The 339,558-nt window shown below is 70.3% G+C and carries 296 protein-coding genes, 4 tRNA genes, 1 rRNA gene, 11 pseudogenes and 1 riboswitch (1 of these 313 only partly in view); of the genes and pseudogenes, 127 read left to right on the top strand and 185 right to left on the bottom strand.

The features are described 5' to 3' along the window. Window positions 1–90 (bottom strand): 16S ribosomal RNA (locus AB0M62_RS02680); the annotation flags it as partial. Window positions 91–685: 595 nt separating this feature from the next. After that, window positions 686–1,693 carry a stage II sporulation protein M gene (locus AB0M62_RS02675; protein WP_366072263.1) on the bottom strand — a complete coding sequence of 336 codons (1,008 nt, stop codon included), beginning with the start codon at window positions 1,691–1,693 and terminating at the stop codon, window positions 686–688. A 115-nt stretch (window positions 1,694–1,808) separates the two neighbouring features. Between AB0M62_RS02675 and AB0M62_RS02670 the strand changes: the two genes are divergently transcribed. Then, the gene (locus AB0M62_RS02670) at window positions 1,809–2,762 is read left to right on the top strand and encodes an RDD family protein (protein WP_366072220.1); all 954 of its coding nucleotides are present in this window, start codon (window positions 1,809–1,811) and stop codon (window positions 2,760–2,762) included. A 12-nt stretch (window positions 2,763–2,774) separates the two neighbouring features. On the opposite strand, the gene AB0M62_RS02665 is transcribed toward AB0M62_RS02670, so the two are convergent. The 8 genes from AB0M62_RS02665 to AB0M62_RS02630 all read right to left on the bottom strand — a co-directional run bounded on the left by AB0M62_RS02665 (window position 2,775) and on the right by AB0M62_RS02630 (window position 11,131). Further along, a complete protein-coding gene (locus AB0M62_RS02665) occupies window positions 2,775–3,395 on the bottom strand; it encodes a hypothetical protein (protein ID WP_366072219.1) in 621 nt (206 codons plus the stop codon). Between the two features lie 125 nt (window positions 3,396–3,520). Next, window positions 3,521–4,978 (bottom strand): adenosylhomocysteinase, encoded by a 1,458-nt coding sequence (gene ahcY / locus AB0M62_RS02660; protein WP_366072218.1) that lies wholly within the window; start codon window positions 4,976–4,978, stop codon window positions 3,521–3,523. Between the two features lie 376 nt (window positions 4,979–5,354). Continuing rightward, a complete protein-coding gene (locus tag AB0M62_RS02655; RefSeq protein ID WP_366072217.1) occupies window positions 5,355–6,332 on the bottom strand; it encodes a cation diffusion facilitator family transporter in 978 nt (325 codons plus the stop codon). A gap of 86 nt (window positions 6,333–6,418) precedes the next feature. Beyond that, window positions 6,419–7,582, bottom strand: coding sequence for a mannose-6-phosphate isomerase, class I (manA, locus tag AB0M62_RS02650; protein WP_366072216.1), 1,164 nt, complete (start codon window positions 7,580–7,582; stop codon window positions 6,419–6,421). Window positions 7,583–7,640: 58 nt separating this feature from the next. Continuing rightward, window positions 7,641–8,777 (bottom strand): SIS domain-containing protein, encoded by a 1,137-nt coding sequence (locus tag AB0M62_RS02645; protein WP_366072215.1) that lies wholly within the window; start codon window positions 8,775–8,777, stop codon window positions 7,641–7,643. Window positions 8,778–8,866: 89 nt separating this feature from the next. Continuing rightward, a complete protein-coding gene (locus AB0M62_RS02640; protein WP_254373269.1) occupies window positions 8,867–9,049 on the bottom strand; it encodes a Trm112 family protein in 183 nt (60 codons plus the stop codon). Between the two features lie 203 nt (window positions 9,050–9,252). Then, window positions 9,253–10,614: a phosphomannomutase/phosphoglucomutase gene (locus tag AB0M62_RS02635; RefSeq protein ID WP_366072214.1), complete on the bottom strand. Its 1,362-nt coding sequence runs from the start codon at window positions 10,612–10,614 to the stop codon at window positions 9,253–9,255. Window positions 10,615–10,693: 79 nt separating this feature from the next. Then, window positions 10,694–11,131: a DUF3499 domain-containing protein gene (locus tag AB0M62_RS02630; RefSeq protein WP_366072262.1), complete on the bottom strand. Its 438-nt coding sequence runs from the start codon at window positions 11,129–11,131 to the stop codon at window positions 10,694–10,696. Between the two features lie 268 nt (window positions 11,132–11,399). Here AB0M62_RS02630 and AB0M62_RS02625 point away from each other — a divergent pair, with 268 nt between their 5' ends. Beyond that, window positions 11,400–11,852 carry a metallopeptidase family protein gene (locus AB0M62_RS02625; protein ID WP_366072213.1) on the top strand — a complete coding sequence of 151 codons (453 nt, stop codon included), beginning with the start codon at window positions 11,400–11,402 and terminating at the stop codon, window positions 11,850–11,852. A 43-nt stretch (window positions 11,853–11,895) separates the two neighbouring features. Here the strand turns inward: AB0M62_RS02625 and AB0M62_RS02620 are convergent, their stop codons facing one another. From AB0M62_RS02620 to AB0M62_RS02610, 3 genes are all read right to left on the bottom strand, one after another. After that, window positions 11,896–13,500, bottom strand: a complete 1,605-nt coding sequence (locus AB0M62_RS02620; RefSeq protein WP_366072212.1) for a DUF5719 family protein — start codon at window positions 13,498–13,500, stop codon at window positions 11,896–11,898. Continuing rightward, window positions 13,497–17,237, bottom strand: a complete 3,741-nt coding sequence (locus AB0M62_RS02615; protein WP_366072211.1) for a glycosyltransferase — start codon at window positions 17,235–17,237, stop codon at window positions 13,497–13,499. Before AB0M62_RS02615 ends, AB0M62_RS02620 begins: the two co-directional genes overlap by 4 nt. Before the next feature lie 228 nt (window positions 17,238–17,465). Continuing rightward, window positions 17,466–17,729, bottom strand: a complete 264-nt coding sequence (locus AB0M62_RS02610; RefSeq protein WP_366072210.1) for a WhiB family transcriptional regulator — start codon at window positions 17,727–17,729, stop codon at window positions 17,466–17,468. A 605-nt stretch (window positions 17,730–18,334) separates the two neighbouring features. Here AB0M62_RS02610 and AB0M62_RS02605 point away from each other — a divergent pair. Genes AB0M62_RS02605 through AB0M62_RS02595 form a run of 3 tightly spaced genes read left to right on the top strand, consistent with a single transcriptional unit; the run spans window position 18,335 to window position 21,100 of the window. Continuing rightward, window positions 18,335–18,835, top strand: coding sequence for a cysteine dioxygenase family protein (locus tag AB0M62_RS02605; protein ID WP_366072209.1), 501 nt, complete (start codon window positions 18,335–18,337; stop codon window positions 18,833–18,835). 13 nt (window positions 18,836–18,848) lie between these two features. Next, window positions 18,849–19,805, top strand: coding sequence for a 2-phospho-L-lactate transferase (cofD, locus tag AB0M62_RS02600; protein ID WP_366072208.1), 957 nt, complete (start codon window positions 18,849–18,851; stop codon window positions 19,803–19,805). Continuing rightward, complete coding sequence (locus AB0M62_RS02595) at window positions 19,802–21,100, top strand: coenzyme F420-0:L-glutamate ligase (protein WP_366072207.1); 1,299 nt, start codon at window positions 19,802–19,804, stop codon at window positions 21,098–21,100. The genes cofD and AB0M62_RS02595 overlap by 4 nt, the downstream gene beginning before the upstream one ends. Window positions 21,101–21,128: 28 nt before the next feature. On the opposite strand, the gene AB0M62_RS02590 is transcribed toward AB0M62_RS02595, so the two are convergent. The 3 genes from AB0M62_RS02590 to AB0M62_RS02580 all read right to left on the bottom strand — a co-directional run bounded on the left by AB0M62_RS02590 (window position 21,129) and on the right by AB0M62_RS02580 (window position 24,651). Continuing rightward, entirely contained in the window at window positions 21,129–22,139 is a 1,011-nt protein-coding gene (locus tag AB0M62_RS02590) for a DNA-3-methyladenine glycosylase 2 family protein (RefSeq protein ID WP_366072206.1), read from the bottom strand. Window positions 22,140–22,148: 9 nt separating this feature from the next. Beyond that, on the bottom strand, window positions 22,149–23,267 hold the full coding sequence (locus AB0M62_RS02585; protein ID WP_366072205.1) for an NDP-sugar synthase: 1,119 nt from the start codon (window positions 23,265–23,267) through the stop codon (window positions 22,149–22,151). 67 nt (window positions 23,268–23,334) lie between these two features. Then, on the bottom strand, window positions 23,335–24,651 hold the full coding sequence (locus AB0M62_RS02580; protein WP_366072204.1) for a peptidoglycan recognition protein: 1,317 nt from the start codon (window positions 24,649–24,651) through the stop codon (window positions 23,335–23,337). A 127-nt stretch (window positions 24,652–24,778) separates the two neighbouring features. On the opposite strand from AB0M62_RS02580, the gene AB0M62_RS02575 reads away from it, so the two are divergent. From AB0M62_RS02575 to AB0M62_RS02560, 4 genes are all read left to right on the top strand, one after another. Continuing rightward, a complete protein-coding gene (locus AB0M62_RS02575) occupies window positions 24,779–25,531 on the top strand; it encodes a TIGR03089 family protein (RefSeq protein ID WP_366072203.1) in 753 nt (250 codons plus the stop codon). A gap of 212 nt (window positions 25,532–25,743) precedes the next feature. Further along, window positions 25,744–27,069 carry an LCP family protein gene (locus AB0M62_RS02570; RefSeq protein ID WP_366072202.1) on the top strand — a complete coding sequence of 442 codons (1,326 nt, stop codon included), beginning with the start codon at window positions 25,744–25,746 and terminating at the stop codon, window positions 27,067–27,069. Window positions 27,070–27,254: 185 nt separating this feature from the next. After that, window positions 27,255–28,991 (top strand): LCP family protein, encoded by a 1,737-nt coding sequence (locus tag AB0M62_RS02565; protein ID WP_366072201.1) that lies wholly within the window; start codon window positions 27,255–27,257, stop codon window positions 28,989–28,991. 48 nt (window positions 28,992–29,039) lie between these two features. Further along, window positions 29,040–30,692, top strand: a complete 1,653-nt coding sequence (locus AB0M62_RS02560; RefSeq protein ID WP_366072200.1) for an LCP family protein — start codon at window positions 29,040–29,042, stop codon at window positions 30,690–30,692. Between the two features lie 91 nt (window positions 30,693–30,783). On the opposite strand, the gene AB0M62_RS02555 is transcribed toward AB0M62_RS02560, so the two are convergent. After that, window positions 30,784–31,845, bottom strand: coding sequence for a glycosyltransferase family 2 protein (locus AB0M62_RS02555; RefSeq protein ID WP_366072199.1), 1,062 nt, complete (start codon window positions 31,843–31,845; stop codon window positions 30,784–30,786). Between the two features lie 225 nt (window positions 31,846–32,070). On the opposite strand from AB0M62_RS02555, the gene AB0M62_RS02550 reads away from it, so the two are divergent. Continuing rightward, the gene (locus tag AB0M62_RS02550; RefSeq protein WP_366072198.1) at window positions 32,071–33,435 is read left to right on the top strand and encodes an LCP family protein; all 1,365 of its coding nucleotides are present in this window, start codon (window positions 32,071–32,073) and stop codon (window positions 33,433–33,435) included. 53 nt (window positions 33,436–33,488) lie between these two features. Here the strand turns inward: AB0M62_RS02550 and AB0M62_RS02545 are convergent, their stop codons facing one another. Further along, the gene (locus tag AB0M62_RS02545) at window positions 33,489–34,013 is read right to left on the bottom strand and encodes an acyl-CoA thioesterase (protein ID WP_366072197.1); all 525 of its coding nucleotides are present in this window, start codon (window positions 34,011–34,013) and stop codon (window positions 33,489–33,491) included. Between the two features lie 107 nt (window positions 34,014–34,120). Here AB0M62_RS02545 and AB0M62_RS02540 point away from each other — a divergent pair, with 107 nt between their 5' ends. Then, entirely contained in the window at window positions 34,121–35,365 is a 1,245-nt protein-coding gene (locus tag AB0M62_RS02540) for an LCP family protein (protein WP_366072196.1), read from the top strand. A 61-nt stretch (window positions 35,366–35,426) separates the two neighbouring features. On the opposite strand, the gene AB0M62_RS02535 is transcribed toward AB0M62_RS02540, so the two are convergent. The 3 genes from AB0M62_RS02535 to AB0M62_RS02525 all read right to left on the bottom strand — a co-directional run bounded on the left by AB0M62_RS02535 (window position 35,427) and on the right by AB0M62_RS02525 (window position 38,134). Then, window positions 35,427–35,825 carry a VOC family protein gene (locus AB0M62_RS02535; protein ID WP_366072195.1) on the bottom strand — a complete coding sequence of 133 codons (399 nt, stop codon included), beginning with the start codon at window positions 35,823–35,825 and terminating at the stop codon, window positions 35,427–35,429. Window positions 35,826–36,157: 332 nt separating this feature from the next. Continuing rightward, entirely contained in the window at window positions 36,158–36,808 is a 651-nt protein-coding gene (locus tag AB0M62_RS02530; RefSeq protein WP_366072194.1) for a hypothetical protein, read from the bottom strand. Between the two features lie 168 nt (window positions 36,809–36,976). Then, the gene (locus tag AB0M62_RS02525) at window positions 36,977–38,134 is read right to left on the bottom strand and encodes an acyl-CoA dehydrogenase (RefSeq protein ID WP_366072193.1); all 1,158 of its coding nucleotides are present in this window, start codon (window positions 38,132–38,134) and stop codon (window positions 36,977–36,979) included. A gap of 187 nt (window positions 38,135–38,321) precedes the next feature. Between AB0M62_RS02525 and AB0M62_RS02520 the strand changes: the two genes are divergently transcribed. Beyond that, window positions 38,322–39,662: a UDP-glucose/GDP-mannose dehydrogenase family protein gene (locus AB0M62_RS02520; protein ID WP_366072260.1), complete on the top strand. Its 1,341-nt coding sequence runs from the start codon at window positions 38,322–38,324 to the stop codon at window positions 39,660–39,662. Window positions 39,663–39,731: 69 nt separating this feature from the next. Here the strand turns inward: AB0M62_RS02520 and AB0M62_RS02515 are convergent, their stop codons facing one another. Then, window positions 39,732–40,232, bottom strand: a complete 501-nt coding sequence (locus AB0M62_RS02515) for a CGNR zinc finger domain-containing protein (RefSeq protein ID WP_366072192.1) — start codon at window positions 40,230–40,232, stop codon at window positions 39,732–39,734. 86 nt (window positions 40,233–40,318) lie between these two features. Here AB0M62_RS02515 and AB0M62_RS02510 point away from each other — a divergent pair, with 86 nt between their 5' ends. Further along, window positions 40,319–40,681, top strand: a complete 363-nt coding sequence (locus tag AB0M62_RS02510; protein WP_366072191.1) for a VOC family protein — start codon at window positions 40,319–40,321, stop codon at window positions 40,679–40,681. A 79-nt stretch (window positions 40,682–40,760) separates the two neighbouring features. On the opposite strand, the gene AB0M62_RS02505 is transcribed toward AB0M62_RS02510, so the two are convergent. The 3 genes from AB0M62_RS02505 to AB0M62_RS02495 all read right to left on the bottom strand — a co-directional run bounded on the left by AB0M62_RS02505 (window position 40,761) and on the right by AB0M62_RS02495 (window position 43,707). Continuing rightward, the gene (locus AB0M62_RS02505; RefSeq protein WP_366072258.1) at window positions 40,761–41,930 is read right to left on the bottom strand and encodes a dipeptidase; all 1,170 of its coding nucleotides are present in this window, start codon (window positions 41,928–41,930) and stop codon (window positions 40,761–40,763) included. Window positions 41,931–42,037: 107 nt separating this feature from the next. Then, complete coding sequence (purE, locus tag AB0M62_RS02500) at window positions 42,038–42,571, bottom strand: 5-(carboxyamino)imidazole ribonucleotide mutase (protein WP_366072190.1); 534 nt, start codon at window positions 42,569–42,571, stop codon at window positions 42,038–42,040. Further along, a complete protein-coding gene (locus tag AB0M62_RS02495; RefSeq protein WP_366072189.1) occupies window positions 42,568–43,707 on the bottom strand; it encodes a 5-(carboxyamino)imidazole ribonucleotide synthase in 1,140 nt (379 codons plus the stop codon). Before AB0M62_RS02495 ends, purE begins: the two co-directional genes overlap by 4 nt. A gap of 208 nt (window positions 43,708–43,915) precedes the next feature. Here AB0M62_RS02495 and AB0M62_RS02490 point away from each other — a divergent pair, with 208 nt between their 5' ends. Next, on the top strand, window positions 43,916–44,446 hold the full coding sequence (locus AB0M62_RS02490; RefSeq protein WP_366072188.1) for a GtrA family protein: 531 nt from the start codon (window positions 43,916–43,918) through the stop codon (window positions 44,444–44,446). A 38-nt stretch (window positions 44,447–44,484) separates the two neighbouring features. Here AB0M62_RS02490 and AB0M62_RS02485 read toward each other — a convergent pair whose 3' ends face one another. Beyond that, window positions 44,485–45,750: an ATP-binding protein gene (locus tag AB0M62_RS02485; protein ID WP_366072187.1), complete on the bottom strand. Its 1,266-nt coding sequence runs from the start codon at window positions 45,748–45,750 to the stop codon at window positions 44,485–44,487. A gap of 12 nt (window positions 45,751–45,762) precedes the next feature. Beyond that, window positions 45,763–46,440, bottom strand: a complete 678-nt coding sequence (locus AB0M62_RS02480; RefSeq protein ID WP_366072186.1) for a response regulator transcription factor — start codon at window positions 46,438–46,440, stop codon at window positions 45,763–45,765. A gap of 316 nt (window positions 46,441–46,756) precedes the next feature. Between AB0M62_RS02480 and AB0M62_RS02475 the strand changes: the two genes are divergently transcribed. Continuing rightward, a complete protein-coding gene (locus AB0M62_RS02475; RefSeq protein ID WP_366072185.1) occupies window positions 46,757–48,262 on the top strand; it encodes a peptide MFS transporter in 1,506 nt (501 codons plus the stop codon). A 109-nt stretch (window positions 48,263–48,371) separates the two neighbouring features. Here AB0M62_RS02475 and AB0M62_RS02470 read toward each other — a convergent pair whose 3' ends face one another. From AB0M62_RS02470 to AB0M62_RS02440, 7 genes are all read right to left on the bottom strand, one after another. Further along, window positions 48,372–48,731 (bottom strand): hypothetical protein, encoded by a 360-nt coding sequence (locus AB0M62_RS02470; protein ID WP_366072184.1) that lies wholly within the window; start codon window positions 48,729–48,731, stop codon window positions 48,372–48,374. A gap of 220 nt (window positions 48,732–48,951) precedes the next feature. Then, a complete protein-coding gene (locus tag AB0M62_RS02465) occupies window positions 48,952–50,256 on the bottom strand; it encodes a hypothetical protein (protein ID WP_366072257.1) in 1,305 nt (434 codons plus the stop codon). A gap of 14 nt (window positions 50,257–50,270) precedes the next feature. Beyond that, window positions 50,271–51,275, bottom strand: coding sequence for a hypothetical protein (locus tag AB0M62_RS02460; RefSeq protein WP_366072256.1), 1,005 nt, complete (start codon window positions 51,273–51,275; stop codon window positions 50,271–50,273). Window positions 51,276–51,343: 68 nt separating this feature from the next. Next, window positions 51,344–52,273, bottom strand: a complete 930-nt coding sequence (locus tag AB0M62_RS02455; RefSeq protein WP_366072183.1) for a hypothetical protein — start codon at window positions 52,271–52,273, stop codon at window positions 51,344–51,346. Window positions 52,274–52,325: 52 nt separating this feature from the next. Beyond that, window positions 52,326–52,997, bottom strand: a complete 672-nt coding sequence (locus AB0M62_RS02450) for an LPXTG cell wall anchor domain-containing protein (protein WP_366072182.1) — start codon at window positions 52,995–52,997, stop codon at window positions 52,326–52,328. Window positions 52,998–53,164: 167 nt separating this feature from the next. Further along, a complete protein-coding gene (locus tag AB0M62_RS02445; protein WP_366072181.1) occupies window positions 53,165–53,647 on the bottom strand; it encodes an ATP-binding protein in 483 nt (160 codons plus the stop codon). Window positions 53,648–53,738: 91 nt separating this feature from the next. After that, entirely contained in the window at window positions 53,739–54,107 is a 369-nt protein-coding gene (locus AB0M62_RS02440) for an STAS domain-containing protein (RefSeq protein WP_366072180.1), read from the bottom strand. Between the two features lie 239 nt (window positions 54,108–54,346). On the opposite strand from AB0M62_RS02440, the gene AB0M62_RS02435 reads away from it, so the two are divergent. The 3 genes from AB0M62_RS02435 to AB0M62_RS02425 all read left to right on the top strand — a co-directional run bounded on the left by AB0M62_RS02435 (window position 54,347) and on the right by AB0M62_RS02425 (window position 58,886). Next, complete coding sequence (locus AB0M62_RS02435; protein ID WP_366072179.1) at window positions 54,347–55,261, top strand: RNA polymerase sigma factor SigF; 915 nt, start codon at window positions 54,347–54,349, stop codon at window positions 55,259–55,261. Between the two features lie 111 nt (window positions 55,262–55,372). Then, window positions 55,373–56,563 (top strand): DegT/DnrJ/EryC1/StrS family aminotransferase, encoded by a 1,191-nt coding sequence (locus AB0M62_RS02430; RefSeq protein ID WP_366072178.1) that lies wholly within the window; start codon window positions 55,373–55,375, stop codon window positions 56,561–56,563. A 139-nt stretch (window positions 56,564–56,702) separates the two neighbouring features. Beyond that, window positions 56,703–58,886, top strand: coding sequence for a lipopolysaccharide biosynthesis protein (locus AB0M62_RS02425; protein ID WP_366072255.1), 2,184 nt, complete (start codon window positions 56,703–56,705; stop codon window positions 58,884–58,886). On the opposite strand, the gene AB0M62_RS02420 is transcribed toward AB0M62_RS02425, so the two are convergent. From AB0M62_RS02420 to hutU, 10 genes are all read right to left on the bottom strand, one after another. Beyond that, window positions 58,861–60,009 (bottom strand): glycosyl hydrolase, encoded by a 1,149-nt coding sequence (locus AB0M62_RS02420; RefSeq protein WP_366072177.1) that lies wholly within the window; start codon window positions 60,007–60,009, stop codon window positions 58,861–58,863. The genes AB0M62_RS02425 and AB0M62_RS02420 overlap by 26 nt on opposite strands. Beyond that, window positions 60,006–60,398, bottom strand: a complete 393-nt coding sequence (locus AB0M62_RS02415; RefSeq protein ID WP_366072176.1) for a hypothetical protein — start codon at window positions 60,396–60,398, stop codon at window positions 60,006–60,008. Before AB0M62_RS02415 ends, AB0M62_RS02420 begins: the two co-directional genes overlap by 4 nt. A 175-nt stretch (window positions 60,399–60,573) precedes the next feature. Next, window positions 60,574–62,475, bottom strand: a complete 1,902-nt coding sequence (locus AB0M62_RS02410; protein ID WP_366072175.1) for a hypothetical protein — start codon at window positions 62,473–62,475, stop codon at window positions 60,574–60,576. A 128-nt stretch (window positions 62,476–62,603) separates the two neighbouring features. Beyond that, window positions 62,604–63,413, bottom strand: a complete 810-nt coding sequence (locus AB0M62_RS02405) for a polysaccharide deacetylase family protein (protein ID WP_366072174.1) — start codon at window positions 63,411–63,413, stop codon at window positions 62,604–62,606. Window position 63,414: 1 nt separating this feature from the next. After that, on the bottom strand, window positions 63,415–64,839 hold the full coding sequence (locus tag AB0M62_RS02400; RefSeq protein ID WP_366072173.1) for a glycosyltransferase: 1,425 nt from the start codon (window positions 64,837–64,839) through the stop codon (window positions 63,415–63,417). Between the two features lie 40 nt (window positions 64,840–64,879). After that, entirely contained in the window at window positions 64,880–65,965 is a 1,086-nt protein-coding gene (locus AB0M62_RS02395) for a GNAT family N-acetyltransferase (protein WP_366072172.1), read from the bottom strand. Between the two features lie 215 nt (window positions 65,966–66,180). Further along, window positions 66,181–67,350 (bottom strand): imidazolonepropionase, encoded by a 1,170-nt coding sequence (gene hutI, locus AB0M62_RS02390; protein ID WP_366072171.1) that lies wholly within the window; start codon window positions 67,348–67,350, stop codon window positions 66,181–66,183. A 96-nt stretch (window positions 67,351–67,446) separates the two neighbouring features. Beyond that, complete coding sequence (locus AB0M62_RS02385; RefSeq protein ID WP_366072254.1) at window positions 67,447–68,808, bottom strand: formimidoylglutamate deiminase; 1,362 nt, start codon at window positions 68,806–68,808, stop codon at window positions 67,447–67,449. Beyond that, window positions 68,805–69,995, bottom strand: coding sequence for an allantoate amidohydrolase (locus AB0M62_RS02380; RefSeq protein ID WP_366072253.1), 1,191 nt, complete (start codon window positions 69,993–69,995; stop codon window positions 68,805–68,807). The genes AB0M62_RS02385 and AB0M62_RS02380 overlap by 4 nt, the downstream gene beginning before the upstream one ends. Window positions 69,996–70,042: 47 nt before the next feature. Then, window positions 70,043–71,716 carry a urocanate hydratase gene (hutU, locus tag AB0M62_RS02375; protein WP_366072170.1) on the bottom strand — a complete coding sequence of 558 codons (1,674 nt, stop codon included), beginning with the start codon at window positions 71,714–71,716 and terminating at the stop codon, window positions 70,043–70,045. A 104-nt stretch (window positions 71,717–71,820) separates the two neighbouring features. On the opposite strand from hutU, the gene AB0M62_RS02370 reads away from it, so the two are divergent. Both AB0M62_RS02370 and AB0M62_RS02365 read left to right on the top strand, forming a co-directional pair. After that, a complete protein-coding gene (locus AB0M62_RS02370; protein ID WP_366072169.1) occupies window positions 71,821–73,188 on the top strand; it encodes a diaminopimelate decarboxylase in 1,368 nt (455 codons plus the stop codon). A gap of 92 nt (window positions 73,189–73,280) precedes the next feature. Beyond that, entirely contained in the window at window positions 73,281–74,633 is a 1,353-nt protein-coding gene (locus AB0M62_RS02365; protein WP_366072168.1) for an APC family permease, read from the top strand. Window positions 74,634–74,693: 60 nt separating this feature from the next. Here AB0M62_RS02365 and AB0M62_RS02360 read toward each other — a convergent pair whose 3' ends face one another. Next, entirely contained in the window at window positions 74,694–75,530 is an 837-nt protein-coding gene (locus AB0M62_RS02360; RefSeq protein WP_366072167.1) for a MurR/RpiR family transcriptional regulator, read from the bottom strand. A gap of 315 nt (window positions 75,531–75,845) precedes the next feature. Here AB0M62_RS02360 and AB0M62_RS02355 point away from each other — a divergent pair, with 315 nt between their 5' ends. Genes AB0M62_RS02355 through AB0M62_RS02325 form a run of 7 tightly spaced genes read left to right on the top strand, consistent with a single transcriptional unit; the run spans window position 75,846 to window position 80,652 of the window. Then, window positions 75,846–76,946 carry a PQQ-dependent sugar dehydrogenase gene (locus AB0M62_RS02355; protein ID WP_366072166.1) on the top strand — a complete coding sequence of 367 codons (1,101 nt, stop codon included), beginning with the start codon at window positions 75,846–75,848 and terminating at the stop codon, window positions 76,944–76,946. A gap of 50 nt (window positions 76,947–76,996) precedes the next feature. Next, entirely contained in the window at window positions 76,997–77,134 is a 138-nt protein-coding gene (locus AB0M62_RS02350; RefSeq protein WP_366072165.1) for a pyrroloquinoline quinone precursor peptide PqqA, read from the top strand. Window positions 77,135–77,142: 8 nt separating this feature from the next. After that, the gene (pqqB, locus tag AB0M62_RS02345) at window positions 77,143–78,042 is read left to right on the top strand and encodes a pyrroloquinoline quinone biosynthesis protein PqqB (protein ID WP_366072164.1); all 900 of its coding nucleotides are present in this window, start codon (window positions 77,143–77,145) and stop codon (window positions 78,040–78,042) included. Then, entirely contained in the window at window positions 78,039–78,761 is a 723-nt protein-coding gene (gene pqqC, locus AB0M62_RS02340) for a pyrroloquinoline-quinone synthase PqqC (RefSeq protein WP_366072162.1), read from the top strand. Before pqqB ends, pqqC begins: the two co-directional genes overlap by 4 nt. Next, window positions 78,758–79,030: a pyrroloquinoline quinone biosynthesis peptide chaperone PqqD gene (gene pqqD / locus AB0M62_RS02335; RefSeq protein WP_366072161.1), complete on the top strand. Its 273-nt coding sequence runs from the start codon at window positions 78,758–78,760 to the stop codon at window positions 79,028–79,030. Before pqqC ends, pqqD begins: the two co-directional genes overlap by 4 nt. Next, a complete protein-coding gene (pqqE, locus tag AB0M62_RS02330; protein ID WP_366072160.1) occupies window positions 79,027–80,217 on the top strand; it encodes a pyrroloquinoline quinone biosynthesis protein PqqE in 1,191 nt (396 codons plus the stop codon). The genes pqqD and pqqE overlap by 4 nt, the downstream gene beginning before the upstream one ends. 9 nt (window positions 80,218–80,226) lie before the next feature. Continuing rightward, complete coding sequence (locus AB0M62_RS02325; RefSeq protein ID WP_366072159.1) at window positions 80,227–80,652, top strand: hypothetical protein; 426 nt, start codon at window positions 80,227–80,229, stop codon at window positions 80,650–80,652. Window positions 80,653–81,011: 359 nt separating this feature from the next. Here the strand turns inward: AB0M62_RS02325 and AB0M62_RS02320 are convergent, their stop codons facing one another. Continuing rightward, window positions 81,012–82,397 carry a cystathionine beta-synthase gene (locus tag AB0M62_RS02320; protein ID WP_366072158.1) on the bottom strand — a complete coding sequence of 462 codons (1,386 nt, stop codon included), beginning with the start codon at window positions 82,395–82,397 and terminating at the stop codon, window positions 81,012–81,014. 151 nt (window positions 82,398–82,548) lie between these two features. Here AB0M62_RS02320 and AB0M62_RS02315 point away from each other — a divergent pair, with 151 nt between their 5' ends. From AB0M62_RS02315 to AB0M62_RS02305, 3 genes are all read left to right on the top strand, one after another. After that, window positions 82,549–83,547: an SGNH/GDSL hydrolase family protein gene (locus AB0M62_RS02315; RefSeq protein ID WP_366072252.1), complete on the top strand. Its 999-nt coding sequence runs from the start codon at window positions 82,549–82,551 to the stop codon at window positions 83,545–83,547. A gap of 155 nt (window positions 83,548–83,702) precedes the next feature. Next, on the top strand, window positions 83,703–84,923 hold the full coding sequence (locus AB0M62_RS02310) for an acetyl-CoA C-acetyltransferase (RefSeq protein ID WP_366072157.1): 1,221 nt from the start codon (window positions 83,703–83,705) through the stop codon (window positions 84,921–84,923). Between the two features lie 323 nt (window positions 84,924–85,246). Beyond that, on the top strand, window positions 85,247–86,038 hold the full coding sequence (locus AB0M62_RS02305) for a hypothetical protein (RefSeq protein ID WP_366072250.1): 792 nt from the start codon (window positions 85,247–85,249) through the stop codon (window positions 86,036–86,038). Here AB0M62_RS02305 and AB0M62_RS02300 read toward each other — a convergent pair. Next, entirely contained in the window at window positions 86,035–86,385 is a 351-nt protein-coding gene (locus AB0M62_RS02300; protein ID WP_366072156.1) for a hypothetical protein, read from the bottom strand. The genes AB0M62_RS02305 and AB0M62_RS02300 overlap by 4 nt on opposite strands. 100 nt (window positions 86,386–86,485) lie before the next feature. On the opposite strand from AB0M62_RS02300, the gene AB0M62_RS02295 reads away from it, so the two are divergent. Next, complete coding sequence (locus tag AB0M62_RS02295) at window positions 86,486–86,716, top strand: DUF4287 domain-containing protein (protein WP_366072155.1); 231 nt, start codon at window positions 86,486–86,488, stop codon at window positions 86,714–86,716. A gap of 88 nt (window positions 86,717–86,804) precedes the next feature. On the opposite strand, the gene AB0M62_RS02290 is transcribed toward AB0M62_RS02295, so the two are convergent. The 14 genes and pseudogenes from AB0M62_RS02290 to AB0M62_RS02225 form a co-directional block, all read right to left on the bottom strand. Continuing rightward, complete coding sequence (locus AB0M62_RS02290) at window positions 86,805–87,701, bottom strand: Bax inhibitor-1/YccA family protein (protein WP_366072154.1); 897 nt, start codon at window positions 87,699–87,701, stop codon at window positions 86,805–86,807. Window positions 87,702–87,970: 269 nt separating this feature from the next. Continuing rightward, entirely contained in the window at window positions 87,971–88,270 is a 300-nt protein-coding gene (locus tag AB0M62_RS02285) for a gas vesicle protein K (protein ID WP_366072153.1), read from the bottom strand. Then, window positions 88,246–88,476, bottom strand: a complete 231-nt coding sequence (locus AB0M62_RS02280) for a gas vesicle protein (RefSeq protein ID WP_366072152.1) — start codon at window positions 88,474–88,476, stop codon at window positions 88,246–88,248. Before AB0M62_RS02280 ends, AB0M62_RS02285 begins: the two co-directional genes overlap by 25 nt. Further along, window positions 88,463–89,299 carry a GvpL/GvpF family gas vesicle protein gene (locus AB0M62_RS02275; protein ID WP_366072151.1) on the bottom strand — a complete coding sequence of 279 codons (837 nt, stop codon included), beginning with the start codon at window positions 89,297–89,299 and terminating at the stop codon, window positions 88,463–88,465. The genes AB0M62_RS02280 and AB0M62_RS02275 overlap by 14 nt, the downstream gene beginning before the upstream one ends. Further along, a complete protein-coding gene (locus AB0M62_RS02270; RefSeq protein ID WP_366072150.1) occupies window positions 89,296–89,646 on the bottom strand; it encodes a gas vesicle protein in 351 nt (116 codons plus the stop codon). The genes AB0M62_RS02275 and AB0M62_RS02270 overlap by 4 nt, the downstream gene beginning before the upstream one ends. Then, entirely contained in the window at window positions 89,643–90,704 is a 1,062-nt protein-coding gene (locus AB0M62_RS02265; protein WP_366072149.1) for an SRPBCC family protein, read from the bottom strand. Before AB0M62_RS02265 ends, AB0M62_RS02270 begins: the two co-directional genes overlap by 4 nt. Window positions 90,705–90,709: 5 nt before the next feature. Next, window positions 90,710–91,783 carry a histone protein gene (locus AB0M62_RS02260; RefSeq protein WP_366072148.1) on the bottom strand — a complete coding sequence of 358 codons (1,074 nt, stop codon included), beginning with the start codon at window positions 91,781–91,783 and terminating at the stop codon, window positions 90,710–90,712. Further along, on the bottom strand, window positions 91,780–92,046 hold the full coding sequence (locus AB0M62_RS02255) for a gas vesicle protein GvpG (protein WP_366072147.1): 267 nt from the start codon (window positions 92,044–92,046) through the stop codon (window positions 91,780–91,782). Before AB0M62_RS02255 ends, AB0M62_RS02260 begins: the two co-directional genes overlap by 4 nt. Window position 92,047: 1 nt before the next feature. Continuing rightward, complete coding sequence (locus AB0M62_RS02250; protein WP_366072146.1) at window positions 92,048–92,794, bottom strand: GvpL/GvpF family gas vesicle protein; 747 nt, start codon at window positions 92,792–92,794, stop codon at window positions 92,048–92,050. Window positions 92,795–92,799: 5 nt separating this feature from the next. Beyond that, window positions 92,800–93,255: a gas vesicle structural protein GvpA gene (locus AB0M62_RS02245; RefSeq protein WP_366072145.1), complete on the bottom strand. Its 456-nt coding sequence runs from the start codon at window positions 93,253–93,255 to the stop codon at window positions 92,800–92,802. Between the two features lie 42 nt (window positions 93,256–93,297). Further along, the gene (gene gvpO, locus AB0M62_RS02240) at window positions 93,298–93,615 is read right to left on the bottom strand and encodes a gas vesicle protein GvpO (RefSeq protein WP_366072144.1); all 318 of its coding nucleotides are present in this window, start codon (window positions 93,613–93,615) and stop codon (window positions 93,298–93,300) included. A 281-nt stretch (window positions 93,616–93,896) separates the two neighbouring features. Continuing rightward, complete coding sequence (locus AB0M62_RS02235; RefSeq protein WP_366072143.1) at window positions 93,897–94,052, bottom strand: DUF6131 family protein; 156 nt, start codon at window positions 94,050–94,052, stop codon at window positions 93,897–93,899. Between the two features lie 237 nt (window positions 94,053–94,289). Then, complete coding sequence (locus tag AB0M62_RS02230) at window positions 94,290–94,496, bottom strand: YbdD/YjiX family protein (protein WP_366072142.1); 207 nt, start codon at window positions 94,494–94,496, stop codon at window positions 94,290–94,292. A gap of 14 nt (window positions 94,497–94,510) precedes the next feature. Continuing rightward, a pseudogene (locus AB0M62_RS02225) lies at window positions 94,511–96,055 on the bottom strand (carbon starvation CstA family protein); the annotation flags it as partial. On the opposite strand from AB0M62_RS02225, the gene AB0M62_RS02220 reads away from it, so the two are divergent. Both AB0M62_RS02220 and AB0M62_RS02215 read left to right on the top strand, forming a co-directional pair. Beyond that, window positions 96,054–96,557 (top strand): hypothetical protein, encoded by a 504-nt coding sequence (locus tag AB0M62_RS02220; protein ID WP_366072141.1) that lies wholly within the window; start codon window positions 96,054–96,056, stop codon window positions 96,555–96,557. The pseudogene AB0M62_RS02225 and the gene AB0M62_RS02220 overlap by 2 nt on opposite strands. 510 nt (window positions 96,558–97,067) lie before the next feature. Next, the gene (locus AB0M62_RS02215) at window positions 97,068–97,424 is read left to right on the top strand and encodes a hypothetical protein (protein ID WP_366072140.1); all 357 of its coding nucleotides are present in this window, start codon (window positions 97,068–97,070) and stop codon (window positions 97,422–97,424) included. Window positions 97,425–97,992: 568 nt separating this feature from the next. On the opposite strand, the gene AB0M62_RS02210 is transcribed toward AB0M62_RS02215, so the two are convergent. The 3 genes and pseudogenes from AB0M62_RS02210 to AB0M62_RS02200 all read right to left on the bottom strand — a co-directional run. Next, window positions 97,993–98,370, bottom strand: a complete 378-nt coding sequence (locus AB0M62_RS02210; RefSeq protein WP_366072139.1) for a hypothetical protein — start codon at window positions 98,368–98,370, stop codon at window positions 97,993–97,995. A 34-nt stretch (window positions 98,371–98,404) separates the two neighbouring features. After that, the gene (locus AB0M62_RS02205; protein WP_366072138.1) at window positions 98,405–99,115 is read right to left on the bottom strand and encodes a transposase; all 711 of its coding nucleotides are present in this window, start codon (window positions 99,113–99,115) and stop codon (window positions 98,405–98,407) included. A gap of 268 nt (window positions 99,116–99,383) precedes the next feature. Next, window positions 99,384–99,719 (bottom strand): annotated as a pseudogene (locus tag AB0M62_RS02200) (transposase); the annotation flags it as partial. Between AB0M62_RS02200 and AB0M62_RS02195 the strand changes: the two are divergent. After that, window positions 99,606–100,304 (top strand): transposase domain-containing protein, encoded by a 699-nt coding sequence (locus AB0M62_RS02195; RefSeq protein WP_366072137.1) that lies wholly within the window; start codon window positions 99,606–99,608, stop codon window positions 100,302–100,304. The pseudogene AB0M62_RS02200 and the gene AB0M62_RS02195 sit on opposite strands and share 114 nt — an antisense overlap. A 287-nt stretch (window positions 100,305–100,591) precedes the next feature. Here AB0M62_RS02195 and AB0M62_RS02190 read toward each other — a convergent pair. After that, window positions 100,592–100,674, bottom strand: a tRNA-Leu gene (locus AB0M62_RS02190). A gap of 369 nt (window positions 100,675–101,043) precedes the next feature. Here AB0M62_RS02190 and AB0M62_RS02185 point away from each other — a divergent pair. Beyond that, a complete protein-coding gene (locus AB0M62_RS02185) occupies window positions 101,044–101,814 on the top strand; it encodes an ABC transporter ATP-binding protein (RefSeq protein WP_366072136.1) in 771 nt (256 codons plus the stop codon). Between the two features lie 52 nt (window positions 101,815–101,866). Beyond that, on the top strand, window positions 101,867–104,407 hold the full coding sequence (locus AB0M62_RS02180; RefSeq protein WP_366072135.1) for an FtsX-like permease family protein: 2,541 nt from the start codon (window positions 101,867–101,869) through the stop codon (window positions 104,405–104,407). A gap of 112 nt (window positions 104,408–104,519) precedes the next feature. Here AB0M62_RS02180 and AB0M62_RS02175 read toward each other — a convergent pair whose 3' ends face one another. The 10 genes from AB0M62_RS02175 to AB0M62_RS02130 all read right to left on the bottom strand — a co-directional run bounded on the left by AB0M62_RS02175 (window position 104,520) and on the right by AB0M62_RS02130 (window position 116,667). Then, window positions 104,520–105,728: a phospholipase D-like domain-containing protein gene (locus AB0M62_RS02175; protein ID WP_366072134.1), complete on the bottom strand. Its 1,209-nt coding sequence runs from the start codon at window positions 105,726–105,728 to the stop codon at window positions 104,520–104,522. Between the two features lie 204 nt (window positions 105,729–105,932). Next, window positions 105,933–107,300 (bottom strand): cyclopropane-fatty-acyl-phospholipid synthase family protein, encoded by a 1,368-nt coding sequence (locus AB0M62_RS02170; protein ID WP_366072133.1) that lies wholly within the window; start codon window positions 107,298–107,300, stop codon window positions 105,933–105,935. Between the two features lie 263 nt (window positions 107,301–107,563). Further along, a complete protein-coding gene (locus AB0M62_RS02165; RefSeq protein WP_366072132.1) occupies window positions 107,564–108,952 on the bottom strand; it encodes an NAD(P)/FAD-dependent oxidoreductase in 1,389 nt (462 codons plus the stop codon). A 472-nt stretch (window positions 108,953–109,424) separates the two neighbouring features. Continuing rightward, on the bottom strand, window positions 109,425–110,366 hold the full coding sequence (locus tag AB0M62_RS02160) for a Ppx/GppA phosphatase family protein (protein ID WP_366072131.1): 942 nt from the start codon (window positions 110,364–110,366) through the stop codon (window positions 109,425–109,427). After that, window positions 110,363–111,010 (bottom strand): DUF501 domain-containing protein, encoded by a 648-nt coding sequence (locus AB0M62_RS02155; RefSeq protein WP_366072130.1) that lies wholly within the window; start codon window positions 111,008–111,010, stop codon window positions 110,363–110,365. Before AB0M62_RS02155 ends, AB0M62_RS02160 begins: the two co-directional genes overlap by 4 nt. A 76-nt stretch (window positions 111,011–111,086) precedes the next feature. Further along, window positions 111,087–111,563 (bottom strand): septum formation initiator family protein, encoded by a 477-nt coding sequence (locus tag AB0M62_RS02150; protein ID WP_366072129.1) that lies wholly within the window; start codon window positions 111,561–111,563, stop codon window positions 111,087–111,089. A 113-nt stretch (window positions 111,564–111,676) separates the two neighbouring features. After that, on the bottom strand, window positions 111,677–112,960 hold the full coding sequence (gene eno / locus AB0M62_RS02145; RefSeq protein WP_366072128.1) for a phosphopyruvate hydratase: 1,284 nt from the start codon (window positions 112,958–112,960) through the stop codon (window positions 111,677–111,679). Window positions 112,961–113,257: 297 nt separating this feature from the next. Then, window positions 113,258–113,941, bottom strand: coding sequence for a transglycosylase family protein (locus tag AB0M62_RS02140; protein WP_366072127.1), 684 nt, complete (start codon window positions 113,939–113,941; stop codon window positions 113,258–113,260). A gap of 4 nt (window positions 113,942–113,945) precedes the next feature. After that, window positions 113,946–114,113: riboswitch (cyclic di-AMP (ydaO/yuaA leader) on the bottom strand. 265 nt (window positions 114,114–114,378) lie between these two features. Continuing rightward, window positions 114,379–115,302: a transglycosylase family protein gene (locus AB0M62_RS02135; protein WP_366072126.1), complete on the bottom strand. Its 924-nt coding sequence runs from the start codon at window positions 115,300–115,302 to the stop codon at window positions 114,379–114,381. 93 nt (window positions 115,303–115,395) lie between these two features. Beyond that, window positions 115,396–116,667 (bottom strand): cytochrome P450, encoded by a 1,272-nt coding sequence (locus AB0M62_RS02130; RefSeq protein WP_366072125.1) that lies wholly within the window; start codon window positions 116,665–116,667, stop codon window positions 115,396–115,398. A 113-nt stretch (window positions 116,668–116,780) separates the two neighbouring features. On the opposite strand from AB0M62_RS02130, the gene AB0M62_RS02125 reads away from it, so the two are divergent. Next, window positions 116,781–118,007, top strand: coding sequence for a globin domain-containing protein (locus AB0M62_RS02125; protein WP_366072124.1), 1,227 nt, complete (start codon window positions 116,781–116,783; stop codon window positions 118,005–118,007). Window positions 118,008–118,120: 113 nt separating this feature from the next. Here AB0M62_RS02125 and AB0M62_RS02120 read toward each other — a convergent pair whose 3' ends face one another. The 5 genes from AB0M62_RS02120 to AB0M62_RS02100 all read right to left on the bottom strand — a co-directional run bounded on the left by AB0M62_RS02120 (window position 118,121) and on the right by AB0M62_RS02100 (window position 124,304). Then, window positions 118,121–119,119, bottom strand: a complete 999-nt coding sequence (locus AB0M62_RS02120; protein WP_366072123.1) for a nucleoside triphosphate pyrophosphohydrolase — start codon at window positions 119,117–119,119, stop codon at window positions 118,121–118,123. A gap of 34 nt (window positions 119,120–119,153) precedes the next feature. After that, window positions 119,154–119,804, bottom strand: a complete 651-nt coding sequence (locus AB0M62_RS02115) for a SurA N-terminal domain-containing protein (protein ID WP_366072122.1) — start codon at window positions 119,802–119,804, stop codon at window positions 119,154–119,156. A gap of 163 nt (window positions 119,805–119,967) precedes the next feature. Further along, window positions 119,968–121,467 carry a serine/threonine-protein kinase gene (locus AB0M62_RS02110; RefSeq protein ID WP_366072249.1) on the bottom strand — a complete coding sequence of 500 codons (1,500 nt, stop codon included), beginning with the start codon at window positions 121,465–121,467 and terminating at the stop codon, window positions 119,968–119,970. An 8-nt stretch (window positions 121,468–121,475) separates the two neighbouring features. Beyond that, window positions 121,476–122,081 carry a hypothetical protein gene (locus AB0M62_RS02105; protein WP_366072121.1) on the bottom strand — a complete coding sequence of 202 codons (606 nt, stop codon included), beginning with the start codon at window positions 122,079–122,081 and terminating at the stop codon, window positions 121,476–121,478. Between the two features lie 165 nt (window positions 122,082–122,246). Then, window positions 122,247–124,304: an N-6 DNA methylase gene (locus tag AB0M62_RS02100; protein WP_366072120.1), complete on the bottom strand. Its 2,058-nt coding sequence runs from the start codon at window positions 124,302–124,304 to the stop codon at window positions 122,247–122,249. A gap of 182 nt (window positions 124,305–124,486) precedes the next feature. On the opposite strand from AB0M62_RS02100, the gene AB0M62_RS02095 reads away from it, so the two are divergent. Both AB0M62_RS02095 and AB0M62_RS02090 read left to right on the top strand, forming a co-directional pair. Further along, window positions 124,487–125,242: a hypothetical protein gene (locus tag AB0M62_RS02095; protein WP_366072119.1), complete on the top strand. Its 756-nt coding sequence runs from the start codon at window positions 124,487–124,489 to the stop codon at window positions 125,240–125,242. Window positions 125,243–125,315: 73 nt separating this feature from the next. Continuing rightward, window positions 125,316–126,098, top strand: coding sequence for a hypothetical protein (locus AB0M62_RS02090; RefSeq protein WP_366072118.1), 783 nt, complete (start codon window positions 125,316–125,318; stop codon window positions 126,096–126,098). Window positions 126,099–126,373: 275 nt separating this feature from the next. Here the strand turns inward: AB0M62_RS02090 and AB0M62_RS02085 are convergent, their stop codons facing one another. From AB0M62_RS02085 to AB0M62_RS02065, 5 genes are all read right to left on the bottom strand, one after another. Further along, window positions 126,374–127,117 (bottom strand): N-acetyltransferase, encoded by a 744-nt coding sequence (locus AB0M62_RS02085; RefSeq protein ID WP_366072117.1) that lies wholly within the window; start codon window positions 127,115–127,117, stop codon window positions 126,374–126,376. Between the two features lie 143 nt (window positions 127,118–127,260). Continuing rightward, window positions 127,261–127,944, bottom strand: a complete 684-nt coding sequence (locus tag AB0M62_RS02080; RefSeq protein ID WP_366072248.1) for an HNH endonuclease family protein — start codon at window positions 127,942–127,944, stop codon at window positions 127,261–127,263. A 279-nt stretch (window positions 127,945–128,223) separates the two neighbouring features. Then, the gene (gene mfd, locus AB0M62_RS02075; RefSeq protein ID WP_366072116.1) at window positions 128,224–131,754 is read right to left on the bottom strand and encodes a transcription-repair coupling factor; all 3,531 of its coding nucleotides are present in this window, start codon (window positions 131,752–131,754) and stop codon (window positions 128,224–128,226) included. A gap of 269 nt (window positions 131,755–132,023) precedes the next feature. Then, window positions 132,024–134,597, bottom strand: coding sequence for an FtsX-like permease family protein (locus tag AB0M62_RS02070; RefSeq protein ID WP_366072115.1), 2,574 nt, complete (start codon window positions 134,595–134,597; stop codon window positions 132,024–132,026). After that, complete coding sequence (locus tag AB0M62_RS02065) at window positions 134,594–135,382, bottom strand: ABC transporter ATP-binding protein (RefSeq protein ID WP_366072114.1); 789 nt, start codon at window positions 135,380–135,382, stop codon at window positions 134,594–134,596. The genes AB0M62_RS02070 and AB0M62_RS02065 overlap by 4 nt, the downstream gene beginning before the upstream one ends. Window positions 135,383–135,819: 437 nt before the next feature. On the opposite strand from AB0M62_RS02065, the gene AB0M62_RS02060 reads away from it, so the two are divergent. Continuing rightward, on the top strand, window positions 135,820–137,271 hold the full coding sequence (locus tag AB0M62_RS02060) for an MFS transporter (protein WP_366072247.1): 1,452 nt from the start codon (window positions 135,820–135,822) through the stop codon (window positions 137,269–137,271). Between the two features lie 786 nt (window positions 137,272–138,057). Beyond that, window positions 138,058–138,417, top strand: coding sequence for a hypothetical protein (locus tag AB0M62_RS02055; RefSeq protein WP_366072113.1), 360 nt, complete (start codon window positions 138,058–138,060; stop codon window positions 138,415–138,417). 151 nt (window positions 138,418–138,568) lie between these two features. Here the strand turns inward: AB0M62_RS02055 and AB0M62_RS02050 are convergent, their stop codons facing one another. From AB0M62_RS02050 to AB0M62_RS02035, 4 genes are all read right to left on the bottom strand, one after another. Continuing rightward, a complete protein-coding gene (locus tag AB0M62_RS02050) occupies window positions 138,569–138,892 on the bottom strand; it encodes a hypothetical protein (protein WP_366072112.1) in 324 nt (107 codons plus the stop codon). 664 nt (window positions 138,893–139,556) lie between these two features. Then, window positions 139,557–140,444, bottom strand: a complete 888-nt coding sequence (locus tag AB0M62_RS02045) for a cellulose-binding protein (RefSeq protein WP_366072111.1) — start codon at window positions 140,442–140,444, stop codon at window positions 139,557–139,559. Window positions 140,445–140,638: 194 nt separating this feature from the next. Continuing rightward, complete coding sequence (locus AB0M62_RS02040) at window positions 140,639–143,164, bottom strand: SUKH-4 family immunity protein (RefSeq protein ID WP_366072246.1); 2,526 nt, start codon at window positions 143,162–143,164, stop codon at window positions 140,639–140,641. Window positions 143,165–143,169: 5 nt separating this feature from the next. Then, a complete protein-coding gene (locus tag AB0M62_RS02035; RefSeq protein ID WP_366072110.1) occupies window positions 143,170–144,147 on the bottom strand; it encodes an SMI1/KNR4 family protein in 978 nt (325 codons plus the stop codon). Between the two features lie 237 nt (window positions 144,148–144,384). On the opposite strand from AB0M62_RS02035, the gene AB0M62_RS02030 reads away from it, so the two are divergent. Both AB0M62_RS02030 and AB0M62_RS02025 read left to right on the top strand, forming a co-directional pair. Continuing rightward, entirely contained in the window at window positions 144,385–144,966 is a 582-nt protein-coding gene (locus AB0M62_RS02030; RefSeq protein WP_366072109.1) for a YwqJ-related putative deaminase, read from the top strand. Window positions 144,967–144,976: 10 nt separating this feature from the next. Beyond that, entirely contained in the window at window positions 144,977–145,507 is a 531-nt protein-coding gene (locus tag AB0M62_RS02025; RefSeq protein ID WP_366072108.1) for an SUKH-3 domain-containing protein, read from the top strand. Between the two features lie 185 nt (window positions 145,508–145,692). Here the strand turns inward: AB0M62_RS02025 and AB0M62_RS02020 are convergent, their stop codons facing one another. Then, complete coding sequence (locus tag AB0M62_RS02020; RefSeq protein ID WP_366072107.1) at window positions 145,693–146,991, bottom strand: histidine kinase; 1,299 nt, start codon at window positions 146,989–146,991, stop codon at window positions 145,693–145,695. Between the two features lie 156 nt (window positions 146,992–147,147). Between AB0M62_RS02020 and AB0M62_RS02015 the strand changes: the two genes are divergently transcribed. From AB0M62_RS02015 to AB0M62_RS01985, 7 genes are all read left to right on the top strand, one after another. Further along, entirely contained in the window at window positions 147,148–148,008 is an 861-nt protein-coding gene (locus AB0M62_RS02015; RefSeq protein ID WP_366072106.1) for a hypothetical protein, read from the top strand. Window positions 148,009–148,035: 27 nt separating this feature from the next. Further along, a tRNA-Gln gene (locus AB0M62_RS02010) sits at window positions 148,036–148,108 on the top strand. Window positions 148,109–148,220: 112 nt separating this feature from the next. Continuing rightward, window positions 148,221–149,666 carry a bifunctional UDP-N-acetylglucosamine diphosphorylase/glucosamine-1-phosphate N-acetyltransferase GlmU gene (gene glmU / locus AB0M62_RS02005; protein ID WP_366072105.1) on the top strand — a complete coding sequence of 482 codons (1,446 nt, stop codon included), beginning with the start codon at window positions 148,221–148,223 and terminating at the stop codon, window positions 149,664–149,666. 120 nt (window positions 149,667–149,786) lie between these two features. Further along, on the top strand, window positions 149,787–150,764 hold the full coding sequence (locus AB0M62_RS02000) for a ribose-phosphate diphosphokinase (RefSeq protein ID WP_366072104.1): 978 nt from the start codon (window positions 149,787–149,789) through the stop codon (window positions 150,762–150,764). A 177-nt stretch (window positions 150,765–150,941) separates the two neighbouring features. After that, window positions 150,942–151,532, top strand: a complete 591-nt coding sequence (locus AB0M62_RS01995; protein ID WP_366072103.1) for a 50S ribosomal protein L25/general stress protein Ctc — start codon at window positions 150,942–150,944, stop codon at window positions 151,530–151,532. Between the two features lie 88 nt (window positions 151,533–151,620). Then, the gene (pth, locus tag AB0M62_RS01990) at window positions 151,621–152,211 is read left to right on the top strand and encodes an aminoacyl-tRNA hydrolase (RefSeq protein WP_366072102.1); all 591 of its coding nucleotides are present in this window, start codon (window positions 151,621–151,623) and stop codon (window positions 152,209–152,211) included. Window positions 152,212–152,283: 72 nt separating this feature from the next. Then, window positions 152,284–152,748 carry a hypothetical protein gene (locus AB0M62_RS01985; protein ID WP_366072101.1) on the top strand — a complete coding sequence of 155 codons (465 nt, stop codon included), beginning with the start codon at window positions 152,284–152,286 and terminating at the stop codon, window positions 152,746–152,748. Between the two features lie 94 nt (window positions 152,749–152,842). On the opposite strand, the gene ppc is transcribed toward AB0M62_RS01985, so the two are convergent. Continuing rightward, window positions 152,843–155,572 carry a phosphoenolpyruvate carboxylase gene (gene ppc / locus AB0M62_RS01980; RefSeq protein ID WP_366072100.1) on the bottom strand — a complete coding sequence of 910 codons (2,730 nt, stop codon included), beginning with the start codon at window positions 155,570–155,572 and terminating at the stop codon, window positions 152,843–152,845. 233 nt (window positions 155,573–155,805) lie between these two features. Here ppc and AB0M62_RS01975 point away from each other — a divergent pair, with 233 nt between their 5' ends. Both AB0M62_RS01975 and AB0M62_RS01970 read left to right on the top strand, forming a co-directional pair. Further along, window positions 155,806–156,786: a fatty acid desaturase gene (locus AB0M62_RS01975; RefSeq protein ID WP_366072099.1), complete on the top strand. Its 981-nt coding sequence runs from the start codon at window positions 155,806–155,808 to the stop codon at window positions 156,784–156,786. Then, window positions 156,783–157,475, top strand: coding sequence for a TetR/AcrR family transcriptional regulator (locus AB0M62_RS01970; protein WP_366072098.1), 693 nt, complete (start codon window positions 156,783–156,785; stop codon window positions 157,473–157,475). Before AB0M62_RS01975 ends, AB0M62_RS01970 begins: the two co-directional genes overlap by 4 nt. Window positions 157,476–157,570: 95 nt before the next feature. Here the strand turns inward: AB0M62_RS01970 and AB0M62_RS01965 are convergent, their stop codons facing one another. Both AB0M62_RS01965 and AB0M62_RS01960 read right to left on the bottom strand, forming a co-directional pair. Further along, on the bottom strand, window positions 157,571–157,759 hold the full coding sequence (locus AB0M62_RS01965) for a VOC family protein (RefSeq protein ID WP_366072097.1): 189 nt from the start codon (window positions 157,757–157,759) through the stop codon (window positions 157,571–157,573). Beyond that, a complete protein-coding gene (locus tag AB0M62_RS01960) occupies window positions 157,759–158,583 on the bottom strand; it encodes a trans-aconitate 2-methyltransferase (RefSeq protein WP_366072096.1) in 825 nt (274 codons plus the stop codon). Before AB0M62_RS01960 ends, AB0M62_RS01965 begins: the two co-directional genes overlap by 1 nt. Window positions 158,584–158,747: 164 nt before the next feature. Here AB0M62_RS01960 and tamR point away from each other — a divergent pair, with 164 nt between their 5' ends. Beyond that, complete coding sequence (gene tamR, locus AB0M62_RS01955) at window positions 158,748–159,245, top strand: MarR family transcriptional regulator TamR (protein ID WP_366072095.1); 498 nt, start codon at window positions 158,748–158,750, stop codon at window positions 159,243–159,245. Here tamR and AB0M62_RS01950 read toward each other — a convergent pair. The 15 genes from AB0M62_RS01950 to rsmI all read right to left on the bottom strand — a co-directional run bounded on the left by AB0M62_RS01950 (window position 159,204) and on the right by rsmI (window position 177,496). Next, complete coding sequence (locus tag AB0M62_RS01950) at window positions 159,204–159,962, bottom strand: response regulator transcription factor (RefSeq protein WP_366072245.1); 759 nt, start codon at window positions 159,960–159,962, stop codon at window positions 159,204–159,206. The genes tamR and AB0M62_RS01950 overlap by 42 nt on opposite strands. Window positions 159,963–160,241: 279 nt before the next feature. Continuing rightward, entirely contained in the window at window positions 160,242–161,396 is a 1,155-nt protein-coding gene (gene galK / locus AB0M62_RS01945) for a galactokinase (protein WP_366072094.1), read from the bottom strand. Then, the gene (galE, locus tag AB0M62_RS01940) at window positions 161,393–162,403 is read right to left on the bottom strand and encodes a UDP-glucose 4-epimerase GalE (RefSeq protein ID WP_366072093.1); all 1,011 of its coding nucleotides are present in this window, start codon (window positions 162,401–162,403) and stop codon (window positions 161,393–161,395) included. The genes galK and galE overlap by 4 nt, the downstream gene beginning before the upstream one ends. Then, complete coding sequence (gene galT, locus AB0M62_RS01935; RefSeq protein WP_366072092.1) at window positions 162,400–163,461, bottom strand: galactose-1-phosphate uridylyltransferase; 1,062 nt, start codon at window positions 163,459–163,461, stop codon at window positions 162,400–162,402. Before galT ends, galE begins: the two co-directional genes overlap by 4 nt. Window positions 163,462–163,631: 170 nt before the next feature. Next, complete coding sequence (locus AB0M62_RS01930; protein ID WP_366072091.1) at window positions 163,632–164,330, bottom strand: LuxR C-terminal-related transcriptional regulator; 699 nt, start codon at window positions 164,328–164,330, stop codon at window positions 163,632–163,634. 163 nt (window positions 164,331–164,493) lie between these two features. Next, on the bottom strand, window positions 164,494–166,275 hold the full coding sequence (locus AB0M62_RS01925) for a PQQ-binding-like beta-propeller repeat protein (RefSeq protein WP_366072090.1): 1,782 nt from the start codon (window positions 166,273–166,275) through the stop codon (window positions 164,494–164,496). A gap of 61 nt (window positions 166,276–166,336) precedes the next feature. Continuing rightward, complete coding sequence (locus AB0M62_RS01920; RefSeq protein ID WP_366072089.1) at window positions 166,337–168,136, bottom strand: PQQ-binding-like beta-propeller repeat protein; 1,800 nt, start codon at window positions 168,134–168,136, stop codon at window positions 166,337–166,339. A 252-nt stretch (window positions 168,137–168,388) separates the two neighbouring features. Continuing rightward, complete coding sequence (locus tag AB0M62_RS01915) at window positions 168,389–170,191, bottom strand: ABC-F family ATP-binding cassette domain-containing protein (RefSeq protein ID WP_366072088.1); 1,803 nt, start codon at window positions 170,189–170,191, stop codon at window positions 168,389–168,391. A gap of 74 nt (window positions 170,192–170,265) precedes the next feature. Further along, window positions 170,266–171,612 (bottom strand): acyltransferase, encoded by a 1,347-nt coding sequence (locus tag AB0M62_RS01910; protein ID WP_366072087.1) that lies wholly within the window; start codon window positions 171,610–171,612, stop codon window positions 170,266–170,268. A gap of 95 nt (window positions 171,613–171,707) precedes the next feature. Continuing rightward, the gene (locus AB0M62_RS01905) at window positions 171,708–172,601 is read right to left on the bottom strand and encodes a 4-(cytidine 5'-diphospho)-2-C-methyl-D-erythritol kinase (protein ID WP_366072086.1); all 894 of its coding nucleotides are present in this window, start codon (window positions 172,599–172,601) and stop codon (window positions 171,708–171,710) included. After that, window positions 172,598–173,488 carry a 16S rRNA (adenine(1518)-N(6)/adenine(1519)-N(6))-dimethyltransferase RsmA gene (gene rsmA, locus AB0M62_RS01900; protein ID WP_366072085.1) on the bottom strand — a complete coding sequence of 297 codons (891 nt, stop codon included), beginning with the start codon at window positions 173,486–173,488 and terminating at the stop codon, window positions 172,598–172,600. Before rsmA ends, AB0M62_RS01905 begins: the two co-directional genes overlap by 4 nt. Window positions 173,489–173,524: 36 nt before the next feature. Next, entirely contained in the window at window positions 173,525–174,733 is a 1,209-nt protein-coding gene (locus AB0M62_RS01895) for a ubiquitin-like domain-containing protein (protein WP_366072244.1), read from the bottom strand. A 313-nt stretch (window positions 174,734–175,046) separates the two neighbouring features. After that, a complete protein-coding gene (locus AB0M62_RS01890) occupies window positions 175,047–175,928 on the bottom strand; it encodes a TatD family hydrolase (protein ID WP_366072084.1) in 882 nt (293 codons plus the stop codon). 62 nt (window positions 175,929–175,990) lie between these two features. Next, window positions 175,991–176,479 (bottom strand): hypothetical protein, encoded by a 489-nt coding sequence (locus AB0M62_RS01885; protein WP_366072083.1) that lies wholly within the window; start codon window positions 176,477–176,479, stop codon window positions 175,991–175,993. Window positions 176,480–176,617: 138 nt separating this feature from the next. Then, window positions 176,618–177,496, bottom strand: coding sequence for a 16S rRNA (cytidine(1402)-2'-O)-methyltransferase (gene rsmI / locus AB0M62_RS01880; RefSeq protein WP_366072082.1), 879 nt, complete (start codon window positions 177,494–177,496; stop codon window positions 176,618–176,620). A gap of 62 nt (window positions 177,497–177,558) precedes the next feature. Here rsmI and AB0M62_RS01875 point away from each other — a divergent pair, with 62 nt between their 5' ends. Continuing rightward, complete coding sequence (locus AB0M62_RS01875) at window positions 177,559–179,286, top strand: phospholipid carrier-dependent glycosyltransferase (protein WP_366072081.1); 1,728 nt, start codon at window positions 177,559–177,561, stop codon at window positions 179,284–179,286. Between the two features lie 127 nt (window positions 179,287–179,413). Here the strand turns inward: AB0M62_RS01875 and AB0M62_RS01870 are convergent, their stop codons facing one another. Continuing rightward, window positions 179,414–181,639, bottom strand: a complete 2,226-nt coding sequence (locus AB0M62_RS01870; RefSeq protein WP_366072243.1) for a helicase — start codon at window positions 181,637–181,639, stop codon at window positions 179,414–179,416. A 398-nt stretch (window positions 181,640–182,037) separates the two neighbouring features. Here AB0M62_RS01870 and AB0M62_RS01865 point away from each other — a divergent pair, with 398 nt between their 5' ends. The 3 genes and pseudogenes from AB0M62_RS01865 to AB0M62_RS01855 all read left to right on the top strand — a co-directional run. Further along, a complete protein-coding gene (locus tag AB0M62_RS01865) occupies window positions 182,038–183,654 on the top strand; it encodes a penicillin-binding transpeptidase domain-containing protein (protein ID WP_366072080.1) in 1,617 nt (538 codons plus the stop codon). Window positions 183,655–183,716: 62 nt separating this feature from the next. Next, the gene (locus AB0M62_RS01860; RefSeq protein ID WP_366072079.1) at window positions 183,717–184,235 is read left to right on the top strand and encodes a YbaK/EbsC family protein; all 519 of its coding nucleotides are present in this window, start codon (window positions 183,717–183,719) and stop codon (window positions 184,233–184,235) included. Further along, window positions 184,232–184,414 (top strand): annotated as a pseudogene (locus AB0M62_RS01855) (hypothetical protein); the annotation flags it as partial. The gene AB0M62_RS01860 and the pseudogene AB0M62_RS01855, both read left to right, overlap by 4 nt. A gap of 5 nt (window positions 184,415–184,419) precedes the next feature. Here the strand turns inward: AB0M62_RS01855 and AB0M62_RS01850 are convergent. From AB0M62_RS01850 to AB0M62_RS01820, 7 genes are all read right to left on the bottom strand, one after another. Then, the gene (locus tag AB0M62_RS01850) at window positions 184,420–185,205 is read right to left on the bottom strand and encodes an SDR family NAD(P)-dependent oxidoreductase (RefSeq protein WP_366072078.1); all 786 of its coding nucleotides are present in this window, start codon (window positions 185,203–185,205) and stop codon (window positions 184,420–184,422) included. Between the two features lie 103 nt (window positions 185,206–185,308). After that, complete coding sequence (locus AB0M62_RS01845) at window positions 185,309–186,472, bottom strand: serine hydrolase domain-containing protein (protein ID WP_366072077.1); 1,164 nt, start codon at window positions 186,470–186,472, stop codon at window positions 185,309–185,311. Window positions 186,473–186,589: 117 nt separating this feature from the next. Beyond that, on the bottom strand, window positions 186,590–187,033 hold the full coding sequence (locus AB0M62_RS01840; RefSeq protein ID WP_366072076.1) for an organic hydroperoxide resistance protein: 444 nt from the start codon (window positions 187,031–187,033) through the stop codon (window positions 186,590–186,592). A gap of 62 nt (window positions 187,034–187,095) precedes the next feature. Continuing rightward, window positions 187,096–187,590 (bottom strand): MarR family transcriptional regulator, encoded by a 495-nt coding sequence (locus tag AB0M62_RS01835; RefSeq protein ID WP_366072075.1) that lies wholly within the window; start codon window positions 187,588–187,590, stop codon window positions 187,096–187,098. Next, window positions 187,587–188,411 (bottom strand): ABC transporter ATP-binding protein, encoded by an 825-nt coding sequence (locus tag AB0M62_RS01830; RefSeq protein ID WP_366072074.1) that lies wholly within the window; start codon window positions 188,409–188,411, stop codon window positions 187,587–187,589. Before AB0M62_RS01830 ends, AB0M62_RS01835 begins: the two co-directional genes overlap by 4 nt. Continuing rightward, window positions 188,399–189,160, bottom strand: coding sequence for a cobalt ECF transporter T component CbiQ (gene cbiQ / locus AB0M62_RS01825; protein WP_366072073.1), 762 nt, complete (start codon window positions 189,158–189,160; stop codon window positions 188,399–188,401). The genes AB0M62_RS01830 and cbiQ overlap by 13 nt, the downstream gene beginning before the upstream one ends. Before the next feature lies 1 nt (window position 189,161). Next, complete coding sequence (locus AB0M62_RS01820; RefSeq protein ID WP_366072072.1) at window positions 189,162–190,214, bottom strand: energy-coupling factor ABC transporter permease; 1,053 nt, start codon at window positions 190,212–190,214, stop codon at window positions 189,162–189,164. Between the two features lie 183 nt (window positions 190,215–190,397). Here AB0M62_RS01820 and AB0M62_RS01815 point away from each other — a divergent pair, with 183 nt between their 5' ends. Further along, complete coding sequence (locus AB0M62_RS01815; RefSeq protein WP_366072071.1) at window positions 190,398–190,787, top strand: SsgA family sporulation/cell division regulator; 390 nt, start codon at window positions 190,398–190,400, stop codon at window positions 190,785–190,787. 152 nt (window positions 190,788–190,939) lie between these two features. Here AB0M62_RS01815 and AB0M62_RS01810 read toward each other — a convergent pair whose 3' ends face one another. Continuing rightward, complete coding sequence (locus AB0M62_RS01810; RefSeq protein WP_366072070.1) at window positions 190,940–193,168, bottom strand: MMPL family transporter; 2,229 nt, start codon at window positions 193,166–193,168, stop codon at window positions 190,940–190,942. Window positions 193,169–193,275: 107 nt separating this feature from the next. Continuing rightward, window positions 193,276–193,866 (bottom strand): TetR/AcrR family transcriptional regulator, encoded by a 591-nt coding sequence (locus tag AB0M62_RS01805; RefSeq protein WP_366072069.1) that lies wholly within the window; start codon window positions 193,864–193,866, stop codon window positions 193,276–193,278. Between the two features lie 204 nt (window positions 193,867–194,070). Here AB0M62_RS01805 and AB0M62_RS01800 point away from each other — a divergent pair, with 204 nt between their 5' ends. After that, window positions 194,071–197,331: a S41 family peptidase gene (locus tag AB0M62_RS01800; RefSeq protein ID WP_366072068.1), complete on the top strand. Its 3,261-nt coding sequence runs from the start codon at window positions 194,071–194,073 to the stop codon at window positions 197,329–197,331. Window positions 197,332–197,420: 89 nt separating this feature from the next. On the opposite strand, the gene AB0M62_RS01795 is transcribed toward AB0M62_RS01800, so the two are convergent. From AB0M62_RS01795 to AB0M62_RS01780, 4 genes are all read right to left on the bottom strand, one after another. Continuing rightward, a complete protein-coding gene (locus AB0M62_RS01795; RefSeq protein ID WP_366072067.1) occupies window positions 197,421–197,606 on the bottom strand; it encodes a hypothetical protein in 186 nt (61 codons plus the stop codon). A 91-nt stretch (window positions 197,607–197,697) separates the two neighbouring features. Beyond that, complete coding sequence (locus tag AB0M62_RS01790; RefSeq protein ID WP_366072066.1) at window positions 197,698–198,591, bottom strand: SDR family oxidoreductase; 894 nt, start codon at window positions 198,589–198,591, stop codon at window positions 197,698–197,700. Further along, window positions 198,588–199,604: an alpha/beta hydrolase gene (locus AB0M62_RS01785; protein WP_366072065.1), complete on the bottom strand. Its 1,017-nt coding sequence runs from the start codon at window positions 199,602–199,604 to the stop codon at window positions 198,588–198,590. The genes AB0M62_RS01790 and AB0M62_RS01785 overlap by 4 nt, the downstream gene beginning before the upstream one ends. Beyond that, window positions 199,601–201,148: an NAD(P)/FAD-dependent oxidoreductase gene (locus tag AB0M62_RS01780; RefSeq protein ID WP_366072064.1), complete on the bottom strand. Its 1,548-nt coding sequence runs from the start codon at window positions 201,146–201,148 to the stop codon at window positions 199,601–199,603. Before AB0M62_RS01780 ends, AB0M62_RS01785 begins: the two co-directional genes overlap by 4 nt. Window positions 201,149–201,350: 202 nt before the next feature. Here AB0M62_RS01780 and AB0M62_RS01775 point away from each other — a divergent pair, with 202 nt between their 5' ends. Beyond that, window positions 201,351–202,079 carry a MerR family transcriptional regulator gene (locus tag AB0M62_RS01775; protein ID WP_366072242.1) on the top strand — a complete coding sequence of 243 codons (729 nt, stop codon included), beginning with the start codon at window positions 201,351–201,353 and terminating at the stop codon, window positions 202,077–202,079. A 45-nt stretch (window positions 202,080–202,124) separates the two neighbouring features. On the opposite strand, the gene AB0M62_RS01770 is transcribed toward AB0M62_RS01775, so the two are convergent. Then, the gene (locus AB0M62_RS01770; protein ID WP_366072063.1) at window positions 202,125–202,922 is read right to left on the bottom strand and encodes an exodeoxyribonuclease III; all 798 of its coding nucleotides are present in this window, start codon (window positions 202,920–202,922) and stop codon (window positions 202,125–202,127) included. Between the two features lie 65 nt (window positions 202,923–202,987). On the opposite strand from AB0M62_RS01770, the gene AB0M62_RS01765 reads away from it, so the two are divergent. After that, complete coding sequence (locus tag AB0M62_RS01765; protein ID WP_366072062.1) at window positions 202,988–203,488, top strand: GNAT family N-acetyltransferase; 501 nt, start codon at window positions 202,988–202,990, stop codon at window positions 203,486–203,488. 24 nt (window positions 203,489–203,512) lie between these two features. Here the strand turns inward: AB0M62_RS01765 and AB0M62_RS01760 are convergent, their stop codons facing one another. The 9 genes from AB0M62_RS01760 to galU all read right to left on the bottom strand — a co-directional run bounded on the left by AB0M62_RS01760 (window position 203,513) and on the right by galU (window position 212,959). Continuing rightward, window positions 203,513–204,871 (bottom strand): CoA transferase, encoded by a 1,359-nt coding sequence (locus tag AB0M62_RS01760; RefSeq protein WP_366072061.1) that lies wholly within the window; start codon window positions 204,869–204,871, stop codon window positions 203,513–203,515. 96 nt (window positions 204,872–204,967) lie between these two features. Continuing rightward, window positions 204,968–207,334 carry a SpoIIE family protein phosphatase gene (locus AB0M62_RS01755; protein WP_366072060.1) on the bottom strand — a complete coding sequence of 789 codons (2,367 nt, stop codon included), beginning with the start codon at window positions 207,332–207,334 and terminating at the stop codon, window positions 204,968–204,970. A 152-nt stretch (window positions 207,335–207,486) separates the two neighbouring features. Further along, window positions 207,487–207,560 (bottom strand) — tRNA-Ala (locus AB0M62_RS01750). Between the two features lie 68 nt (window positions 207,561–207,628). Beyond that, complete coding sequence (glpR, locus tag AB0M62_RS01745; RefSeq protein WP_366072059.1) at window positions 207,629–208,732, bottom strand: gephyrin-like molybdotransferase receptor GlpR; 1,104 nt, start codon at window positions 208,730–208,732, stop codon at window positions 207,629–207,631. Window positions 208,733–208,894: 162 nt separating this feature from the next. Beyond that, entirely contained in the window at window positions 208,895–209,521 is a 627-nt protein-coding gene (locus AB0M62_RS01740; RefSeq protein ID WP_366072241.1) for a GNAT family protein, read from the bottom strand. Then, the gene (locus AB0M62_RS01735; RefSeq protein WP_366072058.1) at window positions 209,518–210,147 is read right to left on the bottom strand and encodes a MogA/MoaB family molybdenum cofactor biosynthesis protein; all 630 of its coding nucleotides are present in this window, start codon (window positions 210,145–210,147) and stop codon (window positions 209,518–209,520) included. The genes AB0M62_RS01740 and AB0M62_RS01735 overlap by 4 nt, the downstream gene beginning before the upstream one ends. Further along, entirely contained in the window at window positions 210,144–210,656 is a 513-nt protein-coding gene (moaC, locus tag AB0M62_RS01730) for a cyclic pyranopterin monophosphate synthase MoaC (RefSeq protein ID WP_366072057.1), read from the bottom strand. Before moaC ends, AB0M62_RS01735 begins: the two co-directional genes overlap by 4 nt. Before the next feature lie 68 nt (window positions 210,657–210,724). After that, window positions 210,725–212,053: a gephyrin-like molybdotransferase Glp gene (glp, locus tag AB0M62_RS01725; RefSeq protein ID WP_366072056.1), complete on the bottom strand. Its 1,329-nt coding sequence runs from the start codon at window positions 212,051–212,053 to the stop codon at window positions 210,725–210,727. A 3-nt stretch (window positions 212,054–212,056) separates the two neighbouring features. After that, complete coding sequence (gene galU, locus AB0M62_RS01720; RefSeq protein ID WP_366072055.1) at window positions 212,057–212,959, bottom strand: UTP--glucose-1-phosphate uridylyltransferase GalU; 903 nt, start codon at window positions 212,957–212,959, stop codon at window positions 212,057–212,059. Window positions 212,960–213,043: 84 nt separating this feature from the next. On the opposite strand from galU, the gene AB0M62_RS01715 reads away from it, so the two are divergent. Then, the gene (locus AB0M62_RS01715) at window positions 213,044–213,649 is read left to right on the top strand and encodes a 5-formyltetrahydrofolate cyclo-ligase (protein ID WP_366072053.1); all 606 of its coding nucleotides are present in this window, start codon (window positions 213,044–213,046) and stop codon (window positions 213,647–213,649) included. A 49-nt stretch (window positions 213,650–213,698) separates the two neighbouring features. On the opposite strand, the gene AB0M62_RS01710 is transcribed toward AB0M62_RS01715, so the two are convergent. Then, window positions 213,699–216,479, bottom strand: a complete 2,781-nt coding sequence (locus tag AB0M62_RS01710) for a penicillin acylase family protein (protein WP_366072052.1) — start codon at window positions 216,477–216,479, stop codon at window positions 213,699–213,701. Window positions 216,480–216,672: 193 nt separating this feature from the next. Between AB0M62_RS01710 and AB0M62_RS01705 the strand changes: the two genes are divergently transcribed. The 6 genes from AB0M62_RS01705 to mscL all read left to right on the top strand — a co-directional run bounded on the left by AB0M62_RS01705 (window position 216,673) and on the right by mscL (window position 222,477). Next, entirely contained in the window at window positions 216,673–218,211 is a 1,539-nt protein-coding gene (locus AB0M62_RS01705; RefSeq protein ID WP_366072051.1) for a potassium/proton antiporter, read from the top strand. Window positions 218,212–218,470: 259 nt separating this feature from the next. Beyond that, window positions 218,471–219,772: an MFS transporter gene (locus AB0M62_RS01700; RefSeq protein ID WP_366072050.1), complete on the top strand. Its 1,302-nt coding sequence runs from the start codon at window positions 218,471–218,473 to the stop codon at window positions 219,770–219,772. A 66-nt stretch (window positions 219,773–219,838) separates the two neighbouring features. Continuing rightward, window positions 219,839–220,189: an FmdB family zinc ribbon protein gene (locus tag AB0M62_RS01695; protein WP_366072049.1), complete on the top strand. Its 351-nt coding sequence runs from the start codon at window positions 219,839–219,841 to the stop codon at window positions 220,187–220,189. Between the two features lie 88 nt (window positions 220,190–220,277). After that, window positions 220,278–221,111: an S-methyl-5'-thioadenosine phosphorylase gene (locus tag AB0M62_RS01690; protein ID WP_366072048.1), complete on the top strand. Its 834-nt coding sequence runs from the start codon at window positions 220,278–220,280 to the stop codon at window positions 221,109–221,111. A gap of 136 nt (window positions 221,112–221,247) precedes the next feature. Then, window positions 221,248–221,838 (top strand): hypothetical protein, encoded by a 591-nt coding sequence (locus tag AB0M62_RS01685; protein WP_366072047.1) that lies wholly within the window; start codon window positions 221,248–221,250, stop codon window positions 221,836–221,838. Window positions 221,839–221,961: 123 nt separating this feature from the next. Next, window positions 221,962–222,477, top strand: a complete 516-nt coding sequence (gene mscL / locus AB0M62_RS01680; RefSeq protein ID WP_366072046.1) for a large conductance mechanosensitive channel protein MscL — start codon at window positions 221,962–221,964, stop codon at window positions 222,475–222,477. 7 nt (window positions 222,478–222,484) lie between these two features. Here mscL and AB0M62_RS01675 read toward each other — a convergent pair whose 3' ends face one another. Next, a complete protein-coding gene (locus AB0M62_RS01675) occupies window positions 222,485–222,685 on the bottom strand; it encodes a hypothetical protein (protein WP_366072045.1) in 201 nt (66 codons plus the stop codon). Window positions 222,686–222,786: 101 nt separating this feature from the next. On the opposite strand from AB0M62_RS01675, the gene AB0M62_RS01670 reads away from it, so the two are divergent. After that, on the top strand, window positions 222,787–223,947 hold the full coding sequence (locus AB0M62_RS01670) for a low temperature requirement protein A (protein WP_366072044.1): 1,161 nt from the start codon (window positions 222,787–222,789) through the stop codon (window positions 223,945–223,947). A 56-nt stretch (window positions 223,948–224,003) separates the two neighbouring features. Here AB0M62_RS01670 and AB0M62_RS01665 read toward each other — a convergent pair whose 3' ends face one another. Further along, on the bottom strand, window positions 224,004–224,504 hold the full coding sequence (locus AB0M62_RS01665) for a DUF5949 family protein (RefSeq protein WP_366072043.1): 501 nt from the start codon (window positions 224,502–224,504) through the stop codon (window positions 224,004–224,006). 350 nt (window positions 224,505–224,854) lie between these two features. On the opposite strand from AB0M62_RS01665, the gene AB0M62_RS01660 reads away from it, so the two are divergent. Then, a complete protein-coding gene (locus tag AB0M62_RS01660) occupies window positions 224,855–225,262 on the top strand; it encodes a DUF6299 family protein (RefSeq protein ID WP_366072042.1) in 408 nt (135 codons plus the stop codon). A 71-nt stretch (window positions 225,263–225,333) separates the two neighbouring features. Here the strand turns inward: AB0M62_RS01660 and AB0M62_RS01655 are convergent, their stop codons facing one another. Together AB0M62_RS01655 and AB0M62_RS01650 are read right to left on the bottom strand one after the other, a co-directional pair. Continuing rightward, on the bottom strand, window positions 225,334–225,486 hold the full coding sequence (locus AB0M62_RS01655) for a hypothetical protein (RefSeq protein ID WP_366072040.1): 153 nt from the start codon (window positions 225,484–225,486) through the stop codon (window positions 225,334–225,336). A gap of 128 nt (window positions 225,487–225,614) precedes the next feature. Then, window positions 225,615–227,675, bottom strand: a complete 2,061-nt coding sequence (locus tag AB0M62_RS01650; RefSeq protein ID WP_366072039.1) for a SpoIIE family protein phosphatase — start codon at window positions 227,673–227,675, stop codon at window positions 225,615–225,617. 665 nt (window positions 227,676–228,340) lie between these two features. Between AB0M62_RS01650 and AB0M62_RS01645 the strand changes: the two genes are divergently transcribed. The 3 genes from AB0M62_RS01645 to AB0M62_RS01635 all read left to right on the top strand — a co-directional run bounded on the left by AB0M62_RS01645 (window position 228,341) and on the right by AB0M62_RS01635 (window position 229,575). Further along, window positions 228,341–228,574, top strand: a complete 234-nt coding sequence (locus tag AB0M62_RS01645; protein ID WP_366072038.1) for a chaplin — start codon at window positions 228,341–228,343, stop codon at window positions 228,572–228,574. 103 nt (window positions 228,575–228,677) lie between these two features. Then, a complete protein-coding gene (locus tag AB0M62_RS01640; RefSeq protein ID WP_366072037.1) occupies window positions 228,678–229,109 on the top strand; it encodes a chaplin in 432 nt (143 codons plus the stop codon). 139 nt (window positions 229,110–229,248) lie between these two features. Next, window positions 229,249–229,575: a hypothetical protein gene (locus AB0M62_RS01635; RefSeq protein ID WP_366072036.1), complete on the top strand. Its 327-nt coding sequence runs from the start codon at window positions 229,249–229,251 to the stop codon at window positions 229,573–229,575. 246 nt (window positions 229,576–229,821) lie between these two features. Here AB0M62_RS01635 and AB0M62_RS01630 read toward each other — a convergent pair whose 3' ends face one another. After that, window positions 229,822–230,676 carry a hypothetical protein gene (locus tag AB0M62_RS01630; protein ID WP_366072035.1) on the bottom strand — a complete coding sequence of 285 codons (855 nt, stop codon included), beginning with the start codon at window positions 230,674–230,676 and terminating at the stop codon, window positions 229,822–229,824. 339 nt (window positions 230,677–231,015) lie between these two features. On the opposite strand from AB0M62_RS01630, the gene AB0M62_RS01625 reads away from it, so the two are divergent. The 3 genes from AB0M62_RS01625 to AB0M62_RS01615 all read left to right on the top strand — a co-directional run bounded on the left by AB0M62_RS01625 (window position 231,016) and on the right by AB0M62_RS01615 (window position 233,516). Further along, the gene (locus tag AB0M62_RS01625; RefSeq protein ID WP_366072034.1) at window positions 231,016–231,396 is read left to right on the top strand and encodes a rodlin; all 381 of its coding nucleotides are present in this window, start codon (window positions 231,016–231,018) and stop codon (window positions 231,394–231,396) included. Between the two features lie 121 nt (window positions 231,397–231,517). Further along, window positions 231,518–232,588 (top strand): P1 family peptidase, encoded by a 1,071-nt coding sequence (locus tag AB0M62_RS01620; RefSeq protein WP_366072033.1) that lies wholly within the window; start codon window positions 231,518–231,520, stop codon window positions 232,586–232,588. A gap of 145 nt (window positions 232,589–232,733) precedes the next feature. Further along, window positions 232,734–233,516: a DUF6227 family protein gene (locus AB0M62_RS01615; protein WP_366072032.1), complete on the top strand. Its 783-nt coding sequence runs from the start codon at window positions 232,734–232,736 to the stop codon at window positions 233,514–233,516. 13 nt (window positions 233,517–233,529) lie between these two features. On the opposite strand, the gene AB0M62_RS01610 is transcribed toward AB0M62_RS01615, so the two are convergent. The 4 genes from AB0M62_RS01610 to AB0M62_RS01595 all read right to left on the bottom strand — a co-directional run bounded on the left by AB0M62_RS01610 (window position 233,530) and on the right by AB0M62_RS01595 (window position 239,187). After that, complete coding sequence (locus AB0M62_RS01610; RefSeq protein ID WP_366072031.1) at window positions 233,530–235,746, bottom strand: fructose-specific PTS transporter subunit EIIC; 2,217 nt, start codon at window positions 235,744–235,746, stop codon at window positions 233,530–233,532. Then, window positions 235,743–236,690 (bottom strand): 1-phosphofructokinase, encoded by a 948-nt coding sequence (gene pfkB / locus AB0M62_RS01605; RefSeq protein WP_366072030.1) that lies wholly within the window; start codon window positions 236,688–236,690, stop codon window positions 235,743–235,745. Before pfkB ends, AB0M62_RS01610 begins: the two co-directional genes overlap by 4 nt. Then, window positions 236,687–237,448: a DeoR/GlpR family DNA-binding transcription regulator gene (locus AB0M62_RS01600; protein ID WP_366072029.1), complete on the bottom strand. Its 762-nt coding sequence runs from the start codon at window positions 237,446–237,448 to the stop codon at window positions 236,687–236,689. Before AB0M62_RS01600 ends, pfkB begins: the two co-directional genes overlap by 4 nt. 209 nt (window positions 237,449–237,657) lie before the next feature. After that, window positions 237,658–239,187, bottom strand: a complete 1,530-nt coding sequence (locus AB0M62_RS01595; RefSeq protein WP_366072028.1) for an MFS transporter — start codon at window positions 239,185–239,187, stop codon at window positions 237,658–237,660. Window positions 239,188–239,248: 61 nt separating this feature from the next. Here AB0M62_RS01595 and AB0M62_RS01590 point away from each other — a divergent pair. Further along, window positions 239,249–240,209 (top strand): annotated as a pseudogene (locus tag AB0M62_RS01590) (YafY family protein). 140 nt (window positions 240,210–240,349) lie between these two features. On the opposite strand, the gene AB0M62_RS01585 reads toward AB0M62_RS01590, so the two are convergent. Continuing rightward, window positions 240,350–241,348 carry a sigma-70 family RNA polymerase sigma factor gene (locus AB0M62_RS01585; RefSeq protein ID WP_366072027.1) on the bottom strand — a complete coding sequence of 333 codons (999 nt, stop codon included), beginning with the start codon at window positions 241,346–241,348 and terminating at the stop codon, window positions 240,350–240,352. Between the two features lie 188 nt (window positions 241,349–241,536). Here AB0M62_RS01585 and AB0M62_RS01580 point away from each other — a divergent pair, with 188 nt between their 5' ends. Continuing rightward, window positions 241,537–242,103, top strand: coding sequence for an N-acetyltransferase family protein (locus AB0M62_RS01580; RefSeq protein ID WP_366072026.1), 567 nt, complete (start codon window positions 241,537–241,539; stop codon window positions 242,101–242,103). Between the two features lie 49 nt (window positions 242,104–242,152). On the opposite strand, the pseudogene AB0M62_RS01575 reads toward AB0M62_RS01580, so the two are convergent. The 3 genes and pseudogenes from AB0M62_RS01575 to AB0M62_RS01565 all read right to left on the bottom strand — a co-directional run. Further along, window positions 242,153–242,248: pseudogene (locus AB0M62_RS01575) on the bottom strand (dioxygenase); the annotation flags it as partial. A gap of 146 nt (window positions 242,249–242,394) precedes the next feature. Then, window positions 242,395–243,921 (bottom strand): MFS transporter, encoded by a 1,527-nt coding sequence (locus tag AB0M62_RS01570; RefSeq protein ID WP_366072025.1) that lies wholly within the window; start codon window positions 243,919–243,921, stop codon window positions 242,395–242,397. A 163-nt stretch (window positions 243,922–244,084) separates the two neighbouring features. Then, window positions 244,085–244,744: a helix-turn-helix domain-containing protein gene (locus AB0M62_RS01565; protein WP_366072024.1), complete on the bottom strand. Its 660-nt coding sequence runs from the start codon at window positions 244,742–244,744 to the stop codon at window positions 244,085–244,087. 284 nt (window positions 244,745–245,028) lie between these two features. Between AB0M62_RS01565 and AB0M62_RS01560 the strand changes: the two genes are divergently transcribed. Then, on the top strand, window positions 245,029–246,306 hold the full coding sequence (locus tag AB0M62_RS01560) for a M6 family metalloprotease domain-containing protein (protein WP_366072023.1): 1,278 nt from the start codon (window positions 245,029–245,031) through the stop codon (window positions 246,304–246,306). Here the strand turns inward: AB0M62_RS01560 and AB0M62_RS01555 are convergent. Then, window positions 246,293–248,116 (bottom strand): class I adenylate-forming enzyme family protein, encoded by a 1,824-nt coding sequence (locus tag AB0M62_RS01555; RefSeq protein ID WP_366072022.1) that lies wholly within the window; start codon window positions 248,114–248,116, stop codon window positions 246,293–246,295. The two genes, AB0M62_RS01560 and AB0M62_RS01555, sit on opposite strands and share 14 nt — an antisense overlap. Window positions 248,117–248,629: 513 nt before the next feature. Between AB0M62_RS01555 and AB0M62_RS01550 the strand changes: the two genes are divergently transcribed. Then, window positions 248,630–248,705, top strand: a tRNA-Arg gene (locus tag AB0M62_RS01550). Between the two features lie 68 nt (window positions 248,706–248,773). Here the strand turns inward: AB0M62_RS01550 and AB0M62_RS01545 are convergent. Further along, a pseudogene (locus tag AB0M62_RS01545) lies at window positions 248,774–249,560 on the bottom strand (site-specific integrase); the annotation flags it as partial. Between the two features lies 1 nt (window position 249,561). Between AB0M62_RS01545 and AB0M62_RS01540 the strand changes: the two are divergent. The 3 genes and pseudogenes from AB0M62_RS01540 to AB0M62_RS01530 form a co-directional block, all read left to right on the top strand. Then, window positions 249,562–249,820 (top strand): annotated as a pseudogene (locus AB0M62_RS01540) (UTRA domain-containing protein); the annotation flags it as partial. Beyond that, a pseudogene (locus AB0M62_RS01535) lies at window positions 249,820–250,239 on the top strand (YdcF family protein); the annotation flags it as partial. The pseudogenes AB0M62_RS01540 and AB0M62_RS01535, both read left to right, overlap by 1 nt. 596 nt (window positions 250,240–250,835) lie before the next feature. After that, window positions 250,836–252,125 carry a hypothetical protein gene (locus tag AB0M62_RS01530; protein WP_366072021.1) on the top strand — a complete coding sequence of 430 codons (1,290 nt, stop codon included), beginning with the start codon at window positions 250,836–250,838 and terminating at the stop codon, window positions 252,123–252,125. A gap of 660 nt (window positions 252,126–252,785) precedes the next feature. Here AB0M62_RS01530 and AB0M62_RS01525 read toward each other — a convergent pair. The 4 genes and pseudogenes from AB0M62_RS01525 to AB0M62_RS01510 form a co-directional block, all read right to left on the bottom strand. Next, on the bottom strand, window positions 252,786–253,013 hold the full coding sequence (locus AB0M62_RS01525) for a PIN domain-containing protein (RefSeq protein WP_366072020.1): 228 nt from the start codon (window positions 253,011–253,013) through the stop codon (window positions 252,786–252,788). A gap of 198 nt (window positions 253,014–253,211) precedes the next feature. Continuing rightward, window positions 253,212–253,487: a hypothetical protein gene (locus AB0M62_RS01520; RefSeq protein ID WP_366072019.1), complete on the bottom strand. Its 276-nt coding sequence runs from the start codon at window positions 253,485–253,487 to the stop codon at window positions 253,212–253,214. 400 nt (window positions 253,488–253,887) lie between these two features. After that, window positions 253,888–254,307: pseudogene (locus AB0M62_RS01515) on the bottom strand (tyrosine-type recombinase/integrase); the annotation flags it as partial. Between the two features lie 18 nt (window positions 254,308–254,325). After that, window positions 254,326–255,003, bottom strand: coding sequence for a LuxR C-terminal-related transcriptional regulator (locus AB0M62_RS01510; RefSeq protein WP_366072017.1), 678 nt, complete (start codon window positions 255,001–255,003; stop codon window positions 254,326–254,328). A gap of 191 nt (window positions 255,004–255,194) precedes the next feature. Between AB0M62_RS01510 and AB0M62_RS01505 the strand changes: the two genes are divergently transcribed. Continuing rightward, window positions 255,195–255,470 (top strand): hypothetical protein, encoded by a 276-nt coding sequence (locus AB0M62_RS01505; protein ID WP_366072016.1) that lies wholly within the window; start codon window positions 255,195–255,197, stop codon window positions 255,468–255,470. A gap of 53 nt (window positions 255,471–255,523) precedes the next feature. On the opposite strand, the gene AB0M62_RS01500 is transcribed toward AB0M62_RS01505, so the two are convergent. The 3 genes from AB0M62_RS01500 to AB0M62_RS01490 all read right to left on the bottom strand — a co-directional run bounded on the left by AB0M62_RS01500 (window position 255,524) and on the right by AB0M62_RS01490 (window position 257,282). Next, window positions 255,524–255,979, bottom strand: a complete 456-nt coding sequence (locus AB0M62_RS01500; protein ID WP_366072015.1) for a tellurite resistance TerB family protein — start codon at window positions 255,977–255,979, stop codon at window positions 255,524–255,526. A gap of 93 nt (window positions 255,980–256,072) precedes the next feature. Beyond that, the gene (locus AB0M62_RS01495; protein ID WP_366072014.1) at window positions 256,073–256,654 is read right to left on the bottom strand and encodes a TerD family protein; all 582 of its coding nucleotides are present in this window, start codon (window positions 256,652–256,654) and stop codon (window positions 256,073–256,075) included. Between the two features lie 52 nt (window positions 256,655–256,706). After that, window positions 256,707–257,282 carry a TerD family protein gene (locus AB0M62_RS01490; RefSeq protein WP_366072013.1) on the bottom strand — a complete coding sequence of 192 codons (576 nt, stop codon included), beginning with the start codon at window positions 257,280–257,282 and terminating at the stop codon, window positions 256,707–256,709. 233 nt (window positions 257,283–257,515) lie between these two features. Here AB0M62_RS01490 and AB0M62_RS01485 point away from each other — a divergent pair, with 233 nt between their 5' ends. Next, on the top strand, window positions 257,516–257,944 hold the full coding sequence (locus tag AB0M62_RS01485) for a BlaI/MecI/CopY family transcriptional regulator (RefSeq protein WP_366072012.1): 429 nt from the start codon (window positions 257,516–257,518) through the stop codon (window positions 257,942–257,944). 3 nt (window positions 257,945–257,947) lie between these two features. Next, window positions 257,948–258,880, top strand: a complete 933-nt coding sequence (locus tag AB0M62_RS01480; protein ID WP_366072011.1) for a M56 family metallopeptidase — start codon at window positions 257,948–257,950, stop codon at window positions 258,878–258,880. 75 nt (window positions 258,881–258,955) lie between these two features. Here AB0M62_RS01480 and AB0M62_RS01475 read toward each other — a convergent pair. Further along, window positions 258,956–259,573, bottom strand: a pseudogene (locus AB0M62_RS01475) (sporulation protein); the annotation flags it as partial. Window positions 259,574–259,862: 289 nt separating this feature from the next. Between AB0M62_RS01475 and AB0M62_RS01470 the strand changes: the two are divergent. The 9 genes from AB0M62_RS01470 (at window position 259,863) to AB0M62_RS01430 (ending at window position 268,200) form a co-directional block, all read left to right on the top strand. After that, on the top strand, window positions 259,863–261,197 hold the full coding sequence (locus AB0M62_RS01470; protein ID WP_366072010.1) for a hemolysin family protein: 1,335 nt from the start codon (window positions 259,863–259,865) through the stop codon (window positions 261,195–261,197). After that, window positions 261,194–262,219 (top strand): hemolysin family protein, encoded by a 1,026-nt coding sequence (locus AB0M62_RS01465; RefSeq protein WP_366072009.1) that lies wholly within the window; start codon window positions 261,194–261,196, stop codon window positions 262,217–262,219. Before AB0M62_RS01470 ends, AB0M62_RS01465 begins: the two co-directional genes overlap by 4 nt. Before the next feature lie 281 nt (window positions 262,220–262,500). Then, window positions 262,501–263,583: a TerC family protein gene (locus AB0M62_RS01460; protein WP_366072008.1), complete on the top strand. Its 1,083-nt coding sequence runs from the start codon at window positions 262,501–262,503 to the stop codon at window positions 263,581–263,583. Between the two features lie 1,210 nt (window positions 263,584–264,793). Further along, a complete protein-coding gene (locus AB0M62_RS01455; RefSeq protein WP_366072007.1) occupies window positions 264,794–265,051 on the top strand; it encodes a hypothetical protein in 258 nt (85 codons plus the stop codon). Between the two features lie 20 nt (window positions 265,052–265,071). Next, on the top strand, window positions 265,072–265,230 hold the full coding sequence (locus tag AB0M62_RS01450) for a hypothetical protein (protein WP_366072006.1): 159 nt from the start codon (window positions 265,072–265,074) through the stop codon (window positions 265,228–265,230). 321 nt (window positions 265,231–265,551) lie between these two features. After that, window positions 265,552–266,028, top strand: coding sequence for a hypothetical protein (locus tag AB0M62_RS01445; RefSeq protein ID WP_366072005.1), 477 nt, complete (start codon window positions 265,552–265,554; stop codon window positions 266,026–266,028). Between the two features lie 98 nt (window positions 266,029–266,126). Next, on the top strand, window positions 266,127–266,396 hold the full coding sequence (locus tag AB0M62_RS01440) for a hypothetical protein (protein ID WP_366072004.1): 270 nt from the start codon (window positions 266,127–266,129) through the stop codon (window positions 266,394–266,396). A gap of 23 nt (window positions 266,397–266,419) precedes the next feature. Further along, a complete protein-coding gene (locus tag AB0M62_RS01435) occupies window positions 266,420–267,334 on the top strand; it encodes an ATP-binding cassette domain-containing protein (protein WP_366072003.1) in 915 nt (304 codons plus the stop codon). Continuing rightward, entirely contained in the window at window positions 267,331–268,200 is an 870-nt protein-coding gene (locus AB0M62_RS01430; RefSeq protein ID WP_366072002.1) for a hypothetical protein, read from the top strand. The genes AB0M62_RS01435 and AB0M62_RS01430 overlap by 4 nt, the downstream gene beginning before the upstream one ends. Window positions 268,201–268,804: 604 nt before the next feature. Here AB0M62_RS01430 and AB0M62_RS01425 read toward each other — a convergent pair. Beyond that, on the bottom strand, window positions 268,805–270,268 hold the full coding sequence (locus AB0M62_RS01425) for an MFS transporter (RefSeq protein WP_366072001.1): 1,464 nt from the start codon (window positions 270,266–270,268) through the stop codon (window positions 268,805–268,807). Between the two features lie 455 nt (window positions 270,269–270,723). Between AB0M62_RS01425 and AB0M62_RS01420 the strand changes: the two genes are divergently transcribed. After that, window positions 270,724–270,975 carry a hypothetical protein gene (locus AB0M62_RS01420; protein ID WP_366072000.1) on the top strand — a complete coding sequence of 84 codons (252 nt, stop codon included), beginning with the start codon at window positions 270,724–270,726 and terminating at the stop codon, window positions 270,973–270,975. Between the two features lie 171 nt (window positions 270,976–271,146). Here AB0M62_RS01420 and AB0M62_RS01415 read toward each other — a convergent pair whose 3' ends face one another. The 7 genes from AB0M62_RS01415 to AB0M62_RS01385 all read right to left on the bottom strand — a co-directional run bounded on the left by AB0M62_RS01415 (window position 271,147) and on the right by AB0M62_RS01385 (window position 280,438). Next, window positions 271,147–271,575: a DUF1269 domain-containing protein gene (locus tag AB0M62_RS01415; RefSeq protein ID WP_366072240.1), complete on the bottom strand. Its 429-nt coding sequence runs from the start codon at window positions 271,573–271,575 to the stop codon at window positions 271,147–271,149. Window positions 271,576–271,795: 220 nt separating this feature from the next. Continuing rightward, window positions 271,796–273,046 (bottom strand): PP2C family protein-serine/threonine phosphatase, encoded by a 1,251-nt coding sequence (locus tag AB0M62_RS01410; RefSeq protein ID WP_366071999.1) that lies wholly within the window; start codon window positions 273,044–273,046, stop codon window positions 271,796–271,798. Between the two features lie 96 nt (window positions 273,047–273,142). Then, window positions 273,143–273,901 carry an IclR family transcriptional regulator gene (locus AB0M62_RS01405; RefSeq protein ID WP_366071998.1) on the bottom strand — a complete coding sequence of 253 codons (759 nt, stop codon included), beginning with the start codon at window positions 273,899–273,901 and terminating at the stop codon, window positions 273,143–273,145. A gap of 264 nt (window positions 273,902–274,165) precedes the next feature. Then, window positions 274,166–274,366, bottom strand: a complete 201-nt coding sequence (locus AB0M62_RS01400; protein WP_366071997.1) for a hypothetical protein — start codon at window positions 274,364–274,366, stop codon at window positions 274,166–274,168. A gap of 104 nt (window positions 274,367–274,470) precedes the next feature. Then, entirely contained in the window at window positions 274,471–275,370 is a 900-nt protein-coding gene (locus AB0M62_RS01395) for an adhesin (protein ID WP_366071996.1), read from the bottom strand. Window positions 275,371–275,569: 199 nt separating this feature from the next. Then, on the bottom strand, window positions 275,570–277,318 hold the full coding sequence (locus tag AB0M62_RS01390) for an MFS transporter (RefSeq protein ID WP_366072239.1): 1,749 nt from the start codon (window positions 277,316–277,318) through the stop codon (window positions 275,570–275,572). Between the two features lie 357 nt (window positions 277,319–277,675). After that, window positions 277,676–280,438, bottom strand: coding sequence for a hypothetical protein (locus AB0M62_RS01385; protein WP_366071995.1), 2,763 nt, complete (start codon window positions 280,436–280,438; stop codon window positions 277,676–277,678). Between the two features lie 169 nt (window positions 280,439–280,607). Here AB0M62_RS01385 and AB0M62_RS01380 point away from each other — a divergent pair, with 169 nt between their 5' ends. From AB0M62_RS01380 to AB0M62_RS01370, 3 genes are all read left to right on the top strand, one after another. Continuing rightward, window positions 280,608–281,372, top strand: coding sequence for a GPP34 family phosphoprotein (locus AB0M62_RS01380; protein WP_366071994.1), 765 nt, complete (start codon window positions 280,608–280,610; stop codon window positions 281,370–281,372). A 280-nt stretch (window positions 281,373–281,652) separates the two neighbouring features. After that, window positions 281,653–282,522 carry a helix-turn-helix transcriptional regulator gene (locus AB0M62_RS01375; RefSeq protein ID WP_366071993.1) on the top strand — a complete coding sequence of 290 codons (870 nt, stop codon included), beginning with the start codon at window positions 281,653–281,655 and terminating at the stop codon, window positions 282,520–282,522. 188 nt (window positions 282,523–282,710) lie between these two features. After that, the gene (locus AB0M62_RS01370) at window positions 282,711–282,920 is read left to right on the top strand and encodes a DUF397 domain-containing protein (protein WP_366071992.1); all 210 of its coding nucleotides are present in this window, start codon (window positions 282,711–282,713) and stop codon (window positions 282,918–282,920) included. Between the two features lie 174 nt (window positions 282,921–283,094). Here AB0M62_RS01370 and AB0M62_RS01365 read toward each other — a convergent pair whose 3' ends face one another. Then, window positions 283,095–283,967 (bottom strand): hypothetical protein, encoded by an 873-nt coding sequence (locus tag AB0M62_RS01365; RefSeq protein WP_366071991.1) that lies wholly within the window; start codon window positions 283,965–283,967, stop codon window positions 283,095–283,097. A gap of 137 nt (window positions 283,968–284,104) precedes the next feature. Here AB0M62_RS01365 and AB0M62_RS01360 point away from each other — a divergent pair, with 137 nt between their 5' ends. The 8 genes from AB0M62_RS01360 to AB0M62_RS01325 all read left to right on the top strand — a co-directional run bounded on the left by AB0M62_RS01360 (window position 284,105) and on the right by AB0M62_RS01325 (window position 294,382). Further along, window positions 284,105–285,304 (top strand): PLP-dependent aminotransferase family protein, encoded by a 1,200-nt coding sequence (locus AB0M62_RS01360; protein WP_366071990.1) that lies wholly within the window; start codon window positions 284,105–284,107, stop codon window positions 285,302–285,304. A 131-nt stretch (window positions 285,305–285,435) separates the two neighbouring features. Beyond that, window positions 285,436–286,218, top strand: a complete 783-nt coding sequence (locus AB0M62_RS01355; protein ID WP_366071989.1) for an SDR family oxidoreductase — start codon at window positions 285,436–285,438, stop codon at window positions 286,216–286,218. Window positions 286,219–286,402: 184 nt separating this feature from the next. Further along, a complete protein-coding gene (locus AB0M62_RS01350; RefSeq protein WP_366071988.1) occupies window positions 286,403–287,926 on the top strand; it encodes a sodium:solute symporter family protein in 1,524 nt (507 codons plus the stop codon). A gap of 78 nt (window positions 287,927–288,004) precedes the next feature. Beyond that, window positions 288,005–290,614: a bifunctional FO biosynthesis protein CofGH gene (locus AB0M62_RS01345; protein WP_366071987.1), complete on the top strand. Its 2,610-nt coding sequence runs from the start codon at window positions 288,005–288,007 to the stop codon at window positions 290,612–290,614. A gap of 61 nt (window positions 290,615–290,675) precedes the next feature. Then, window positions 290,676–291,161 carry a hypothetical protein gene (locus tag AB0M62_RS01340; protein WP_366071986.1) on the top strand — a complete coding sequence of 162 codons (486 nt, stop codon included), beginning with the start codon at window positions 290,676–290,678 and terminating at the stop codon, window positions 291,159–291,161. 111 nt (window positions 291,162–291,272) lie between these two features. Beyond that, complete coding sequence (locus AB0M62_RS01335; RefSeq protein WP_366071985.1) at window positions 291,273–292,712, top strand: SPFH domain-containing protein; 1,440 nt, start codon at window positions 291,273–291,275, stop codon at window positions 292,710–292,712. Window positions 292,713–292,980: 268 nt separating this feature from the next. Then, window positions 292,981–294,096: an ADP-ribosylglycohydrolase family protein gene (locus tag AB0M62_RS01330; protein WP_366071984.1), complete on the top strand. Its 1,116-nt coding sequence runs from the start codon at window positions 292,981–292,983 to the stop codon at window positions 294,094–294,096. A 70-nt stretch (window positions 294,097–294,166) separates the two neighbouring features. Continuing rightward, window positions 294,167–294,382 carry a hypothetical protein gene (locus AB0M62_RS01325; RefSeq protein WP_366071983.1) on the top strand — a complete coding sequence of 72 codons (216 nt, stop codon included), beginning with the start codon at window positions 294,167–294,169 and terminating at the stop codon, window positions 294,380–294,382. Between the two features lie 111 nt (window positions 294,383–294,493). On the opposite strand, the gene AB0M62_RS01320 is transcribed toward AB0M62_RS01325, so the two are convergent. Then, window positions 294,494–295,321: an LLM class F420-dependent oxidoreductase gene (locus AB0M62_RS01320; protein WP_366071982.1), complete on the bottom strand. Its 828-nt coding sequence runs from the start codon at window positions 295,319–295,321 to the stop codon at window positions 294,494–294,496. 218 nt (window positions 295,322–295,539) lie between these two features. On the opposite strand from AB0M62_RS01320, the gene AB0M62_RS01315 reads away from it, so the two are divergent. Beyond that, on the top strand, window positions 295,540–297,045 hold the full coding sequence (locus tag AB0M62_RS01315; protein ID WP_366071981.1) for a CehA/McbA family metallohydrolase: 1,506 nt from the start codon (window positions 295,540–295,542) through the stop codon (window positions 297,043–297,045). Window positions 297,046–297,058: 13 nt separating this feature from the next. Here AB0M62_RS01315 and AB0M62_RS01310 read toward each other — a convergent pair whose 3' ends face one another. From AB0M62_RS01310 to AB0M62_RS01280, 7 genes are all read right to left on the bottom strand, one after another. Beyond that, window positions 297,059–298,624 carry an APC family permease gene (locus AB0M62_RS01310; protein WP_366071980.1) on the bottom strand — a complete coding sequence of 522 codons (1,566 nt, stop codon included), beginning with the start codon at window positions 298,622–298,624 and terminating at the stop codon, window positions 297,059–297,061. Between the two features lie 237 nt (window positions 298,625–298,861). Continuing rightward, window positions 298,862–300,340, bottom strand: coding sequence for an aldehyde dehydrogenase family protein (locus AB0M62_RS01305; RefSeq protein WP_366071979.1), 1,479 nt, complete (start codon window positions 300,338–300,340; stop codon window positions 298,862–298,864). After that, window positions 300,337–302,076: a D-aminoacylase gene (locus tag AB0M62_RS01300; protein WP_366071978.1), complete on the bottom strand. Its 1,740-nt coding sequence runs from the start codon at window positions 302,074–302,076 to the stop codon at window positions 300,337–300,339. The genes AB0M62_RS01305 and AB0M62_RS01300 overlap by 4 nt, the downstream gene beginning before the upstream one ends. Window positions 302,077–302,183: 107 nt before the next feature. After that, window positions 302,184–303,308 carry an LLM class flavin-dependent oxidoreductase gene (locus tag AB0M62_RS01295; protein WP_366071977.1) on the bottom strand — a complete coding sequence of 375 codons (1,125 nt, stop codon included), beginning with the start codon at window positions 303,306–303,308 and terminating at the stop codon, window positions 302,184–302,186. Window positions 303,309–303,406: 98 nt separating this feature from the next. Next, window positions 303,407–304,189, bottom strand: a complete 783-nt coding sequence (locus AB0M62_RS01290; RefSeq protein ID WP_366071976.1) for a glucose 1-dehydrogenase — start codon at window positions 304,187–304,189, stop codon at window positions 303,407–303,409. A gap of 34 nt (window positions 304,190–304,223) precedes the next feature. Then, window positions 304,224–305,171, bottom strand: a complete 948-nt coding sequence (locus AB0M62_RS01285; RefSeq protein WP_366071975.1) for an LLM class F420-dependent oxidoreductase — start codon at window positions 305,169–305,171, stop codon at window positions 304,224–304,226. 51 nt (window positions 305,172–305,222) lie between these two features. Then, on the bottom strand, window positions 305,223–306,458 hold the full coding sequence (locus tag AB0M62_RS01280) for an amidohydrolase family protein (RefSeq protein ID WP_366071974.1): 1,236 nt from the start codon (window positions 306,456–306,458) through the stop codon (window positions 305,223–305,225). A gap of 189 nt (window positions 306,459–306,647) precedes the next feature. Between AB0M62_RS01280 and AB0M62_RS01275 the strand changes: the two genes are divergently transcribed. The 5 genes from AB0M62_RS01275 to AB0M62_RS01255 all read left to right on the top strand — a co-directional run bounded on the left by AB0M62_RS01275 (window position 306,648) and on the right by AB0M62_RS01255 (window position 311,780). Then, window positions 306,648–309,602, top strand: a complete 2,955-nt coding sequence (locus AB0M62_RS01275) for a BTAD domain-containing putative transcriptional regulator (protein ID WP_366071973.1) — start codon at window positions 306,648–306,650, stop codon at window positions 309,600–309,602. Between the two features lie 210 nt (window positions 309,603–309,812). Next, window positions 309,813–309,980, top strand: a complete 168-nt coding sequence (locus AB0M62_RS01270; RefSeq protein WP_366071972.1) for a hypothetical protein — start codon at window positions 309,813–309,815, stop codon at window positions 309,978–309,980. 149 nt (window positions 309,981–310,129) lie between these two features. Continuing rightward, complete coding sequence (locus AB0M62_RS01265) at window positions 310,130–310,585, top strand: hypothetical protein (protein ID WP_366071971.1); 456 nt, start codon at window positions 310,130–310,132, stop codon at window positions 310,583–310,585. Next, the gene (locus tag AB0M62_RS01260; RefSeq protein ID WP_366071970.1) at window positions 310,579–310,812 is read left to right on the top strand and encodes a helix-turn-helix transcriptional regulator; all 234 of its coding nucleotides are present in this window, start codon (window positions 310,579–310,581) and stop codon (window positions 310,810–310,812) included. Before AB0M62_RS01265 ends, AB0M62_RS01260 begins: the two co-directional genes overlap by 7 nt. Then, window positions 310,809–311,780 carry an NAD(P)-dependent alcohol dehydrogenase gene (locus AB0M62_RS01255; RefSeq protein WP_366071969.1) on the top strand — a complete coding sequence of 324 codons (972 nt, stop codon included), beginning with the start codon at window positions 310,809–310,811 and terminating at the stop codon, window positions 311,778–311,780. Before AB0M62_RS01260 ends, AB0M62_RS01255 begins: the two co-directional genes overlap by 4 nt. A gap of 134 nt (window positions 311,781–311,914) precedes the next feature. On the opposite strand, the gene AB0M62_RS01250 is transcribed toward AB0M62_RS01255, so the two are convergent. Continuing rightward, window positions 311,915–313,549 (bottom strand): FadD3 family acyl-CoA ligase, encoded by a 1,635-nt coding sequence (locus AB0M62_RS01250; protein ID WP_366072238.1) that lies wholly within the window; start codon window positions 313,547–313,549, stop codon window positions 311,915–311,917. Between the two features lie 188 nt (window positions 313,550–313,737). Between AB0M62_RS01250 and AB0M62_RS01245 the strand changes: the two genes are divergently transcribed. Genes AB0M62_RS01245 through AB0M62_RS01235 form a run of 3 tightly spaced genes read left to right on the top strand, consistent with a single transcriptional unit; the run spans window position 313,738 to window position 316,123 of the window. After that, complete coding sequence (locus tag AB0M62_RS01245; RefSeq protein WP_366072237.1) at window positions 313,738–314,889, top strand: lipid-transfer protein; 1,152 nt, start codon at window positions 313,738–313,740, stop codon at window positions 314,887–314,889. 8 nt (window positions 314,890–314,897) lie between these two features. Next, entirely contained in the window at window positions 314,898–315,353 is a 456-nt protein-coding gene (locus tag AB0M62_RS01240; RefSeq protein WP_366071968.1) for an OB-fold domain-containing protein, read from the top strand. After that, entirely contained in the window at window positions 315,350–316,123 is a 774-nt protein-coding gene (locus AB0M62_RS01235) for an enoyl-CoA hydratase/isomerase family protein (RefSeq protein ID WP_366071967.1), read from the top strand. The genes AB0M62_RS01240 and AB0M62_RS01235 overlap by 4 nt, the downstream gene beginning before the upstream one ends. A gap of 42 nt (window positions 316,124–316,165) precedes the next feature. On the opposite strand, the gene AB0M62_RS01230 is transcribed toward AB0M62_RS01235, so the two are convergent. After that, window positions 316,166–316,576 carry a hypothetical protein gene (locus tag AB0M62_RS01230; protein WP_366071966.1) on the bottom strand — a complete coding sequence of 137 codons (411 nt, stop codon included), beginning with the start codon at window positions 316,574–316,576 and terminating at the stop codon, window positions 316,166–316,168. Between the two features lie 85 nt (window positions 316,577–316,661). Here AB0M62_RS01230 and AB0M62_RS01225 point away from each other — a divergent pair, with 85 nt between their 5' ends. After that, the gene (locus AB0M62_RS01225) at window positions 316,662–317,285 is read left to right on the top strand and encodes a hypothetical protein (protein ID WP_366071965.1); all 624 of its coding nucleotides are present in this window, start codon (window positions 316,662–316,664) and stop codon (window positions 317,283–317,285) included. A gap of 109 nt (window positions 317,286–317,394) precedes the next feature. On the opposite strand, the gene AB0M62_RS01220 is transcribed toward AB0M62_RS01225, so the two are convergent. Together AB0M62_RS01220 and AB0M62_RS01215 are read right to left on the bottom strand one after the other, a co-directional pair. Beyond that, the gene (locus AB0M62_RS01220) at window positions 317,395–319,869 is read right to left on the bottom strand and encodes a PQQ-binding-like beta-propeller repeat protein (RefSeq protein ID WP_366071964.1); all 2,475 of its coding nucleotides are present in this window, start codon (window positions 319,867–319,869) and stop codon (window positions 317,395–317,397) included. Between the two features lie 155 nt (window positions 319,870–320,024). Beyond that, entirely contained in the window at window positions 320,025–320,978 is a 954-nt protein-coding gene (locus AB0M62_RS01215; protein WP_366071963.1) for a VOC family protein, read from the bottom strand. A 295-nt stretch (window positions 320,979–321,273) separates the two neighbouring features. Between AB0M62_RS01215 and AB0M62_RS01210 the strand changes: the two genes are divergently transcribed. Then, window positions 321,274–321,921 (top strand): TetR family transcriptional regulator, encoded by a 648-nt coding sequence (locus AB0M62_RS01210; protein ID WP_366071962.1) that lies wholly within the window; start codon window positions 321,274–321,276, stop codon window positions 321,919–321,921. Between the two features lie 210 nt (window positions 321,922–322,131). On the opposite strand, the gene AB0M62_RS01205 is transcribed toward AB0M62_RS01210, so the two are convergent. Together AB0M62_RS01205 and AB0M62_RS01200 are read right to left on the bottom strand one after the other, a co-directional pair. Then, window positions 322,132–322,602, bottom strand: coding sequence for a nitroreductase family deazaflavin-dependent oxidoreductase (locus tag AB0M62_RS01205; protein ID WP_366071961.1), 471 nt, complete (start codon window positions 322,600–322,602; stop codon window positions 322,132–322,134). Beyond that, the gene (locus AB0M62_RS01200) at window positions 322,602–323,882 is read right to left on the bottom strand and encodes an acyl-CoA dehydrogenase family protein (protein WP_366071960.1); all 1,281 of its coding nucleotides are present in this window, start codon (window positions 323,880–323,882) and stop codon (window positions 322,602–322,604) included. Before AB0M62_RS01200 ends, AB0M62_RS01205 begins: the two co-directional genes overlap by 1 nt. A gap of 251 nt (window positions 323,883–324,133) precedes the next feature. Here AB0M62_RS01200 and AB0M62_RS01195 point away from each other — a divergent pair, with 251 nt between their 5' ends. Continuing rightward, window positions 324,134–325,303 (top strand): acetyl-CoA acetyltransferase, encoded by a 1,170-nt coding sequence (locus tag AB0M62_RS01195; protein WP_366071959.1) that lies wholly within the window; start codon window positions 324,134–324,136, stop codon window positions 325,301–325,303. 108 nt (window positions 325,304–325,411) lie between these two features. Next, window positions 325,412–326,092 (top strand): pyridoxal 5'-phosphate synthase, encoded by a 681-nt coding sequence (locus tag AB0M62_RS01190; RefSeq protein ID WP_366071958.1) that lies wholly within the window; start codon window positions 325,412–325,414, stop codon window positions 326,090–326,092. Between the two features lie 126 nt (window positions 326,093–326,218). On the opposite strand, the gene AB0M62_RS01185 is transcribed toward AB0M62_RS01190, so the two are convergent. Together AB0M62_RS01185 and AB0M62_RS01180 are read right to left on the bottom strand one after the other, a co-directional pair. After that, window positions 326,219–326,665 carry a Zn-ribbon domain-containing OB-fold protein gene (locus tag AB0M62_RS01185; RefSeq protein WP_366071957.1) on the bottom strand — a complete coding sequence of 149 codons (447 nt, stop codon included), beginning with the start codon at window positions 326,663–326,665 and terminating at the stop codon, window positions 326,219–326,221. A gap of 37 nt (window positions 326,666–326,702) precedes the next feature. Then, complete coding sequence (locus AB0M62_RS01180) at window positions 326,703–327,155, bottom strand: DoxX family protein (protein WP_366071956.1); 453 nt, start codon at window positions 327,153–327,155, stop codon at window positions 326,703–326,705. 250 nt (window positions 327,156–327,405) lie between these two features. Here AB0M62_RS01180 and AB0M62_RS01175 point away from each other — a divergent pair, with 250 nt between their 5' ends. After that, a complete protein-coding gene (locus AB0M62_RS01175) occupies window positions 327,406–328,566 on the top strand; it encodes an NAD(P)/FAD-dependent oxidoreductase (RefSeq protein ID WP_366071955.1) in 1,161 nt (386 codons plus the stop codon). Window positions 328,567–328,683: 117 nt separating this feature from the next. Here AB0M62_RS01175 and AB0M62_RS01170 read toward each other — a convergent pair. After that, a pseudogene (locus tag AB0M62_RS01170) lies at window positions 328,684–328,785 on the bottom strand (quinone oxidoreductase); the annotation flags it as partial. Window positions 328,786–328,874: 89 nt separating this feature from the next. Between AB0M62_RS01170 and AB0M62_RS01165 the strand changes: the two are divergent. The 3 genes from AB0M62_RS01165 to AB0M62_RS01155 all read left to right on the top strand — a co-directional run bounded on the left by AB0M62_RS01165 (window position 328,875) and on the right by AB0M62_RS01155 (window position 332,728). Beyond that, window positions 328,875–329,246 carry a helix-turn-helix transcriptional regulator gene (locus AB0M62_RS01165; protein ID WP_366071954.1) on the top strand — a complete coding sequence of 124 codons (372 nt, stop codon included), beginning with the start codon at window positions 328,875–328,877 and terminating at the stop codon, window positions 329,244–329,246. A 303-nt stretch (window positions 329,247–329,549) separates the two neighbouring features. Further along, window positions 329,550–331,775, top strand: coding sequence for an acetate--CoA ligase family protein (locus tag AB0M62_RS01160; RefSeq protein ID WP_366071953.1), 2,226 nt, complete (start codon window positions 329,550–329,552; stop codon window positions 331,773–331,775). Between the two features lie 140 nt (window positions 331,776–331,915). After that, entirely contained in the window at window positions 331,916–332,728 is an 813-nt protein-coding gene (locus tag AB0M62_RS01155; protein ID WP_366071952.1) for an enoyl-CoA hydratase-related protein, read from the top strand. 88 nt (window positions 332,729–332,816) lie between these two features. Here AB0M62_RS01155 and AB0M62_RS01150 read toward each other — a convergent pair whose 3' ends face one another. Then, a complete protein-coding gene (locus tag AB0M62_RS01150; RefSeq protein ID WP_366071951.1) occupies window positions 332,817–335,261 on the bottom strand; it encodes a SpoIIE family protein phosphatase in 2,445 nt (814 codons plus the stop codon). Between the two features lie 124 nt (window positions 335,262–335,385). Here AB0M62_RS01150 and AB0M62_RS01145 point away from each other — a divergent pair, with 124 nt between their 5' ends. Further along, window positions 335,386–335,634 carry a hypothetical protein gene (locus tag AB0M62_RS01145; RefSeq protein ID WP_366071950.1) on the top strand — a complete coding sequence of 83 codons (249 nt, stop codon included), beginning with the start codon at window positions 335,386–335,388 and terminating at the stop codon, window positions 335,632–335,634. A 63-nt stretch (window positions 335,635–335,697) separates the two neighbouring features. Continuing rightward, on the top strand, window positions 335,698–336,315 hold the full coding sequence (locus tag AB0M62_RS01140) for a flavin reductase family protein (RefSeq protein WP_366072236.1): 618 nt from the start codon (window positions 335,698–335,700) through the stop codon (window positions 336,313–336,315). Window positions 336,316–336,353: 38 nt separating this feature from the next. Here AB0M62_RS01140 and AB0M62_RS01135 read toward each other — a convergent pair whose 3' ends face one another. Further along, window positions 336,354–337,613 carry an MFS transporter gene (locus AB0M62_RS01135; RefSeq protein ID WP_366072235.1) on the bottom strand — a complete coding sequence of 420 codons (1,260 nt, stop codon included), beginning with the start codon at window positions 337,611–337,613 and terminating at the stop codon, window positions 336,354–336,356. 125 nt (window positions 337,614–337,738) lie between these two features. On the opposite strand from AB0M62_RS01135, the gene AB0M62_RS01130 reads away from it, so the two are divergent. Continuing rightward, the gene (locus AB0M62_RS01130) at window positions 337,739–338,743 is read left to right on the top strand and encodes a helix-turn-helix domain-containing protein (RefSeq protein ID WP_366071949.1); all 1,005 of its coding nucleotides are present in this window, start codon (window positions 337,739–337,741) and stop codon (window positions 338,741–338,743) included. On the opposite strand, the gene AB0M62_RS01125 is transcribed toward AB0M62_RS01130, so the two are convergent. Further along, window positions 338,660–339,558, bottom strand: the 3' portion of a protein-coding gene (locus AB0M62_RS01125; RefSeq protein WP_366071948.1) for an MFS transporter. 385 nt of this gene lie beyond the right edge of the window; only the last 899 of its 1,284 coding nucleotides appear in the window; its start codon lies off the right edge, out of view — the gene reads right to left on this strand; the stop codon is at window positions 338,660–338,662. The genes AB0M62_RS01130 and AB0M62_RS01125 overlap by 84 nt on opposite strands.

Here is a 339,558-nt window from a genome sequence, read left to right as displayed (position 1 = left end):
AATCCACCCCGAAGGGCTTCATCGTTCGACTTGCATGTGTTAAGCACGCCGCCAGCGTTCGTCCTGAGCCAGGATCAAACTCTCCGTGAATGTTTACCCGTTATCGGGTGCACACACACGAGAGCGGAACGATCGGTCGGAATAAGACCGGTCGTTCACAGCGTCCTCGCTGTGTTCTTGCCTGCCAGTCACATGGACTCGCAGGACTTTCAAAGGAACCTCGCCATCCGAAGATGGACGGGGTATCAACATATCTGGCGTTGACTTTTGGCACGCTGTTGAGTTCTCAAGGAACGGACGCTTCCTTTGTACTCACCCTCTCGGGCTTTCCTCCGGGCGCTTCCCTTCGGTCTTGCGTTTCCGACTCTATCAGACTCTTTCGTGTCCGATTCCCAGTCGAAGTGGGATTTGGTTTGCCTTCAGATCTCCGCTTTCGCGTTTATCTTTCCGGCGGCTCCGACATTATCAGAAGATTTCGGCCGAGTTAGTCGGCTTCGAGATCCACCAGGAGTCGGCGCACTCCCCGGAATTCATTTCCGATCGGGAGGCGACTCTAGATTCTAGCCGTCGCGGTCGGATGTGTCCATCCGAGGCAACCGTTTGAATCTACCTCCCCACGCAGCCGATGTCAACCGTCTTTGCGGGGCGAAGAGGAGACTAACAGCTCGGGCGAGCTCGACGCACATCAGGCCGCGGTGGGGAGCACCGCGCTGCGGTCGAGGGCCTCGACGTCGCCCGTCTCACCGGCCCGCGCCGCCCTGCCACCGAGCACGTAGACGTAGGCGAGGAAGGCCAGCTCCGCGACGATGCCGATGGTGATGCGCGCCCAGGTCGGCAGACCCGAAGGGGTGACGAAGCCTTCGATCACACCCGATATGAAGAGTACGAGGGCAAGGCCGATCGCCATGCCGATCGCCGCTCGGCCCTGCTCCGCCAGGGCTACGCGCCGCGTGCGGGGGCCCGGGTCGATGACGGTCCAGCCCAGGCGCAGGCCCGTGCCGGCAGCGACGAACACCGCGGTCAGTTCGAGCAGGCCGTGCGGAAGGACAAGTCCGAGGAAGGCGTCGAGCCGGCCCGCGGAGGACATCAGACCGATGCCGATCCCGAGATTGAGCATGTTCTGGAAGAGAATCCAGACCACCGGCAGGCAGAGGAACGCGCCGAACACGAGACACACGGCAGCAGCCTGGGCGTTGTTCGTCCACACCTGCGCCGCGAAGGACGCGGCGGGGTGGCTCGAGTAGTACGTCTCGTACTGGCCGCCCGGGCGGGTCATCTCGCGCAGCTCCGCCGGGGCCGCGATCGCCGCCTGGATCTCGGGGTGGGCGGCGATCCACCAGCCGATCAGCGCGGCCACCGCCGTGGAGAGGAGCGCGGTGGGCACCCACCAGTGTCGACTGCGGTAGACCGCGGCCGGAAAGCCGGTCGTGAAGAAGTGGACGGCGTCTCGCCAGGTGGAGCGGCGGGTGCCGGTGACGGTGGAGCGGGCGCGCGCGACCAGTTGGGTCAGGCGGCCCGTGAGCATGGGGTCGGGGGCGCTGGACTGGAGCAGGGAGAGGTGGGTGGCCGTGCGCTGGTAGAGGGCGACGAGTTCGTCTGCCTCGGCTCCGGTGAGCCGGCGGCCGCGGCGCAGGAGGTGGTCCAGGCGGTCCCACTCCGCGCGGTGGGCGGTAACGAAGACGTCGAGATCCATCCGGCTGCTGCTCCGCTCCAGGGTGGTGGTGACGTGCCAACCGTACTGAGGCACGATTCCGGTCAGCTTGGCAGACTGGATGTGCAAGGGGCAGGGCAGGGAAGGGTGGGCTTCAGTGAGTGAGCTGGTGACGGGGGACGCGGTCGTCCTGGGGCTGCGGCCGGCGCGGTTGCCGAGCCGGGCGCTGGCGCTGGTGATCGATCTGGCGCTCGTGTGGGCTGTCTATCTCATCGTGTCGATCGGACTGCTGGCCGCCACCGCGTCGCTCGACGAGGCGGCGGCGATGGCGGTCTCGGTCGCGAGCTTCGTACTGGTGCTGGTGGGAGCCCCGATCGCCGTCGAAACGCTCAGTCACGGGCGGTCGGTGGGGAAGCTCGCGTGCGGGTTGCGGGTGGTCCGGGACGACGGGGGGCCCATTCGGTTCCGGCACGCTCTGGTGCGCGGGGCGATCGGCGTGGTCGAGATCCTGCTGACTTTCGGCGTCGTCGCCTGCATTGCTTCCCTGGTGTCGGCCCGCGGGCGGCGGGTCGGGGACGTGTTCGCGGGGACTCTGGTCGTGCGGGAGCGGGTGCCGGCCGCGCGGACGGCAGCCGTGCCGCCTCCGCCGCCCTGGCTGGTGGGGCGATTCTCCGCTCTCGACCTTTCGGGGGTGCCGGAGGGGCTCTGGCTTGCGATACGCCAGTACCTGACGCGAATGGGACAGCTCGATGCGCAGGTGAGCTGGTCGATGGCGCAGCGGCTGGCCGGGGACCTGGCGGCCGCCACCGGGGCGCCGGCTCCCGAGGGGGTGCCCCCGGCGGCGTATCTGGCCGCGGTGGTGAACGAGCGGCAGGCGCGGGATGCGCGCCGAGCTTTCGGGGTGCAGGGCGGCAGCGGGCGCGCGGGCACGGCTCCGGTTCCTGTCGCAGCTCCTGGCGCAGCCGGCCATGCCGCGCCCACCGGCTCGGCTCTGCCCGCTCCCGCTGTGCCCGCTCCCGCCCCCGCACCCGCTCCGGTTTCCGAGTACGGGCAGCAGAACGCCGGGAGGGGGTCGGTGCCGCCGGCCACGGGGTTCGCACCTCCCGCCTAGGTCGAGCGGTGGTCAGACAGCGGGGAACTCCGAGGGCGGGCTCTCGAGGTCTTCGAGTTCGATGCCGGGAGCGGACAGAACCACGTCCCCCGCGATGTAGATCACGTGCTGTTCTCCGGTGTCCAGCGCGTTGACCTGGTACTCGTCCACCATGAGCCGCCCATTGTCAGTGGCGTGCGCTTCACTCTTCAGCAAGGCCCAGGACTGGTCCACGGTCCGCGGCGCCAGGACGGGGTCGGTGAAGGCCACGAGACGGACTCGGGTCGCGGGGGAGGCGGAAGTGAGACGCAGCAGACGCGAGGTCGCGACGAGGAACGCCGGCGACGTGCCGGTGAAGGCATGAGCGGGGACATTGCCTTCGGTGGCGTGCTCGCCGGTGGGGTCGGTGCGTACCCAGGTGACGCCCTCCAGGGCGGCACCGCGCACCTGCCAGCTCGCGGCGTGCAGTTCGAGGCGGATGGGACGCCCGATTTCGTCGATGGCCAGGTCGACGGAACCGGCGTGTTCGCCGCTGGGGCTGGTGGTCTGCGACACGTAACGCCAGCCGGAAGGGCCGGGGGCGCAGTGGAAGTGTTCTTCGCCGAGGGGGGTGTGATCGTGCGGGTCATGGAGCGAATAGCGACCGCGGGGCATCGTTCTGTGAGTCCTTCACGATCCGGAACGGGGCAGGCCCCCGGCACGGGGGTGCGGGGGCCTGCCTCTTACTTGGTGACTGCCGGTTTACTTGGTCACTGCCGGTCTGCCGGTGACCGTCAACCTCAGTAGCGGTAGTGGTCCGGCTTGTACGGACCTTCGACCTCGACACCGATGTAGGCGGCCTGCTCGGGGCGGAGCGTGGTCAGCTTGACGCCGAGGGCGTCGAGGTGGAGCCGGGCGACCTTCTCGTCCAGGTGCTTGGGCAGCACGTAGACGTCGGTCGGGTACTCCTCGGGCTTGGTGAACAGCTCGATCTGGGCCAGAGTCTGGTCCGCGAAGGAGTTGGACATCACGAACGAGGGGTGGCCGGTGGCGTTGCCCAGGTTCAGCAGACGGCCCTCGGAGAGGACGATGAGGACCTTGCCGTCCGGGAAGGTCCAGGTGTGGACCTGCGGCTTGACCTCGTCCTTGACGATCCCCGGCACCTGGGCCAGGCCGGCCATGTCGATCTCGTTGTCGAAGTGGCCGATGTTGCCGACGATCGCCTGGTGCTTCATCTTGGCCATGTCCGAGGCCATGATGATGTCCTTGTTGCCGGTCGTGGTGATGAAGATGTCCGCGCTCTCCACCACGTCGTCGAGGGTGGCCACCTGGTAGCCGTCCATCGCCGCCTGCAGCGCGCAGATCGGGTCGATCTCGGTGATGATCACGCGGGCCCCCTGGCCGCGCAGCGACTCCGCACAGCCCTTGCCGACGTCGCCGTATCCGAAGACGACCGCGACCTTGCCGCCGATGAGCACGTCGGTGGCCCGGTTGATGCCGTCGATCAGCGAGTGGCGGCAGCCGTACTTGTTGTCGAACTTCGACTTCGTCACCGCGTCGTTCACGTTGATCGCGGGGAACAGCAGAACACCGTCCCGCTGCATCTCGTAGAGACGGTGCACACCGGTCGTGGTCTCCTCCGTGACACCGCGGATCTCGGACGCGAGCTGCGTCCACTTCTGCGGGGACTCGGTGAGCGTGCGGTTCAGCAGACGCAGGATGTGGCCGTATTCCTCGCTGTCCGCGGTGGACGGGTCCGGGGCCGAACCGGCCTTCTCGAACTCCACGCCCTTGTGCACCAGGAGGGTGGCGTCACCGCCGTCGTCCAGAATCATGTTCGGGCCGCCGGTGGGCGTGTTGGGCCAGGTCAGCGCCTGCTCCGTGCACCACCAGTACTCCTCCAGCGTCTCGCCCTTCCAGGCGAAGACGGGGACGCCCCGGGGGTTCTCCGGCGTGCCGTTCGGGCCGACCGCGATGGCGGCGGCCGCGTGGTCCTGGGTGGAGAAGATGTTGCAGGAGGCCCAGCGGACCTCGGCGCCGAGGGCGACCAGGGTCTCGATCAGCACGGCGGTCTGCACGGTCATGTGCAGCGAACCGGTGATACGGGCGCCGGCCAGCGGCTGAGCGTCCGCGTACTCCTTACGGATCGACATCAGGCCGGGCATCTCGTGCTCGGCGAGGGTGATCTCCTTGCGGCCGAAAGCGGCGAGGGAAAGGTCGGCGACCTTGAAGTCCTGGCCGGTGGCGACAGTCGACATGCGAGCTGCTCCTCGTGGGGTAGGTCGAGGGTGGGTACGGCTGGCTCTGCGGCGGCGCGGGCACACGAATGCCCGGGACGGCTCGCAGCGCAGTCCGTCGGAGGCCCTCTCTCCCTCGGCCGGCCCGTACTGCGGACCGCCCGACCGCCATCAGCAGCGACGTCTGGCACTGGTGACGAATCTACACCGATCGACTGACCGGGCCCCAGCCCGCCCAGAGGCAGGAAGTGGCCGATTCCAGTGCCACAGAGCACAAGATTACGGGCCTTTCGGGTTTTTCATCCGTGGTGCGTGGCGAGGGCCCCGCCTGGCAGCCGGGGCCCTCGTCGCGGCGCGTATGGATCAGTAGCGCGTATGGATCAGTAGCGCGGCCGGATCAGTGCGCGGTGCCGGTCCCGGAGCCGCCCGGCTTCTTGGCGGGGTTCTCCCCGCGCGCAGCCGCGGCCTCGCTGTAGATGTCCGGCTCTAGGTAGATCACGCGGGCGATCGGGACTGCGGCCCGGACGCGCTCCTCCGCGGCGTTGATCGCCTCGGCGACCTGCGCGGCCGTTTCGTCCTGCCGGACCGCGATCTTGGCGGCGACCAGCAGTTCCTCGGGCCCGAGGTGGAGCGTCCGCATGTGGATGATGCGCGGGACCGTGTCGCCGTCGACGAGCGCGGCCTTGATCTTTTCCACGTCCTCGGTGCCCGCGGCCTCACCGAGCAGCAGCGACTTGGTCTCGGCCGCGAGCACGATGGCGATCAGGATGAGCAGCACGCCGATGCAGAGGGTTCCGATGCCGTCCCAGACGCCGTCGCCGGTGGCCAGGGACACGCTCACGCCGACGAGCGCCAGGAGCAGGCCGACCAGCGCGCCGAGGTCTTCGAGGAGTACGACCGGCAGCTCAGGGGCCTTGGCCCGGCGGATGAACTGGTTCCAGGACAGGTTGCCCCGGACCTGGTTGGACTCCTTGATCGCGGTGCGGAAGGAGAAGGACTCCGCGATGATCGCGAAGACGAGGACTCCGACCGGCCAGTACCAGGCCTCGATGGCGTGCGGGTGCTTGATCTTCTCGTAGCCCTCGTAGATCGCGAACATGCCGCCGACCGAGAAGAGGACGATGGAGACGAGGAAGGCGTAGATGTAGCGCTCGCGCCCGTAACCGAACGGGTGCTGTGGCGTGGCCTCGCGTTTCGCCTTCTTGCCGCCGAGGAGCAGCAGCCCCTGGTTGCCGGAGTCGGCGACTGAGTGCACGCTCTCGGCGAGCATCGACGACGATCCGCTGAAGAGGAATGCCACGAACTTGGCAACCGCGATGGCGAGGTTGGCGGCGAGCGCCGCCACGATCGCCTTGGTTCCGCCTGACGCACTCATGGGTGCAGGATTTCCTTCCTCGATGCTGCGGCCCTGGCGCCGCGGTACGGCCGCACATTGTTGCAGGAGCCGTTACGGGCGCCGCGTCAGGCCACCACCGTTGCACGGAAGACCGTGCCGGTGCCGGACAGGGTGACGGCCTCGCCCGCGGGGACGAACACCGACTGCCCCGGCTTCAGGGCGTGTTCACCGGCCTGTGGTGCGCCGGCCGTGCAGAGCAGGATTTGCGGGGTGTCCGTGGGAAGTTGGCTGGGGACCGCGCCCTCGGCCAGTACGTGACGGGACAGCCGGAACTCGTCGATCGGCGTCTCGTAGAGCTCCTCGCCGTCCGGTGTGGCCTCGGGGCGCAGGATTCCCGGGTCCGTCGGCTCGAAGCGCACGATGCGCAGGAGTTCGGGTACGTCGACGTGCTTGGGCGTCAGGCCGCAGCGCAGCACGTTGTCCGAGTTCGCCATGATCTCGACGCCGAGGCCGCTCAGGTACGCGTGCGGGATGCCTGCTCCGAGGAAGAGCGCCTCACCGGGCTGCAGTTGCACGTGGTTGAGCAGCATGGCGGCGATGACGCCCGGGTCGCCCGGGTAGTGGTGCGCGAGGAAGGCGTAGGGCGCGTACGCGCCGCCGAGGTGTTCGGCGGCGACTGCGGCCTCCGCGACGGTGTGGGCCATCTCGGCCGGGTCCGCGCTCAGTACGGCGGTGAGGACCTCGCGCAGGGCGGCGTCCTCGGGGTGCGCGTGCAGCAGGTCCACGTACGGCTTGAGGGAGTCGACGCCGAGGCCGGCGAGGAGGTCGGCGGCCTCGGTCGGGGCCCGGAAGCCGCAGAGTCCGTCGAAGGCAGTGAGCGCGCAGAGCAGTTCGGGCTTGTGGTTGGCGTCCTTGTAGTTGCGGTGCGGTGCGTCGAGGGGGACTCCGCGCCGTTCCTCGTCCGCGTATCCCTCCTTCGCCTGGGTGAGATCGGGGTGCACCTGGAGGGAGAGTGGCGCGCCGGCCGCGAGGATCTTCAGCAGGAAGGGCAGCCGCGGGCCGAACTTCGCCACCGCCGCCGCGCCGAGTTCGGCCTCGGGGTCGGCCTCGATGACGGTGGACAGCGCAGTCCCGCCCGCCCCGCGGTCTACCCGGGATGGGGCACCGGGATGGGCGCCCATCCACATCTCGGCCTGCGGTTCGCCCGTCGGTTCGACGCCGAGGAGTTCCGGGATTGCGGTCGTCGACCCCCAGGCATAGGGGCGGACGGCGTTGGAGAGGCGGTCCATTACGTCTCTTCCTGGGTACGTGGGCCGGTCGGAGCCGGTCAGCCGGTCGGAGCCGAGGTCAAGCGTGCCCCGCCGAAGCAAGCGACAGGTAGACGGCGGCGAAATCGGTGACGGCCAGGAGTTCGGCAAGGCTCTCGAGCTCGCTGCCCTCCTCCGGTTCGAGTTCGCTGATCGCGGTGTCGTGGCTCAGCGCCAGCTCGCGGGCGGCGGGGGCGGCGGTGAGTCCGCCGGCCGGCCGGTCGCGGAGCAGGACGACCCGGGCGTGCAGGGCCTGCGACTCGTCCACCCGGTCGCGGAAGAAGTCGTCGGGGTCCGCGCCCGCCGCGTACACGCCCGAGAGCAGGACACCGTGGGCGGGCAGGGCCTGGGGCAGCTCGGCGGCGAGTGCGGGGCGTCCCGCCAGTTCGGCGAGTACGGCGGCGAACCGGCGCCCCGCCGGGCCAGCACCGTCGCCTTCCGTCCAGATGAGCGGTAGCGAGTCGGCGAGCTCGGCGGCGAGGGTCTTGGCCGGATTGCCGTACGTGGCGATGGCCGGACCGCAGCGCTCGGCGGTGCGGTCGAGGCGGTCGGCCACCCGCTGGAGGGCTTCGGGGGGTGCGCTGAGCAGGCCGACCCGGTCGAGCAGGAGCAGCAGCGGGGTCAGCAGCGCCCAGAGCGCGCCGGGCCCGGCCGATGCCGCCGTCTCGTCGTACTCCTCGAACGGCGCGGTCGCCATCGGCACGACAAGGCCGTGCACGGCGCTCACCTCCTCGCTCAGCGGCGAGCGCTGGGGGGCGACGGCGACGACGGTGCAGCCGCGCCGGTAGGCCTGCTCGGCGAGCACGGCGAGGCCCGGCTCCGAACCGTTCGTCGTGGCGATGAGCAGCAGGTCCACCGAGCCGGCCCAGCCGGGCAGGGCCCAGCGCAGCGCACCGGCGGCAGGGGCGACTCCGGTGGGGTGCAGCCGGCTGACCGGGCAGGACGCGCCGGCCAGCGCGGCGATGAGGTCCGCGACACCGTTGGCCGCGGTACCGGGCCCGGCGATCAGTACCGCCCGGGGCCTGCCGTCCGGCTTGATGTCGCCGAGGCCGGCCTCGGTGGCGTGCCGGGCGGCGGTACGCACCCGTGCCCCGGCCTCCGCGGCCCCGCGCAGAAGGCCGCGGCGGTCGGCGCGGGCCAGGGCTTCGGGGGCATCGAGCAGCGACTCGTCGAGCATGGTGGTAAAGCCTCCGATCGCCGTTTTCCTACGTCGTGCGGGGTCGTACCGGTCCTGCTGTGCCGTACGGGCCTGGGCTCTGTACGGATTTATGCGGGGCGGCGGGCCTCGTCGACGAGGAGCACGGGGATGCCGTCGCGTACGGGGTAGGCCAGGCCGCAGTCCTTGCCGGTGCAGATCAGCTCGGGGCTGTCGGACGCCGACCGGTCGCTGAGCGGCGAGTGGCAGGCGGGGCAGGCGAGGATCTCCAGAAGGCCGGCTTCGAGCGGCATGGGGTGGGTCCCTTCGAGCATGCGGTTCGGGCGACGTCAGCCTACCGCCGGGGAGCGTGGTCTGCGGCCCGGCGTCGGGCGCGGTCGGGGGCGGCGCGTTGCCTGGCCGGGCCGGCCCTCCCCCGGCAGGTGCTGCGACGCGGCCGCGCTGCGTCGCTGGAGGCGGGGCCCGGCTCGCCGGGCCCCGCCTCCAGCCGTGCGGGTCAGGCGCGGACCAGCGACAGGACCTCGTCGCGGATCTTCGCCGTCGTCACCTCGTCCCTGGCCTCCACGTTCAGGCGCAGCAGCGGCTCGGTGTTGGAGGCGCGGAGGTTGAACCACCAGTCCGGCGCGGTGACGGTCAGACCGTCGAGCTCGTCGATGGTGATGCCCTCGTGGCCCTCGTACGCGGCTTTCACGGCGGCCATGCGGCCCGCCTGGTCGGCCACGGTCGAGTTGATCTCCCCGGAGCCGCGGTAGCGGTCGTACTGGGCCACCAGCTCGGACAGGGTGCCCTGCTGGCCGCCCAGGGCGGCCAGCACGTGCAGCGCGGCCAGCATGCCCGTGTCGGCGTTCCAGAAGTCCTTGAAGTAGTAGTGGGCCGAGTGCTCGCCGCCGAAGATGGCGCCGGTGCGGGCCATCTCCTCCTTGATGAAGGAGTGGCCGACGCGGGTACGGACGGGAGTGCCGCCGTTCTCACGGACCACCTCGGGCACGGACCACGACGTGATCAGATTGTGGATCACCGTGCCGCCGCCGTGCTTGGCCAGCTCACGCGCCGCTACGAGGGCGGTGATCGCGGACGGCGAGATGCCCTCGCCACGCTCGTCCACCACGAAGCAGCGGTCGGCGTCGCCGTCGAAGGCCAGGCCGATGTCGGCGCCCTCGGCGACGACCCGGGCCTGGAGGTCGGTGATGTTCTTCGGGTCGAGCGGGTTGGCCTCGTGGTTCGGGAAGGTGCCGTCCAGCTCGAAGTACAGCGGGACCAGGTCGATCGGCAGGCCGGCGAAGACGGTGGGCACGGTGTGGCCGCCCATGCCGTTACCCCCGTCGACGACGACCTTCAACGGGCGGATGGAGGCCACGTCGACGAGGGAGAGGAGGTAGGCGGCGTAGTCGGTCAGGGTGTCCCGCTGGGTGATGCTGCCGGCGTTCGCGGCCGGTTCCGGGGCACCGGTGGACGACCACTCCTCGACGAGCGCGCGAATCTCGGACAGGCCGGTGTCCTGGCCAACCGGGGCGGCCCCCGCGCGGCACATCTTGATGCCGTTGTACTGGGCCGGGTTGTGCGAGGCGGTGAACATTGCGCCCGGCAGGCCCAGTTGTCCCGAGGCGAAGTACAACTGATCCGTCGAGCACAGGCCGATCTCGGTCACGTCGGCGCCCCGCGCTGCGGCGCCCCGCGCGAACGCCTGGGACAGCCCGGGCGACGAGGGCCGCATGTCATGGCCGATCACGATCGCGTCGCCGCCGGTGACCTCCAAGAAGGCGGCCCCGAAGAGCTCGGCCAGTGGCTCGTCCCACTGGTCGGGGACCACTCCGCGTACGTCGTACGCCTTCACGATCTGGGACAGATCAACAGCCACGGCCATCCTCCTGAGTTCCCCTGGGGTCGCATCAAACCTACCCGCTGGATCTGAACGCCGGCTGTGTTGCGGAGGGCGGTCAGGGTTCGGGTGACCGCAGTACGCGCAGATGCCCGCGCCGGGTCGCCCCGCCGTAGCCGGACGAGGTGTCGGGGGTCCGCGCGCCGCCGCCGGCTTCCGCCGCGCGGTCATGCGGCCGGGCGGCTTCCCGTACGGCGTTGGCGAGCGCCTCGAGATCGTCGCCGCTGGGACGCGAGGGGGCGGATCCGTCGGAGAGACGGACGACCTCCCAGCCGCGTGGGGCGGTCAGACGCTCGGAGTGCTCGGCGCACAGGTCGTAGCAGTGGGGCTCGGCATAGATGGCGAGCGGGCCGAGGACTGCGGTCGAGTCGGCGTAGACGTACGTCAGTGTTGCGACGGCAGGGCGGCCGCACGCGGTGCGCGAACAGCGACGTACAGGGCTCACGATGTTGGACGGTACCGCACTCTTGAGCGGGCCGCGACGACTCTCCCTCAGGTCACTCCCCCGTGTCGTGGCGGGATCCCAACCACAGGAGCCCCACGGGTAACTGGGTTGACCTGCGGAGAAGTGAGGGCGCTCCGGCCCTGTCGGCGATGATTGCCGTCACCACTCCACCCAAAACCCTTCAATCGGCGCGAGATCGCCGGTCACGGAAGGATCCGAAATCGAACCGAAGCTTGGCTGGAATGCTCAATGAACGACATGCCGTATCACGCCCGATGGAGGGCGGCCGGCCGCGCGTCCGTGGAGCTACCCTGCGTAAGTGATGGACAGTCCCGTACCGCCCCGCCCGACCGAGCCCCGACCGCGCCGCCGCGACCGTCACGGGCGCGGGATGCGGGGGCCCGTGGCCCCGCCCCAGGTGCCGCTCTCGGCCAGTCGAGCCGAGGTTTTCGGGGACCTCGTCCAGGATTCGGTGGAGCGTCTGGAGCGGCGCTGGCCGCAGCTGGCGGAGGTCGAGTTCCTGGTGCTCGACGTGCCGACGGCCGGCGGGCCGGACAGCGGGTGGAACGACGAGGCGGTGCCGCTGGGCGGACTGGTCGCCGCGCGGGACGGCCGGCCCGCGCGGATCGTCGTCTACCGGCGCCCGGTCGAGATCCGCACCAAGAACCGCGACGAGCGCGCGATGCTCGTGCACGAGATCGTCGTCGAGCAGGTCGCCGAACTGCTGGGCCTGGCACCGGAATCGGTCGATCCGCGGTACGGGCAGGACTGACGCCGCCGTACCGCCTCCCGGCGGACTCCCACCCGTACGCGGCTCAGTCGTCCAGTACCGACAGGTCCTGTACGGCGCGCGGCACCTCGACCGTCCCCCGGTCGTCCGACAGCGTCTGGACCGTGAACATCGGAATGCCGTCCTCCGGCAGTTCCAGCGTGCGCGCCGCGTGCAGCGGGCCGCCCGACTCCGTCTCGACCGTCAGCGCGTACGAGCCCTTGAGGCCGGCCGGGACCGGCGGCGGAACCGCGAGCGTGGTGCCGCCCTTGACCGTGAACGTCTTGACCACCTGCGCCCCCGCCTCGGTGCCCGCGGAGGCGGTCACCTTTACCGTCACGGTCGACTCGGGAGCCACCAGGGACAGGACCGAGCCCTTGGCGCGGTTGTCGGTCACGGTCGCCCGCTCCCCCACCTGCGCGGCCGCCGGAACGAAAGCGACCTCCTGCTTCGCGCCCGTTCCCCTCGTGACACGCAGCGCCGCCACGACCGGGGTCGCGTCGCGTCCCTCCGCCGGCGTGAGCACAAGCGAGCCGGCTTCGCCCTTGGTGACGTCCTTGAGGTCGAGCGACTTGGTCATGCCCGACTTGACGTGCAGGTTTTCCGCGCCGGCCGGGGTGAACGACCCGGTCGGGCCGGCCAGCCGCACCTTCAGGTCGGCGTCGTCCTGGCCGGGCACGAAGGCCACGAGCCGGGCCGAGGTGGCGTCCGCCGGGATGCCGGGGAGCACAAGGCTGCCCGCGGGGTCGGCGGAGGCCGGCAGCCAGTCGGAACCGGCCTTGTCGTCCATGGCCTGGACGGACGCTCCGACGCGGCCGGTGCGGGTGGTGACATGGACGGTCACATCGGCCGTGGCAGTGCCGGTGAGGGTGGACAGCAGCACGGGGACGGAGGACTTGGCGGGAACGGGGATACCTTCGCCGGCCTCGGCCTTGAGCGCGCCCTCGGGGCCGTACATCTCGATGTCGACCACGGCCGCGGTGTCGTCGGGATTGGTCAGATGGACGTAGTCCTGTCGCTCCTTCGCGGTGCTCGCCGCGGGGAACCAGAAGTCGGTGTCGGGCGGGCTGCAGCTGACGCCGAGCACGCCGCGGGCACCGCCGACGGTGACCGTGGTGGTCTGCTGAGCGGCCCAGCCGGGGGCGAGGCGGCCCTCGGCCGCCCCGATGAGGGCGGGGGCCTCGGCTCCCGAAGCGGTGCCTGCGGCGGGCTTGCCGGGCGCCTTGACGGAGACGACAGGCTTGTCGGCGGCCGCGTTCTTGGTGGTCTTGTCGTCCTTCTCCTCGTCCTTCTCCGCGTCCTTCTCCTCGTCCTTCTCCGCGTCCTGCCCGGTCTCCTCCTCGTCGTCCTTCTTGGCCTTGTCGGCGTCCGGGGCGGCCAAGGAGCCTACGGAGGGCACCAGTTGGGCCGTGCCCGCCTTCGCGGATCCCTCCGAGCCACCTCCCGCCGGGGTGAAGGACGTGTACGTCGTCTCGGCGAGGTCCGACATGCTGGGCGCGGGGCACAGCAGCGAGGAGCGCTCGACGGGCAAGCGGGCCGCCGCCTCGGAGTCCGGGGCATCCGGACCGCCCGGGGCGGTGAGCGCGGCGAAACCGGTGACAGCGGCGAGGGCCGCGGCGGCCGCGAGGAGAGAGAGGGTGGGGCGGTTCACTGGTTGTTGCTCCCGTCGGGGCGCTCGGTCTCTTGGCCGTCGGGGCGGGGCTGCTGACCGTAGCCGTAGGGGTCGTACGAGCCGGGCGGGTAGGACTCGGCGGGGTACTGATCCGCGCCGTAGTGCTCGCTGCCGTACTGCGGGTACTGGTACGAGTACGGCTCGCCCGTGTTGCGGTCGTTGCCGTTCGGGTCGTTGCCGTACTGGTCGCCCGCGTACTGGCCGTTGCCGGACTGGCCGTTCGCGTACTGGTCGCCGCCGTACTGGTCGTTCCCGTACTGCCCCTGGTCACCGGTCCGGTACGTCTGCGCGTCCCAGTCCCCCTGGGACTGCTGCGGCACCGCGGCGAACGGGTCTTCGTACGAGTCCGCATACGGATCCACGTACGGCGCCTGCGCGGGGACGGCCGGCGGCTCACCCAGTGAATCCGTGTCCGTCTCCGTGCCGATGTCCCGGTCGTCCAGGGCGGCCTCGGCCTGCGCCGCGGCCCGCAGGCGGCGGGCCCGGCGGCCCTCGCCCTCCACCGGCTGTGCGGGCACCGTGACGCCTTCCTCGGGGAGGTCGTCGTCGACCTGGCGGCGCCTCCCCGGCAGGGCGAGCACCAACAGCAGGACGGCGAGCGCCCCTTGGGCCCAGATCCAGGCCGAGTGGGTGACGGAGTCCTCATAGGTCAGGTCGAACCGGCCACCCCCGGCAGGCAGTTCGAAGCCCTGTGCCCAGCCGTCGACGGTCTTCCTGTCCAGCACCCGCCCGTCGAGCGTGGCCTGCCAGCCTGGCGCCGCCTCGTCCGCGATGCGCAGTACGCGTCCCTCGGGGCCCGCCGGAATCTCGGTGTGCGCCTCCACGGGCTGGGAGGCGACCGGCAGCGGATCGTCGCCCGGCTTGCCGGAGACGATCACGGCCCGCGCCACCTGGCGGTCCACACGCCACAGCGCGCTGCCGTCCAGCTGGCTCAGCCGGCTGAGACCCGGCGTGGCGTCGAGTACCCGGCTCATCTGGCGCGGGGCGCCGTCCCGTACGAGTACGTAGCGGACCGCGAAGCCGCTGAGCTGGCTGGTCTGGTCGGCGCCGGAGCCGGCCACCAGATTGGAGACGATCTTGTCGAGACGGGCGTTGCTGCCGCCCGCCTCGGCCAGTTCCGCATCGCCGAGGCGGCCGCCGGATCCGCGGACCAGCGTGTAGGAGACCTCCGCCTGCGACGTGCCGCCGAGTACGAGGGTCCGCGCCTGGTCCCGGGTACCGCTCTCCTCCGCGACGAACGCCGGCACCTGCACCGGGTCGCGCCGCGTCAGCGGACCGTCGGCGCCTCCGATCATCCAGCCTGCCGCGGCCACCAGCGGTCCGACGACCGCGGCCAGCGCGATCAGCGCGGCGACGGGCTGCCGCCAGCCGAAGCTCTGCGCGGCGACTCGCTCCTTGGCACCGTCGGCGCCCATCACGGCCGCGCCCAGCAGGGCGATGCCGTACACCAGGGTCGCCGGGCCCGCCCAGCCGGACTGATTGGCGAACGCGGCGAACAGCAGCGCGACCAGGGCCACGGCCCAGGCCGCGCGGATCGCGAACTGCCGCTCGCCGCGCAGCAGGGCCGCCAGCGCCGCGAGCACGATGCCGATGAGCACCGGCCCGCCCGCGGTTCCGGGGCCCCCGGGGCTCGTGCCGAGCAAATCGAGGGCGGAGGCCGAGCCGGCGCCGAAGGCCAGGCCCGCCTCGCGGAAGAAGGCGGACGGGCCGGCCAGCAGGGACAGCGACCAGGGGGCGAGGACGAGCAGAGAGGTGCCGAGGGTGGCCAGGAAGCGAAGCGCGTACGCCGTGACGTCGTCCCGCTTGAGCACCAGGCCGGCGATGCCGAGCACAAGGGCGATCGGCCACACGATCGGCGTAAACGCCATGGCGAGCGTCAGCAGCAGCGCGTACGTCCAGACCGCGCGCCAGCTTCCGCGCGCGTCACCGCCGCGCAGACCGTGTGCCGCGATGCCCGCCCGCGCGATCAGCGGCAGCAGAATCGCCAGCACTGCCGTACCGAGCCTGCCGCCCGCGAGAGCGCCGGTCGCGGCGGGCAGGAAGGCGTAGGCGACGCTCGCCCAGGCCCGCAGGAGCCGCGACTCGACGAGCGGCCGCGAGGCGAAGTAGGCGGCGAGCCCGGCCAGCGGCACGGAGCAGACCAGCAGCAGGGTGAGCGCGATCCCGGTGGAGCCGAAAAGGACGCTCGACAATGCCGCGATGACCGCGAGGTACGGCGGGGCGGTCTGGGTGCCGCCGGTGCCGACGGGGTGCCAGCCGTCGAGGTAACGGTCCCATAGTCCGGAGGCGTCGGCGGGCGCGGGCAGCAGCGCCCCGCCCGCGAGTGCGCCTCCGCCCAGCAGGGCACGGCAGGCGACGAGGGAGACCAGCAGGAGTACGGCGAACAGAACGGGTGCCGGCTTGCGCGCGATCCGCTTCAGGCGCGCGAACTGCTCGATCTCCAGGTAGTCGGCGTCGTCGCCGCCGGGCCCGGACTCGACGGAGCCGTGGCGGCCTGCGGAGGCGGCGTCGGGCTCGGCCCGGCCGACGAAGTTCCCGGCGACCTGTTCGAAGGTGGCCCGGATGGTGGCGCCGGGCGGCGGGAACAACGGCCGCAGGTCACTCGCCTCGACCGCCCCCCGGCCGCGCCGGCGCCGCGCGGCCAGAATCTTTCCGGGCCGCAGCAGGGTGCCGACAAGACCGGTGACCTCGTCGACGGCCTGCCCCGGCACCTTGCCCACCAGGTAGGCGAGGGTGCGCAGCAGGGTGCCGAGCACCAGGCGCAGGAGTACATAGGGAAGGGCCGCGCCGCGCGAATTGACGAGCATCGTGTAGACGGCGCCCGCCTTGTCGACGCGGTGCGGGTTGGCGACGGACCGGCCGGCGCAGTCGATCGGCCGCCTCTCACGCGCGGATGCCTCCGCGTGCCGGAGTACGGCGTCGGGGGCGACCTTGACCACGTGGCCGGCCGCGTGGGCGCGCCAGCACAGGTCGACGTCGTCGCGCATCAGGGGGAGCCGCCGGTCGAAGCCGCCGAGCTGCTCCCAGACGTCGCGCCGGATCAGCATGCCGGCGGTGGAGACGGACAGGACGGGGCGTACGGCGTCGTGCTGGCCCTGGTCCTGTTCGCGCCGGTCGAGTCCGGTCCAGCGGCGGCCGCTGTTGGCGATGGAGACGCCGACTTCGAGCAGCTGCTTGCGGTCGTACCAGCCGCGGAGTTTGGGTCCGACGATGGCGGTGGACGGGCTGCCGTCGGCGACGCGCAGCAGCTCCGCGAGCGCGTCGGGCTCCGGTGCGCAGTCGTCGTGCAGCAGCCACAGCCACTGCACGGGCTCGCCGTGCGGCAGCTCGGGCATGTCATAGGCGTCGTCGCGCCAGCTGCGGCTGACCGGGTCCCAGCCGCTGGGCCGCTTCAGGTATGGCAGGTCGTCGGGCGTGAGCACCCCGGCCGTACGGACCGCCTCGTCGACGGCCGTACCGAAGCCGCTGCGCCTGGCCAGGTGCAGTACGCGGTCCGCGCCGAGCGCCTCGGTGAGCAGCCTGGCGGAGTCGTCGGCGCTGCCGGTGTCGGCGGCGACGACGTTCTGCACGGGGCGCTCTTGGCCGAGCAGCCCGGCGAGCGCCTCGGGCAGCCAGCGCGCGCCGTCGTGGGAGACGACGACGGCGGTGACCACATGCCGTGGGAACTCTGGGGCGGCGGCCTCGTAAGGGGCCGCCGAGTGGCTGTGCACGGACATCGCGGTACGGGCCCTCCGGCCGGGGTCCGGGGGTCGCGCCCCCGAAAGGCTGCTGTGCTGACTGCGGTTCACGCCCGCGCCCGGTAGGGGCGTTGGTGCGTCTCGGACGGGGCCCCACCCTAACGGTCCACAACAGCGACGGTCCGCCGCCTGCGGGGAAGGTGCAGGGGGCGGACCGTTCGATACGTACAGCTTGTGCCTTTTGGTGACACCGTCGGTCGCACGGCGTCAGACGGCGGCCTTCTTCAGTCTCCGGCGCTCACGCTCGGACAACCCGCCCCAGATACCGAAGCGCTCGTCGTTGGACAGGGCGTACTCGAGGCATTCGGAGCGGACCTCACAGGCGAGGCAGACCTTCTTGGCCTCGCGGGTCGATCCGCCCTTCTCGGGAAAGAAGGACTCGGGATCGGTCTGGGCGCACAGCGCGCGCTCCTGCCATCCGAGCTCTTCGTCCGCCTCGTCGACCAGCAGTTCCTGAAACAGCTCGGTCATGTGCGCCCCTCGTCTGTCTTTGCGTCCCCGTGATGTTGCCGTTACCGAATCCGGCTGAACGACACGAGTGAAATTACAAGTGTGTGGATCCGGGCCAGTCAAGCCGAGATCTGCTATTGGGCCCCTTATTCACTCTGGGGAACCAAGGCTATGCGGAAAGTGTTCAAATCGCTAAAAACCATGACACATGCCAATGGCCTATCCGCACGCCCCCTCACCCGTACAAGACGACGCAGTTGGTGACCTTGTTTCAATCCGGCCACCGAAGCGATCCGGATCACAGTCCGATCACGAGACCGCAACGGCGTTTACGGGTGCGGTTGCTGCGCACCTCTCCCGGCCGCCGCCTGCACAAACCTTTCTCCGAGAGGAGTAACCGGATGAGGTGAAAGATTTCACTCCATTCGGACATTGGGTTGACAGCGGCAGAAGGAGTCCGGTCTCCTTGACTGCATGCCAGCGACCACAGCGCCCTCCCGGACCCACATGCGTGGGTTCCGCAGCGCTGTCCAGGCGCGCTGTTGCTGTTCCAGCTGTTGATGCCCCGCGCTCCAGCTCATCTCTGCGACGACACCCCTGCACTTCTGCCGAGGAACTCCGCACCCATGAACAGCGACAACGACCTTCAGATCGCCGGCGACATCCTCGCCGTACAGCACCTTCTCCGGCCTGCTCCCGAGCACCCGGAAACGGTGGCCGAGTTCGCCGGACTGGCCCGCTCCATCGCCGCCGACCGCGCGCAGTGGGAGCACCTCGTCGAGTACGACGCCTCCTCCCGCTGGTACCACCGGCTGCGGACCGGCCCCGGGTACGAGGTCTGGCTGCTGAGCTGGGTCCCCGGCCAGGGCAGCGGACTGCACGACCACGGACGCTCCGCCGGCGTGCTCACCGTCCTCGACGGCGAGCTGACAGAGCGCACCGAACGCGGGCAGCGGTCCCTCGACGCGGGCGCGCAGCGGGTCTTCGCCCCCGGCTACGTACACGAGGTCGTCAACGACTCCCTCGAGCCGGCCGTGAGCCTGCACGTCTACTACCCGGGCCTGACCGAGATGCCGATGCACGCGGCGCGGTGCTCCCCGGCCGCCCAGGATGCCGTCCCCGCCTGACAGACTGCTGTCCATGCGCATTGTGGTTCTGGCCGGCGGCATCGGCGGCGCCCGTTTCCTCCGCGGCCTGAAGGCCGCCGCCCCCGAAGCGGACATCACCGTCATCGGCAACACCGGAGACGACATCCATCTGTTCGGGCTGAAGGTCTGTCCCGACCTCGACACCGTGATGTACACGCTCGGCGGCGGCATCAACGAAGAACAGGGCTGGGGGCGTACGGACGAGAGCTTCCGGGTCAAGGACGAACTCGCCGCGTACGGCGTCGGACCCGAGTGGTTCGGTCTGGGTGACCGCGACTTCGCCACCCACATCGTCCGCACCCAAATGCTCGGTGCGGGCTTTCCGCTGAGCGCGGTCACCGAAGCCCTCTGCGCCCGTTGGAAGCCTGGTGTCCGGCTCCTGCCCATGTCCGACGACCGGGTCGAGACGCACGTGGCCGTCGAGGTGGACGGCGAGCGCAAGGCCGTCCACTTCCAGGAGTACTGGGTGAAGCTGCGGGCCGATGTCGAGGCGCACGCGGTCGTACCGGTCGGCGCGGACCGGGCCAAGCCGGCGCCGGGCGTGCTCGAGGCCATCGCGGAGGCGGACGTCATCCTCTTCCCGCCGTCCAACCCCGTCGTCAGTGTGGGCACCATCCTCGCCGTGCCCGGTATCCGCGAGGCCATCGCCGAGGCCGGCGTACCGGTCGTCGGCCTCTCCCCCATCGTCGGCGACGCGCCCGTGCGCGGGATGGCAGACAAGGTGCTCGCCGCGGTCGGCGTCGAGGCCACCGCCGCGGCGGTCGCCCAGCACTACGGCTCCGGGCTGCTCGACGGCTGGCTCGTCGACACGGTGGACGCCGGGGCGGTGGACGAGGTCGAGTCGGCCGGGATCCGCTGCCGGGCCGTACCCCTGATGATGACCGACCTCGACGCCACGACGGCCATGGCCCGCGAGGCGCTGGCGCTCGCCGCGGAGGTACGGGCGTGAGCGAGCCGTCGTACCGGGTCTGGGCCATGCCGGGGCTTCCGGAGGTCCGGCCCGGCGACGACCTGGCCAAGCTGATCGCCGCCACGGAGCCCGGCCTCGTCGACGGCGACGTCCTGCTGGTCACCTCGAAGATCGTGTCCAAGGCGGAGGGCCGGATCGTCGAGGCGTCCGACCGGGAGGCCGCCATCGATGCCGAGACGGTGCGGGTGGTCGCGCGGCGCGGCGTCCTGCGAATCGTCGAGAACCGGCTCGGCCTGGTCATGGCGGCGGCGGGCGTCGATGCGTCCAACACCCCCGCCGGGACCGTGCTGTTGCTGCCTCTCGACCCCGACGCGTCGGCCCGCGCGATCCGGGTCGGACTGCGCGACGCGCTCGGCGTCGATGTCGGCATCGTCATCACGGACACCGCCGGCCGGCCCTGGCGCACCGGTCTGACCGATGTGGCCATCGGCGCCGCGGGCGTCCAGGTCCTGGACGACCTTCGCGGCGGCACCGACGCGCACGGCAATCCGCTGAGCGCCACGGTCGTGGCGACCGCCGACGAACTCGCCGCCGCCGGCGACCTGGTGAAGGGCAAGACGGGTGGCCTGCCGGTCGCGGTGGTCCGGGGTCTGCCCCATCTGGTCACCGAAGCCCCCGCCGGCGCCCGCAGCATGGTCCGGTCCGCCGCGGACGACATGTTCCGTACCGGCACGTCCGAGGCGGTACGCGAAGCGGTGACTCTGCGGCGCACGGTACGGGAGTTCACGGACGAGCCGGTGGACCCGGGCACGGTGCGCCGGGCGGTCGCGGCCGCGGTGACGGCGCCGGCGCCGCACCACACGACGCCGTGGCGCTTCGTACTCCTGGAGTCCGCGGAGTCGCGTACCCGGCTGCTCGACGCGATGCGGGACGCGTGGATCGCGGACCTGCGCGGCGACGGCTTCAGCGAGGAGTCGATCGCGAAGCGGGTGCGCCGCGGCGATGTATTGCGCAAGGCCCCGTACCTCGTCGTCCCGTGCCTGGTGACGGACGGGTCGCACACCTACCGCGACGACCGCCGCAACGCGGCCGAGCGCGAGATGTTCGTGGTCGCGGCGGGCGCCGGAGTGCAGAACTTCCTGGTTGCGTTGGCGGGCGAACGGCTCGGCTCGGCGTGGGTGTCCTCGACGATGTTCTGCCGCGAGGTGGTGCGCGAGGCGCTGGACCTGCCGCCGGACTGGGACCCGATGGGAGCGGTGGCGGTGGGCCACGCAGCGGCCCCGCCCAGGGAGCGGGCGGGGCGGAACGAGGGGGACTTCATCGCCGTGCGGTGAGCCCGGCGCTCGCCACGCGCCGCCGCGGTCACAGCTTCGCGATGTCCCAGCGCGGCATCTTCGGCTTCCGGCGCAGCGGAATACGGCCGCTCAGCAGGATCAGCCGGGCCGCGCGGTGGCGTTGGCCCGCGTACGGGGCGAGCAGCTCCAGCATCCTCTCGTCGTCCGCGTCCCGGTCGCCCGCCAGGGCATGGCCGACGATGCCCGGGAGGTGGAGGTCGCCGACCGTGACCGCGTCGGGGGCGCCGTTGGAACGCTGGACCGTCTCGGCCGAGGTCCAGGGGCCGATACCGGAAACCAGTTCCAGGCGGGCGGCCGCCGCTTCGGGGGCCATCGCCGCAGCCTCCTCCAGGCGGCGGGCGACCCGGACCGCGCGCATGATCGTCGCGGAGCGCTTGTGGTCCACGCCCGCGCGGTGCCACTCCCAGGAGGGGACCAGCGCCCAGGTGCGGGCGTCCGGCATGGCGTACATCCGCTCGGGCGCGGGCCCCGGGGCGGGGTCGCCGTACTTGCGGACCAGCAGGCGCCACGCGCGGTACGCCTCGTCCGTGGTGACCTTCTGCTCCAGGATCGAGGGGATCAGGGATTCCAGTACGAGACCGGTGCGGCACAACCGCAGGCCCGGACGGCGGCGGTGCGACTCGGCGACCAGGAGGTGGCGCGGGGCGAACGCCGACGGGTCGTCCGACTCACCCATCAAGTCGGGCAGCCCGTCCAGCAGCCATTCGGCACCTGGGCCCCATGCCTGCGCGGCCACGGCGCCGTCCCGGGCGGAGACCCTCATCGAGCCAGGGCCCTCGGGGGTACGGCTCACCCTCCAGAACGAGCCGTCCGGCGTCGCACGGAAGGTGGGGTCGCCCGGTCCTCGCCGCAGCGGGCCGAGGACCAGCGCGAGGTCGAGGGGGCCCGGCGGGGTCCAGCGTCTGGACAGGGCGGCGGCCGGCCGTGCGGGGGCCGGGACGCCGGCGGATACGCCCGTGTGCCCGCCCCGGACGCCGGAGCGGGTCACACGCTGCTGAGGTATGAAGCGTCCTGCCACCCTCCGAGGCTACTGGTCGGAGGAGAACCGCACCGCACCGGCGGGGAGAACGGCGTCGCACCAGATCCGCACGCCGTCGCGGAGCTCGTTGTCCGCCCCCACCACCGCACCGTCGCCGATCACAGCGCCGGACAGAACCGTACGGGCTCCGATGCGGGCGCCGGCGCCGACCAGTGAGCCGGAGATCACCGCGCCCGGTTCGACGACCGCGCCGGCCAGGACCGTGCTGCCGTCGATCCGGGCCCCCTCGCCGATCTCCGCGCCCGCGCCGATGACGGTGCCACCGGTGAGCTTGGCGTCCGGTGCCACGATCGCGGTGTCGAGGACGAGCTGGTCGCCGCACCGGCCGGGCACTGCCGGCGACGGGGCCCGGCCCATGACCAGGTCGGCGGAACCGCGGACGAAGGCCTGCGGGGTGCCGAGGTCGAGCCAGTACGTGGAGTCAACCATGCCCTGGAGGTGGGCCCCCGACTCGAGCAGGCCGGGGAAGGTCTCGCGCTCGACGGAGACCGGCCGGCCGGCCGGAATGGTGTCGATGACCGAGCGGCGGAAGACGTACGCGCCCGCGTTGATCTGGTCGGTGACGATCTCTTCGGGGGTCTGCGGCTTCTCCAGGAACGCGGTGACCCGGCCGGAGGAGTCAGTAGGTACCAGCCCGAAGGCCCGCGGGTCCTCCACCCGGGTCAGGTGGAGCGAGACATCGGCGGCCGAGGACCGGTGGGTGGAGACCAGCGCGCGGATGTCGAGGCCGGTGAGGATGTCGCCGTTGAAGATGAGGACCGGGTCGTCGGGTCCGGAGTGCAGCCGGGAGGCGACGTTGCGGATGGCGCCGCCGGTGCCGAGCGGCTCGTCCTCGGTGACGTACTCGAGGTGCAGCCCGAGTGAGGCTCCGTCACCGAAGTGCGGTTCGAAGACCTCCGCCAGGTAGGAGGTGGCGAGCACGATGTGCTCGACGCCCGCCGCCCTCGCGCGGGCCAGTTGGTGGGTCAGGAAGGGCACACCCGCCGCCGGGACCATCGGTTTGGGGGTGTTCACCGTGAGCGGGCGCAGCCGTGTGCCTTTGCCGCCGACCAGGAGGATCGCTTCTGGCGCTGCGGGCGCTTCAGGCGCTTCAGGCGCTTCAGTCAACGTAGGTGCCTCTTCTTCCTGCTGGGGCCGGCCCGGTGGGGCGGCCAGTGTATGCAAACCGTCCCGGTCACCGGCCCTGGTACTTGGCCGACGTGGTCCGGGCGCTGCCGAGCTTCTTGTAGAGGCGGGATCCGGGGCATTCGGTGGCGAATCCGTCCCGGTGCCCGGAGATGACGTTGAGTTTGACTTTCCGGCCCTTTTTATAGAGGTTTCCGCCGCCCGAGGTGAGGGTTGTCTTGCCGGCCGGGTTGGCTCCGAAGAGGCCGAGTTTCCAGGCGGTCAGGCGTGCTACGGCGTCCACGGCCGCCTTGGGCGGTGCCGAGTTGCCGAAGCTGCCGAGGACGGCGATGCCCATGCTGTTGGTGTTGAAACCGAGAGTGTGGGCGCCGAGGACCGGCTTGGCCACGCCTCCCCCTCGCCCTTCGTAGATGTTTCCGCACTTGTCGACGGCGAAGTTGTAGCCGATGTCGCGCCAGCCACTGCTCTTGACGTGGTAGCGGTAGATACTGCGAAGGACCGAGGAAGCCTGCGAGCACTTGTAGTTGTTGCCCGAGGCGCTGTGGTGCACGAAGGCCGCCTTGACCGTCTTGGTGTAGATGAAGCCGCCTTCCCTGATCCCCTCGTCGGCTCCCCAGCCCTTGCGCGTGACGATGCGCGGGCGGGGTCCGATGTACGGGCGCATCACCGGACCGGCGGCGCCCTCGGTCCAGAGCGCCGCTTCGGCCTCCCAGGCCCGCCTGCCCGGTGACCCGGCCAGCGCATTGGCCAAGGAGTGGGCGGGCAGATCGGCCGACCAGGCGCGCGGCGAGCCGTTCCGGGGGTCTTCGCCCGGGTTGACGAGTTCGACGCGCATCCCGGAGGGGAGGCGGGCGGGTGCGACGCTGCGGTCCGAGCCGTTCCGGTGCGCGGCATCCGCCTGCACGCGTACCTCCACGCCGTCGGAGGCACCGACCCACAGCGGGGCCGTGCTGCCACGCACCCGTCCCGAATTGCGCTCGTCCGTCTCCGGATCGGCCGAGTGTTCCTGGTTGTGCGTCTCCAGGTCCTGCCAGCCGGACCAGTCGGTGGTTCCGGCGGCCCGGGTGCGCACCTGGACACGGCCGTGCAAGTCGGCGCTCGCGTCGTCCCAGACCACACCCACCAGCGAGAACGTCCGTACCTTGCGCGGTGGCAGGCCCGCTCTCGCGGTGCCGGAGACACCGGCGGTGCGGTCGGCGGCGGTGCCGAGCGGGGCCAGGGGCAGCGACTGGGTGGAGCCGGGCACCGCCGCTTCGGCGGGGGCCGGCTGTATGGGGGCCTTGGTGTCGGAGGGCAGGGCGGCGAGCGGGAGTGCCAGTGCGGCCGTACACGCGACGCCGATCGAGGAAGCTAGGAATCCACGCATGAATCTGATGTTGTACATAATCAGACAAACCTGTCCATCGGAGAGTTGACGGCCTATCGGCCCGGCGCGTCCGGCCACTCCCCCGTACGGCGGACCCGCGCGGCGCCGCCCGCGTACCCTTGCGCGGGTGAACGCCACTGATCGCACCCCCGCCGACCTGCTGCGATCCGCCCTCGCCGCGGATCCGGCCCGCCCGCTCGTCACCTTCTACGACGACGCGACGGGCGAGCGCGTCGAACTGTCCGTGGCCACCTTCGCCAATTGGGTGGCCAAGACCGCCAATCTCCTGCAGGGAGACCTGGGCGCGGAGCCGGGCGACCGGCTGGCGCTGCTGATGCCCGCGCACTGGCAGACCGCGGTCTGGCTGCTCGCCTGTTCGTCGGTGGGCGTCGTCGCGGACGTGGGCGGCTTCCCGGCGCAGGCCGATCTGGTCGTCAGCGGGCCCGACACGCTGGACGAGGCGCGCGCCTGCGGCGGGGAGCGGGTGGCACTGGCCCTGCGCCCCCTGGGTGGCCGCTTCCCGCAGCCGCCGGCCGGGTTCGTGGACTACGCGGTCGAGGTGCCGGGCCAGGGCGACCGCTTCTCGCCGTTCGCGCCGGTCGACCCGGAGGCGGTGGCCCTGTCCGTCCGGGGCGAGCAACTCACCGCCGTGCAGGTGGTCGAGACGGCGCGCGCCGACGCGGCGTCACGCGGTCTCGAACCCGGCTCGCGTCTTCTCTCGGGGCTGGCGTACGACAGCTGGGAGGGGCTGTCCGCCGGCCTGTTCGCGCCGCTCGCGGCCGGCGGCTCGGTCGTTCTGTGCCGGAATGTCGTCCAACTGCCGGAGGGTGCGCTCGACAAGCGCATCGAGACCGAGCGGGTCACCGGCACGGTGCTCTAGGCGTGGTCCGGGCGATCTGCGAGGCCCGACAGGATCGCCCGGACGGACCTGGGGCGACGAGTCCACCCTTCTGGGCGCACCGGACGCACCGGGCGCCGAGCATCCAGACCTGAGCGGCACTGCCGCGACATGATCGACGGTACGCACGACCAACCGCGACTTTCGGCCGTCCATCCAATCGGACGGCCGGTGCGCCGCCGACTCCATGAGGGATGGACGCAGACGTGACCGACAGAGCTGGCACGCCCCCCGAACGGGAGAACCCGGCCGAGGACGAGCCGCCGACCGGAACGTCTGGGCCGGACGAGGCCGCAGACAAGGGGAGCGGACTGCCGGCCGACCGTCCCGCGGAAGTAGCGCCCGCCGACGGCGGCGACCCGGGCGCCCAGCCGTCCGGCGACGGCACGGCCGACGGAGCCGACGCCGCCACGGCCGAGGGCAGACGTCATCTGCTGCGTTGGGCCGCACTCGCCGTCGCGCTCGCCGTCCTCGGCGGGAGCGGCGCCGCCTGGTGGCTGTACCGCAAGCTCGACAGCAACATCACGACCGACACGGACGCCGCCGCCGAGCTGGAGGCGTACGAGAAGGAGCGCCCTCCGCTCGCCGTGCGGGGCGCTCAGAACATCTTGCTCATCGGCTCCGACACCCGCGCCGGCCGCGGCAACGGCCAGTACGGCAAGGACCGCGGCAGCCAGCGCTCGGACACCACGATCCTGCTGCATCTCGCCGCGAACCGGCAGAGAGCCACGGCCGTCTCGATCCCCCGCGACCTGATGGTCAGTATCCCGGGTTGCCGGCAACCGGACGGCGAGCGCTCGAAGGAGCGGTTCGCCCAGTTCAACTGGGCCTTCGGGTACGGCGGCGCGGCCTGCACCATCCGTACGGTCGAGAGGCTCACCGGCATCCGCGTCGACCACCACATGGTGATCGACTTCCGCGGCTTCAAGAAGATGGTCGACGCGGTCGACGGCGTCGAGGTCTGCCTCAAGAAGTCGATCAACGACAGGGACGCCCACCTCAAGCTGGCGGCCGGCCGGCACACCCTGCGCGGCGAGCAGGCGCTGGGGTTCGTCCGCGCGCGAAAGAGCATCGGCAACGGCAGCGACACCGAACGAATGGACCGCCAGCAGCAGTTCCTCGGCTCGCTCGTCAAGAAGGTGCAGAGCAACGGCGTGCTGCTCAATCCGACGAAGCTCTATCCCGTACTCGACGCAGCGACTTCGTCGATCACGACCGACCCCGGCCTGAACACCCTGCGGGATCTCTACGGACTTGTACGCGGCATGCGAGATATCCCCACAGAAAAGGTGCAGTTCCTTACTATTCCTCGCAAGGCATACCGTTACGACCTGAATCGTGACGAACTCAAAGAACCGGCGGCGACGCGCCTCTTCGAGCATCTGCGCATGGACCGTCCCCTGAATGTGGCCCCCGGGACCGACGAAGAAGGGACCGAGGAGGACGGCGAGTTCACGACGAAGCCGAGTCCGGCGCCCACGTTCAAGGGCACCACGGCCGCCGGCGGTACTTGTCGGTAGCGAATTGGGCGGTTTGCCCAGTTGTAGGGGAGTGGAATTTGTCACCAGCATGGCTCGGCGCTGAACTGGGCGGATAGTGTGAGCGATCCGGTGAACCCGGCCTTGGGCCGCGCACTGCCGGAACGTAAGACCGAGCGCCTGGGGGGAGGCGTTTCGCGTGGCACCGACGGAGGACTCAAGCAACCGTGGATGCGCAAGGCCGTGGGCGGGCTGACGAAATCGACCCCGCAGACCAGTGGGTACTCAACCCCGACACCGGCAACTACGAACTGCGACTGGACCGCTCCGTAGGGCAGCCGTCCGCCTCGCGTCCGCGTAGAGCCCCCGCCCCTCCGTCCGGCAGAACGACCTCGGGATCGGGCACCGGAGAGACGGTCGCCCACGGCAGGACCACGACGACGCCCCGGCGCAAAGTGCCGGGGCCGCGCCGTGGAGACGGGCCCCCGCCCGGAGGCCGGCGCAGCCGTAAACGGCGGCCGGAGAAGTCACGCAAGAAGAAGGCGCTGCTGATCACGGGCGGCGCCATGGCGTTCGTCATGGTGGCCGGCTCGCTGGGGCTGTACCTCTACTACAAGCACCTCGACAGCAACATCAACACGATCGGGGTCGGCGACGCGGGCAGCGGCGGGTTCAAGAAGGACCAGGCCGTCAACATCCTGCTCGTCGGCACGGACAAGCGGACCGGCAGCGGCAACGAGGGCTACGGCGACAAGAACAGCCCCGGCCACGCCGACACCACGATCCTCTTCCACGTCTCCAAGGACCGGACGAACGCGACCGCCGTCTCCATCCCCCGTGACCTGATCACCGACATCCCGGACTGCCCGACCAAGTTGGAGGACGGCACCGAGAAGATCATCCCGGGCCAGCAGGGTGTCCGCTTCAACACCAGCCTCGGCCAGTCGGGCCGCGACCCGGGCTGCACCATGCGTACGGTCAAGGAGCTCACCGGACTCACGGTCGACAACTTCATGATGGCCGACTTCAACGCCATCAAGACGCTGACCACCGCGGTCGGCGGGGTCGAGGTCTGTGTCGCCAAGGACGTCAACGACGAGGACTCGAAGCTGAAGCTGACCAAGGGCACGCACACGATCGAGGGCGAACAGGCCCTCGCCTTCGTCCGGACCCGGCACAGCTTCGGCAACGAGAGCGACCTGGACCGGATCCAGACCCAGCAGCAGTTCCTGAGCTCGCTGATCCGCAAGATGAAGTCCGAGGACACGCTCACCAGCCCCGGCAAGCTGATGGACCTGGCCGAAGCCGGCACCAAGGCGCTGACGGTCGACGACTCCATAGGCGGGATCAAGGAGCTGGCCGGGCTGGCCAAGGAACTCGCCAAGGTGAACCCCCAGAACATCACCTTCACCACCCTGCCGGTCATCGACAACCCGGCCGAGAAGATCAAGGCCACGGTTGTGGTCAACGAGAGCAAGGCCGCACCGCTCTTCGCGATGATGCGCTCCGACACCTCGCTGACCGAGGTGAAGAAGCAGGAGAAGGCGGCCAAGAGCAAGCAAGACGCGCTGCTCAAGGGCGAGCGGGCCGAGCCCACCGACGTACGGGTCGACGTCTACAACGGTGGCGGCCCCGCCGGCTCAGCGCAGACGACGCTCAACTGGCTGCAGAACGAGCAGGACGTACCGAAGTCCAGCAATCTCGGCAACGCTCCCGCGAAGGTGAGCAAGACGACGCTCGAGTACGCACCGAACCAGGCCGACCAGGCCCGCGCCCTCGCCGACATGATGGGCCTGCCCGCCTCGGCGCTGAAGCCCGGCACCACGGATGCCGCGGAGAGGACGCCCATGACACTCACGCTGGGCGAGGACTTCAAGGGCGCGGGAATTCCGATCAGCGGTCCGGCGAAGGCACCGAAGGACATTCAGCAGGTCCAGGCCGACAAGGCGGTGTGCTCCAAGTGATACCGGCTCGGCGGACCCGACACAGAGCTTGACAATCAGGGGGGACGAGTGACGCAGAGCAGCGTGGAGAGGGAGGGGGCACCCCCAAGGGGGGAGCACGCCCGCGAACTCGGCTGGGACGACGGCCTGTACGAGGGTGGGGACCCGGAGAGAGAACCGGAGGCCGCGGGGGGCGGGCACCGGCGCCGCGTTCCCCGGCGCAGACGACGCGGCAAATGGCGCATACTGCGCTGGGCCGCGGCGGTCCTCTCCCTGCTCATACTGGGGACGGCCGCCGCCGGATACCTGTATTACCGCCATCTCAACAGCAACATCAAGACGGACGACCTGAACCTTGGCGACAAGGAGATGGGCAAGTCCAAGCCGAACGCCTTCGGCCAGGTTCCCCTGAACATCCTGCTCATCGGCTCCGATGCCCGCGACTCCAAGGCGAACCAGAAGCTCGGCGGCGCCAGGAAGACCTTCGGCGGAACTCCCCTCGCGGACGTGCAGATGCTGCTGCACGTCTCCGCCGACCGCAGCAACATCTCCGTGATCAGCATGCCGCGCGACACCCTGATCAAGATGCCCAAGTGCACGGCCAAGGACGGTGAGGTCTTCCCGGCCACCGTCGTCCCGCGGATGACCAACGAGTCCCTCGGGCGGGGCGGGCCCGGCTGCACGGTGGCCGCCTGGCACGAGCTCACCAAGATTCCGATCGACCACTTCATGATGATCGACTTCGCCGGTGTGGTCTCGATGGCCGACGCCATCGGCGGTGTCCCGGTGTGTGTCACGGACAACGTCCACTCCCGCAACTACAAGGGCGAGGGCTCCGGGCTGAAGCTCGAGGCGGGCACCACCAACATCCAGGGCGAGCAGGCGCTGCAGTGGCTGCGCACCCGGTACGGCTTCGAGGACGGCACCGACCTCGCGCGGACCCACGGCCAGCACATGTACATGAACTCGATGGCCCGCGAGTTCCGCGAGAACGCCAAGCTCAGCAACCCCACCAAGCTGAACAGCCTCGCCCAGGCGGCCATCAAGGCCATGATCGTCGACGAGGGCCTCAACAAGATCGACAAGCTTTTCGATCTGAGCATGGAGCTCAAGAAGGTTCCGACCGAGCGCATCACCATGACCACCATGCCGTGGCGGCCGTCACCGTCGGACCCCAACCGGGTGGAGCCCAAGCCGGGCGATGCCGACAGGCTCTTCCAGATGGTCCGCGACGACATTCCGCTGGACGGCAAGGCCCCCGCCAAGAAGAAGCCCCCCACTCCCGCCTCCAAGGACCCGGCCGCGCCCACGGGTGAGGTCGCCGTGCTGGTCCGCAACGGCACCAGCGGCAAGGACGGCGCTCAGCTCCGCGAGAGGGGCCGGGCCGGAGCGGTCACCCACGTGCTCAACGGGAAGGGCTTCGCCTCGGCCAAGGCCGACACCCAGTTCGCGGCCGAGGACAAGACCGTGATCCGCTTCCCCAGCAGCGATCTGGAGGGCGACGCACAGGCCGTCGCGAAGGCTCTCGGGCTGCCGCTCACCTCGGTGGAGCGGTCGACGGACGTGTCGGGCGTCACTCTGATCGTGGGCGCGGACTGGCGTACGGGGACCACGTTCCCCAAGGCGTCCGCGACCGATGACGGCAAGGCCCCCTCGTCGGCCCGCCCGCTCAACGGAGAGACCAAGGCCTGCATGCAGGTCCAGAAGGGCTTCACCTGGTAGCGAGGACGACATGACGGACGTACGAAGGGGCCCGAGCGGGGGCCCCTTCGTACGTGGGTCGCTGCCGGCGGCCTGATCCGGACGGGAGATCCTAGGCCGTCGCTGAGTCGGCGGCCGGCTGGACGGCCGGGCGACGGCTCGCGATGACCTTCTTCGCCAGCGCACGGGGGCTGGTCAGGAAGCCGTACCCCCAGGACATGTGCATGGTGGCCAGCGCGACGGGAATCTGCGCCCGCGCCTTCAGCGGCAGGCCCCTGCCCGCCGGTACCGAGCCCGCCACGATCGCGGCGAGATAGCCGGCCGGGACCACAAAGCCCCACGGGGTGACGGCCGCGCCCAGCACCGTGCCCGCGGCGATCGCGCAGACCGCGGTCGGCGGCGCGAGATAGCGCAGGTTGATGGAGCCGGCGTGGAAGCGGGCGACGACATGGCGCCAGCGGCCGTAGTCCTTGTACTGCTTGGCCAGCGCCCTGATGCTGGGGCGCGGCCGGTACTGGACCTTCAGCTCGGGCGAGAACCAGATCAGTCCGCCGGCCTCACGGATCCGGAAGTTCAGCTCCCAGTCCTGGGCCCGGATGAACTCCTCGTTGTAGCCGCCCTGCCGCTCCAGCGCCTCACGGCGGAAGACGCCGAGGTACACGGTTTCCGCGGGACCGGCCTCGCCGCCCGTGTGGAACGCCGCGTTGCCGACGCCGATCTTCGAGGTCATCGCGGCGGCGACCGCGTGCTCCCACTCGCTTTCGCCCTCCGCGTGCATAATGCCGCCCACGTTCTGCGCGCCGGTCTCCTCCAGCAGCCGCACAGCGGTGGCGATGTAGTCCGGCGAGAGCATGCCGTGGCCGTCGACCCGGACCACGACGGGGTGCCGGGACGCCTTGATGGCGGCATTGAGCGCGGCCGGGGTACGGCCGGTCGGATTCGGGACGGTGTGGACGCGGGCCCGGGCGTTGCCGGCGGTCTCGCGTACCAGCTCGGCGGCGATCTCGTCGGTGCGGTCCGTGGACGGCCCGAGCGCGATCACCACCTCCATCTCGCCCTCGTACTCCTGCTCCAGGATGTGCTGGACGGAGTTCCTCAGATGGCGTTCCTCATTGAGCACCGGCATGATCACGGAAACGGACGGATGCTGGGGCTGCTGGGGTGTGGCGTTCATCGGTGGTCACGTTACCGCGAACGGGGGACACGGTCGCGCGCCGACCGGTCGCTGCCCGCTGTCGCAGATCGTATGGGCCTACCGTGCTCACGGTCCCCCCTTGCCGCCAGCGGAGGTGTCCCCGTGCCCCAACCGCACCGCTCCCCCGGTCCCCGGCAACCCCGGCCGCCCCGGAACTCCCCGCGGCGCGGCCCGCACAGAAGCCGCCACCGGCCCCGCTGGGGAATGCGGGTGGCGACGACCCTCTCCATGGTGGTGCTGGGGTCCGGGGCGATCGGGCACGCCCTGATGACCAGCCTGGACACCGGAATCGACCGGGTCGACCCCTTCAAGGACATGAAGAACCGGCCCGAGGCCGGCCATGGCATGAACATCCTGCTGGTCGGCACGGACGGCCGGGACAAGATCACGCAGGCGGACAAGGAGAGGTACCGGCTGGGAGGCGCGCCCTGCCACTGCACCGACACGGTCATGCTGGTGCACATCTCGGAGAACCGGGAGCGCGCGAGCATCGTGAGCCTGCCGCGGGACAGCTACGCGGAAGTTCCCGCGCACACCGACCAGACCACCGGCAAGCAGCACGACGCCCACCCGGTGAAGCTCAACGCCGCGTACGCGGAGGGCGGGCCCCACCTCACGGTGCGCACGGTCGAGCACATGACCAAGGTGAAGATCGACCACTATCTGGAGGTCGACTTCACCAGCTTCATGAAGACCGTCGACGCGGTCGGCGGGGTGAAGATCTGCACGGTCCGGCCGATGAACGACTCGTACACCGGACTCAACCTGCCCGCGGGCAATCACCAGCTGACCGGCGGACAGGCTTTGCAGTACGTGCGCTCCCGGCACATCGACGGCGCCTCGGACCTCGGACGCATGCAGCGCCAACAGCGCTTCCTGGCCGCGCTCATCTCCCGCGTCACCGACTCGGGAGTCATGCTGAACCCGGTGAAGTTCCGCCAGGTCTCCGCCACGCTGCTCGGTTCGGTACGGGCGGACAAGGGCTTCGGTACGCCGGAAATGGTCGCCCTGGGCCAGGCGATGCGCGGCTTCACGCCTGCCTCGTCGGAGTTCACGTCCGTACCGGTCGGTGATATGAGCCACCCGGTGAAGGGCATCGGCTCGACCGTCAAATGGGACGAGCCGAAGGCCGTGGAACTCTTCCGGGCGCTGCGCGACGACCGGCCGCTCGCACCGTACGGGCCGAAGCGGAAGCGTGCCGCGCCCGTCGACGTCGCCCCGCAGCAGATCCGCGTACACGTGGAGAACGGCACCGCCGTCGACGGCCTCGGCAGCCGCGTCGACAAGGCCCTGAAGGCCACCGGCTTCAACACCACCGGCGCTCCCGGGAACGCCGCGAGCCGCGACGTGCGGCGCACCGTCGTGTCCTACGACCCGCGCTGGAACCGCTCGGCGAAGTCACTGGCCGTCGCGCTTCCGGGCGCCGAGCTGCGTGCGGTGAAGGGGCAGGGGCCCACACTGCGGGTGACGGCGGGCACGGACTTCAGGGGAGTCACGCCGGTCCGGGCCGACGATCCGTACCAAGGCGAGTCCGGGGTGGTCACGGGCGACCAGGTGGTCTGCCCGTAGGAGGAGACCCGGATCACAGCGCCGCTCCAGTGTCCGGATTCACCGGGACCGGCTCAGTCGTCGAAGCCCTCCGCAGACCGCTTCTCCCGCAGTTCCTTGATCGCCCGCCGCCGGGCGAGCCGGTGCGTACGACGGATCTGCGCCTCCTGGTAGCGCCGCTCGTCGCGCTCCGTCTCCGGGATCACCGGGGGTACGGGCCGGGGCTTGCCGTCCGCGTCGACCGCCGCGAAGACCAGGTACGCGGTGCCGACCTGCGTCGCCGGCGTCGACTCGTTCCAGCGCTCCGCCAGGACCCGGACGCCGACCTCCATCGAGGACCGGCCCGTCCAGTTGACCTGCGCCTTCACATGAACCAGGTCCCCGACGCTGACCGGCTCCAGGAACACCATCTCGTCCATGGAGGCGGTGACCGCGGGGCCACCGGAGTGCCGCCCGGCGACCGCGCCCGCCGCATCGTCCACCAGTTTCATGATCACGCCGCCGTGCACCGTACCGAGCAGGTTGGTGTCACTGCCGGTCATGATGTGCGAGAGGGTCGTTCGTGAAGCAGAGGTGGGCCTACCAGGGAGATCTGTCATGGTCACCACCTTAAGTCCGGTCGCAATGCATCAGCTCTGCAACAGCCCGGACCCGAATTCCCACCCGCCCTGTCAGGCTGCACCACCCGGCATGCATGCTTGTCCGCATGAATGACTGGCCCGACGGATGGACCGACAACCGCGACGACCGGTACGGACGCGGCAGCGCGAGCGCGCAGCCCGAGGGCGCCCGGTCCATGCGGCACGTTCAGCGCAGGCAGGCCCGGGGGCCGGCCGCCGCACCGCCGGTGCCAGGTGTTCCGCCGCAGCAGTCGCAGGGTTACGACGACTACGACGGTGGCGGCTACAGCCGGGGCCAGGTCTACGGCGGCGACGGATCGGGCGGCCGCCCGCCGTACGCCGGACAGGCCGCCCCCGACTGGCGCCGCCGGTTCAAGCTGGGCACCCTGACCCTGGTCGTCGTCCTCCTCGCGGTCTCCGTCGGTACGTACTTCTGGGCGGACTCGAAACTCAAGCGCGAGGTCGACCTTTCCAAGGTCATCGAGCGGCCGGGCGAGGGCGACGGAACGAACTACCTGATCGTGGGCTCCGACAGCCGTGAGGGCATGTCCGCCGAGGACAAGAAGAGACTCCGGACGGGCTCCGCCGAGGGCAAGCGCACCGACTCGATGATGATCCTCCACGACGGCAGCAACGGGCCCACCCTGATCTCGCTGCCGCGTGACTCGAACGTGGAGATACCGTCCTTCCGCGGATCGGACTCCGGCAAGCTGTTCCCCGCCGCGGGCCGGCAGGTAAAGCTGAACGCGGCGTACGCGGAGGACGGCCCCGAGCTCCTCGTCCGTACCGTCGAGCACAACACCGGCCTGCGCATCGACCACTACGTCGAGATCGGCTTCGCCGGCTTCGCCAACATCGTGGACGCCATCGGCGGCGTGGAGATGGACATCCCCAAGGCGTTCAAGGACAAGAACTCCGGCGCCGACTTCCAGGCCGGCCGGCAGACCCTCAACGGCGAGCAGTCCCTGGCCTTCGTCCGCACCCGCTACGCGTTCGCCGGCAGCGACCTGGACCGCACGAAGAACCAGCAGAAGTTCCTCGCCGCCCTGGCGAGCCAGACGGCGACCCCGGGCACGCTCCTGAACCCTTTCAGGCTGTACCCGACGATGGGCGCCGGACTGGACACGCTCATCGTCGACAAGGACATGAGCCTGTGGGACCTGGGCCGGATGTTCTTCGCGATGAAGGGCGTCACGGGCGGCGAGGGCAAGTCCATGAACATGCCGATCTCGGGCACCAGGAACGGCAACCTGGTCTGGGACAAGGCCAAGGTGCAGCAGCTGGTGCAGCAGCTCAAGAACGACGAGAAGGTCACCGTCGAGTCGCAGTGAGCCGGGACGGCGTGACGCTCGTCGCCCGGCTTCGACGAGTCCGCCCTACGACGGGTCCGCCCTAACGGGCCCGCGCGTAGGGGCGGGTGATGATCTCCATGTTGTGGCCATCGAGGTCGTCGAAGTACGCACCCCGACCGCCGAAGAGGCGGTTGATCCGGCCGGGCTCTGTGTGGCTGGGGTCGGCGTAGTACGTGACTCCGGCCGCCTCTATCCGGCCGATCATGATGTCGAATGCCTCTTCGGACACCAGAAACGCGTAGTGCTGTGGCGCGACCGGGTTGTCGGCGTCCTCGTAGAAGTCGAGCGTCACGCCGTTGCTGGTGTCCACCGGGATGAACGGCCCGAACGGCGCGCCGACTTCCAGGCCGAGGATGCCGGCGAGGAATTCGGCCGAGGCGAGCTTGTCCTTGGCATGGACGACGGTGTGGTTCAGCTCCACGTGGGATTCGATCGGCATTGTCTGTGTTCTCCTCCAGCATTGGTCATCCCGCGAACCGCGGAATGGCGCGGGCAGGACGAACTCATCACGGGCCACCGCGATGAGGGAGTGCGCGAAATGCGCGAAATCGCGGGAACATCGCGGGAACACAGACAGGAAGGCGGGCCTCTGGCCCGCCTCGCGCTCACGCCGAGGCCGGGTGCCCCACTCGCTCTTGGCCCATGGCCGACCCGGCAGTCATGGCCAGAACCCTAGTGCGGCGAACACAGCGCGGCAACGCAGTTCCGTTCGGCCCCGAGGCTGCCGGGCGGCGGATGGGCTGCCCGGCAAGCGAGTTGCAGCCCCGCCCGTCAGCCGGCGAAGGGATTCGCGTGGCCGGGCAACTGCTCACCGGCCGCCAGGAAGCGCCGGCGCCCGTACTGGTCGCTCACGGGAACGAACCCCGCGTCCAGCAGCCGCTGCTCCATCCGCCCTCTGCGGAGCGCGCTCAGCCTGAACAGGCCCGCCAGGGCCGCGCCGAGCGCAACGCCGCCGACGAGCTTCGCAAGGATGTACTTCCCGTCCAGCAGCGTCATCAGCACCACCAGGGCGAACATGCCCCCCACGAACCTCTTCGGCCCCTTCTCCAGCCCATCTCCCAGGACGTCGAACCCGATCCGGTCCTTCAGCCGCGCGACGGCCTCCCGCGCCCCGGCGTCCGGCTTCAGGGTGCCCGGCCGCATCCCGGGCACCGGCCCGCCGTTGCCGGCCTGCGGATACCGGGAGATGGTGGCCACCTCTCGCTGCCGCGCCTCGGGGCTCGGGTCGCGGTAGAGGTAGACGTTCATGGCCTGCTTGTTGGCCTCGTCGCGGCGCGCCTCCACGTACGCGAATCCGTACTGCTCGGCGACGTACGCCAGCGCGGCGAGCCGGCTCGCGACGGAGAACGGGTGCGTCAGCACCACGACATCCTTGCTCGCGACCTGCCGGAGCAACCCGGCGATCTGACGATCCGCACCCATCCTGACCCCCACTGTTCTCACTGACTCTGCGGCAGCGCAGCCTAGCGGGAGCGGTGGGAGCCGTTCCGGTTGGGGGCCAGGCGCCCACATGCTCCGCGCTGTCGCAGCAACAGACAGAGGCACCCCGGAGGGTGCCTCTGAACTGCTCTTGCTGCTGGGTGCTGCGGGCTACGGCAGGTTCCTCGCCATCACGATCCGCTGCACCTGGTTCGTACCTTCGTAAATCTGCGTGATTTTGGCGTCGCGCATCATGCGCTCCACCGGGTAGTCACGCGTGTAGCCGTAGCCGCCCAGGAGCTGGACCGCGTCCGTGGTGATCTCCATGGCCGCGTCCGAGGCGTAGCACTTGGCGGCCGCACCGAAGAACGTCAGGTCCGCGTCCACGCGCTCCGACTTGGCGGCCGCGGCGTAGGTGAGCTGGCGTGCGGCCTCCAGCTTCATCGCCATGTCCGCGAGCATGAACTGCACGCCCTGGAAGTCGGCGATCGGCTTGCCGAACTGCTTGCGCTCCTGGACGTAGCCCTTCGCGTAGTCCAGCGCGCCCTGGGCGATGCCGAGAGCCTGGGCCGCGATGGTGATGCGGGTGTGGTCCAGGGTCTTCATCGCCGTGGCGAAGCCGGTGCCCTCCTCGCCGATCATGCGGTCGGCGGGGATCCGGACGTTGTCGAGGTAGACCTCGCGGGTCGGGGAGCCCTTGATGCCGAGCTTCCGCTCCGGAGCGCCGAAGGAGACGCCCTCGTCGGACTTCTCCACGACGAAGGCGCTGATGCCCTTGGAGCGCTTGGTCGGGTCGGTGACGGCCATCACCGTGTAGTACTCGCTGACGCCCGCGTTGGTGATCCAGCGCTTCACGCCGTTGAGTATGTAGTGGTCGCCGTCGCGGACCGCCTTGGTCTTCATACCGGCGGCGTCCGAGCCGGCGTCCGGCTCGGAGAGGCAGTACGAGAACATCGCGTCGCCGGCCGCGAGCGGGCCGAGGTACTTCTTCTTGAGGTCCTCGGAGCCGGAGAGGATCACCGGCAGCGAGCCCAGCTTGTTGACGGCCGGGATCAGGGAGGAGGAGGCGCAGACGCGGGCCACCTCTTCGATGACGATCACGGTCGCGAGGGCGTCGGCACCCGCGCCGCCGTAGGACTCCGGTACGTGCACCGCGTGCAGGTCGGAGGAGGCGAGTGCGTCCAGCGCCTCCTGGGGGAAGCGGGCCTGCTCGTCCACCTCCGCGGCGAACGGCGCGATCTTCGCCTCGGCGAGGGAGCGGACGGTGTCGCGGAGCATGTCGTGCTCTTCGGCCGGGCGGTACAGGTCGAAGTCGTTCGATCCCGCCAAGGTCTCTCACTCCCAAAGATGCTAACTACCGTTAAGTAACCCAATTTTAGACGGCTGCCGCTCACCGGCATACGTGAGCTTCGCGACAGCGGCCGACGACACGAGGGACGGCATGGGGAAACGTCCCCGGAAAATGCCCGACTATGCTCAGGCGCGCACGCCTGCCCGCACCTCCCTGGAGCACCACATGGCCCTCAAGATCACTGTGATCGGCACCGGCTACCTCGGCGCCACGCACGCCGCGGCCATGGCCGAGCTGGGCTTCGACGTGCTCGGGCTGGACGTCGTCCCCGAGAAGATCGAGATGCTCTCCGCCGGCAAGGTCCCCATGTACGAGCCGGGGCTGGAGGCGCTGCTGCGCAAGCATGTCGCCGGCATCGAGGGGTCGAGCGGACGGCTGCGGTTCACGATGTCCTGGGAAGAGGTCGGCGATTTCGGCGACGTGCACTTCGTGTGCGTGAACACTCCGCAGAAGCAGGGCGAGTACGCCTGCGACATGTCGTACGTCGACGCCGCCTTCGAGTCGCTGGCGCCGCAGCTGCGGCGGGCCGCCCTGGTCGTCGGCAAGTCGACCGTGCCCGTCGGCAGCGCGGCCCGGCTCGCGACGCGGCTCGCCGAACTGGCCCCGGCGGGCGCCGCGGCCGAGCTCGCCTGGAACCCGGAGTTCCTGCGCGAGGGCTTCGCCGTGCAGGACACGCTGCACCCGGACCGGATCGTCGTGGGTACAGAGAGCGAGCGGGCCGAGAAGCTGCTGCGTGAGGTCTACGCGACTCCGGTCGGGGAAGGGTCGCCGTTCGTAGTGACGGACTTCCCCACAGCCGAACTGGTGAAGACCTCCGCGAACTCCTTCCTCGCGACGAAGATCTCTTTCATCAACGCCATGGCCGAGGTCTGCGAGGCGGCGGACGGCGATGTGGTGAAGCTGGCCGAGGCGATCGGCTACGACGAGCGCATCGGCTCGAAGTTCCTGCGGGCAGGGATCGGCTTCGGCGGCGGGTGTCTGCCCAAGGACATCCGCGCGTTCATGGCGCGCGCGGGCGAGCTGGGCGCCGATCAGGCACTGACCTTCCTGCGCGAGGTCGACTCGATCAACATGCGGCGGCGCGGGCACATGGTCGAGCTCGCCCGGGACGCGGTCGGGGGCGGTTTCCTGGGCAAGCGGGTGGCGGTGCTGGGGGCGACCTTCAAGCCCGACTCCGACGACGTACGGGATTCGCCGGCGCTCAATGTCGCGGGGCAGATCCATCTGCAGGGCGGCCAGGTGATGGTGTACGACCCGAAGGGCATGGACAACGCCCGGCGCCTCTTCCCGACGCTCGGCTACGCGGACACGGCGCTGGACGCGGCCCGGGGCGCGGACGTGGTGCTGCATCTGACGGAGTGGCGCGAGTTCCGCGAGCTGGACCCGGCGGAGCTGGGCGAGGTGGTCGCGGAGCGACTGGTTCTGGACGGCCGCAACGCGCTGGACCCTCTCCGCTGGCGTGAGGCGGGCTGGACGTACCGCGCGATGGGCCGCCCCCGCGCCTGACCGCGCGACGGGCCGTTGCCGCGGCCCCCGACGGCAGTCGGTGCGGCCGGGCTCCCGACGGCAGCCGTCTCAGGGCTTGGCCGCGCGCCTGGCGCGGTACGTGCGCATTTTCGCGCGGCTGCCGCAGACCGACATCGTGCACCAGCGGCTGCGGCCCGCCGGGCTGCGGTCGTAGTAGGCCCAGCGGCAGTCCTCCGCCTCGCACGCCTTCAGCCGTTCCCAGGTCCCGTCCATGACGGCGGTGGCGATTGCCGCCGCGATGCGGGCGGTCAGCCCGGCGGGACCGGCCGGGCTCAGCGTCGCCCCGCCCTCCTCGTCCACCGTCAGCACCAGCGGAGCCGCGGACAGCAACCACGTCAGGGCCTCGGCCGCCTCGGGCGGCATGTCCTGGCCCGCGTGGGCGAGACACGCGGCCCGTAGCGCCTCCCGCAGTTCCGCGGTCCGGGCGAGCTCGTCCCCGGAGAGCGCGAACGTCCCGGCGAGGCGGTCCTCGCCCGTGTCGATGCTCAGCGTGTTCACCAGCGCCTCCACCAACGCGAGGCCCCCCGGCGCGGCCGCTCTCTCAGTCATGCTTGCGACGTTACCTCCTATGCGGGAGCATGAGGTAACGGTTACTGGTTACGCCGAAGTACCGGTAACTCCCCGAGGGAGGAAACATGGCTGTCGCCAAGCTGGGCACCGTCGTTCTGGACTGTCCCGACCCGCACGCGCTCGCCGCCTTCTACGCCGAACTGCTCGGCGGCAAGGCCGAGACCGGGGACGAGGGGTGGGTGGACCTCAGCGGGTACGAGGGAACGCCGCTCGCCTTCCAGAAGGCCCCTGGATACGTGGCGCCGAGGTGGCCCGCGGCGGACACCTCGCAGCAGTTCCACCTCGACCTCTCCGTGCAGGATCTCGACGCCGCGGAGGCGCGGGTACTGGCGCTCGGCGCGAAGGCGCTGGACGCGGCCGACCGGACGCGGACGTGGCGGGTCTACGCGGACCCGGCCGGTCACCCGTTCTGCCTCTGCGCCTGCTGACGGCGGTACGGGCGACCGTACGGACCGCCGGTACGAGCCGGCCGTACGAGCCGGCCGGCTCGTACCGGCCGGCCGCGCCTCAGATGACGGCGTTGGACGGGCCGCGACGCGACTGGATGTCCCGGGCCACGTCCTCCGCCGCGCGCAGCACTCGTACGGCGTTCTGCCAGGTCAGCTTGGCCAGGTCCGCCGACGACCAGCCCCGGCGCAGCAGTTCGGCGACGAGGTTCGGGTAGCCGGCCACGTCCTCCAGGCCCTGCGGGGTGAACGCCGTTCCGTCGAAGTCGCCGCCGATGCCGATGTGGTCGATCCCGGCGACCTCGCGCATGTGGTCGAGGTGGTCGGCCACGGTGGACGCGGTGGCGACCGGGCGCGGATGCGCGGCCTCGAACGCACGGTGGACCTTCATCGCCTCGGGCGTGGTGTCGAGGTGGTGAAGGCCGTGGGCCCGCATGTTCTCGTCGGCCGCCCGGGTCCAGGCGACTGCCGCCGGAAGGATGAACTTCGGAACGAAGGTGGCCATGGCGATGCCGCCGTTGGCGGGGAGCCGGCCCAGGACGTCGTCCGGGATGTTGCGCGGGTGGTCGCAGATCGCTCGGGCGGACGAATGGGAGAAGATCACCGGCGCGGTGGAGGTGGCGATGGCGTCGCGCATCGTCGTGGGGGCCACGTGCGAGAGGTCGACGAGCATGCCGCAGCGGTTCATCTCCCGTACGACCTCGTGGCCGAACGGGGTCAGGCCGCCGGCCCGCGGGACGTCCGTCGCGGAGTCGGCCCAGTCGATGTTGTCGTTGTGCGTCAGGGTCATGTAGCGGACGCCGAGTGCGTACAGGGCCCGCAGCGTGGCCAGCGAGTTGTTGATCGAGTGGCCGCCCTCGGCTCCCATCAGCGAGGCGATCCGGCCGTCGCGGCGGGCCTGCTCCATGTCGTCCGCGGTCAGCGCCCGGCTCAGGTCCGCGGGGTAGCGGTCGAGCAGCTGGCCGACGCCGTCGATCTGTTCGAGGGTCGCGCTGACCGCTTCGTCGCCCGCCATATCGGAGCGTACGTACACGGACCAGAACTGCGCGCCCACCCCGCCGGCCCGCAGCCGGGGGATGTCGGTGTGCAGATGGGCCGACTGGTCGGTGGCCAGATCACGCTGAGCGAGGTCGTAACGGACCTGTTCGCGCAGCGCCCACGGCAAGTCGTTGTGACCGTCGACCACGGGGTGTTCGGCGAGCAGTTCGCGGGCTCGGTCGAGGTACTCCAGGTGCTCCACGGCCACTGCGCCTTCCCCTGTCACGGTCCCTGCCGCGTTTCCGGGCGCGGCCCCCGCCGGAGTTCCGGCTCCTGCAGCGGTCACAGCCGCGTTCCCCGTCACTGGCCGAAGCCGAACGCGGCCGCGCTCTCGACCTTCGACCGCAGGCGCCTGCCCTTCTCGGTGGCCTGCTCGTTCAGCTCCTGCTGGAACTCGCGCATCCGGGCGAGAAGCTCCTCGTCCTGGGTCGCGAGGATGCGGGCCGCCAGCAGCCCCGCGTTGCGCGCGCCGCCCACCGACACCGTGGCCACCGGGACGCCCGCCGGCATCTGGACGATGGACAGGAGCGAATCCATGCCGTCGAGGTACTTCAGGGGCACGGGAACGCCGATCACCGGGAGCGGCGTGACGGAGGCCAGCATGCCCGGGAGGTGGGCCGCGCCGCCGGCACCCGCGATGATCGCCTTCAGGCCGCGTTCGGCGGCCTCCTCGCCGTACGCGATCATCTCGCGCGGCATGCGGTGTGCGGAGACGACGTCGACCTCGTAGGGGATCTCGAACTCGTCGAGGGCCTGGGCGGCGGCTTCCATGACGGGCCAGTCGGAGTCCGAGCCCATGACGATGCCGACGAGCGGGGCGCTGGGGGAGCTCATTCTGTGATCGTCCCTCTGAGATAGCCGGCTGCGTGACGGGCGCGTTCCAGCACGTCGTCCAGGTTGTCGCCGTAGGTGTTGACGTGACCGACCTTGCGGCCCTGCTTCACGTCCTTGCCGTACATGTGGATCTTGAGCTGCGGGTCGCGGGCCATGCAGTGCAGATACGCCGCGTACATGTCGGGGTAGTCGCCACCCAGGACGTTCGCCATGACCGTCCACTTCGCGCGCGGGCGCGGGTCGCCGAGCGGCAGGTCGAGGACCGCCCGGACGTGGTTGGCGAACTGCGAGGTGACCGCGCCGTCCTGGGTCCAGTGCCCCGAGTTGTGCGGGCGCATGGCCAGCTCGTTGACCAGGATCCGGCCGTCGGTCGTTTCGAACAGCTCGACTGCGAGGTGGCCGACCACACCCAGCTCCTGGGCAATGCGGAGAGCGAGCTGCTGCGCCTGTCCCGCCAGCTCGTCGGGGAGGTCGGGCGCGGGGGCGATCACGGTGTCACAGACGCCGTTGACCTGGATGGACTCCACGACGGGGTAGGCGACGGCCTGGCCGTGCGGCGAACGGACGATGTTCGCCGCGAGCTCGCGGCGGAAGTCGACCTTCTCCTCGGCCAGGACCGGCACGCCCGCGCGGAACGGCGCCTCGGCGTCCGCTTCGCTGCGGACGAACCAGACGCCCTTGCCGTCGTAGCCGCCGCGCACCGTTTTCAGAATGACGGGGAAGCCGTCGCCCTCGGCCGCGAAGGCAGCCACATCGGCGGCGTCCGCCACGATGCGGTGCCGGGGGCTGGGTGCGCCGATCTCGTCCAGCCTGGCGCGCATCACCCCCTTGTCCTGGGCGTGCACCAAAGCCTCGGGCCCCGGCCGGACGGGAATGCCGTCCGCCTCCAGGGCCCGCAGGTGCTCGGTCGGGACGTGTTCATGATCGAACGTGATCACGTCGCAGCCGCGCGCGAAGGCGCGCAGCGTGTCCAGGTCGCGATAGTCGCCGATGACGACATCGCTGACCACCTGGGCCGCCGAGTCCTCGGGGGTATCGCTGAGGAGCTTGAACTTGATGCCGAGGGGGATGCCCGCCTCGTGGGTCATACGGGCGAGCTGACCGCCACCGACCATGCCGACTACCGGGAACGTCACGCCACCAGGGTATCCGCCACACCGGACCGCACGGGTCCGGCCGGCGTTCGGCCGGCCGGCGGCCGGTCGGCCGGTACCGCACAACCTGTCCCCGGCCTGCACCTAACGGGCTCGCCACACGTGGATCCGGGCCCGCAGGCGTACCCGGAGGGCGGCGATTAGCATGGCTGGGTTGACGCAATCGACCGACAGGGGCTGAGCGATCATCATGAGCGCTGTGTCGTACAAGCGGGCAGCACTCTCCGCACGGCTGCGACAGCTCGCCCGCGAGGTCGCCAAATTCGGCGCGGTCGGGGGCATGGGCCTGCTGGTCAACATGGGTGTGTTCAATCTGCTGCGGGCCACTACCGATCTTCAGGTGGTGCGGGCCAGTGTGCTGGCCACCGTGGTCGCCATCGCCTTCAACTACGTAGGGTTCCGGCACTTCACGTACCGCGACCGCGACAAGGGCGGCCGCACCCGCGAGCTGACGCTCTTCCTGCTGTTCAGCGCGATCGGCCTGGTCATCGAGAACGGCGTGCTCTACACCGCGACGTACGGCTTCGGCTGGGACACCCCGCTTCAGAGCAATGTCTTCAAGTTCCTGGGAACCGGCATCGCCACCCTCTTCCGCTTCTGGTCCTACCGCACCTGGGTCTTCCGGGCCCTGCCCGCGCGCGAGGCCGTGCAGGCTGCCGAAGCCCTCCTGGAGGAAGAGCCTCCGCGGCCGCGGGTCGGGGCGCACCGCGCCCACCGCTAGGGTCGCCCGGACCGGCTCGCGGGCTCCGCCCGGCCGCCTCAGCGGACCGTCTTCTCCGGCTCCTCGCGCTCCCGCGCCACCCGGCTCAGGAACAGCGCGAAGACCGGTGGATGCGCCTGAAGCAGCTCCAGACGGCCGCCGTCCGCCTCCGCTAGGTCGCGGGCCACGGCCAGCCCGATGCCGGTGGAATTGCGGCCGCTGATGGTGCGCTCGAAAATCCGCGCGCCCAGGTCGGACGGGACGCCCGGCCCCTCGTCAGTGACCTCGACGACCGCCTGGTTGCCGGTGACGCGGGTACGCAGGGCAACCGTGCCGCCCCCGTGCATCAGTGAGTTCTCGATCAGCGCGGCGAGCACCTGCGCCACCGCCCCAGGTGTCCCGACGGCTCGCATGCCCTGCTTTCCGGAACGCACGATGGCGCGGCCGGCGCTGCGGTAGGCCGGCCGCCACTCCTCCACCTGCTGCTTGACCACCTCGTCGAGGTCGAAGGCGACGGCGGAGCCGGTCCGCGGATCGCGCGAGTTGGTCAGCAGCCGCTGCACCACGTCCGTCAGCCGCTCGACCTGGGCGAGCGCGATGGACGCCTCCTCCTTCACGGTGTCCAGGTCCTCGGTGACCGTGATCTCCTCCAGCCGCATGGAGAGCGCGGTCAGCGGGGTACGGAGCTGGTGCGATGCGTCGGCCGCGAGCCGGCGTTCGGCGGTGAGCATCCGCCCGATCCGCTCGGCGCTGGCGTCGAGGACATCGGCGACGCGGTCCAGCTCGGGGACCCCGTAGCGCCGGTGGCGGGGGCGCGGGTCACCGGAGCCGAGGCGTTCCGCGGTCTCGGCGAGGTCGGTCAGTGGAGAGGCGAGCCGGTTGGCCTGGCGTACGGCGAGGAGGACCGCGGCGATCACGGCCAGCAGCGCCACCGCACCGATGATCATCAGCGTGCGGCCGAGCTCGTCCGTGACGGCGGAGCGGGACTCCTCGACGGTGACCGTCTCGCCCTGCTCACCCGTCACCGTGGAGCGGATGACGCTGCCGGTGGGGCGGGTGCCGATCTCGACGGGCGCGCGGCCCGGAATCTCGATCCGGGCGTACCGGCTTGGGCCGATCTGCTCCGCCAGGACATCCGGCTCCAGCCGGACGTCCTCCATCACCTTGGAGTCCACGACGCCGACCAGACGCAGCGCCTCGGACTCGACGCTCTCCTGCGCGCTGTTGCTGATCGTCCGGGTCTCGACGATGACGAGGGAGACCCCGAAGACGGCGATCACGACAAGGACCACGGCGAGCGTGGAATTGATCAGACGGCGGCGCATGACGTTGGAGTATCAGCTCTTCTCGAAGCGGAAGCCGACGCCGCGGACGGTGGCGATGTACCGGGGGTTCGCCGCGTCGTCGCCCAGTTTCTTGCGCAGCCAGGAGATGTGCATGTCGAGGGTCTTGGTGGAGGACCACCACGTGGTGTCCCACACCTCGCGCATCAGCTGGTCGCGCGTCACGACGCGGCCGGCGTCGCGGACCAGGACCCGGAGCAGGTCGAATTCCTTCGCCGTCAGCTGGAGCTCCTCCTCGCCCATCCACGCCCGGTGCGACTCGACGTCGATCCTGACTCCGTGGGTGGCGGCCGGCTGTGCGGGCTCGGTCGCGCCGCGCCGCAGCAGGGCCCGGACACGGGCGAGCAGTTCGGCGAGCCGGAACGGCTTGGTCACGTAGTCGTCGGCCCCGGCGTCGAGTCCGACGACCGTGTCCACCTCGTCGGCGCGGGCGGTGAGCACCAGGATCGGAAAACTGTGCCCCTCCGCACGCAGCCGCCGGGCCACTTCGAGTCCGTCCATCCCGGGCAGACCCAGATCCAGCACGACGAGATCGACGCCTCCCTGCAGTCCGGCGTCGAGCGCGGTCGGCCCGTCCTGGCGGACCTCGACCTCGTAACCCTCCCGGCGCAGAGCGCGGGCCAGCGGCTCCGAGATGGATGCGTCGTCCTCGGCGAGCAGTACACGCGTCATGTGGGTGATGGTAGTCCGCGCCGGGCACGGGCCGGGGTGCGATTGAGCCACCCTGCGGGTCGGAGATGGAATGAGTTGGATACCTTCGAATGTGGGCGACCTGTTCCGCCGACACCTGTGATCCATCTCTCAAGTCCTTCCATATGCCCCCGTGTCGTGGCGTATGGTGGCGAGACGCCTGATGCGCTCATCAGGGACCTTTGCGCCGCATAGCGCGCCAAAGGTCTCTTTTCTGTACGGACCGGCCTGCCAGCCACCCCCCACCGGGCGCTGTCCGCTCACGAGGCGGCGCGTCCCGAGCAAGCAAGGATCGACCATGGCGTCCAGCCTGACGAAGGACACCGCCGGATCCCCCTCCGGCGAAAAGACCTTCTTCGGCCACCCCCGCGGTATGGCCACGCTCTTTATGACGGAGATGTGGGAGCGCTTTTCCTGGTACGGGATGCGCGGCATTCTCACGCTCTACCTGGTGGCTGCCGTTCTCGACGGCCCGCTCGAGGACCGCAAGGTACTCGCCGCTTCGATCTACGGCGTCTACAACGCGGTCGTCTACATGGCCGCCATGCCCGGCGGCTGGGTCGCGGACCGACTCTGGGGCGCGCGCAAGGCGGTTCTCGTCGGCGGCGTCATCATCGCGCTGGGCCACTTCACGCTGGCGATCCCGAACGACACCGCCTTCTTCTGTGGTCTCGGACTGATCGCGGTCGGTACCGGTCTGCTGAAGCCGAACATTTCGGCGATGGTCGGCGGTCTCTACGAAGGCCAGTCCGGCGCTCGCCGCGACGCCGGTTTCACCCTCTTCTACATGGCGATCAACGTGGGCGCGATGGTTGCCCCACTGGTCGTCGGCTACCTCGGCGAGAACGTCAACTGGCACCTCGGCTTCGCCGTTGCAGGTGTCGGTATGTCCCTCGCCGTCATCCAATACGTCCTCGGCAGCCGTCACCTCGGTGACATCGGCAAGGAGCCGGCCAAGCCGGCCTCGCCGGAGGAGAAGCGCACGGTCCTGCGCAAGGTCGCACTCTGGGCCGGCATCGCCGTCGCCGCGCTCCTCGCCGACCTGGCTCTGGGCACGTACGACATAGAGCACGTCGTCAATGTCCTGGCAGTGCTTGGCGTTGTCGTGCCGATCGTGTACTTCGTCGCGATCTTCCGTAACCCGGCGCTCACCAACGAGGACCGGCCGAAGATCAAGGCCTACGTGTGGTTCTTCGTGACCGCCGTGCTGTTCTGGATGATCTATGACCAGTCCGGCTCACTGCTGACGATCTTCGCCGACGAGAAGACGGACCGCGTGATCGGCGGCTGGGAGTTCCCCGCCTCCTGGTACCAGTCGGTGAACCCGCTGATGGTCATCGTCCTTGCCCCCCTCTTCGCCGCCCTGTGGGTCAAGCTCGCCAAGCGCAGCCGCGAGCCTGGCACCCCGATGAAGTTCGCCCTGGCGATGCTCCTCATCGGTGGCTCCTTCGGCATCATGGGCCTGGCGGGCGCCGCAGCCGCCAATAGCGAGACCGGCAAGGTCACCGTCTTCTGGCTGCTCAGCGTCTACCTGGTGCAGACCATCGGTGAGATGTGCCTGTCGCCGGTCGGCCTGTCCCTGTCGACCAAGCTGGCCCCGAAGCTGTTCGTCGGCCAGATCATGGGCCTGTGGTTCCTCGCCAGCGCCACGGGCAACGCCCTGAACGGCTGGACCACCAAACTCAACGCGCCGCTGGGCGACGCCGTCTACTACACGCTGTGGGCGGTCGTCGCTGTCGCGGCGGGCCTCGCCTTCATGACGGCGGGCAAGAAGATCAGCGCGCTCATGGGCGATGTGAAGTAACTCCTCCGCGCCTGCATGCACGCCAGAGCCGGGCCGGCACGAAGTCACTTCGCGCCGGCCCGGCTCACGGTTGGCTGCGGACGGCAGCTACGACTCGGCCGATGACCGGTCAGCTCTTCGTCTGGATGCTGAACCCCCGCAGGTAGTTCTTGGTGCCGCACCTGACGTTCGACTTCTTCCCCGCCGACACCCAGGGGCCGTGGAGCTTATAGGTGACGACCTGCTCCCGAGCCCCTTGAACCTGGTCGCACTTGATCTCAACCCGGTGCAGACGAACAGCCTTACCGCCGGCGCTCCTGGCGCAGGTCGAGTAGGCCATGGGCCTGCCAATGCCGTCCAGCTTGCCGTACGCCTTGCACTTGTACTTTGCCGGAGCCGCCTGTGCCGGAGCCGCTGTGATCAGCCCCGTCGCCGTCGCTCCCATCACGATGGCGAGGGTTCCCGTGGCGAACTTCTTCCCCCAGCGCATTTGCTTTCCTTTCTACTGCCGCAGGCCACGATGGATGGTCAGATCCCATCGAGCTGCATAAACAGCCGAACACTCAATCCCGCCTTTGCTCAGGCGAGTCCGGGAAACGTAGCGCTCCGGATCTTGGAGAAGCAATGCGCAGAGGGTGATCCGAGCCGAACTTGAGCAAGGCGCACTCCGGCCCCGCCAGAAAGGCCGGGGCCGGGGCCGCGCATGGCGTTCAGCGCAGCTCGCGCAGCCTGCGCCACGGGGTGAACGTGAACACCGCGCCGCCCAGCAGGATCACCGTGCCCGCGACCAGGCCCAGGGCCCGCAGGCCGCCGTCGTCGGTCGCGCCCGTTTCGGCGAGGCCGCCGCCACTGGCCGTGCCGCCGGCCGAACCGCCCGCGGATCCGCCGCCGGCGACGGACGCGCCGCCCGCCGCGCCGCCCTGCTGGGCGGTGGTGTCCAGCTCGAGCGACACGGCGGCCGCGCCGCTGACCTTGCAGGGGATGTTCATCTTCGAGGTGCCCAGCGTGACGTCGATCGTCAGGGTGCCAGGACTCAGCGTCGACTTTCCGGTCGCGCCGGGCTTGTACGTACCGGTCAGGTCCCCGATCGAGACCGGCTTGCCCGCCTCGATCGGATCCTTGTTGGGCTTGCCGACGACGTTCACCGCGCCCTTGTCCGCGCCGCCGAGCACGATCTGCATGGCCGCCTTGAGCGCTCCCGCGGGCAGCGGGGCCGGGCTGTCCATCACCTTGTCGCCGGTCTTGACGGTGAGGTCGAAGCTTTCGCCGTTCTTCTTCGCGTTCACGGTGATGGGCGACTTGATGCCCTGCGGGCCCGGCGACTGGCAGTCGTAGGTGACCGTGACCTCCTTCCCGGGGAAGTCGGTCTCACCACCGCCACCGCCAGTGGTGCCGCCGGAGGTGGTGCCGCCGGACGTCGTACCGCCCGACGTCGTACCGCCGGAGGCCGTACCGCCGGACGTCGTACCGCCGGTCGTGCCTCCGCCGCCCTCCGAAACCTTGATGGTCGCCGCGACGGCCACGGTCTCCTTGGGCGTGCACTTGGTGTCGGTGGACATCGGCTTGCTGACGTTGATGTTGTACGCGTCCGGCGTCAGCGTGATCTCGCCCGCCTTCTCCAGCTTCAGCTTGCCCTTCATGTCGGGCAGCACCATCGGGCTGTTCTTGGGTATCGGCGGGTTCTGCCGCGGGCCCTCCATATTCAGGTCACCACTCGCCGCCCCGCCCACCTTGATGGTGCCGGTCGGCTTCACGGTGTCCTTCTCCAAGTCGAGGATGTCGGGGTTCTTGGAAGCGGCCTCGACCGTCTTCCAGACCACCTCGACCTCGTCACCGACCTTGGCCTCGGCGGGTGCGGTGATCGCCACCTTGGTCGTGCCCTGGACGGGCGGCAGGCCGGAGATCGGCGGCGGGATGCACTCCGTGCTGTACGAGACTTCTGCGGCCTGAGCGGGGGGTGCTGCCAGCAGGATTCCCGCACCGCCGAGCATCAGCGCGACGCCCGCCGCGCTCATCCTCCGTTGCGTAGTCACGAATGTCCCTTCGTTGTCGGATGGTTCTCTGACGGTGCGGAGTCCGGGGTGAACCACGGCAGGGCCGTGGTGGTCGTCGCGGCCCTGGGTGTCTTCGGCGACTTCGCGGTCGCGGCGGGCAGCCGCACGGTCCGATGGCGGCCCGCGCCGGCCGCCCCCACCCGCGGCCGTACCCGGTCCACGACGGCCATGCCGATCCGGAAGACCGCCGCCGGCACCACCAGGCAGAGCAGGATCCAGAAGAGGGTGACGCCCCACGGGCGCCCGACGCCCCAGGGCTGGGCTGCCAGGACCTTCTCGCCGTACTTCATGGAGACGAGATAGTCGCCGTGCGCCCCGGATGTGAGCTGTACGTTCAGCTCGACCCGCGCCTTCTGCCCGGGCGGAATCGTGCCCTTCCACTCCTGCTCCTCCCAGGCCGGGGCGAACACGCCGTGCGAGGTGCCGACCTGGAAGACCGGGTCCTTGACCGGGGCGGAGCCGAGGTTGCCGACCGTGACGACGAGCTTGCGCGAGGCGGGTGCGCCGAACCGGACGAGGATCCCGTCGTCGCCCTCCAGCCGGGCGGCGGCGAGCACCGAGAGCCGGGCAGTGCCGGTCTGCGAGGGCAGCGGGGCGACCGGATGGCCCGCGACCTCGAACACGACGTCCGCGACGGCCTGTTCGCCGGTGACGGTGGCGACATGCACCACGCACGGGCACGGCTTCGGCGGTTCGGCGACTGGCAGCCGCTTGCTGAAACGGCCCCGGGCATCGGTGGTGACGGCCCGTCCGTCGGCGTTCGCACAGCTGTTGGTGCCGCCGATGACACCTCTGCCTGGCGAGGCCTGCCCGCAGATCAGCAGCATCAGCAGGGCGTTCGGGCGCCAGCCGGAGCCGGTCGCGGTGATCTCGCCGCCCTTGCCGGCCTCTTTCCTGGAAAGTGCGACAGCCGGCTTCCCGTCCGCTGCGGCCGCCGGGGCGGACAGCAGTACGAGCGCGACCGCGGCCACGGCGAGCATCGCCGCCGTCCTGCGCAGCACGGTCCGGAGCGCCTCTGTGTGCGTGATCCGCCTGCCTGTCCCGCCCTTCACGATCCCACTCCCGCCCTCGCCCTCGCCAATTCCTTTTGCGTACCGGCCTCTTCACCTGCAGCGGGATCGTTCGGAGACCGAGGAGGTGTCTTGCGCCGTCTTCGCACGGCCCGCAGGACGAAGCCCGTCGCGCCGAGAAGCAGCACACCCGTTCCGGTCCACAACACCTGCGGCCACGGCACGAAACCTGCGGAGGCCGCGGCCTCGCCGCGCGCGCCGCCGCCCGCCGTCACGGTGAGCCGTACGCCGACTGCGTCGAGAGCCGGCGCGTCCGGCCAGCCTTCGGTGAGCGCCACCCGCTGTCCCGGCTGCAGCTCCACCGGCAGGGCGCGGGCCTTACGGCGCAGCACCTCGCCGAAGAGGCCCTCGGCGCGGACGGCAAGGCTCGGGCTGAGCGTGGTGTTGCCGCGGTTCACCAGGGCGTACCGGATCGTGATGGCACCGCCCCGGCCTGTCACGGTGACGTCCTCGACGGTGAGGGCGGACAGCGTCGGCCCGCTGATGCGCAGATGCACCCGCACCCCCGCTTCCCGTCCGTCGGCCGTGGCCACGACGGCGCCGGGACGGTCGCCCGGTACGGCGCCGGGCGGGACGGTGACGGTGAACGGGACGTCCGCGCGGGTGCGCGGCGGGATGCGTACCTCGTCGGCGGCGAAGGCGATCCAGCCACCCGCACCCCGCAGTCGCACGGTGCGGGCCCTGTCCGAGGGGTTGGTGAGGGCGAGCTTGTCCTCGAGGACCGTGCCGGGAGCGCCCTCGAGGTAGAAGTAGGGCCGGCCGTCACCGCCCGGCCGGGCACCCGCGCCGGCCGCCGGCTCCGCCGTCCAGGCCGGGTCGCCGCGCGCCGCGAACGCCGGCCCTGGCGCGAGTACGCAGAGCAGCGCGGCCGCGGCGAGCACGGCGAGTCGAGTCCAGCGCGACGGCATCGGCGGCTCCCTGTCACGTACGTGCATGCGTGGTCCGGCCGGGGCCGGACGGTCAGCCGGCGGCCCGCTGACCGCGCCGGGTCAGCCACAGCACACCGGCCGCCCCGGCCAGCATGACCGTGCCACCGAGCGTGCCGAGCGCGACCGCCGAGTCCATCGGCCCGGTCTGCGGCAGCTGGTCACCGCCGCCGCTACCACTGCCCCCACCGCTGCCGGTGACGGTCAGTTCGAGGGACGGCTTGGGGTTGTTGCCGGGGGTACAGGTCGTCGTCGTCCCCAGGGCCTTGATGGTGAGGACGGAGGCGGTGAAGGTGACCTTGCCGCTTTTCCTCGGGGTGTACGTACCCGACAAGTCATTGATCTTGATCGGGGTGTTGGCGGGGATGGCCGCGGCGTTCGAAGGCCCCGAGACAGCCACGGTGCCGCTCTCCGCACCACCCAGCCTGATGGCGGCGCTGGGATTCATCGCGCCCTTGCCGAGCTCGACCGGGGAGGACGAGACGCCCTTCTGGAAGGACATGGTGAGTTTGTAGGAGCTGCCGCTCTTGACTGCCTTGATGTCGATGGGCGAGACGGCCGACTTGGGACCGATCGGCGTCTTGCAGTTGTAGTTCACGTCCACGACGTCCGCATGGGCGGCCGGGGCGGTCATCAGCACCGCCGAGCCCGCCACTGCTGCGGCCAGCGCGAGCGCGAGCGCGGCTGAGCGTTTCTGGTTCGACACCTCGAGTTCCCCTCATGCCGAAGTTACTGACGACACATCAGATCGGGCGCTCAAGGTACGCCTGGGACCTTGGGGAGGGAAGACAAAGAACACGCCCGATCCGGGCGTGCGGAGAGAGGCGCGAAGGGAGTTTCGAACCGGCGGTAGCAGAGGCCGGTATCCGCCCGTCAGGACGGCGCGGCGAGTTCCGCCCAGACCGTCTTGCCGATGGCGTCGGCGCGCCGCAGGACACCCCAGTCGAGGCAGAGGCGCTGGACGATGAACATGCCGTGCCCGCCGGGCCGTCCGGCCCGGTGCGGCAGCCGAGGGGCCGGCTTGCCCGCGCCTCGGTCGGCGACCTCCAGGCGCAGCACCTTGCCGTCGTTGGAGACCCGCAGCTCTTCCGGCCCCTCAGCGTGCAGACACGCGTTGGTGACCAGCTCGGAGACGACCAGCAGCACATCTTCGGCCGCCGCGCGCCGGTCGGCGTTGGCGGCGGGCAGCCAGCCCCAGTCGTACAGGGCCTGCCGGGTGAAGTCGCGAGCGAGAGGGACTATCCCGCTGGCGCCGTCCAGGGCGAGCCGCCGTACGCGGCTGTCGCCGGGGACGGCGGAAGCGTCGTCCGGCTCCGGGCCCCGGTCGCCCGGCGGGTATGACCGGGTGGTGCTCATCAGCGCTTCACCTCACCGATTCACATCTGATTCAGAAGTCTTCTGCCCGACCGAACCGTGAGAACACCCACTCGTTCGATCGGCGCGGCTGTCACTCGGCCAGCGCCGCATCGAGGGACTCATGCACGGTAAAGACGGATTCTGCGCCGGTGATCTCGAACACACGGGCCACGACCGGCAGCATCCCGGCCAGGTGGACCGCGCCACCGGCGGCCTCGGCCTTGAGGCGGGCGCCGAGCAGCACGTTGAGGCCGGTGGAATCACAGAACTCCAGCCGGGAACAGTCGACGACCAGGCGTGTGCTGCCCGCCTCCAGACATGCGTCCAGCGGTTCCCGCAGCAGCTCGGCCGTGTGGTGGTCGAGTTCACCGGCAGGGGTCACGATCGCACTGCGGCCTTGACTGTGGACGTCGACCCGCAGTCGGCCCCGATTAGCACTCCCGACCGTCCCGCGGTCCATGCACGTCTCTCTTCCGGCCGTCCGTAGCTGCACTGATGCCGTTGAACCTTACGCCTTTCGACCGCCCCACGGTAGCCGAACATCATTCCAAATATGTGCGATTCGGACAAAAGACACTTGCGACGGTCCGCCTGAAGCGGGTAGGGGTAGTAGGGACACAACCAACACGGCCGGCTTTGGAGGCGCCGCACTCAGCCCAGTGCAGACGTATTGGCATCGGCAGCCATATGCCGAGAACGATGGAGGAGACCATGTCACCCCGGCTCGACGAAACGCGTACGCGCCAAGCGCCGCAGTCCGCGTCGCAGCAGCACGCGCCGTCGACAACCCCGCCCCAGCAGATCGAGGGACTCGCGGACCTCCCGGCGATTCCGCCGTACGACGAGGTGGGGCCGCTGGATGCCAGGGCCCTGTCCAAGACCCTCTTCGCGCGGCTCGAGGTGCTGGAGGAAGGCACCCACGAGTACGCGTACGTGCGCAACACCCTGGTGGAACTGAATCTGGCCCTCGTCAAGTTCGCCGCCTCCCGGTTCCGCTCCCGCAGTGAACCGATGGAAGACATCATCCAGGTCGGCACGATCGGCCTGATCAAGGCGATCGACCGCTTCGAGCTCCGCCGCGGCGTCGAGTTCCCGACCTTCGCCATGCCGACCATCGTCGGCGAGATCAAGCGCTTCTTCCGCGACACCAGCTGGTCGGTGCGCGTCCCGCGACGCCTCCAGGAGCTGCGGCTCGACCTCGCCAAGGCCGGTGACGAGCTCGCCCAGCAGTTCGACCGCGCCCCGACCGCCGGTGAACTCGCCGAGCGCCTCGGTATCAGCAAGGAAGAGGTCGCCGAGGGCATGGCGGCGAGCAACGCCTACACCGCGAGCTCGCTCGACGCTCAGCCCGAGGAAGACGACTCCGAGGGCGCGCTGGCCGACCGGATCGGCTACGAGGACCACGGGCTCGAGGGAATCGAGTACGTCGAGTCCTTGAAGCCGCTGATCGCCGGGCTCAGTCCGCGCGACCGCCAGATCCTGTCGCTGCGCTTCGTCGCGAACATGACGCAGTCGGAGATCGGTGAGGAGCTCGGCATCTCGCAGATGCACGTCTCCCGGCTCCTGACGCGCACGCTCGTCCGGCTCCGCAAGGGGCTGACCGTCGAGGAGTAACGGCGATTGACGCCATGTCAGGGCCCGTCCCCCCGGCGGGACGGGCCCTGCCGCGATGTTGACGAAGTGGTACGCACTGGTCCACATTGAACTGGGTTCTGGGGGGAACACATGGTTCTTGGGGCCGATGGGCCGTCCGCACACACCGCGCTGGAACAGCTGATGCGCGCCCGCCTCGGCAGAGAATGCCTGTACGTACCGTCCTGCCGGCTCGGCCTCTATGTGGCTCTGCGGCACTGGTGCCCGCCCGGCGGCCGGGTCCTGATGTCCCCGGTCAACGACGACGTCATCTTCTTCGTGGTGCTCGCCGCGGGCCTGCGCCCCGTCCAGGCACCGCTGTCCGCGCGAGACGGCTCCGTCGACCCGGCCGCCGTGCCCGACGAGGATTGGGACGGCCTCTCCGCGGTACTCACCACGAACTTGTACGGGAATCCCGACCCGGCGCCCGAACTGCGGGCCAGATGCACCAGGTTGGGGATCCCACTCCTCGAGGACGCCGCACACGCCATCGGCAGCGAAGTGGCGGGACGGCCGGTCGGGACCTTCGGCGACGCGTCCGTCTTCAGCCTGTCCAAGCATGTCGGCGCGAAGGCCGGCGGCTTCCTGGCCCTCGCCGACCAGGGGCTGCGGGGCGCGCTGGAGAAGGCGCGCGACGACCTCCTCGACCCGCCCCGGCTTTCGGCCGAACTCGCCTACGCCTTACGCCCGTACGCGGAGGCGACCGTCCGGGGACTGCGGCTGACCACGGCGGCGCGCGCCACCATGAAACTGCTCGGGATGCAGGAGCGCGACGGGATTCGGATGGACCTGCGGCCGGGCGAGCTCACACGCGCGCTCACCACCGCCCCCGGGCTCGACGACTTCCACTCCTGGGTACGCGTCGACATGCACGACTACCGGACCGGCGCCGGCCGCCCCCGGCTGCGCCGCATCGAACGGCTGCTGGGCCGGCTCGACGCCCGGCTCGACGCCCACCGGGCGGGTACCGGGAAACTCCTCGCCACGCAGTGGGCGCTGCCGTCCCCCGGCCCTGTGCAACCGTTGTTCCGGGTGCCGCTGCTGGTCGCCGACCGGGACGCGGCCGTCGCCCGGCTCGCCCGGCACCGCATCACCGTGGGCTACCTCTACGATCCGCCGCTGGACACCTATGCGGGAGCCGCCTTCACCGACCCGTCGCCCGCTCCGGCGCAGGCCGCCTGGTTCGCGCGGCACGCCCTGCCCGTCGACCCGCTCCGCGCCGACGACGTGATCCGGATTCTCGCCGGGACGGAGCGGGCGCCCGGAGGACCCAGCGGTGGGTGACAGTCACACCCGGACCCGTGAGCCGTCCGGCTCCGGCTCCGGCTCCGGGCCGGGCTCCGGGCCGGGCTCCGGGCCGGGCTCCGGGCCGGGCTCCGGGTCCGACTCCGGCTCGGCCCCGCCCCGCGACGCCGTCACGGACGTGGGTGCGCCTGCTGAGGGCGAGGGCACGCAGGACACCGACCGGCCGGCCGACGGCGACTCGATGTTCCGCAACGCCTACGCGCTGATGCTGTCCACCGGCGTCTCCGCCGCGCTGGGCCTCGGGTTCTGGCTGGTCGCCGCGCGCTACTACAGCAAGGAGGCGGTGGGCGTCGGCTCCGCCGCCATCGCCGCCCAGCGGCTGCTGGCCTCCCTCACCGCCACCACCATGATCGGCGCCGTGGTGCGCTATGTGCCGCGCGCCGGACGGGCGACCGGCCCGCTGGTGCTGCGGACGTACCTCGTCAGCTCGGTCGTGGTGGCCCTGGCCTGCGGTGTCTTCCTGCTCACCCTCGACCTGTGGGGGCCCACGTACGCACCGCTGGGAGGACTCGGCGCCGGCCTCTTCTTCACCGCCTCCTGCGTCGCCTGGGCGCTTCTGACCCTTCAGGACGGGGTGCTGACCGGCCTGCGCCGCGCCATCTGGGTGCCCGTCGGCAACGCCGGCTTCTCCCTGGGCAAGCTGGTGCTGCTCGCGGTCTTCGCGAGCGCCATGCCGGTCCTCGGCGTCTTCGTCTCCTGGTCGGTGGCGATCGCGCTGTCGGTCCTGCCGCTCGGCTGGCTGGTCTTCCGCAGGCTCATCCCGCAGCAGGCCGCCGCCGACCGCGACCGCGAGCCGCCCGCCCTGCGCGAGATCGGGCGGTTCCTGGCCGGCGACTCGGTCGGTGCCCTGTTCAGCCTGGCGATGATCAATCTGCTGCCGGTGATGGTGGCGGTCCGCTTCGACGCCGCGCACAACGGCTTCTTCTACATCGCGTACACCGTCGGCGGAACCATGGAGTTCATGGCCATCAACATGGCCTCCTCGCTCACCGCGCACGCCTCGCACAGTCCGGACCGGCTCGCCGACGGCGTGCGCGGTGCCCTGCGGCGGATGGCCGTCCTTCTGGTGCCCGTCGTCCTGGTGCTGATCGTCTTCGCCCCGCAGATCCTCGCCCCGTTCGGCGCCACGTACGCCGAGCACGGCACGACCGCGCTGCGGCTGCTGGCCGCCGCCGCGCTGCCGCGGGTCGTCGTCGAGCTGTACATCGGCGTGCTGCGGGTGCAGGGGCGCACCGGCATGCTGGCCGCTCTCCAGGGCGCCATGTGTGTGCTGGTACTGGGCAGTGCCGCGCTGCTGCTGGGCCCGGTGGGCATCTCCGGGGCGGGGCTCGCAATGCTGCTGAGCATGACCCTGATGGCGCTGGTCTCGGCGCCCGGGCTGCGTTCGGCGCTGAGCGGCCGACCGCCTCGGCGGACCTGGCCGGCGCGGTTCCCCGGCCGCCGCAAGAGCACCGGGGACGAGGAGTACGGGACCAGCTGGGCGCGCCGGGCCGCGGAACTGCGCGCGGAAGCGGTGGAGTCGTACGGCGGCCGGTGGGCCGAGGACACCGCCTACCTGCGGGGCGCGCACGACGGAGTGACCCCGGCCTTCGGCATCCCGGTGCTGCGTGATCCGGACGTCCCCGGACGGTCGAGCGCCCGTACGGACGGGGCCACGGAGGGCGAGGAGAACCGGCTGACCGAGGCGCTGTGGCTGCTGCTCGGGCTGGCGGCGGGTCTGTTCTGGGTACCGCTGGCACGGGCGGCCCAGGACCGGCGGGCCCACGTCGGCCAGCTGCCGGGCACCGGGCTCACCGACGCTCTGCCGCCTGTCACCCTCACCGCCGGCGTACTGCTGGTGGTGATCTACTGCGCGGCCGTCTCGCTGTACCGGGCCCGCCCCGCCCTGCTGGTGTCCGCGCTGGTGGCCACCACGGCCGCCCTGCACACCGCACCGCTCCTCCTCGGGACGCTGCCGGACCCCGCCGCCGGCCCCGGGCACAAGGCGCTCACCGCGTTCGTGGCGGGGGCGGCCGGGCTGGACGGGGCCGGCGGGACGGAAGGCGTGGCGCGTGTCCTGCCGGTGGTTCTGCAGCTGCTCTGTCTGGCGCTGGCCGCCGAGACCCTGCGGACGCTGGACGCGCACTGGCGGATCACGGCGGGAACGGTGTGGGTGCTGGCCGTGGGCGGCTGGGCGGCGCAGCAGGCGTTCGCCGCCGTCGCGCTGCCCGTCTTCCTCGGCTTCCTCGGGCTGTACGCGGCCACGGCGGCGGGCCGCGCCGTACGGCGGCGCCGGGTCACCGGGGCGGGACCTGCTGCCTGAACCACTTGTCCTTGCCCGCCTGCCGGTACCCCTCCAGGGCGGGCCCCGAGTTGACCGTCAGGTCGCAGTTCTTTCCCGGCACGGAGCGGTTCCACTGGACCAGCGCCTTCGCCTGCGGCATGGTCCGTACGGTCTCGGGGATGGCGGCGTACCACCCCCTCTGCCGGTCCGGGTCGGCCGGATCGGGCGCCGTGCCGAACTCGGCGAGCATGACCGGCTTCCGGTCGGAGATGTTGTCACGCAGCCAGTCGTACGACGGCCGCTGGCTCCGGTCGAAGTCCAGCCAGTCGGGGGACTTGTGGCAGAGGAAGTAGTTGTACTGGTCCATGCCGATCCAGTCGACGTACGCGTCGCCCGGGTAGAGCTGCTTCATCAGCTCGCCGTGCTTCAGGTAGCCGGACACCGTCCACACCCACACGACGTTGTCCACGCCGAGCTCCTCGAACCGGCCGTGGAGGTGCCGGTAGGCGGCGACGTACTCCGCGGGTGTGCCGGCCTCCTTGGCGCGGAAGTCGACTTCCTGGTCGAAGGAGAAGAAGATCCGCTTGCCGTACGCCTTGATGCGGCGGGCCTGCGGGTCGATGATCTCCTCGTCGTACTTCCCGGAGGCGATGTTCTTCCAGCCCAGCTGGTCCTCGGCCCAGTTGGCGTGGTGCGGTTCCGTCCAGACCGTGGACTCCCAGGCCAGCATCAGCAGCCGGTCTCTGCCGAGCTCCTGCTCGTCGGCGGTGAGCAGCTCTCCGTCGAGCTTCCCCTTCGACATGTCGTGGTAGTTGTAGACGAGGTCGAGCTTGCGGCCGATCTTCTTTTCGAAGGCGTACACGGCGTCCTTGAGCGAGCCGTTCGCCGCGTACGGCACATACGCCCCCCACCACGCTCCACAGGACGGCACCAAATCGGCGTTCGGCGCACACGGTCCTTCGGGGAGTTTCCCGGAGGCCGCGTTCTCCGGTAAGGCATGGCCCGCGGGCCGGGAGGAGTCCTCCTTTCCGTCCGTTCCGCCGGACCCGTCCGACCGGGCGATCCATACGCCCAGCCCGGTGAGCAGTGCTCCCACGGCTGCGAGTACCAGCGCGGCGTACGCGATGCCCCGCTGTGAGCCGCCCGCGTGCCGTCCCGTCATCGGCCCCGCCCGCTTTCGGGTTTGGCCCGGTCGGCGGCTCCGCGCGTGGCGGCGGGCAGGGGCACGCCCGGCAGGGCGGCCGCGATGGTGGTGAACGCGGCGAGGGACACCAGGAACACTTCGGCGGAGAAGCCCTCCACCAAGAAGAGCGAGGTGGCGACCAGGGTGCCCAGGGAGAGGCTGATCGGCGCGGCGAGCGCGACTGCTTCCAGCCGTGCTCCTGGGCGCAGTCTTTCCGGCTGCGGAAGGAGAAGGGCGAGGCCTGGTGCGACGGTGACGAAGAGCAGCACCGGGATCCAGCGCAGCGGCGCTCCGCCGGGCAGCGCGGTCGCCGCCAGCGCCAGCCATCCGGAGAGGGCCAGGGCCGCTCTGAGCTGTGACTGCTTCACGGTGGTGCTCCCCCTGTCGGGTGTGGCTCGGGGACCGCACGCCGACCGGGGACCGGGCGGGTACGGCGGTCGCGTACGGCGGTCGGACGGGGCGGTCGGGTACGGCAGATCGGGTACGGCCTTCGGGTGCGGCAGGTCGGGCAGGGCCCTCCGGCGGACCGGGGGCGCCCTGCATTCAGCTGCGTGGCCGGTACTCCAGCACCAGGCCGTGCGGGGACTCCTCGACGATCCGGAACAGCGGCGAGCGTTTCAGGTCCTCGCGCATCCGGGCGAAGCTGCCGGGCGGCAGATAGCCCTCGCCGATGACGGCGCGCTGCTGCGTCGGGGTGAGGATGACGAAGGCCGGGCGTCCTTCCGGGATGCCGGCGGCCAGATAACCGGCGGGGTTCTTCAGCATCTTCAGGTTCTCGGGCACTTCCTGTTCGGCGAAGAGCCAGCGTTCGTAGTGGTCGTAGCGGTGGTACGCGGCCGGGAAGGATCCGGTCGCGGCAAGGACGAGCGCGCCGTCCGGTGCCCGGTCGTAGGCCCGCTTCACGAGCGCGACCTCCGCAGGGGACGCGTAGTGCATGCCCTCCTTGCCGTAGTACGAGGGGAGGAACCCGGCCAGCAGCGCGACCAGGGCGACCGGCAGCGCGACCATCGAGGCGCGCCGGGCCAGCCGTCTGCGTCTGCCCGTGCCGCCCATCGCCGGGATCAGGGCGGCGGCAGCGAAGAAGGCGGTGCCGGGCAGGCCGAAGAGGTAGACCCGGAACAGCATCTCACCGCCGTAGTCGTTGACGGCGAACATCGGTACGGGAGCCGCGGCCGCCAGCAGCAGGGGCAGCGCGGTACGGGTGAGCCTGCGGCGGAGCAGGACGGCCGCGCCCGCCAGCAGGCCGAGGGTGATCACCATCGCGATGTTGGCGCGGCCAACCAGTTCGGGCCCCGGACCGGTCGGCTCACCCGCGTAACCGGCACGGGAGTTGTTCAGCAAGTCGCCCGCGGAGTCGCGCAGGGTGCTCAGCGTCTCCAGGAAGAGCACCCGGCCCATCGTGAGGTCCCAGATCAGCATGACGAGTCCGGCGACGACGAGCAGCCCGGCGTTGCGGTAACGGCGGGTCAGACTGAGCGCGAGCAGGGTCGCGCACAGCATCACCGGAGTGAGCTGGTGCGAGGCGTTGATGGCGGCGACGAGTGGGGCGATGATCACCACGGCGATGGCGCGCTGCCGGGTGCCGGTGGGCGGCGGGACCACGGCGGCGGCCGGGTCGAGACGGTCACGTGAGCGCAGCGTCCCCGCCGAGCCCGGCAGCACGAAGTGCCGTACGACCACTGCGAACACGGTGAGGTACAGCAGGTACGAGAGGCCTTGCGGGGACAGGTAGTCCTGCCCGACCCAGTTGGCCAGCTGGAAGATCCAGACCGCCGTCCACACCAGCCGCCAGTCCTCGCTGAAAGTGCGGTAGATGAGGACGAGCACCGGCATCATCAGCAGGCCGAGGACGACCGGCGCCCAGTTGATGAAGGACGCGGCACTCTCGACACCGAAGGCCCGCACCAGCGCGGCGTTGAGCGCGAAGAAGCCGGGCCACTGGTCGTACGCCGACATGCCGCCGGAGAGCGTCTGTTCGGGGTGCACGGTCCCCTCGGCCAGCAGCCGCGCGATGACCGCGTCGTGCTTGGAGGCCCAGGCGTAGCGCACGGAGTCGTACAGCAGGGCGGGCGGCGCCTTCAGGGCGAACAGCAGCGCGACGCTGTAGGCGGCGGGCCACCAGGGGGCGGTCCCGGCGCGGCGCAGGCTCAGCGCGAAGCCGGCGCTCAGTACGAGAAGCGAGACGTAGAAGGCGAGCGGGAAGCGGTCGAGGAGCCCGAAGTCCCCGATGTCGCGGAAGTCGATCCGGGGCAGCGCGTACGCCCACAGTGTGGCGGCCACCGCCAACGGAAGCCAGACCAGCAGGCGTCGCGGCCGGATCAGCTCACGTGGCCCGGGTATCCGGGACCTCGGCTGCTCGGAGGTGACTTCCCTTTCGTCTCCGGTCTTCTGGGCAGGGGGCGCCCCGGTGCTCCCGACGACCGGCGTGGGCACGCGTTGTTGCACTGTGCGACTCCCCCCACTGCTGTGGTTGCGGCCGTCACGCCGCTGTCCCCTTCAGCGAAGTATAGGAACGTGCTTCGCTTTTGTACGGCTGTCGTACACACCTGTTGCAGTCGGATCCTGTGTGGCGGCTAGCCGGCGAACACCGGCCCCCGGACCGCCGCGCGGGCGCGCCGGAACAGCCGCCATCCGACGGTGGGCAACGAGTCCGGATAGGGGGCGACCCTGGCTCCCGCGCCGGACATCCAGGCCTCGACGTCCGCGACCGTGTGGCTGCGGCGCAGGATGAGCCGCGCTATGCGGTACGGCTCGTCGGTGTCCGAGCTGAGTGCGTGCCGGACGGCGACCGCCGAGGTGTAGCCGGCCCTGCGGGCGGCCCGCCGCACCGCGGGGCTGTTGTAGCCGTGCGGATAGGCCAGGTGCGTCACCTCGTGCCCGAGCACGTCCTCCAAAGTCTTCTTGGATTCGGCCAGTTCGTGGCGCAGGGCGCCGGCGCTCAGGGTGTCCAGCTGGGGGTGGGTGACGGTGTGGCCGCCCACTTCCATGCCGCACTGCTCCAGCAGCGGCACCTGGTCCAGCGTCATCATCGGGGCAGGCGGCAGCAGGCTGTGGCCGCCCGGGGTGATCGCGCCGGTGGTGAGGTAGGCGGTGGCGGGCAGACCACGGTCGGCCAGCGCCTCGGCGGTCGGTCCGGGCAGATCGGCGAATCCGTCGTCGAAGGTGAGGGCGACCGGGCGCGGCGGCAGCGGGGCGCGGCCCGCGAAGTGGTCGGCGAGTGCGCTGACCGGTACGGGCGTGCGGCCGCTCGCGGCGACCGCGTCGAGCTGCGCCGCGAAGTCCCTTGGTCTGACGGTGAATTCGGCGATCCAGTCGGGAGGATCGTCCATCACGGCGTGGTAGAGGAGTACCGGAATCGGGGGTGCTGCGGCTCTGTCGCTCATCTCATCTCTCCCCCCAGGGAAGTGGGTTGCCGCGAACGCGACGCCGCGCCAGGGCGTACCCGAGCGGCCCGTAGAGCATGCCCCTGCGCTCCAGCCGGGAGAGGCTGCGCGGCCATGCGTGGTCCTGCGCACCGTGCTGACCGGGTACGTTCGCCGGCCCGGCGGCCGCACCGCGGTGGGCGGTCATCGCGCGGGCGCGCGCGAGCCCCCTGGGCAACCGGGCGAGCAGCGCGGGCAGCAGGGCGGGGCGGCGGACCAGGATCGCGGTGAGGAACGCCGTGAGCCCGGCCCCGTATCCGTACGCCTGGTTCTCGAGGTCCTGCCACGTCTCCCTGTGGTGGTGCCAGACCAGCGCATCGGGCGTGTAGCGCAGCCGGTGGCCCGCGGCGAGGATCCGTACGAACGCGTACAGGTCGTCGCCGCCCCTGGCGGGGGTTCCGGTGCCGGTGGCGGGGTCGAAGCCACCGACTGCGCGGAGGGCGTCCGCCCGGAAGGCCATGTTGGCGCCGGAGCCGTAACTCCCCGCCGTGAACGGGAACAGCGGCTCGTCGGCGGGCGGGCGGCGCGGATCGTACGTACGCGCCGCGAAGCCCTTGGCGAAGCCGCCGTGGCTCTCCAGCATTACCTGGGCGGGAGTGCGCAGCTGGGCGGGCAGGATCAGCCCGGTGGCGCAGGCGAGGCCCGGATCGGCCGCGAAGGGCGCGGTCAGGGCGGTGAGCCAGTGCGGGTCGGCGATCACGTCGTCGTCGGTGAAGGCGAGGACCTCGCCGTCCGCGACGGCGACGCCCCGGTTGTGGGCGGTGGCCAGACCGGGCACGGGCTCGCGGACATACCGGACGCGGTGGGCGTACGTCGTCTCGACGAGGTCCCGGGTCGCGGTGGTGAGGGGCGCGTTGTCGACGACGACGACCTCGAAGTCCGGGTGGTCCTGCCGGAGCAGCGAGTCGAGTGCGCGGTGCAGTTGCTCACTGCGCTCACGCGTGGCGACGACGACGGAAACGCGGAGCGCTTCCCTGCGGGGTTCGCCCCGGGCGGACCCCGCCCTGGTGGACCGGGCCACGGCGAACGGGCCGCCGACGGACCCATTGGCGTCGGACCCGTCGAAGTGGGAGCCGTCGAGGTGGGAGTCGTCGAGATGGGATTCACTGACATCCGAGCCGGTGACCTCGGACCCGGCGGCGGAGCCCGTTCCCGTCGGACCGGACTTGGCGAGCTGGGCGGCTGCTGCGTTCGCCAGCGCCTTCGCCGGGTCCTCGCCCGGCTCGACGCGGGTGAGGACGGTGCCCACCGGACGGCCGTGCAGCCGGACCAGGGCGTAGACATCTCCCCCGGTGACCGGCGGGCCACCCGGGGCCGGGTCGAAGGAGATCACTTCCCCGGGAAGGCCGTCGAGGTCCAGCTCGGCGACTGCGATGTTCTGCTGCATACGAGTCCCCCTTCCGGCCTCGCGGCCGCAGGCCGACATGTCACCTGCCGCGCAGGCGGGCGGCGCGGTTCAGCGCCTCCGACGCGAAACGGGCCAGTCGCGGCCGGTCGCGTACGAAACCGTGCGCCCTCCGCGAGGGCTCCCGGCTCAGCCAGTACAGGGCGGCGCCCGGGCCGGGCCGGACCGCCGCTCCCTCGTGCACCTGCAGTTCGCCGGTCTTCAGCGCGTCCTTGTACTCGGCGGCTCCCCGGCCCAGGTCGAGCATGCCGATGCCCTCCGCCGCGGCCGCCTCGGCCATCCGGAGGTGGAGGATCAGGCCCGGTGAGAACTTGGCGAACTCCGGGTCGTACGCCGGGAACCAGCAGGACAGCACCGTGCGCGAGCGCAGCCCGAAGTGGGCCGCCGCCGGCCGGCCGCCGACGTACAGCACGGAGAGAACACCCGAGCAGCCGGGCGCGCGGGTCTCCGCAAGCAGCCGCACCAGGTGGCTGATCCACTCCTGCGCGAAGCGGTCCTTGCGGCCAGTGCGGCGGTACTGCGCGGATTTCCAGGCCATCAGCGTGCGCAGCACCGCCGGGTCGCGCTCGTCGAACACGAACCGTACGTCTCCCGCCTGGCGGTCGAGCTTGCGCTCCTTCGCCGCGGTGGTCCTGAAGAACTTGGGCGACTGCCGGCGCAGCACTTCCTCGTACCGGGCGTATCCTCCGCCCACGTCGATCACGGGTGAGGCGAAGCCGCGGCCGGCATACGGGAGAAAGAGCTGCTGGTCCGCCTCGAGATTGTCGAAGTCCCAGGCGGACAGCGAGCAGGCGCGCAGCAGGTGCCGGGTGTCCAGCCGCAGACCGGGACGGAGTACCGCGCCCTGACAGTCGGAGACGCCGAGGCCGATCGCCCGGCCGTGACCCAACGGCCCCTTCTCGTACGGGAAGAAGCCGGCCGCCTCACCGTCCTCCCGCAGCACCGCCACCCGCGCGGCGGGCCTCACCCGCCCCACGGCGAGGGTGAACTCCGGCTCCATGAACGGATTGGCCGGTGCGTCGGCCTTCGCCCGCAGCTCCCGCCAGGCTTCGGTGTCGGCTGCGCCCAGCTCCCCAGGGCTGACCACACGAATGCGTACGTCGCTCAACTCGACCCCCCGGTCTCCCCCATGAGCACGCTGGAATGGACGGTACCGGCCGGCCACCCGGCACGGTAGGGCGCGGCGCGGGTCTCGTGACCATCCTGTGAAGAATGTGTGTCAGGTGGGGAAGGTGATGCGGGAGAGGACGGCGCGTACGACGAGAGGCTTGCGGCGCACGCTCCACAAGCGAGGCCTGCCGGGGTGAAGCCCGGAGCTGCGGCTCAGGCCGCGCGCTCGCCCTTCTGCCAGACGGCCGTCACCAGCGGTACACCCGGCCGGTAGGCCAGGTGGACATGGCTTGGTGCGTCGAGCAGGGCCAGGTCGGCGCGGGCGCCGGGCGCGATTCTGCCGACGTCCGTGCGGCGCAGGGCCGCCGCGCCGCCGGCGGTGGCCGACCAGAGCGCCTCGTCCGGGGTCATGCCCATGTCGCGTACCGCCAGGGCGATGCAGAACGCCATCGAACTGGTGAAGGACGAGCCCGGATTGCAGTCCGTGGACAGCGCCACGGTGATGCCCGCGTCGAGCAGACGGCGGGCGTCGGGCCACTGGGCGCGGGTGGAGAACTCGGCGCCGGGCAGCAGGGTGGCAACCGTGCTGCCGCTCGCCAGTGCATCGACGTCCTGCTGCGTCAGGTGTGTGCAGTGGTCGGCCGAGGCGGCGTCGAGCTCCACCGCGAGCTGGACGCCGGGGCCGTGACCGAGCTGGTTCGCGTGGACCCGGGCGGTCAGGCCCTTGGCCTTGCCCGCGGTGAGGACGGCCCGGGCCTGGTCCCCGTCGAAGGCGCCCTTCTCGCAGAAGACGTCCACCCAGCGGGCGTACGGGGCACAGGCGTCGAGCATCTCGCCGGTGACGAGTTCCACGTACGCGGCCGGGTCGTCGGCGTAGTCGGGCGAGACGATGTGCGCGCCGAGGTAGGTGACCTCGTCGGTGTGCCGGGCGGCGATCCGGAGGGCGCGCGCCTCGTCGGCGACGGTCAGCCCGTACCCCGACTTGGTCTCGAAGGTGGTCGTGCCCTGGCGCCGGGCCTCGTGGAGGTAGCGCAGCAGATTGGCCTCCAGCGCCTCGTCGGAGGCGGCGCGGGTGGCGGCGACGGTGGTGCGGATGCCGCCCGCGGAGTAACTGCGTCCGGACATCCTGGCGTTGAACTCGGCCGTGCGGTCACCGGCGAAGACGAGGTGCGAGTGCGAGTCGACGAAGCCGGGGACCAGAGCCCGGCCGGCGGCGTCGACGGCGTTGTCGGTGGCGGGTGCTTTGCTTGATTCACCGACCCAGGCGACGCGGTCGCCGTCGATGACGACGGCCGCGTCCTGGATCAGACCGAGGGGGCCTTCACCGAGGGAGGGGTCGTTGGTGACCAGGCTGGCGATGTTGCTGATGGCGGTGCTCGTCATCGCGGGGGCCGCTTTCGTGATGAGGGGGGCCGTGGTGGGGGGTGCCGTGGTGAGGGGGGCCGGGGCGGCGGGGGGCGGGGATGGCGGGTGTCTCGCTCAGCCGCGGACGGCCGCGATCGACTCGGCGAGGGCCGCGGGAACGTCAGGTACGAGTTGGTGCACTCCGTCGCTGACCACATGACGGCCGCCCACGACCGTGTGGCGGACATCCGCCGCGGAGGCGGCGAATACGGCGGTCTCGGCGCCCAGACGGGGCAGTGGGCCCGCTGTTCTGACCGAGTCCAGGGCGATGGTCGTAAGGTCGGCGAGCGCGCCCTGCTCGAGGGCGCCCGCGTCGTCCCAGCCGAGTGCCGCATGGCCGTCGGCCGTGGCGGCGCGGAGCAGGGCCGCCGCGGTCCAGTGGCCGCGTGTGCGGGTGCGCAGGCGCTCGTCGAGTTCCATCGCGCGCGCTTCCTCGAGAAGGTCGATCACGGCATGGCTGTCGCTGCCCAGGGACAGCGGGCTGCCCGCCCGCTGCAGCCGGGCCGCCGGGCCGATGCCGTCGGCCAGGTCCCGTTCGGTGGTGGGGCACATACAGGTGCCCGTCGTCGTCCCGCCGAGCAGAGCGATGTCCTCGTCGGTGAGGTGCGTGCTGTGGACGCCCGTCGTGCGGGGCCCCAGGACACCGTGGTCGGCGAGCAGCCGGGTGGGGGTGCGGCCGTGGGCGGCCAGGCAGGCGTCGTTCTCCGCCGTCTGCTCGGACAGGTGGACGTGCAGCGGGGCCCTGCGGGACTCTGCCCACTGCGCCACGGTGGCGAGCTGCCCGGCGGGCACGGCGCGTACGGAGTGGATGGCCGCGCCGATGCGGGCGTGGGCGCTGTCCTTGAGGCCGGCGGCGCGGGCTGCCCAGGCATCGGCCGTGCCGTCGGAGAAGCGGAGCTGCTGCTGGTTCGGGGGTTCCCCGAAGCCCGCCGAGAGGTAGGCGGTGTCGAGGAGGGTGATCCGGATTCCGGCTTCGGCCGCGGCCGCGATCAGCGCCTCGCCCATCGCGTTGGGGTTGTCGTACGGTGTGCCGCCCGCCGCGTGGTGGAGGTAGTGGAACTCGCCGACCGCGGTGATCCCGGCCAGCGCCATCTCCGCGTACACGGCTCGGGCGAGCGCGTGGTAGCTGTCCGGGGTGAGCCGCGAGGCCACCTGGTACATCACCTCGCGCCAGGTCCAGAAGGTCCCGGAGCCGACCTGGACCGTTCCCCGCAGGGCGCGGTGGAAGGCGTGCGAGTGGGCGTTGGCCAGGCCCGGGATGGTGAGGCCGCGCAGGACGGTCGCGCCGGGCGGCGGGGCGTCGACACCGGTACGGACCGCGCTGATACGGCCGTCCGCCCCGGCGGCGGAGCCGCCGCTCGTCACAGTGAGGGCCACGCCCGGTTCGACATGGGTGCCGAGCCAGGCGTGCTCCAGCCAGTACGTCGTCACTGTCACCTGCACGCGAGACCTTCCAGTACGTCGGCGAGTGCGAGGACACCGGCGACGCAGTCGTCCTCGCCGGCGAACTCGGCCGGCGAGTGCGAGACGCCGGTGGGGTTCCGTACGAACAGCATGGCGGTCGGGATGGAGCCGGAGAGGATTCCGGCGTCGTGTCCCGCCCCGGTGCCGAGCACCGGGATCCGCCCGCCCAGGATCCGGTTCAGCTCGTCGCGCAGGGCGTGCTCGAACTCGATCACGGGCGTGAAGGACTCCCGGGTGACCCGTACGTCCACGCCGTCGCGCTCGGCGTGCTCCATCGCCGCCTTCTCGATACCGGCGACGACAGTGTCGAGGGTGCTCTCGTCGGCGGCCCGGGAGTCGAGCCACCCGCGGACGAGGGAGGGGATGGCGTTGACACCGTTCGGCTCGACGGAGATCTTGCCGAAGGTCGCCAGCGCACCGGCGAGCCGGGCCTCCCGGCGGGCGGCGATGACTGTCTCGGCGTACGTGAGCATCGGGTCGCGGCGGTCCTCCAAGCGGGTGGTGCCCGCGTGGTTGGCCTCGCCGTGGAAGTCGAACCGCCAGCGGCCGTGCGGCCAGATCGCCGAAGCGATACCGACCCGATCGCCGGACAGGTCGAGCGCCCGGCCCTGCTCGACGTGCAGCTCGACGAACGCGCCGATGCGGGCTAGCCGTTCCGGGTCGGGGCCGATGGCCGCCGGGTCGTGTCCGGCCCGCTCCATGGCCTGCGGCAGGGAGACCCCGTCGCCGTCGCGCAGCTCGTACGCCTTCTCGGGAGTCAGCTGACCGGCGGTCAGCCGGGAGCCGACGCAGGCGAGCCCGAAGCGCGCGCCCTCCTCGTCACCGAAGTTGGTGAGGGCGAGCGGTCTGGTGAACTGCGCTCCCCTGTGGCGCAGTTCGTCGAGCGCGGCGAAGGAGGACACGACACCGAGCGGCCCGTCGAAGGCTCCGCCGTCGGGCACGGAGTCCAGGTGCGAGCCGGTGACGACGGCGTTCCCGGCCAGGGGGTCGCCGAGCCAGGCCCACTGGTTGCCGTTGCGGTCGACTTCGTACGTCAGTCCGCGGGCGCCTGCCTGGGCCTTGAACCAGGCCCGGCAGTCGGCGTCGGCCGCGGTCCAGGCGTATCGCCGGTACCCGCCGCTGCCGGCGTGCCTGCCGACGGGCAGCAAATCCCGCCACATCTCGTGGAAGGAGGTCCCGGCCACGGCCTTCACGGGATCGTGCGAGGTCACGCGGCGCCGCCTTCGGCGTCCTCGCGCATCGGGACCCGGACGCCGCGGTCGTCCGCCACCGACTCCGCGATGTCGTAGCCCGCGTCGACGTGCCGGATGACTCCCATGCCCGGATCGTTGGTGAGCACGCGGCGGATCTTCTCGCCGGCGAGCTTGGTGCCGTCGGCCACCGAGACCTGGCCGGCGTGGATCGAGCGGCCCATGCCGACGCCGCCGCCGTGGTGGATGGATACCCACGACGCACCGGAGGCGACATTGACCATGGCGTTGAGCAGCGGCCAGTCGGCGATCGCGTCGGACCCGTCGAGCATCGCCTCGGTCTCGCGGTACGGGGAGGCGACCGAGCCGCAGTCCAGGTGGTCACGGCCGATCGCCAGCGGGGCGGCCAGTTCGCCGGACGCCACCATGTCGTTGAAGCGCTCGCCGGCCTTGTCGCGCTCGCCGTAGCCGAGCCAGCAGATGCGGGCGGGCAGGCCCTGGAAGTGGACCCGCTCGCCGGCCAACTTGATCCAGCGGTGCAGCGACTCGTTCTCCGGGAAGAGATCGAGCATGGCCTTGTCGGTCTTGTGGATGTCCGAGGCCTCACCGGAGAGGGCGGCCCAGCGGAACGGTCCCTTGCCCTCACAGAAGAGCGGCCGGATGTACGCGGGGACGAAGCCGGGGAAGTCGAACGCCCGGTCGTACCCGGCGAGCTGGGCCTCACCGCGGATCGAGTTGCCGTAGTCGAACACCTCGGCGCCGGCGTCCATGAAGCCGACCATGGCCTCGACATGGCGGGCCATGGACTCGCGGGCGCGCTGGGTGAAGTCGGCGGGCTTCTCGGCGGCGTAGGACGCCATGTCGTCGAAGTCGACACCGAGCGGGAGGTACGCAAGCGGGTCGTGGGCCGAGGTCTGGTCGGTCACGATGTCGATCGGGGCGCCCTCGGCGAGCATGCGCGGCAGCAGCTCGGCTGCGTTGCCCAGCAGGCCGATGGAGAGCGGCTTGCGGGCGTCGCGCGCCTCGGTGGCGAGTTGCAGGGCGTGCTCCAGCGAGTCGGCGCGCACGTCCAGGTAGCGGTGCTCGATACGGCGCTCGATGGCGCGCGGGTCGCAGTCGATGCAGATCGCGACGCCGTCGTTCATCGTGACGGCGAGCGGCTGGGCGCCGCCCATGCCGCCGAGTCCGGCGGTGAGGGTGATGGTGCCTGCGAGAGTGCCGGAGAACTTCTTGGCCGCGACCGCCGCGAAGGTCTCGTACGTGCCCTGGAGGATGCCCTGGGTGCCGATGTAGATCCACGATCCGGCGGTCATCTGACCGTACATGGTCAGACCCAGCTGCTCCAGGCGCCGGAACTCCTCCCAGTTCGCCCAGTCGCCGACCAGGTTGGAGTTGGCGATCAGGACGCGCGGCGCCCACTCGTGGGTCTGCATCACGCCGACCGGACGGCCGGACTGGACGAGCATCGTCTCGTCCTGCTTCAGCGTTCGCAGCGTGCGCACCATGGCGTCGAAAGAGCGCCAGTCACGGGCGGCCTTGCCGGTGCCGCCGTAGACGACGAGTTTGTCGGGGTGCTCGGCCACCTCGGGGTCGAGGTTGTTCTGCAGCATGCGCAGGGCGGCTTCCTGCTGCCATCCCAGGGCGCTCAGTTCCGTACCGCGCGGTGCCCGTACGGGGCGGGGTCCTGACATGGCGATGCCTCCTCCATTGTTGGTCAATCTATTCACATCCTGACTCGATGAATAGTTGTAGTCAACAGCTGCGGCGCGACGCGCCGGATGATTGGCTGGCACACATGGCTTCGGAAGCGGGCACGGACGTACCGGCACGTCGTGATCAGGCCGTACGAGCGGCGGTGGAGCAGGGCCTCCTCACCGAGGACGAGCCGGTGGTCTGCCTGCTGGACGTGGCCGGAATCCGCACCTCCGCGGCGGCGCTGCACACGGCCTTCGAGTCCGTCACCCCGCCCGCCACCCCGGTCCTGCACGCCTTCGCGGTGAAAGCCGCCCCCCTGGTGCCGGTCCTGCGGCTCCTCTCCGCGGCCGGCATCGGCTGCGAGGTCGCCAGCCCCGGCGAGCTGGCCCTGGCCCGCGCCGCCGGGGTCCCGCCGCCCCGTACCGTCCTCGACTCCCCCGCCAAGACCCACGGCGAGCTCCGCGAGGCGCTCGCGCTCGGCATCGCCGTCAACGCCGACAACGCGCAGGAGCTGAGCCGCCTGGACGCTCTGATCGGATCCGCCCCGCCGGGCACGCCGTGCTCCTCGCCCCTCGGCCTGCGGGTCAATCCCCAGATCGGCGGCGGCTCGATCGGCGCGCTTTCCACCGCCACCGCGACCTCCAAGTTCGGAGTGGCGCTCAAAGACGAAGGGGCACGCGCCTGGGTGGTGAACGCCTACCGCGACCGCCCCTGGCTGACCCGGCTGCACACGCACACGGGGTCGCAGGGCGTGCCTCTGGAAATGATGGCCCAGGGCGTCCGAGAGGTGTACGAGCTGGCCGAGGAGATCAACGCGGCCGTCGGCCACCAGCAGGTCGACACCGTCGACATCGGCGGCGGACTGCCCGTCAACTTCGCCTCCGACGACGAGACTCCGACGTTCGCGCAGTACGCCCGCCTCCTGGCGGACACGGTCCCGGGCCTGTTCGACGGCCGGTACGGGCTGGTCACCGAGTTCGGCCGGTCGCTCCTAGCCAAGCACGGCATCGTCCTCGCCCGCGTCGAGTACACGAAAACGTCCGGCGGCCGTCCGATCGCGGTGACCCACGCGGGCGTGCAGCTCGCCACCCGTACCGTCTTCGCTCCCGCGTCCTGGCCGCTGCGGATCGCCGCGTACGACGCCAAGGGCCGGCCGAGGACCGGCCGGGCCGTCCCGCAGGACGTGGCGGGGCCGGCCTGCTTCGCCGGTGACCTGCTCGCCGAGAGCCGCCCGCTGCCGCTGCTGGAGCCGGGTGACCTTGTGGCGGTGCTGGACACCGGCGCGTACTACTTCGCCAACCCGTTCGCCTACAACAGCCTGGCCAGGCCCGGCGTCCACGGCTTCACCACCTCACCAGACGATCCCGGCCGGGGGGTGCGCTTCGCGACCGTACGCACCCCGCAGACGCTCGACGAGATCGTCGCCGAGTCCGGAGGGGCCCACCGGGACGCTCTGCCGGCCACCTGATCGCCGGGCATCCGGGCGGCGAAGCGGGGCGGCCGGCATCACATCCACCCCACCGGGCAAGGCTTTCCCCACACATCCCCGGTGGAGGCCCCATGTCCACGCCCGGCGCACCTGCCGCACCCCCGCAGCAGCCCGCGCTCAAACGGGTGATCAGCTCCAAGTTGCTGATCCTCTTTGTCATCGGCGACATTCTGGGCACCGGGATCTACGCCACCACCGGCAAGGTCGCGGGTAAGGTCGGCGGCGCGCTGTGGCTGCCGTTCGTGATCGGCTTCGTCGTGGCGGCCCTGACAGCCGCGTCGTACGTCGAGCTCGTGGGCAAGTACCCGAAGGCGGCCGGCGCCGCGCTCTACGCGCAGAAGGCGTTCAACGTCCCCTTCCTGACCTTCATCATCGCCTTCATGGTGATGTGCTCGGGCCTGTCGTCGGCGAGCGCCGCGGCCCGCGCCTTCAGCGGCGACTACCTGACCGAGTTCACCGGCGCGCTGCCGCCGACACTCGTCTCGATCCTGTTCATCCTCGCCCTCGCCGCACTCAACCTGCGCGGCGTCTCGGAATCCGTCAAGACCAACATGGTCCTGACACTGGTCGAACTGTCCGGGCTGCTCGTCATCCTGGCGATCGGCGCGTACGCGATCCTCACGGGCGGTGGCGAGCCGTCCCGGCTCGGCGAGTTCCAGGCGACCGGCACCGGATACGCCCTGTACACCAGCATCCTGGGCGCCACGGCCCTCGCCTTCTTCTCCTTCGTCGGCTTCGAGGACTCGGTCAACATGGCCGAGGAGACGAAGGATCCGGCGCGTGCGTTCCCGCGGGCGATCTTCACCGGCGTCGCTGTCACCGGCACCATCTACGTCCTGGTGGCGCTGGTCTCCTCACTGCTCGTCGACTACCGCACCCTGGCGAAGTCCAGCGGCCCCCTGCTGGAGGTCGTCAAAGCGGGCGGGGTCGCCTTCCCGCCCAAAGTCTTCGCCCTGATCGCGCTGTTCGCCGTCACCAACTCCGCGTTGATCAACATCATGATGGCCTCAAGGCTCTGCTACGGCATGGCGAACGAACGCATCCTGCCGAAGACCCTGGGCCGCGTGCTGCCCCGGCGCCGCACGCCCGTCGTCGGCATCGTCTTCGTCTCACTGCTCGCCGTCGGCCTGGTGTCGACGGGCGAGATCGCGGGCCTGGGCGACACCACCGCGTTTCTGCTGCTGTGCGTGTTCGCGGTGGTCAATGTCGCGGTCCTGGTGCTGCGCCGCGACCCGGTCGACCATCCCCACTTCCGTACGCCCACGGCACTGCCCGTCCTGGGCGCGATCACCGCGATCATCCTGGCCAGCCCGCTCGCCGACCGCCCGGCGGACGTCTACATCCGGGCGGGGGTACTGCTGGTGATCGGAATCGCGCTGTGGGGAATCAACAAGCTGGTGATGAAGGCTCCCGGCGAGGAGTGAGCCACGGCCACCGCACCGGCCGACGCCGCGCGCTACTCGGCGCGCACTACTCGGCGCGCACTACTCGACGAACAGCCCGCGGGCCGCCGCCTTCGTGTCGAACTCCTCCAGCCGCGCCTGCGCGTCCGGCAGGCAGTCGCACATCGCCTCCAGCAGCACCCGCCCCAGCAGCATCGGCGCGCACGCCGTGTCGAAGGCCAGGCCGGTCCCCACCGCCGCCGGAATCAGCAGGTCCGAGTACTTGGCGACCGGGGCGAACGCGGAGTCCGCCACCGTGACCACCTTCAGGCCGGCCGACCGGGCGTGCGCCAGCGCCTCGACGACCTCCCGCGGATGCCGTGGCAGCGCAAAACAGAGCAGCGTGGTCGCCCCCGCACGCACCGCCGCGTCGATACGGTCGGCCAGCATCGAGCCGCCCTCGTCCAGCAGCCGTACGTCCGGGTGGACCTTGCCCGCGAAGTACGCGAAGCCGCGCGCCTGCGACGATGCGGCCCGCAGGCCGAGTACGGGCAGCGGCCGGGACGCGGCGAGCAGCCGGCCCGCTTTCTCGACCGGATCCGGGTCGGCCAGCAGCGAGGCGAGGTGCCGAAGGTTCTCGATCTCGGCATGGACGGCCTGCTGGTACTCGTTGTACGCGTCGGTGGTGGCCACGGGCTCCGCCGGGGCCACCTCGCGCAGGTGCTTGCGCAGCGCCGGATAGCCGTCGAAGCCGAGCGCGACCGCGAAGCGCGTGACGGAGGGCTGGCTCACGCCTGCCAGCTCGGCGAGCTCGACGCTCGACAGGAACGGCGCGTCGGCGGCTCTGCGCACCATGCAGTGCGCGATACGCCGTTGTGTCGGGGTGAGCCGACGCCCCTCGAAGAGCTGCTGCAGGCGCGCTGCCGGGCTGTCGGTCACGTCATCCCCCTGAGCGACATCACGCCTCCTATCGGCACCTATTCAGTCACAGTGCACTCTGCATGACCATATGCAGCCGAGGAGGACCGGGCAAGGGCTTCCGGACGGGTGAACCCGAGTGGCACGCCGCTCACACACCGTCAAGAATCCTCAGCAGAACGTCGCGACGACATACCGTTGGCCGCTCACCTGGTCCTTTTCCGGCCCTCACGCGTGCCATCCGATGCAGAACGGAAAGGTGTCGAAATGGCACGGACAAGTCCCCCGGCTCAGCACTCCTCCCGCAGATCCCCCCGTAAGCCCCTCCTCAGGGGCATGGCTTCCCTCACCGCGATAACCGCGATCCTGACAACCGGCGTGGCGGAGTCCGCGGCCGCGGCGCCGTCCACCGCGAACCCGACAGGGGACGCCGCGTTCGGCGCGGCCACCGACGGTGGCGCCCCGGCCGGCGTCAGCAGGTTCTCCGAGAGCTGGACCGGGCCGTGGACCATCGCCTTCATGCCGGACGGAACCTCGGCGCTGGCGACCGAGCGCCACACCTACCGTGTCGCCCGGCTGGGACGCGACGGCTCCAAGAAACAGCTCGGCAAGGTGCCGCACACTTTCGCCGGTCCCGGCAAGCCTCATGGCAACGGCGGGCTCCTGGGTGTCGCTCCTTCGCCGACCTGGAACGGCACCACGGACAGGCGCGTGTACTTCATGCACACCACGGCGAGCGACACCAGGGTGGTGAGGATGAGCTACGACGGCAGGTCGCTCACGGACTACACCCCCGTGCTCAGCGGAATCGAGCGGGGCGGCGACCACAACGGCGGCAAGCTCGCCTTCGGGCCCGACGGATACCTCTACGTCTCGACAGGCGACGCCCGGAAGAAGAAACTCGCCCAGGACAAGAGCTCGCTCAACGGAAAGATCCTGCGGATCACCAAGAGCGGCGCTCCGGCGCCCGGCAATCCGTTCGGCAACCGCGTCTACAGCTATGGCCACCGCAACCCTCAGGGCCTGGCCTGGGACCGCAACGGACGGCTGTGGTCGGCGGAGATCGGCGAGGGCAAGTTCGACGAGCTCAACCTGATCAAGCCGGGGGCCAACTACGGCTGGCCAACCTGCCAGGGCTCCTGCGGCGTCGCGGGCATGACGAACCCGAAGAAGACCTGGAGGCCGGCGGAAGGGGTGCCCAGCCAGCTCGCGATCGTGCGCAACGTCATCTATGTGTCGACCCTGCGCGGGAAGCGGCTGTGGCGCGTACCGATCGACGGGAACAACGAACGCGTCGGGTCGGCAACACAGTTCTACAAGGGCACCTACGGCCGGCTGCGCGCCATCGCGAAGGTCCCCGGTGAGGACGAACTCTGGCTGGGCACCAACGGACGCGGAGCCGACAGGGACCTGATCCTCAAGGTGACCATCAAGTAGTCCCGGACCAATCCCCACACAGTTCCCCAACGGAAAGGCAGGAAGAACCGATGAACGAAACCATGGAGCAGACGGAGCTGAGGCAGACCGCTGCGGAGGAGACGGAGGCCACCACCTGGCAGACGCCCGGTCACATGGTCGTCGAGACCGCGCTGGAGGTCACCGGCTACTCCCTCAACTCCCGCTAGCCGACGCAATGCTGCTGCAGGTGCTCGGCACCGCCGCAGGCGGCGGAATCCCCCAGTGGAACTGCGCGTGCCCCGGGTGCTCCGGGGCACGCGCCCACCCGCGCTGGCGCCGCCGCCACGCCTCCCTCGCCGTCCGGGCGGGTGAAGGCCACTGGTACCTCGTCAACGCGACACCCGACATCGGTGACCAGATCGAAGCCCGGCCCGGCCTCCACCCCGGCCCCGGACTCCGGCAGACGCCGGTCGCCGGACTGGTCCTCACCGACGCCGAACTCGACCACACCCTGGGCATCGCGCGGCTGCGTGAGGCGGACGGGCTCCAGGTACTCGCCACGTCCCCGGTCCGCCGGGCCCTCCGGGACCGTCTGCAACTCGGCGCGGTGCTGGGCCCGTACACCTCCGTGACCTGGCGGGAGCTGCCACGGCGCGGCGCGGAGTCGCTGGACGGCGGCACGTCCACCGTCCAGATCAGCGGAATCCCGGTATCCGGCAAGCGCCCGCGGTACGCCGCCGACGCCCCGGACGACGACGCGTGGGTCGTCGCGCTGCGCCTGTACGACTCCGTCTCCGGCGCGTCCGCCGTCTACGCCCCCGCCCTGGCCGCGTGGCCCGACCGCCTCCAACAGGCCGCGGCCGAGGCCGACCTCGTCATCGTCGACGGCACCTTCTGGGACGACGAGGAACCCCGCCGCGCCGGCATCTCCTCCCGCACCGCCACCGGCATGGGGCACTTGCCCATCGACGGGCCGGGCGGCACCGCCGAGCTCCTGGCGCCGCTGGCCGCCCGGTGCCTCTACACGCACCTCAACAACACCAATCCCCTCGTCGACCCGGCGGCACCGCAGCACAAGCGGCTCGCCCGGCTGGGCATCGAGGTGGCGCACGACGGGATGGAGATCGAGCTGTGACCACGGCACTCGCCCCGCGCGCGGAGCTCTGGAGCCCCGCCGAGTTCGAGGCACGTCTGCGCGCGGTGGGGGAGGAGCGGTACCACGACCGTCATCCCTTCAACCTGCGTATGCACAGCGGCGACCTCAGCCCGGAGGAAGTCCGGCGCTGGATCGCCAACCGCTTCCACTACCAGCGCCACATCCCCGTCAAGGACGCCCTGATCACCGCCAAGCTGGACACCCCCGCGCTGCGCCGCATGTGGCTGCGCCGTATCCAGGACCACGACGGGCAGGCAGACGGGGAGGGCGGCATCGAGCGGTGGCTGCGGCTCGGGGAGGCGGCGGGCCTTGACCGTGGGACCCTGCTCCGCGCCGACACCGTGCTGCCGGGCGTACGGCTGGCGGTCGACGGTTACGTCAATTTCTGCCGCCTGAGCCCACCCCTCGAGGCCGTCGCCGCTTCGCTCACCGAACTGTCCGCCCCGGATCTCATGCGCACCCGCATCGATGCCTTCGAACGCCACTACCCGTGGATCGAGGCCGACGGACTGGCCTACTTCCGCACCCGTGTCTCGCAGGGCCGGCGCGACAGCGCCGAAGCGCTGGACCTCGTCCTGCGCTGGGCCCGTACCCGGGACGACCAGGAACGCGCCGTGGCCGCGCTCCGCTTCAAGTGCGACGTCCTGTGGTCACTGCTGGACGCCGTGGACCACGCGGCCCGCCGGGAGCAGGCGTGAGGACGGTGCCCGAGACCGACTGGCGGCCCGTACTGGCCCCCGTCATCGTGCTGCGGCACGACCGTGTGCGCGGCGCGGACCTGCTGGTCCTGCCAGAACGCGTCGTCGTCCTGACGGGCCGGGCCGCGATGGTCGTCGGCCTGTGCGACGGCACCCGCAGCGTGGGCGGGATCGTCGACGAGCTCACCGAATGCTTCCCCGGAGCTCCGGTGGCCACCGACGTCCCGTCCTTCCTCGACCAGCTGCGAAAGGAGGGCTGGCTCCAATGACCGCTTCCGCTCCGGCCGGCGCACCGGCCCGCCCCTGGGCCCTCCTGGCCGAACTGACCCACGCCTGCCCGCTCCAGTGCCCGTACTGCTCCAACCCGCTGGAACTCACGCGCCGGTCCCGCGAGCTCACCACCGAGCAGTGGACGGACCTGATGCGTCAGGCCGGCGAGTTCGGGGTCGTCCACACCCACCTTTCGGGCGGCGAGCCGCTGCTGCGCCCGGACCTGGAGCAGATCGTCTCCGCGGCGGAAGCCGCCGGGATCTACACCCAGCTGGTCACCAGCGGCACCGGTCTGGACGAGGCCCGGCTGACCGCACTGGCCGATGCCGGGCTGCGCAGCGTCCAGCTGTCCGTCCAGCACGCCGACGCGCGTGCCTCCGACCGGATCGCCGGGCGCCCGTCCTTCTCCGCGAAGGAGCGGGCCGCGGCGCTGGTACGGGGCATGGGCCTCCCGCTCGGTCTCAACGTCGTCCTGCACCGCGAGAACCTCGACGCCATCGACGCCATCGTGGAACTCGGCCTGTCCTGGGGCGTGGACCGCATCGAGCTGGCCAACACCCAGTTCTACGGCTGGGGCCTGCTCAACCGCGCCGCGCTGCTCCCCGGCCGGGACCAGCTCGCCCGCGCCCGGGAGGCCGTCGAGCGGTGGCGGGAGCGGCTGGCCCCCGGTCGGCCCGAGCTGGTCTGGGTGGTTCCCGACTACTTCGACGGCGTGGCGAAACCGTGCATGGGCGGATGGGGAGCGGTCTCGCTCACCGTCGCCCCGGACGGCACGGTCCTGCCCTGCCCGGCCGCGGCCTCTGTGCCGGACCTGGCCCCGCCGAACATCCGCGACCGGCCGCTGTCCTGGATCTGGGACCACTCCAGGGCCTTCAACCGCTACCGGGGCACCGACTGGATGGCCGACCCCTGCCGCAGCTGCTCCCGGCGCGAGGAGGACTTCGGCGGCTGCCGCTGCCAGGCGTACGCGCTCACCGGGGACGCCGGCCGTACCGACCCGGCGTGCGGGCTGTCCCCGGACCACGGTCTCCTGCGGGCGACGGCCGGCGGGACGGCGGATGCGGCGCAGCCGCCGCCGTACGTCTACCGCAGGCCCGGGGCGCTGCGGGAAGTGGCCCGAGCCGGCTCCGGCTCCCCCGCCGATACTGGGGCTATCCCCACTGTGCCGAGCCGGCCCGGCCCGTAGCGTGGACGCATGGAAGCCCGTGACCAAGAGCTCAAGAAGGAACTCGACGCCACCTTGCAGGCGCGCAGGGAACTGGGGCCGGAGTACGAGTCCGCCCTTCTCGACTCGTTCCTGGAGAAGGTCGAGCAGCGCCTGGACGGAACGGTGGACCGGCGCGTACGCCGTCAGCTCGCCGAGCAGCAGATGGTGGCCGCCCGAGGCGCCCGTTCCCCGCACGTCGTGGACGGGAACTTCGGCGAGCGCTTCGGCTTCGGCATCATCACGATGATCCTCGCCATCCCGCTCTCGGCGATCGGTGCGGTGCAGGCTGACCTGGAGGGCCTGGTCGTCACCTGGGCCGGCATCGTCGGGGTCAACGCGGTCTACGCGTTCCGGGGGTGGCCGGGGTTCCGCCGCCGCCGGGGAACCGGCCAGCGGTCCGACTGGGAGGACTGAGCGACGAGGGAGTGGTGGGCGGGGACCGCCGCACCCCCGGTGGCCCGGGGGGCGGGACGACGGCGGTCCCCGCGAGGACACGGGCCGGGTCAGGGCCGGTCTGCCGCGTCCATGGCGTCATGGAGGTCCGGGAGCCGCTCCGGAGGTCCTTGGCGCCGTTCGTGGTTGCCGGCGGTTCGTGCATGTTCCTGCCTGCCGACAACCACCAATGTGCCGGACCCGTGTTAAGCGGGTGCTGCCGCAACGTGTCGCGCTCGTACCACTTTCGCGAAGCCGAGCGGACCTCGGTCCTCCGGAACGGGCCCCGGTCCTCCCGAGCGGGCCGCGGTCTCCTTCGGGGAACGGACCCCGTTCCTCCGCTACTTGGTGCCCTTCGCCAGGAAGGCCAGCAGGTCCTGCCGGCTCACCACACCGGTCGGCTTGCCCTCGACCAGCACGATCGCCGCGTCCGCCTGGCCCAGTACGGCCATCAGGTCCCCCACCGGCTCACCGGAACCAACCTGCGGCAGTGGCGCGCTCATGTGCTTCTCCAGCGGGTCCCCGAGCGACGCGCGCTGCGTGAACAGCGCGTCCAGCAGATCGCGCTCGACGACCGAGCCGATGACCTCCGCCGCCATGACGTCGGGGTGGCCGGCGCCCGGCTTGACGATCGGCATCTGCGAGACGCCGTACTCGCGCAGCACCTCGATCGCCTGGCCGACCGTCTCCTCCGGGTGCATGTGCACGAGTGAGGGCAGTCCGCCCTGCTTGTCGGCGAGCACCTGGCCGATGCGCGCCGCCGGGCCCGCCTCCTCGAGGAAGCCGTGGCCCGCCATCCACTCGTCGCTGAAGATCTTGCTGAGGTAGCCGCGGCCGCTGTCCGGCAGCAGGACGACGACCACGTCGTCCGGGCCGAGGCGCTCGGCGACGCGCAGCGCCGCCACGACCGCCATGCCGCAGGAGCCGCCGACGAGCAGGCCCTCCTCCCTGGCGAGGCGGCGGGTCATCTGGAAGGAGTCCTTGTCGGAGACCGCGATGATCTCGTCCACCACGCTGGGGTCGTAGGCGGTCGGCCAGAAGTCCTCACCGACGCCCTCGACGAGGTACGGACGGCCGGAGCCGCCGGAGTACACCGAGCCCTCGGGGTCGGCGCCCACGTTGCGCACGCGCCCCTCCGAGACCTCCTTGAGGTAGCGGCCGGTGCCACCGATCGTGCCGCCCGTGCCGACGCCCGCGACGAAGTGTGTGATCTTCCCGTCCGTCTGCTCCCACAGTTCGGGACCGGTGGTCTCGTAGTGCGAACGGGGGTTGTTCGGGTTGCTGTACTGGTCGGGCTTCCAGGCCCCCGGCGTCTCGCGGACCAGCCGGTCCGAGACGTTGTAGTACGAGTCGGGGTGCTCGGGGTCGACCGCAGTCGGGCAGACGACGACCTCCGCGCCGTACGCGCGCAGCACATTGATCTTGTCGAGTGACACCTTGTCGGGGCAGACGAAGATGCACTTATAGCCCTTCTGCTGGGCCACGATGGCGAGTCCGACACCGGTGTTGCCGCTGGTCGGCTCGACGATCGTGCCGCCGGGCTTGAGCGCGCCGCTCTCCTCCGCCGCCTCGATCATGCGCACGGCGATACGGTCCTTGACCGACCCGCCGGGGTTGAAGTACTCGACCTTGGCCAGGACGGTCGCCTGGATCCCTTCGGTCACGCTGTTGAGCCTCACCAGCGGGGTGTTGCCGACGAGGCTGATCATCGAGTCGTGGAATTGCACCTTGTTCTCCAGGGAAGCGGTCTCCGGGGTCTCCGGCTACTCCGTGAGATGTCGCCAGCGTATGCGGAAAGTGATTGGACGACCGCCGCTACGGGGCAGTTAGCTCTTGAGCGGCTACGAGGAGGTGGCGGGGACTGTGTCGAGAGCGAGGGTGGCACGGCGCATCGCTACGGGTGCGGCGTACGGCGGAGGCGGGATCGGCCTCCTGGGGGCGGCGGCGGTCGGACTGGTAATCGCCGAGGTGCAGCTGGCGAAGCGGACGGTCGGGGGGGGACACGCCGATCCACCCTGTGCGGACGGACTGTACGGAACGATCTTCGGCCGCGCCCGCCCCCCACTCCGGTTCGGGATGCTGGGCGACTCCACGGCGGCCGGGCAGGGCGTCCACCGGGTTCGCCAGACGCCCGGAGCGCTGCTGGCCTCGGGGCTGGCGGCCGTGGCCGAGCGCCAGGTGGAGCTGCGCAATGTCGCGCTGCCCGGGGCCATGTCCAACGACCTGGACCGCCAGGTCATGCTGCTGCTGGCGGACCCGACCCGGCGCCCCGACGTCTGCGTGATCATGATCGGTGCCAACGATGTCACGCACCGGATGCCGCCCACCCAGTCCGTCCGGCATCTCGCCGCCGCCGTGCGCCGGCTGCGGACGGCCGGAGCCGAGGTCGTCGTCGGCACCTGCCCTGACCTGGGCACGATCGAGCCGGTGTACCAGCCGCTGCGCTGGCTGGCCCGTCGGGTGAGCCGTCAGCTGGCCGCCGCGCAGACGATCGGTGTGATCGAACAGGGTGGCCGCACGGTCTCGCTGGGCGATCTGCTCGGCCCGGAGTTCGCGGCCAACCCGCGCGAGCTCTTCGGCCCGGACAACTACCACCCCTCGGCGGAGGGGTACGCGACCGCGGCCATGGCGGTGCTGCCGACCCTGTGCGCCTCGCTCGGCCTGTGGCCGGAGACGGACCGGCTGGACGCGTCGCGCGACGAGGACATGCTGCCGGTCGCGAAGGCCGCCTCGGCGGCAGCTTCCGAGGCGGGCACCGAGGTCACCGGCGCGCGCGCCCCGTGGGCCCTGCTCAAGCACCGGCGCCGGCGCCGGCTGCCGGCCGTTACGGACCCGGCCGCCCCGGCGGAGCCGGCGGCGTCGCCCCGGCGGCCGTAACGGCACGGCGGGCGGCGCGGCTGCGGCATCATGGACTGAGCGAGCGCTTAGAAAAGAGGCCCGCATCACACGGTCACTCCGGTGACCTGAGCGATACGTACGGGTAACTTCCCACTCAGTCCCGCCTTGTGTCCCCTGAGCCTTCTGGAGCCGTAATGCCCGAAGCCGTGATCGTCTCTGCTGCCCGTTCCCCCATCGGTCGCGCCTTCAAGGGGTCCTTGAAGGATGTGCGGCCCGACGACCTCACCGCCGAGATCATCAGGGCCGCGCTCGCCAAGGTGCCCGAGCTGGACCCGCGCGACATCGACGACCTGATGCTCGGCTGCGGCCTCCCCGGCGGCGAGCAGGGCCACAACCTCGGCCGCATCGTGGCCGTGCAGATGGGCATGGACCACCTGCCGGGCTGCACCATCACCCGATACTGCTCCTCGTCCCTGCAGACCTCCCGCATGGCGCTGCACGCCATCAAGGCCGGCGAGGGCGACGTCTTCATCTCCGCCGGCGTCGAGACGGTCTCCCGCAGCATCAAGGGGTCCTCGGACGGGCTGCCGGACACCCACAACCCCCTCTTCGCCGACGCCGAGGCCCGCACCGCCGCCGTCGCCGAGACCGAGGGCTCGACCTGGCACGACCCGCGCGAGGACGGCCTGATCCCCGACGCGTACATCGCGATGGGACAGACCGCCGAGAACCTCGCCCGTCTCAAGGGTGTGACCCGCCGGGACATGGACGAGTTCGGCGTACGGTCGCAGAACCTCGCCGAGGAGGCCATCAAGAACGGCTTCTGGGCGCGCGAGATCACGCCCGTGACGACCCCGGACGGCACTGTCGTCTCCAAGGACGACGGCCCGCGCGCCGGAGTCACCCTGGAGGGCGTGGAGGGCCTCAAGCCCGTCTTCCGCCCCGACGGCCTCGTCACGGCCGGCAACTGCTGCCCGCTCAACGACGGCGCCGCCGCGCTGGTCATCATGAGCGACACCAAGGCGCGGGAGCTCGGTCTGACCCCGCTGGCCCGGATCGTCTCCACTGGTGTGACCGGCCTGTCGCCCGAGATCATGGGGCTCGGCCCGGTCGAGGCCAGCAAGCAGGCGCTGCAGCGCGCGGGCCTGACCATCGATGACATCGACCTGGTCGAGATCAACGAGGCGTTCGCCGCCCAGGTGATCCCGTCCTACCGTGACCTCGGAGTCGACCTCGACAAGCTCAATGTCAACGGCGGCGCGATCGCCGTGGGCCACCCCTTCGGCATGACCGGCGCGCGCATCACGGGCACGCTGATCAACAGCCTCCAGTTCCACGACAAGCAGTTCGGCCTGGAGACCATGTGCGTGGGCGGCGGCCAGGGCATGGCCATGGTCATCGAGCGGCTGAGCTGAGCGCCTGAGCCGGCGGGCTCGAGCCGGTACCCGACCGAGCCGCGCTGATCCGTGCGCCTGGCTCAAAACCACAAGTGATGGTCGTCGGGGCGCCCGGCCAACCCCCTCGCTCCTGACCCGTGACCGAATCTCCCCCAGGATGTGACCTTTCTCCTGGGGGAGATACGTTTCCGCAGGTCAGAACCATCACAGGAGTAAACGCGGGGTTGAAAGAACTGTCCAATTCGTGACGTAATGCACTGACAACCATTCCCAGACCACGACACTCTGATGTAGGAAGTCCGGGGGGATCGACAGAAACCGGGAGAACGTCAGTGAGCGCCATGTCTCTTGCCCTGCTGCTGACCACGGCCGCTGCCACCGCCGTGGGCGGCGCCGCCCTGCACGCTGCTCACGGGTTGCGCAAGCAGGTCACCGCCCTGCGCGGCGAGCTGACCGCGGTCGGCCACACCCGCGGCCCCCTCGTACCCGCCGCCCGCACCGCCCTCGACACCCCGGCGGAGATACGGGCGGCCGTCGCCGAGGCCCTCGCCGAGGAGCGTGAGCGCGAGCTCGCCGAGGCCCGCGCGTTCTGGGCGGCACAAGAGACCCGCGACGCCGCGGACGCCCCCTCGCTGCTGGGTGGGTTGCACGGGCTGGGCGAGGACGCCCCGCTCTTCCTGCCCCGCCAGGCCGACCTGGTGGGCCTCGAACCCCTGCTGGAGCTGGACGACGAGCCCGTCGCCGAGTTCGCGGAGGACTCTCCCGAGCTGGCCGCGGCCCGTCGCCGCCACCCCTCGCACCCCGATTTCGTACCGGCTCAGCCGTCTCCGCTGGGCGACCACGAGCGCACGGTGAACCGCCTCGAGGAGCTTGCCGAGGCCCGCACCGCCCTCGCCGACGTCCGGCCCGGCCCGCTCGGCACGCTCGACGTGTACGTCTTCGCCGACGGCACCACACTCTGCATGACCCCGGGCCACCGCGAGACCGCCGAGCGCCTCGCCGCGGCCCTCCGGGACGGCAGCGCGCCGGTCCTGCTGGGCGGCTCGGGCGTCTCCGGTGCGTACGCCCTGACGTTCTCGTGCGGCGAGGACAGCGTCTACATCCTCGCGGACCGCGTCATCGCGTCCCTCTAGCCGTCAGCCCGGCGACCCGGGCCAAGCGCCCGCGTCGCGGCCGCTTCCACCAGCCGCACGGCCTCGTTCACGTCACTCGAAGTTGACGCCGACGGGGCCGTTTTCAGTGCCTCCGCCAAATCATGGCCCGCGACGCAGACCTGGTCCGCCACCACGAACATCCCGGCGTCCGGCATGATCCGCGGGTCCCGGCCAGGAGCCTCCAGCTGCTGGGCCCGTACGGCGAGTTCCCTGGCCAGGGCAAGGCCCTCGGCCGCGGCTCCGCGCTGCAGCCGGCTCTGCGGGGCGGCCCTCAGCCGGTCGGCGAATCGGTCCACGGCAGCCGTCAGCGGCGTTGTATCCAGCACGCCGCGACCCTACGCGCCCGTGCGGGACTGTTGCCAACGGGCCAACGCTCAGGCACGGTGTCGTGAAGGACCAGTACGCGCAATGCGTCCGGAGGCGCCGATGTCCCAAGTCTTCTCCGAGGAAACCCACCGGAACCTGCTCTCTCGTATCCCTCATTGCACCGGTCGTGAAGTCTCCGACTGGATTCGCACCGTCGACGAAGGCCCAGCCCTGTTCCGTTTCGAGGAAAAGGTCAGCTGGCTCCGCAGTGAACACGATCTGGCCTATGGCCATGCGAAAGCGATCATCCACGAGTACGACCTGAGGCGCGCCGCGCGCAAACTGCGCTGAGCTCGTTTCCTCACGACGAAGGGCCCGCGGAAGTCCGCGGGCCCTTCGTGCTGCGTCCACAGGTGCTGCGCGCACCTACAGCGGTACGTCAGTCGTCGCCCTGCAGGATCGAGAACAGCCGCAGCATCTCCAGGTAGATCCACACCAGCGTCATGGTGAGGCCGAAGGCCGCCAGCCAGGACTCCTCGCGCGGAGCGCCGTACGCCACGCCGTCCTCGACCTGCTTGAAGTCGAGGGCGAGGAAGCACGCGCCCAGGATGATGCCGATGACACCGAACATGATGCCGAGGCCGCCACTGCGGAAGCCGAGGCCGTCACCGCCGCCGAAGACGGAGAACAGCAGGTTCGCGGCCATCAGCAGGATGAAGCCCATGGCCGCGGCCATCACGAAGCCGTAGAAACGGCGGGTGACCCGGATCCAGCGCATCTTGTAGGCGATGAGCACGCCGGCGAACACCGCCATCGTGCCGAGCACCGCCTGCGCCACCACACCGTCCGCGATGTACGTGGAGACGGCGCTGCTGATCACTCCGAGGAAGACACCCTCGAAGGCGGCGTACGCCAGGATCAGCGGGGGCGACGGCTTGCGCTTGAAGGACTGGACGAGCGCCAGCACCAGCGCGACCAGGGCAGCGCCGATGGCGATGCCGTAGGACGTGCCGAGGTTGGCCGGATCGACCGGGAGGAGGACCCAGGCCAGCACGGCGGTCAGCACGACGGTGCCGAGCGTCATGGCGGTACGGGCCACGACGTCGTCGATCGTCATCACGCCGGTGCGCGCGGGCGCCTGCGGGGCGCCGGTCTGCAGGTCCTGCTGGGCGTACGGGTTGGTCGCGTACGGGTTGGTTGCGGTCCCCTGGGCGTACGGGCTGCCCTGGGTGCCCACCACGGGGCCCCCGGCCTGCGGCTGCTGCGCGTTGAAGCCGGCGTAGCCGTTGTCGCGGCTGAACCCCCGTCGCGAGAAGACCGGGTTACTGCTCCTCATTTCACTCCTCCGTGGCCACACTGCGCGGCCTTGGCTCAAGAGTAATGCGTAAGCAAAAGAAGCACCCTAGTGCTCCAGGAGGATCTTTCGCCCCTGTTGCCCGGCGGCCCTCCCCTCCCTGGTGGGAGCGTGCCCCGGACTTGCACCGGCACGCCCCTCACCGAGGGTGCCACCCCTCGCCTCCCGATCACAGACAGCCACCGCCGAGCGGGTGACACGCACCCCCCGACCGGCCGAGGCGCGATCACGCCTCGGCGGCAGGTCCCGGGTCAGTCGCGGGGAAGGAGCGTTCCCAGGGGGCCGAGGTCGAGGTTGAGGTCCTCGCGGCCGAGGCCGTGCTGCTCGCACAGCTCGTTCATGCGCTGATCAAGCATCATCAGCGTGGTGCCGATGCGCTCCACCTGGTCGTCGGTCAGGCCGCCTTCCTCCACGCGGCGGACGGCCTGCCGTTCCATGAGCTGCCGCAACAGTTCCACGACGGTCAGGACGAGACCGACCAGGTCCTGGCCGGCCTTGTCCGGGTCCACGTCCAGTCGGGGGTCGGTCACAGCGGGCCTCCGTCGGCCCATGGTGCGGGGACCCGCTCGTTGACCGAGGAGAGCAGGGCGTGCAACGACAGCCGGACCAGCGGCACCTCCGCGATCGCGATGACCAGATCGCCGCTGACGACCACGCCGGTGGCCAGCAGCCGGTCCAGCAGGTCGACCAGCGGGACGCCGATGGGGGCGCGGGCGGGGTCGTCGGCGTCCCAGGGGACCGGCTCAGTTGTCCGCATCGCCCATGCCTCCGCCCGCGAAGGAGTACGGCACCCATGGTCCGGACAGCTCGATGTCCGCCCCGGTCCGGCGGCGCAGCGTCTCCACGGTGACCGCGACGTCGTCGGCGCGGGACTCCTCGACGAGGTAGGCGGCATTGAGGATCTGGGTGCGCCTGCCCCCGCCCGCTGCCGGCAGTTCTTCGTGGGTGCGCAGCCGTCGGGCGTCGGTGGCCATGCCGCGCATGACGGTGTCCACGTCCTCGGCGATACGCAGGGCCGCGTCCTGCCGCTCGCGGCGGGTGTGATGCTGGTTGCGCATCCGTTCCAGGTAGGCGCGTCCCGCCCCGGCGGGCGCTGGGCCCTGGCCCGCCGGAGACACGGGTCCCGGGGAGGGCGCTTGCCGGGGGGCGTAGACCTTGACGCCCCACTCGACCCGCCCCGTGATGCGGGCGATCGCCGCCCTGAAGCGGGCGGCGTCCGCGGCGAGAGCCTGCCGGGCCCGTTCGTCGCCGTGGTAGAGGGTGGCCAGTGCCAGGGGGACGGTCGGCCCGGTGGCAGCCACCGCGCACACCACCTCGTGGTGTGCGCGGGCGCAGCGTTCCAGGTCGGCCGGGTCGGCCAACCGCTCCTGCCAGGCCTGCGCGCAGAACTCGGCGGACGGCACGTCCTGGACGACCGCGACCAGCGTGCGGAAGGGCAACGCCCGCACCGGGGCCCCTTCGGCGAGGCCCGGCAGGCGCGTCAGAGCGGCCGGGTCGGTCCGGCGGCAGACTGCGAAGACGTACGTATCGGTGGCAAGAGCCGTGGACGTGTGGGTCTCGGAGGCGGTGGGCGCCGTCATCTGCTGCGTCGTTCCTTTCTTTCGGACACGGGGGCGGTCTCCGCCGTCCCGGCCTCCAAGAGCTCCAGGCGCTCACGAAGGCGCTCGTTCTCCTCGGCCAGCTGGGAGCGGGCGGCACGGGAGGACAGCGCCGGGTCGGTCTCCCACCAGTCGATCCCCGCCTTCTTCGCCGTGTCGACCGAGGCGATGAACAGGCGCAGGCGGATGGTGAGCAGTTCGATGTCCAGCAGATCGATTTTGATGTCGCCCGCGATGACGATGCCCTTGTCCAGGACGCGTTCGAGGATGTCTGCGAGGTTGGAGGTGCTGGGGCCGGGGGCGGCTTCGTAGGGCGCGAGATCCGTCAACGGGCCACCTCAGGCTCTTCCTCTTCCTCGTCCTCGTACTCCCAGTCCTCGTCCTCCTCGTCGGCTTCGCCGGGTTCGAGGTCCTCGTCCTCCTCCTCGTCCTCCTCGACGTCCCCCTCCTCCTCGACGTCCCCCTCGTCCTCGTCCTCCTCGACGTCCCCCTCGTCCTCGTCCTCGTACTCCTCGCCGTTCTCGTCCTCGTCCTCGTACTCCTGGTCCTCCTGGTCCTGTTGGCTCTCTTCTTCCTCCACTGCCTCCTCGTGGCTGCGGACCACCTCGCCGTCGCGGATCTCCCCGCGCCAGCCTTCCGGCTCCTTGTCGGTGAGGGAGACGAAGCGCTGGAAGTGCTTGAGGTCCAGGCGCAGCCGGCGCCCCTGGGCACGCCAGAGGTTGCCCGTCTTCTCGAAGAAGCCGGCCGGGTAGTACTCGACCACGGCCACGACGCGGGTGAGGGTCGGCGTCACCTCGTGGAAGCTGACGGCGCCGCGGGTGGTGCCCTTGGCTCCTTCGGACGTCCACACGATGCGCTCGTCAGGGACCTGCTCCTGCACCGTTGCCTTCCAAGAGCGGGTGGAGGGTCCGACCTTCACCTTCCAGTCGCTGGCGGTTTCGTCGGATCGCGAGACGTCCCGGACACCCTTGGTGAAGCTGCTGAACTTGTCGTACTGGGTCCAGTGGTCGTAGACGGTGCGCAACGGCAGGCCGACGTCGATCCGCTCGACGATGTTCATCACCTTGACGTCACCGGAACCGCGGCCGCCTCCTCCGCCGACGGCTCCCTTGACCTTGTCGACCACGGTGTCCTTGACGTCCTTGGCCTTCTCCTTGAAAGCGGCGCCGATCGGCGACTCGCCTCCCAGGATCCGGCCCCCGATCCGGGGCAACGTGCCGCCTTCCTTCGCCGCCTCACTCAGCCGGTCGGTGGCGTCGGTCACCTTGCCACCGGCCGTCTCCGCCAAGCGCTGCGCCTGGGCGCCGAGAAAGCCGCCGAGCTCTTCCCGCAACCGACTCAGGCCGGAACCGACGTTGCCGGAGTTGTCCTTCTCACTCTTCGCCATAGCCGTCACCTCCGGCGCTGCGCACGCGAGGATGTCTTCTTGGCGGCACTCTTGCGGGGGCCGTCGGCCGTCTTCTTCGCCGGTGCCTTCTTTGCGGCCGTCTTCTTCGCAGGCGCCTTCTTGGCGGCTGCCTTCTTGGCGGCAGGCCGGCCGGGTGCGGCCTTCTTCGCAGGTGCCGTCTTCTTCGCCGCCGGCGGGGGTGCGGCCTTCTCCGCGGGCGCCTTCTTGGCGGCGGGCCGGCCGGGTGCGGCCTTCTTGGCGGGCGCCTTCTTGTCAGGCGGTGTCTTTGCGGCCGGCGGCCCTGCCGGGGCTCGCTTGCGGGGCCTTCCAGGGGCTCGCTCAGGGCGGGGCTGACGACGGGCGGCAGGCCGGCGCCGGGGAGGCTCCTCCGGTTCTTCCTCCTCTTCCGGCTCCGCCTCCTCCTCCGGCTCTTCCGCCTCCTCCTCCGGCTCTTCCGGCTCTTCCGGCTCTTCCTCCGGCTCTTCCGGCTCTTCCGGCTCTTCCTCCGGCTCTTCTTCGTCCGTCGGCTCTTCTACTTCGTCCTCTTCCGGCTCTTCCTCTTCCGGCTCTTCCTCTTCCTCTTCCTCCTGCGGCCTGCGCGCGGCGCGGTGGCGGCGCCACCGGGAACGCTTCCCCTCCTCGGGTTCTTTTTCCTCTTCTTCCTCTTCTTCCTCCGTCGGCTCCTCTTCCCCCTCTTCCTCCTCCGGCTCTTCCTCTTCCTCGTCGTACAGCTCTTCGTCTTCTTCTTCCGGCTCCGGCTCTGCCTTGCTGCCCAAGGACCGTGTGCGCTCCTGCAAGGCGTCCGCGAGAGACTCCAGCTTGCGGTTGGCCGCTGCGGCGACGGCCTTGCGGCCCGCGTCCATCAGCTCGCCGCGGACCTGTTCCTGGAGGTCGGCGACCTGAGGAAGCTCGCCGAGCTTGCGCATGCCCTCCGTGGCGAGTTCGCGTGGGTCGAGCCCGAACCGGCGACCCGCGAGGTACGTCGCCACGGTGAAGGCGAGCTTGCCCTTCTTCGTCCGGCCCAGGACGTAGCCGCCGACCACCGCGGCCGCCAGTGCGGTCTTGGTTGCGTCATTCATGATTGCTTTCCCTTCGGATAGCACGCTGCGACCGGCCGGGTGCGTTCCTCCAACAGGTCGAGCAGTCGCTCTTCCTCACGCTCGAATTCCTCGACATCGATCTCGCCGTCTTCCAGGGCGCGGTTCAGCTCGGCGAGCTGGGCGCGGATCGTCGCCGGATCGTGCAACTCGCGGTCCGCGGTCTCATGCAGTTGCTCCGCGATCCATACGACGCCGCGGATCGGTGCGAACGGCAGTGTGAGCAGCCCGGTGATGAGGCCCATGTCAACCACGCCTCCCGACTGCGGCGGCGTCGGGGGCCACGAAGCTGTAGCAGGGCAGCGGCCCTGTGAGTCTCAGCTCGACAAGGTCCTTGTGGGTGGTGGCGAAACGATTCACCACCGCCTCAACCGCTCGGTACCCGTTTTTGTCCAACAGCAACGACACGTTCAGCACGCATCCGGGGACCTCCGCTCCCCTATGGGCCGCCGTCGCGTGTGGCACGAGCTCGGTCATCAGGCGCCCGGCCGCCTCCGCGGCCCGCCGGGACAACCCGCGGGCGACCGCTTCACCCAGCCGGATGTCGGTCTCGTAGCCGGGCCGGCGGCGCGCTTCCTCCCGCAAACGCCGTACGGATGCGTCCTCGCGCAGCAGCCGTGCCAGTCCGTCGGCCGCGGGCATGGCCTTCACGTTGGCCTCGGCCATGCCGGCCAGCCGCTCCATCATGTCGAGATGGCTCTGTGCTCGGACCTCCAACTCCCGGCGCACCGCTTCCTCGTCGGGCGCCACGGTGCCGAAGCGCATCGGCAGCACCGGCCCTCCGTCGGCGAGTGCGAGCAGGAGACTCTGGTGGGCCAACAGATCGCGCCGCCTGGCGCGGAGCTGGGCGGGCGCGTCGCTGACGACAGCGGCCACGGAACCTTCGCGCACGATCCGGGGGACGACGGTGACTCCCCCGACTCCGGGTTGTTCTGCCGGTACGCGACGACCGGACCGCACGATCCCGTAGACGTAGATGCCGTTCCCCGTCATTTGGCTCACTCCTCCGAAGACCGGCGGCGGGCGCCGGTGCGGGCGGTGGTGCTGCGACGACGCGGCCGCGCCTCCTCCGCCTCTTCGTCCTCATCGTCATCCCTGATGCCGCCGACGGCCTTGCGCACGGTCTCGCCCACCGACTCGGCCGTCTTCTTCACCTTCCGCTTGCCGATGCTCCGGGCCGCCGTGCCGCCCAGCAGCTCTGGCACCGTGGTGCTGCGGGTGTCGCTCTCCAGGTCGAGCCTGTTGCACGCCTCGGCAAATCGCAGGTAAGTGTCGACACTGGCCACGACTATGCGTGCGTCGATTTTCAGGATCTCAATGCCGACCAGAGAGACCCGTACGAAGACGTCGATCACCATGCCACGGTCGAGGATCAGTTCCAGGACGTCGTACAGGTTGCCCGAGCGCGGCCGGCACTCGACTTCGCCCGCATACGTGGTCGTGGTGGTATTCATCGTTGTGGGGTCCTCTCGCGGTGGTCTCGGGATTCGGAGGAGTCACTCGTCGGCCGAACCTCGGCGGTAGCGGCGGACCCTGCGGTACCCGACCAGGTCGCCCTCCCGGTCGAGCTCCACCTCGTACGTGGCGAGCAGGCTTGTGGTGTCCGGGATCCGTGCCACCTCGAGCACGTCCACGTCGACACACCAGCCCTCTTCCTCGCGCCGCACTGCGGAGACACCCTCGACGCAATGGCTGATCAGACCTTCCAGCAACTGGGACGCACGGTGGGCTGCGTGCACAGGATCAGGTGCCGAGGAGCGACGGGTACGAGTAGTGGTGGAGGAGCGCGGGCGCGCCTGACGATGCTCTGCCATATCACCCAGTCTGGTTGCCGACGCGGCCGGCCGCACCCGGAGAGAGGCCGAATGCGCGAGGGGGCCTAAACGGAGCCGGAGCACCGAGACGCAGGCCAGGGTGCAACTGGAAGTCGCACCGACGCCCGCGTCGTCAGCCGGGCCGGTCCGTCGTGTGACGCGGCTGCGGAGCGCGGTGATGCAAGGTGCGTTGTGAGGGTTGCGCGCACGTCTGTCGGTCATGGCCTGGTGCGCGACCCGGGCGTCTCATCGGCCGGTGAGGCTTCTCCTGGCGGAGAGTCTCACCAGTAGTGTCGACGTCCGCCGACGGGGCGTCCCATCGAACCGAGGACCCACAGGATCGCTCCGGCGACGAGGAGGATGATCCCAATGGTCCAGAGGATGGAGATGCCGGTCAGGAATCCGATGACGAGGAGAATGATTCCGAGGACGATCACGGTGCCCTCCGATCTCGAAGTAGTGCTTCCTCCAGTGTGATGCCCGGGGACTTCTGAGGAAAGTCAACGGGACGGCACCCACCGCGGCCGGGCCTCGACGCTTGCGGGTGCCGACGAGGACGGACAAGGAGCACCTCGACGGAAGGCCCGCGCCACGGGGCGTGCCGACGCTTCAGCGGCCCGGAGCAGGCCTCGCGGCCGGGCCGGCGCCGGCGATGTGGCCCGGCGCCGTACCGCTCAGCAGCAACGGAACCCCTCGCGCGGATCGGCTTCCCTGGCGTCCATGCGACTGCGCTCGAACTCTCGGCGCGACATCACCTTCGCGCCCGGGTCGTGGGACCTGGCGTGCGCGACGTAGCGGTCGTACCCCGACTCGCCCGACACCTCGCCCACGTACCAGCGGATCCAGTCCGCCGAGCGTCGCACGCCACGGACCACTGTCATACCCGTCACGGTACTCACGCCCTCCCGCTCCCCGCCGCCTCCCGGTCCGCACCAGCGGTTCCGGCCGCCGCCAGCTCGGCCTTCTCCTCCTTGGTAGGAATCAGCCCGGCCGGCGCGACCAGCTTCGACTCGACGTACGGGACTTCGGCGAGACGGATGCTCTCCGGGGCGCGGATCGACTTCACGCAGACCCTGGCCGCATCCGCGAGAACCACCACGATGAGGACGGCGAAGAGGGCCGAGAGAACGCCGTCGACGGTCGAGTTGGTCACGATGGTGTGCATCTCCTCCATCGTCTTCGCCGGCGGCAGTACCTGGTCGGCGTCGATGCCCGCCTGGTACTTGTCGCGCTGGGTGAAGAAGCCCACCTTGGGATCGCCGGAGAAGATCTTCTGCCAGCTCGCGGTGAGGGTGACCGCGGCGTCCCAGGCGAGCGGAACGCCGGTCACCCAGGCCCACTTGAGACGCCCGGACTTGATCAGCAGCGTGGTGCAGACGGCGAGCGCGACGGCGGCGAGAAGCTGGTTGGCGATGCCGAAGAGCGGGAAGAGCTGGTTGATGCCGCCGAGCGGGTCATGCACACCGACCCAGAGGAAGTAGCCCCAGCAGCCGACCACGACAGCGCTCGCGAACCAGACACCCGGCTTCCAGCTGACCTGCTTCATCGGCTTGTAGACGTTGCCCAGCATGTCCTGGAGCATGAAGCGCCCGACCCGGGTTCCCGCGTCGACCGTGGTGAGGATGAAGAGCGCCTCGAACATGATGGCGAAGTGGTACCAGAACGCCTTAAGACCGGCGCCGCCCACGACCGCCGAGAAGATGTCCGACATACCCAGGGCGAAGGTCGGCGCACCGCCGGTGCGCGAGAGCAGAGTTGCCTCCTCGACGTCCCTGGCGGCCTGTGTCAGCTGCTCCGGGGTGACGGTGAAGCCCAGGTTGGCGACCGCCCGCGAGGCGGATTCCACCGTGGTGCCGAGGACGCCGGCGGGGGAGTTGATCGCGAAGTACAGACCGGGGTCGAGAATGCAGGCGCAGATCATCGCCATGACCGCGACGAAGGACTCGGTCAGCATCGCGCCGTAGCCGATCATCCGGATCTGGGTCTCCTTCTGGATCATCTTCGGGGTGGTACCCGAGGCGATCAGGGAGTGGAATCCGGACAACGCCCCGCAGGCGATGGTGATGAAGACGAACGGGAAGAGGGATCCCGCGAAAACCGGCCCCTGGCCGTTGCCCGCGAACTCGGTGACCGCCGGCATCTTCAGGGTCGGCGCCGCGATCACCACGCCGACCGCGAGCAGCACGATGGTGCCGACCTTCATGAAGGTGGAGAGATAGTCGCGCGGCGCCAGCAGCATCCAGACCGGGAGTACAGAGGCGAAGAAGCCGTACACCACCATCCAGATGACCAGGGTGCTCGGCTCCAGCGTGAAGAAGCCGGCGAGTGAGGACTCGGCGACCCAGCCGCCCGCGATGATCGCGAGCAGCAGCAGCGCGACACCGATGAGCGACACCTCCGGGACCTTGCCCGGCCGCAGCACCCGCAGGTAGAAGCCCATGATCCTTGGCGGACTTGTTGGCGTCGGGGTTCTGGTATCGGATTCGTCCGTCGGCCGCGCTCGACGTCTTGATCTGGGCGTCCCGGCCGTCGACGGTGGTGCTGACGCGCTTGCTGCCGGGGCCGTACGGCTCGGTGATAACGAGGAACCCGGCCTTCACGAGCGGTTCGATCCGGCCGTCCGCGACGGACTGTCCGGCCCAGCCGGGCCGGGGGTAGTGGCGCAGAACGCCGTCTCGGTCGAAGAGGAGCTGTGCCGAGCCCGCCGCGGCCATCAGGTCGGCCTGGCCGGTCGACCAGCCGAGCGTGCGGACCTGCTGCCGCTGCCACGCCCGCTCGCGGGGTCCCTCGAGGAACCCGCTCGCAACCGAGCCGGCCGGGGGCGGCTCCGGGGCGGCCGGGACGGGCTCTGGCTCGGGTGCGGGCGCCGGGGCCTCGGGCTCCGGGCGGTCGCCGGCGGCTCGGCCGGGGCGGGCGGGGTCTCCCGGGTCCGGGAGCCGTAGTTGGCGACGCCGGTCATCGGGCGGCTGCCGCTCGGGTAGCGGAACCGTGACGCGGAACGCGTAGGGGCCTTCTTCCGAGATGCGCTCGATCTCGTCGGCGTGGGCGGCGATCGTCTCGTCCGCGTGCCGGGTGAGGGGGAGGACGAAGGACCACCGTCAGCTTCGAGGACATGCACGCCGCCCTGCGCCGGGAGGTCCTCGACCATCGAATCACCAACGTCATCACAGCACAGCCCCCACCCACAAACGCTCACGGCCGTACGGGACTTGTTCCACCTCACCGCATAACCGCGAAAGAATCAGATCCTGATGATAAATCAAATATGATCAGATGCACGTTCGGAGAGCGCCGGCAGGACGACTGACAGAAAGGCCGCCCTTTGGTTATGTGATGGGCGACATAGCTGTTTTGAATACCGCTGGTAGATCTTGAGGCTTGGGGCATGTAAAAATTCGGTTAGCCCCTGGGCCGCTTGAGGACAGGGCAGCACAAAGCAAAGGAATATGAGTATGCGTTTCCTGACCAAGCGTCGCATCGGAGCAGTGGCTGGGGCCGTTGCGGGCCTCGCCGCACTTGGTACCCTGGCCGCCACTCCGGCGAGCGCAACCGTGTGGTCCAAGAACATGATGGCGCACACGAGCGGGAGTGGAAACTGCCTCAAGGTGTCGGGGTCCACCGGCACCGTGGAGAGGCAGCTCGGATATGACTGGACAAACATGTACTGGACGGTCAAGGCCGGAGAGACCCTCCGGGTCGAGCAGGGCGCTCGCAATCCGTGGGGGGGATGCGACTACAGCGGCCAGCTGGTCAAGTGGGTGACTGTGCCTACCGACGACCTGACGAACTACTGGTACTGGGTAAACTAATCAGGCCGTGTTTTGAACTGAGCTCCTGACCACGCCCCTCACCATGATGATCTCGGTGTGGGGCGTGGGATCTTTCGGATGATCAGTGGCCGGTGCTGGAGCAGGGCTGATGCGTTCTCAGTTGGCAAGATGAGCCGGTCGCCAACTGTGCGCTTTTCAGTCGAGTTGCACGGTTCGACAACGAGAGACGCGACCCTTGACTGCTGTCGGTGCCGTTGCAGCGGATGTTCCGAGTTATGTCCGGCCCCTTTCTCGGGAGTTTCAGGGAAACATTCGGCCAACATTCGAGAACATCACGTCGACGCGAGAACATTCGGCTCCGTAGCGTCGAAGCATCAAAGCCCGTGGCGGAGCTGCAGAGATGGCGTTGGAGACAACAACGAGAGATCCGGTTCAGCTCACCGACCCGCTATACGAACATCCGGAGGCCACGCCGGGTTGCGACGTGTGTGCGGCACTCGTCATGCAGTGGAAGGCCGCGACGGACACACAGCGCCCGGAGTACGACCTATCCCAGGCCTCAGACCGTGTTTGAGATCTGCCATGAGGCCGCTGCTGGACGCTGTGTTCAGCAACTTTCCTCGATATAGAGGAGTGTGAGGCCGTCTGTGGAGACGAACTCATACGGGGTGTAACTAGGTATGCAGTCCGCCATGAGCCGGTCCTTGATCTGGTTCCAGGCCGCGAGCCGGTCAGTTGCGGGCACGTGGCGGAATTCTCCTCCGCCGGCTTCTCCGATGATCAGCGCATCCGCTTGGGTCGCCAGACGCTGGGTGAGCCGTCGGTGGAGCGGGCCTCGGACCTTCCGCCAGAGTTGGCCCTCGTCGTCGACGAACTCCTCACGGCCGGCGGGCGACCGCACCCATTCGACGGGCGGGTCCGGGGCCGGTGGCAACGAGGCCACTATCTCGGCCAGTGTCGCGTTGCGCGGACGCTTATTGGGCATGGCTGCACTCTTCCAAGTGTTGCGGCACGATGCCTCATGGTTCTGTGTGCCTGAGAGGCCGTGGTCCTGACCGGATGGCCGGTCCCCGCCGGGTGAGCCGGCGGACTATGACGCCGATCATGGCCCAGCGGATCATGGTCTCGGCGTGAGCGGTGTGGTGCTCGTAGTCGCGAGCCAGGCGGCGGTGGGCAGTGAGCCAGGCAAAAGTGCGCTCGACGGCCCATCTCTTGGGCTGGACCTGGAAGCCTCGCTGTCCGGGGTCCTTGCGGACGATCTCCAGGGAACGCTTGAGGGTGGTGGCCGCCCAGTCGACCAGGCGACCGGCGAAACCTTGATCCGCCCAGACCTTCAGCACGGTGGGGTGGTCCAGCCGTGTCCACAACAGGGATCGCTTGGCCCCGTCGCGGTCCTGGACACTGGCCGTCACGACGTGGACGGTCAGCAGCAGACCGAGGGTATCGGTGACGATGAACCGCTTCCGGCCCTTGACCTTCTTGCCCGCGTCGAAGCCGCGAGTCATGCTCGGGACCGTGTCGGCGGTGCGTATTGACTGGGAGTCGATCAGTCCGGCCGCTGCCCAGGCGCATCCGGTGCGTACCACGATCGCGTCCACCGTCCGGCGTCGCGGATGCTTCTCCCGCCGCCCGCCCTTCGGCCCCGTCCGCGGCGCAGGCAGCAACGGCTCCACCAACGCCCACTGCTCATCGGTCAGGTCCGACGGATAATCCTGCCCAGCACCGCTCACGTCGAGATCAACGAGCACCCACGGCCTGCGGCACGACAGATCTCAAACGCGCTCTCAGACCGCGTCGTTGAGTTGAAGCGCCATCAGGACGCACCTGGACGAAAGGGCGCGGTGATGACGGGCGCTCTCCGCAGCTATGCGTATCCCGAATTGGGCACCCGCGCCACGGTGGACGATCTCCCCGCCAGTCGGTAGGTCGAATGCGCGTCGTGCATCGACTGGCAGGACATCGAGCACACGACTGAGCCGCAGGCGTGGACGGAGGCTCGTTCATCCATGAGTGCGTGCGCTCGACCACCCAGCGCTTGCCTGCCTCGATCGGGGCCGGTACGCCCTTGCGTGCGATCTCGGCGGTGAATCCCAACCTTGTTATCAGTGAACGGGACTTGGCACTGTCGTAGCCGCGGTCGAGGTTGACGTTGACCGTCGTCGGCATCGCGCCGACTTGAGCCTTCGCCGCGTCCAGGGTGGGACCGAGCAGGGGCGAGTCATGCCGGTTGGCGCCGTCGGAGACGATCCCGAGCGGGACGCCGCACGCGTCGGAGGCAACCGAGCGCTTCAGTCCCTGCTTGCCGCGGTCGACCAGGGAGCGCCCTGCCTTCTCGACCGAACCCACAGCGGCCGCCTATTGCCGGTCGGTCTTAGGCGGCTGTGCCTCGTTGTCTTCTGTGTGGCGAGGGTAGGGCAGGTCAGGGTGCCTGCGGGTGAGCGGTTGTCGGACCGGATCGTGATCGGGGTGCTGACGCAGGCGTTTCCGCCTCATCTGGTTGATGAGGTGATCGCTGAGACCGGCCGGGTCGAGCAGCGCAGTCGCCTGCTGCCGGCACGGGTGGTGGTCTATTTCATCCTCGCGATGTGCCTGTTCTTCGGGCAGGGATACGAAGAGGTCGCCCGGCTGCTGGGCGAAGGGCTGGGTGGCGCGGGGCGGTCGTGGCGGGTGCCGACGACCGCCGCGATCGGCCGGGCACGCCGACGGCTGGGCACAGAGCCGTTGAAGGCATCTCCTTGTGCACCGAGCCGCGCCAGACTTTCGTCTTCGCCATCTGGTTCACGCAGGCCGACACCGTCGCCTTTGAGAAATGCTCCGTGCTGCGGACGTCGCACTTCCCGCACGTCGGCAGGAGATACGTCCGCAACTCCTTCTCGATCGCGTCGCGGTAGTAGTCCTCGACGCCCGTCCGGTTCTTGATCGACTCCAGCGCGTACGTCTCGAAGACGTACCGCGCATCGTCGCCGGCCGCCGGGTCGATGTACCCCTTGCCCTTCACCCACCCAGGAGGCCACTGCTGCTTGTTGTCGTCCACGGCCTTCTTGAAGACTTCGGCCGACGGCTCGTCATCGAACCGCTCCGACTGGAACGGGCCCGTGCGGGGACGAGATGCTAGGCGCACCGTGCGCCCACGGTGCGCCCAACGGTGCAGAGAGTGACAGCGGAAATCGGACGTTTCCGCTTGTCACGTGCCGTGCGTCGTGCAGTGCCCGGAACCGGACTTGAACCGGTACGGCCCGAAGGGCCAGCGAGGTTTAAGCTCGCCGTGTCTGCATTCCACCATCCGGGCAGGGCGTGCGGCTCTGTAAAGCGCAGGGTGAGCCTATCGGGACACATCGCCCGAACAGTTGGGCCACTTCCCGATGTTGTCTTATTTTATTGGCGCTTGAGGGTGTGTCAGGGCAGGGGATCCGCTGTCGGCACATGCCGCACGGCCTGCTCGGGGGTACCTGCCGGGCAGCCGGAAATGACGGAATTTCGACTGCCCGTGCTCCGCCCCGTCTCAGGGGCGGTGTCATCCCCAGGGAGGATGGACGGCCCTTCCGGTCAGACTCGAGAGGGCTCAGGGAACGGTCACGCGGACTGATCCCCCGACGCCGCCGGGCCGCGAGGATGGAGCAGTCCCCAGAGATTCGCCGTTCCCGACAGGAGCTCCTCCGTGACCACGACCCCCATCGCCGACCGCGCCACCGCTGTGGCGGCTCGCGCCACAGAACTGTCCAAGGTGTACGGACAGGGCGAGACCCAGGTGGTCGCCCTGGACCGGGTCACCGTGGAGTTCCCGCAGAGCGAGTTCACCGCGATCATGGGGCCGTCCGGCTCCGGAAAGTCGACCCTGATGCACTGCGTGGCCGGCCTGGACAGCTTCAGCAGCGGCTCCGTACGGATCGGTGACACCGAGCTCGGCGCGCTCAAGGACAAGCAGCTCACGCAGCTGCGCCGGGACAAGATCGGCTTCATCTTCCAGGCCTTCAACCTGCTGCCGACGCTGACGGCCGCGGAGAACATCACGCTGCCGATGGACATCGCGGGCCGCAAGCCCGACAAGCAGTGGCTGGAGAACGTGATCCGCATGGTGGGTCTGTCGGACCGGCTGAGCCACCGGCCGACCCAGCTCTCCGGCGGCCAGCAGCAGCGCGTCGCGGTGGCCCGTGCGCTGGCGAGCCGTCCCGAGATCATCTTCGGTGATGAGCCGACCGGAAACCTCGACTCGCGCTCCGGCGCCGAAGTGCTCGGCTTCCTGCGGAACTCCGTGCGCGAGCTGGGCCAGACCGTCGTCATGGTGACGCACGACCCGGTGGCCGCCTCGTACGCGGACCGCGTGATCTTCCTCGCCGACGGCCGCATCGTCGACGAGATGCTGCGACCCACCGCCGACGGCGTGCTGGACCGTATGAAGGCCTTCGACGCAAAGGGCCGTACGAGCTGATCAACCGCGCCCGCTGATCGACTGCTCCGGCCCACAACACCAGGACTTCCACATGTTCCGTACCGCCTTGCGCAACGTGCTCGCGCACAAGGCCAGGCTGCTGATGACCGTACTCGCCGTGATGCTCGGCGTGGCCTTCGTCTCCGGCACTCTGGTCTTCACCGACACCCTCGACAATGCCTACCGCAACCAGTCGGCGAAGAGCTACGACAACGTCGCCGTCTCCGTCACCTCCTACGCCGACCCCACAGCCCGTAAGGCGGACGGCAAGGAGGAGCCCGGGATCGGCACGAAGACCCTCGAGAAGATCGAGGGGATCGACGGGGTCGCCTCCGCCACCGGCCGCGTCGACGGCTTCGCCGGTGTAGCCGACCCCGACGGCAGGCTCATCGGCAACGGCTGGTCCAACAAGGGCGGGAACTTTGCGCCCGGCAAGGACGGCAAGGACGGCGCGTACAGCTTCACCCGGGGCAGCGGCCCGGTGAAGGACAGCCAGATCGCGCTTGACAAGGACTCCGCGACCAAGGGCAAGTACCAGGTCGGCGACACGGTGCGGGTCGCCACCAACGGCCCGGTGAAGGAGTACACCCTCTCCGGTGTCTTCACCACCGAGGACGGCGCGGTCAACGCCGGCGGCAGCCTGGTCCTTTTCGACACCGAGGTCGCCCAGCAGCTCTACCTCAAGCCGGGCTACTACCAGAGCGTGACCGTCGCCGCCGAGTCGGGCGCCTCGGCGCAGAAGATCCTGGACGAGGTCGAGCCACTGCTCCCGGACAACGCCGAGGCACAGACCGGTAAGGAGCTCGCGGACGACCAGGCCAAGCAGATCGAGGAGGGGCTGTCCGGCCTCAACCAGATGCTGCTCGCCTTCGCCGCGATCGCCCTCTTCGTCGGCGTCTTCCTGATCTCCAACACCTTCTCGATGCTGGTCGCCCAGCGCACCAAGGAGCTGGCGCTGCTGCGCGCCGTCGGCGCCTCCCGCAAACAGGTCAGCCGCTCGGTACTGAGCGAGGCCCTGGTGGTCGGCGTGGTCGCTTCGGTGATCGGATTCGTACTCGGCATCGGGCTGGCGACCGCGCTGCGCTCCGCGATGAGCTCCTTCGGCGCCAAGGTCCCGAACGGTTCGCTCATCGTCGCGCCCACCACCATCGCCGCCGCGCTCGGCGTCGGCGTGCTGATCACCATGTTCGCCGCCTGGCTGCCCGCACGCCGGGCCGCGAAGATCCCGCCGGTGGCGGCCATGGGCAGTGCCCACCTGCCGGCGACCACCAAGTCCCTGGTGCTGCGGAACTCCATCGGTGCCGTGGTGACCCTGCTCGGTGCGGCCACGATCGTCGCGGGTGCGGCGGCCGGCAAGGACGGTAAGATGATCATCGGGGCCGGCGCCTTCCTGGCGCTGATCGGTGTGATCGTCCTTATCCCGCTGCTCTCCCGGCCCGTCATCGCTCTCGTACGGCCGCTGCTGCGGCGTCTGTTCGGGGTCTCCGGAAATCTGGCGAGCCGGAACGCGGTCCGCAACCCGCGTCGCACCGGCGCCACCGCCTCCGCGCTGGCCATCGGACTCACCCTGGTCACCGGGCTCTCGGTGCTCGGCGTCACGATGGGCCGGGCCGTGGACAAGATGACCACGGACAACATCAGGGCCGACTACATGGTCACCATGGCCAGCGGCGGCGGCCTGGACGAGTCCGTCGTCAGCGCGCTGGAGAAGGCGCCGGGGGTACAGGCGGTGTCCCCGCAGCAGTCCTCGTACTTCAAGATCAAGGACACCCACAAGTCGGTCTCCGGTGTCGTCCCCGGCGACATCGAGAAGCTCATCAACATCCGGACCGTCTCCGGATCGCTGGACACGCTGGGCAGCGGCCAGATCGCGGTGGCCGAGAAGACGGCGAAGTCCAACGGCTGGAAGCCCGGCGACACGCTCGCGGTCGAGTACGCCGACGGCAAGAAGGCGCAGCTGACCGTCGGCGCGACGTACAAGGACAACGAGTTCGTCTCGCCGGTCCTCATCTCCACCTCGCTGCTCGCCCCGCACGAGGAGAAGCCGCACATCCCCGAGGTCTGGGTCAAGACCGACGGCGGAATGAGCAAGGCCGCGGAGCAGGCCGTCGTCGACGCGCTGGGTGACAATCCCGCCATCAGCGTGATGGACCAGCAGGACATCCGGAACACCTTCGGCGGCATGATCAACACCGCTCTGAACATCATGTACGGACTGCTGGCGATGGCTCTGATCATCGCGGTGCTGGGTGTGGTCAACACCCTGGCCATGTCGGTGTTCGAGCGCCAGCAGGAGATCGGCATGCTGCGGGCGATCGGTCTCGACCGCCGTCGGGTCAAGCGGATGATCCGGCTGGAGGCCGTGGTGATCTCGCTCTTCGGCGCGGTCATCGGCGTCGGCCTCGGCACTTTCCTGGGCTGGGCGATCGGCCAGACGGTCAAGAGCTCGGTCCCCGGCTACGCCCTGGTCATCCCGTGGGACCGGATCGGCCTCTTCCTGGCGCTGGCCGCGCTGGTGGGCATCCTGGCCGCGATGTGGCCGGCGCGCAGCGCCGCGAGGCTCAACATGCTGACCGCGATCAAGACGGAGTAGCGGCTCGGTACGTACCGGGGTACGCACGCAGAAGGGCCCTGGAAACCGCCAAGACGGCAGCGGGGCCCTTCTACTTGTGCGGACGGGAGGGGACGGGAGGGGGCCAGGAACCCTATGACCCCGCGCAGTAGCTCATCAGCTGGTCGTGGTTGGCCTTGAACTGGTCGTACAGCGCGGCATTGTCGATCTTCAGCAGCGTCTCGTCGTTCGCGCGAAGCGCCGGGTAGGTGTAGTTGTGGCTGCCCGCGAAGACCAGCTTCTTGCCCGCCACGCCGTCGTACACGCCTTTGACCAGCAGGTACTTGGAGTGCAGGCCGGCCTTCGCGACGCCCGCGCCGCGGTCCTCGTAGCACTCCACCCGCTGGGTCAGCTTGCCGGAGACGGTGGACTCCACGACCGTGCCCATCGCGCCGGGGGTGCCGTCGTGCGCCAAGGTGACGGAGCACCCGGCGTTCTTGAGGGCGACGAGACGCTGCGCGACGGCGTTACGGGTGAAGAGGTTGGCCGCCATGCGCACCTCCGTGCCGCCGGCGCAGCCGACGTTGTCGAGGATCAGCTTGACCGTGTCCGTGGACGGATCGTTGTTGAACTCGGTGCCCGCGGCTTCCTGGCGCGGGAAGAAGTACGTCTTGTACGCGCCGCTCGACGGGGTCTTGTAATAGTGGCTCAGCCCGGCCCCGGTTCCGTACTTCAGCAGGTCGGCGAAGTACGCCTGGTACAGGTCGTACAGTCCGCCGTCGACGATCGTCACCGCGTTGTTGAAGAGGTCGGTGCGCTGGAGGTTGGTCATGTTGGCCGACGTCTGCACGACGACCTTGTTCGCGCCTCCCACCTGGGAGAACAGAAAGAACTTGTTGTGGTTGATGGTGCCGTCGGAATCCGCGGCAAGCGCCCGGCTTCCGATGCAGCCGCGCTGAGCCGGACAGGCCAGGACCCAGGAGGACTTGGTCCGGTCGGTCCCGAGGCCCGCGGCGAGGTTCCCGTACTCGCCGCCGGTCATCGTCGCCGAGGTGTGGTCCAGGATCACCTTGACCGAGACGCCCCGGTCCTTGGCGGCCAGCAGGGCGTTGCGGACCGTGTCCTCGGTGAAGGTATACATCGAGACGGTGATCGACGTGCCGGGCTGCGCGTCGTCGATCAGACCGACGACGTGGTCCCGGACCCGGTTCTGTTCCGTCGCGGTGCCGCCCGGATGGTTGAACGTGGCGGTCGTGGTGACGGCGAGCGCCTCGGAAACGGCGGACGCCGAGGTGGCGGAGAGGGTGACGACGGATATGAGCGCGGCAGCGAGGGCCGGCAGCCACGAGGCGGGGCGACGCAAAGGAGCTCCTTCGATCTGATGAATACATGACAAATCAGACACCGAGTGGCCCTTTGGCACACGAAAGGGAGGCGGGATCGCGGAGCCACATGGCCTCAGCGAGCCCGCCTCCTCGTCCGAGCCCGAAGTTTCGAACGTATCAACGCCGTCCACCCGGGCACCAATTGCCCACCGGCCTATCGGTGGGCGCGAGCAGCGGACGTATCAGGGGGCGATGCCATCGGTTTTGGTGCGGTCGGTTTCGACGCGGTCTTCGGCGCGGTCCGTGCGGTCGTCCGCCGCCCGGTTCCAGGTCCGCGCGCGCAAGGGCATGCCCGTACGGCCGTCCGAGCCGGTGCGGACCGCCAGGACCTGGTTGACCCCGATGCGGTTGCGCTCGAAGGACAGTGCTGAAGCCGCCATGTAGAGCCGCCAGATGCGCGCCCGGCCCGGCGAGGTGTACCGGACCGCGTCCCGCCAGTGCGCTTCCAGGTTCGCGACCCAGGCGCGCAGGGTCAGCGCGTAATGCTCCCGGATCGACTCGACGTCGCGCACCTCGAAGCCCGCTTCCTCCAGCGTCCCGACCGTACGGCCCAGCGGAGCCAGCTCCCCGTCCGGGAAAACGTACGCGTCGATGAACTCGTCCACCCGGTATGCGGACTCGTCCTTCTCCGGGCGCCGTGCGATCTGGTGGTTGAGCAGTCGGCCACCGGGCTTCAGCAGGCCGAAGAGGGCGTCCGCGTACTCGCGGTAGCGCGCGGAGCCCACGTGCTCGGCCATTCCGATCGACGAAATCGCCTCGTAGGGCCCGTCGTTGACGTCGCGGTAGTCCTGGACGCGGATCTCGATCCGGTCGGTGAGCCCCTCCTCCGCGATGCGCTTACGGGCGTAAGCGGCCTGCTCGCGCGACAGCGTGATACCGGTGACGCGCACCCCGAACTCCCCCGCCGCGTGAATCGCCATCGACCCCCAGCCGCAGCCGACGTCCAGCAGCCGGTCGCCCTCCTTCAGGGCCAGCTTCCGGCAGACCAGATCGAGCTTGTCGCGCTGGGCGCTCTCGAGAGTGGAGCCCTCGTCCCAGTACGCGCACGAATAGACCATGGACGGGCCGAGGACCCGCTCGTAGAAGTCGTTGCCGACGTCGTAGTGATGGCTGATGGCCTGGCGGTCGCGGTGCTTGGTGTGCAGCGGACCGCTGCGGCGCCGGATCTCCTCGGCAGGCGGGGGCGGCGGCAGCCACGGCCCGGCCAATGACACCAACTCCCGTGCGGCCGCACGGAGCCTGGGGTCCCGTACGGATTCCAGCGCACCCCGCCCGTCGCGGCCGCGCTGCCACAGCAGGCCGGCCAGCCGGTCCATCGTCTCGTACAGGTCGCCCTCGACGTCGAGCTCCCCGGCCACCCAGGCGCGGGCGAGGCCGAGCTCCCCCGGCCGCCACATCAGTCTCCGCACCGCGCGGCGGTGGCGGATGACCAGAGTCGGCGCGCCGGGCGGACCCGACTCACTTCCGTCCCAGGCCCGGATGCGGACCGGGAACGGAGTCCCGAGCAGCTCGTCGGCGAGAGCAGTCAGCCGCAGCGCGGCGTCGGCCATGGCGCACACCTCCGTGACGGTGTAATCCCCAGTAGTGCCGTACCCCACGGTAAACACCAGCAGGGTCCAAATGCAGTCCCGTTGCGGCGTGTGGGAAGTCGGAGGGGCGGAAATACGCCGAAGGGCGCCCGCACCACGGATGGCGGGCGCCCTTCGGCGTTCTGAACGTACGTGCGGTCCTGGCCCCAGGGGCAGACAGCTCCAGGAGGCGTCCGGCCCCAGGATGTGTCCCGCCCCAGGGCGTCGGGCCCCAGGGCGGGGCCCTAGGAGGCCTTCGCCTTCTCCGACTTGTCGGCGGCCGGAGCCGCGGCGACCGGAGCCGGCTTGGCGGCCTCGTAGAACTCCTCGCGAGGAGTCTCCATGGCGCCGAGAGAGACGACCTCGCGCTTGAGGAACATCGCCAGAGTCCAGTCGGCCAGGACGCGGATTTTACGGTTCCAGGTCGGCACGGCCATGCCGTGGTAGGTACGGTGCATGTACCAGGCGAGCCGGCCCTTGAGCTTGATCTTCATCTTGCCTATGACGATCATTGCGACGCCCTTGTGGAGGCCGAGACCCGCCACCGCTCCCTTGTTGGCGTGCTCGTACGTCTGCTGCGGGAAGCCGCGCATCCCGGAGATGACGTTGTCGCCGAGGACCTTGGCCTGGCGCAGCGCGTGCTGGGCGTTCGGCGGGCACCAGGCGTTGTGGACGCCGGCCTTGCGGGCGGCGACGTCGGGGACCTGGGCGTTGTCGCCGCCGGCCCAGATGTAGTCGGTGCCCTGGACCTGAAGGGTCGCTGCGGTGTCCACGTGGCCGCGCGGGCCGAGCGGCAGGCCGAAGCGGGCCAGCGCGGGGTTGGGCTTCACGCCGGCGGTCCACACGATGGTGTTGGAGTCGACCTCGAGGCCGTTCTTCAGCACCACGTGGCCGTCCACGCAGGAGTCCATGGAGGTGTTCAGGTAGATCTCGATGCCGCGGCCCTCGAGGTGCTCCTTGCCCCACTTGCCCAGCTGCGGGCCGACCTCGGGAAGGATCTTGTCCGCCGCGTCCACCAGGACGAAGCGCATGTCCTCGCGCTTCACGCCGGTGTAGTACTTCGCGGCGTCGCGGGCCATGTCCTCGACCTCGCCGATGGTCTCCGCGCCGGCGAAGCCGCCGCCCACGAAGACGAACGTGAGCGCCTTGCGGCGGACGTTCTCATCGGTCGTCGAGTCGGCCTTGTCGAGCTGCTCGAGGACGTGGTTGCGCAGGCCGATGGCCTCCTCGACACCCTTCATGCCGATGCCCTGCTCGGCGAGGCCGGGGATCGGGAAGGTGCGGGAGACCGCGCCGAGCGCGACGATCAGGTAGTCGAAGGGCAGCTCATAGGCCTCGCCGACGAGCGGCGTGACCATGGCGACCTTGCGGTCCTGGTCGATGGTCGTGACCCGGCCGGTGAGTACCTCGGCCTTGGGCAGCACGCGTCGCAGCGGGACGACGACGTGCCGCGGCGAGATGCTGCCGGCGGCGGCTTCGGGGAGGAAGGGCTGGTACGTCATGTACGAGCGCGGATCGACGACCGTGACGGTCGCCTCCCGGTACCGCATCTTCTTCAGAATGCGGCGTGCCGCGTACAGGCCTACGTACCCACCGCCTACAACGAGGATCCTGGGACGCTCCGTGGTGCTCATGATTCGAGTATCCAGCACCCACAGGGGGGTCGCTCGTGAGCCCCTTCACAAGCTCCTCCCGCCCTTCTGCTACACTCCGCCGCCCACGTGACCGAGGTCATGGCGCGGCGGGGGAACCAGGGTGTACAGGAGGACGTTGTTCACCCCCGCTGAACTGGTCCTCCGCCATCCGTCCGGCACTGGACCACCGGGTCGCCGCACCCGCGCACCCGGCGCCCGGAACCGTCCGGTTCGCGCATGCCGGGGGCCTGTGAGCCGCTTATCCGGGGCTTACGGCACCCCTGTGCGGGCAACAGACCCCTTTTCCTTGTGAAGAACTTCACGAACTTTTTCGCGAGGGCCGGCCGGAGGACCCCCGGACGCGCCCGTTCCGGCCTGTGGCGCCCCTGCCGGGGCCGTCCCGGCGCCGACCGGAAGCGAGTCCCGGAGCCGTGCGGGGGCCCGGCGTACGTCCGGCCCCCCGCCCACGCCGTCAGGCGACGGACCAGGCGATCCCGTCGAGGATGTCGTGCTCACTGACGACGACCTCTTCGGCGCCGGTCCGCTTCATGATCTCCAGCAGGACGAGAGCGCCCGCGGCGATGACGTCCACCCGGCCCGGATGCATCACGGGAATGGCCGCCCGCTCCTCGTGGGTCGAGGTCAGCAGCATGCCGGTGATCTCGTCGACCTGCGCCAGGGAGATCCGCGAGTGGTGGATGGCGGCGGAGTCGTACGCGCGCAGACCGAGCGCGATCGCGGCGACCGTGGTGACCGAGCCGGCCAGCCCCACCAGCGTCTTCGCCTCGCTGAGCGGAACCGTCTCTTCCACCAGATCGAGCGCGGCCCGGATGTCCTCGCGTATGGCGGTGATCTGCGCGGCGGTGGGCGGATCGGACACCACACCGTCCTGTACAAGATGACGCTCGGTCATCCGCACACAGCCGACGTCGACGGACCGGGCTGCGCGCACGTGGTCGTCCCCGACGACGAACTCCGTCGAACCGCCCCCGATGTCCACCACGAGGTACGGCTTCGCCAGATCCGCCCGGCCGGTCAGCTCCTTGGTGGCGCCGGTGAAGGAGAACTCGGCCTCCTGGTCCCCGGTGATCACCTCGGGCTCGACGCCGAGGATGTCCAGCACCCCCCGCACGAAGTCGTCCCGGTTCTCGGCGTCACGGGAGGCGGAGGTGGCCACGAAACGCACCCTCTGCGCTCCCTGCGCCTTGATCGCGGCGGCGTACTCGCGGCAGGCCGCGAAGGTCCGCTCCAGCGCCTCGGGCGCGAGCCGCCCGGTCCGGTCGACCCCCTGGCCGAGCCGGACGATGGTCATCCGCCGGTCGAGGTCGGTCAGTTCGCCCGTCGCCGGGTTGGCGTCGGCGATGAGCAGCCGGATGGAGTTCGTACCGCAGTCGATGGCGGCCACGCGGGTCACTGGGCGTTCCCTTCGACCGACTTGAACGCGACATCGCCCTGACCGGCCGCGTCGTCAGCGCCCTCGTCGGCGCTCTCGCCAGCGCCGTCGCCGGTGGTCCCGGCCTGAGAACCGCCGCCCTGCTGCGGGCCGCACGGGCTGACACAGGGGCCCTTGGCCCACCACTCGGGCAGCATCGCGAGGGCCTCGTCGCCCAGCGGATTCACTCCTGGGCCCGCCGCCAGCGAGTGCGCGACGAGGACATGCAGGCACTTCACCCGGTCCGGCATGCCGCCCGCGCTCGGGAAGCCCTGGAGCACCTCGATCGCGTCGCGGCGCTCGATGTAGTCCTCGTGCGCGGCGCGGTACGCCGCGGCCAGTTCGGGGTCCTCGGCGAGGCGGTCCTGCATCTCCTTCATGACACCCCCGCCCTCAAGCGTGCCGATCGCACCGGCGGCTCGCGGGCACGTCAGGTAGTAGAGCGTCGGGAACGGCGTGCCGTCCTCGAGGCGCGGGGCTGTCTCGACCACGTCCGGCTGCCCGCAGGGGCAGCGGTGGGCGATGGCGCGCAGCCCGCGCGGCGGGCGGCCGAGCTGCTCCTTGAACGCGGCGATGTCCGCGTCCGTCGGCTCGGTCCGGTCGGTCTGGGGCGGGGGCGTGTCCATGCCTGGAAAAGTCTCTTCGTTCGCGGTTCGGTGATGGGGTGGGACGAGGTCCGGCTCGGGGACCGGTGTGCGGCGGTCAGTCGTCGGTGCGGTCGGCCGTGTCGACGCCGTCCCAGACGTTCGAGTACCAGGGCCGCTCCGCTGCGCCCTGGTCGGCGTGGCGCCGGTCGCCGGCCGCGGGGTCGATCATGGTGTAGCCGGTCTCCCCCGGACGTACATAGTGCAGGTGCTCGCGCGCCTGCTGCTCCACGAAGGCGGGATCCTGCCAGCGGGCCTTCTGGTCGCGCAGCTCCTCGAGCCCCTCCCGCGCCCGGTCCGCCTCTCGCTGCTGCTCGGCGATGTCGGAGCGCTGGGAGACGTACTGGCGCATCGGATACGCGAGCGCCACGACCAGCGTGCACAGCACCAGCGCGAGCAGCGCGGCCCGGCCGGTGAGCCGGCTGCGGCGGATCTGCCGGCGGGTCTGGGAACGGTAGACGCGGGCGGCGGTCCGCTCGCCGATCAGCCGGATCCTGGTCGCGGTGGAGTACCGGTCGCGGCTCTTTCCGGCCATGTCTCCCGCCTCCCCTGCCGTTACGCGCGTACGTCCCCGGACACGGTACGGGACCGCGGCCGGGGACGTACGTACGACTGGCTGTGCTGTTACGCCTTGCCTGCGCCTTGGCGTTACGCGGAACGGAAGCGCGGGAACGCGCTGCGGCCGGCGTACACCGCCGCGTCGTCGAGGATCTCCTCGATGCGCAGCAACTGGTTGTACTTGGCGACGCGCTCGGAGCGGGCCGGGGCGCCGGTCTTGATCTGGCCGCAGTTGGTGGCGACGGCCAGGTCGGCGATGGTGACGTCCTCGGTCTCGCCGGAGCGGTGCGACATCATGCACTTGAAGCCGTTGCGCTGGGCCAGCTCGACGGCGTCCAGGGTCTCGGTCAGCGAACCGATCTGGTTCACCTTGACGAGCAGGGCGTTCGCGGAGCCCTCCTCGATGCCTCGGGCAAGCCGCTCCGGGTTGGTGACGAACAGGTCGTCGCCGACCAGCTGGACCTTGGAGCCGAGCTTGTCGGTGATGGCCTTCCAGCCGGCCCAGTCGTCCTCGAACAGCGGGTCCTCGATGGAGACGAGCGGGTACGAGGCGACGAGCTCCTCGTAGTACTCGGTCATCTCGGCGGCCGAGCGGGACTTGCCCTCGAACTCGTACGCGCCGTCCTTGTAGAACTCTGAGGCGGCGCAGTCGAGCGCGAGCGCGATGTCCTTGCCGGGCTCGTAGCCGGCCTGCCGGACGGCCTCGAGGATGAGGTCCAGCGCGGCCCGGTTGGATTCGAGGTTCGGCGCGAAGCCGCCCTCGTCGCCGAGGCCGGTGGAGAGCCCCTTCTCCTTCAGGACCTTCTTCAGGGTGTGGTAGACCTCGGTGCCCCAGCGCAGGGCCTCGGAGAAGGACTCGGCGCCGATCGGCGCGATCATGAACTCCTGGATGTCCACGTTGGAGTCGGCGTGCGAGCCGCCGTTCAGGATGTTCATCATCGGAACGGGCAGAAGGTGCGCGTTCGGGCCGCCGAGGTAGCGGAAGAGCGGCAGGTCGGATGCCTCGGAGGCGGCGTGCGCGACGGCGAGGGAGACGCCGAGGATGGCGTTGGCGCCGAGCGAGGACTTGTCCGGGGTGGCGTCCAGGTCGAACATCGCCTGGTCGATCAGACGCTGCTCGGTGGCGTCGTACCCGACGAGCTCCGGGCCGATCTGCTCGATGACGGCGAGGACGGCCCTCTCGACGCCCTTGCCGTGGTAGCGGTTCGGGTCACCGTCGCGAAGCTCGAGGGCCTCGAACGCTCCGGTGGAAGCACCGGACGGAACTGCAGCACGACCCGTGCTGCCGTCGTCGAGGCCGACCTCGACCTCGACCGTGGGGTTGCCTCGGGAGTCCAGGATTTCCCGGGCTACGACGACGTCGATGGACGGCACGAGCATCTCCTTCTGGGATGTGACGCTATGAGTGCAGGGTCTCATTGGCCTTGCGCCATGAGCCTAACCGGCTCCGGGGCACAGGTCGGCCGACCGCCCGGCCCCTGGGACGAAAACAGCCCCGAATAACCGCGGTCCGGTACATAAGGACCACGCGGTACTGGACAGTAATGCGCGGCACCGGCCAGTAATACAGAAGCCCCGGCCCGGCGCGCACGGGGGAAAGCGCGCCGGACCGGGGCTGTTTCTGGGGTGGGACCGGTCTCCGCCGAGGCGGGTCCCGGCCGGGGGCGGTTGTCAGCCGAGGTGCAGCTGCTGGCCCGGGTGGATGACGTCGGCGTCCTCGACGATGTCCTTGTTCAGCTCGAACAGCTTCTCCCAGCCGCCCTTTACCTTCTCAGCCTGGGCGATCTCGGCGAGGGTGTCGCCGGCCTTCACCTTGTACTCGCCGTCGCCCTTCTTGAAGGACTGGGCGGCCTTGGGGGCCTCGGAGCGGGCCTCGGAGCGGCTCGCCTTGGCCGGCTCGGCGCGCTTCTCGGCCGGCTTCGCGGGCTTCGGCTGCGCGGCCGGCTTCGCGGCGCCGGTGTCGACACCCGGGTCCACACCGTCGTTGGTCAGGTTGCCGGCGCCGGCGCAGGCCCAGGCACCCGGGCCCTGCATGTCGAGAAGCACCTCGGCGGTGGCGATCTGCTGGTTCTTGGTCGCGAGGTCGGCGCGGGAGGCGTACTTCGTACCGCCGGCGGCTGCCCAGCTGGACTGCGAGAACTGCAGGCCGCCGTAGTAGCCGTTGCCGGTGTTGATCGACCAGTTGCCGCCGGACTCGCACTGGGCCACAGCGTCCCAGGTGGCGACGGAGGCGGCGGACGCCGAGGTGGCGCCCATCAGCGGGACGGCGACAGCCGCGCCGGCGACGCCGGCGAGCGTGGCGATACGGGCGACCTTGGACGACCGGCGGTGCTTGCCTGTGCTGGATGCCAGCATGGAGTTGTCTCCTCACCGACGCCTACGAGGTGAGCTGTCGGGTTCGGGCCAAGTGAGTTGCCCGGCCGCGCGTCTGGCGCGACTTCACCCCAAGCCGGTCAGCTGCCGTCTCAACGGCCGCGTCCGGCACCTACCTTGGGTCCCCCGCTCCTGCCAACGGCGCTTTACGCGTCGAAATATTTCCCCCGTCCGTCGGCAGGATTCGGCGTGACGGTCGAAGGAGCCCGCGGTGCGAGCGGTTCAGACCGTAGACACAGGCATCCCCGATGTTCAATGCCGAACATCGGGGAGAAAACGCCCATACCCATATCCGCGAAACGGTCATTTCCGCAGGTGAGAGGCGAAAGTGCGAGACCGGGCGGACGAGACGCCCCAGTTGGCCCGAAGAGACTCATGTCTCACTTGAGCAAACTAGGACATAAAGTCCCGAACTCCCCCTACTTTGGGGTTATATCGAGACCCAGGTCGAGGCTCTGGCCAGGAAGGATGAGGTCCGGCTCGGCACCGATGACGGTCTCGTTGGCCTCGTAGATCGCGGACCACCCGCCCGCCACATCCTTCTTGTCGGCGATGTCCCAGAGGTTGTCGCCGGGAAGGACGGTGTACGTGTCCGCCTCCGCCCCAGCCCCGCCGCGCGTCGCATCCGCGTCACGGGAGGCGTGCCGTCCGGTGTCGCGGTCGCCTGCCGCGCCGTCCGGCCCGGCTGTCTCACCGGCGGCCGGCGCGCCCCGGTGCTTGCCCGCTCCGGACCCGGCCCCCGGGGTCGATGCGGCGTCAGGCGTGGTGGACGCGGCAGGAGAGGAACTGCCGCTCTTATCCGACTTGCCTGCATTAGGGGTGTTCGCCCCTGTGGAAGCCTTGGGCGCCCCGGACGCCGCAGGCGCGGTGGGCTCGTCCGCCGGAGTGGCCTCCGAAGGCCGCACGGGCGCGGGGCCGACCGACATGTCCTCCGTCGGCAGGCCCGGGTCGACATCGGCGATCAGGCCACCCTGGGTCAGCCCCGCGCTGCCGGCACAGCTCGGCCAGGCCTGCGGCCCCTGTGCGGCGAGAACCTTCTCCGCGACGGCGATCTGCTGAGCGCGGCTGGCGAGGTCCGCCTGCGGCGCGTAGGACAGCCCGCCGAACTCCTCCCACGTCTGCTGGCTGAACTGGAGCCCGCCGTAGTACCCGTTGCCGAGGTCGGCGCTCCAAGTGCCGCCGCTCTCGCATTCGGCGACGCGGTCCCAGGTGGAGACGTCGGCAGCGCTGGCGCCGGTGGCACCGAGCAGCGGGATCGCGATGGCGGAGCCGGTCACGCCGGCCGCGACGATGAGGGCGGGGGCTTGACGTGGGCGCCGGTGGCGGCCGTTCCCGGAGCGCATGCGGTGGCCTTCCGTGTGACAGCTGAGACGACGGTGAACGTAGCGGTACTCGAACGCTTGTCACAAGTCGGTGCAGGGGAGATCACGTGAAGGTCACGCATGTGACGTTTCGTCAGCTCTCGCGGGGGTGAACTCCACCGGCAAAGTGCGCAGTCCGCGCATGATGAGACCGCCCCGCCAGCGCAAATCGGCTGGATCCACCGCCAGCCGCAGGTCAGGGACGCGGCGCAGCAGAGTCGCGAGGGCCGTCCGCCCCTCCAGCCTGGCCAGCGGCGCACCCAGGCAGTAATGGATGCCGTGTCCGTATCCGAGGTGGGGGTTGTCACGCCGGGAGAGGTCGAGCACATCCGGCTGGTCGAACCGCTCCGGGTCCCGGTCCGCCGCGGCCAGGACGACGAGTACGGGATCGCCCGCGGCGATGGCCTGCCCGCCGAGCGTCAGTGGCTCGGTCGCGAACCGCCAGGTCGCCAGCTCCACCGGCCCGTCGTAGCGCAGGAGTTCCTCCACTCCGGTGGCCAGCAGCGTGGTCTCGCCGGCGACCAGGGAGTTCTGCAGCCGCTCGCGCTGCTCGGGGTGACGCAACAGGGCGTACACACCGTTGCCGATCAGATTGACCGTTGTCTCGAAACCGGCGAAGAGCAGGATGAATGCCATCGCGGCGGCCTCGTTCTCGGTGAGGTGTTCGCCGTGATCACTTGCCCGGATGAGACCCGAAATCAGATCCTCTCCCGGATCCTCCCTTTTACGGTGAATCAGCTCCGCGAGATAGTTCCGCATCCGCTTCACCGACCGGGCCACTCCGCCCCGCGGCCCGCCGCCGTGCCGGATCATCATGCCGGCCCAGTCACGGAAGTCGTCCTGGTCCTCCCGCGGTACGCCGAGCATGTCGCAGATCGCGTAGATGGGCAGCGGGAAGGCGAACTCGTGGATGAGATCGGCCGACCCCTTCCGGACGAAGTCGTCGATGAGCCGGTCTGTCAGTTCCTGCACGCGAGGCGCGAACTCCGCCACCACGCGCGGGGTGAACGCCTTGGACACCAGCCGCCGCAGCCGGGTGTGGTCCGGCGGATCGATGTTCAGCAGGTGGGTCATCAGCTCGGCCTTGCGCTCACCGGGGATCCCGGTCTTCCCCTTGGCGTGCGCGGGCTCGGCGTGATGCGCCGGGTTCTTGCTGAGCCGCTGGTCGGCGAGGGCCTGCCGGGCATCCGCGTACCGGGTCACCAGCCAGGCCTCGACCCCGCTGGGCAGCGCGGTCCGGTGGACGGGCGCGTGCTCGCGCAGCCAGGCGTACGCCGGATAGGGGTCGGTGGCGAACTCCCAGCTGAACAGGGTGGGGGTCGGGCCGGCGGCGGTCTCGTCATGCACGCCCCGACCGTATCTCCCTCACCTCGCGTCCTCTATGGGCGGTTCGACGCAGACTGTCCATGGATCGGCCACCCCTTGACCCCGGAGACGGTCCCGCTCCTACTTTCACCTCTGTGGATGTGAAGATCTTGAAGAGCAGTTTCGCCGTGGTGGAACGGCGGGCCGAGGACGCCGTGAAGTTCTTCTACTCGCACCTGTTCTGGCATCACCCGGGCCTGCGCGCCCTCTTCCCGGCCGGCCACGAGGACATGCAGCGTCAGCGCGACCGGCTCTTCGCCGCCCTGACCCATGTCGTGGCGCATCTCGAAGACCCTTCACTCCCCGGCTATCTGCAGGACCTCGGCCGCGACCACCGCAAGTTCCTCGTCGGCCCCGAGCACTACACGGCGGTCGGCACCAGCCTGATCGCCGCGCTCGCGGAGGCGTCCGGCAGCGCGTGGACTCCGGTCGTGGAGAAGGCGTGGACGGAGGCGTACGCCGTCCTGGCCGACGCCATGATCGCCGGCGCCGAATCGACGGACGAGCCGCCCTGGTGGGACGCCGAGATAGTCCGGCATCTGCGGTACGGCGACGGCGTCGCGGTGCTCACCCTGCTCCCGGAGCAGCCCTTGCCCTACACGCCCGGCCAGTACGTGAGCGTCAGCAGCGCCCGGGCGCCCGGCACTTGGCGCACCTATTCCATAGCCAACGCCCCGCGCGCCGACCTCACCGTCGATCTGCACATCAGCCGTGTGGAGGGCGGCCGGCTCAGCACCGCTCTGGTGCGGGACGCGCGCGAGGGCGAGGTGCTGCGGCTCGGGGCGGCGGGCGGTGCGATGACACTGGACACGGAATCGGCTCGGCCGGTCACCTTCGTCGCGGCCGGTACGGGCTGGTCCCCGGTCAAGGCCATGCTCGAAGAACTGGCCGCCAGGCCCGTGGGACCGTCCACGCCGGAGGTGCGGCTCTTCGCCGTCGCGCGCGATGCCGCGTGCCTCTACGACCGTCCGGCTGTCGAGGCGCTCCAGGACGCGTCCCCCTGGCCGGCCGTCACCTACATCACCCCCGCGCCCGGCCGCCCCGGCACCCACGCGACCGAGCGGCTGGCCGCCGCGCTGGCCACCCGTGGAAACTGGCCGGCCCAGGACGTCTTCATCAGCGGCCCTGCCGCGTTCATCGAAGAGATCGCCGAGGTGGTGGCGCAGCTCGGCGCGGACGAGTCCCGGACCTTCTACGACTCCGTGCCCGCCACCGGCGAGCAGCTGACGCGGCAGCTCGGTCCCGGAGCGTGGTTCCTGACCCCGCCGGACCCCGGCTGGCACAACCCAGCAGCCCGCACGCCCCGGTCGCCGAACGACTGAGCCGCGGAACCGCCGGGCTGACGGGGCCGCAAAGCCGCCGAGGCGCCGAGGCGCCGGGGCCGGTGAACCGCTGAGCCGCCGGAACCGCTGAGCCGCTGAGCCGCTGCCCAGCCCTACCGATCCGCCTCCCAAGCCGCTTCCGCCGCGCGGATCGCGTCCCGGTAGACCCGGGCCGCCGCGCGCAAGGCCGTCTCCGGGTCGGTGCCCTGGCTCTCCGCACGTACGGCCATGGCCAGCAGCTCGTATCCGATGCCCTCACCCACCGGAAGCGCCATCTCCATGCCGGCGGTACGGGCCCGGGAGGCGAGCTTGGCGGCGAGTGCGAGGCCGGGCTGGCCGAGCGGGATGCCCTCGGTCACCGAACTGCGCTGCTTCTCGATCGCCTTCGTGCGTAGCCAGTGCTCCTTGACCTCCTCCGGGGTCTCGGCGGTGTCGTCGCCGAAGACGTGCGGGTGGCGGTGGATCAGCTTCTCGACGATGGTGGCCGCGACGTCGTCGATCGAGAACGGCTCGTCCGGGTCGTCCTGCGCGATCCGCGCGTGGAAGACGACCTGGAGCAGCACGTCGCCGAGCTCCTCGCGCAGCTCGTCGCGGTCGCCGTCCTCGATAGCCTCGACGAGTTCGTAGGCCTCCTCGATGCCGTACTTCGCCAGGCCGCGGTGGGTCTGGGTGGACGACCATGGGCACTCGGCCCTGATCCGGTCCATGACCTGGACGAGGTCGAGGAGGCGGGCGCCGGGCAGGTCGTAGGAGGCGGGCAGCAGCTCCAGGTCCGGCATCTGCACCCGGCCGGAGCCGGCCAGCCGGGCCAGCCCGTCGGTCAGCAGCTGGTCGCCCTCGCCGGACGGGACGACGACGACCGTGCGGCCGCCGGCGCAGGCGTCCACCAGCTCTCCCGCCTCCGGCGCGGACCGCTCGACCGTGATCCCCGCCTCACCGAGGTACGGCAGCTGCGGGTGGCCGGGGTCGGCACACAGCACGCGGTCGGCGGCGTGCAGCGTCTGCCACGCGGACCAGGACAGCAGTCCTGGTGCCACCCGGTGGCTGGTGGTGAGGAGAACGATGCGGCCGGGGGACGCGGCAGGGGCGTCGGAGGGAGCTTGTGCAGTCACCCCTCGAACGTACCCCGGCCGCTCCGGGTGCCGGTCACGCGCCCGCGGGCGCCTGGTCCTGCTCGGTCACCTGAGTGATCCACGGCGTCTTGGACCCGGTCAGTTGGATCTTCCGGTCGTCCCAGGCGCCGTAGCGCGGGTTGACGTCTACGCCGATGGCCTTGGAGGTGCCGGCCAGGGAATCGACGATCTTCGCCTGGCCCTCGGGCGTACCGAGGTCGGCGCCCAGCGCGGCGGCGAGCTTGGTCACCAGAACGTCCTCGCGCAGCGCCTGGTTGATCTGACCCGGTGCCACTCCGCGCTGCTGGAGCATCAGCTGTTTCAGCAGTTCGGCGCCGCCGGCCTGTTTCTCGGCGTCCTTGCGCGCGGTCTGCAGGTCCTTGGGGCTGACCTCCACACCGGCGTCCTCGGCGGCCCGTTCCAGGATCCGGTCGAGGATCATGGAGTTGAGCTTCGCCTGGGGCAGCCGGCCGGTGTTCTGGATGAGCTGCTCGGCCTGCGGTGAACCGTTCTGCGCTTCCCGGACATCCTTCACCTGCGCCTGCAGCGAGGACACCGCGATCCGTTCACCACCCACCACGGCCGCCGTGCCCGGATGGGCCTCGCCGCCGCAGGCGGTCAGCAGCGGGACGGCGCCCAGGAGCGCGGCGGAGACGGTGAGCGCGGTGCGACGGCGGCGGTGCAAAGGAGCCTCCCGGCGTGATTGTGCTTCGGTGCACAAAGACCCTGCGTTGATCGATGTTAGGCAGTCGGTGTGGCTTCGGCCACTGATTCGGCCAACGATTCGGGAGGACTTCCGGATGCGCGGAGACCCCGGAGACCTGGAAGCCCCCGGAGACCCCGGACGGTCAGCCGCGTACTTGGCCCAGCCAGTGCAGGGTGCGGCGGATCTCCGCCGGGAAGGGGTGGTTCGGGCCGTGCAGCCGCTCGGCGTCGAACAGCAGCCGGGCCAGTGTGTCGTGGGCGGCGGGCCGGTCGCCGAGGGCGAGCAGCAGATGCCCGATGCGGCGGCGGACCTCCAGCGGCAGTTCCAGGTCGCTGTTGGCGTACCGGTTCTCGAAGTAAGGCAGGAGGGCCCGGTATTCGGCGAGCGCCGCGGCCGGTTCGCCGAGCTGCTCCAGACACTGGGCCGCCTCGTAACGGAAGCGCAGCGACTGCGGGTCTGCGGCCCCGGATTCGGCGGCGCGCTCGTCGGCGAGACGGCGCAGTTCCGGCAGGGCGCGCCGGTACTGGCCGTCGTCCATGAGTGTCGCCGCGTACTGCTTGCGCAGTGTCCGGACCACCGGTGAGTGCTCGCCGTGCTTGGCGGCGGCCGCGGGGAGGATGCCGCCGAGGATGTCGACGGCCTGGGTGATGCGTCCCTCGCCGAGGAGCCGTTTGACCTCGTCCACGGCTTCGGCGACGTCGGGCTGCGCGGGAGCGGGCTGGACCACCTGTGCGGGCGGGGTGGCAGCGCGGTCGGGCCAGGGAGCGTGCGGGCGGAGGAAGGGGCGGGTGGGGTCGAGCGGGCCGGACGGCATCCCCCGGGTCGGCAGCAGGGGGGCGAGGGACTCGTACACCTCCTGGGCGGTGGCGGGGCGGTGCTGCGGGTCCTTGGAGAGCAGGCGCAGGACGATCGCCTCGAGCTGGTCCGGGACCTCTGGCCGCAGCTGGCGGACCGGGAGCGGCGGCTCGTACAGATGGCGGTGGAGGACGCCCAGCGCGGTGGAGCCGGCGAACGGCACGTTCCCGCTGAGCAGCTCGTGCAACAGGACGCCGAGGGCGTACAGGTCGGTGTACGGGCCGACGGCGCCGCCCATCGCCTGCTCGGGAGCCATGTAGGCCGGGCTGCCGATCGGGGAACCGGTGTGCGTGAGGCGCGTGGTGTCGGTGTCCAGGACGGAGGCGACGCCGAGGTCGAGCACGGTGACCGTGCCGTCCGGCTTGACCATCACGTTCCGCGGCTTGAGGTCACGGTGGACGATCGGCACGGCGTGCACGGCGGAGAGCACCGCGCACAGCTGCGCGGCGACGGCGACGGCCCACTGCCAGGGGTACGGGTCGTGCTCGGCGAGATGGTCGGCAAGGTCGGCCCCCTCGCAGTACTGCATGACGAGGAAGAGGTCGTCCTCCTCGCTGCCCGCGTCGTGCACGGTGACCAGTCCCGGGTGGTCCACCTGCGCGGTGACCCGGCACTCGCGCACGAACCGGCGGCGCATCTCGTCGGCGTCGTCGGCACCCGCCATCCGGTCCGGACGCAGCAGTTTGACGGCGACGCGGCGGTCGAGGCGCTGGTCGTACGCCGTCCAGACCTGTCCCATGCCGCCCTGGCCGATGATCGTGGCGAGCTGGTAGCGACCGGCGACGATCCGCCCGCTCACCTGCCCTCCTCACGGCGGAGGTAGTCGCTGAGTTCGTCGAGCTCGGCACGGACCTGGTCGATGCGCGGGGGTGCCGGGTGCTGGGGCTGGGGCTGCGGCGGCATGGGTGCCGGCGCCGGAGTGGGCGGGGGCGTGGGGGTGGGCGTGGGCGCCGGGGCGGTGTGCCGGGGCGGGTAGCCGTAGCCGGGCTGCGGCGGGGGCATCGGCATGCTCTGCTGCGGGGCCGGCGGCGGGTAGTAGCCGGGGTACAGAGGTGTGTGCGGGCTGTAGTGGCGGAAGTCAGCGTAGAGGAAGTACGCGATGGCGGCGGCGCCCGTCGAGAGCATGCCGATCATGCCGGCGTTCCCCTGAGGGGTGCTGAAGTCGTCGGTGTTGTCCATGGACAGCAGGACGATCCAGGTGATGTTGAGCGCGACGTTGGCGCAGAACAGGAGCCAGTTCAGCCGGCTGCGGGTCACGACGGCGACCCGCAGCGTCGGGGCCCAGGCGAGGAAACCGCAGCTCAGCAGCGGCAACGCCACGAAGATCACACGCAGGACGACGAGCGTCCCGGGCGAGGGGCGTTGAGGCTGCGGCGGCTGCGTAAAGCCGTGGCCTTGCATGCTGCTCCTGATGGGCCAGGTGGGGGACGTCCGCGGATGCGGATTCGAGCGTATACACCGACACCGACAACTGTTCCCGGGTTGTACGGATCCGCTGTCGGATTGATCACTCGCACCCTTGCTCAGCGATCACTCGCGCGATCAGCCACGTGGTGCGTCACGCGATCACTCGGGCGTGACCGTACCGTCCGTCAGGCCGTCGTACAGACCCTGCACGAGCTGCTCGCCCAGCCGGCCCGCGTGCCGCAGGGCGTCCTCGAACTCGGCCAGGGTGCGGAAGCGTTCGCCGAACCGCTGCTGTTCGGCCAGGGGAAGGCGCGGCAACTGTACCCGGCGCACATCGAGCCGCGTCGCCGTGGACGCATAGCTGCTGGCCTGGCGGTTGTTGGCGGTGCCGCGCAGGAAGCCGGCCAGGAACCACGGGTCGAGGGCGGCCGGATCGGGGCGCAGCAGATGCAGGTTGCGGCCGAGAGCCGCGCCCGCGGTGTCCTCGTCGACGACGCGCGCGACGGTGCCGCCGCCGAGGACGGGCACGACGACGTCACCGGGCCGGGTGAGGACGGGCTCTTCACCGGGCGCCCCTTCGGGCAGCGTGCCCGAGGGTGCGTGGCGGCCGCCGAGCACGTCCTGCTCGGTGAGTACGGGAGGGGAGCCTGCCCCCGCACCACGGGCGCCCGCGCCACCGGCACCCGCACCCGCACCACCGGCGCGCAGCAACAGGGCGCCCGCCCGGGCGAGTTCGCCGACCGTGGTGACGGGCCAGCGCGACGGGGCGGCGGCCGTGACGGGCGGGGGTGTGAGCCGGGTGGCCAGCAGCAGCGTGTCGCCGAGGTGTTCGCGTACCGCGGCGAGTTCGGCCGCGCCGCCGCCTGCGGCGGGCGGCGGGAGGTGGCGGGCAGGGGCCAGGTCCACGTCGTCGTCGAGGAGTTCGATGACGGGCATGGCCCGGCTGATACCGGGCCGTTCTTCGGCCGTGCCCTCGCGGTCGAACGCCTGCCAGGCCTCCAAAACCATGGAGTGGACGGTCTGCCAGGGCAGCCGGTCGCGGCCGTCGGTGTTCAGCTCGGCCGTGTCGACGAGGAGGAGTTCGGGCGAGGGCTGCTGCCCGGCACCCGGCTTGCGCAGCACCCAGAGGTGCAACGGGATGCCGTACGGCGGCGCGGCGCCGGCCGGCAGGGCGATGACGGCCCGGAGCGCGCCACGGCGCAGCAGGTCGGCACGGATACGGCGGCCTGAGCGGCGAGAGGCGACCGCCGGGGGCATCAGCAGTACGGCGGTGCCGCCTTCGCGCAGGCGGGCGAGGGCGTGCTGGACCCAGGCCAGCTCGGATTCGTTGCGGGCCGGAAAGCCGTACTCCCAGCGCGGGTCGTAGGCCAGTTCGTCGTGGCCCCAGTTGCGTTCGTTGAACGGCGGGTGGCACAGCACCACGTCGGCGGCGAGAGCGGGGAAGGCGTCGGCGCGCAGGCTGTCCGCGGCCCCCACGCGAACTTCGGCGTCGCTGTGCAGGGCGAGGCGCAGGGCGGTCAGCGCTGCCAGGTCGGGCGAGGCGTCCTGGCCGCGTACGGCCGTGGGGTGCGGGACGGCTCGCAACAGGGTGCCGGGTCCGCAGGCCGGGTCGAGGACCGTACGCGTCGGCCCGGCCAGGGCGGCCATCAGCTCGGCGGGACCGGGCGGGGTGAGCGTGTACTGGCGCGGATTGGCGTCGAGGTGCCGGCCGAGCAGGAACTCGAAGGCCTGCCGGGCCCCCAGCTCGGCGGCGAGCTCGGCGACGGAGCGCAGGAAGGGTACGGAGGCGGCCGGCCCGGGGGTGAGAGGTACGGGCGGCCGGTCGCCGAAGCGTGCGGTCAGCACCTGGTCCAGGGCGCGTGGCAGCAGGGCGGCCATCCGCTCGTCGGACACGGCGCTCAGCTCCAGCCAGGCTGTGGGCCGGTCCCGGACGAGCAGCAGTGCGCAGCCGGCGTGGACGAGGGCGTTGACTGCGCCTTCGGGATGGCCCGACAGCTGCTGCCAGACCCGTTCACGGAGTGGCACCTCGGCGAGTTTGCCCTGCTCGCGCAGCCATTTCTCGACTTCGTGGAGCGCGAAGGAGGGGCTGGTCTCGCTCCCGCCGACGGGCTTGGGGAAGTCGGGGTGGCGGCGGCGCCAGTTACTGACGGCAGCCCGGCCGACGCCGGCGAGCCGGGCGATTCCGGCAGCGGTCACCTCTGCTGCGTTCTCCGGCACCTGGCAGGTCCCCTCGTCCGATCCGCTCTTCTGTGGCGCTGAGCATACCCGTACACACAGAAGAGATCCCTTCACATCGTGAACTCAATGATTTCCGTGAACCGTGTTGACTCGGTTCACAGGTTCTGCTGTGATTACCCCCGTCGCAACGAGAGTCCTCACCGCGCCAGAGAGGTGCACCCATGTCCCAGCAGCAGTTCGACCCGAATTACGGCGCGCAGCACGCTGCACCGCAGCCGCCCCGTCGCAGCTGGGTCGCGCGTCACAAGGCACTCACCGCCGTGGGCGCGGTGGTCGCAGTCATCGCGATGGCCGGGATCGCGGGCGCCGGAGGCGGTGACACCGACAGCCGCAGCTCCTCGTCCGGGAGCACCGCGTCGAAGAAGATGGACAAGGCCACGGGCCAGGCGACGCAGACCGCGAGGAAGGCCGAGAAGAAGGCCGCCTTCAGCGGCGACGGCGACGCGGAGGTCGGCACGGACCTCAAGCCCGGGACCTACAAGTCCTCCGGCAACGACGACGGCATGTGCTACTGGGAGCGCGCCAAGGACTCCAAGGGCGAACTCGACTCGATCATCGCCAACGACAACGTCACCGGCACCGCCTATGTGACCGTCAAGTCGACGGACAAGATCTTCAAGTCGACCGGCTGCAAGGACTGGGAGGCCGTCGACCCGAAGGCGTCCGGCATCCCCGAGTCCGCGATGAAGGGCGACGGCGGCATGTTCAAGGTCGGCACCGACATCGCCCCCGGCACCTACAAGTCCTCCGGCAACACCGACGACCTGTGCTACTGGGAGCGCGCCAAGGACTCCGAGCACAGCCTCGAATCGATTGCCGCCAACGACAACGTCTCCGGCAACGCGATCGTGACGATCACGGCCAAGGACGCGTACTTCAAGACCACCGGCTGCCAGGACTGGAAGAAGACGGGCTGACCCCGCCTTTCCGTTCGCAGCCCCGCCTCCACCAGCACCTCAAGGCCCGTCCCCCACTCAGGGAGAGAACACCATGCGTCCCACCGCCCTCGCCGCACTCTGCCTCGCGGCCGCCGTCGGCCTCACCGCCTGCGGTACGACGAAGAAGGACAGCGACAGCGGCAAGAGCTCCGGCTCCGCGTCGCAGAAGGAGAACAAGGAGCAGAAGAAGGAGCCGTTCGCGGATCTGTCCGGTCCGCAGATCGTCGAGCAGGCGGTCGAGGCCACCCGGACCGCCACGTCCCTGCGGCTGAAGGGGGACACCGTGGACAAGGACGGCCGCATGGTCCTCGACATGGCGCTCAACACCAAGGACGAGTGCGCCGGCAGCATGTCGATGGATCAGGAAGGCTCACTGAACCTCATCAAGACCGGCGAGACCGTCTACATCAAGTTCGACGAGAAGTTCCTGCGGTCCCAGAGCGAGGGGGAGCCGAAGGAGGAGACGGACGCGGCGGTGGCCATGCTCGCCAACCGCTGGATGCAGACGAAGACCTCCGAGCCCGACGCCAAGGAGTTCACCGGCGTCTGCGACCTCAACGAGGTTCTCAAGGAGTTCGAGGACGTCAACTCCGTGGCCCGCAAGGGGGCCGTCACGACGGTGGACGGCCAGGAGGCGATCACCCTCACCGAGACCGACGGCAAGGAGACACACACCCTGTACGTCGCCACGCAGGGCGAGCCCTACCTGCTGAAGGTCGTCTCCCAGGGCGGCGACGAGCCCGGCGCGATGAGCTTCACCGACTACAACAAGCCGGTTCCTGCCGAAGCCCCGGCCGACAAGGACGTCGTCGACCTGGCCGAACTCGCCGGCTGACCGACGGGCCGACGGGCCGACGGGCCGACGGGCCGACGGGCCGACGGGCCGACGGGCCGACGGGCCACCGTACGTCGGGGAAGCCGCCCCCGGAGGGGGAGGGCGGCTTCCCCGGCTTTCCGCGTCCCCGGCCGCCGGGCGAGGTCCGCCCCTTCGAGAAGCCGCAACTCACGCGATCACGCTCCCCGCACCGGCGGAATGGCCGGCGCCGGCTCAAACCTCAACCCGGCGAACCACCCGGTCACAGCACTGGCCGGGCGTGTTGTCCCGGGCGGTCAGAGCGCGTGCCGTACCCACACGTTCGGTTCGACATACACGGCGTACCCGCGCCGGGCCTCGCAGTGCACCGGCACCAGCGCCCCGGGCACCTCCACCGGACCGTCGGTGTCGAAGGGCAGCCCGGTCCACTCCCGCCACTGGGCGAGCGATCCCGAGACGGTCATAGAGGCCGGCGCCACCGCTTCGATCACCCCGCCCGCGCGGGCATGAACCCGCAGCCACGGGTCGTGCGGCAGCCCGTCCTCGCGCGTGCGGTACGCGTACTCCTCGATCGACGCGTCCGCTTCCCGGTGCTTCGCACTCGGCCGGACCGGTGCGACGACCTCGCCGAAGCCGCGCGCCCGCGCGTTCTCCCGCAGCGCTGCGAGCACCCGGCCGGAAATCCCCTGCCCCTGCAGGCCGGTGGCGACCGTGATCTCGATGGCGCTGACCGTGTCGGGGGCGACACCGTGCCGCAGGTCGGAGAAGGCCCACAGTAGTATCTGGTCCCAGCCGCCCGGGGGCAGTTCGCCGCGGCCGTCCTTCTTCAGCGCGAACGGCACGCTGAACGCGCGGGCCACGACCTCGTCGTTCTCGTCCGTCGTGACGAGGACGTACTCGGGCAGTTCGGCGACGATCCGTCCGATGAGCAGCCAGCCCACCGGGTCCTTGAGCATGAACGTCGGCCAGGTGTCGAGCATCTGCCACATCGCGCCCTGCAGTTCGGGCCGTTCGGCAAGCGTCGTCGTCTTCAGCTTCATCCGCGCAGGCTAACCAACCGCGCCCGGCACCCCAAACGTTTTCTCTCCGCGGCGCTCGGCCGCGGGGTCGGCGGTGCGGTCAACTCCGGGACGACCGCTCCCATGGCCCCTGACACCTCGGCCGAGGTACCGAGGTGCCGAGGTCACCCCCCGCACTGCGCGAGCATCATCCGTTTGTCGGCCGTGGTCACCGGCAGGTCGTACTTGAGGGCGACCTGCGAGAACCGCACCGCGTACGAGCAGCGGACCAGCTTGTTCGGCGGCAGCCAGGAGGCCGGGCCCGAGTCCCGCTTGGCACTGTTCGCCGGGCCCGACACGGGCAGCAGGTTCAGCGGGTCGTTGGCGATCCGCTCCCGCTCGTCCTCGTTCCAGCGAGCCGCGCCCATCTGCCAGTCGTAGGACAGCGGCATCACGTGGTCGATCTGGACTTCGGCGGCCTGCTGCTTGCGCCACTGGATGACTGTCCCGGTGTAAGGATCCCGCAAGGTCATGGAGACGACCACGCAGTCGGAGCCGGACCGGTGCCTGATGTCCTGTCCGTCCCGGGCCAGGAGATCGTTGCGGGTGTCACAGCCATTGCGCGCCAGTGGTATCCCGTCGACGGAGTCCTTCCAGGCGTATCCGAACTCGTCCCGGTCGTACCCCGTCCTCGGCCCGCGCCCGGCCGTGCGTACCTTCGCGACGAGCTCCAGCGCGGCCTTCCTGTCCACCTGCGTCGTGAGGGGCGCGAGCCCCGGCTTCGTACCGTCCGGATTCTCCAGCGGGCTGACGCCGTACTCCCCCGCCTCCGGTGCGGGACCGGAATCGCCGCCCCCGTCACGGCCCAGTGGCGTCCCGGTGCAGCCGGAGACGGCGAGAGCGGCGGCAAGGGCGGTGGCCGGGAAGGCGGTTCGGCGGAGACGGAGGTAAGCAGGAAGGGCGAGGCGTATCAAGGCAGTCCGTCCCGGCGTGAGTGCGGCATGGACCCAGCATCCTAGGCAGTACCCGCGTCACCCCCTGCCGATGCCCGGCAGCCGCGCCCGTCATCGGCCGCCCTCACCTCGGCCGGACGGGTCGCGCATAAAAGGCCGTCCGGTCACCGTCGGCCCAACCGATCGGCGGCGCCGCTACGACCCCAGGATCGTGGTGAGGAACTCGCCGGTCCAGGACAGCAGTTCGCGGCCAACCACCGGCTTTCCGCCGATCTTGCCCGTCGTCGGGCGCGGTACCAGGATCTGGTGGGTGGCCGGTTTGATGACCGTGCGCGGGTACAGCCGCTTCAGCCGCAGCTCCTGCGACTCCCGCAGTTCCACCGGCCCGAAGCGCACGTTGGGGCCCTGGAGCGTGATGTCCGCGACGCCGCAGGCCCGTGCCAGCATCCGCAGGCCCGCCACCAGCAGCAGGTTCTCGACCGGCTCCGGCAGCTTGCCGTAGCGGTCGGTCAGCTCCTCCCGGACGGCCTTGATGTCCTCCTCCGAGTTCGCGGAGGCGATCGAGCGGTACGCCTGGAGGCGCAGCCGCTCGCCGGGTGCGTAGTCGTGCGGGACGTGCGCGTCGACCGGGAGCTCGATCTTGACCTCCAGCGGCGGCTCCTCCTCGACACCGCCTTCCAGAGAGGCCCGGTAGTCGGCGACGGCCTCGCCGACCATCCGTACGTACAGGTCGAAGCCGACGCCCGCGATATGGCCGGACTGCTCGCCGCCGAGCAGGTTGCCCGCGCCACGGATCTCGAGGTCCTTCATCGCCACGTACATGCCCGCGCCCATCTCGGTGTGCTGGGCGATCGTCGCGAGCCGCTCGTGGGCGGTCTCGGTGAGCGGCTTCTCCGGCGGGTAGAGGAAGTACGCGTATCCGCGGTCGCGGCCACGGCCCACCCGGCCGCGCAGCTGGTGGAGCTGCGACAGGCCGAAGTTGTCGCCGCGCTCGACGATCAGGGTGTTGGCGTTGGAGATGTCGATGCCCGACTCCACGATCGTCGTGGAGACCAGCACGTCGAACTTCTTCTCCCAGAAGTCGACCACGACCTGTTCGAGGGCGCTCTCGCCCATCTGGCCGTGAGCGGTCGCGATACGCGCCTCGGGCACGATCTCGCGGAGCTTCGCGGCTGCCCGGTCGATCGACTCGACCCGGTTGTGGATGTAGAAGACCTGGCCCTCGCGCAGCAGTTCACGCCGGATGGCCGCGCCGATCTGCTTCTGCTCGTACGGGCCGACGAAGGTGAGTACCGGGTGGCGCTCCTCGGGCGGGGTGGTGATCGTCGACATCTCGCGGATGCCGGTGACCGCCATTTCGAGCGTACGGGGGATGGGCGTGGCCGACATGGTCAGGACGTCGACATTCGCGCGGAGCTTCTTCAGCTGCTCCTTGTGCTCGACACCGAAGCGCTGCTCCTCGTCGACGACGACCAGGCCGAGGTCCTTGAACTTGGTCTCGGACGAGAAGAGGCGGTGCGTGCCGATGACGATGTCGACCGACCCGTCCTTCAGCCCCTCGATGGTCGCCTTCGCCTCCGTGTCGCTCTGGAAGCGGGACAGGGCCCTGGTGTTGACAGGGAACTGGGCGTACCGCTCGGAGAACGTGCCGAAGTGCTGCTGGACCAGCAGGGTCGTGGGCACCAGAACCGCGACCTGCTTGCCGTCCTGGACCGCCTTGAAGGCGGCGCGGACCGCGATCTCCGTCTTGCCGTAGCCGACGTCGCCACAGATCAGCCGGTCCATGGGGACCGACTTCTCCATGTCCTCCTTGACCTCCGCGATGGTGGTGAGCTGGTCGGGCGTCTCCGTGTACGGGAAGGCGTCCTCCAGCTCCCGCTGCCACGGGGTGTCCGGGCCGAAGACATGGCCGGGCGCCGCCATCCGCGCCGAGTAGAGCTTGATCAGGTCGGCGGCGATCTCCTTGACCGCCTTCTTCGCGCGCGCCTTCGTCTTCGTCCAGTCGGCGCCGCCGAGGCGGTGCAGCGTCGGAGCCTCGCCCCCCACGTACTTGGTGACCTGCTCCAGCTGGTCGGTGGGGATGTAGAGCCGGTCGCCCGGCTGGCCGCGCTTGGCGGGGGCGTACTCGACGAGGAGGTACTCGCGGGTGGCGCCCTGCACCGTGCGCTGCACCATCTCGATGTAGCGACCGACACCGTGCTGCTCGTGGACGATGTAGTCGCCCGCCTGGAGGGTCAGCGGGTCGATGGTCTTGCGGCGGCGGGCCGGCATCCGGCCCAGTTCCTTGCTGGCGGTGCGCTGGCCGGTGAGGTCGGTCTCGGTCAGTACGGCGAGCCGGAGGCCCTGGTCGACGAAGCCCTGGTCCAGCGAACCGCACGACACGTGGACGAGGGAGGGCGAGATCTCGCCGAGGTCCCCGTCCAGACGGGCAGCGATGCCCTCGCCGCTCAGCACCTCGACGGTACGGGCCGCCGGGCCGTGGCCCTCGGTGATGTAGACCGTGCGCCAGCCGTCGGCGATCCAGCCCTTGGTGTCGGCGAGCGCCCGCGCCGTGTCGCCGCGGTAGGTCTCCGGCGCGCGCATGCCCAGCTTGAGGGTGTCGGCGGAAAGCTCTTCGCCGGCGGCGAAGGGGGCCACGGACCACCACATCATCCCGAGCTCGCGGGCCCGGTCGCGTACGTCCGCGATACCCCACAGCGACGCCGCGCCGACATCAATGGGCGCCTCGCCGCCGCCGGCGGTGGCCGCCCACGAGGCCTGCAGGAACTCCTGGCTGGTGGCCACCAGGTCGGCCGCCCTGGTCCGCACCCGCTCGGGGTCGCAGACCACCGCCATCGAGCCGGTCGGCAGCACGTCGAGCAGCAGCTCCATGTCGTCGACCAGTACCGGCGCGAGGGACTCCATGCCCTCGACCGCGATCCCCTCGGCGATCTTGCCGAGCAGCTCGCCCAGCTCGGGGTGCGCCTCGGCCAGCGCGGCGGCCCGTTGCCGTACGTCATCGGTCAGCAGCAGCTCACGGCACGGCGGTGCCCACAGGCCGTGCTCGGCGACCTCCAGCGACCGCTGGTCCGCGACCTTGAAATAGCGGATCTCCTCGACGTCGTCGCCCCAGAACTCCACCCGGAGCGGATGCTCCTCGGTGGGCGGGAACACATCGAGGATGCCGCCGCGCACCGCGAACTCGCCGCGCTTCTCGACCAGCTCCACCCGGGAGTACGCGGCCGCCGCGAGCGCCTCGGTGACCTCGCCGAGGTCGGCGCTCTGCCCGGGCCGCAGCGCCACCGGCTCCAGATCCCCGAGCCCCTTGACCTGCGGCTGGAGTACGGAGCGCACCGGCGCGACGACCACGCTGACCGGACCCGCCGACGGATCGTCCTTGCTCGGGTGCGCCAGTCTGCGCAGCACCGCCAGCCGGCGCCCCACCGTGTCGCTGCGAGGGGACAGCCGCTCGTGCGGCAGCGTCTCCCAGGACGGGTAGTCCACCACCTCGTCCGCGGGCAGGAGCGACCGCAGCGCGGCCGCCAGGTCCTCCGCCTCCCGCCCGGTCGCCGTGACCGCGAGCACGGTCCGCCCGGTACGGCGCGCGAGCGCGGCGATGGCGAAGGGACGGGCGGCAGGGGGACCGACGAGGTCGACGTGCATGCGGTTGCCGTCGGCTGCGGCCTTCACCGCTTCGGTGAGTGCGGGGTCCTGGATGACGGCGTCGAGCAGACCGTGCAGGCTCATGAAGAAGGCTTTCCGTCCGGGGGGCCGAGGGAGGGGCAACGCGAAGGGCCCGACACGTCGCACGGGCCGGGGGTTCCCAGCGTACGCCCGCCCGTCGCCCGGCCGCCGCCCCGACGGGGTCGCTTCGCGCCACACCCGTCACTCGTCTCCGGCACCCGCCGGCCCGTCGGCGGCAGCCGCGGACGCACAGCAACGGGGTCGAACGGAAACCGGCCCCGGTGCGCTTGGAGGAGCGCACCGGGGCCGGACCCCCACCGTACCGACCGCCGCTACTCGGTCGCGATGGCGTTCAGTACGTTCATCCGCCCCGCCCGGAAGGCCGGGACCAGCGCGGCGAACAGGCCCACGAAGGCCGAGCCGACGAACACCGTGAGAATGGTCGGCCACGGGATCTCCAGGACCCCGAGGCCCTCCAGGGCCAGCAGCTTCTGCGCGGTGGCGCCCCAGCCCATGCCCAGACCCAGGCCCAGCAGAGCGCCGAACAGGGCGATGACCACCGACTCCAGCCGGATCATGCGGCGCAGCTGGCGGCGCGAGAGGCCGACGGCACGCATCAGGCCGATCTCGCGGGTCCGCTCGACGACCGACAGGGCGAGGGTGTTCACCACACCGAGCACCGCGACGATGATCGCGAGCGCCAGCAGCCCGTAGACCATGTTGAGCAGCTGCCCGATCTGGTCCTTCAGGTCCTGCTTGAAGTCCGTCTGGTTCTGCACCTTGTACTGGGGGTAGGCGGCGAGCGAGTCCTTGAGCGCCGTGTACGCGGCCTTCTCCCGGCCGTCCTCCGCCTTCGCGAACATGATCATGTTTTTCGGCATCTTGTCGGCCGGGACGTACTGCTCGACGGTCGTGATGTTCACGTACATCGCGCCCTTGTCGACGTTGGTGTCGTCGGAGGTGATGGCGGCGATCTTCAGCTTGGCGGTCTCGCCGCCCTTGAAGGCGACCGTCATCTCGTCGCCGACCTCGATGCCGTGCCGCTCGGCGTACGCGTCGCCGACCGACATCGCGTTCTTGCCGTAGGCCGCGGAGAGCTGGCCGGCGACCGTCTCGCGCCGCAGGTCCTGTGCGTACGTCGGGTCCGCGGCGGCCAGCCCCTCCTCCTCGGTCCTGCCGTCGGGAGAGGTCAGCTTGGCGTCCACCAACTTGTACTCGGTGACGTGGGCGATGCCGGGGGCCGCTTCGAGCGCCTTCTGCGCCTGCGGCACGATCGGCTGCCCATTGGCGGACTGGACGATGAAGTCCGCGCCGACCGACCTGTCGAGCTCGTCGGTGGCCGAGGCCACCATCGAGGAGCCGACCACCGAGAGGCAGGCGACCAGCGCGAGCCCGATCATCAGCGCGGCGCCGGTCGCTCCGGTGCGGCGCGGGTTGCGCAGCGCGTTGCGCTCCGCCATCCGCCCGACCGGTCCGAACATCCGCAGGACGACCGTGCTCAGCACCTTCACCACACCGCCGGCCAGCAGCGGGCCGATCACCACGAAGCCGATCAGCGTCAGCACCACACCGGCGCCCAGGAACAGCGAGCCCTGGCCCGCCTTGTCGGCGGTGGCGGCCAGGTAGAGCGCGGCGACACCGGTGCCGGTCAGAGCCAGACCCAGCACGCCCCGCAGCAGACCCGCCTTGCGGTCACCCGGGGTTCCGGCGTCGCGCAGGGCGGCCATCGGGGAGACTTTGCCCGCCCGCCGGGCGGGCAGGTACGCGGCGATCAGCGTGACGACGATGCCGAGCACGAGGCCGACGACCGGGGTCGTCCACTTGATCGTGAGGTCGGCGGTGGACAGCTCCATGCCCATGGAGCCCATGAGCTTCATCAGGCCGACCGCGAGGCCGACCCCGGCACCGACGCCGAGCACGGAGCCGAAGACACCGAGGAGCAGCGCCTCGATGCGCACCGACTGGTTGATCTGGTTGCGGCCCGCGCCGAGCGCCCGCATCAGACCGATCTCGCGGGTGCGCTGGGCGACCAGCATCGAGAAGGTGTTGAAGATCAGGAAGATGCCGACGAGGAAGGCGATGGCGGCGAAGCCGAGCATCACGTACTTCATCACGTCGAGGAACGATCCGACGTCCTGGCGATTGGCGTCGGCGGCCTCCTTGGAGGTCTGGTACTTGTACGGGCCCTCGACCGCGGCGGCGACGTTCCGCTTCAGCTGCTCGTCGGTGACGCCGTCCTCGGCGGTGACCGCGACGTTGGTGAAGAGCCCCTGCTTGCCCAGCAGCTTCCGCTGGGCGGTAGCGGTGTCGAAGTAGACGACAGCCGCACCGGGGTTGGTCACCTTGAAGGTGGCGATACCGGAGATCTTCGCCCGGATGTCACCGGTGACGGCGATGGTGCGCAGTTCGTCGCCGAGCCCGAGGCCGTGCTTGTCGGCAGTGCCGGCGTCGACCATGACCTCGGTGGGCCCGCGCGGAGCGTGACCGGAGGTGATCTCCATCGACTTGAGGTCGTTCCGCGTCCAGTTGCCGGCGATCGTCGGGGCACCGGTGGTGGAGCCCATGTTCTTGTTGTCGCTGTTGACGACGGTGACGCTCATGGAGACCACCGCCCCCTCGGCGGCTTTCACCCCGTCGGCACCGGCGACCCGGTCGACGACCGAGGCGGGCAGCGTCTCGGGCCTGCCGGTCTGCGAGATCTCCTCGTCCTCCCCCGCGGACTTGGGGCTGACCGTGACGTCGGCCGAGGTGGCCGCGAAGAGCTTGTCGAACGTCGTGTTCATGGTGTCGGTGAAGACCAGCGTCCCGCAGACGAACGCCACCGACAGCAGGACCGCGACGGCGGACAGCGCCATCCGCCCCTTGTGCGCGACGAAGTTGCGCATCGAGGTCTTGAGTACGGTCATGACGTCCGCCCGCGCGCGTCGAAGTCCTTCATACGGTCCAGAACCTGGTCGGCCGTCGGGTTGAACATCTCGTCGACGATCCGGCCGTCCGCGAGATACAGCACGCGGTCCGCGTAACTCGCCGCCACCGGGTCGTGGGTGACCATCACGATGGTCTGCCCGAGCTCGTCGACCGACTTCCGCAGGAAGCCCAGCACTTCGGCGCCCGCCCGGGAGTCGAGGTTGCCGGTCGGCTCGTCGCCGAAAATGATCTCGGGCCGGGCCGCCAGCGCGCGGGCGACCGCCACCCGCTGCTGCTGACCACCAGACAGCTGCGTCGGCCGGTGCTTGAGCCGCCCCGCGAGACCTACGGTCTCCACCACCCGGTTCAGCCACTGGGCGTCGGGCTTGCGGCCCGCGATGTCCATCGGCAGCGTGATGTTCTCCAGCGCGTTCAGCGTCGGAAGCAGGTTAAAGGCCTGGAAGATGAAACCGATCCGGTCGCGGCGCAGCTGCGTGAGCTTCTTGTCCTTGAGCTTGGTGATCTCCGTGTCGTCCACGTAGATCTCACCCGCGGTGACGGTGTCGAGGCCGGCGAGGCAGTGCATCAGCGTGGACTTGCCGGAGCCGGACGGACCCATGATGGCGGTGAACTGCCCGCGGGCGATGTCCACGTCGACATGGTCGAGCGCGACCACGCGGGTCTCCCCCGACCCGTACGCCTTGACGACCTGCCGCGCTCGTGCGGCGACGGCCGTACGCCCTCCAGTGCCCTCGTGCCTGGGAATGGTCACAGCCGTTGTCACGGTTTCTCCTCGGTCGGTGTCATGAGCGGGTCTTCAACAACTGGTTCGAGTCTGGTGCGCGAAGGGGGGCCGGCGCGCTGGTGCGCATCGCCGTATCCGTCCGGGGGTTAGCCCCACCTCCGGGGTGCGGCCGCCCGACGTTCCGCTGCGTATGAACCAGTTAAGAACCCGTCCGCGGCCGCCTCGTCCTCCACCGGGACGAACGGCCCCTGGCCCGAAGTGCGGAGGTCCCCCTAGGGGGAGTACGCCTTCCGGTGGATCGGATCTCAGGGGGTCCCGCCCTCTCCCGCTGTACGGCGTGCCAATGAGAAGGTGTCCCGGGAAAATACGTGCACGGTGAAAGGATCTAGGTGAGCGGCGGCAGCACGGAAGCCCTGTCCGGCACCCGGTCGGCGCCCGGCGCCGACCGCCGACGCGGACCGGTCGTCGCGGCGCTGATGCTCGGCATGGCGCTGGCCGCCCTCGACGGCACGATCGTGTCCACCGCCGTCCCCCAGATCGTCGGGGACCTCGGCGGGTTCGCCGTCTTCTCCTGGCTCTTCTCCGGCTACCTCCTCGCCGTCACGGTCACCCTCCCCGTGTACGGCAAGCTCTCCGACACCTTCGGCCGCAAGCCGGTGCTGATCGCCGGCATCGCCCTCTTCCTCATCGGCTCCGTGCTGTGCGCGGCCGCCTGGAACATGGCGGCGCTGATCGCCTTCCGCGTGGTCCAGGGACTCGGCGGCGGCGCGATCCAGGGCACGGTCCAGACGATCGCCGCCGACCTCTACCCGCTCAAGGAGCGCCCCAGGATCCAGGCCCGGCTCTCCACCGTCTGGGCCCTCTCCGCGGTCGCCGGCCCGGCGATCGGCGGGCTCCTCGCCGCGTACGCCGACTGGCGCTGGATCTTCCTGATCAACCTGCCCGTCGGCGCCGTGGCCATGTGGCTGATCGCCCGCCACCTCCAGGAGCCCGCCCGCACGGCTCCGGTCACCCGCCCCCGGATCGACTGGGCCGGCGCACTGACCGTCTTCGCCTGCGGCGGACTGCTCCTGACCGCCCTGGTCCAGGGCGGAGTGGCCTGGCCATGGCTCTCCGCGCCCTCTCTCGGCCTGCTCGCCGCCAGTGCGGTCTTCGCGGCCCTGACCGTCGTCGTCGAACGCCGGGCCGCGGACCCGATCATCCCTGGCTGGGTCTGGCGCCGCCGCACCATCGCCGCCGTCAACCTCGCCCTCGGCGCGCTGGGCCTGCTGATGGTCGCACCGACAGTCTTCCTGCCCACGTACGCCCAGGCCGTCCTCGGCCTCGGTCCGATCGGCGCGGGCTTCGTGCTCTCCGTCATGACGCTGAGCTGGCCCATCTCCGCCGCGCTCAGCCAGCACGTCTACACCCGCATCGGCTTCCGCAATACGGCGGTCATCGGCATCTCACTCGCCGCCGCGATCCTCCTCGCCTTCCCCTTCCTGCCCTACCCCGGCTCCCCCTGGCAGCCCGCCCTTGTCATGCTCCTGCTGGGCGGCGCGCTCGGCCTTTTCCAACTGCCCCTCATCGTCGGTGTCCAGTCGACCGTGGGCTGGTCGGAACGAGGCACCACCACCGCCTCCGTGCTCTTCTGCCGCCAGGTCGGCCAGAGCGTGGGAGCCGCACTCTTCGGCGCCATCGCCAACGCCACCCTCGCCGCCCGCCTCTCCGGCGCCCCCATGCCGGGCCTCCCGGCCGATCTCGACGAGGTCTCCCACGCCCTGGAGCACCCCGGCACACTCACCGCGGAGGCGACGGACTACCTGAGGCGCGCGGTCGACACGGCAGTCGACCACGTCTACCTGGGCGCGGCCATAGCTGCCGGACTCTCCCTCCTTGCGCTCCTCTTCATCGCCCCGCGCCGCTTCCCCGTCATCACGGAGGACTGACGGCGGTCCCAGCCGCGCGGGGCAGTCGCAGCCGCGCGGCGCCGCACGAGCGGTCGCGGCCCTCTTGCGCCCACCGTGCCTCAACGTCCGCGCACGCCCGGTAACTTGGCGTGACCGCATTTCGGTGCCCCTACCCGGAAAGCGACCGGCGTTGCCCATCGCCGCCGCCTCCCTTGAGGGCCGGGGGCGTAGCCGGTTCTCAAGGGGGCCAACACCCCCCGCGCCCCGCCCATTCCCTCACATATCCATCTCGTCGCGGAGAGTGACCGCCTCTGCACGACTTGCGCCCGCCGCCGGTCGGGGCTCCAACGTGGCAACGGACAGTCGACTCCGGTGACGCAACGGAGCCCCTCCTGCCGTCGGATGCCAATCCCCTACGAATGAAAAGGAGTTGGGCGCGCAAATACCGACGCGCCCCTCAGGCACAGATGTCCGATAAATCCGGTTTGACTTTCATGTAACTACATGCCTAAGTTGGGTTCAGATTGAACGAAAACACGCCTTGGCGTGCCGCTGAGGCGAAACAATCTCAACATCCCTGTCGACGACCACCAGGGTTGTCGGTTTGCCCGACGGACGGATGCCCCGCTAGGGGTTGCTTCACTCAGCAGCCCGGGCGGGCCCGATGCCGCGCTCCGCGCGTGAGTCGGCGGTGGCCACACTCGCCACCTGAAGCCGACGTACCGGGCCCTTTTCGCGAACGCATCGTACGTATCCCGCGTACTGGTGCACGCGGCCGTTACGGGGCCCTCGCCCGCCGCCTATGTCCCCGGGAAGGGAAGCACCATGCGCCCCAAGTCATACAGAATCTTCCAGCTGCTCGCCGGCCTGTTCGCAGCTGTGGCCCTCGCCTTCGGCGGAGCCGGCATAGCAAGTGCCACCGCCCCGTCATCCCACTCCTATTCGTCCGACTACTGCGACGAAAGCTGGGATGACGACTGCGATGACGACGACAACGGACGTGGCGGCAACGGTCACTACTCCGACTACGACGACGATGACGGCGACCACGGGCGTGGCGGCAACGGTGACCACGACAACGGCAACGACAACGGCCACGACAACGGCGGCCACGACAACGGCGGCCACGACAACGGCGGCAACGGCGGCAACGGCGGCAACGGCCACGGTGGCGGCCGCGACTGACTCCTGAAGGCCTGACGGCGCATCATCAGGGCCACGCGAGCAGTCTCTCGCAGGCAGTCCCGCGTCGCGTGACAGCGGCGCGGGACTACCAACAACCGGAAGCAGCTCCGGAATGGTGTCCGGAGCTGCTTCATCAAGCCGGTATCAGAGCTCAGCCGCCGATTGCACTAAGGACGTTCAGGACGCCGGACGCCTGCTCCGTCTCGGCGGCGTTCACCTGGGTGAGGTCGCCGGCAGAGCAGCCCTTGTTGCTCTGGTTCGTGCTCGCAGTGTTGCTGCCGAGGCCGAGGACCGAGAGCTGCAGATTCGAGAGATCGAGGAGACTTCCCTCATCCGAGTTGTCACAGAAGACCAGCGTGGTGCCGCCGTCGCCATCCCCGGTGTAGGAGTCCTGGGCGGAGGCCGCACCGGCCCCGAGCATGCTGATGCTCCCGACCATGGCAGCCACAAGAGCAGCCTTGCGAAGCTTGCGCATTACATCTCCACTTCCGTCAGAGTCGACATGACCCATGTTTGACCGGATTCTTACAGCTGCGAAAGCTATAAGAAGGAACGCACCTTTTGTCCCACAACACGCCGATCCGCTAACCCGCGGCCGGCGCGTTCACTCGTATGACCCGTTAACTCCCCCCGCGGGAACTCCGCAGTGAGGTGAGCCGGAAGCCGCGCCGACGCCTCTTCCAGGGTGAGGTGACCGGCGCGCCCTCGACGCGGACAGCTCGGCCTGCGGAATCCTGTCGTGCAGCCACTGCGCGCACTCAGGCGGAAGGATGCGGTCTTCCCTGCCCTTCAGGCGCGTCGGCCCTGGCGGTAGAAGGCAGCCTGCCACCGGCGCCGCATGAGGGCGCCGCCGCTGCCGTGAGCGACGACGCCGGGGCTGGACAGACCCAGCGTTCGAGGAGCCGGGTGGGGATCCTCGCCTGAGCCGCCGGGCTGACGTCCTGACCCTCGCACTGGACGGCAGGTCGGAGACGGAGGCCCTTTGGGTCAGGTACCGCCGGAGAGAGGTCGAATACGGCGTGGCGTGCCCGCGCACGGGATCACCCCTGCGGAAGGCCGCCCACCCCCACGAACCCGCCCCACCCCCACGAACCCGCCAGGCGTCTCGAACTATTCGGCCGGCGTCCGGTCCACAGGCCTCAGCCTTCCGCCGCGGCGCGACCCGTCAGGGCCGCCAGGCTGGAGTTGATGTTCTCCATGTGGGCCCGCATCTCCTCCTCCGCCTCCGCGTGCTCCCGCAGCACCCGCTCCGTGTCCCGTGCCAGCCGGTCCGCTCGCGCCCGCGCCTGCGCCAGCAGCTCCGCGCCCTGCGCCTCCGCGTCCTCCTGGCCGTGCCGCGCGGTCTCCTCCGCCTCCGTGAACGCTCGCTGCGCTTCCATCAGCATGCCCTCCGCGTACGCCTCCAGCTCCACGTGCTTCGCGTCCAACTCGGCTGCGCGGTCTGCGTATTCGCGCTCCGCCGCGTCCCACCGCCGGGCCTGATCCTCCTCCACGCCGGCCAGCACGTCCGCCGCCTCCTGGCGCATCTTCTTCAGCGCCGTCAGGGCTGCGTCGCGTGAGTCCTTCACCTCGCGCCGCGCCGCCCTCCGCGTCTCTTCGGCGTCGTGCTGGGCACCCAGCAGCAGCTGCCGCGCATACGCGTCCGCATCGGCGCGCGCGGACTCCGCCCACTCACGCGCCGTGTCGGCCGCCTTGCGCCCGGCCACCTCCGCCGCCTCCCGCATGGCGTCCGCGTCGTCGGCCGCGGCGGCACACACCGCAGCAGCTTCCTCCTGCGCGAGGTCGAGGATGCGGCGGGCCCGCTCGCCGAGGTCGTCGTACGTCTGCGGGGCCAGCGTGGCGACGACCTCCCGCAACCGGACCGCCTCGGCCTCCATCTGCTTGGCGAGAACGGTGAGCCGCGCCGCCCGCTCCCAGGCGTCGTCACGGCTCACGGAGAGGCGGGCCAGGTAGCGGTCGACCTCGTCCGGCCGGTAGCCGCGGCCACGTACGACGGCAAGCCCCTGAGGTGACACCGGTGCACTCATGCGCACATCTTGATGGACCGAACGAATCAGTCATAACGCGACACTCCGCCCATCCGTCACGGTCAGCTATGAGCCGATTAGACCCCGGAAGGCAACCCGGAAGACAAAACCGGAAGCAGAACCGGAGAACAAGGCACAAGCCGGGCCGGATCCCAGCGGACCCGGCCCGGCTCACCTCTCCGCAACTGCCCGCGTCAGAGCAGGCCGTCCCACATCTGCTCCAGCAGCACCGACCACCAGCTCTCCGGCGAGGCCAGCGCCGACGGGTCGAGCGCTGCGAGCTGCGCCTGGAAGTCAACCGTCCAGCGGCCCGCCTGCTCGGGCGTCAGGTTGAGCCGCAGCCGCCACATCCGGCCGAGCAGCGCGAGACAGCGGACGAACTCGGGCAGCCCGGCGTTCACGAACTGCGGCGCCACCGGATGGCCGCCGGGACCGCCTTCGACCGGCACCGCCACGATGTTCGCCGTGCCGTACTGAACGCAGATCGCGCGGCCGAAATCACTGCCCATGACCAGGTACGAGCCGGCGTCCGAGGCAGGCTGCACCTGCCGCTGCGCGGCCAGCTCGGCCAGCGTCGGCACGGGCTGCCCCGGCACCGCCTGCGCCCAGAAGAACGGACCGAAGTCCACCGGCAGACCCGCCCAGACCAGCGTCTGCGCCACGATCTCCGGTACGCCCTGCCGCGACACGGCCCGCTGGTCGAAGCGGAAGACACCCTGCGGACCGAACGCGCCCAGGAGCTCGTGCGCGATCCCCTGCGGGGGGATCGGGGGCGCGGGCTGAACCGGCGGAAGCGGCGCCCGCACCGGCGCCGGCCGGGCCGGCCCGTCCGCCACCTGGTGCAACTCGCCCTGGTGCGTGATCAGATGCTGCATGCCCTGCTGCCGACTGGCGTGGTCCCTGCCGTACGGGGCCACGCTCGTGATCCGGACCTGCGGCCAGGTCTCCCGGATCATCCGGGCACAGTAACCACCGGGCAGCTCGCACGACTCCAGCTCGGTGTGCAGCTCAATCACCTGCTGCGGCGGCACGTTCATGGCGCGCAGCTCGTGCAGCATCTGCCATTCGGGGTGCGGGGTGCCCGGCGCCGAGCGGCGGATCAACTGCTGCTCGCTGCCGTCCGGCGCGCGGTAGCGCAGCACGGCCTGGTAGCCGGGCCCGACCGTGGGCACGCCGGAGGGAGGCTGCTGCGGATACCCGTACGCGGGCGCGGGTACGCCGGGCGGCGGCGCACTGGAAGAACCGGGCGGACCGGGGGGCTGCGCGGCACCGGGACCACCCGGCCCCATGGCCCCGGGACCGGCGAGCATCGGCGCCGCGTGGTGCACCCCTCCACTTGGGGAAGTCGGCGGACCGGGCGGGCCGGGAGGCTGCGGCGCACCGGGACCGCCGGGGCCCCCCGGGCCCATCTGGCCCGCCAGCATCGTCGCCGCATGGTGCACCCCACCACCGGGCGGACCCGGCGGACCGGGAGGCTGCGGCGAAGCGGGCCCGCCCGGTGCACCGGGCGGGCCGGGAGGCTGCGGCGCACCGGGGCCACCCGGGCCCATCTGGCCCGCCAGCATCGTCGCCGCATGGTGCACCCCACCACCGGGCGGACCCGGCGGAGTCGGCGGACCGGGAGGGCCTGGCGGCTGAGGCGAGGCAGGCGCACCGGGGCCGCCGGGGCCGAGCTGCGACACCATCTGCGTCGGTACGTACCCGCCCGCCGGAGTGCCGGGCGCACCCGGTCCGGAGGGCGGCGGAGTCGCGCCCGGCCGCGCACCCGGGGTGCCGGGAGCGCCCGGCGGCGGCGGAGCCGTCGGCCCACTGCCGCGGGACGCGCGCGGCGGCATGGCCGCCTTGCTGGTCGCGGCGTCGGCAATGTCCTGCGCCCCGGGGCCGACCGGCGGCTGCGGGACACCCGGCGCGGCGGGACCCGGCGGGGTATGCGGATGACCGTACGGCGGAGCACCCCCCGGCGGGGTCGCGTTCGGGTCCAGCGCGGGCGCGACGGCGGTCCGCGGCAGCCGGCTGCCGCCGGAGATCAGCGCAGTCCTGGCCTCCGGCGCCACACCGGGGGGCGGAGTGTCGTCGTCGTCCGAACCGGACAGCGGCGGCGCGAACACCGTCGCGGGCAGCGGCACCGACTCATCGTCCGAAGCGGCATTGGTGTCGGTCCCCGCCCAGGGCGTGGCCCCCGGGGGCGCGCCCGGCGACGCGGGCACTCCGTCCGACGCCGTCGGCTCGTACGCCCCGGCACCGGCACTCGGCCACGCACTCGCGGCCGCCGGAGCCGAAGCACCGGCACCGTCCGACGGGGACGGCGAAGAAGGAGCCGAGGACGAAGACGAGCGGCGGTCCGGAATCCCCAGCTTGTCCGCGGCGTCCTGGAGCCACTCCGGCGGACTCAACAGGAACGAGGTCTGCTCCAGATCGATCCGCTGCGCCGGCGGCGGCGCATCCGACGGCGCGTCAGCGGCCGCCCCGTACTCCTCCTCGTACCGGCGGATCACCTCACCCACCGCCAGCCCGGGCCACAACGTGGCCTCGCCGCTGTCACGGGCGATGACCAGCCGCTGCGAACCGCCGCCCCCGGACGGGCCGTTCTCCCGGTCCTCCGCCCACACCACGAAACCGAGCTCGAACTCGCGCACCCGCACCTCACGGTGCTGATAGGCGGGCACATCCCCGTTGACCCACTCTTCCGCGCGCTCCTGCGCCTGCGCGAAGGTCACCATCGCGCTCACCCCTCCACCGGGACGGCCTGCGCGAAGCCGCCGTCCACCATCAGGTTGGCCACGGTCTCCAGCTCCGGCGGATTACCCGCCAGCCGCTGCAGAAAGACATCGAAGTCGTCCCCGCACGGCAGCAGCAGCCGCTCCACCCGCTCCTGGGTACTCCAGCCGTCACGGTCACGCGCGTCGTCGTACGCGCAGAACCACACCGAACCGACCGACGACCCCTTCACCTTCACCGCGAGAATGCCGCCCTGGACAAACGCGACGCCCAGGTAGTCCTTCGTCAGATGGTCCCGCAGACACTTGTTGACATACACGAGGTCGTTGACCGCGGCCTCGTCCCGCACCGTGAAGAACGGCTGGTCGACCAGCAGACCCAGCTCCGCGTCCAACGCCGCACCGACCGGCGCGCAGCCGCCCGCGGCCTTGAGGAAGGACCGGTACGCACCGGGCAGCCGGTAGCCGAGATCCTCCTCCACACCCAGGACCTGCTGCTCGGTCACCGAGACCGCGCCCTTCGGCAGCCCCACATGCACCGGACGCGTCTCCTGCAGCGGACGCGTCCCACGCTTGGCGTGGTCGACCGGAGCCGTCGACAATCCACCGTGGTGCCTCAGCAACGCCTTCACCTCGACGGGGACCAGCTCCATACGGCGGCTTCCGGCAACGTGGTGCCAGGTCCAGCCATGCGGGGTCGCCACCGCGGGAATGGTGTCCCACAACTCGTGACCCTGCGCATGCAGGGCGGCATTGGCCGAGACGTAGTCCGTCAGCCTCAGCTCATCCACGCCGAAGCCCTCCGGGGGCTCGGCGATCTCCGCGGCGGCACGCGCGTACGGCGAGAAGTCCGGATGGCCGTTCTCATCCACGCGCACACCGTGGGGATGGCGGGAAGCCCGGACCGGGTCCGGGAAGTGCACGACCTGCCCGGCGTAGGCCGTGTTCGGTGGCGCGGCTTGCTGCCCGAGCCGACCTGTCGTCATGGCGGTTGCCCCCTGTGGGATCTGGCTGTTCAGCACAGCCTATGCGGTACGGCAAGAGGGGGAACGGCCCGTCCGCCCTGGTCACCAACTGTCACAGCCCAGTGACGGCGGACGGCAAAACTGACACGACTCAGTGACCCAGCTTCCGCACCACAGTGCACATTTGGCAGGCTGTTCCGGCAACGCGGGGGCGTGCACTCCGCGGCTACCGCCGCGGGCACGGGAGGGAAGCACCACATGCACACAGCGCAAACAGGCACAGAGGGAACAGCTTCGGCGGAAAACGCCTCAGCAGCAGCAGGATCCGTCCGCGCAGCCGGTACATCCGGTGATCCACGCCTGAGTTGGAGCAGCACAGGAGAAATCCGCCCGCCCGTACTCCGCCACCGCCGCGACGGCATCCTTCCCGCCGTCGGCGCAGCACTCTCCGTACGCGGCGAGACCCTCACCTGCACCGCGGGCAAGGGCGACCAGCCACCCGTACTGCACGCCCTCGTTCAGGACTTCCTGGACACCCTCACCAGCGGCCAGCGCGAACGCTTCACCGGGCGATGCCCCGAAGCCATCCTGCTCTCACGGCACTTGACCGCCGTCGAGGCCGGCCGCAGCAGACGCGCCTCACGAAAGCCCCTCACCCACGGCGAGGCCCGCCGCGCCCTCAAGCACTCAAAGCTCACCGCCCGCCGCATCCGCGAGGACGGCGATCCCCTGCACGGCAGCTACGCCCCGCCGTGCCGCTCCTGTGACGCCCTCCTCACCCACTTCGGCGTACGAGCCGTCGACCCCACCGCCGCAGCCGACACAGCCGAGAAGGGCTGAACCCGCACCAATGCCCACCTCCGCGTCGTACGACCGCACCTCCGCCACCCGCTTCCCCGTCGCCGTCGACGCCGCACTGCGCGCCGCCGGCTGGGTGCCCGGACGCTGGGACATCAAACAGGCCGAATACTGGGCCGACTCCCTCCGCGACCACGTCTCGCCCGCCGGCCACCGGCACACCGTCTTCCCCGCCGCCGTCGAGGCATGGGCCGAGTTCGGCGGACTGCACATCGCCGGGCCCGGCCCCGGCCGCCAGATAGCTCCCGCGCCGCTGCGCGTCGACCCGCTCACCGGGCTGCACCTCGCCCGCACCTTCGCCGACCTCGGCCGGGCCCTCGGCACCGAGATCTGCCCGCTCGGCGAGGAGCTCTCGCCCCGGGCCTCCGGCGAGGGCGACGGCCGGGCCCATCTCGCGATCGACGTCGAGGGCCGCGTCTACAGCCTCGACCACGCCGGTGACTGGTACCTCGGCGCGGACATCGACCAGGCCCTCGCCACACTCGTCACAGGCACCCAGCCGCTCCGCCTCACCACCGGCTGACGCGGCCGCCACGGGCCGCCGATGCCGCGGACCGCCGGCTCGAGGCGGTATGACGGGCCGGTCGGACCAGTACCTCGGGGCCGTACGGGCGCTGATACCTGCGGACGGTGTGTGGCCCGCGCCCACGCCGCCACGGCCGCCGTGTCGACCGGCCGGCTCCGCAGGGCCGGCCGGCCCTGCGCCGGCTACCGGGGGCCGTGCGGGAGCACCGCCGAGACCCGGAAGCCGCCGGCGTCCGTCGGCCCCGACACGAACACCCCGCCCAGGCCGAGCACCCGCTCCCGCATCCCCACCAGACCGTTTCCACCGCTGGGCAGCCCCATGTCGGCCACCCCGGCATCCGACGGCCCGTTCTCCACCTGCATGGCGACCTCGTCCCCCCGGTGCGCCAGCCGCACCCACGCCTTCGCACCCGGCGCGTGCTTGTGGACGTTGGTCAGCGCCTCCTGCACCACCCGGTAGGCCGTCTGCTCCACCTCGCGCGCGTACCCGCGCGACTCGCCGTCCACCGACAGCTCGACCGCCATCCCGGCCGCGCGCGACTGCCCCACCAGCGCCTCGAGATCGTCGATATGCGGCCCGTCCTCCCCCGCGGCCGCCGCAGCGGCCGCCGCCACCCCGATCGCCGCCAACGGCAACGAGGCCACGGCCGGCTTCACCGCATCCCCCGTCCGCAGCACCCCGAGCATCTCCCGCAGCTCCGTCAGCGCCTGCCGGCCCATGTCCCCCACCAGCGCGGCGTTCTTCACAGCCTTCGCCGGATCCTTCGCCGCCACCGCCTGCAACGCCGCCGCGTGCACCACCATCAGGCTCACCCGGTGCGCAACCACGTCGTGCATCTCCCGGGCGATCCGCGTCCGCTCCTCGGTACGCGCCCACTCAGCCCGCTCCTCCGCCCGGTCCGCCAGCAGCGAGAGCTCCCGCTCCAGACTGTCCGCCCGCTCCTGCAAGCTCTCCATCAGCCGCCGCCGCGCCCCTATGTAGAGACCGAGCAGCACCGGCGGGGCGGTCAGGCCCAGCGACATGAACACGGACACGACGGGCACGAACCACGGGCCCGGCTCGAAATCCCCGCGGGACAGGTCCTGCTCGGTCCGCACGGCCGTGACGATCAGCGTCGCCACCAGAGCCATCCCGGCCAGCACCCCGGTGATCCGGCGCGGCACATCGGAGGCTGCGAGCGTATAGAGGCCGACGATCCCCATCAAGAAGCCCATCTCGGCGGGCGCGATCGCGATCGCGACCAGCACCACGGCGATCGGCCATCGCCGCCGCAGCACCAGGGTGGCCCCCGCCACCAGCCCGAAGACGACCCCGACGGGAACCGGCAGCCCGGTATTCCCGGCGAACCTCACACCCTCCAGCGCGCACTCGAGCGCGGAGACGACCCCCAGCCCGACATCCAGCACCGCACTGCGCCGACGCCCCCACCACCATGGCCCGGCCCTGTCCGTCGCTTCCTGGTGTGCCCCCGTTGTGGTCATGTGTTCCAGACTACGGGCGGGCGCGACCCATTTTCTGGAGACCGGCAGCAGCACGGAAGGCGTTCGAACGGGCACGAAACAAGCGTTGTTCGCACGAATTGCTGAACCGAACATGCATGCAACCCGGACGTCCGCATTCCGGACAAGGCTGAGCGCATGACATCGATGCGCAGCAAGTACGCAGACTTCGAGGGCCTCAGGAATCAGGCGGTCGCCCTGCGGCGTGAGGGCCTCAGTGTGCGCCAGATCCGCGACCGCCTTAAGGTCTTCAACCACGACATCCTGAACCGCCTGCTGGAAGGCGAGCCGCCGCCGGACTGGACGAAGCGCCCGAACGCGAAGGACGACCTGCGGGACCGGGCCCGGGAGCTACGGCTCCAGGGGCTCACATACGACCAGATCCAGATGGAGCTGGGCTGCTCCAAGAGCTCGATCTCGCTGTGGGTGCGGGACCTGCCGAAGCCGACTCCACGGCGGGCGCCTTCCGAACAGGCGAGACTCGCCGCCGAGAAGCGCTGGGAACATGAACTGCGCGTGCGGGACGACGAGCGCCGGCTCACCAAGCAGCTCGCAAGGCAGGAGATCGGCGAGCTGACCGACCGGGAGTTGTTTCTTGTCGGCGTCAGCCTCTATTGGGCCGAGGGGACCAAGGACAAGGCGTACGACCGCCGCGAAGGCGTCGTGTTCGTGAACAGCGATCCAGGCATGATCCGTGTCTACCTGGCCTGGCTCGGCCTACTCGGTGTGGAACGGGATCGCCTGCGGTACCGGGTGATGATTCACGAGTCTGCCGACGTGGGCGCCGCCGAACACTATTGGGCAGAGCTGGTCGGGTCCGACGGCTCCGCGTTCAACAAGTCGACGGTCAAGAAGCACAACCCCAGGACGGTCCGCAAAAACGTCAGCGAGGAGTACCAAGGGTGCCTCGTGATCTATGTCAGGCAAGGCGCAGACTTGTATCGTCGCATCGAGGGCTGGTGGTGCGGCATAGTAGGGGCTGCTGATTCGGCGACCTGACCCAGTGTCCGGTTTAGTCGAGTTTCATCCCCCATGGTGTAATCAGGCAGCACTGCGGTTTTTGGTACCGTCTGTTCAGGTTCAAATCCTGATGGGGGAGCTGCACCTTTTGTCGGGTCCTGACCATCACGGTCAGGACCCGCCCTCGTTTCACCCCTGAAACGCCCCGGTATCCTGCGGGTGTCCACCACCCGAAGCCGAAGGGCATTCCCGTGAGCGCCAACCGCCCGGCAGCCGTCGTCGTCCTCGCAGCGGGTGAGGGCACCCGCATGAAGTCGGCCACTCCCAAGGTTCTGCACGAGATCTGCGGGCGCTCGCTCGTCGGACATGTCGTCGCCGCCTCCCGCGAGCTGAACCCCGAACACCTGGTCGTCGTCGTCGGCCACGCCCGTGAGCAGGTCACCGCTCACCTCGGCGAGATCGACGCCGAGGTCCGCACCGCAGTGCAGTACGAGCAGAACGGCACCGGCCACGCCGTCCGGATGGCCCTCGAGGAGCTGGGCGGCAGCGTCGACGGCACCGTCGTCGTCGTCTGCGGTGACACTCCTCTGCTGACCGGCCGCACCCTCGCGCAGCTCGCGGACACCCACGCCGCCGACGGCAACGCGGTGACCGTGCTGACTGCCGAGGTGCCGGACTCCACCGGGTACGGCCGGATCGTGCGGGACGCCGGCGGCGCGGTCACCGCGATCGTCGAGCACAAGGACGCGAGTGACTCTCAGCGCGCGATCCGCGAGATCAACTCGGGTGTGTTCGCCTTCGACGGGCAGCTGCTGGCCGACGCGCTGGGCAAGGTCCGAACGGACAACAGTCAGGGCGAGGAGTACCTGACGGACGTCCTCGGCATTCTGCGCGAGGCCGGCCACCGGGTGGGGGCGTGCGTGGGCGGCGATCACCGGGAGATCCTCGGGATCAACAACCGGGTGCAGCTGGCGGAGGCCCGCGGGCTGCTGAACGCGCGGCTCCTGGAGCGGGCGATGCTGGCCGGTGTGACCGTTGTCGACCCTGCGTCGACGCTGCTCGACGTGAGCGTCACGTTCGAGCAGGACGCGGTGGTCCACCCGGGCACGCAGCTGCTGGGGGCCACGCATGTGGCGACGGGTGCCGAGGTGGGCCCGAACACGCGGCTGACGGACACGACGGTCGGTGCGGGCGCGCGGGTGGACAACACCGTGGCGGACCGTGCGGAGATCGGGGCGTCGGCGAGTGTCGGCCCGTTCGCGTATCTGCGTCCCGGTACGAAGCTGGGTGTGAAGTCGAAGGCCGGTACGTACGTGGAGATGAAGAACGCCGTGATCGGCGAGGGCACGAAGGTGCCGCATCTGTCGTACGTGGGTGACGCGACGATCGGGGACTACACGAACATCGGCGCGGCGAGTGTCTTCGTGAACTACGACGGTGAGGCGAAGCACCACACGACGGTGGGCTCACACTGCAAGACGGGGTCGGACAACATGTTTGTGGCTCCCGTCACCATCGGGGACGGGGCGTATACGGCTGCGGGCTCGGTCATCACGAAGGATGTGCCCGCCGGTGCTCTGGCCGTGGCCCGGGGCCAGCAGCGGAATATCGAGGGCTGGGTGGCCCGGAAGCGTCCGGGGAGCGCGGCCGCGCAGGCTGCTCAGACTGCGGCGGAGGAGCTGGACAGCGAAAGCTGACCGGGAACAGGTGCGCCGATCTCGGCGTACCGTGATACGTGCACGCAATTCGGCTGGCTCGCAGCGCAGATGTACGCAAGCGGGCGCAGCAGCAATCAACACGTCTGAGGAGACTGTGCTGTGACCGGGATCAAGACGACCGGCGAGAAGAAGCTGATGCTCTTCTCCGGCCGCGCCCACCCCGAGCTGGCCGAGGAGGTCGCGCACCAGCTGGGTGTCGGCCTCGTGCCGACCAAGGCTTTCGACTTCGCCAACGGTGAGATCTACGTCCGCTTCCAGGAGTCGGCCCGCGGTGCGGACTGTTTCCTGATGCAGAGCCACACGGCTCCCATCAATAAGTGGATCATGGAACAGCTGATCATGATCGATGCGCTGAAGCGGGCCTCGGCCCGGAGCATCACCGTGATCATCCCGTCGTACGGGTATGCCCGCCAGGACAAGAAGCACCGCGGTCGTGAGCCGATCTCGGCGCGGCTGATCGCCGATCTGCTCAAGACGGCGGGTGCCGACCGCATCCTCACGGTCGACCTGCACACCGACCAGATCCAGGGATTCTTCGACGGCCCGGTGGACCACCTCTCCGCACTGCCGGTGCTCGCCGACTACGTGGGTGCGAAGGTCGACCGTTCCAAGCTGACCGTCGTTTCCCCGGACGCCGGCCGTGTCCGGGTCGCGGACCGCTGGTGCGACAGGCTGGACGCGCCGCTGGCGATCGTGCACAAGCGTCGCGACAAGGACGTGGCGAACCAGGTCACCGTGCACGAGGTCGTCGGTGACGTGAAGGGCCGTATCTGTGTCCTGGTCGACGACATGATCGACACGGGTGGCACGATCTGCGCCGCGGCGGACGCGCTGTTCGCCAACGGTGCGGAGGACGTCATCGTGACGGCGACGCACGGCATCCTTTCGGGCCCGGCGGCGGACCGTCTGAAGAACTCCAAGGTGAGCGAGTTCGTGTTCACGAACACGCTGCCCGATCCGGGCGACCTGGAGCTGGACAAGATCACGGTGCTGTCGATGGCGCCGACGATCGCGCGTGCGGTGCGCGAGGTGTTCGAGGACGGTTCGGTGACGAGCCTCTTCGAGGAGCAGGCGTAAGCACCCTCGTCAAAGATCCATTTGGGGCGGCCTCCGGCGCCGGGTAGACTCAGCGAGTTGCTCGGCGAGGGAGGCCGCACTCATGTGTGGCTGTCCGTTATCGACGCGCTCTTCGTAGCAGGTCCGTTGTGGGCCGGGTGACAGTCGTCCGTTTCTGTCTTCTACGAGGAGAGCAGCATGTCCGAGGTAAAGCTCAACGCTCAGGTCCGCACCGAGTTCGGCAAGGGCGCCGCCCGCCGTACCCGCCGTGCCAACCAGGTTCCCGCCGTCATCTACGGTCACGGTGCCGAGCCGGTTCACGTCTCCCTTCCGGGTCACGAGCTGTGGATGGCGCTCAAGACCGCCAACGTGCTCATCAGCCTCGACATCGAGGGCCGCAACGAGCTCGTCATCCCCAAGGCCGTTCAGCGTGACGCCATCAAGCGCACCCTGACCCACGTCGACCTGCTCGCGGTCAAGCGTGGCGAGAAGGTCACCGTCGAGGTCGAGGTCAAGACCGAGGGCGACCTGGCTCCGGGCAGCTTCCTGATCGAGAACGTGCTGAACACCATCACGGTCGAGGCCGAGGCCACACACATCCCCGAGTCGGTCACCGTCTCCATCGAGGGTCTCGAGGCCGGTGCCTCGATCCACGCCAAGGACATCCCGCTTCCGAAGGGCACCACCCTGGCGATCGACGAGGACGCGGTCGTCATCCAGGTCCTGTCCGCCCAGGCCGAGGAGCCGGCCGGCGAGGCCGAGGGTGAGACCGAGGGCGCCGAGGCCTGAGCCTCGCCCCTTTCTCTTCTGTTGTAAGGCGACCGCCGCCCCGCTCCACGGAGCGGGGCGGCGGTTGGTCTATGAAGGAGACATGCAGATGACGGACGATGCGAGCCCGTGGCTGGTCGTGGGCCTCGGCAATCCGGGCCCGGAGTACGCCGCGAACCGCCACAACGTGGGTTTCATGGTCGCCGACCTGCTCGCTGAGCGGATCGGCGGGAAGTTCAAGGCGCACAAGGCCCGGGCCCAGGTCGTCGAGGGCCGAATGGGGCCGCCCGGGCCGGCGAACCGGCGGGTGGTGCTGGCCAAGCCCATGTCGTACATGAACCTGTCCGGTGGTCCTGTGACCGCGCTCCGGGACTTCTACAAGGTGCCGGTGGACCGCATCGTCGCGATCCATGACGAGCTGGACATCGACTACGGCACGCTGCGCCTGAAGCTGGGTGGCGGCGACAACGGCCACAACGGTCTGAAGTCGATGACGAAGTCGATGGGCCCGGACTACCACCGGGTGCGTTTCGGGATCGGGCGTCCGCCGGGGCGGCAGCCGGTGGCGGACTTCGTACTGAAGGACTTCTCGTCGGCGGAGCGCAAGGAGCTGGACTATCTCGTGGACCGGGCGGCGGACGCGGTGGAGTGCCTGATCGCGGACGGTCTGGAGCGCGCGCAGGGGACGTACAACTCCTGATCCCCGCAATTCACCCCCCCGCCATGGCCAGAGGTTGACCGAGCGCGGTCGAATGGCGAAGGATCGCGGCCCATGACCAACCGGAGCCGCTTCGTCCAGCTCGGCCGTCGTACGGCGATGGGCGCCGTTGCCCTGCTGATTCTCTTCGCCGGCGTGTGGGCGTCCTGGGGCGACGCCCAGCACATACTGCTCGCCAAGGGCCGTGAGCACGGCACGATCTCGGTGACCGCGTGCGGCGCGGAGACCTGCACCGGCCCCTACACCCCCACCGACGGCTCCTCGCCCCGCCCCCGTGTGACCATCGAGAAGTCGGTCACCGCGAAGAAGGGGCAGACGCTCCAGGTCGTGGTGAAGCCCGGCACGGACGAGGTCGTACGCACCGGACCGGCCGGCGCCCTGCACGCGTGGGTCCCGCTCGGCGGTGCGTTCCTGCTGGCCTCCCTGGTGATCGCGGGGGGCCTGCGCATGCCGCGCACCGCCTGGGCGACCTGTTTGACCGGTACCGCCCTGCTGACGGCTGCCTTCCTCGCGCTCTGAGCGCGCACATGACGCCGGCGCGCACGCATACGGCTGCGGTCCCGCACCAGTGGCGCGGGACCGCAGTGGTATGTCCGGCGAAACGGACCGGAGATCAGCCCGTGTTGCGAAGCCCCGCCGCCACCCCGTTGACCGTGAGCAGGAGTGCACGCGCCAGCAGCGGGTCCGCGGGCTCTCCGCGCTCCGCCGCCGCCCGCTGGCGGGCGAGCAGCGACACCTGGAGGTAGGAGATCGGGTCCAGGTAGGCGTCGCGGATGGCGAAGGTCTGCTGGAGCACCGGGTTGGAGTCGAGCAGCCGCTCGCCTCCGGTGATCCGCAGGACCTCCTGCACGGTGAGCGCGTGTTCCGCCTCGATCATCGCGAAGACGTGCTTCAGCTCGTCCGGCACCAGCGTGTCGACGTAGTGCCGGGCGATGCGCAGGTCCGTCTTGGCGAGCGTCATCTCGACGTTGGAGAGGAAGTTCCGGAAGAAGTGCCACTTCTCGTGCATCTCGTCCAGGACGGTGTCGAGGCCGGCCTCGCGCAGCGCGCGGAGCCCGGAGCCCACTCCGTACCAGCCGGGCACGATCTGCCGCGACTGCGTCCAGCCGAAGACCCACGGGATGGCCCGCAGGCCGTCCAGCCCGGCGCCCGAGTCCGGGCGGCGCGAGGGGCGTGAGCCCAGGTGCAGGTCGGCGAGCTGGTCGACCGGGGTGGAGGCGAAGAAGTACGCGGGCAGGTCGGGGTCCTCGACCAGGCGCCGGTACGCGGAGTGCGCGGCGTCCGAGACGGTGTCCATCGCCGCGTCCCAGCGGGCCAGCGCCTCGTCGGACTGGCGCGGCGAGGTGTGCAGCGCGGAGGCCTGGAGGGTGGCGGCGACGGTCAGTTCCAGGTTCTCCCGGGCGAGCGAGGGGACCAGGTACTTGTCGGAGATGACCTCACCCTGCTCGGTCACCTTGATCTCGCCCTCGAGCGTGCCCCAGGGCTGCGCGAGGATCGCGTCGTGCGAGGGGCCGCCGCCGCGGCCGACCGTTCCGCCGCGCCCGTGGAAGAGCCGCAGCCGTACTCCGTACCGGTGGGCGACGTCGCGCAGCCGGCGCTGCGCGCGGTGGATCTCCCACTGACTCGTGGTGATGCCGCCGAACTTCGAGGAGTCCGAGTAGCCGAGCATGACTTCCTGGACGTCGCCGCGGAGCGAGACGAGCCGGCGGTAGGAAGGGTCGGCAAGCATCTCGTCGAGGATGACGTCGGCGGCGCGCAGCTCGTCGGTGGTCTCCAGCAGCGGGACGATGCCGATCTTGGCCCAGCCGGCGTGGAGGTCGATCAGGCCGGCCTCGCGGGCCAGTACGGCGGCCGCGAAGACGTCGTCGGCACCCTGGCACATCGAGATGATGTACGACTCGATGACCTCGGGGCCGAAGCGCTCGAACGCTTCCTTGACGGTGAGGAAGACGCCGAGGGTCTTCTCGCCCGCCGCGTCCAGGGGGGCCGGCATGGGTGCCAGCGGGCGCCGGGACCTGAGTTCCTTGGCGAGAAGCTTTCGCCGGTAGTCGCGCGGCATGTCCGCGTAGCGCCAGGACTCCTCGCCGAGGCGGTCGAAGAGCTGGCCGAGGGTGTGGTGGTGCGCGTCCGCGTGCTCGCGTACGTCCATCGTCGCGAGCTGCAGCCCGAAGGCGGCGAGAGTGCGGATCGTCCGGTCCATGTGGCCGTCGGCGAAGAGCGCGCCGCGGTGCTCGCGCAGCGAGGTCTGGATCAGCGTGAGGTCGGCGAGCAGCTCGGCGGTGCCGAAGTAGTCGCGGCCCTCTTCGTGCGGGGTGCCCTTGGCGAGCCGCTCTCGGGTGTTGACGAGCTTCTGCCGGATGCAGGTGGCCTTGAGCCGGTAGGGCTCCTCGGCGTTGAGGCGCTTGTAGCGGGGGCTGATCTCGGGCAGCCGCTCAAGGTCGCTCTGGAGGGAGGTGAGCAGTTCCTCCGTGACGCCGGTGTAGCGGATGGAGTTGGACAGCAGCCCGCGCAGGAGGTCGACGAGCTCCAGCGCGTCGGTGATGCCGTGCTCGTGCTGGAGGATCAGCACCTCGCGGGTGACGGCGGGGGTGACGTTGGGGTTGCCGTCGCGGTCGCCGCCGATCCAGGTGCCGAAGGTCAGCGGGCGGGTTTCGGCGGGGAGCCGCACGCCGACGCGCTCGAGCTCGGCGGTGAGGTCCTCAAGGACGTCGCCCACCGCGCCCGCGTGCAGTTCGTCGAGGTAGTAGATGGCGTTGCGCGCCTCGTCGGCCGGTTCGGGCCGGACGACCCGCAGCTCGTCGGTCTGCCAGACCAGGTCGATGTTCTCGGCGAGCCGCAGGTCGTGGCGGCGCCGGTCGGCCTCGAGTACCGGGGTCTCCAGCAGCGCGGCGATCCTGCGCAGCTTGTTCAGCACGCTGCGGCGCGCCGCCTCGGTCGGATGCGCGGTGAACACGGGCCGCACGTTGAGGTTCTTCACGGTCTGCCGCAGGTGCTCGGGGTCCGCGTCCTTGAGGCGGTCGGCCGTCCTGGCCAGCAGCCCGCCCTCCGCGGCGCGGTGGGCGCGCAGTTCGCGGCCCCGGTGGACCTGCTCGGTGACGTTCGCGAGGTGGAAGTACGTGGAGAAGGCGCGCACCAGCTTGGCGGCGGTCTCCAGATCGGTGTCGCCGAGCAGCTCGGCCGCTGCCTTTCCGTCCGTACGGGTGAGAGCGCGGACGCGCTCGACAAGATCGAGAAGTTCCTCGCCCTCCTGCCGGACGAGGGTCTCGCCCAGCAGGTCGCCCAGTCGGCGGATGTCGGCGCGCAGTTCCGCGCCGGCGGTGGGGGTCTGGTCGGCACTGCTCACAGGTGCGGCTCCTTGCAGTGTTTGAACGCTACTGGAGGGGGGATTCGAAGGTTCCCCGGTTGAACACAGAGCGGACCGCGCTGTCCGACATCCCCAGGATAGGTGTCCACTTTCGCGGCACCGTCCACTGACCCCTTGCCGGGCGCCCGCACGCTGCCATACTTACGATGGCGTAGGTTACGCAACCGTAGCCAAGCGTCCGCCGTTACTCCTCACCCCACAGGGGACTCCCCATGACCACAAGCCCCGATGTGATCGATGACGCCCCGAAGGGGACCGGCCAGCCACTGCCGTCCGCCACGCGTGGCGGTGAGAGCAAGCGGACCATCGAGCAGCTCGCGCTGCTGCTCTTCATCACCGTGCCGTTCGTGGCCCTGCTGGCGGCCGTGCCGCTGGCGTGGGGCTGGGGGGTGAGCTGGCTGGACCTGGGCCTCATGGTCTTCATGTACTACCTCGGCTGCCACGGCATCACGATCGGCTTCCACCGCTACTTCACGCACGGCTCCTTCAAGGCGAAGCGCCCCCTGCGCATCGCGCTCGCCGTCGCCGGTTCGATGGCGGTCGAGGGGCCGCTGGTCCGCTGGGTCGCCGACCACCGCAAGCACCACAAGTTCTCCGACGCGGAAGGGGACCCGCATTCCCCCTGGCGGTTCGGCGAAACCGTTCCGGCGCTGATGAAGGGCCTGTGGTGGGCGCACATCGGCTGGCTCTTCGACGAGGAGCAGACCTCGCAGGAGAAGTACGCGCCCGACCTGATCAAGGACCCGGCGCTCCGCCGCATCTCGCGGGACTTCGTCTACTGGACGATCGTGTCCCTCGCCATCCCGCCGCTCGTGGGCGGTCTGGTCACCATGTCGTGGTGGGGCGCGTTCACGGCGTTCTTCTGGGGATCGCTGGTCCGTGTCGCGCTCCTGCACCACGTCACCTGGTCCATCAACTCCATCTGCCACGCGGTGGGCAAGCGGCCTTTCAAGTCGCGTGACCGGTCCGGAAACGTGTGGTGGCTGGCCGTCCTGTCCTGCGGCGAGTCCTGGCACAACCTGCACCATGCCGACCCGACCTCGGCCCGGCACGGGGTGATGAGGGGCCAGGTCGACTCCAGCGCTCGTCTGATCCGCTGGTTCGAGCTGGCGGGCTGGGCACACGACGTGCGCTGGCCGTCCGCCGAGCGAATCGACTCCCGGCGCAAGGAGAAGGCCGCGGAAGCGGCATGATTGACAACGTGGCGATCGACGGCAGTACGAACAGCAGCGACAAGGGCCGGCCCCCGAGCGGGAGCCGGCGGTCCCGCCGGGTCCGGATGACCGGCAAAGAGCGCCGCGAACAACTGCTGGACATCGGCCGCACGCTGTTCGCCGAGAAGGGCTTCGAGGGCACGTCGGTGGAGGAGATCGCGGCCAAGGCCGGCGTTTCCAAGCCGGTGGTCTACGAGCACTTCGGCGGCAAGGAGGGGCTGTACGCGGTGGTGGTGGACCGCGAGATGCGGCAGCTCCTGGACATGGTGACGAGCTCCCTGACCGCGGGGCACCCCCGCGAGCTGTGCGAGCAGGCGGCCTTCGCCCTGCTCGACTACATCGAGGAGTACACGGACGGGTTCCGCATCCTGGTCCGCGATTCACCGGTGGCCCAGTCGACAGGCACGTTCGCGTCTCTGATCAGCGACATCGCGACCCAGGTCGAGGACATCCTGGGCCTGGAGTTCAAGGCTCGCGGTTTTGACCCCAAGCTGGCGCCGCTGTACGCACAGGCGCTGGTCGGCATGGTTGCGCTGACGGGCCAGTGGTGGGTGGACACCCGTAAGCCGAAGAAGGCGGAGGTCGCGGCCCATCTGGTGAACCTGGCCTGGCACGGCCTGGGCAACCTTGAGCCCAAGCCGCGTCTGATAGGCCACCGCAAGGCCTGATCCGGAGCGGTCCGGTCGCTGTTCCCCGACCGGCACGACCCGGCCGCCGGTCCGGTCGTCCCGGGACCGGCCGCCGGCCGGGCGTCAGCCGGCCCTCACTCCACCGGTTCCAGGAATTCGAGCCGGTTGCCCACCGGGTCCTGCGAGCAGAAGCGCCGGTGGCCCGGCAGCTCGCCGTCCCTGACAACCCTCGCCCCCCGCGACGCAAGGCGTTCCGCGTGCGCCTCGATATCGCCTACCCGCAGTCCCGGATGGGCCGGCACATGGTCGGGGGCGACCGGCATCACGCCCCCTTCCGGGCCACGGCGAAGATCCGGCGGAACGGGAAGATCGTGCCCTGGGGACCTGGCGGGTAGGCCTTGCGGAGCAGGTCGCGGTACTGGGCGAGGAACTCCTCGGTCGCTGCCTCGTCGCCCTCCAGGGCCGTGAGGACGGGCCGCAGCGCCGTGCCCTTGACCCAGTCGAGCACCGGGTCCGGTCCGTGCAGGAGTTGCAGATAGGTCGTCTCCCAGGTGTCGGCCCGGCAGCCGAGGTCGGTGAGCCGCATCAGGTACTCGTCGGGGTCGAGGATGTGCACGAAGCGGCGGCCGTGGCCCTCGAGCCGGTCGCGCCACTGCGGGGCGTCGCACAGCTCGCCGAGAAGCGCGTGGCTCGGCGCCGTGAAGTTGCCGGGGACCTGGAAGGCGAACGTGCCGCCGGGCGCGAGGCCGTCGAGCCACACCGGGAAGGACTCGGGGTGGTTGGGCACCCACTGCAGTGCCGCATTGGACACGATCAGGTCGTACGGTTCGTCCGGGGTCCAGTGCGCCGCGTCGGCCGGGCGGAAGTCGAGCCAGCCGCCCCCGGGTGTGGTGCCCGCGTACTGCTGCTGCGCCTGCGCGAGCATCTCGGGCGAGAGATCGAAACCGGTGATGTGAGCGTCGGGCCAGCGGTCCGCGAGGAGTGCGGTGACATTGCCGGGTCCGCAGCCGAGGTCGGCGATACGCGGCGGCCGGGTGCCTGCGGACGGCAGTTCGGGTATACGGGCGAGGAGATCGAGGAACGGCCGGGTGCGGTGGCCGGAGTGACGCAGGTATTGCTGTGGATCCCAGGTTGGCGCAGATGGCACAGATGGCGCAGACGACACGGATTCGGAATGCATGTTCGAGCCCCCTTGCTGGTGCTGCTGTCAGAAGCGGAACCAGGTTCCGGCCCCTGCCTGCCCAATAGTCCAGCAAAATATATCTTGACGTCAAGAGACTTCATATCGACAGACCCCTTACACTGATCGTCATGGAGGACGAGGTCGACCGACTGGTCTCAGCATGGCGCCGTGAGCGCCCGGACCTCGACGTGGAGCCGCTCGAGGTGCTCAGCCGCGTCAGCCGGCTCGCCCGCCATCTCGACCGGGCCCGCCGGCTCGCGTTCTCCGAGCACAACCTCGAGCCCTGGGAGTTCGACGTACTCACGTCGCTGCGGCGCGCCGGCGCCCCGTACCAGCTCTCCCCCGGCCAACTGCTCACTCAGACTCTGGTCACCTCGGGCACCATGACCAACCGCATCGACCGGCTCACCAAAAAGGGTCTCGTCGAGCGGCTCCCCGACCCGAGCGACCGGCGCGGGGTGCTGGTGCGCCTCACCGCCGAGGGCCGCGACCGGGCCGACCAGGCGCTGGCCGGGCTGCTCGCGCAGGAGCGGGCCATCCTCGCCGAGCTCTCCCGCGCCCAGCGCGGCGAGCTGGCCGGACTGCTACGCCAGCTGACTGCTCCGTTCGACAACATCCCCGGCTAGGTCGACCGGCCGCACGCCCGCGCGCCGGGCCAGTGCCACCGCGGCCAGCGTAGAGTGGACGCCGAGCTTCCCCAGCACATTCTGCATATGCGTACGGACGGTGTGCGGCGAGAGGAACAGCCGCGCGGCGACATCCTTGCGATTCAGGCCGGCCACCATGCAGCGCAGCACCTCCCGCTCGCGCGGGGTCAGCGACTCGACGAGGCGCTCGCTCTCTGTGCGGTGTTTGCGCGCCGCGGTCAACTCCCGCAGCACACCCGTCAGCAGGGCAGGCGGGAGATGCGTCTCCTCCCGGAGCACGCCCCGGATCACGGCGAGCAGCCGGGACAGGGAACAGTCCTTGGCGACCCAGCCGCACGCTCCGGCCTGCAGGGCGAGCGCGGCCCGGCGCGGGTCGTCCCGCTCGGCGAGTACGACCGTACGGACCGCCGGCTGCGCCGCACGGACGCCGGCCACCAGCGAGATGCCGTCCACCACGCCGTCCTCGCTGCTTGCGTCGGGAACGACGTGCGTGCCCGCCGAGCAGCCGAGGTCGGCGTCGACCAGCAGGACATCGAACCGGCGCCCTTCGGCCACCGCGCGGTCCAGACAGCGCAGCGCGGCGGGGCCACTGCCGGCCGCGGACACGTCCACGTCGGGCTCGGCGGCCAGGGCGGCCGCCAGCGACTCGGCGAAGATGCGGTGATCGTCCACCACGAGAACCCGGATACGAACCACAGACACCCCCAGGCATAGGGGAACGGAACCGTACGGGTACGGCGCCCGGAATCGGTGAACCGCAGTCGCACGGCCGCCGCCGTACCTTCGACCGCCAGCTCACCCCGGGCGTCGTACCCGACTGTCGCTACCCCTGAATCAACACCGGCCCCCACCGGTGCTGTGCATCAGCGTACGGGCGGCGAGGGGGAGCGGAAGGTGATTTGCAGAACTGGTTGGCCTGGATGTTTGTGGTGTGCCGGAAGTTTCGCAAAGAGACAGAAGTCGACAAAGAACTTTTCAAACGAGCCTGCGTGCGCCCGCCGACGGCACCGCGGGGAAGATCCGCGGAGCCGCGTACCCCGCCGTCGCGAAGGCCTCGACGACCGATCTGGCCACCATGTCCGCGTCCGTGGCCTCGACCAGCACAATCGCCGAGCCGCCGAAGCCTCCGCCCGTCATCCGGGCGCCCAGAGCGCCCACCGTGTTCGCGGCGGACACCACCAGGTCCAACTCGGGGCAGGAGACGCGGAGGTCGTCCCGGAGAGAGGCGTGACCCTCGGTGAGGACCGGCCCCACGGCACGGACGTCTCCCGCGTCGAGGTGGGCGACGACGCGGCCGACGCGATGGTTGTCGGTGACGACGTGCCGCACATAACGTCGCACCGTCTCGTCGCTCAAACGGGAGAGTGCGGCCGGCAGTTGCACGTACGCGATGTCGCGCAGCGCGCGCACGCCGAGCGCCCGCGCACCCGACTCGCATCCGGCGCGCCGCTCCGCGTACGCGCCGTCGCCGAGCGCGTGCTGCACGCGGGTGTCCACGACCAGCAGCTTCAGACCGCTGCCGGCCAGGTCGAACGGGATCTGCCGGCGACTGATGTCGCGCGTGTCGAGGTGCAGGACGTGGCCGTCCGTGCAGCAGGCGGATGCGGTCTGGTCCATGATCCCGCACGGGACGCCGACGAAACCGTTCTCGGCGCGCTGTCCCGTGACCGCCAACCGATCGCGGCTCAGGCCCAGTTCGTACAGGTCGTTCAGGGCGAGGGCGATGACGGTCTCCAGCGCGGCGGACGAGGACAGGCCCGCACCCGTCGGCACGGTGGACGCCAGGTGGATGTCCGCGCCGGTCACGGCGTGGCCGGCCGTTCGCAGCGCCCAGACCACTCCCGCCGGGTACGCCTCCCAGCCCGCCCCTGCCCGGGGTGACAGTTCCTCGACACGCAGCTGGACCACGCCGCCGTCCATGTCTGCCGAGTGGAGGCGCAGGACACCGTCCGTACGGCGTGAGACGGCGGCCACCGCGGTCTGCGGGAGGGCCAGAGGCATCACGAACCCGTCGTTGAAATCGGTGTACTCACCGATGAGGTTCACCCGGCCCGGGGCCGCCCATATCCCCTCGGGGGCGGTCCCGTACAGCGCCTCGAAGTCCTCGGCCGGGCTCGCTCCCGGGCTCACTCCTCACTCTCCTCGTGCTCCGTGCGACGGGCGAAGGCCCAGGCGTCCTCGACGATCCCGGCCAGGTCGGCGCGCGAGGGCTGCCAGCCGAGCTTCTGCCGGGCCGTCTCGGCGGAGGCGACGAGCACGGCCGGGTCCCCGGCGCGGCGCGGGGCGGTCGTTTCCGGGACCGGGTGGCCGGTGACCTTGCGTACGGTCTCGACGACCTCACGGACCGAGAAACCGTTGCCGTTCCCGAGGTTGCAGATGAGGTGTTCGCCGGTGACCACGGCGTCCATGGCGAGGAGATGCGCCTCGGCGAGGTCGGCGACATGGATGTAGTCACGGACGCAGGTGCCGTCGGGGGTGGGGTAGTCGTCGCCGTAGACGGAGATGGCCTCGCGCCTGCCCCGGGCGACCTGGAGGACGAGCGGGATGAGGTGCGACTCGGGGGCGTGCCTCTCTCCGTACGTCCGCCAGGCACCCGCCACGTTGAAGTACCGCAGGGAGGCGGCGGCCAGTCCGTGCGCCACGCACTCGCCCGTGATCATGTGGTCGACGGCGAGCTTGGATGCGCCGTACGGGCTAGTCGGCGCCGTGGCGGCGGTCTCGGTGATCGGCGTGGTGACCGGTTCCCCGTAGGTGGCCGCGGTGGAGGAGAAGACGAGCCGGCGCACCTCGGCCGTGCGCATGGCGGCCAGCAGCGCCATGGTCCCGCCCACGTTGTTGGCCCAGTACTTCCCGGGATCGGCAACGGATTCGCCGACTTGTGAGAAGGCCGCGAAATGCAGCACGCCGTCGTACGAGGAGTCCAGCCATTCGGCCGCGTCCTGGATACGGCCCTCGATGAAGGCCGCATCGGCAGGGACCGCTTCCCGGAACCCGGTGGACAGATCGTCGAGCACGGTCACCTCGTGACCGGCCTCCAGCAGATGCGCCGCCACCACACTGCCGACATATCCCGCTCCGCCCGTGACCAGGTACTTCCGGGGTCCGGGGGTCGCCCCCGGGGTGGATACAGCGCTCACTCGCTCGCTACCTCTCGCAGTCGCTCGGCCGCGGCCTCGGGCGGCACATCGTTGATGAACACGTTCATGCCGGATTCGGAGCCCGCGAGGAACTTCAGCTTGCCGGAAGTGCGCCTGATGGTGAAAAGCTCGAGGTGAAGAGCGAAATCGTGTCGGTCGACACCAAATTCCTCCAGACCGCCGAACGGCGCCTGGTGCCAGGCCGCGATGTACGGCGTCGGCGGCTCTCCTGGCCCGAAGATCCGGTCGAACCTCCTCAACAGTTCCAGGTAGATCTGTGGAAACTCTGTGCGTGCCGCGTCGTCGAGCGCCCGCAGGTCCGGGACGCGTCGGCGGGGATAGAGGTGCACCTCGTACGGCCAGTGCGCGGCGTACGGGACGAAGGCCACCCAGTGCTCGCCTTCCAGCACCACCCGCCGCCCCTCCGCGCACTCGCGCGCGATGACGTCGTCGAAGAGGTTCCGGCCGCCGGTCGCCTCCGCGTGCGCGGCGAGCGAGCGCAGCATCAGCGTGGTGCGGGGGGTGGTGAACGGGTACGCGTAGATCTGGCCGTGCGGGTGGCCGAGCGTGACGCCGATCTCCGCACCGCGGTTCTCGAAACAGAACACCTGCTTGACCTGGGGAAGTCCGGCCAGTTCCGCGGTGCGGTCGGTCCAGGCCTCCAGGACCAGAGCCGTCCGCTCCGCGGTGAGGTCGGCGAACGAGGCGTCGTGGTCGGAGGTGAAGCAGACGACCTCGCAGCGCCCGGAGTCGCCGGCGAGGGAGGGGAAGCGGTTCTCGAAGACGGCGACGTCGTAGTCCGGCGCGGGGATTTCGCTGTGCCGCCCGTCGCGGGACGGGCAGAGTGGGCAGGCGTCGGCGGACGGGTGGTAGGTGCGGGTCTGCCGGTGCGAGGCGATGGCGACCGCGTCGCCGAGGAGCGCGTCCAGGCGGATCTCGGAGGTGGTCGAGACGGCTTCGAGCGGCCTCGGGTCCACGGCGTCGCGTACGGCGTCGTCGCGGGCGTCGAAGTAGAGCAGCTCACGGCCGTCAGCGAGCCGGACCGACGTCTTCTTCACCCGAGAGCTCCTCACACCAGTCGGCCGACGGAGACCGAACAGAACCACACGCAAAGAACCACAACTCAACAGCCCGCGTCAACGTCCATGACCTTCCGCCGGTTCCGGACAGGCCGCTGAGCGGTACGGGCAGTTATCCCGTACCGCTCAGGTCATGCGCTTGGGCCAGGTCAGTCCGGCTCCGGGCCCGCCGACGACTGCCCGGGCACGGACGCCCGGTCCAGCAGCCCGGTGCGCGCCGCCAGCGCTGCCGCCTCCAGCCGGGACCCCACGCCCAGCTTCATCAGCACCCGCTGGACATGCGTGCGGGCCGTACTCGGGGCGATCCCCATGCCCGCGGCGATGAGCCGGGTGTCCTCGCCGTCCGCGACCCGGACCAGCACCTCCACCTCGCGCGGCGTCAGGATCCGCAACAGCTGGGTGCCCTCGTCGTCCGGCTGGGCGACCGGGTTGAGCAGCTCGGCGAAGGCGCCCTGGAGCAATTGCGGCGCCACCGCCGCCTCGCCGGTCCGGGCCTTGACCATGGCGCGCTCGACTCCCTCGATGCGCTCGTCGTGGCGTACGTACCCGGAGGCGCCGGCGGCGAAGGCGGCGGCGATCCCGCGCGGGCTGGGCACCGGCCCGAGCACCACCACGGCCACCTGGGGCCGCTCGCGTTTGATCCGTACGATCGGCTCGAAGGCGCCCGGTTCGGCCGGGGTCGCCGTACCGAACAGGCACACTTCCGGCGCCCTGCTCACCACCAGCTCGGCGGCGCCCGATGTCGGCGCGGCCGCGGCGAGCACCCGGTGCCCGCGCAGTTTCAGTGCCGAGGCCAGCGCCTCGGCCAGCAAACGGTGGTCGTCGACCACCATGAGCCGCACTCCCATCGAACCCCCCATCCCCCAGGAGCGGGCCCCCCGGCCCTCCTGACCCGGCAAGCTACACGCTTGTTCGACTCTGCGCGCCCGTTACCGGGTTGAAGCCCCCAGAATGCGGAATTCTCCGTCATTTCCTGGCTGCGCTGCGTCTGCCGGGTCAGGGGCCGGCGGGTCAGCCGGTCCCGAAGGCGACCACCAGGTACTCCTTCTCCGAGTAGGCCGTCGGCTTGCTGATCATGACCTCGGAGGAGTACATGCGGCCGCTGGTGTAGCGGATCTCCGCGTAGTCCGACGAGAAGCTGGTCTCCGCCGACCGCACGGACTTGTCGCCCGGGTTCTGCAGCAGCACGGTCTGCTTGAGCGTGCGGCCGTCGATGCTGACGATCTGTCCGCCCTTGTCGTAGGGAGGCCACTTGTACGCGATGATGTCGCCGCCGTCCATACGCAGCGGGAACATCGTGTAGCGGTCGCCCGCGTCCGCCCGGTCGGTGGTCGCCTTGCCGGTGACCAGGTCGAAGGAGACGATCTCGTTCGTGTCGCCGTACTCGCCGCCGCCCTCGTGCTCCTCGGTCGGTACGTAGATCCGGCCGTTGCCGACCACGACCTTCTGGCAGGACTCGACCTCCGTGCTGGCGCACCGGGCCGCGTACCGGTCGGCGTCGACCGTGATCTTGCTACGCAGCTTTCCGGTCTTCTCGTCGATGGAGAAGAAGTCCGAGATGCCGCTGCCGTCACCGGCGCTGTCGCCGACGTCGGCGGCGACGACCAGCGGCTTGCTGGAGACGATGCTCGCCCACTCGATACCGGCCGACATCTTGTACGTCGAGAGCGGGGCGCCGTTGGCCGGGTTCAGGGCCTGGACGAGGAGGTACTGGTTGCCGTACGGCCCGCACTTGCGGATCGCGGCGAGCGCCTCGCCCCCCGCGTACCCCAAGTCGTAGCAGCCGTCGGGGTCGACCTTCGGCACCCAGCGGGGTGCGCCGTCCGCGAGGTTCCACGCGGCGCCGCCACGGATACCGCCGGCGGCTACGGTGGGACCGCCGATGGTGACCTCCTTGAAGTCCACCTTCTGGTCACCGCCGTTCGTCGCCTTGGCGGACTTGCTCCACAGCAGCTTGCCGACGTTGAGGTCGATGACGCCGACCTCGGTGCACGACTGGTACTTGGCGGCGGCGGTCCGCTTGGCGGGCTCGAACGCGATCGCCGTCCTGTTGTCCTGAGTGACGTGCTTCGTGGCGGCACACACCTGGCCCGGCAGCGGAATGACCCACTTCTGGGTTCCCTTGACCGGGTCGTAGCCGACGATCTGACTGACACCGCTCTTCGCGTACACCGTGTCGGTGGCCCAGGATCCTTCCACCGAGGTCACCTCGGTGACCTTGGGCTGAGGCACCTGGAAGGCGACCGTTGAGTTGGGGTCGGCCGGGGGCTTCTCTTTGCCCTCGCCCCCGAAGGCGGGATTGTCGGAGCCCTTGGCGTCCTTGCCGTCCTTGCCGCCCTCGGTCGAGCCCGAGGTGCCCTTGGACTCGTTCCGGCCGCCGCCGTCGCCGTCCTTGCCCGACGCGTACCAGACGCCACCGACGATGATCAGCGCCACCGCGACGACCGCCGCGATGATGATCATCATCTGGGCGTTGGGCTTCTTGCCGCCACCGCCGCCGCCCGAGTGCATCTGCTGGGTCGCCGGAGGGGCCGGGTAGCCATAGCCGGGCTGCTGCTGGGCGGGCTGCTGCGGATAGCCGTAGCCCGGCTGCTGCGGATAGCCGTAACCGGGCTGTCCCGGCGGCGGGGTCTGCGGATACCCGTACGCCGGCGGCTGCTGCGGTGCGCCGAACCCTCCGGGCGGGGGGTCCTGGGGAACTCCGAACCCTCCGGGCGGCGGGTCCTGCGGCGCACCGAATCCGTCCTGGGGCGGTTCGTTGGGAGGTGGGGGCGGCTGGGGCGGCTGCGTCATCGCGGTCGTACCTCTGGGGAAGGGAAGTGGGGGACGGAGTTCAGTGACGTACTCGAGGCGCTCACTTGCCGAAGGCCATCATGAGCTTCTCCTCGGTGTCGTCCTTGCCCGAGAGCCGGGTCGTCGAGATGAAGAACCGGCCGTCCACGTAGTCGACCTGCTTCGAGAAGAAGGAGTCCTCGATGTCCGAGGCCGCCTCGGGGTGCTGAAGCAGCACCTTCGGCTTGCCGCCGCCGGCGGCGATGCTCGCCACCGAGCCGCCCTTGTCGTACGTCGGCTCCAGGTACGCCACGAGGCTCCCGCCCTGCACCTTCAGCGGCATCATCGTGCGACCCTCGCCGGCCGCCGAACGCCACTTGGCCTTACCGGTATTGAGGTCGAAGGCGACGATCTCGTTGGAACGGCCGCCGCTGCCACCCGACTTCGGCTCGGTCGGCAGGTAGAGCGTGTTGGCGTCCACCGCCGCGCCGATGCAACCCTGCAAATCACGGTCGAGGATGGAGAATCCGCAGTCGGGCTGGAAGCTGTCCTTGGTGTCGAGCTGCGAGCGCACCGAGCCGTCGGACTTGAGCGTGGTGACGTTCCACTGCTTCTTGTCCTCGTTCGTCATGTAGATGACGACCGGGTTGACGGAGTAAACCTTGCGGACCGACCAGCCCTTGGGGACCTTGAACGTCCACTTGGCCTTGCCGGTCACCGGATCGAACTCCTCGACCTGCTCGGTCTCGGTTTTGGTGCATGATTCGACCGCGATCAACTTCGCGCCGCCGGCGAACGAGTCGGGGCTGCACGGACCGGATCTCTTGCCGAACAGCTTCGCGCCGTCACTGACCCGGAAGGCGCTGGACGGTCCCATTCTGCTGGCCGTGACGGTGTTCCCCGTGATCGCCAGGTCGAGCTGGGTCATGATGTCGAAGGCGCCCTCCTCGGGGACCTCCTTCGTCCAGCCCTCCTTGCCGGCCTTGAGGTCGATCATCTTGAGCTGGTTGCAGTCGGCGTCCTTGGAGGTGCCGTCCTTGAAGCCGACCACGATCTTGCCGTCCGCGGTGGTCTGCCGGGGCGCCCCGCAGATGTCGCCGGTGAACGGCACGGACCACTTCTTCTGGCCGTCGGTGACGCCGTATCCCGTGACCGACCTGTAGGAGGCCTTGGCGACCACATCGCCCGCGAACCACATGCCGAGCGTCTCGGCGCCGCTGCCGGGCACGTCGATGTCGTTCGTCTTGAACCAGAGGACCTTGTCCTCGCCGGGCTTGCGGCCCGCGTTGAGGTCCTCGTTCGTCTGCCCGCCGTCGCCGCTGCCGTCGCCCTGGTCGACACTGGGCGAGCTGCTGGGCGCCGGGTCCTTGCTCTTGCCGGCCTTCGGCTTGTCGTCGTCCTCGCCGCCGCCGACCAATGCGTAGGCACCGCCGCCTATCACCAGCAGGCCGGCCACGGCCGCCGCGACGACGAGGGCGGGCTTGCCCTTGAAGGGGTTCCGGCCGCCGCCGGCCGGCGCCGGGGCGCCCGGGAACTGCTGGGGCGGGTACCCGTACGGGACCTGCTGGCCGTAGGGACCGGGCTGCTGGGCGTACGGTCCGGGCTGCTGACCGTACGGGCCGGGCTGACCGTACGGGCCGGGCTGACCGGGCTGCTGCGCATAAGGATTGTCCCCGGCGGGCGGTGCGCCCTGCGGGTAGCCGTAACCGGGCTGCGGCGCCTGCGGATAGCCGTAGCCCGGCTGCCCGCCGGGCGGCGGAGTCTGCGGAGCGGCCGGAGGGACCGGCGGCATCTGCGGCGGCTGGGGCGTAGGAGGCCCCTGCTGGGGATCCTGGGGCGCGCCGAAGCCCCCCTGCGGTGGCTGGTTGGGCGGCTGAGTCATCAGCACTTACCTCTTCACGCGGAGTCCACCGCCCGACCGGCCTCCCCCGCAATTCCGACGTGAAACACCGCCGGAAAGGAGCGAATCGGGCATGGATCCCGCAGATCTGCGTCAGTCGAGCGGGAGTTCTTTCTATCACTCCGCCCACTTGTGCGAAGGGCCGGTCCAGCCCCTGTTCCCAAGGGAGGACCGGCCTGTGACGGCGTTGTTATGCGACGGGGAGTTCAGGGGCGGCGCCCCGGAAGGAGACGGTCACACGTCTTCCGCGAGTTCCAGCCAGCGCATCTCCAACGTGTCGCGTTCGGCGAGAAGTTCACGCAGTTCCGTGTCGAGTTTCGCCACCTTCTCGAAGTCGGTGGCGTTGTCGGCGATCTGGGCGTGCAAGCTTGTCTCCCGGTCGGAGAGCTTGTTCAGCTGCCGCTCGATCTTCTGCAGTTCCTTCTTCGCCGCGCGTGCGTCCCCGGACGGCTTCTCCTTCGCCGGAGCCGACGCCGCCGCCGGAGAGGGTGTCGCGGACTCGACGATCCGGCGACGGCGCTCCAGGTACTCGTCGAGACCGCGCGGCAGCATCCGCAGCGACGCGTCGCCGAGCAGGGCCATCACCTTGTCGGTGGTCCGCTCGATGAAGAACCGGTCGTGGCTGATGACGACCATCGAGCCCGGCCAGCCGTCGAGCAGGTCCTCCAGCTGGGTCAGCGTCTCGATGTCGAGGTCGTTCGTCGGCTCGTCGAGGAAGAGGACGTTCGGCTCGTCCATCAGCAGGCGCAGGATCTGCAGCCGGCGCCGCTCACCGCCGGAGAGGTCGCCGACGGGCGTCCACTGCTTCTCCTTGGAGAAGCCGAACTGCTCGCACAGCTGACCTGCCGTCATCTCCCGGCCCTTGCCCAGGTCCACCCGGTCGCGCACCCGCTGGACCGCCTCCAGCACCCGCAGGGACGGGTCGAGTTCGCCGACCTCCTGCGAGAGGTAGGCGAGCTTCACGGTCTTGCCGACGGTGATCTTCCCGCCCACGGGCTGTACGTCGCCCTGGGTGCGGGCCGCCTCGGCCAGCGCCCGCAGCAGCGAGGTCTTGCCCGAGCCGTTCACGCCGACGAGGCCGACCCGGTCGCCGGGGCCCAGCTGCCATGTGAGGTGCTTGAGCAGCACCTTCTGCCCGGCCTGGACCGTCACGTCCTCCACCTCGAACACCGTCTTGCCGAGGCGCGAGTTCGCGAACTTCATCAGCTCGGCGGTGTCCCGGGGCGGCGGCACATCCGCGATCAGCTCATTGGCCGCCTCCACGCGGAAGCGCGGCTTGCTGGTCCGGGCCGGAGCGCCGCGCCGCAGCCAGGCCAGCTCCTTGCGGACCAGGTTCTTGCGCTTGACCTCCTCGGTGGCGGCGATGCGCTCACGCTCGGCCCGCGCGAAGACGTAGTCGCTGTAGCCGCCCTCGTACTCGTGCACATCACCCCGCTGGACGTCCCACATCCGGGTGCACACCTGGTCCAGGAACCAGCGGTCGTGGGTGACGCAGACCAGTGCGGAGCGGCGCGCCTGGAGGTGCTGGGCCAGCCAGGCGATGCCCTCGACGTCGAGGTGGTTCGTCGGCTCGTCGAGGACGAGCAGGTCTGGCTCGGCGATCAGCAGCTTGGCCAGTGCGATACGGCGGCGCTCACCGCCGGAGAGCGGGCCGATCACGGTGTCCAGCCCCTGCGCGAAGCCGGGGAGGTCCAGCCCGCCGAACAGCCCGGTCAGCACGTCGCGGATCTTGGCGTCGCCGGCCCACTCGTGGTCGGCGAGGTCTCCGATGATCTCGTGCCGGATGGTCGCGGCGGGGTCGAGCGAATCGTGCTGGGTGAGCACCCCGAGGCGGAGCCCGCCACTGTGTGTGACCCGGCCGCTGTCGGCCTCCTCCAGCTTCGCGAGCATCCGGATGAGGGTCGTCTTGCCGTCGCCGTTGCGGCCCACGACACCGATCCTGTCCCCCTCGGACACGCCGAGGGAGATGCCGTCGAGCAGGGTACGGGTGCCGTACACCTTGCTGACTGCCTCGACACTGACCAGATTGACGGCCATCAACGCTCCTGGGACGGGTGTGGATCGACTCCCCAGCCTAGTCGCCACCCCGCGGCCCGCCCGCCCGGTGCCGGTCAGCGCTGCCGGACGCGACCGGCCCGCTCGACCAGCAGCCAGCCCGCCAGCGCCATCGCGACAGCCACGGGCGCGCTGATCCGTACCGCGACGAGCGTCGCCGTACGCCCTTGGAGCAGACCGCCGAAGCCGACCATCGACAGCCCGAGGACGCCGAGCAGGCAGAGGGTGATGCCCAGAGCGGCCGCCGGGCCGGACGCCCGGCCGGGCGCCGGCGGCCGGACCGTGGGCGGCCGGACCGTGGGCGGCCGGACGGTGGGCGGCCGCTCGAAGCCTCGGAAGGCGGCGACGAGTACGGCGGTCAGGGCGGCGGCGACGAGGATGCGCACCGGCGCCTGCGCCCACCACACGGCGCTCGCGGGGACGGGCATCGGCAGGCCGAGGGCGAACATCAGCGCGTACACCCCGAGCATCGCGGTCAGGTGCCAGAGGAAGGCGGTCATGGAAACCCCGTTGGCGGCGACGACGCCCCGCCACACCCGGGGCCGGGCCAGCAGTCGCGCGCCGGGGCCGCGCAGCAGTTCCACCGCCCCCACCAGCCACAGGCCGTGGCAGAGCAGGGCCAGCGTGGGCGGTGCCATGTTGCTGACCCTCTCGCCCGGCATGCCGACCATCGAGAGCGGATACGGGCCGAGGGCCACCAGTGCGGTGGCACCGGCCAGACCGGCCGCCGCGAGGGCCGAAGGAATGCGGATACGTCCGTCGGCGCGCAGGAAGCCGAGCTGGTGCACGGCGAGCCAGACGAAGGCGAAGTTCAGGAACTCGACGAAGGGCACCCCAGCCGCGAACCGCAGCACGTCCACGGTGGCCGCGGCCGCGGCCAGCACCCCGAAGGCCCCCCAGCCGTACCGTTCGTGCAGCTTCAGAAGCGGCGGGGTGAACGCCACCATCGCCAGATAGATCCCGATGAACCACAGCGGCTGAGCCACGAGCCGCAGGGCCACTCCGGTCAGCCCGCCGTCCCCGCGGAGCAGTTGTACGAGGAGCGCCATCGAACCCCACACCAGGATGAACACCATGGTGGGGCGCAGCAGACGCTGCAGGCGGGTCCGGAGGAACGCCGGGTACACGCCGGCGTCGGGCTGCTTGCGGCGCAGCGAACGGTAGGACAGCGCGTGCGAGAAGCCGCCGACGAAGAAGAACACCGGCATGATCTGCAGTACCCAGGTGAGCAGCTGCACTTCCGGCACTACGGCCAGCAGGTTCCCGACCCCGTCGGAAGTGACGACGGCCATCAGCCAGTGCCCGAGGACGACCGTCCCGAGCGAGGCGACGCGCAGCAGATCGATGTACCGGTCGCGCCCGGAGGGCGTGGAGTCGGCGAGTTCACGAACGCTTGATCCCATGCGAGTACGGTCGCGCCGGCGCCCCGGCAGGCGTCAGCGCTCGCGTACTCAACTTCAGCCTGAGTACCGGCTCCGGGCCGCCCCTGCAGGACCGGCTACAGGACCATCGCGCCCTCGGCCGGGGACGAGGCCACCCGGGCCGTGCGGCACGTTCCCGAGGACAGCAGGGCCTTCGCGACCGATTCGGCCGTGTCCACGTCCTTCGCCAGGAACGCCGTCGTCGGGCCGGAGCCGGAGACCAGGGCCGCCAGGGCGCCCGCCGCGGTGCCCGCCGCCAGCGTGTCCGCGAGGGAAGGGCGCAGCGACAGAGCCGCCGGCTGCAGGTCGTTGGCCAAGGCGTTCGCCAGCGCGGTGGGGTCGCCGGAGCGCAGGGCGGTCAGCAGTGCCGGTGACGCCTCGGGCGCCGGGACGTCGGTGCCCTGGTTCAGACGGTCGAACTCCCGGTACACCGCGGGTGTGGACAGCCCCCCTTCGGCCACCGCGAAGACCCAGTGGAAGGAGCCGCCGACCTCGAGCGGGGTCAGCCGCTCGCCGCGGCCGGTGCCGAGCGCCGCTCCCCCGACCAGGCTGAACGGCACGTCACTGCCCAGTTCGGCGCAGATGTCGAGGAGTTCGGCCCGCGAGGCACCCGTGCCCCACAGCGCGTCGCACGCGAGCAGCGCCCCCGCGCCGTCCGCGCTGCCGCCTGCCATGCCGCCGGCGACGGGGATGTCCTTGGCGATGTGGATGTGCACGTCGGGGCTGAGCCCGTGGCGCGCGGCCAGCAGCTCCGCCGCCCGCGCGGCCAGGTTCGTACGGTCCAGGGGGACCTGGCCGGCGTCGGGGCCGGAGCAGGTGATCCGCAGCGAGTCGGCGGGCGCGACCGTGACCTCGTCGTAGAGGCTCACCGCGAGGAAGACGTTGGCCAGGTCGTGGAAGCCGTCGGGGCGGGCCCCGCCCACCGCGAGCTGCACATTGACCTTTGCGGGCACTCGGACCGTGACGCTCACGCGGACGTCTCCTTCGCGGCCTTCGCGGCCTCCGCGATACGGGCGAACTCCTCGACCGTCAGCGCCTCGCCGCGCGCCTGCGGCGAGACTCCCGCCGCCACCAGCGCCGCTTCGGCGGCAGGGGCCGATCCGGCCCATCCCGCGAGCGCGGCCCGCAGCGTCTTGCGGCGCTGCGCGAAGGCCGCGTCCACGACCGCGAAGACCTCCGCCTTGCTTGCGGTGGTCTTCAGCGGTTCCGTCCGGCGGACGAGTGCGACGAGGCCCGAGTCGACATTCGGGGCCGGCCAGAAGACGTTGCGGCCGATGGCACCGGCCCGCTTGACCTCCGCGTACCAGTTGGCCTTCACCGACGGCACTCCGTACACCTTGTTGCCCGGCTTGGCAGCCAGCCGGTCGGCCACCTCGGCCTGGACCATGACGAGGGTCCGGTCGATGGTCGGGAAGCGGTCGAGCATGTGCAGCAGGACCGGTACGGCCACGTTGTACGGGAGGTTGGCGACCAGCGCGGTGGGCGGCGGGCCGGGCAGTTCCTGGACGTGCATCGCGTCGGCGTGCACCAGTGAGAAGCGGTCCGCGCGGGCGGGCATCCGGGCGGCGATGGTCGCGGGCAGCGCACCGGCCAGCACGTCGTCGATCTCGACCGCCACGAGCCGGTCCGCCGCCTCGAGCAGCGCCAGGGTCAGCGAACCGAGCCCCGGCCCGACCTCGACGACGACGTCCTCGGGCCGCACACCCGCCGTCCGAACGATCCGCCGGACCGTGTTGGCGTCGATGACGAAGTTCTGGCCGCGCTGCTTGGTGGGGCGTACGCCGAGCGCGGCGGCCAGTTCGCGGATGTCGGCGGGGCCCAGGAGGGCGTCGGATGCGTCGGGCTCAGTGGTGCTCACCGGTCAAGCCTAGGCCACCTCGGCGCACCGCCCGGCTCACCCTCGGAGCAGCCGGCCGCAGTGCGGCCAGGCGCTCGCCCCCCGCTGTACGTACAGCTTCTTCGCCCGGTGCGTCTGCTCTCCCGCGCTCGCGTCCTGTGGCCGGCCGCTGCCGCCCAGGGCCTGCCAGGTGCGGGTGTCGAACTGGTACAGCCCGCCGTACGTCCCCGAGGGGTCGACCGCGCCGGGCCGTCCGCCCGACTCGCAACGGGCGAGCCCGTCCCAGTCCAGCCCGTCGGCGCCCTGGACGGACGACGGTCGCGGCCTGGTGCCGACCCGGACGATCTGGGTGACCGGTTTCCGCACCACCTCGTCGGCGATCTTCCGTGGCTTCTGCCTGACGCCGTTGACTGTGCGCAGGGCGTGGGTGACCCGCCGTGCGCCGTGTTGGCCCGCGCGGACGACCATCTCCGTACCGGCGAAGAGTGAGGGGTCCTCGGTCCGGCGGGTTTCGTATCCGATCGGCTCCTCGCGGACCTCCTGCCTCCTGGTGATCCGCATGACGGTGACGGTCTGGCCGTCGCGCGGGAACGAGCCCGGCGGCACGGACGTGGTGTCCTGGCCGTGCAGGGTGATGCCGGCCTGACCGAGGGCTTCCGCCACGGTGGCCGCGTTGGTACGGATGGTGTGCTCGCGGCCGTCGGCCATGAAGGTCACCGTGCGCTCGGTCCGGACGTCCAGCGCGAGGCCGTGGCGGGAGATGGCGGAGGAGCGGGAGGCGGAGAGGTACGCGCCCTCCGCGCGCACCCCGAGCTGGCGCAGCGCGCCGGCGACCGTGCGGGCGGTGGTCCACACCTGGCGGCGCCGCCCGTCGAGGGTGAGGGTGACGGGACGGCCGTAGCGGACGACGACTTCGTCCCCGTTGGCGAGCTCGGTGTCCGGGGCGGGGGCGACGATGTCGTGCCGTCCGACCTCGAGACCCTGGTCCTCCAGCAGTTCGTCCACGTCGTCGGCGAAGGTGTGCATGGTGCGCGGAACGCCGTCGACGGTGAGCCGGACCGCCTTGTCGTCCACGACGAACGCCGAGGTGCCACCGGCCAGGAACGCCATGACCAGAGCCTTGGGGACGAGGCGGCGCAGTCCCTCGGGCCCCTGGACGGCCTTGCGGCGGCGGGCGGCCCGCCGGGCCTCGGCACGGCCGCCCGCGCCCGGCGGGCTCTGGTGCGGGACCAGGAACTCACCGAGGTCCGGGAGGGTGGCAGGGATCTTGACCGGAAGAGTCGCCTGCTCGGGGAAGGGCACGTACGTCTCGGGCCGCTGGAGCGCCTCGGGCGCCTCGTAGGGCGTGCCGGGCGGACGGGGCGTGTACGTCTCGTCGGGCTCACGGGGCTCACGCGGCTCGTACGGCTCGTACGGCGCCACGGTTCCGGCCCGGCGGCCGCCGCCCCCGCGCGCGGCACGGTGACTGCCCTGCGACTTGCTCACGACGCTCGCTCCAGTGGTCCGGTCCGCCTGGCTGACGCTGCGGGCCGGGACACTAGCGGAGTGGCCGTCACTCTCCAAAGCGACGCGACTTCACTCAGTAATCGAACGCCCGAGCCGTGTTCACGGAGATCGCTTCCGCCATGGTGTCCTCGTCGACGCCCCTCACCGCGGCCATGGCACGGACGGTGACCGGAATGAGATAGGGGGCGTTGGGCCGTCCGCGGTAGGGCGCAGGAGTCAGGAACGGCGCATCGGTCTCGACGAGCACGAGGTCGAGCGGTGCGACGGCGAGGGCGTCGCGCAGCGGCTGGGCGTTCTTGAAGGTCATGTTGCCGGCGAAGGACATGAAGTAGCCGGCGGCGGCGCAGACCTCGGCCATCTCGGCATCGCCCGAGAAGCAGTGGAAGACGGTGCGCTCGGGAGCGCCCTCCTCGCGCAGCACGCGCAGCACATCGGCGTGCGTTTCGCGGTCGTGGATGACGAGCGCCTTGCCGTGCCGCTTGGCGATCTCGATGTGGGCCCGGAAAGAGCGTTCCTGAGCTGCCATCCCGTCGGGTCCGGTGCGGAAGTGGTCCAGGCCCGTCTCCCCGACGCCCCGCACCTGCGGCAGCGACGCCAGCCGGTCGATCTCGGCGAGCGCGTCGTCGAGGGCCGCGTCCCCGCCCGCCTCGCGAGCACCCTGCCTGGACCACCCGTCGGGGTCGCCGAGGACGATGCGCGGGGCTTCGTTCGGATGCAGGGCTACGGTCGCGTGCACGCTGTCGTACGCGGCAGCGGTTTCGGCGGCCCACTGCGAGCCCTTCACGTCGCAGCCGACCTGGACCACGGTGGTGACGCCGACCGAGACCGCCTTCTCCAGGGCGCCTTCGACGGTGCCCTCCTGCATGTCCAGATGGGTGTGCGAGTCGGCGACCGGCACCCCGAGCGGTTCGGGCAGCGGCGGCGGAGCGTCCTTGCCTCCGCGAGTTTTCGGCATGGGGCGATCCTACGAGGCGCCCCGGAGGCGCATCACCGGCGCATCACCGCCGCGTCCCGGCGTCACTTGCGGTGGAAGGCGTGGAACAGGTGGGAGAGCTGCCAGTGGTGCCCGACCTCGGCCTCGTCCGTGCCCGGAGTGGCGCGCTCGGCGGCAACAGGCTCCGCGGCGGCCGGCTTCGGCGGGCGCTTCACCGGTGCGCCGGCCGGTACCGGACCGGCGATCCCGGGCGCGACGGGGTGGTGGTACAGCTGGTCCAGCGTGCCCAGAACCGAGGAGACCTGGCCGGCCCGCATGATGCGCACGACATGCCCACCGCAGTTCAGACAGGTGGGCTTGGAGAGCGGTGAGGGAACCCGTTCCCCGTTGGCCTTGTAGGTGACGAACGGCTGGCCCCTGCCGTCGACGTGGTGCTCTATCTCGTACGACTGCTCCCAGCCGTACCCGCACCTCATACAGGCGAACGCATAGGACTCGTGCGCGGTGCTCACAGCGCTGCCCACGGTGGGGGCGACGGCGCCGGGGGTCGGTGTATCTGCGATCTCACTCATGCCAGCTCCTCTGGTCCACTGGTGGCACTAGCCAGTGGACGCCTGTTCCGGCGGGAGCGCATCAGGTCTGTCGTCCGTTGGAGCGGTTTTGGGTATCTGCCGACGAAAGACCCCGATGCGCGGCCTAAGCTTTGCTTTTCAGATTAGTCCTTTACCGACTCCTGGCACCTGCCGAGACGCGTTCTTTGCCGCGACCACGGCATCGAACACCTCGCGCTTGGGCAGCCCCGCCTCCGCCGCCACCGCCGCGATGGCCTCCTTGCGCCGCTCCCCCGCCTCTTCGCGAACCTGCACCCGGCGCACGAGCTCGGCGGGGTCGAACTCCTGCCCCCGGGTGTCCGCCGCGCCCTCGACGACGACGGTGATCTCACCGCGCACGCCCTCGGCGGCCCATTCGGCGAGCGCCCCCAGCGGGCCGCGCTTCACTTCCTCGTACGTCTTGGTCAGCTCACGGCAGACGGCGGCCCGCCGCTGCTCGCCGAACACCTCGGCCATGGCGGCGAGCGTGTCGTCCAGCCGGTGCGGGGCCTCGAAGTAGACGAGGGTGCGGCGCTCGTCGGCGACCTCGCGGAGCCGGCCGAGGCGCTCGCCCGCCTTGCGGGGCAGGAAGCCCTCGAAGCAGAAGCGGTCCACCGGGAGGCCCGACAGCGCCAGGGCGGTCAGCACGGCCGACGGCCCGGGAACGGCGGTGACCTTGATGTCCTTCTCGACGGCCGCGGCGACGAGCCGGTAGCCGGGATCGGATACGGACGGCATACCGGCGTCGGTGACCAGCAGCACCCGGGCGCCGCCCTCCAGTGCCTCGACCAGTTCCGGCGTACGGGCGGACTCGTTCCCCTCGAAGTACGACACGACCCGCCCCGAGGTCTGCACGCCCAGAGCCTGGGTGAGCCGGCGCAGCCGCCGGGTGTCCTCGGCGGCGACGACGTCGGCCGTCTCCAGCTCGGCGGCGAGCCGGGGCGGCGCGTCCGCGACATCACCGATGGGGGTCCCTGCGAGTACCAGCGTTCCAGTCACCCGACCATCCTCGCAGGGCCCGGGCCCACCACTTGCCCAGATCCGTTCCCTACGATGACCCGGTGACTAGCACTGCGACCCATCCTGGCCGGGCCGCCGACGAACAGCCGCCCTCCTGGCAGCGGCGGCTGCGCCGGTTCGGCTACGCCGCCCCGGCGAGCACGGACGTCCGTGAGCGGCTGGTGCCTGCGTACAACAGGCCGTCCGGCCGCCTGTGGACGGTGCTCGGGCTCCCGCCCACCGTCGCGCAGCGGCTGCTGCGCTGGTCGGCGTGGGGCGGGCCGCTGCTGGTGGCCCTGGTGGCCGGGGTGCTGCGGTTCGTGAACCTGGGCAGCCCCAAGGCGGTGATATTCGACGAGACGTACTACGCCAAGGACGCCTGGGCACTGATCCACCGCGGGGTCGAGTCGAGCTGGGCCAAGGACATCGACAAGTCGGTCATCGCCGACCCCTCCCGGGTCGCGGTCCCCACGGATCCCGGCTATGTGGTGCATCCGCCGGTGGGCAAGTGGGTCATCGGCGCGGGCGAGTGGATCTTCGGCTTCGACCCGTTCGGCTGGCGTTTCATGACCGCCGTACTCGGCACGCTCTCGGTGCTGATGCTGTGCCGGATCGGCCGCCGGCTCTTCCGCTCCACGTTCCTGGGCTGCCTCGCGGGCGCACTGCTGGCCGTCGACGGACTGCACTTCGTGATGAGCCGTACCGCGCTGCTCGACCAGGTGCTGATGTTCTTCGTACTGGCCGCCTTCGGCTGTCTGCTGGTCGACCGCGACTGGGCCCGAGCCCGGCTCGCGGCGGCCCTGCCGGTCGACGCGGACGGGGTGACACGCCCGGACGTCACCGTCGCCGAGCAGCTGCGGCTGGGCCTGCGGCCCTGGCGGATCGCGGCGGGAATCTGCCTGGGCCTGGCGTTCGGCACGAAGTGGAACGGCGCGATCGCCATCGTCTTCTTCGGCATCCTGACGGTTCTGTGGGACGTGGGCGCCCGGCGGGTGGCGGGCGCGGCGAACCCGTACGCGGCGATGCTCGGGCGGGACGCGCTGCCCGCGTTCGTCTCGACGGTGCCGGTCGCCCTGGTCACGTACACCGCGTCGTGGACGGGCTGGATCCTCAGCCCCGACAACGGGAAGGGCGGCTACTTCCGGGACTGGGCCAAGGGCGACGGCGCGGGCGGGAACTTCACCTGGCTGCCGGACTGGGTGCGCAGCCTGTGGCACTACGAGACCGAGGTCTACAAGTTCCATGTGGACCTGACCTCGGCCCACACCTACGAGTCGAACCCGTGGAGCTGGCTGGTGCAGGGCCGGCCCGTCTCGTACTTCTACGAGTCGCCGCTCCCCGGGAACGACGGCTGCCCGGCGACCGAGGCGGGCAAGTGCGCCCGCGAGGTCCTGGCGCTCGGCACCCCGCTGCTGTGGTGGGCGGGCTGCTTCGCGCTGCTGTACGTGCTGTGGCGGTGGGCGTTCCGCCGCGACTGGCGGGCGGGCGCGATCGCGTGCGCGATCGCGGCCGGCTATCTGCCCTGGTTCAACTACCAGGAGCGCACGATCTTCCTCTTCTACGCGGTCGTGTTCGTGCCGTACCTGTGCCTGGCGCTGGCGATGATGATCGGCGCGTTCCTGGGACCGCCGGGGGCGAGCGAACGGCGGCGGACGATCGGGGCGGTCGGATCGGGCGTGCTGGTGCTGCTGATCGTCTGGAACTTCATCTACTTCTATCCGGTCTACACCGGGCAGACGATCCCTATGGACGAGTGGCGCAACCGGATGTGGTTCGACACCTGGGTCTAGCAGGAACGGTGGCGGGGCCGGCACCTGTGGGTGCCGGCCCCGCCACCGTGGTTGGTGGTCGTCATCGGTCGTCCAGAGTGGCCGTTGGACAGCCCACGGACGGCCCAGGGTCTGCCGTCGCCAGGTCCTAGCGGCCCCCCGCTTCCTCCAGTCCCCCGAGCGCCCCGGGCAGATCGCCGGTGTGCAGCACCCCGAGGCGCTGGGTGGCGCGGGTCAGCGCGACGTACAGATCACTCACCCCGTACTCGGCCGGTTCCACGACCAGCACCGTGTCGAACTCCAGCCCCTTCGCCTGCCGTGCGTCCAGCAGCACCACGTCCCGGGTGAGGTCGGGCGCGGGCCCGTGGCCCGCGTCCGGCAGCTCCGCGAGGAGCGACGCGTGCAGCGCCGCAGGGGCGACGACCGCGACCCGTCCCCCGCCCCGGGCCGCCGCGGCCTCCCGCGCCACGGCAGCGGCGAGGCCGCCCGCGGCGACTCGCAGCGCCCAGGGCCGCACCCCGGTTGACCGCACCGAGCCGGGCGGCACGAACGACGGGTCGTGCGCCCGCAGGAACCCGGCCGCCACCTCCATGATCTCGGCGGGCGTACGGTAGTTGACCCCCAGCCGTACGTGCTCCCATCGGTCGCCCACGTACGGCTCCAAGATGCGTTCCCAGGAGCCGAGCCCGGCCGTTTCCGCGGTCTGCGCCGGGTCCCCGACGAGCGTCATGGAGCGCGTCGGAATGCGCCGCATCAGCAGCCGCCAGGCCATCGCCGAGAGCTCCTGCGCCTCGTCGACGACGATGTGGCCGAACGCCCAGGTCCGGTCGGCCGCCGCCCGCTCGGCCGCGCTGCGGCGGTCGGCCTCCTCGTGCCGTTCGGCCATCCGCTCGGCGTCGACGATGTTGTGCGCCGCGAGGACCTCGGACTCCTCGTCCTCGAACTCGTACGTCTCCGAACCGGCGGACAGCTCCAGCACGCCCTGTGCGTAGGCGATCCGCTCCTGGCGCTCGGCCTCGGCCGCGGCGCGGGCCGCACTGTCGTCCTCGCCCAGCAGTTCGGCGGCCTCGTCGAGGAGCGGTACGTCGGCCTGGGTCCACGCCCCGCCCTGCCGCTGGATCAGCTCGGCCGACTCGTCGTCGAGGTGGACCGGCTCCGCCAGGAAGTCCGCGACGAACTCCTGCGGGGTGAGCTGCGGCCACAGCTCGTCGACGGCCGCGTGGACCTCCCGGCTCGTCGCGATCTCCTTGCCCATCTGGGCGACGTCGTCGGGCCCCAGCAGATTGGGCCCGCCGAACGGGTCGGCGCCGATCCGCTCGGCCAGTTGCGCGGTGAGCGCGTCAATGACGTGGAACGCGAAGACGGGCCTGGCCAGGTTGTGGGGCAGCCCGCTCTCGCGCGCCCGCCAGCGCGCGTCCTCGGCCATGGCCCGGTCCAGGTGGAGCGTCCCGTATCCGTCGTGGTCGATCTCCGTCGCCCGCTCGGGCACGGTCTGCCGGTCCCGCAGCGCCTTCGCCAGCACGCCGGCCATCGCGGCGCGCCCCTTGACCTCGGCGGCGGCCGGACTGTCGGTGCCGGTGGCGCGCACACCGGGGAAGAGTTCGCCGATGGTGGCCAGCAGCACCCCGGTCTCGCCCAGGGACGGCAGCACGTCGCCGATGTAACTCAGGAAGGCCGGATTCGGGCCGACGATCAGAACTGCGCGACGGGCCAGCAGCTCCCGGTGCTCGTACAGCAGATACGCCGCCCGGTGCAGCGCGACGACGGTCTTCCCGGTGCCGGGGCCGCCCTCGACGACCATGACGCCCCGGTGGGGCGCCCGGATGATGCGGTCCTGCTCGGCCTGGATGGTCCGGACGATGTCGTGCATCCGCCCCGTGCGGGCGGCGTCCAGCGCGGCCAGCAGGACCTCGTCGGCGTCCGCGCCCTCATGGCCGGTGCGGGTCGGGTCCCTGAGGTCCATCAGCTCGTCGTGGAGCGCGGTGACGGTGCGCCCCTCGGTGGTGATGTGCCGCCTGCGCCGCAGGCCCATCGGGGAATGACCGGTGGCCAGATAGAAGGGACGCGCCACGTCCGCCCGCCAGTCGATCACCAGGGGCGTACGGGACGGGTCGTCCTGCCGAATTCCGATGCGTCCGATGTGGTGGGTCCGGCCGTCCCGGAAGTCGAGGCGTCCAAAACAGAGCCCGTTCTCCCCCGCGTGGATCGCACTGAGCAGCCCGGACTGCTCTGCCACCAGCACATCCCGCTCAAGCTTGGCCTGAAAACCGCTCCCGACCTGCACGAGCGCGCCGCGCACCGACTCCTCGGCCTGCTCCCTGAGCTGATCGAGCCGGGTGTAGAGCCCGGTGATGAATTGCTGTTCCTGCCGCATTTCCTCGGTTGACAATTCCACTCCTGACGCGATATGCTTCTCGCAGAAGACTTCTCCTAATGCCTTTTTTCGCGAAGGCATGAAGGATTAAATATACGCAGGATCAAGTCCCGGATGCCAATTTCATCCGGGGCTTGTCTTTTTTTTGAGCAATCACTGCTCCCGAGCGGGGTGCAGCGCGGCAATGTGCGACGAGTCCGGTTGTGCACGCTCGTGATGTGGTTCGACCCCTGGGTCCCGGGTCCTGCCGGACGGCCGCGGCGGCGCTCGTCAGCGTGATCGCGATCGTTCCGTTCCGATAACAGACGCCCCTTCACTCACTCACGCGCCGTATGGTGTGGACCAGTACCCCTTTTTGAACGTGTTCAGTGCGCGGCTCCTGGGGAGGGACTACGGGGATGCGGAGCGGAACGAAGGTCGCCGTCGTGGGCGGCGTGTTCGTGGTGTTGGCCAGTGGCGCCGGTTACGGCGCCTACAACGTGCTGGGCGGGACGAGCGGTGTGGGCGGCGCGGTCCCCGTCCGAACGGGCCCGCCCAGTGCCGAGGAGATCGACCGGACGGCGAAGGACTTCCTCGCCGCCTGGGCGGAGGGGGACGTGAACACCGCGTCCGGGCTCACGAACAATGCCGCCGAGGCGCAGCCCGCGCTGGCCACCTACCGCACCGATGCCCATGTCTCCCAGGTCGCGCTCACGCCCGGCACGCCGGTCGGGGCCACGGTCCCGTTCACCGTCAAGGCCGTGGTCTCGTACGAGGGCAGGACCAAGCCCTGGACGTACGAGTCGGCGCTGACGGTCGTCCGCGGGGTGAAGACCGGCAAGCCGCTGGTCGACTGGGTGCCGACCGTGGTGCACCCGAAGCTGACCACCGGCCTCCAGATGAAGACCGGCACCGCCTCGGCGCCGTCCCTGGAGGCGGTGGACCGCGACGGAAAGCCGCTCACCAGGGAGAAGTACCCCTCTCTGGGGCCGGTCCTGGACCAGCTCAGGACCCGGTACGGCGAGCTGGCCGGGGGCGGCGAGCCAGGTGTCGAGCTGTGGATCGACAGCGTGGGTGAGGGAAGCCCCGACCAGACGCTGCTGACGCTTTCCGAGGGCAAGCCGGCGAAGCTGGAGACGACCCTTGACGCCGGCGTGCAGGAGGCGGCGGAACGGGCGGTCAAGAAGTACGGCGAGTCGTCGGTGGTGGCGATCGAGCCGAGCACCGGCCATGTACTGGGGTTCGCCAACCACCGCGCCGACGGGTACAACGCGGCGTTTCAGGGGCAGTTGGCGCCCGGCTCCACAATGAAGATCGTCACCGCCGCGCTCTATCTCGACAAGGGCCTGATGTCGTACGGCGGCAGCGCGCCCTGCCCCAAGTCGGCCGTGTGGTACGGCCAGACCTTCCGCAACCTCAAGGGCTTCGAGATCCCGGACGCCACCTTCGAGCAGAGCTTCGCCCGGTCGTGCAACACCGCTTTCATCAAGCCGATCGCCGACGACGCCATTGACGACGCGTCCCTCACCGACGCGGCCGACCGGTTCTTCGGCCTCGGTCACGAGTGGAGCGTCGGGATCCCGTCGTTCGACGGCAGCGTGCCGGTGACCGGCAAGCAGGACAGCGCTGCCGCGATGATCGGCCAGGGCAAGGTACTCATGAGCCCGCTGAACATGGCCTCGGTGACCGCCACCGTGAAGACGGGCCGGTTCGACCAGCCGGTGATCGTCGCGCAGTCCTTGGACAACCGTCAACTGGCGACCGCCGACGGCCTCAAGGGGTCCGTCGCACGGGCCCTGCGCCGCGCAATGCAGCTCACGGCGGCATCCGGCACGGGTGCGGGCCCCATGGCCGGCGTCCCGTCTCCCAAGGGGGCGAAGACCGGCTCGGCCGAGATCGACGGCAACGCCCAGCCCAACAGCTGGTTCACCGGCTACTCCGGTGACCTCGCCGCCGCCGCCGTCGTCGAGAAGGGCGGGCACGGCGGCGATGCGGCCGGGCCGATCGTGGCGGCGGTTCTGCGCGCGGGCAACTGAGGACGCGGCCGCCTGTCGGAACCCGGTCGCGTGGCCCTACACCGAGCGCTAGCGTGCCCGTCATGAGCACCTCCGAAAGCCCCGCTGCCCGACCGCCTGCCGCAGGATCCGTCGCCGACCCGCGGTTCGCCGAGGCGCTGAGGCAGCTGGACCTCGATGTGGAGGTCCGCCGCTTCCCCGACGCCACACGTACGGCCGCGGAAGCCGCCGCCGCGATCGGCTGTGCGCTCAGCCAGATCGTGAAGTCACTGATCTTCGCGGCGGACGGCGTCCCCGTACTTGTCCTGATGGACGGCTCCTCACGGGTGGATGTGGAAGCCGTACGCAGGGAGTTGGGCGCCGGCAAGGTCGGGCGCGCCGACGCCGAACTCGTCCGGGAGACCACCGGATACGCGATCGGCGGCGTACCGCCCTTCGGCCACCGCACCCGGACGCGGGTGCTCGCCGACCGGGGGCTGCTGGACCACGAGGTGGTGTGGGCGGCGGCCGGCACGCCGCACACGGTGTTCCCTCTGGAGCCCAGCACACTGATCGCGCACGCCGGCGGCACGCTGGTGGACGTGCGTGAGCAGAGCGCGTGAGCGTATTCGTCGCGGCGGCTGTTCTCATCGCCGCTGTCACACACGCCAGTTGGAACGCCATCGCACACGGCATCAAGGACCAGCTGGTCGCCTTCACGCTGATGGCGGGCGGCGGGGCGGTGATCGGTCTTGTGCTGGCCTGTTTCGCGCCGCTGCCGGCCTCCGGGGCCTGGCCGTATCGCGGTCACTCCCCGCGCAACGCCCGCCGCAGGCCCGTCCGGCCGGTCAGAATGCCGCCGTCCACGGGGAGCGTCACGCCGGTGATCCAGGACGCGTCGCGGGAGGCGAGAAACGCCACCGCAGCAGCGATGTCGTCCGGGTGGCCGACTCGGCCGAGGGGGTAATACTCGGCCGCCCGCGCCAGAGCATCGTCCCGGCCCGCCCAGGCGTCCGTGCGGACCGTGCCGGGGGCGACCAGGTTCACGCGTACGCCCCTGGGGGCGGCGTGGCCCGCGAGGGTACGGGTCAGCCCGGCGAGGCCCGCCTTGGCCGCGCTGTAGGCGTGGTTGCCGAAGTCCTGCTCGCCGTTGACCGAGCCGATGCTGACAATCGCGCCCCGGCCGTCCGGGGCGGCGGCGAGGTGGGGGAGCGCGGCACGGGCACAGCGGTAGGCGCCGGTGAGGGTGATGTCGAGGTCCCGCTGCCAGATCTCGTCCGACTCGTCCTCGAAGAGCGGGGCGTCGGGGTGGCAGGAGTAGGCGTTGTTGACGAGGGTGTCGAGGGAGCCGAACCGCTGGACGGCGTACGCGACGGCCGCGTCGACCGAGGTACTGTCCGCGACGTCGCAGGCCAGCGCCTCCGCGACGCCGCCGGACTCCCGGATGCCCGCCGCCGCCTTCTCGGCGCGGTCCTCGTCCAGGTCCGTGACGAGGACGTGGGCGCCTTCGGCGGCCAGCCGGCGGGCGGTGGCCTCGCCGATACCGCGCCCCGCGCCGGTGATCAGTACTCCATACGACTCGAAACGCCTCATGGGGGCGCCCTACCCGGCGCCCTACCCGGCTGAACCAGCGTTCGGCGCCCGCACGGTACGAGCCGGCGGGCGGCGCCGCGTGCACGGGCCGAGCCGGGACCGGCTACCGGCCCACCACCTCTCGCACCGCCCTCACCAGCGCCTGGGCGCGCGGATCCGCCGTAACCCCCTTGCGCATGCCGTTGGTGACATAGCCGAGCGCGATGCCCGACTCGGGGTCCGCGAAGCCCAGCGAGCCACCTCGCCCGGGATGGCCGAACGAGCCGGGCCCCAGCAGCGGGGAGGCCGGGCCGTGCAGCATGAAGCCGAGGCCGAAGCGGGTGTTCACGACCAGCACCCGGTCGGGGCCCGCCGATTCCTCCGAGCGGGCCAGGGTCAGCGTCGCCGGGGCGAAGAGCCGGTGGCCGTCGACCTCACCTATTGTCGCGGCGTAGAAGCGGGCGAGCGCGCGGGCTGTAGAAACGCCCGCGGACGCCGGCAGTTCGGCCGCCCGGTACGCCGGGTCGTTCTCGTCCGGGAGCGGGTCGATGGCCCCGAACGCTCGGCGGGTGAGTGAGTCCGGGTCCTTGTACGCCTCCGAGACGCTCCGCTTGGGACGCAGCCGCAGCTGCCCCGCACTGTCCGCCGGCTCCTCGACCGGACCGACACGGCCCACCCGGTGAGCCTCCTCCCGCGGCAGCCCTATCCAGAAGTCCAGGCCCAGCGGACGCGCGACCTCGTCCGCGACCAGCCGTCCGATGGTCCGGCCGGTGACCCGGTGGACCAGCTCGGAGAGCAGCCAGCTGTACGTCTGCGCGTGATATCCGTGGTCGGTGCCCGGTTGCCAGACCGCCTGCTGCGCCGCGACGGCGAGCGGCCCGCTCTTCCCGTCCGCCGCCTCCCGTACGGTCAGCGGCCGGTCGAGCACGGGCACGCCCGCACGGTGCGCCAGCAGGTGCCGTACGAGCGCCCGCTCCTTTCCGCCCGCCTTGAACTCCGGCCAGTACGTGCCCACCGGCGCGTCCAGGTCCAGCTGCCCTCGCTGATGCAGCAGCAGGAGCACCGCGGCGGCCACCCCCTTGGTCGCGGACCGCACGATCTGCGCGGTGTCGACGGCCCAGGGTTCGGAGCCGTCCACATCACGCGTCCCGGCCCACAGGTCGACGACCTTGTGCCCGTCCCGGTAGACGGCGACTGCGGCCCCGCGTTCGCCGCGCTGCTCGAAGTTGCGCACGAACGCGTCCCTGACCGGCTCAAAGCCTGCCGCCACCGTGCCCTGGACGTCCACGCGTGCTCTCCCACCTCAGATGCAGCGCCCGGGTGGCGCGCCCCTCCATGGTGCAACGGGCCTGCAACCCGCCACTGACCAGGGGCGGACTCAGTGGGCACTCCGCGGGCGGTCGGCTCAGCTCAGCACGATCGACACGTCGATGTTGTCGCGGGTCGCGTTGGAGTACGGGCAGACCTCGTGCGCCGCGCTCACGAATCCTGCCGCCAGTTCCTGGTCGAGGAGCGGGAGCGAGACGCTGAGGGCGACGGCGAGGCCGTAGCCCTTCGAGTCGTTCGGGCCGATGCCCACCTTCGCGCTGACGGTGGAGCCGGTCAGGTCGTACCCGGCCCGCCGCCCGACAAGCACCAGGGCGTTGTGGAAGCACGAGCTGTACCCGGCGGCGAAGAGCTGTTCCGGGTTGGTGCCCCGGCCGTCGCCGCCGAGCGCGGGCGGCATGGCGACCTTCAGGTCGAGTTGCCCGTCCTGGCTGGTGACAAAGCCCTCGCGACCGCCGTGGGCGGTTGCCTCCGCCACGTAAATGATCTTCTTCGGGCGGCCGGCCGAGGTGGAGTCGGTCATGATGCGACCTCACAGAGAAAACAGAAAAGGCGTGTGCGCAATAACATCGTGCACAAGCTATCTCAGGCCGAGGCAGGTGGGTTACCTGGGGGTAGGAACAGGCCCGTCCGGGGAACGGCCCGGACGCGCGCAGCCAGCCGGTGCAGGTCACCACGCAGCCGCGCTACCTCCGAGGGCGCCATCCCGGACGTCGCCAGCAGGGTCTGCGGCACGGCCCGGGCACGCAGCCGCAGCGCCCGGCCCTCCTCGGTCGGCGTGACCAGCACCGACCGCTCGTCGTGCGGGGCGCGGACGCGCTGCACGAGTCCGGCCGCCTCCAACCGCTTCAGCAGTGGCGAGACCGTCCCGTAGTCGAGCCGCAGCGCCGCCGCCAGCTCCTTTACGGGCAGCTCGCCGCGCTCCCAGAGGACGAGCATGGTCAGGTACTGCGGGTAGGTCAGGCCGAGTTCGTCGAGCATCGGCCGATACGCGGCCGTGACCGCGTGCGAGGCCGCGTACACGGCGAAGCACAACTGGTCGTCCAGGAGCAGCGACGCGACTTCCCTGTCCTCGTTCACGCGTCCATTGTCACGGAGCGCGGATCGAATCCGAACGGCAGCTCCAGGCGGTGTGCCCGCATCAGTTCGTCGTCGCAGAGCAGCTCCTGCGTGCGACCGTCGGCCACGATGACCCCCTCGCTGAGCACCACGGCGCGCGGGCACAGCTCCAGGGCGTACGGCAGGTCGTGCGTGACCATCAGCACGGTGACGTCCAACGACCGCAGGATGTCCGCCAGTTCCCGCCGGGAGGCCGGGTCGAGATTGGACGAGGGCTCGTCCAGCACCAGGATCTCGGGCTCCATCGCCAGAACGGTCGCCACGGCGACCCGGCGGCGCTGCCCGAACGACAGGTGGTGCGGGGGCCGTTCGGCGTACTCGGCCATGCCGACCTGCTCCAGCGCCGCGGTGACCCGGGCCTGGAGCTCCGCACCGCGCAGCCCGGAGGCCGCCGGCCCGAACGCCACGTCCTCCCGGACCGTCGGCATGAACAGCTGGTCGTCCGGATCCTGGAAGACGATGCCGACGCGGCGCCGGATCTCCGCGAGGTTCCGCTTCTCGACCGGAAGCCCGGCCACCTTCACGGAGCCCACGCCGGCGTCGAGGATGCCGTTGAGGTGCAGGACGAGGGTCGTCTTGCCGGCGCCGTTGGGGCCGAGCAGGGCGACCCGTTCGCCGCGGGCGACGGTCAGGTCGACGCCGAACAGGGCCTGATGGCCGTCAGGATAGGCGTACGCCAGCCCGGAGACCTCCAGGGAGGCGGGGCCGTTCACGAGCTCGGTCACGGGGACGTCCGCACGTCCGGTCACAGGCTCGGTCACAGGATCGGTCACAGGGTCCATCCCATCAGGCACACGGCGAGGGCCGCCGCCGGGAGGGCGGCCGCGTAGGCCCACTGCGCCCGCGAGGCCGTCACCGCGTCGATCACGGGCATGGAGCCCGCGTACCCGCGGCTGATCATTGCCAGGTGCACCCGTTCACCGCGCTCGTACGACCGGATGAAGAGGGCCCCCGCCGTCTTGGCGAGCACACCCCACTGGCGTACGCCGCGCGCCTCGAAGCCTCGTGAGCGCCGGGCGATCGACATCCGGCGCATCTCGTCGCTGATCACATCGCCGTACCGAATCATGAAGGAGGCGATCTGGACGAGCAGCGGCGGAAGCTTCAGGCGTTGCAGCCCCAGCAGCAGCGAGCGCAGTTCGGTCGTCGAGGCCAGGAGGACCGAGGCGGCGACGCCGAGCGTCCCCTTGGCGAGGATGTTCCAGGCGCCCCAGAGGCCGGAAACGCTCAGCGACATGCCGAGCACGTCCACGCGCTCGCCCTCCGCCACGAACGGCATCAGTACGGCGAAGGCGACGAAGGGGATCTCGATCAGCAGCCGCTTCAGCAGGAAGCCGGCCGGGATGCGGGCCAGCGCCGCGACCCCCGCGAGCAGGACCGCGTACAGACCGAAGGCCCACACCGCCTCGCGCGGGGTGGACACGACGACCAGGACGAAGCAGAAGACGGCCGCGAGCTTGCAGTGCGGAGGCATCTCATGCACCGGCGAGTGGCCGTGCCGGTAGAGCTTGTGTGCGTGGCCCGCGCCCATGTCAGACCGTTTCCTCCACGCGGTCTGCCCACGCCGGCTCCTCGGTACGGCGGCGGCGAGCGGCCCAGAAGACTCCGCTGCCCGTGACGACGGTCACCCCGACGCCGATGACGCCGGCCAGTCCACCGGAGAGCCGGGGGTCGTCGACGTCGTTGACGCCGTAGTCGGCGAGCGGGGAGCCGGCGGCGTCGTGCTCCTCGACGTTCCTGTCGATGCCGTGGTCTGCGGCGACCTTTTCCAGGCCGTCGGGGCTGGCAGAGGCGTAGAAACTGACGAATCCGGCGAGCACCAGGGCGCCGGCCAGGCCCACGCCCCACACCGCGCGGGTGGAGCGGGCGGCGACGGGCGCGGGCGCCGCGGCGGGCGCGTCCACCAGTTCCCCGCCGACTCGCAGCTTGAGCGGCGCGGCCAGGCCTCGGGCACCGTGTACCAGGTCAGGCCGTACGGCGATGACCGCCCCGACCGTGGCCGCGGTGATCACCGCTTCGCCGATGCCGATCAGGACGTGGACGCCGACCATGGCGGTCAGCACCTTGCCGATCGGTACGTCCGCCGTGCCGCCGACCGCGTAGAGCAGGGTGAACGCGGCCGCCGAGGCCGGCACCGAGACCAGCGCGGCGACGAAGGCGGAGGCGGTCACCGAGCGGCGGCCGCCTGGCAGGACCTTGACCAGGCCACGGAACAGGGCGTACGAGACGACGACCGTCACCACACCCATGATCACGATGTTGACGCCGAGGGCGGTGAGCCCGCCGTCGGCGAAGAGGATGCCCTGCATCAGCAGAACCACGGACACGCAGAGCACCCCGCTATAGGGGCCGACGAGTATCGCGGCGAGCGCGCCGCCCAGCAGATGGCCGCTGGTACCCGCCGCGACCGGGAAGTTCAGCATCTGCACGGCGAAGATGAAGGCGGCGACCAGCCCTGCGAGCGGCGCGGTCCTGTCATCCAGCTCGCGTCGGGCGCCGCGCAGGGTGACGGCGACGGCACCGGCCGCGACGACTCCGGCGGCCACCGAGACGGGAGCGTTGATGAATCCGTCAGGGACATGCATAGGTGGGCTCCGCTTCCTGCGGTCCTGATGAGCTGCTTAACCGTTTGATGATAGTGCCCACTTGCAAACCCATCGCAAGAGCGACCTCTTCACAAGTAGAAGCCGTCCTCGCATTCGGTCGAGCATTTCCTGTGAAATATGCGACATTAGAGGACGAACGTCGCGAGTGTGAGGAGCCGGCCGATGTCAACCGCCGTTGAAGACCCTGCCCGCGCCCGAATCATCACCGACGCCCCGTTCTACAGAGCGGTCGCCGTCGCCCTGCGTTTCGACCCGGACGAGCCTCAGAGCGTGCGCATCGTCTTCCCCGCCGGGCTCTCCCCCGATGGCACCGAAAACGAGTGGCGGCTCACCCGCAACCTCCTGGAGACAGGGCTGCGCTCCCCCGCCGGCACCGGGGACGTACGGATCTGGCCGTGCGGCCGGGTCCAGGTGGTGGTCGAGTTCCACTCGCCCGAAGGCGTGGCGGTGGTGCAGTTCGACAGCTCGGCACTCCGCCGCTTCCTGCGCCACACGTACGCGGTGGCGGCGCCGGTGAGCCGGCGTCCCAGCGGCACCCACGCCAGGGGATGACGGCGGGCACGCAGATGCGGCCCGGCCACACTCCCTGAAGGGGGTGCGGCCGGGCCGCTGAACGGAGCGGGACCGAACCGTGCCGGTACTCGGGCGCAGGCTCGGGCGTCGCCCCGTCGGCGCACTCAGGCGGCGCTCTCAGCCGGGCGCACTCAGACCCGCACCAGCCGGCGCTCTTCGTCCGGGTCCTCAGGAGCGTCGGCCGGCTGCTTGTGCAGCTGCTCCCCCTCCACATCCACGTTGGGCAGCGCCCGGTCCAGCCACCGAGGCAGCCACCACGCCTTTTTGCCCAGCAGCGCGAGTACCGCCGGCACGACGGCCATCCGTACGACGAAGGCGTCGAAGAAGACGGCGATCGCGAGACCGAAGCCGATCATCTTGATCATCTGCTCGCTGGATCCGATGAAGCCGGAGAAGACCGCGATCATGATGACCGCCGCGGCCGTGACGACACGGGCCCCGTGCTTGAAGCCGGTGACGATGGCCTGCCCCGGCCGCTCGCCGTGGACGTACGCCTCACGCATCCGCGTGACCAGGAAGACCTCGTAGTCCATGGCCAGGCCGAACACGACACCCACCATGAAGATCGGCATCATGCTCATGATCGGACCGGTCTGCTCGACCCCGAACAGCGAGCCGAGCCAGCCCCACTGGAAGACCGCGACGACCGCGCCGAGGGCGGCGACCACCGAGAGCAGGAAGCCGAGGGCCGCCTTGAGCGGGACCAGAACCGACCGGAAGACCAGCATCAGGAGCACGAAGGCGAGACCGACGACGAGTGCGAGGTAGGGCAGGAGCGCGTCGTTCATCTTCTGCGAGAAGTCGATGTTCATCGCGGTGGCACCGGTGACCAGCACCTCCGCCCCCGTGTCGCCCTTGAGCTCGGTGCCCGAGTCACGGATCGCGTGGACCAGGTCCTCGGTGCCGGCCGAGCTGGGCCGGTCCTTGGGAATGATGGTGATCGTCGCGGTGTCGCCGGCCTTGTTGAAGGTGGCCGGGGTGACGGCCGCGACCTGGTCGAGGTCCTCGACCGTGCTGACGACCCGGTCGACCGCTCCCTTGGCGTCGTCGCTGCCGGTGGCGTCGACCACCGTCAGCAGCGGACCGTTGAAGCCGGGGCCGAAGCCGTCGGACAGCAGGTCGTACGCCTTGCGCTGGGTGGTGGAGACCGGCTGCGAGCCGTCGTCCGGCAGACCCATCTCCAGGGAAGCCGCGGGTATGGCGATGACGCCGAGTCCGACCACACCGGTCAGCAGTACGGCCACCGGCCGGCGCAGGACGAAGCGCGCCCAGCGGGTGCCCATGTTGGGCTTCTCCTCGCGCGCGACGTCCGCGGGCACGGCGGCCTCGGCGGCCCGCTTGCGGGCCTTGCGGCCGAATACCCGCTTGCCCGCGAAACCGAGCAGCGCCGGGATGAGGGTGAGCGCGATGAGGACGGCGATCACGACCGTGCCGGCCGCGGCGACGCCCATCTTGGTCAGCATCGGGATGTTGACGACGGCCAGGCCCACCAGGGCGATCACGACCGTGAGTCCGGCGAAGACGACCGCGGACCCCGCGGTTCCGACGGCTCGCCCGGCCGCTTCCTCACGCTCGCGGCCCTCGGCCAGCTCGGCCCGGTATCGGGAGACGATGAAGAGCGCGTAGTCGATACCGACCGCGAGGCCGATCATCGTCGCGAGCGTCGCCGTGGTGGAGCCCAGGTCCAGGACATTGGCCAGGGCCGCGATGGTGGAGACACCGATGCCGACGCCGATGATCGCGGTCAGCAGCGGCAGCCCGGCGGCCACCAGGGAACCGAAGGTGATCACGAGCACGATCGCGGCGACGACGACACCGATGATCTCGCCCGCCCCGGTCTCGGGCACGGCCTGCAGCGCGTCACCACCGATCTCGACCGTGAGACCGGCGTCCTGCGCCTCCTTGCCGGCGTCCCTGAGCGCCTCACGGGTCTCCTCGGCCAGCTCCATCCCGCTGACCTTGTACGAGACCTGCGTGTACGCGATCGAGCCGTCCTTGCTGACTGCCTTGCCGGCGTACGGGTCGACGACCGACGCCACCTCGTCCGAGCCTGCCTTGAGGTCGGCGACGACCTTCTGGACCTCGGCCTTGTGAGCAGGGTCGGTCATCTTCTGGCCGTCCGGGGCCTTGAAGACGACGCGTGCGGTCGCGCCGTCGGCGCTGGCACCTGGGAAGCGCTGTTCCAGCAGGTCGAAGGCCTTCTGGGCCTCCGTGCCGGGTATCGAGAAGGAGCTGGAGGCGGCAGTCGAGGCGGAGGCGGCGCCGACGCCGGCGAGCGCCAGCAGAGCCACCCACACGAGGGCGACGAAGCGGCGGCGCCGGAAGGCGAACCGCCCGAGTTTGTAGAGGAACGTGGCCACGAGGGCTACTCCCGGTCAGGTCGTTGGTCGGAAATGGGCGTCAGAACTCAGCCCGACGACGAGAGCGGTGCGTCAGACAGGGCTAGGGGAGGTGGTGCGGGGAGGGGTCAGACGCCGAGGGCGGGGAGGACCACGGAGTCGAGGAAGTCGGAGAGGAAGGCGCGGTCGGCCGGCCTGGCCTCGATCAGCTGACGGGCGATGAACGCGCCGACGAGCATGTGCGGGACGTATTTCAGCGCGGGATTGTCCGCGGCGAGCTCGCCACGCGCCACCGCGCGTTGCAGCAGTGCGTCGAGGCCGGTGATCTCGGGCTCGATCAGCAGGTCGCGCAGCGCCTGGTGGAGGTCCGGGTTCTCGTGGACGGCATGGGCCAGACCCCGCAACAGCGCGGAGTCCTTCTCGATCTGTTGGTCGTCGGTACGCGCCACCATTTCGTGGAAGTCGCCGCGCAGGGTCCCGGTGTCGATGTCCGCGATGCTCACAGGCTTGTGGTGGCGCAGCGCCCGGGCGACCAGCTGCGGCTTGCTCCCCCACTGGCGGTAGAGGGTGGCCTTGCTGGAGCGGGTGCGGGTGGCGACGGCGTCCATGGTCAGGGCGTCGTAGCCGACGTCGCGCAGCAGGTCCAGCACGGCTTCGTACAGCTCCGCCTCGCGCTCCGGCGTGATCCGGCTGCGACGCGACACCGCGCACTTGGCCATTCCCGACCTCCCCTGCGACTTTCCGATTGCCCGATTGCCCGCTCGGATGGCGAGGCGCTGTCCGTACGAAACGGTTTCGTACGCTTAACTTACCCCCCATGCCTAGCGAAACGAAACCGTTTCGCTAGTGGTCTGCGTCACGGCCCGGCAACTGGTCCGGGCGTACGAGTTGCCGCGCCCCCCTGACCCGGAAAGCATTGGGGGGTGAGTGACGACGTCGCGTATCTCCGCTTCCCGCATCTCCACGACGACTTGCTGTGCTTCGCCGCCGAGGACGACCTCTGGGTCGCTCCCCTCGTACGGGCCGGGCAGGCCCCCGGCCGCGCCTGGCGGGTCACCGTCGACCGGACCAGAGTCAGCCACCCCCGGTTCTCCCCCGACGGCCGCCACATCGCGTACACGACCTGGCGCAGCCTCGACCCCGAGATCCATCTCGCGCCCGTCGAAGGCGGCTCTTCCCGGCGGCTCACCTACTGGGGTTCCACCGACACCCGGGTCTGCGGCTGGGATCCCGACGGCCACATCCTCGCCGTCTCCTCGCACGGCCAGCCCTTCTCCTATTTCTCCTGGGCCTACAAAGTGGCCACCGACGGCTCTCCCGGCCGACGGCTGCCCTGGGGACCGGTGGCCGACATCCAGGTCGCGGACATCGAGGGTGAGCACCTGACCCTGCTGCTCACCGGAAAGCCCCCGCACGAGCCCGCCTCGTGGAAGCGCTACCGGGGCGGGGCGACCGGCCGCCTGTGGCTGCACGGCAAGCGGCTGCTGGACGACCTCGGGGGCCATCTGGACTGCCCGATGTTCGTGTCCGGCCGGATCGCGTTCCTGTCCGACCACGAAGGCATCGGCAACATCTACTCCTGCCTTCCCGACGGCACGGACCTGCGACGGCACACGGACCACGACGAGTTCTACGCCCGGCACGCCTCGAGCGACGGCCGCCGAATCGTCTACCAGTGCGCGGGCGACCTCTGGATGGTCGAGGACCTGGCCCCCGACGCGGTGCCGCGCAAGCTCGACGTACGGCTCGGCGGCCCGCGGGCCGGCCGGCGCAGGTACCAGGTGCCCGCCTCCAGCCACGTCAACTCCCTCTCCGTGGACGCCACCGGCCGGGCGAGCGCGGTGTGCGTCCGGGGCAGCCTGTACTGGCTCACCCACCGCGACGGCCCGGCCCGCGCCATCGCCGACACGCCGGGCGTACGGGTCCGGCTGCCGGAGATGCTCGGCAGCGGCGGCCAGGTCGCGTACATCACCGACGCGGAGGGTGAGGACGCGGTCGAGATCGCGTACCTGCCGCGCGCGAGCGGGGAGCGTGAGCCGCGCCGGCTCGCCTCCGGGGAACTCGGCCGCGTACACGAGCTGCTCTCCGACCCCGAGGGACAGCGGCTCGCGATCGCGTCGAACGACGGCCGGCTGCTGCTGATCGACGCCACCGAGGAGTCCAACGGGGAGGTCACCGAGCTGATCCGGGCCGGCAACGGGCCGGTCCGCGACCTTTCCTTCTCCCCCGACGGCGCCTGGCTGACCTGGTCCCATCCCGGCATCGGCCGCTCGCTGCGGCAGATCAAGGTGGCGAGGATCAAGGACCGCGCCATCGTCGACGTGACCAACGGCCGCTTCGAGGACGAGAATCCGGTCTTCACCAGCGACGGCCGTTATCTCGCCTTTCTCTCGTGGCGCGGGTTCGACCCGGTGTACGACGTCCACACGGGCGACCTCTCCTTCCCGCTGGGCTGCCGCCCCTACCTCGTACCGCTGTCGTCCGCGACGCCCTCGCCCTTCGCACTGTCGCCGGACGGCCGCCCGGCCGCGGGCGGCCTCGACCCGGCGGAGGGCGAACCGGGAACGGGCGACGGCACGGTGCTGGTCGAGGTCGAAGGGCTCGCGGACCGGGTCACGCCGTTCCCCGTCGCCGCCTCCAAGTACTCCGCACTCCACGCGGTCGCCGGCGGCGGGCTGGTCTGGCTGCGCTGGCCGATCTCGGGCGCGCTCGGCGAGACGTTCGCCAACCCGGCCGACACCTCGGGCCGTCCCACGCTCGAACATTTCGACATCACCAAGGCCCGGAAGACCGAACTGGTCAATCACCTCGACTGGTTCGCGGTCAGTGGCGACGGGACCCGGCTCGTCGTGGTGGACGAAGGCGACCTGCGGGCAGTCCCGGCGACGGAGTCCGGCGACAGCGACTCGACGGTCTACCTGGACCTCCGCCGGATCCTGCACGAGGTCGACCCGGCGGCCGAGTGCCGGCAGGCGTACAACGAGGCGGGCCGCATCATCCGCGCGTACTTCTGGGAGCCGCACATGTGCGGCATCGACTGGGACGGCGTGCTCAACCAGTACCGCCCGCTCGTCGAACGCGTGGCCTCCCCCGACGAGTTCGCCGACCTCCTGCGCGAGGTGGTGGGTGAACTGGGCACCTCGCACGCGTACGTCTCACCCGCCCGCCGCAACGAGGGCCCACCGCACTACCAGCGCGCGATGGGCCTCCTCGGCGCCAACCTGGTGTGCCGCGACGGCGCCTGGGTGGTCCAGCGGATCCTGCCGGGCGAGTCCTCCGACTCCAAGGCCCGTTCCCCGCTGGCCGGTACGGGCATCCGCGACGGCGCGGTCCTCACGCATGTGGACGGCCGCCCGGTCGACCCGGTGGCCGGCCCCTATCCACTGCTGGCGATGGCCGGCGGCACGACCGTGGAGCTGACCTTCCAGCCTGCGGAGGGCGAGGGGCGGGCGCGGCGGGTCGCGATCGTGCCGTTGATCGACGAGCGCCCGCTCCGCTACCAGGACTGGGTGACCAAACGCCGTGAGGTCGTACGCGAAGTGAGCGGCGGCAAGTGCGGTTACCTGCACATCCCCGACATGGGCGGCTCCGGCTGGGCCCAGTTCAACCGGGACCTGCGGAGGGAGGTCTCGCGGCCGGCGCTGCTCGTGGACGTGCGCGGAAACGCGGGCGGCCACATCAGCGAGCTGGTGGTGGAGAAACTGTCCCGCAAGATCCTCGGCTGGGACCTCACCCGCAATGCGCAACCCGTCAGTTACGCCTCCAACGCACCGCGGGGCCCGGTGGTCGCCCTGGCCGACGAAGCGACGTCCTCCGACGGCGACATGATCACGGCAGCATTCCGGCTGCTGGGCCTCGGCCCGGTGGTCGGCCTGCGTACCTGGGGCGGTGTGGTGGGCATGACCGGCCGGCACCAGCTCGGCGACGGCACGGTCATCACCGTCCCGATGAACGCGGCCTGGTTCGAGACGTACGGCTGGTCGATCGAGAACCACGGCGTGGAGCCGGACATCGAGGTCGAGCGGACGCCCCTCGACTGGGCGGAGGGCCGCCACGCCCAGCTGGACGACGCGGTCCAGCTGGCCTTGGACCTGCTGGCCCGGAACCCGGCCGCGGCCCCGCCGGACTACAGCGACGTGCCGGACCTACGCCGCCCCAAGCTCCCCCCGCGCAAAACCGGTTGAGATTGACGCCCGGTTGAGGCCCACGGCCAGGAACGCCGAGGGCGCACCCGGCGTTCCGGGTGCGCCCAGGTGCGCGTGGCGGCCGCAGGTCAGACGTCGTAGTCCTCGTCGAACTTCCGACGCGCCTCGTCGGCCCGCCGCTCCTCGTCCATCCGCTCACGGTCCGGGTCCTGCGACTGGCGTTGCGACGACTCGTCCTTTGCCTTGCGCGCCTTCCGCTTGGCCTGGTCCGAGAGCTCCTGCGCCTTGTCCTTGAACTGGTCCGATATGCCCATGAAAGTTCACTCCTAGTGGGGTGTGAGGGGTTGGGCCTCGACCAGACTGACACGGGCCGACATTCCACGCATTTTGATCAGTCACCACCAGCTACCTCCGGGTGACGCCCCCGGTGCGTTCCTTCTCGTCCGCGGCCCCACCCGCCCCGACAAGTCCCTTGCCCACACCGGCGAGACGCGGTCCGAACCGCTTCATCTCCCGCCGGCCGGCAGTGGCGATGACGCCCGGCAGGCAGCCCCGCACCGACTGCATCCCGCGCAGCCACCACTGCGCGTACACATGGGCCGACCGCCGCTCGATCCCGGCGACGATACGGTCAACCGCGGGGCCGAGAGGGTACGTACGGTTCGACGGCCAGGGCAGGCGCTGCCGCAGCTCGCGCATCACGTCGTCCTGGTCGGCGCCCCGGACCATGTCCGTGTCGGTCCACGACAGATAGCCGACGCCGACCCTGACACCCTGGTGGCCGACCTCGGCACGCAAGCTGTGCGCGAAGGCCTCCACTCCCGACTTGGACGCGCAGTACGCGGTCATCATCGGCGCGGGGGTGATGGCGGCCAGCGAGGCGATCTGCAGGAAGTAGCCCCGGCTCTGGATGAGTACGGGCAGGAACGCCCGTGCCGTGACAGCTCCGCCGATCAGATTGACCTCGATGACGCGCCGCCAGGCATCGGGATCGGAGTCCACGAAGGGACCTCCGGCGGCGACTCCGGCGTTCGCCACGACGATGTCGACCTTCCCGAAGCGCTGCTGGACCTCGCGCGCCACCCGCGCCATCGCCTCGTGGTCCGTGACATCCGCGTACCAGTGATCGCTGTCGGTGTGCAGCCGCTCGGACACCTCCTTCAGCGCCTCTGGCTCCAGGCCCACCAGCGCCACCTTCGCGCCGCGCGCGGAGAGCTTGCGGGCCAGCAGCTCTCCCACACCTCTGGCCGCGCCGGTGACAACGGCGACCTGGCCCTCCAGACTCCTGCGTGCGCTCACAGCGTCTCCTCCTCTGCGGACACCGGTACGGCCACGGCCGCGGATCGGGGTTCGGGTACCAGCACGTAGTGCGAGACGAGTTCACTGATGCGGCCGGTGACCGCGTCCGGCGCCTCGACCGGGGTCATGTGCCCCACCCCTTCGAGTTCGGTGAGGCCGACGCACTCGGGGAGGGCGGCCGCGAGCGCGCGGGAGTGAACGATCGGGGTGAGCCGGTCGGCGGTGCCGCCGATCACAGCGGTGGGCACCCCCATCTCCCGTACGCCGGCCTCCAGATCCAGTTCACCGAGGACGTGCGACCAGCCGTGCCGCACCACGCGCGGGCAGGCGTGCACGATCCGCGCGCACGCCTCCACCTTTTCGGGGGACGCGCCGGCGCCCATGGTCCCGTACTTCAGGATCCGCTTGGCCAGAGGTGTGACGGGCCCGAGCGGGGCGCGCGAGCCCAGGACAGCGCGGGTGAGGCGGGTCCGTACGCGCCCGGCGCGCAGGGGCAGGAGAAGCGACTCGGCGACCAGCCGCGAGCTACCGGTGCTGCACAGCAGTACGGCGGCCGCGTGCTCCCGGAACTTCGCCCGCCCGGAGCTCGCCATCAGCGTCATCCCGCCCATGGAGTGCCCGACGAGCAGGGCCTTCTCCAGCGGCTCCAGGGCGGCGGCGAGCACAGCCTCCAGGTCGTCCGCGAGCGCGTGCGTGCTGTAGCCCCCGGCCGACGTCGGCGCGGGGCTGCGGCCGTGGCCGCGCTGGTCGTAGACGATCACCCGGTGGCTCTCGGCCAGCCCTCGGATCTGCGCTGCCCAGAACGCGGTGGAGCAGGTCCAGCCGTGCGCGAGCACGATGGCCGGGGCGCCCGCTGGACCGTGGACCTCCACGTGCAGCCGGGACCCGTCCGCGGATATGGCGGTGAGTTCGCGTTCGGCGACCAGCGGGACGTACGGCCCGTCGACAGCGCCGGCGCCACCGCTGCTCCCCGGGGAACGTCCGGCGGACCTCCCGGATGTCAGCCGGCTCATGCGGACACCTCCTTGGCCTCGGAAGCCCCGGACACCTCGGCGACCTCGGCGACCGAAACAACCTTCGCCGTGTCGCGCAGCCTCAGGACCTCGTACTCGGCGAGGTCGACCTCGCGGGTCGCGCGCCGGAACTCGCCCGTCGTACCGGGCCAGATGGTGGTGTTGCGGCCGTTCGCGTCCAAATACCAGCTGGTGCAGCCGCCCGTGTTCCACACGGTCCGCTTCATCCGCTCCTGCACCCGGCGGTTCCACGCCTGCACGGCGGACGGCCTGGCCGCGAGTGCGGCCTTCCCGCCCAACGTGCCCAGCTGGCGCAGATAGTCGGCCATGTAGTTGAGCTGCGACTCGATCATCAGGATCATCGAGCTGTTGCCCAGCCCGGTGTTCGGGCCGATGATCGTCATCCAGTTGGGGAAGCCGGCCGCGGTCGCACCGCGCAGCGCCTCCATCCCGTCCTTCCACTCCTCGGCCAGCGTGGTGCCGTTGGCGCCGACCACTCGGTCTGCGATCGGCATGTCGGTGACGTGGAAGCCGGTGCCGAAAATGATCACGTCGGCCTCGGTCTCCGTACCGTCGGCCGCGACGAGCGTCGATCCGCGCACCTCGGTCAGTCCGGAGGCGACGACGTCCACATTGGGCTTGGCGAGCGCCGGGTAGTACTCGCTCGACAGCAGGATGCGCTTGCAGCCGATCCGGTACGAGGGGGTCAGCGTGGCCCGAAGCGCGGGGTCCTTGATGGACCGGGCGATGTTGGACTTGGCGAGCGACTCGATGAGGCCCAGCCGGTTCGGGTGCTTGGTGAACGCGCTGACCTGCAGCTCCCTGATCCCCCAGAGCAGGCCGCGGCGCGCGGTCCCGGTGAACGGCAACTGCCGGTGCAGCCAGCGCTCGGCGCCCGTGATGGCACGGTCCATGCGCGGCAGCACCCACGGCGGCGTGCGCTGGAAGAGGGTCAGCCGGCCGGCCTCGGGCTGGATCGCCGGCATGATCTGGATGGCCGAGGCACCGGTCCCGATCATCGCGACGCGCTTGCCCCTGAGGTCGTGGTCGTGGTCCCAGCGGGCGGAGTGGAAGACCTTGCCGGGGAAGTTCTCGAGTCCCGGGATCTCGGGGACCTTGGGGTCGGAGAGCGGCCCGGTCGCGGACACGACGACTTCGGCGGTCAGCCGGCCGTTCGCGGTCTCGATCTCCCAGTGGAGCGCGTCGCCGTCCCAGCGCATCCTCCGCACCTCGGCGTTCAGCCGGATGTGCGGGCGTAGCCCGAAGGTGTCGGCGACCTGCTCCAGGTACGCGCGGATGTGCGTCTGGCCGGAGAAGGTACGGGGCCAGTCGGGGTTGGGGGCGAACGAGAACGAGTACAGATGCGAGGGCACGTCGCAGGCACAGCCCGGATAGCTGTTGTCCCGCCAGGTGCCGCCGACGGCGTCCGCCCGCTCCAGGACCACGAAGTCGGTGATCCCTTCGCGGCGCAGCCGGACCGCGGCGCCGAGGCCGCCGAACCCGGATCCGATCACCGCCACTCGTACATGTTCGTGCTCGGCCATGCCGCCTCCCGCCATCCTGCGACTCTGCCAGCAACCACTGGCACGGTTCGGAGAGTAGAGCAGCACCGTACTCATGGGTAGGGGTCGGGCGCAGGAAAGTTACCGACGGTACGGGACTCGCCGCGCCCCGGCCCCCACGGCATAGGCTGCCGCTGTGGCAGAAGCACAGGAGACCGACAAAGGCACCGTACGCGAGTACCGCATGGACGAACTGGCCAAGGAGGCCGGTATCACAGTGCGCACTCTGCGCTTCTACCGCGAGCGCAAGCTGATCCCGCCACCCCGCCGCGAGGGCCGCATCGCCTGGTACGACGAACACCACCTGGCCCGGCTCCGGACCATCGCCGCCCTCCTCGAACGCGGCCACACCCTTGGCGGCATCGCCGACCTCATCACCGCGTTCGAGCACGGCCGCGACGTCGGCGAACTCCTCGGCCTCGGCGGCCTCGGCCGGCTCGGTCCCGACGAACTCCCGCAGTGGACCGAGGAGACACCGGTCCGTCTCACACCGGAAGACCTCGCCGACTACTTCGAGGGCGAGGTCACGGCGGAGAACCTGGCCGCCGCGCTGGACCTCGGCTACCTGGCCACCGACGGAGACCAGATCGTCCACATCAGCCGCCGGCTGCTGGACGTCTCCGCCGCCCTGGTCCGCGAAGGAGTCCCGCTCGCCGCCGTACTCACGGCGGGGCGGCAGGTGCGGGAGCACGCCGACGCGATGGCCGGCCTCTTCACCTCACTCGTCGGAACGCATATGGCCAAGGGGCCGGACGACCTCGGCGGTGCTCTGGAGCGGCTGCGCCCGCTCGCCAAGAGCGTGGTCGAGGCGGAGCTGTCGATGGCCATGGACCGCGTGCTCACGCGCCCGCCGCAGGGGGCCGACGAAGGACCAGGCGACAGCTGTCCGCGCGACGGTGGACAGCCTGCGTGACCGGGGCCTCGTCGTCGAGGAGCGGCAACGGGCGCCCGGTCGGTCTCAGAGATCGAAGACTGCCGTCACCGGGGCATGATCCGACCACCGTTCGCCATGGCTCGCGGCCCGTTCGACGTACGCCTTCAGGGCGCGCTCCGCCAGTCCCGGCGTCGCCACCTGGTAGTCGATGCGCCAGCCCGCGTCGTTGTCGAAGGCACGCCCGCGGTACGACCACCACGAGTACGGCCCCTCCTGCTCCGGGTGCAGCTCCCGCACCACGTCCACGTACGCCGCTTCCCCGAACACCCGGGTCAGCCACGCGCGCTCCTCGGGCAGGAAGCCGGAGTTCTTCCGGTTGGCCTTCCAGTTCTTCAGGTCCGCCTCCTGGTGGGCGATGTTCCAGTCGCCGCACACCAGGACCTCGCGCCCGCCGGCCGCCGCCCGCTCCTTCAGTTCCTTGAGGTACGGCAGGAACTCGCCCATGAAGCGGACCTTCTCGTCCTGCCGCTCCGTGCCGGCCTCTCCGGACGGGAGGTACAGGCTGGCGACCGTGACGCCGGGCAGGTCCGCCTCGACGTACCGGCCGCTGCCGTCGAACTCACCGCTGCCGAAGCCGACCTGCACCCGCTCCGGTGCCCGCCGCGTGTAGAGCGAGACGCCCGCCCGGCCCTTGGCGCCGGCCGGGGCGTGCACGGCGTGCCAGCCCTCGGGCCGCCTGACCTCCTCCGGAAGCTGTTGCGGCTCTGCCCGCACCTCCTGGAGGCAGATCACATCGGCGGCGGTCCCGGCCAGCCACGGCACGAAGCCCTTTTTGGCGGCGGCGCGCAGCCCGTTTACATTCACAGAGGTCACGGTGAGCATTGCGGCACGATACCGAGCCGGATCTTCACCCACCCAATTCGCTGCATAGAAGTACGATACTGCACATGATTATACGACCCACCGCTTACGACCACCCCGACGCGGTCAAGCTCAACGACCAGGTCCAGCTGGAGTACGCCGAGCGCTACGAGGACGAGGGCGACGTCACCCCGCTCGACGCCGCCATGTTCCGGGCGCCGAACGGCCTCTACCTGCTCGCGTACGACGACCGGGGCCGGCCGGTGGCGACGGGCGGCTGGCGCGCCCAGGAGCGGAACGACGAGGGGTACTCGGACGGCGACGCCGAGCTCAAGCGCATGTACGTCGTCCCCGAGGCGCGTGGTCTGGGTTTGGCCCGCCGCATCCTGGCGGCCCTGGAGGACAGCGCACGTACGGCGGGCCGGGCCCGGATGGTCCTGGAGACCGGCACGAAGCAGCCGGAGGCGATCGCCCTCTACACCTCCAGCGGGTACCTGTCGTGCACGAAGTTCGGCCACTACCGCGAGTACGAGAACAGCCGCTGCTTCGCCAAGCCGCTCGATCCGGTCGGTCCGCTCGAGCCATGAGCCGGGCGGGTCCCGTCGGCCCGCTCAGCCCGTGAGCCAGACGGCCCGGTCCGTCCCCCACAGGCTGGGCGGCCGGCTCCAGTCACAGGGAGCCCCGTCGAAGCCGAGCGGCGGCAGAGCGTGGCGCAGCGGCCCGTAGGGCGAATCCGTCTCGCCCAGCCACTTCTCCGCCTCGTACACGCCGTCGCCCGCCGGGACGCCCCGGATACCGTGCATCAGCCAGGCGGCCGTCCCCGCGAGAGAGAGCCGCACATGCCTGCCCCGCCCGTCCCTCTGACGCTCGGTCAGTGACCGCAGTACCGCGGCGGCCAGCAGGTAACCGGTGCCGTGGTCCAGCGCCTGCGCGGGCAGCGCTCCGGGGCGCCCGTCCGGCCGGGCCTCGATCGCCGCGATTCCACACCCGGCCTGTACGAGACTGTCGAAACCCCGGCGGCCGGCCCACGGCCCCGACCAGCCCCACGCGCACAACTGCGCCACGACCAGGCCGGGCCGCCGCTCGAGCAGGGCGCCCGGAGCCAGGCCGTGACGGTCCAGCGCGCCGGGCCGATACCCGGTGATCACCACGTCGGCCGCCCCGAGCAACTCGTCGAAGACCCGCCGGTCCGCCGCCTGCGCCAGGTCGAGCCCGGCCGACCGCTTCCCGAACCCGGTGTCGGCGTGGGCGTCTGCCGCCTCCGGCAACTGCGGCGCGTCGATCCGCAGTACGTCCGCGCCCAGCAGGCCGAGGGTGCGCGTCGCGACCGGCCCCGCGATGACCCGAGTCAGGTCCAGTACCCGCACCCCTTCCGCGGGCAGCACACCTGCCGGGAGCGCCGGACTCCCGCTCTCCGGCCCGGCCGGCCGGACCTCGACGAGCGGATGTCCCCCGTCGTGGCCGGCGTGCCCCGGCTCCGCCACGGCCACCGCTAGACCCCCGGCCGCGTACGCCCGCTCCTGGACGTCCACGGCGGACAGTCCCGCCACCGCGTCGGCCGCCTGCCCGCCGTCCCGGATGCCCAGGGCGTCCAGCAACCTCACCTGGTGATGCGGGTAGTTGGCGTGCGTCCGTACCCACCCGTCGGCCGCCCGCCAGAAGCCGGAGAGCGGCGCGAACGTCGTCGGCGTCCTGCCGTCGATCCGCAGATGCCGCTCACTGACGAACGCGGTGGCCACGGCGCCCTCGTCCACCCGCACGGCTGACACCGGTCTCCCGGTACGCGCGGAGGACAGCTCGGCAGCGGCGAGCGAACACGCCCCGACCGTGGCCCTCGCCAGCTGTCGCACCGGCAGCCGAGAAGCGAGCACGTGCCCGGCTCCGAGGTACGTCACCAGCCCGGCCATCCCGGCCGGCCCCTCGAGCGCTGCCCATGCCTGCGCCGTCGTCTCGTCGATTCCGTCTGTCATACGGTCATTGTGGTAGTCCGAGTCGTCGTGGTCCGGGTCGCGTCACGGATCGCGCGGCAACGGTGAACAGCACGGGAGTTGGAGGCGTGCGCCGCCTCATACCGGCCCCGGCAGGGGCTGCTCCGCCCAGATGGTCTTCCCGCGTCGCGTGTAGCGGCTGCCCCAGCGCTGGGTGAGCTGCGCGATCAGGAAGAGGCCGCGCCCGCCTTCCTCGGTGGTGCGGGCACGCCGCATCCTGGGCTGGGTGCTGCTCGGGTCGGAGACCTCGCAGACCAGTGTGCCTGCCCGGATCAGCCGGAGCTCCACAGGTCCGCCCGCGTAGCGGATGGCGTTGGTGACCAGCTCGCTCGCCACCAGCTCGGTGGTGAAGGCCAGTTCGTCCAGACCCCAGCTGGACAGCTGCCCCACCACCAGCTCACGCGCGCTCGCCACGACCGCCGGGTCCGCGTCCAGTACCCAGGTCACGCTGTCGTCGGGCGGAACGACACGGGTACGGGCGAGCAGCAGCGTGACGTCGTCCGGGAGCCGGGTCGGCGCCAGTCCCGTCACGACCTCCCGGCCGACGTCCCGGAGTGGGCGGCGCAGGGCGTCGGCTCTCATCAGCCGCTCCCGAAGTGCCTGCATCCCTTCGTCGACATCGCCTGCCCCCCGCTCGACGAGCCCGTCGGTGAAGAGCGCGAACACACTGCCCTGCTCGACCTCGATCTCGACGGGCTCGAAGGGCAGTCCGCCGACCCCCAGCGGCGGTCCGGGACTGACGTCCACATATTCGACGGTCCCGTCCGGAGTCATCAGGGCCGGCGGCGGATGCCCCGCGCTGGCCATCACGCAGTGCCGCGTCACCGGGTCGTAGGTCATGTACAGGCAGGTGGCGCCGAAGGCGTGGTACCCGCCCGGTGTGGGGGAACCCTGGGCGCCGGGCTCGTTGCCGCCGGCTTCCACCGTGAGCTGGGAGACGAGGTCGTCGAGATGGGCAAGCAGCTCGTCCGGCTCGAGATCGAGATCGGCCAGCGTACGCACGGCCGTGCGCAGCCGGCCCATCGTCGCCGTCGCGTGCAGCCCGTGGCCGACCACGTCACCGACCACGAGGGCAACCCGCGCGGACGACAACGCGATGACGTCGAACCAGTCCCCGCTCACCCCCGTGGCCGCATCGGTGGGCAGATAGACGCTGGCCGCCTGCACGGCCACCGTTTCGGTCTCGGCCGGAGGCAGGAGGCTGCGCTGCAGACTCACACTCGCCCGGCGCTCACGGGAGTAGCGACGAGCGTTGTCCACCACCAGAGCCGCACGGGAGGCAATCTCCCCCAGCAGGTCCAGATCGTCCCTGTCGAACGGCAGAACGCTGGTGCGCCGCACGGTGACCCGCCCCAGGAGCATGCCCCTGGCACGCAGCAGTACGGCCATGCTCGAACGGATCCGCTGGTTCTCGCCCGGCCTGCCGTCGGCCCACACGTGACCCCGCAGCGATCCTCCGGTGTCCAGCTCGACCACGTCCTCAGGTCCGGCCTCTCCGGCGTCCGGTCCCGCCGCGGCCGCGCGGCGCAGGAGGTGAAGCCGATGATTCTCGGGGCGAGGCTCCGCGAAACGGAATACGCCCTCGGCGAGGTCGACGACTGCGGTGTCGGCGAGGTCGGGCACGAGTACATTCGCCAGATCCCGGGTGGTTTCCGCAACGGACAGGGTGTTCCCGAGCACAGCGGTGGCACGGTGCAGAAGATCAAGGCGCCGGCGCGCCCGGCGCTGCTCGGTGACATCGGTGAAGAGGCCGGTGACCCCCATCACCCGGCCGTCCGGCTCCTGAAGGCGGAACACGGACACCGCCATGATCCGCCCCGCTCCGGGGTCGGTCAGGGTGCGTACGAAGGCGTCCACGCCCACGAGCGGAACCCCGGACCGGAGGACCTCCAGCAGCTGGTCGTCGATCTGCCGGGCGTCCTCCGCCCACAGGAAGTCCGCCAGCCGGTGGCCCGCGAGATCGGCGGGCACCCCCGTGTACGGCAGAAGGTGCGTATTCGTGCGTACCAGCCTCAGTTCCCGGTCGAACACCGCAAGCCCTACACGGTCCTGGAGGAACAGCTCCTGGGTGAACGCGAAGTCCTGACGCCACTTCGACACCTGGGCGCGAGGCGCCCCCAGAACCAGCCACCGGGAGTCGCGCCCGCTCGGACGGGACGGGGGGTCCAGCGGAAGGACGCGAAAGGCCACGTCCAACTCCTTTGCGTCCTCCGTCCGCACGACGGCGCGGCCTTCCCATACGGGGCCGCTGCGCTGAGCCATCGCGTGCGGCCAGTGGTCGGGATCGGCCAGCAGGGAGCGGAGGGGCAGTCCGTGCAAGTCCTCGGCGCTGCGGCCCAGGAGCGCCTCGGCCGCAGGGGTGCAGCCCAGAACCGTTCCGACGCCGTCCACCACCAGCCCCGCCGCGTAACCGGCGTCGAGGAAATCCTCGCTGTTGCGAACCATGTGCATGCACACCTCGTTCGACGCGTCCGACCACTGGCCATTCTTCCCCGGGACCGCGAAGCGGGCTTGCTGGACGGGTGATCGGCGCTCGGGACGGGGAACGCGAGAAATCCCGCCCGATCTGAACGATCGGACGGGATCTCTGTGTGCGGTGGACCTGTGGGGATTTGAACCCCAGACCCCCTCGATGCGAACGAGGTGCGCTACCAGACTGCGCCACAGGCCCTTGCAACGAGTGAAACCTTAGCACCCCGGTCGGGGTGCTTGGAAATCCGTTCCGCGCAGGTCACGTCCTCACTCGTTGGCGGCTCTCGGCCGGTCCTCCTCCTCGTACTGGTCGAAGAGCGGGGTGCGGCCACGCTCGCGGCTGCGGCGCACCGAAGCGGAACCGGAGGTCGAGGGGGAGGGCATGCGCGGACCGGGCGCCGGGTCGGAAACCGGGGGCGCCGGCCGGTCCGCCGTCGGCTCGGCGGTGCTGGAGCGGGCCGAGCTCCAGGCGTCCGGGGCACCGAGGTCGACGCTGCCCGCCGCGCGCGGCGCCACCGGAGCAGTGACGTACGTCGGCAGGGGGACCGGGACCGGCTCCCAGCTCTCGCCCTGGACCGGGCCGCGCTCACGCTGCTGGTCGACCCACTCCGCGTGGTCGGTCTGCTCGACCAGGGCCCGGCGGCCGGCCTCCTGCGGCGAGACGACGGGGACCGGCACGGACTCCGTCCGCGCTTCCGGAACCTCGGCGTGTGCGCCCGGCGGCGCCTGCCTGCGGCGCGGCCGGGACTCGCGCAGCCGCTGGGCGGCCGCCTCGGCCCGGCGCCGGTCCATGGTGAAGACGAACCGCCGCCGCTCCTGGGCGCGCAGATGCATGATGTACGCGCTCAGCAGGGCGGCCGGTACACCGGGCGCCCAGAGGAAGCGGAGTCCCCCGACCGCCGCGACGACGGCGCCCAGCGAAAAGGCGAGGAAAAGCATCACGGTGGTGCGCCGGCGACGCGCGAGGACCTTCAGGCGCTTGGCGCGCCGGGCACGCTCGGCGGCGTCGCCCGAGGGGCGCGCGGGTCTGGCGGGCGCGGACGGCTCGGGCCGTTCCGTGTGCTCGACGTGTTCGGTGTGCTCTGTCCTTGTCGGGGGCACGGCGAAAGCCCGGACGTCGACGGAACCCGTAGGGTTCGTCACGGCGTCCGGGTCGGTGCGGGGTTCCGCCTCCTCGTCACTGCGCCCCTGCAGATCCTTGGCGTAACGGCGCTCCATGGCCGCCCGTCCCGACAACAGCCGGATGGCGGTGGAGAAGCGTTCCGTCGGACGGGCCTCGTTCAGCTCGTCCTGCCTCCGGAGCCACATCGGCACCAGGTAGGCGGCCCAGGCCCCGACAATGACTGCGTAGATGAGGCCGCTGCTGCTCACCCTCACACCGTAGAGGGGTACGAGCGAGGCCATCCGCCAATTGGCCCGGTGTGTCGCACGATCTGGCTGATATCACGGACTTTTTTTGTGATTGTTCGGATCAACTGGCCGCGTTAGTGAGCGCGTTTACGTTCGGATGGCGGCCAATTTCGAACACATATCTTATTTCTGCGATGTACCGGGTCGGACCTGGTGCCAGCGGCGCAGCAGCCCCTCGGGAACCTCTTCCGCCGTGAGGGCGAACACCAGGTGGTCTCGCCAGCCGCCGTCGATGTGGAGATAACGCGGGCGCAGACCCTCCTCGCGGAATCCGAGTTTCTCCACCACCCTGCGGCTGGGGCCGTTCTCGGGGCGAATGCAGACCTCGATGCGGTGCAGTCCGACCGTACGGAAACAGTGGTCGACGGCGAGGGCGACCGCCGTGGGCATCACCCCGCGGCCCGCCACCTCCCGGTCGACCCAGTAGCCGACATGGCCCCCGCACATCGAGCCCCAGGTGATCCCAGCCACCGTCAACTGCCCGACGAGACGGCCCTGGTACTCGATCACGAACGGCAGCATCCGGCCGGCGTTGGCCTCCGCACGCAGATGGCGGACCATCTGCCGGTACGTGGGCCGCTGGGCCACCGGGCCGGCCGGCGAAGGCGGCGGAATGGTCGCCTCCCAGGGACGCAGCCAGTCGCGGTTGCGCCGGTTGACCTCGCGCCAGGCCCGCTGGTCGCGCAGCTTTATCGGGCGGAGGACGACATCGCCGTCCGCCAGCACGACGGGCCAGGAGGGAGCGTTCAGCTGGGGCCCCCCGCGGGTCGGGGGTGGTCGCCGCCCCGCATCTGGTGGACGGCGTGGAGGAGGAGCCGGTCCAGGACCGCGAGTCCGTCGCGCACGCCGCCGGTCGAGCCGGGCAGGTTGACGATCAGGGTCCGTCCCGCGACACCGGCGAGCCCCCGCGAGAGGGCGGCGGTGGGGACCTTGGCCAGGCTCTCGGCACGGATCGCCTCCGGGATGCCGGGGATCTCGTAGTCGAGGAGACGACGGGTCACGTCGGGCGTCCGGTCGGTGGGCGAGATTCCCGTACCGCCGGTGGTGAGGATGACGTCGTACGCTGCGGCGATCCCGGCGCGCAGCGCCTGCTCGACCGGATCGCCGTCGGGCACCACCTGCGGGCCGTCGACCGCGAAGCCAAGGACGCGCAGGCCCTCGGCCAGGACCGGGCCGCCCTGGTCGGCGTAGACGCCGGCGGCGGCGCGGTTGGAGGCGGTGACGACCAGCGCCCGCCGCTGCTGCGCCACCGGTGCCTGGCCGGGTGCCTGCCCGGGGCCGGTGCTTGGGGTGGCCGCCTGGTCGGGCGGGGTGGGTGAGGACGCCGGTCCGTGGCTGTGGCTGTGCACCTCTCCGGCGCGTGGTGCCGCACTCATGACCGGCTCCAGTCGCCGGACTTGCCGCCCGTCTTCTCCTCGACCCGTACGTCCATGATGACCGCGCCCTTGTCGACCGCCTTCACCATGTCGATCACCGTGAGCGCCGCCACCGAGACGGCGGTCAGCGCCTCCATCTCCACACCCGTCCGGTCGGTGGTCTTCACCGTGGCGAGGATCTCGACCGCGTCGTCGACGACCGTGAGGTCGAGCTTGACGCCGGAGACGGCGAGCGGGTGGCAGAGCGGGATCAGGTCGGGGGTTCGCTTGGCGCCCATGATCCCGGCGATACGTGCGGTCGCCAGGGCGTCGCCCTTCGGCACACCCTCGCCGCGCAGCAGCTCGATCACCCGGGGAGAGACCAGCACGCGCCCACTGGCACTGGCGGTCCGCGTGGTGACGTCCTTCTCCGACACGTCGACCATTCGGGCCGCGCCCCCAGCGTCGATGTGCGTAAGCCTGTCTTGCTGAGGGGGGCCGGGGGTCTCCCCCCGGGAATTCGCAGTCACTGTGGCGCTCCCGGTCCGGGCCCATCAGGGCCTGTGTGGGCAGCCACGCTACCCCCACCTGGAGGGCTTCAGCCGAGCAGGACCACCTCGAGCTCGGCACCGGGCTCGGCGGAGGTCATTTCCTCGGGGACCACGATCAGCGAATCGGCGTGCGCCAGGGCCGCGATCAAGTGGGAACCCGAACCGCCCACAGGAGTGACGGTGGCCGCCTCGGGGTCGTAGGCACCGCGCAGAAACTGGCGACGGCCGGCCGGTGAGGACAGTGCCTTGTCGGCGCGGAGCACCGCCCGCACGCTCGGGCGCCGGACGTCCCGCAGGCCCATCAGCGCGCGGATGGCCGGCCGGACGAACAACTCGAACGAGACGTACGACGACACGGGGTTGCCCGGCAGCGCCATCAGAGGGGTGTGGTCCGGGCCGATGGAGCCGAAGCCCTGCGGCTTGCCCGGCTGCATGGCCAGCTTGCGGAAGTCGACCCCGCTGCCCGGCTCCTCCGCGTCGCCGGCGGAGGCCAGGGCTTCTTTCACTACGTCGTACGCGCCGACGCTTACGCCACCCGTGGTGACGATGAGGTCGGCCCGGATCAGCTGGTCCTCGATGGTCGCCCGCAGCGTCTCCGCGTCGTCGCCGACGGCGCCGACCCGGTACGCGATGGCGCCGGCGTCCCGGGCGGCCGCGGTGAGCGCGAAGCTGTTGGAGTCGTAGATCCGGCCCTCGGCCAGCTCCTCGCCGGGCTGGACCAGCTCACTCCCGGTCGACATGACGACCACCCGGGGCCGCGGCCGGACCCGGACCGTGCCACGCCCGATGGCGGCGAGCAGGGCGATCTGGGGCGGGCCCAGCACCGTGCCCGCCTCCAGCGCGAGGTCGCCCGCCCGGACGTCGCTGCCGCGGGCGCGGACGTGCGCCCGCGCCTCGGCCGCCCGGCGCACCCGGACCTCGCCGCTCGCGCCTTCGGGTGCGGCACTGGCCGCACGCATCGCGGTGGCCGCCCCCCCTCCCGTACCGCCGTCGGTCCACTCGACGGGGACGACGGCTTCGGCGCCGGGCGGCAGCGGAGCACCGGTCATGATGCGGGCGGCCTCGCCCGGTCCCACCGTCGGCAGTTCGCCACTGCCGGCCGCGACATCTCCGACGACCATGAGCACCGCGGGGAACTCCTCGCTCGCACCCGCGACATCCGCCGTCCGGACGGCGTACCCGTCCATCGAGCTGTTGTCGAAGGGCGGCAGGGCGACGGGCACGATGACGTCCTCGACGAGGACACAGCCCTGGGCGTCGAGGAGTTGCAGCTCGATGGGTTCGAGCGGACGGACAGCGCCGATGATGTCGTCCAGGTGCTCGTCCACCGACCAGAGCCGCTGCCTGCCGGTGTCCGATGGTGCGGTGCTGCTCAAGTGCTACATCTCCTCGGTGACGTAACGGCGAAGCCAGGTCCGGAACTCGGGTCCCAGGTCTTCACGTTCGCACGCCAGTCTGACAATGGCCCGCAAATAGTCCCCGCGGTCGCCGGTGTCATAGCGGCGCCCCTTGAAGACCACCCCGTGCACCGGGCCGCCCAGCTTCTCGTCGACGGCCAGCTTCTGCAGGGCGTCGGTGAGCTGGATCTCGCCACCCCGGCCGGGCTCGGTCTCACGGAGTATGGCGAAGACGGCCGGGTCGAGGACGTACCGGCCGATGATCGCGTAGTTGCTGGGCGCCTCGGCCGCCTCCGGCTTCTCGACCAGGCCGGTGATCTTGACGACGTCTCCGTACTGGGTGGGTTCGACGGCGGCGCAGCCGTACAGGTGGATCTGCGCCGGGTCGACCTCCATCAGCGCGATCACGCTGCCGCCGTGAACCTCCTGGATCTCCACCATCCGCGCCAGCAGAGGGTCGCGCGGGTCGATCAGGTCGTCGCCGAGGAGTACGGCGAAGGGCTGGTCGCCGACGTGCGGGGCGGCGCACAGAACGGCGTGGCCGAGGCCCCTGGGATCGCCCTGGCGGACGTAGTGCATCGTCGCCAGATCACTGGACTCCTGCACCTTGGCCAGTCGCTCGGCGTCCCCCTTGCGGGTCAGCGCCGACTCCAGTTCGTAGTTGCGGTCGAAGTGGTCCTCCAGCGGGCGCTTGTTGCGGCCCGTGATCATGAGGACGTCGGAGAGCCCGGCCGAGACCGCCTCCTCCACCACATACTGGATCGCCGGCTTGTCGACGACGGGCAGCATTTCCTTCGGAGTGGCTTTCGTGGCCGGAAGGAACCGTGTTCCGAGACCCGCAGCAGGGATGACAGCCTTGCTGATCTTGGGGTGCGACTGAGTCATGCGCAGCACCCTATCCGCTGCGTATGGGCGGAAGGTGATACTCCGGTTAATTCGCGGCCATTTAGAAGGGTTTGTGAACCACATATGCACGGTGATCAATCGAACAAGACCGATATCCGGCGCGAACTCCGCGCAGCCAGGAGCCGGTTGTCCGAGGAAGACGCCGAGAACGCGGCCGCGGTTCTCGCGCGCCGGGCACTGGAGCTGCCGGAACTCTCCCGGGCGGGCACGGTGGCGGCGTATGTGTCCGTAGGGAGCGAACCCGGCACGCGCGCGCTGCTCGACGCGCTGCGCGCGCGGGGCGTGCGCGTCCTGCTGCCGGTCCTCATGGACGACAACGATCTCGACTGGGGCGCGTACGAGGGCGCGGACCGGCTGGTACGCGCGGACCGCCCGGGCAGGATCACTCTGCTGGAGCCGGCCGGCGCGAGGCTCGGTCCCGACGCCGTCCTGACGGCCGACGCCGTACTGCTGCCCGGCCTGGCGGTCGACTCCCGCGGGATGCGCCTGGGTCGCGGCGGCGGCTCGTACGACCGCGTGCTCGCCCGTCTCGCACGGGCGGGCGCGAACCCGGCGCTGGTTGTCCTCCTGTACGACAACGAGGTGGTCGCGCGGGTCCCGGAGGAACCGCACGACCACCCCGTGCAGGCTGTGGTGACACCCGAAGGAGTCACGCGCTTCGGCGCCTGACGCCGGCGCCCGACAGCCGGCGCCGGGTCGCAGCGCACCTGGGCGTGTCTCAGGGCCTGAGCACCATGGCGTCGACCGTGGTCCGGTCGACCGCCTCCTCGGTGAACGCCCAGTCGAGCAGTTCACCCTTGGCCCACATGTCGGTCTGGTCGGTGTAGTGCGCGCTGTAGGCGTGCCCCGAGGCGCCGCTCAGGTTGATCCAACGGGACTTGTCGAGGTCGTTGAGGTTGACGACCATCCGCATGGACGGCACCCAGATGACCCCGTACCCGTCCGCCGCGTTCCAGCCGGTGGCGTTGACCGCGGCCTCGCCGCCGCCCAGGTTCCACGGGCCGCGGTTGAGCAGCCACTGCATGAAGCCGGGCCCCTCGGTGCCGAGCGTCTGGTTTCTCAGGGTCAGCTGGTGCAGCCGGCCCCAGCTCCAGGTGTCGACGTCCTTGCCGAGCTTGGCGGTCAACTCCCAGCGGGCGTCCTTCATGGCCCGCTCGAAGAGCTCGTCACGGGTCTGCGTCGCCAGGTCAAGACGGGTCTTGGGCGACTGCCACCAGGCGCTGTCCTCGTCCTTGATCAGCTTTCGAACGACCTCGTACCAGCGGTCGCCGCCGTCCGGCTGGGCGGTGTCCCCGTCGCGCTCGCCGCACTCCCGGACCGGCTTCTCGAGATCGTCCACCGGACCCGTGGCGTCGGCGGGCCGGACGTTCAGGCACTGGCCCTCGACCCGCAGCTCCTTGGGCAGCTTGTTGCCGAAGGCGAGCACGAGGATGTTGCGCCAGACCGCGTTGAAGTACGCGGCCGCCGACGAGTCCGGCTCCTGCGTGTAGTCCCAGCCGTCCAGCAGCTTCTGCGCCTCGCGGACGTCGGGGTCCTCGACATTGATCTTCGCCAGGATGGGCGTCAGCAGCGCGGCGATCTCACTGCTGTTGTCCATCTGCATCTTCGCCATGTCCTCGGTCGAGACCTTGCCGCCGTCCTTGGTCTTGGTCTCGATGAGGTCGTTGATCCGCTGGCTGCGGGCGCCATAGCCCCAGTCCGTGGTGAGGGTGTGCGGGTTGGCGTCCTCATCCGACTCGGTGACCGCCTGGTTGGCGGTGACGATGTAGCCGCGCTCCGGGTTGAAGTCCCAGGGCAGCTCCTCCTGCGGGATGTACGCGTCCTCGCCGCTCTTCCAGGAGTACGCCGGGTCCCAGCCCGGGGCCGGCATCCGGCCGTCACCCTTGCCGCGGACCGGGATACGGCCGGGCGCCTGATAACCGATATTGCCCTCGGCGCCCTTGCTGTCGGCGTAGATCAGGTTCTGCGACGGGACCTCGAAGTTGCGGGCGGCCTTGCGGAAGCCGGCGAAGTCCTTGGCCCGGTTCAGCTCGAAGACGGCGTCCATGGTCCTGCCCGCGTCCAGCGCGGTCCAGCGGAGAGCGATCGCGTAGCCGTTTCCGCGGTCGGGAGCGGAGGCGGCGACCGGGGCCTTCTCGCCGACCTTGGCCAGCTCGTCGCTGCGGTCGGAGACGATCGGGCCGTTGTTGGTGGTGCGTACCGTGATCGTCCTGCTCGCACCGCCCGCGACCTTGATGACCTCTTCGCGGGTCGTGAACGGCCGGGTCTTCTTGTCGTACAGGTAGCCCTCGTCGGTGACCTGCTCCAGGTAGAGGTCGGTGACGTCGGCTCCGAGATTGGTCATGCCCCAGGCGATGTCCTGGTTGTGGCCGATTATCACGCCGGGCATGCCGGAGAAGGTGTAGCCCGCTACGTCGTACTTGCAGGAGGCCGAGACGCTGCGGCAGTGCAGGCCCATCTGGTACCAGAGCGACGGCAGCTGCGGGGCCAGGTGGGGGTCGTTGGCGAGCAGCGGCTTGCCTGTGGTCGTGTACTTGCCGGAGACGACCCAGGAGTTCGAGCCGATGCCGTTGCCGTTCGGGCCGAGCAGCGCCGGGATCTCGTCAAGGGTGTCGGAGAGGGCCGAGAGCTGGGTCTGCAGACCCTGCGCGGCGCCCTGCGCACTGCCCTGTCCGGCGTCTGCGGCATTGCCGAGCGCGCCGCCCGACGTGCCCGGGGTGCCGGTCGATTCGCCCTCCGGGTCGTAACCGGTGCCGGTGTCCACCGTGCCGCCCTCGACGATCGGCTTGTTCCGGTCGAAGGCGTACGGCGGGTAGAGCTCCTTGATCTCCGCCTCGGAGAGCCGGCTGGTCATCAGCGAGCGGTCGATCTCGTCCTGCATGTTGCCGCGCAGGTCCCAGGCCATTGCCTTGAGCCAGGCCACCGAGTCGACCGGGGTCCACTTCTCGGCCTTGTAGTCGTTGCTCAGGCCGAGAGCGGCGTGTTCGACCGACAGGTCCTTGCCCTCACGGCCCTCGAGGTACGCGTTGACCCCGTCGGCGTACGCCTGGAGGTACTTCTTGGTCTCCGGCGAGAGCTTGGTGTCGTATTCCGTCTGCGCCACCCGGCGCCAGCCGAGGGTGCGCAGGAACGCGTCCGTCCCGACCTGGCCGCTGCCGAACATCTCCGACAGACGCCCGGCGGTCATGTGCCTGCGGACGTCCATCTCCCAGAATCGGTCCTGGGCCTGGACGAATCCCTGGGCGCGGAACAGGTCCTCGTCGGAGTTCGCGTAGATCTGCGGGATGCCGTAGTCGTCGCGCTTGACGTCGACGGGACCGGAGAGGCCCTCGAGCCTCACCGTCCCCGTGGTCTGCGGAAAGGAGGCACGCACGCTGTCGATGGTCCAGTACGCGCCGTAACCGACACCCGCTACGAGTGCCAGCACCAGGATGATCACGATCAGGCGGGCACGACGCCCCTTCTTCTTGCCGGAAGAGGCGGTTTCGTTGGCGGGCATCGCTGTCCTTCGAGGGGCAGGGTGGTCCTGGGAGTGCTGGGAGCAACCATAGGCGCAGCGCTCACCCGGTCCGGACGCGGTATCAGTAACGCGCTCGAACGGTCGTCCCACGGACACCTGGCCGCGTAAAGAACGCGTCAAAGATTAGGTAAGGTAACGAAGTACCTGCCGCCGGAGGCACGATCCGGCAGGCGTGCGAGGGAAAGGCCGGCCCCTGACTGTCCACCAGCTCAATGAGCTCCTGCTGATCTGCTCGCTCGTTCTGCTCGTCGCCGTGGCGGCAGTGCGCGTCTCGTCGCGCAGCGGGCTCCCCAGCCTGCTCCTCTACCTCGGCATCGGCGTCGGCATAGGACAGGACGGCATCGGCGGCGTCGCCTTCGACAACGCGGAGCTGACGCAGGTCATCGGCTATGCCGCGCTCGTGGTGATCCTGGCCGAGGGTGGTCTGGGCACGAAGTGGAAAGAGGTCAGGCCGGTGCTGCCGGCCGCGGTCATGCTCTCGCTCGTCGGAGTCGCCGTGAGCGTCGGCGTCACGGCGGCGGGGGCGCACTACCTGGTGGGACTCGAGTGGCGGCAGTCGCTCATCATCGGAGCGGTCGTGTCCTCCACCGATGCCGCGGCCGTCTTCTCCGTCCTGCGCAGGGTCCCGCTGCCGTCCCGGGTGACGGGTGCGCTGGAAGCGGAGTCGGGCTTCAACGACGCCCCCGTCGTGATCCTGGTGGTGGCCTTCTCGACCGCCGGTCCGGTGGACGAGTGGTACGCGCTCCTGGGCAAGATCGCCATGGAACTGGCGATCGGCGCGGCCATCGGACTCGCGGTGGGCTGGCTCGGTGCGTACGGCCTGCGCCATGTGGCACTGCCCGCCTCCGGCCTCTACCCCATCGCCGTGATGGCCATCGCCGTCGTGGCCTACGCCGCCGGCGCCATGGCACACGGCAGCGGCTTCCTCGCCGTCTATCTGGCGGCCATGGTGCTGGGCAATGCCAGACTGCCGCACTGGCCCGCCACCCGCGGCTTCGCGGACGGGCTCGGCTGGATCGCCCAGATCGGCATGTTCGTCCTGCTCGGCCTGCTGGTGACCCCGCACGAGCTGATCGCCGACTTCTGGCCGGCCGTGATGGTGGGACTGGTGCTGACCATGGTGGCGAGGCCCCTGTCGGTCTTCGTCAGCCTGCTCCCGTTCCGCCTGCCGTGGCAGGAGAAGGCCCTCATGTCATGGGCGGGCCTGCGTGGCGCGGTGCCCATCATCCTGGCCACCATCCCGATGGTGGCGCAGGTCGAGGGCAGCGACCGCATCTTCAACATCGTCTTCGTACTGGTCGTCGTCTACACCCTCGCACAGGGGCCGACCCTGCCCTGGCTGGCCAGAAAGCTGAATCTCGGCGTGCCGGACACCGCGGCCGACCTGGGCATCGAATCGGCTCCGCTCGAGCGACTGCGGGGGCACCTGCTGTCCGTGGCGATCCCCCAGAAGTCGAAGATGCACGGCGTGGAGGTCAGCGAGCTGCGACTGCCGCCCGGCGCAGCGGTCACCCTCGTCGTACGGGAAGGGAAGAGCTTCGTGCCGGGACCCGCGACCGTTCTGCGCCGGGGCGACGAGCTGCTGGTGGTGGCGACCGATCCGGTGCGGGACGCGGCGGAGGCGCGGCTGCGTGCCGTCGGACAGGGCGGAAAGCTGGCAGGGTGGCTCGGCACGGGAACCGGCGGAAACGGCCTCCGAAACTCCGGTTAATCGCAGGTGACTGCTGCTCGTGTCGGCGCAATCACAGGCACGGAACGGCGGTTTCCCTGTAGCATGAAGGCACACTGATCGACCAACTCTGCCTGACGCAGAGCTGGCGCGACCGCACGGCGGCCGCGGCCCCCCTTCACAGGGAGCGGCCCTGGTATCTACCCCGGTTACTGCGCGTGAGGACAGCTCTCGGGGCTCCCGCACGGCCCACAAGGCGCGTGACGGGGGAGCACTACCAGGCAGCGGAAAGGCAAGGACCGTGCCAACCACGGTCAACACCGTCGCGGCCACCGCCGAGGACTCCCGCCCGGGATACGGGCAACTGCTGCGCACACCCGGCGCCTGGGGCTTTCTGCTCCCCGGCTTCGCCGCCCGCCAGCCCTTCGCGATGCTGACCATCGGCATCGTGCTGCTCGTGCACCACACCACCGGCTCGTACGGAACCGCCGGCATCGTCGCCGCGGTCACCGGCGTCTCCATGGCGCTGTTCGCACCGCAGAGCGGCAAGCTCGCGGACCGCTTCGGACAGAGCGCCGTGCTGCTGCCGGGTGTCCTGGTGCACGCCGCCTCCGTCGGCGCGCTGATCGCTTTCGCACTCTCCGGCGCGCCGCTGTGGGCCCTCTTCGCCGCCGCTGTCCCGGCCGGTGCCTCGGTCCCGCAGGTCGGGCCGATGGTGCGGGCCCGCTGGGCGGCCAAGCTGGAGGGCTCACCGCTGATGTCCACCGCCGCCGCGTTCGAGTCGGTGACGGACGAGTTCACGTTCGTCATCGGCCCGGTCCTGGCGACGGCGCTGTGCGCCGGCGTCCACCCCGCGGCCGGCCTCGCCGCCGAGGCGGGCCTGACGCTGGTCGGCGGCCTGCTCTTCGCGGCCCAGCGGCGGACGCAGCCCAGGCCGAGCCGCGGCTCCGGCACCGCCGCCGCACCGCACAGCTCCGCGCTCTCCGTACCGGGGGTGCGCGTTCTCGCGATCGCTTTTCTCGGCATCGGCGCCGTCTTCGGCGGCATGCAGGTCTCGCTCACCGCGTTCTCCCAGGAGATCGGCAACCCCGGCGCGAACGGTCTGCTGTACGGCGTCTTCGCGGCCGGCAACATGCTCGCCGGCATCGCCTGCGGTGCCATCGCCTGGAAGTCCGGCCCGCGCAGGCGCCTGATCGTCGGATACACCGCGCTGACCCTGGCGACCTCGGCCCTGTGGGCGGTGCACTCCGTACCGGTGCTCGGGGCGCTCGGACTGCTGGTGGGCCTGTGCATCGCGCCCGCGCTGATCACCGGCTACACACTGGTCGAGAAGCTGGTCCCGGCCACCGCCCGGACCGAGGCGTTCACCTGGCTCACCGGCGCGGTCGCGCTCGGCCAGGCGGCAGCCGTCACGGGGGCCGGCCGGCTGGCCGACGCCCACGGCGCGAGCGCCGGGTTCGTGGTGCCTCTGGTGGGCACGGCACTGGCACTGGCGACCCTGGTGGCGCTGCGTTCGCGGCTGTCTCCGAAGGCCTCGGGCCGCATCGCGGCACGGGGCAGCCGCAGTGGTGTCGGTCACCGCGTGCCGGTCACGGTGGACTGATTCCGCGGAATACGTCAGTATGGAACGTCGTTAGCACTCAATGAGTGAGAGTGCCAGGAGGAGCAAGTGCCGACCTATCAGTACCAGTGCACCGAGTGCGGCGAGGGCCTCGAGGCGGTGCAGAAGTTCACCGATGACGCCCTGACCGAGTGCCCGAGCTGCGAGGGACGCCTGAAAAAGGTGTTCTCCGCGGTCGGCATCGTCTTCAAGGGTTCCGGCTTCTACCGGAACGACAGCCGCGGCTCGTCGTCGAGCAGCGCACCGGCCTCCAAGCCGGCAGCTGCGACGTCGACGTCGTCTTCCGACACTTCGTCCTCGGGCTCTTCCTCGGCATCGTCGTCGGCCTCGTCGTCGAGCTCCACAAGCTCCGCGAGTTCCGCCGGCAGCTCTGCGGGCAGTTCCTCCTCGGCTGCCTGAGGCTTCCGCCGGGGACCCCGTCACGTACTCGATGTACGACGGGGTCCCCGGCTTTTTCGCGCCCAGGACAGGGCCTAGGGTGATCGCCATGGCGAACGCAGAGATCGGCGTGATTGGCGGCTCGGGCTTCTACTCCTTCCTGGAGGACGTGTCCGAGGTCGAGGTGGACACCCCGTACGGGAAGCCGAGCGACTCGCTGTTCCTCGGCGAGATAGCGGGACGGCAAGTCGCCTTCCTCCCCCGCCACGGCCGCGGCCACCACCTCCCGCCGCACCGCATCAACTACCGCGCCAACCTGTGGGCCCTGCGCTCGGTGGGCGCGCGCCAGGTACTGGGACCGTGCGCGGTGGGCGGACTGCGGGCGGAGTACGGCCCCGGGACGCTCCTCGTACCGGACCAGCTCGTGGACCGTACGAAGGCGCGTACGCAGACCTACTTCGACGGAGAGCCGCTGCCCGACGGCACCGTCCCCAACGTCGTCCACACGACGTTCGCCGACCCCTACTGCCCGGTCGGGCGGGCGACCGCTCTTGCGGCCGCGCGCGGCCGGGACTGGGAACCGGTGGACGGCGGGACGCTGGTCGTCGTCGAGGGGCCACGCTTCTCGACCCGCGCGGAATCGCAATGGCATGCGGCGATGGGCTGGGCGGTGGTGGGGATGACCGGCCACCCGGAGGCGGTCCTGGCCCGGGAGCTGGGCCTCTGCTACACCTCGGTTGCGCTGGTGACCGACCTGGACGCCGGGGCGGAGACGGGCGAGGGCGTCTCGCACACCGAGGTGATCGAGGTGTTCGGCCAGAACGTGGGGCGGCTGCGCCAGGTGCTCTTCGACGCGGTGGCGAAGTTGCCGGCCACCGACGCGCGGGACTGCCTGTGCACCCATGCCCACGACGGCTGGGACCTGGGGTTCGACCTGCCGTAATCACCCCGGGGAGTGGGCGAGTTCTCCCCATCGGGGTGCACGTCCACAGGGCTCGGCGGGACCGGGCGCGACAAGGGATCGTGAGGGGTGTCCGGGTATCCGGCCTAAGTCCCTCTCACCGCAGGTGGTGTTTGCCATGTCCCTCACGTCCTCCTCTGTCTTCTCCCCCACCTCCGCTCCCGCTTCCTCCCCCTCGCCCCCTCCTCCGTCTCCCTTCGCCTCCTCCCTGCCCGCCGCCCATCCGGCGCCTCCGCCGCGCGTGGTGCCGATGTTCGCTCCGCTGCGGGTGCGCGGCGGTGCCCACCGGCTGCGGCGGGCCTTGCGGCGCAGGCGTCGGGCGATGGCCGCAGGGCTGGCGATGGCCGCCGCGGTGGTGGCGACCGGATCCGGGCCTCCGGGCAGCGTGGCGGCCGAGGCGGCTGCGCCGCCCCGGCACCGGCCGGCCGCGGTGGAGCGCGTCTCCGCCCCGGTACGGATCGCGGACGCGGCGGCCGTACGGCTGCTGCGCCCCGGGGACCGGGTTGATGTGGTGGCGGCGGACTCGTCCCCGGGCGGGAATTCGCGGGCCCGTGTGGTGGCGGCGTCGGCGCGGGTGGCCGAAGTACCCCTGCCCGAGAGGGAGATGGGGGACGGCGGGGCGCTGGTCGTGCTGTCGGTCCCGCGGGCCACGGCGGCGGCGCTCGCGGGCGCCGGCGTGACCTCTCAACTGGCGGTGATCGTGTGCTGAATCGCACGAACAGACAGTCGCGTCATCAGATCGCACGCAGCGACTGGACGCTGGTCCCCCGCGCTGACGTAGGTTTCGGAGCGGCCTGTTCCGTGGCCTGCGCATGCGACGAAGGGTTCAGTGGTGAGCGAGAAGAAGGTCGGCGTCCTGGAGGGCTTCAAGGCCTTCCTGATGCGAGGCAATGTGATCGACCTGGCGGTCGCCGTCGTGATCGGCGCCGCGTTCACCCAGATCGTGAACGCCGTCGTCAAAGGCTTCATCAATCCCCTGGTCGGCGCCTTCGGCACGAAGGACCTCAACAAGTACACGTACTGCCTCAAGGACCCCTGCGCGATCGACCCGAAGACCGGCGAGGCCGCGGCGGGCATCCCCATCATGTGGGGCTCGGTGCTCAGCGCGACCCTCAGCTTCCTGATCACCGCCGCCGTCGTGTACTTCCTGATGGTGCTGCCCATGGCCAAGTACCTCGCCAGGCGGGCGGAGCGGGATGCCGCGCGGGAAGGCGCGAAGGAAGTGGTCGAGCTGACCGAGCTGGAGGTACTGAAGGAGATCCGCGACGCGGTGGTGGCCCAGCGCGACTCGGGTTCCGGGCGCGACTCGGGTACGGGGCGCGACTCGGGTACGGGGCGCGACCGCTAGCCGGCGCTCAGAGGTGGTGGGGCGGCTTCTCGTCGAGGAAGCGAGCCAGGTCGGCGGCGCTGTCGCTGACCGCGGAAGGCCGCTCGCCCCACCCGCGGTCCGTATCGTCCGAGGACTGCTGGTCCATCGGATCGTCGAAGTCCAGCGCCGGCTTGGGCCGGGAGTCGTGCTTCGATTCGCGCGGTCCGGGGGTGGGGGCGGTACTCATACCTCCAGGGTACGGCGCCCGGGCGGCACGGCTCCTCTCTCTCGGGCGTATGCCTTGCGCGCCCCGCCTCCCGGCCCGCCCGGTTCTGCTGTGCTGGGCCCATGGCGTACACCCGGATGACCGCCCGCAGCCGCGACGAGGAACATCGCGCGGCCACCCCGCTGGAACTCTTCTTCGACCTCTGCTTCGTGGTCGCCGTGGCGCAGGCCGGCCTGCAACTCGTACACGCCCTCGCCGAGGGACATCCCGGCGCCGGAGTCATCGGCTACTGCTTCGTCTTCTTCGGCGTGTGGTGGGCCTGGATGAACTTCACCTGGTTCGCCTCGGCGTACGACTGCGACGACGTGCTGTACCGGATGGCGACGCTCGTGCAGATCTCCGGTGTGCTCATCTATGCGGCCGGGGTCCCGCGCGCCTTCAACGACAACGACTGGACCGTCGCCGTCATCGGCTATCTGGTGATGCGGGTCGCGCTGACGGGCCAGTGGCTGCGGGCGGCTGCGTCGGAGACCGGCCCCGCCCGGAATACGGCGCTGGAGTACGCCGGGAGCCTGGCCGTCTGCCAGGCGGCCTGGGTGGCACTGCTGTTCGTCCCCGAGGGGGCCAAGCGCTGGCTGTTCATCGTCGTGGCAGCCGCCGAGCTGACCATCCCGCTGATTGCCGAGCGGAACCGGCAGACACCGTGGCACGCGCACCACATCGTCGAGCGCTACGGCCTCTTCACCCTGATCGTCCTGGGCGAGACGATGGCGGCCAGCACCATCGCCGTACAGTCCGCACTCGACGAGAACGAGGCCTTCGGCGAGCTTCTGCCCATCGCGGGCGGCGGACTGCTGATCGTCTTCTCCGCCTGGTGGATCTACTTCGCCGTACCCGCGCACGAGCGGCTGATCTCCAACCGGCAGGCCATTCCGTGGGGTTACGGGCACGTCCTGATCTTCGGCTCCGCCGCCGCGATCGGCGCGGGCATCGAGGTCACGGTCGAACACGCCGTGGGCAAGGCGCACATCTCCGCCGTGGCTGCCAACGCTGCCGTCACGCTGCCGACCGCCCTGTTCCTGCTGACCGTCTGGTTCCTGCACGCACGCCACTTCAAGCGCAACCTCGCTCAGCAATTCCCCCTGCCCCTATCCGCGTTGGCGATTCTCGCCTGCACCTTCGCGGGCCATTGGGCCGTCCTCGCCGCCGGACTGGTGGCAGCGCTGACCGTGGCCGCCGGCGTGACTCTGGCGGAGCGGGACCGGGCCTCCGCCCAGCTTTGAGCGCCGGCCTCCGCGGATCCGGCCGCTCCGAGACGATCGGCCGGATCCGCGTCGGGTCACCTACGCAGCCGCGTGACGGGCAGCAGGCAGTGCCCCGCCGTGGTGAGGGTCTCCTCGTCGCCCACGAATGCCTTGAGCATCTCCTCGCTCACCGGCTCTCCCGGCGTCGCCTCCGGCCAGGGCCGGCTGGCCAGCAGGAAGTAGACCTCTCCGTGCTCCTTGGCCGACCGCAGCCACTCCGGCGGGACGGGACACTGCGCCTTCAAATACGGCATGTTGAGCGCCGCCTGACCGCCCTCGACCAGCAGCTTGATCGGCAGGCCGGGCACGCGACTGCCGTCCAGCAGTCCGCCGCCCACCGACATCCCGCATTCCTCGATCAGCGCCCGGACGGCTGCCTCCCCCGCTTCCGGGCCGTCAGTCCCGTCTCCGAGCGAAAAGGCGAGCAGATAAGGAACGTTCTGCCCTTCCACGGGATCGCCGATCCATGTGAGCAACAAGAGGGTGCCCAAGTGGCCTCGCTGAACGCCGCTTGCTGCAGTTTGAGTTGAGGTCATGGCTCGGCACCCTAATGGCCGCCGAGGCTCCCATCCGGCGGAAATTCACCCGGACGGACGTATGCCGCGGCGCGCATACACGAACGTGGCAGCGGGCATTTTCAGTGACCTTTTCCCGGAGGACATCGCGGCGCACAGCACGCCCGGGCCGCCGGATTCGCCGGAGTAAGGGCCGACTGACGCATCAGGGGCGTCCTCACGCGTGAATTACGCGTGGAGACGGACGACACGAGTACTGCCGCGCCGGTTTCATCATGCCGAGCCGCAAAACTGGCAAACCCAGAACATTCGTTTTCCGGTTCATGGAGGCAGTCATGCGCATGCTCGGCACAGTCTTGGGCGGAATTTTGGTGGCCACGGCATTTCCGGTCGCGACCGAGGCGGCGGAACCCGTCAACAGCGTGTCCGTCCAGGAGTACGGACAGATCGCGGCGGACGGGCTCGTGACCCTGTCCGGCACCTACCGCTGCATCGACGAAGCAGAGTCCGGTTCGGTGTTCATCGCCACCAACATCACGCAGAACGGCACCTCGTCGCAGAGCATCGGTGGCACCGAGGCCGTCTGCGACGGACTGGAGCACCCGTGGACCAACTCGGGAAGGCCGAGCACCCAGCCCACGGATGTTGCCGCATTCGCGGCGGGGCCGGCTCAGGTGGAGGTCCGGATGCTTACGTTCCGGACGGCCGGCGGCTGGCTGCCGCTGCCGCACTTCCTCGTCGACCAGGAGAGCCCCGTCACGCTCGTCTCGACGCCGTAGCTGTCCAGGCCCTGTCCGGGCGGTCTTCGAGGATCGAGGTCGCGGATCCGACAAGACCGCCGGGGCAAGGGCTAGCGAGCCCCGTCAGGCTGCTGCTCGCCGCAGTCCGGTCCGATGCCCACGACCGACATGAAGGCAACGGCCTGGCAGCTGGGACCGCCGAGGGGACTGCCGGACGTGTAGGCGGCCACGGTCGGCAACCCGGCGGCCAGGAGCAGGAGCATTAACACTCCTTTGACGGTCGTCATACTTATCCATCGCATGGCTGATTCCGTTCCATGCGTCGATGATCGCGCCACCTCGCACCTGCCACAACTCGACGTGCCACTGCAACCACGATCAGTGACGGCCGCTAGGGCTGCGCCGCGACGGGCGCGGTGAACTCGCACCACACGGCTTTCCCGTCACCGCGGGGCTCCACCCCCCAGTGACTGGCCACCGCGTCGACGAGCAGCAGCCCCCGTCCGGTGGTCGCCGCCTCCCCGGGCGACCGCCTGCGCGGCCAGACGCTGGAGCGGTCCTTCACCCAGAGGCGGATGCGCCGTACCGGCTCGGGCAGCACCTCGAGCGTGAGCACCGCACCTCCGTCGGTGTGCAGGAGGGCGTTGACCAACAGCTCCCCGGCGGCCAGCTCCACATCGTCGGCGAGGGCCACCATTCCCCAGTCGCGCAGGGCCTGACGCAACGCGTACCGGGCCTCGGAGAGTCCCTCCGGGTCGGCCTGGTGGACGTACTGATGGATGCGGGGCGCACGATGGGTGCCCGGGTCCGGCGCCCGGCGCAGCACAAGGAGTGCGACATCGTCGCCCGAGCCCCAGCGCTCCCACAGCCGGTCGGAGAGATGGTCGGCCAACTCGTCGGCCCCCTGCGGGCCGGTCCGTACCGCGTGGGCGAGGGCGTCCATGCCGTCGGTGATGGCGAGCCCCGGCTCCTCGACGAGACCGTCGGTGCACAGCACGAGGGTCTCACCGGGCACCAGGTCGAGGCGGGTCTCCGGGTACTCCTCCTGCTCGAAGGCCGTGGCGAGACCGAGGGGCAGCCCACCACGCAGATTCGGCCACCCGGTCCGGCCGTCGTTGTGCCGGATCAGCGGGCCCAGGTGCCCTGCGCGCACCGCTCGTACGCCCCCCGTTTCCAGGTCCACCTGGGCATACGTGCACGTGGCGAAGCGCTGCGTGTCGAGTTCGGCGAGGAACCGCGAGGCGCGGGCCAGCACGGTGGACGGGGGGTGTCCCTCCCCCGCGTACGCACGCAGGGCGATTCGCAGCTGGCCCATGATGGCGGCGGCATGGGTGTCGTGCCCCTGTACATCGCCCACCACGATGCCCACCCGCCCCCGGGGCAGCGCGATGACGTCGTACCAGTCGCCGCCGACCTCGCGGCCGCCCCAAGCCGAGTGGTAGCGGACCGCGATCTCGCCGCCGACGATCTCTGGGATACGGCGCGGCAGCATGGCCGCCTGAAGACCGGTGGCGAACTCGCGCTCCTGGTCGAAGAGGATGGCACGCTGCAGGGACTGAGCGACGATGCCCGCAAGGCCCAGGCACAGGTTGCGCTCCTCGGAGCTGAAGTCGGTCCGCCGCCGGTAGAACAGCGCGAGGCCGCCGACCGACCGGGCCTGGGCGACCAGCGGGAGATAGACGGCGGCATTGAAGTTGAGCCGCGGCAGATAGGGCGCCAGTAGCGGAAATTTGTCGGCAAGTTCGGACAGTGAACTCACGAACCGCGGCTGCTGGGTCAGTACGGCCTCGCCGAGGGGCAGCGACTTGTCCAGCTTGTTGACGCGCAGGTCGTCCAGGATCTCCAGCGACTCCCCGCTCAACGCGATGACCTTGAACGTGTCGCCCTCGACCAGACCGAGGGCAAGCCCCTGGGCGCCGAGCCGTTCGAGCCCGCCGGCGCCGGTGAGCACCGCGGTGACGTCATCGACGGTCACGGCCCGTGACAGTGCCTCAGTGGTGCGCTGGACGATCGTCGTCTGCTTCTGCCGCTGCGCCTCGAGCGAGCGCAACAGCGTGGAGTGGGCGAGCTCTTCGGTGGCGTCGCGGACGATCCCGACGATGCGGCGGGCCAAGCCCTGGCCGTCGCGCAGAATGCGCCCCTGCGAGTGCGACCACTGCTCGCTGCCGTCCCGCCGCGTCAGCTTGAAGTACACGCCGTACTGCTCCTGCCCCGTGTGCAGCGCGTGCTGCACGGCGGCCTCCAGTCTGGCACCCTCTTCGAGCGACACCCGCACGCCCAGTGTCTCGGGCTTCAGGTCGTACCCGGACCGCTCCAGGTCGAACACCGCCAGCCCGGCGTCGTCGAGGTCGAACGTTCCCCGGTCCAGGTCCCAGTCGAAACTGCCCATCCGGTTCATGGCCAGCCGCTCCCCCGGCCCGATCACCGGGCCAGTCGGCTGTGCCTCTGCCATACGGCCCTCCGGAGGTCCGCGCCGGGGAGGCCCGGGCCGGTCTGCCTGGCTGCACGGTCCGCTGTGCCAGGGGCCGGGCCACGTGGGCTGCGAAATCAGTCTCTCCCACTCTGCATCAGGATGCCCAGGAAGAGTCCGGCGGCTTCTCGCCAACGATTCAGCAGTGCCCAGCGGATGGTCGGCCGCGCAGGCCACGTGCCGCTGTGCTCCAGGCATCAGGCAGCCACTGCGAACGAGACCCTGGCATTTTCGATCAATAAAGAAAGCGGAATAACACCATCCGTAAGGCGGGCTGTAATTTACGGCGACCTCACCCGTACAGCCTTTCGGGCGATGACACCGAGTCGCGCGCGTCAGCCCATCCGGTGATTTTATGCGGTGATTCCATGCGCCCCACCGGAGGAGCGCCTGCACTGCAGCGAACCGCTCCTCGAACGAATTGCCGGAATTCCGCCATTGGGCCGATCTCCGGTCAACAGTTCTCGGATCCGTGGGGCGTTAATTCATGCTGCGTTGGAGTGACTCCCCACAGGGTGGCGCGAGATTACCGAGTCCTTTCCGACCGGCACTCGTTACCTGTCCTGCAGCGGTGTTCACGGACAGGGAACTGTGCGCGCAGCGCGAAGGTCGCGAATGCGGCAGGCACCACTGCGGGAAGGATCGAAATGAAGTACAAGAAGGTCGCCACAGTTGCCGCCGGCGTCATGGTGGCCATGGGAGGCGCTGCCCCGGCCTTCGCCCACGCGGGGGCCGAGGGCCTGGCCGCCGACTCCCCCGGCGTCATCTCCGGCAACCTGGTGCAGGCCCCGCTTCACATCCCCGTGAACGTCTGCGGCAACACCGTCAACGTCATCGCCCTGCTGAACCCCGTCTTCGGCACCAAATGCGGGAACGCCTGACGACAGCACCCGCCACGGGTGAGCTTTTCGGGTGGCCCCGAGTGCACGGAGGTGCGCTCCGGGGCCACCTTGGATTCCAACAGCCGGAAGGCAGGAACAATCAATGCGACAGGTTCTGAGCAAAGGCATGCTCACCGCCGCAGCCGCATCGAGCATGCTCTCGCTCGGTGCCGGCCTCGCACACGCGGACAGCGATGCCGCGAGCGACACCTCCCACTCACCGGGCGTCCTGGCCGGCAACAGCGTCTCGGTGCCGATCGACCTCCCGGTGAACGCCTGCGGCAACACCCTCGACGTCGTCGGGGTGCTCAATCCCGCACACAACAACGGGTGCGCGCCCGAGAATCCCGAGCCGCCGCGCCCGGCTCCACCCCGTCACGTCCCGCCGACGGTGACGTCGCCCGCCGAACCCGCCCCGCGGCTCCTCGTCCCTGAACTTGCGGAAACGGGATCGTACGACCAGCCGGCCACGGCCGCCGTGGGCGCCGGACTTCTCCTGGGCGGAGCCCTGCTGTACCGCCGGCGAAGCCGATAGCAGTTGATAAGAGGATCTCCGTACTTCGTCAATCGAATGAGCCCCAGAAAGGCCGGGGAGCGGAGTTTCTGTTGCCGACAGGGCTCGTTACCCATGGTGAAAGCGGTGCCACAAGCACCGACGGAGAAAGGGATTTGAAATGAAGTACGCCAAGGTCGCTGCCATCGTCGCCGGTTCCGTGGTGGCGTTGGGGGGAGCCACTCCCGCCTTCGCCGCGAACAGCGCGTCCATTCCTCCCATGAGCCTCAACGGTGCCCTCGCGGAGACCCCCCTCACCACCGGGACCGTCATGCGCGCTGTGGAGGAGCAGGGCTCCGTGGTGAAGTCGGTGGCGGACGCCGCCGGTGGCCTCAAGAAGGTTCACGACAACGCCCCGTCGGAGGTGCTCAAGACGACGGGCGCGGTCGCCAAGAGCACCCCGATGCTGGGTGGCATCGACCTGGGCGCTCAGGGCGGCAGGGGCTGACACCACTCCCTGTGCAGAACTTCATACGAATGTGGCGCCACCGGCATCTCGCGGATGGCGCCACAGTCGTATGAGCCGCCCGCTCGGCCGGCGCCTCGCGCCGGATCGACGAACGCGGTACCGGCCGGGCGGGAACGGCGCTGACCGGTCTCAGGGCGGTCCTGGCGTTCTGTATGGGAGTCGCACCGAACAACCCTGTTCAGCCGAGACGGTGGCGGGTCCGCGTCCGGACCCGCCACCGCTGCGTCACGGCGTAACCGGTACGGCCGGGGCGGCGGGAACAGCGACGGGCTCGGCCGGGGTGGCCGGTTCAGCCGGGGCGGCCGGGGCGGCCGGTTCAGCCGGAGTGGCGGGAACAGCGGGCTCCGCCGGAGTTTCCGGGGTGGCGGGGACAGCCACGGGCTCGGCCGGGGTGGCGGGGGTGACGGGCTCCACCGGGGTCGCGGGCTCCGCCGGGACAGCCGGCTCCACCGGGGTGGCGGGCTCCGCCGGGGTCGCAGGCTCGGCGGGGGTGGCCGGCACCGCCACGGGCATCGCGGGCATTGTCGGCAGGCCCTCGAGGTCCGCGGCCGGGAGACCGCTGCCGAGCACCGTGGCGACGATGTCGTTGACCAGTCCGGTCACGACGGCTTCGACCGACGACGACACGTCCGCGGCGCTGCCGGAGGTGGCCGAGGCGATGAGCTCGTCGACCGCCTTCTGCAGCGCGGCGATCGCGTCGTCCACGACATCCGCGGACGCCGCCCTGTTTGCGGTGCCGGCGGCCGGCGCGGCTGCGTTGGCCTCCTTCTTGGCGGCGAGCGCCGCCTTGACGGCCTCAGCGTGCTTGGCCGCCTCGGCCTTGGTGAGCTGACCGTTGTCCGCCGCGAGTACCGCCTCGAGCAGGTCGGTGACGGGAGCGACCTCGGCGGACAGCCCCTGCAGGGTCTTGACCTGCGCCCCGAGGGCGGCGGCCTCGGGAAGCGGGGCCTTGGCCGAGGTGGCGGTTCGAGTCTGCTGGTGCTCGGTGTGCGCGGCGGCGACGGGACCGACCGCCGCGAACAGCAGAGCGGCGGACACCGCCGACGGGACGAGGACGCGGGACATGGATGTGAAACGCACAGAAATTCCTTTCGGTGAGTGGGGGTGGTCTCTCACTCACCGTGAGAAGACTGCGCACGGACCGCAACCGCTCGGATCCGTCGGCTCAGCCGAGGCACCCCCTTGAACAGCTCATGACCAGCAGATTTTCGTTGGTGGAGGCATCTACTGCGTCCGTGTGAGCGGTACTGAGGGTGACCGGCGCAGCCATCCCGCTCACGGAGCGCAGGGGGCTCGCGTTCTGTGGCGATGAGCATTCCGCGCGCGGGCCGTTCGGGTGAAGCAGCGGAACCAATCCTTCAGGGGCCAGTTGATCAGGGCGCTCCAGTAGCGGGCACTCGTGCGAAAAAAGGACGAAACATGATCAAGAAGATGATGGCCACCGCCGCGGTGACCTTCTCCGTGCTTGGTGCGGGGGCCGCCGTCGCCACCCCCGCCATGGCCATCGACAACGACGACACGGTGCTGAACGGCAACCGCGCGTCGCAGGCCTACGGCAACACCTCGATCCACGGCGACATGAGCCCGCAGATCGGCCTCATCCAGGGCTCGCTGAACAAGCCCTGCATCGGCGCTCTGGGCAAGGCGAACGTCGGCGCCACCGGGATCGGTGCAGTGGTCCAGGACATTCTGACGTCCAGCAACAACCAGCAGTGTGTCGAGAACTCCACTCAGATCGACGGCGACGACCCGCTGTCGCACATCCTGAGCGAGATCCCGGTCCTCTCGCAGGTCGACTGATCGCCCTCCGCTTCACCGTTCGGGCCGCTGATGCCCGTGGAGCGATGTGACGAAAGACCCCGGCAGCGTGTGCTGCCGGGGTCTCTTGTCGTTCGTACGGCACGTGGTACGTATGGGCCTCATGGATCGAATAGATGCTCTGACGGACGTTGCAGGGCTGCGGGTCGGCCACGCGCCAACCGCCGGTGACCGCGCCCTCAGCGGTACGACCGTCGTCCTGGCACCCGAGGGCGGGGCGATCGCCGCGGTTGACGTACGCGGCGGCGGCCCCGGCACCCGTGAGACGGACGCCCTCGATCCACGCAATCTGGTGCAGCGCATCGAAGCCGTCGTACTGACCGGCGGAAGCGCGTTCGGGCTGGACGCCGCGTCCGGCGTGATGGCCTGGCTGGAGGAACAGGGACGCGGAGTACAGGTCGGGCCCGATCCGGCGCAGGTGGTGCCGGTCGTACCGGCCGCCTGCATCTTCGATCTCGGCCGCGGCGGCGACTGGCGTGCCCGGCCCGACGCCTCGGTCGGCCGCGCGGCGGTGGAGGCCGCCGCCGCGACGGCGGACGGCGCACCGGTCGACGAGGGCAGCGTCGGCGCGGGCACCGGAGCGGTCGCCGGCGGGCTGAAGGGCGGGACCGGCTCGGCCAGTGTGCTGCTCGAATCCGGAATCACGGTCGGGGCGCTGGTCGTGGTCAACTCCGTGGGATCGGTGGTCGATCCGCTGACGGGCGTGTTGTACGGACGGCTGATGGACGGCCGGCCGGACTTCCCCGCGGCAGAGGTCCATTCGGCGGCGAAGCGGCGGCTCGCGGAGGCGCGCGCCGAATCCGCGGAGCGGACGGCGGCTTCCGTGCGGCCGCCGCTGAACACCACCCTCGCCGTCGTCGGCACCGACGCCGTACTGACCCGCCCCCAGGCGCAGAAGCTCGCGGGGACGGCGCACGACGGCCTGGCGCGCGCCGTTCGCCCTGTGCACCTCATGAACGACGGCGACACCGTCTTCGCCCTGTCCACCGGAAACCGGCCGCTCGCCGCGCCCGCCGGACCGGACCCTTTCGGCCTGGCGGAACTCAACGCCCTCAACGACGTTCTGGCAGCCGGAGCGGACGCCGTGACGCGTGCCGTCGTCAAGGCGGTGCTGGCCGCGGAGGGGGTGGACGGGCCCGGCGGAGTGTTCCCGGCATACCGGGATCTGTACTGACGTACAGCGGAAGACAGTTGGCGGGGCCGGGCGGGAACTCGCCGTACGGGCCGTACGTTTTTCCGAACCACGGACACGATGTCCGACCCAGGGGCTACGTTGAGCTTCCGCAACGTAACATGCAGCGACGGCCTGGAGACCCACCTTGAGCGATCCGTACGAGACAACCGAGGCGCACCTCGAGCGACTCCTCGGCCGCGCCCTCAACTCCTTCGAGCTGCCCGACGCCACCGTCGAACGTCTCGGTGCCGCGCTCGCGCACAGCAGTTCCCTGTACTCCTCGCACCACAGCTCGGCCTCCGGTCTGCACCGCGAGACGTACCGGCACACCTATCTGCTCGGCGACGGCAGCACGCTCACCCTCTGGGAGCTGGCGTGCCGCACGGGCCGCGGTGACGACGGAAGCGGTGACGACGTAATGCGCCACGAGCTGTACGCGGACCAGGCAGAGGCGTGCCTTGCCGCCTCGAGGCTGGGCGGTGAACCGGACGGCGGCGCCGTCGAGTTCGCCCTTTCGGCCGATACCGGGGAAGCCGACGACCTCGCCGTCCTCGGCGCCCTGCTGGCCACTCCGCCGGTCACGCCGCACAGGCTGTACGTACCGGACGACTCCGCGGACCATGCACGGCGCCTGCTGCGCCGCGCGGAGAACGCAGACCGGCCGGGCGAGAACACGGCGCGGCTGCTGCGCGGTGCGTATGCCCATCGGATCACGCAGGCTTTCGGCCGGCAGTGCACCGCGGACGGCTGGAGCGCGGGAGCCGCCTTCATGCTCTACGAGCATGCCTTCGTGCTCGCGGACGGCAGCGAGATCAGCCTCTGGGAGGTCGAGCACACGGCCACCCCCGACGGGCGGCACATGTGCGAGGTGTACGCCACGGAGGCGGACGCGCGCGAAGCCATGAAGCTCCGCGCGCGGGTCCGCTGAGGGCCGGTCCGGGTCAGGCCGCGGCGAGGACCTTCGGGTCCTCATCGGCGGTGACCGTGGTGAGCGCCGGTCCGGGCTTGCGCACGCCCTTGAGCAGGATCACCAGGCCCGTGGTGACGGCGGTGCCTGCGGCGATCGCGAGCAGGTAGAGGGCCGGGTTGCCGATCAGCGGGATCACGAAGATGCCGCCGTGCGGGGCCCGGAGCGTGCATCCGAAGGCCATGGACAGCGCGCCTGTCACCGCGCCGCCCGCCATCGCCGCCGGGATCACCCGGACCGGGTCCGCGGCCGCGAAGGGGATGGCCCCTTCCGTGATGAACGACGCGCCGAGGAACCAGGCGGCCTTGCCGTTCTCGCGCTCGGTCTTGCTGAAAAGCCGTCCCCGGAGGGCAGTGGCCAACGCCATGGCAAGCGGCGGCACCATGCCGGCCGCCATCACCGCGGCCATCACCTTCAGGGAACCCTCGTTGGGGCTGGCGAGGCCGCCGACGGCGAAGGCGTACGCGACCTTGTTGAGCGGGCCGCCGAGGTCGAAGCACATCATCAGGCCGAGAATGGCGCCCAGGATGATCGCGTTGGCGCCGGAGAGGCCGGACAGCCAGCCGGTCAGGGCCTGTTGCAGCTCGGCGATCGGCTTGCCGACCACGAGGAACATCAGGAATCCGACCAGTGCCGCGGAGACCAGCGGGATTACCACCACCGGCATGATGCCGCGCAGTGGTTTCGGGATGCGGATGCGCTGGATCGCCATGACCGTGGCGCCCGCCAGCAAGCCGGCGATCAGGCCGCCGAGGAATCCGGCGTCGATGGTGAGGGCGATCGAACCTCCGACGAAGCCGGGGACGAGGCCCGGCCGGTCGGCCATCCCGTAGGCGATGTAACCGGCGAGGACCGGGATGAGGAACTTGAAGGCGAGGTCACCGGTCTGGAAGAGGAGCGCGGCCCAGCTCGCGGACTCGGTCCAGAGGAAGTGCTCGGCGACAGACGGCGCCTTGTTGATCTCGTACCCGCCGATGGCGAAGGCAAGGGCGATCAGGAGGCCACCGGCCGCAACGAAGGGGACCATGTAACTGACACCGGACATAAGCCACTTGCGCAGCTTTGTCCCGTAGCCCTCGCCGGGCTCTCCCGCCTCCTCGACGGGCGTCGCCTTCGCGGGACCTGCGATCTCGCCGCGCTCCGCCTTGCCGCGCGCCTCGGCGATCAGCTCGGCCGGGCGGTTGATGCCGGCCTTCACGCCGACGTCGACGGCCGGCTTGCCGGCGAAGCGCTCCTTGTCCCGTACGGGTACGTCGTGCGCGAAGATCACGGCGTCGGCGGCGGCGATGACGGCCGGGGCCAGCCGGGCGAACCCGGCGGAACCCTGCGTCTCCACTGCGAGTTCGACGCCGACGGCCTCGGCGGCCTTCTCCAGCGACTCGGCGGCCATATAGGTATGCGCGATGCCGGTGGGGCACGAGGTGACGGCCACCATCCGCAGGCCCGGTCCGGTCCCGGCGTCGCGGGGGGTGTCGTCGGCCGCGGCCGGACCAACGGGTACGCCGATCGACCCTTCCCCGGCGGCATCCGGCGAGGCCTGGACTGCGACACGGTCACCGTCCGCCGGTCCCTGGCCGGTGTCGGAAACCGCTGCCGCGGCCGGCTCGGCAGACGAATCGGCTGCGGCATCCGCCGCGCCGTCAGCATCGTGACCGGGCGCGCTCGGCGAAGCCGGAGCCGCGTCCCCCGGAGCCGCCTCCGCCGGCGCTGCCTCTGCCGCGGCTGCTTCCGCCGCAGCCGCCTCCGCCGGGGATTCGCCTTGGATGAGCCGCGCAGCCGAATCCGGTGTCCTCGCGGCCCGCAGGGCCGCAGTGAACTCCGCGTCCATCAGCTGACGGGCCAGGCTCGACAGGATCGTCAGATGGGCGTCGTCCGCTCCTGCGGGGGCCGCTATCAGGAAGATCAGGTCCGCCGGGCCGTCGGGGGCGCCGAAGTCGATGCCCGCCGGGCTGCGGCCGAACGCCAGGGTCGGCTCCGTGACATGCGCGCTGCGGCAGTGCGGGATGCCGATCCCGCCGTCCAGGCCGGTCGGCATCTGAGCCTCACGCGCGGCAACATCGGCGAGGAAGCCCTCCAGGTCGGACACACGGCCCCGGGCCACCATTCGTTCGGCGAGCGAACGGGCCGCCGCTTCCTTCGTGTCGGCGGACAGGTCGAGGTCGACCAGTGCCGCGTTGATCATCTCGCTCATATCGTCGGCTCCGTCAGTGCGCGGTCCAGCGGGACGTCCTCGGTCACGGTGACCGAGGACGGGTCGAGGTCGGCGGGGGCGGGCATCACGCTGCCCGGCAGCTGCACCGCTGCCGCGCCGTGGGCGACCGCGGCCGCCAGCGCGTCCGGGCCCGTACCGCCCGCCGTGAGGAATCCGGCGAGGGAGGCGTCTCCCGCGCCGACGTTGCTGCGGACGACGGCGACCGCCGCGCAGCCGAAGTACGTACCCGAGCTGTCGAGCAGCAGCTGGCCGTCCGCGCCGAGGCTGGCCAGGACGGCCGCGGCGCCGCGGGACCGCAGCTCACGGGCTGCCTCGAGAGCGTCGCCGACGGTGGTGAGGCGGCGGCCGACCGCCGCCGCGAGCTCCTCGGCGTTGGGTTTGACCACGTCGGGGCGCTCGCCGAGCGCGGCGAGCAGGGCCGGACCCGAGGTGTCCAGGGCGATGCGGGCGCCCGCCTCGTGGACGCGGGCGACCAGCTCGGCATACCACTGCGGCCCGACGCCGCGCGGGAGGCTGCCGCAGCAGGCGATCCAGTCGGCGTCCAGGGAGTGCGTCCGGACGGTGTCGAGCAGCAGCCCGGATTCGGTGGCGGTGAGTTCGGGCCCCGGCGCGTTGATTTTCGTCAGGGTTCCGGCGGGCTCGGCGATCGCGATGTTGGACCGCGTCTGGCCGGTGATTTTCACGGCGGTGACGTCGATGCCCTGTCCGCTGAGGAGTTCGGCGATCAGCGCCCCCGGTGCGCCTCCGAGCGGCATCACCGCTGTGGTGGCGTGCCCGGCGGCGGCGACCGCGCGGGAGACGTTGACGCCCTTGCCGCCCGGGTCCAGCCGTTCGGAACTCGCCCGCAGGACCTCGCCCCGCTCCAGGAACGGCACTTCGTACGTGCGGTCGAGCGAGGGGTTGGGGGTGACGGTGAGGATCATGTGAGCAGCACCTCGGTGCCGGCCGCCTTGATGGCGGCCGCGTTTTCGGGGCTGAGCCCCGAGTCGGTGATGAGCAGGTCCACATCGGCGAAGGAGCCGAAGCGTGCGAAGTGTTCCTGGCCGGCCTTGGCGGAGTCGGCGAGCAGGACGACCCGGCGCGCCGCGGCGATCGCGGCCCGCTTGACCGCCGCCTCCGCCAGATCCGGTGTGGTCAGCCCGTCGTCGGGGCTGAACCCGTTGGTGGCGAGGAAGAGGACGTCGGCGCGGATCTCGGCGTAGGCCCGCAGCGCCCACGCGTCGACGGCCGCCCGGGTGCGATGCCGGACGCGTCCGCCCACCAGATGGAGGGCGATGCCCGGATGGTCGGCGAGGCGGGCCGCGACGGGCAGCCCGTGGGTGACGACGGTGAGCCCGGAATCGACGGGGATGGCGGCGGCGAGCCGGGCCACGGTCGTACCGGCGTCGAGGATGACGCTTCCGTCCGCCGGCAGTTCGCCGAGCGCGGCCTGTGCGATGCGGTCCTTCTCGTCGGCGGCGGTGGACTCGCGCTCGGTGACGTCCGGCTCGAAATCGAGCCGCCCGGCCGGTATCGCGCCGCCGTGAACCCGGCGGACCAGGCCGGACCGGTCGAGGATCTTGAGGTCGCGCCGGATGGTCTCCGCCGTGACCTGGAACTCCTCGGCCAGCGAGAGTACGTCGACCCGGCCGCTTTCGCGGGCGAGGCGAAGGATTTCCTGCTGGCGCTCCGGTGCGTACATGTGGTTTTACGTCCGATCGATGCCCGAACCTGTGGTTTCACCCCTACGCTACGCCCAAATTTCGGAGAAGTAAATGCAATCGGACATGAAAGTGGGCCGAAACGGGCGCATGCCGCCACTCGTACGTTCGCATACGCCTGCGCGCATCCTCGTGCGCATACGTCGGCCCCCCGGCTCTTCAGCCGGGGGTCCGGGAACGGGGACCCGCGTCAGGGGACGAGGACGGGCTCCCCGACGGGCTCCCCGACCGGCGCCACCGCGCTCGCCGGGGCCTCGACGGCCCTGGGCCTCGCCGGCAGCGCGAACATCACCACGAAGATGACGGCCAGCACCGCGACCACCCACCACAGCGAGTGCTGGAAGGCCTCCGCGAAGGCGGTGCCCACCGCGCTGGCCGCCAGACGGTCGTCCATGGCACCGAAGAAGACCACCGACACCAGGCCCAGGCCCAGCGCGTTGCCCATCTGCTGAGTTGTGTTGATGAGCCCCGAGGCCGAGCCGGAGTGCTCACGCGGCACTTCGGAGAGCACCGCGTCGGTGAGCGGCGCCACGATCAGGCCCATGCCGACGCCCATCACGATCAGCGGCAGCGCCATCTGCCACGCGTGGATGGACGTGCCGTAACGGCCGGCCTCCCAGATGTAGAGCATCAGTCCGGCCGCCATGGTCAGCGCGCCCGTCTGGAGCACCTTGCGGCCGAAGCGCGGCACCAGCTTCTGTACGGAAAGGCCGGCCGCCGCCGAGACCGCGAGCGAGAACGGAATGCCGGTCGCACCCGCGCGCAGTGGGCTCCAGCCCAGGCCGATCTGCATGTAAAGCGTCCAGACCAGGAAGAAGATGCCGCATGCGATACCGAAGGTGAGCTGCAGTGCGACGCCGGCCGCGAAGCTCTTCACCTTGAACAGCGAGAGCTCGACGAGGGGCGATCCGTCCTTGCGCGCCTTGTACTTCTCGTACGCGACGAACGCGCCGAAGACCAGCAGGCTGCCCGCCATGCAGAGGTGACCCCACAGCGGCCAGTCCAGCTCCCGGCCACGCGTCAGCGGGTACAGCAGCATCAGCAGGCCCAGCGTGGCGAGCGCGACGCCGACCAGGTCGAGGCGGAGCGCCTTCGGGGCCTTCGACTCGGTGATGAAGCGGCGGCCCAGGATCAGGCCCGCGATACCGACCGGCAGGTTGATCAGGAAGATCGGGCGCCATTCGAGGCCGAAGAGATTCCACTGGGTGAGCAGCGCGCCGAGCATCGGGCCGGAGACCGCGCCCAGGCCGACGACCGCGCCGAACATCCCGAAGACCTTGCCACGCTCGTGCGCCGGGAAGGTGACGTGGATGATCGCCAGCACCTGAGGCACCATCATCGCGGCCATCGCCCCCTGAAGGAGCCGGGAGGCGACCAGCATCTCGGGGTTGGCCGCGAAGCCGCACAGGGCGGAGGCGAGCGTGAAGCCCGCCATGCCGATCAGGAACATCTGCTTCCGGCCGTAGATGTCACCCAGCCGGCCACCCGTGATCAGGCCCGCGGCGAACGCCAGGGCGTAGCCCGCGGTGATCCACTGGATCGAACCGAACGTGGCGGACAGGTCCCGCTCAATGCTGGGAATCGCGATGTTGACGATGGTCACGTCGACCAGGTCCATAAAGGCCGCTGTCATCACCACCGCGAGCGCGAGCCAGCGGCGGCGGTCTGCGGCCCGGCCGGACGCCGGATCCTGTACGGGAGCTTGGGCTTGGGAAGTCATGCGACGAACGTAGATTCCGTATAGGACAGGTCATGTCCTAGTTCGCTGGGACCCTGGATTTATGACAGACACCCCGGCACGGCTGCTGAACCTGCTCTCGCTGCTGCAGACCCCGAGGGTGGCCCGGCAGCGAACTCGCCGAACGGCTGCGGGTCAGTCCGCGGACGATCCGGAGGGACATCGACCGACTGCGCGAACTCGGCTATCCGGTGGAGGCGTCCAAGGGCGCCGTGGGCGGATACCGGCTGGTCGCGGGGGCCGCCATGCCGCCGCTGCTCCTCGACGACGAGGAGGCGGTGGCGATCGCGGTGGGGCTTCGGGCGGGCGCGGGCCATGCGATCGAGGGAATCGAGGAAGCGTCCGTACGCGCGCTCGCCAAGCTGGAGCAAGTACTGCCGTCGCGGCTGCGGCACCGGGTGACGACCCTCCAGTCCGCCACCCTCCCGCTCACGCGCGGAGACGGAGCGACCGTGGACCCGCAGACGCTGACCGTCATGGCCTCCGCCGTCACCGGGCACGAGCGACTGCGGTTCGCCTACCGGGCGGGCGACGGGACGGAGAGCCGGCGGCTGACCGAGCCGGTACGGCTGGTCTCGACGGGGCGCCGGTGGTACCTGGTGGCGTACGACCTCGACCGGGAGGACTGGCGTACGTTCCGGGTCGACCGGGTGAGCGAGCCGTTCGCGACCGGCGCGCGGTTCGCGCCGCGGGCGCTGCCGGCCGGTGACGCCGCGGAGTTCATCAAGCGGTCACTGTCACGGTTGCAGCCGGCATACCGGGTGGAGATCACGTTCGCCGCTCCGGCGGAGCTCGTTGCCACTCGGCTGCCGGCGTCCCTGGGGGTGCCCGAGCCGGTGGACGAGCGCACGTGCCGGCTGCACACCGAGTCGGCGGACTCGCTGGAGTGGCTGGCGGTACGGCTGGCGTTGATCGATTGTGAGTTCACGGTGCACGCGCCGACGGCGCTCGTCGAGTGCGTGTCGGATCTCGGCGGCCGGCTCGCGCGCGCGGCTGGGGCGTAGGCGACCGCTTCGGAAACGGAAGGGCCCCGACACCTGGGGGGATAGGTGCCGGGGCGGGACCCCGACACCTGGGGGGGATAGGTGCCGGGGCCGTTCTTGGGGATGGGGCGCGGGGTCGGGGCCTCGAACGGCTGGGCAGGTCAGGCCGCCGCGTCGAAGCCCGTGTCCCGGGCCATCCGCTTCAGTTCCAGCAGGGCGTGCTTCTCGATCTGGCGGATCCGCTCGCGCGTCAGGCCATGCTGCTTGCCGACCTCGGTCAGCGTGCGCTCGCGACCGTCGTCGATGCCGTACCGCATCTTGATGATCGAGGCGGTACGGGTGTCGAGCTTGCCGATCAGATCCTCCAGCTCCTCGCTGCGCAGCAGCGTGAGCACGGACTGCTCGGGCGAGATCGCCGACGTGTCCTCGAGGAGGTCGCCGAACTGGGTCTCGCCCTCGTCGTCCACGGACATGTTCAGACTGACCGGGTCACGGGCCCAGTCCAGGACGTCCCCGACGCGCTCGGGCGTCGAGCCCAGCTCCCTGGCGATCTCCGCGTGCTCCGGCTCGCGCCCGTTCTCGCGGTTGAACTCGCGCTGCACGCGCCGGATCCTGCCGAGCTCCTCCACCAGGTGGACGGGGAGCCGGATGGTGCGGGACTGGTCCGCGATGGAGCGGGTGATCGCCTGGCGGATCCACCAGGTCGCGTACGTGGAGAATTTGAAGCCCTTTGCGTAGTCGAACTTTTCGACCGCGCGGACCAGGCCTGCGTTCCCCTCCTGGATCAGGTCCAGCAGGGGCAGCCCGCTGCGCGGATAGCGGCGGGCGACAGCCACGACCAGACGAAGGTTGGAGCGGATGAAGACGTCCTTGGCGCGCTCGCCCTCGGCGACCAGCGCCTCGAGCTCCTCGCGCGTGGCACCGCCGCCATCGCTGTCTATTTCTTTGTCGAGGATCTGCTGGGCGTACACCCCCGCCTCGATGATCTGGGAAAGCTCGACCTCCTTGGCGGCGTCGAGCAGCGGTGTACGCGCGATCTCGTCGAGGTACATGCCGACCAGGTCGCGGTCGGCGATCTCCCCGCCTCCGGCGCGAACACTGCTTGCCCTGGTAGTCCCGCCGGAAGCGGACTGACTACGGGCGACGGCACGGGTTGCCATGCGTGCTCCCTTGCGATGAGTCGAAATGAGTCGGTCGCGGGTGGTCTCTGGCTTCAGTGGCTGTCGGAACACTCTCCCGAGTGCCCGCATCCGAAGGAAACAACGACTGGAATCCGGACAGAATTCCCCAGCTGCACCCTTGTTTTCGTGATCATGCAGTACCCTGTCCCGCCGCCAAGGGAGGACGCATGCCGTCAGAACGTACAGAGGTGCAGGTCAGGCCAGGCACGGAGGCCGACCTGGACGCACTCACGGACATTTACAACCACTACATCCGTGATACGTCGGTCACCTTTGACACGACCGTATTCACCTCCGAGCAGCGCGGCCCGTGGCTGCGCTCTCATCCCGAAGACGGCCCCCACCGGCTTCTGGTTGCTCATAAGGTCCCGTCTGCCCGGATTCTGGGGTACGCAACCAGCAGCGCGTTCCGGCCCAAGGCGGCGTACGACTCCTCCGTGGAGGTCACCGTCTATCTCGCGCCCGACGCCGGCGGCCGCGGCATCGGCACACTGCTGTACAAGGCACTGTTCGAGGCCCTGGCGGACGAGCCCGTCCACCGCGCCTACGCCGCCGTCACTGTCCCGAACGAGGCGTCCGCCCGTCTTCACGCCCGCTTCGGCTTCCGTGAAATCGGCCAACTCAGCGAGGCCGGATGGAAGTTCGGCCGCTACTGGGATGTGCGCTGGTACGAGAAGGAGCTCGGCCCCGGCCCCGGGGACCGAATCCGGAACCGGGACGCGGGCCTGGACTAGGAAGCGGGCCAGGCCGCCCCGGCCCGCTGCTCAGCCGAACTGCACGGATCGCTTCGACAGCCCCAGGCCATACGGCGTCGCGGGCAAGCGGCGGGGCGCCATGACTGAGGTACAGGGCGGGCATGCGCTCACGTACAGCACTCATGAGTCGAGGCTAGCCCGATTTTGTTTAAACTTCAACAGTCTTCGCTGTCTGGGGGCCGGACGCGCGCTGCCCCTGCCTCGGCTCCGCTCAGCAGCGGGACCAGGACAGGGGGCAGGTGGATGCGCAGCAGGGGCGAGCGCGTCGTTTCAGTGGGCGACGACCGGAATCCTGACGTCATCCTCCGCTCCGCCGCCCAGGGCCGTACCCGTACCGGCACCCGGGCCCACGCCCGGGCGCCCGGTGTTGACGAAGGTGAAGGCGATCGCCGCGGCGGCGGCAAGGATGCCTACCGCCCACCAGATGGCGCTCGCGTAGCCGTGCACCAAGGCCTGGAGCTGCAACGCCCGCTGGTCCGTGCCGCCCGCGGCGTGCGTGGTGATGTACGCGGTGGTGGCGGAGGCGGCGATGGTGTTCAGCAAGGCCGTACCGATGGCGCCACCGACCTGCTGCGAGGTGTTGACCATGGCCGACGCGACACCGGCGTCCTCCGGCCGCACGCCGTGCGTGGCGAGCGCCATGGCCGGCATGAACGCGGTGCCCATACCCAGACCCAGCAACAGCTGCGCGGGCAGAATCAGGCCGGCGTACGAGGACCCGACCTCCAGCTGCGTGAGCAGCAGCATGCCGAGACCTGCGACGAGGAAGCCAGGGCCCATCAGCAGGCGCGGCGCGACCCGGGTCATCAGCCGGGCGCCGATCTGGGTGGATCCGACGATCATGCCCGCGATCATGGGGAGGAACGCGAAGCCGGTCTCGATCGGCTTGTAGCCCTTCACGATCTGCAGGTAGTACGTGAGGAAGAGGAACAGCCCGAACATCGCGATGATGGCGAGGCCCAGCGAGAGGTAGACGCCCCCGCGGTTGCGATCGGTCAGGACGCGCAGCGGCAGCAGCGGCGACTTGACCTTCGACTCGGTGAGGACGAACGCCGCGAGCAGCACTGCCGAACCGACGAACAAGCCCACCGTGGTCGGGTCGGACCAGCCTTCGGACTCGGCACGGGTGAAGCCGTAGACGAGTGAGACCAGGCCGAGGGTGGAGAGGACCACACCGGGGATGTCGAGCGTCGAGCGATTTCGGGTACCGGCCGGTTCACGGATCACGAAGTAGGCGCCGGCGGCGGCGATGATCGCGAACGGGATGTTGACGAAGAACGTCCAGCGCCAGTTGAGGACCTCGGTAAGGAAGCCGCCCAGGATCAGACCCACCGCGCCACCACCACCGGCGATCGCACCGTAGATACCGAAGGCCTTGGCCCGCTCCTTGGCATCGGTGAACATCACCGCGAGGAGCGAGAGCGCGGCGGGGGCGAGCAGCGCACCGAAGGCGCCCTGCAGGGCCCGGGCGCCGAGCATCATCGCCTCGCCGGTGGCCGCACCGCCGAGAGCGGAGGCGGCGGCGAAGCCGAGCAGGCCGACGACGAAGGTGCGCTTACGGCCCCACAGGTCGGCGATCCGGCCGCCGAAGAGCAGCAGTCCGCCGAAGGCGAGGGCGTAGGCGGTGATGACCCACTGCTTGTTGCCCTCCGATATGCCGAGGTCGTGCTGCGCGGAGGGCAGCGCGATATTCACGATGGTCGCGTCGAGCACGACCATCAGCTGGGCGAGCGCGATGAAGACCAGCGCTTTCCAGCGGCTGGGATCAGGGAGGGCCGTGTCGGCTGTTTTGGACATGGGAATAGCCACCTGTCGGTACAGAAAAGTCAAATCCGGACGTAAGCAGGGCCTGCTGTGCAGGGGCCTGTCGTGCGGGGGTTAGGCAAAGGCGTTACATGGGGCGTCGTGCGGGCGCGTCACGTCGGGGCGGCGCGCCGCAGTTGCAGCCGGCGCGCCGCGGTTACGGCTTTCGTTGCAGATCCTCGAAGGTCGCGGCAGAGCCTGGGAGTTCGGACCGGGCCGGGGCCTGCAGTCCGTCGAGGAACAGCTGCAGATGCCGGTGGACGAAGCGGTCGATGTCCGGGCACGGGATGCCCGGCAGCGGCCGGCTGAGCTGGGAGAGGGCAACCATCAGGTCTCCGACGGCGACGTCGGCGCGGAGCATGCCCTCCTCGCGTGCCTGCTCCATGAGCCCCTCGATGGATTTCTCGAGGCGGTCGCGGGCGGCGAGCAGGGCGGGGTGGTTCTGGTCGAAGCCGTCGGAGAGCACGGGACAGAGGGCCCCGATCCGCTCATCCGCTGCCGCGTGTACGAAACGGCGCAGTGCGGCGAAGGCGTCGGGTTCCTCGGCGCGTGCCGTCTCGGCCTGCCCGGCGATCCGCTCCGTGACGGAGAGGACGACCTGTCGGACGAGTTCGGCGCGGTCGGCGAAGTGGCGGTAGACGGTGGCATTTCCGACGCCGGCCCGCCGGGCGATCTCGTCGAGCGGTGCGTCGGCGCCCGTTTCGACGAACATCTCGCGTGCCGCCGCGACGATCCGCTCCCGGTTGCGGACCGCGTCGGCCCGCGGCCGAGTGACGCGCCGATGTCCCTCGACACCTTCGGTGGCGGCGGTATCCACGCCGACCCTCCCTCTCTCGCCCGATCTTGCGCTCTTGCAGGTCGGTCTGCTGGTCGTCCACACGTTCAAGCGGAGAAGCTCTCCCCGTTTCCGCAGAACATCTGTGTAAACGGGGAGATGATCCCCGCTTATTTCGGAGCCCTATGTGACCTGCATCACATTCACCTGTGGGAGAGACCCACGTTCGGCGCACCCGGCGCGCGCACGCGCTACGGCCGTCACAGGGTGATCGAACGGAGTGCAGATCGGGTCCGGCCGACTGCCGCGGACCCGAAGGCGCTCGTATGTCGCAGACCCGCCCCCGGATACGCAGGCCCCGCCGCACCAGCGTGTTCATAGCTGCCACCACTCTCGCACTCGCTGCCACCGCCACCGCCAGCGGCGACATCACCAGCCGTCCCAAGGCGGCTGCCGGGCCGGCGGCCACCGCCGCCGACGAGGCCGCGCTCGCTCCCTGCCGGATCAAAGGCATGGGCGTACAGATGTCTGAGGGGCTGCCGACGCCGCCCGGCTACGCCCGCTCCACGGGTGAGATCCGGGCACTGAACCTCATGATCGACTTCTCGGACGCGCCGGGTGAGGGCAAGGCGTCCGACCGGCTGGCGGAGTTCTTCCCCCAGACGACCGAGTGGTTCAGGACCAGCTCGTACGGCCGGCTCATCTACCGCCCGGAGGCCCCGCTCAAGGACTGGCTGCGGATGCCGTTGCCGTTCGCGGCGTACGGGATCGATCGCGGGTCACCCTACGAGCCGGGCTACCGCGAACTCGTCCAGCACATCATCGCCGCCGCCGACCCCGACGTGGACTTCAGCGCGTACGACATAGTCAACATCCTGGTGACTCCGAATGCCGGGCCATCCGCGCTCGACACCGTCCTGTCCGTCACCTTCTCGGGCAATGGGGACGCACCCTACGCCGACGGTGTCCCGCTCTCCAACGCGTCGTTCGTCTACAGCCGCCAGGACGACGGCTCCGGTTCGCACGAGGAGACCGGCTACCGGGTCCTGCCGCACGAGAACGGCCACGTCTTCGGCCTGCCGGACCTCTACACCGCGGACGGCGGCGGGGCCGTCGGCCACTGGGACATCATGTCCGAGGACTGGGGGGCCAACAACGATCTGCTCGCCTGGCACAAGTGGAAGCTCGGCTGGCTGGACGGGGGCCAGATCAGCTGCGCGTCCATACCCGGCGTCAGCGACCACGTCCTGACCCCGCTGGCCACCAAGGGCGGCACCAAAATGGCCTTCATACCGGTCTCCAGAACAACCGGATACGCGGTCGAGGTCCGCACCCGCGCCGGCAACGACGAGGTGGTCTGCAGACCCGGGGTGCTGATCTACCACGTGGACACCGACGTGGACACCGGCCAGGGGCCGATAACGGTGTCCGACAGCGCGGTCGACAGCGGCGGCTGCACCCGCCAGCCCAACGTGCATACGGAACTCTCCGACGCGCCGTACCGGCCCGGCGAGACCTTCGCGGACATCGAGAACCAGATCAGCGTCTCCGTCGTCGGCGAACTTCGCAACGGCAGCTACCAGGTGCGCGTCACCCGGCCCTGACGCCGGCCTCGGCACCGGGACCGACGTCACCAGCCCCGCCGTCACCAGCGCCACCACCGCCGGGGCCACCACCGCCGGGACCACCACCGCCGGGACCACCGCGCCGATCCAGAAGCCGGGCCACCTCGGCTCGTAGATCGCGCTTGACGATCTTCCCGGTCGGGTTGCGTGGCAGTACCTCCTGCCGGACGAGCACATGTGCCGGCACCTTGAACGCGGCCAGGCGTCGCCCGACGTGCGCACGCAGTTCCGCCACCCCCGCGGTCGCGCCCGGACGCAACCGCAGCACCGCGGCCACCTCCTCGCCGAGCACCGGATGCGGGACGCCCACCACCGCCGCGTCCAGTACGTCCGGGTGGTCGTGGAGTACAGCCTCGACCTCGACGCAGTACACGTTCTCGCCGCCGCGGACGACCATGTCCTTGAGCCGGTCGACGATGCTCACTCGCCCGCCGTCGCGCACGGCCGCGAGGTCACCGGTGCGGAACCAGCCGTCCTGGAAAGCCTCGGCGGTCGCCTTCTCGTCCCGCCAGTAGCCGCGCACCAGCGCCTGCCCGCGCAGCCACAGCTCGCCGACCTCGCCCTGGGGGAGCTCCGCGCCGTCGGGTCCCGCGATCCGCACCTCGGTGGCCGGGGTCGGCAGCCCGACGCTGCCGGGATGCTCCCGGTACGACGCCCCGAAGTTGGCCAGTACCCCGCCGCTGGTCTCGGTCAGCCCGTAGCCGTTACGCGGCTCGACGCGCTCGCCGAAGAGGGTGGTGATCCGCGCCACGAGGTCGGGCGGGGCGGCCGCGCCGCCCGTGTTGAGCATGGTCAGGGTCTCCAGGCCGTCGCCGGCCCGCTCGACGGCTTCGAGCAGCTGGAGCGCCGTGGCCGGGACGCCGCCGTAGTGGGTGACGCGGTGGGTACGGATGGCCTGGAGGGCCTTGTCCGGGTCCCATTTGCGCAGCAGCACGACCGTGCCGCCGGCCGCCATCGCCGCGTACAGCCCGGTGAAGGCAGCCACATGGAAGAACGGAAACGTCATCAGGGTCACCGGCGTCGGCCCCTGCCCCGGGATCTGCCCCCTCGCCAGCGCGGAAAGCGCCGCCAGGAAGCGGGGGTTCATGGCGGCACCGGCCTGCGCGAGATGGGTGGCGACGGCGCCCTTCGGCCGCCCCGTGGTGCCCGAGGTATAGATGATGGTGGCGTCGTCCTCGGGCCGGATGTGGACGGCGGGCGGCGCGAGCATGGGATCCGGGGCGGGCAGATCCTCGTACCGCTCGATGTACGGCCCGACGTACGGCTCGATGCCTTCGCCGACCGGCCCGTCATGGTGGAACACGACGGTACGCGGCCGCTCCTCCTGCTCCTGGAGCCAGGGGGCCACTCGGGGCAGCCGCTCCCCGTCGACGAGCAGGACACGCGGCTCGCAGTCACCGAGTGCGTACGCGAACTCCTCGGCGGTCCACCAGGCGTTCAGGGGCACGGCGACCAGCCCGGCCAGCTGGGCCGCCCAGAAGGCGATCTGCCATTCGGGATGGTTGCGCATCGCGACGACGGCCCGATCGCCGGGCACCAGCCCGTACTCGTCGACGAGCCGCCGGGCGAGGGCGGAGGCCGCCGCGAAGAACTCGCCGTAGCTGTAGGTCCGCTCCTCCCCCACCAGAAACGTCCGGCCCCCGAACGCCCAGGTGGTCTCGACGAATTCGCGCAGGGTGCGTGGCCCGTCCGCGTACACCGGCGATCCGTCCTCCGCTCGTACGACGGCGAAGGGCGCGCCGGGAGCGGTCAGCCGGGCAGCGGCGGCGGTGAGGTCGGTATGGGGCACGGGATCTCCTAAGCGCGTGCTCAGCTGCCCTGGACGCTAAGGCCGCCCCTCGGAACCGTCAAGATTCATCGGCCGCGCCCGGCACCCACACCCTGGCGGAAAACTCCAGCACACACCAAGACGGTGCGAACACCTCGACACCGTCGCCGCCGGACTCGGCAGTCGCCTACGCAGAGCGCTCGGCCGGGAAACTCCAGCCGAGCGCCTGTACAAACCACGCACCGCCTGATCAACCGGTGGGGCCCTTGGCCATTACCTCACCGCTCCTCACTGAGGAGGACCGCGAACTTGTCGTCGTAGCTGTTGTCCCTCAGCAGTAGCGTCAGCGGGGCGCTACCCGAGTCATGATCAAGTGCCACCAAGATGCCTGGCCGGCTCCGGACCTCACCCACCGTCTGCACCTCGATACCGTTCAAGCGTCACCCGCTACACTGTCCGCGGTGGCCCGGCCCTCGCAGGTCAGGTCCCACCCTGTCGGCCAACGGTTTCAGACACGTTTTCCGACAAATCCCTGCCTTCGTAGCTCAGGGGATAGAGCACCGCTCTCCTAAAGCGGGTGTCGCAGGTTCGAATCCTGCCGGGGGCACCAGCGCAAAGGCCCCGGACCGATCATGGTCCGGGGCCTTTGACATCAGCTTCTGACATCAACGGGGACGGTCACTCACGGCCGGGCCGCCTCTTGAGCAGCCGATCCATGTGGCTGATGGCCTCGCGCTGCGTGTCCTGGACGACGTGCGTATAGACGTCCATGGTGATGCTGATCTGGCTGTGCCCGAGGATCTCCATCACGACGCGAGGAGCGACCCCGGCAGCGGTGAGCAGGGTCGCGCAGCCGTGCCGGGCGTCGTGCAGCCGGATCACACGAAGGCCGGCGGTTTCGGCGACGCGGGTGAAGGACCGGTAGACATTGCGCGGCTCGACCGTGCGGCCGGTGCGCGTGGTGAAGACGTAGCTGGGCTCCTGCCAGCCCTCCCCCGCGCGCTTCCGCTGATCCTTCTGCCGCATCCGGTGCCGGCGGAGGGGTGCGATGCACATCGCGGGAAGCGGTACGGCTCGCCGCCGGCGGCCCTTGGGATCGTCGTCGTATAGAACTCCGCGACGGCGTTGAGTCTGTTGTCGGACGTAGAGGATCCGATTGTCGAGGTCCACAGCAGTCCGCCGAAGGCCGATCAGTTCCCCGCGGCGAAGGCCCATCGCTATGGCGAGGACGAACGCGGCGTAAAGCGGATCTGTTCGGGCCGCGGCAAGGAAGTCCAATGTCTCGTCCCAAAGACCACGGACTCAGCTCCCGCGACTTGGCACGGGGAGGCTCGACCAGACCGGCCACGTTCCTGGCGATGAGCTCTTCCCGAGCGGCTGCCGCCAGCGCCGTGCGCAGCACCCGGTGAGACTCCTTGGCAGTGGCCGCGGTGGTCTTGTTCTCAAGCTGCACGAGAAACCGCCGCTACCGAGTGCTCTACGACGCCGGATACGAGATCGGCCACGTGAAGGAAGCACTGTTTCGCACGCGTCCCTACGGCCGAGGAAGTAAAGCTCCTTCAGCTACCCGCCGGATAGCCGGTGATGGAGCTTCACCGGACGACCTACACAGCTGATGGCACCGTTATCGAGTTCGCCATCGGCGTTCATGCCGCCTCGCGCTTTGCATGGGAGTACGACTTCAAGGTGCCGGACTCGGCACAGAAGCCGAAGGGCGACCAGTGATCCCGACCCAAGAGGTGTGGGACGACACCCAACTGCTTTGGGACTACCAGCTGATGGGTCACGAGCCGCGTCCGTGCTCCGTTGCCATCGGCCTGGGCAGTCACGATCTCGGAGCCGCTGACGCCACGGTCGACCTGTACCGACGCGGCATGATGCCGCTGATTGTGTTCACCGGAGCCACGAGCCCAACGACGCGTGAGCGGATGCCCCGCGGCGAAGCTGTGCACTATCGGGAGCGCGCCCTCGAACTGAGGGTGCCCGCTTCGGCCGTCCTCGTAGAGCCTCATGCGCGCAACACCGGCGAGAACATCCGTTTCTCACGATCGCTGTTGGAAGAGAACGGCGTCGAGGTGTCGTCCGTACTCCTCGTCAGCAAACCGTACGAAGAACGTCGGGCCTACGCCACCGCGCGGAAGCTGATCAGAGGTGCCGCGGCAAGGCGCGGCGGCGCCGGCCGGGGGTGGGGTCGGTCGGCTCCACGGCTTTACCCACCTCCCCGGTTCGGGTCCCGCGTCGAGCAAGACCAGGGGGCCACTCGGACACATTGCGGGCAGGGGGCAAGCCTGCCCGAGTAGCCGGCAAGCGTACGGCCCCCTGATCATGCCCGACCCCGGGCAGGACACCGGCCAAAGCTCCGTGGAGTCGACCTCGCGCACGTCATGCAGTTCCGCGTGGGCATCATGCTTCGCCGTCCGAGGTCGCCCGGCAGTTGCTGAGGATGACCAATGACGACCAGTCAGCAGCCATCGAGCTGCCCGAGACCAGGGAAAGGCCAGGTTGCCGAGATCGCTCACAAAGAAGCAAAGAACTGACCGCATGATTGGACCAGTGGCCCTCGAACTACCCCAACACCGTAGGCGTCGGGATGAAGTGCATCGTCGCCGGAGGAGCAGCCTGACCTCCGTGGATCCTGATCCTAGGACGTGGGGTAGCCTTCGCGGCCTCAACCGGGGCGGACCTCGTTGATCCGCAGGAGGAAGGGCCGACCGTGCCAAGATCGCGTCACAAACGTTCTTTGAAGGGCCGTGTCGTCATCGGCGGTGCCGTCGCTGCCGCGGCAGGGATCGCCACCACCGTCGTGAGCCTGTGGCCGGCCCAGGCCGCGTGGACGACGTCGTGGCGGGTGTCGCCAAGTGCCTGGGAGGCCACCGACTCGCCTCAGGTCTCCGTCGACCGGCAGGGCGACGCCCTCCAAGTGTGGACAGCGTGCGACTCGGCGGCGTCGAGCTGCTACCACCGGGTGCAGGCCAGGATCAAGCGCGCCGACGGGACGCTGACCCCGACCGGCAATCTGTCGCCGCTGGGCCCCGTGGCGAACTGGCCGCAGGCCGACTCGGACGACGACGGCGACTCCGCGGTGGTCTGGGAGCAGGGCGGCCACGTCGTGGGCCGCCGGGTCTCGGCCTCCGGCAGCCTGGTCGGCTCCCTGCAGCAGCTGTCCACCTCGGCTCCGGCAACCACCCCCGCGGTAGCTGTGGCGCCCACGGGTACGGCCATGGCCGTGTGGACGGAGGTCCGCGACGGCAGCTGGTACGCCGTGGGGCGCAAGATCACAGTCAGCGGCACCATCGGCCCGGCCATCACCCTGGGCAACGCCTCGGGCGAGATGACGGATATCGGTGTGGACCGCAGCGGCCGGTTCGTCGCTTCCTGGGTGAACGGCGGGAGTGTGCTGGCCAAGCGGATCAACACGGACTCCACCGTCTCCTCGACCAAGGTGCTCACCTCGGCGATCGAGTCGTACGCCGGTTTCGGCCGGCCGCGGGTCGCCGTCGACCGCGACGGCGACGCGGTCATCACCTACCGCTCCGGCGGCGGCAGCCTGCCACAGCTCTGGGCTTCGCGGTGGAGCCGGGGTGGCACGTTGTACAACCCACTGCGCATCTCACCCAGCACGGACAACGTGGGCAACCACAGCACCCTTGCGATGGACCTCGACGGCGACTCGATGATCGTGTGGGCCAAGCGGGGCAGCGACGGGAAACTCGTGCTGTCCGGACGGAAGCTGACCGCGAGCGGCAGCCTCGGCAGTATCAGCTCCCTGGGGTCGGGCGACCGGCCGGACATCGCCCTCGACGACGACGGCGACGGCATGCTCGTCTACCACACCCCGCAGGGCCCGTACGTCACGCAGAAGGTAAGCGCCCGACTGGTCACCCAAGGCGGGACGTTCGGCAGCGTGCGGACGGTGACGTCGACCGACGGGCGGGTGCCCCAGGTGAGTGCCAGGCCCACGGCCCGCTTCAACCTGGTGTGGCAGGCACAGTCCTACCCGTACTCGATCTACGGTGTCACCGGGCCCTGATCCGACGCGCATGGCCATGACCTGAACCGCCCCCGGCAGCACATGAGTTGTGCGCCGGGGGCGGTTTGCCGTCAGCGGAGGGCCGGCGCGTTCGCCGCACTGGACGGGGCCGGCTTCCACCGACCGTACGACGCGCGACATGGCCGAGCCCGGTGCTCACCGAGTCAAGATCAAGTGCTCGCCTGCCCAGAACGACATCATTCCTCCGGGGTGTGCAGGCCGCTCTTGGGCAGCACTTCGAGGCACAGGATGTTCGGATCCCGGCTGAGCAGGACCAATCGATGGGGTCAGTCCGTGCCACAACCGCGCCAGATCAGGCGGTGAGTCACGGGGAACTCCGGAGGCTGGCAGGGGCAGCAGCCAGGCAGGCCAGAGGCCCTGTCGTCCTAGCGGGCGGCAGGGCCTCTGCGCTCACAGCACACATACGGCGCGAGCTGACCCGGCGCCGGGACGACCGGGTGTCGTCTTCTTCTCCTGGCGGAGTCAGCCGGTAGTTCTGTTCCCGCCCGCTCGCCCCGTGGGCGTTCCGGTGCTTGTCGACGAAACGAAAGCGGATCAGTCTGTCGTCTTCTGGGGAAAATGGCGGCAGCCTTGCGCAGGATCTCGTTGTCCTTCTGCGGTGTCGCCCGTGAGTCAGGAACACTGACCGCTACGACCCACTTACAGTTGCTGTTCCCACGGATTGACGACCAGAGCCCCGGTTCGGGCCATGTGTTTGATGTTGCGGGTGGCGACCGTCCAGCCGTTGGCCAGGGCGGTGGCGGCGATCAGTGCGTCCGGCGGGTCGATGCTGGTGCCGGTGACCTTGAGCGTCTTGTGGATGGCGAGGTAGGCAGCCGCCTCCCGTTCGCCGATCGGCGCGATGCGGTTGCCGTATTCGTGCCGCACCGCGGCAAGGGCTCGGGCGTAACGGGCCTGTCGTACGGGATCCGGGGGGGGCGGCGACGCCGACCTCAATCTCAGCGACAGTGATCACGCTCAGGAAGCGGTTGGGTCTAGCCGTGGAGCGGAACCATGCCATGACGCGGGGGTCGGGCTTCGCCCGGGTCGTGAGCTCGGCGACGACATTGGTGTCGAACAGGTAGATCACTCGGCGTCCGTCTGCTCGTCGTAGGAGCGGGCACCGAACTCCAGGCCGTCGAGGGGCTGGGAGAGCAGGAACTCCTCGAATCCGTCGTTGCTCAGTGTCACCCAGCGATGGAGCATCTCGGGCAACGCCTCAATCTCCGTGTCGGCGAGCTCAGCGTCGAAGTGCCGGCGCTGGTCCTCCGGCAGAGACTCCCGGATGTCACGGATGGTCCGCAGGGGGTGCGACGACGGGGGCGGCGGCGAGTGAGACCCACCGCTGGGGGCTGTGGTCATCCGCATCGCCTCCGCTTGATCACGCCGTCTGCTGCTGGTACCAGGCTACGGGTTCCCGCCTGCCCGCCCGCATCTTTACGACGAGAGCGGGGCGCCCGTCCGCCTGCCAGCCGAGCGGCGCCGGCAGTTCGCGGATACGCCCGTCCTCCGTCGATGAGGCTCCGCATCGGGGACCCGTCCCAGCCCGGTGGCCGACCGGAACGGATCCAGCACACATGAGGCTGGGAACGGCTGAGAACACACGAGAAACGTGGAGGAGTGATTTCGCAGGCCAGACGCCCTGAGGACGACGTTTACGCAGGTCACAGCCTCGGCCCTGGAAAACTCCTAAAGCGGGTGTCGCAGGTTCGAATCCTGCCGGGGGCACAGCGCGTTACGCTGCTGACCTGGGGTTTCTGCTCTAGGGAGCGTTCTGTGCGGCCTCGGACTCCTCGTCCGGGGCCGTTTGCGTGAGCGGTGCGTGAGCGGACGGGGAGTTGATCTCCCGAATATCTCCCAACGGATCAGCATCATCCGGCACGGACTCCGGGCCGCGCTCCTCCGCATCGTCCGGCTCCGGCTCCGCTTCGGGCGCCGTGTCCTCGGAGGTGGCGCGTGCGCGCGGCACGATACGAGCGGCGGCCTCAGCGATCGCCAGATCCGCCTCGGGAAACAGGCTCGTGTACGTGTCGGCCGTGATGGTGATCGAGGAGTGACCGAGCATCTCCTGGATGTCCTTCAGGTCGGCCCCGGCCGCGCGGGCCAACGTCGCGGCACCGTGACGCAGGTCGTGAAACCGGATCGGCGGGAGACCGATCTCCTCGTACAACTCGATGAACCGGCGTCGTGTCGTGGCTGTTCAGGGGCGCATTCCCAGCCTGTAGGGGACCTTCCGGTCCTCCAGCGCCGCCACCGCTGCGGGGTACCCGCACATTCCGTGGACTGAGGGGCCGGGCGGGGTAGCCGACGAATACAGCCAGGTACCTGGAAGGGGGGTCCGGTAGGGATTCCAGCGAGCCACAGGGCGGGCCAGTGTTTGCCACAGGCTCATCGCACCGGAGCCGATGTCGCCGCCCACGTAGTTCGTGTTGTACTCACCGAGTTGGGCCGCCGACAGTCCGCGTTCGGCGACCACGGAGTCAGTGAAGCCCGGTGCGTGGGCCTCGATGGCGGCACGAATCATCGGCAGGTGATTGCCGGTGTCGCCGTTCGGCACATGCGCGTAGGCCCACACCGGCCTCTTCCATCGCGATAGTGACGGCGTTTCAGGCCGATCAGTGGACGGCCAGCCATCCGATACCGGCGGCGAAGGTGACCCCCGCGACGGCGAGGGCGGCCACCCACCCAGCTTGCGCACGATGCTGGTGATGTGGGCCCTGACGGTCCGTTCTGCGACTCCGAGCCGCCGAGCGAGAAGGCGATTCGACTCACCCTTGGCAAGGTTGCGCAGCACCTCGCGCTCCCGGCCGGTCAGTCTCGCCAGGCTCGCCGCACCCACGGAAACCGGAAACGCGCGGATCTTTGCACCCGTGGTCATCGTGATCTCTCCCCCTGATTACGTTCACCTGTTGGTCCGGGCAGAGCGGCGCAACAGGGTGAGCGCCAGGCCGTCACCGCCTTCGCGAGCAGCTGCCCGTCCCGGAAAACCTGATCGCCGATCGCCCGGTCGCCACCGGCATCAACGGACTTCGCTTGGTGTGCGAGTGCGGGAACGAGTCGCTATGGGCCATGCTCGTCGTCACCGAGGACGGCGCGAAGGCACTCTGCGGGCAGTGCGAGGCCGCGGTCGTTGCCCGCCCGGACGCATCCGTGGGCCCCATCGGCCGAACGATCAAGGCTGGGGCGGCCCCGCCGCGCGTGCTTGCACCCTTGGAGATGATCGTCCAGGATCTCAGGCTCGCCATCGAGGACGGCACCATGCTGCCCGGCGAGGAAGTCCCCACGATCGGCGACATCGCCCAGGCCCGCGGCGTCTCCGTCGGAACCGCGCTCCGCTCCGCCTGACCCCCGAAGGTGGGCGTGCCTCATGGGGTGGGCACGCCCGCCTTCGGCGGTGGCTAGAGGTCGAATTCGTGGGGCGGGAGGTCGAGGGCGTAGCAGGCTTCGCGGACGACGGCTTGCTCGTCCTTGTCGAAGTCGCCGTCGGCGCCGCCGATGATGACGCCGATCTGGATGACCGCGCGGGCCTCGGCGGGCTTCTTCTTGGCCTTGGCGATCTCCTGCAGGACGCCGACCTTGCCGAAGGCGAAGTCGGCGGTGAGCTGGTTCAGGTGGTCGTCGAAGCGGCGCTGCAGGTCTTCGGCCGGGAAGTTCTGCAGCACCTCGTTGGTGGCGATGAGTGAGGCGACCCGCTGGCGCTCGGCCGGGTCGATGGTGCCGTCCGCAGCGACGACCAGGGCGCACATCGCCATGCTCGAATCCCGGAACGCGCCGCTCTTGAGGTCGTTCTTCTTCGCCGTGAGCTGCGTCTGCATCGTCGCGGCGGAGTCTTTGAGCCGGTCCCACAGGGCCATGTGCATTCTCCTGCAATCGTTGCGAGTTGTTCGAGCGGTGGTCGGTGCTTTTCCCCGGCCGCGCCAGGCAGGTGTCCGCCGCGGAGGAAGCGGCTACAGGTGCGAGGCGATGGCCGGCATGAGGTCCTGGAAGGTCCGCCCGTTGGCCGGGTCGCCGATGGCGTCCATCTGCCATCCGGTGCCGGACCGGTGGACCTTGGCCATGATCTGCGCGGTGTGGCGGCCTCCACCGCTCAGTGTGTATCGGGCCAGCTCCTGCCCGTTGGTCTCGTCCACCAGACGACAGAAGGCGCTCTCGACTTCCTCGAAGGTCTGACCGGTGAACGAGTTCACCGTGAAGACGATCTGGTCGACGTGAACGGGGACGCGCTGCAGGTCCACGACGATCGACTCGTCGTCACCGCCCTGACCGGCGCCGCCGACAAGGTTGTCCCCGGTGTGGCGGATGGAGCCGTCCTTGCTGGTCAGCTGCTGGAAGAAGACGACGTCCACCGGCTCCTTGCCGGCGAAGAGCACCGCGGAGGCGTCCAGGTCGACCTCACGGGCGGTCATTCTGGCGAGGAATCCCTTGCGGGGAGCGGACTTCCAGCCCAGGCCCATGCGTACGACGGTGAGCTCACCACCCCCGGACTTCATCAGGCTGATCTGCTGGCCCTTGGACAGGTTGACGCTCATGCGTTGTGGCCCCTCTCGTGCGTGGTGACGACGGTACGTACGGTGGCCGGCCTCAGAGGCTGACGCCGAAATCGGTCGCGATGCCGGCCAACCCGCTTGCGTAGCCCTGGCCAACCGCCCGGAACTTCCATTCCGCGCCGTTGCGGTAGAGCTCGCCGAAGACCATCGCGGTCTCGGTGGCGGCGTCCTCGCTCAGGTCGTAGCGGGTGATCTCCGCGCCGCCCGCCTGATTCACCACACGAATGAAGGCGCCTCGGACCTGCCCGAAGCTGTGCCCACGGGACTCGGCGTCGTGGATCGAGACAGGGAACACGATCTTGGACACGTCGGCAGGCACGGAGGCGAGGTCGACCTTGATGACCTCGTCATCGCCCTCGCCTTCACCGGTGAGGTTGTCGCCGGTGTGCTCCACCGAGCCGTCGGGGCTCTTGAGGTTGTTGTAGAAGATGAAGTGCTCGGCGGAGGGGACCTTGCCGGACTCGTTTACCAGCAGGGCACTCGCGTCCAGGTCGTAGTCGGAACCCGTGGTGGTCCTCACGTCCCAGCCGAGGCCGACCAGCACCGCCGTCAGGCCCGGGGCTTCCTTGGTCAGTGAAACGTTGCCACCTTTGGAAAGGCTCACACCCATGCCGTTCTCCTTCTCAAGTCCCAAGCCGGGCACGGGTATGCCCGGCGAGTTGCGTGCCGGATTCTGGAATCTACAGCACTGTAGAAAATAGTTGGGTTGCGCCGGGAGACGTGACCGGATGTACCCCTCGCTCGGGTGAACACTCGTCGCCGGAGACTGAGACGGCCTGCTGGGTACGATGCGTCGATGCCCGAGCAGCTATGGGGCTGGAGGACGAGTAGGGGGGCAGCCTGATGGTGGAGGAGAGCGGGAGCACCGGCCAGAGTCCGCGCGCGCGCAGGCGCGGCCAGGGCGAGCTCGAAGCCCAGGTGCTGTCGGTCTTGGGATCAGCGCCCGGGCCGGTTACGGCCACGTGGGTACAGGAGCGCCTCGACGGCGACTTGGCCTACACCACGGTCATCACCATCCTGACCCGGCTGTACAGCAAGCAGGCCGTCACCCGTAGCCGGGCCGGCCGTTCATTCCTGTGGACATCCACATCCGACGAGGCAGGACTGACGGCGCTGCGGATGCGGCAGCTCCTCGACCGGCGGGATGACCGAGACGCGGTGCTTTCCAGTTTCGTCTCGGCTCTCTCGCCGCATGACGAGCAGCTCCTGAGGTCCCTGCTGAACGAGCCTGGGCCGACGGCATCCGGCACTGCGGGCGAAGCGGAGAGTTGACCGATGGGCGTCTTCGTCTTCCTGCCGCTGGTCCTGCCGCTGACGGCCCTTCCGATCGCGCGCCTGGCGGAGACGCACCTGCATCCACGAAGCGCCGCGCGTCTGCTGACTGCCGTGGGGGTGGTCCTCGCGGCGTGCAGCACACTGTGCCTGGGTCTCCTCGTGGTTGTCGGCACCGCGCAACTGCCGGGCAATCCGCTGCCCGACAGGTGGTCGGACCCTGAAGTGCGCGAAGCGGTTCCCTACGACGAGGTGGCCGGCAAGGCGTCCATCGGCATACTCGCCATCGTGGTGGCGGCTTCTGCCCGCACCGCGCTACGCCACTGTCGCTTCCGCGCCCGCGCTCACCGCACCCTGGCGGGGCTGACATCCAGTTCAGAGGTCGCGGTGCTGCCCGACGAGGAACCATACGCGTATGCCCTGCCTGGCTCCCCGGGGCGGATCATGGTTTCCACGGGCATGGTGTCCTGCCTGGATGACCGGGAACGCGTTGCGCTGCTCGCCCATGAGCGTGCCCATCTGTCGGGGCGGCACCACCGGCTCCTGCTCGCCGTCCAGTTGGCCGGCTGCGCGAACCCGCTCCTCCGGCCGCTGCGGGAAGCGGTCGCATACAGCACAGAACGCTGGGCCGACGAGGAAGCAGCCCGAGCCACCGGAGACCGGCGCTTGACCGCCCGCGCCGTCGGTAAGGCCGCGCTGGTCTCTCATCATGCGGCCGTGCCCGGGCTGGCGGCCTTCGCCGAGCCGGGGCCCGTTCCGCGCAGAGTGGCCGCACTGCTCGGCCCGACCCCTCCTGCCCGCAGCTGGCCACCCGCTCTCACCCGTGCCGGGCTCGCCGCCCTCATCGCCGCTGCCGGGACGGCCGCTTCCACACTGTCCGCCCTGAATGCGGCCATCGCGCTGTTCTTCGTGCTGGAAGCGGCCACGCCCCTGTAACCATCGGCGCCATGGGGCGGCCCAGGCGGCCGCCGCGTGAGCATGATGCCCGTCCGGGTCGCGGTGGTGGCCGGCGTGTGAACCGTGGCGGTCGACGAGCTGCTTGACCCAGGCGTCGACTTCGGCGTTCCAATCGATGTGCTGGACATTGTGGTGCGAGACGGTGAATCGGGTGACCGCGTCGCGGCCTTCGGAGCTGTATCCCTTCAAGCCGTGACCGCCACGCTTGTCCGCCTCGATGACGACTTCCATGCCACCGGGCGTGGCGAGGAAGGTCACTTCGATCTCGTTCGCCACGTGCGCACACTGGGCGGGCGGGGTGACTCGAGTTCCTGGTAGAAGGGCAGTTGCATCACGCCGGAGACTGGCCGTGCAGTTCAGTCACCGGAGTCTCTTAGGGGAGGGAGGCGGTGAAGGGCACGCTGTGTTCCTCGCCTTCGGCCAGGCGGAAGCCGCCGCCGATGGTGATGCGGTCGAAGACGACCGTGCCTTCATGCTCTCCGTCATCGCCTTCCGCCTCGACGCGGGCGACGAGGTCCAGGGTGATGTGCTCGATGGTCACATCGGCCTGGCCGCCGCGCAGGCGGCCTGCCCGGACAGGATGCCGCCCGGCGCTCCGGATCCGGTATTTGGCACGGTGTCGACCGAGGAAGCACTGACCCCGATGGCTCCGAGCAGCTTCTTGAACACCATCGCGGCGTTCACTCCTCCACGTGGTACTGCGAGGACCGGCTGGGCGGCCCTTCCCCGCCATGAACGCCACTCTGTGGGTGCATCCGAGTGCGCAGAGTAGTGCCGGGTTTGCGGATTGACGTCCGTCACCTGACGGCAATTTGCCTTTCCTTTACTGTGGCCGTACGGGGTTGCTTTCCCCGTCTTGCATCTCTGATCCGAGAAGGAGCTGCGGTCCCGCAATGGGTGAGCCTCCCAGTACGAGCCGTGCCATTCCCGCCCCGTCGAGTCGGGGAACGGGCGTGGCACGGTGACCGAAGTCCTCTTGCTGCTCCTGGCTCTTGCCCTGACGCTGGCCTGTGCGGTGTTTGTCGCGGCCGAGTTCTCCCTGACCACCATCGAGCGAATCGAGCTGGAGCGCGCCGCACAAGCCGGCGAGCGCGGCGCCGTAAGCGCCCTGAAGGCCGCCAAGCGGTTGACCTTCCAGCTCTCCGGCGCCCAGCTGGGCATCACGGTGACCTCGCTGGTGATCGGCATGCTCGCTGAGCCGTCGGTCGCCGCCCTGCTGCGGGGGCCGCTGGAAACGGCCGGACTGCCCTCCGGGGCGGTCTCCACTGTGGCCACCCTGCTCGGCGTCAGCATCTCCACCGTGGTGCTGATGGTCGTCGGAGAGCTGGTCCCGAAGAACTGGGCGATCGCCAGCCCGCTCGCGGTCGCCAAGGCGGTGGCCGGACCGCAACGCGGCTTCACCGCCGCCTTCGCCCCGCTGATCCGGCACCTGAACAGCACCGCGAACCGTCTCGTACGCCGCTTCGGTCTGGAGCCGCAGGAGGAGCTGGCCTCGGCCCGCAGCCCGGAGGAGCTCGTCGCCCTCGTGCAGCACTCCGCCCGGGAGGGCGCCATCGAGGAGGACTCGGCCGAGCTGTTCGTACGAACCCTGCACCTGGTCGAGCTGACCGCGGAGAACGTAATGACGCCGCGCGTCGACGTTCAGGCCCTGGAGGCCCACGCCACCGCCACGGACGCCGCCAATCTCACGCTGGCCACCGGCCTGTCCCGGTTCCCCGTCTACCGGGAGAGCCTGGACGAGGTGATCGGCTCGGTCCACATCCGCGATGTCCTGGCGCTGGACGAGACCAAGCGCGACCACACCCCGGTCACCGACCTGGCCACCGAACCGTTGCTGGTCCCCGACTCCCTCCCGGTGGACAAGCTTCTCGGGCGTCTGCGGCAGGCCCGCACGATGGCCGTGGTGATCGACGAATACGGCGGCACCGCAGGGGTGGCGACCGTCGAGGACATCGTGGAGGAGGTCGTCGGCGAGGTACGCGACGAGCACGACCCGGACGAGACCCCTGACCTGCTTCTCGTCGAGGCGTCGCCCTACGGCCGCGCGGTGTGGGAGGCGGACGGCAGCGTCCGCGTGGACGAGCTGGAGGAGATCGGCTTCGCGGCCCCCGAGGGCCCGTACGAGACGCTGGCTGGCCTGATCGCCACCCGGCTGGAGCGCATCCCGACGCTGGCCGACCGGCTCGACGTGGAGGGCTGGCAGCTCGCCGTTCTCCGTATCGAGCACCACCGGGCCGACCGCGTCCGTATCACCGCGCCCGTCCCTGTCCTGCAGATCGCGGAGGAAGCCCGATGACCACCCTCCAGCTTCTGATCGGCGCGCTCACGCTCGTCACAAACGCATTCTTCGTCGGCGCCGAGTTCGCTTTGATCTCCGTACGCCGCAGCCAGATCGAGCCCCGGGCCCGTAAGGGCGACCGGCGCGCCAAGGCCGTTCTGTGGGGCCTGGAACATCTCTCCGCCGCCATGGCGACCGCGCAGCTCGGCATCACCATCTCCTCGCTGGTCCTGGGCGCGGTCGCCGAACCGGCCATCGCCCACCTGCTGGAGCCGCCGTTCCAGGCGATCGGCGTCCCGGAGGGGCTGATCCACCCGATCGCGTTCGTGATCGCGCTGACCCTGGCGACGTATCTGCACATGCTGATCGGCGAAATGGTGCCGAAGAACATTGCGCTCGCCGCACCGGCGCCGACCGCTCTAGCCCTCGGGCCGGCCCTGGTCGCGCTCACTCACACCATGCGCCCGGTGATCTTCGGCATCAACGCGTTCGCCAACACCCTGCTGCGCCTGCTGAAGGTCGAACCGAAGAACGAGGTCGCCTCCGTCTTCACCGACGACGAACTCGCCCGCCTGGTCAAGGACTCCAGCGAGGCCGGGCTGCTGGGACCCGCCGACGGCGAACGGCTCCAGGACGCGCTGGAGCTGGGCACCCGCCCCGTGGGTGAGGTGATGGTTCCGCTGAACAAGGTGATCACCGTCGGCCATGAGATCACCCCGCAGCAGCTGGAGCGTGCCGCGGCGTCCTCCGGCTTCTCCCGGCTGCCCGTGACCGGCCCCGGTGGCGAGGTGCTGGGTTACCTGCACATCAAGGACGCCCTCGGCGTCGCCGAGCGCACCCAGCCGTTCCCTCACAGCGCGCTGCACACGGTGATCCGAGTCGAGATCGACACCCCGCTCGACGACACCATGACCGCCATGCGGTCCGCCGACACCCACCTAGCCGCTGTCACCGGTGACAAGGGAACGGTCATCGGCTTCGTCACCATGGAGGACGTACTGGAGGAACTGGTCGGCCCCACCTCGGGCCGGAAGGCCTGACGACCCAGGAGAGGCGGTCGGCACCCGGTGATCCCTGGGTGAGGAGCCTGGCAGCACCCGACCGGCCTGCGGATGCCGACGGGCCGACGACGCGCCACGAGCTACGTCGTGAGGGGCCGGTTGCAGGAGCCGTCGTTGCGTCGATCGTTGTCCGTCTCGCGTCCCGCAGCAGCGGCGGCAACTCCAGCTTCCGCTTCCGCCGTGCTCGGAAGGGTGAATTGCCGCAGACTCCTGTGTAGGGGCTGGCGTGCTTGGCGCGGTCCGTGGTGAGGGTGTTCCTCGTGCTTGATGTCCCGCTCTGGTTGTGGGGGGCGTTCGCCGCGACAGTGGTGGTGTCGCTGGTGGTGGATTTGGTGTCCCACCGCACCGCCCACGTCATCGGGTTCAAGGAGGCCGCCGCCTGGAGCGGCCTGTGGGTGAGCCTCGCCCTCATCTTCGGTGCCGTTGTCTTCTTCGTCCTCGGTCCGACGGCGGGAACTGAGTACACGACCGCGTGGCTGCTGGAAAAGAGCCTGTCGGTGGACAACCTCTTCGTGTTTGCGGTCATCTTCGCCTACTTCGAAGTACCCCGCGCCTACCAGCACCGCGTGCTGTTCTTCGGCGTGATCGGGGCCCTTGTCTTCCGCGGGATCTTCCTCTCCCTCGGCGTGGCCGTGGTCAGCCGCTTCACCGCGGTGCTGTTCGCCTTTGCGGCGGTCCTCTTCTACAGCACCTACAAACTCCTCAAGGATGATCAGGACACCTTCGACCCGGGCAAGAGTTTCGCCGTCCGTCTGCTCCGCAAGATCATCCCGGTTCGGGACGAGTACGCAGGGGCCAAGTTTTTCGTCAAGGAAGCCGGCAAGCGGACAGCAACGCCCCTGCTCGCGGTGGTCGCCGCGATCGAGGCCGCAGACCTGATCTTCGCCGTCGACAGCGTCCCCGCCGTCCTCGCGGTCAGTGACGACGCCTTCATCGTCTACACCAGCAACGCGTTCGCCATCCTCGGCCTTCGCGCTCTCTACTTCATGCTCGCGGGTCTCTTGGACCGGTTCCACTATCTGAACAGAGGCCTCGCGATCATCCTCGCATTCATCGGCGTAAAACTCATTCTCCAGGCCTCCCACAAGATGATCAGTACTGGCATCCCCGAGATCCCCTCACCGGTGAGCCTGGCAGTGATCGTCATAGTCTTGACCAGCTCCGTGGTGCTCAGCCTCAGAAGGCCCGGCAAAACCGGCCAAACCGATCACGCCGTACCAGGACAGGCCGCCGAAACGGAGGCAGACTCCAGAGCGGCCGAGCGGCCACAGGCCCGAGGAGGGCCGCCCGCGCCGGATGACCCAGAGCACGAGGCCGACCGCACCCGCGACCATGGCACCTAGCCCGGTGTTCGCCCCGTCGACACGTTCAACCCCGGGCCCCCGCGCGCCGCGGCTCCAGAGGGACCACACCCTCTACCCGACTCGCCGGTAAGGGCATATCGTAAAAAAATGGTCAAAAAAGAGCGTAAGAGTGAAGCGTACGTATGCCCGACCTGCAAACAGCCAGTCGCTCCCACCATTAGTCGCCACAAGTCACTCGGCGTTTTTGTACCCGTGTGGGGCGCAGGTCCATGCGCAAATGTCGGCTGTCCCGACTACCGCCTCGACCCCAAGCGGAGGGCCCCTGGATCTCACTCACGGTAGCGAGAAGTAATCGAGCCTTACAGAGACGCTCGTCAGGCCGATGCGCGCCTGCCGCGGGATGACGCCGCGCATCAGGTCGTGGCTTTCGTAGCCGCAGTCGGCCAGACAGCCTGCCCGCTAGCCGCGGTCGGCCAGACAGCATGCCCGGCTGCACGGAGAGCGGCACGGCCACGGCCTGGGCGAGGGTTACCGGTCCGTCGCCGGTCCTGACGGCCAGCACGTCTGAGGGGTCTCGCATACAGCTGCTGTCCGGGCCGCCCGGCAACCGCTGACGACCTCGAAGATTCGGTCTCCAGGCGAACGTCCACCTCTCGGCCTTCTGGTGGATCCGGGACAGAAACACTTCGGCCTCCTTCACAGTGCGCGGCGGTGTTGCCGAACGCCTCGGCGACCCGCCGTACTGCCTCACGCGGGGCATGGCCGCGTAGAGACTTGACGGCATCGGCCACGACGGCGCGCCGATCCAGGGTCGGCGACGCGTGGCCGGCCTGGCGGCGTTTCCGGGCCTCCCGCTCGGCCTGTTCGACCCATGGGGAGACAGCGCTCCCCGGCGACATCAAGGCCGGCAAGCTGACCGCCGAGATGCTGGAGCTGTTCTACGCGGGGCTGCGGCCGTGCCGGGAACAGTGCGACGGCAGGCGCAAGGGGAAGGTCGACCCGAAGACGAAGAAGAAGCACGTCTGCCGGAAGCTCGAACCGAACTCCATCCGCAAGGTTCACTTCACCCTGCTGCCCGCGCTCGAGCGCGGCCTGCGTCGCTGGGGGTACGTCACGACGAACGTCGCGGCCCTCGCCGCGCCGCCTTCCCAGCCGAAGCCGAACCCTGGACCCGCCAACTCCCGAAGAAGCCACCCTCATTCTCAACACGGCCTGGCAACGCAACCTGGACCGGGGGACGTACCTTTTCATGACGATGGTGACTGGTTCCCGCCGCGGCGAGATGTGCGCGCTGCGCTGGTCGGACATCAACTTCGAGCGGCTCGACCTCTTCGTGAAGCACTCCAACAACCGTCGTCGCATCAAGGACACCAAGACCCAGCAGCGCCGCAAGCAGGCCATGGACGTGATCACGCGCGCCGTCCTCGTCGCCCACCGGACCCGTGCCGAGGAACGCTGCAAGGCACTCGGCGGCGAACTGGCGCGAGGCGCCTTCGTGTTCGCCTGAAGGACCTGCGCGCGTTCAACGTGGCCGAGCTCTTGGGCGGCGGCGCCGACGTCCGAACCGTCGCCGGCCGCGTCGGCCAGGGCACCATGCTGCCCGGCGAGGAAGTCCCCACGATCGGCGACCTCCCCAGACCCGTGGTGGCTCCGTCAGCGCTGCCCACCGCGCCTTCGCGCGGCTGAAGAGGGACGGCCTGATCAAGGTCAGTGGAGGCCGCCGTGCCATCGTGCGCCACGACCAGGTCTTCCTTGGACATGTGATCAAGAAGCATGTTATGTTCCTGCCACACCGAAGTCCCGGCCTGACCACCGGGTTTGGGTGATGAACCAGACCAAGAAGCCCATTAATGCGGCCTGATCAACCGCTGGGGCCCTTCGCATGGTCGGTTCGGAAGAGAAGTAATCGGGGGAAGAAGTCCGGGGGGACCTTTCGGTTTCCACGCCTTTTCAGGTCGCCCATTCGGGCTTCCTCCCCTTGCGATTAACACGCAAGGGAGATTCTACATGAACCGCAGTACTCTGCGTATGGCGGCCGTTTCTGCCATGGCCGCCGTGACCCTCGGTGCGGGCGCCGGCCTGGCGCAGGCATCGGAGACCGGGCACACGAACAAGTCCTCCGTCCGCACGGCCCAGGCAACGCTGACCGCGCCCGAGGCCCGCGCACTGCTCGCCAACTCGGCCATCGTCGCCGAACTTCCGGCCAAGGACGCGAAGTCGCTTCGTGCCGTCGCCAATGGCACCGCCACCGAGGTTCAGGCCCGCGCCGGCATCGGCAGCGCCGCCAAGGCCCTGTTCAATCTGCTGAAGAAGCACGGCGGCAAGGTCTATGACGACGCGCTCAAGGCTGCCAAGGGCGGCTGGGGCAAGTTCCGTTCGTACATGGACGGTCTGGCGTGGTACCACCCGGTCCGTATCGCCTGGATCGCGGCCGGCGCCGAGGCCCAGTACCAGCTCTACACCTACATCCGCAGCCTCTTCTGATCGCTGAGGTGGTGCCCCGGCTCTCTGCCGGGGCACCACCCGCTGCTGTTGGCTTCCGGCCTGACTCGAGCCTGGCTCTTCGCAAGGAACCCCATCCGATGACCCCCACCGATTCCGCCCCGGCACTGAGGCACCTGTGGGCCTCGCCCGCCCTTTTCATTACCGCGGCGTTCGTCGCGTTCAACTTCTTCGGCAGCAGGGGAGTGGGCTGGGCTCTGATGGCGGCCGCGCTCTCCGGCCCGCTCGTCGCTCTCGTCTGGCACGCGGTGCGCCGCGAGCGTCCCGACTCGTTCGCGATCGTCCCGGTGGGCGCCCTGCTGCTGTTCACCCTGCTGTTCAGCCTCACAGAGGGACTTCCCTGGTCCTGAGACGAAGCGAGAGGAAGCACGCTGTGCTGAAAGGCGATGTACTGACCGAAGCACGCGGCCTCAGACGCTCTTTCGGTTCCAGGACGATTCTTGACGACGTGTCGCTGACGCTCCGCGCCGGTGAGGTGACCGGTTTCGTCGGAGCAAATGGCGCGGGCAAGACCACCACGATCCGGCTGATGCTGGGCCTCATTCGTGGGGAAGGCGAAACTCTCTTTCTCGGTCGCCCGCTGTATGAATGGGGCTCGCCCTCGGCGGTCGTGGGAGCCGTGCTGGGAGGAATTGCGGGCCACCCCAGGCATCGCGTGCGGTCACATTTGCGCATGGTGGCGGCCGGCTGCGGCGCGTCGGACGTGCGCGTGGACGAACTACTGGAAACGGTCGGGCTGACCGGGGCGGCCCGACTGAGACTGAGTCAACTCTCTTTGGGAATGAAACAGCGGGTGGGAATCGCTCAGGCGCTTCTCGGTAATCCGCCGATTCTGGTTCTTGACGAGCCGGGGAACGGGCTCGACCCGCACGCGATCCGCTGGCTGCGGGACTTTCTGAGAACCCAGGCCGCTGAAGGACGGGCGGTCATGGTGTCCAGTCATCTTCTGGGCGAGATGGAGCAGCTTGCCGATCGCGTAGTGGTGCTGTCGCGCGGGCGGGTTGTGGCGTCAGCGCCGGTGGAGGAAATGTTGTCGCACGCGGTCAGTCGGCGAGTGGTGACAGTGCAGTCGCCGGATCTGCCGGGACTCGCTCGCCTGGTACAGGAGCAGGGGGGCCGGCTAGAGCCCACCGGCGGGCCGAGCGCTCACATCACGGGACTGGACCGGATCCGTATCAGCTCCCTGGCGGCAGACGGTGGGGTGGCCCTTTACTGGCTGTCCGAGGCAATGCCCTCCTTGGAGGATTTCTACCTGACCATCGCGGAAGAGGAGTTCAAGATCTCATGACGCCTGCTGCGATGAAGCTCCCGCCGGTCGTCTCCGCCCGTGAGTCGTTCCGCAACGCGTGCCGGTACGAGTGGCGGCATCTGGCGGGGCTGCGGTCAACATGGATACTCCTCGGCGTGGTCGTGGCCCTGAGCCTGCTGACAGGGCCAGGACTCCTGCTCGACCTGGACACGAAGCGGGTTATCAGCGCGCCTTCGATGGGCGACGTATTGGCATGGACTCCGATGACGACCCAGATCCCCGCCCTCTGCTTCTTCGTACTGGTGCTCGGCACTGGCCCTATGTCGACCGATCTGGTGCGGGGAGCGGCCCAGACCACCTGGCTGGCAGTCAATGGACGCCGGACGGCGTACCAGGCGAAGTGCGCCGTTGGCTTTCTCGTCGGAGCCGGCGTAGCCGGGATGAGCGCGCTGGTCGGGGCGTTGTCCGCCGCGCTGGCCCTGGCCGTCATGGGTGCTCCTCAGCCGATCTGGGGTGAAGTCCTCCTGCCGGTGTCCCGGTTCATCCTGTGGATGGGTTGCTGGGCGCTGCTATGCATGGCGCTGGTGGCGCTGATGCGTAACCGGATCATCCCGGTGGTGATGTTGTGCCTCTGGCCGGTGCTCGCGGAACGGCTGGTGGGAGCCCTGCTGGGGTACGTGCCCGGGCTGGAGGGAGTGGGCGACTGGCTGCCGTTCGCAGCGGGTCGGGCCATGCTCACCGATGTCTCGGCGTTCACGGGGGATGACCGGTCGTTCGCGGGGACGATGGTCGGCTCCGACCTCTCCATGCCGATGGCACTTGTGGTCTTCTGCCTGTACACCGCAGTCATTACGGTGGTCGGTCACTGGGCGTACTGTCGCGGGGATGCCACCGCGGCGAGCTGAACCCGCCCAGGCCCGGAGTCTCATGTTCTCGCAGTAATCGCGGACGACTCGCGCTCGTCGAGGGTCAGGTGGACCTCTGGAGGCTTCGGGCGACAGCCGCAAGGTTGGGGCGCTGCACGGCGTCGTCAGATAGATCCAGTCGCGGTGTCTCCGAACATCCATGCGCGTTTCCCTTCCCCGGGAGGCGCGCTGTTCGTCGTAGCCGTGGCATCAGCCGTCGGCAGGTTCCAGACCATGGCTAACACCGAGCCCAATCCCGGTCAGCGAGGCCGCATGGCGCAATGGATCCGGCTACCAGGCCAGCGTTTACGCAGGGCGCGATCCGCTGACAAAGAAGAGGATCTACGTCTGCGAGCAGGCGCCCACCCTTGCTGAGGCTGGGAAGGCCCGCACGAAGCTCCTTCGCCAGGGCGACGAGCGGCGCCACCCCAAGACCCAGGTAACCGTGTCCTTCCTGCTCGACCACTGGCTCGGGGTCGCCGAGCTGGACGAGGAGATGGAGCCTACGCGCGATCTCCACGTTGACGTGCGCCTCTGAGCTACGGCCGTCGCCGGCGACAATCCAAGCGCGACGCTTTCTCGTCCAGGCGGGTCCTGGACGCTGTCAGCAGCGACGGGTCTGGTACGGCACAGGGGCGGGTCGCGGTTCGGGCGGTGTCGGGCACCGACTCAAGGCGACGAGGAAGGTCAGCACGACTCCGCCTGCCACGACGAAGAGCGTGGTGCGGATCCCGTCGGCGGTGGCGACTCGAAGCTGTTCACCGGAGAGGCCATCGAGACCGGCAGTCGCTACGAGGACGAGGATGGCGAGGCCGACCGCTGCGCCCGCGCCTGAGCCGGTGGAGGCGATGCCGGAGGCGATGCCTTGCTGCCGGTCGGAGATTCCGGTGGCGGCGGCGATGAACATGGTGGTGAAGACCACCCCGTCGCCGATGCCGAGCGCCACGAGGCCGGGGATGAGTTCGATGTATGTGCCGTTCGGCGAGATCGCGAGGCCGAGTGCGACCGCACCGAGCGCACCGACGGCGAGGGCCGCGGCCAACGTGCGCCTGAGACCGAACCGCGTCACGAGCTGGCCTGCGGTTGTCGAACCTGCCACCACCACTGCCGTGGGGATGAGGAAGCCGGCGCCGGTCTGCAAAGCGTCGTAGCCCAGAATCTCCTGGAAGTAAATGGACAGGAAGTAGAGCACGGAGCCGAAGGTCGCCATGAACATGAACGCGATGACGACGCCGGTGATCAGGTTGGGCTTGGAGAGCAGCCCGGGTGGCATGAGCGGGTCGTGGCTGCGCCGCTCGATGATGAAGAAAGCTCCGATCAGCAGTAGCCCGGCTGCTGCGCTGATCAAGATGGCTGGCGAAAGCCAGCCCAATCCGGGGCCTTGCACGAGGGCGAACACGATGAGTGTGACACCGAGAGTGACGCTGAGCGCACCGGGGAGGTCGAACTTGCGGCCTTTTTCGCGTTCACCGTCCCGGGGGATCAATACGAAGGCAAGCAGCAGCGCGGGGCCGGCCAGGGCGACGTTGACGAGGAAGACCGCTTCCCAGCCGAACGCCTGCGTCAGAAGACCGCCGAGCAGCACACCGATGACGAGTCCTGCCGCGCCTGCCCCTCCCCAGATGCCCAATGCGCGGTTGCGGGCGCGGCCTTCGACGAAGGTGGTGTTGATGAGTGCCAGGGTGGTGGGGAAGACGAGGGCTCCGCCGAGACCTTGGATTGCGCGGGCGGTGAGGAGCATTCCGGGGCTGGTCGCGAGTCCCCCCGCGAACGCTGCCCCGGCATAGAGTGCGAGGCCGGTGGCCAGGATGCGGCGTCGTCCGAGCAGGTCGGCGGCACGCCCGCCGAACAGCAGGAAGCCGGCCGAGGCTACTGCATAGGCGCTGATGACCGACTGGAGCGTCTGCGCGGAATAGCCGAGGTCGCGTGCGATGTCGGGGAGTGCCACGACCACGATGTACTGGTCGAGCGAAACGATCAGCATGGCGAAGGACAGGAGCGCCAGCGACGCTGTCTCACGGTTCCAACCGAGGCTGCCGGGCGCAGATGACGTCTCTGTGGGTCGCACGGCAGCACTCCTGATGATCGGTCAAGTCTGCGCTCACGGCCTGCCGGGAGAGTCCGTCTGATTCCGTGCGGGCGGGCCTCGCCGAGAAGGACGGTTGCCAAGACCCTATACAGCTCGCCCTCACCGTCACAGTCGTGGAGAGTCGTCCGAGAGTGATGGCGCGTAGACATCCTGCGCCGAGTTGATCGCTCAGCCAAGCGGAGTGGCCTCACCGGACATGCCGGTGAGGCCACTCTGCTGTTCGTCCCGCCTACCCCCGGACCTCCGGCTCCACCCGTGGGAGGGGGGCTCGCGCCAGACCGCCTGCCGCATCTTCGGGTACCACATCGGCAGAACTCCGGCACGACGCTCGCCACGCCGAGCCTCACGGACGAGGTGGGTCGGCGTCGTTGGCTGTCCCCGCAAGGACCCCACGCTCGTACAACCGTGGGGACCGCATCGGTGTCCTATCCATCATGAAGCGCAAGATCGTGCTCGGGGCGTTCATCGCCCTCTTCGCCGTGCTCACCATCATGGCCGTCACCTGGCAGGCCTTTTACGACAATGGAGGCGCCGCTGTCGCCATCAGCGCCGGAGCCGGCAGCTACCTCGTTCACCGCTGGTGCCGCAGTCACGACCGCACCGTCACCGAGGACGACGGCATACACGGCGGGCCGCCGAGTGAGCCGTCCGATCTGCTCGATCACGACGTCGCGATCGGCTCTTGACGGCAGTTCCCGTGCAGCGCGGGCCACTGCCCCATGGCCGCCGACATCCTGTGCCACAACCAGCAGACGCCGAAGTCCGCGTCCAGCACGTCAGTGACCAACTCCCGCACCTCGTTGGAGGCAGGCCGCACGGGGAATGCGGGCCGGTCGGCGGGCTGCCGGGCGTATGCCCTACTCGGTGCCGGCTAGCTGCTCGGCGAGTTCCTTCTCGTCCTTCTCGGCGAGTGAAGTCTTGAGGAGGGTGCCGCCGAATGCCTGCAGCTCCGCGCTGAGCCTGTCCTCGGTGCCCTGCGAAGCCATGATCACGAGGGCCGCGGAGCCGGGCTTCAGGAGGGACTGGACCTTCTTGCGAAATGTGTTGTCGAGGCTTCGTGCGCAGCTTCCCGTAGAGCCCCCCGAGCGCTGCGCCCACCAGGCCGAGGCCGGAGGTCGCGAAGAGGATGCCGAAGACCAAGGCCCAGAGGGCGCCCGCTGTGGCGGACCGGGCCACTCTCTCGTCCCGGCGCGGTGTGTCCACGTGGGTCTCGCCGTCCTCGTCGACCCTGACGACGGCGAGACCGGTGAGGTCGGCGGCCTTGTCCTTCTCCAGCTTCTGAACAGCCTTGAAGGCTTTCTGCGCCACCGCCGGGTCGTCGTAGCCGATGACGATGAGTTCGGACATCACGCCTCCTGGCTGCCGGAGCGGCACCTAGAACGATATGTCCGTTCCTTTACGAGAGTCCACCCCCGCCCAAGGCCGCTCCACCGCCCGCGGAGCGCCATCCCGATCTTCCGCCGCCATCGGGCGGTTCCGACGGCTTCCGCGGCTTCGTCGGCTTCGTCAGAGCGCCTCCGCTCCGCAAAGAGGCAGCGTGTCGGCCTGAGCCCTGGCCTCCACAGCGGATCTTGACCCGGCCATGACCGGCTTCCGAAGCAGAAGCAGTGCCGCGTCGTCGTGGAGCCGGCCGCCCACGTGCGCGAGCAGCTCGTCGTGCAGCGCCGCGACCGTACGGGACGGCTGGTCCGACAGGTGCCGCGCCACCCGTTCGAGGAGCGGGTAGAACTCGCGCTCGTGGTTGCGCGCCTCCGTGACCCCGTCGGTGTAGAGCAGCAGCTGGTCGCCGTCGGTGAAGGACAACACCTGCAGGTTCGGCGTCTCACCGGTGAGGGCGCCCAGCCCGAGCGGCGGAGTCGAATGCGTGGGTTCGACCGCCACGACGTCGGATCCGCGAACCAGCAGCGGAGGGGCGTGTCCGCAGTTGACCACCTCCATGTGCCCGGTACGGGGAAACCCGGCCACGACCGCGGTGACGAAGTCGTCGTGACCGAGGTTGCGCGCCAGGCTCCGCTCGATCCTGCCGACGACGTCCAGGAGGTCCGGCTCGTCATAGGCGGCCTCGCGGAAGATGCCGAGCACCAGAGCAGCGGTGCTGACCGCGGGCAGCCCCTTGCCGCGCACATCGCCGACGATCAGCCTGACCCCGTACGGCGTGGGCACGAGCGCGTAGAGGTCCCCGCCGATCCTGGCCTCCGCCGCCGCGGCGCTGTAGTGGACAGCCACCTGGAACTGGCCGACAGTGGCGGGCACGGGCTTGAGCAGGGCGTGCTGGGCGGCCTCGGCGACCGATCGGACGGCTTCCAGTACCCGTTCACGCCGCCCGCGCAGCGCGCTGGCCAGGCTGCTCGCGAGGGTGATGGCGGCGAGCGCGGACAGCACGATGACCTGCTCACGGCCCGGCGCACCGCCACGGACACCGAGCACCGCGCCGAGTGCCACGGCGATGAAGCCCAGCCTGAGGACTCCCTGCGGCTTGCTGGTGGCGGCGGCCAGCGTGGGCCCCACGGCGAGCAGCGGCAACCATGTCGCCCCGGCTCCGCTGACGAGAGCGAGAAGCGCGACGGCAAAGACGATCAGCGCGGGCACCCGGGCGAGCACGGCGGCGGTGCGTGGCTGGTCCAGCGCCGGTCCCCCTGCGCCGGGGGCGTGCCCCGGGTGGCTGTCCGGCCGGCCGGGGGCCCGGAAGCGGACCCCCCGATTCGTACGCTTCCAGGACGGTCGGCGGTCGCGCTGATGGTTTCGGCCATGAGTCATGTTCCCGCCGCAACTCCCCTTGTTCGTGAGTGACGCCTCAGCGCCCGTTTTGTCCAGGAAACAGGGGGCCACGGGTGGGGCACAAGGGTGGGATTTTCAGATAGTGAGCGAGAGCCCCCTGGTCACCCGACTCGCTGTCGGGATCAGCCGCGCGAGAACCTGATCGATTCTGGAGAGCCGGTCCGCCCGGACGGAGACACCGAGCGAGCCGAGCGTGTACCCGCTGTACACGGGCACGGCGACGCAGACCGTACCGAGGGCGTACTCCTCCAGGTCCATGACGGCCGGACCGTCGCGCGACGAGTCGAGTCGTTGGACCAGTTCCGAACGGTGAGTGATGGTGCGGGGGGTGAGGTCGGCGAGCGAGTGCCGGGACAGGTAGTCGCTACGGGACTCGTCGTCCAGCTCGCGCAGGACGCACTTGCCGAGCGCCGTGGCGTGCCCGGCGTCCTCGAATCCCACCCAGAGGTCGACCCGTGGTGCCCGAGGGCCGTCGACGATCTCGGCGACCCGGATCTCGCCGTCCTCGTAGAAGGTCAGGTAGGCGGCGGCCGACACTTCGTCCCGCAGCGCTGCCAGCGCGGGACGGATACGGGTGAGCAGCGCCTGACTGCGGCTGCCGACGTGCAGCGTGTGCAGCTTGTCCCCGATGACGAACCCGCCGTCGTCCAGCTTCCGCAAGTACCCGTCGTGGACCAGCGTCCGCAGCAGGTGGTACGTGGTGGCCAGGGGCAGCCCTGCCTCACGTGCCAGCTGCTTCGCCGGGGCACCGCCCTCGTGGGCCCCTACGGCCTCCATCAAACGGAAGGCTCGCTGCACGGAAGTGATGAGCGTGGGGCCGTCCTGAGCACCCATACCGCAAGCTTGCGCCCGGCGTACCGCGTTAACAAGCCAACCGCCGTCCTGGGCGCCGCCGCCCCGGTCCGATCCGCGGTGAGGTTCGGCGCGAATTCTCGAGCGGGTGTCGCAGGTTCGACTCCTGCCGGGACGCACAGCCAAGGGCCGGTTCAAGGCACAATTTCGAACCGGCCCTTCTGCGTCTGGCTTGGACCGTGGACCATGGACCGTGGCCAGGTGGACGCGCCGAAGCTCGGCCGCGCGAGCCCGCGAGCCCGACCGTCAGCTCAGGCCCTTCGTCCGCTCACCGATACGGTCGCCCTGCGGCGAACCGGCGCGCTTCAGGTCCGCCTTCGTGTGTGCACTGCCCTTGATCTTGCTCTGAACCGGTCCCGGGTAGCCGTGGCCGGGTGGGGGCGGCGCGTGATCGGTCGCCTGGGCTTGGACCGCGGCGGCGAGGTCCTTCTTGCGGTCTGTAGTCATCCGTTGTCACTCCCTCGAGGAAGCCGGGATGCGGTGAGTCTGCGCCACTTGGATCCTAGGCGAGCCCCCGTGCCCACGCACCCGTGGTGACCTCAGGTGTGCGATCAGGTGCGGCAGGTGATGTGCATCTGCGCCGCCGCGTGATGGGCGTCATGGCGCCCGTCGCCGCCCCAGTCCTGCCCCCGGTCGGTCAGCTGTACGGCGAACCAGTCTCCCCGCACCTCGTAACTGCCCACGCTCACCAGGCTCCCGCGGTGGATCGTCTGGTCGACCCGGAAGGTGCGGTAGCGCGACCCGGAGTCCTCCGGATCGGCAAGCAGGTGGTACTGGGTGGGGTTACCGGCCACGTCCCGGTCCCGGTGGCTCTGCGGGACGTACACCCCCAGGGAGCATTCGTCGAAGCCGGTGCCGACGCGCCACGACCAGGTGGCCGTGTTGCCGTAGTCCCGGGTCGTACTGCCCGACATGGGTACGGCCGAGAAACTGCCGTCGCAGGAACTGCCGCGATAGCCGCCCGAGTCCACCGTGTACCAGCCGTCGTCGCCGTCGTGGTAGCGGCCGTGTTCGCGGTAGTGGCCGCCGGCGCATCCGGGGCCGGCCCAGGAGGAGTACGACGGGGGCCGGATTTCGTGCGGGGGTTTCACCGGGAGCTCCGGCTTGGACGGCGCAGGACTGGCCGGCCTCCACGTGGCGGGGGGCGAGGGCGTCGGCAAGCCGCCGCCCGGCAGGCTGGTCGGGCCGATCCGCTGGGGCGCGCCGCCGATACCGGCGGCGGTGCCGCCGTCGTCGCCCGAAGGCGTACCGGGGACGTCCGATGAACCCACGAGCGAAGTGGACACCGAGAAAAGCGCGAGGGCAGTCAGCACAACACCCCCTGCCAGCACGGCTTTACCGGTCCGGGAGAAGGTGGAGATGCGGCCGCTCAGGGTCTCCCGGGCGATCCAGGTGCCGAGCCGGGCCGGCCCGGCCCCCGCTCGGTCCACTCCGCACACCGGGCACGTCATCCCGGGCAGCATGCCTCTGCCGTCGCCGCCGCACCGTACGCAACTCATGGACTTCCCGCACCAAACGCCTAGACCGACTGTTCAGTATGTCAAGGGGTCAACTATGCATCAGCGCACAAGCGGTGGGTAGGCCCCTGCGCGTTTGACCGTCCCCCACGGCAGCCCGGGCAACCCGCGGGGACCGGGCCGCAACGCGCGTTCAGCGCAGCTCCTCCGGACAGGGCGTGCCACGCGGCACATGGTAGGGCGCCGCGAGGCGGTACGTCCCCGGTCTCGGGGCGAGCAGTTCCGTCCATTCGTCGCCCGACGCGTCCTCCTCCGCCTTCATCAGGCACCCGCTCACGTTCACGAAGTCCTTCGGGCGCCCGTCGTCCTGGCGCTCCTGTGACCGGGCCGTTTCCTGCGGGGGCTCCACCCTCTTGCCTTCGGCATCGACCAGGCCCAGCCACGGCGAGTACGGGACGCGGATGAGCACCCGGCCCTCGGCCTTCACCTTGATGGTCAGCCCGCCCGCTCCCGCGCGGGTCACCGTCGCGGGCGGATCGGCCAGTGGGGTCGGGTCCTGGACCCGGAACAGCTGCCAGTTGGCGTCTGCCCACACCTGCTTCAGATACGGCTGGCCTTCCTGAACGAGCAGAGTCTCCTGCTCCGCCCCGGTGGAGTCCGGGGCGCCTTTCGGCAGCACCACGTAGTGGACGGCCCAGCGATCCAGCCACTCCCGGTAGTTGGCGGCGTTGAGGGTGTCGTCGTAGAAGAGCGGATTACGCTCCATGTCCGCCTGCCGGTTCCAGCCGCGCGCGAGGTTGACGTACGGCGCGAGGGCCGAGGCCTCCCGGTGACTCCGGGCGGGCACCACCTCGACGCGCCCCCGCTCCGCCCCCACTTGCTGCAACTGGTTGACGAGCGGCGCGAGCTCACGTGTCCAGGAAGCCACCGGCGTCGTACGGACCACGTCGTCGACGCCCTTGAAGCCGATCCAGACGTTGAGCCCCGCGAACGCTACGACGATCGCGAACCACTCGCGCGAGCGTGGCACCGCGAAGGGCAGGGCGGCGATCAGCACGACCCCCGCGAACAGCATCGCCAGCCGGGTGACGTTGGAGCCGATCTGGGAATCGACCAGCCAGGTGAGCAGGACCCCGAGGCCGTAGACGACGGCGGAGATCCGGACCGTCCGCCAGTCCTTCGGCACGAGGACGAACACCAGCACCGAGAAGAGAAAGGGCAGCGAGGCCGTCCACACGGACATCGGCTGCGTCCCCGAGAACGGGAACAGCCAGGCGGAAAGCGCCACCACCGCGGCCGGCGCGAGTCCCAGCGCGTACGCCCCCGGCCGCCGCCGGCTCAGGAACAGCGCAGCCGCGACGACTCCGACGAACAGTCCGGCCACCGGGCTGCTCGCCGTCGCCAGCCCGGCGAGCGGCGCCGCGACGGCGGCCTTCGCCCACCGGTTCTCCGCCCAGCGGCGCGGCCAGCAGAAGACGGCGGCCACAGCGCCCAGCGCGAACATCGTGCCCAGCCCGAAGGTCACCCGGCCCGACAGGGCGTTGCAGAGCAACGCGAACACGCCGGCGAGGGCGGGCGGCAGCGGGTTGGCCACGGCACCATGGCAACGGGTCAGGATCAGGGCGATCAGGCCGGCCGAGACGGTGCCGGCGATCATCATCGTCGTACGGACACCGAGCACGGACATCAGATACGGGGACACGACGCTGTACGAGACCGGGTGCATCCCGCCGTACCAGGCGAGGTTGTACGCGGAGTCCGGGTGCCGGCCCACGAACTCGGCCCAGGCGTCCTGGGCCGCGAGGTCGCCGCCGCTGTTCGCGAAGAAGAAGAACCAGACGATGTGCGCGAGCGCGGCGAGGGCGGTCGCCAACGTCACCGGGTGGCGCAGCGCGCGACGCGGCGGTTCACCACCGCTTTCCCCGGCGCGGGCCGGCGGCAGCGCTATTCGCGCCGCCGTTCCTCCGGACGGGCCGGACAGGCCGGACAGGCCGTCGGACTCGGCGTGCGGCTCTGCGTCCGGCCCTGCACCCGGCTCCGTACCTGACTCTCCGTGGGCGCGCCTCGGCTCAGCGGTGGTCACTCCCCGACCCTCCCCGTCTTCCGCGCGCACCCGTCCCGGTCACGTCCTGGGGATACGTCCCCCGGTGTACGTCCCCGTACGCCCGTACGCCCGTACGCCCACCTAGACGCCGTCCCGGCACCGTGAGGTTGCCCGGTGGCCGGAGCCGGAGCCGGGGCCGGGGACGGACCCGGGGACGCTAACACGCACGCGTCCGCCGGGCCCGGGGTGGCGGTATCAGGCGACCCGCGTCAGCTTGTCGCCGAACGACGGCTCCGCGAGGTCCTGCTGAAGCGCGACCGGCACCTTCACCTGACTGGCGCCCTCACCCACGGTCAGCGTCCCGACCTCCGTCCCGGCCCTGGCCGAATGCGGGACGGCCGAGCCGCCGTCGCTCAGTTCGATCTTCACCGTGAGTCCGGGCCAGCCCACCGCGTTCACGTCCTTGGTCGCGACGACGGGTGTCGTCCCGCCCAGGCCGTCGTCGACATGGCCGACGACATCGCCCCTTTTCACGACGACGTGGGACTCGAGCAGTTCCTGCGTCGCGAGCATGATGTCCTTGCTCGCCTTGATGGCCGTGCCGAGGATGGGTGTGTCGTGCTGGGCGAGCACTGCACCAACGATGAGCTGGTCCGTCGCACCGACCTTCTTGTGCGCGGCGAACAGCAAGTTGCCGCCGGCCTTCGTCGTGCTGCCGGTCTTGATACCGAGTGCGCCGTCGAACGGGACGAGCTCGTTCCAGTTCCGCCAGTTCTTGCCCGACGGGTCCTTCCACTCCGGCAGCTTGGTGATGTCCATCAACGCCGGGATTTCGACCAGCTCCAGACCCAGCTTCACCTGGTCCTCGGCGGTGCTCACGGTCGTCGCGTTGAGTCCGGACGGGTCCGTGTACGTGGTGTTCGTCATCCCGAGCTCCTTGGCGGCCTCGTTCATCTTCTTGACGAACGCCTCCTCGGAACCGGCGTCCCATCGGGCGAGCTGGCGCGCGATGTTGTTTGCGGACGGAATCATGATGGCCGCGAGCGCGTCATGGAGGCTGAGCTTGTCGCCCTCCTTGACGGTGTTGAGTGTCGACTCGCCGTCCGACTTGTCCAACTGGCCCTCGGCCTCCCCCTTGGCGTCGATCTCGATCGACGGGCCGTCCTCGCCCTCCTTGAGCGGGTGGTCCCTGAGGATGACGTACGCCGTCATCGCCTTGGTGACACTGGCGATCGGTACGGGCTTCTGCTCGCCGGAGGAGCCGACGGTGCCGAGACCCGACGCCGCCATGAATGCCTGGCCCTTGGCAGGCCAGGGCAGGGACGGCTTGTCCCCTTCGAAGGCGAACGTCGACTTCGCGGTCATGGACAGCTGGGGATCGGGCAGCGGACGCACGAGCTGTACGACCGCAAAGACGATCGCCAGCAGAACGACCAGCGGGGTCCAGATCTTGACCCGCCGCACGGCGGTCCGCACCGGCGTGGGCGCGGGGGGCGGGGTGTTGGTCAGTTCGGCCAGCATGTCGAGCGGCGGCTTGGGCGGCAGGGGCTGCTGCTTGGTCCGCTCGCTCTCCCCGAGCGACGGGCTCGCGGGTGCGGACGGCCGCGCAGGCGCCTGCGCTCCGGTCGGCTTCAGCGGTACGAACTTGCTGGTGCGCTCGGCGACGGACTCGGGCGCCGACGCGGACGGCCGTACGGCCTTGAACGCCGTAGTGGCCTGGTCACCGTCGTGCTCCTGCTTCGCCGCCGGCGGCGAAGCGGTCTGATCGGCGCCGGGCTCCGGCTTCGCCGCGGGCGGCCGGACCGCCTTGAACGCCGTGGTGGCCTGATCCGCAGCCTGCTCCGGCTTCGCCACCGGCGGCCGGATCGCCTTGAACACGGCGGTGGCCTGATCGACAGCCTTTGCGTCGGCGCCCGCCGGGCCCGCCGGCCGCTTCTGCCTGGACGGCGTCCCGGAGGAACGATCCGGCTTTGCAGTCGCGTCACCGGACCCGCCCGAGGGCGACTCGGCCTCGGGCCGGTCGTCGAGAGCTGCACGGTCCGCGCCGGCCGCCGGCCGGGCGGCATCCTTGGCCTCCGCGCGGCGCGCCGGCTCGGCCTCCGGCTTCGCTCCGGCGGCAGGCCGGGAATTCGCCACTGCCTCCTCGGCATCCGCCGCAGGCTTGGACGCGCGAGCCGCAGGCACGTCCGCCCCGGCCGACGGCCGGGCGGCAGCGTCCTCGGTCTTCGTGCCACCCCGAGATGACTCCGCGTCAGCATCAGCATCAGCCGCAGGCTTGGGCTCGCGCGCAGCCGGCGCGCCCGCCCCGGTGGGGGGCTGGGTCTCCGCGCCGCGCACGGACTTCTCTCGGAGCTCGGTGTCCGTGCCGGGCTTGGGCCGAACGGAGCCGGGCGAGTCGTCGGCCGACTCCGCGTCAACGTCCGCCCCCGCCGCAGGCTTGGGCTCGCGCGCAGCAGGCGCGCCCTTTCCGGCCGCAGGCCGGCCGGCGTCCTCGGCGCCGCGCTGCCCACCGGGCTCGGCGTCCGCCGCACGCTCGAGGGCGCCGGATTCAGGTGCGTCCGCCCCGGCCGCAGGCCGGCCGGCGTCCTCGGCCGCCGCGTCCCGTGACGGCTTCGTGTCCCGCGGCGCCGGGGCTCCGGCGCTGTCTTGACCGGCGGCTGCCGGGGCGTCCTCCGCCGCGCGTGCGGCGGCAGAAGCCGGCTGGGGTGCGTCCTGCGCACCGGCGTCGCCATCCGCACCCGAAGACGGTTCCGCAGCGGTCGCCATCCACGCCGCCACCGCCGCACGCAGACGCGAGTCGCCGGCGGTCGGCCCCGACTCCGCGTCAAGTGCGTCGGCCGCGTCCGCCGCCTCTGCGGGGCGCGGCATCTTGAACACCGCCGTCGGCTGATCCGTACTCGTCTTCGCCTCACGGAACACGGACAGCCGCGGGTCACGCTCGGCCGGAGTGCTCTCCCCCGACGACCCCTGCTGCTCCGACTTGTCGGGGGACTCGCCCGCCACCGATGCCTCCTCCATTGCTGTCCAAGCTGTCCGAACCGTCTACCAGTGTCCCGTCTCAGAGACCTCGTTCCCGTGCTAGACGAGAACGACATAGCTACCGGTTCCCTCACAAAGCACCCAGGCACTCTCGACAGATGAATGTGAGAGGGGTCACCCTGTCATTCATCCACGCGGGGAGGCATGGATGGGCAGGAGCCGCAGAACACTTCCGGAGGAGCTTCTGTTGCTCGCCTTGGACCCGACCACGGGTACCACGGCGCAGCCGCAGTCGCTCGACCTCGGCCTTGCCGGGGCCCAGCTAGTAGAGCTGGCTCTGGCGGGACGGATAGCCCCAGACGGGGATCGTATCGCCGTGGTGATGCCACGGCCGACAGGAGATCCGACATTGGACTCCGCACTGGAACTGCTGCGCAGACGCGGCAGCCCGGTGCGCGCAGTGCACTGGATCGGCGGGCCCCGCCTGGGGCTGCGCCAGACTTACCTCTCGCATCTGGAGCGGTGCGGCATGGTGCATGCCGTGGCGGGCCAGATGTGCGGAGTTCTGCCGACGACTCGCTACCAGGCGACGGACACGGCAATCAGCCGGGAGATCAGGGGCCGGCTGGACAGTGCGATCCGTACCGGCGTGCCGCCGGACCCGCGGACCGCAGCGCTTGCCGCGCTGGCCCACGCAGTCGGGCTCGGCAAGCACCTGTACCCCGGCAACGAGGGGCGCTCCTCGCGCTCCCGGCTCCGGGATCTGATCCGGCACGACCCCATGGGCGGACTCGTGGCGCACGCCGTGATGGACGTCCAGAACGGTGTGGCCCAGCCGCGCCGCGCTCAGGCACCGGGCGGGCGCCAGTCGCCGGTCCGGGGCACGGAATCCGCCGGGGTTCCACTGCAAGCGATGCCGCCGCAGCCGATGCAATCGCGCCGCGGGAGCATGGCACGCGCCGTCGCGCACTGAGCACCTGAACGACTGAACGACTGAACGACAACACCCCGCACCACCCGCCACACCGACTGTCCCCACAGATCCGGTTCGGGAGCCGCAGGCCGCGCGGGGTGGCGTGACCGGTACCGACCGGGCACGCCACCCCGCGCGTCCGCATGCCCGCCCGCGGCGCACGCCCGGCCGGTGAGCGTCCGCTGCATATCGCATTTCCCAGCGCCGCCACGCCGGTTGGTGGCAATCTGCTCAAGAGCAGATACACAGAGATACGTAAGCAGTAGGAGGTGCCGTTCCCGTGGCGTCCAATGTCAATCCCACCGTCCGACGCCGCCGGCTCGGCATGGAGCTCCGACGCCTTCGCGAGGAGAAGGGCATGACGGCCGAACAGGTCGCCGAACGCCTGCTGGTCTCCCAGTCCAAGATCAGTCGCCTCGAGAACGGTCGCCGTTCTATCAGCCAGCGCGACGTACGGGACCTCTGTGAGGTGTACGAGGTCGAGGACCGCCGCCTGGTCGACTCGCTGATGCAGATGGCCAAGGACTCGCGCCAGCAGGGCTGGTGGCACGCCTTCGGCGACATCCCGTACAGCGTCTACATCGGCCTCGAGACGGACGCGGCCTCACTGCGCGTGTACGAGCCCCAGGTCGTCCCCGGACTGCTGCAGACCCGCGAGTACGCGGAGGCGCTCATCAACGGCGCCCTGCCGGAGACCGCGCACACCGACATCGAGAAGCGTGTGCAGGTGCGGCTGCGCCGCCAGGAGCGGATCGCCGCACCCGAGCACCCGCTCCGTCTCTGGGCGGTGATCGACGAGGCCGCGCTGCGCCGGAGGGTCGGCGACAAGCAGCTGATGATCCAGCAGCTGGAACACCTCATAGAGCAGTCCCAGCTGCCGCATGTGACCGTGCAGGTCATGCCCTTCACGATGGGGGCTCACCCCGGGGTGAACGGCCAGTACGCGATTCTGGAATTCCCTGACGCGTCCGATTCCAGTGTGGTCTACATCGAGGGTGTCACCAGCGATCTCTACCTGGAGAAGGCGAACGACGTCCAGAACTACAGCGTCATGTACGAGCATCTGCGTGCACAGGCGCTGAATGTGGACCAGACCCGGCAATTCATCGCCGACATTGCCAAGGGGTACGCGACGGAGTACGCGAGCTGAGATCCACCCCTTGGGGCAGGGCGCAGGTACGGTACACCTTCGCCACCTCCGCGCGGAAGACCCCCCTGGTATATGCCATCCGGTCGAGTGAACGCGTCCTTCGCGCACCGAAGTTGGCGAGTAGCGTCGATCACGCCATCAAGAACGTTGGCGCAGCAATCGACACAACTGGCTAGACCGGAGCGAACATGGCAATTCATCAGGGCGCGACGAATACCTGGACGAAGTCCTCGTATTCCACCGGGAACGGTGCATGCGTAGAGGTGAAGTCCCCCGTCATGCAGGCAATTGCAGTGCGTGACTCCAAGGTGCCGGAGGGCCCCTCGATCACCTTTGTCCCGGACTCGTGGGCCGCGTTCGTCGCGGAAGTCAGCCGGGGCGCGTTTGACCTCGGCTGACCATCCGTACAACGACCGCACAAGCGCGAGCAGTACAAGCACTGCACGCACTACACGCAGAACAAGCAAACCCAGCAGAACCAGCGCTGGCGACATGAGCCCTCTCGACTGGTCCGCCGTCCTGGCCGAGGGGGCTCGGCCATGTCCGCCTGCCTGAGCTGCCTCCTGAGCCGCCTACCTGAGCTGGTCCACGTATCGGTTCGTGCCCGGCACCGTCGGGATGAACGGCGCCACCAGCTCGACCCTGCCGAGCCCCGACTCGGCCACCGCCTCGTCGAGCCGCGTGAAGTGTTCCTGCCAGCACTCCCCCGGGTCACGCTCCAGGAACCACAGCAGGGTCAGCCGGCTGTCCACTCCCTCGACCTGCTTCACATACGTCATCCGGTCACCCGGCAGCGGCGTCGGCCGGAAGATCACCACCATCGCCGCCGGCGAGCCGTCGAGCCGCCCGGGCAGATGGCGCGCGCGCAGCCACTCCAGCAACTCGGCGCGCCGCTCCGGCCCCTCGGCATCCACCACCTCGACGACCAGCCCCCGGTACGGATGGTCGAGCGCATGGAAGTCACGCGGCCCGGCCGCCCCGTCCCGGTAGACCGTGGCCTCATGGTCCTGGAAGGCGGTGAAGACATGGGTGCGGTCCCGGTAGACGCGGCCGTCCCGGTTCAGCCGCTTGTTGATGCCGACGGTCCACTTCATGTGCTCGTCGTAGCGCCCGTCGGTGACCCAGTATGTGGAGATGTAGGCCCCCGCGGTGACCGGCTGGGCGACCGCGGACTTCTCGGGGTAGCGCAGCAGCTGGAGCTCCCGGGTGGCGACCCAGCGACGGCCGGCGTACATCCACGGCATCGCCATGGCGCCGGCGATGTAGTGGTCGTCCTCGTACCAGCGGTTGTACGCGTGCTCGTGACCCGGGTGGGGCTCGACCATGGTAATCAGCGCGTGGCCCGGGTGGACTCCGTACGGGCCGACGGCGGCCAGCTCCGCGTATACGCCGGGGCGGGTGTCTGCCGTCTCGTCTGCCGTCTCGTCTGCCGTCTCGTCTGTCATCCCTCCGGTCTATCTGATGACCAGTCAGTTGGGGAGAGGGCGGGCAGGGGTTCACCGGGCGGACAAATAGGTGGCAGCTGCATCTTTGCGCGTTAGGGTGCCGGAGAGCCGCCGCCCGTCCCAGCGAAGGAGCCCTCATGCGCGCCGCCGCCCTGCCCCCACTCGCCGCCCGCGCGACCTCGGTCGGCAGTTCGCCCGTACGGGACATCCTCGCGCTCACCGAACGCCCCGGGGTGATCTCCTTCGCCGGCGGGCTGCCTGCCCCCGAGCTGTTCGACGCCGAAGGGCTGCGGGCCGCCTACGGCGACGCCCTCACCACCTCCCCGCGCCGCGCCCTGCAGTACTCCACCACCGAAGGCTTCCCCGCGTTGCGCGAGGCCGTCGCCGCCCGGATCACCGCCCGCGGCCTGCCCACGGGGCCCGACGACGTACTGATCACCACCGGCTCCCAGCAGGCCCTCACCCTCCTCGCCGCCACTCTGCTGGAGCCCGGGGACACCGTTTTGGTCGAGAGCCCCACCTACCTCGCCGCCCTCCAGTGCTTCCGCTTCACCGGCGCGCGCGTCGTGCCCGTCCCCTGCGACGAGGACGGCATCGACCCGGCGGCCCTCGAGGAGCTCGTCGTGCGCGAGCGCCCCAAGTTCCTCTACACGATCCCGACCTTCCAGAACCCGACCGGCCGGACCCTGCCCGCCGCCCGCCGCCGTGCGGTTGCCTCGGTCGCCGCCCGGCTCGGCGTGCGGATCGTCGAGGACGACCCGTACGGCGAACTCCGCTACGAGGGCGAGCCCGAGGCCTGGGTGGCGGCGCAGCCCGGCGCCGAGGACCGCACGGCCTTGCTGGGCAGCTTCTCCAAAATCATGGCGCCCGGCCTGCGGCTGGGCTGGCTACGGGCACCGGACTCCTTGCGCCGGGCGTGCGCCGTGGCCAAGCAGGCCGCCGATCTGCACACCTCGACCGTCGACCAGGTGGCGGCGGCACGGTACCTCGCCGCGGCCGACCTGACCGGCCATCTGGACCGGGTGCGGACCGCCTACCGGGCGCGGCGCGACGCACTGCTCGACGGGCTCGGCCTGGGCGCGCTGCCGGAGGGGTCCGGCTGGAACCGTCCGGAGGGCGGGATGTTCGTATGGGCCCGGCTGCCGGCGGGGCACGACGCCACCGCCCTGCTGAGGACCGCGGTGCGGCACGACGTTGCGTACGTACCGGGAGCGCCCTTCTTCGCCGCCGCCCCCGATCCGGCCACCCTGCGGCTGTCCTTCGTGACCCATACCCCCGAGGAGATCGCCGAGGGTCTGCGGCGGCTCGGCAAGGCGCTGGCCGCGCACGTCTCGTGACAGCTCACGTCCCCCGACGGCCCACGCCTCATAACCGTCGCGCGGCTTCCCTCCTCGGCGCTTCCCTCCTCGGCGCTTCACGCCTACCCTGACGCATCGTCAGAATTGCTGCTGCCAGGGGGCGATCGCTCATGCTGCTGCGAGGGAAGACCGTCATCGTCTCCGGCGTCGGCGCCGGACTGGGCCATCAAGTCGCCGCCGCCGTCGTACGCGACGGCGGCAACGCCGTACTCGGCGCCCGCACCGAGGCGAACCTCGCCAAGGCGGCCGCCGAGATCGACCCGGACGGAACGCACACCGCGTACAGGCCCACGGACATCGGTGACGAGGCCCAGTGCGAGGCGCTGGCCGCGCTCGCCGCCGAACGGTTCGGCCACGTCGACGCGGTGGTGCACGTCGCCGCCTGGGACAGCTACTTCGGCGGTGTGGAGGATGCGGACTTCGACACCTGGCAACAAGTCGTCGACGTGAACCTTCTCGGCACCCTGAGGATGACCCGCGCCTGCCTGCCCGCACTCAAGGCGGACGGCGGCTCGGTCGTCATCGTCGGCACCCAGTCGGCCGTGGCCGCACCCTCACAGGTGCAGCAGGCGGCCTACGCGGCCTCCAAGGGCGCGCTCACGTCGGCCATGTACTCCATGGCCCGCGAGCTGGGCCCGTACCGGATCCGGGTGAACACGGTGCTGCCCGGCTGGATGTGGGGACCACCGGTACAGGCTTACGTGCAGTTCACCGCGCACACCGAAGGTGTCCCGGAGGCGGAGGTACTCGGCCGGCTCACCGAGCGGATGGCGCTGCCCGAGCTGGCCACCGACAGCGACGTCGCGGAGGCCGCCGTGTTCCTGGCCTCCGACCGGGCGCGTGCGATCACCGGTCAGTCACTGCTGGTGAACGCGGGCGAGTTGATGAGGTAGGCGTCCTCGGGCGTCACCCTTCTCCGGCCGTACGGGACCCGCATCCCGTGCGGCCTCTCTCGCATGTCTGCCGTGTGTGCCGTGCGTGCCGTGTCTGACGAAGGCCCGCTCATGGTGTGTTCGCCGTCACGTTCACGACAACGCCTCCACAGGTCAAGAAGAGGCAATCGGCTACTTCGGTGTGATGGTCGCGATCGGCGTCTGGTCCCACAAACGCGTCGACAACGTCAGCGACTTCTTCACGGCCGGCGGCAAGATGCCCTGGTGGCTGTCCGGCATCTCGCACCACATGTCGGGCTACAGCGCGGTGATGTTCACGGGCTACGCGGCCATCGCGTACACCTACGGCGTCACTTCGTACGTGACCTGGTCCTTCCCCATTGCCATCGGCATCGCGATCGGGTCCAAGGTCTTCGCGCCCCGGCTCAACCGGGTGCGCTCGCGGCTGCGTGTGTCCTCGCCGCTGGAGTACCTCAAGAACCGCTACAACCTGCCGACCCAGCAAGCCCTGGCCTGGTCCGGCGTCCTGCTGAAGATCGTCGACGTCGGTGCCAAATGGGCCGCCATCGCCACCCTGCTGTCCGTCTTCACCGGCGTCTCGCTCAACATGGGCATCCTGATCACCGGCGCGGTCACCGCCGTCTACTGCACGGTGGGCGGGCTCTGGGCGGACGCCCTCACCGAACTCGGGCAGTTCATCATCCAGTTCGTGGCCGGAATCGCGATGCTCGTCGCCGTCATGGCGGAACTGGGCGGCTTCAGCAGCCTGTGGAACGTCTGGGACGAGCCGGAACTCAAGGGCCACGGGGAGCCGCTGGCCGGCCCGTACATGATGGTCTTCCTGATCGCCTACCTCTTCATCAAGACCTTTGAGTACAACGGCGGTATGTGGAACCAGGCCCAGCGCTACATGGCAACCGACTCGGCGAAGTCGGCCGAGCGCTCCGGCCGGCTGTCAGCCGTGCTGTGGCTGGTCTGGCCGCTGGTGCTGTTCTTCCCCATGTGGGTGGCGCCGCTGCTCATCAAGACGGACGTGCCCTCCGACAGCTACGCGCTGATGGCCGAGCAGCTGCTGCCGCACGGCCTGCTGGGCCTGGTCATCGTCGGCTTCTTCTCGCACACCATGGCGATGTGCTCCTCCGACGCGAACGCGATCGCGGCCGTCGTCACCCGCGACATCATGCCCGCGGTGTCCCGCAAGGTACGCGAATGGGACACCCGCGCCGGACTGCTCGCCGCCCGCTGGGCGACTCTGCTGTTCCTCGGCCTCTCGATGGCCATCGCGACCCAGGTCAACTCCGCTTTCTTCGGCGACATCATCACCGTCGTCATCAAGTGGGTGGCCGGGCTCATGGGGCCGATCGCGATCCCGCTGATGCTGGGCATGCTGCCCTGGTTCCGCAAGAGCGGCCCCACGGCGGCGCTGCTGAGCTGGGGCATCGGCCTGCTGACCTTCTGGCTGGTCAACTACCCGATCAGCTGGCGCGTGGAGGGCGGCGTTCCGCTGCAGTACCAGGTCTCCATCCCGCTCGCGGTCTCGCTCGTCCTCTACATCCTGATCGGCTTCGTCAAGCCGGAGGGCACCCCGGAGCGCGACGCGGTGCTGGCCAAGATCAACGGCGACGACGGCAGCGGCACGGCGGGCGCCGCCGTCCCGGTTCCGGCGGCGGCCGGCGAGGCGGCGGTCCGCGAACCCGCGAAGGACTGACCGGCCGCCACCTACGCGTTCCGCTCCGCCCCCGCCACCAGGGCGCGGGCGGGGCGCGTCCGCTCTTATGCTCGGACGATGACCACGACGAGCGCGCCGCAGCCGCAGGGAACCGGACCGACCACCAACGCCATGCGGCGAGCGCTCAAGCGTGCACGGGACGGAGTGGCGCTGGATGTCGCCGAGGCCGCCGTGCTGTTGCAGGCCCGCGGGCACGACCTCACGGATCTGTGCGCCTCCGCCGCACGGGTGCGCGACGCGGGTCTGGAAGCCGCGGGCCGCGCCGGAGTCATTACGTACTCGCGCAGCGTCTTCATCCCGCTCACCCGCCTGTGCCGCGACAAGTGCCACTACTGCACCTTCGCCACCGTTCCCGGCAAGCTGCGCCGCGCCGGCCACGGGATGTTCATGTCCCCGGACGAAGTGCTGGCCATCGCCCGGCGCGGGGCCGAACTGGGCTGCAAGGAAGCGCTGATCACCCTGGGGGACAAGCCCGAGGACCGCTGGCCCGAGGCGCGCGAGTGGCTGGAGGCGGAAGGGTACGACGACACCATCGCGTACGTACGGGCGATGGCGATCCGCATCCTGGAGGAGACGGGGCTGCTGCCGCACCTCAACCCGGGCGTCATGTCCTGGACGGACTTCCAGCGGCTCAAGCCGGTCGCGCCGTCGATGGGCATGATGCTGGAGACCACGGCCGAGCGGCTCTGGAGTGAGCCCGGCGGTCCCCACTACGGCTCCCCGGACAAGGAACCCGCCGTCCGGCTTCGTGTCCTGGAGGACGCGGGACGCACGTCCGTACCCTTCACCAGCGGGCTGCTGATCGGGATCGGGGAGACGTACGAGGAGCGTGCCGAGTCGCTGTTCGTCCTGCGCCGGATCTCCCGTGCCTATCGCGGCATTCAGGAACTCATCATGCAGAACTTCCGCGCCAAACCGGACACGGTGATGCGCGGCATGCCGGACGCGGAGCTGGACGAACTGGTCGCCACCATCGCCGTCGCCCGGCACATCATGGGCCCCGCCGCCTGCCTCCAGGCGCCGCCCAACCTGGTGGACGACGAGTACGCGCGTCTCATCGGCGCCGGGATCGACGACTGGGGCGGCGTCTCCCCGCTCACCCCTGACCACGTCAACCCCGAGCGTCCCTGGCCCCAGATCGAGGAGCTCGCCGAGCGCTCCGCCGCCGAAGGCTTCCGGCTGCGGGAACGCCTGGCCGTCTACCCGGAGTTCGTCCAGCGCGGTGAGCCCTGGCTCGACCCGCGTCTGCTGCCGCACGTCACGGCGCTGGCCGACCCGGAGACGGGCCTGGCCCGCGAGGATGCCGTGCTGGAGGGCCGGCCCTGGCAGGAACCCGATGAGGGCTTCGTCGCGTCCGGCCGTACGGACCTGCACCGGACCATCGACACGGACGGGCGGATCTCCGACCGCCGGGACGACTTCGACGCGGTGTACGGCGACTGGGACGCGCTGCGCGAGGCGGCCGCACCGGGCATGGCGCCGGAGCGCATCGACACCGACGTACGCCAGGCGCTGAGGCAGGCCGCCGACGATCCGCAGAAGCTGACCGACGCGGAAGCGCTGGCCCTGCTGCACGCGGACGGGCCGGCGCTGGACGCGCTGACCGGGATCGCGGACCAGCTGCGGCGCGATGTGGTGGGTGACGACGTCACGTACATCGTCACGCGGAACATCAACTTCACCAACGTCTGCTACACCGGCTGCCGCTTCTGCGCGTTCGCGCAGCGGCGCACGGACGCCGACGCCTACACCCTCTCCCTCGACCAGGTCGCCGACCGGGCGCAGCAGGCGTGGGAGGTGGGCGCGGTCGAGGTGTGCATGCAGGGCGGCATCCACCCGGATCTTCCGGGCACCGCGTACTTCGACATCGCGCGGGCGGTGAAGGAGCGCGTCCCGGGCATGCATGTGCACGCCTTCTCGCCGATGGAGGTCGTCAACGGCGCGACCCGCACCGGATTGTCGATCCGCGAGTGGCTGGCGGCGGCGAAGGAGGCCGGGCTCGACTCCATCCCGGGGACGGCGGCAGAGATCCTCGACGACGAGGTGCGCTGGATCCTGACGAAGGGCAAGCTGCCGGCCGCGACCTGGATCGAGGTCGTACGGACGGCCCACGAGCTGGGCATCCGGTCGTCCTCGACGATGATGTACGGGCATGTGGACCAGCCGCGGCACTGGCTCGGCCACTTCCGCACGCTCGCCCGAGTCCAGCAGGCCGCGCTGGCCGAGAACGTGGGCGGCTTCACGGAGTTCGTGACGCTGCCCTTCATCCACACCAACGCCCCGGTGTATCTGGCGGGCATCGCACGCCCCGGTCCGACCACCCGGGACAACCGGGCGGTGACCGCGATGGCCCGTCTCCTCCTGCACCCTTACATCACCAATATCCAGACCAGCTGGGTCAAACTCGGCGCGGAGGGTGCGGCGGAGATGCTGCGGTCTGGGGCGAACGACCTGGGCGGGACGCTGATGGAGGAGACCATCTCCCGTATGGCCGGATCGAGTTACGGCTCGTACCGCTCGGTCCAGGACCTGGTCGCGATCGCGGAGTCGGCCGGCCGGCCGGTGAAGCCCCGGACGACGCTGTACGGCGAGGTGCCGCAGGAGAGGGTGGCGGCGGCCCGCGCCTCCGACGGCCACCTGCCGGAACTTCTCCCTGTCCTGGAGTGATGACGGCGTGAGACGATCCCGACAGGTCAGGGGTGCGGCGGGGCTGTAGGGGGGATATCCGGTGACCTTGTTTCTCGGTCTGGGCACCGCGGGGGTCGTGCTCCTGGTGCTGTCACTGGTTTTCGACGGTGTTCTGGAGGCCCTCTTCGACGGCCTGCTGTCGCTGCCGGTCCTCGCGGGCTTCGTGTCGATGCTCGGCTTCGGCGGCGCGATCGTGCTGGGCTCCACCGACCTCGGGGCCGGTGCTGCCACCGCGGTCGGGGTGCTCGTCGGGGGCACGGCGGCCTGGCTCGTGTGGAAGCTCAGCCGCGTGCTGATGCGCGACCTGACCGCCGCGACTCCGCATCAGGACGACCTCGTCGGGACCTCGGGGTCCGTGGTGACGGCCATTCCGGCCGACGGCTACGGCGAGGTTCTGCTGCGTCTCGCGGGCCAGCCGGTGAAGTTGGCGGCGAAGTCCGAGGTGCCGGTGGAGCGCGGCGCGGAGGTCTGGGTGGAAGCGGCGCTGTCGGCCACCTCGGTCGCGGTGCGCCCCGTTCAGCGCTGACCACCCGTCAGGTCCACTGGTTGCGACGTGACACGTCGGCGGCCGGGCCCACTGTTTCCAACCATCCGATTCGTATCGATCTGCCGTCTCCGGGTGGCAGGGGGGGTTCTCATGAGTTCAGTCGTCATAGCCGTGGCGGGAGTGGTCGTACTCCTCGTCCTGCTGGGCCTTGTCGTGATCACGCGCTACAAGGTCGCGGGTCCCAGCGAGGCCTTCATCATCACCGGCCGCCGCGGCAAGAAGTCCACCGACCCGGTCACCGGCCGGATCAGCACCGACAACAGCGGCCAGAAGGTCGTCGTCGGCGGCGGCGTGTTCGTCGTGCCGTTCGTCCAGCAGAAGTTCACCCTGGACCTGTCCAGCCGGCACATCCCGATCCATGTGCGCGGCGCGGTCACCCTACGCGGCGTGAAGGCCAATCTGGAAGGGGTCGCGATCGTCAAGGTCGGCGGCAACGAGGACAGTATCCGGGCGGCCGCTCAGCGCTTCCTCCAGCAGCAGGACGGCATCGTCGGTTTCACGCAGGAAGTGCTGTCCGGCGCGCTGCGCGCCATCGTCGGCCGCATGTCGGTGGAGGACATCATCCGGGACCGGGCCGCGTTCGCCGGCCAGGTCGCGGAGGAGGCCGAGGCAAGCCTGTCCGGTCAGGGCCTCGTGCTCGACGCCTTCCAGATCCAGGACATCACCACCGAGGGCTCCTACCTGGAGGACCTCGGGCGTCCGGAGGCCGCCCGCGCCAAGCAGGAGGCCGACATCGCGGAGGCCATCGCCCGCCGGGCGTCCGAGCAGGCTCGCCTGAAGGCCGCCGAGGAGATCGCCGTCGCGGAGCGGACGTTCAACCTGCGCCAGGCGGAGATCAAGGCCGAGACCGAGGCCGCGGCCGCCAAGGCGAATGCGGCGGGCCCGCTCGCCGAGGCAGCGCGCCGGCAGGAGGTGCTCGCCGAGCAGGAGAAGGTGGCCGAGCGACAGGCGGCGCTGACGGACCGCGAGCTGGACACCAAGGTCCGTAAGCCGGCCGACGCGGCCCGCTACCAGGCCGAGCAGGAGGCGGAGGCCCGCCGGGTCGCGCTGGTCAAGGAGGCCGAGGCGGACGCGGAGCGCTCGCGGCTGACCGGTGAGGGCGAGAAGCTGCACCGCGCGGCGCTGGCCGAGGCCGTGCGTATCGAGGGTGAGGCTCACGCCGCGGCCATCGCCGCGAAGGGTTCGGCGGAGGCCGAGGCCATGCAGAAGAAGGCGGACGCGTTCGCCCAGTACGGCGACGCGGCTGTGCTGCAGATGCTGGTCGAGGTGCTGCCGCAGATCGTCGCCAAGGCGGCCGAACCGCTGAGCGCCATCGACAAGCTCACCGTGATCTCCACGGACGGCGCGAGTCAGCTGTCGCGAACGGTCGCGGACAACGTCGCGCAGGGCGTGGAGCTGCTTTCCTCCACCACGGGTGTCGACGTCGCGACCCTGCTGCGGGGCATCACCCAGCGGGGTGCCGGGGCCGGTGCGCCGGCTGCCGCGCCGGCCGCCGAGTCGCCCAACGGCAAGATCGAGATCACGGACTGATCCCAGCCCGCACGGGGAAGAGCCCGGCCGGTGTTCCGCCACCGTCCGGGCTCTCGCGCGTTCCGCCACCGTCCGGGCTCTCGCGCGCGATTCTCCGGACGCGGACCGGACGGCCGGCGAAGGCGGTCCCCGCTTATGCCGGTGAACGCGGAAGCCTCTGATGCTGGACGCCTGCCCGACGCCTTTGGTCAGAGAGCCAACTAGGTGATCGTTCACATACCCATTGCCTTCTGAACCGGCCGTTCCTGGTCGATTACAGTGCTGCGCCATGAGCGCAGCAGCCACACCCGTCTGGGGCCGGGCCGAGCAGCAGGACTTCCGCAGCCGGGTTCGCGGCACCCTGCTCGGCGGCGCCATGGGCGACGCGCTCGGCGCGGGGATCACGGATCTCGCCTTCGAGGAGATACGTGCTTCCCACGGGCCCGAGGGGATCATGGACTTCGTCCCGGCGTACGGCAGACGCGGCGCCGTCACGGCCGCCACGCAGCTGACCCTGTTCACCGTCGACGGCCTGATACGGGCACAGGTCCGCCGCGACACCGGTGCCTGGCACCCGCCCACGGACGTTCACCGCGCGTATCTGCGATGGGCCGCCACCCAGCGCGACTGGGGGCCGGACGAACGCCGCAAGGACAACGGCTGGCTCGCCTGCGAGGAATGGCTCTACGCCCGCCGCGACGCCGCCCGCGCCTGTCTGACCGGGCTGGGCGACGAGAGCATGGGCACCCTGGACAGACCCAAGAACCCCACCGCGCGCGATGCCGGCGCGCTGGTCCGGTCGGCCCCGTTCGGGCTGCTCGTCGGATGGGAACCGGCCCTGGTCCTCCAGCTGGCCGTGGAGTGCGCGGCGCAGACGCACGGCCACCCCACCGCGTATCTCTCGGCCGGCGCGCTCGCCCTGATCGTGCACGGCCTGGCCCGCGGCGAGTCCCTCGACGGGTCGGTCCAGCGGGCGCTGGCGGCGCTGGCCTCCCGCCCCGGCCACCAGCCCGTCACGGACGCCCTGAAGCGCGCGCTGGGTGCGGTACGCCAGGGCATGCCGTCCCCTGCTCTGGTCGAATCGCTCGGCGACGGGCGGGTGGCCGAGGACATCCTCGCCATCGCCGTCTACTGCGCCCTGGTGGGCGAGGACGTACGCCATGGGATCCGCCTCTCGGTTAACCACGGCGGCGCGTCCGTCGCCACGGGGGCGGTCTGCGGCGCCCTGCTCGGCGTCCTGCACGGCGAGACCGCGCTGCCGCCGGCCTGGCTGGCCGAGCTGGAGGGGCGCGGCACGGTGCTGGAGCTCGCGGACGACTTCGCCATGGAGATGACCCAGGGTCCCGCCCTGCACGGCCCGGCGGTATCCGCCCCGGGCTGGCTGGTGCGCTACCCGCGCGGCTGACCGGGTGCTCCACCACGGCCGAACGCGTGTCTGCGGACCGGCCGGGGGTGATCTGTGCAAAGTCGTACGTATGACAGCGCCCCACACCACCGCCCCGGCCCCGCGCCTGCTCACCGCAGCAGCCCTGGCGGCCGCCGCTCTCGCCACCGCCGGCCTCTTCGCCGTGGAGGGCGGCCCGGCCGCGAACGGCGCGCCTCGCACGGACGCACCCGGCGCGCTGCAACTGCGCCCGGTCGCGCTCCTCTCGGAGCCGGCCACGACGACTGCGGCGCCGGGCGTGGCGTGATTCTGAGCTGCCTGGTCAGCGGTCCGTCCTGGTTCTGAAGCAGGAGTGGCCCCGGCCACCCCGTGACCACAGCACTCCTGCCGTCGTCCTGCCGAGGCCCCGCCGAGCGACCTACAGGTACTGGGCGTACTCGTCCAGCGCCCGCAGCACCTCCGGCTCTCCGGCGGGCGGCAGTTGGAGGACGAGCTCCGTAATGCCCAGCTCCGCGTAGTGCGCGAGCTTGCCGGGCGAGGGCCGAACGGCGTACGGCACGATCTCCAGCGCCTCCGGGGCCCGGCCGGCCGACTCCCACACCCCGCGCAGCAGCGGCACCGACTCCGTCAGGCCGCGCCCGCCGATCGGCATCCAGCCGTGCGCGTACTCCGCGATGTGCGAGAAGAGCTTGGGCCCGGCCGCTCCCCCGACCAGCGTGCGCGGTGCACCGCCCACCGGCTTCGGGTAGGCGTAACTGGCCGCGACCGACCCGAACTCGCCCTTGTACGCTGTCGGCCGGTCTGCCCACAGCGCGCGCATCAGGGCCATGCGCTCCCGTACGAGCTCGCGCCGCGACGTCCACTCGACGCCGTGGTCCGCGGCCTCCTCCTTGTTCCAGCCAAAGCCGACGCCGAGCGTGAAACGGCCGCCCGAGAGGTGGTCGAGGGTCGCGATCTGCTTGGCCAGGGCGATCGGGTCGCGCTGCGCGACGAGCGTGATCCCGGTGCCCAGCGCGAGGCGCTCGGTGACCGCGGCGGCCTGGCCGAGGGCCACGAAGGGGTCGAGCGTGCGTCCGTACTCGCGCGGGAGTTCGCCGCCCGCCGGGCTGGGCGTCGTGCGCTCCACCGGGATATGGGTGTGTTCAGGCAACCAGAGCCCGGCGAATCCGCGCTCCTCCAGCTCGCGCGCCAGCCGAACGGGCGTGATCGTCTCGTCGGTGAGGAAGATCGTGGTCGCGATCCGCATCCGGGTCCTCCGTCGTCCATCGTCGTCGTCAATGGTGGCGGGGCAAACGTATGCCGTACGGGACCGAATGCCGAGAGGCGCGCGGCCCGGCTCGCGACCCCAGTGTCAATTCCTTCGCCATCTGACAACACCCTTCCCTTGCACGGAAGTTCAGGGCTCAATACCAGGGTTTGAGTGCACCATTCCTGTCCCTCTCGACACCCTGGGGAGCCGACGGCATGTGCGACGACGAACGCGCGATGGGCAGACGCGGACTGCTGGTGACGGGAGCCGCGGCGGCGCTTACGTTGGGCAGTGTGAGCTTCGCGAACGCCGCCCCCAGCAGCGGCCGGCAGACCGAGGCCGTACGGGGCACACTGCCGCCCGGCTCCCCCGACTTCGTGTACCTCCCCGTCGAAGTCCCACTCGGGGTAAGGCAGATCCACGTCACGTACACCTACGAGCGGCCCGCCGTCCCGGCCGGCACCCAGGGCAACGCCCTGGACATCGGCATCTTCGACGAGCGCGGCACCGATGTTGGGGGCAGGGGGTTCCGTGGCTGGTCCGGTGGGGCCCGTACGGAGTTCTTCATCCGCGCCGACGACGCGACCCCCGGATATCTTCCCGGCCCCGTCCGCGCGGGGACCTGGTACATCGCGCTCGGGCCGTACACGGTGGCCCCGCAGGGTCTGGCGTACACCGTGACCATCACCCTCTCGTACGGCGCCCCGGACCCGGCGCCGAAGCCGGTGTACCCGCCAAGCCGGGCCAGGGGCCGGGGCCGCGCGTGGTACCGGGGCGACTGCCATCTGCACTCGGTGCATTCCGACGGCCGGCGCACTCCGGCGGAGATCGCGGCGGCCGCGCGTGCCGCGGGCCTGGACTTCATCAACACCAGCGAGCACAACACCCACTCCGCCCACCGTGCGTGGGAGGGCCTGTGGGGTGACGACCTGCTCATACTCGCCGGTGAGGAGGTCACCACCCGCAACGGCCACATCGTGGCGATCGGCACCGACCCCGGCACCCATGCCGACTGGCGCTACCGGGCCCGCGACAACCGCTTCGGCCACTTCGCCCGCGGCATCCGCCGGGCGGGCGGGCTGGTGGTCCCCGCCCACCCGCACGCGACCTGCATCGGCTGCAACTGGAAGTTCGGCTTCGGCGAGGCCGACGCGGTCGAGGTCTGGAACGGCCCGTACACCCCGGAGGACGAGGTGGCGCTCGCGTCCTGGGACAACACCCTGGTCGCGTCCGCCCGCTCCGGCGACGGCTCCTGGACTCCGGCGATGGGCAACAGCGACGCCCACCGTGAACCGCAGGTGGTCGGTGTGCCACAGACCGTCGTGCTCGCCGACGACCTCTCGCGCGAGGCGGTCCTGGTGGGGATCAGGGCGGGCCGGAGCTATGTCGCCGAGTCCTCGGCCGTCTCGCTCTCCTTCGGCGCCTCGGGCGGCCGCGCCCGCCACGCCGGAATCGGCGAGCGCCTGCGCGTGGACGCCGACGATCCGGTCACGGTGCGCCTGGCAGTCACCGGCGCCCCGGGCTGCACGGCCCACTTCGTCACCGACCAGGGCACGCTGTTCACCACCCCGCTCCCGGCGTCGGGCGCCGGCACGGTGGAGTGGCGTACGACCGCCGCATACGCCGCGTACGTACGGGCGGAAGTCCGGCACGCCCCGGTGGTGGCGGGCCTGCCGGGCCCGCCGGCGGCTCTGACGAACCCGGTGTTCCTGGGGAGCTGACCGGCAGTCCGCCTCAGTCCGCGACCACCAGTGCCGGGGTCTCCTTCGTGAGCACCTCGCCGCGGAAGAAGGCCGGGCTGCGGCGCTCGGTGACCAGCATGATCACGAGGCCGAGGAGCAGCAGCCCGACGCCGATCACGAAGACCGAGCCGACGCCGAAGACGGCAGAGCCGCTGCCGTACGCCGGGTCCCACATGTCGTACAGGGTCTTGCCGAAGACGGCTGTGAGCAGCACGCCACCGAGAACCGGGCACAGGCCCTTGTAGACGAAGTCGCGGGCGGAGCGGAAGAGGTCGCGGCGGAAGTACCAGGCGCAGGCGAACGCGGTGATCGAGTAGTAGAAGCAGATCATCAGGCCGAGGGCGTAGATCGTGTCGATCAGGACGTTCTCGCTGACCAGCGTCATGACCGTGTAGAAGACACCGGTCGCGATGCCCGCGACGACCGTGGCGCGGCCGGGTGTCTTGAAGCGCGGGTGGACCTTGGCGTACGACGGCGGCAGGGCCTCGTACGTGGACATCGCCAGGACCGTGCGGGCAACCGGGATGAAGGTGGTCTGCAGGCTCGCCGCCGCCGACGCGAGGACCGCGACGAAGAGCAGGACGCCGAGGACCGGGCCCATGACCGGGCCGGCGAGAGCGGCGAAGACGTTGTCGGAGGTCTCCGGGTTGGCGAGACCGAGGCCCTTGTCGCCGGAGCCGACGGCCATCTGGGCGGCGATGCCGGTGGCCAGGTAGGAGCCGACCAGGACGACCATCGCGATGAGGGCGGCGCGGCCGGGAGTCTTCGCGCTGCCGGTGGTCTCCTCGTTGGTGGCCAGGCAGGCGTCCCAGCCCCAGTAGATGAAGATCGCGAGGGAGAGTCCGGCGGTGAAGGCGGAGAAGGACTCGACCGCGAAGGGGTTCATCCAGGACCAGGAGAAGTCGAGGCCGGTGTCGAAGGAGCCACTGCCGGCCTTCTGGAAGGCCATGACCACGAAGACGGCGAGGACGACGAGCTGGAGGCCGACCAGTGCGTACTGCACGCCCTTGGTGGCGGTCATGCCGCGGTAGCTGATGGCCGTCGCGATGGCGATGAGGGCCAGACAGGTGACGATGTGGACGGCCTTGTTGCCGTCCAGTGCGGCGACCGATTCGCTGCCGCTGATCTCGCCCGCCAGCAGCCAGAAGTAGGAGGTGGCGACGCCCGCGAGGTTGGAGAGCACGATGATCGTCGCGATGACGAGGCCCCACCCGCACATCCAGCCGAGGCGGGGGCCGAACGCCTTCACCGTCCAGGTGAAGGAGGTGCCGCAGTCCGGCATGGCCCGGTTGAGCTCCCGGTAAGCGAAGGCGACCAGCAGCATCGGCAGGAAGCCGGCCAGGAAGACGGCAGGCATCTGCAGGCCGACCTCGCCGGCCGTGGAGCCGAGAGTCGAGGTCAGACAGTAGACGGGTGCGACGGTCGAGATGCCGATGACGGCGCTGCCCATGAGGCCGACGGAGTTGCCTCCGAGGCCCTTGTCACGTACGCCGCCGTCGGTCGCGTCGACGCCCCGTACCGTGTCTCCGGCCTGGGGCCGTGCTTCCACCTGAGTCATGTGGAGGACGTTAAATGCTGCGGTTTCCACATCCGGAGCGTCACACTCCCGCCTTCAATCCTTGGATGATGCGGCAAGAAGTGGTAAACGATCTGGGAATGGAAAGCTGAATCCCGAAGCCACCCACTCATCCAGAGGGCTCACCCGATTCCTTCTGTATTGCGAGAACCGCAGCTGTGTCTGTTATGTCCGTTTCAAAAGTTTCCCGTACGGATTCCCGCCGGCCGGCTCGCGCCCTCATCCCGGCCAGACGATCGCCTGCGTCTCGCTGTACGCGTGCAACGCGTACGAGCCCACGTCCCGCCCCACACCGCTGCGCTTGAAGCCGCCGAACGGCGCCTCCATGTTCCGCCCGACGGTGTTCACCCCCACCCCGCCGGCGCGCAGCCGCCGCGCCACCCGGAAGGCACGGGCCACGTCGCCCGACCAGACGTAGTCGATCAGGCCGAAGTCGCTGTCGTTGGCCAGCGCGATGCCCTCCTCCTCGTCGTCGAAGGGGACGACCACGACGACCGGGCCGAAGATCTCCTCCCGCACGACGCGCATGTCGTTGGTGCAGTCCGCGAAGAGGGTGGGCGACACGTAGAAGCCCTTTTCGCACGCGGGCCGCTCACCGCCCGCGACCAGCCGCGCGCCCTCCTTTCTGCCCAGCTCGACATACGACTCGACGCGTTCGCGGTGCGCGGCGGAGATCACCGGACCGACCACCGTGCCCCGGGCCGCCGGATCGCCCACCGTCATGAAGCCGAGGTAGCCGGTCAGCTTCTCGACCAGCCGGTCGTAGATGCCGCGCTGCGCGATCACCCGCGTCGGCGCGGTGCAGATCTGACCGCTGTAGAAGGAGAAGGTCGTGCCGATTCCCTTCGTCGCGGAGAGGAGGCCCGCATCGTCGATGTCGTCGAAGACCAGCGCCGCGCCCTTTCCCCCCAGCTCCATGAGCTGCCGCTTCATCCCGCGCCCGCACACCTCGGCGATGCGCTGCCCCACCGCCGTGGACCCGGTGAAGCTGACCATGTCGACGTCCGGGGAGTCGACGGCCGCCTCGCCCGCGGCCGCGCCCGAGCCGGTCACCACGTTGACCACGCCCGCCGGGGCGCCGGCCTCCGCGAGGGCCTGCGCCATCCGGTAGACGGAGAGCGGATCCTGCGGGGCTGGCTTGACGACGACCGTGTTGCCCATGGCCAGCGCGGGTGCGACCTTGCCGGCCGGGTTGGCCCACGGGTTGTTGTACGAGGTGATGCAGGTGACCACCCCCACCGGCTGCCGTACCGCGACCGCCCCGAAGACTCCGGCCTTCCCCATCGGCCCGGCCTCGTTGATCTGCGGGGGCAGAGGGTCCTCGACCGGCTCCAGAGCGCCCTTCGCGTACCTGCGGAAGCGGGCCACCGCGACCGCCACCTGCATACCGCGTGCCGTTGCCGTCGTCGCGCCGCTCTCCGCCTGCGCGAGCGCCGCGTACGGCTCGGACTCGCGCTGCATGATGTCCGCGGCCCGGTCGAGGACGCGGGCCCGCTCCTCGGGTCTGGTCCGCGACCAGTCGGCGAACGCCTCGCGGGCGGCCGAGGCCGCCGCGTACACCTGCGCGCGGCTCGCCTCGGGGGCCAGGCCGACGACCTGTTCGGTCGCCGGGTTGACCACCTCGTAGTGCCCCTCGTCGGGTTCGGCCCACTCCCCGCCGATGAACAGCCGCTGCTCGTGGGCCGCCTCCCGGGTCACTGCGTGCTCACCGTCCTGGTGTGACGGCCGGAGCGCAGCACCGTGCCCGGGACCGCGCCGGTGATGCGGTCGTCCCGGATCGTCTCCACTCCGTTGACGCGCACGGACACGATCCCGATGGCCCGCGAGTCGAGCCGCGGGCTGTCACCGGGCAGGTCGTGGACGAGCGTGGCGGGCCCGGCTTCGATCCGTGCGGGATCGAACAGGACCAGGTCCGCGTGGAAGCCCTCCACGATCCGGCCGCGCTCACGCAGCCCGAAGAGCTGGGCGGGCTCATCGGTCAGCATCCTCACGGCCTCCTCCAGACCGACGAGCTTGCGGCCGCGCAGGCAGTCGCCGAGGAAGCGGGTGGTGTACGGGGCGCCGCACATCCGGTCGAGGTGCGCGCCGGCGTCCGAGCCGCCCAGCATGACGTCCTCGTGCTGCCAGGTCTCCTTGCGCAGCTTCCAGCTCGCCGGGTCGTTGTCGGTGGGCATGGGCCACAAGACGGTCCGCAGGTCGTCGTTGGTGCAGATCTCCACGAGGCACTGGAAGGCGTCCTGGCCGCGCTCGGCGGCGATGTCCTTCACCACGCGTCCCCGGAGGCCCTCGTTCTCCCTGGAGTAGGTGTCGCCGATGACGTACCGGCCGAAGTCGGCGAGGCGCCGGAAGACACCGGCCTCCTCGCTTTCGGCGCGGCGCAGCATCTCGGCGCGGAGGTCCGGATCGCGAAGCTTCGCGATCCGCTCGGGCACGGGGAGGCCGAGGATGTCGCCCCAGCCGGGAATGAGGTTGAGTGCGCAGAACGTGCCGAGCGACATGTTCATGGGAGTGAGGATCGGCATGGTGAGGGCGACGATGCGACCGCCCGCCTTGCGCGCGCGCTCGCTGGGTACGAGCTGGCGCGGTACGCGCTCGGGGACGGACGCGTCGATGGTCAGCACGTTCCAGTTCAGCGGACGGCCCGCGGCGGCGCTCATCTCGACGAGGAGGTCGATCTCCTCGTCCGCGAACTGGTCGAGGCAGCCGGCGACGATGGCTTCGAGCTGGGTGCCTTCGTGGTCGGCGACGGCCCGTGCGAGGGCGAGGAGTTCCGCCGGCTCGGCGTGCCGGGAGGCGACGGGCCGGCCGTCGCCGTCGGAGTGGGTGGCCGACTGGGTGGTGGAGAGCCCCCAGGCTCCCGCGTCCATCGCGTCGTGGAAGAGCCGGAGCATTTCGTCGAGCTGCTCGGGGGTCGGCCGTCCGCCGACCGCGTCGGCACCCATCACGTGCCGTCGCAGCGCGCAGTGCCCGACCATGAAGCCCGCGTTGACGGCGATACGGCCTTCCAGGGAGTCCAGGTATTCGCCGAAGGTGGACCAGCTCCAGTCGACGCCCTCCTCGAGCGCCTTGAGGGCCATGCCCTCCACCTTCGACATCATGCGCCGGGTGTAGTCGGCGTCCTCGGGCCGCCCGGGGTGCAGGGGAGCGAGGGTGAATCCGCAGTTCCCGCCGGCGACCGTGGTCACGCCGTGGTTCATGGACGGGGTCGCGTACGGATCCCAGAAGAGCTGGGCGTCGTAGTGCGTGTGCGGGTCGACGAAGCCGGGGGCGAGGACGAGGCCGGCGGCCTCCTCACTGGTGCACGCCTCTTCGGTGAGCGTGCCGGGCTTGGCGATGACGGCGATGCGGCCGTCGCGGAGGCCGACGTCGGCGACGTACGAGGGAGCGCCGGTCCCGTCCACGACGGTCGCTCCGCGAATGAGGTGGTCGAGCATAACGTGGACCCCTTCCGGACTGGGCATGGGTGCGGTGGACATGGCTGCGGCCGGGGTGCGCGAGCGGTTGGGCCGCTGCCGCGCGCACCCCGGCCGGGGACCGGCTGCTACTGGCCCGCGGCCTGGCGGAAATGGGTCGTCCGGTGGATCGGGTCCGTGTCGATCTTCGGGATGACGCGTTCGCCGATGAGCCTGATCGACTGCAGCGTGTCCTCGCGCGAAATGCCGATCGGCAGACCGAAGGACAGCTGGTCCGCGCCCGCCTGCTCCCACCGCTTGCACTGCTGGAGGACCTCGTCCGGGTCGCCGCAGATCAGCAGTTCCTCGGCGATGAGCAGTTCGATGATCTCCTCGTTGAACTCGGGCAGCGTTTCGGGCCATACGGGGAAGCCCTCGGGCCGGGGAAAGGTGTCGTGGTACCGGAAGACCAACGACTGGAGATAGTGCAGTCCGCCGCCGGCCGCGATCCGTACCGCCTCCTCGTGCGTCGGGGCGCAGATCGCCGTCGACGTCACCATCACGTTGTCGTTGACGAAGTCACCGACCGGCTCCGCCTCCTGTATGGCGGTCTTGTACTGCTCCAGCACCCACTCCATGTCGGAGACCTTCTGGACGCTGAAGCCGAGGACGCCGAGCCCCTTGCGGGCGGCCATCGCGTACGAGGGCGGCGACCCGGCCGCGTACCACATCGCCGGGTGCGACTTCCCGTACGGCTTGGGAAGGATCTTGCGCGGCGGCAGCGACCAGTGCTTGCCCTGGAAGCCGGCGTACTCGTCCTGGAGCCACATCTTGGGGAATTCGGCGATCGTCTCCTCCCAGATCTCCTTGGTGTAGTTCATATCGGTGACGCCCGGTATGAACCCGAGGATCTCGTGGCTGCCGGCCCCCCGCCCCGAGCCGAACTCGAAGCGGCCCTCGGAGAGGTGGTCCATCATGGCCACCTTCTCGGCGACCTTCACGGGGTGGTTTACCTGCGCGAGGGGGTTGAAGATGCCGGAGCCGAGGTGGATGCGCTCCGTGGCGTGCGCGAGGTAGCCGAGGAAGACGTCGTTCGCGGAGAGGTGTGAGTACTCCTCCAGGAAGTGGTGTTCGGAGGCCCAGGCGTACTTGAAGCCGGACTTGTCGGCCTGGATGACGTACTCGGTCTCCTCCATCAGCGCCTTGTGCTCCGCCTCGGGGTCGACCTCGGCGCGCTTGCCCACGTATCCCTGTACAAAGAGACCGAATTCCAAGGAGGTTCACCGTCCTCAATCATTTCTGACGCATAGTCAGATTGCGATTCCACCGACTGTTCCATCGACCGTCCGGACCGTCAATAGCTGACACTCAGTCAGAAGATGGAGACTCCGGCGAGCCAGCCGCCGTCGATGACGAAGGGCTGACCGGTGATGTACGAGGAGTCCGGGCAGGACAGGAACAGCGCCAGCCGAGCCACCTCCTCCGGCTGCCCCACCCGCCCCAGCGGCACAAGCTTCCTGTACAGCTCGCCCAGTGCGGCCGACGTCTCCGCCGGGTCGGCTGCCGGGTCCAGCTGGGCTGGGTTGCTCATCGGGGTGTCGACTGCTCCCGGACACATGGCGTTGACCCGGATGCCCTTGCCCGCGAGCTCCATCGCGGCGACCCGGGTGAGCCCGACGATCGCGGCCTTGGTCGCCGCGTACGAGCCGACGAAGGCCATTCCCGAAAGCGCCGTGTACGACGCGGTGTTCACGATCGTGCCGCCCCCGGCCGACTCGATCTCCGGCGCGACGGTCTTCATGCCGAGAAACGCCCCGACCTGGTTCACCTGGACGACCTGCTGGAACTCCTCCAGTGGAGTGGACACCAGCTCGTTGAAACGCAGAATGCCCGCGTTGTTCACCAGCCCGTCGATCCGCCCGAAGGACTCCCGCGCGGTGCGGACGGCCGACGTCCAGTCGTCCTCCTGACTCACGTCGAGGTGTACGTATCGAGCCGCGTCCCCCAGCTCCTTGGCGAGCGACTCCCCCTGCTCGTCCAGCACATCCCCGAGCAGAACCCGCGCCCCTTCCGCCACGAAGAGACGCGCCTCCTGCTCGCCCTGTCCGCGCGCCGCGCCCGTGATGACGACGACGCGCCCGTCGAGCTTGCCCATGCCGTGCTCCCTGTCTGACGTCCGACGGTGGAACTCAGTCGTTGAGGTGCGGACCCACTTCGGCGGCGAACGCCGCCATCTGATCGGTGAGTTCGGCACAGCTCCGGCTACGGAACCGCACCTGGATCTGGTGCACCCCCATCGCGGCGTACTCCCGCAGTGACTGGGCGAGGGCATCCGGCTTACCGCTCAGGGTGCGGCGGCCGACGTCCCAGGACGCCCCGCCGACGTACAGCGGCTCGGTGATCGCCCCGATCTCGATGGGCGTGCCGATGCCGGCCTCGGCCCTGAGCCTCCCGATCCGCGCGATCTGCTCCGGCAGCACGGCCCGTGGGTCACCCTGCGGCAGCCATCCGTCGCCGCGCACCGCGGCCCGGCGTACGGCGGCGGGCGACGATCCGCCCACCCACACCGGCACGTGCCGCTGTGCGGGCCGTGGCCGCTGCCCGAGCCCGCTGAAGGAGAACCGCTCCCCCGTGAACTCCGGGTACTCCTCGGGGCCGAGCGCCGCCCTGAGCGCGTCCACGGTCTCATCCAGCACGGCCCCCCGCCGCTCGAAGTCGGCGCCGACGGCTTCGAACTCCTCCTGTACGTGCCCGGCCCCGACCCCGAGGATCAGCCGGCCCCCGGAGAGGTGGTCGAGGGTGGCGTACTGCTTGGCGGAAATCAGCGGATGCCGCAGGCCCACGACCGCGACATGGCTGAGCAGCCGGACCCGCTCGGTGATCCCCGCCAGGAAGGAGAGGGTGGCGACCGGGTCGTACCAGACGGTACCCATGGCGCCGGCGAGGCGGCGCGGGATGGCGACGTGGTCGCAGCTCGCGATGTACGCGAACCCGGAACGGTCCGCGGTACGCGCGATCGCGGCGAGATCCTGGGCGCCGGCCGCCGCCTCCCAGCCTTCCGCGTAGATGGTGCTCTGCGACTGGACGGGGAGCTGCATCCCGTAGACCAGCCGCCCCTGCGGCAGGACCCGAACCATGGGTCACCCCAATCTGATGATCCGTCATGCAACCCTGGGCGGTGCTCATCGTCAGGACGGGCGGGGGGCCTGCCGGCCCCAGAGGCCGTCCTCGGTCAGGCCGAGCAGACCGATCGCGTTGCGCCGCACGATCCGGTCGACCACGTCCGCGTCGAGGTGCCCCATCTGCGCCTCGCCGACCTCCCTGGACTTGGGCCAGGTCGAGTCGGAGTGCGGGTAGTCCGTCTCGTACAGGACGTTGCCCGCCCCGATCGCGTCGAGGTTCCTCAGCCCGAACGCGTCGTCGAAGAAGCAGCCGTACACATGCTCCGTGAAGAGTTCGGACGGCGGCCGGTGCACCTTGTCCGCCACCCCGCCCCAGCCGCGGTTCTCCTCCCACACCACGTCGGCCCGTTCCAGAATGTACGGAATCCAGCCGATCTGGCCCTCCGCGTACATGATCCTCAGGTTCGGGAAGCGCTCGAACTTGCCGCTCATCAGCCAGTCGACCATGGAGAAACAGCAGTTCGCGAAGGTGATCGTGGAGCCCACGGCCGGCGGGGCGTCCGCCGACGTCGACGGCATCCGGCTGGACGACCCGATGTGCATGGCGATGACCGTGCCGGTCTCGTCACAGGCCCGCAGGAAGGGGTCCCACTCGTCGGTGTGGACCGAGGGCAGCCCCAGATGCGGCGGGATCTCGGAGAAGCACACCGCCCGCACCCCGCGCGCCGCGTTCCTCCTGACCTCCGCCGCGGCCAGCTCCGCGTCCCACAGCGGGATCAGGGTCAGCGGGATCAGCCGGCCGCGCGCCTCGGGGCCGCACCACTCCTCCACCATCCAGTCGTTGTACGCCCGTACGCACAGCAGCCCGAGCTCGCGGTCCTTCGCCTCGGTGAAGGTCTGCCCGCAGAAGCGCGGGAAGGTGGGGAAGCAGAGGGCCGACTGCACATGGTTGACGTCCATGTCGGCCAGGCGCTCCGGGACGCTGAAGGAGCCCGGCCGCATCTGCTCGTAGGTGATGATCTCCAGTTTGATTTCGTCGCGGTCGTATCCCACAGCCGTGTCGAGACGTGTGAGCGGCCGGTGCAGGTCCTCGTACACCCACCAGTCGCCCATTGGCCCGTCGTCCCCCTCGGCCCCCATGACCGGGGCGAACTTGCCCCCCATGAAGCTCATTTCCTTCAGAGGGGCACGAACGACGCGTGGGCCGATGTCGTGGAACCTCGACGGGAGGCGGTCCCGCCAGACGTGTGGGGGCTCAACCGTGTGGTCGTCCACCGAGATGATCTCCGGGAAGGTCTCCATGCGTCTTACGGTAGCGCCGATCTGACGAACCGTCAGCTAGTGGCGCAGCAGGAACGGGCGCGTGAGCCCGGTGCGCAGGCCCTGTGCAGAGCGCCACTCCTTACTGACGCATGCGCCATGGACAAGGCAAACTGGCCTGTGCGACACAGCGCGGCAGGCGGGGCGATTCAGTGCAGTCAGGGGGAAGCGATGGACGCAGTACCGCGCGTACCGGAGCAGCGTGATCCGGGGCAGCACGGCCCGGAGCCAGGTTCCGGACTGCGTTTCGGCGTGCTCGGGCCCGTCCGCGCCTGGCGGGGCGGCGAAGCTCTGCCGTCCGGCTCCCCCCAGCAGCGGGCGCTGCTGGCCGCGCTGCTGCTGCGCGAGGGCCGCACCGCCACCGCATCCGAACTCATCGACGCCATCTGGGGCGACGAACCACCGTCCCAGGCACTCGCCGCCGTACGGACGTACGCCTCCAGGCTCCGAAAGGTCCTCGACCCCGGCGTGCTGGTCAGCGAGTCCGGCGGCTACGCGATACGCCTGCGACCCGGCGCCCTCGACCTGGCAGCCGCGCAGGAGCTCGCCGCCGACGCGGAGAAGTCCCGTGCCTCCGGCGACCGCTGCCAGGCGCGTGTACTGATCAACAAGGCGCTCGGGCTGTGGGACGGCGAACCCCTCGCCGGCGTACCCGGTCCGTACGCCGACACCGAACGCACCCGGCTCGAGGAATGGCGGCTCCAGCTCCTGGAGAACCGCCTCGACATGGACTTGGAGGTCGGCTGCCACTCGGAGGCCGTCTCGGAACTCACCGCCCTCACGGCAGCCCACCCGCTGCGCGAGCGCCTGCGCGAGCTGCTGATGCTCGCGCTCTACAGAAGCGGCCGGCAGGCCGAGGCCCTCGCCGTGTACGCGGACACCCGGCGGCTGCTCGCCGATGAACTCGGCGTGGACCCGCGGCCCGAACTGTCCGTCCTGCAACAGCGCATCCTCCAGGCCGACGCGGAACTGGCCCGCCCCGCCGAGCCGGCACCCAGTACCGCCACACCCACCTTCATCACACCCGCCCAGCTGCCGGCCACGGTCCCCGACTTCACCGGCCGCGCCGCCTTCGTGTCCGAGCTGTCCGAGGTCCTGTCCACCGCGGACGGCCAGGTCATGGCCGTCTCCGCGGTCGCCGGAATCGGCGGCGTCGGGAAGACCACGCTCGCCGTCCATGTCGCCCACGCCGCCCGTCCCCACTTCCCCGACGGCCAGCTGTACATCGACCTCCAGGGCACCGATGCCCGCGCCGCGGAGCCGGAGGCCGTCCTCGGCGCGTTCCTTCGCGCCCTCGGCACCGCGGACTCCGCCATTCCGGAATCCCCGGCCGAGCGCGCCGCCCTCTTCCGCTCGATCCTCGACGGCCGGCGCATCCTGCTCCTCCTGGACAACGCACGCGACGCGGCCCAGGTCCGGCCGCTGCTGCCCGGCACGGCGGGCTGCGCCGCGCTGGTCACCAGCCGGGTCCGCATGGTCGACCTCGCGGGCGCGCACCTGGTCGACCTCGACGTCATGAGCCCGGAGGAAGCCCTCCAGCTCTTCACCAGGATCGTCGGCGCGGAACGCGTGAACGCCGAGCGTCAGGCTGCCCTCGATGTCGTCGGAGCGTGCGGCTTCCTCCCCCTCGCCATCCGTATCGCCGCCTCCCGGCTCGCGGCCCGCCGTACCTGGACGGTCTCCGTCCTCGCGGCGAAGCTCGCCGACGAGCGCCGCCGCCTGGACGAACTCCAGGCGGGCGACCTGGCGGTCAAGGCCACCTTCGAACTCGGCTACGGCCAGCTGGAACCGGCCCAGGCCCGCGCCTTCCGCCTGCTGGGCCTGGCGGACGGCCCGGACATCTCCCTGGCCGCCGCAGCAGCCGTACTCGACCTCCCCCTCCACGACACCGAAGACCTGCTGGAGTCCCTGGTCGACACGTCCCTCCTGGAATCCGCGGCGCCGGGCCGCTACCGCTACCACGACCTCGTGCGCCTCTACGCGCGTGCATGCGCGGAACGCGACGAACAGCCCCTGAGCGAGCGCACGGCCGCGATCTCGCGCCTGCTGGACTTCTACCTGGCGACGGCGGCGGGGGTGTACGCGCTGGAACGGCCGGGGGACCGGACGGTCGCCCACTGGGAGCCGACGCAGTACCCGGGCCTCGGGTTCACCAACGGCGCCGAAGCGGTCGACTGGCTGTACGCCGAGGCGAACTGTCTGCTGGCCTTCGTGCGCCAGTGTGTGGGCGAGGGCATGCTCAGACGCGCCGTCGACCTGCTGTGGGCAGCCAAGGACCTGGCCGAGTCGGGAGCCAACTCACGCCAGTACGAGACCACGGCGGTCGCCATGCGCGATGCCGCTCACGCGGCGGGAGACCAGCGCTCCGAGGCAAGGGCGCGCGTCGCCCTGACCACACTGCTGCTGGTCTCCGGGCGCTTCGCGCAGGCCGACGAGGAAGCGAGGATCGCGACACAGCTCGCGCGGGCGGCCGACGACCCGGCGCCCGCCAGCTGGGCGCCCAACGACCGGGGGATCATCGCCTTCTACCAGAACAGGCACGCGGACGGCGAACAGTTCCTGACCGAGGCGGTCGACAGCTTCCGTGCGTACGGGAACAGGTCCGGCGAGGCCAGCGCGCTGTGCAACCTCTCGCGCATCCACGTGAACATGGGCCGGACGTCCAGCGCGGTCGAGCTCGCGCAGCAGGGCATCGCCATCTACGACGAGATGGGCCTGACCCTGCGGCTCGCCAACGGGCGCTTCGCGCTGGGCATCGCGCTCACGCGGGCCGGACGTTCTGCCGAGGCGCTTGAACAACTCGACGAAGCACTCCGTGTATTCCAGGAGAACCGCCAACGACTCTGGGAGGGCACGACCCACTTCCGCATCGCCGAGGCCCACCTCTCGGCCCGGCGCCCCGCGCAGGCGGCACTCCATTCCGAGCAGGCACTCGCCCTGCGCTGCATCGGCGGCGAGTGGATGCGGGGCAATGTGCTCACCACGCTCGGCCGGGCGCTGGACCAGCTCGGCCAAGCCGGCCGGGCCAGGGCGTGCTGGCGGGAGGCGCTGGCCATATACGAGCAGACGGGAGCGTCGGAGGCGGAGACCGTACGCGGTCTTCTGACCCCGCTCGCGGCCGCCTGACGCCCTTGCCGTACGGGCGTTCATCGATTGTTTATCGCCGGACGGCACTCTCATACCTATCGATCCGCCGCGTCGGGGGGCAGGCGGGTCGGCGGGGAAGGTCACCGCTAGTGTGAACGGCCCTGATACGCCCGTCCGGCGACCCTCGGGGGAGTTGCCGGACGGGCATTGCCGATCCATGAGCCCAGCACATAGAGGGAGTTGACACAGATGAGCGACGCCAAGAAGCCCGTCAGCGGCGACATCACCACCCAGGACAACCACGCCGGGACCCCCGGCAAGGACGAGACCATCAAGCCGCTGGACAACCACGCCGGCGGCGTCGGCGAGGACATCCTCAAGCCGGCGGACAACCACGCGGGGTCCGAGCCCGCGTAAAGCCGGTCCGGCGCAAAGCCAGTTCGACGGGGAGCGGCCGCGGTGGCCCGGAGGGGGAGCCACCGCGGCCGCGGCATGTCCGCGTCCGGGCGGGTTGTCCGAGTGCGGGGCCGGCCGACTCGCATGCACTGTTAAAAATCTTTGACACGATGTCTGCGCTGCTTTACATTCATGCCATGCCATTCGAAGAGAAGAGCGCATGGGTCATGGGGGTGCTCGCGGTCAGTACGTACACGGGATACCTGGCTGTCATTCTCGGCCGAGCGGGGAACACCCCTCTGGCCGAAGTGCCGTACGTGGCGACGCTGCTGTGGGCCTTGGGAGTCTCGATCGCAGCATCGATCGTGCTCCACATGCTTGTCGCGATGTCCGGGCCGAAAAACGCCCACAAGAAGGATCAGCGCGACAGGGAGATCAATCGGTTCGGCGAACACATCGGGCAGTCGTTCGTCGTCATCGGAGGAGTCGCGGCGCTCGGCATGTCGATGGCCGAGCTCGACCACTTCTGGATCGCGAACACGGTCTACCTGGCGTTCGTACTGTCGGCGATCCTCGGCTCCACAGCCAAGATCGTCGCGTATCGCCGCGGTTTTCAGCCATGGTGAAGTCCACCAGGGTCACGAACACGATTCGCGCTCTCCGGTTCGCACACGGAGAGATGACACAGGCGGATCTGGCAGACCGAATCGGCGTATCACGCCAGACCGTCATTGCCATTGAGCAAGGCAAGTACTCACCTTCACTCGAAATGGCGTTTCAAATTGCCAGGGTGTTCAAGGTCCCGCTCGACACCGTGTTCCAGTACCCGGACAGTGAAGGAAACACACCATGAAGGCAATAGTCGCGGAGAAGTACGGATCACCGGATGACCTTGAACTCAAGGAGATCGACAAGCCGGTGGTCGGCGATGACGACGTGCTCGTACGCGTTCACGCCGCCGGCCTCGACCAGGGCGTCTGGCACCTGGTCACAGGCCTGCCGTACCTCCTTCGCATCCTGGGATTCGGGCTGCGCAGACCGAAGACACGAGTGCCGGGCCTGGATGTCGCGGGGCGTGTCGAGGCAGTCGGCGGGAACGTCACCCGATTCCGGCCCGGTGACGAGGTGTTCGGCACCTGTGCGGGCTCCTACGCCGAGTACGCATGCGCGCGCCAGGAAAAGTTCGCGCCCAAGCCGGCGAACGTCACCTTCGAGCAGGCGGCAGCAGTCCCCGTCTCCGCTTTCGCCGCCCTCCAGGGCCTTCGGCGCAGTGCACACGTCCAGGCCGGACAGAAGGTGCTGGTCATCGGCGCGGGCGGAGGCGTCGGAACGTTCGCGGTGCAGTTGGCCAAGCATTTCGGAGCGCACGTCACGGGTGTGTGCAGCACGAAGAAGATGGACCTGGTCCGCTCGATCGGCGCCGATGACGTCATCGACTACACACGTGAGGACTTCGCGGACAGGCCGGGCCGCTACGACCTGATCCTCGACACCGCGGGTGGTCGTCCGCTGTCACATCTGCGGCGTGCGCTCGATCCCCGGGGAACACTTGTCGTCATCGGATCCGAAGGGGGAGGACGGTGGGTCATGGGCGTGGACCGCGCGCTCCGGGCGGCGATGCTGTCACCGTTCGTGAGTCAGAAACTGCGGATGCTGGTGTCCACGGAGCGCGCCGATGACCTCCAGTTGCTGGGGAAGCTGCTCGAGGCCGGCGAAATCACTCCGGTCGTCGACAGGACGTTCTCGCTCAGCGACGTCCCCAAGGCCATTCACTACCTGCGGGCCGGCCACCCGGGCGGCAAGGTCGTCATCACGCTGTGACGCCCCTCCCGCAGCTGCCACGCTCGTAACGAGCCACACGCCTGTCGGCCGCTGAACCGGGGGCCGGCCGGCCCCTCCGGGAGCGAACGCGTACCACCCACCGGCCCGGCCCGGCCCCGAGCCCCGTCGACAGCTCACGCACTCCGCCGCAGCCTGAGTTCCGTCTTCAGCACCTTCCCACTCGCGTTGCGCGGCAGCTCCGTCACGAACTCCACCGCCCGCGGCACCTTGTAGTTCGCCATCTCCCGCCGCGACCAGGCGATCAGATCGTCCGAGGTCAGCGTCGAGCCGGTGCGGCGTACCGCGTACGCCTTGCCCACCTCGCCCAGCCGCGCATCCGGCACACCGACTACCGCCACGTCCGCGATGTCCGGGTGCGTGCCCAGCAGTTGCTCTATCTCAGCCGGATACGCGTTGAGGCCGCCGACGATGAACATGTCCTTGATCCGGTCGGTGATGCGGAGATTGCCGTCCCGGTCCAGTACGCCGACATCCCCCGTGCGCAGCCACCCTCCGCCGGACTCCGTTCCCGATGTGACCCCAGGCGTGATCGCCCTCCTCGTCTCCTGCGGGTCCTCGAAGTAGCCCTGCATCACGTGGTGACCACGCACCAGGACCTCCCCCGCCTCGCCGGGCGGCTGCGGGGCGCCCGAGGAGGCGACGACCCGGACCTCCGTGTCCGGGATGGCCCGGCCCGAGGTGGTCGCGATGACTTCGGCCGAGTCGCCACGGCGGCACATCGTCACGATTCCACTCGCCTCCGACAGCCCGTAGGCCGTCAGCACCGTGGCGATGTTCAGCTCGCTGCGCAGCCGCTCGACGAGTTGCAGTGGAACCGCCGCCGCCCCGGTCACCACCAGGCGCAGCGCCGAGAGGTCGTGGCTGTCGCGCGCAGGGTGGTCCAGCAGTGACTGGTGGAGGGTCGGCGGGCCGGGCAGGACGGAGATGCGTTCGGCCGCGATGTTGGCCAGCACGGTGTCCACGTTGAAGACGGGCTGCGGCACCATCGTCGCGCCCCGCATCAGGCAGGCGATGACGCCGGCCTTGTAGCCGAAGGTGTGGAAGAAGGGGTTCACGATCAGATAGCGGTCGCCCTCGCGCAACCCGGCCAGTTCACTCCAGACGTCGTAGCAGCGCAGGGTCTGGGCGTGCGTGATCACCGCGCCCTTGGGCCGGCCGGTCGTGCCCGAGGTGAAGATGATGTCGGACGCGGATCCGGTGGAGACCGCGTCCGCGCGCTCACGCACGGCGGCGGCAGGGACCACGTCCCCGCCCGCCAGGAAGTCCTTCCAGGTGCGGAAGTTCTCCGGAGCGTCGTCGGCCAGGACCACGACCTCTTCAAGATGCGGGAGTCCGGGCAGCGGGCCGCCCCCCTCCCCCTCAGTCGTCGCGCGGCGCAGCGAGGCGACGTACGACGTGCCGAGGAAGGTTCCGGTGATGAAGAGCAGCCTTGCCCGGCTGCGGGCGAGGACGTACGCCGCCTCCGTGCCCTTGAACCGGGTGTTCAGCGGCACCAGAACGGCCCCCGCGGACACCGCCCCGAGTGCCGAGACGATCCAGTCCAGGGTGTTGGGGGCCCAGACCGCGACCCGGTCGCCCGGCTCGACGCCGGAGGCGATGCAGGCCGCCGTCGCGCGCTCGATCCGCTCGCCCAGTTCCGCGTAGGTGATCCGGGTACGGCCGTCGACGACGGCCTCGAGCTCCGCGTACCGCTCGGCGGCCGAGCGCACGAGCCTCGGGACGCTCCCCCACCGCAGGTCCCCGCGCAACAGGTCACCGCAACTCCCTCGCGTACGGTCCTCGCGGTACTCAGGGGCCTCCTGGCCCCCGCGCTCCTCGTGGTCTCCAGCCATCGCGAGCCCCTCCCACACCGGTAGCTGACTAACCGTCAGATTAGCTGTAGCCTTCCCGGCTGTCAGCAGTGACGTCGGACGGGAAGACGACCGCGGAGGTGGCGATGGCGGCAACCCTCAAGGACGCTGCAGCGATAGCCGGGATAGGCCAGACAGCCTTCGCCAAGCAGCTGCCCGAATCCGAGAAGGCGTTGGCGTGCCGGGCCATACTCGCCGCGCTCGACGACGCCGGGATCGACCCCTCCGAGGTCGACGCCTTCGCCTCGTACACCATGGAGGAGACCGACGAGGTCGAGGTCGCCAAAGCCGTCGGGGCGGGGGACGTGACCTTCTTCTCCAAGGTCGGCTACGGCGGCGGGGGCTCGTGCGCCACCGTCTCGCACCTCGCCACCGCCATCGCCACCGGCCAGGCGAGCGTCGGCATCGCCTGGCGGTCCCGCAAGCGCGGATCGGGCCCACGCCCCTGGAAGAACACCACCGTGCAGCTCCCCACCCCCGCCCAGTGGACCCGTCCCTTCGGCCTGCTGCGCCCGGCCGACGAGATCGGCATGCTGGCCCGCCGCTACATGCACGAGTACGGCGCGACCCGCGACCACTTCTTCAACGTGGCCCTGGCCTGCCGCAACCGGGCCAACCAGAATCCCGCCGCGATCATGTACGAACGCCCGTTGACCCGCGAGATGTACATGACCGCCCGGTGGATCAGCGAGCCGCTCTGTCTCTTCGACAACTGCCTGGAGACGGATGGGGCGCTGGCCTGTGTCGTCGTCTCCGCCGAGCGCGCCCGCGACTGCCGGCAGAAGCCGGTGTACGTCCACTCCGCCGCCCAGGGCCTCCCCGCACAGCACCACGGGATGGTCAACTACTGGAACGACGACCCGCTCACCGGCCCGGCCTGGACCGCCGCACGCCATCTCTGGAAGCAGGCCGACTTCGGACCGCAGGACGTCGACGTGGCGCAGATCTACGATGCCTTCACGCCTCTGATCCCGCTGTCCCTGGAGGGCTACGGCTTCTGCGACAGGGGCGAGGGAGGCGCATACACCGAGGGAGGCGCCCTCGAGATCGGCGGCCGGCTGCCCATCAACACCGGCGGCGGAGGGCTGTCCGAGGCCTACGTCCACGGCTTCAACCTCATCACCGAAGGGGTCCGCCAGCTGCGCGGTTCCAGCACCGCCCAGGTCCCCGACGCCGCCACCTGCCTGGTCACCGCGGGCGAGGGCGTCCCCACTTCCGCGCTTCTGCTGAGGAGTTGAGCCGGCTGATGGACACCATCGACAGCGGCATTCTGGCACCCGTCGTCGACGAGGACGGCGCGCCCTTCTGGGAGTACGCCGCCCGGGGCGAGCTGCGCATACAGGCCTGCGCCGACGAGGACTGCGGCGAGCTGCGCTTTCCACCCCGGCCGTGCTGCCCGCACTGCCGGTCCTTCGACAGCGAGTGGCGGAGGATGAGCGGCCGGGGCCGCATCTGGTCGTACGTACTGCCCCATCCGCCGCTGCTGCCCGGCTACGCCGCGCAGGCCCCCTACAACGCGATCGTCGTCGAGCTCGTCGACGCCCCCCGCATCCGGCTCGTCGGCAACCTGGTGAGCGGGCCGGACGCACCGCTGAACTCCGTCCACCCGGCGCGACTGCGCATCGGTGCGCCCGTGCGGGTGACGTTCTCGCCGCTCACGCCCGGTATCACCGTCCCGCGCTGGTTGCTGGAGCGGCCGTGAGCGGTGTCCGGGCCGAGGCGGACAAGGCCACGGGCGTCGCGGTCGTCACGCTCGACCGGCCGGAGAAGCACAACGCCGTCGACCTGGCCACAGCTCATGAACTCGGCCGCATCTGGCGGGAGTTCCGTTTCGACGACTCCGTCCGTGCGGTCGTCGTCACCGGCGCCGGAGCGAAGGCCTTCTGCACCGGCATCGACCGCTCGGTGGAGGTACCGCAACCGTCCTCCCCGTACTCGATCGACGACCCGCTGATCTCGATCGGCCCGAAGGCCAACGACCTGTGGAAGCCAATGATCGCGGCGGTCAACGGGATGGCGTGCGGCGGGGCGTTCTACCTGCTCGGCGAGGCGGAGTTCGTCGTCGCCTCCCGGGACGCGACGTTTTTCGACCCGCACACGACGTACGGCATGGTCAGCGCGTACGAGGCGATTTCCATGGCACAGCGCATGCCGTTCGGGGAGGTGGCCCGGATGTCGTTGATGGGGACGGCCGAACGGCTCTCCGCGCAGCGGGCGTACGAGATCGGGCTGGTCTCGGAACTGACTGCTCCGGGCGAAGAACTGGCGGCCGCGGTGCGCAGTGCCGAAACCGTCGCTTCCTACCCGGCCGCTGCCGTGCAGGGCACCGTGCGCGCGGTCTGGGCGGCACGGGAAGCGGTCCAGGTGCAGGCACTGGCCCAGGCACCGCATCTGGTCGCGCTCGGCAATCTGCCGGCGGAGCGGCAGGCGGAACTGTTCACCGCCCGCCGCTCGTCGTTCCGGGTCCGCTGACCACCGGCAACCGGTGGACGATCACCGGTTTCGTGTGACCGGTCAGGCAGTCGTACGCGTCACGCCGGTGACCTCGCACTTGCCGCCGCTGCCGTTGTCGCTGCCCGTGGGCACGTACGAGGCGGCGACGTCGAGGGTGTCGGTGGTGTTCGGCATGACGTACGGGATCGTCGAGTCGCCAGTGCGCAGCAGGGTGCCGTTCGGGTCGGTGAACTTCACGTTGGACTTGTACGTGTACTTCTCCGAAGAGCTTCTGTTGGTAGCGCTGATCCGCGCCACGATGCCGCGGGACGGGTCGGACTCGCACGACTCGATCTTGATGTCCCGGGCGGCGCTGTTCTTGCTCCCGCCGGTCGTCGAGCCGCTGGTGCAGCCGCCGGACGTGCTGCTCGACGAGCCGGCTGAACAAGGGCAGCCGGAGACACGCGGGGCCGCCGAGGGGTGGCCGGCCACCCGACCGGCGTGGCGCCTTCCCTGGTGGCGGCGCCCCCTCCCGCGGCGTAGCGTCGGGACCGAGAGCCGACGCAGGAGGCCGAGCATGATCCGCAACGTTCTCGGCTCCGTCATCGGTCTCGTCGGAGCGACGGCCGCCGTCTGGAGCCCTTTCCGTGCCTGGTACGACGGCCGTCACGGACGCGACTACCGCATCGCGGAGCTGTTCGGCAGCACCGGCATAACCGACAGCAAGGCGCCCCTGGCGGCCTCGATCCTGCTGCCGTTCGCGTTCGCCGCCCTGCTCACCCTTATCGCCGTCGCCCTGCGGTCCCGCGTTCTGATGGCTGTGGCCGGGATCGTCGTCCTGGGCTTCACCGGGCTGTGGATGGTCCGGCAGGGCCAGGCCGCGGGCAGCCTCGGCGTCGACGGTGGCGGCAGGGGCCTGGGGGACGGCGTCGCGAACGCGATCGGCGGCGGCGTGCTGCTGCTCCTGGCCGCGGCGGTGATGCCCCGTCGGCGCAGGGCGAGGACGAGGGCAAGGGTGGATCCGTACGCCCCAGAGCACCCCACCGACCGTGAGCCCGGCGGGGGTCCGCCGCCGGACAGGTCACCGACCGACCGGGCCTGGCAGCCGCGCTCCCGGCGCACCGGACCCGGCGAGCGCACCGGCCCGGACGGCCGCACGGGACCCGACGCCGGCCGCGGGTGGGACGAACCGCGGCCGTGAGCGGCCCCAAGGCGATCCCGGGCCCGCGAGCCACTACCCGCACTACCTGGACCCGCGAGCCACTACCCGCACAACCTGGAACTGCGAGCGGCGACCCGCACGCCGGGGCTTACGAGCCGCCGCCCCCGCGCGGCGGCGCGGCGACGCGCGTCCCCGTGCCCTTCACCGCGTCCAGCGCGTAGACGCAACGGTCCTTGCTGCACGCGTACACGACGCCGCCCTGTGCCACCGGTGAACCGGTGATCTCACCGCCCGTCGCGAGCTTCCAGCGGAGCTGGCCGCCCGCCGCGTCCAGGGTGTAGAGACAGTGGTCGGCGGAGCCGAAGTGCACCCGGCCGTCGGCAGCCACCGGAGCCCCGACGACCTTGCCGCCCGCCGCGAAACGCCACTTCGGCGTACCGGTCACCGCGTCCAGCGTGTAGAGCGCGCTGCCGGAGCCGACATGGACGTTGCCGTCGGCGACGAGGACGGGTTCGACGGACTGGCGGGCCTCGGTCGCGATGCGCCAGCGGTCCTTGCCGGTGGCCGCGTCAAGGGCGTACACCGTCCCCAGGTAGTCGGCCAGGTAGACCCCGCCGCCCGTGACGGCCGGACCGGGAGCGAACGCGGGCGGGCTGAGGAAGACCGCCGGTGCCTCGAACCGCCAGCGCACATGCCCGCTCGCGATGTCGACGGCGAGGACCCGGGTGCCTGCGGCGATGTACGCGTACCCGTCGGGTGCCGGGGTGACCCGAACCGGGACGTTGCCGCAGGAGGCGGCGTCGCCGACGGGATAGGACCAGCGCTCGACGCCCGTCCGGGCGTCCAGCGCCCGGAGCCGGGCGTCCTTCCACACGTACACGGTCGAGTCGGCGATGACCGGACCGGCTTCGGGGGTCTCGAAGTCGGTCTGCGCGCCGCTGGCCTCCCACAGTTTCTGGCCGTTGGCGGCCTCCCAGCCCTGCACGCCGCCACCGCGCGTCGCGGTGATCACCGTGCCGCGGTCGGCCTTCAGGGAGTACACCCAGGCGTCGGTCTGCAAGCGCCAGCGCTCGGCGCCGGCCGCCGCGTCCAGGGTGTACAGCGAGGGGCCGTCGGAGGCGTGGATCAGACCGTCGGCGACGGCCATCGCCCAGGCCACGTCGCGGGTCTTGAACTGGCGCCGACCGCTGGAGACGTCCAGAGCGTGCACCTCGAAGGACGTCACGTAGAGCAGATTTCCGGCGACGGTCGGGGTGCCCCAGACGTCGTTCGACATGCGGAACCGCCACGGCCGCCAGCGGCCGCTGTCCGGGGCCGGGCTGGGCGTCGGTACGCCGGCAGTGCCGGGCTCGGCGCCGTTCACGGCCGGATCGGAGTGCGGACCGGGGTGCGGATGCGTGGAGGCGGCCACTCCGGCAGGCGGGCGGATCCACCCGGTCGCGGCCCCGGCACCGGCCGGTGCGCCGCTCGCGTGCGCATCGGCGACACGCGGACCTGGACCGATGGCCACCTTGGCACCGGCCAGCCGGACCGGCCCGTCCGGCTGGGCGTGCGGCTGCGGGTGCGGCAGGGGCTGCGACTGCGGCTGGTGGGGGGGCTGAGGGGGCGGGGGAGGAGGTGCCTGGCCGGTGCGCGGGTCGCTGCCGCGCCAGGCGCTGTCCCAGTCGTTGCCGCGCGGCGGCGTGGGTGGTCTGCGCTTGGGCGGCGCGGCCGGCTGGGAGGGAGCGCGGCCGCCCCGGCGCTGCTCGATCATCGCGGTCGCCCGCGCGGGCAGCCAGGCCGACGCCGTACCGCTGTCGTCGCTGCCGGAGCCGAAGAGGTGGGGGGCGAGCTGGGCCTGCAGGTCGGCGGGGCTGGGCCGCAACGCGGCCTCCATCTGCATGCAGGACTCGATCAGCGGCCGCAGCTCGTCGGGAAGGCCCTCCAGATCGGGGCCCTCGCGCAGCAGCATGAAGACGGTCTCGACCGGGTTGGCCCCATGGAAGGGCGCATGGCCGGTCGCCGCGAACACCAGCGTCGAGCCGAGCGAGAAGACGTCGCTGGCGCCCTTGACGCTGCGCGAGTCCTTGGCCTGCTCCGGCGACATGTACGCGGGGGTGCCCACCGCGACGTTGGTCATGGTCAGCCGGGTGTTGGAGACGCCGCTCGCGATGCCGAAGTCGATGACCCGCGGGCCGTCCTCCACCACCAGGACATTGGACGGCTTGAGGTCGCGGTGGACCAGACCGGCGCCGTGGATGGATTGCAGCGCCTCGGCGATTCCGGCCGCCAGCCAGCGGACCGCCTGGGCCGGCATCGGACCGCACTCGTTCACTATCTCTTCGAGGGAGGGTGCGGGCACGTAAGCGGTGGCCAGCCACGGCACGGCCGCCCGCGGGTCGGCGTCCACGACGGCCGCGGTGTAGAACCCGCTGACGGCCCGCGCTGCCTCGACCTCACGCGTGAAGCGGACCCGGAACAGCTGGTCCTCGGCAAGCTCGGTACGTACCGTCTTGATCGCCACCCGTCGGCCGGACGCCGAACGCGCGAGATAGACCAGCCCCATGCCGCCGGCGCCGAGCCGTCCCAGCACCTCGAACGGGCCGATCCGTCTCGGGTCGTGCTGCGTCAGCTGCTCCACCACTTGCCTGCCACCTCCCCGTACGGGCCCCATCGGAATGGAGCCCGTGAAATACCGCCCTGTGCAGCGTCTCACCAGTGGGCACCACCCGGCGGTGCGCACCCTGATTCTTCCTGCCGGAGGCGGCCGAGGCGAACCCGGGGGCGGATCGGGGTGTCTTACCGCGATCCGGACAGTCGGCGGGGCTCGGCAGGCGCTCCGGCCCGGGACCCGGCTCCGGCCCCGCCCTTTGATTCGGCGTCGGCCTCGGTTCCGGGCCCGGCTGCGCGTCCGGGCTCGGCCAGCAGCGCGAAGACCGCGCCCTGGTTGTCGGCGACCACGGCAATACGCCCGTACGGCGTATCGAAGGGACCTGCTGTGACGCGGCCGCCGAGCTGCTGCACCGTGGCCACCGACGCGTCGCAGTCCTCGACATTGAAGTAGACGAGGAAATGGGCGGGCATCTCGGCCGGGAAGGCGTCGGTGATGACACTGCGCCCGCCGATCGCGGTCTCCGGCCCGGGCTCGGTGCCGCGGGGCGACCAGGTCCGGAACTCGATGCCCGCGTCCTCGACGTCCGACCCGATGAAGCCGAACACCTCCTCGTAGAAGGGATCGACCCGGTCCTTGTCGCGCGAGTACACCTCGGTCCAGCAGTACGCATTCGGCTCCCGCAGCTTCTCGAAGCCGCGGTGGGTGCCTGGCTGCCAGAACCCGAAGACGGCGCCCTCGGGGTCGGCGGCCAGCGCCATGGTGCCGAACGGCCGGACCTTGATCGGGGCCAGGACGGAGCCCTCGGGATCGGCGGCCGGCGCCGTCGAGCCGAACGGCCGGACCTCCATCGGGCCCATCACCACCTGGCCACCCGCGCTCGTGATCCTGGCGCTGAGCGCGGCCGCGTCCGGGGTGGCGAAGTACACCTCCCAGACGGTGGGCATCCGGCCGTCCGGCTTCGGGGCGAGCGCGGCGACCTTCTTCCCGTCGCTGTACGCCTGCGTGTAGGAGCCGTACTCCTCGCCCCCGCCCTCGTCGAAGGTCCAGCCGAAGAGCTCTCCGTAGAAGCGCCTCCCCGCCCCGAGATCCGCGAGCGAGGCGTCCACCCAGCAGGGTGTGCCCTCCGCAAAGTCAGCCATGACGCCGGATCCTTTCCGCGTGGCGGGTGCTCTGTGGTACCCGCCACACTCAGTCAACGGGCACTTTTCGCGCCGCGGGCGCGAGAATAATCGCACATATGGCCACCAAAGGGACGGATCGACTCGCGGTTGTCGAGTTGTCCACTGAAGTTGTCCACAGGCTGTTGATAACACTATTCAGGGAGACACTGAGGCCGGGTGGGGCGGCCGGGGCGGGCACCCGTCCGCCGAGAGCGGTAACCCCATTTGCAGTCGGCCGAATCGCGCTCGGATCACCCCTCGGTAAGCTGACGGCATGACAGGACAAGTACGCACCGTCGACGGCCGCGTGGCCGGACGACGCGGCCAGGCGACGCGGCAGAAGCTGCTCGACTGCCTCAGCGAGATGCTCAGCTCCTCGCCATACCGGGACGTCAAGGTGATCGACGTCGCGCGCAAGGCGGGGACCTCGCCCGCGACCTTCTACCAGTACTTCCCCGACGTCGAGGGTGCCGTCCTGGAGATCGCCGAGCAAATGGCCGCGGAGGGCGCCCAGTTGACGGAACTCGTCGCGGGCCGTTCCTGGATCGGCAAGGCCGGCTGGCAGACCGCCCAGGACCTGGTCGAAGGCTTCCTCGACTTCTGGCGCAGGCACGACGCGATCCTCCGCGTCGTCGACCTCGGGGCGGCGGAGGGCGACAAGCGGTTCTACAAGATCCGCATGAAGATCCTCAACTCCGTCAACAACTCCCTGACGGACGCGGTCAAGGACCTTCAGTCCAAGGGCAAGGTCGACAAGGACCTCAGCCCGGCAGCCATGGCCGGTTCCCTGGTCGCCATGCTCGCGGCGGTCGCCTCGCACCAGAAGGGTTTCCAGGCCTGGGGCGTAAAGCAGGCCGAACTCAAGCCCAACCTGGCCCTGTTGGTCCACCTTGGCATCACCGGCAAGAAGCCGGCGAAGTAGGAGCCGCCCGGCACCGACTTCATGACGTGGGGCATCGTGTGCGTCCCGATCCTGTCTGCTTTGCTCGTCTGTTGTTTCTTGGTTGTTCACTGTTTGACCGGCTGCTGACTCGCCTCATTACTCGCCTGGTTTCCCGCCTGCTTCCCGCCTACTTCCTGTCGGCTTCCTGTCTACGGTGCCGTTCGCGCGGTGCGGGACGGCCCGCCCCGGTCAGCGACGGTGCAGGCGGAAGAGCCGGATTTCGCGTTCCACCCTCGCCTGGTACGTCGCGTACGGCGGCCAGAACCCCAGCACCGCCTGCCAGGCGGCGGCCCGCTCCTGCCCCGCCAGCAGGACGGCCCGGACCGGAATGGTCCTGCCCTTCCAACTGACTTCGGCGTCGGGGTTCTTGAGCAGATTCGCCGTCCAGGCGGGATGACCCGGGCGGCCGAAGTTGGACCCGATCAGAACCCAGCTGCCGGACTCCTCCGGCATACAGGCCAACGGTGTGGTCCGCGGCTGCCCGCTCTTCGCGCCCCGCGCGGTAAGGATCAACCCGGGCAGCATCTGGGCGCTCAGGATCACCTTCCCCCGGGTGAGGCGGTGGACCGCTCGGTCCATGGCCGGGATGAAGTGCGGGGCGACCTTCGCGAACGTACGGGTCGAGGAGACCCTCTGGATCAGGCGTGCCCCGGGCGCCATCAGACCGCCACCTCCTCTCGCGGGGAGGGTGCGAAAAGGCCCGCCTGAAGGGCCGCGTGCGCCCGCAGCCGGTGGACCGGGCCGAACAGGAGCTCGTCCGCCGCCGCCCGCTTGAAATACAGATGCGCCTCGTGTTCCCAGGTGAAGCCGATGCCGCCGTGCAGCTGGATCGCCTCGGCGGCAGTGGCACGCAGTGCCTCCAGAGCCTGGGCCAGGGCCAGGCCACCGGCCTGCGCCGGGTCCCAGGCGGCGTAGTACGCTGCCGAGCGCGCCGCCTGGAGCTGTACGTACAGGTCGGCGAGCCGGTGCTTCACCGCCTGGAAGGACCCGATGGGCCGCCCGAACTGCTCACGGGCCCGGACGTACTCGACCGTCCGCTCCAGGGCGGCCGACGCGGCGCCGACCGCCTCGGCGGCCAGCACGGCGGCGGCGGCGCGGCCGACGGCGGCAAGAGCACCGGGCACGTCGGAGTCCTCGCCGGAGACGGCGGCCCTGGACGCGGCGGCGCGTGCGCCGGTCGAGCTCACGCCGTCGGCCGGCTGTGCAGCGGCTCCCGCGCCCGGAGCCTCCGCACCGAGCAACTCGGCCTCGGTGTCGCGGAGTTCGATGCCGGCTTGCGATCGGGTCTCGTCCAGTGCGGTCTGCCGGGTACGGACGAGCCCCGCGGCCTCCGCGCGGACGAGGAAGAGCAGCGTCCGGCTACGGGCGAACCCGCCCGTGTGCGCGGCGACCACCAGGACCCCGGCACTGTGCCCGTCGAGGACCTGCCCGGCCTCTCCGTACAGCCGCCAGCCGCCTTCGGTACGGCGCGCCTGGACGCCGCCGGCCCGGCCGCCGCCGGCCCACTCACCGTCCGTGTTGTTCCCGGTGAGCGCGAGCGCCGCCGAGAGGCCGCCGCCCGGCACGGCAAGGGCCGCGGTCAGTGCACCCGACGCGATGCGCGGCAGCAGGTCGGCGCACTGCGCCTCCGTACCGAGCGCGACGATCAGCGGCGCGGAGAGCACGGCGGTGGCGAGCAGCGGGGACGGCAGCAGTGCCCGCCCGGTTTCCTCGCAGGCGAGCGCGAACTCGGCCGGCCCGCAGCCGACTCCCCCGTACGCCTCGGGGAGCGCGAGCCCCGGCAGTCCCAGTTGTCGAGCGAGCTGCTGCCAGAGCTGCCGGTCGTACCCGGCGGCGGTCCGGACCGCCGCCTTGACCTCCTCGGGACCACAGCGTTTGCCCAGCAGTTCGTGCAGGGTCCGGCGGATCTCGTCCTGCTCCGCGGTGAAGGTGGCGTCCATCGGCGGGCTCCTCCCTGATCTGACGGTGCGTCATGTTAGGGCGGTGCCGCTGAGATGCACAGAGCCGCGACGGGTCCTCGCGGAGCGGTCACGCCAGGGATCACCTTCCGGATCGCATGGGGCGCCCGATCCGGTCCGACGCAGAAGGCGCGCCCTGGCAGACCTGCCCGGGAGTCGCCGCCGTCGCCTTCGGTAGATCCCCGGCAGGGGTGGGGCGGCAGGGCGAGCAGAACTGATGTAGCGTCAGATGTATGCCTTCAGCCAGCCGCAGAGTCGCCGTTGTCGGTATATCCCTCTCGGACAGCGGAAGGGTCGACGAGGCCACTCCGTACGCCCTGCACGCTCAGGCCGCCCGTCGTGCGCTCGCGGATTCGGGCCTCGACCGCTCGGTGGTCGACGGGCTCGCCTCGGCGGGCCTCGGGACACTGGCCCCGATCGAGGTGGCCGAGTATCTGGGGCTCCGGCCCACCTGGGTGGACTCGACCGCCGTGGGCGGTTCGACCTGGGAGGTGATGGCCGCGCACGCGGCCGACGCGATCGCGGCGGGGCACGCCAACGCCGTACTGCTGGTGTACGGATCGACGGCCCGCGCCGACATCAGGGCGAGGCGGCGCACGTCGAACCTGTCCTTCGGGGCCCGGGGACCGCTGCAGTTCGAGGTCCCGTACGGGCACACGCTGATCGCGAAGTACGCGATGGCGGCGCGCCGCCACATGCACGAGTACGGCACGACGCTGGAGCAGCTCGCCTCGGTGGCTGTCCAGGCACGGGCGAACGCGGCGACGAACCCGGCCGCGATGTTCCGGGAGCCGGTGACGGTGGACGAGGTGCTGTCCGGCCCGGTGATCGCGGATCCCTTCACCAAGCTGCACTGCTGCATCCGGTCGGACGGAGGCTGTGCGGTGCTGATGGCGGCGGAGGAGTACGTCGCCGATGCGGCGAAGGAGCCGGTGTGGATCCTGGGCTCGGGCACATCCGTCTCCCACACGACCATGTCGGAGTGGGAGGACTTCACGGTCTCACCGGCGGCGGTCTCGGGGCGGCTGGCCTTTGAGCGGGCGGGGGTGCGGCCGGCGGAGGTGGATGTGGCGGAGATCTATGACGCGTTCACCTATATGACGCTGGTGACGCTGGAGGATCTGGGCTTCTGCGAGAAGGGCGAGGGGGGAGCCTTCGTGGAGAAGGGGCGCCTGCTGCGGGACGGCGGACTCCCGGTGAACACGGACGGCGGCGGCCTGTCGGCCTGCCACCCCGGCATGCGGGGGCTGTTCCTGCTGGTGGAGGCGGTACGGCAACTGCGCGGCGAGGCGGGCGAGGGCCAGGTCCGCAAGCAGGACGGCCGTCTGCCGGAGCTGGCGGTGGCCTCGGGGACGGGCGGCTGGTTCTGCTCCTCCGGGACGGTGGTACTGGCACGAGGCTGACGAGCCGGAGTGGGGAGCGGGGGCACCCACGGGGGGGTCGGTCGTTCGGGGTGACCCGGGGCCCCCCTGCACGGCATGCCGCGGCGCCGCGTGGTGTGGAATGGGCGCATGAGCGACGATGACGCAAAGCAGCAGGCCGCCGCCTTCCGGGACGCGCTCCACTCCCTTCGCGTGTGGGACACCGAACTGCCGCACTTCGACCCGGCCACCGCGCCCGGTGAGCCGTTGGCCCTCTTTCACCAGTGGTTCACGCATGCCGTGGCAGCCGGGCAGAACGAGCCGCACACCATGTCGCTCGCGACTGTGGACCCCGACGGCCGCCCCGACGTACGGACTCTGATGCTGCACGACGCGGACGAGCGCGGCTGGCACTTCGCCTCGCACGCGACCAGCGCCAAGGGGCGCCAGCTGGCCGCTCATCCGCATGCCGCGCTCGGCTTCTACTGGCCCGCCGTCGGCCGTCAGGTACGACTGCGCGGCCGGGTCACCGCTACCGGGCCGGACGAGAGCCGGGCAGATCTGCGGGCCCGCTCGACGGGCGCGCTCGCTGCCGCCCTCACCGGACGACAGAGCGATGTACTCGACTCGTACGAGGAGTTGGCTCGGGAATCCACGGCTGCCTGGGCGCAGGCGGAGGCCGACCCGGACGCGCTCGCGCCCACCTGGACCCGGTACGTACTCGCCCCGGACGAGGCCGAGTTCTTCCAGGGCGACGAACGGCGGCGACACGTGCGACTCCGTTACCGGCGCGACGGCGACGACTGGGCCCGCGAGCTGCTCTGGCCGTGACGGGCGGCTCGGACCGCGCCGACCCGTGACCTCGGTCGCCGGCGCAGTGCATTCGTCGGCGGCGTTCCGCATGAGGAGCGGTAGGCACACCGAACGCAGCCGCCCTCTCGCGCGGCAGCTGAGCCGTCAGCCCGGGCAGGGCCTGAACACCGGGACCGCGACTTCGACAACCCCGTCCGAACTTGCCTCATGGCGGAAGGCGACCGTCAGTGCCAGGCCGATACGGAGGTCCTCCGTCACGCAGTCAACGATTTCGCTCATCATCCGGGGGCCCTCGGCGAGGTCGACGACGGCGGCGACGTACGGGACGCGGCTGCCGAACGGGGGCAGGTCGTTCCGGTGGACCACCGACCAGGTGTAGAGCGTGGCCCGGCCACTCGCCGGCTCCCACACCACGTCCTCGCCCCAGCAGTGCGGGCAGAACTCGCGCGGGTAGTGGTGCACCCGGCCGCAGGCCTTGCAACGGCGGAGCAGCAGCCGGCCCTGCGCCGCCGCTTCCCAGTAGGGGCGCGTGAAGGCGTCGGGCTCGGGACGGTCGAAGCGGGCTGCGGCGGCACCGGGGGGCGCCGTCACCGCGTACTCACCGCCGCAGCCGCGCTCCCCGCCACCCTCACAGGAACAGTCCCGTCGCGCTGTCGAGCGACCACGTCTGCCAGCTCATCGCGAACAGCGCGACGAGCGAGATGAGCGCCATCATGGCGTTCTGCCCCTGCTCGGCCCAGTCGTGGATCATCAGGACCAGGTAGAGCAGGTTGAGCAACAGGCCACCCACCAGCGCCACCGGGGTCAGAAAACCAGTGACCAGGCCCAGTCCCAGAACCAATTCGGCGTAGACGACGATGTACGCCATCGCCTTGGGGCGGGGTTCGACGATTTTGCGGAAACCGGTCCGCACGAACGGCCACCGGTGCTTGCCGGCAACATCCGCCGCCCAGGCGATCCCCGTACCGCGCTCGAACCAGCCCTTCTTGTCCTTGTGGCGCCAGCTCTCCAGCCACCACAGGCCGAGGCCGATCCGGAGCACGGCGAGCCACTCCGCGCCGCCGAGCCAGATGGTCTGCATCAGGCACCCCTCCCACTTCCTGACGGTACGTCAGTTCAGCGGATGAGCGGCCGGTCGCGCAAGAGGTGCGCACATGGGTGCGCACGGGGTGCGGAAGATGCGGGCAAGAGGCCTGAGGGCTCAGCCCCAGAGCTCGGGCCCTGGACCGTGCCGCCCTCCCAGGCATGGAGCGCACACCGTGATCAATTCGCAACCGATTCAGGTCTTGACCGAGACCCATCAACAGAGAGTGCGATTACGCTCACGCATCATGGCCGAAACCACCCATGACAGACCCGTGTACGTCATCGGCGGCGGGCCCGGCGGCCTCGCCGCCGCTGCCGCGTTGCGCGAGCGAGGCGTACGCGCTGTCGTACTCGAGAAGTCCGACGGCGTCGGCGCCTCCTGGCGGCGCCACTACGACCGGCTGCACCTGCACACCACGCGTCGGCTCTCGGCACTTCCCGGCCTGGCCATGCCGCGGTCGTTCGGACGATGGGTCGCCCGGAACGATGTCGTCCGGTATCTGGAGAACTACGCCGAGCACCACGAGCTCGAGATCGTCACCGGTGTCGAGGTGTCCCGTGTCGAGCGGGCGCCCGACGGCGCCGGCTGGCTGCTGCGCGCGACAGGCGGCCGCGAGCTCACCGGGCGCGCGGTCGTGGTCGCCACCGGCCACAACCACACCCCGCGACTGCCCGAGTGGGCCGGCCGCGAGACGTACACCGGGGATCTGCTGCACGCCTCGGAGTACCGCAACGCCCTCCCTTACGCCGGCAAGGACGTCCTCGTCGTCGGCATCGGAAACACGGGCGCGGAGATCGCCGTCGACCTCGTCGAGGGTGGCGCCGCGCGGGTACGGCTGGCCGTACGCACCGTTCCCCACATCGTGCGGCGTTCCACGGCCGGCTGGCCCGCCCAGCGCACCGGCATCCTGGTGCGCCGGCTGCCCACTCGGCTGGTGGACCGGGCCGGGCGGCTGGTGGGCCGGATCTCGGTCCCCGATCTCTCCGCCCACGGTCTGCCGCGGCCCGACACCGGCCTCTACTCCCGGGTGAAGGACGGCGCGATCCCGGTCCAGGACGTCGGCCTGATCGACGCGGTGCGCAAGGGCCGAGTCGAGCCGGTCGCCACCGTCGCCTCCTTCGACGGCGGGAAGGTCGCCCTCACGGACGGCTCGCACCTGTCCCCCGACGCGGTCATCGCGGCCACCGGGTACGAGCGGGCGCTCGAGGGGCTGGTCGGCCACCTCGGCGTGCTGGACGGGCGCGGCCGGCCGGTCGTGCACGGCGCGCGAACGTCCGCCGGGGCCCCCGGCCTGTACTTCACCGGATTCACGAATCCGATCAGCGGGATGTTCCGCGAAATGGCCCTCGACGCGGTCCGGATCGCCAAGGCCGTGGACAAGAGCCGCGACCACGCAGCACGGTAGTCCCCGCGCCCCCGGTCCCCGCTACGCCTCCACCCGCAGCAGCAGCTTGCCGGTGCTGGTGCGGCTGTCCATCAGCCGGTGCGCCTCGGACGCATCGGCGAGCGCGAACTCGGCCGTCACCGGGATGCTCACTTGCCCGGGGCCCGGCTCGGGGGTCTCGGCCTCGACCACCCCGAGGACCTCCGGACCGCCGTACTCCTCGAACTCAACCGCACGCATGGCATGCACCCCTCAACAAGTGTTCAACGAAAGCCGAACACCTAAAGCGTATGATTCCCATCGAACACCTGGCAAGGGGATTGAGGAACATGACAGAGCGCAGCAGTCACCGCGCCGCACCGGTGCACACCCATCCCAGGGACGTACCTCTTCAGACCGCACTCGCCGCGCTTGCCGACCCGGTACGGCTCCAGCTTGTACGCGAGTTGGCCGGCGCCGCCGAATGGGCGCGCGGCTGCGGCAGCTTCGATGTACCGGTCGGCAAGGCCGCGCTCAGCCACCACTTCTCGGTGCTGCGCACCGCAGGTCTGGTCGAGCAGCGCGACGAGGGCGCGAGGCGGCTCAACCGGCTGAGGCGCAAGGAGTTCGACGACAGATTCCCGGGACTGCTCGACCTGGTCCTGCGCGAGGAACGACAGCGACTCGCCGAGGACCACCCGGTCCCCGTGCGTCGCCAATAGATGAACAGAGTCGTTTAGTTGGGCACCCAGCTGCCCGAAGACGCGTTTGACCAGGTGCAGAGAGCATCTGATCATCAGGGTCCCAGCGATATGGGCTCTCGCAGCGGTGCCGCAGGGGCCGTCACATCCCCTGGGGCAGCTTCACCTCCCGCGCCGGCTCGGTGGCGGCGCCAGGCACTGCCGCATGCGCGACTGGAGGGCCTCTGGAGTTTTCGTTGCAGGCCTGTTCCTGACGTGCCGTCAATTAAGTAATCTGACTGTGCGTCAGTTATTGCGAGTCATCGAGCAGGAGCGGGCGGAACGATGCTTGGATCTACTCACGGCACCCTCACCACCGACTTCCGCGCACGTGTCGAGGCCTGCGGGGAACACCCTCGCACCGCCGTCCACTCCACCGCCACACTGGTGGACGGCGGCTTGGACGTCAGCGGTCGCCCGCTGTACGCCGCCGTACCCGACCTCGATCGGTTCTTCCGGCCCCGGTCCCTGGCCGTCGTCGGCGCCTCCGACGCCGAAGGCAGGCCCAATACCGGCATCACCCGGCAGCTCATCGATTGGGCCGAACGCGTCGGCGCCCGCCTGCACCCCGTGCATCCCACCCGTACCTCTGTGTTCGGGCTCCCCTGCTCCCCTTCGGTGGCGGACCTGCCGGAGCAGGTCGACCTGGCCGTACTGCTGGTCGGCGATCCCCTTCCGGTCATCGGGGAACTGGCAGCGACCAAGGTGAAGTTCGCGGTGGTCTTCGCCTCCGGCTTCGCCGAGACCGGTGAGGCGGGAGCCGCCGCGCAGGCCCGGCTCACCGCCGCAGTGGAGCGGTCGGGGATGCGGCTGCTGGGACCCAACACCAACCTCAACGCCTTCGAGAAGTTCCGCGACGACCTCGACGGCCCGGCCATCGCGCTGATCACCCAGTCCGGCCATCAGGGTCGTCCCGTCTACACCCTCCAGGAACTGGGGATCCGCCTCTCCCACTGGGCCCCGACGGGCAACGAGGCCGACCTGGAAGCCTCGGACTTCATCTCGTACTTCGCGGAGCAGCCGGACGTCGGGGCCATCGCCGCGTACGTGGAGGGCCTGAAGGACGGTCGCGCGTTCCTGCTCGCCGCCGACCGTGCCGCGCGCAACGGCGTGCCGGTGGTCGCGGTCAAGGTCGGCCGCACCGAGACCGGCGCCCGGACGGCCGCCTCGCACACCGGCAAGCTCACCGGTGCGGACACGGTGGTGGACGCGGCCATGCGGCAGTTCGGCGTGATCCGGGTCGACGGCCTCGACGAACTGCAGGACACCGCGGCGCTGTTGGCCCGGGCGAGGAAGCCGCTGGCCGACGGGGTCGTCGTCTACTCGATCTCGGGCGGCACGGGCGCGCACTTCTCGGACCTGGCGACGGAGGTCGGGCTGCGACTGCCCACTCTGCCGGACGCCAAGCAGGCCGAGCTGCACCAGTGGATACCCGGGTACCTGAACGTCGCCAACCCCGTCGACAACGGGGGGCACCCGGTCGGCGACTGGCGCGGCCGGAAGATCATCGACGCCATCCTGGCGGACCCGTCGGTGGGCGTCCTCATCTGTCCGATCACGGGGCCCTTCCCCCCGATGAGCGACAAGCTCGCACAGGACCTGGTGGATGCGGCCGAGACGACGGACAAGCTGATCTGTGTGGTGTGGGGCTCGCCCGTCGGCACGGAGGCCGCCTACCGAACCACTCTGCTCGGCTCGTCGCGGGTCGCCACCTTCCGGACCTTCGGGAACTGCATCACCGCCGTGCGCGCCTACTTCGACCACCACCGCTTCACAGCCGGCTACCGCTCCCCGTTCGACGACGCCCCTCGCACGCCGTCGCCCTCATTCCGCAAGGCGCAGGCCCTGGTGCAACCGGGCCGGCAGCTGAGCGAGCACGCGGCGAAGCTGCTCCTCCGGGCGTACGGCATCCGCGTACCCCGCGAGCAGCTGGTGACCAGCGCTGCGGCGGCCGTCCGGGCGGCGGGGCTCGTCGGCTATCCGGTCGTCATGAAGGCGTCGGGGCCTCAGCTCGGGCACAAGACCGAACTCGGCCTGGTCAAGATCGGTCTCACCTCCGCCAGCCAGGTCCGCGACGCGTACCGCGAGCTGACGGACATCGCGCGGCACGAGAACATCCCGCTGGACGGGATCCTCGTCTGCCAGATGGTCGAGCGGGGCGTCGAGATGGTCGTGGGAGTGACCCGGGACCCGCTCTTCGGTCCCACGGTCACGGTCGGCCTGGGTGGTGTCCTCGTCGAGGTCCTGCACGACACGGCGGTCCGCGTCCCGCCGTTCGGCGAGGCCCAGGCGCGCGCCATGCTCGGCGAACTACGCGGTCACGCCCTGCTGGAGGGGGTCAGGGGAGCGCCTCCCGCGGATGTCGACGCGCTGGTCGAAGTCGTCCTGCGGGTACAGCGGATGGCACTGGAGCTGGGCGACGACCTGTCGGAGTTCGACATCAACCCGTTGGTGGTGCTGCCTCGGGGCCAGGGCGCGGTGGCACTCGACGCGCTGGCGGTATGCCGGTGAGAACCGGCACCCCGCGCAGCCCTCTCCCTCCACCCGTACTCGCTCGCCGGCCCGACCTCGCCGGCCGCGGCGTCGGCGACCGGGCAAGAGTCCGGTACCGCCCTGCCCACCCGCTTCCCGCCCCGGAAATGGAGCCTCCCATGACCGACTCGCCCCAGGGATCCGTGGACTCTCTGGTACTGCACGCCACCGACAACGGCGTCTCGTGGATCACCCTCAACCGCCCCGAGCTGATGAACGCCGTCACCGGGGACCAGCGGGAACGCGTCATCTCCCTTCTGGCCGAGGCCTCCGCCAACCCGGCCGTCCGGGCAGTCGTCGTCACGGCCACCGGCAAGGGCTTCTGCGCCGGTGCGGACCTGCGCGGCGCCCCCGGCGCAGCGGACCGGGTGGCCGGGGATGTCGCCCGGATGATCCGGCGCGGGGCGCAGCGGCTCATCAGCGCGGTCCTCGACTGCGAGAAGCCGGTGATCGCCGCCGTCAACGGCACCGCGGCCGGCATCGGCGCGCATCTCGCGCTCGCGTGTGATCTCGTGCTGGCCGCGGAATCGGCGCAGTTCGTCGAGGTGTTCGCACGCAGAGGACTCGTGCCGGACGGCGGCGGGGCCTATCTGCTCCCCCGTCTGATCGGTCCGCAGCGCGCCAAGGAGCTGATGTTCTTCGGCGACCCACTGCCTGCGGCAGAGGCGGCCCGCCTCGGACTGGTCAACCGGGTGGTGCCCGCCGGGGAGTTGACGGCGACGGCGCGCGCCTGGGCCGAGCGGCTGGCCCAGGGCCCCACGCGCGCCCTAGCCCTGACCAAGCAGTTGGTGAACGCCTCACTGGATACCGACCGGGCCACGGCGTTCGCGGCGGAGGCCATGGCCCAGGAGATCAACATGGCCACGTCCGACGCGAACGAGGGCGTGACGAGCTTCGTCGAGCGCCGGACACCCAAGTACCGGGGTCTCTGACCCGCAAGTGCCGGGGTCTCTGACCCGCAAGTGCCGGGGTCTCTGACCCGCAAGTGCCGGGCCCTCCGGCCCCCGAGTACCAGCACTCCTAACCGGGTCGTGGCGCCACGGCGATCTCGGCCCACACCTGTTTGCCGCCACCGAGCGGGACCGAGCCCCAGGACGCCGAGACCGCCTCGACGATAAGGATCCCGCGGCCGCCGGTCGCCTCCCAGTCCACAATCGCCGGCTTGACCGGCGTACGAGGCGACGCGTCGTGCACGGCGATCCGCAGACGTTCCTCGCCCAGTGTCAGGTCCAGCCGCACCTCGCCCTGCGTGTGCGCGACGGCGTTGGTGACCAGCTCCGAGACCACCAGCAGCACCACGTCCAGCTCCTCCACCACGCTCCACGCGCGCAGGGTCCGGGCGGTGAAGCGACGGGCGTGCATCACGGCCTCGGGGAGCCGCCACACGGACCAGCTGGCCCGGATCGGCCGTTCGAGCGTCGCGTCGTAGCGCAGGAGCAGTACCGCCACATCGTCGTCACGCCGGTTCGCGCTGCCGAAGAGCAGTTCGTCGGCGACCCTCCCGACATCGGCAGGGTCGGCCGCGCCGAGGACCGCGCAGACGCGGCGCATGCCCTCATCCATGGGGAGATCCGCCGACTCGACCAGGCCGTCCGTCAGCAGGGCGAGAAGGGTGCCGGGGAGCAAGGCTGCGTCGGTCATGGGGTATTCGGCGTCCGCGACCACCCCCAGCGGGGGGCCGCCCTGGATCTCCAATGCCTCCGTACGGCCGTCGGGGTGGCGCAGCAACGGCGGCGGATGTCCTGCCCGGACGACCCAGGCGACTCCCTCCTCCATGTCCAGGTCCACGTAGCAACAGGTGGCGAAGAGGTCGGTCTCCATACCGACGAGCAGACGGTTGGCGTGGGTGATCACCACGTCGGGCGGGTGCCCCTCCACCGCGTAGGCCCTGATGGCCGTGCGCATCTGGCCCATGATGGTGGCGGCTCCGGCACTGTGCCCCTGCACGTCGCCGATGACGAGCGCCACATGGCGATCGCGGAGCGGGATCACGTCGTACCAGTCGCCGCCCACTTCGAGCCCCGCCGTCGCGGGCAGATACCGGGCGACGGCCACCCCTCCCGGCAGCACCGGCAGCTTCCGGGGCAGCAGACTGCGCTGCAGCATCCTGGCGAGCTCGTGCCGGGCGTCCAGGGCATGGGCGCGCATCAGGGCCTGCCCCACCAGGGCCGCGGTCGCGGTCAGCAGCGACCGCTCCTCCGGTCCGAACCGGTGCTCGCGGTCCCACCCCACCAGGCACACCCCGACCGCCCGTCCGTCGGCCGGAAGCGGCAGAACGGCGAGACCACCGGGGCCGATGCCCGCGAGACCCGGTTCGAGGCCGAAGGCGGCGCCCGGCGGCCACAGGCTCACATGGCCCTCCCGCAGTGCGCTCTCCAGGGTGGGCAGGGCGTGGCACGAGGTGTCGGGCCATTCGGACCGCCATTCGGACCGCCACAGGTCTGGCCAGGCGTCCGGCTCCGGCGGGTCCAGCACGGTGACGACGAGCCGGTCGGCCTCCAGCTCGGCGACGGCCACCCGACTGGCGTCCAGCGGGCCGCGCAGGGCCGCGACCGCCACCCGGCTGACATCCCGGATCGTCGTGGCGCCGGCCAGCGTGGTGGACAGGCGCTGCACCATGGACACCTCGTCGGCGCTGGGGCGCAGATAGGAGGCGTCGGCGACCACCCCCAGCATGCGCTCCGGCCTGCCGTCGGCATCCAGGAGGACGCGGCAGCGCAGGCCCAGCCAGCGCAACTCGCCGTTGGGCCGACGGATACGGAACGCCAGCTGCTGGTCGGCGGAGGACAGACGGCCCGGCTCCACGACCGACATCAGCGCCGGTACGTCGTCCGGAACGGCACACTCGAGCAGGGTCTCGACCCGTCCGTCGAAGTGCTCCGGATCGATGCCGAGCAACGCCAGCACCTGCGCGTCCGCCTCCATGCCTCCGGTGTTGAGCAGCAGAGTGAAGGCGCCGCTGCGGAGGGGAACCAGGCCGGGGGCAAGGTGCGGTCGCGCCTCCGTACGACCGGTGACGCGCACCGCGGCCGCTTCGAGGCTCGCGGCCACCTGGTCGGCGTAGAGCTCCAGAAAGCTGCGGCTGTCGGCGTCGAAGCCCTCTGCGGACTCGCCCACGACAACCAGGCAGCCCAGTTTCCTGGCGTCTCCCCCCAGCGGCAGCGCGCCCAGCGAGACGTTGGCCGGCCACGTCCCGCCGGCATTGCGGACAAGCGTGTCCGCGACGGTGTGGGAGCCTTTTGCGTGCTGAGCCGCCAGTTCCGCCGGGCTCAGCCATACGGGTCGGCCGGTACGGAAAGCCTCGGCCACAGGAGAGTGGCCGGACAGGACGAAGTGCGACGGCAGTCCGTACGAGCCGCCGGTGCCACCGACCACCTCGGCCAGATGAACGGTGCCGCTCCCTTCGTCCACCGTGTAGACAGCTGCCAGCTCAGCCCCGCAGAATGCAAAGATTTGCCTGGTCAAAGCCCGCACCGGCTCGGCTCTCCGATCACCTGGACAACTCGTCGTCCGCCGCTCCCTCCACTCCATGTTGCGTCGTCGCGGGTAGTGGGAGCGAGTCGGAGACCGGCGATTCCGTTCTGGTGGCGTGGGCGCGGGCCGTGCGGGTTACGTGGGCGGGGTGCCGCGGGTGCCGCCGGAGTTGGCTCACCAGTACGTCGACGCACTGCGGTACATCGACGCGAGCGGCAGGCTGCGCGAGACGATGCCACCGCTCGGCCTCCTCGCCGACCGCGTCAAGGGACTGACCGCCGACGCGTTCGCCCCGGCCGGTGACGGCGTACGGGACCACTCGATCCAGCGGTACATCGCGGCGCTGGACAAGAACATCACCTGACAGCCGGGGTTCCAATCTGACGGTCAGTCAGCTTCAATGGGCCGTGTGATGGGACACGCAGGGATGGCGGCAACCGTCGTCCGATACCTCAGGTCCGTGGGCGCCGGCACCGTGGCGGAGCCCGTCGAAGCGCTGCCACGCCCGGACCTGCGGCCAGTCGGCGACGACGAGCGGCTTCCGGTCGATCCCGTCGAGTTCCGGCGTGTCCTGGGCAGCTTCGCCAGCGGCGTCACCGTCGTGACGGCCCCGGCGGCCGACGGCGAGCCGAGACCGGCCGGCTTCGCCTGCCAGTCCTTCGCCTCCCTCTCTCTCGACCCACCCCTGGTGACGTTCATGGTCGCCCGCACGTCGACGACCTGGCCGCGCATCGCCCGCGCCGGGGTCTTCTGTGTCAACATCCTCGGCGCGGACCAGGGCGAGCTGTGCCGCGGATTCGCGGTCAGCGGCGCTGACAAGTTCGCCGGCGTGGCATACCGGCCGTCCCCTGTCACGGGGTCGCCCCGGCTCGACGGCGTACCGGCATGGATCGACTGCTCCATCCACGCCGTCCACACCGGGGGCGACCACCTGATCGTGGTCGGCCGGGTCGCGGCACTGGGCGCGGCGGACGAGGGAGAGGGCCCGGGCAGCGGTGAGCCGCTGCTGTTCCACCGCGGCAGGTTCGGCCGGTTCGTACGCTGAACCGGCAGGCCGCCCCGGGAAGACGCGTCGCCGTGGCACTACGCCGCGGCAGGCGCCACGGCCGTCCTGACCGGCGGCCGCCGGCGGATGACCAGAGCCATCAGCGCGGCCGCCGCGCACAGCGCGCCCGAGGCGTACCAGACCACGTCGTACGAGCCGAATACGTCACGGGCCACTCCGCCCGCGAAGGCGACCACTGCCGCGCCCACCTGGTGGGAGGCGAGGACCCAGCCGAACACGATGGCGCTGTCCTCGCCGTAGTGCTCGCGGCACAGGGCGATCGTGGGCGGGACCGTGGCGACCCAGTCCAGGCCATAGAAGACGATGAAGAAGATCATCGGCGGGTGGACCGACGGGGCGAGCAGCATCGGCAGGAACAGCAGCGAGATGCCGCGCAGCGCGTAGTAGACGGCGAGCAGCCGGCGGGCCTCGACGCGGTCCGTGAACCAGCCGGATGCGATCGTGCCGACGACATCGAAGACGCCGATCACCGCCAGCAGGGACGCGGCCGCGGTGATCGGCATGCCGTGATCGTGGGCCGCCGGTACGAAGTGGGTCTTGACCAAGCCGTTCGTCGACGCGCCACAGATCGCGAAGGTGCCGGCCAGCAGCCAGAAGGGGCCGGTGCGGGCGGCCGAGAACAGGACCCTGACGGCTCGGCGGGCCGCGCCCGGCACCGGCGCGGGCTTGGGCGTGACCTCCTCGGCCCCGTACGCGGGCAGCCCCACGTCCGCCGGGTGGTCCCGCAGCAGCAGCCAGACGAACGGAACGACGGCCAGCGCGGCGAGCGCGACCGTGACCGCGGCGGGCCGCCAGCCGTGGTTCTCGACGAGCCAGGAGAGCAGGGGCAGGAAGACGAGCTGGCCGGAGGCCCCGGCCGCGGTCAGGATTCCGGTGACCAGGCCACGCCGGGCCACGAACCAGCGGTTGGTGACCGTCGCCGCGAAGGCGAGCGCCATGGAGCCGCTGCCGAGGCCGACGAGGACGCCCCAGAAGAGGACCAGCTGCCAGGCCTCGGTCATGAAGACCGTCAGGCCGGAACCGGCTGCTATGACGGTGAGGGCGACGGCGACGACGCGGCGGATACCGAAGCGGTCCATCAGCGCCGCGGCGAACGGGGCGGTGATGCCGTACAGCGCGAGGTTGACCGAGATGGCGAAACCGACCGTGCCGCGCGACCAGTCGAACTCCTCGTGCAGCGGTTCGATCAGCAAGCCGGGCAGGGATGCAAAGGCGGCGGCGCCGATGATCGTCACAAAGCTGACCGCCGCGACGAACCAGGCACGGTGAATCCGCATCGGGCGCCGGGCCGGCGGGGTCTGCTGGGCGGGAAGTCCGGTTGTCTGCGTCACGTCGACAGCATCCGGTCCGGAGATCATTCCGGGCGAGTGGCCCGGAAGACAGCATTCGATAGGATCGGGCCATGGTGAGAGAACTCGAGAAACCGCATCGCGTCGTGGTGCTCGCCCTGACCGGGCTGCTCCCGTTCGAAATCGGCATTCCGCACCGGATCTTCGGCCGCGCCAAGGACGCGGCCGGCCTGCCGCTGTACGAGATCGTCACCTGCTCGCTGCGGCCGGGGCAGGTGCGCACGGACGCCGACTTCTCCATCACCGTCGAGCACGGCCCCGAGGTGCTCGCCACCGCGGACACCGTCGTCGTACCCGCCTCCTACGAGCTCGGCCCCGTCCACACCGAGGGCCGGCTGACGGACGAGCTCGCCAGGGCTCTCGCGTACGTACGTCCAGGCACCCGCATGGTCTCCATCTGCACCGGCGGGTACGTCCTCGCCGCCGCCGGTTTCCTCGACGGCCGCCCCGCCACCACCCACTGGTCCTCCGCGGAACACTTCCAGCGGCTCTTCCCGTCAGTCCGGGTCGACGCCGACGTCCTTTTCATCGACGACGGCGACGTGCTCACCTCGGCGGGAGTCGCCGCAGGCATCGACCTGTGCCTGCACATCGTGCGGCGCGACCACGGCACGGCAGTCGCCAACGAGGTCGCGCGCCGGACGGTCGTACCGCCGCACCGGGACGGCGGCCAGGCGCAGTACATCCGGCGGCCCGTGCCCGAACCGCAGGTCGCGACCACGACATCGGCGCGGGCCTGGGCATTGGGCCGGCTGCACGAGCCGATCCAGCTGCGCGACATGGCCGGACAGGAATCGATGAGCGTACGGACGTTCACGCGCCGCTTCCGCGAGGAGGTAGGCGTAAGCCCCGGGCAGTGGCTGGTGCAGCAGCGCGTCGAACGGGCCCGGCATCTACTGGAGTCCAGCGACCTGTCGGTGGACCATGTGGCACGGAATGCGGGCTTCGGCACCGCCCAGTCGATGCGCCAGCACCTACAGGCCGCGCTCGGCGTCCCGCCGACCGTCTATCGGCGCACCTTCCGCGCCGCCTCCGGGGGGCGAGAGACCGGGAACTGACTCCTCCGGAGAGATTCCGGCACCTGGGTGGCCCTCCGGACCGGGCCGCCGGCGTTCCCCCAGCCAGCTGATCCCGGTGAGTACGAGCGTCAGGGCCACGCCCGCCAGGATCGCGGCGGACGGCGAGGCCACGCCGAGGACGGCGCCGGACAGTATCGCGCTCACCACGTAACCCCCGCCCGCCGCCGCGTACATGACGGAGAAACCGGCCGCCAGTGCACGGGCGGGCAGCACCTCGCGCAATGCGAGGCTGCGGGTGACCTGCACCCCTGACTGCAGCACTCCGGCGGCCAGCAGCGCCGCGGCGATTCCCGCGAGGGGCGGGACGACAGCGGCCAGCGCCAGACAGCCGGAGACCCCGAGCAGCAGGACCAGGCTCTGCGTCCGGATCCGGCCCGGCCAGCTGCGCAGCCCGTACACGAGCGCACCCCCCGCCGCCGCCACCGAGTACCCCGCGAGCAGCGGACCCGCCCAGCCGACCGCGAGGGAACGCTGCTCCAGCAGCGCGGGCAGGACGAGTTCGGCCAGGGCCAGCAGCGAAACCGCGGCCGCGCCCGATACGTACACCGGCCAGCCGGTGGCCAGGAGGCGGGCCACCGGGAGACCCTCGCCCGTGTCGTCACGGCCCGCCTTCCAGCCCGGGGGCAGCGCCCACAGACCCGCGGCGGCCACGGACACGAGGACGGCCGCCAGGAGGAGCGGTACGGACGGATCGGCGCCGAGCGCGAGACCGGTCGCCAGGGCGGGGGCCGCAGCCCAGATGCCGTACGTGAGCACCGACTCCGCGCTCACCGCCTGAGCAGCGGCCCCCTCGG

It is taken from the genome of Streptomyces sp. NPDC051219 (genome assembly GCF_040682335.1).
In the GTDB taxonomy this organism is placed as follows: Bacteria; Actinomycetota; Actinomycetes; order Streptomycetales; family Streptomycetaceae; genus Streptomyces.
The sequence above is the reverse complement of the archived record's forward strand: the minus strand, read 5'-3'. Positions and strand labels throughout refer to the sequence as shown.

Coding starts and splice junctions, on each gene's coding strand:
- AB0M62_RS02365 (WP_366072168.1), top strand. CDS start 73,281: ATGTCCACGCCCGGCGCACCTGCCGCACCCCCGCAGCAGCCCGCGCTC.
- AB0M62_RS02060 (WP_366072247.1), top strand. CDS start 135,820: ATGCTCGGCATGGCGCTGGCCGCCCTCGACGGCACGATCGTGTCCACC.
- AB0M62_RS02040 (WP_366072246.1), bottom strand. CDS start 143,164: ATGGTGACCTTCGCGCAGGCGCAGGAGCGCGCGGAAGAGTGGGTCAAC.
- AB0M62_RS01885 (WP_366072083.1), bottom strand. CDS start 176,479: ATGAGTGAGATCGCAGATACACCGACCCCCGGCGCCGTCGCCCCCACC.
- AB0M62_RS01290 (WP_366071976.1), bottom strand. CDS start 304,189: ATGGGCAAGCTCGACGGGCGCGTCGTCGTCATCACGGGCGCGGCGCGC.
- AB0M62_RS02615 (WP_366072211.1), bottom strand. CDS start 17,237: ATGTCCGTGCACAGCCACTCGGCGGCCCCTTACGAGGCCGCCGCCCCA.
- AB0M62_RS01735 (WP_366072058.1), bottom strand. CDS start 210,147: ATGAGTGCGGCACCACGCGCCGGAGAGGTGCACAGCCACAGCCACGGA.
- AB0M62_RS01850 (WP_366072078.1), bottom strand. CDS start 185,205: ATGAGGCGTTTCGAGTCGTATGGAGTACTGATCACCGGCGCGGGGCGC.
- AB0M62_RS01490 (WP_366072013.1), bottom strand. CDS start 257,282: ATGGGTGTGAGCCTTTCCAAAGGTGGCAACGTTTCACTGACCAAGGAA.
- AB0M62_RS01175 (WP_366071955.1), top strand. CDS start 327,406: ATGGCCGAAACCACCCATGACAGACCCGTGTACGTCATCGGCGGCGGG.
- AB0M62_RS02045 (WP_366072111.1), bottom strand. CDS start 140,444: ATGAGTGCACCGGTGTCACCTCAGGGGCTTGCCGTCGTACGTGGCCGC.
- AB0M62_RS02535 (WP_366072195.1), bottom strand. CDS start 35,825: ATGCCGATCGAATCCCACGTGGAGCTGAACCACACCGTCGTCCATGCC.
- AB0M62_RS01970 (WP_366072098.1), top strand. CDS start 156,783: ATGATTGACAACGTGGCGATCGACGGCAGTACGAACAGCAGCGACAAG.
- AB0M62_RS02260 (WP_366072148.1), bottom strand. CDS start 91,783: ATGAATGACGCAACCAAGACCGCACTGGCGGCCGCGGTGGTCGGCGGC.
- AB0M62_RS01920 (WP_366072089.1), bottom strand. CDS start 168,136: ATGACTCAGCCGCCCAACCAGCCACCGCAGGGGGGCTTCGGCGCGCCC.
- purE (WP_366072190.1), bottom strand. CDS start 42,571: ATGAGCTCCCCCAGCGCCCCGCTCGTCGGCATCGTCATGGGCTCGGAC.
- AB0M62_RS02180 (WP_366072135.1), top strand. CDS start 101,867: ATGTTCCGTACCGCCTTGCGCAACGTGCTCGCGCACAAGGCCAGGCTG.
- AB0M62_RS01975 (WP_366072099.1), top strand. CDS start 155,806: ATGACCACAAGCCCCGATGTGATCGATGACGCCCCGAAGGGGACCGGC.
- AB0M62_RS02310 (WP_366072157.1), top strand. CDS start 83,703: ATGCCCGAAGCCGTGATCGTCTCTGCTGCCCGTTCCCCCATCGGTCGC.
- AB0M62_RS02055 (WP_366072113.1), top strand. CDS start 138,058: ATGCGCCCCAAGTCATACAGAATCTTCCAGCTGCTCGCCGGCCTGTTC.
- AB0M62_RS02610 (WP_366072210.1), bottom strand. CDS start 17,729: ATGACCGAGCTGTTTCAGGAACTGCTGGTCGACGAGGCGGACGAAGAG.
- AB0M62_RS02215 (WP_366072140.1), top strand. CDS start 97,068: ATGCGTTTCCTGACCAAGCGTCGCATCGGAGCAGTGGCTGGGGCCGTT.
- AB0M62_RS02430 (WP_366072178.1), top strand. CDS start 55,373: ATGGTTCTTGGGGCCGATGGGCCGTCCGCACACACCGCGCTGGAACAG.
- AB0M62_RS01930 (WP_366072091.1), bottom strand. CDS start 164,330: ATGGGAGTGCGGCTCATGGTGGTCGACGACCACCGTTTGCTGGCCGAG.
- AB0M62_RS02250 (WP_366072146.1), bottom strand. CDS start 92,794: ATGACGGGGAACGGCATCTACGTCTACGGGATCGTGCGGTCCGGTCGT.
- AB0M62_RS01200 (WP_366071960.1), bottom strand. CDS start 323,882: ATGGACGCCACCTTCACCGCGGAGCAGGACGAGATCCGCCGGACCCTG.
- AB0M62_RS02150 (WP_366072129.1), bottom strand. CDS start 111,563: ATGGCCGGAAAGAGCCGCGACCGGTACTCCACCGCGACCAGGATCCGG.
- AB0M62_RS01195 (WP_366071959.1), top strand. CDS start 324,134: ATGCCTTCAGCCAGCCGCAGAGTCGCCGTTGTCGGTATATCCCTCTCG.
- AB0M62_RS01560 (WP_366072023.1), top strand. CDS start 245,029: ATGTCGCAGACCCGCCCCCGGATACGCAGGCCCCGCCGCACCAGCGTG.
- AB0M62_RS01925 (WP_366072090.1), bottom strand. CDS start 166,275: ATGACGCAGCCGCCCCAGCCGCCCCCACCTCCCAACGAACCGCCCCAG.
- AB0M62_RS02255 (WP_366072147.1), bottom strand. CDS start 92,046: ATGGGCCTCATCACCGGGCTGCTCACACTGCCGTTCGCACCGATCCGC.
- AB0M62_RS01365 (WP_366071991.1), bottom strand. CDS start 283,967: ATGACAGACGAGACGGCAGACGAGACGGCAGACGAGACGGCAGACACC.
- AB0M62_RS02105 (WP_366072121.1), bottom strand. CDS start 122,081: ATGCAAGGCCACGGCTTTACGCAGCCGCCGCAGCCTCAACGCCCCTCG.
- AB0M62_RS02020 (WP_366072107.1), bottom strand. CDS start 146,991: ATGACCACAACGGGGGCACACCAGGAAGCGACGGACAGGGCCGGGCCA.
- AB0M62_RS01300 (WP_366071978.1), bottom strand. CDS start 302,076: ATGCTCGACCACCTCATTCGCGGAGCGACCGTCGTGGACGGGACCGGC.
- AB0M62_RS01815 (WP_366072071.1), top strand. CDS start 190,398: ATGTCAACCGCCGTTGAAGACCCTGCCCGCGCCCGAATCATCACCGAC.
- AB0M62_RS02580 (WP_366072204.1), bottom strand. CDS start 24,651: ATGCGTGGATTCCTAGCTTCCTCGATCGGCGTCGCGTGTACGGCCGCA.
- AB0M62_RS01335 (WP_366071985.1), top strand. CDS start 291,273: ATGAGTTCAGTCGTCATAGCCGTGGCGGGAGTGGTCGTACTCCTCGTC.
- AB0M62_RS02530 (WP_366072194.1), bottom strand. CDS start 36,808: ATGGGTGCGGATCGTCAGATCGCCGGGTTGCTCCGGCAGGTCGCGAGC.
- AB0M62_RS02645 (WP_366072215.1), bottom strand. CDS start 8,777: ATGCTCGACGAGTCGCTGCTCGATGCCCCCGAAGCCCTGGCCCGCGCC.
- AB0M62_RS02480 (WP_366072186.1), bottom strand. CDS start 46,440: ATGACGCGTGTACTGCTCGCCGAGGACGACGCATCCATCTCGGAGCCG.
- AB0M62_RS01650 (WP_366072039.1), bottom strand. CDS start 227,675: ATGGCAGAGGCACAGCCGACTGGCCCGGTGATCGGGCCGGGGGAGCGG.
- AB0M62_RS01310 (WP_366071980.1), bottom strand. CDS start 298,624: ATGACTCAGGTGGAAGCACGGCCCCAGGCCGGAGACACGGTACGGGGC.
- AB0M62_RS01445 (WP_366072005.1), top strand. CDS start 265,552: ATGAACCGCAGTACTCTGCGTATGGCGGCCGTTTCTGCCATGGCCGCC.
- AB0M62_RS01325 (WP_366071983.1), top strand. CDS start 294,167: ATGACAGCGCCCCACACCACCGCCCCGGCCCCGCGCCTGCTCACCGCA.
- AB0M62_RS01405 (WP_366071998.1), bottom strand. CDS start 273,901: ATGGGTGCTCAGGACGGCCCCACGCTCATCACTTCCGTGCAGCGAGCC.
- AB0M62_RS02485 (WP_366072187.1), bottom strand. CDS start 45,750: ATGCGCCGCCGTCTGATCAATTCCACGCTCGCCGTGGTCCTTGTCGTG.
- AB0M62_RS01440 (WP_366072004.1), top strand. CDS start 266,127: ATGACCCCCACCGATTCCGCCCCGGCACTGAGGCACCTGTGGGCCTCG.
- pfkB (WP_366072030.1), bottom strand. CDS start 236,690: ATGATCCTCACCGTCACCCCCAACCCCTCGCTCGACCGCACGTACGAA.
- AB0M62_RS01360 (WP_366071990.1), top strand. CDS start 284,105: ATGCGCGCCGCCGCCCTGCCCCCACTCGCCGCCCGCGCGACCTCGGTC.
- AB0M62_RS01580 (WP_366072026.1), top strand. CDS start 241,537: ATGCCGTCAGAACGTACAGAGGTGCAGGTCAGGCCAGGCACGGAGGCC.
- AB0M62_RS01840 (WP_366072076.1), bottom strand. CDS start 187,033: ATGACCGACTCCACCTCGGCCGGCCGCCCGAAGAAGATCATTTACGTG.
- AB0M62_RS01830 (WP_366072074.1), bottom strand. CDS start 188,411: ATGGACCCTGTGACCGATCCTGTGACCGAGCCTGTGACCGGACGTGCG.
- AB0M62_RS01355 (WP_366071989.1), top strand. CDS start 285,436: ATGCTGCTGCGAGGGAAGACCGTCATCGTCTCCGGCGTCGGCGCCGGA.
- cofD (WP_366072208.1), top strand. CDS start 18,849: ATGCGCATTGTGGTTCTGGCCGGCGGCATCGGCGGCGCCCGTTTCCTC.
- pqqB (WP_366072164.1), top strand. CDS start 77,143: ATGCTGCTGCAGGTGCTCGGCACCGCCGCAGGCGGCGGAATCCCCCAG.
- AB0M62_RS01685 (WP_366072047.1), top strand. CDS start 221,248: ATGTCCCTCACGTCCTCCTCTGTCTTCTCCCCCACCTCCGCTCCCGCT.
- hutI (WP_366072171.1), bottom strand. CDS start 67,350: ATGACGAGCACCGCCATCAGCAACATCGCCAGCCTGGTCACCAACGAC.
- galU (WP_366072055.1), bottom strand. CDS start 212,959: ATGACTCAGTCGCACCCCAAGATCAGCAAGGCTGTCATCCCTGCTGCG.
- AB0M62_RS02455 (WP_366072183.1), bottom strand. CDS start 52,273: ATGCCGTCGCGCTGGACTCGACTCGCCGTGCTCGCCGCGGCCGCGCTG.
- AB0M62_RS02470 (WP_366072184.1), bottom strand. CDS start 48,731: ATGCGCTGGGGGAAGAAGTTCGCCACGGGAACCCTCGCCATCGTGATG.
- AB0M62_RS01870 (WP_366072243.1), bottom strand. CDS start 181,639: ATGCGGCAGGAACAGCAATTCATCACCGGGCTCTACACCCGGCTCGAT.
- AB0M62_RS01610 (WP_366072031.1), bottom strand. CDS start 235,746: ATGAGCGAGATGATCAACGCGGCACTGGTCGACCTCGACCTGTCCGCC.
- AB0M62_RS01505 (WP_366072016.1), top strand. CDS start 255,195: ATGCTCGTCGTCACCGAGGACGGCGCGAAGGCACTCTGCGGGCAGTGC.
- AB0M62_RS02095 (WP_366072119.1), top strand. CDS start 124,487: ATGTCCCAGCAGCAGTTCGACCCGAATTACGGCGCGCAGCACGCTGCA.
- AB0M62_RS02265 (WP_366072149.1), bottom strand. CDS start 90,704: ATGGCGAAGAGTGAGAAGGACAACTCCGGCAACGTCGGTTCCGGCCTG.
- AB0M62_RS01400 (WP_366071997.1), bottom strand. CDS start 274,366: ATGACTACAGACCGCAAGAAGGACCTCGCCGCCGCGGTCCAAGCCCAG.
- AB0M62_RS01635 (WP_366072036.1), top strand. CDS start 229,249: ATGAAGTACGCCAAGGTCGCTGCCATCGTCGCCGGTTCCGTGGTGGCG.
- ahcY (WP_366072218.1), bottom strand. CDS start 4,978: ATGTCGACTGTCGCCACCGGCCAGGACTTCAAGGTCGCCGACCTTTCC.
- AB0M62_RS01465 (WP_366072009.1), top strand. CDS start 261,194: ATGACCACCCTCCAGCTTCTGATCGGCGCGCTCACGCTCGTCACAAAC.
- AB0M62_RS01915 (WP_366072088.1), bottom strand. CDS start 170,191: ATGGCCGTCAATCTGGTCAGTGTCGAGGCAGTCAGCAAGGTGTACGGC.
- AB0M62_RS01780 (WP_366072064.1), bottom strand. CDS start 201,148: ATGGCCGAGCACGAACATGTACGAGTGGCGGTGATCGGATCCGGGTTC.
- AB0M62_RS02050 (WP_366072112.1), bottom strand. CDS start 138,892: ATGCGCAAGCTTCGCAAGGCTGCTCTTGTGGCTGCCATGGTCGGGAGC.
- AB0M62_RS01770 (WP_366072063.1), bottom strand. CDS start 202,922: ATGCTCACCGTGACCTCTGTGAATGTAAACGGGCTGCGCGCCGCCGCC.
- AB0M62_RS01665 (WP_366072043.1), bottom strand. CDS start 224,504: ATGACCTCAACTCAAACTGCAGCAAGCGGCGTTCAGCGAGGCCACTTG.
- AB0M62_RS02555 (WP_366072199.1), bottom strand. CDS start 31,845: ATGAACGCCACACCCCAGCAGCCCCAGCATCCGTCCGTTTCCGTGATC.
- AB0M62_RS01625 (WP_366072034.1), top strand. CDS start 231,016: ATGATCAAGAAGATGATGGCCACCGCCGCGGTGACCTTCTCCGTGCTT.
- AB0M62_RS01420 (WP_366072000.1), top strand. CDS start 270,724: ATGAAGCGCAAGATCGTGCTCGGGGCGTTCATCGCCCTCTTCGCCGTG.
- AB0M62_RS01585 (WP_366072027.1), bottom strand. CDS start 241,348: ATGGCAACCCGTGCCGTCGCCCGTAGTCAGTCCGCTTCCGGCGGGACT.
- AB0M62_RS02285 (WP_366072153.1), bottom strand. CDS start 88,270: ATGGGCCGACGGAGGCCCGCTGTGACCGACCCCCGACTGGACGTGGAC.
- AB0M62_RS02440 (WP_366072180.1), bottom strand. CDS start 54,107: ATGGACCGCGGGACGGTCGGGAGTGCTAATCGGGGCCGACTGCGGGTC.
- AB0M62_RS02290 (WP_366072154.1), bottom strand. CDS start 87,701: ATGAGGAGCAGTAACCCGGTCTTCTCGCGACGGGGGTTCAGCCGCGAC.
- AB0M62_RS02090 (WP_366072118.1), top strand. CDS start 125,316: ATGCGTCCCACCGCCCTCGCCGCACTCTGCCTCGCGGCCGCCGTCGGC.
- AB0M62_RS02305 (WP_366072250.1), top strand. CDS start 85,247: ATGTCTCTTGCCCTGCTGCTGACCACGGCCGCTGCCACCGCCGTGGGC.
- AB0M62_RS01520 (WP_366072019.1), bottom strand. CDS start 253,487: ATGACCACAGCCCCCAGCGGTGGGTCTCACTCGCCGCCGCCCCCGTCG.
- AB0M62_RS02460 (WP_366072256.1), bottom strand. CDS start 51,275: ATGCTCGCCGTGGCCGCGGTCGCGCTCGTACTGCTGTCCGCCCCGGCG.
- AB0M62_RS01655 (WP_366072040.1), bottom strand. CDS start 225,486: ATGCTCCTGCTCCTGGCCGCCGGGTTGCCGACCGTGGCCGCCTACACG.
- AB0M62_RS01350 (WP_366071988.1), top strand. CDS start 286,403: ATGGTCGCGATCGGCGTCTGGTCCCACAAACGCGTCGACAACGTCAGC.
- AB0M62_RS02015 (WP_366072106.1), top strand. CDS start 147,148: ATGACATCGATGCGCAGCAAGTACGCAGACTTCGAGGGCCTCAGGAAT.
- AB0M62_RS01140 (WP_366072236.1), top strand. CDS start 335,698: ATGGCGGCAACCGTCGTCCGATACCTCAGGTCCGTGGGCGCCGGCACC.
- AB0M62_RS02230 (WP_366072142.1), bottom strand. CDS start 94,496: ATGACAGTGGTCCGTGGCGTGCGACGCTCGGCGGACTGGATCCGCTGG.
- AB0M62_RS01865 (WP_366072080.1), top strand. CDS start 182,038: ATGCGGAGCGGAACGAAGGTCGCCGTCGTGGGCGGCGTGTTCGTGGTG.
- AB0M62_RS01755 (WP_366072060.1), bottom strand. CDS start 207,334: ATGGTTCGCAACAGCGAGGATTTCCTCGACGCCGGTTACGCGGCGGGG.
- AB0M62_RS02140 (WP_366072127.1), bottom strand. CDS start 113,941: ATGCTGGCATCCAGCACAGGCAAGCACCGCCGGTCGTCCAAGGTCGCC.
- AB0M62_RS02355 (WP_366072166.1), top strand. CDS start 75,846: ATGGCTTCCCTCACCGCGATAACCGCGATCCTGACAACCGGCGTGGCG.
- AB0M62_RS01410 (WP_366071999.1), bottom strand. CDS start 273,046: ATGACTCATGGCCGAAACCATCAGCGCGACCGCCGACCGTCCTGGAAG.
- AB0M62_RS01985 (WP_366072101.1), top strand. CDS start 152,284: ATGACCAACCGGAGCCGCTTCGTCCAGCTCGGCCGTCGTACGGCGATG.
- AB0M62_RS01455 (WP_366072007.1), top strand. CDS start 264,794: ATGACGATGGTGACTGGTTCCCGCCGCGGCGAGATGTGCGCGCTGCGC.
- AB0M62_RS01245 (WP_366072237.1), top strand. CDS start 313,738: ATGGCGGCAACCCTCAAGGACGCTGCAGCGATAGCCGGGATAGGCCAG.
- AB0M62_RS01265 (WP_366071971.1), top strand. CDS start 310,130: ATGTCTGCGCTGCTTTACATTCATGCCATGCCATTCGAAGAGAAGAGC.
- AB0M62_RS01765 (WP_366072062.1), top strand. CDS start 202,988: ATGATTATACGACCCACCGCTTACGACCACCCCGACGCGGTCAAGCTC.
- AB0M62_RS02275 (WP_366072151.1), bottom strand. CDS start 89,299: ATGACGGCGCCCACCGCCTCCGAGACCCACACGTCCACGGCTCTTGCC.
- mfd (WP_366072116.1), bottom strand. CDS start 131,754: ATGAGCCTGCACGGTCTGCTCGACGCCGTCATCCAGGACCCCGCACTC.
- AB0M62_RS02035 (WP_366072110.1), bottom strand. CDS start 144,147: ATGACGACAGGTCGGCTCGGGCAGCAAGCCGCGCCACCGAACACGGCC.
- AB0M62_RS01805 (WP_366072069.1), bottom strand. CDS start 193,866: ATGGCCAAGTGCGCGGTGTCGCGTCGCAGCCGGATCACGCCGGAGCGC.
- AB0M62_RS01215 (WP_366071963.1), bottom strand. CDS start 320,978: ATGGCTGACTTTGCGGAGGGCACACCCTGCTGGGTGGACGCCTCGCTC.
- AB0M62_RS01160 (WP_366071953.1), top strand. CDS start 329,550: ATGCTTGGATCTACTCACGGCACCCTCACCACCGACTTCCGCGCACGT.
- AB0M62_RS01775 (WP_366072242.1), top strand. CDS start 201,351: ATGGACGAACTGGCCAAGGAGGCCGGTATCACAGTGCGCACTCTGCGC.
- AB0M62_RS01760 (WP_366072061.1), bottom strand. CDS start 204,871: ATGACAGACGGAATCGACGAGACGACGGCGCAGGCATGGGCAGCGCTC.
- AB0M62_RS01395 (WP_366071996.1), bottom strand. CDS start 275,370: ATGACGTGCCCGGTGTGCGGAGTGGACCGAGCGGGGGCCGGGCCGGCC.
- AB0M62_RS02570 (WP_366072202.1), top strand. CDS start 25,744: ATGGACGCAGACGTGACCGACAGAGCTGGCACGCCCCCCGAACGGGAG.
- AB0M62_RS01860 (WP_366072079.1), top strand. CDS start 183,717: ATGAGCACCTCCGAAAGCCCCGCTGCCCGACCGCCTGCCGCAGGATCC.
- AB0M62_RS02350 (WP_366072165.1), top strand. CDS start 76,997: ATGAACGAAACCATGGAGCAGACGGAGCTGAGGCAGACCGCTGCGGAG.
- AB0M62_RS02520 (WP_366072260.1), top strand. CDS start 38,322: ATGGCCCTCAAGATCACTGTGATCGGCACCGGCTACCTCGGCGCCACG.
- AB0M62_RS02550 (WP_366072198.1), top strand. CDS start 32,071: ATGCGGGTGGCGACGACCCTCTCCATGGTGGTGCTGGGGTCCGGGGCG.
- AB0M62_RS01255 (WP_366071969.1), top strand. CDS start 310,809: ATGAAGGCAATAGTCGCGGAGAAGTACGGATCACCGGATGACCTTGAA.
- AB0M62_RS01510 (WP_366072017.1), bottom strand. CDS start 255,003: ATGACCACGGGTGCAAAGATCCGCGCGTTTCCGGTTTCCGTGGGTGCG.
- AB0M62_RS02605 (WP_366072209.1), top strand. CDS start 18,335: ATGAACAGCGACAACGACCTTCAGATCGCCGGCGACATCCTCGCCGTA.
- AB0M62_RS02515 (WP_366072192.1), bottom strand. CDS start 40,232: ATGACTGAGAGAGCGGCCGCGCCGGGGGGCCTCGCGTTGGTGGAGGCG.
- hutU (WP_366072170.1), bottom strand. CDS start 71,716: ATGTCAGGACCCCGCCCCGTACGGGCACCGCGCGGTACGGAACTGAGC.
- AB0M62_RS01570 (WP_366072025.1), bottom strand. CDS start 243,921: ATGTCCAAAACAGCCGACACGGCCCTCCCTGATCCCAGCCGCTGGAAA.
- AB0M62_RS01640 (WP_366072037.1), top strand. CDS start 228,678: ATGCGACAGGTTCTGAGCAAAGGCATGCTCACCGCCGCAGCCGCATCG.
- AB0M62_RS01965 (WP_366072097.1), bottom strand. CDS start 157,759: ATGCCGGTCGCCCCCGACCATGTGCCGGCCCATCCGGGACTGCGGGTA.
- AB0M62_RS01670 (WP_366072044.1), top strand. CDS start 222,787: ATGGCGTACACCCGGATGACCGCCCGCAGCCGCGACGAGGAACATCGC.
- AB0M62_RS02280 (WP_366072152.1), bottom strand. CDS start 88,476: ATGCGGACAACTGAGCCGGTCCCCTGGGACGCCGACGACCCCGCCCGC.
- manA (WP_366072216.1), bottom strand. CDS start 7,582: ATGGACCGCCTCTCCAACGCCGTCCGCCCCTATGCCTGGGGGTCGACG.
- AB0M62_RS02665 (WP_366072219.1), bottom strand. CDS start 3,395: ATGCCCCGCGGTCGCTATTCGCTCCATGACCCGCACGATCACACCCCC.
- pth (WP_366072102.1), top strand. CDS start 151,621: ATGACGGACGATGCGAGCCCGTGGCTGGTCGTGGGCCTCGGCAATCCG.
- AB0M62_RS01315 (WP_366071981.1), top strand. CDS start 295,540: ATGTGCGACGACGAACGCGCGATGGGCAGACGCGGACTGCTGGTGACG.
- AB0M62_RS02490 (WP_366072188.1), top strand. CDS start 43,916: ATGAGCGCTGTGTCGTACAAGCGGGCAGCACTCTCCGCACGGCTGCGA.
- AB0M62_RS02675 (WP_366072263.1), bottom strand. CDS start 1,693: ATGGATCTCGACGTCTTCGTTACCGCCCACCGCGCGGAGTGGGACCGC.
- tamR (WP_366072095.1), top strand. CDS start 158,748: ATGGAGGACGAGGTCGACCGACTGGTCTCAGCATGGCGCCGTGAGCGC.
- AB0M62_RS01155 (WP_366071952.1), top strand. CDS start 331,916: ATGACCGACTCGCCCCAGGGATCCGTGGACTCTCTGGTACTGCACGCC.
- AB0M62_RS02640 (WP_254373269.1), bottom strand. CDS start 9,049: ATGCCGCTCGAAGCCGGCCTTCTGGAGATCCTCGCCTGCCCCGCCTGC.
- AB0M62_RS01995 (WP_366072103.1), top strand. CDS start 150,942: ATGTCCGAGGTAAAGCTCAACGCTCAGGTCCGCACCGAGTTCGGCAAG.
- AB0M62_RS01485 (WP_366072012.1), top strand. CDS start 257,516: ATGGTGGAGGAGAGCGGGAGCACCGGCCAGAGTCCGCGCGCGCGCAGG.
- AB0M62_RS02135 (WP_366072126.1), bottom strand. CDS start 115,302: ATGCGCTCCGGGAACGGCCGCCACCGGCGCCCACGTCAAGCCCCCGCC.
- AB0M62_RS02510 (WP_366072191.1), top strand. CDS start 40,319: ATGGCTGTCGCCAAGCTGGGCACCGTCGTTCTGGACTGTCCCGACCCG.
- AB0M62_RS02370 (WP_366072169.1), top strand. CDS start 71,821: ATGGCTTCGGAAGCGGGCACGGACGTACCGGCACGTCGTGATCAGGCC.
- AB0M62_RS01380 (WP_366071994.1), top strand. CDS start 280,608: ATGGGCAGGAGCCGCAGAACACTTCCGGAGGAGCTTCTGTTGCTCGCC.
- AB0M62_RS01135 (WP_366072235.1), bottom strand. CDS start 337,613: ATGCGGATTCACCGTGCCTGGTTCGTCGCGGCGGTCAGCTTTGTGACG.
- pqqE (WP_366072160.1), top strand. CDS start 79,027: ATGACCGCTTCCGCTCCGGCCGGCGCACCGGCCCGCCCCTGGGCCCTC.
- AB0M62_RS02295 (WP_366072155.1), top strand. CDS start 86,486: ATGTCCCAAGTCTTCTCCGAGGAAACCCACCGGAACCTGCTCTCTCGT.
- AB0M62_RS01715 (WP_366072053.1), top strand. CDS start 213,044: ATGCACGGTGATCAATCGAACAAGACCGATATCCGGCGCGAACTCCGC.
- AB0M62_RS02155 (WP_366072130.1), bottom strand. CDS start 111,010: ATGGACACGCCCCCGCCCCAGACCGACCGGACCGAGCCGACGGACGCG.
- AB0M62_RS01240 (WP_366071968.1), top strand. CDS start 314,898: ATGGACACCATCGACAGCGGCATTCTGGCACCCGTCGTCGACGAGGAC.
- AB0M62_RS01330 (WP_366071984.1), top strand. CDS start 292,981: ATGAGCGCAGCAGCCACACCCGTCTGGGGCCGGGCCGAGCAGCAGGAC.
- gvpO (WP_366072144.1), bottom strand. CDS start 93,615: ATGGCAGAGCATCGTCAGGCGCGCCCGCGCTCCTCCACCACTACTCGT.
- AB0M62_RS01190 (WP_366071958.1), top strand. CDS start 325,412: ATGAGCGACGATGACGCAAAGCAGCAGGCCGCCGCCTTCCGGGACGCG.
- AB0M62_RS01260 (WP_366071970.1), top strand. CDS start 310,579: ATGGTGAAGTCCACCAGGGTCACGAACACGATTCGCGCTCTCCGGTTC.
- AB0M62_RS01645 (WP_366072038.1), top strand. CDS start 228,341: ATGAAGTACAAGAAGGTCGCCACAGTTGCCGCCGGCGTCATGGTGGCC.
- AB0M62_RS01180 (WP_366071956.1), bottom strand. CDS start 327,155: ATGCAGACCATCTGGCTCGGCGGCGCGGAGTGGCTCGCCGTGCTCCGG.
- AB0M62_RS01130 (WP_366071949.1), top strand. CDS start 337,739: ATGGTGAGAGAACTCGAGAAACCGCATCGCGTCGTGGTGCTCGCCCTG.
- AB0M62_RS02445 (WP_366072181.1), bottom strand. CDS start 53,647: ATGAGCACCACCCGGTCATACCCGCCGGGCGACCGGGGCCCGGAGCCG.
- AB0M62_RS02025 (WP_366072108.1), top strand. CDS start 144,977: ATGCCCACCTCCGCGTCGTACGACCGCACCTCCGCCACCCGCTTCCCC.
- AB0M62_RS01205 (WP_366071961.1), bottom strand. CDS start 322,602: ATGGCGCCCGGGGCACGCCTGATCCAGAGGGTCTCCTCGACCCGTACG.
- AB0M62_RS01285 (WP_366071975.1), bottom strand. CDS start 305,171: ATGGTTCGGGTCCTGCCGCAGGGGCGGCTGGTCTACGGGATGCAGCTC.
- AB0M62_RS01820 (WP_366072072.1), bottom strand. CDS start 190,214: ATGCATGTCCCTGACGGATTCATCAACGCTCCCGTCTCGGTGGCCGCC.
- AB0M62_RS01500 (WP_366072015.1), bottom strand. CDS start 255,979: ATGGCCCTGTGGGACCGGCTCAAAGACTCCGCCGCGACGATGCAGACG.
- AB0M62_RS02170 (WP_366072133.1), bottom strand. CDS start 107,300: ATGGCCGACGCCGCGCTGCGGCTGACTGCTCTCGCCGACGAGCTGCTC.
- AB0M62_RS02465 (WP_366072257.1), bottom strand. CDS start 50,256: ATGAGCGCGGCGGGCGTCGCGCTGATGCTCGGCGGTGCGGGAATCCTG.
- AB0M62_RS01595 (WP_366072028.1), bottom strand. CDS start 239,187: ATGACTTCCCAAGCCCAAGCTCCCGTACAGGATCCGGCGTCCGGCCGG.
- AB0M62_RS01165 (WP_366071954.1), top strand. CDS start 328,875: ATGACAGAGCGCAGCAGTCACCGCGCCGCACCGGTGCACACCCATCCC.
- AB0M62_RS02030 (WP_366072109.1), top strand. CDS start 144,385: ATGCACACAGCGCAAACAGGCACAGAGGGAACAGCTTCGGCGGAAAAC.
- AB0M62_RS02540 (WP_366072196.1), top strand. CDS start 34,121: ATGAATGACTGGCCCGACGGATGGACCGACAACCGCGACGACCGGTAC.
- AB0M62_RS01385 (WP_366071995.1), bottom strand. CDS start 280,438: ATGGAGGAGGCATCGGTGGCGGGCGAGTCCCCCGACAAGTCGGAGCAG.
- AB0M62_RS02655 (WP_366072217.1), bottom strand. CDS start 6,332: ATGAGTGCGTCAGGCGGAACCAAGGCGATCGTGGCGGCGCTCGCCGCC.
- AB0M62_RS01910 (WP_366072087.1), bottom strand. CDS start 171,612: ATGGGATCAAGCGTTCGTGAACTCGCCGACTCCACGCCCTCCGGGCGC.
- AB0M62_RS01370 (WP_366071992.1), top strand. CDS start 282,711: ATGGCAATTCATCAGGGCGCGACGAATACCTGGACGAAGTCCTCGTAT.
- AB0M62_RS01690 (WP_366072048.1), top strand. CDS start 220,278: ATGGCGAACGCAGAGATCGGCGTGATTGGCGGCTCGGGCTTCTACTCC.
- AB0M62_RS02545 (WP_366072197.1), bottom strand. CDS start 34,013: ATGACAGATCTCCCTGGTAGGCCCACCTCTGCTTCACGAACGACCCTC.
- AB0M62_RS02165 (WP_366072132.1), bottom strand. CDS start 108,952: ATGAGCACCACGGAGCGTCCCAGGATCCTCGTTGTAGGCGGTGGGTAC.
- AB0M62_RS01785 (WP_366072065.1), bottom strand. CDS start 199,604: ATGAGCCGGCTGACATCCGGGAGGTCCGCCGGACGTTCCCCGGGGAGC.
- AB0M62_RS01890 (WP_366072084.1), bottom strand. CDS start 175,928: ATGCCGAAAACTCGCGGAGGCAAGGACGCTCCGCCGCCGCTGCCCGAA.
- AB0M62_RS02380 (WP_366072253.1), bottom strand. CDS start 69,995: ATGTGGCGGGATTTGCTGCCCGTCGGCAGGCACGCCGGCAGCGGCGGG.
- cbiQ (WP_366072073.1), bottom strand. CDS start 189,160: ATGGGCGCGGGCCACGCACACAAGCTCTACCGGCACGGCCACTCGCCG.
- AB0M62_RS01280 (WP_366071974.1), bottom strand. CDS start 306,458: ATGGAGACCTTCCCGGAGATCATCTCGGTGGACGACCACACGGTTGAG.
- AB0M62_RS02195 (WP_366072137.1), top strand. CDS start 99,606: ATGCCGGTTGGCGCCGTCGGAGACGATCCCGAGCGGGACGCCGCACGC.
- AB0M62_RS01320 (WP_366071982.1), bottom strand. CDS start 295,321: ATGCGGATCGCGACCACGATCTTCCTCACCGACGAGACGATCACGCCC.
- AB0M62_RS02420 (WP_366072177.1), bottom strand. CDS start 60,009: ATGACGGGACGGCACGCGGGCGGCTCACAGCGGGGCATCGCGTACGCC.
- AB0M62_RS02070 (WP_366072115.1), bottom strand. CDS start 134,597: ATGACCGTACTCAAGACCTCGATGCGCAACTTCGTCGCGCACAAGGGG.
- AB0M62_RS01345 (WP_366071987.1), top strand. CDS start 288,005: ATGACCACGACGAGCGCGCCGCAGCCGCAGGGAACCGGACCGACCACC.
- AB0M62_RS02405 (WP_366072174.1), bottom strand. CDS start 63,413: ATGAGCGACAGAGCCGCAGCACCCCCGATTCCGGTACTCCTCTACCAC.
- AB0M62_RS02085 (WP_366072117.1), bottom strand. CDS start 127,117: ATGAAGCTGAAGACGACGACGCTTGCCGAACGGCCCGAACTGCAGGGC.
- AB0M62_RS02210 (WP_366072139.1), bottom strand. CDS start 98,370: ATGCCCAATAAGCGTCCGCGCAACGCGACACTGGCCGAGATAGTGGCC.
- AB0M62_RS01600 (WP_366072029.1), bottom strand. CDS start 237,448: ATGTACGCACCGGAGCGCCAGCAGGAAATCCTTCGCCTCGCCCGCGAA.
- AB0M62_RS01430 (WP_366072002.1), top strand. CDS start 267,331: ATGACGCCTGCTGCGATGAAGCTCCCGCCGGTCGTCTCCGCCCGTGAG.
- AB0M62_RS01270 (WP_366071972.1), top strand. CDS start 309,813: ATGAGCGACGCCAAGAAGCCCGTCAGCGGCGACATCACCACCCAGGAC.
- AB0M62_RS02400 (WP_366072173.1), bottom strand. CDS start 64,839: ATGCAGCAGAACATCGCAGTCGCCGAGCTGGACCTCGACGGCCTTCCC.
- AB0M62_RS01480 (WP_366072011.1), top strand. CDS start 257,948: ATGGGCGTCTTCGTCTTCCTGCCGCTGGTCCTGCCGCTGACGGCCCTT.
- AB0M62_RS02475 (WP_366072185.1), top strand. CDS start 46,757: ATGGCGTCCAGCCTGACGAAGGACACCGCCGGATCCCCCTCCGGCGAA.
- AB0M62_RS01225 (WP_366071965.1), top strand. CDS start 316,662: ATGATCCGCAACGTTCTCGGCTCCGTCATCGGTCTCGTCGGAGCGACG.
- AB0M62_RS01620 (WP_366072033.1), top strand. CDS start 231,518: ATGGATCGAATAGATGCTCTGACGGACGTTGCAGGGCTGCGGGTCGGC.
- AB0M62_RS02325 (WP_366072159.1), top strand. CDS start 80,227: ATGGAAGCCCGTGACCAAGAGCTCAAGAAGGAACTCGACGCCACCTTG.
- AB0M62_RS02435 (WP_366072179.1), top strand. CDS start 54,347: ATGGAGGAGACCATGTCACCCCGGCTCGACGAAACGCGTACGCGCCAA.
- AB0M62_RS02245 (WP_366072145.1), bottom strand. CDS start 93,255: ATGAATACCACCACGACCACGTATGCGGGCGAAGTCGAGTGCCGGCCG.
- AB0M62_RS01210 (WP_366071962.1), top strand. CDS start 321,274: ATGACAGGACAAGTACGCACCGTCGACGGCCGCGTGGCCGGACGACGC.
- AB0M62_RS01710 (WP_366072052.1), bottom strand. CDS start 216,479: ATGCCCGCCAACGAAACCGCCTCTTCCGGCAAGAAGAAGGGGCGTCGT.
- AB0M62_RS01495 (WP_366072014.1), bottom strand. CDS start 256,654: ATGAGCGTCAACCTGTCCAAGGGCCAGCAGATCAGCCTGATGAAGTCC.
- AB0M62_RS01275 (WP_366071973.1), top strand. CDS start 306,648: ATGGACGCAGTACCGCGCGTACCGGAGCAGCGTGATCCGGGGCAGCAC.
- AB0M62_RS01675 (WP_366072045.1), bottom strand. CDS start 222,685: ATGAGTACCGCCCCCACCCCCGGACCGCGCGAATCGAAGCACGACTCC.
- AB0M62_RS02220 (WP_366072141.1), top strand. CDS start 96,054: ATGATCCTTGGCGGACTTGTTGGCGTCGGGGTTCTGGTATCGGATTCG.
- AB0M62_RS01795 (WP_366072067.1), bottom strand. CDS start 197,606: ATGGGCATATCGGACCAGTTCAAGGACAAGGCGCAGGAGCTCTCGGAC.